The sequence below is a fragment of the Leptospiraceae bacterium genome, from assembly GCA_015075105.1.
In the GTDB taxonomy this organism is placed as follows: Bacteria; Spirochaetota; Leptospiria; order Leptospirales; family Leptospiraceae; genus JABWCC01.
Genome location: JABTUZ010000001.1, coordinates 1 through 440000, shown reverse-complemented (window position 1 = coordinate 440000; position 440000 = coordinate 1). Strand labels below are relative to the sequence as shown.

General features: G+C 34.3%; 426 protein-coding genes, 5 tRNA genes, 12 pseudogenes and 2 riboswitches (1 of these 445 running past the window's edge). Of the genes and pseudogenes, 211 read left to right on the top strand and 232 right to left on the bottom strand.

Going from position 1 to position 440000, the window contains the following annotated elements:
- Together HS129_02215 and HS129_02210 are read left to right on the top strand one after the other, a co-directional pair.
- Window positions 1-36, top strand: the 3' portion of a protein-coding gene (locus HS129_02215; GenBank protein ID MBE7410869.1) for a hypothetical protein. Its footprint begins 126 nt before the window's first position; only the last 36 of its 162 coding nucleotides appear in the window; the start codon falls outside the window, past its left edge; the stop codon is at window positions 34-36.
- A 140-nt stretch (window positions 37-176) separates the two neighbouring features.
- Entirely contained in the window at window positions 177-875 is a 699-nt protein-coding gene (locus tag HS129_02210) for a histidine kinase (protein MBE7410868.1), read from the top strand.
- A gap of 14 nt (window positions 876-889) precedes the next feature.
- Here HS129_02210 and HS129_02205 read toward each other — a convergent pair whose 3' ends face one another.
- Entirely contained in the window at window positions 890-1864 is a 975-nt protein-coding gene (locus HS129_02205; protein ID MBE7410867.1) for a M23 family metallopeptidase, read from the bottom strand.
- A gap of 223 nt (window positions 1865-2087) precedes the next feature.
- Here HS129_02205 and HS129_02200 point away from each other — a divergent pair, with 223 nt between their 5' ends.
- Entirely contained in the window at window positions 2088-2573 is a 486-nt protein-coding gene (locus tag HS129_02200; protein MBE7410866.1) for a hypothetical protein, read from the top strand.
- A gap of 39 nt (window positions 2574-2612) precedes the next feature.
- Here HS129_02200 and queC read toward each other — a convergent pair whose 3' ends face one another.
- The 7 genes from queC to HS129_02165 all read right to left on the bottom strand — a co-directional run bounded on the left by queC (window position 2613) and on the right by HS129_02165 (window position 10336).
- Window positions 2613-3284, bottom strand: coding sequence for a 7-cyano-7-deazaguanine synthase QueC (gene queC / locus HS129_02195; protein ID MBE7410865.1), 672 nt, complete (start codon window positions 3282-3284; stop codon window positions 2613-2615).
- Entirely contained in the window at window positions 3271-3639 is a 369-nt protein-coding gene (queD, locus tag HS129_02190; GenBank protein MBE7410864.1) for a 6-carboxytetrahydropterin synthase QueD, read from the bottom strand. Before queD ends, queC begins: the two co-directional genes overlap by 14 nt.
- A 5-nt stretch (window positions 3640-3644) precedes the next feature.
- Complete coding sequence (locus tag HS129_02185) at window positions 3645-5270, bottom strand: alpha-glucosidase (protein MBE7410863.1); 1626 nt, start codon at window positions 5268-5270, stop codon at window positions 3645-3647.
- 231 nt (window positions 5271-5501) lie between these two features.
- The gene (locus HS129_02180) at window positions 5502-6707 is read right to left on the bottom strand and encodes an MFS transporter (protein ID MBE7410862.1); all 1206 of its coding nucleotides are present in this window, start codon (window positions 6705-6707) and stop codon (window positions 5502-5504) included.
- Window positions 6704-8491 (bottom strand): lyase, encoded by a 1788-nt coding sequence (locus HS129_02175; protein ID MBE7410861.1) that lies wholly within the window; start codon window positions 8489-8491, stop codon window positions 6704-6706. Before HS129_02175 ends, HS129_02180 begins: the two co-directional genes overlap by 4 nt.
- The gene (locus tag HS129_02170; protein ID MBE7410860.1) at window positions 8481-9446 is read right to left on the bottom strand and encodes an NAD-dependent epimerase/dehydratase family protein; all 966 of its coding nucleotides are present in this window, start codon (window positions 9444-9446) and stop codon (window positions 8481-8483) included. The genes HS129_02175 and HS129_02170 overlap by 11 nt, the downstream gene beginning before the upstream one ends.
- Window positions 9443-10336 (bottom strand): bile acid:sodium symporter family protein, encoded by an 894-nt coding sequence (locus HS129_02165; protein ID MBE7410859.1) that lies wholly within the window; start codon window positions 10334-10336, stop codon window positions 9443-9445. Before HS129_02165 ends, HS129_02170 begins: the two co-directional genes overlap by 4 nt.
- Before the next feature lie 108 nt (window positions 10337-10444).
- On the opposite strand from HS129_02165, the gene HS129_02160 reads away from it, so the two are divergent.
- Entirely contained in the window at window positions 10445-12553 is a 2109-nt protein-coding gene (locus tag HS129_02160) for an adenylate/guanylate cyclase (protein ID MBE7410858.1), read from the top strand.
- A 181-nt stretch (window positions 12554-12734) separates the two neighbouring features.
- Here the strand turns inward: HS129_02160 and HS129_02155 are convergent, their stop codons facing one another.
- Together HS129_02155 and HS129_02150 are read right to left on the bottom strand one after the other, a co-directional pair.
- The gene (locus tag HS129_02155) at window positions 12735-14600 is read right to left on the bottom strand and encodes a hypothetical protein (GenBank protein ID MBE7410857.1); all 1866 of its coding nucleotides are present in this window, start codon (window positions 14598-14600) and stop codon (window positions 12735-12737) included.
- A 147-nt stretch (window positions 14601-14747) separates the two neighbouring features.
- A complete protein-coding gene (locus HS129_02150) occupies window positions 14748-15377 on the bottom strand; it encodes a response regulator transcription factor (GenBank protein ID MBE7410856.1) in 630 nt (209 codons plus the stop codon).
- A gap of 171 nt (window positions 15378-15548) precedes the next feature.
- Here HS129_02150 and HS129_02145 point away from each other — a divergent pair, with 171 nt between their 5' ends.
- Complete coding sequence (locus HS129_02145) at window positions 15549-15899, top strand: DUF488 family protein (GenBank protein MBE7410855.1); 351 nt, start codon at window positions 15549-15551, stop codon at window positions 15897-15899.
- Window positions 15900-16075: 176 nt separating this feature from the next.
- Here HS129_02145 and HS129_02140 read toward each other — a convergent pair whose 3' ends face one another.
- From HS129_02140 to HS129_02130, 3 genes and pseudogenes are all read right to left on the bottom strand, one after another.
- Window positions 16076-16285, bottom strand: a complete 210-nt coding sequence (locus HS129_02140) for a hypothetical protein (protein ID MBE7410854.1) — start codon at window positions 16283-16285, stop codon at window positions 16076-16078.
- 238 nt (window positions 16286-16523) lie between these two features.
- A pseudogene (locus tag HS129_02135) lies at window positions 16524-17041 on the bottom strand (DUF1566 domain-containing protein).
- Window positions 17018-17413: pseudogene (locus HS129_02130) on the bottom strand (chitobiase/beta-hexosaminidase C-terminal domain-containing protein). Before HS129_02130 ends, HS129_02135 begins: the two co-directional pseudogenes overlap by 24 nt.
- A 174-nt stretch (window positions 17414-17587) precedes the next feature.
- Between HS129_02130 and HS129_02125 the strand changes: the two are divergent.
- Together HS129_02125 and HS129_02120 are read left to right on the top strand one after the other, a co-directional pair.
- Window positions 17588-20275 (top strand): SpoIIE family protein phosphatase, encoded by a 2688-nt coding sequence (locus HS129_02125; protein ID MBE7410853.1) that lies wholly within the window; start codon window positions 17588-17590, stop codon window positions 20273-20275.
- 82 nt (window positions 20276-20357) lie between these two features.
- Window positions 20358-20675 (top strand): PilZ domain-containing protein, encoded by a 318-nt coding sequence (locus HS129_02120; protein MBE7410852.1) that lies wholly within the window; start codon window positions 20358-20360, stop codon window positions 20673-20675.
- A 132-nt stretch (window positions 20676-20807) separates the two neighbouring features.
- On the opposite strand, the gene HS129_02115 is transcribed toward HS129_02120, so the two are convergent.
- The 5 genes from HS129_02115 to hisD are packed head-to-tail and all read right to left on the bottom strand — an operon-like array spanning window position 20808 to window position 28062.
- Complete coding sequence (locus HS129_02115; GenBank protein ID MBE7410851.1) at window positions 20808-21659, bottom strand: undecaprenyl-diphosphate phosphatase; 852 nt, start codon at window positions 21657-21659, stop codon at window positions 20808-20810.
- 7 nt (window positions 21660-21666) lie between these two features.
- On the bottom strand, window positions 21667-22419 hold the full coding sequence (locus HS129_02110) for a lipoprotein LipL31 (protein MBE7410850.1): 753 nt from the start codon (window positions 22417-22419) through the stop codon (window positions 21667-21669).
- Window positions 22420-22469: 50 nt separating this feature from the next.
- Window positions 22470-25919: a transcription-repair coupling factor gene (gene mfd, locus HS129_02105; protein MBE7410849.1), complete on the bottom strand. Its 3450-nt coding sequence runs from the start codon at window positions 25917-25919 to the stop codon at window positions 22470-22472.
- Between the two features lie 3 nt (window positions 25920-25922).
- On the bottom strand, window positions 25923-26771 hold the full coding sequence (locus HS129_02100; protein MBE7410848.1) for a pantoate--beta-alanine ligase: 849 nt from the start codon (window positions 26769-26771) through the stop codon (window positions 25923-25925).
- Between the two features lie 4 nt (window positions 26772-26775).
- On the bottom strand, window positions 26776-28062 hold the full coding sequence (gene hisD, locus HS129_02095) for a histidinol dehydrogenase (protein MBE7410847.1): 1287 nt from the start codon (window positions 28060-28062) through the stop codon (window positions 26776-26778).
- A 254-nt stretch (window positions 28063-28316) separates the two neighbouring features.
- On the opposite strand from hisD, the gene HS129_02090 reads away from it, so the two are divergent.
- A complete protein-coding gene (locus HS129_02090) occupies window positions 28317-30305 on the top strand; it encodes a hypothetical protein (GenBank protein MBE7410846.1) in 1989 nt (662 codons plus the stop codon).
- Between the two features lie 88 nt (window positions 30306-30393).
- Here the strand turns inward: HS129_02090 and ric are convergent, their stop codons facing one another.
- The 4 genes from ric to HS129_02070 are packed head-to-tail and all read right to left on the bottom strand — an operon-like array spanning window position 30394 to window position 34219.
- Window positions 30394-31119, bottom strand: coding sequence for an iron-sulfur cluster repair di-iron protein (gene ric / locus HS129_02085; GenBank protein MBE7410845.1), 726 nt, complete (start codon window positions 31117-31119; stop codon window positions 30394-30396).
- Window positions 31120-31148: 29 nt separating this feature from the next.
- Window positions 31149-32081, bottom strand: a complete 933-nt coding sequence (locus HS129_02080; protein MBE7410844.1) for a TonB-dependent receptor — start codon at window positions 32079-32081, stop codon at window positions 31149-31151.
- The gene (gene ruvB / locus HS129_02075) at window positions 32056-33066 is read right to left on the bottom strand and encodes a Holliday junction branch migration DNA helicase RuvB (protein MBE7410843.1); all 1011 of its coding nucleotides are present in this window, start codon (window positions 33064-33066) and stop codon (window positions 32056-32058) included. The genes HS129_02080 and ruvB overlap by 26 nt, the downstream gene beginning before the upstream one ends.
- A 4-nt stretch (window positions 33067-33070) precedes the next feature.
- Entirely contained in the window at window positions 33071-34219 is a 1149-nt protein-coding gene (locus HS129_02070) for a trypsin-like peptidase domain-containing protein (protein MBE7410842.1), read from the bottom strand.
- Between the two features lie 103 nt (window positions 34220-34322).
- On the opposite strand from HS129_02070, the gene tmk reads away from it, so the two are divergent.
- Window positions 34323-34940: a dTMP kinase gene (tmk, locus tag HS129_02065; GenBank protein ID MBE7410841.1), complete on the top strand. Its 618-nt coding sequence runs from the start codon at window positions 34323-34325 to the stop codon at window positions 34938-34940.
- Here the strand turns inward: tmk and HS129_02060 are convergent.
- Complete coding sequence (locus tag HS129_02060) at window positions 34923-36557, bottom strand: glycosyltransferase family 39 protein (protein MBE7410840.1); 1635 nt, start codon at window positions 36555-36557, stop codon at window positions 34923-34925. The genes tmk and HS129_02060 overlap by 18 nt on opposite strands.
- Window positions 36558-36645: 88 nt before the next feature.
- Between HS129_02060 and HS129_02055 the strand changes: the two genes are divergently transcribed.
- Genes HS129_02055 through HS129_02045 form a run of 3 tightly spaced genes read left to right on the top strand, consistent with a single transcriptional unit; the run spans window position 36646 to window position 39561 of the window.
- Window positions 36646-37497, top strand: coding sequence for a M50 family metallopeptidase (locus HS129_02055; protein ID MBE7410839.1), 852 nt, complete (start codon window positions 36646-36648; stop codon window positions 37495-37497).
- 6 nt (window positions 37498-37503) lie between these two features.
- Window positions 37504-38439 (top strand): SDR family oxidoreductase, encoded by a 936-nt coding sequence (locus HS129_02050; protein ID MBE7410838.1) that lies wholly within the window; start codon window positions 37504-37506, stop codon window positions 38437-38439.
- Between the two features lie 3 nt (window positions 38440-38442).
- The gene (locus tag HS129_02045) at window positions 38443-39561 is read left to right on the top strand and encodes a DUF5009 domain-containing protein (protein MBE7410837.1); all 1119 of its coding nucleotides are present in this window, start codon (window positions 38443-38445) and stop codon (window positions 39559-39561) included.
- A gap of 13 nt (window positions 39562-39574) precedes the next feature.
- Here HS129_02045 and HS129_02040 read toward each other — a convergent pair whose 3' ends face one another.
- Entirely contained in the window at window positions 39575-42031 is a 2457-nt protein-coding gene (locus tag HS129_02040; protein MBE7410836.1) for a hypothetical protein, read from the bottom strand.
- A complete protein-coding gene (locus HS129_02035; protein ID MBE7410835.1) occupies window positions 42024-43433 on the bottom strand; it encodes an alcohol dehydrogenase catalytic domain-containing protein in 1410 nt (469 codons plus the stop codon). Before HS129_02035 ends, HS129_02040 begins: the two co-directional genes overlap by 8 nt.
- Window positions 43434-43631: 198 nt before the next feature.
- On the opposite strand from HS129_02035, the gene HS129_02030 reads away from it, so the two are divergent.
- Together HS129_02030 and HS129_02025 are read left to right on the top strand one after the other, a co-directional pair.
- Window positions 43632-44126, top strand: a complete 495-nt coding sequence (locus tag HS129_02030) for a DinB family protein (protein ID MBE7410834.1) — start codon at window positions 43632-43634, stop codon at window positions 44124-44126.
- Window positions 44123-44794 carry a hypothetical protein gene (locus HS129_02025; GenBank protein ID MBE7410833.1) on the top strand — a complete coding sequence of 224 codons (672 nt, stop codon included), beginning with the start codon at window positions 44123-44125 and terminating at the stop codon, window positions 44792-44794. Before HS129_02030 ends, HS129_02025 begins: the two co-directional genes overlap by 4 nt.
- 23 nt (window positions 44795-44817) lie before the next feature.
- Here HS129_02025 and HS129_02020 read toward each other — a convergent pair whose 3' ends face one another.
- Window positions 44818-45381: a hypothetical protein gene (locus HS129_02020; protein MBE7410832.1), complete on the bottom strand. Its 564-nt coding sequence runs from the start codon at window positions 45379-45381 to the stop codon at window positions 44818-44820.
- A complete protein-coding gene (locus HS129_02015; GenBank protein MBE7410831.1) occupies window positions 45362-46915 on the bottom strand; it encodes a restriction endonuclease in 1554 nt (517 codons plus the stop codon). Before HS129_02015 ends, HS129_02020 begins: the two co-directional genes overlap by 20 nt.
- A gap of 189 nt (window positions 46916-47104) precedes the next feature.
- Here HS129_02015 and HS129_02010 point away from each other — a divergent pair, with 189 nt between their 5' ends.
- From HS129_02010 to HS129_01995, 4 genes are read left to right on the top strand one after another with little or no spacing between them, the layout of a single operon-like run.
- Complete coding sequence (locus HS129_02010; GenBank protein ID MBE7410830.1) at window positions 47105-47629, top strand: hypothetical protein; 525 nt, start codon at window positions 47105-47107, stop codon at window positions 47627-47629.
- Window positions 47626-48291, top strand: a complete 666-nt coding sequence (locus HS129_02005; GenBank protein MBE7410829.1) for an ABC transporter ATP-binding protein — start codon at window positions 47626-47628, stop codon at window positions 48289-48291. Before HS129_02010 ends, HS129_02005 begins: the two co-directional genes overlap by 4 nt.
- Window positions 48288-49190, top strand: coding sequence for an ROK family protein (locus HS129_02000; GenBank protein MBE7410828.1), 903 nt, complete (start codon window positions 48288-48290; stop codon window positions 49188-49190). Before HS129_02005 ends, HS129_02000 begins: the two co-directional genes overlap by 4 nt.
- The gene (locus HS129_01995) at window positions 49187-49531 is read left to right on the top strand and encodes a histidine triad nucleotide-binding protein (GenBank protein ID MBE7410827.1); all 345 of its coding nucleotides are present in this window, start codon (window positions 49187-49189) and stop codon (window positions 49529-49531) included. The genes HS129_02000 and HS129_01995 overlap by 4 nt, the downstream gene beginning before the upstream one ends.
- A 42-nt stretch (window positions 49532-49573) precedes the next feature.
- On the opposite strand, the gene HS129_01990 is transcribed toward HS129_01995, so the two are convergent.
- Together HS129_01990 and HS129_01985 are read right to left on the bottom strand one after the other, a co-directional pair.
- Window positions 49574-51010 carry a DUF2779 domain-containing protein gene (locus HS129_01990; GenBank protein ID MBE7410826.1) on the bottom strand — a complete coding sequence of 479 codons (1437 nt, stop codon included), beginning with the start codon at window positions 51008-51010 and terminating at the stop codon, window positions 49574-49576.
- A gap of 238 nt (window positions 51011-51248) precedes the next feature.
- Entirely contained in the window at window positions 51249-51719 is a 471-nt protein-coding gene (locus HS129_01985; protein MBE7410825.1) for a hypothetical protein, read from the bottom strand.
- 147 nt (window positions 51720-51866) lie between these two features.
- Here HS129_01985 and mazG point away from each other — a divergent pair.
- From mazG to HS129_01970, 3 genes and pseudogenes are all read left to right on the top strand, one after another.
- Window positions 51867-52656, top strand: a pseudogene (gene mazG / locus HS129_01980) (nucleoside triphosphate pyrophosphohydrolase).
- Between the two features lie 81 nt (window positions 52657-52737).
- Window positions 52738-53079, top strand: coding sequence for a hypothetical protein (locus HS129_01975; protein MBE7410824.1), 342 nt, complete (start codon window positions 52738-52740; stop codon window positions 53077-53079).
- A gap of 274 nt (window positions 53080-53353) precedes the next feature.
- Complete coding sequence (locus HS129_01970) at window positions 53354-54454, top strand: serine/threonine-protein phosphatase (GenBank protein ID MBE7410823.1); 1101 nt, start codon at window positions 53354-53356, stop codon at window positions 54452-54454.
- 4 nt (window positions 54455-54458) lie between these two features.
- Here the strand turns inward: HS129_01970 and HS129_01965 are convergent, their stop codons facing one another.
- The gene (locus HS129_01965; protein MBE7410822.1) at window positions 54459-55640 is read right to left on the bottom strand and encodes a MaoC family dehydratase N-terminal domain-containing protein; all 1182 of its coding nucleotides are present in this window, start codon (window positions 55638-55640) and stop codon (window positions 54459-54461) included.
- Between the two features lie 109 nt (window positions 55641-55749).
- Window positions 55750-56211: a DUF1564 family protein gene (locus tag HS129_01960; protein MBE7410821.1), complete on the bottom strand. Its 462-nt coding sequence runs from the start codon at window positions 56209-56211 to the stop codon at window positions 55750-55752.
- A 366-nt stretch (window positions 56212-56577) separates the two neighbouring features.
- On the opposite strand from HS129_01960, the gene HS129_01955 reads away from it, so the two are divergent.
- The 3 genes from HS129_01955 to HS129_01945 all read left to right on the top strand — a co-directional run bounded on the left by HS129_01955 (window position 56578) and on the right by HS129_01945 (window position 57824).
- Window positions 56578-56883 carry a hypothetical protein gene (locus HS129_01955; protein ID MBE7410820.1) on the top strand — a complete coding sequence of 102 codons (306 nt, stop codon included), beginning with the start codon at window positions 56578-56580 and terminating at the stop codon, window positions 56881-56883.
- Window positions 56884-57318: 435 nt separating this feature from the next.
- Complete coding sequence (locus HS129_01950) at window positions 57319-57486, top strand: hypothetical protein (protein MBE7410819.1); 168 nt, start codon at window positions 57319-57321, stop codon at window positions 57484-57486.
- Window positions 57459-57824, top strand: a complete 366-nt coding sequence (locus tag HS129_01945) for a transposase (GenBank protein MBE7410818.1) — start codon at window positions 57459-57461, stop codon at window positions 57822-57824. Before HS129_01950 ends, HS129_01945 begins: the two co-directional genes overlap by 28 nt.
- A 533-nt stretch (window positions 57825-58357) precedes the next feature.
- Here the strand turns inward: HS129_01945 and HS129_01940 are convergent.
- The 8 genes from HS129_01940 to HS129_01905 all read right to left on the bottom strand — a co-directional run bounded on the left by HS129_01940 (window position 58358) and on the right by HS129_01905 (window position 66097).
- Window positions 58358-59626 carry a diaminopimelate decarboxylase gene (locus HS129_01940; GenBank protein ID MBE7410817.1) on the bottom strand — a complete coding sequence of 423 codons (1269 nt, stop codon included), beginning with the start codon at window positions 59624-59626 and terminating at the stop codon, window positions 58358-58360.
- Window positions 59623-60762 (bottom strand): N-acetylneuraminate synthase family protein, encoded by a 1140-nt coding sequence (locus HS129_01935; GenBank protein ID MBE7410816.1) that lies wholly within the window; start codon window positions 60760-60762, stop codon window positions 59623-59625. The genes HS129_01940 and HS129_01935 overlap by 4 nt, the downstream gene beginning before the upstream one ends.
- A 123-nt stretch (window positions 60763-60885) precedes the next feature.
- Window positions 60886-61461 carry a hypothetical protein gene (locus tag HS129_01930; protein MBE7410815.1) on the bottom strand — a complete coding sequence of 192 codons (576 nt, stop codon included), beginning with the start codon at window positions 61459-61461 and terminating at the stop codon, window positions 60886-60888.
- A gap of 127 nt (window positions 61462-61588) precedes the next feature.
- Window positions 61589-62599, bottom strand: coding sequence for a hypothetical protein (locus HS129_01925; GenBank protein ID MBE7410814.1), 1011 nt, complete (start codon window positions 62597-62599; stop codon window positions 61589-61591).
- A 75-nt stretch (window positions 62600-62674) separates the two neighbouring features.
- Window positions 62675-64165, bottom strand: coding sequence for a hypothetical protein (locus HS129_01920; protein MBE7410813.1), 1491 nt, complete (start codon window positions 64163-64165; stop codon window positions 62675-62677).
- A 37-nt stretch (window positions 64166-64202) separates the two neighbouring features.
- Window positions 64203-64538 (bottom strand): (2Fe-2S) ferredoxin domain-containing protein, encoded by a 336-nt coding sequence (locus HS129_01915; GenBank protein MBE7410812.1) that lies wholly within the window; start codon window positions 64536-64538, stop codon window positions 64203-64205.
- The gene (locus tag HS129_01910) at window positions 64539-64766 is read right to left on the bottom strand and encodes a DUF2905 domain-containing protein (protein ID MBE7410811.1); all 228 of its coding nucleotides are present in this window, start codon (window positions 64764-64766) and stop codon (window positions 64539-64541) included.
- A 5-nt stretch (window positions 64767-64771) separates the two neighbouring features.
- Window positions 64772-66097, bottom strand: a complete 1326-nt coding sequence (locus HS129_01905) for an O-antigen ligase family protein (protein MBE7410810.1) — start codon at window positions 66095-66097, stop codon at window positions 64772-64774.
- A 143-nt stretch (window positions 66098-66240) separates the two neighbouring features.
- Between HS129_01905 and HS129_01900 the strand changes: the two genes are divergently transcribed.
- Both HS129_01900 and HS129_01895 read left to right on the top strand, forming a co-directional pair.
- On the top strand, window positions 66241-67509 hold the full coding sequence (locus HS129_01900) for a glycosyltransferase (GenBank protein MBE7410809.1): 1269 nt from the start codon (window positions 66241-66243) through the stop codon (window positions 67507-67509).
- Between the two features lie 23 nt (window positions 67510-67532).
- Window positions 67533-68087, top strand: coding sequence for an isochorismatase family protein (locus HS129_01895; protein MBE7410808.1), 555 nt, complete (start codon window positions 67533-67535; stop codon window positions 68085-68087).
- A 114-nt stretch (window positions 68088-68201) separates the two neighbouring features.
- On the opposite strand, the gene HS129_01890 is transcribed toward HS129_01895, so the two are convergent.
- Window positions 68202-69389, bottom strand: a complete 1188-nt coding sequence (locus HS129_01890; protein ID MBE7410807.1) for a hypothetical protein — start codon at window positions 69387-69389, stop codon at window positions 68202-68204.
- A gap of 148 nt (window positions 69390-69537) precedes the next feature.
- On the opposite strand from HS129_01890, the gene gatB reads away from it, so the two are divergent.
- Together gatB and HS129_01880 are read left to right on the top strand one after the other, a co-directional pair.
- Window positions 69538-71007 carry an Asp-tRNA(Asn)/Glu-tRNA(Gln) amidotransferase subunit GatB gene (gatB, locus tag HS129_01885; protein ID MBE7410806.1) on the top strand — a complete coding sequence of 490 codons (1470 nt, stop codon included), beginning with the start codon at window positions 69538-69540 and terminating at the stop codon, window positions 71005-71007.
- Between the two features lie 55 nt (window positions 71008-71062).
- A complete protein-coding gene (locus HS129_01880) occupies window positions 71063-71599 on the top strand; it encodes a hypothetical protein (protein ID MBE7410805.1) in 537 nt (178 codons plus the stop codon).
- Here the strand turns inward: HS129_01880 and HS129_01875 are convergent, their stop codons facing one another.
- The 8 genes from HS129_01875 to HS129_01840 form a co-directional block, all read right to left on the bottom strand.
- Window positions 71600-73447 (bottom strand): hypothetical protein, encoded by a 1848-nt coding sequence (locus HS129_01875; protein MBE7410804.1) that lies wholly within the window; start codon window positions 73445-73447, stop codon window positions 71600-71602. It abuts the gene before it with no gap.
- On the bottom strand, window positions 73444-73932 hold the full coding sequence (locus HS129_01870; GenBank protein MBE7410803.1) for a purine-binding chemotaxis protein CheW: 489 nt from the start codon (window positions 73930-73932) through the stop codon (window positions 73444-73446). Before HS129_01870 ends, HS129_01875 begins: the two co-directional genes overlap by 4 nt.
- Window positions 73933-73941: 9 nt before the next feature.
- Window positions 73942-74673, bottom strand: a complete 732-nt coding sequence (locus HS129_01865; GenBank protein MBE7410802.1) for a hypothetical protein — start codon at window positions 74671-74673, stop codon at window positions 73942-73944.
- 193 nt (window positions 74674-74866) lie between these two features.
- A complete protein-coding gene (locus tag HS129_01860; protein MBE7410801.1) occupies window positions 74867-75898 on the bottom strand; it encodes a mannose-1-phosphate guanylyltransferase in 1032 nt (343 codons plus the stop codon).
- A 32-nt stretch (window positions 75899-75930) separates the two neighbouring features.
- The gene (locus tag HS129_01855; GenBank protein MBE7410800.1) at window positions 75931-76824 is read right to left on the bottom strand and encodes a hypothetical protein; all 894 of its coding nucleotides are present in this window, start codon (window positions 76822-76824) and stop codon (window positions 75931-75933) included.
- Window positions 76825-76834: 10 nt separating this feature from the next.
- Entirely contained in the window at window positions 76835-77080 is a 246-nt protein-coding gene (gene hfq, locus HS129_01850; protein MBE7410799.1) for an RNA chaperone Hfq, read from the bottom strand.
- Window positions 77044-77982 carry a tRNA (adenosine(37)-N6)-dimethylallyltransferase MiaA gene (gene miaA, locus HS129_01845; GenBank protein ID MBE7410798.1) on the bottom strand — a complete coding sequence of 313 codons (939 nt, stop codon included), beginning with the start codon at window positions 77980-77982 and terminating at the stop codon, window positions 77044-77046. The genes hfq and miaA overlap by 37 nt, the downstream gene beginning before the upstream one ends.
- Window positions 77979-78365, bottom strand: coding sequence for a TIGR02300 family protein (locus HS129_01840; GenBank protein ID MBE7410797.1), 387 nt, complete (start codon window positions 78363-78365; stop codon window positions 77979-77981). Before HS129_01840 ends, miaA begins: the two co-directional genes overlap by 4 nt.
- 222 nt (window positions 78366-78587) lie before the next feature.
- Between HS129_01840 and HS129_01835 the strand changes: the two genes are divergently transcribed.
- On the top strand, window positions 78588-79343 hold the full coding sequence (locus HS129_01835) for a pyridoxine 5'-phosphate synthase (GenBank protein MBE7410796.1): 756 nt from the start codon (window positions 78588-78590) through the stop codon (window positions 79341-79343).
- On the opposite strand, the gene HS129_01830 is transcribed toward HS129_01835, so the two are convergent.
- Window positions 79318-80235 carry a hypothetical protein gene (locus HS129_01830; protein ID MBE7410795.1) on the bottom strand — a complete coding sequence of 306 codons (918 nt, stop codon included), beginning with the start codon at window positions 80233-80235 and terminating at the stop codon, window positions 79318-79320. The genes HS129_01835 and HS129_01830 overlap by 26 nt on opposite strands.
- A 134-nt stretch (window positions 80236-80369) precedes the next feature.
- On the opposite strand from HS129_01830, the gene HS129_01825 reads away from it, so the two are divergent.
- Window positions 80370-82184, top strand: coding sequence for a S41 family peptidase (locus tag HS129_01825; GenBank protein ID MBE7410794.1), 1815 nt, complete (start codon window positions 80370-80372; stop codon window positions 82182-82184).
- Window positions 82185-82197: 13 nt separating this feature from the next.
- Window positions 82198-83793: an L-aspartate oxidase gene (nadB, locus tag HS129_01820; GenBank protein ID MBE7410793.1), complete on the top strand. Its 1596-nt coding sequence runs from the start codon at window positions 82198-82200 to the stop codon at window positions 83791-83793.
- A gap of 6 nt (window positions 83794-83799) precedes the next feature.
- Here the strand turns inward: nadB and HS129_01815 are convergent, their stop codons facing one another.
- The 6 genes from HS129_01815 to HS129_01790 form a co-directional block, all read right to left on the bottom strand.
- The gene (locus HS129_01815; GenBank protein MBE7410792.1) at window positions 83800-84114 is read right to left on the bottom strand and encodes a hypothetical protein; all 315 of its coding nucleotides are present in this window, start codon (window positions 84112-84114) and stop codon (window positions 83800-83802) included.
- 348 nt (window positions 84115-84462) lie between these two features.
- On the bottom strand, window positions 84463-84693 hold the full coding sequence (locus HS129_01810) for a DUF1564 family protein (GenBank protein MBE7410791.1): 231 nt from the start codon (window positions 84691-84693) through the stop codon (window positions 84463-84465).
- 435 nt (window positions 84694-85128) lie between these two features.
- Window positions 85129-85677 (bottom strand): hypothetical protein, encoded by a 549-nt coding sequence (locus HS129_01805; protein ID MBE7410790.1) that lies wholly within the window; start codon window positions 85675-85677, stop codon window positions 85129-85131.
- 22 nt (window positions 85678-85699) lie between these two features.
- Window positions 85700-87403: a hypothetical protein gene (locus tag HS129_01800; GenBank protein MBE7410789.1), complete on the bottom strand. Its 1704-nt coding sequence runs from the start codon at window positions 87401-87403 to the stop codon at window positions 85700-85702.
- A gap of 172 nt (window positions 87404-87575) precedes the next feature.
- Entirely contained in the window at window positions 87576-88310 is a 735-nt protein-coding gene (locus tag HS129_01795; GenBank protein ID MBE7410788.1) for a thioredoxin fold domain-containing protein, read from the bottom strand.
- A 36-nt stretch (window positions 88311-88346) separates the two neighbouring features.
- Window positions 88347-88715, bottom strand: a complete 369-nt coding sequence (locus tag HS129_01790; protein ID MBE7410787.1) for a sulfite exporter TauE/SafE family protein — start codon at window positions 88713-88715, stop codon at window positions 88347-88349.
- Between the two features lie 222 nt (window positions 88716-88937).
- Here HS129_01790 and HS129_01785 point away from each other — a divergent pair, with 222 nt between their 5' ends.
- Window positions 88938-89294 carry a DMT family protein gene (locus HS129_01785; GenBank protein MBE7410786.1) on the top strand — a complete coding sequence of 119 codons (357 nt, stop codon included), beginning with the start codon at window positions 88938-88940 and terminating at the stop codon, window positions 89292-89294.
- Window positions 89295-89365: 71 nt separating this feature from the next.
- Here the strand turns inward: HS129_01785 and HS129_01780 are convergent, their stop codons facing one another.
- On the bottom strand, window positions 89366-90316 hold the full coding sequence (locus tag HS129_01780) for a septal ring lytic transglycosylase RlpA family protein (protein MBE7410785.1): 951 nt from the start codon (window positions 90314-90316) through the stop codon (window positions 89366-89368).
- A gap of 133 nt (window positions 90317-90449) precedes the next feature.
- Here HS129_01780 and HS129_01775 point away from each other — a divergent pair, with 133 nt between their 5' ends.
- Entirely contained in the window at window positions 90450-90962 is a 513-nt protein-coding gene (locus HS129_01775; protein MBE7410784.1) for an acyl-CoA thioesterase, read from the top strand.
- Between the two features lie 399 nt (window positions 90963-91361).
- On the opposite strand, the gene HS129_01770 is transcribed toward HS129_01775, so the two are convergent.
- Together HS129_01770 and HS129_01765 are read right to left on the bottom strand one after the other, a co-directional pair.
- Window positions 91362-92285, bottom strand: a complete 924-nt coding sequence (locus HS129_01770) for a prolipoprotein diacylglyceryl transferase (protein ID MBE7410783.1) — start codon at window positions 92283-92285, stop codon at window positions 91362-91364.
- A 56-nt stretch (window positions 92286-92341) separates the two neighbouring features.
- On the bottom strand, window positions 92342-93328 hold the full coding sequence (locus HS129_01765) for a M23 family metallopeptidase (protein MBE7410782.1): 987 nt from the start codon (window positions 93326-93328) through the stop codon (window positions 92342-92344).
- A gap of 114 nt (window positions 93329-93442) precedes the next feature.
- Between HS129_01765 and pcnB the strand changes: the two genes are divergently transcribed.
- Window positions 93443-95050, top strand: coding sequence for a polynucleotide adenylyltransferase PcnB (gene pcnB, locus HS129_01760; GenBank protein ID MBE7410781.1), 1608 nt, complete (start codon window positions 93443-93445; stop codon window positions 95048-95050).
- 7 nt (window positions 95051-95057) lie between these two features.
- Here pcnB and recJ read toward each other — a convergent pair whose 3' ends face one another.
- The 6 genes from recJ to HS129_01730 form a co-directional block, all read right to left on the bottom strand.
- Window positions 95058-96881 (bottom strand): single-stranded-DNA-specific exonuclease RecJ, encoded by a 1824-nt coding sequence (gene recJ, locus HS129_01755; protein ID MBE7410780.1) that lies wholly within the window; start codon window positions 96879-96881, stop codon window positions 95058-95060.
- 1 nt (window position 96882) lies between these two features.
- Complete coding sequence (locus HS129_01750) at window positions 96883-97203, bottom strand: polymer-forming cytoskeletal protein (GenBank protein MBE7410779.1); 321 nt, start codon at window positions 97201-97203, stop codon at window positions 96883-96885.
- A gap of 93 nt (window positions 97204-97296) precedes the next feature.
- On the bottom strand, window positions 97297-98463 hold the full coding sequence (locus tag HS129_01745) for an iron-containing alcohol dehydrogenase (GenBank protein ID MBE7410778.1): 1167 nt from the start codon (window positions 98461-98463) through the stop codon (window positions 97297-97299).
- A 72-nt stretch (window positions 98464-98535) separates the two neighbouring features.
- Entirely contained in the window at window positions 98536-98853 is a 318-nt protein-coding gene (locus HS129_01740) for a flagellar biosynthesis anti-sigma factor FlgM (protein ID MBE7410777.1), read from the bottom strand.
- 11 nt (window positions 98854-98864) lie between these two features.
- Window positions 98865-99599 (bottom strand): 16S rRNA (cytidine(1402)-2'-O)-methyltransferase, encoded by a 735-nt coding sequence (rsmI, locus tag HS129_01735; protein ID MBE7410776.1) that lies wholly within the window; start codon window positions 99597-99599, stop codon window positions 98865-98867.
- Window positions 99587-100294 (bottom strand): hypothetical protein, encoded by a 708-nt coding sequence (locus HS129_01730; GenBank protein ID MBE7410775.1) that lies wholly within the window; start codon window positions 100292-100294, stop codon window positions 99587-99589. The genes rsmI and HS129_01730 overlap by 13 nt, the downstream gene beginning before the upstream one ends.
- Window positions 100295-100379: 85 nt before the next feature.
- Between HS129_01730 and HS129_01725 the strand changes: the two genes are divergently transcribed.
- Window positions 100380-101072, top strand: a complete 693-nt coding sequence (locus tag HS129_01725; GenBank protein MBE7410774.1) for a hypothetical protein — start codon at window positions 100380-100382, stop codon at window positions 101070-101072.
- On the opposite strand, the gene HS129_01720 is transcribed toward HS129_01725, so the two are convergent.
- Both HS129_01720 and HS129_01715 read right to left on the bottom strand, forming a co-directional pair.
- A complete protein-coding gene (locus HS129_01720) occupies window positions 101069-102349 on the bottom strand; it encodes a 3-deoxy-D-manno-octulosonic acid transferase (protein MBE7410773.1) in 1281 nt (426 codons plus the stop codon). The two genes, HS129_01725 and HS129_01720, sit on opposite strands and share 4 nt — an antisense overlap.
- Window positions 102350-102358: 9 nt before the next feature.
- Window positions 102359-103117: a flagellar assembly protein FlaA gene (locus HS129_01715; GenBank protein ID MBE7410772.1), complete on the bottom strand. Its 759-nt coding sequence runs from the start codon at window positions 103115-103117 to the stop codon at window positions 102359-102361.
- A gap of 51 nt (window positions 103118-103168) precedes the next feature.
- Here HS129_01715 and HS129_01710 point away from each other — a divergent pair, with 51 nt between their 5' ends.
- Genes HS129_01710 through proC form a run of 3 tightly spaced genes read left to right on the top strand, consistent with a single transcriptional unit; the run spans window position 103169 to window position 105247 of the window.
- Window positions 103169-103792 (top strand): hypothetical protein, encoded by a 624-nt coding sequence (locus HS129_01710; GenBank protein MBE7410771.1) that lies wholly within the window; start codon window positions 103169-103171, stop codon window positions 103790-103792.
- A gap of 19 nt (window positions 103793-103811) precedes the next feature.
- Window positions 103812-104483 (top strand): YggS family pyridoxal phosphate-dependent enzyme, encoded by a 672-nt coding sequence (locus tag HS129_01705; GenBank protein MBE7410770.1) that lies wholly within the window; start codon window positions 103812-103814, stop codon window positions 104481-104483.
- Window positions 104483-105247 (top strand): pyrroline-5-carboxylate reductase, encoded by a 765-nt coding sequence (proC, locus tag HS129_01700; GenBank protein ID MBE7410769.1) that lies wholly within the window; start codon window positions 104483-104485, stop codon window positions 105245-105247. The genes HS129_01705 and proC overlap by 1 nt, the downstream gene beginning before the upstream one ends.
- A 3-nt stretch (window positions 105248-105250) precedes the next feature.
- Here proC and HS129_01695 read toward each other — a convergent pair whose 3' ends face one another.
- From HS129_01695 to HS129_01685, 3 genes and pseudogenes are all read right to left on the bottom strand, one after another.
- Window positions 105251-105961, bottom strand: coding sequence for a hypothetical protein (locus HS129_01695; protein MBE7410768.1), 711 nt, complete (start codon window positions 105959-105961; stop codon window positions 105251-105253).
- 49 nt (window positions 105962-106010) lie between these two features.
- A pseudogene (locus HS129_01690) lies at window positions 106011-106253 on the bottom strand (hypothetical protein).
- A gap of 309 nt (window positions 106254-106562) precedes the next feature.
- Window positions 106563-106748: a hypothetical protein gene (locus HS129_01685; GenBank protein ID MBE7410767.1), complete on the bottom strand. Its 186-nt coding sequence runs from the start codon at window positions 106746-106748 to the stop codon at window positions 106563-106565.
- Between the two features lie 820 nt (window positions 106749-107568).
- Between HS129_01685 and HS129_01680 the strand changes: the two genes are divergently transcribed.
- Together HS129_01680 and HS129_01675 are read left to right on the top strand one after the other, a co-directional pair.
- The gene (locus HS129_01680; protein ID MBE7410766.1) at window positions 107569-107907 is read left to right on the top strand and encodes a hypothetical protein; all 339 of its coding nucleotides are present in this window, start codon (window positions 107569-107571) and stop codon (window positions 107905-107907) included.
- 95 nt (window positions 107908-108002) lie between these two features.
- A complete protein-coding gene (locus HS129_01675) occupies window positions 108003-110126 on the top strand; it encodes a hypothetical protein (GenBank protein MBE7410765.1) in 2124 nt (707 codons plus the stop codon).
- Here the strand turns inward: HS129_01675 and mnmH are convergent.
- A complete protein-coding gene (mnmH, locus tag HS129_01670) occupies window positions 110111-111208 on the bottom strand; it encodes a tRNA 2-selenouridine(34) synthase MnmH (GenBank protein MBE7410764.1) in 1098 nt (365 codons plus the stop codon). The genes HS129_01675 and mnmH overlap by 16 nt on opposite strands.
- A 68-nt stretch (window positions 111209-111276) precedes the next feature.
- On the opposite strand from mnmH, the gene HS129_01665 reads away from it, so the two are divergent.
- From HS129_01665 to HS129_01645, 5 genes are read left to right on the top strand one after another with little or no spacing between them, the layout of a single operon-like run.
- Window positions 111277-112263 carry an ATP-binding cassette domain-containing protein gene (locus tag HS129_01665; protein ID MBE7410763.1) on the top strand — a complete coding sequence of 329 codons (987 nt, stop codon included), beginning with the start codon at window positions 111277-111279 and terminating at the stop codon, window positions 112261-112263.
- Window positions 112260-113048 carry an ABC-2 family transporter protein gene (locus HS129_01660; protein ID MBE7410762.1) on the top strand — a complete coding sequence of 263 codons (789 nt, stop codon included), beginning with the start codon at window positions 112260-112262 and terminating at the stop codon, window positions 113046-113048. The genes HS129_01665 and HS129_01660 overlap by 4 nt, the downstream gene beginning before the upstream one ends.
- Window positions 113049-113051: 3 nt before the next feature.
- Window positions 113052-113987, top strand: coding sequence for an alpha/beta fold hydrolase (locus tag HS129_01655; GenBank protein ID MBE7410761.1), 936 nt, complete (start codon window positions 113052-113054; stop codon window positions 113985-113987).
- Between the two features lie 57 nt (window positions 113988-114044).
- Window positions 114045-114644, top strand: a complete 600-nt coding sequence (locus HS129_01650; GenBank protein ID MBE7410760.1) for a DUF4254 domain-containing protein — start codon at window positions 114045-114047, stop codon at window positions 114642-114644.
- Between the two features lies 1 nt (window position 114645).
- A complete protein-coding gene (locus HS129_01645) occupies window positions 114646-115701 on the top strand; it encodes a glycosyltransferase family 9 protein (protein ID MBE7410759.1) in 1056 nt (351 codons plus the stop codon).
- A gap of 1 nt (window position 115702) precedes the next feature.
- Here HS129_01645 and HS129_01640 read toward each other — a convergent pair whose 3' ends face one another.
- The 3 genes from HS129_01640 to HS129_01630 form a co-directional block, all read right to left on the bottom strand.
- Window positions 115703-116746 (bottom strand): Mrp/NBP35 family ATP-binding protein, encoded by a 1044-nt coding sequence (locus HS129_01640; protein MBE7410758.1) that lies wholly within the window; start codon window positions 116744-116746, stop codon window positions 115703-115705.
- 123 nt (window positions 116747-116869) lie between these two features.
- On the bottom strand, window positions 116870-117745 hold the full coding sequence (locus HS129_01635) for a metallophosphoesterase (protein ID MBE7410757.1): 876 nt from the start codon (window positions 117743-117745) through the stop codon (window positions 116870-116872).
- Entirely contained in the window at window positions 117742-118002 is a 261-nt protein-coding gene (locus HS129_01630) for a hypothetical protein (GenBank protein ID MBE7410756.1), read from the bottom strand. The genes HS129_01635 and HS129_01630 overlap by 4 nt, the downstream gene beginning before the upstream one ends.
- A 79-nt stretch (window positions 118003-118081) precedes the next feature.
- Between HS129_01630 and HS129_01625 the strand changes: the two genes are divergently transcribed.
- On the top strand, window positions 118082-118918 hold the full coding sequence (locus HS129_01625; protein ID MBE7410755.1) for a hypothetical protein: 837 nt from the start codon (window positions 118082-118084) through the stop codon (window positions 118916-118918).
- Window positions 118919-119034: 116 nt separating this feature from the next.
- Here HS129_01625 and hslU read toward each other — a convergent pair whose 3' ends face one another.
- From hslU to HS129_01600, 5 genes are all read right to left on the bottom strand, one after another.
- The gene (gene hslU, locus HS129_01620; protein ID MBE7410754.1) at window positions 119035-120444 is read right to left on the bottom strand and encodes an ATP-dependent protease ATPase subunit HslU; all 1410 of its coding nucleotides are present in this window, start codon (window positions 120442-120444) and stop codon (window positions 119035-119037) included.
- A 147-nt stretch (window positions 120445-120591) separates the two neighbouring features.
- The gene (hslV, locus tag HS129_01615; GenBank protein ID MBE7410753.1) at window positions 120592-121125 is read right to left on the bottom strand and encodes an ATP-dependent protease subunit HslV; all 534 of its coding nucleotides are present in this window, start codon (window positions 121123-121125) and stop codon (window positions 120592-120594) included.
- 12 nt (window positions 121126-121137) lie between these two features.
- A complete protein-coding gene (locus tag HS129_01610; protein MBE7410752.1) occupies window positions 121138-122016 on the bottom strand; it encodes a tyrosine-type recombinase/integrase in 879 nt (292 codons plus the stop codon).
- A 378-nt stretch (window positions 122017-122394) separates the two neighbouring features.
- Window positions 122395-122805, bottom strand: coding sequence for a transposase (locus HS129_01605; protein MBE7410751.1), 411 nt, complete (start codon window positions 122803-122805; stop codon window positions 122395-122397).
- Between the two features lie 298 nt (window positions 122806-123103).
- On the bottom strand, window positions 123104-123361 hold the full coding sequence (locus HS129_01600; protein ID MBE7410750.1) for a transposase: 258 nt from the start codon (window positions 123359-123361) through the stop codon (window positions 123104-123106).
- A gap of 453 nt (window positions 123362-123814) precedes the next feature.
- Here HS129_01600 and HS129_01595 point away from each other — a divergent pair, with 453 nt between their 5' ends.
- The 5 genes from HS129_01595 to HS129_01575 all read left to right on the top strand — a co-directional run bounded on the left by HS129_01595 (window position 123815) and on the right by HS129_01575 (window position 126497).
- Window positions 123815-124261 carry a hypothetical protein gene (locus HS129_01595; GenBank protein ID MBE7410749.1) on the top strand — a complete coding sequence of 149 codons (447 nt, stop codon included), beginning with the start codon at window positions 123815-123817 and terminating at the stop codon, window positions 124259-124261.
- Window positions 124262-124409: 148 nt separating this feature from the next.
- Window positions 124410-125207 carry a hypothetical protein gene (locus tag HS129_01590; protein ID MBE7410748.1) on the top strand — a complete coding sequence of 266 codons (798 nt, stop codon included), beginning with the start codon at window positions 124410-124412 and terminating at the stop codon, window positions 125205-125207.
- Between the two features lie 70 nt (window positions 125208-125277).
- Entirely contained in the window at window positions 125278-125676 is a 399-nt protein-coding gene (locus HS129_01585; protein ID MBE7410747.1) for a hypothetical protein, read from the top strand.
- Between the two features lie 88 nt (window positions 125677-125764).
- A complete protein-coding gene (locus HS129_01580; protein ID MBE7410746.1) occupies window positions 125765-126088 on the top strand; it encodes a hypothetical protein in 324 nt (107 codons plus the stop codon).
- Between the two features lie 55 nt (window positions 126089-126143).
- On the top strand, window positions 126144-126497 hold the full coding sequence (locus tag HS129_01575) for an iron-sulfur cluster assembly scaffold protein (protein MBE7410745.1): 354 nt from the start codon (window positions 126144-126146) through the stop codon (window positions 126495-126497).
- Here HS129_01575 and HS129_01570 read toward each other — a convergent pair.
- The 3 genes from HS129_01570 to raiA all read right to left on the bottom strand — a co-directional run bounded on the left by HS129_01570 (window position 126494) and on the right by raiA (window position 128462).
- Window positions 126494-127042 carry a hypothetical protein gene (locus HS129_01570; GenBank protein ID MBE7410744.1) on the bottom strand — a complete coding sequence of 183 codons (549 nt, stop codon included), beginning with the start codon at window positions 127040-127042 and terminating at the stop codon, window positions 126494-126496. The two genes, HS129_01575 and HS129_01570, sit on opposite strands and share 4 nt — an antisense overlap.
- Before the next feature lie 166 nt (window positions 127043-127208).
- Entirely contained in the window at window positions 127209-128162 is a 954-nt protein-coding gene (locus HS129_01565) for a hypothetical protein (GenBank protein ID MBE7410743.1), read from the bottom strand.
- Between the two features lie 12 nt (window positions 128163-128174).
- Complete coding sequence (raiA, locus tag HS129_01560; protein MBE7410742.1) at window positions 128175-128462, bottom strand: ribosome-associated translation inhibitor RaiA; 288 nt, start codon at window positions 128460-128462, stop codon at window positions 128175-128177.
- Window positions 128463-128650: 188 nt separating this feature from the next.
- Here raiA and HS129_01555 point away from each other — a divergent pair, with 188 nt between their 5' ends.
- The 7 genes from HS129_01555 (at window position 128651) to HS129_01525 (ending at window position 138665) form a co-directional block, all read left to right on the top strand.
- On the top strand, window positions 128651-129331 hold the full coding sequence (locus HS129_01555; GenBank protein MBE7410741.1) for a DUF4912 domain-containing protein: 681 nt from the start codon (window positions 128651-128653) through the stop codon (window positions 129329-129331).
- Complete coding sequence (locus HS129_01550; GenBank protein MBE7410740.1) at window positions 129321-130913, top strand: DUF1957 domain-containing protein; 1593 nt, start codon at window positions 129321-129323, stop codon at window positions 130911-130913. The genes HS129_01555 and HS129_01550 overlap by 11 nt, the downstream gene beginning before the upstream one ends.
- Window positions 130914-130987: 74 nt before the next feature.
- On the top strand, window positions 130988-131617 hold the full coding sequence (locus tag HS129_01545) for a methyltransferase domain-containing protein (protein ID MBE7410739.1): 630 nt from the start codon (window positions 130988-130990) through the stop codon (window positions 131615-131617).
- Window positions 131618-131620: 3 nt separating this feature from the next.
- Complete coding sequence (locus HS129_01540; protein ID MBE7410738.1) at window positions 131621-132010, top strand: CoA-binding protein; 390 nt, start codon at window positions 131621-131623, stop codon at window positions 132008-132010.
- Window positions 132011-132098: 88 nt separating this feature from the next.
- Window positions 132099-134603 (top strand): hypothetical protein, encoded by a 2505-nt coding sequence (locus tag HS129_01535; GenBank protein MBE7410737.1) that lies wholly within the window; start codon window positions 132099-132101, stop codon window positions 134601-134603.
- A gap of 69 nt (window positions 134604-134672) precedes the next feature.
- Entirely contained in the window at window positions 134673-137690 is a 3018-nt protein-coding gene (locus tag HS129_01530; GenBank protein ID MBE7410736.1) for a hypothetical protein, read from the top strand.
- 156 nt (window positions 137691-137846) lie between these two features.
- The gene (locus HS129_01525; GenBank protein ID MBE7410735.1) at window positions 137847-138665 is read left to right on the top strand and encodes a hypothetical protein; all 819 of its coding nucleotides are present in this window, start codon (window positions 137847-137849) and stop codon (window positions 138663-138665) included.
- Here HS129_01525 and HS129_01520 read toward each other — a convergent pair.
- Entirely contained in the window at window positions 138662-140704 is a 2043-nt protein-coding gene (locus tag HS129_01520; GenBank protein ID MBE7410734.1) for a sigma 54-interacting transcriptional regulator, read from the bottom strand. The genes HS129_01525 and HS129_01520 overlap by 4 nt on opposite strands.
- Window positions 140705-140985: 281 nt before the next feature.
- On the opposite strand from HS129_01520, the gene HS129_01515 reads away from it, so the two are divergent.
- Genes HS129_01515 through HS129_01500 form a run of 4 tightly spaced genes read left to right on the top strand, consistent with a single transcriptional unit; the run spans window position 140986 to window position 143973 of the window.
- Window positions 140986-141267 carry a hypothetical protein gene (locus HS129_01515; protein ID MBE7410733.1) on the top strand — a complete coding sequence of 94 codons (282 nt, stop codon included), beginning with the start codon at window positions 140986-140988 and terminating at the stop codon, window positions 141265-141267.
- The gene (locus tag HS129_01510; protein ID MBE7410732.1) at window positions 141264-141980 is read left to right on the top strand and encodes a 1-acyl-sn-glycerol-3-phosphate acyltransferase; all 717 of its coding nucleotides are present in this window, start codon (window positions 141264-141266) and stop codon (window positions 141978-141980) included. The genes HS129_01515 and HS129_01510 overlap by 4 nt, the downstream gene beginning before the upstream one ends.
- A gap of 1 nt (window position 141981) precedes the next feature.
- Entirely contained in the window at window positions 141982-143382 is a 1401-nt protein-coding gene (locus HS129_01505) for a hypothetical protein (protein ID MBE7410731.1), read from the top strand.
- A 21-nt stretch (window positions 143383-143403) separates the two neighbouring features.
- Complete coding sequence (locus HS129_01500) at window positions 143404-143973, top strand: DUF3365 domain-containing protein (protein MBE7410730.1); 570 nt, start codon at window positions 143404-143406, stop codon at window positions 143971-143973.
- A 63-nt stretch (window positions 143974-144036) separates the two neighbouring features.
- On the opposite strand, the gene HS129_01495 is transcribed toward HS129_01500, so the two are convergent.
- From HS129_01495 to HS129_01485, 3 genes are all read right to left on the bottom strand, one after another.
- Window positions 144037-144669 (bottom strand): hypothetical protein, encoded by a 633-nt coding sequence (locus HS129_01495; GenBank protein MBE7410729.1) that lies wholly within the window; start codon window positions 144667-144669, stop codon window positions 144037-144039.
- A 124-nt stretch (window positions 144670-144793) separates the two neighbouring features.
- Entirely contained in the window at window positions 144794-145816 is a 1023-nt protein-coding gene (locus HS129_01490; protein ID MBE7410728.1) for an MBL fold metallo-hydrolase, read from the bottom strand.
- Between the two features lie 92 nt (window positions 145817-145908).
- Window positions 145909-146130, bottom strand: coding sequence for a DUF1858 domain-containing protein (locus tag HS129_01485; protein MBE7410727.1), 222 nt, complete (start codon window positions 146128-146130; stop codon window positions 145909-145911).
- A 91-nt stretch (window positions 146131-146221) separates the two neighbouring features.
- On the opposite strand from HS129_01485, the gene HS129_01480 reads away from it, so the two are divergent.
- Window positions 146222-146632 (top strand): 6-carboxytetrahydropterin synthase, encoded by a 411-nt coding sequence (locus tag HS129_01480; protein MBE7410726.1) that lies wholly within the window; start codon window positions 146222-146224, stop codon window positions 146630-146632.
- Here HS129_01480 and HS129_01475 read toward each other — a convergent pair.
- Both HS129_01475 and HS129_01470 read right to left on the bottom strand, forming a co-directional pair.
- Window positions 146600-147004, bottom strand: coding sequence for a hypothetical protein (locus HS129_01475; GenBank protein MBE7410725.1), 405 nt, complete (start codon window positions 147002-147004; stop codon window positions 146600-146602). The genes HS129_01480 and HS129_01475 overlap by 33 nt on opposite strands.
- Before the next feature lie 95 nt (window positions 147005-147099).
- Window positions 147100-147171 (bottom strand) — tRNA-Arg (locus HS129_01470).
- 102 nt (window positions 147172-147273) lie between these two features.
- Between HS129_01470 and HS129_01465 the strand changes: the two genes are divergently transcribed.
- The 3 genes from HS129_01465 (at window position 147274) to HS129_01455 (ending at window position 150321) form a co-directional block, all read left to right on the top strand.
- Window positions 147274-149229 (top strand): acetoacetate--CoA ligase, encoded by a 1956-nt coding sequence (locus tag HS129_01465; GenBank protein MBE7410724.1) that lies wholly within the window; start codon window positions 147274-147276, stop codon window positions 149227-149229.
- 84 nt (window positions 149230-149313) lie between these two features.
- Window positions 149314-149556, top strand: a complete 243-nt coding sequence (locus tag HS129_01460) for a hypothetical protein (protein MBE7410723.1) — start codon at window positions 149314-149316, stop codon at window positions 149554-149556.
- 504 nt (window positions 149557-150060) lie between these two features.
- Entirely contained in the window at window positions 150061-150321 is a 261-nt protein-coding gene (locus HS129_01455; GenBank protein MBE7410722.1) for a hypothetical protein, read from the top strand.
- Between the two features lie 41 nt (window positions 150322-150362).
- Here the strand turns inward: HS129_01455 and HS129_01450 are convergent, their stop codons facing one another.
- On the bottom strand, window positions 150363-152726 hold the full coding sequence (locus HS129_01450) for an isochorismatase family protein (GenBank protein MBE7410721.1): 2364 nt from the start codon (window positions 152724-152726) through the stop codon (window positions 150363-150365).
- Between the two features lie 13 nt (window positions 152727-152739).
- The gene (locus tag HS129_01445) at window positions 152740-153615 is read right to left on the bottom strand and encodes an alpha/beta hydrolase (GenBank protein ID MBE7410720.1); all 876 of its coding nucleotides are present in this window, start codon (window positions 153613-153615) and stop codon (window positions 152740-152742) included.
- A gap of 148 nt (window positions 153616-153763) precedes the next feature.
- Here HS129_01445 and HS129_01440 point away from each other — a divergent pair, with 148 nt between their 5' ends.
- Both HS129_01440 and HS129_01435 read left to right on the top strand, forming a co-directional pair.
- The gene (locus HS129_01440; protein ID MBE7410719.1) at window positions 153764-155137 is read left to right on the top strand and encodes an MFS transporter; all 1374 of its coding nucleotides are present in this window, start codon (window positions 153764-153766) and stop codon (window positions 155135-155137) included.
- Window positions 155138-155668: 531 nt separating this feature from the next.
- A complete protein-coding gene (locus HS129_01435; protein MBE7410718.1) occupies window positions 155669-156040 on the top strand; it encodes a hypothetical protein in 372 nt (123 codons plus the stop codon).
- Window positions 156041-156145: 105 nt separating this feature from the next.
- Here the strand turns inward: HS129_01435 and HS129_01430 are convergent, their stop codons facing one another.
- A complete protein-coding gene (locus HS129_01430) occupies window positions 156146-157111 on the bottom strand; it encodes a DUF2804 family protein (GenBank protein ID MBE7410717.1) in 966 nt (321 codons plus the stop codon).
- Window positions 157112-157267: 156 nt separating this feature from the next.
- Here HS129_01430 and HS129_01425 point away from each other — a divergent pair, with 156 nt between their 5' ends.
- From HS129_01425 to HS129_01395, 7 genes are all read left to right on the top strand, one after another.
- A complete protein-coding gene (locus HS129_01425) occupies window positions 157268-158506 on the top strand; it encodes an EAL domain-containing protein (GenBank protein ID MBE7410716.1) in 1239 nt (412 codons plus the stop codon).
- A 202-nt stretch (window positions 158507-158708) separates the two neighbouring features.
- A complete protein-coding gene (sufC, locus tag HS129_01420; GenBank protein MBE7410715.1) occupies window positions 158709-159476 on the top strand; it encodes a Fe-S cluster assembly ATPase SufC in 768 nt (255 codons plus the stop codon).
- Entirely contained in the window at window positions 159473-160690 is a 1218-nt protein-coding gene (gene sufD, locus HS129_01415) for a Fe-S cluster assembly protein SufD (GenBank protein ID MBE7410714.1), read from the top strand. Before sufC ends, sufD begins: the two co-directional genes overlap by 4 nt.
- A 31-nt stretch (window positions 160691-160721) precedes the next feature.
- Window positions 160722-161960 (top strand): cysteine desulfurase, encoded by a 1239-nt coding sequence (locus HS129_01410; GenBank protein ID MBE7410713.1) that lies wholly within the window; start codon window positions 160722-160724, stop codon window positions 161958-161960.
- Entirely contained in the window at window positions 161947-162372 is a 426-nt protein-coding gene (locus HS129_01405; GenBank protein MBE7410712.1) for an SUF system NifU family Fe-S cluster assembly protein, read from the top strand. The genes HS129_01410 and HS129_01405 overlap by 14 nt, the downstream gene beginning before the upstream one ends.
- A complete protein-coding gene (locus HS129_01400) occupies window positions 162372-162692 on the top strand; it encodes a DUF59 domain-containing protein (GenBank protein MBE7410711.1) in 321 nt (106 codons plus the stop codon). Before HS129_01405 ends, HS129_01400 begins: the two co-directional genes overlap by 1 nt.
- On the top strand, window positions 162661-163209 hold the full coding sequence (locus HS129_01395) for a DUF4269 domain-containing protein (GenBank protein ID MBE7410710.1): 549 nt from the start codon (window positions 162661-162663) through the stop codon (window positions 163207-163209). Before HS129_01400 ends, HS129_01395 begins: the two co-directional genes overlap by 32 nt.
- Window positions 163210-163414: 205 nt before the next feature.
- Here HS129_01395 and HS129_01390 read toward each other — a convergent pair whose 3' ends face one another.
- The 11 genes from HS129_01390 to guaB all read right to left on the bottom strand — a co-directional run bounded on the left by HS129_01390 (window position 163415) and on the right by guaB (window position 177237).
- Window positions 163415-164029 (bottom strand): hypothetical protein, encoded by a 615-nt coding sequence (locus HS129_01390; protein ID MBE7410709.1) that lies wholly within the window; start codon window positions 164027-164029, stop codon window positions 163415-163417.
- Complete coding sequence (locus HS129_01385; GenBank protein ID MBE7410708.1) at window positions 164022-165962, bottom strand: AMP-binding protein; 1941 nt, start codon at window positions 165960-165962, stop codon at window positions 164022-164024. The genes HS129_01390 and HS129_01385 overlap by 8 nt, the downstream gene beginning before the upstream one ends.
- Window positions 165963-166010: 48 nt before the next feature.
- On the bottom strand, window positions 166011-167027 hold the full coding sequence (locus HS129_01380) for an N-acetyl-gamma-glutamyl-phosphate reductase (GenBank protein MBE7410707.1): 1017 nt from the start codon (window positions 167025-167027) through the stop codon (window positions 166011-166013).
- 94 nt (window positions 167028-167121) lie between these two features.
- Window positions 167122-168291, bottom strand: coding sequence for a recombinase RecA (gene recA / locus HS129_01375; protein ID MBE7410706.1), 1170 nt, complete (start codon window positions 168289-168291; stop codon window positions 167122-167124).
- 308 nt (window positions 168292-168599) lie between these two features.
- Complete coding sequence (locus HS129_01370) at window positions 168600-169823, bottom strand: hypothetical protein (protein MBE7410705.1); 1224 nt, start codon at window positions 169821-169823, stop codon at window positions 168600-168602.
- Between the two features lie 82 nt (window positions 169824-169905).
- Complete coding sequence (locus HS129_01365) at window positions 169906-170532, bottom strand: START domain-containing protein (protein MBE7410704.1); 627 nt, start codon at window positions 170530-170532, stop codon at window positions 169906-169908.
- A complete protein-coding gene (locus HS129_01360) occupies window positions 170525-173716 on the bottom strand; it encodes a SpoIIE family protein phosphatase (GenBank protein MBE7410703.1) in 3192 nt (1063 codons plus the stop codon). The genes HS129_01365 and HS129_01360 overlap by 8 nt, the downstream gene beginning before the upstream one ends.
- Window positions 173713-174399: a 16S rRNA (uracil(1498)-N(3))-methyltransferase gene (locus HS129_01355; protein MBE7410702.1), complete on the bottom strand. Its 687-nt coding sequence runs from the start codon at window positions 174397-174399 to the stop codon at window positions 173713-173715. The genes HS129_01360 and HS129_01355 overlap by 4 nt, the downstream gene beginning before the upstream one ends.
- A gap of 4 nt (window positions 174400-174403) precedes the next feature.
- Window positions 174404-174715 (bottom strand): hypothetical protein, encoded by a 312-nt coding sequence (locus HS129_01350; protein MBE7410701.1) that lies wholly within the window; start codon window positions 174713-174715, stop codon window positions 174404-174406.
- A gap of 51 nt (window positions 174716-174766) precedes the next feature.
- Window positions 174767-175549: an outer membrane lipoprotein-sorting protein gene (locus tag HS129_01345; GenBank protein MBE7410700.1), complete on the bottom strand. Its 783-nt coding sequence runs from the start codon at window positions 175547-175549 to the stop codon at window positions 174767-174769.
- A 161-nt stretch (window positions 175550-175710) separates the two neighbouring features.
- Window positions 175711-177237 carry an IMP dehydrogenase gene (guaB, locus tag HS129_01340; protein MBE7410699.1) on the bottom strand — a complete coding sequence of 509 codons (1527 nt, stop codon included), beginning with the start codon at window positions 177235-177237 and terminating at the stop codon, window positions 175711-175713.
- 86 nt (window positions 177238-177323) lie between these two features.
- Between guaB and HS129_01335 the strand changes: the two genes are divergently transcribed.
- The gene (locus tag HS129_01335) at window positions 177324-178475 is read left to right on the top strand and encodes a DUF1577 domain-containing protein (protein ID MBE7410698.1); all 1152 of its coding nucleotides are present in this window, start codon (window positions 177324-177326) and stop codon (window positions 178473-178475) included.
- A 26-nt stretch (window positions 178476-178501) separates the two neighbouring features.
- Here the strand turns inward: HS129_01335 and HS129_01330 are convergent, their stop codons facing one another.
- The 5 genes from HS129_01330 to HS129_01310 form a co-directional block, all read right to left on the bottom strand.
- On the bottom strand, window positions 178502-178966 hold the full coding sequence (locus HS129_01330; protein MBE7410697.1) for a DUF1564 family protein: 465 nt from the start codon (window positions 178964-178966) through the stop codon (window positions 178502-178504).
- A 632-nt stretch (window positions 178967-179598) separates the two neighbouring features.
- Window positions 179599-180270: a hypothetical protein gene (locus HS129_01325; protein ID MBE7410696.1), complete on the bottom strand. Its 672-nt coding sequence runs from the start codon at window positions 180268-180270 to the stop codon at window positions 179599-179601.
- Between the two features lie 20 nt (window positions 180271-180290).
- Window positions 180291-180797, bottom strand: coding sequence for a TlpA family protein disulfide reductase (locus HS129_01320; protein MBE7410695.1), 507 nt, complete (start codon window positions 180795-180797; stop codon window positions 180291-180293).
- Window positions 180794-181693 carry a decaprenyl-phosphate phosphoribosyltransferase gene (locus HS129_01315; protein MBE7410694.1) on the bottom strand — a complete coding sequence of 300 codons (900 nt, stop codon included), beginning with the start codon at window positions 181691-181693 and terminating at the stop codon, window positions 180794-180796. Before HS129_01315 ends, HS129_01320 begins: the two co-directional genes overlap by 4 nt.
- A gap of 141 nt (window positions 181694-181834) precedes the next feature.
- Window positions 181835-181907 (bottom strand) — tRNA-Asn (locus HS129_01310).
- A gap of 527 nt (window positions 181908-182434) precedes the next feature.
- Between HS129_01310 and HS129_01305 the strand changes: the two genes are divergently transcribed.
- The 8 genes from HS129_01305 (at window position 182435) to HS129_01270 (ending at window position 194618) form a co-directional block, all read left to right on the top strand.
- The gene (locus HS129_01305; GenBank protein MBE7410693.1) at window positions 182435-186064 is read left to right on the top strand and encodes a vitamin B12-dependent ribonucleotide reductase; all 3630 of its coding nucleotides are present in this window, start codon (window positions 182435-182437) and stop codon (window positions 186062-186064) included.
- Between the two features lie 5 nt (window positions 186065-186069).
- Window positions 186070-186483, top strand: coding sequence for an AAA family ATPase (locus HS129_01300; protein MBE7410692.1), 414 nt, complete (start codon window positions 186070-186072; stop codon window positions 186481-186483).
- A 203-nt stretch (window positions 186484-186686) separates the two neighbouring features.
- Complete coding sequence (locus HS129_01295) at window positions 186687-187811, top strand: Re/Si-specific NAD(P)(+) transhydrogenase subunit alpha (protein ID MBE7410691.1); 1125 nt, start codon at window positions 186687-186689, stop codon at window positions 187809-187811.
- A gap of 9 nt (window positions 187812-187820) precedes the next feature.
- Complete coding sequence (locus HS129_01290; protein ID MBE7410690.1) at window positions 187821-188141, top strand: NAD(P) transhydrogenase subunit alpha; 321 nt, start codon at window positions 187821-187823, stop codon at window positions 188139-188141.
- A 2-nt stretch (window positions 188142-188143) separates the two neighbouring features.
- The gene (locus HS129_01285; GenBank protein MBE7410689.1) at window positions 188144-189550 is read left to right on the top strand and encodes an NAD(P)(+) transhydrogenase (Re/Si-specific) subunit beta; all 1407 of its coding nucleotides are present in this window, start codon (window positions 188144-188146) and stop codon (window positions 189548-189550) included.
- Between the two features lie 87 nt (window positions 189551-189637).
- Window positions 189638-191890: a cation:proton antiporter gene (locus HS129_01280; GenBank protein MBE7410688.1), complete on the top strand. Its 2253-nt coding sequence runs from the start codon at window positions 189638-189640 to the stop codon at window positions 191888-191890.
- A gap of 56 nt (window positions 191891-191946) precedes the next feature.
- Entirely contained in the window at window positions 191947-192441 is a 495-nt protein-coding gene (locus HS129_01275) for a DUF4395 domain-containing protein (GenBank protein ID MBE7410687.1), read from the top strand.
- A 473-nt stretch (window positions 192442-192914) separates the two neighbouring features.
- On the top strand, window positions 192915-194618 hold the full coding sequence (locus tag HS129_01270; protein MBE7410686.1) for a hypothetical protein: 1704 nt from the start codon (window positions 192915-192917) through the stop codon (window positions 194616-194618).
- Window positions 194619-194642: 24 nt separating this feature from the next.
- Here HS129_01270 and HS129_01265 read toward each other — a convergent pair whose 3' ends face one another.
- The gene (locus tag HS129_01265; protein MBE7410685.1) at window positions 194643-195404 is read right to left on the bottom strand and encodes a GerMN domain-containing protein; all 762 of its coding nucleotides are present in this window, start codon (window positions 195402-195404) and stop codon (window positions 194643-194645) included.
- Between the two features lie 180 nt (window positions 195405-195584).
- Window positions 195585-196043 (bottom strand): DUF1564 family protein, encoded by a 459-nt coding sequence (locus HS129_01260; GenBank protein ID MBE7410684.1) that lies wholly within the window; start codon window positions 196041-196043, stop codon window positions 195585-195587.
- A 546-nt stretch (window positions 196044-196589) separates the two neighbouring features.
- Between HS129_01260 and HS129_01255 the strand changes: the two genes are divergently transcribed.
- Window positions 196590-197870 carry a malate dehydrogenase gene (locus tag HS129_01255; protein ID MBE7410683.1) on the top strand — a complete coding sequence of 427 codons (1281 nt, stop codon included), beginning with the start codon at window positions 196590-196592 and terminating at the stop codon, window positions 197868-197870.
- 4 nt (window positions 197871-197874) lie between these two features.
- A complete protein-coding gene (locus HS129_01250) occupies window positions 197875-199056 on the top strand; it encodes a hypothetical protein (protein MBE7410682.1) in 1182 nt (393 codons plus the stop codon).
- Here HS129_01250 and HS129_01245 read toward each other — a convergent pair.
- The gene (locus tag HS129_01245; GenBank protein ID MBE7410681.1) at window positions 199053-200108 is read right to left on the bottom strand and encodes a glycosyltransferase family 4 protein; all 1056 of its coding nucleotides are present in this window, start codon (window positions 200106-200108) and stop codon (window positions 199053-199055) included. The two genes, HS129_01250 and HS129_01245, sit on opposite strands and share 4 nt — an antisense overlap.
- Before the next feature lie 111 nt (window positions 200109-200219).
- Here HS129_01245 and HS129_01240 point away from each other — a divergent pair, with 111 nt between their 5' ends.
- A complete protein-coding gene (locus HS129_01240; protein MBE7410680.1) occupies window positions 200220-200462 on the top strand; it encodes a hypothetical protein in 243 nt (80 codons plus the stop codon).
- A gap of 21 nt (window positions 200463-200483) precedes the next feature.
- Window positions 200484-200951 carry a hypothetical protein gene (locus HS129_01235; protein ID MBE7410679.1) on the top strand — a complete coding sequence of 156 codons (468 nt, stop codon included), beginning with the start codon at window positions 200484-200486 and terminating at the stop codon, window positions 200949-200951.
- On the opposite strand, the gene HS129_01230 is transcribed toward HS129_01235, so the two are convergent.
- Both HS129_01230 and HS129_01225 read right to left on the bottom strand, forming a co-directional pair.
- Window positions 200952-202187, bottom strand: a complete 1236-nt coding sequence (locus HS129_01230; protein MBE7410678.1) for an NnrS family protein — start codon at window positions 202185-202187, stop codon at window positions 200952-200954.
- Between the two features lie 63 nt (window positions 202188-202250).
- Entirely contained in the window at window positions 202251-202898 is a 648-nt protein-coding gene (locus tag HS129_01225) for a Crp/Fnr family transcriptional regulator (GenBank protein MBE7410677.1), read from the bottom strand.
- A gap of 329 nt (window positions 202899-203227) precedes the next feature.
- Between HS129_01225 and HS129_01220 the strand changes: the two genes are divergently transcribed.
- Both HS129_01220 and HS129_01215 read left to right on the top strand, forming a co-directional pair.
- Window positions 203228-204016 carry a FecR domain-containing protein gene (locus tag HS129_01220; GenBank protein ID MBE7410676.1) on the top strand — a complete coding sequence of 263 codons (789 nt, stop codon included), beginning with the start codon at window positions 203228-203230 and terminating at the stop codon, window positions 204014-204016.
- Complete coding sequence (locus HS129_01215; GenBank protein MBE7410675.1) at window positions 204013-205194, top strand: hypothetical protein; 1182 nt, start codon at window positions 204013-204015, stop codon at window positions 205192-205194. Before HS129_01220 ends, HS129_01215 begins: the two co-directional genes overlap by 4 nt.
- 6 nt (window positions 205195-205200) lie before the next feature.
- On the opposite strand, the gene HS129_01210 is transcribed toward HS129_01215, so the two are convergent.
- The 10 genes and pseudogenes from HS129_01210 to HS129_01165 all read right to left on the bottom strand — a co-directional run bounded on the left by HS129_01210 (window position 205201) and on the right by HS129_01165 (window position 213668).
- The gene (locus HS129_01210; GenBank protein MBE7410674.1) at window positions 205201-206280 is read right to left on the bottom strand and encodes an A/G-specific adenine glycosylase; all 1080 of its coding nucleotides are present in this window, start codon (window positions 206278-206280) and stop codon (window positions 205201-205203) included.
- Between the two features lie 6 nt (window positions 206281-206286).
- Entirely contained in the window at window positions 206287-206988 is a 702-nt protein-coding gene (locus tag HS129_01205) for a TrkA family potassium uptake protein (GenBank protein ID MBE7410673.1), read from the bottom strand.
- A 63-nt stretch (window positions 206989-207051) separates the two neighbouring features.
- Entirely contained in the window at window positions 207052-207882 is an 831-nt protein-coding gene (locus tag HS129_01200; protein ID MBE7410672.1) for an amidohydrolase family protein, read from the bottom strand.
- 21 nt (window positions 207883-207903) lie between these two features.
- Window positions 207904-208383: a GDYXXLXY domain-containing protein gene (locus HS129_01195; GenBank protein MBE7410671.1), complete on the bottom strand. Its 480-nt coding sequence runs from the start codon at window positions 208381-208383 to the stop codon at window positions 207904-207906.
- Window positions 208380-209462 carry a DUF4401 domain-containing protein gene (locus tag HS129_01190; protein MBE7410670.1) on the bottom strand — a complete coding sequence of 361 codons (1083 nt, stop codon included), beginning with the start codon at window positions 209460-209462 and terminating at the stop codon, window positions 208380-208382. The genes HS129_01195 and HS129_01190 overlap by 4 nt, the downstream gene beginning before the upstream one ends.
- Window positions 209459-210472 carry a DUF2157 domain-containing protein gene (locus HS129_01185; protein MBE7410669.1) on the bottom strand — a complete coding sequence of 338 codons (1014 nt, stop codon included), beginning with the start codon at window positions 210470-210472 and terminating at the stop codon, window positions 209459-209461. Before HS129_01185 ends, HS129_01190 begins: the two co-directional genes overlap by 4 nt.
- Window positions 210473-212029 (bottom strand): hypothetical protein, encoded by a 1557-nt coding sequence (locus HS129_01180; protein ID MBE7410668.1) that lies wholly within the window; start codon window positions 212027-212029, stop codon window positions 210473-210475.
- 348 nt (window positions 212030-212377) lie between these two features.
- Window positions 212378-212644 (bottom strand): annotated as a pseudogene (locus tag HS129_01175) (DEAD/DEAH box helicase family protein).
- A gap of 139 nt (window positions 212645-212783) precedes the next feature.
- On the bottom strand, window positions 212784-212939 hold the full coding sequence (locus tag HS129_01170) for a GIY-YIG nuclease family protein (GenBank protein MBE7410667.1): 156 nt from the start codon (window positions 212937-212939) through the stop codon (window positions 212784-212786).
- Window positions 212940-212965: 26 nt separating this feature from the next.
- Window positions 212966-213668, bottom strand: a pseudogene (locus HS129_01165) (N-6 DNA methylase).
- 286 nt (window positions 213669-213954) lie between these two features.
- Between HS129_01165 and HS129_01160 the strand changes: the two are divergent.
- Window positions 213955-214620 (top strand): lytic transglycosylase domain-containing protein, encoded by a 666-nt coding sequence (locus tag HS129_01160; GenBank protein MBE7410666.1) that lies wholly within the window; start codon window positions 213955-213957, stop codon window positions 214618-214620.
- On the opposite strand, the gene HS129_01155 is transcribed toward HS129_01160, so the two are convergent.
- Window positions 214621-215532: an LIC_13355 family lipoprotein gene (locus HS129_01155; GenBank protein MBE7410665.1), complete on the bottom strand. Its 912-nt coding sequence runs from the start codon at window positions 215530-215532 to the stop codon at window positions 214621-214623.
- Window positions 215483-216088, bottom strand: a complete 606-nt coding sequence (locus tag HS129_01150) for a hypothetical protein (protein MBE7410664.1) — start codon at window positions 216086-216088, stop codon at window positions 215483-215485. Before HS129_01150 ends, HS129_01155 begins: the two co-directional genes overlap by 50 nt.
- Window positions 216089-216228: 140 nt before the next feature.
- A riboswitch (cobalamin riboswitch) is annotated at window positions 216229-216401 on the bottom strand.
- Between the two features lie 143 nt (window positions 216402-216544).
- Between HS129_01150 and HS129_01145 the strand changes: the two genes are divergently transcribed.
- The gene (locus HS129_01145) at window positions 216545-217552 is read left to right on the top strand and encodes a hypothetical protein (protein MBE7410663.1); all 1008 of its coding nucleotides are present in this window, start codon (window positions 216545-216547) and stop codon (window positions 217550-217552) included.
- Between the two features lie 230 nt (window positions 217553-217782).
- Here HS129_01145 and HS129_01140 read toward each other — a convergent pair whose 3' ends face one another.
- The 8 genes from HS129_01140 to HS129_01105 all read right to left on the bottom strand — a co-directional run bounded on the left by HS129_01140 (window position 217783) and on the right by HS129_01105 (window position 224457).
- Window positions 217783-217935, bottom strand: coding sequence for a hypothetical protein (locus HS129_01140; protein MBE7410662.1), 153 nt, complete (start codon window positions 217933-217935; stop codon window positions 217783-217785).
- Window positions 217936-218580: 645 nt separating this feature from the next.
- Window positions 218581-218844 (bottom strand): hypothetical protein, encoded by a 264-nt coding sequence (locus tag HS129_01135; GenBank protein ID MBE7410661.1) that lies wholly within the window; start codon window positions 218842-218844, stop codon window positions 218581-218583.
- A gap of 74 nt (window positions 218845-218918) precedes the next feature.
- Window positions 218919-219305 carry a ribonuclease HI family protein gene (locus HS129_01130; protein MBE7410660.1) on the bottom strand — a complete coding sequence of 129 codons (387 nt, stop codon included), beginning with the start codon at window positions 219303-219305 and terminating at the stop codon, window positions 218919-218921.
- Between the two features lie 23 nt (window positions 219306-219328).
- Window positions 219329-220216 carry a response regulator gene (locus HS129_01125; GenBank protein ID MBE7410659.1) on the bottom strand — a complete coding sequence of 296 codons (888 nt, stop codon included), beginning with the start codon at window positions 220214-220216 and terminating at the stop codon, window positions 219329-219331.
- A 10-nt stretch (window positions 220217-220226) separates the two neighbouring features.
- Window positions 220227-221588 carry a hypothetical protein gene (locus HS129_01120; GenBank protein ID MBE7410658.1) on the bottom strand — a complete coding sequence of 454 codons (1362 nt, stop codon included), beginning with the start codon at window positions 221586-221588 and terminating at the stop codon, window positions 220227-220229.
- A complete protein-coding gene (locus tag HS129_01115; protein ID MBE7410657.1) occupies window positions 221585-222946 on the bottom strand; it encodes a serine protease in 1362 nt (453 codons plus the stop codon). The genes HS129_01120 and HS129_01115 overlap by 4 nt, the downstream gene beginning before the upstream one ends.
- Window positions 222930-223661, bottom strand: coding sequence for a hypothetical protein (locus tag HS129_01110; protein ID MBE7410656.1), 732 nt, complete (start codon window positions 223659-223661; stop codon window positions 222930-222932). Before HS129_01110 ends, HS129_01115 begins: the two co-directional genes overlap by 17 nt.
- Before the next feature lie 22 nt (window positions 223662-223683).
- Window positions 223684-224457 carry a hypothetical protein gene (locus HS129_01105; GenBank protein ID MBE7410655.1) on the bottom strand — a complete coding sequence of 258 codons (774 nt, stop codon included), beginning with the start codon at window positions 224455-224457 and terminating at the stop codon, window positions 223684-223686.
- A gap of 99 nt (window positions 224458-224556) precedes the next feature.
- On the opposite strand from HS129_01105, the gene HS129_01100 reads away from it, so the two are divergent.
- The 6 genes from HS129_01100 (at window position 224557) to HS129_01075 (ending at window position 230718) form a co-directional block, all read left to right on the top strand.
- Window positions 224557-225405 (top strand): thiosulfate sulfurtransferase, encoded by an 849-nt coding sequence (locus HS129_01100; GenBank protein MBE7410654.1) that lies wholly within the window; start codon window positions 224557-224559, stop codon window positions 225403-225405.
- Window positions 225405-226274 (top strand): glucose-1-phosphate thymidylyltransferase RfbA, encoded by an 870-nt coding sequence (rfbA, locus tag HS129_01095; protein MBE7410653.1) that lies wholly within the window; start codon window positions 225405-225407, stop codon window positions 226272-226274. The genes HS129_01100 and rfbA overlap by 1 nt, the downstream gene beginning before the upstream one ends.
- On the top strand, window positions 226264-226809 hold the full coding sequence (gene rfbC, locus HS129_01090) for a dTDP-4-dehydrorhamnose 3,5-epimerase (protein ID MBE7410652.1): 546 nt from the start codon (window positions 226264-226266) through the stop codon (window positions 226807-226809). Before rfbA ends, rfbC begins: the two co-directional genes overlap by 11 nt.
- A 239-nt stretch (window positions 226810-227048) precedes the next feature.
- Entirely contained in the window at window positions 227049-228401 is a 1353-nt protein-coding gene (locus HS129_01085) for a DUF1566 domain-containing protein (GenBank protein MBE7410651.1), read from the top strand.
- A 127-nt stretch (window positions 228402-228528) separates the two neighbouring features.
- Complete coding sequence (locus HS129_01080) at window positions 228529-229011, top strand: DUF456 domain-containing protein (protein MBE7410650.1); 483 nt, start codon at window positions 228529-228531, stop codon at window positions 229009-229011.
- Window positions 229012-229125: 114 nt separating this feature from the next.
- Window positions 229126-230718 carry a DUF2339 domain-containing protein gene (locus tag HS129_01075; protein ID MBE7410649.1) on the top strand — a complete coding sequence of 531 codons (1593 nt, stop codon included), beginning with the start codon at window positions 229126-229128 and terminating at the stop codon, window positions 230716-230718.
- Between the two features lie 10 nt (window positions 230719-230728).
- Here HS129_01075 and HS129_01070 read toward each other — a convergent pair whose 3' ends face one another.
- The 4 genes from HS129_01070 to HS129_01055 form a co-directional block, all read right to left on the bottom strand.
- Window positions 230729-232135, bottom strand: a complete 1407-nt coding sequence (locus HS129_01070) for a GAF domain-containing protein (protein ID MBE7410648.1) — start codon at window positions 232133-232135, stop codon at window positions 230729-230731.
- Window positions 232136-232233: 98 nt separating this feature from the next.
- Complete coding sequence (locus HS129_01065) at window positions 232234-233040, bottom strand: hypothetical protein (protein MBE7410647.1); 807 nt, start codon at window positions 233038-233040, stop codon at window positions 232234-232236.
- Complete coding sequence (locus tag HS129_01060; protein MBE7410646.1) at window positions 233033-233239, bottom strand: hypothetical protein; 207 nt, start codon at window positions 233237-233239, stop codon at window positions 233033-233035. Before HS129_01060 ends, HS129_01065 begins: the two co-directional genes overlap by 8 nt.
- A gap of 88 nt (window positions 233240-233327) precedes the next feature.
- Window positions 233328-234431, bottom strand: a complete 1104-nt coding sequence (locus tag HS129_01055; protein MBE7410645.1) for a KamA family radical SAM protein — start codon at window positions 234429-234431, stop codon at window positions 233328-233330.
- A gap of 70 nt (window positions 234432-234501) precedes the next feature.
- On the opposite strand from HS129_01055, the gene efp reads away from it, so the two are divergent.
- Complete coding sequence (efp, locus tag HS129_01050; protein MBE7410644.1) at window positions 234502-235068, top strand: elongation factor P; 567 nt, start codon at window positions 234502-234504, stop codon at window positions 235066-235068.
- A 66-nt stretch (window positions 235069-235134) separates the two neighbouring features.
- Here the strand turns inward: efp and folE are convergent, their stop codons facing one another.
- Window positions 235135-235683 (bottom strand): GTP cyclohydrolase I FolE, encoded by a 549-nt coding sequence (gene folE, locus HS129_01045; GenBank protein MBE7410643.1) that lies wholly within the window; start codon window positions 235681-235683, stop codon window positions 235135-235137.
- Between the two features lie 222 nt (window positions 235684-235905).
- On the opposite strand from folE, the gene bamE reads away from it, so the two are divergent.
- Entirely contained in the window at window positions 235906-236274 is a 369-nt protein-coding gene (gene bamE / locus HS129_01040; GenBank protein ID MBE7410642.1) for an outer membrane protein assembly factor BamE, read from the top strand.
- 97 nt (window positions 236275-236371) lie between these two features.
- On the opposite strand, the gene HS129_01035 is transcribed toward bamE, so the two are convergent.
- Window positions 236372-237025, bottom strand: coding sequence for a leucyl/phenylalanyl-tRNA--protein transferase (locus HS129_01035; GenBank protein ID MBE7410641.1), 654 nt, complete (start codon window positions 237023-237025; stop codon window positions 236372-236374).
- A gap of 120 nt (window positions 237026-237145) precedes the next feature.
- Here HS129_01035 and HS129_01030 point away from each other — a divergent pair, with 120 nt between their 5' ends.
- Window positions 237146-238435 carry a C40 family peptidase gene (locus tag HS129_01030; GenBank protein ID MBE7410640.1) on the top strand — a complete coding sequence of 430 codons (1290 nt, stop codon included), beginning with the start codon at window positions 237146-237148 and terminating at the stop codon, window positions 238433-238435.
- A gap of 147 nt (window positions 238436-238582) precedes the next feature.
- Window positions 238583-239464, top strand: a complete 882-nt coding sequence (locus HS129_01025; protein ID MBE7410639.1) for a glycerophosphodiester phosphodiesterase — start codon at window positions 238583-238585, stop codon at window positions 239462-239464.
- Here HS129_01025 and hpt read toward each other — a convergent pair whose 3' ends face one another.
- The 6 genes from hpt to HS129_00995 all read right to left on the bottom strand — a co-directional run bounded on the left by hpt (window position 239465) and on the right by HS129_00995 (window position 244406).
- On the bottom strand, window positions 239465-239995 hold the full coding sequence (hpt, locus tag HS129_01020; protein ID MBE7410638.1) for a hypoxanthine phosphoribosyltransferase: 531 nt from the start codon (window positions 239993-239995) through the stop codon (window positions 239465-239467). It lies immediately after the preceding gene.
- Window positions 239988-240713: an NTP transferase domain-containing protein gene (locus HS129_01015; GenBank protein ID MBE7410637.1), complete on the bottom strand. Its 726-nt coding sequence runs from the start codon at window positions 240711-240713 to the stop codon at window positions 239988-239990. Before HS129_01015 ends, hpt begins: the two co-directional genes overlap by 8 nt.
- Entirely contained in the window at window positions 240710-241714 is a 1005-nt protein-coding gene (locus tag HS129_01010) for a phosphotransferase (GenBank protein ID MBE7410636.1), read from the bottom strand. The genes HS129_01015 and HS129_01010 overlap by 4 nt, the downstream gene beginning before the upstream one ends.
- Before the next feature lie 147 nt (window positions 241715-241861).
- Window positions 241862-242503: a hypothetical protein gene (locus HS129_01005; protein ID MBE7410635.1), complete on the bottom strand. Its 642-nt coding sequence runs from the start codon at window positions 242501-242503 to the stop codon at window positions 241862-241864.
- A complete protein-coding gene (locus tag HS129_01000) occupies window positions 242496-243290 on the bottom strand; it encodes a 1-acyl-sn-glycerol-3-phosphate acyltransferase (protein MBE7410634.1) in 795 nt (264 codons plus the stop codon). The genes HS129_01005 and HS129_01000 overlap by 8 nt, the downstream gene beginning before the upstream one ends.
- 51 nt (window positions 243291-243341) lie before the next feature.
- Window positions 243342-244406: a hypothetical protein gene (locus tag HS129_00995; protein ID MBE7410633.1), complete on the bottom strand. Its 1065-nt coding sequence runs from the start codon at window positions 244404-244406 to the stop codon at window positions 243342-243344.
- Window positions 244407-244565: 159 nt separating this feature from the next.
- Between HS129_00995 and HS129_00990 the strand changes: the two genes are divergently transcribed.
- From HS129_00990 to HS129_00965, 6 genes are all read left to right on the top strand, one after another.
- Window positions 244566-245447, top strand: a complete 882-nt coding sequence (locus HS129_00990) for a DUF2225 domain-containing protein (GenBank protein MBE7410632.1) — start codon at window positions 244566-244568, stop codon at window positions 245445-245447.
- Between the two features lie 4 nt (window positions 245448-245451).
- Window positions 245452-246258: a tRNA pseudouridine(38-40) synthase TruA gene (gene truA, locus HS129_00985; protein ID MBE7410631.1), complete on the top strand. Its 807-nt coding sequence runs from the start codon at window positions 245452-245454 to the stop codon at window positions 246256-246258.
- Window positions 246248-246922 (top strand): hypothetical protein, encoded by a 675-nt coding sequence (locus HS129_00980; GenBank protein MBE7410630.1) that lies wholly within the window; start codon window positions 246248-246250, stop codon window positions 246920-246922. Before truA ends, HS129_00980 begins: the two co-directional genes overlap by 11 nt.
- A gap of 62 nt (window positions 246923-246984) precedes the next feature.
- Entirely contained in the window at window positions 246985-248223 is a 1239-nt protein-coding gene (locus HS129_00975) for a hypothetical protein (protein ID MBE7410629.1), read from the top strand.
- A gap of 110 nt (window positions 248224-248333) precedes the next feature.
- On the top strand, window positions 248334-249128 hold the full coding sequence (locus HS129_00970; GenBank protein MBE7410628.1) for a hypothetical protein: 795 nt from the start codon (window positions 248334-248336) through the stop codon (window positions 249126-249128).
- A 110-nt stretch (window positions 249129-249238) separates the two neighbouring features.
- A complete protein-coding gene (locus tag HS129_00965; GenBank protein ID MBE7410627.1) occupies window positions 249239-249883 on the top strand; it encodes a class I SAM-dependent methyltransferase in 645 nt (214 codons plus the stop codon).
- 2 nt (window positions 249884-249885) lie between these two features.
- Here the strand turns inward: HS129_00965 and HS129_00960 are convergent, their stop codons facing one another.
- The 19 genes from HS129_00960 to HS129_00870 all read right to left on the bottom strand — a co-directional run bounded on the left by HS129_00960 (window position 249886) and on the right by HS129_00870 (window position 266731).
- Window positions 249886-250767, bottom strand: a complete 882-nt coding sequence (locus HS129_00960; protein MBE7410626.1) for a prephenate dehydrogenase — start codon at window positions 250765-250767, stop codon at window positions 249886-249888.
- A complete protein-coding gene (gene pheA / locus HS129_00955; protein MBE7410625.1) occupies window positions 250764-251852 on the bottom strand; it encodes a prephenate dehydratase in 1089 nt (362 codons plus the stop codon). The genes HS129_00960 and pheA overlap by 4 nt, the downstream gene beginning before the upstream one ends.
- A gap of 5 nt (window positions 251853-251857) precedes the next feature.
- The gene (gene scpB, locus HS129_00950; protein MBE7410624.1) at window positions 251858-252454 is read right to left on the bottom strand and encodes an SMC-Scp complex subunit ScpB; all 597 of its coding nucleotides are present in this window, start codon (window positions 252452-252454) and stop codon (window positions 251858-251860) included.
- Entirely contained in the window at window positions 252451-253236 is a 786-nt protein-coding gene (locus HS129_00945) for a segregation/condensation protein A (GenBank protein ID MBE7410623.1), read from the bottom strand. Before HS129_00945 ends, scpB begins: the two co-directional genes overlap by 4 nt.
- 12 nt (window positions 253237-253248) lie before the next feature.
- Entirely contained in the window at window positions 253249-253611 is a 363-nt protein-coding gene (locus HS129_00940) for a response regulator (GenBank protein ID MBE7410622.1), read from the bottom strand.
- Window positions 253612-253613: 2 nt separating this feature from the next.
- Window positions 253614-254675, bottom strand: coding sequence for a chemotaxis response regulator protein-glutamate methylesterase (locus HS129_00935; protein ID MBE7410621.1), 1062 nt, complete (start codon window positions 254673-254675; stop codon window positions 253614-253616).
- A complete protein-coding gene (locus HS129_00930) occupies window positions 254675-257776 on the bottom strand; it encodes a chemotaxis protein CheW (GenBank protein MBE7410620.1) in 3102 nt (1033 codons plus the stop codon). Before HS129_00930 ends, HS129_00935 begins: the two co-directional genes overlap by 1 nt.
- 12 nt (window positions 257777-257788) lie before the next feature.
- Window positions 257789-258259: a purine-binding chemotaxis protein CheW gene (locus HS129_00925; GenBank protein MBE7410619.1), complete on the bottom strand. Its 471-nt coding sequence runs from the start codon at window positions 258257-258259 to the stop codon at window positions 257789-257791.
- 46 nt (window positions 258260-258305) lie between these two features.
- Window positions 258306-258851, bottom strand: coding sequence for a 5-formyltetrahydrofolate cyclo-ligase (locus HS129_00920; protein ID MBE7410618.1), 546 nt, complete (start codon window positions 258849-258851; stop codon window positions 258306-258308).
- 12 nt (window positions 258852-258863) lie between these two features.
- The gene (locus tag HS129_00915; protein ID MBE7410617.1) at window positions 258864-259154 is read right to left on the bottom strand and encodes a cell division protein ZapA; all 291 of its coding nucleotides are present in this window, start codon (window positions 259152-259154) and stop codon (window positions 258864-258866) included.
- A 22-nt stretch (window positions 259155-259176) separates the two neighbouring features.
- The gene (locus tag HS129_00910; GenBank protein ID MBE7410616.1) at window positions 259177-259794 is read right to left on the bottom strand and encodes a hypothetical protein; all 618 of its coding nucleotides are present in this window, start codon (window positions 259792-259794) and stop codon (window positions 259177-259179) included.
- A 60-nt stretch (window positions 259795-259854) separates the two neighbouring features.
- Window positions 259855-260208 carry a 50S ribosomal protein L20 gene (gene rplT, locus HS129_00905; protein ID MBE7410615.1) on the bottom strand — a complete coding sequence of 118 codons (354 nt, stop codon included), beginning with the start codon at window positions 260206-260208 and terminating at the stop codon, window positions 259855-259857.
- A complete protein-coding gene (rpmI, locus tag HS129_00900; GenBank protein ID MBE7410614.1) occupies window positions 260208-260411 on the bottom strand; it encodes a 50S ribosomal protein L35 in 204 nt (67 codons plus the stop codon). The genes rplT and rpmI overlap by 1 nt, the downstream gene beginning before the upstream one ends.
- 18 nt (window positions 260412-260429) lie before the next feature.
- A complete protein-coding gene (locus tag HS129_00895; protein MBE7410613.1) occupies window positions 260430-260966 on the bottom strand; it encodes a translation initiation factor IF-3 in 537 nt (178 codons plus the stop codon).
- Between the two features lie 61 nt (window positions 260967-261027).
- Window positions 261028-262947 (bottom strand): threonine--tRNA ligase, encoded by a 1920-nt coding sequence (gene thrS, locus HS129_00890; GenBank protein ID MBE7410612.1) that lies wholly within the window; start codon window positions 262945-262947, stop codon window positions 261028-261030.
- Window positions 262948-262978: 31 nt separating this feature from the next.
- A tRNA-Ile gene (locus HS129_00885) sits at window positions 262979-263052 on the bottom strand.
- A gap of 53 nt (window positions 263053-263105) precedes the next feature.
- Window positions 263106-264680 (bottom strand): HEAT repeat domain-containing protein, encoded by a 1575-nt coding sequence (locus HS129_00880; protein ID MBE7410611.1) that lies wholly within the window; start codon window positions 264678-264680, stop codon window positions 263106-263108.
- Window positions 264677-265363: a hypothetical protein gene (locus HS129_00875; protein ID MBE7410610.1), complete on the bottom strand. Its 687-nt coding sequence runs from the start codon at window positions 265361-265363 to the stop codon at window positions 264677-264679. Before HS129_00875 ends, HS129_00880 begins: the two co-directional genes overlap by 4 nt.
- Window positions 265364-265462: 99 nt before the next feature.
- Window positions 265463-266731 (bottom strand): hypothetical protein, encoded by a 1269-nt coding sequence (locus HS129_00870; protein ID MBE7410609.1) that lies wholly within the window; start codon window positions 266729-266731, stop codon window positions 265463-265465.
- A gap of 397 nt (window positions 266732-267128) precedes the next feature.
- On the opposite strand from HS129_00870, the gene HS129_00865 reads away from it, so the two are divergent.
- The 15 genes from HS129_00865 (at window position 267129) to HS129_00795 (ending at window position 283103) form a co-directional block, all read left to right on the top strand.
- Entirely contained in the window at window positions 267129-268031 is a 903-nt protein-coding gene (locus tag HS129_00865) for an alpha/beta hydrolase (protein ID MBE7410608.1), read from the top strand.
- A 57-nt stretch (window positions 268032-268088) separates the two neighbouring features.
- Complete coding sequence (locus tag HS129_00860) at window positions 268089-269639, top strand: glycosyltransferase (protein MBE7410607.1); 1551 nt, start codon at window positions 268089-268091, stop codon at window positions 269637-269639.
- Window positions 269640-269702: 63 nt separating this feature from the next.
- Window positions 269703-269984: a hypothetical protein gene (locus HS129_00855; GenBank protein ID MBE7410606.1), complete on the top strand. Its 282-nt coding sequence runs from the start codon at window positions 269703-269705 to the stop codon at window positions 269982-269984.
- 17 nt (window positions 269985-270001) lie between these two features.
- Window positions 270002-271168, top strand: a complete 1167-nt coding sequence (locus HS129_00850) for a hypothetical protein (GenBank protein MBE7410605.1) — start codon at window positions 270002-270004, stop codon at window positions 271166-271168.
- Window positions 271155-272090 carry a hypothetical protein gene (locus HS129_00845; GenBank protein ID MBE7410604.1) on the top strand — a complete coding sequence of 312 codons (936 nt, stop codon included), beginning with the start codon at window positions 271155-271157 and terminating at the stop codon, window positions 272088-272090. Before HS129_00850 ends, HS129_00845 begins: the two co-directional genes overlap by 14 nt.
- Window positions 272091-272092: 2 nt before the next feature.
- Entirely contained in the window at window positions 272093-272548 is a 456-nt protein-coding gene (locus HS129_00840; protein MBE7410603.1) for a PTS sugar transporter subunit IIA, read from the top strand.
- A 42-nt stretch (window positions 272549-272590) separates the two neighbouring features.
- Window positions 272591-273478 carry an ABC transporter permease gene (locus HS129_00835; protein ID MBE7410602.1) on the top strand — a complete coding sequence of 296 codons (888 nt, stop codon included), beginning with the start codon at window positions 272591-272593 and terminating at the stop codon, window positions 273476-273478.
- On the top strand, window positions 273475-274239 hold the full coding sequence (locus HS129_00830) for an ABC transporter permease (GenBank protein ID MBE7410601.1): 765 nt from the start codon (window positions 273475-273477) through the stop codon (window positions 274237-274239). The genes HS129_00835 and HS129_00830 overlap by 4 nt, the downstream gene beginning before the upstream one ends.
- Window positions 274236-275822, top strand: a complete 1587-nt coding sequence (locus HS129_00825) for a PEGA domain-containing protein (protein MBE7410600.1) — start codon at window positions 274236-274238, stop codon at window positions 275820-275822. The genes HS129_00830 and HS129_00825 overlap by 4 nt, the downstream gene beginning before the upstream one ends.
- 402 nt (window positions 275823-276224) lie before the next feature.
- Window positions 276225-277061: a hypothetical protein gene (locus tag HS129_00820; protein MBE7410599.1), complete on the top strand. Its 837-nt coding sequence runs from the start codon at window positions 276225-276227 to the stop codon at window positions 277059-277061.
- A gap of 77 nt (window positions 277062-277138) precedes the next feature.
- Window positions 277139-277771, top strand: coding sequence for an SPOR domain-containing protein (locus tag HS129_00815; protein ID MBE7410598.1), 633 nt, complete (start codon window positions 277139-277141; stop codon window positions 277769-277771).
- A 143-nt stretch (window positions 277772-277914) separates the two neighbouring features.
- On the top strand, window positions 277915-278385 hold the full coding sequence (locus tag HS129_00810) for a transcriptional regulator (GenBank protein ID MBE7410597.1): 471 nt from the start codon (window positions 277915-277917) through the stop codon (window positions 278383-278385).
- A gap of 41 nt (window positions 278386-278426) precedes the next feature.
- A complete protein-coding gene (locus HS129_00805; GenBank protein MBE7410596.1) occupies window positions 278427-279428 on the top strand; it encodes a TRAM domain-containing protein in 1002 nt (333 codons plus the stop codon).
- A gap of 6 nt (window positions 279429-279434) precedes the next feature.
- Complete coding sequence (gene ileS / locus HS129_00800; protein MBE7410595.1) at window positions 279435-282185, top strand: isoleucine--tRNA ligase; 2751 nt, start codon at window positions 279435-279437, stop codon at window positions 282183-282185.
- Window positions 282186-282614: 429 nt separating this feature from the next.
- Entirely contained in the window at window positions 282615-283103 is a 489-nt protein-coding gene (locus tag HS129_00795) for a DUF1564 family protein (GenBank protein ID MBE7410594.1), read from the top strand.
- Window positions 283104-283110: 7 nt separating this feature from the next.
- Here HS129_00795 and HS129_00790 read toward each other — a convergent pair whose 3' ends face one another.
- The 8 genes from HS129_00790 to HS129_00755 form a co-directional block, all read right to left on the bottom strand.
- A complete protein-coding gene (locus tag HS129_00790) occupies window positions 283111-283710 on the bottom strand; it encodes a hypothetical protein (protein MBE7410593.1) in 600 nt (199 codons plus the stop codon).
- Window positions 283700-284182, bottom strand: a complete 483-nt coding sequence (locus tag HS129_00785) for a transposase (GenBank protein MBE7410592.1) — start codon at window positions 284180-284182, stop codon at window positions 283700-283702. Before HS129_00785 ends, HS129_00790 begins: the two co-directional genes overlap by 11 nt.
- 106 nt (window positions 284183-284288) lie before the next feature.
- A complete protein-coding gene (locus HS129_00780) occupies window positions 284289-284549 on the bottom strand; it encodes a transposase (GenBank protein ID MBE7410591.1) in 261 nt (86 codons plus the stop codon).
- A gap of 15 nt (window positions 284550-284564) precedes the next feature.
- Entirely contained in the window at window positions 284565-284741 is a 177-nt protein-coding gene (locus tag HS129_00775) for a hypothetical protein (protein ID MBE7410590.1), read from the bottom strand.
- A 191-nt stretch (window positions 284742-284932) separates the two neighbouring features.
- The gene (locus HS129_00770; GenBank protein MBE7410589.1) at window positions 284933-285253 is read right to left on the bottom strand and encodes a hypothetical protein; all 321 of its coding nucleotides are present in this window, start codon (window positions 285251-285253) and stop codon (window positions 284933-284935) included.
- A gap of 121 nt (window positions 285254-285374) precedes the next feature.
- Entirely contained in the window at window positions 285375-285710 is a 336-nt protein-coding gene (locus HS129_00765; protein MBE7410588.1) for a hypothetical protein, read from the bottom strand.
- On the bottom strand, window positions 285707-286141 hold the full coding sequence (locus HS129_00760) for a hypothetical protein (protein ID MBE7410587.1): 435 nt from the start codon (window positions 286139-286141) through the stop codon (window positions 285707-285709). Before HS129_00760 ends, HS129_00765 begins: the two co-directional genes overlap by 4 nt.
- A gap of 3 nt (window positions 286142-286144) precedes the next feature.
- Window positions 286145-286396, bottom strand: coding sequence for a hypothetical protein (locus HS129_00755; protein MBE7410586.1), 252 nt, complete (start codon window positions 286394-286396; stop codon window positions 286145-286147).
- 313 nt (window positions 286397-286709) lie between these two features.
- Here HS129_00755 and HS129_00750 point away from each other — a divergent pair.
- Window positions 286710-287973, top strand: a pseudogene (locus tag HS129_00750) (IS5 family transposase).
- A gap of 238 nt (window positions 287974-288211) precedes the next feature.
- Here the strand turns inward: HS129_00750 and HS129_00745 are convergent.
- Window positions 288212-289603: a glycine--tRNA ligase gene (locus HS129_00745; protein MBE7410585.1), complete on the bottom strand. Its 1392-nt coding sequence runs from the start codon at window positions 289601-289603 to the stop codon at window positions 288212-288214.
- Window positions 289604-289694: 91 nt separating this feature from the next.
- Here HS129_00745 and HS129_00740 point away from each other — a divergent pair, with 91 nt between their 5' ends.
- Window positions 289695-291401: an energy transducer TonB gene (locus HS129_00740; GenBank protein MBE7410584.1), complete on the top strand. Its 1707-nt coding sequence runs from the start codon at window positions 289695-289697 to the stop codon at window positions 291399-291401.
- A gap of 1 nt (window position 291402) precedes the next feature.
- Window positions 291403-292125, top strand: a complete 723-nt coding sequence (locus tag HS129_00735; GenBank protein MBE7410583.1) for a PrsW family intramembrane metalloprotease — start codon at window positions 291403-291405, stop codon at window positions 292123-292125.
- On the opposite strand, the gene HS129_00730 is transcribed toward HS129_00735, so the two are convergent.
- A complete protein-coding gene (locus tag HS129_00730; protein ID MBE7410582.1) occupies window positions 292106-292387 on the bottom strand; it encodes an ATP-dependent Clp protease adaptor ClpS in 282 nt (93 codons plus the stop codon). The two genes, HS129_00735 and HS129_00730, sit on opposite strands and share 20 nt — an antisense overlap.
- Window positions 292388-292550: 163 nt before the next feature.
- Here HS129_00730 and HS129_00725 point away from each other — a divergent pair, with 163 nt between their 5' ends.
- Window positions 292551-294161, top strand: coding sequence for an FAD-binding dehydrogenase (locus tag HS129_00725; protein MBE7410581.1), 1611 nt, complete (start codon window positions 292551-292553; stop codon window positions 294159-294161).
- A 17-nt stretch (window positions 294162-294178) separates the two neighbouring features.
- Window positions 294179-295912, top strand: a complete 1734-nt coding sequence (locus tag HS129_00720; GenBank protein ID MBE7410580.1) for a thiamine pyrophosphate-binding protein — start codon at window positions 294179-294181, stop codon at window positions 295910-295912.
- Here HS129_00720 and HS129_00715 read toward each other — a convergent pair whose 3' ends face one another.
- Window positions 295913-297529 carry an NADP-dependent glyceraldehyde-3-phosphate dehydrogenase gene (locus tag HS129_00715; protein ID MBE7410579.1) on the bottom strand — a complete coding sequence of 539 codons (1617 nt, stop codon included), beginning with the start codon at window positions 297527-297529 and terminating at the stop codon, window positions 295913-295915. It abuts the gene before it with no gap.
- A 140-nt stretch (window positions 297530-297669) separates the two neighbouring features.
- On the opposite strand from HS129_00715, the gene HS129_00710 reads away from it, so the two are divergent.
- The 3 genes from HS129_00710 (at window position 297670) to HS129_00700 (ending at window position 299725) form a co-directional block, all read left to right on the top strand.
- Window positions 297670-298278: a dephospho-CoA kinase gene (locus tag HS129_00710; protein MBE7410578.1), complete on the top strand. Its 609-nt coding sequence runs from the start codon at window positions 297670-297672 to the stop codon at window positions 298276-298278.
- Between the two features lie 11 nt (window positions 298279-298289).
- Entirely contained in the window at window positions 298290-298979 is a 690-nt protein-coding gene (locus tag HS129_00705) for an SPOR domain-containing protein (protein ID MBE7410577.1), read from the top strand.
- Window positions 298980-299095: 116 nt separating this feature from the next.
- Window positions 299096-299725 carry a hypothetical protein gene (locus tag HS129_00700; protein ID MBE7410576.1) on the top strand — a complete coding sequence of 210 codons (630 nt, stop codon included), beginning with the start codon at window positions 299096-299098 and terminating at the stop codon, window positions 299723-299725.
- Between the two features lie 3 nt (window positions 299726-299728).
- Here HS129_00700 and ychF read toward each other — a convergent pair whose 3' ends face one another.
- Complete coding sequence (gene ychF, locus HS129_00695; protein ID MBE7410575.1) at window positions 299729-300823, bottom strand: redox-regulated ATPase YchF; 1095 nt, start codon at window positions 300821-300823, stop codon at window positions 299729-299731.
- Entirely contained in the window at window positions 300823-301890 is a 1068-nt protein-coding gene (locus HS129_00690; GenBank protein ID MBE7410574.1) for a band 7 protein, read from the bottom strand. The genes ychF and HS129_00690 overlap by 1 nt, the downstream gene beginning before the upstream one ends.
- A 145-nt stretch (window positions 301891-302035) precedes the next feature.
- Between HS129_00690 and HS129_00685 the strand changes: the two genes are divergently transcribed.
- The 5 genes and pseudogenes from HS129_00685 (at window position 302036) to HS129_00665 (ending at window position 307723) form a co-directional block, all read left to right on the top strand.
- Window positions 302036-302108, top strand: a tRNA-Ala gene (locus tag HS129_00685).
- 755 nt (window positions 302109-302863) lie between these two features.
- A pseudogene (locus HS129_00680) lies at window positions 302864-303157 on the top strand (type II toxin-antitoxin system VapC family toxin).
- 419 nt (window positions 303158-303576) lie between these two features.
- Window positions 303577-303719: riboswitch (cobalamin riboswitch) on the top strand.
- Window positions 303720-303737: 18 nt separating this feature from the next.
- Window positions 303738-305804, top strand: coding sequence for a TonB-dependent receptor plug domain-containing protein (locus HS129_00675; GenBank protein ID MBE7410573.1), 2067 nt, complete (start codon window positions 303738-303740; stop codon window positions 305802-305804).
- Between the two features lie 60 nt (window positions 305805-305864).
- Window positions 305865-306578, top strand: coding sequence for a hypothetical protein (locus HS129_00670; GenBank protein MBE7410572.1), 714 nt, complete (start codon window positions 305865-305867; stop codon window positions 306576-306578).
- Window positions 306575-307723 carry a glycosyltransferase family 2 protein gene (locus tag HS129_00665; GenBank protein ID MBE7410571.1) on the top strand — a complete coding sequence of 383 codons (1149 nt, stop codon included), beginning with the start codon at window positions 306575-306577 and terminating at the stop codon, window positions 307721-307723. Before HS129_00670 ends, HS129_00665 begins: the two co-directional genes overlap by 4 nt.
- Before the next feature lie 18 nt (window positions 307724-307741).
- Here the strand turns inward: HS129_00665 and HS129_00660 are convergent, their stop codons facing one another.
- The 7 genes from HS129_00660 to HS129_00630 form a co-directional block, all read right to left on the bottom strand.
- Window positions 307742-308233, bottom strand: a complete 492-nt coding sequence (locus tag HS129_00660; protein MBE7410570.1) for a PaaI family thioesterase — start codon at window positions 308231-308233, stop codon at window positions 307742-307744.
- 22 nt (window positions 308234-308255) lie between these two features.
- Window positions 308256-308549 (bottom strand): hypothetical protein, encoded by a 294-nt coding sequence (locus HS129_00655; GenBank protein MBE7410569.1) that lies wholly within the window; start codon window positions 308547-308549, stop codon window positions 308256-308258.
- Entirely contained in the window at window positions 308542-309684 is a 1143-nt protein-coding gene (locus tag HS129_00650; GenBank protein MBE7410568.1) for a hypothetical protein, read from the bottom strand. The genes HS129_00655 and HS129_00650 overlap by 8 nt, the downstream gene beginning before the upstream one ends.
- Window positions 309685-309705: 21 nt before the next feature.
- A complete protein-coding gene (locus HS129_00645; GenBank protein MBE7410567.1) occupies window positions 309706-310503 on the bottom strand; it encodes a tetratricopeptide repeat protein in 798 nt (265 codons plus the stop codon).
- Between the two features lie 188 nt (window positions 310504-310691).
- The gene (gene asnS, locus HS129_00640; GenBank protein ID MBE7410566.1) at window positions 310692-311996 is read right to left on the bottom strand and encodes an asparagine--tRNA ligase; all 1305 of its coding nucleotides are present in this window, start codon (window positions 311994-311996) and stop codon (window positions 310692-310694) included.
- An 8-nt stretch (window positions 311997-312004) separates the two neighbouring features.
- Window positions 312005-313684 carry a PD40 domain-containing protein gene (locus HS129_00635; protein ID MBE7410565.1) on the bottom strand — a complete coding sequence of 560 codons (1680 nt, stop codon included), beginning with the start codon at window positions 313682-313684 and terminating at the stop codon, window positions 312005-312007.
- Window positions 313685-314039: 355 nt separating this feature from the next.
- Window positions 314040-314297 carry a DUF1564 family protein gene (locus HS129_00630; protein ID MBE7410564.1) on the bottom strand — a complete coding sequence of 86 codons (258 nt, stop codon included), beginning with the start codon at window positions 314295-314297 and terminating at the stop codon, window positions 314040-314042.
- A gap of 709 nt (window positions 314298-315006) precedes the next feature.
- On the opposite strand from HS129_00630, the gene HS129_00625 reads away from it, so the two are divergent.
- The 4 genes from HS129_00625 (at window position 315007) to HS129_00610 (ending at window position 321641) form a co-directional block, all read left to right on the top strand.
- A complete protein-coding gene (locus HS129_00625) occupies window positions 315007-316632 on the top strand; it encodes a caspase family protein (protein MBE7410563.1) in 1626 nt (541 codons plus the stop codon).
- 171 nt (window positions 316633-316803) lie between these two features.
- Entirely contained in the window at window positions 316804-320475 is a 3672-nt protein-coding gene (locus HS129_00620) for a hypothetical protein (GenBank protein MBE7410562.1), read from the top strand.
- Between the two features lie 6 nt (window positions 320476-320481).
- Complete coding sequence (locus HS129_00615) at window positions 320482-320946, top strand: thioredoxin family protein (protein MBE7410561.1); 465 nt, start codon at window positions 320482-320484, stop codon at window positions 320944-320946.
- Window positions 320934-321641, top strand: coding sequence for an HAD-IA family hydrolase (locus HS129_00610; GenBank protein MBE7410560.1), 708 nt, complete (start codon window positions 320934-320936; stop codon window positions 321639-321641). Before HS129_00615 ends, HS129_00610 begins: the two co-directional genes overlap by 13 nt.
- Before the next feature lie 105 nt (window positions 321642-321746).
- Here HS129_00610 and HS129_00605 read toward each other — a convergent pair whose 3' ends face one another.
- The 4 genes from HS129_00605 to HS129_00590 all read right to left on the bottom strand — a co-directional run bounded on the left by HS129_00605 (window position 321747) and on the right by HS129_00590 (window position 323387).
- Complete coding sequence (locus tag HS129_00605; protein MBE7410559.1) at window positions 321747-321905, bottom strand: hypothetical protein; 159 nt, start codon at window positions 321903-321905, stop codon at window positions 321747-321749.
- Between the two features lie 251 nt (window positions 321906-322156).
- Complete coding sequence (locus tag HS129_00600; GenBank protein ID MBE7410558.1) at window positions 322157-322558, bottom strand: transposase; 402 nt, start codon at window positions 322556-322558, stop codon at window positions 322157-322159.
- Window positions 322559-323001: 443 nt separating this feature from the next.
- Window positions 323002-323178: a hypothetical protein gene (locus HS129_00595; protein MBE7410557.1), complete on the bottom strand. Its 177-nt coding sequence runs from the start codon at window positions 323176-323178 to the stop codon at window positions 323002-323004.
- Window positions 323179-323237: 59 nt separating this feature from the next.
- Window positions 323238-323387, bottom strand: a complete 150-nt coding sequence (locus HS129_00590) for a hypothetical protein (protein MBE7410556.1) — start codon at window positions 323385-323387, stop codon at window positions 323238-323240.
- A gap of 375 nt (window positions 323388-323762) precedes the next feature.
- Between HS129_00590 and HS129_00585 the strand changes: the two genes are divergently transcribed.
- The 12 genes from HS129_00585 (at window position 323763) to HS129_00530 (ending at window position 332391) form a co-directional block, all read left to right on the top strand.
- Complete coding sequence (locus HS129_00585) at window positions 323763-324044, top strand: hypothetical protein (protein MBE7410555.1); 282 nt, start codon at window positions 323763-323765, stop codon at window positions 324042-324044.
- Window positions 324045-325012: 968 nt separating this feature from the next.
- Complete coding sequence (locus tag HS129_00580; GenBank protein MBE7410554.1) at window positions 325013-325348, top strand: hypothetical protein; 336 nt, start codon at window positions 325013-325015, stop codon at window positions 325346-325348.
- A gap of 632 nt (window positions 325349-325980) precedes the next feature.
- Window positions 325981-326316: a hypothetical protein gene (locus HS129_00575; protein MBE7410553.1), complete on the top strand. Its 336-nt coding sequence runs from the start codon at window positions 325981-325983 to the stop codon at window positions 326314-326316.
- Window positions 326300-326692: a PIN domain-containing protein gene (locus HS129_00570; protein MBE7410552.1), complete on the top strand. Its 393-nt coding sequence runs from the start codon at window positions 326300-326302 to the stop codon at window positions 326690-326692. Before HS129_00575 ends, HS129_00570 begins: the two co-directional genes overlap by 17 nt.
- Window positions 326689-327129: a hypothetical protein gene (locus tag HS129_00565; GenBank protein MBE7410551.1), complete on the top strand. Its 441-nt coding sequence runs from the start codon at window positions 326689-326691 to the stop codon at window positions 327127-327129. The genes HS129_00570 and HS129_00565 overlap by 4 nt, the downstream gene beginning before the upstream one ends.
- A 132-nt stretch (window positions 327130-327261) precedes the next feature.
- Window positions 327262-327516, top strand: a complete 255-nt coding sequence (locus HS129_00560; protein ID MBE7410550.1) for a hypothetical protein — start codon at window positions 327262-327264, stop codon at window positions 327514-327516.
- Window positions 327517-328686: 1170 nt separating this feature from the next.
- Window positions 328687-329178, top strand: coding sequence for a hypothetical protein (locus HS129_00555; GenBank protein MBE7410549.1), 492 nt, complete (start codon window positions 328687-328689; stop codon window positions 329176-329178).
- A 3-nt stretch (window positions 329179-329181) separates the two neighbouring features.
- The gene (locus HS129_00550) at window positions 329182-329568 is read left to right on the top strand and encodes a hypothetical protein (GenBank protein ID MBE7410548.1); all 387 of its coding nucleotides are present in this window, start codon (window positions 329182-329184) and stop codon (window positions 329566-329568) included.
- Window positions 329565-330053, top strand: a complete 489-nt coding sequence (locus HS129_00545) for a D-alanyl-D-alanine carboxypeptidase family protein (protein MBE7410547.1) — start codon at window positions 329565-329567, stop codon at window positions 330051-330053. Before HS129_00550 ends, HS129_00545 begins: the two co-directional genes overlap by 4 nt.
- An 11-nt stretch (window positions 330054-330064) precedes the next feature.
- On the top strand, window positions 330065-330313 hold the full coding sequence (locus HS129_00540; protein MBE7410546.1) for a hypothetical protein: 249 nt from the start codon (window positions 330065-330067) through the stop codon (window positions 330311-330313).
- Window positions 330314-331229: 916 nt separating this feature from the next.
- Window positions 331230-331406 (top strand): hypothetical protein, encoded by a 177-nt coding sequence (locus HS129_00535; GenBank protein MBE7410545.1) that lies wholly within the window; start codon window positions 331230-331232, stop codon window positions 331404-331406.
- 790 nt (window positions 331407-332196) lie between these two features.
- On the top strand, window positions 332197-332391 hold the full coding sequence (locus tag HS129_00530) for a hypothetical protein (GenBank protein ID MBE7410544.1): 195 nt from the start codon (window positions 332197-332199) through the stop codon (window positions 332389-332391).
- A gap of 154 nt (window positions 332392-332545) precedes the next feature.
- Here HS129_00530 and HS129_00525 read toward each other — a convergent pair whose 3' ends face one another.
- From HS129_00525 to guaA, 4 genes are all read right to left on the bottom strand, one after another.
- On the bottom strand, window positions 332546-332917 hold the full coding sequence (locus tag HS129_00525; protein MBE7410543.1) for a hypothetical protein: 372 nt from the start codon (window positions 332915-332917) through the stop codon (window positions 332546-332548).
- A 262-nt stretch (window positions 332918-333179) separates the two neighbouring features.
- Window positions 333180-333587, bottom strand: a complete 408-nt coding sequence (locus HS129_00520; protein ID MBE7410542.1) for a DUF1564 family protein — start codon at window positions 333585-333587, stop codon at window positions 333180-333182.
- Window positions 333588-334002: 415 nt separating this feature from the next.
- Entirely contained in the window at window positions 334003-334863 is an 861-nt protein-coding gene (locus HS129_00515) for an alpha/beta hydrolase (protein ID MBE7410541.1), read from the bottom strand.
- Window positions 334854-336665, bottom strand: coding sequence for a glutamine-hydrolyzing GMP synthase (gene guaA, locus HS129_00510; GenBank protein ID MBE7410540.1), 1812 nt, complete (start codon window positions 336663-336665; stop codon window positions 334854-334856). The genes HS129_00515 and guaA overlap by 10 nt, the downstream gene beginning before the upstream one ends.
- Before the next feature lie 29 nt (window positions 336666-336694).
- Here guaA and queF point away from each other — a divergent pair, with 29 nt between their 5' ends.
- Genes queF through HS129_00485 form a run of 5 tightly spaced genes read left to right on the top strand, consistent with a single transcriptional unit; the run spans window position 336695 to window position 341149 of the window.
- Window positions 336695-337099, top strand: a complete 405-nt coding sequence (queF, locus tag HS129_00505) for an NADPH-dependent 7-cyano-7-deazaguanine reductase QueF (GenBank protein ID MBE7410539.1) — start codon at window positions 336695-336697, stop codon at window positions 337097-337099.
- The gene (locus HS129_00500) at window positions 337096-337350 is read left to right on the top strand and encodes a SemiSWEET transporter (GenBank protein MBE7410538.1); all 255 of its coding nucleotides are present in this window, start codon (window positions 337096-337098) and stop codon (window positions 337348-337350) included. The genes queF and HS129_00500 overlap by 4 nt, the downstream gene beginning before the upstream one ends.
- A 7-nt stretch (window positions 337351-337357) precedes the next feature.
- The gene (locus HS129_00495; GenBank protein MBE7410537.1) at window positions 337358-338764 is read left to right on the top strand and encodes an MBOAT family protein; all 1407 of its coding nucleotides are present in this window, start codon (window positions 337358-337360) and stop codon (window positions 338762-338764) included.
- A 5-nt stretch (window positions 338765-338769) separates the two neighbouring features.
- The gene (locus HS129_00490; protein ID MBE7410536.1) at window positions 338770-339957 is read left to right on the top strand and encodes a hypothetical protein; all 1188 of its coding nucleotides are present in this window, start codon (window positions 338770-338772) and stop codon (window positions 339955-339957) included.
- Complete coding sequence (locus tag HS129_00485; GenBank protein ID MBE7410535.1) at window positions 339935-341149, top strand: tyrosine--tRNA ligase; 1215 nt, start codon at window positions 339935-339937, stop codon at window positions 341147-341149. The genes HS129_00490 and HS129_00485 overlap by 23 nt, the downstream gene beginning before the upstream one ends.
- Window positions 341150-341171: 22 nt before the next feature.
- Here HS129_00485 and lepB read toward each other — a convergent pair whose 3' ends face one another.
- Complete coding sequence (gene lepB / locus HS129_00480; GenBank protein MBE7410534.1) at window positions 341172-342191, bottom strand: signal peptidase I; 1020 nt, start codon at window positions 342189-342191, stop codon at window positions 341172-341174.
- Window positions 342192-342624: 433 nt separating this feature from the next.
- Here lepB and HS129_00475 point away from each other — a divergent pair, with 433 nt between their 5' ends.
- Together HS129_00475 and HS129_00470 are read left to right on the top strand one after the other, a co-directional pair.
- On the top strand, window positions 342625-342951 hold the full coding sequence (locus HS129_00475; protein MBE7410533.1) for a phosphoribosyl-AMP cyclohydrolase: 327 nt from the start codon (window positions 342625-342627) through the stop codon (window positions 342949-342951).
- A complete protein-coding gene (locus HS129_00470) occupies window positions 342914-344515 on the top strand; it encodes an NAD(P)/FAD-dependent oxidoreductase (protein ID MBE7410532.1) in 1602 nt (533 codons plus the stop codon). Before HS129_00475 ends, HS129_00470 begins: the two co-directional genes overlap by 38 nt.
- A 2-nt stretch (window positions 344516-344517) precedes the next feature.
- Here the strand turns inward: HS129_00470 and HS129_00465 are convergent, their stop codons facing one another.
- Window positions 344518-345282, bottom strand: a complete 765-nt coding sequence (locus HS129_00465; GenBank protein ID MBE7410531.1) for a M23 family metallopeptidase — start codon at window positions 345280-345282, stop codon at window positions 344518-344520.
- Between the two features lie 229 nt (window positions 345283-345511).
- Here HS129_00465 and HS129_00460 point away from each other — a divergent pair, with 229 nt between their 5' ends.
- The 8 genes and pseudogenes from HS129_00460 (at window position 345512) to HS129_00425 (ending at window position 354026) form a co-directional block, all read left to right on the top strand.
- Window positions 345512-346399, top strand: a complete 888-nt coding sequence (locus HS129_00460; GenBank protein ID MBE7410530.1) for a sigma-70 family RNA polymerase sigma factor — start codon at window positions 345512-345514, stop codon at window positions 346397-346399.
- A gap of 49 nt (window positions 346400-346448) precedes the next feature.
- Window positions 346449-347171, top strand: a complete 723-nt coding sequence (locus HS129_00455; GenBank protein ID MBE7410529.1) for a hypothetical protein — start codon at window positions 346449-346451, stop codon at window positions 347169-347171.
- Window positions 347172-347180: 9 nt separating this feature from the next.
- Window positions 347181-349004, top strand: coding sequence for a CHAT domain-containing protein (locus HS129_00450; protein MBE7410528.1), 1824 nt, complete (start codon window positions 347181-347183; stop codon window positions 349002-349004).
- Window positions 349001-349729, top strand: coding sequence for a hypothetical protein (locus HS129_00445; protein ID MBE7410527.1), 729 nt, complete (start codon window positions 349001-349003; stop codon window positions 349727-349729). The genes HS129_00450 and HS129_00445 overlap by 4 nt, the downstream gene beginning before the upstream one ends.
- A pseudogene (locus HS129_00440) lies at window positions 349730-350883 on the top strand (PQQ-dependent sugar dehydrogenase).
- Between the two features lie 73 nt (window positions 350884-350956).
- Window positions 350957-352303, top strand: coding sequence for a glucose-6-phosphate isomerase (locus tag HS129_00435; GenBank protein ID MBE7410526.1), 1347 nt, complete (start codon window positions 350957-350959; stop codon window positions 352301-352303).
- A 5-nt stretch (window positions 352304-352308) separates the two neighbouring features.
- Window positions 352309-352599, top strand: a complete 291-nt coding sequence (locus HS129_00430; GenBank protein MBE7410525.1) for a pathogenicity locus — start codon at window positions 352309-352311, stop codon at window positions 352597-352599.
- A gap of 71 nt (window positions 352600-352670) precedes the next feature.
- The gene (locus HS129_00425) at window positions 352671-354026 is read left to right on the top strand and encodes an MATE family efflux transporter (GenBank protein ID MBE7410524.1); all 1356 of its coding nucleotides are present in this window, start codon (window positions 352671-352673) and stop codon (window positions 354024-354026) included.
- Between the two features lie 15 nt (window positions 354027-354041).
- Here HS129_00425 and HS129_00420 read toward each other — a convergent pair whose 3' ends face one another.
- Window positions 354042-356573, bottom strand: coding sequence for a methyl-accepting chemotaxis protein (locus HS129_00420; protein ID MBE7410523.1), 2532 nt, complete (start codon window positions 356571-356573; stop codon window positions 354042-354044).
- Window positions 356574-356996: 423 nt separating this feature from the next.
- Here HS129_00420 and HS129_00415 point away from each other — a divergent pair, with 423 nt between their 5' ends.
- The 3 genes from HS129_00415 (at window position 356997) to HS129_00405 (ending at window position 359983) form a co-directional block, all read left to right on the top strand.
- Window positions 356997-357203 carry a cold-shock protein gene (locus HS129_00415; GenBank protein ID MBE7410522.1) on the top strand — a complete coding sequence of 69 codons (207 nt, stop codon included), beginning with the start codon at window positions 356997-356999 and terminating at the stop codon, window positions 357201-357203.
- 425 nt (window positions 357204-357628) lie between these two features.
- On the top strand, window positions 357629-358984 hold the full coding sequence (locus HS129_00410; GenBank protein MBE7410521.1) for a M61 family metallopeptidase: 1356 nt from the start codon (window positions 357629-357631) through the stop codon (window positions 358982-358984).
- Between the two features lie 108 nt (window positions 358985-359092).
- The gene (locus tag HS129_00405; GenBank protein MBE7410520.1) at window positions 359093-359983 is read left to right on the top strand and encodes a magnesium transporter CorA family protein; all 891 of its coding nucleotides are present in this window, start codon (window positions 359093-359095) and stop codon (window positions 359981-359983) included.
- A 67-nt stretch (window positions 359984-360050) separates the two neighbouring features.
- On the opposite strand, the gene HS129_00400 is transcribed toward HS129_00405, so the two are convergent.
- The 3 genes from HS129_00400 to rmuC form a co-directional block, all read right to left on the bottom strand.
- Window positions 360051-361934 (bottom strand): hypothetical protein, encoded by a 1884-nt coding sequence (locus HS129_00400; protein MBE7410519.1) that lies wholly within the window; start codon window positions 361932-361934, stop codon window positions 360051-360053.
- Window positions 361935-362231: 297 nt separating this feature from the next.
- The gene (locus tag HS129_00395) at window positions 362232-362768 is read right to left on the bottom strand and encodes a YceI family protein (protein MBE7410518.1); all 537 of its coding nucleotides are present in this window, start codon (window positions 362766-362768) and stop codon (window positions 362232-362234) included.
- Between the two features lie 159 nt (window positions 362769-362927).
- Entirely contained in the window at window positions 362928-364268 is a 1341-nt protein-coding gene (gene rmuC / locus HS129_00390) for a DNA recombination protein RmuC (GenBank protein MBE7410517.1), read from the bottom strand.
- A gap of 220 nt (window positions 364269-364488) precedes the next feature.
- On the opposite strand from rmuC, the gene HS129_00385 reads away from it, so the two are divergent.
- Both HS129_00385 and HS129_00380 read left to right on the top strand, forming a co-directional pair.
- A complete protein-coding gene (locus HS129_00385; GenBank protein MBE7410516.1) occupies window positions 364489-365625 on the top strand; it encodes a hypothetical protein in 1137 nt (378 codons plus the stop codon).
- A 180-nt stretch (window positions 365626-365805) separates the two neighbouring features.
- Complete coding sequence (locus tag HS129_00380; protein MBE7410515.1) at window positions 365806-366156, top strand: hypothetical protein; 351 nt, start codon at window positions 365806-365808, stop codon at window positions 366154-366156.
- 15 nt (window positions 366157-366171) lie between these two features.
- Here the strand turns inward: HS129_00380 and HS129_00375 are convergent, their stop codons facing one another.
- From HS129_00375 to HS129_00365, 3 genes are read right to left on the bottom strand one after another with little or no spacing between them, the layout of a single operon-like run.
- On the bottom strand, window positions 366172-366441 hold the full coding sequence (locus HS129_00375; GenBank protein ID MBE7410514.1) for an HNH endonuclease: 270 nt from the start codon (window positions 366439-366441) through the stop codon (window positions 366172-366174).
- A 5-nt stretch (window positions 366442-366446) separates the two neighbouring features.
- Window positions 366447-366896 carry a CBS domain-containing protein gene (locus HS129_00370; protein ID MBE7410513.1) on the bottom strand — a complete coding sequence of 150 codons (450 nt, stop codon included), beginning with the start codon at window positions 366894-366896 and terminating at the stop codon, window positions 366447-366449.
- Between the two features lie 20 nt (window positions 366897-366916).
- Window positions 366917-367570: a 1-acyl-sn-glycerol-3-phosphate acyltransferase gene (locus HS129_00365; protein ID MBE7410512.1), complete on the bottom strand. Its 654-nt coding sequence runs from the start codon at window positions 367568-367570 to the stop codon at window positions 366917-366919.
- Between the two features lie 221 nt (window positions 367571-367791).
- On the opposite strand from HS129_00365, the gene HS129_00360 reads away from it, so the two are divergent.
- The 7 genes from HS129_00360 (at window position 367792) to HS129_00330 (ending at window position 375148) form a co-directional block, all read left to right on the top strand.
- Window positions 367792-368976, top strand: a complete 1185-nt coding sequence (locus HS129_00360) for an acyltransferase family protein (protein MBE7410511.1) — start codon at window positions 367792-367794, stop codon at window positions 368974-368976.
- Between the two features lie 153 nt (window positions 368977-369129).
- Window positions 369130-370083 carry a hypothetical protein gene (locus tag HS129_00355; GenBank protein MBE7410510.1) on the top strand — a complete coding sequence of 318 codons (954 nt, stop codon included), beginning with the start codon at window positions 369130-369132 and terminating at the stop codon, window positions 370081-370083.
- Window positions 370084-370312: 229 nt separating this feature from the next.
- Complete coding sequence (locus HS129_00350; protein MBE7410509.1) at window positions 370313-370864, top strand: hypothetical protein; 552 nt, start codon at window positions 370313-370315, stop codon at window positions 370862-370864.
- Between the two features lie 19 nt (window positions 370865-370883).
- Window positions 370884-371888, top strand: a complete 1005-nt coding sequence (locus tag HS129_00345) for an SPFH domain-containing protein (GenBank protein ID MBE7410508.1) — start codon at window positions 370884-370886, stop codon at window positions 371886-371888.
- A 5-nt stretch (window positions 371889-371893) separates the two neighbouring features.
- Window positions 371894-373237, top strand: a complete 1344-nt coding sequence (gene thrC, locus HS129_00340) for a threonine synthase (protein MBE7410507.1) — start codon at window positions 371894-371896, stop codon at window positions 373235-373237.
- A 54-nt stretch (window positions 373238-373291) separates the two neighbouring features.
- The gene (locus HS129_00335) at window positions 373292-374056 is read left to right on the top strand and encodes a hypothetical protein (GenBank protein ID MBE7410506.1); all 765 of its coding nucleotides are present in this window, start codon (window positions 373292-373294) and stop codon (window positions 374054-374056) included.
- Complete coding sequence (locus tag HS129_00330; protein ID MBE7410505.1) at window positions 374057-375148, top strand: hypothetical protein; 1092 nt, start codon at window positions 374057-374059, stop codon at window positions 375146-375148. It abuts the gene before it with no gap.
- Between the two features lie 10 nt (window positions 375149-375158).
- Here the strand turns inward: HS129_00330 and HS129_00325 are convergent, their stop codons facing one another.
- The 12 genes from HS129_00325 to HS129_00270 all read right to left on the bottom strand — a co-directional run bounded on the left by HS129_00325 (window position 375159) and on the right by HS129_00270 (window position 388017).
- Complete coding sequence (locus HS129_00325; protein MBE7410504.1) at window positions 375159-377744, bottom strand: leucine--tRNA ligase; 2586 nt, start codon at window positions 377742-377744, stop codon at window positions 375159-375161.
- Window positions 377745-377750: 6 nt separating this feature from the next.
- Window positions 377751-377930 carry a hypothetical protein gene (locus HS129_00320; GenBank protein ID MBE7410503.1) on the bottom strand — a complete coding sequence of 60 codons (180 nt, stop codon included), beginning with the start codon at window positions 377928-377930 and terminating at the stop codon, window positions 377751-377753.
- Window positions 377931-378165: 235 nt separating this feature from the next.
- Window positions 378166-379032, bottom strand: a complete 867-nt coding sequence (locus tag HS129_00315; GenBank protein MBE7410502.1) for an SDR family oxidoreductase — start codon at window positions 379030-379032, stop codon at window positions 378166-378168.
- A complete protein-coding gene (locus tag HS129_00310; protein ID MBE7410501.1) occupies window positions 379033-380232 on the bottom strand; it encodes an acyl-CoA/acyl-ACP dehydrogenase in 1200 nt (399 codons plus the stop codon). It lies immediately after the preceding gene.
- A complete protein-coding gene (locus HS129_00305; protein ID MBE7410500.1) occupies window positions 380229-381389 on the bottom strand; it encodes an acyl-CoA dehydrogenase family protein in 1161 nt (386 codons plus the stop codon). Before HS129_00305 ends, HS129_00310 begins: the two co-directional genes overlap by 4 nt.
- Before the next feature lie 42 nt (window positions 381390-381431).
- Complete coding sequence (locus HS129_00300; protein ID MBE7410499.1) at window positions 381432-381863, bottom strand: MaoC family dehydratase; 432 nt, start codon at window positions 381861-381863, stop codon at window positions 381432-381434.
- Complete coding sequence (locus HS129_00295; GenBank protein ID MBE7410498.1) at window positions 381864-383873, bottom strand: long-chain-fatty-acid--CoA ligase; 2010 nt, start codon at window positions 383871-383873, stop codon at window positions 381864-381866.
- The gene (locus tag HS129_00290) at window positions 383870-384340 is read right to left on the bottom strand and encodes a hypothetical protein (protein ID MBE7410497.1); all 471 of its coding nucleotides are present in this window, start codon (window positions 384338-384340) and stop codon (window positions 383870-383872) included. Before HS129_00290 ends, HS129_00295 begins: the two co-directional genes overlap by 4 nt.
- Window positions 384337-385554 carry a thiolase domain-containing protein gene (locus HS129_00285; GenBank protein MBE7410496.1) on the bottom strand — a complete coding sequence of 406 codons (1218 nt, stop codon included), beginning with the start codon at window positions 385552-385554 and terminating at the stop codon, window positions 384337-384339. The genes HS129_00290 and HS129_00285 overlap by 4 nt, the downstream gene beginning before the upstream one ends.
- Window positions 385555-386715, bottom strand: a complete 1161-nt coding sequence (locus tag HS129_00280; GenBank protein MBE7410495.1) for a thiolase family protein — start codon at window positions 386713-386715, stop codon at window positions 385555-385557. It abuts the gene before it with no gap.
- Between the two features lie 175 nt (window positions 386716-386890).
- Window positions 386891-387754, bottom strand: coding sequence for an IS3 family transposase (locus tag HS129_00275; protein MBE7410494.1), 864 nt, complete (start codon window positions 387752-387754; stop codon window positions 386891-386893).
- Window positions 387685-388017, bottom strand: a complete 333-nt coding sequence (locus HS129_00270; protein MBE7410493.1) for a transposase — start codon at window positions 388015-388017, stop codon at window positions 387685-387687. Before HS129_00270 ends, HS129_00275 begins: the two co-directional genes overlap by 70 nt.
- Window positions 388018-388389: 372 nt before the next feature.
- Between HS129_00270 and msrB the strand changes: the two genes are divergently transcribed.
- The 10 genes from msrB to HS129_00220 all read left to right on the top strand — a co-directional run bounded on the left by msrB (window position 388390) and on the right by HS129_00220 (window position 400993).
- Window positions 388390-389400, top strand: coding sequence for a peptide-methionine (R)-S-oxide reductase MsrB (gene msrB, locus HS129_00265; GenBank protein ID MBE7410492.1), 1011 nt, complete (start codon window positions 388390-388392; stop codon window positions 389398-389400).
- A gap of 79 nt (window positions 389401-389479) precedes the next feature.
- A complete protein-coding gene (locus tag HS129_00260; protein ID MBE7410491.1) occupies window positions 389480-389893 on the top strand; it encodes a cytochrome c maturation protein CcmE in 414 nt (137 codons plus the stop codon).
- Window positions 389890-392088 (top strand): heme lyase CcmF/NrfE family subunit, encoded by a 2199-nt coding sequence (locus HS129_00255; protein ID MBE7410490.1) that lies wholly within the window; start codon window positions 389890-389892, stop codon window positions 392086-392088. The genes HS129_00260 and HS129_00255 overlap by 4 nt, the downstream gene beginning before the upstream one ends.
- Window positions 392075-392638 (top strand): cytochrome C biogenesis protein, encoded by a 564-nt coding sequence (locus tag HS129_00250; protein MBE7410489.1) that lies wholly within the window; start codon window positions 392075-392077, stop codon window positions 392636-392638. Before HS129_00255 ends, HS129_00250 begins: the two co-directional genes overlap by 14 nt.
- Before the next feature lie 4 nt (window positions 392639-392642).
- Window positions 392643-393062, top strand: coding sequence for a hypothetical protein (locus HS129_00245; protein ID MBE7410488.1), 420 nt, complete (start codon window positions 392643-392645; stop codon window positions 393060-393062).
- Between the two features lie 223 nt (window positions 393063-393285).
- A complete protein-coding gene (locus HS129_00240; protein ID MBE7410487.1) occupies window positions 393286-393801 on the top strand; it encodes a hypothetical protein in 516 nt (171 codons plus the stop codon).
- A 12-nt stretch (window positions 393802-393813) separates the two neighbouring features.
- Window positions 393814-394194 (top strand): hypothetical protein, encoded by a 381-nt coding sequence (locus HS129_00235; GenBank protein ID MBE7410486.1) that lies wholly within the window; start codon window positions 393814-393816, stop codon window positions 394192-394194.
- 533 nt (window positions 394195-394727) lie between these two features.
- The gene (locus HS129_00230; protein ID MBE7410485.1) at window positions 394728-398075 is read left to right on the top strand and encodes a methylmalonyl-CoA mutase family protein; all 3348 of its coding nucleotides are present in this window, start codon (window positions 394728-394730) and stop codon (window positions 398073-398075) included.
- A gap of 3 nt (window positions 398076-398078) precedes the next feature.
- Window positions 398079-398831 carry a 3-deoxy-manno-octulosonate cytidylyltransferase gene (gene kdsB, locus HS129_00225; protein MBE7410484.1) on the top strand — a complete coding sequence of 251 codons (753 nt, stop codon included), beginning with the start codon at window positions 398079-398081 and terminating at the stop codon, window positions 398829-398831.
- Window positions 398832-399070: 239 nt separating this feature from the next.
- A complete protein-coding gene (locus HS129_00220) occupies window positions 399071-400993 on the top strand; it encodes a SpoIIE family protein phosphatase (protein ID MBE7410483.1) in 1923 nt (640 codons plus the stop codon).
- Window positions 400994-401003: 10 nt separating this feature from the next.
- Here the strand turns inward: HS129_00220 and HS129_00215 are convergent, their stop codons facing one another.
- Window positions 401004-401939, bottom strand: coding sequence for an RluA family pseudouridine synthase (locus HS129_00215; protein MBE7410482.1), 936 nt, complete (start codon window positions 401937-401939; stop codon window positions 401004-401006).
- Window positions 401940-402228: 289 nt separating this feature from the next.
- On the opposite strand from HS129_00215, the gene HS129_00210 reads away from it, so the two are divergent.
- The 8 genes from HS129_00210 (at window position 402229) to HS129_00175 (ending at window position 409390) form a co-directional block, all read left to right on the top strand.
- The gene (locus HS129_00210; GenBank protein MBE7410481.1) at window positions 402229-402924 is read left to right on the top strand and encodes an OmpA family protein; all 696 of its coding nucleotides are present in this window, start codon (window positions 402229-402231) and stop codon (window positions 402922-402924) included.
- A gap of 110 nt (window positions 402925-403034) precedes the next feature.
- Window positions 403035-403820 carry an FprA family A-type flavoprotein gene (locus HS129_00205; protein ID MBE7410480.1) on the top strand — a complete coding sequence of 262 codons (786 nt, stop codon included), beginning with the start codon at window positions 403035-403037 and terminating at the stop codon, window positions 403818-403820.
- Entirely contained in the window at window positions 403817-404734 is a 918-nt protein-coding gene (locus tag HS129_00200; protein ID MBE7410479.1) for a hypothetical protein, read from the top strand. Before HS129_00205 ends, HS129_00200 begins: the two co-directional genes overlap by 4 nt.
- 200 nt (window positions 404735-404934) lie before the next feature.
- Window positions 404935-405906 carry a hypothetical protein gene (locus HS129_00195; protein MBE7410478.1) on the top strand — a complete coding sequence of 324 codons (972 nt, stop codon included), beginning with the start codon at window positions 404935-404937 and terminating at the stop codon, window positions 405904-405906.
- Window positions 405906-406658 carry an STAS domain-containing protein gene (locus tag HS129_00190; protein ID MBE7410477.1) on the top strand — a complete coding sequence of 251 codons (753 nt, stop codon included), beginning with the start codon at window positions 405906-405908 and terminating at the stop codon, window positions 406656-406658. Before HS129_00195 ends, HS129_00190 begins: the two co-directional genes overlap by 1 nt.
- A 1-nt stretch (window position 406659) precedes the next feature.
- A complete protein-coding gene (gene murJ / locus HS129_00185) occupies window positions 406660-408273 on the top strand; it encodes a murein biosynthesis integral membrane protein MurJ (protein ID MBE7410476.1) in 1614 nt (537 codons plus the stop codon).
- Complete coding sequence (locus HS129_00180; GenBank protein MBE7410475.1) at window positions 408270-408500, top strand: DUF167 domain-containing protein; 231 nt, start codon at window positions 408270-408272, stop codon at window positions 408498-408500. The genes murJ and HS129_00180 overlap by 4 nt, the downstream gene beginning before the upstream one ends.
- Window positions 408497-409390: a DMT family transporter gene (locus tag HS129_00175; protein ID MBE7410474.1), complete on the top strand. Its 894-nt coding sequence runs from the start codon at window positions 408497-408499 to the stop codon at window positions 409388-409390. Before HS129_00180 ends, HS129_00175 begins: the two co-directional genes overlap by 4 nt.
- Before the next feature lie 118 nt (window positions 409391-409508).
- On the opposite strand, the gene HS129_00170 is transcribed toward HS129_00175, so the two are convergent.
- Complete coding sequence (locus HS129_00170; protein MBE7410473.1) at window positions 409509-409904, bottom strand: hemerythrin domain-containing protein; 396 nt, start codon at window positions 409902-409904, stop codon at window positions 409509-409511.
- Window positions 409905-410014: 110 nt separating this feature from the next.
- A complete protein-coding gene (gene add / locus HS129_00165; GenBank protein MBE7410472.1) occupies window positions 410015-411352 on the bottom strand; it encodes an adenosine deaminase in 1338 nt (445 codons plus the stop codon).
- Window positions 411353-411503: 151 nt separating this feature from the next.
- On the opposite strand from add, the gene HS129_00160 reads away from it, so the two are divergent.
- The gene (locus HS129_00160) at window positions 411504-412694 is read left to right on the top strand and encodes a DegT/DnrJ/EryC1/StrS aminotransferase family protein (protein MBE7410471.1); all 1191 of its coding nucleotides are present in this window, start codon (window positions 411504-411506) and stop codon (window positions 412692-412694) included.
- Between the two features lie 2 nt (window positions 412695-412696).
- Here HS129_00160 and HS129_00155 read toward each other — a convergent pair whose 3' ends face one another.
- The 3 genes from HS129_00155 to HS129_00145 form a co-directional block, all read right to left on the bottom strand.
- Window positions 412697-413752, bottom strand: coding sequence for a hypothetical protein (locus tag HS129_00155; GenBank protein MBE7410470.1), 1056 nt, complete (start codon window positions 413750-413752; stop codon window positions 412697-412699).
- A 373-nt stretch (window positions 413753-414125) separates the two neighbouring features.
- A complete protein-coding gene (locus HS129_00150; protein MBE7410469.1) occupies window positions 414126-414809 on the bottom strand; it encodes an RNA methyltransferase in 684 nt (227 codons plus the stop codon).
- A gap of 247 nt (window positions 414810-415056) precedes the next feature.
- Window positions 415057-418140 carry a hypothetical protein gene (locus HS129_00145; GenBank protein ID MBE7410468.1) on the bottom strand — a complete coding sequence of 1028 codons (3084 nt, stop codon included), beginning with the start codon at window positions 418138-418140 and terminating at the stop codon, window positions 415057-415059.
- A gap of 245 nt (window positions 418141-418385) precedes the next feature.
- Between HS129_00145 and HS129_00140 the strand changes: the two genes are divergently transcribed.
- The 3 genes from HS129_00140 to selD are packed head-to-tail and all read left to right on the top strand — an operon-like array spanning window position 418386 to window position 422523.
- On the top strand, window positions 418386-419393 hold the full coding sequence (locus tag HS129_00140) for a M23 family metallopeptidase (GenBank protein MBE7410467.1): 1008 nt from the start codon (window positions 418386-418388) through the stop codon (window positions 419391-419393).
- A gap of 5 nt (window positions 419394-419398) precedes the next feature.
- A complete protein-coding gene (ligA, locus tag HS129_00135) occupies window positions 419399-421402 on the top strand; it encodes an NAD-dependent DNA ligase LigA (protein ID MBE7410466.1) in 2004 nt (667 codons plus the stop codon).
- A gap of 53 nt (window positions 421403-421455) precedes the next feature.
- Window positions 421456-422523, top strand: a complete 1068-nt coding sequence (gene selD, locus HS129_00130) for a selenide, water dikinase SelD (GenBank protein MBE7410465.1) — start codon at window positions 421456-421458, stop codon at window positions 422521-422523.
- Between the two features lie 2 nt (window positions 422524-422525).
- On the opposite strand, the gene HS129_00125 is transcribed toward selD, so the two are convergent.
- Window positions 422526-422801, bottom strand: coding sequence for a hypothetical protein (locus HS129_00125; GenBank protein ID MBE7410464.1), 276 nt, complete (start codon window positions 422799-422801; stop codon window positions 422526-422528).
- Window positions 422802-422899: 98 nt separating this feature from the next.
- Here HS129_00125 and HS129_00120 point away from each other — a divergent pair, with 98 nt between their 5' ends.
- On the top strand, window positions 422900-423643 hold the full coding sequence (locus tag HS129_00120; protein MBE7410463.1) for a glycosyltransferase family 2 protein: 744 nt from the start codon (window positions 422900-422902) through the stop codon (window positions 423641-423643).
- Window positions 423640-424113: a hypothetical protein gene (locus tag HS129_00115; GenBank protein MBE7410462.1), complete on the top strand. Its 474-nt coding sequence runs from the start codon at window positions 423640-423642 to the stop codon at window positions 424111-424113. Before HS129_00120 ends, HS129_00115 begins: the two co-directional genes overlap by 4 nt.
- 11 nt (window positions 424114-424124) lie before the next feature.
- Here HS129_00115 and HS129_00110 read toward each other — a convergent pair whose 3' ends face one another.
- The 3 genes from HS129_00110 to carA all read right to left on the bottom strand — a co-directional run bounded on the left by HS129_00110 (window position 424125) and on the right by carA (window position 425887).
- Complete coding sequence (locus HS129_00110; GenBank protein MBE7410461.1) at window positions 424125-424457, bottom strand: hypothetical protein; 333 nt, start codon at window positions 424455-424457, stop codon at window positions 424125-424127.
- A gap of 149 nt (window positions 424458-424606) precedes the next feature.
- The gene (locus HS129_00105; protein ID MBE7410460.1) at window positions 424607-424786 is read right to left on the bottom strand and encodes a hypothetical protein; all 180 of its coding nucleotides are present in this window, start codon (window positions 424784-424786) and stop codon (window positions 424607-424609) included.
- A 12-nt stretch (window positions 424787-424798) separates the two neighbouring features.
- On the bottom strand, window positions 424799-425887 hold the full coding sequence (gene carA / locus HS129_00100; protein ID MBE7410459.1) for a glutamine-hydrolyzing carbamoyl-phosphate synthase small subunit: 1089 nt from the start codon (window positions 425885-425887) through the stop codon (window positions 424799-424801).
- A gap of 41 nt (window positions 425888-425928) precedes the next feature.
- Here carA and HS129_00095 point away from each other — a divergent pair, with 41 nt between their 5' ends.
- From HS129_00095 to HS129_00085, 3 genes are all read left to right on the top strand, one after another.
- Complete coding sequence (locus HS129_00095; GenBank protein MBE7410458.1) at window positions 425929-426255, top strand: 2Fe-2S iron-sulfur cluster binding domain-containing protein; 327 nt, start codon at window positions 425929-425931, stop codon at window positions 426253-426255.
- The gene (locus tag HS129_00090; protein ID MBE7410457.1) at window positions 426252-426491 is read left to right on the top strand and encodes a hypothetical protein; all 240 of its coding nucleotides are present in this window, start codon (window positions 426252-426254) and stop codon (window positions 426489-426491) included. Before HS129_00095 ends, HS129_00090 begins: the two co-directional genes overlap by 4 nt.
- A gap of 164 nt (window positions 426492-426655) precedes the next feature.
- Entirely contained in the window at window positions 426656-427417 is a 762-nt protein-coding gene (locus HS129_00085) for a hypothetical protein (GenBank protein ID MBE7410456.1), read from the top strand.
- Window positions 427418-427482: 65 nt separating this feature from the next.
- Here the strand turns inward: HS129_00085 and HS129_00080 are convergent.
- The 6 genes and pseudogenes from HS129_00080 to HS129_00055 form a co-directional block, all read right to left on the bottom strand.
- Window positions 427483-427783, bottom strand: a pseudogene (locus HS129_00080) (hypothetical protein).
- A gap of 10 nt (window positions 427784-427793) precedes the next feature.
- The gene (locus HS129_00075) at window positions 427794-428186 is read right to left on the bottom strand and encodes a hypothetical protein (GenBank protein ID MBE7410455.1); all 393 of its coding nucleotides are present in this window, start codon (window positions 428184-428186) and stop codon (window positions 427794-427796) included.
- A gap of 14 nt (window positions 428187-428200) precedes the next feature.
- Window positions 428201-428947 (bottom strand): hypothetical protein, encoded by a 747-nt coding sequence (locus HS129_00070; GenBank protein MBE7410454.1) that lies wholly within the window; start codon window positions 428945-428947, stop codon window positions 428201-428203.
- Window positions 428948-429765: pseudogene (locus HS129_00065) on the bottom strand (DNA adenine methylase).
- Window positions 429766-429951: 186 nt separating this feature from the next.
- Window positions 429952-430401 carry a hypothetical protein gene (locus tag HS129_00060; GenBank protein MBE7410453.1) on the bottom strand — a complete coding sequence of 150 codons (450 nt, stop codon included), beginning with the start codon at window positions 430399-430401 and terminating at the stop codon, window positions 429952-429954.
- Window positions 430402-430545: 144 nt separating this feature from the next.
- Window positions 430546-431400, bottom strand: a complete 855-nt coding sequence (locus tag HS129_00055; GenBank protein MBE7410452.1) for a 1-acyl-sn-glycerol-3-phosphate acyltransferase — start codon at window positions 431398-431400, stop codon at window positions 430546-430548.
- A 140-nt stretch (window positions 431401-431540) separates the two neighbouring features.
- Between HS129_00055 and HS129_00050 the strand changes: the two genes are divergently transcribed.
- The gene (locus HS129_00050; GenBank protein ID MBE7410451.1) at window positions 431541-432542 is read left to right on the top strand and encodes a phosphatase PAP2 family protein; all 1002 of its coding nucleotides are present in this window, start codon (window positions 431541-431543) and stop codon (window positions 432540-432542) included.
- A gap of 4 nt (window positions 432543-432546) precedes the next feature.
- Complete coding sequence (locus tag HS129_00045) at window positions 432547-433821, top strand: oligosaccharide flippase family protein (GenBank protein ID MBE7410450.1); 1275 nt, start codon at window positions 432547-432549, stop codon at window positions 433819-433821.
- Window positions 433822-433864: 43 nt separating this feature from the next.
- Here HS129_00045 and HS129_00040 read toward each other — a convergent pair whose 3' ends face one another.
- Window positions 433865-435007 (bottom strand): PLP-dependent transferase, encoded by a 1143-nt coding sequence (locus HS129_00040; protein MBE7410449.1) that lies wholly within the window; start codon window positions 435005-435007, stop codon window positions 433865-433867.
- A 48-nt stretch (window positions 435008-435055) separates the two neighbouring features.
- Window positions 435056-435126: transfer RNA gene (locus tag HS129_00035), tRNA-Gly, on the bottom strand.
- An 89-nt stretch (window positions 435127-435215) separates the two neighbouring features.
- On the opposite strand from HS129_00035, the gene HS129_00030 reads away from it, so the two are divergent.
- A complete protein-coding gene (locus HS129_00030; GenBank protein MBE7410448.1) occupies window positions 435216-436706 on the top strand; it encodes a carboxypeptidase M32 in 1491 nt (496 codons plus the stop codon).
- 1 nt (window position 436707) lies between these two features.
- Here HS129_00030 and HS129_00025 read toward each other — a convergent pair whose 3' ends face one another.
- The 3 genes from HS129_00025 to HS129_00015 form a co-directional block, all read right to left on the bottom strand.
- Window positions 436708-437496, bottom strand: coding sequence for an enoyl-CoA hydratase/isomerase family protein (locus HS129_00025; protein MBE7410447.1), 789 nt, complete (start codon window positions 437494-437496; stop codon window positions 436708-436710).
- Window positions 437496-438026, bottom strand: coding sequence for a hypothetical protein (locus HS129_00020; protein MBE7410446.1), 531 nt, complete (start codon window positions 438024-438026; stop codon window positions 437496-437498). Before HS129_00020 ends, HS129_00025 begins: the two co-directional genes overlap by 1 nt.
- A gap of 147 nt (window positions 438027-438173) precedes the next feature.
- Entirely contained in the window at window positions 438174-438638 is a 465-nt protein-coding gene (locus tag HS129_00015; GenBank protein ID MBE7410445.1) for a DUF1564 family protein, read from the bottom strand.
- A 431-nt stretch (window positions 438639-439069) separates the two neighbouring features.
- Between HS129_00015 and HS129_00010 the strand changes: the two are divergent.
- Together HS129_00010 and HS129_00005 are read left to right on the top strand one after the other, a co-directional pair.
- A pseudogene (locus HS129_00010) lies at window positions 439070-439513 on the top strand (transposase).
- Complete coding sequence (locus HS129_00005) at window positions 439476-439859, top strand: DDE-type integrase/transposase/recombinase (GenBank protein MBE7410444.1); 384 nt, start codon at window positions 439476-439478, stop codon at window positions 439857-439859. The pseudogene HS129_00010 and the gene HS129_00005 overlap by 38 nt, the downstream one beginning before the upstream one ends.
- The last annotated feature ends 141 nt before the right edge of the window (window positions 439860-440000 follow it).

The window sequence follows — 440000 nt, the reverse complement described above, 5'->3', positions numbered from 1 at the left end:
TACAACAGACTGATACGACATAAACAGAGAAAGTAAATAAAAAAAGACAAAAAAACCAAGGAAAAAGAAAAGTAAAAAAATACCATCTGCCCAAGATATACCATCAGATATAAAAAATATATGAGTATAAAAAGAAACTCATTTCAAAGATTGATTTTTCCGAAAATAAAAGCACAATGGAAACAAGTGAAGAGATAACAAAACAAGTAAACTCAACCGACAATCTTTCAATCTTATTGTATTACCTAACACCAAAAATCGAAAATCACATAGAAAATATTATTTTTGCAATTACCATAAAGCACCAAAGATCAAACCTTCAAAATACAATTTATACAGCAGTAAAGGAAATGATTATCAATGGCATAAAAGCCAATATCAAAAAGATTTTTTTTGAAGAGAACTTTCTCGACATTACAGATGCCGGGGATTATAAATTCGGTATGGGTGTAATCAAGAAAAGAACTTCAGACGATTGGATAAAAGAATACGGACAAAAAGCCAAAGAACAGAATATCAAAGTACAAGCAAATTTTCACTATAATGAAAACGGGCTTAGAGTTGATGTGGTAAATGACGTTCCGTTACTCAGTTTCGAAGAAAAAAGAATTCGCAAGAAATTATTGGAAGGAGATAAATACAACGATATTGTGGATTACTATAAAAAACATTCTGACCAGACCGAAGGAGAAGGTTTAGGGCTTGTCCTGAATCTTTTGCTATTAAAATCAGAAAATATGGATCCAAATTTATTTCGTATCGGAGTAATAAACGGTAAAACTATCAGTAGAATTGAATTTCCTTTTTCAAATGAATTCATTAGTTTTCGAGGAGAAAGTCCGGATATCAATGGAGAATTAGAAATATTGCTCTAATTTTCAAGCAAGCTTTATATCGTAAGAGCTTTTAATTTTAAAGCAATCGCAGATAAAGGGTCTATCAGTGTTCCTCTTACTTTCATACCGAGATGAAGATGAGGTCCGGTTGACATACCTGTAGAGCCTACTCTTCCTATAAGAGATCCTTTTTTAACAAAATCTCCCTCTTTTACAAGTGTTTCAGATTGATGCATATAGAATGAAAAAATCTTTGCTCCATGATCAATCACAGTAAAGACTCCCTCAAAGTACATTGGACGAGAGAGCACGACCTTACCACTTTGAATAGCAAAAATTGGATTTCCAGTCTTTCCTCTAAAGTCCACTCCTCCATGAGGACGACCTTTCTTTTTATTATAATTTCTTTGAATATAGAAAGGACTGGAAATTTTTTTCTCTCTCAAAGGAAATACAAAATCATCTTCCAGCATAATTTTTGAATCAGATTGAAAGGCAATTAACTTTTTCTTTTCGCATTCTTTAATGAATTCTAAAATATCTTTTGGTAAAGTTTTTGACACGTATTTTTGAGGAAGAGTGATGCTTTGCCTTTCTTGCACAATGAATTGAGACTTGTGAATTTCAACCTCGTATTTCTTTTTTATTTTGCCCGTATACCAAGTGCCATGCTTAACTTCCAGCAAGATATACCCCGGTTTTTCTTCAGGAGAGATAGGGAGAAAAGACAACCACTTCCCTTGTAGATTGTAAAGCGGATATTCTTCACCTTTCCAAAAAATCTGAAAATCTTTCTCTTTCATTTTTTTTGATTTTGAAGAAATTGTAAGGCAGACCAATTCTCCCGGGAAAAATTTCCTAGATGTCAATACAAATTCAAAATCTTTTTCTACTCGATGAATTTCTTCTAACTTAATAGAATGATTAGTTTTGTAGTTTTTCTTTTTTTCAGAGAAAATAGGAGAAAAAATAAATCCAAAAGCAATGAAAAAAATAAAAAATATTGTTTGATACTTTGATTTTATCATTTTTTTATTTACTATATATTATCGTTTTTTACATATTTAATTTTTAGTAAATCAAAAAATTTTTAATTTTATATTTATTTTTATCAACTTTAAAATTGTTTGTTTTTTTTTAGCTGATTTTCTTATGTAATTTAAGATAGAAAAATAGTTTTTTCAAGGGCTTGGCTTAAATGCATTCTTTTCTATCTATTAGGCAGCCTATGACAAAATTTTTGGAGTGATTATGTCCGTAAATATTGAATTTTCAAATGAACAGTATCTGAATCTTTTAGCAATTTTTTATCTCGGTATTTTTGTATGCGACACTGTCGAATTTGATGAAGAAATAGACGATGATAGTTTCATTGAAGCAAACGAATTTTTAGATTACGAAGAATTGGAGCAGTATTTGCTATCCTTTTCAAAAGACGCTCAATTAGGAGATGAATACGTTCAATACGATGAGGTTTTAGGCAAATACTTCCAAACAAATCTATTTGAAGAAGAAACCGGAGTGCTTCAGGCGATTGAAGACTACGACGATGCAATTTTTTGGGAAGAGTTAGTTTTTAAATTATCAAGGAGAGACTTCATTCTTCAATATGGCGAGAAAAATGTACAGGCCATGAGTTTAGAAGAAAAAATTGAAAAAGAGCAACCTTTCTACGAAAGATATTCTGAAGAATTCTTCAAACACGGAATCCGTAATCTTCAAATATTAAAAGGATAATATAATTTTTTTAGGTTTAGGGTATAAATAAAAAATATATTATTTATCAACTATCCCAGCTTCTTCAAATCCTTTCTTTCTAAGAAGGCAGGATTCACAATGACCACAAGGTTTGTCTAACTTTGGATCATAACAAGAATGAGTCCAAGAAAAAGGAACTTGCAGTTTCTTTGCGAGTAAAACGATTTCTTTCTTTTTCATCTTCAGTAAAGGGGTTATTATTTTTATAGACTTTCCTTGGACTCCGGCCTTAGTCCCCAATTGAACTGTTTTTTGAAAAGACTTGATAAATTCAGGTCTGCAATCCGGATATCCAGAGTAGTCCAGAGCGTTCACGCCTATATAGATTCGATTTAGACCATTACTTTCTGCTACAGAGGAGGCAAAGGATAAAAATAGTAAGTTTCTTCCGGGCACATAAGTATTGGGAATAGATTTTTTTGAAATGCTATCTTTTGAAATTAGTATTTTTTTTTCGACTAAAGACGAGCCTTTAAAAATATTTCTGTCTATTTTTGTTATTATATGAGGAGTATTTAAAGATTTTACAATTTTTTTGGCGCATTTTAGCTCTACGTTATGCCTTTGAGAATAATCAAAAGATAAGGCATACACTTTTTTATTTTCTTGTAAAGCAAGATAAAGACAGGTGGTAGAGTCTAACCCACCAGAAAACAAAACCAGTGCACCATCTTTTTTATTTTCCTTCATACACACAAGCACTGGTACAAGTTTCTTTCAAGGTGATTTTACTCAAATTTGGCAAAGAAGGCTTTAACTTATTCCATATCCAGATAGCAATATTTTCACTTGTAGGGTTTTTTAAATTCTCTATGTCGTTTAAAACATAGTGGTCTAAATAATTCTCTATAATAGGTTTCACAACTTTTTTTATTTCACCAAAATCCATGAGCCAACCTTGAACTGGATCTACTTCACCTTTCAAGTGGAGCTTAAAATAAAAACTATGCCCGTGCATTCTTTTGCATTTGTGCCCATCGGGAACTTCGGGTAAAAAGTGCGCAGCTTCAAACGAAAATTCTTTTACTAACTCTATTTCAGACATGGCAATTATTCTAACCTGATTATACTCGCCTCATAAGGAAAAATATCCAAAAAGGCAGGATTCACATAAGTACCTTCTTTTCTATGGGTTGAAATTAGAATCTCGCAATTGTCCACTGAAATCGGTTTGTTTTCTAATAAAAATCTTACTGTAGTATTTTTAAAATTCAGAACAACAAGAATTTTCTCTTTCCCGAATGTACGAATATAACTAAGAAGGTTATCTGCTTTTTTATCTAAAGGCTCAAAGCTTCCCTTTGTTAAAGCCTTAGATTTTTTTCTTACTCGAATTAATTTTTTATAAAAAGAAAATAAGCTATCCGTGTCGTTTATCTGATTTTCCAAGTTGACTTCTTTGTGATTCCAAACTAAGGGTAGCCAAGGCTCTCCTGATGTAAACCCTGCCTTGTCTGAAGAATCCCAACACATTGGAAGTCTTGTACCGTCTCTACCCGGATGAAATGGCCAGTATTTTTTCCCGATAGGGTCTTGGATTTTTTTTCTTGGGACTCTTTCACAGGTCATTCCGATTTCTTCACCATAATAAAGAAAGGGAGTCCCTCTAAGAGTCAAGAGCATTGCAGCAATGATTTTAGCTCTCTGGGTAGATTCTCCTTTCTTGAAGTATCTGTAAAAATGCCTCGGCTGATCGTGGTTACTTAAAGTGTAATTCGGCCAAATAGTATTTTTAAGAGCTTTCTCCCATTCGAGAATCGCCTGAAGAAAATCGTTTGGATTCCACTTGCAGTACATAAATGCAAAATTAAACGCTAAGTGTAATCCATCATTATTTTCCCCACAGTATGAGGCAGATAATTCAGGATTACCCGGAGGCTCATAAAAAACCTCACCCACGCTCATTTTATCTTTGTAAGAATCGAGTAGCGTCCTAAATTCTTGGACGATTTTAAAATTTTCGGGTCTATTTCTATCGTAAATATGGTACTGCCAATCGTAGGGTCTTGGTCCTTTGAAAATATTTACCGGATTGTTTCTTAGTTCAGAATCCTTAATATAATAATTCACCACATCTAAACGAAACCCGTCCACTCCCATATCGAGCCAATATCTAATCATTTTAAAAATGGCTTTTTTTACCTCTGGATTTCTCCAATTTAGATCGGGCTGCTCTTTCAAAAAATGGTGGTAGTAGTACTGTCCTGTTTTCTCGTCAAACTCCCAAGCCTTTCCACCAAAGGAAGCCAACCATTTGTTAGGCTCTTTTCCCTTGACAGGATCTTTCCAGATATACCAATCTCTTTTTTTATTATTTCTCGATGACCTTGATTCTATAAACCAAGGATGAAGATGAGAAGTATGGTTTATCACTAAATCCATAATGATTTTTATTTTTCTTTTGTGGGCTTCTTTTAGCAAAAGTTTAAAAGTTTTTAAATCTCCAAAAACTGGGTCTATATTTTCGTAATCGGATATATCATAACCAAAGTCAAACATTGGAGAAGGATAAATAGGCGAAAACCAAATTGCATCAATTCCAAGAGAGTCTTCTTTCCCGTTCAAATAGTCTAATTTTTGGATTACACCCTGTAAATCCCCTACCCCATCTCCATTAGAATCATAAAAACTCCTTGGATAAATTTGATAAATTACTGCTTCTTTCCACCACGACATAGACAGACCTTGTATATTTTATTTTATTATAATAAAACTATCGAATTTTATTTTCACTGTCATTATTTTAGAAATAAGCCAATCTTCAATTGTATTTCTTGTATTTTAAACAGAGAAAATTGCTTATTTTACGAAAAATGAATAAAACACAAAAAAAGAAAAATATTTTTATATGAGATAAATTTATTTTCAACTCTCTCTTTTTAATTTTTGTAAATACAAAATTACAGTCTAAGCTGCGGGCTTGTAAGTCCTCAAGGTCTTCAAACGAAGAATCCCTACAAAAAGAAAAAATGCAAGAAATGCACCGACTCCAATCACTGCCTTGTCAACAGTAAACACTGTTAAAATAAATCCAGACATTAATCCGGAGAATGCAGGGACGACTTGGCTCGTGATAGTGTATAAACTCAAAAGCCTTCCTCTAAACTCCGGCTTACTTTCTGTTTGCAGTAATGCAACTATTAAACTAATTGAAATCCCGGCTCCCATCCCGCTAAAAAGTAAAAGTACAAGAGAAACTTCAATACTTGTACTAACCCCGAGTAAACAAATCGAAACCCCACTTGTCAACCCCGAAAGCGCAATCATTTTTCCGAATCCAAATTTCTTGGCAAGACCAAGTGAAACACCTCCTCCTAAAAGTAGAGCCAATGCTATTGCTCCTAAAAAAAGACCTCTGGAAATTTCAGAAAGAGAAAGTATATTTGTTGCAAACCTTGGAAGCATAACTTGCACTGGGCCCATAGACAAGTACACTATAATTGCAAATAGAATAGCTTCTTTTAAAATTGGGCTAGCTTTTACATACCCTATTCCTTTTTGGATCCTATCTATTGCTGAAGACTCACGCCCAAAGCCCGGGGTCTTCAATCCAATTAGAGAGAGTATAGATAAAACAAAAAGTCCTGCACCAAAATAGTGCACAGTATTCCACCCATCAATTTTTTTACACAAAGATAAAAGTGGAGGGGCAAGACCAAACCCTAGCATTACTAAAATATTAAATATTACGGCAAATTTTGCCTGTTTGTTTCCTGCAAGACGACCGAGTAAAGCCATTCTTGCAGGTGCTAAGATAGACCAACCGATCCCGGCAAATAATGCGCCCGTCAAGAAAATAATTTTATTCCAATCTTCGGGCATAATAATAGTTAGATTTAAAAACAGAATAGAAATTAAAAAAAAACTATGAGCGATCTGCGCGATTTTTTGAGGGCTGTGAGAGTCACACCAAGCCCCACCAAACCAACCCAAAATTAATGGAGTTCCAAAGCAAAGCCCAAAGCCAATTCCTGCAAAAGCGTCTGAATTCCAAACATCTTGACTAAACAAAATTACGCTGTAATTTGTGAGATGTCCTCCTAAAAATCCCGTAAACGACGCAAATAAAAACCTAGATAAATCAAATCTATTCTCAGATTCAGGCTTTGTCATTTCTTTGTATTCACTTCAATCAGAGTGGGTCTTGTGTCTTCTATATGCCAACTCGGAAAAGCTCCATTGCATGTATATGCTATTCCTTGTGGAGAAAATTCAACGTCTCTTGTAAACGAAACTCTTCTTGGAAGAGGGTACACCTTCCATTTTTCAGTTTTGATATCCAGAGTAAGCAAATTATCAGAGGAGGTTCCAGTAACCCAAACTAAATTTCTAGGCCTATCTACGTTTAAAGAATAAGGAGTTTCAATCCCATCTACTGCAGTCGGCATCGGAAAATCTCTAAACTTTTTATCACTCGGTGTGTATTTCACTACTTTTGCTTCAGAAAAAGCCGCTATCCATAAATTATTTTCAGAGTCTGCCCTAAGTCTTCTTGGACTCTGAAATGGTGTGTCAATAATTTCCACCTTATTTGTTTTAGGGTCTATCATACCAATAGAATCTGCGTGGAGTCTTGCAAACCAAATCATGCCGTTAGGCGAAACATCTATCCCATAAGGTAGAGGCATCCCAGACACCCTATCGTCCACAGGAAGATAGTGCATTGGAAATCCCCAGTTCATTAGGCGAAGTATAACCCCGCTTACAAAAAGGCTAAAAGATTCTTTGGCGCTTCTGGAAGGCAAATCATACATTCTATACGTTTTGGTCTTTCTATCGAACATGCCGATTTGATTTGATAGAGCAAGAGTAAACCAAACCCTGTCTTCTTTATCAATTCGAATCGTGTGGGGGTATAAACCATTTTCAAAATTGTGGTCTGTAAATTTTCTTGTAACAGGATCAAATTCGATCAATCTTTTTTGAAGAGAGGGGGTGAGAAAAATATGACCGTCCTTAGAAGATTCTGCAAGTGAATGAATCCCTACAAAAGTTTCGTATTTCGGAAAAGTTTTTAACCTTCCAGAAAGTAACCCTCCAAGTCCATCGTCATCAATATGGGGAACTTTAAACACCATAGTCTTACCTGTGCGAGGGTCTATTTCCCATATCCTGTCTTGCAAATTGTCCCCTACATATACCTTCCCGTTAGAATGGTATAAAAGATCGTGCATCTGCGAAAAACTATCTCCAATCGGCCACTCTCTAATTGAAGTGGTATACAACTCACTTCCCCACTTCCTTGGCTCGGTAACTCTTTCTGGGTGATCCAATAAATCCTTATAGGCTTTAGAAAGAATCTTAGGTAGTCTTTTTTGCACTTTACTGGAAGGTCTAGAACCATAACCAATCATCCTGTGCATTATAGTTTCCCAATCTTTTTCTGTATAAGGACGACGCATAAAATAACTTCCCTGTTGGTGACAAAAACCGCACTGTTCCATATACACTTTTCTGTATTCTTTTTCTTCTCCCCAGTCAAGGGCTGCCACCCAATTGTTGGAAGGAAACTGTGCGACTAAATCGTTTGGTTTAGTGATTTTCTCCATTTTCGTCTGGATAGATACGTTAGACGACATTCCTTGAAAATTTTCGTCGTAGTACCCGATTTTTCTCACTCGAATCAAAATCTTGTCCGGATAGGGATAGGAAATATTTAAGTTTCCATTTTTATCCGTAAAAGAAGTTACCTCTGGTGAAATCAATTCTTCCTTTTCAGGGTAAGGGTAACCTTTGTCGTCTCTCGAAGCAAGGTGGGGTCTATCCAATTTTACCGTGACCATAGCAAGCTCTAAAGGTCTTCCAGACCGATCTGTCACATTTATACTGAATGCACTTAATTCTAATAACGAAAAACAAATTATAAAAAGGACTGCCATGCTATTTCTATATTTCATTGTAATCGACTCCTTTTGATTTTAAAAATTCATAAAAAGCTTGCTTAGACGTATATTTTGGTTTGTAGCCAAAATCTTTTTTTAGGGAGGTGTTGTCCAAAACCGGCCTGTATCTCAAAAAATCCAATTGCTCTGGCCCATATTGGGATAACTTCAAAGGTTTTAGTATTCCAAGAACTAATTTTAACAACCACGCAGGTTTTGGTTTATACGGCTTACCCAAAATCTTTGCAATTTCAGGCATCGACAAAGCCCCGTCTCCCGCAAGGTTAAATACCCCAGTTTTCTTTTTCTCTATCCCCAATAAAATTATATTTACTAAATCCTTATCCCATATAAATACAAAAGGGCTCTTACTCCCACTGATTCCAAGAATACTTTTCTTATTAAATAAATCTGTAATCAAATTATTTACAGTAGGCCCAAGAACTGTACCAGGCCTCAAAACCAATTGGGTTAGTTTTGGGTGCAATTTTCTATAGAGGCTGAGCATTTCCTCTACCTCTTTTTTGTGCTTTGAATATGCAAAATGGTCGTGCCCTCGAATCAAATCGGTCTCTTTAATCCATTCAGGGTTGTCTTTATAATACCCGTAGGCCGCACCAGAACTCGTAATAATAATTTGACGAGTCTTTGCAAGTAAGGCACCATCTAATACATTTCTTGTACCTTCTACATCAATTTTTCTTTGAGTTTCTTCACTCATACCCGGGGGAGGATTGATAATGGATGCGAGATGAACTATCGAATCCGGTTTCATTTTTTTGATTTCGTTAATTGTTTCGATTCTATTGCTAATATCGAGTATTCTTAGTTTTACTTTTTTTAAATTTTTAAACTCATCCGTAGGTTTTATATCTGAAGAAAGTATATCCCAATTAGGATACTTTTTTGCTAAAGAGCGAACTAAATTACTCCCAATATATCCGGATCCTCCTGTGATAAAAACTTTCAAGTAAGACTCTCCTCGTTCGACGGTAGATTTCTCCAGTAGGCAACAAGTATAAGCCCAGACACAATATGCCAAATCCCCCAAAACGCAGCTACTAAAGCCATATTCGGCTCTGCCTTGAATTGGGTAAGTATAAGTCCAAGAGCTAAACCAGAATTTTGCATACCTACCTCAATTGTAATCGCACGCCTATTGCTTTCGTTTTGCCTGAATACCCTTGCAATTACATTTCCTATTGCAAGTGCTATAAAATTATGAAATATAACTACAATTAGAATAAATCCAAGATTGTCTGAAAACATTTTCCAATTGCTCCAAACCGCAACAATAAGAAATCCAAGAAACGCTAAGGATGAAAATTTTTTAAATAGAGGCGTTATCTTATGAGAAAATCCCACTGCAAGATTACCAATGAGCATTCCGAGTGTCAATGGCACAACGAGTAAAACAATAAGACTTTTTATAATATCCAACCCATTTACTTGAAGCTCCGTGGATATAAGCGCCTTCGTAACCGGATTCAAATTTGCAGTCAAGGCAAAATTTAATGGAAGAGTAAACACGCTCATCACGCTCGACACTGCAGTCATACTGACTGAAAGCGCAGTATTTCCCTTTGCCAAGTGAGTGACGATATTCGATAAATTTCCCCCGGGACTTGCGGCCACAAGTAGCATCCCAAGCTCTACGCCGGCAGGAAGATCCAAAACTAAAGTAGCGGCTAAAGTAATCCAAGGAAGTAATAGAACTTGACCAACCATACCCGAAAGTACAGAAATCGGTCTTTGCAAAACCGATTTGAATGCAATCACCCTAAGCTCCAAAGCTACTCCAAAAATCATGCACGCAAGAACAAGCCCTAGCACCATTTGATAGTCTGTATTATAATTCATAGAACCTCTATTTAACTCACAGATTCCCAAAATACAACACTGACAATTTTTTAGCAATGAAATATTAAACTTTTGACATAGGTTACCTAAATTTTAAGGTGCATTTAAATGGATTTCCCTCAAAATTATCTGAAATTAGTGGGTATTTTCCTAATATTTTTCATTCCTAATTTTCTTTTTTCGGTAGAAATCAAAAATACGATTTCAACAAACACTGAAAATAAATCCTTTTTAGAATTAGATCTAAGATATTTTGAAGATAAAACCGAGTCGATGCAAATCGATCGAATTTTGGCATTACCAAGCGAGAAATGGATACAGAGCAAAAGTAAGTCACCCAATTTCGGATATACTAAATCGATTTATTGGGTTCGAATTCAACTCCCGGAAAATATAAGTAAGGACAAAAGATTTTTAGAGATAGAATATCCATTAATCGATAAAATAGATTTATTTACTTTGAATGGCAAAAGCCCCTCTCTATACGAAAGTACCGGAGATTTAAGAAGCTTTAAAGATAGAAAACTCAAATATAGAACATTTATTTTTGATACAAGTAAATTTTCATCCAATGATGTTCTAATACGGTTTCAAAATGATGGTCCCATGAAGTTTCCGATTTCCATTTTGTCTGAAACTGTCTTTTTTAACAATTCGATTAATGAAATGCTTACTTGGGGGTTTTATTTTGGCCTTCTTGTAATTATGGTATTGTACAACCTTTTCGTATATATTTCGGTTCGAGATAAAAATTATTTATTCTATGTACTCTATATCATTTCAGCAATTTCAGCTCAACTAACCTTGCACGGTTTTTTATCTTTTTTTATCCAAGACTCTCCATCGCTTGTCAACATTAGTTTGCCAATTTTATTAAATATCGACTTTTTTTTCGGTGTCATGTTTTGTGCAAATTTTTTAGAAACAAAAACTTATACTCCTTATACTCATAAAATAGTTTTACTTACGATTAGTACAATCATCTTGAGTTTGGGCACAGCAATTTTTTCAGGGTATGCAGTATCTATCAGGCTATCCATGCTTCTATTAATTAGTATCCCAATTTTATTTTTTATCGCAGGAATCAATTCCTATCGCAAAGGACTCAAACAAGCAAGATTTTTTCTATTAGCTTGGATTCCACTACTGATTAGCCTGATATTAATTTCTTTAGATTCCATGAATTTAATTTCTTCGTCTTTTTTTACCTACCATTCCGTTGAAATCGGAACTGTCTTGGAAGTTGTTTTACTTTCTTTGGCACTTGCAGACCGCATCAATATAATGAAAAAAGAAAAAGAAAATGCCCTGCAAGAAAAACTAATTGAATCAGAAAAAGTAGCCAACCTCAGCCATGTTTTCAAAAAATTCGTACCCTTTAAATTCTTAGAATATTTAGGATTGGACGATATTACAAAAGTAAAACTCGGTGACAGTATTGAAATAGAGATGACAATACTTTTTGCAGATATAAGATCTTTCACTTCTATATCAGAAAAGATGACTCCCTATGAAAATTTTCATTTCTTAAACGATTTTTTAAAAAATATTGAACCTATTTTTTCTGAACACCACGGCTATGTTGATAAGTACTTGGGAGATGGAGTCATGGCTTTGTTCCATAGACATCCTGGGGATGCAATTAATGCAGCAATAGAATCTATAAAAAAACTTTCTTTATACAACCAGAATAGAATCGATCAAGGCTTGGATCCAATAAAAATTGGGATTGGTATCAATACCGGGAAATTAATGCTGGGGACAATCGGCACTGAGAACAGGATGGAGAATACAGTAATATCGGATGCAGTGAATTTGGCTTCAAGAATAGAAGGATTGACCAAACTGTATGACTGCCCGATTTTAATTTCTGAGCAAACTCTTTTTAAATTGGATGATCCTTCTTTATACAATTATAGAATCATCGACCGAGTAAAAGTAAAAGGGAAAAGCGATGACGTGTCTATTATAGAAATCATCGACGGAAACCAAGAAAGTATAGCACTTAAAAAAGTAAATACAAAGGCTCAATTTGAAAAAGGAATTCATTTTTATATTTCTAAAGAACTTGACCAGTCTGAAGAAAAATTCAAAGAAGTACTAAAAGAAAATCCTGACGATTACACAGCAAAAATATATTTGAATAGAATTGCTTATTTTCAAGAGCATGGTGTCCCTATGGATTGGAGTGGAATAGAAGCATTAACAAATAAATGATCCTTGTTTCGTCCAGACAATTATAAGACGTTAGACTCACTCCTTAAACAAAAAAACTTATCTTTATATATGATACACCTGCAAAAAGTCTTTCTTGGAAATATATACTTTCAGATACCCAAGGAAACTGCCATTGACTATCGATGTCCACCTCTTGCAACGCAAGGACTGAACAGTTTTGTCATATATACATCGGGAGTCTGATTTCTAAAAAGAAATGGTGGTTTTCAGTTTTAGTTTTTATGGTGCCATTCAATTCTAAAACTCGGTTTTGTATGGTTTTCTCACCCATTCCGGTTAAATGTATTTCTGTGTCGTGGTTTGTTTCAGAAAAAAAGTAGATTTCAATATTTTTTTTATTTTTTAGAAAACGTATCTCAGAATTATTTTTTCCGTATTTTAAATCGTTGGTGCATATTTCAGACACAATTGCCAAAAGAGCTTCTTTTTGGCTTGGGGAAGAATGTTTTATAAAGAATTCTACAGTGCTTGCATCGGAAAAAAAATGAAATTTTCGTTTTGAAAACTCATAACGTCGCAGTACTATTAACCTGAGTCCATTAATAAAGTCAGACTCCAAAACTTTCATATCCTCTATAGCATGAAGATGACTTCGGAACTTTTGAACAACTTTTTCCAAAGCAGACTGAAGATTCTCGTTTTGGACATGATCCAACTTAGAAGATTCTTTTACATTGCGAATTTGAAATGTAAGATCGGAAAGAGCGGCTCCAATATGATCGTGCATATCTGTAAAAATTTTTTCTCTCTCCTGAATAATTGCATTTTCTTTTTCTAATTTCGCTATTTTCATCGTACTTTCTAAAGCGATTTTATTTCCTTCCTCTATTTGCAAGGCTCGCTCTTGTATCTTTTTTTCAAGGTTTGTAGAATAGTCTTGCAATTCATCGTAAACTTTTGAATATTTATTGCCTGCAATCCAACCTAAGCCAAGAGTAAAAACAAAAAAGCCACCCGAAAAATAAAACTTTTGATATTTCATAATTCCGATTTCATATAAAACCTGAGGCACTAAAGATAAAAGCAAAGCTATAAAGCCACCGACTAAAACATACATATCTTTATTTCCTTTTCTAATTTCGATGCCACAATTCAGAAGAACAACAAACAAGTTCAATAATTGAAAAACAAAAAAAGCAAATGCGAATTGAGGCTGGTACTTAAAATCAAACCTAAGAAGAGTAAGAGGAGCTGCAATTATAAAAAATAACAATATCGCATAACGCATGAATTGTAGAGATTTCATCCAACCATAACCAATCAAATTTTCAATAAATAAAATCATGATAAAAGGGAAAATCAGTGCAGTCAGTATAAAAAATTCAGTCCAAAACAGCCTATTGTTTACGATTTCTAAACGAAAACTTGTATGGTAGATAGACAAAATACATAACGCAAGACATATAAAAGAAAAATAGAGAAGTAATTTTTGTGATACCCTCCGAGTAAAAAAATAGAAAGAGATAAGTGAGCAGGTAATAAAAAAAACTGAAACAAGAAGTAGAGGAATTTCAGAAACGATATGGTTGTAATATAAATCCTCATACTTTCCAATCTTCGGAATATGCACAAGCCCGATGCTTGGATACGGGCTACAAACTTTCAGATATAGATATTCTCCTTCTAAATTTTTTGGAATAGAAAGTATTTGGTGTTGAATCCATGTATCTACACTGCAAGTATCGTCTGTATGAATATCGCCGAATTGAGCTACGAGGCGTTCCTGAATAAACGCCTGATAGGTAAATTCGATAAAAGGAAAGTAGATCGCCGATTTTTCCCAATCTGTTTTCGGAATGTAATGCCTTAACCACAAAATATTGCGATTTTGTCTTTCAGGAGTTTGGTCTTTTAGTGAATAGGGCTTCCATTCATCATCCTGTAATTTACCGGATGTTTTTCTGGAAGTCATAGCAATGGATCGTTTCCAGTTGTATTCCCAGCCCTCATCAAAATTTCTGACTTCATCTGCATCCAAGGGCAAGAAAGTGAAAAATGCAATTATGACCGGTATAGCCTTTCGCAAAATTCCACTCCTTTTAAATTACAGGTTAAACTTTTCTATACCTTAATTGTTCTTCAAGAAATATTTTTTTTTGCTCGTCTTCTTTTAGTAGTTTGGCTTTGGTAGCAATCAAAATTTTAACACAAATTTTGAACCGAGTTTTTTTGACTAAATCCCCAACTCAGACGCTTTTCTCATCAACTCGACCCTGTTTTTAACCTGTAGCTTGCTGTATATATTTCGAATATGGGTTCTGAGAGTAAATTCTGAAAGACTCATTAACTCAGCACATTCTTTCGTGGACAGTCCACTTAAAATTTGGTCTAAGACCTGTTTCTCTCTCACGGTTAGGTTCTCGATTTCGACTGTCTCTTTGTCTTTTCTAAAGCTATGCAAAACCCGAACTGCAATCGAAGGAGAGATAATCGCTCCACCTTTTAGAATTTGCTCGGTGATTTCGTTTATGTCTTTTAAGTCCGATTTATGAATAAACCCAAGGGAGCCAAATCGAATGGATTTGAAAATCAATTCGTCTGAGTTCATCCCAGAAAGTATTACAATCTTCATTTTTGGAAACTTTGCGATAATAATTCCGGTCAACTCAATCCCGTTCATCCTAGGAAGTCCAATATCTGCATAAATCAAATCTAATTTTGAAATATGAGGATACTGCAAAAGCTCTTCGGCAGAATGAAATGAGAATACATTGTTCTTCTTTACAAGAATCGATTCTATTTCCTTTTTATAATTTTCGTCGTCTTCTACAATTCCAATGTTTGGCTTTCTTTTCTTTAACATTTCTTACTCAATTTAAGTCGTCAAATTTAGATTGTTTCATAAATCCCAAAATCTGTCTATACCACAAATTAGGTATTTTTGATAGATTTTCAAAAAAATTTCTTGAAAATCTATTTTTTTCTGTGTTTAATAACAAAAAAACAGTATAAAATACAAATATATATTCTTTCTATGAATATTCATATAAAAAGAGTCTACGCCCCCGCCGAAAAAAATGATGGTTTCAGGATACTGATTGACCGGCTTTGGCCGAGAGGGTTATCAAAAAACAACACAAAAATAGACGAATGGTTAAAGGAAATTGCTCCCTCTCCAAATTTAAGAAAATGGTTTAATCATAAGGACGAGTTGTTTAAAGAATTTTCTAAACTTTACACCAAAGAGCTGAAAAGTAAATCTAAAGAAATAGAGCATATTCGAAATCTTGCAAAGTCTCAAACTGTCACCTTGCTCTATAGTGCAAAAAATAAAACTTCCAACCATGCAATTGTTCTAAAAAAATTCTTAGAACAAATGATATAATTTTAAAAAGTCCCATAGAAGCCCTAATTATCTTTGACTTGTAAATTCTTAAGGACATATTCCTGTCTTATTTCACAATACCTTCTCTACGCAAGTCTTCAAGGGTGAGTCCAGTAATCTCAAACACAAATCCAAGATCAGAATCTTTCGCAATCATCTTCTATCTTTTCGTCCGACTATTCGGTTTGGAATTCTACGAGATAAATTTCTTCTTTGCCTTTGATGTCTTTGACAAGCACTGGATAATCTGTTCGCTTCACAGAGACTGTCTCCTGCGGAAGCTCTTCCAAAATTTCAGCATCGGTAATCGTTACTCCAAGAATTTCTTTAAAAAAACATTCGGGTATATGGAAACCATAGCTACGCTCCAGACATACAACGAACATAGTTGTTATTGGTCTTGTTGTTGTTCACGTTGCCATTATTGAACAACCCAATCCTGCACATCCTATAAATCATATAAATCAAGTCCAAGGTCGATTGGGTTATCTACCGTATTTATCCATTGTACAATAGACCAATCGTTCTACTTATCGTAGGGGTTAAAAATCTTCAACCCCTACGGACGGCCACACCCCTATCTCGATAAACACCCTAATCATAGTAATCATATAAATCACCAAGTCAGGGTCCAGAAACACAACGGACAGAATAGCTATTAGTCTTAACGTTGGAGCCCGCAGCGCCAGCACTGTAGTAGACGTACCACGCATTGCTTGTATCAAGCGCAAACGTAGTAGAACTCCAATACCCGTTTTAGCAGCTGTATTTGGAAAATATGCTGTATCTATAACAGGGCTAGATGATTTACCATAATCAGGCAGTGTTTCTAACTCTTGCATTGATGGTAATCTCCAGGTCTTACCTGCAAAACTTAGCCCGCTACAAGTACTTATTGCAGTATCCCAGTTCATTGTGCTTGCACTACCACCACTACAGTCTGATCCAGTTTTACCGACACTACACTTCTGCCAGATTAGTCCGGTTGCGTTATCCGTAACGGTTCCATCTCCATTGTCTGTATAACTTCTAGAAATTCCGGTCTGATTTGTACCGTTATCGCCTACTGAATAAACTACAGTCTGACCTGTTTTTAAAGGTGGGTAGCTAAATATTCCAGATAAGACACCACTACCAGTCATCCCTGTTTTAGTTGCAATTGCCTTGATAGTCTTGCCTGCAAGACTCCAGGTATTTACAAGAGCGCCTGTGTATTGGCTCGAACTTGCACTGGGATTACTTCCGTCTGTGGTATAATAAATTGTTGCCTCTGAGGTTGTCGTAGAAAGGCTTATATTAGAAAGGCTTGTTTGATTCCCGGCAGATGGGCTAAATGTAGGAGTAGCTACAGTTCCCGGATTTGTCCCTCCAGCCTCCCCGGCTCCGGTAGGTGAATTAGTGTTTACCTGACTTCCCCCACCCAATAAAGCCAAAAAACTAGAGTTATTTTTCTTTTTTGGTGAGCAATGGATAAAAACTAGAAAAGTTAAAAATACTAAAAATAAAAAGTGGATTCTACTGACTGACTGACTTTTTCATTAAATTTTCTCCCTATTTAAGAAAAATAAAACCTATTTTTCAATAGTTTAAAATACTTGTCAATTATCTTATAAAAAAATTTATCTAAATTTTTCATTTCAATAAAATGAATACTTTTCAAAAAATTACAGAAAAATTAAGTTTGAAAAATGGGTAAACTACTTAGAAACTTCATTTCACTTTTTTTTAAAAAATTTGAGCTCAAGCATCATTTTTTATTTCAAAAAAATAGAGACTACAAAATTGCAAGGGTATTATATTTTATATTCTTTCTAATTTTTATTCCACATGGAATCACCCATTCAGAAGAAAACAATCATGAAAAACCAATCGAAACTCAAGAATTGGAATCTGTCAATTCGATCCAATTTTTAAACTCTTCCAAAAACTCTTTTTGGTTTGCCTCAACGAAAGAAATTGACCCTAAAAAGTATTCCGGTTTAATTGATGAAAGCTGGGAAGTCTATACTGTTCCAAGTGTTTATAAATCTAAAAAAGAGCCTGACAAAAACGTTCCAATTTTGTGGGTTGTAAAAAAATTTAAAATTCAAAAAGCATGGACAGAACAAATTGCAATTCGTGCAGGAATTATTTCCGATAGAGACGAGACCTACTTGAATGGAGTCCTTATAGGAAAAAACGGAGATTTCCAATCGGACAAACCTCAAGCCTACGATAAAATCCGAATTTATAAAATCCCGGAAGGATTATTAAAAAAAGACAAAGAAAATATTTTGCTAATTAAAGTAGGTTCGTATTTTCCGGGAGAGGTCGGGATTACTCAAGATTTTACCTCGATTGGTCCTTCCTTTCTTATAGAAAAAGATTTCTACCATACCGAATATTTTAAATTGATTCTTTTGATGATCTATCTGACTGCCGGTGGATATTTTCTTTTTCTATTTATGAGAAGAAGAAAGGAATACGAAAATTTATTTTTTGGTTTGTTTACACTTCTTTTAGTGATCTATCAATTTTTAAGAAATCAAATCAAATACGATCTTGGATTTGAATTTTTCCACCTAAAAAAAATTGAATATTTGATTCTCCCCTTACTCGTTCCGATTTTTTACCATTTCATAAGAACTCTTTTTAAATATCCATACAATATAGTTGTAAAGCTAACCGATACAGTTCAAGTTAGTATTTTTCTGTTTTTTCTTTTCATTTCAAATACAAATACTTACAATACGGTGAACTCCAATTTAGTTCAGCCACTTTGGCTAATCAGTTTATCTTTTGCGATAGCCCATCTAATTAAGAAAATTATAAAAAAAGACATAGATGCAATTTATATTTTTTTCGGTATGCTTATCATGCTCGCATCTATTATTTTAGACGTGCTGAGTACTAGGCAAATTATAGTATTGCCCAGAGTTACAGGGTATGCTTTTATTTTATTTATTTTGAGTCTTGCTACGATTCTTGCAAATAAATTTGTACGATTAAACGAGGAAGTAGAAGAGCTAAACACTTCTCTTGAAAAAAAAGTTGAAGAAAGAACAAGAGAGCTGAATCAGACTCTAGGTGAGGTTCAAGCCTTAAAAGTTCAGCAAGACGGGGATTATTTTCTTACATCTCTTTTACTAAATCCTCTCACTACAAATAAAAATACGAGTGAGTCTGTCGAAACCCAATTTTATGTGAAGCAAAAAAAATCTTTTGAATTCAAGAATAAGTCTCATGAAATCGGTGGGGATATTTGTATTACTTCCAATGTAGAACTACTCGGGAAAAATTACACTGTATTTGCTAACGGTGATGCAATGGGTAAATCTATACAAGGAGCTGGTGGTGCACTTGTAATGGGAGTGGTATTTAACGCAGTTTTAACTCGTTCTAAAATCAAAGCTCAAAAAAATAAATCTCCTGAGCTGTGGTTAAAAGAAGCATTTTTAGATTTGCAAAATGTTTTTGAGTCTTTCAACGGCTCAATGTATATATCCGTAGTCATGGGGCTTGTTGACAACGAAACAGGGTTCATGTATTTCATAAACGCTGAACACCCATGGACTGCACTCTATAGAGACGGGAAAGCAAGTTTTTTAGAAAATGAATTGGTTCTAAGAAAAATCGGAACTCCTGACAATACTGAATCACTCTACATTAAAACTTTTCAACTATTTCCGGGAGATGTAATATTTGTAGGCTCGGATGGGCGAGACGATATACAACTTGGCACAGACAACGAAGGGCACAGGATTATAAATGAAGACGAAAGCCTATTTCTAAGGCGAGTAGAAGAAGGACAGGGCAAATTAAAAGAAACTGTAGAAAAAATATTTCATTCAGGAATATTAACAGACGACTTCACACTACTTCGACTTTCTTTTAAAGAAAATTTCACTGAACAAGAAACACATTTTTCTTCTGAATTTGTCAGTCTCATAGAAAATGGAAAAGAAAAAATCAAGTCAGGGGACATACAAACCGGTCTTTCCGAATTGGAAAAAGCCTACTCAATTCATTCCGACAATGAAGAAATCCTAAAACTGTTGAGCACAATGTACTATAAGTCAAAAAATTACGAAAAAGCTTCAAAATTCTTTGACGAATATCTCAAGATAAAACCTGAAAATGTGGACACATTTCTCTATGCCTCGTATTCTCACAAAATGAGCAGGAATTTTAATCGAGCTGCGGATTACGGGGAGCAATTGATGTTACGAAACCCAAACCTAGTTAAAAATCTAATCAATTTGGCTGATGTTTATAAAAATCTAAATGTTATTTCTCGTGCAAAAGAGCTGATTGAAAAAGCACTGGCCTTGGATCCCGAAAACACCAAAGGATTGCAAGTTCAAAGATCACTTTCTCAATTTTCACAAGAATTCTAAAAAAATTGATTTAAAAGACTTGCAAATAGAAATCAATATGGTATAATTGCAGTTCAGAAAATTGGAAGGAAAATGTGTAAATATGCAAGAAAGAAGAAAATACCCTCGAATCAGTTCGACTTTCTCTTTAGAAGTCAAACCATCTCCCGCAGGCGGCGGAACAAGTGAAAATGTGAGTAAAGAAGGAATATTATTCACCCACAATGGAGAAATCCCGAAAGGAGAGGTCTTAGATTTAACATTAAGAGTTCCCTGGTTCACAGGCTCTATCAATATTAAAGGGAAGGTAATTCGATGCGACCCGGCAGAGCCAAAAGGCACTTACAATGTAGCGATCAATTTTGTGGACGTTGACGACGATACTCAAAAAAGCATTACAGGGTTAATCAATTCATTCTAAATAGCAAAAAAGAATATACAAACAAAAAAATCACTACCGGTAGAGAATTCTATTAATCTACCTGTAGAGTTTTTCGTTAATCAAATTTTTTACAAAATAAAAGTATAAGTTTTCATACGAAGAGGGTTTTTACTAAGATTTAAAAAAATAGGCAGCCATAACAGTCATACCGAGTGCAATCCTATAATACCCGAAAACTTGAAAATTGTGTTTCTTGATATAAATTAAAAACCACCGAATCACAGCGAAACAAAACAGGAAAGATAATAAACTCCCAAAAATAAGTATTGGCAAAAACTCACCTTGAAGAAGTGATCTGTGTTTGTATAATTTGTAAAACCCTGCTGCAAGTAGGACCGGTATTGCGAGAAAAAATGAAAACTCTGCGGATAGCTTTTTAGAAAGACCCAAACTTCTACCTGCGATTATTGTAGCTGCGGATCTGGAGATTCCGGGTATGAGTGCTATACACTGAAATATTCCTATAAAAAAAGCCTGCTTTACTGATACGTTGTGATTTGAATGAACCTCTTCTTTTGCAGTCAGCTTTCTTTCGACTAGGAGAATCAATATTCCACCTACAATCCAAGAAAGGCTTAAGATAAGTAGTAGGTTAGAGTTGGACTTAATTGAATCCAGAATATCTTTAAATAGAAATCCTATGGCCATTATAGGAAGGCAACCAACCATTATAGAAACAACAAAAAGAATACCTTGCTTGTCCTCTGTTTTTCCGAGAATAAACATTCCTGCGGTTTTAGACTCTTGGAATAAATGGCGAAAGTATAGAACTAAAACTGAAAATATGGCTCCACTTTGAATATAAATATCGAATAGGTCTTCAAACGAGTTGGAGTATTCTCCAAGTCCTTGAAAAGGGAAGTAAGCAGAAAATAGAAATAGATGCCCGGTAGAAGAAACGGGCAAAAATTCTGTGATAGATTCTATTACACTGCGAATAAACGCATTCAGGTAGTTATTCAAAACTAAACTATGGTTTTGCGGGTGGAGTAACCGGCTCAGTAGGAGTAATTGCGGGAGTTTCTGCTTTCTTTTCGTTCACACCGGATTTATCTTCAATTTTTTTCCCATTCTCGTCAAACTTCATTTCGCTTTTCATATAAGCGTCCACATCAAACTTGTCATTGTGCTTAATTACTACGCCCTCTTTAATACGCTCAATCACTTTTGGTAGTACATTTTGAGATTCTCTTTGCTTTAGATTTCCCCTTCCCGCCATAACGCATCTATCAATCGGCATTGCAGCAAGCTCTTTATTTTTTGCTCTGAGTCTGTTGCACTCTTCCATTGCTTGCTCGTCTGTAATCTTAATCCTTTTCTCAACTTGTTCTTGAATATACAGAGTAGAAAGAGTCTGCATTTCCACTTGTTGTAAAATCTCTTTTATATCGGCTCTGGAAGAAAAACCCGTTTTTTCGGCTACAATTTTTACCATAAGCATCTGACGATAATTTTCAAAAAAGTTCTTTTTCTGAAATTGAAAATTTAGCGACTTAAACTGCTCCGGAACTTGGTCGATATTTTGAGCTATAAATTCAACAAGAGTTTTCTTCTCTACATTTTGCATACGACTCATGGCTTCAATTGCAGTGTCATAAGAATTCTCAAAGCCCTTTACAGTGATTTTTGCCCCGTCGATAGTTTCTATAACAGGTGACCCGTCTCCACAATTTGCAACAAATAAAGTAAAAGTTAATAAAGCTAAGTAAATAAATTGTTTCATAGAAATCCTTCCAATGATTGCAAGGTAAAGAAAATAGAAAAATTAGTCTATTACTTTTTGATAAATTCTTTTTCAGGATAGATTTTTTCTAATATTTGCAGAATTTCTCCAAGCCTGTCTTTTTCGCTTTTGTGTTTTGGTAAAAATTTTAATACTCCAGGCTCGCTTGGTTGAATAGAAAGCCCTGTATTTGCAGAAATTAGTTTTACTATTTTCTTTGGGTCTCCCTTAAAAAATTCTCCTGATTTGAAACGAATAAAGCCTTTGTCCTCGCTTACTGTTTCAAACCCAAGGTTGGATGCCAAAGTTCTGATTTTTTCTTGAAGTATAAAACTATTCACAATTTCGTCAGGACTGCCAAAACGATCTGTCATTTCTATCACGATTTCGCCAATTTCTTCAATTGACATCGCCCCTTCAAAACGTTTATAAAACTCTATTTTTTGCTTGGTATCAGAAATATAGTATTCTGGAATATAAAAATTTGTAGAAAGATTGATCGCAGTCCTCGTTTCAACAAAGACTTCTTCACCTTTGATTTTCGCTACTGCATCTTCCAGCATTTTTAAATAGAGGTCAAATCCGATTTCCATAATATCCCCGGATTGCTCCTTACCCAAAAGATTTCCGGCTCCTCGAATTTCCAAGTCCTTCATTGCAACTTTAAAGCCGGAACCTAAATCTTGATATTCATGGATTGTGTTTAGCCTTTTTTCTGCATTCTCTGTCATCGCCCTGTCTTTTCTGTAAAACAAATACGCATAAGCCTTTCTTCCACTTCTCCCCACCCTTCCCCGAATTTGATACAATTGGGACAGACCGAAAGTCTCAGCCCTATTGATAATCATTGTGTTTACATTCGGCAAATCTATTCCTGATTCAATAATAGTAGTAGTAACAAGTACGTCGTATTTCTTATTATAAAAATCCATTAGAGTTTCTTCTACTTCATCTTCAGAAAGTTGACCGTGGAGCACGCCAATAGAAATTTTTGGAAGTAGCTTAGAAAGTTTTACTGCTTCAAATTCTATTGTCTCTACTCGATTGTGAATATAATACACTTGTCCTTCTCTTTCTAATTCTTTTTCAATTGCAGATTTTATTATATCTTCATTTTCCTCCATTACATAAGTTTCAACACTCTGCCTGTCTCTTGGAGGAGTTTCAATTATGGAAAGATCTCGAATGCCGGTAAGAGATAAATGAAGAGTTCTTGGGATCGGGGTTGCGGTCAAGGTCAATACATCTACGAGATTTTTCATCTTCTTGATTTTTTCTTTATGAGTAACTCCAAACCTTTGCTCTTCGTCAATAATAAGAAGTCCTATATTTTTTGGTTTCACTGAAGGAGAAAGTAATGCGTGAGTACCAACAAGCATATCAATCTCTCCAAGTGAAAATTTTTTTAGAGTTTCCTTAATCTCTGTTTTAGAACGAAATCGAGAAACCATTTCTACTTTCAAAGGAAAATTCTTAAACCGATTTTCTAAAGTATTAAAATGTTGAAGGCAAAGAATTGTAGTAGGTGCAATCATCATAACCTGTCTTCCGGCAATCATCACCTTAAACGCTGCCCTTATAGCCACCTCTGTTTTTCCGTAACCTACGTCTCCACAAACCAATCGATCCATCGGCTTGGTTGACTCTAAATCCGATTTTACTGCTTCGATTGCAGAAATCTGATCTGGAGTTTCTTCAAATTCAAACTCGGCTTCAAATTCTTCCTGCCACACTGTATCTGGAGGATAAGCGAAACCCTTCAATTTCATTCGACTGGCATACAACTCAACTAATTCTTGTGCAAGTTGGTTTATAGACTCGGACACTCTTTCTCTTTTCTTTTTCCATGTCCCTTTGCCGAGAGAATCTAAGTGTGGTTTTTCCATTCCTCCGATATACCTCTGAACAAGAGAAATCTGATCTAAAGGAACAAATAAAGTATCTCCCCCTGCATAGCTTAACTTCAAAAAATCTCTTGTCTTATTGTCTGAGGTTACTTTTTCTATTTTTTGAAATTTTCCAACCCCATGATGAATATGAACTACATAGTCTCCCTCACGAAGATCTATAAAACTTTCAATTGCACGAGATGCATGTTTTTTAAATCGAGTTTTCCTCTTATAAGCTCTTCCAAAAATATCATTCTCAGACCAAATTGTAGTATTTTCTTCTGTAAGAATAAAACCGTTCCTAAGCTCACTAAGTACCAAAAATACATCTGAATTTTCTTTTTGAGTTTCAAACGAACGGGGAATCTCTGAATCTGAATTTAGAATCTTTACCCCAACATCCGAAAAAAGCGAATTCAGTCTTTCGGTTTGTGCCGGAAATGAAGAAGTCAAAATAAATTTAGGGTTGCCCTCTTTCCTAAGCTCTTCTATTTTAGAACGGACTTCTCGAATCTTCCCTTTGAATGAATTTACTTTAATAATTTTAAGAAAAGGTGCTCCATCTTCAGAATCTGGTTTTGGAAGAGAAGTAAAACAAATTCCCCTGCTTTCTGTCAGGACTTCTTTTTCTACCCCTGAACATAGCAATACGTTAGGCGGAACACATATATTTAATTCTTTATTTTTATTGTATATAGATTCAAATTCTCTAAAGGTATGTAAAGCCCTCTCTCTCACCTCATTTCTGTCTGGAATTACGATTAGAGGAGGCTTAGTAAAAAAATTCAAAAGTGAAGAAGGAGATTTTGTCAAAAATACCAATTCTTCCAATATCTCATAAGTCTTCTTCAAATTTCCCGAAAAACTTTCTATTTTTTTGTTATAAACTCCTTTTTCTTCTTCGTCTAAACTGATCTCATCACAAGGCAAAATAGTTACTTCTGTTTTTTCAGCGATAGACTTCTGAGTAGAAGGATCAAAAGTTTTGATTTCGTCTAACGTATCTCCGAAAAAATCCAATCTCAATGGCTCATCATACATAAAAGTAAATATATCTACGATGCTTCCCTTTACCGAAAATTCACCGAATTTCTCACACTTCTCTTCTCTTGTATAACCCAAGGAGTTTAGCTTGGATATTATTTCTTTTTGTGAGTATGTCTTTCCCATCTTCAAAGAAATAGATTTCTTTTTTAGTGACTCTATATCAGGAATAGATCGCAAAAAACCGGAAACAGATGTAAAAAGAAGGACTCTTTCCCCTTGGATGATTTTTGATAGAGATCGAATTCTGTCTTTTTTTAATTCTATAGGGTATTTAGAATACTCATAAGGTATAATTTCAGGGCCGGGAAAAAATGCTGTTTCTTTAAATTCTAAATAGCTCAAAGATTCTCTATATAAAAATTCAGCCTCCGAATTGAGTGGCGACACAACAACTACACTATGTATTTTTTTATCTGACTGAAACAAAGAAGACGCTACAAATGAGTGTGAAGACCTCGGCACTCCAAAGATTTGAGCCTTTCTTAAATCTTGTTGAAAGGTTTCTACTATTTTGGATTTCTTTAACTTATCACCGTAAACTTCTACTAAATCTCGCAAATAAATTCCTTACAATTGAATAAGCCAATTATCTATGAGTCTGACTTTTCCAAAAAATACAGCAATAGCAATTAGTGCACTCTTTTCGATTTTTTTTATTATGGAAAGATTTGTCGGATCTACAATTTCAATATAGTCTTCTTTCAATAGAGGAGAAGAGCTAATAACGTCCCGAATAATCTCCACCAATACGGAAGAATCTTTTTCACCCTTACCGATTTCGCTCTCTGCTATTTTTAACGCACGATAAATTACTGACGCTGCTTCTCTTTCGGTTGAGTTGAGTCTTGCATTTCTGGAACTCATAGCAAGCCCGTCACTTTCACGAAGGGTATCGACCCCGATTATATCAATAGGGAAATTCAACATTCTTACAAACTCTTTTACGAGGATGTACTGCTGGTAATCCTTCTTTCCAAAAAATGCAATATTCGGTTCGATAGAGTGAAACAGACGAGATAGTACAAGCATGACTCCTTCAAAATGCCCGGGTCTTGACTTTGCACACAAATTTTTCATCAAATTTGGAATTCTTATTTCTATCTCTGGAATTCCATCCGGATAAAGTTCTTCCGTAGAAGGAAGGTAAACTAAATCCACTTTTTCTATTTCACATTTCTTCAAATCTTCGATTTCATTTTTTGGATAATTTGTAAAATCATTCGGGTCGTTGAATTGTGCAGGGTTTACAAAGATACTCACTACAGTACAATCTGTTTTCTTTTTAGAATTTCTTACTATAGAAAGATGTCCTTCATGCAAAAACCCCATTGTAGGAACATAGCCTATCTTTTTTCCAAGAGACTTTTCCTTTAGAATAGATTGTTTTAATTCACGCTCAGTTCTTGCTATTTCCATAGATTTATAATGCTCTTAGTTGGACAGACGTACCGTGCTCTTCGTCAAGTCCTTCTATCTCGCTCAAAGTTTTTACAAAAGGGTACATATTTGCAAGAGAATCTTTTTGAATTTCCTGATACGTTATGCGCTTTAGAAAAGTATCCACTCCAAGAGAAGAGTAAATTCTAGAAAGCCCCGCAGTCGGTAGTATGTGATTTGTACCGCTTATATAATCCCCCATGGCAACTGGTGAATACTCTCCCAAAAAGACCGATCCCGCATGACGTATTGCTAAAAAATCTTCATTGTAATTTTTTGTCATGATTTCTAAATGCTCAGGTGCAAATAAATTAGAAAAATGGATACACTCTGCGATAGAAGAAAAAACCAAGATAGAACTATTGTTTTCGATAGAGGCTCTTTTCATTTCAACTCGCTTGGGCCTATCCAAGTAAGCCTTTTCTATTTCATCTTGGACTTTTTTTGCCAAATTCAAATCATCGGTTGCAAGAATTGCAATAGAGTCCTCTCCATGCTCTGCCTGAGACAAAAGATCAGCCGCAACCCACACAGGATTTGCAGTTTTGTCTGCGATAATCAATACTTCGCTTGGTCCGGCAGGACTGTCTATTCCGATTTTACCTATGCCCGAAAGATACGATTTAGCTGCGGCTACGAATCGATTCCCCGGCCCAACTACAAATTCACTTGGTGAGACTGTCTCTGTTCCATAAGCTGCACCTGCGATAGCCTGTGCTCCGCCTAACGTATAAATTTTATCAACTCCACAAATTTTTGCGGCGTATTTATAAACTAAAGGAATCGTTTCTTCTTTACCGGGAGGGGTGAACAAGTGTATATTTTTGACACCGGCTAACTTCGCGGGGATGACTCCCATCAGCACAGAAGAAGGGTAAAGTGCCTTACCGCCGGGCGCATAAACTGCCACACTGTCAACAGGCGAATATTTGACTCCGAGTCTATTTCCTTTGATTTGAACTTCCAAAGTATTTCTGAGTTGTGCTTCGTGAAACTTTGTGATATTTTCTTTTGCTTCATGAAATGCTTTTTCCCATTCAAGGGGAACACTCAGATTTTCCTCTTCAGGGAATACTACAAAATTTTTAATTCTAACCCCATCAAATTTTTTTGATAAACGAACTAAAGCCTCATCTCCATTTTTACGAACATCCTCTATGATAGGTATAACAGATTGAATCGCATTAGACAAATCATCCTTTGCCCTATGAATCAAATCAACACAAGATTTGTAATCTCCATTTTGTATTTCTCTAATTGGAATTGGCATCATTTTCCATGTGATTTTTTTTAAACCCTAATGCAAACGAATTTCTTGAATACACTTGCCTCTATTTCATAAAAATAGACAAGAATATTTTTAAACTCTATTAAAAGAACATACACAGGTTATAAAAGAATTTGACCTTGAACGCCTATATTCATTTCTAATATTATTAGTCTTTAATTTTTTTTTAATTCAAAATTTTGTGAGTAAGAAATATCGCCACACCAAATCAAACTCTTAAAAAGCTAAGAAGACCGATGAACATTAAACGAAAATCTGAATTTTTTATTATTTCATCAATATGCCTCCTTTCTTTTCTAACTTGTCATAAAATCCCAACTATCAAGTTAAGAGATTTTCCCTTTCAAAAAAACATTGAGCCGAGCCATACTTTAGAATTCCCGGTGGATTCAGATTGGTTCAATACAAAAGAGCCTTTGACTAAAGACAAGCTACTCGGCAAGGTTGTTTTTCTGAATTTTCTATCCTACACTTGCATAAACTGTGAGCATATTTTACAAGACTTGAAGTCAATAGAAAGAAAATGGTCGAATGAATTAGCCGTAATCACAATCTACTCCGATAGAAATTATTCAAAAGAGAAAAATGAAATAGTACGTCAGGCGATACTCTTAAACGATATTGATCATCCGGTAGTGATAGATAAAGACTTTTCGCTTTGGCAAACTTACAATTTGAATTCATGGCCAACACTCATCATCATCCACCCAAATGGAGAAATTCTCGGACAATTTTCAGGTGAAGATATTTTTCAGAGTTTAGATTCGATTGTTTCAGAGGTCGTAAAAGATTCTGAAAGTTCAGATACACTAAACAGAAATAAAACTCTACCGTTAAAAAAAACAATAGAGCCGGAGAGGCTACTGTATTTCCCAGAAAAGTTAGCCATTGATGCAAAAGAAAAATTGCTTTATGTGTCTGATTCAAAAAACAACAGAATTCTTAAAATACATATCGAATCGGGTGAAATTTTAGAATCCATAGGAAGTGGCTATTCTGGAAATAAAGACGGAGACTATGATAGCTCAGAATTTAACCACCCTCAGGGGATTTTTTTAAAAGACAAGTCTCTATTTGTAGCTGATACAAAAAACCATTCAATAAGAAAAATTCATTTAGAAAAAAAGGTTGTAGAAACTATTGCAGGTAATTTTTCTCGAGCCAGAACGATTCATCTTCCGGGTTTCGGAAAGAACGTAAATTTAAGCTCTCCAAAAGATATTTTAGAATTACAAGGCACTCTCTATATCGCTATGTCCGGACACCACCAGATTTGGAAGATGGATTTAAAAACTTCTGAAATCGATCTTTTTATAGGGTCGGGCAACAACAACCTACTCGACGGAAATTTCAAAGATGCCTCTTTATCTCATCCTTACAGAATGACCTACCACGACAATACTTTGTATTTTACAGATAGAGAAACAAATGCTATTCGCTCGGCAAAGCTAATTCAAGAAAAAGTAGATACACTCGCAGGAAAGGGAATTTTTGAGTCAGGAGATGTTGACGGAATTTTTCCAAAAACAAGACTGCAAAATCCATCGGATCTATTTTATCACGATGGGCTTATCTATTTTTCAGACAGCCAAAACCATAAGATTAAAACTCTAAATCCGATTACAAAAGAAATAAAAACCCTCATTCATTCAAAAAATTTTGACGAAACAGTTCACGCCAATAAAGATAATTCTTTTGAACCTTCAGGAATTTCTCTGTTTCAAAACAAAATATATTTTGCAGACATAAAAAATCACTCAATTAGAATATTGGATCTAAAAACAAAAGAATTGTCTGAACTCAAAATCAAAACCCATTTAAATATTTTCAAAAATAAAAATTCTTTCTACGATAAGTTCCAAACTTATAAACTCAAAGAAATAAAAATTTCTCCAAAGTCCAATTTTCTAAACTTGAATATCCGTTTGTCAAAAGGATTTTCATGGAAATACAATTCACCATTTTATTTTAAAAAAACTTCTCTAAACGAAAATGCAGTAAAATTTTTATCTCCAAAAGAAGAATATTTGCAAAGACCTAAATTCCCTGTTTCATTTCCGATCCAAACTATTTCCGAAAATTCAGAAATACAAATTCATTCAGTTTTGTACTATAACAAACTCAACCAACCGCTTCAAGAGCTATTAAAAAAAGTTCAAATCCAAATTAAAGTTATAGTAGATAGATATGGGGTTGTCAATCCCACAGTTGATTTAGAAATTTAATATTCTGGGAAAAAATAAACTTGTTCTAATCATTTCTTGCAACGTGAAAAGAAATCAACTAAAACAAGTTTTATGAAGTAGGCAATATTTAAGCCAATTGACTTTCTAATATTGAGGCACGAGGAAATAGAATATCAGTTTCCAATCTCATGTGCTCTAATAAATCTGTTTCCATTTCTTCCAATTTTTGGTACAACAATCTGTATGAATTGCAAGCATCCTCTGGTGGGTAGTACCCATTAGTTAATTTTCTAATCCCGGAAAGTAATTCTTTTGTAGACTCGTGCTCAGAGTTCATTACTCGAATAGGGTTATTTACTGATCCGCAATGCGCTGCTTCCATTTTTTCTTGATTTTTTTTGCGACTGTCAACTTCTCCAATCAATGGAAATAAAATATTTTCTTCCTTTACTAAATGGTTGTCTAACTCATCTTTCAATGCAGTGTACAAACGATTGATTTCTATTAACTCTGGATGTCTTTCACCGTGTCTCATGGCTACTTTGTTACTGAAAAATTCAATTTCAGGAAGGGCATCTTTCAAATATTCGTGGTGGGTTTCCAAGATATGAGAAATAAGCTCGGAAGTCTCTAAGTTATCCGCTTCTTTTTTCACGCTTCTGGACTCTATCACACTTTGCATGTCTGAAATTACATCCGCAAGATTCACACCGTTATTTACACACACATCTTTTAGGACTTTATTTCCTCCACAGCAAAAATCAAATCCGTATTTATTCAACACCCCGGATAACGAAGGATAATCTTGAACAATATCCTTTACTTTTTTATTAGCAAGCTCTTCAGCTATCATTTACTTTCTCCTACTTTTCATTTTCTAAACTACCTATAATAAACTCTTCCCGGAAAAATAAAATTAATTCCGAAAATCATTCCATTTACCTTTACCTCTTCAGGGACTGGTCCAAAATTTTGCCCCCGTAGAGAATCGAGACAGGCCCTGTCAACAATTTCTTGTCCTTGACTCGAAACCCTCTTCAAATCTATAACCTGCCCGCTTTCATTCAGCATGAATAAAACTTTTGTCTCACCTGGAATAATTCCTTCTCGAACCACAGTGCCCGCCATATCCCTGTATGCAAAATTCCCTCCACCGGGTGGAGCGAAACTTCCTTCAATTTGCTTTAACATTTTTTTAAAGTATTGATACCCTGCTAATTTTTTTCTGGGCAAAGATAGTGCTCTGGCTCCATCCCATCTAAATAAAAAATCCTGCTCAAATCTATAATTAAACGGAATCTTAGTCGCTTGTGCCGGATTGTAATTGGAATTCGGCATATTCTCAGATTGATTTTTGGCACTTAGTGGATCATTTTTATAAATCCCTACTTCAAACAATTCTTCTTCTTTTTTATTATCCGATTTTTCTTTTTGGTTTTCTTTCAAAGCAATAGAAGGATTAGAACCAAATATAAATTCTCTAAAAGGGCTATTCGTGTGGAATCCCTCTTTTTCAGTAAGCCCTCCTGTCCCTGCCGCATCCTTATCGGATAAGGCTTTTATTTCCTCTTTTTTAGTCTGGTCTGCAAATTCTTGCTCTAATAAAACTTCATAAACTTTTTCTTGTTCTATTTCTTCTTTTGATTTAATTTCTACCACAGAGTCAGAACCGAGTAACTTCCAAAGCATATTTTTTGTAAATAGATGAGCAAAAAAAAAGGACATAAATACAAACACAACACCCGCTGAAAGTGTAAGTCTTTTTTCGTCTTCTGAAAATGTATCTAAATTAAAATAGATATTCGTTTTTCTCATCCATATTCTTCTTTAAGTGAATATACGCTTTTCTGGTAGCGACCCTCCCCGAAGGAGTTCTATTTATTAGACCCTCCCGAACAAGATATGGCTCGTAAGAATCCTCTACTGTCCTCTCTTCCTCTCCAATAATCACCGCAATCGGCTTCACCCCTACAGGCCCGCCATTGTACCTGTCGATCATGGTGTTTAAAATCAGCCGATCTACAGCATCCAACCCAAGCTCGTCTATCCCTAACCTACCCAAAGAATCTCTGCATACGTCTAAACTTATTCTTTTTTCTCCGGCCACTTCGCTAAAATCACGAATTCTTTTTAATAAATGGTTGGCAATTCTTGGAGTTTTTCGGCTTCTTTTTCCAATTTCAAATGACGCACTATCCTCTATCTGAATATTCAGTATATTTGCAGAGCGATTTACGATTTGTTTCATTTCTTCATCTGAATAATAATCTAATCTAAGCTGGATTCCAAACCTATTCTTTAAAGGATCGCTGATCATACCGCTCCTCGTAGTAGCACCTACCAGTGTAAATGGCTTTAGAGGTATTTCTACAGATTGAGCCGATATACCTTCACCGACTACAAGATCTATTTTATAGTCTTCCATTGCCGGGTATAGAATTTCCTCCAATCCCCTATTTAAGCTATGGATCTCGTCTATAAATAAAATATCTTTCTCATTCAAAAGAGTTAGAAATTTTGCAAGGTCTCCTCCTTTTGTGACTACTTGAGCCGAGGTTACCTGTATCGCCGAGTTTAGCTCATTGGAAATAATTCTGGCTAATGTAGTTTTTCCGAGACCCGGTGGTCCTGAAATCAATACGTGGTCTAAGGCTGACTTTCTTTTTTTGGCAGCTTCGATAAAAATCTTTAAATTCGTTAGAGTTTCTCTCTGTCCAATAAATTCAAACAATGACTCCGGGCGCAGACTATTTTCGTCTGCGCTATCGTCTTGTGGATTTACGATTCTATTTTCTTTCAAGAATTCAATTGGGCTTTTCCCCGGGAGTAATTGTGGTTGTAATCACACTTTTTTGTCTAACTACCTTCAACTCAAGCCTTTTTCCGATGGTTGCCGATCGGATAAATTCAATAACATCTTCAGGAGAGCTAACTTCCTTGTCTCCGATTTTTGTAATCACATCCAATATTTGAATTCCTGCTTTATCTGCAGGGGAACCCTGTATGATTTGCTTCACAAGTGCGCCTTTGGTATCCGATAGACCTAATTCTGATTTTTCTTCTTCGTGGATCAAGTCCAATCCTACACCAATCCAAGAACGTTTCACCTTCCCTTTAGTTTTCAAATCGTCTATAATCCTTTTTGCTTCGTTGATTGGTATAGTTAAACCGATCCCTATATTTCCACCACTTTGAGAAAATATCATTCTATTGATTCCTATCACTTCTCCACGAATGTCAAGTAAAGGCCCCCCGCTATTTCCTTGATTGATCGCAGCGTCTGTTTGAATATAATTCATACCACTCGAATCAAGTCCAGATCTCGCAATTGCACTGACTACACCTACTGTAAAGGATTGCTCCAAACCGAGAGGTGCACCGATTGCAATCGCCCAATTCCCTACTCGAACTTTAGAAGAGTCTCCCAAAACTACAGGCTTCAAATCAGAGCTTGGTTTGATCTTCAATAAAGCCAAATCCAACGTCTTATCAGAACCTACAACTTTGGCTTCAAATACTTTTTTATTTTTTAATTTTACATTCAACTTTTCCATTTCTCTGACCACGTGCTCGTTTGTAAGGATATAGCCTTCGTCATTTAAAATAATCCCTGAGCCAAGTCCTGTTTGTTTTTGCTTAAAACTTCTGTCGTTTTGTTGCCTTCCAAAGAAATGTTCAAAAAACGGGTCATTCATAAACGGGTTAGACTTTACGTTTACCGTTCTTTCAGTCGTGATAGTAACCACACTCGGTGAGACCTTATCAAACACTTCTTGAAAAGCATTTTCTAAAGTAATTGCCTGCGCCACTGCGGGTGAAACATCTGAGCTCTTGGCACTCAAAAATAGTGAAGCTGTAGAGCTGGAATGAAAAATTATAGGAGACAAAAATGTCCCAACCAGAATAGATATAGCTACAATCATTAAAATGCGAATTTTTTTTATTTTATTCATATATTTTCCTTATTAATTTCTAATTGACCGAATATTTCATTCGATTTTATTCTTTTTGACAGAATAACCTTACGTCAAGTTCGTTTTAAAGTGGATATAAAAAGTGGAAAGCACTGGTAAATTTATAGTTTTTGAAGGTTTGGACGGTTGCGGAAAAACTACTGTATCTAAAAAAATCTGTGAATACCTTCAGAATAAAAATATTCCTTCTATTTGGTCAAAAGAGCCTACAGATTTTCCTACAGGGAAGAAAATTAGAAACTTTCTAAAAGGTGAGATTGATCTAAGTCCAGAACAAGAAATTCAATCTTTTTTAGACGATAGAGAAGTTTCTGTATCCAAAATTATTTCTCCCAATTTAGAAAAAAATATAAACGTAATCCTTGATAGATACTATTACTCTACCGCAGCCTATCAAAGCTCAAAAGACTATCCTGCAAAGAAAGTCTTAGAGCGTAACCTTGAAAAAAAATTCCCTATTCCGGATCTCGTACTTTTTTTAGATATTTCTCCTGAAGAGTCCCTTAAAAGAATTGAAAAAAGATTGAATCTGGGTGAGAAGAAAGAAAGGTTTGAGACGATACAACAGTTAACAATAATAAGACAATCTTATAAAGAAGTGCTTCCTCCAAGTGTAGTAATTATTGATGCAACAAAATCTTTGGAAGAGGTAGAAAATCTGTGTTTAGAAAAAATTCTATCCTTACTCCAAAGTGCATAGGTAATACCCTCCAAAAAACCTAAGCCTAATCATTGGGCTTTTTGAAATCAATTGAATGTTTTTGTAGTTTTTTAGAATTATAGTATTGATTTCCAAAATAGATCGAAAAGACAAAAGGTCTTGTTTTTGTTTTTCGGTTTTTGCATTTTGCAACTGCATGTCTATTAGCTTCAACCCTTCTTCTGTTTTTTCCATAGGAACGCTGGAAGTGTGAATTATTGTTTTATAGTAACCGCTTTCTAAAGCTGCCTTATAGCGAGAAATAAACTGGTTGTATTCTTTTTTATTTCTAATGATTTCGAGAACTGATTGCTGCTGAAATGCAATGCTTTCATTTCTGCACAACATTTCTGGTAAATATCCGGCAAAAGGAAAAAGCAGAGGTGTCTTATATCCACATAGAGTTTGGATGGTTTCGTTTTCATTTTCTTTTAAGTTTGCAATAAATTTCTTTTGAGAAAAATAGTTATATGAAAAAACAGTAAACTGTAAAAATAAAAATAGAAACAATACGGCTGAATACACAAAATATCGTACATTCTTTTTTCTTCTAAAATACGCCTTAGAAAACCTGTGAATAAAAATCGAAAAAAATACGGATAGAGAAAATACAAAGTAAATCCAAGAATTCCCGACCGCTCCTACTTTCATCCTGCCTAAAAAGGAAATTGAAAATAAAGAAACTAAAAAAAGAATCGGATAAGCATTCTTTTTCTGTTTACAGAACTTCCAAAATAGAGTGTTTCCGAAATTTTGAATTTTTTCCTTTTTGAAACTATTTCCGATAATTGCGACTAAAAATACTAAGATTGCTCCAAGGAATGGAGTAAAAAATTGAAACAATTCGGGTGAATATTTTTTCCAAAGTAAAGGGTGGGAGCTTGGAATAGACAGAAAAAATGTAATAAATTTTTCTCCAGAATGTAGATAGAAAAATAAAAATAAAATTACAGAAATTAGAGAAAACATGGAACCAAATAGAATAAATCTTTTTTTTTCTTTTAGTAAAGCTAAATACAATAAAATAAAAAATGGCAAAAGTATCCCGTTTTGTTTTGTAAAAAATAAAAAGGAAGAAAAAACCGAAGAAACATATAAATACTTTTCATTTTTTTCGGAATATAGAAAAAATAAATACGCCAAAACTAAAAAAAGTAAAAAGAGTGCGTCCACTTTTGCAGTGTAGAGCCAAAAATCAAAAATTTCATTGGCAGACACAAACAGACCGATGGAAATAATTGTGAAAAGTATGGTTTGCCCTGTTTTTATTCGAGCCATTTTTCTTATTAAAAAATACGTTAATAGAAAAATTACAAGTGTAGATAGGATAGAAATCGCCCTGCCCGCAAGAAAACTTTTCCCGAATAGAATGGCAAATGGAATGGATAAATAAAAATACACCGGCCCATAAAGAAGCGGGATATATTCGATAGAGGGAGTAGAATATAGCTGTCCGCCTTCTAAAATTCTAAAGATTTCGTGAATCGAAGTATCTTCAAAATGACCAAAATTCACTTTTAGCCTAAGAATATCATACCCCAAATCAACAAAGGCAAAAATGGAAACGAAAGAAATTAGTATAGAAATAATTAAAGCAAAAGTGTAAAAAAACTTCATATTTCCAAACTAAATTTTTGATATTTACAAACAATAAATTTCCGAATACAGAATATCGTAAAATTCCATTTTTTCCGATAATAAGCGCATGAGCCATAAAACTTTAAAGACTATGTTTTTTATTTCATTTTTACTTTTTTTTGTTACTCTGTGGGAGCATAGTTTTATGGGATACTTAAAAGATTTAGTAGTTTTATTTCACGAAATCTGTCATGCAATTGCCACAGTTTTAACAGGTGGAGTTGTTGAGAGAGTGTCTATTCACAATAACGAGTCTGGAGAAACCATCGCAAATCCGGGGAAACTAAAAGCTGCATTTGTATTTGTAGTTTCTGCCGGTTATATTGGCTCATCTGTCTTGGGAGGATTGATACTCTACAGGGGGTTTTCCGGAAAATACGAAAAACAAACTCTAAGCATTCTCGGAATATTACTTCTATTTGCAACATTTCAATTTTCTAAGTCAGGGAATCTCGCCTATAGCACTGGGATTGTATGGGGAGCAATATTTTTAGTAATCGGTGTAATCAATAGGTCTGCATCTGCGATGATACTTGTTTCTCTCGGTACGCTAATTTCCATGTACAGCGTTTATGATTTATTAGACTTTACCGGAAACATCCATTCTACAGATGCAGGGATTTTTGCTTATTGGCTACTAAAAATCCCAACGTCAAAAGGAAAACCGCCAAGCTCTGTAATTTTACTCAGTTATTTTATTGCAACTATTTGGTCAGTGATTAGTATTTGCATATTGTATCTGACTTTAAAAAAGACTTTCCGAGAAGACACAAGCGAGATTTTACCGGAGCTACCTGTAGATAGGTTTCCGGGAGAGGTCACTCCAGAAATTGCTGAATGGTTTATTTCCAGAGGATTAGACTTGAACGGGAAACCTCTACCCCAAGAATTGATTTCAGAATTTAAAAACGAAGGATAATTATTCATGGGTAAGAGAATTTTAGTAACAGGTGGAGCCGGGTTTTTAGGCTCTCATCTTTGTGAAAAACTTTTAAAAGAAAATAACGAAATATTGTGCTTGGATAACTTGCACACAGGTAGAAAAAAAAATATCTATCATCTAAACGATTATAAAAATTTTGAATTCATACGACACGATATTACTGAAGAAATTCGCCTCGAAATAGACGAGATTTATAATTTAGCTTGCCCTGCATCTCCTATCCACTACCAATCCAACCCAATTAAAACCATAAAAACAAATGTACTCGGCTCACTAAACATGCTCGGTCTTGCAAAAAGAGTCGGAGCAAGAATTTTACAAGCATCCACAAGCGAAATTTACGGAGATCCGAAAGAGCACCCTCAAAAAGAATCCTATTGGGGAAATGTAAATACTATTGGAATTAGAAGTTGCTACGACGAAGGGAAAAGAGTATCCGAAACACTTTTCTTTGATTACCATAGATCCCATAAAGTTGACATACGAGTCATCCGAATCTTCAATACTTACGGCCCAAGGATGCACCCGAACGATGGCAGAGTAGTGAGTAATTTTATAGTTCAAGCTTTAAAAGGGAGTGACATTACAATCTATGGAGACGGCTCTCAGACAAGGTCATTTTGCTATGTAGATGATTTAATCAATGGAATGGTAACCATGATGAACACGGAAAATTTTACGGGTCCTGTCAACCTTGGCAATAATGGCGAGTTTACTGTAAAAGAATTAGCAGAAATTGTATTAAAAGAAACAGGCTCTAAATCAAAAATTATTTCTCAACCACTCCCAAAGGACGACCCAATTAGAAGAAAGCCCGATTTGAGCCTAGCGAAAGAAAAACTAAATTACAAAACTACAGTTTCTTTAATCGAAGGTGTTCGTAAAACTATTGAGTATTTTTCTAAAAATTTAGACTAATCCATGAATAACAGACTAGAGTCTTTGGATATTTTTCGGGGAATGACTGTCGCCGGAATGATTATCGTAAATAACCCGGGCTCTTGGAGTATAATGTATCCAATAGTACGTCATGCGAAATGGGACGGTTGCACTTTTGCAGATTTGATTTTTCCTTTTTTTTTATATATAGTTGGAGTTTCCATTTATCTTGCAATTACTAAATACCAGCTTTCACTTACAACCATACAAATCTACAAAAAAATTCTATTTAGAACTATTATACTATTTTTATTAGGTATAATTCTAAACGGATTTCCAGATTACAATTTTTCTGAAATCAGAATCCCAGGCGTTTTACAAAGGATTGCTGTAGTTTATTTTTTTTCTTCTATATTATTTTTAAATTTTTCCAAAAACTGGTTAGGCATTTTATTTTTTGGGATACTCGTATTTTATACATTTCTATTTTTATGCATCCCTCCGCCGGGGGAAAGTCTTCCGACTATGGACACAGAAAAAAATATTGCTGCCTATATAGACAGACTTTTCTTAAAAGGACACGTCTGGAAATACACAAAGACTTGGGATCCGGAAGGAATACTCAGCACTCTTCCCTCTATTGCCACTTCTATTTCAGGGATTTTGACTGGATATATACTATTTGAAAATAATAGAAGTGAAAAATCTCTAAAAAAAATTTATACACTCTTTGCAATAGGAATTGTATGTATCATACTAGGATTACTTTTAAATTTCATTTTTCCTATAAATAAAAACCTTTGGACAAGCTCATACACTCTTTTCACTTCAGGGATAGCCTGTATATACTTGATGACGTTTATATATTTTTTTGATATTAAAAAAATTCAAAGTATAAGTTTTATTAAATCCTTTTTTTCAATTTTTAGTTTGAATGCACTTTTTTTGTATTTTATTTCAGGGATTTTTGCAAGGATACTCAACCTCATTTCAATTCAGTTGGATAAAAAGGAAATTTCTCTAAAACTATTTCTATACAAAAAAATTTTTGGAGAAATTCCAACCCCTCTCAATTCACTTTTATATTCTGTGTTATTTTTGATTGTTGTTTTCATAGTGGGGTTAATCCTTAAAAAAAGAAATATTAGGATTAGCCCATGATTTGTGATTATATTTAACCCTCTATCAAATTCCCCCAGCGATCAATTTCAAAATCAACCGCATATAGTTTTGGATGTGGTCGCTTCCCATTTCTATATTGGTCGCTTAAACCTAAAGAAATAGTTAGTAATTCTGAAATTATTGAATCCATTGTTTCAGTCGGAACTCCGTAAAATATAAAATTCACCGGACTCAAATCACCCAGTAGATAGAAAACCTTTTCTATCTTTTCTCCATTTTTCTCAAAAGAAATCTGCACCTTCCCACCATGGTCTATTCCTGACTGTGGCTCTATGATTCTATCAAAGTCAATCTCTATCGGAGTCTCTCGAATAGAAGGATTTTTCATAGAAGAAAGTTTGTTTAAAAAATCAGAAAGCTCAGAAAATTCTACTGTCTTAGTCGAGCCGGATGCAAATACAATCCTTGATTTGGTGCCATGCAATATTAAGTCAGAAATAAGCTCTTCTTTTAAAACTGACTTCCCTATTACACCTATAAATAAATCTCGAGATAAAAATATTTCTCTTGGTATTTCGTCTAACGTATTATAAAAAAATTCTCCACTTTCTTTTTTAATATCCACCTCAGCCAAATCTTGATTGGACTCGTGCATCCTTCCACCCTTTAAATACTTGCATAAAAAACGGCCAATGTTTCCCCTTGAGCCAAGTACAATCATCTTCCTTTGAGACAATACCATTCCCTGCCCGTGTAATATTGCTTCAATTGCACTCAACACAGAGTGCGCTACTTCTTTGGATTCTTCCTTGACCTTTTTATCTGAGATAGCGATTGAGTAAGTGGGAAAATTCAAACTTGAGTGTTTTGTTTCGACTTCTTTTAGCCGGTCGTATCCGTTTCGAGTGTGCTCTACACTACCTATTAAGATTTCTTTTATCCAAATGGAAAATTTTTCTTGAGTGTTACTATGTGTTACTTTATAAATTTCAAATACTTCTTTTGTGAATAAGTCCCTACTGATATAGTCATTAAAAAATGGAGCGAGGTAGCCTCCGTCTTCTATGAGCATTACCTTTTTTTCTTCCTTTTCGGACTCTATACAAAACTTCAATAGCAAATGCCCAGAAAGAAGTTTCATCGCATCGAAAAAATTCAACTCCTCTTGTTCCAAGTATTCTTTTAACTCTTTCATCTCACTTGTATCGCTATAGTCTTTAGATAAAACATAATAGTCTTTATTTTTTTCTGAGGTGCGACGACTTAGCCCTGCCATAAAAAAATTCTCTGTAGGAATATCCAATAACACGTCTAAATACGCCGAAGGCACAATCCCTCCATATTTTACAAAGGCAACGTGTATTTTACCAGAATTGAGTCTATGAAATGCTTCAAGTAGTGCCAAAATTTCTGATGTAATATGATGAACTAAAAAAATATTGATTCCGCCAAAATCAAGGTTATGGCCTTTTTTATCTGCTAAAGAGTGCAGCTCAGGCATTCTTTTCAGATAGTTCAGCATACTTTTGGTTTTTTTTGAAAGATTAAAATTGCAATTCAATACCCTGCCGAGTCTCGAAAGATACATTGTTACAAAAATCTTTCCTATATTTACTTTTAGAGTATGTCCTTTTTTAAGAGTTTCGCCTAACGCATTATCCTCAAGCATTAAAAATATTTTCTTTAATATAGGGAGTCCGGTCTCCGGGCTTGACTTTTGAAAAAAATCGGAAAAAGTTTTGTCCCAAGAAAAATCAATTCTTTCTATATCCCCAAGTTGCGTTCTGGAAATTTGCTCAAATAAGTGGCTATAGTCCCTTCTCTCTTCTGAAAAATTTTTCTGACCCTTAGAAGAAGCGACTTGAATACCGTTATTAATCGTCTCTGCAATTCTAGTGCTCCCTGCAAGAAACACCCTTTTCCCTATATCGTTTACAATGATATGAGGAATAGTTTGAATGTCTAAATTTGCCTTGGCGTAATTTTCTACGGTCAGTCGAAAAAAGAAGTCACCTATCACTTGAGGGTTCTCTACTCTTTCTAAGATAAATCTATAGTCTATGCTTTCATTTTCGCTTACATGATGAAATGGAAAAATAAGAGACAAAGATTTAGATACCTTAGGGTCTTCACCAAAAAATTCAGGGTGAATTCTTTTCCCCCAAGACGGTCTTTGAAAAGTACCAAACACAGTTCTAAGGTGGTCTTGAAATTCTTCCTTAAAGGACAAAATATCTTTTAACACACCCGATCTGGCATAAATTGAAATAAAAGAAAAATTCATCTCTACAAGTTCAGGATTTATATTTGGATTGATTTTATAAATTATAGAAACATCTCCCGGAGTATTTTCTACTTGGTTCAAAACCTCATCACCCAAAATCTTAGATAGAACCGATAGCCCTGTAAAAACTCTTAAGTTAGAAAGGTTCAACTCAAAAACTTCCCCGTTTCTAATTAAACTCGGACCAAGAGAAGTTTCGATTTCTTCGTTTTCTTTATTAATCATGTCGAATTACAACTTTTACGGAGGAAGGGTCTCTTGCCACAAGAAAAGCCTTTTTTAATTCACGTGGAGAAAATTTATGGGTGATCATGGTTTTTGAAAGTTTTTTTGCTATATCCGGGTTTTCTTCCAATAGTTTCACGGAAAGGTGAAAGTCACCGCATCTGGAAGATCGTAAACTTTTTCCATAAGAGAGAAATTTTAGCAATGAATTGTCTTTTGGCTCTCCTTGAAAAAGAATCGCTCCCCTCGGTCTTAAAATAGAATTTTCGTCTTCTTTACTCGGTCTTAAAATTTTATCAATTTCATCGGTATTCGATGCAATCGCCAAGTCAAATCTGGGAAGCCTTCCAGAAAATTCGGGAGAATGCAAAACTTTAACCGCCTCTTCAAAAGAAAGTCTATATTCTGTATAGCCTTGAGGTAACGAGTCTATTTTTACGTTTGGAGAAATATAGATTTTAGAGTTTTCCTTTTTCTCATTCTCCCACTTGAACTTTAAATTTTCTATTGAGTATGGCAATATAGATATTTCATCTACCACCATCTCTGTTAGTTTTTTTAAGCCCAGAACTTCCTGACCGTTTGTTGATTTCAGATGGACTTCTCTTTTTGCTAATTGAATTGCAAACTCAAAGCCGGAAGGAGTGCTTGTAGTGTCATAGACTATATCAAATTTTTCTCTAATAACTTCCGGATGAATTTTTCTTAAATCTACAATTTCGTCTGCACCAAGATTTTTGGCTAAGTCAACTAAGTGATCGTGCCTGACTATTGCAGAAATAGAAAAATCAATTTTAGAGCTTTTTCTATAAGCCTGTAGTGCTAATAGCAAAAGCCCACCAAGCCTTCTTGGACCAAGCACAGCTACACTATCCCCACTCCTTGGAGGAGAAGAAGTAACTGCTTGAAGAGCCGCTGCAAACGGCTCGATTAAAACTGCCTCTTCAGAAGAAATTTTAGAAAAGGGGACGATCGCATTTTTTGGAGCGAGTATATATTTTCCAAACCCACCGGGGAGTCTGTCTATTCCTAAAACCATTCTTGTAGGACTATGAGTCGGAATTCCTGCAATACAAAAACTATCTAAGTCTAAGTCTCCTCTTGCTATACCTGTATCGTTTATCTCTACTACAAATTTTTCTTTACCGTCTAAACTTTCAGTTACTACCTCGTGTCCCGTTACTTGAGGAAGCGGGAAAGGTAAAAATCTTCTATCTAAATCTGTAGAGCATACACCACAATATTTTGTTTTTAAAACTTCATAGCCTTTGCCGAGTTGCAAATAGAGTTTACCATTTCTTTTAATTTCCCAACCGGTATCTTTGTCGCCATGAAACTCATACTCGGCTTCTTCAAAGTCATCATCTTTAGTATAATCGAGTGCTTTAAATTGAACGTTCATATCTTTCAATAAGTTAAATCTTACTCAATTTGGAAATTCAATTTTTCAATTTTTTCTTTATTTTTTCTTATTTTCTATTAGTCTAACTATGGTAAATAAAATTATAAAAAAGTGATTGTAAAAAGAAAAAAGAATTTTCTACTTGCTATTACTTCAATCGACTGTTTACGAATTCTATTTATTTTAAGGAAATACAAAATGAAAGAACTTATAGAAAATTATAGAAAAGGAATTGGGCTTCTTAGTTATTCCATATCGGGACTATCGAGCGAAGATTTTTTAAAAACACCGGGGCCGGGTGACTGGAATACGAATCAAGTAGTCATTCATATTACAGATACAGATTTACTATTTTCCGAAAGAATAAAAAGAATCATAACAGAAAAAGAGCCTGCGCTAATCAAAGCAGACGAATCTGAGTGGGCAAAAAAATTATACTACAGCGAGCAGTCTGCAGGAGAATCTGCTATTTTATTTGACCTAAACAGAAAATCTACAGTTTATATACTAGATAGACTAAGCGAATCTGATTTTGAGAAGACAGGAATCCATTCTGTAAAAGGGCCCCAACCTCTAAAAAAAATTGTTGATTTTTGCTCTTCCCACTTAGATGATCATTTAAAATTTATCTACGGTAAAAGAGAAAGAATGGGAAAGCCAATCAAAGAAATTTACAGCAGGACAAATAGATGAAGAAAGTTTTCTCCTCCTACTCTTTTTTAGCAATACCCATCCTCCTTCTTAGTTTGACAATCTTGAATTGTAATAAGAAAGAAAAAGACCCAAAAATTTTAGAGATGGAGGAAAAAATTCAAAAAATCAGCACCGAGTTTAAACTATCAATCAGCTCTTTGGAAAAAATTGGAATAGACTTGGACGAACTCCAAAGAAACTGTTCTCTAAAATTTTCCGAATCTTCCGAAAAAAAAGAAATCCGAGATAAAAAAATCATAGATTGCAGGGTTAAAGAAAGAGAAGAATTATTCAAAAAAAATAATCTGTCGGTAAAGTACTTAGATGATATAATCCAAGCCCATATCTTTCTTCAATGGGAGTGGAAATATTTTCAAAAAAATCAAAATTCAAACTTAAGTGAAGTTAAAAAAATTTATAGTGAAGGAATGTCAGAAATGTTTCAATGCATGAAACTCCTTCAATCTGGAAAAGAATCTAAAGATGCTTACGATAGAAGAGTAGAAAAATGCTCAGAAGAGAAATTCTATTCTATTTGCAAAAAAAATAAATTCGATGAGTATAATTGCGGAAAAATAATTTCTATGGGTACAGACTACGGCTGGGAAATAGAGTCCGAAAAGAAAACTCAGATGCTAAACCCGGTTGCTCCAGAAAATAAAAATTGAAAATAGGATTACAACTTTTTATATCAAAACAATCGAAATACATACCACTTTCCATTTTCAAAAATAAAATAAGGATTATTTAGTTCTCTTTCTAATTTGTTCGGAGAAGAAAATCGAACTTTTACTTCACAAGAGTTTGAAGATTCAAAAAATAGATCCAATTCTAATCCTTTGGAAATAAGAAGTAAGTCTCTTACGGTTTGCACCTCATCTGACTTTTTGTGCTTTTTTAATTTTTCAGTATCAAAAAAAAATATCGAAAAATAAGAATCCTCTCTTTCTACTTCTTTTACCAATTCATCGTAAGTCCACAAACCTTTTAAATCCAAGTAAATCCCTTTCTCTTTATAAACAAAGCTCGGCAATATCGATATGTCTTTCTTGATTGTTGAATTCACTAATTCATCTATTATCCTCCGGATTTCTTCACTAGAATTTTTTGGTGGATTTTTTTCAATGATATACACTCTGGAAACTTTCACCGGGATTTTAAAAAAATTTTTATCGGTTTGAGTTACACGAATATTTTTTATCGAAGAACAAAAAAGAATTGTTACAGAAAAAATACTAACGTAGAGCTTTTTCAAGAATATCGTCCAATTCCTTCCCATTCACGATGACTATTTGATCGGGGTTTGAAGAAAATACTTTTTTTGCACCCGGAGTTAATTCTGCAGAACCAATGATAAATCCTTTCTCGACGCTTAGATCATTTACTGCACTTAAAAGGTCTCTTAAAAAAACGTCTGATATTTTTACATTTCTCCATTTTCTGATTCTAAATAGAGCCTTCAAATCTCGATCAGAAATATTTGACCCAATATAGTTTGCACCATCATTTTCTAAATACGGAATCTCTCGGCTCACCCTATAATTTAAAGCCATAATAATTCTTACGCAAGTATTTTTAAACGCAGTACCTTTTAACGAATTGAATCTGGTTAGTTTATCTACACCGATTAAACCTATCTGATTTGTGATTTTTTTTCCTTCTTCGTTTACGATACCTCGAATATTAAAAGTATCTTGTGACCTCAAGCCGGAAAGTTCGTAGTATCTTTCGTTTGAAAAATTTTTATCGAAAGCTCCTTGAATTTCCTTTTTTAAATCGTAACCGTCTGTCCCAAATTCCCAAAGATTAATATCTCCATTTTCTACTTTGTATTTATAATTTGCAAGCTCTATAATTTCCGTATCGTCCATTCTATCAGACTCTGCATCTATTAAAGGATCGGAAGCCTCATCCATTTTATTTTGTGCAATTAAAGACATAGCTAAATAAAAGTTAGAATCAGTAGTCTCGTGTTTCCAACCATTGAGCTTTGCTATTTCTACACAAAGTCTTGCATGTTTTGCTGCCGAAGAATAATCTTCTTTCAGAAAAAATTGAGTCATAATAAATTGAAACAAGGTATAGCGAATAAACTCATCTTCAATATTTTCTACAACCTTGTTTGCGACCTCGATTGCTGTGTCATTTTTTCCTTCCTTTGCAGCACTCACTGCAAACAAAAAACCTGATACAGTAGAAGTCCGATCCAACTGGTATGCTCTTTCAAAATCCTGAAAAACTCCCTCCCTACCTTGATTGGCTTTGATTATTCCTTTGGCAATAAAGTAAGAAGGAATTTGAGTTGAAGAAGAATTTAATTTTTTTAAAAATACATCCGCTATCTGAAAATCTTTTTGACCTAATGCCATAAATCCCAATCGAATCAACGCTTCTGGATCTGTCGGATCTGCTTGCAGGCTATCCAAATAATAAAAAAAAGCCTCTTCGAACATATCGAGATTATAATAAATATCCGCAATTCTATTGCATATCGTGATCTCAGGAAATTCTTTTTCGTATCGTCCGATTTTCTTAATTTTTTCTAAATAACTTGCCTCACTCAAATAATCCCCTTCCATAGAATAAATCTTCGCCATTACATACAAAGATTTTACGCTTCCGGGTGAACTTTCTAAATGATCTCTTACCATTGCTCTCGCATCAAGAAAATTCCCGATGGCAGCAAGAGCCAATGCCTTTTCTGTAATATCTTTTTTAGACTCAAAAAATAAAAAAAATGCAGCAAAAAGTAAAATAACAGCAACCGCAATAATTACAAAAAAAATCATAACACCTTTTAAATATTATCGGCTATTTTTAAATTTTTTTTTCTAATATGCAATAAAACCCCCCATTAAAAAGCAATTCTTATAATTTTCTTTGGGGTTTATAGGGATTATTCAGAGAAAAAAAAGGGTTTTCAGTTTTTATTAAGCACGCTAACTCTTAACTTTCCATAAACCGATAATGAAAATAGAATGGGTAAATTTAATGTACTATACTTCTCAATCGCTCTAATTATCCGAGAAAAATTCTTTTTTGTATTCAATATATTATTGAATACGGCTCTATTTTTTTATATTACCATAAATTTTGAAACTTTGCATTTCGTCGGCAATATAAATTCGAGTTTGCACATAAGTAAAACTTTGTACTATTCAAACATACTCTTTGCAATAGGAATTTCCGGGCTTCTATCCGGATCAAGAATCATCCACTCTATATCAGATACCGGTATCATGCTCGCTATCGGTACAAATCGGCTTGGAATTATTTTATTGACACTCTGCAAAGAATTACTCTATTTTATTCTTTCCTATTTTTTCAGTTTCTTTCTTCTTGTAATATTTTTTCTGAATACAGATTTTAACTTTTTCAGCTTAGGGGTCGCATTTTTACGCACTATGATTTTTTCAATTCTGGGAAGTGTTTCTGTTTCACTGCCGTTGTCTTTCTATTTTACATCAATCGACCCTTATGAATCTATCAGGAAACAAAAATGATTTTCAGAGTAAGTAATCTTTCAAAAAGCTATGATAAAAATACAGTTGTAAATTCTATTTCTTTTGACGTAAATGAATCGGACTATGTGGCGATTGTAGGTCCCTCCGGCTCAGGAAAAACTACACTTCTTTCTCTATTGACCGGAATGCTAAAACCAAGCTCTGGAGAAGTAATTTTTAATAATGAAAAATTATCCACATTCTCAAATTCAAAACTCCTGAAATTCCGATCCAATGAGATTGGACTAATCTTTCAATTTAGCGAGCTTATCCCAAACCTGACTATTCGAGAAAATATACTTTTACCCACGCTTTTTTCTAAAAAATACGATTCAACCGAATATGAAAAAAAATGTGACTATCTCCTGTATATGCTTGAGCTGACAAAATTTGCAGATAAACTTCCAAGAAAACTTTCAGGAGGGCAAATACAAAAAGCAGCCATAGCAAGGTCTCTCATTAATAATCCGGAAATTCTTTTTGCCGATGAGCCGTCGGGAGACTTGGATCCGGAAAATAGCGGTCTTGTCAGAAACTTGTTTCGAGATTATAACCAGAAAGGCTTGACGATACTACTTGTTACGCACGATATGAAATTAGCATTTGACGCAAAAACAATTTATGAGATGAGAGATGGTCAGTTTACAAAAGTAATTAAATGAAAAAAGTTTTAGGTATTGATATAGGTGGTGGAAGTATCCGAGGAAGTATCATCGACTCATCAGGAAAAATTTACGCGGAAGAAAAAATTGACACGAATAGAAATTGGTCTAACTCAGAATTTTTAGAATCTTTATTGCAATTGATCACTTCCATTCAAAAAAAAGAATCCTTTGAAAAAATCGGAATTGGGACTCCGGGCCCAATTGACATGGACAAGGGAATCATTCTAAGATCTGCAAATCTTATCAACTTGGAAAATGTAATGTTGTCTTTTACAATCCAAAACAAATTCAATCTGCCTGTATTCATGAATAACGATGCGAATTGTTTTTCCTTGGGAGAATACTATTTTGGAAAAGGACAAAATTGCGACAATCTGGTAATCTTTACACTGGGGACAGGAATCGGGTGTGGATGGGTTTACAAAGGTGAAATTTTTAATGGATACAAAGGGAATGGTATGGAGTCCGGTCATTGCACAATAGTTATCAATGGTGCGTTATGCGGATGCGGTCAAAGAGGATGCGCAGAAAGCTATTTTAGTGCAAGGGGATTTCTAAGTAGATACAAGGAAAAAACTGGAAGTGAAATAGAATCTGCTAGAGCTTTTTTTGAATTAGTGAGAAAAAAAGATCCGGTTGCTGTAGAAATTCTAAGCTTTGGGACAATGGTACTTGCAGAGCTTTTGCGAAATACAATCCATTCAGTGAATCCAAAAAAAATTATCTTAGTCGGTGGGCTTACCAAATCTTGGGATTTGTTTGGAGAAAATTTAATCGAAAGAGTGAAAGAAATTGTTTTTCCGGTATTTTTGGACTACACTACTATAGAAACAGGATCCGGACTATCCAGTACCTATGGCGCTGCATCACTTTGCTTTAAAGGAGAACAAATATGAGTGAATGTATATTTTGTAAAATCGTAGAAAAAAAAATTACGGCTACTATTTTGTACGAAGACGAGCTTATGATCGCCTTCCGAGATATAAACCCGGTTGCACCCGATCACATCTTGTTCATTCCCAAAAAGCACATTGAGTCTTTCGGGCATTTTACAGAAAAAGAAGAAACACTCATAGGAAAGTTTTCTGTAAGAATTGCAAAATTTGCAAAAGAGAAAGGTTTCGACAAAAAAGGATATAGAATAGTAACCAATATCGGTGCAGAAGCAGGGCAAACAGTATTTCATCTGCACTACCACCTTCTTGCCGGAAGAAATTTTGAATGGCCGCCGGGGTAGAATCTATTCAACGATACTCTTTTTAAAACCTAAAGAAAGATATCAAATCAAAAGTTTCTCCAAAGAGTTTAGTATTTCAACTAACGCATAGGTATCCATTTTACAATACTCTTCCATATTTTGTCGAAGTTTCTTTTTTTCTAACCAACTCATCTTAGTCGTAAGGTATTTATAAAATTCCTGATTTGCCTCTCCACCATTGTGGATAACTAAACTATTGTAATCTAAACCGGTGAGAGCCGGCAGGACTGCCTTCAAAGAAGCATGACCTTTTTGAATCGGATTATAATAATGAAATGACTTAAATGGAAGCGAAATATCTATTATATTTTTTGAAACTTTCTCCCACCAATCTTTAAACTCAGGGTACAATTCCACACTTTCATTCAGGCATCTTCTCTCAAACACTGCATCGTACACAATAATTTTCCCTGTAGAAGAAATTAATTTTTCTAAATGTTTTAAAATTTTCTTTCTCGGATCTTTTTTATTTCTCAAGAGAAAAGAATGGTGTAAAAGTGGAGATTCTTTTGAAAGTTTAACGTGCAAAGAAAACTGGGTGGGGATGTGTTGAAAAGGTTTGCTTTTTTTAAACAATGGAATTGCAGGATTTATTGTTTCAAAATCTAAAAAATACAAAGGATAAGTTATATCTCTACAAAAACGCTCAATATTTTCTATTTTAATATGCTCTTTCCCTGTTCTCTCACATTGAACTTGAACCAATTGCTTGTGCGTCAGCTCTGTCTCCGAAGGTATATCTTTTAAGTATATGATCCCAGATTTATAAAGCTCTTTGGAGAGAGATTTTCCTTCTCTAAGATCAAATACATTTCCATCTTTCAAATCAGGAAAGCAAATATCTTTATTCGAGCAACCTATCGGGGTCTTGCATGTCTCTAAATTTTGTGGTAAAGTTTTTGAATGAATTGTTTGAAAATACTTATTGCATATTTCAATCGCATTTTGAAATTCTCCGTCTATTTTTTTTATAAGAGAATTTTTTATAAAAATCTTATGGACTTCAATTTTTTTTCTGTAGAAATAATCTGAGTTTATAGTGTATAGAAGAACATCTTCTATATTGAGTCCAAACTTTTCTGCTACGAGTTTTTGGTATGCAAGCTCTGTTAAGTTCTCTTTTTTAAACGAAACCTGAGATTTTACCGATACAATACTCCAAGAGTCGGAATTTTTTGAAGGAATAAGCAAATCAAAGTTAGAAAAAAGTTCATCCTTCCCTAAACTGGCAGAATAAACAGGGATTCTTTTCTTGAGATATTTTGACGTAACAAAAATGGACTCCTCAATAGATTTCGCATAACGCACTTCTTTACCGCCTGGATAAAGCTGTTGCAAGACTCTACGAATTTGGCGGTATTCAGAAGAACTTGTATGGAATTTTCTATTATTGTACGTCTTAAAGTTATTGTTCTGAACTCCGATCCAAGCCGATACCTCACACCTGTAAAAAGACAAAAATTTTTGCTTCGTAAGATAACTGTGAGATAAAAACCGAGGATTGTGCTTTTTATAATATCTATAAAAGTTATTTTGAAAAAAATTTAAAAGAAAACGAAAAGGCATATAGAATAAGATTATTCCATAAAATGAAAGTTCAAGCGCATATTTAAAATAAATAGAATTTTCACTATCACCAAATTTATAATCTACACCAAAACTGCAAGCACCCTTTATAGTCCATCGCTGTCAAATCTTATATTCCCCCAAACCTCATGGCAACCATTGTGAAAAGTAATAAAATATAAAAAAATAAAATAAACACACCGGCAAGATAAATTTTTTTCAAACTTTTATTTTTTGTTTTTTCGTCCTTCCAAGGAAGTGCAACCAAGTTGTGCCCATAAACTCTTCCAACAATAAGAAGTACAAGCGTGATAAGATTCGCTGCCAAAAAAGTTCTACCGTAAGGAGTAAACAGTGACTCCCAACTGTTGATCCCACTATAATACACCCCTCTAAATATCCCAAGCGCTATAGATAAAGTTCCGGCTAAACCAACAATATTTCTAAGTGAGACTCTTAGGCTATTTTTAATATTCAGAGCCTCCTCTGAATTATTTTTTACAAAAGAAGGCCAAAGAAAAAAATAGATAAATATAAAACTACAAATCCAAATAGTTCCACTTAATATATGCAGAACTTGTACAATCAAAAGCAGTGTCATAAATTACTTCCAAAATTATTCAATACAAGAATTTTTTCATTCAATAGGTATTCAAGCATTAACTTATTATAACTCTTAGACAATTAGAAGCCATAAAAATCAAAAATAATTCACTTGGCAATAGACTGTTTTTTTCTATTATGAATTATGGAATCCGCAGAAATAAAAAATCTATTACAAATAGTTGCCCTTCTTCGTAGCGACAAGGGTTGCGAATGGGATAAAAAACAAAACTTTCAGTCGATGACTCCCCATTTATTAGAAGAAGCCTATGAAGTCGTGAACGCAATTGAAGAAAATGATTATGAAAACTTAAAAGAAGAATTGGGAGACTTACTCTTTCATATTGTTTTTCAAGCAAAGCTCGCAGAAGAAAAAAATTTTTTTAGCTTTCAAGATATAATAAAAAATATCTCAAATAAACTTATACGAAGGCATCCTCATATTTTTCAGTCGAAGCAAGAACTCTCCTCTGATGAGGTGATTCAAAATTGGGAGAAAATCAAGAAAACAGAAAAGCCCGCTGTAAAATCTATCTTAGATGGAATTCCGAATTCTTTTGGGTCTCTCCTTAGAGCAGAAAAAATCCAAGAGCGTGCAGCTGGTTCAGGGTTTGATTGGGATCAGATTTCCGACGTAGAAAAAAAAAATCACAGAAGAACTAAATGAATTTTTAATGGAAGTTCACCACTTAGACAAGAATAAAAATAGTGAAAAGTTAGAAGAAGAATTTGGAGACATACTTTTTAGCTTAGTAAACCTATCCCGACATCTAAGTGTTTCAATAGAAAAAGCCCTGAATAAGTCTAACCTGAAATTTATAAAAAGATTTCAAGAAATGGAAAAAATATCTCAAGAAAATAGTAAAAATTTTTCTGAACTTTCAATAGAAGAAATGAACTCGCTTTGGGAAAAGGCAAAAACTACCTTATCATAGAAGGATATTTTTATTTCTTTGATTGAATATTCTTAAAGCCTTATTCAGTCAGAACTCCAAAAATCCGATAATCAAAATAAGATGCTTCGATTTTTTCTAATATCTTCGTTCTTTAGTTTTGCACTATTTTCTCACAATCCTTGGGACTTGAAAATTACTGAAAGAATTGTAAACAGAAAACATATCTCTCATATTATTTTAGAAACGAGACCTGACCATTACAGAATCACACTTCTTGTAAGCGATAGATTTCCATATAATTATAAATCCAAATCCTACCCACTGTATTTAAAAATCGAAAATGAGAAAATTGCAATCACAACCGCTAAGGAATTAGATCAGTACTTAGATAGAGGATTTGAATTGAGCTTACACTTAAAAGGATCTGAGATTATATCTTTTACGTACCATGACCCGAATTAAACGTTTCTTTAAATTTCTTCCGGATTTTTTTTCCGCTGAAGAAGAAAGCTTCAATTTCTTTCCACCGAATTATTCAAAAAGTTATCTACAAAAAGAAACCGAATCGTGGGAATATCTCTATATCAACATAAGTTTTTTTACTCACTTCTTAATCTACGCATGGTTCTTTTTAGAATCTTTCAGAAACATTCCTTATTTTCCTTTGTATATATTTAGCGTTACTGCTTTAAGTTTTTCGACCTACTTTCTTTATCTAAAAAAACTCGCTAAACATTTGAATACAATAATCTATTTATTTAACTTTTTTATACTTGTTATTTTTTATAGAGTAATTTACCTATCGTATTTCCAAGGATCGAGTAATATTGATTTAGTTGTAGTCAGCTTTTCTACAGGGTCTATACTTATTATGTTGCAGTCTTTTCGCCTGAGAAAATTTTCTGCAATTTTTGTAGGTGCTGTATCTTTAATTTTTTATCTTACTACAATTACCGTATTTTCCAAAATTGATAACTTGAGTATCAACACTGAGGCTCTACTAATTCCGATATTTTTTTTCGTACCATCCACTTTGATTGCTAGCTTCATTATACTCTCTTCCATAAAAGTTGTACAGAAGTCAAACCTACTTAGCTTCCACAAAGATACTATCGACCACGATCTAAGCCTTGCAAAAAAAGTACAAGATTCTCTATTCCCTGAAACAAATAAAATTAATGGAATTGAGTTTAGAGTATTCAGAGAAAATCAACAAGCTATCGGAGGAGATTTTTTTGACTTTGTACAATTACGTGAAGGAAATCTGGGGGTCTTTTTGACAGACGTGGCAGGGCACGGTGTATCTTCTGCAATGATCGCAGCTATATTAAAAGTACTCGTTTCCAATATGCCGTATAGACTAAAACTCAATCCGAGCGGTTTTTTAGATTATTTAGATGCGAAACTCTATAGTGACTTTGGAACTCACCACGCCTCTGCAATCTATATATTTTTTGATTTTATAAGAAAACAAATACACTATGGAAATGCAGGTCACCCTCATCCTTTCTATTCAGAAAATGGTGAAGAATTTAAAGAGATTAAAACAGAAGGAGCAATCCTTGGCTATAAAATTAAATCACCAATCGCAGTTTCAATTAGTTTTCCCTTGATACAGGGAAGTAGGTTTTTCCTTTTTACAGACGGTCTTTTAGAAACGGCAAATACAGAAGGAGAAACCCTTGAAATAAATACACTGATCCAGTTTTTAAATGAATACAGGGAAGTTAAAGAAATTTCAAAATTCAAAGATTTGGTTACAAAAAAAATTGACTCCTTTTTTCAAGGAGCCAGCTTTTCAGACGACACTATGTATTTAATCTTAGAATTGACCTAAAATATCAGATAGGTTTTTTCTTGATAAGAAGTCTTCTCTCAATTTCAAAAATTTTTTCAGAAATTTTTTCCTTCCCTAATTTTTTCTTGTCGTTTTCTTTTAAAAATAAATCCGCACCAAATTTCTCAAAAGCATCTTTAGCTCGAATATTTTTTAATCCAATAAACTGAAACTGAACTTCCCCAGCACCGATCCCAAATTTATTACCTGTGTCTTCAACATGCAAAACTCTGGAAATTGCAGTTACAGTATCTCCAGAAATTGCAGGCTGAGTATGATACCCTTCTGTATAACCTAAGTCCCAGATAGCATTTTCAGAAACATCTCTAGAAGCAAGCCCACCAAGCCATGCAAAAACAAGTCCTCCATAAACAATAGGCTCTCCACTCATCGCACCGGATAAAGATTTTGAATACAATCTGTCGTAGTGTAACGGGTGAGTGTTCCCAACTCTGTAAGTCCAAGGAACATGCTCGTCTGTAATCGTTCTACCGTTTGAATGAATAAAAATCTGACCAATTTGAAAAGATTCAAAATAGGTTCCTTCACCGGTAGAGTCTTTATAATCTTTCGGATATTGTAAAAGCGGAAGTTCGATAACAGATTTTTCTTCTTTCGGAAAATATGAATTTGGATTACCCGGTGTAGAATTTCCTTTTGGCTTACCCTTAGAATGATTAATCATAATCTTACGCTCATAATTTAAAACAAGTTGATTGTTCTGGTTCAAGCAAACTGTACGAACATGAATAATACCCGGCTTATCTTCTCCTTTATCTTCAACTTTCAAAATTTTAGTTTTAGAAAAAAGTGTATCTCCCGGGTATACCGGAAGTAAAAATTGAACATCGTAATAACCAAGGTTGGCAACTGCTTTTTCAGAGTCGTTTTGAACTCCAAGAGAAAGAGCAATATTAAAAATCAGTAAAGGAGAAACGAGTATATCTTTAAAACCATGAGCTATTGCATAAGGAGCTGAAAGATAAAGTGGATTTGCCTCCATGAACACAGTTGCGAATTCCTGCGCAAAAGAACGATCGATAGTCAAAGACCGAGGATGGGAAAATATATCCCCTTCTTTAAACTCATCCAAAAATCTACCGTAGGTTTTTTGAATTACATCTCCTCGTTCAAATTTTGTTTTTGATGCAATTTCTGCAAATGGTGGATATTCAATCTTAGCCATGATTTGTCCTTTTAAAAGAAATAGTATAATTTCTTTGTTTTTACCACTACCCTTTTCTTCAACGGAAATTTTGATTTAGTTTCGCTATTGTAGTTTTGTGTTCTTCTTTTTAGTCGGGCTTTTTCCTTATCAGCCTATTGTAGCGGGTCGTTTTTCTCTTGGAAAGGTAAGCTCCCCCCGCAATCGTGGTTACCGGGGTGGGAACTCCATTCTCGAAGAATCTGCTGGGGAGAATTATGTCCCATTCGGCAAGGTCAAGCACCAACAAAAGAGTAAAAAGAGCGGTCTTCGTGGTACCAAGCCAATCCGCAAGAATCCCAAGCTCAATCCAATCCTCGTTATTTGGGGTAAAATTCTTCTTCTGCAAATTTTGTCCGACTTCTTGGTAAGCCTTTTTCACCCTCTCCATCTTCTCAAAAGTCCCCCAAAGAATCACGTTTCTGTATCTGTTCAGCAATGCGTGCAAATATTTTCGTCTCGAAAAACCCGTTGTTCTTCTATTGAACTCGTCCATATATTTTGCTGGAACAAGCAAGCTCGATTGGGTTTCTGCATATTTTTGTGGGTTCATAAATTTCTCCTTAAAGTAAGTTTTTCTGCTCTTTGATATAAGGTAAAAAAAGTTTGCTTTAGAAAAAAAATTTATCGTTTTTTAGAGTTTTTTCTTAAGTTTTACGGAAAAAGTCCTAAATCTGCACAAAATAAGAAATCTCTTGAAATCCCCCAAAAAAGTGGAGATCCCACATTTTTGCGTGAAAGGTGAACAATTGATATAAAGCATGCATTTTACTGAAAAGAGTGGAGATCCCACATTTTCACACGAAAAGTATAAAAACTGCACTAAATGCGAAATACTATAAACTATACTAAAAATGACCTGCCTGCAAAAATTCAATAAATAGTTGAATGAAAAACTTGTTTTTCATTCATATACTCTATGTTTCTGCAAAATACCCATCACCTTCAAGGCAGTCTATTGGATCCTGAACAAAATTTGAACAATATGTTACGAGGCGTATTAAAAAACAATTGGTCCCAAACTTTTTACGAGAAGATATTTAAGAATATCAACGAGAAGGATTTTAGATGCTTGTATCATCCTGTTTTTGGTCGAAGTAATTTTCCTGTAAATATTTTGGTAGCCATTGAGATCATAAAAGAGATGTATTCTCTGACAGATGAGCAGTTGTATGAAAATTATCAATTCAATTATTTGTATCAAGAAGGTGTTAGGAGTCGATGATATTAATCGATATAGTTTTGCGATTCGAACAATGTATCATTTCAGGAAAATTATTGCGAATATGAAGAACGAACGGGTATAAATCTTTTCGATCGAGTTTTTCAAGATAGCCGTGATGCAATTATTGAGGAACTTGGCTTGAAGAATTCAACGCAGAGAATTGATTCTGTGATGTGGTGCGAATATCAAGCGGATGAATCGCCTAACGTTATTCTATAAAGTTCTGAGTAATCTGATGAAAGTTTTGCAAGAATTAGAAATTAAGCCTTCAGGTGAATTGATTCAATTTTGTCTCAGGAAGAGGACGGTTTCTACTATCGTTTGCCCAAGTCTCAAAGTGTAAGATCGGACAGAACAACTTGAAATTTTCAGTTTATCTATGTGAAACGTTTCGAGAATGACGAAAAGAAGACGTAAATTTTGTAGCGACTGCAATTGCGGGAAGGAAATGAGAAAGAACTCGACTCTCTTTTCTTTACGTTATGCGACAATGGATTGATTGAACAATGTCCAAATGATGAAATCCCTAAATCCCAAAAATTAAAAGCTGATGGAACTTTAATTGCAAACTTTGAATCAAAAAATGTGCGTCATGTCCGTTAAAAGAAAAGTGCGTTGCATACAAAAAGAAAAGCAATCCGAATAAAATTGATACGAAGCGGAGATGGTTGGATGAAAGAAATGCAAAGTTCAAATCCGGAGAATATCAGACTTTATGTAAATTGCGTCCACCGGTTGAAGGTTTGATGGAAACTAAAACCAAAATATCTGAAGGGGCGAATACAAGGCTCCGTAAAGTTGGACATCGCATGATTTTGAGGGCAATCGGAATCAATTTTAGACGATATGCGACACACATCGCTTATTTTTTCAAAAATTTGTTATTCCCATGTGAGAATGAGTTTCAATTGTGCGATTTTGAGACTCTGCCCGCCTTATGAGAAATCTTTTTAAGGCGGGTCAACTATTTCCAAGAAAGACTTTTTGCAGGTGTATCAAAAATCAAAACCTCTATCTACAAGATAAACCTAATTAAAAAAAATCCTAGCTCCTCTATTTCAGTCCTCGGGTTTTTCGTCTTCTGTCCTCCGAATTGGAGTTCCCACATTTGTACATGAAAGGTTCACAATTGGTATAAAGCATGCACTTTGCTAAAAAGAGTGGAGTTCCCACATTTTCTCACGAAAAGTGCAAAAACTGCACTAAACGCGAAATTTCAAAAACTCTACTAAAGCTCAAAACCTCATCCTAAAAGATAAACCTATTTGCAAAGATTCTACCTCCACTATTTCCGACCTCAGACTTCAAGCATCAGTCCTCCGAATTGGAGTTCCCACATTTGTGCATGAAAGGTTCACAATTGGTATAAAGCATGCACTTTGCTGAAAAGAGTGGAGATCCCACATTTTCGCACAAAAAGTGTAAAATCTGCACTAAATGTGAAACCTATTAACTATACTAAAAATAAAATCTATTAGAAAAAGATATCTAATTCATTTTGGATCATCTGCTCTAATGTTTGTTTTTTTCTGATTCGAATGATTTTACCAGACATGCTCACAAGTAATTCTTCAGCTTCTGGATAAGAATTATAATTTTTTGTGCTCATTGAAGAGCAGTAAGCTCCACAGCCTTCCATGACCATATAGTCTCCGATTTCTGCCTCTTCTATTTTTCTGGAAACCGGATCTCCTCCATTTTCTTGAGTAAATAAATCCCCACTTTCGCAGCAATGACCTACCACAACATAATTTTTAATTTCTCGTTTACCGATCTCTGACTTAGATATAGAAATTAATGGGTGTCTCGCAGAATACAAAGAAGGTCTTGTATTTGTGTCCATGCCTGTGTTTAATTTAATAAATTGGAATCCATCTTTACCTGTATTGACAATATCGTCAATTATTGTAATGATACATCCTGAGTTTGCGATTAGATGAGTTCCAGGCTCGATTTCTAATTTTAATTTTCTGCCAGTCTTTTTATAAAAATCTATGAATAATTCTTTTACCGGATGACCAATTTTTTGAAAATCTGTTGTGATCTCATCAGACATTCTTGCAACTTTAAATCCACCGCCCAGATTTACAATACTACACTTTTCAAAAACTTCTGCAAATTTCAGTGTGTGACTTGCAACCGATTTCCAAACTTCAGGATCGCTGCCTGAGCCTATGTGAGAATGAATTTTAGAAATATTTAGATTGTATTTTTTTTGAATTGCTTTCACTTCATCTATATATTCAAACCAAATCCCAAAAGAAGAAGTATGCCCTCCTACATTGGTTTTTTTTGTTCCTCCTGATCCCATTCCGGGATTAATCCGAATAGATAATTCTTTGTTTGGAAAAATTTTTCCGAATTCTTCTAATTGTCTTAGAGAGCACGCATTGTAAAAACTTCCTCTTTCTACAATTTTTTTTAGATTGATTGGGAATTGTTGAGAAGTCAGCATAATTTCTTCTGGTTTATAACCTGCAAGAATTGCTCTTTCAACTTCGTATTCGGAGCTTGCGTCAATATGAATTCCTTTATTACGAAGGATTTGTAATATTGTAGAATTTGAGTTTGCCTTCATCGCATAACGCACCAAAAGTCCAAACTCATTCGGAAATCTAAGTGCTTCGTCTGCATTTTTTTCGATCTCTATTTGAGAGTAAACAAAGACAGGAGTCCCATACTCTTCTGCAATTTCTCTAACTTGCTTTGGAGTCAGAAATTTAAGGCTTTCAATTTCATTCATGCTTTTGAGCGATTAAGAAAAAAACTTTCTACATCTTTTGTAATCGGTTGAACTTTTTCTTCGTAGGTTAAGATTGCTTCTATTGCTTTTTCATAAACACTCATCAGAAGAGCTTGGGCAGCGTCGCACATTTGCTCTTTTCTAAAACTCTCATCGTGTAGTGTCTCTGTGATAGAGCCATCTGGGTTAAACGCAAGACATCCCATTAAATTTTGTACTACAATTTTGTCATCACCTGCAACGTGTGAAGGGTCAAAGATCACAGGTAGAATCGTTTTTCTTTTTGCGTGGCTAAGCACATTAAAATCAGGAGTATTTCTGCAATACCCTTCTTTTATAAAAAGAGTTTTTACTCCACGCTCACAAAGTATAATATCCAAGTTGCCTTGGTTTGCGATATATTCTGCTGCTGAAAACCATTCTTCTGCCTCGTTACCAAATCCTCTTTTTAGAATTACCGGTTTCATGGTTTGACCCACAGATTCCAATAATTCAAAATCTTGAGCGTTTCGAGTTCCAATCTGAATCATGTCTGCGTGCTTTGCCACTTCGGCTGCCATTGTGTGATCCATTACTTCTGTAACATAAGGAATTCCTGTTTCTTCTCTAACTTGATCGAGCATTTTAATTCCTTCCCAACCAAGTCCTCTCCAATCGGTTGGTCTCGTCCTCGGTTTAAATGCACCACCTCGAAAAATAATTCTGTCTAGGATTCCGAATTTCTCACCGATTACTTTTGCTTGTTTACCAATAGTTATGGTTTGTTCAAAGGTTTGTGGAGAGTCTGGTCCCATAATGAAAATATGTTTTCCTGCACCAAACCTTCTGGTCAACCCATCTAAGCCTTTTACCTCAACAATCCTGTCTTTTCTGTGTACGACTTCTCCGGCTTTTCCTGCAGCAACTCTTGCAATATTTTTATATGGGGCAGACACATTCCAAATCCTGCTAACACCGGGAAGTTCTTTAACATACCCGGACTTAGTGGAAATTTTACGAGTATCACCAATAAAATGGAGTGTGTCACAAACTCCACCACCGCGAATAATTTCAATTGCGTTCCCGCATTCTTCTGCTAATTTTTTAATTGCTTTTTCTGTTTCGGCAAAACCTTTTTCTAATTCTACAATATCCACAATCTTGTCCTTTTAGGACTAAAAAACTGATGAAATAAGTTTGGTCAAATATTTTAGTGCTATAAGTTTAGTTTAATCAAAAAAATTCAATATATAGTTGCAACTTTTGAATAATTTTCGTACCTAAAAGGTTTTACCACACAAGACTCCTGAAAGCCTGATACCAGAGTGATTACTTTGAAAATCACAAGCTCCTTTATAATAATACGGATTATTAAAAATATAATATGAACTATGAGTACTTCCTTCTAATTGCAGTCCTGTCCCAATATAGTTTAAAATAGTAGTAGAGCTTGACGAGGTAATTTTACCTTTTTTTGATATTGTTCCTGTAATTGTCAATTTGACCGTAACTGTAGAGAAACTCCCAAAATAGGTATTTTCAAAATTACATTGATTCATGCTATACAATAAATCAACTTCAGTGCCTCCCGATGCGTTAGTCGCGGTTCCTGTAAGCATAAGCGTTCCTCCCCCGGTACAATTTATTGATACATTTACATTTTGACCTATCGTTCCAGCAACTTTATCATTATATGTTAGGCGAAGTAGTTCTACTATTCCATAGGATGTATCCCACTCTATATATGGACTTTTATAACTTAAAACATGGGTCAATAAAAATATCCCAATAGGCTGTCCCTTTTTTCTATCTTCTTTTTCTTGTTCTTCTTTAGAATTCGTACAATCTATTAGCATTGACACTAGACTAAGTAATAGTATTTTTTTTAGTATAGTTTTCCAGTTTTTCATAATAGTATCATCAGGTTCTGTTAAAAATTTATGTCAAGAAAAAAAATGGGGCTATACTATTCTACATCTCTTTCTAATCAGTAAACTTAAAATTCCCTTTGGCAACACGATACGTTATTTGAACTTCTCCAACTGAGTGTAAAACTCCAAAGTTAAAAGAGATGTGTGGGTCATTCCCATCAGAGATTACTTCTACATATTTACCGGGAATCATTTTTCCAGTTTTGAATTGATGAATGCTTTCTATTTCCTGATAATTTTTTATCCTAAGATCATTTCCGATTAGTAAATCTCTTTCTTTGAGAATTTTTCCTTTGTTGTCTAAAATACGAATTTCTTTAATTTGTATTTTTATTTTACTTTGTGTCAGAGGGTCGATTCTTAGTTTGTATAAATTTTTTGAAGGAGTAAATTTAAAGCTATATGTATGCCACCCTTGAGGAACTAAATCCAGGGTGAGTAAATTCCCTGTATGAAAATTTTCATCAGGTTGTGTTGTGTAAAAAAACTCTACTTTACCGTTTTGAACATTTGGGTATTTGATTTTATTTTTGATTGGAGTAATACCAAAAAGTAATAAAAGAAAAATCAATACGGAAGACTGCACGAATATTCTTTTTTTGTAATCGTCAAGCGAAGTGTGTAAGCTGCCTATTTTTTCTTTTTTGAAATACTTCTGCATAGAGTCAAAAATTTTTTGAAAAGAAGAAATGGAATCTTCTACTTCTTTAGAATCAAATTTTACTATTTTCAAGATTTCTTGGATAGTGCTATACTCTTTGATGCAGATTTCTGATATCGACTTATCTTGAATCAACTGAAATGCTTCGTTTGGTTTTATTTGTGATTTCTCTTTTTCATGGAGTTGAAGAATCGGATTTTTTATATCTTCGTTTAAGACTTGAATTAATATTTTTGAATCCTGAAACTTAGAATTATTGTATAACATTTCTATAGACTCTAACTTAGAATTATTCTCTTCAAAGGATTCATTAAATTTAATTTTTCGAAATTCTTTTTCATTTTCAGATTCATCTAAGGTCGGCTTTAGAATTTGAATCTTTAAATAATCTTTCCACTGCATATACATTAATCCTCAGTTTTAGCTTCTATATTATAATCGAGATACATTTCTTTTTTATGTCAATTTTATTTTTTTTTATGGATGGAAGTTTAACTCTTGTAGCAAGTTTTCTCTATTGGGTTCAAGAAAATCGAGTGTAGGAGTATGGGAAATATAGAGCACTTGATTTTCAAACTCTTTTATTTCAAAGGCTTTAATTCTAAAAATATTCTTAATGAAGTGTTTTTCAAAATTAGAGCCTTTTTTGAATAAGAAAAAACTGGCTCGATTTTCGATTACTTTGTATGCAGAGGTAAAATCGCTTTGCTTATCTAAATAAATCAAACAATGAATTTGGTCTTTTGAGAAATAAGACACGACATACCCCGCCCAGTATTCACAAAATCCATATTGCAATTTGTGTTTCAAGAGGTAGTCTGAAACCAATTTTGCCTCAGGATCTTTTCTAAATAAATTAAGATTTTTTTTCCAATCTTGAAACGACTGAATAAAGAAAATTACGAATACGATAGTTGCGATAAACAATGCTGAACTTTTTTTCTTTTTAAAAATAATAGACAGAGCATACCCTGAAAATATAAGTACACCGATTTGTAAATAAAAATAGTACCTGACAAGCATATAGGATTCAGATAAGCCAAATAGCAACAGAACAGACAATGCTCCAAGAGAATAATACAAAAGGCATTTTTTTAATACTATATTTTTCTCTGAAAATAAAAATACTATTCCTGATATACAGAGTGCGAGTAGTAAGATTATGAAATAGATATTTCCTGAAATTACTATAGATTGAAAAATTTCTTCTTTTAAAAATTCAATTCCAGAGTTCAAATTACTCGCAAACTTCAGGGAAGGCTTTATGAGTTTTTTATAGTGTGGGTTTGTCAGGTAGTGTAAGATTGCAGGAGTGTAGCCGAGTAGAAATCCAGGAAAAAAATATACAATTTTTTTATAATTGGCAATATGAGAAAAAAAAGTCAGAACAAAAACCCAAGGCAAGATTAGGATAAGAATTTCTCTATTGTAGAACCCAAGCCCAAAAATAATTCCCGAAAGAAAATATATTTTTTTAGAAATGAACTTTTCCGAAAAGAATTTGATTAAATAGAATCCCGATAAGCTCAAAAATATACTGGATGAGTAATTCTCGCTGGAATTTGTAAAATGGAAATTGAAGATAGGGTGTCCCATTGCAAAAAACATTGAAAGAGTAAAACCCAATTCTTTTTCTTTTATGCTTGAGAAAAAAATATACAAAAATATAGAAATCATAACAGAAAATAGAATTTCTACAACTACAAAGGTTTGAATCGTTGCACCAAAAAAAAATAGAAAAGGCAAGGATGCCCAGACCTCCAATAACCCCATGTAGTTTTGTCCCCAATAAAAAAACGGAAACTCTCGAAATTCTAAAATTCGAGTAGCCATTAGTAGGGGAATAGCTCCATCCGAATCCAAATTTTCTTCTGAAGAGATTATATAATTTCCCTTAGAAACAAATGAAACAATTACTAAAACAAAAAAGAAAGGTATATGATGAGACAATTTGCGATATTGTAGCATTGAGTATGAATACTTTCTCTATACCGCCTAACGTATTTTAATCTAAATGAATTATTTTTACAATTCTAAGATGGTCAACTTTCGAAATATCGTTGTTTAGTACATATTCTTGAACAAACAGTTTCGCGTCTTCTTCAGTTTTGATAGAAAACCAATCACCCGCAGGATAGCAAACTTGTACCGGACCTTGCTCACACAAATCGAGACAGCCAGCTCTTTGAATTCTAACTTTGTTGTCTGTATTTGATTTTTCTAAATTTTCTTTTAAGTATTTTAAAACTTCTTGTCCGCCTTGTTTACCGCAGGAGGGTCTGGAATTATCTTCTCTAACATTATCACAAACAAAAACATGCTTACTGTAAATTATATTCATCTATGGGCTCCGTTTTGAAAATAACCAGAGTATGACCGATATTGCAATTGATAAAACAATTGAGGTAGTGAGAGGGAAATAAAAACTAAAGCCTTCTTTTTTGATATTTATATCTCCAGGTAATTTTCCAAGGTAGGGAATTTTATTCCCATAACTGAAGAATACCCCGATTAAAAAAATCAGTACTCCGAGAACAATCAAGTTTTTTCCTAATCCATCCACTGGCATTTTTTTCAAATTACAGGAAGTGTTTTTTTAGGTAAAGTGATTTTATGAAAAAATCGGTTTAAGAATCCGACTAAAAACCAAAATACGATGACTACCTCGTCGTCTTGAAAATAGCATTGGAATATTCCTGCAAAGAAAAACCCCAATAATCCATAAAAAAATATTCTACTCCTAGTGTCCAACTCGGATTTACTGATTTGTAAAAATATTGTAGAAGACAAGGTAAGAAATGCGATCAAGGCAAACACCCCAAAAACGGCTGTGATGTGTAAAAAGTCGTTGTGCGCATGTCCTCTTTGGGTAACTTCAAAGAAAAATAAAAGCTCTTTGAACTTGGAAGACAATTCCTTTCTTGAAATTTCAATTTCTTCGTTGTATCTGCCCGGGCCTACACCCAGTAGAAAGTTTTTCTTTATTAAGGGGAGTGTAGAATACCATATAAAAGTTCTGCCTGAGTCTGTGTGCTTTTCTTCACCGAGAATCGGAAGAAGAGTTTTTTGAATCGGCTCACTAAAAGCAAATGCACTAATAAAGGCTGCTGCGATAAAAAGAGGAATGAGGAAAATCTTTAGAAAAAACTTCACAGGAAAATCTTTTTTAATAAAAGTCAAATCAATAAATCCAAAGACAATGGAAACAATTGCACCAATCATAGCCGATCTTGCATTATTTAATAAAAAAATAAAACCAAAAATACAAAGAATGATTAAATAAAGAAAAGTTTTTTTAGAGAAGAGTTTTTCTTTTGCAGCTAAAAAAAAGGAAAATACAGACAAAGGAGTAAAAAGTAAAAGTAACCCTCCAAAGGTTAAGTGTGTATTCATAAGTCCTATAGGCAGGTAAATTCCAATTCCAAAAATATTTCCATAGTGATGAGTGAATTTCCAAGTAGTGGAAGGTTTAATCAGGTCGTTGATAAGCCTTGAAAATCGAACAGGAGTGAATACGGAAAAAAATCCTGTTACTACGAGTATGCCAAAAAGAATCCAAAACGCCCTTTTGATTTTTGGGATTTCTTCTTCTTTGATATTTTGAATTACCAAAAAACCAAGAAACAGAAAAATATCTTTTAGTTCCGATGAAGATACTTTTTTTAGATAGGAATATTCAAAATTCAATTGGTAGTATCTGTACATAAATGAAAGAATATAGAATCCGAAAAGTGCAAGGCTCGAAATATAAATCGGCGTAATAATCGAATTTTCTTTTTCTTTATCAAACAGATAAAAAATGAACGATAAAGCCAAAAAAAACTGGCTAAAAGAAACAGAAAGTCCACAGGAAATGATAGACAACTGGAGTAGGATTAAGAATACTTTGTGTAGGGTCATGGTTTTATCATTTTATATGTCATTTAAGTCGGGCTTGTGGTCAAACAAATATATATAAAAAATAGAGGAATTTTCTATTTCTAATGAAGAAAAAACTTATGCAAGGTTAAGGGAGCGACAAAAATGCAGGGGAAAAAATAATTTTGAAAATACTTTACTTCACAGATACATTTCTTCCTAAGATTGATGGAATATCTATTTCGATTAAAAATTTTTCAGAGATACTTTCTCAAAGAGGGTACGAGTTCAAAATTTTTTGCCCAAGGTATGGAGAAGGCGATTTTTCCAGAATCAATGATAATATACATATAGAAAGATTTCGATGCGGATATTTACCGAGCTACCCTGATATAAAAGTAGTCCTTCCCTCTCCGAACAAAATCAGAAAAGTGTTTAAAGAATTTCAACCGGACTTAGTGCACATTCATACCCCAGGACTTATGGGGTTATACGCCGTAAACGCTGCCGAAAAATATGGAGTTCCCTCAATTGGCACATACCATACTTTAATGGCAGAGCAAGATATGTATGTTTCTTTTTATAGACTATTGAAAATAGACAAACTCTTTATGAAGATCAGTCGATTTAAGAAAAGGTTAAAAATAAAAGATTTAATTAAAGTAGAAAGATTTAATAAACTAAACATTCGTAAAAAAGTAATATTAAAACTATGCAACGATCTATACAATAGGTGCGATCAAGTTATTTCTCCTTCTCATTTATTAAAAGACCAACTTCTTGAGTACGGAATAAAAAGACCGATTACAGTTATTTCTAATGGGATGGATTTGTCTAAGTTCAAGGGTAGTATTCGTGAGCTCCCTCAAAATCCAAAACTACTTCATGTAGGCAGAATTTCTTATGAAAAAAATTGTGATGTAATTATAAATGCCTTTCACTTGATTCAAAACCAAATTCCAAACTCTACGCTTACTATTATAGGAGATGGACCTGCTCTAAATTCTTTAAAAATTCAAGCCGAGAAATTAGGTTTAAAAGATAAAATTTCTTTTCTTGGGTTTATCGACCACAATATACTGCACGAATACTATCCGAAATACGACGTATTTTTAACTGCTTCAACTATGGAGACTCAAGGATTAGTTATTCTTGAGGCAATAGCTTGCGGACTTCCTGCGATTGGGGTGAAATCGTTTGCAATACCTGAGCTAATTATAGACAATCAAAATGGTTATATTGCAGAGCCATTCAATGTAAAAGAAATTGCAGAGAAAACTATTTTTTTATTAAGCGACAAAGAAAAGTTTAGAGACTTCTCTAAGGCATCTATAGAGGTTGCCTCCGATCACGAATTGGGAAAATCTGTTGTTAAATTGGAAGAGATTTATAAAAGTGTTGCGTCCATACAAGACAAGAAAAAAAGAAAAACTATTATGGGGTTATTTACTTAATAGTTGTATTTAAGTAGGTGAATATGAGAATTTTAAAAGAGGAATCTATCCTTATAGTAGTAGATATTCAGGAAAAATTAGAGCCTGTGATTTTCGATTTTGAGCGTATAGTTTACAATTCCAGAATAGTGATTGAAGGGATCAAGGCTTTAGAGATTCCGATACTTGTAACTGAGCAGTATCCAAAGGGGCTTGGACCGACTGTAGCCCCAATAGTTGAAAATTTGGGGGAGTTTTATAAACCTATTGAAAAAAAAGTATTTAGCGTAATGGACTCTAAAGTTTTTAAAGAAAGGCTAAATGATAGTAAAGCAAAAAACGTTATTTTGATTGGTATTCAATCCGATGTTTGCGTTCTTCAGTCCTCGATAGATTTATTAGAAAATGGTTTTATACCAGTCGTAGTAGAAGACTGTGTGTCTGCAAAAACTTTAGAAGAAAAAAGAATTTCGCTGGAAAGGATTCGTACCTCCGGTGGGGTTACAACTACCTCTTTGTCTATTTTATTTGAATTGTGCAGGAGCTCCGAGTCTTCAGGATTTAAGAAAATTTCAAAACTTGTAACAGACGGTTTATAAATATCGCATCTTCAAAAAGTCTTTCTTGGAAATACAGCGATCAAACACTTTGGGGAATCGCCTACTAACGACCCCAGACCTTGCAACGCATGGACAGAGCAAAAGTGTCATAAATTAGAGTGCAAATTTTACACCGATACTGCCTTGCTTATTGTTTCCTTTTAAAATCATAGCCTCGGCTACTACTTTAAATGTCAGTAGATTAATTTCCATTCCAACAATTCCATAGTCGATTCTTGCCTTTGATTTTCCAAACCCTCTGAATTCTAAACCAAGGTTAGCTGCGGCAGAATCGGTAGAAGGAATCGCCGGTCTTCCCGAATTTCTAAGAAGCTCGCTTGCGCTTGCAGGGTTTATGGTATTTAGAATAGAGCTACTGGAAGGATCCATAGGATTTACAATAGTGAAGGGCCCTGTTCTGGAAAGGTGAAGTTGTGCGTCTGCATTGTTAAAACTAGTTCCTGCTCCAGCAAAAATTGTAAAAATATAAAAAAATCTAAAACCGGTTCTAATGTCAATAGGAACAGAAGAAGCCTTAGAATTGAATTCGAGTAGATTGTTCCCTGCCCATTTTCCGCTCACAAGACCAAACTTAACTGTAGGAGATTTTACTTCTTGGTAAGTCAAGCTCATTTGAAAGTTTTGCTCGTTATAGCCAATTCCAATATTCAATCCGGTAAACCCGAACATATTCATTCTAGAGTATTTTTCTTTTAGGAGCTGAAAGCGAAGCATTAGCCCTCTGCTATTTACCGCAAGTTTTCCGTGTGTTTGGAATTTACCGGGCTTTGACTTCACGTAGTCTTCTAAATCTTCTGTTCGATTGATTCCGTGTCCATAGAGGCTGATTCTGTGTAAAAAAGTGCTGTCGTCACCGGATTGGTCAGATTGCCCTTGACCAAATAAAAATCCGAGATTGACCCCACCCATTACAAATGGAGAAACCCCAATCCCTGCATTTGGCATGGGAGGCAATTCTATGTCGTTGTATCTTACGGTTATGTCTCCACCCTTGACTAAGGCACCCGAAATACCCGCACCAATTTCAAATCTATTTACGTGACCCCTGCCAATTAGCCCTGTGTTTGAGTTGGAAAGAAGAGCAGCTTTAGTCATGGAGTCTGAAAGAGCGCCTATGTATTGGTTTTGAAAAGTCCCACCAAGTCCATTAAGCTGGTTTAAGTAAGTACTCGGAATAATATTGCAGGAGGCACCATTGCAATAGACTTGCGCTTCTAATTTGCTGAAATTTATAGAAATAACGGTAAAAACTATTATAAAATAGAGTTTTGATTTCTTCATTGGGTTCACACTTTTTTTATTTGAAATTCTTCTATTTTCAACTATTTTATTTTAGTAAATTTTTTATTAAATATGGACAAAAAAATCAAAAATTTTTTAGTTTTTCCTAAAATTTATACAGAAAAAATTGGCAAGAAAGAGGGAAATAATGACTGAATTTGAACCTGTTATAGGTCTTGAAGTCCACGCACAACTAAATACCCAATCCAAGGTTTTTTCTACCAGTTCGTGTGCTTACGGAGGATCACCAAATACTCAAGTTTCACCGGTTTGTTTTGGTTTGCCGGGAGCTTTACCGGTTTTGAATGAATCTGCGCTTAACAAGGCAATTGTAGCAGGGCTTGCCTTTGGGTGTAAGATTTCTCTTTTTACAAAATTTGATCGAAAAAATTATTTTTACCCGGATTTACCGAAAGGCTACCAAATTTCTCAATTCGATAAACCAATTGCGCTTGGAGGAGAAGTTCATTTTCAGATCAAAGGAGAAAATGAATCTAAAAAAATAAACCTTACGAGGATACATATCGAGGAGGATGCGGGAAAACTTATACACTCTGCCGATCCAAACACAAATGTTTCCTATGTAGATTTAAACCGTGCAGGAACTCCACTGATTGAAATTGTTTCGGAGCCTGAAATTCGATCTTCTGATGAAGCTTATTATTATCTTTTAGCACTGAAGAATATTTTGAGGTATATTCGGGTGTCGGATTGCAATATGGAAGAAGGCTCTCTTCGTTGTGATGCAAACGTTTCTATTCGTCCGGTTGGTTCAAGCGAGTTTCGCACAAGAGTAGAAATCAAAAACCTAAATTCTTTTAAAGCAGTCAAATCTGCAATCGACTACGAAATAGAATGGCAAAAAGAAGAGTATCTGAAAGGTAATACTTTTTCTCAACAGACTAAGCTATGGGATTCTACACTATTAAAAACAGTTCCCATGCGATCTAAAGAAATGGCACACGATTATAGATATTTTCCTGATCCTGATCTACCGGTAATTATTTTACAAGAAAAATATGTAGAGGATTTAAGAAACACTCTTCCCGAACTGCCTTCCGAAAAAAGAAACCGATTTGAAAAAGAGCTTGGACTTCCTTTTTATGATTCGGAGGTGCTTACATCTGAAAGAGAGATTGCAGAATTTTTTGAAGAAGTTGTAAAAATCTCAAACGATCCGAAAAAATCTTCCAACTGGGTAAAGGATGAAGTTCTTGGGATACTAAACAAAGAAAACGAAGATATCCAAAATTTTCCTATCGAGCCAAAAAGATTAGGGGAAATGATTCTACTTATCAATGAAGGTAAAATTTCAGGAAAAATAGCAAAGATTATTTTTGAAGAAATGCTTGTTTCAAAAGATTCGCCTACTGAAATAATGACCAAGAAAAATCTTGGAGTAGTTCGAGATGACAAAGCAATCGAGTTGATTGTGGACAAAGTGATTTCTGAAAACTCTGAAGCTATCGATTCTTATAGAAAAGGGAAGGAAAGAGCACTTGCTGCACTTGTAGGTGCAGTAATGAAAGAGAGTAAAGGCAAAGCAGACCCGGGTATTGTGAATAAGATGATTCTCGAAAAAGCAAAAAAGATAATCGAAGCAGGAGAATTACCGTAATTTTACAAGAAAATTCTATTTTTTGTCGATTTAGTAAGTATCAAGGTATGAAAAGTTGATAAAAAAAATTCATTGTAAAAAATGCGTATTGTGTATTTTTCTATTAGTTGCGTTCACTGTAAATTGTGGTCATTCGGTAGGCGAGTTTGGGTGGGCTGTAACCAAATCTGAAATAGACGACCCTATGTTTCATTTCACAAATGTTCATACAGATTTTATCATGGCCCGAGAAAATCTGACTTTTGAGATAGACGACACTATCCATTATATTTACACCCTACCGCCTGGGAACTTATTTAGTTTTTTGGATTTTTCGGGATCAGGAGAATACAAAGTTGCCCTTGACAAAGAATCTCTCGGTTTTGTAGAAATTGATTTAAAAAGAAAAAAAATTGAGCAAGGAAACAATTTGCTTCGTGGGAGTTTTTCTGATCTTGAGCCAGGAAATTATAGAATAAAAATTGTACTCGAAGAAGAAGTTATAGACAGTCTTGATTTTAAGGTTTTGCCAAAAGATAGTTACTATTCTGGATTGGACGAATCAGATTCCGGTGGAAATGAAACGGATGAAATCATAAAGTATTCTAAGTAGCTAAAATTCCGGTTCTCTGTAGATTCCGTCTCTCTGAATAGAGTCTAATCTAGTAATATTTTTTATGGAATGGGCAATGTCTTCTTCTGTTCCAATTTGCAATATTTCTTCATATATGGATCTTACCTGATTCAAATTTCTTTCTGATTCTTCTAAGGCACATAGCCTCGACAAGACTTCGATCAGTTTGATTTTTTTGTATTTAGTTTTTATTATGTTTATTTTATCTATGGCTTCATTCTGACGAATTTCAAGGAGACGATATTTTGCGAGAACTTCATCGTTTGTCGAAGCAAGTAAATCTTTCTTGGTTTCGAGCAATTCTTTTCTGATTGTAACGTGATTTTTTGTCTCGTTATCTAAATTTTTTTGTAAATCAATAGACAACTCACGGGCTTTGTATAGATTTTCTTTTTCTTGGTCGCTGTATTTTTGTAGGTGCAGAAATTTTGAAATTCCGTGGTAAGCGTTAAATTTTCCTGTTTTCAATTCTAAAGAATCTGAAAAGGATAGTGTGGATTCATCTATAGTTGCAACATAGTTAAGCCAATTTTGATAATGCAATGCACTCTTTTCAAAATTTCCGAGTTGCTTTTCATAGAACCCGGCAATTTCAAATTCTATGGAAGATTTTTTTTTAGGGTCAGTTTCTTTTTGCAAATACCTTTCGTAAAAATTTCCTGCTAGTACATATCTTTTTAAATCAGAATACAAGATTGCAATTTTTAAATCTGTTTCTTTGCCGTTACTTGAATTCGATGAATTTGTATTTATTAAATTTTCATGTTTTAAATAAAAGTCGAGGGCAGTTTGTTTTTGTCCTGCCATTAGAGATTCATCTGCTATTGATTTTATCACTTCTTCATTTTCAGGATCTATTCTATAGGCAAGTTCTAAAATTTGTTTGTATGCATGAAAATCTGTATTTCTTTTGTAGTCAAATAAAACAAAAATTCCTTTTCCAACAGTGGATGTTTTATTTATAATTTTTTGCCTTTCTTTGTTTTCGTTTTCTATAATTTTAACAATTTTAGCAAATCTTAACAGAACGGCAGAATTTTCTTTGATTTGCTTTTTATAAAATGGATCGTAATTGCTTTTTTTTGAGTTAGAGTAAGTGTCTTCTTTTTCTTTGAGGAGGTTTGTTTGGGACTTGATTTTATTTTGAAGCTCGAATTTTTTTAGTGAGAAATCATCTCGATTGATTTTATTTTTTGCATAATTGGATTCCATTTCATGGAAATCGTCTTGTAGCTTTTTTAAATCAAATTCAGATTTTTTCAATTCTGTAAAATTTATTTTATGAGTATCTTTCTTTAGAATTTCTTCTTTATCGGAAATTTCGCTCCATCTTTTATCGGAGATATAGTATTCTTCTGTGGGTTTAAAATTTTTATAACGAAAACCTTGCAAATACGATTCGATCGCCTTGTGGTAGATTTGTTTTTTTTCATACTGAGATGCCAATTCAATATGAAGGTTGTAGAGAATTTCGGAATCACGAGTTCTTCCTGAATTGGTTTGTCCTGTAAGCAGCTCGTGGATAAAAGCCTGAATGGATGCAGGATCGGATTTGATATTGTATTTTCCACCTCTTAGTTTATCTTCCCAAATTCTTTTTTCTCCAATAAACTGAGAATAGTATTTATTTAGTATATTTGTAACTTCTTCTATCAGTTTATCCGGAGAAGTAGCCGGGTCGTTCTTTAGAGTAGAAAGTTTGGATAACTCTTCAGAATTAATAACTTCGTGCGGGAGTTTGTATAGTCGTTTGAAATCGTTTCGTTCATCTTGCTCCCCGGCAAAAATAGAAATTGCGAGAATACAGAATGAAAAAAAGACTTTCACTTAGATCGTGCTAAATTGGCAGGAGTCAACTCGTGCAGCTCTGAAAGTTCATCTGTGGTGAGTATTTTTTCAATATCCATGATGATGATAAATTTATTGTCTTTCTTTGCTACGCCAACAATGTAACGAGAAGAGATTCCTCGGACAGAAGGAGGGGGAGGATCGATCTGAGTGCTTTGAAATCGCACTACATGGGATACCTTATCAACAATGATTCCAAGAGATTTCTCTCCAATTTTTACAATAATCGCTCTATCCAAAACACTCTCTTCTGTTCTTTTGTTCATGAGTTTTTTACTGAGGTCTATCATGCTCACTACTTTTCCGCGAATATCCATAAGACCCACGAAATAGTCTTTGGCTCTCGGGACTTTGATTAAATCGGAAATTTTTACAATCTCTTCTACATTCAAAATAGAAATTGCATACTCTTCCTCACCTATGCTAAATGTAATGTATTGTTCATTGAGTGTGTCTTTTGCCATTGTAAACCTTTAATATTGTGTATATCCTGTATAGAAAAAATAAGAGCCGATTCCCATAAATAAAAATACTTTTATCATTAGTGGACTTCTATCTCTAATAACCCAGTCTAAACCCCCGAAAAAAAAACCAAAACCGGCCAAGGTAGCTCCAAGTATAAAAAAATCGAAAAAGTGGTAGTAAATTGCAACACCAAGCGAAGAGCCTAATACAAAATCGTGCAAATCACCCCAAAATCTTTTTTTAAATCTTTGACGAAGTGTACCATACTTTTCAATTCTTTCAAGTCTTTGTCGTTTTAATCGCTCAAAAAAATTCTCTTTTTTTACAAGTTCAAAATTTTCAGAATGCTGGGAAGAATCGGGGATATAAGAAGGCTTCCCAAGTGAAGTTCGGGAGATATCATAAGCACCACCAAGGGATTCTAATAAATCGTTGTCCGGGATGCAAGAAAAGATATGCCTAAACGGGTGGATCCGGTTTTTTATTGAACCAGATCTGCCAGTTGTTATATCTTTTTCGCGGATAATAGAGCCTTGCTTAATATTTGCAGAAAAAGCTCTACCTCTCTCCCCGGAAACTTCTACATATAAGTGCACAAGTCTTTCGTGATAATTAAAGTCCGCTTGAAGTACATCTCCATCCGGGGTTATCGCTTTATAAGACTTGTGAAACCCTCTTAGGGAGGATTTCCCTTTTTTCCACCATTTTCTATAGGCTTGAAAATCACCTTCACTTAACATATAGTAAAACTATCGGTGATTTCAAAAACCTACTTAAGAATATTGAAAGTTTAAAAAGGGTTATTTCCCTTTCTTTTTGTGTCTGTTTGCCCTGCGTTTTTTCTTACGCTTGTGAGTTGCAATTTTTTTTCGTTTTCTTTTCTTACCGGAAGGCATTCACCTCTCCTAATTCTTTACTTTCAAGTTCAGGAAATTATTCCAAATACTTTTGTAAACTTCTATTTTTTCCAAGTTCACTAATCATCTTTTTTATTTCACTAATTCCTGTTTTTGAGCTAACCAATATTACGTCTTCTTCTTCGACTAAAATTAGATCATTTACCCCCAAAAATGCGATAAAATCCTTCTTTGTTGAAGAAATATTGCCTTTTGAGTGAAAATAGTGCACAGACTTGCCTTTATGGTGGTTGTTGTTTTTATCTCCGGGAAGGACTCTTTCCAAGGAAATCCATGAACCCACATCGTCCCAAGAAAATAGAGCTTTCACCATACGAATTTTGTTACTTTTTTCCATGATGGCAGTATCAATGGCTTCTGAAGGAAGAATTTTAAATACAGTCGTCAGATCTCCAAAATTTTTAAAAGGAAAAGCAGACTTTAAAGGATTATAAATATAAGGCGCGTGCTTTTCAAATTCAGAAAGAATTGTTTCCGTTTTCCAAATAAATATACCCGGATTCCAATAAAAGTTTGGTTTTTTAATATATTTTACGGCTAATTTGTGTTCGGGTTTTTCAAAAAATGCTTTCACTTGAAATCCGTTGCTGGAGGCCTTTCCGACGGAAAGATAACCATAGCCTGTCTCCGGTCTGTTTGGTTTTACTCCGAGAAGTACTAAGTTGTCCTCTGCTTCAAGGATTGCATTTTGAATTGTTTTGGTAAATTCTTTCACAGGATCTATAAATGCATCCGCAGACAAAACAATTTGTACAGGGTTTTTGTACTTGGCTTGAAAATACAAAGAAGCAAGGGCTACAATTGGTGCTGTATTTTTCCCTTCAGGCTCTATAATAAAATTCTTTTCAGGAAAACTTTTTTCCTGTTTTAGGATTTCTTTTTTGAGGGTAGCATTTGTTCCAATATATATTCGATCGCGGGAAGTTAGTGTTGCTGCTCGATCCAGAGTTTCTTTTAACAGGGTTTTAGAAGAGTAAACTTTTTGCAGTTGTTTTGGAGAAGAAATTCTGGAGGTCGGCCAAAATCTTTCTCCCTTCCCTCCTGCCATAATCAATACAACCGGTTTTTCGTTTGGTGGGATCATTCTATTTCCTTTGGAATTCGTTTTGGTTTGATTTTGTCTTTTAGAGCTTCTCCGATATATTTTTCATTTGGAAGAGCAATTACTTGAACTTTTTCCGAAAGTCTGTCTGTGAGTGCAAATTCTTTCAAGTCAGGATATTTTTTTAAAAACCCTGCTGTTTTTTCTAATCTCTTGAAATAGGCTTCGTCTTTTTTGGTTTGTTCAATCGCAATCCCCTCGCCTCGAATACTCGCATTGGCTCTTTCGATTCTTGCTCTAATTACTAAGTCGGTACCTGCAAAAAGTCTCAAGTACACCTTTGGGTCAGGTAAGTCTAATTTTGAGATTCTTACATTTTCAAAAGTAAATCCTTTAAATTTGGATTTCGGGTCATTAAGATCGGTAAGTATATTTTTTTCTGTATAGTCAATAATTCTATTTTTTAATAAGGGCAATTCTGTAGGGTCTTTGTATAAAGCGCTGAAAGAAATTGAGAATTTTTGTTGTACAAATTCTGAAGCAATCTTTGAGATACTCTCTTCTTTTCCGTTTGCTTCAGAAAAAATTTCATCCAGACTTTCCGGTGAAATAGAATAGGAAGCCGTGTAATTTAAAATCAAATACCCTTCGTCTCCCATTTCAGGAAAAAGCCCGCCACTCAATTCTTTTCGGATTGGAACTGTTACGCTACGATTTTTTATTCTTAAAGTACTGGTTGTAACGAGTCCCGGAACCAATTTTTCAGGAATAAAGTGAAACCCTTCTTTTGTAATTGTTTCTTTGACTACACCGGAGGAAGTACGAACTATCAATGTTTCACCGGATGCCAATCTATACACTGATTTGTGTAGTACAAAAACTGCAATAGTTACAAAAAATATTCGGAAAAATGAATTAAAATAATATCGCATGAACCAAAATCTAACCGATTGTTTCTTTATTTTCTTCCGGTTGTAATTTAATTGGTTTTGCTGGAATAATAGTAGATATACCGTGCTTGTAAACTAAATTTTGTTTGCCGTCATTTTCTAAAACTAAAGTAAAATTGTCAAAACTGACTACTCTGCCTTTTAATGGGACTCCGTTTAGAAGATAAATTGTGAGTTCAATTTTTTCTTTTCTTGCAGTATTTAGTAGATGGTCTTGAATATTGTTTCTGGTTGACATATTTTACCTGTTTTATATTTTTTTAGATAATCTAATACGCTCTCTTTAGAAACCGGTTTTAAAATTTTTTCTTTTCTAAACCAAGTAATCTGTTTTTTCGCATAATTTCTGTGAGATTTTTTTAGATTCTCCCGTAAACTATCTATATCTAACTTTCCTCTGATAAATTCAAGTGTAAAATTATATCCAAGAGTATTAAAAGCCGGACAATTTTCTCCATATTTTTTTAGAACCTTTCTTGTTTCATCTAAAATTCCATTTTGAATCATTTCTTCTGCTCGTTTATTAATTCTATTGTAAAGGGTTTGTCTATCTTCGTCTAAAAAAAAACCTGTTATTTGAAGATCGTCTCTATTTAGAACGCCTTCTTCTCTTGTGTTTTTTAATTCAGACCATCTCACCCCTGAAAGATTCACTTCTAATGCTCGAATAATTCTATATTCATCGTTTTGTGAAAGATTTTTTGAAGCCTCAAAATCCAATTCTTTGAGTAAATCCCATTTTTCGCTCTTTGCCATACTTTCTATTTGATTTTTTATTTTTTCAGAGATTGATGGAACAGGATACATGCCATACAAAAATGCTTTTAAATAAAACCCTGTTCCACATACAATTACAGGGATTTTATTTTTTAGCAAAATCTTGTTTAAGGAGTCATTAGCAAGTTCTACAAAAATATTTGCGTTTATTTTTTCTGATGGAGAAAGAAAATCTACTAAATGATGCTCGATACACTCTCTTTCTTTCAGGGTTGGTTTTGCAGTTCCAATATCCAACTCTTGATAAATTTGTCTTGAATCAAAAGAAATTACTTCAAAGATTTCTGGGTTTAATTCTGATACAATTCCTGTCTTTCCTGAACCAGTAGGTCCTGAAATAACAAAGAGATTGGATTTTTTCAGTGCCCTTCATCCTCTTCGATTAATTCAGTCTCACCCTCTTCCATTTCAAGGTCTGCGTCTTCGACGATTTCTTCGCTTTGTTCGTTTATACCTAAATCTTCATCGACTACGTCAAACTCTGTAACCTTAGGAGTTACTTTTCTGGTTTTTACAACCGGTTTTTGAGTTTGATCTACACCACATTTTGGACAAGTTGGAGGTAAATGACCTAAATCGTAAAATTTTGTATCACAATTGTAGCAGGTATGCTTTTTCCCAAGTCCTGAGCCTTTTGAAGTAGTCTTCCCGCTTGATTTGGATTTCTTTTTAGAAGAAGGAGAAGCTGTCGGCTTTTTTTTGACAATGGGTGTTTTGGTTTTGGGTTTGGGTTTCTTTTTTACCATAAAAAAGAGACTAAAAACATTTTATCCGTTTTTATGCAACTATTTCATTGCTTTTATTTATATTTTTTGAAAATTCTTGAATTTATACGGGAAATTTGTACTTTTTAGTTTTTATGCTATCATAAAAACACAATCGAAAATTAAGGATATATTATTGAAATCAGCAATTAATCTTAAACAAAAGTGGCACAAAATAAAATAGTTAATAATTTTGGATTGTAAATGATCAAATTAAGTGTAAACGTAAACAAAATAGCAACTCTCAGAAATTCTCGTGGAGGAAATATTCCAGATATTTTAGAATTCTCTGAGATTATTTTGAATTCGGGAGCCTATGGGATCACTGTCCACCCGCGAGAAGATGAAAGGCATATTAAAAAAACAGATGTATCCGAATTAAAAAATTTTCTAAACACTTACAATCAAAAAATATCTCAAAAAAAAGAATTTAATATTGAAGGTGAGCCGAGTAAAAGGTTTTTAGATATAATTTTTGAAAATCTTCCCGATCAAGCGACCTTAGTTCCTGTTCATCCGGGAGAAATCACCTCTGATCATGGCTTTGATTTACAAAAAGACTCTAAATTTCTATCTCCTATCATTCAAAAAATCAAAGAGAAAAATATTAGAGTATCTTTATTTGTAGAAGCAGGAGCAGAAAATCTAAACATTGCAAAAGATATTGGAGCAGATAGAATTGAATTGTACACGGGGCCTTTTGCTTTTCAGTTTGAAAAAAGTGTGGAAAAAGGAAAAGAAGCATTCATTCTTTTTGAAAAAACAGCTATGGAAGCAATGAAACTTGGGCTTGGAATTAATGCAGGGCATGACTTGGATCATAAAAATTTAATGGTGTTTAGGAATCTTTCCGGTCTTGAGGAAGTGTCTATCGGTCACAGACTGATTTCTTACGCCTTGCACGTTGGAATTGAGAATTCTGTGAAAGCCTATCTTAAAGCTCTTTCGTTAAGTTCTTAAATTTCTCAAAAAATTTATCCTGCTCAATCAAAAGCCTTGCTGCCTTGTTTATGGAATGATAAAGGTGTTTATGTTTTTTGTCTTTCACTAATCCGTTTTGAATTTCTTCAAAAAATAATTTTAATGTTTCTTTTGCGGTAGTGTAGTCTTCCGAAGAAATACTTTTTCTAAAATTCAACCAGTGCTTTGTAAGATTTTTTTTGGGAGGCTCTCGTAAATTGGGTTGTGTTGTATCCAGATAGCTAACCGTATCCCAAACAGGACTAAACTCATGAGAATCTTTCTTTTCTTTTAAGAAAAAATTTTTGTAGTTGATTTTTGCATTTTTTACGTTATGCGAAATCATTTTTAAAGAATCTTTAGAAAGACAGTTTTCGTATTGAGGGGAATGCAGAATTTCTTTTGTAATATATCCTCTGGAAATTAAAAACTCAAATTCCAATAGAGCAGACTTTTCGTTATTGTTCTTGCAATAGATCGATAGTTTTGTAAAGGAAGAGGCAATTTCGTTTTCTTCTCCGGGGTAATCGTTCTGAAGTGCCTCTGTGTCCTGTAATTCTATGGCAGCTTGCCTTAGCATGTCAAGATATAGCTCATCCTTGGGATTTTTCAGGACAGCCTTTTTTGCAAATTTATACGATTCATTAATTTTTTTTGAATAAAAATACAAAACAGATAAATTGTAGCAGGATAGGGCCTCCAACTTACTTGTAGAATTGCACTTTTTTTCAAGTGCAGAAAACGCATCTTCTCTTTTTGATTCAGAGCCGTAAAAATCTATAAATACTCTTTCTGAAAATTTCCAATATTCAGGAGTTCCGGGTTTTTCTCTAAATAGAGCAGTAGAACAATTGGCAAGGAAAACAATAAAGCAGATACAAAGGTATTTCATTTCTTATGTAATTCTATTGTACTTTAAAATTCTTCGTGTCAAGATAAAAATTGCAGAAAAATGACTATTGACATAACTATGGGAAGGAAATATATTTGTTTTCAAAAGATTTGAATTATTAAAGAGGCATTTTTGTGAAATTTCTAAAACTGTTTTCCGTATCTATTTTTTTGATTTTATCGCTTACGATTAATTGTGAGTCAAAAGCAAAGAAATCTCCACGCTCCTACGATTTTACTTCCCGCGATTTTGAGACAGTAGTCAGCACAGTTGAAAAACAATATATCGAGAAAAATATCCATGTAGATCGTGCCTATACCGATGCTGCAATATTTGCGTTAATGTCTCTTCCTCACGCTTTATTTTTATACCCTGAAAGTTATTTTAAAGATAGAGCGAAATACGAAGAAGTAGAAGAGATTTTTCCGGGAGAAACTTTTAAAATATCTCCATCCGACAGATTTGTGATATTTAATCCTGATTATACAAAAGTAGAAGAGCTTCGTAAAAAAAAGTATCAGGCCGAAAGCTCAAAACCTAAAATTCAAAATGATGAATTGAAGAAAATGATGGAAAGAGAGCAGATTAAAAAATCAATTCTCGCATCTCGTTGGGAGCAAATTCATTTTTCCAAAAAAGATTTTGATCGTGTAATCGCTTTTGTTCAAGACAATATATCAAAATATAGAGAGTCCCCATTTAAAGATCCGATGTTTGAAGTGGATGAAGAAGCCGATAAAAAAAGTGAATTTGGAATGAAGGATGTTTATCTTGCTGCCGCCAATGGATATTTGAATTCTTTGGATCCTCACTCAAGTGTATTTTTAAAAGAAATGTGGGAAGAGTCAATGGCTAAAATTCAAGACTCTACCTTTGAAGGTATAGGGGCAATCCTCAGTGGAGGAGGACCTCGCGAGGTAATCATAGAAAATCCTTTGGAGGGAAGACCCGCAGTGAAAGCCGGCATTCGATCTGGGGATGTTATCCTTGCAGTTGACGGCAAAGCCGTGAAAGGATTGTCTTTAGATAAAGTAGTAAAGAGAATCAAAGGGAAAAAAGGTACTAAAGTAGTGCTTACTCTGAAAAGAAAAGGCTCGACTCAGCTGTTTAATATAGAAGTAGAAAGAGCAACCATCGAGATGAAAAATGTAACCAAAAATTTAATAAAAGACCACGAGCATATTGGCTATATTAAATTAACCGGTTTTGTAAAATCAAATACTGAATCATCCGATAGAGATATAAAAAATGCGTATAATGAATTGGAAAAAGAAGCTGCAAAGAAGAATATCAAACTAAAAGCGTTGGTTTTAGATTTGAGGAATAACGCAGGTGGCTATCTCGATCTCGCAATTGATATAAGCGATATGTTTTTATCTAAGGGAGTCATTGTAAGTACCGGTCGGGATCAAGGCACTGAAGAGGCAAGAGCAGAACCGAATAATGAAATCACAAATCTACCAATGGTAGTATTGATTAATGCCAAGTCAGCTTCAGCAAGTGAAATTGTGGCAAGCGCATTGCAACACCACGGAAGGGCATTGCTGCTTGGTGAAAGAACTTTTGGAAAAGCCACTGTGCAAAAGTTAATTGATCCTCTTCCGGGTAATAGAGATTTTGTTTTAAAGCTCACCCAATCCAGATACTACGATCCTTCCGGGATGACTATTCAAGTAGTAGGGGTAAATCCTGATATTGAAGTGTCCGCAGAAGAAGATGGGAGTTTCCCTTTTCAGTATAGAGAAGAGAATATGTGGGCTCACCTTCCAAAAATTGAATCTGACAAAAAACATAAAACATATTTTAATTTAGAGAAACTGAAAGACTGGGTAAAGAAAAAAGGTATGTCTGAGAGTTTTTTACAAAAGCATAAAAACGATCCTATAAAGCCGGACTATCAATTGATTCGTTCCTTGGATTACATTGAGGCACTTATTGCTGTGAAATAATCGGTGCTTTGAATTGCATAAAAAGAAAACAGATTTTTTAATAATCGGTAGTGGTCTTGCCGGATTATTTTGTGCGTTAAAGCTCGCAAAATTCGGTGAGGTCACTATTGTCACTAAAAAATCTGATTTTGAATCAAACACAAATTATGCACAAGGTGGGATCGCATCTGTATTCGCCAAGACTGATAATAAAGAAAGTCATCTGAAAGATACCTTAGAGGCAGGTGCTGGGCTTTGTGATTTGGAAGCCACTCGTATATTAGTTGAAGAAGGACCAAAATCAGTAGAAGAATTAATCACTCTTGGAGTGCCGTTTAATAGGGACATTGATGGGAATTTAGATCTAGGACTGGAAGGTGGACACAGACACAAAAGAATTGTTCACGCATACGATAGAACAGGAAGAGAAGTAGAAAATAGCTTGCTATCGGCAGTGAAAGCAAATGGAAATATTAAAATCTTAGAATACCATACCTGTGTTGACTTAATCACCCCACATCATATAAAGAAAAATAAAAATAAAACTAATATATGCTATGGAGCTTATATTTTACAAATCAGGAAAGGTGAAATATTTCCCCTTCTTGCAAAAAAAACAATTATCTGCACGGGAGGTGCCGGACAAGTGTATCTTCATACAACCAATCCGGAGATTGCGACAGGTGATGGAGTTGCCTGTGCGTTTAGAGCAGGTGCAATTATAAAAAATATGGAATTCTATCAGTTCCACCCGACTTCACTCTACCACGAAAACGGAAACTCATTTTTAATTTCTGAGGCGGTCAGAGGGAAAGGGGGAATCCTTCGACGTTTGAATGGTGAAGCGTTTATGAAAGAATACCACGAGATGGGAGATTTAGCACCACGAGATATTGTTGCTAGAGCAATTGATAACGAGTTGAAAAAAAGAGGAGAGACTCATGTTCTCTTAGATGTAACTCATTTGATTAAACCAGAAATTATAAAATACTTTCCTTCGATTTATGAAAAATGTAAGTCGCTTGGGATTGATATTACCGAAACTCCGATACCGGTAGTACCCGCAGCTCATTATATGTGTGGAGGGATTGAAACCGATGTATGGGGCAAGACAAATATTCTAAATTTATACTCTTCCGGTGAGGCAGCGTGCACAGGCGTGCATGGCGGAAATCGTTTGGCATCTAATAGTTTATTGGAAGGACTCGTTTTTTCTAATCGGATTGCAATGGATATAGAAAAAGAAAAAACTGTATTTTTACAAGAAGCTAATGAAGTGCCTGAATGGAATAAAGAAGGTATGATTAATACAGAAGAATGGGTTCTTATTTCGCATAACCTTCACGAAGTAAAAACTATTATGAGTAATTATGTTGGGATAGTTAGAAGTAATCTTCGTTTAGAAAGAGCAAAAAGAAGAATAGAGTTGATTTTTGAAGAAGTAAGAGATTATTACAATAGGACAATTATTACAAATTCCTTGTTGGAACTCCGAAATATTTTGCAAATAGCCGATCTCACTATTCGATCTGCAATCCTCAGAAAAGAAAGTAGAGGACTTCATTTTACAACAGACTATCCTGAAACCAGAGAGCCTTCCAGAAATGATACAATCCTTCGATCAAGTTAAAAAATTTTATACTTTAGGAATTTCTTCTAACTTAATATTTTTTAGAAAATCTTCTTTAAGCAATTTTGTAGATTTTTTTCTATCACAGATTTCTTGATTCACACCAGATTGATTTTTGTTTTTTTGTACATAGACTGCATTTTTTAACTCTAATGTATTTTTCAAATTTTGTATATTGGTTTTCTTGTGATCTCTTCTTTTAACTAAATATTTTTGACTATTTTCAACAGGCAAGCAAACTTTTGATGTTTCTTCTGAAGAAAGCGATACGGTTAGAGAAATAAAAGTAAAAATTAACAAATATTTACAAAATAATTTCATCTTATACCTCTATAATGAATTGATAATTCCAGTTTTATAGAAATCATTTTCTTGTCTATAAAATTAGAATCATTCTAATATGAAATTAAAATTTTATCTTTTTGAGTTAAGTCGGGTTTTTTCTTTCTTTTTCGTCGGGTTTTTGTCGTTTTAGTCTGTTGTAGCGGGTTGTTTTCTCTTTGAGAGGTAAGCTCCCCGCAATCGTGGTTACCGGGTGGAACTCCATTCTCGAAGAATCTGGTGGGGAGAATTATGTCCCATTCGGCAAGGTCAAGCACTAACAAAAGAGTAAAAAGAGCTGTCTTTGTGGTGCCAAGCCAGTCTGCAAGAATGCCAAGCTCAATCCAGTTATTTATTCAAATTCTTCTTTTGCAAATTTTGTCCGACTTCTTGATACGCTTTCTTTACTCTATCCATTTTCTCAAAAGTACCCCAAAGAATCACATTTCTGTATCTGTTCAGCAATGCGTGTAAATATTTTCGTCTCGAAAAACCCGTTGTTCTTCTATTGAACTCGTCCATATATTTTGCTGGAACAAGCAAGCTCGATTGGGTTTCTGCATATTTTTGTGGGTTCATAAATTTCTCCTTAAAGTAAATTTTTCTGCTCTCATTTATAAGGTAAAAAAAGTTTGCTTTAAAAAAAAAAATTTTATCGTTTTTTAGAATTTTTTCTTCAGTTTTACATAAAAAGTCCTAAATTTGCACTAAAGGTGTAATTTTTTTTAATCCCCCAAAAAAGTGGAGTTCCCATATTTTTGCATAAAAGGTTCACAATTGGTATAAAACATGCACTTTACTGAAAAGAGTGGAGATCCCACATTTTTACACGAAAAGTATAAAATCTGCACTAAACGCGAAATTTCAAAAACTCTACTAAAGCTCAAAATTTCATCCTAAAAGATAAACCTATTAGACAAAGATTTCCAACTCCACAATTCCAGCCTTCAGACCTCAGTCTTTCAGTCCTCTGAATTGGATCTCCACATTATTCAACTACACTAACCCACCAATTTATAAGCAAAATCCGTTTGGTCTAGAAGAGCAGTCAAAAGCAAGGCCTCTTGTCACACCATCAGAGCCTTTACCGATAATAGATGACCCGTTTATTTTTCCTGCAATCGCATTGTCAGAACAAGCAGAATATGAAGCATCGCAAAAATATGCTTTAAATTTTACACTATTGTCTGTTGCTTGTTCTGCCCCAAGTCCAGAAAATCCAAGATGGTTACAACTACTTGATGTCGCATAAGCCTTAGCCACTGCGGAAGCTCGATTTGTAGAAACAGAATCCATGAGAGCTTTATAATTTAAGTCGTAGTAATTGGTAGCCGTCATGGCTCCATAAAATGAATCAACACATTTCCCTTGAAATGTTGCAGGATCTACTTTAGCAATATACACCACCGATCTTAAAGTCTCTGTTAAATTAGTTTGAGAGTTCTGCAAAATAGAAAAAATCAATGCTCCTCTCGAATCTTCTTTGTTCGATTGAATGTACGCACAATTGGTAACCAAAGCAAGGATTGTGCAAATAAAAATATTTTGAATATAGTTTTTCATATTAGGTTTCCTTGAAATTTTTTCATCTTTCTACTCTCGTTTCTAATTTATCCGGTGGAGTAACTCCTGTCCAAAAAGTTCCCTGCAATTGGAAAAAAATTTGGTTGTTATTCAAATCATAACTTTGTCTATATGCGTTTGTGCCCAATTCGTCCTTGATTACATTAAAAAATAATTGTGCTTTAAATAAATGTCTATCTCCAAAAAAATTTAAACCAACCCAATACAGTTTGAATATTTCATTTTGAGAATAATTTCCATCTCTATTAAAATCTGCTTTTAAAAAATCGTATCTCGCTACAGGCATAATCCATTTCCCAAGCACAGGAATATTGTAACCAACTGTTATATGATGACTTCTAATATTATTGGAAGCTGCACCTGAGAAATAGGATATAGCACCGTTTAGATAGAAGTGTTTATAAGTAAAAGTAGTGTCATAATTATGTGCAACAAGACCCATATTGGCTCTCGCTAAGTTTGCACCGGATTTTGTATTCTGAGATGTGAAGTCAACAGATGTGTTTAGAAGAGCACTGTTAGCTGATGAAGTTGGCGTAGTCCCGCCCACCGGGCTTGCCTGATAGGACGTTAGTTGCAATGTCTCCATATTTCTTGGCTGAGCTTCTATTGGGAAATTTGAACCTATCACCTTGTAGTTTTTTGTTTCTGTAATAGCAGCACCTATAGACCATTTCATCTCACTTTGAAAAATCTCTTCTCCTTCCTGCCAGCCAAGGTCTTTTCCATTTTCATTAATCAGTCCACCAAATACATTGTATTGAATTCTACCTGTATATAATGGAGAAATAATTACCGGAACGGTTCCACTTCTGGAATACGTTGTGTCAATTCTTCTACCAAATCCATTATTTCCTCCTCCTCCATGCCCATCAGAAATCATTCCCGACAAGGTCAAATATCTTTCATATTTTTTGCCAAGAATATCTGCAAGAGGCATCCACTGAAACGAAATCCCATTATCAAAAAGAGGCAAAGCATTTGCGATCAAGGTTCTTTCTAATGCAATAAAATTAGAAGACGACATGAGCATCTCTCGATTGAATTGTAGATTAATCATACCAACACTTACCCTGATATGAAAAGGAAGGTTTACATAAATAAAAGCATTTTGTATAAGCCCTCTCGCATCTTTTAAACTTGGCTGACTTGTGAGTGCGTTTGCTTTTGTAGAGCATGTAGAGTCGGCACAGACAGAGGTTGTGCTGCCCGGGGTCAAATAAGGCGATGCGAAAGCATTTTCTAACCTGAGGTTTATAGTAGTTCCCCACCACTTATCACCCGCATACATAAAGCCCAACCTTGCTCTTCTAATCGACCAATCCACTGAATTAAAATCCCTGTGACCATTGTTGTAAGCAGATTGAATTTGCCCTGAGACTCCGTGTACTTGAAGTCTTCCCACAATTGTCAGTTTTTCATTTTTTAAATTGGACGGGCGATTGACTAAAGTATTCGGGAATGGCTCTATCTTTTCAATTTCTGAATCAGAGATAATGCGTATTTTTTTCCGATTTGTGCCCGGCTTTGTAAATACTTGACCGGTTTCTGTGTCTTCATAAATCTCTAAACTATTTTTTGGAAGATTTCCTTTTTTCTCTTCTTTCGTATCTATCAGCTTTGTTTGTCCTAAAATTTTAATTACCGGAAAAATAAAAAGTATTAGAATTACAAAAAAATTCCTTGAATTCCTGTTTAATATCATATTCGTAATCCCTTATTTATGATTTTTATATTCCTACGATGACTTAATTAGAATACAATCAGATTACAAGTAAATTACAGTAGTGTAAAAAATAGAAAGCCCCGACAAATATATTTACCGTTAAATATTTTTTCTAAGTGAATATTCTCTTTCTTTGAGATTTAAAAAATAATTATTTAGTGACTCGTTCAATTGCTGCGATTAAATTCTTTTTAGAGATAAGTCCGCTATGATCCCATTCTTTTTTTCTATTCCGAAAAATATAAAATACAGGAACTCCTTGAATATTGTATGCCTCTTCAAGTTCTTTGCTCTTATCAATGTCGATTCTAATTACAGTCAAATTCTTTTGGTATTCTTTTGAAACTTCATCTACGATAGGTGCCATTTGAATGCAGGGAGAACACCATTTAGTATGAAAGTCAACGAGTACAGATTTTTTTGTTTCGATAATTTTATTAAATTCGGCAAGTGACATCTCTTGTATTTTGTCGTCTTGGATTTGTGTCGGTTTCTCCACTGAAAAACCATTACCCACCCAGCTTGAAATCCCACCGCTTAGGTTGTAAATTTTAGTAAACCCATTCTTCTCCAAAATCTTTGACGCATTCAAACTTCTACTTCCCGATCTGCAATAGATATAAATCGGTTTGTCTTTTTGAATTAAATTAATTTTTTTCTCGAAGTCCTTATCATAAAAGTTCACGACACTTGCATTTCTGATTTTTCCTTGAGCAACTTCTTCCGGAGTTCTGACATCCAAAACAATCCCATTGTCCAACTGAATAAGATTATTAAACTCTATTGCATTCACGTTGTGTATCAAATTCATTGCATTTTGATTTTTAGCTTCACTGCAATTATTCAAAAAAAATAATACAGCTATAGAGAATGTTGTTATTTTCATAATTGTCACCCTTATTTGCAATATTTTCCCTACAGTCTATTTCGAGAAGAAGATTTTTAGAGAAATAACAATCAATAAGACACTAAAAATTTTTCTAATTATACTCTCCGGTATTCCAATTGCAAACTTAGAAGAGAGATAACTTCCAATCATAAAGGTAACTGCAAGTACCATCGCATAATTTATTTTTACGTACCCTGCTTTATAATAATTGTATGCTGCAAATATTCCGATGGGTGGCAATAATACTGCAAGACTTGTCCCTATCGCTTCTTGTTGGTTCAAACCTAAAAAAAATACTAATGAGGGAATTAAGATCAAAGCTCCACCAATTCCGAGTAATCCTCCCATGACACCTGTAATCATTCCGATAACAACTAATACAACAAAAATTTGAACATTCATATTCACTTTCTTTTCCTGTTTCTAAAATTTTTAAACAAAACGATTCTTTCCCAAAAAATCATCAGTTCGCTAAAATCCATTTTCATGGTTACTGACTTCCACTTTCAAGGTTTTTTTATTTGCAGTTCGATTCGTCTATCGTTCCCCTTGTGAAAATTACGGTAATTCTAATTTGATTTTAAAATACCGATAAAATTATTGGAACAAAAGAGTAAACAATATATGAATCCATCTCTATCTACAATTTTACTATTGTGCTGTAGTAATATTTTTATGACTTTTGCTTGGTACGGCCATTTGAAAGGCCTTTCCGATAAACACTGGCTCATTGCTGTGTTTGCAAGTTGGGGAATCGCATTTTTTGAATACCTCTTGCAAGTCCCTGCAAACAGAATCGGACACAGTGTTATGAATCTTGCACAACTAAAGATCATTCAAGAAGTGATTACGCTAACTATTTTTTTTCCGTTTGCAATATTTTACATGAAGGAAAAACTTTCTTTGGATTATCTATGGGCAGCGCTTTGCATGGTAGGAGCTGTATTTTTTATTTTCAAAGACAAGGGAATTTCAGGTTAAATTTTTCACCTTGAAAAATTCATCGGCAGAATTTCTGCCAATGAATTTTTTAGCATCAGGTTTTCAGAAAATTATTTTTTTGGAATAAAAGCCGGTATCCCATTTTCTTTTAACTGATTTCTTAGGCTTTCAGCTTTTTCTCTGTTTGGGAAATCTCCGATTTGTACAATGAAACTTCCTTGTCTTGGATACATGTACACTTTTTGTTTGTAGTCTCCTTTTAAAGATTCCTGAAATTTCATCGCCCGATTTTTTTCTTTAAACACACCAACTTGTACAGTGTAACCTCTTGGGCTTTGTTTTGTTGCAACTTTTCTCTTAGGTGATTTATCGGTTTTTAATTTATAAGGCCTCTCATTGGAATCCTCGACAACCTCTTCTTCTTCGTCGTCCAAAGAGCCTGAAGACGAGTCATCTATATCTTCCGAATCTTCATCTTTTTGCAGAGAGTCTTCACTTTTCTCTTCACCTTTTTTTACAAGTGTGATTCCTACTTTGGCAACTCCTGAATCTTTCATATTCAATATTTCAGCTGCTTTTTCAGACACATCTATAATCCTTCCTTCTACAAACGGTCCTCTATCATTAATAGTGACTACTGCTTCTTTATCGTTTTCTAAATTCCTCACTCTTACAACAGAGCCTAAAGGGAGAGTTTTGTGTGCAGCGGTCAACTTAAACCTATCGTAGCTTTCTCCGGATGCAGTCTTTTTCCCATGAAATTGTTTTCCATACCACGAAGACATCCCAATCTCGTCAAATTTCCCGGTATCTTTCTTTTGCGGAATTTCTTTTGAATCATTATTCGCCATCAAGTTTGGCTCATCCAATTCATTTTGAATAGATCGAGTAGAAGATTCGTCTCCGTCCCGAAAAGACCTTTCCTTCTTTTGAGGCTTGGAAGAATCTTTCTCAAAGAAAATATCATCCGGATCTCCGGATGCACTGATTTTGCGACTAGATTCTGTAGTACTGCAAAAAGTTTCCAAAAGTAAAACTAAGAATATAATATATTTTGCCATTTTTTTCCCCTGACACAGTTTATCTTGTTTCTAATTTCGGCAGATTTTAAAATATTGATTTGGATTTTTTTATAGAGAAAATGAAGATAATCATAAAAAAAGTTGTCAAAAAAACTAAAAAGGATTTAGAAAAATGAAATTTGATAGAGTTTACATCTACCCTTTGGTAGTTGCGTTTGAAGATATTGATGCGGGTGGAGGTGTTCATCACCCGAATTATTTAAAATATTTAGAAAGAGGTCGTTCTCAAGGGTTAATAGACTCAGATTATAGTTTCGGAAAATTTATGAGTGAAGGCTTCGTATTTGTAGTTGCTGAAATAATTTCTAAATATTTAAAACCCGCATTTTTAGAAGAAAAATTGTACGTAGTCACCCATTTTACAGCCTGCAAGAAAAGCAGTATAAAAATTTATCAATCCATAACCAAGTCCTATCCAAAAATAAATTTATCGGATAAGGAAATAAATATTTTTCAAATTCCAGACACAATATTTCAGGCTCAGATGAGACTTGTTTGTGTGCACCTTGCAGAAAAAAAAGTTATAGAAGTTCCATCTACGCTCAAAGAAGCACTCCTTATTCCAGAACCAGATTTTTTTGAAAAAAACCCGGATAAAAAAGATGTAAGGCTAAGCTGGAGATAAAGGATTGTTTATTTCGGTTTGGATACAAAGTCCTTGCTTTCTATGGCCGGGGGGACAATCCCTGTTTCTTCCCCTGTGACAAGTCGCGTTTACGAAAAGAATAAATAGAAAACAAATAAAAATATATCGTAAAATTTTTAGCATCATAACCCTATATGCAAGTGTCCCGTAAAAAGTCAATCTTCAAATAAATTTATGACGCTACTACAAAAACCCCTTTCAGGGCTTTTTACAACGCTAGAAAATGGCACTTTTATTGGCTTTTTGAACAATTGCTTTTTCAAAAAACGACTTTTTGCAGGTACGCCATTTATAGTAATCTTTCAAAAAATCGATCCAGTCGGGAAAAAGCAAGTTACACAAAAACTTTTTTTTGATGTGTAATAATTTTAAAATATCTCAAGCCGATTTTTCTTTTTCATATAATTTAAATTTTATGATTGCAAAAGCTCCCACCAAAATCAGTGCAATAGAAATATATTGACTTTGAGAAAATCCATGCCAGTAGTATCCTTTTAAAAATGCCGGGTTTCCTGAAGCATCAGGAATATTGACTAACTCGGGTGGTTTTATAAAAGGAATGACTGCCTTATTCACACGCATGAATTCTATTAAAAGTCTTGCAATTCCATGGAAAATCAAGTATTGAGAAAACAACCCCCATTTTTTGAAATTCTGAAATTTTGCGTAATACTGAAAATACACAAAATACAGAAAAGAAACAAAGGCTTCGATGATTGGAGTATTCCAAACAGGAACTCCGGATGGATGAGCGCCGTGGAATTCAAAAACAAGTAATGGAATCCGAGAGTCTGTTTGAAAACCATAACAACCATCACCAGAAACAAAACAACCCAATCTCCCTATCGCATACCCAATCGCCATAGATGGAATCATTGCATCAAAATAATTCCCATAGTCCATATTATTTTTTCGAAAGTACAATAGAATGAACAGGATTGCGGTTAAAAATCCACCGTAGAATACAAGTCCTCCTCCGGAAAAAAGAGAATTCCAAAGTCCCGGTTGTCCTGGAAAACCATTCCAATGAGTAAGAGGATATAGATACTTACCGTCAAATCCGGGTAGCTCTACAAATATTTGATCCCAGATTTCAAAAATAAAAAATACTTTTGTACCTATAAGAGTTCCAAAAATAGCAAGGAAAATAATCCAGTCGGATGCTTCAGGAACAAGCCCCCTTCTTTTTAGCTCCCTCGGAAGTAAATAGGAAGCTGCTAAAAAAGCGAGCATCATTAAAATACTAAAAGAGGATGGACCCTCCCAGCCGAAAGGGTTTGGAATTGGAATTCTATCTATCATAATTACTAGTGCCTCAATTTATCTTTTGCAATCAAGGGATTTTTTCTTAAAGAATCTTAATCCATATTAATAAATTCTACAGGATCCAAAGGTGGATCCATACCGATATGAACTTCATAGTGTAAGTGATTTCCGGTAGCCTTCCCTGTTGCACCCACGAGAGCTATTTTATCTCCCCTCTGCACCTGCATTCCTTTAGTAACAAGAATAGCCGAGCAATGCCCGTATAGAGTGTAAAACCCGTTTTCGTGATTAATCCTAACACTCTTACCGAGTCCTCCCTCTGATTCTTCAGACTCTACGATTCCGGGGGCTGTTGCGTAAATCGGAGTTTTTTCTCCGGACGCTAGGTCGATTCCATTGTGGTATTCCCCCTCACCAAAACCAAATGGATCAAATCTGTCTCCAAAAGAAGAAGTAACTCTACCTACTCCCGGTTGAAGAGGTCTTCCTCTCGGCATGGACTGAAAAATACTTTCTCTTGTATCCAAATACTCCATAGCGTTCTGGAATACGGGAACTAATTTTCTCAACTTATTCTCTATTATGGAAATTTTTTTTACAGATTCTCTGTAAAGATTCATATTGGAATCAGACTCTTCTATTTCGGATGAAATCTTCCTTTCAGCTTCGATCCAGTCATTTTCTAACACAGAATCTTTTTGGTATTGCTCCCAAGCCAACTGATTTAGGTCGTGAGAATTTGTGGACAGCTTACTCAAAGTAGATTCTAACTCTTCTGCCATCATGTAATAAAGCAAGAACTGGTTTTTATTCTGATTGACTTCCTCTTGGTGCAACTCTGCCTTATCCAAAAAGTTAAACTTAATGGTTAAAAATATGCTTACAACAGATAATGCTATAGCCAAAAAGAATATGAAAAATACCGTAAAATAAGAAATTTCGATTTTGATGATGTTCTTTTCGCTATGAGGGACGAACAATAAAGATATTTTAATATGACCTTTTTGTATAAATTTGATGAAATTTTTACGAAATTGCCTCTGAAAAAGCAAAAAACGCTCAGAATAACTCAAGTGTATTTGAAATTCCTTTTCGGACAATACAGTGTATAGAAAAATCGAATCTTTTGTTTAAAAGATTAAATTTTGCTTGCCTCCAACGCTTAATTTACTATATTTGCGATATACTATAGCATGATTGATTTTTTTAATAATCTTTTCAACAGAAAAAATATAACAGTTGAAAATATTCTCAGATACCCGGAAGGAAAGAGATATTACAGGGAATCCCATACGATTCGCAAAAATTCTATAGACGAAGACGCTCTAAAGATCGTCCACAGGCTCAATAAATTCGGCTATAAATCCTATCTTGTAGGTGGTTGTGTCAGAGATTTGCTTCTTGGTCGCAAACCTAAAGATTTTGATGTAGTTACAAGTGCTACTCCCAATCAAATCAGAGGGGTTTTCAATAACTGTAGAATCATTGGAAAACGATTCAAAATTGTACATATACTGTTTAAAGGAAAAATCATAGAAGTTTCTACATTTCGCTCTCTTCCAGAACACAGATTAAAAAAAGCGAGTAGCGACAAAGATTATCTTTTAAAAAGAGATAATAGCTACGGAACCGCAAAAGAAGACGCAGCAAGAAGAGATTTTACAATCAACGCACTCTACTTTGACCCAAGAAACGAATCTATCATCGACTATGTAGGTGGTGTAGAAGACATTCAGAATAAAATTCTAAGACCTATCGGAGACCCTGAAATATCTTTTAAGGAAGACCCGGTTAGAATGTTACGAGCAATTAAGTTTAGCATTCTGCACGGATTAGAAATGGACAAAAAGATAAAAACTTCTATAAAGAAAAATCGCTTTGAAATAGAAAAAGCCTCTCAGTCCAGAATGTTAGAAGAGTACAATAAAATTTTTAGAACTTGGAAGACTTCACTTATTTTTCAGGGGTTTGCAGAAAATCATTTATTAGACGTAATTTTTAGTGAAGCGCTAGATTCAATTAAAAAGGATTCTAATTGGTCGGAAAATTTCCTCTCTACTTCCATAGGGAAGAGATTGGTTATTGCAGATAGGATGTTGAGTGAAAGAGAAGAACTAACGCCCGTAATTTTCTTTGCCCTAATCTTCACAGATATAGTTTCAAATTCTATAAAGAAAGATTCTAAAAATATAGTTCAGTCTATAAAGACCGGCCTTGAACCTATTTGCTCTCGTCTCGGAATTGCAAAAAGAGACAAAGACAGGTTGCTAAAAATTTTTGCAAGTCAGAATAGATTTTTAAAAACAGACGACAAAATGGCAGCACAAAATGAATTCTTCAGGAAAAAAGATTTTTTCTATGAAGCATTTATGATTTTTAAAATCAATGCCATAACCGAGAATGATGAGACCTCTATTCAAGCTGCTTTCTTCTGGGAAATTTCTACAAGAACTAGACCCCCTCGCTCTGCAATCCATCAACCCAAGACACACCACAGTGGAGGACAAAAGTCCGGAAAGGGAAACAGATTTCACAAAGGAAATCCTAACTCAAACAAAAGAAAATTTGAACACGAAAAGCACAATACCCCTGCACCACCATCCGAACAAGATGAAAATTCTACAATTCATGAATCAATTGAAGTTGAAGCAGGGGCAGAAGTTGAGTCTTCTAAACAAGGTAAAATTTCTCCCCACCCAAAAAGACACAGACATTTTAGAAGAAACTCAAAATTTCACAAAGAAAAAAGAAACCAAGACACTCAAAGTCGAAACGAAGAAAATACAGGCGAGGCAAGTTAGGTCTTTCTTATCTGTAGTGCCTTACAATAAATTGAATAAAACTTCTTTTGTTAAAATAATTTTCCTCTAACACTCCCCATAAATCTATTGAGTCTTTTTTGGATATCAGAGATTCCAATTCTTTAGCCTTTCTCCAAATAACAAATTTGATCTTTGGATCACACCCCAATAATTGAAATCTTGCATGTGTCCCGTCTCCTATAGGAGTAAAATTAATAATCTTTCCGCTTATAATAGAAAGAACAGGAGATTCATTTCCTTGTCCAAAAGGTTCAAATATTTCAATATCCTTATATAGAGATTCTTTTAATTCATTGGATCGAAAAGAGACTGCACTTTCTAAAATTTTGCCGGTTGATAAGTCCATTTTATTCAACCAAATTTCAGAATTTTCTACAATTTTTTCCTCTAACTTTTGAACCAACTCATTTTTTATAGAAAACCCTCCTGCCTCTTGGTGCCCTCCAAAGTGCAAAAGCAACTCACTTACCATTTCGAGTAATTCTAAAACATTCTCGTCTTTGTAAGATCGAATGCTCCCTCTTGCATTATCTGTTTCAGGAGTAATAAATATAGCAGGCCTTTTAAATTCTTCTGTGAGTTTCGTAGCCACAATCCCGGAAACTCCGGGCTCTAACTCAGGGTCATAACAAAATATTACTTTTCTGGTTATTTTTTCCGGGTTTTTCAAAAATAGATTTTTTACTTTTTCAATATTTCGATTGGTTCTTTCTTTTCTTTCTGTGTTGATTTTGATTAACTCTTGGGTTAAGTTTTGAATTGTATATTCATCATCACTCAATAAAAGTCCAGTAGCAACTTCTGTTTTTCCCATCCTACCCGCAGCATTGAGTACAGGACCAATCACCCAACCGATTTCTTTAGAAGTGATCTTTTCCGAATTGATCGATAGGTTTTGTATGAGGCTATACAAGCCGGGGTTTTTCTTAACCTCAGGGCGACTATTTTTAGAAAGAGATGTACAACCCTCTTTTACAATAATTCTATTTTCACCGGTAAGAGGCATCATGTCAGTGATCGTCCCAATCGCAGACAAACTCACATAGTGGTGAAACGCATTTCTGATTTTTTTATCGCCTTGGAGATATAGAAAAAATTCATCGCTCAATCGAGAGATTTTATCTTTCCTGCTCAAGTTAGAGTTTACAATTTTTTGATATATTTCTGAATCCGAAAAAATCAACGATAGTATAACTTTTAAAGATAGAACAGACGTACAAATTTTCTTCTCAGGATACTCTGAATCGAGCCTTTTTGGATTGATGAGGAAACAATTTGGGATAGATTTTGGAATTTCATGGTGATCGATAACTACTATTTGAATCCCAGCCTCTGCTAAAATATTAATTTCTGAATAGTTAGATGAGCCAAGGTCTAACGTAATTAGTAAGTCTGGCTTTAATTCTAAAATAAAGTCCATTACCGATTTGCAAAGACCATACTCATCGTTTAAAGAAGAAGTTTTTACGGTTAGTCGCCCACCTTTCTTTTCGTGTGTTTTTGAAAAATATCTACCCAAGATACTCGCTGAAGACACTCCATCCGTATCCCTGTCTCCAAACAACAATATGTGCCACTTCTCAGAAGTAGCTTTTTTTAAAAGAGGAATAGATTCTAATAGATCGGGCAATAAAAAAGGAGAGACAAAATCAGATTCTTTTGGTTGCAAAAAAAAATCCCAGCTCTCTTTGTCCGGTTGTAATTTTTGTAGCAAGTTATACTGAAATGAATTTAATTCAGGAATACTCGAATCGGGTAATTCATGAAACCTTACTCCGTGTGTATAATTATCATGAACTTCCAAAGTCATTTTACATAGAACAATTTCCGGAGAATTTTGCACCGGTTTCAATTTCTAAAACTGGAGTCCTTATATCCCCTGAAACTTTTCCTGTTTTTCCGATTGAGATTTTATTTTTTGAGTCAATATTTCCACGAAAAATTCCGTTTACGGTCAAAGAGCCCACTTGGATATCTGCATTCACATCACCTGTATCGCTAATAATCAAATTCCCGTTTGTTTCAATCGTACCTTTGATTTGACCGCTAATCATTAAATTATTGTGAAATTTCAGACTACCCTTAAATACTATATCTTCGCCTATAATTGTGTCTATTGTTTCATTCGCCATAAAATTTTCCTATGTTTATGTTAAACAAGCTACTAAAAATAAGATAAAAAATCTACTCTTTTACGTATTTGTTGTTTTAAAAAAACTATAAAATCAAAACGCTGCCACTAAAATTGTTTCTATCTCGTTTTTAGGAAGTTCTCTTGGTAAACAATCCAAAAATGGAAAGCTCGATGCAAGAGACGCTATTCCGGGTAGGTCAATTTTTTTTACTTCGTATTCTGAAAGTCTTTGAGGCATTTTTAGTTCTATATAAATTTTCCTGACTCCTTCCACAGCTTTGATGGCTGCCTCGATTATAGAAATATCAGAAATATCTTCATCCAGTGCTTTTGCGATCATCACATATTTTCCCGCAGAAGAAGTTAGGTTGTATTCCATAATATGTGGAAGTAAAATCGACATAGCCTGAAATATATCCATCTTAGTCAGGTTGGATGTAGCAAGAGACAATGCAAAGCAAAGCCCAAGAGAGCTGGAAGACTGTGCAATCCCTGTAAGTAAACTTGCAGAATAAATCGAATTTTTTGCAGTCAAATTTTTTGGATCACGAATGGAAGGGATAATGTTTTTTGCCACAAGCTCCATTGCCCGTAAAGTAGAGGAACTCGTTATTTCATTTGCATACTTAGATAATAGAGTGTCAACTGCGGCAGAAAGAATTGCAGTTGCAGTCCTCGCAATATCATTGGAAGTGAGATGAAGACCTACCTTGGGGTCTGCAATGATTAACTCTGGAAATACATACTGGTGAGAATAATATTTTCTAAACATATCCTTATCACTGATGATGGTAAAAAAAGGAGAACACTCAGTTCCCATGACAGGCATGGTAGGAATCGTGACCAAAGGAATTGGCTTTTTTAAAACTAAATTTTTATCGGCTACAAGTTCTTCTGCAAAAAAATCATTTGTAGCAAGAATAGAAACTGCTTTAGCTGCATTAATAGAATCAAATGATCCATAAGCTACAATGCAATTGGCTTTGGAGTGTCTTACAAAATGAGCCGCAGTGTCTAACTCTTTGAATGTTGGTTTATCTTCAATGTTGTCGTATAGAATTACACCATCTGTATGCTTTTCAATACTTGTCTTGATAATGGAAAGCTCGTCAGTATTTTGGATTTCTTTTTGAGTGGAGAGCATTAAAACCCGACTCCCTATATTTTTCACAAAGGAGCCCATTTTAAAGCCACAGTCTATTTCGATATGTATTCTTGGGGTAAACTGGAAGTTTACCCAGTCAGGCAAAACTGGCATAGTTAAACTTCCATCTTAGTTTAATTTCTTTTAAGGGAATATTACAATAACTTAGTTAAACAAATACCGGTACTATCCTAAGAGGGATTCCGCAATATTTCCGGCAACTTTATTTAACACTTCTGGAGTTAGATTGTCATATTCTCCATTCTTTAAACGAGTTTTAATCTCTTTGAGTTTTTCGAGTCTTTCTGTATCTTCTTCTTTAGAGCCAATTTGGCGACTGATATTTTTAATTTCAGTTTGAAGTTTGGCTTCCATTACTCTTTGTCTGGCAGTATCCGAAATAGAAACATTGTCTTTCAACTCGACAGTTTCATTTTTTTTCAAAGGAGTAGTTCGTTTAGGTTCGTAGCTTGGTCTGGATGCACCTATTCTTTCAATTGTCATACCTTTTTCTCCTATTCTATTATAGTTTCGGTAAAACGAGAATTCTCTTTAGCTATTTTTTTTAATCTATTATTAATTAAAATAACAAATTCGCCTTTTTCTGTAATATTAGAAAAATTTGCATCTTTTGCTATAGGAAAATATAAAAACTCTTCGTAATATTTAGTAATTTCTCGTCCAATGAGCAAATTGGACTTTGGAAATATGTCTCTTATGATTTCCAATAGAGAGATAATTCTGTGAACAGATTCAAAGATTACAATTAACCCCTCAAAATCTGAATATTTCTCAAGCTCTTTGATTTTACTGACTTTCTTATCTGACAAAAACCCTAAATAAATACAAGGATTTGTCTGAAAACCGGATACTGAAAGGATAGACGTTAGTGCAGATGCTCCCGGTATAGGTATTATTTTCCAGTTTTCCTTGCGAGCAAATCTTATAAAACCGGACCCCGGATCGGAAATTCCAGGAGTTCCAGCATCGCTTATTAATGAAATTTTTTCGATTCCCTGAAACATTTCTAAAATTCTATTTTCTTCGCCTGTAGGTATTTTAGGAAGACCTCTAATCTCTGAGTGTATTCCATGGGTTTTTAGAAAAGCCCTCGAATGATTGGGGTTTTCTGCCAAGATTAGATCTGACTCTTTTAGAGTATTTAAAGCACGAATTGTGATATCATCCATATTCCCGAGTGGAGTTGCAACTACATAAAGAATCGGTTTTTCCAAACTCAAGGATTGCATCCCGGAGGAGAAACTCCCGGAGGGCATTCACAACCCAGTGATTCCTTTCCAGCAATTTTACAGGGATTGCATAGAGTTCCAACCATACAGGTATTTTTATCTACTGTACAAGCAGAAATATTGCATACAGAAGGATTGCAACTGGAGCCTTCTTCGCATAAAGAAGGGGTCAAAGAAGCACATCTATACACCGGGCTGGATGGATTTGAAACTGCACCATTATTAAAAACTGCCCGAATCGAAAAAGTATATACTTCGCATTTTTGAAATGGAAACACACCCGGTGGAGGTTTTCTGTTTAAGATTCTCTTTTTTTGAATTCTGGAGCTGTCTGTAGAGTTTTCAGTCGCTAAATGAGGAAAAGAAGGTTGGATTCCATTTTCTAAATAAGCATTGGCTCCAAGCTGAGTTTCTGCTAAGGACGGGGTGGATGAAGTAATATACAGGTTATAACCTACAAATTGTTGTTCCGTATTCGTTACATAGTATTTTAATATAAATTGAGGCTTTGCTCCGTTGAATACAGGTTCAACCAGACTAAAATCAGTCGAAGTAGAACTGTCAATCGGATACATTCCTGCGATTTGAGGAATATTTATAGGGATTAGGAAGATATACGGAGTTGTAGGAGTATCCGTATTGATTCCACACCCGTAAAAAAACATCAGAATCACGAATTTCAGGATGTTTTTCATAATTCAATTTCTAATAAATTCTATCTCTATTTTTAACCAAGCATTTTTTGGTTATTTTACGTCGAATTTAAGAGAATATAAATCTATGATTAATAAAATATATATAAGAACTTTGATTATCATTGTGTCCGTTGTTGGAATTTTTTATTTATTATTTTTTTATGAAGGAGAGCCAAAAAAAAAGGCAAACCTAAAATCCAATGAGTTGGGCTTTTTATTCACCGGAAACACAAATCAGTCCAATTCTACCGGAAACGATCGAATTGGGGTAGATCGCTCCAAATCCATTTTTGACTCGGACTTTTACAAATCCGGAAAACTATCTTATGAAGAGATAGAAAACAATGAAGCCCACCCAACCCCACAAGGTGATATCCCTATCAACCCTCAGACTGGTAAACCCTATTCGGAAGAGGCAATGGAGCAATTTGACAGCCTTCGCGAAAAATTTCCCGGGAATGACCTAATTCCTCAAAGACTTACCCCTGAAATGAGGGCAAACAAAAATAAAGACAGCGAAAGAATTGCGAAAATCACAAATAACGTGACAAACAAAACTGCAAACAATTCAGAAATTCGTGAATACTATAAATTTCAAGAAAAGAGCGTTAAGGATAGGTTAGAAATTATAGAATATCTTGTTCAGAGTCAGAAAGAATCCGGGGAAGAAGATGAAGGAGGACAATACCAAAAAATTATGGATACAATCAAAGAACAAGCCAATCAAGTCGCTCGTGAAAAAGAGTCTGCTTTCAGGTCTGCCGGAATCTCTGACTAAATTTTACATATCTTATTTTCAGGGATATCCCTTATAAACTGTCCATACAGTCGCTTTGATGCACCCTCTCCAGACAGAACAAATTTTTTATTCATAGACTTTATTCTACTCCTGATCTTTGGATCTTTTAAGAGTTTTAAAATTATTTCAGGGATATCTTCTTTTTTTTCTAAACTGAAAAGCCCTCCCAAATTTTTTAAAGAAACTGCCTCAGGAGAATGAAAAATCCTACTTCCAGTAACTATAGGAAGTCCGAAATAGGCTGGCTCTAATACGTTATGCACCCTATTGTGAATCGCACCTCCGACATAACTAAGCTCGGCGTATTGATACGCATAAGCAAGAATTCCTAACTTATCGAATAGGATTACTTTTTTGTATTTGTTTGTAATCTCTGAAAACAAGGAGTAAGGAATAGAATTTATATCAAGAAGGCGTACAATCTCTTGAATTCTTTTTTTTTCTATGTGGTGGGGGAAAATCCAAACATTCTTGCCGCTTTTCAATAGATCTGAAATCATAGGGACTAAAATTTCTTCACATACAGGATAGGTAGATGCAAAAATGATAGTTTGATTTTTTATTGGAAGTAATTTTTTCAGAGGGTCTATTTTCTTTTTTGTTCTAATTTTTCCTACCACAGAATCGACTCTAGTGTCGCCAAGTGCAAATACTCTTTCTTTATCTTTCACTAATCGAAAAATTTCCGGTAAGAAAAATTCGCTCGATGCAGAGATGATGTCAATTTTTTGAAAGATACTTTGAGTAAGTTTCTCCAAGAAAAATGAATTTCTTCCTGAAGTTTTATTTATGCTTGCACAAAAAAGAAATACTTTCGAGTGGTACTTTTTTGCAGCATATATCAAATTGGGCCAGGTATCCCAAGCCATTAAAATTAGAATTTCCGGTTTGAATTTTTCAAAAATAAAATTATACGAAAAATAAAAATCTAAAGGTAATCTAAAATAGAAATACACGTCTAAGTTGCGCAAGTTTTCCTCTTTTATACTTTCAGAAAAAACAGATTGGATCACAACTGTATTCGGCTCATTTTTTCTAATCACGGAAATCAAGGCTTTGCACTGATCTAATTCTCCTACCGACGACGCATGAAGCCAAATCACTCTCTTGCTTGTAAAGTCTTCACAAATTTGTAAAATTCGATCTTTATCTATTTTTCGTTTTTTTAAAAATTCTCTTGCCTTTCTTGAAAAAGGAAAAATCAAAAATTGAAACGGATAAATTACAAAAGTAAAAACTCTATATAGATAAATCAAAGAAAACTCCTAATATTCAAAGCTCCAATTGTCCTTCACTTCTGATCCCGGATAGATTGTTTTTTGTTTCTCAAGTAAGAAACCCATCTGATCCACGTATATATAAAAAACTCCTCTTTTCTGAAACGGACTTGGCTCAATTCTGAGACCTTTTATTTCCAACGGAACTTGCAAAGATAAATGCAGCTTTATATTCTTTGGTGGAATATCAATCGCAGTCTCCAACCTTCTCCAACCCTCATACTTTAGGCTGCCTATATCGTAGTATAAGTCTTTGGATTTCTTCTGAGAAATAATAAGTTTCAAACTCATATTATAATCGTTTGAAAACACCCAGAGAAAAAAACGAATAGGAACGCCCGGTGGAAGACGAATTGTTTCCTGAGGACGTATATCAAGATTTTGTTTGCCGGGATTTTCAAGAAAAGAATGAATCATTAATGAATTTCTTACATTGTTTTTGTATATCTTTGAATAAATTTTTTGCTCTAATAAAAATGCTTCTAAATCCGGTACCTTTGAAATAAATTCGGTCTTGTTTAAAAAAGAGATCCCACGATATATCTGCCAAGGGCGAGAGCCTTCAAAATCATCAGCCAGAAAAATCTCATAGGTTTCCTTATTTTTAATAGTTTCTTCTAAAATTTTTATATTCCCGTTCAAGTCCTTCTCTTTCTGTCTTGCAGGTGCCGGAAGGCTAAAGGTATTTAAAAGTAAATTCAGAAAAAATACGCACAATAGAATATTTTTAAAAGCCTTAGAAAACAAGGAAATCTTCCGATAATAAAAAAAGAAAAGAATTGGTTTAAAGGATTTTATATGGCAACTAAAGAGCATATCAAAATTATCGTTTCAGCTATTATAGTAATCGTCCTAGTTTCCATGGGAATATACGCTTTTATTTTCCGAAACGAACTTTCACAGAAAATTCAAGATGTAGGTAAAAAAAATGATGAGCCTCCTGCAAAAATTGATCGAATTATTCTCCCCCCTAATCCAATCAAAGAGTCTATCGAATCAAAAAAAGACGAGCACCTAAAAAAAGAATCAGTTCCAGACGTTATGGAACCTGTCAAACCTAAAACAACGGATGATTCAGTTTCTAAAAGTCCAACAGAAAATATTCATCAAAAAATCAATATCACTGAAGATGAAAATTTAATTCCGAACAGAGAAAAAGAATTGGATACTAAAAAACATAGCTCAAAAAAAGAATCTATAATCTCTCATAAAAAAAAGAAATTCCCCGGACAAACCAAGAAAGTACGAAGTAAAAAACATTCAACAAGCCTTGAAAAAAGAGTGTCGAGATTAGAAAGACAGTTTGGTTTTACAAACAACAAAAAAATACCCAGTATAGAAAAAAGAATCAAGCGATTAGAAAAAGCATCTTGGAAAAAGCAGAAATATCGAAAAATTAAAAATACAAAAAGAGTCAGGTAAACTTCATAGACCTATTTTTATGAGCTATATAGTAGAAAATTATAAGAAAGTATTAGAAGAAATCCATTCTTCAAAGTCTACACCTTCTCCGATTTTGATTGCAGTATCAAAAAAACAAACCTTAGAGTCGATACGCGAAGCGATTCAAGGCGGAATAACAATTTTTGGTGAAAATAAAATTCAAGAAGGAATTGAGAAATTTTCTAAGCTAAAAGACGAAGGCTTTGATTTCGAACTTCATCATATAGGGCCCTTGCAAACCGGTAACTTGCGTAAACTATTTGGTTTGTTTTCTTATACTCACGGAGTCACGAGTGAATCATCATTAAAAGAATTACTAAAAGAAGCACTAAAAAGAAAACAGCCAATCCGATATTTTCTGGAAGCCAATCTTACTGATGAATCTTCAAAATCAGGATTCAACAGAAATGCGTTAGTCGAAACTCTAAAAAAAATCTCTACTTTCCAAAATGAGTATTGTATTTTTGAAGGTCTAATGACTATGGGACCTACCAATGAAGACCCAACAATTACACGAAATGTATTCAAGGACTTGAATTCTATAAGAAAAGATTTTTGCCCTGATTCAAAATGCTCGATGGGAATGAGTGGAGATTATAAGATTGCTATAGAAGAAGGTAGTAATTTTGTAAGAATTGGAACTCTTATATTCGGGAAAAGGAGTTACTAATGGAAAAAGTTGGAGTTATAGGGCTCGGAAATATGGGATCTGCAATTTTTCATTCGATAAAGAATGATTTTAAAACATCAGTGTACGATCCATTTCAAAATATCCAAGGAGTTTCACAAGAGGAAAACATCTCCACTCTCTCAAACAAATCGGATATAATTATAGTTTCCGTAAAACCGGATAAGGTATTTGAAGTTTTAAAAGAAATCCAATCTCCAAAAATTTTAATTTCAATTGCGGCAGGAGTTACAATTTCTGACTTACAAAAAAATTCATACCCAGAATCTCAAATTGTAAGAGCAATGCCCAATCTTCCATTGACCGTAAAAGAAGGCTGTATTGCCTATTTTGGAAACAAAGAGGCTTATCCTATTGTACAAAAAATTTTCCAGAACTCAGGAATTGTAATGGAACTTGGAAGCGAAAAAAATTTAGACGCATTCACAGGGCTTGCCGGATCCGGTCCTGCTTTTGTTTTTACGTTTATACAATCTCTCGCTGAAGGTGGAGTAAAATCAGGCCTCACTTATTCGGATTCATTAAAAGCAGCGATCCAAACTGTAAAAGGTAGCGTGAAATTATTGGAAAATGAAATTGATAAATTTCCACAAACCCACCCTTACACTTTGAGAAATAAAGTGACCTCTCCGGGTGGAACTACAATTTATGGTTTAGACTCTTTAGAGAAAGGGAACTTCTCCCATAGCATAATATCGGCAGTGTATAAGGCTTATAAAAGAGCTGTAGAGATCGGCAAAAAATAGATACTAATTTTTTTCAATTACCTCTGCAAGGGAAGTTACGATCCTAAGAAAATTTTCTATTTCAGTAAAACTGATTTTTTTTAACCATGTTGAGTCTATTTCAAATCCTATCTTTTCATTTTCACAATATATTTTCCAAGAAGAATTATTTGCATTGAAACCAAGAATTTTTAAGCTTACGGGAATTTTTTCAAATTTTTCTTGAAGGTTACCATTCTCTATTAAAGAAAATATCCTATCTTTATTATTTTGCCTAAGCGATTCACTTGCAATTTGTATTTTATTTTTTAGTTGATAAAATTCAGAAAAGGGAATTCCAAAAACAAAGAGGTTTTTCTTCCAAGCCTCTGTCTCTTTTTTTGCATCTGCTTTTGAAGAAAAATTTATAGAATTCGGATACCTGACTAATACAAACGGTATAGAGTTTTTCTTAGACATTTCAAACTCAAAAATCACCTGCCTATTTAAATGTGCCTCCTTGTTATTCGTATATAGAAAGAATTTTCTGGATAGAAAAATTCCACTTCCAATTTTTTTTAGATACACAGTAGATTTTTCTATATTAGAAAATTGTATTATCTCTGTATTGGAAAAAACATTTCGTAGTCGATTTTGTATTTTTCTATCTATTGTTCTTCCAAGATAGAAGACCCAAAACAAGAATGAGAAGATTATTAGAAAAAAAATAATCGTAGGAAGAAATTCATTTATCATAAAAAATCAAAACTACCCAATCGAAATTGAGTAGTTTTTCGAATAGGCTTTACTTTCCGGGAAATGAATTTACATATTGAATCTTTATATCTGGAAAAGACTCAACTATCTGTACTTTCAAATCGGGAAATGATGAAGTTTCTTGCCATTTTCCACAACTATCTGGAAAAGAATTCACCATCTGAACTTTTAAATCAGGAAATGAATTGACTACTTGAACTTTTATATCTGGAAAAGAAGTTACAAACTGCACCTTCCCCCACAACTGCTTTCCGTTGAAGTGGCAATTCCCGCTTGAATTGCTACTTGAACCGCTATCTCCCTTTTTGCACATATTCAATGTAGTGTCTTCTTGGTCACCATCGTCATAAGATATATGAGCTTTGTTCCCTTTCAAAGAAGTAATTTTCCCATTGTAAAATGTGCCTCCCCCTTTCCAATTGCACTGGACTCGGTCCCCAATCTTAAAATCAGCTGCCGAAATCTGAAAAGTAAATACGAAACAAACCAATACCCCTAAAAGATTTTTCATTTTTTTCTCCATGTAAAATACCAGATAGAATGCGGCACATTGATTGGTTTTGTCAAGATTTTTTTTGTTTTACTTTGGCTTTTGTCGTTTTAGTCTGTTGTAGCGGGTTGTTTTTCTCTTGGAGAGGTAGGCTCCTCCCGCAATCGTGGTTACCGGGGTGGGAACTCCATTCTCGAAGAATCTGCCGGGGAGAATTATCTTGATCGGCAAGGTCAGCACTAAAAGTAAAAAGAGCAGTACCTGGCAGATTGCCAAGCCAGTCTGCAAGAATGCAAGCTCAATCAGTCCTCGTTATTCAGTGGAATTCTATGCAAATTTATGACTTTACTTGATACCTTTCTTTACTCTCCATTTTTCTCAAAAATGCCCCAAAGTCTTGTTTCTATCTGTTCAACAATGCGTGTAAATATTTTCGTCTCAAAAAACCGTTGTTCTTCTAATGAACTCAATATATTTTACTGGAACAAACCATCGATTGGGTTTCTACATATTTTGTGGTTCATAAATTTCTCATAAAGTAGAATTTGTTCTGCTCTCATTTTATAAGGTAAAAGTTTATTAAAAAAAAAAAAATTTTATCATTTTTAATTTTTCTTCAGTTTACATAAAAGTCTAAATTTACTAAAGGTTTTCATTTTTAATCCCAAAAGTGGAGTTCCATGTTTTTTATAAAGGTTCTGGTGGTATAAAACATGCACTTTACTGAAAAGGTGGAATCCCATTTTACAGTATAATCTGCATAATAGCATAAGCTCAAAACCTCATCCTAAGATATTCTACTTTTTGAGGTTACCTTCACTTTTTAGGCCTCAGACTTCAAGTATCAGTCCTCTGAAATGGAGATCCCATATTTTTGCATAAAAGGTGAACAATTGGTATAAAGCATGCACTTTACTGAAAAAGTGGAGATCCCACATTTTTGCACGAAAAGTGTAAAATCAGTACGAAAAACGTAACTTTGCTAGATGAAACGACAATGAAAAAAAATAGAATTGACTAAAAGTGATTTTTAAAAGAAATATAACAGGAAAATAGAAAAAATTTCATCTCTTTTCAAGGGTTAAATTTGTTACGAATCCATCATATAGCAATTACATCGCCCAACCCGAAAAAATTATCTGAATTCTATTCTAGCCTGCCGGGAATTTCCAAGCCAAAATTTAACTTCAATGAAAAAGGAAAGATTCGCTCTGTTTGGTTTGAATTTGGAAAAATTATTTTAATGATTGAAAAAGGAAAAAAAAATCAATCTCCACACGCACTCATTTTTACAATTTCAAAAAAACACAGAAAGGAGTTAAAGAAAATTCAACCTTTGGTTTTTAAAAAGACTCTCCACACATTGTATTTATCCGACCCGGAAGGAAATATTTTTGGATTTAGCAGTTACCCGAATATATTAAAATTAGATTAAATATTGACTATAAAGGAAAACCCCCTAAAATTGTAACAACTCGTCATTGCTTTTATTTTTTGGTGAAGAGAAAACTAATCTAAGGAATATCTTATATGAGGTTATTTACTTTTCCTCTTGCTCAGGATGTCCAAATCAAAGAATGGAAAGAAGTTACATGGAAATTCCCGGAAATAGATATTTATACTTTTTTATGGATAGCTCTATTTTTTATTCTTGCCGGTTTGTCTTTTTACATTGCTAATTTAATAAAAAATTCTCAGGCAAAAACTTATGAAAGATGGAAGGTGTTAAAAGCTGGGTTGAGAAAATTTCATTTTACGACTCACGAATATGAAATATTAAGACACTTTTTTTTAAGGCTCCCATTTAAAGACAAAATGAGTAGTTTAATTTTTTCTGATCCAGAGTTTACAAAAGTTAGGCTATTAGATTTTTTAGAAAAATTTCCTGAAGAAGACTATGTTAATAAAATTGAGCTTCTTACTAAATTATATTCAGAGGAATACCAAAAAGAGGAGATCAAAAATCTTTCTGATATTCATTTGGGTGAATTTTGCTATTTAGTTTTTTCAAATCAAAGAGTTTTATCTTATATAAAAAAAGTTGAAGGTGATCAAGTTAGTTTAAAAATTTTTCCTCTATACTATCTTTATGACTTGAGATACCCAAATATATTCTTAGAATTTTTTCGTAAAAAAAGGGGAAAGTATTCGATCAAAGGAGTATTCCACAATTCAAGAAAAGGGGATACCTTTTTTAAACCAACAGGGGAATTTGAGTTTTTAGAAATTTCGTATGGCCACGAGTCAGATGAAGCATCTCAGGAAGAGGAGAACTATGAAATTATTCAACCTGAGTTAAGAAATTGTTTAAATCGTATTTTAGATTATTCTGAAATAGAAGTTTCAAAAAGAAATATATTTTTAGAAAACTTAGATATTTTCAGAAATTTAAAAGATAAATTTTCAAATATTGAAGCTGCGAGAGTAGTCAGGTCAAACATCTCTCTTCTTTTTTTTCCAATCTACGAGCAGATTTTTAAAAAATTTTTGAAAGATAAAAATGCACCTGAATGTATTGATAATTTTTTGGAATACTGTTTCATGGATGAAAAACTTCTTTATCCATCTCAAATACAAGATTTAGTATCTATTCCTAAAAAATTCAATCCTCAGGAAATTACAATTTATACTTTGCGAGAATGGCTTCTTAGGATTTATAATTTAATTGATGAGCCTTCAGTTAATGAATTGGGTCAAAGTTTTCAAGATGTAAATAAATTAAAACGCATCAAAGGTTTTATTTCCGAGGAGGAAGAGAAAAATTTCCTAAATAGTACAGACAGGAGATTGAATTTTGAAATCGAAAATGTTTTTAAATCCGTGCACAAACTTTGTTATGGAACTCCATCAGTATATTTTCCTGTACTTCACAAAGACATGGTTACAAAACTATTCAGCAAATCAAAAATTTCTACTGAACAGATACAAAAAGGATTAGACGACGCATTAAAAATTGATTTCTCACTCTTCCACAGAGAAACAAATTATTCGAATGAAGCAAAAAATATTTCAAAAGAAATTGTTATGACACGTGTACTTCCCGAGTTTGTAATCGTGCCGACTTATGGGTCGAGGTGTATTATGTGGCAAGAAGTTACAATGCGTAAAAGAAATTCTTCGGGTAGATTTTTTATCCCACAGTTCACAGCAGACAATCTGTATTTGATGTTACTTCGTTCTTTCGGAATATTCAGGTGGGAATTGAATAAAACTTTACAAGGCAGATTTTGGAATGATATTACTTCGCCTTCGTTGACATCTGAATATTATGATTATCTTTCTTATTACAGAAAAAATAAAAATTTAAGTTTGGAAGCACGAGAAAAAATTCGACAACAAATTATTAAATACAGAAAAAACATAAGGGATATTTTTGCATCAGACTATTTGAATTGGATGCTATTTGAATCGAAAGGAGTTCCCAGATTGAATAAGGTCTCAAGAAGTATTTTTTACAGATATTGTCCTTTCCCAAAAGAGATAAGAAATACTCTTTTGAAGCAACCAATCTATTCAGATATCGCAGAAAAATTCAATAATCTAAGATTGAAGAAAATTGAAAGTTTAGAAAACCACTATTTTAATATCAAAAAAAATATAGGCACTCTACCCCAAGAGCTACAAAAAAATTTAGAGTTTTATAAAGATCTTTGAATTGTATTTTCAAAATAGGAAACAACACATTTTTTAAGTTCACCAAAAGTTTTCTCTTGAAAGACCGCTTTGTATTTTCTTTTACTCGATCTTTCTGGTGAATTTTTTTTATAAAACACATCGTAGTGATGCTCAAGAAGTAAGTAGGCCGCGTGAAATCGGTCTTCTTTTTTTAAACATTCGATTATTTTTACTGTGATGTCACTACTGATATATTTTTTCAGCAGTTCAACCTTTTTAATTAAAATTTCTATATTCTCAACGTATTCTTCTGACAGTCTTTTGGCTCTTTCTTCAATCGGTAGCTCTATCCAAATATTTTCCCCGATTAGAACTTTTTGAAAAAGTTTTTCCGGTATAGTCAGTTTGCCGATATTTCTGCTCTCTCCTTCAACAATTATTTTGGAACCATAAGTGTTGCAAGAATAATGGTTTAAGAAAAAATATATTTTTGATTCAAATTTTTTTTGTGAAGGTTGCATTAAAAAATCTCCACCCAGAATTGAGCCTTTATGATTTGCAAATGTTTCTAAGGGAAGAACTTTAAATTTCTTTTCGTTCAAAATCTTTAATATCTCTGATTTTCCAGAACCACTTGGTCCATAGATAGTTACGCATTCTGGAATTTTTTCGCTTAGGAAATATTCGTTTATTTTTTTTCTATAGGTTTTGTATCCACCGTCAATTAATTTAGCCTTGTAACCAATCAGATCCATAACAGTAAAAAGCGACCTTGACCTCATACCACCTCTCCAACAATAGATTACAAACTCTATATTCGGTTTGCCGGAATGGCCGGCCTTTCTATTAGTCTTTTCTGAAATCTCTTCGATTTGAGCTAAAATTTTCGGCAGATTTTTTGAAATTATTCTTGCGCCGAGTTGTCTTGCTTCAAACGAATTGGATTTGTAGAGAGTGCCGACTTCGGCTCTCTCTAAATTCGTAAGCACAGGCATATTGATTGCAAGTGGGATATGGTCTTCTAAAAATTCATTTTCGCTACGAACATCAATGATTACTATTTCTGTTTTGTTGTTGTTAAAAATTTCTTCTATTTGTTTAAATTTAGAATTGTAAATCAAGATAGTTTCTTTGTGGATTTGATTGGCAAAAAAACCAAGAAAAAAATATTGTAGAATTATAAAGAAATATGATTCAGGTAAAAAATTTAACCAAGCACTTTATCCTAAAAAAAAGAAAATCCGGATTCTTTGGCTCAGTTAAGGCTCTTTTTTCAGCCGAAAGAGAAGTTATCCGAGCAGTTGACGATGTTTCCTTCCGGATAAAAAAAGGTGAGCTTGTAGGTTACATCGGACCCAATGGTGCCGGTAAATCTACTACAATAAAAATGCTCACAGGGATACTCACTCCCTCTCATGGTGAAATTCTAATAGACGGGCTCAACCCATCTAAAAATAGAAAAGAAAATGCTTTTCAAATAGGCGTGGTCTTTGGTCAAAGAACACAGTTGTGGTGGGATCTTCCAGTGGAGGAGTCATTTGATTTGTTAAAGTCTATTTACAAAATAGATGAAAAACTTTTTAAAAAGAGGTTGGAATTCTTTTTTGATCTACTTGGCTTGGAGGAGTTTTACAAGCAGCAAGCAAGAAAACTTTCTTTAGGACAGAGAATGAAAGCAGATATAGCAGCGAGCTTGATCCATTCTCCAAAGGTTTTGTTTTTAGACGAGCCGACTATCGGGTTGGATTTAATAGTAAAAGAAAAAGTTCGGAACTTCATTCAAAAGATTAATTTTGAAGACAAGGTAACTATCATTCTTACTACCCACGATGTAGGGGATATTGAATATCTTGCAAATAGGATCATCGTACTCGATAAAGGTAAAATAGGTTACGACGGAAATATTTCTAACTTCAATAAGCTACTCGGAAATGAGTCTGTGGTAAATCTTCATTTTCAAACTCCCGTAAAAAATATAAATTTCCCGAAACCTTTTAGGGTAAAAGAAAAAATTTCTGACACTCAATATAAAATAATCATCCCGGAAAAAGAGCCTCTATCTTCACTTTTAAGTTTTTTACAAAAGAAAAGAATCAAAATTCAAGAAATCCAAAAACAAAATCCTGACTTGGGACTTGCAATTAAGAAAATGTATTCTGGGAAAGAAGAACTTTGACGTATTTAAAATTTATATCAAATGCTTTCCAGCGATCTTTGGCTTATAAGTTAGAATACTACACCGGACTATTTAACGCATTTTTGTATATTTTTATATTCACTTCAGTATGGAAAACAGTTGCTAAGGAAAGTCCTAATTTTCTGGGCGGTTGGAAAGGAGAAAAATTAGTAGAGTACGCAATTCTTTCTACACTTATCAAGGTTTCTTTTGGAAGAAACGATAGTCTCGTCTCCAATAAGATAAAAACAGGCGATATAGTGTATGATTTTTTGAAACCATATAACTTTGTATTGATGTATTTTTCTGATAGCGTTGGGGTGAGCCTTTTTCAATTTTTTGCAAGAGCGATTCCTCTACTTATATTTTCGATATTCTTTTTTGGGATAGTGCCTGATTTAAACTGGATAAGTATCTGCAAATTTATACCGATATATATTTTTTCTTTTATTTTGTTTACTTTGTTTGGTTTTTTCATTTCTATTCTTAGTTTTTTCTTTACTGAAACCTTTAGTTTTTGGATTCTATATAGTGCACTTGTTACACTCCTTTCGGGTAGTGTGATCCCCGTAAACCTATTCCCTGAAGGCTGGTTGAAGTTTGTATCGCTAACTCCTTTCCCTTATCTATACTATTTTCCTACAGCAATTTTGATTCAGTCTCCAATTCAATTTACCTATCAAGAATTATTTCTCAATTATATAATTCAAATTTCTGTACTATTTGTTATTATTTTAGTCATTTATTCATTTGGAAAAAAGAAAGTTGAATTTGCAGGAGGATAGACCATGAAAAATAAAAAAATTTTTATTATAGGGATCTTAGTTGCCGTATTGATAGCTCTTCCATTTCTTATGGATCGAGAAGTTATGGAATTAAATGATGAGATTCGTAAAAACAAGTCGGGCAACTTTATTTCTCTTAGCGATGGGGTAGTTCATTATGAGCTTGGCGGCTCTCAAAAAGGGGAACTCGTAGTGCTGGTGCATGGATTTACTATGCCTTCGTTTGTGTATGATAATATATTTCGTGCGTTAGTTGATTCTGGTTTTCAAGTTTTGCGTTACGATCTTTACGGTAGAGGTTTATCCGACAGACCAAAAATTCCAAACAATACCGATTTGTTTGACAGACAGTTAGTAGAGCTTTTAGAAAAATTGAAAATCCAAAAACAATTTAAACTAATAGGCTCGTCTATGGGAGGGATAGTTGTGTGCGAGTTTGCAGTGAGGCACCCCGAAAAAGTAAAAAGCGTTGTATTTATTTCTCCTGCCGGTTTTCCTCTTAAAATTCCTTTTGCAGGGAAGCTGGTCAAACTTCCTTACGTGGGTGAGTATGTAATGAAAACATTTGGAGATATTTCTCTAATGAAAGGAACTTCTACCAGTTTTGAAAAACCTGACGCTTGGAAGAAATTTCAAGTTCAATTTGAAGAGCAATTTCTCTACAAGGGATTTAAGTATTCGATTCTTTCTTCACTCCGAAACATGCCTTTTGGTACGCATAAAGAAACTTTTCGCAGGCTGGGGAAACTGAAAATTCCCACTTTACTTGTGTGGGGAAAAAATGATAAAGTGGTTCCGTATTCGAGTAGTGAGGTTGCAATGGAAGTTATGCCAAAGGCTGATTTTTTTTCAATTGCCGATGCGGGACATACTCCTCACTACGATACTCCTGAAAAAGTAATTCCAAGGATTATAGAATTTCTAAAAAATAGAAAATGATTTTACTAAAGAAGATAATTGATTTTTTATCCTTCTTTTAAATCCTACAATATAGTCATGGAATTAAACGCAAATAATATAATAAAAATATTTCAAGAATCAATCTTGGCTTGGCATAAGAATGAAGAAGAGGCAAAAAATCCGTTTCAAGAGGAGAGCCTTGAGTTTAAGCTTTTTAAGAAAAATCAAATAGACACTATTCAATGGCATGTTGAAGATGAGATTCGTCGCCCTGATATCGAAGACAAGGAAATCGTACGATTCAAAAGAAAAATTGATGCATTAAATCAGGAAAGAACAGACACAGTAGAATGGTTGGATGACTATCTTGTAAAAAAATTTGAATCTGTTTCTAAAAATCCAAATGCAAAAATGAATTCCGAGACTCCTGCTTGGTTAATTGACAGAATGAGTATTCTTGAGTTGAAAATTTATCACATGACGGAAGAAACTAAAAGAAAAGATGTCTCTCCTTCTCATATTGAAACTTGCCAGAAGAAATTAGAAATTCTATTGGATCAAAGAAAAGATATGACAGGGTGCCTTGACGATTTGTTTATTGACCTGAAAAATGGAGTCAAATATATAAAGGTGTATAGACAAATGAAAATGTACAACGACAAGAATTTAAACCCGGCTCTGTACAAAAAGAAATAAAATGAATGTGCTGGTAGCCAGATTTTCAGCAATGGGGGATGTTGCCCTTCTAACTCCTGCACTTATTGCAGTGGCAGCAAAATATCCGACCTTGCAAATTACTTTAGTTACCAGAGGGAACTACACTCCTTTTTTTTACAATATACCAAATGTACATGTACTTGGAATAAACTTAAAAAAATATAGAGGGTTTTTGGGTCTTTGGCGACTTTTTAAAGATTTAAAAAAACTAGGGCCTTACACCAAATTTATTGATTTGCATTCATCTCTACGAACAAAAATTTTTAAATTCTTTTTCAAACTTCACGGGGTTTCGACTTATACAATTGTAAAAGGCAGGCGCGAAAAGCATCTACAAACTCGTAGGAAAAATAAACTAATGACTCGTTTGCCGCATACGGTTGACAGATACTTGAATGTATTTGCAAAAGCAGGATTTCCCGCTACTCCAAGAAAGGGACCTTGGATCAACGTGGATTCTGAGTCTAAATTATTTGCAAGCGATTATTTCAAAAGTATTGGAATCGGAAAAAAAGATACGATGTGGATTGGTTTTGCACCTTTTGCGGGGCATAAGTTAAAAGAATGGCCCCACTACAAATCCAAGAATTTAATTCAATTGATCAAGTCTGAATTCAACGCTAAAATATTTCTATTTGGCTCCAAGGAAGAAAAATCTATCTTACTTGAATTGATAGGAGATACTCCTGATTGTTATATAGTATCAGGAGGGAAACTTGGTATCAAAGGCGAAATAGGAATCATGGAGAAGTTAGACGTTATGGTAGGAATGGATTCGTCTAACGTCCATATCATGGCTTTACTAAAAAAACCTGTGATCGGTTTATACGGAACTACTCACCCTATGTCGGGGTTTGGTCCTTATGCCCAAGAAGATGTAGGTGTCTTACAAATTGAAAACCTTCCTTGCAGACCTTGTAGTATTTTCGGTGATACAGAATGCTACAGGAAAGATTTTGCCTGCATGGAGTTAATTGATCCAATGGATGTGATTCGTAGAATTAAACTAATCTTAAATATCAATACCCTTTGGTAAATTATTCTAACTTTTTTAATTCAGCTAAAAGATTTTTCACAATATCGGAATACGCATTTTTTATTAACTCTGATTTTTCTGTGCTCGATACGGGGTCGCCTGATTCTCCCGATTCCATGATTTCCAAGAGAAGAGGTATTTTTCCGAGTAGTGGCGAATGAAAAGAGTTTGATAATTTTTCTCCTCCACCCGATGAAAAGATTTTAGAAGGCTTGTTGCAATGAGGACAAATAAATTCACTCATATTTTCAACCACACCGAGGATTGGAATTTTCACTTGAGAGAACATAGTCCCTGCTTTGGAAGCGTCGAGTAGTGCTAAATTTTGTGGAGTGGTAACTATCACTGCTCCATCTATGTCGATTAATTGTGCAAGGGAAAGTTGAACATCTCCTGTACCGGGAGGCAAGTCAATTAGAAGATAATCCAACTCTCCCCACACTACATCGTACAAGAATTGCTCTACTGCCTTTCCGAGCATTGGACCCCTCCAAACTACAGGCTGGTCTTCGTTTACAAGAAACGCAAAAGAAATTATTTTAAGACCAAACTTTTCTAATGGATAAATTCTGTCTTCTTCGGCTTTTAACGCAACCTTGCCTTGAACTCCAAAAAGTTTTCCTATGGACGGGCCGTAAATATCAGAGTCCAAGATTCCTACTTTCAGTCCTTGTTTCATCAAAGTTACTGCAATGTTTGTTGTGACCGTAGATTTTCCGACACCACCTTTTCCTGATCCGATAGCAATTACTTTTTTCACCCCGGGAATGCTATTGCCTTCTTCGAATTGTAAATTTGGATCTTTGACAAATTTTATTTTATATTTTTTTGAATTGTCGATTCTGGTTAAGGTTTGTCGAATGTTTGCTTCGAGATTGAATTGAAGTTTTCTGTCGTCATCGGGAGTTTTCAACTGAATATGAAAAATCTCTTCTATTTCTTCTATGGTGTCAACCATACCAAGAGAAACTAAATCTCTTTTCACAACAGGGTGACGAATTTTTGCAAGCTCTGCTTGGATTTTTTCTTTTGTAATTGAACTCATTTACATTCCTTAAATTTAATATTTTATGATTTTAGAAAAATTATTTTTTAAAAAAATAGTTTTAAACAATACATTAGACTTAAATTATCTCATAATTTTCAAAAATTTATCCCAATCCTCTTATTATTTTGAATACTGAATCAATTCATCTTGGATCATTTGATTTTCTTGTTTAGAATAATGAAATCTTGTAAATTGAATTTTCTTATCATGAATATCCAAGATATGAAAACCACTATTATGACACTCATCAGATATTCTTGGACTAGAAGCCGAGTTTACTATCGGGAATGGAATTTGTTCATCTGAATGCTTTACCCAATTAGAATGAACATGACCGTGAAGATAGACGATAGGCGACATATCTTTTAAGTGGGTGATTACCTCTTCTCTATTGGAAAGTCGGTGAAAAGAAGATTCATTTTTATCTTCAGGATTCCACAGAGGATGGTGGCAAACAATTATCGGATTTTTTAGGTTTAGTGTGTGTAGCAGATTTTTAGAATTGATGAGAACTTTCTTATTTACATATCCCGTCGCTTTTATCATTGAGTTAGGAAAATTGGAATCCCAACCTATGATACAATGACTCTTTATTTTTTTAAACCTAAGATAAAAGTTTTCTTCTTCAAAAGTTTTTTCTCCAGTGAATTGTCCAAAGTATTTTTCGAATAGATCAACGGGACGTAGAGCTTTTTTTACATACCTGTCGTGGTTTCCGGGAATTATAAAAACTCTTTCGTCCAGAATCGGGCTTAGCTTTTTAGATACATTTTGAAATTCAAGATCAGAAGACACATTGGTTATATCTCCGGAAATAATTAGACAATCGTAGTCTGTAGTTTTGATTTTATTTAGAATTGCAGAAAAAATTTTTTCGGGATATTTTTTTTTTCTTCGCAAAGTGTAGCTTATGTAGCCAAGAATCATTTTCCCTGAAAGAGAAAAAATTGGAATAGAGATAGGCAAGTGTAAATCTGAAATATGTATGATTTTCATAAGTCCTGCAAAATTTCCATAACCCCCAGCACCTGCCCTCTCTGAACATTAGAGCCTTTTGGGATACAAATTTCTATAAGTCTTCCAGAATAGGGAGATTCGACTGGAAAAGCTGCCTTATCCGTTACAAGCTCTAGGATCTCTTGCCCTTTTTCTATGTTTTCTTCCGGTTTTACGTACCAAATCGCTAACTCTATCTTCTCTGCGTCTCCCAGATCAGGGGTAGTAAGCTCGAATAAATTTTCTTTTTTTATCATGATTCTTTGTTTCTTGAAAAAATTCCTACTTGCATTCCTTATGGCATTTTAGATAAATACATTAAAAAGAAAACAAAAAATGAGAAATGGTAGAAAATATCTGACAAGAGAAGAAATCTTAGATCAAATTGACAATTTAGTCCAAAGAAAGACTTTTTCTTTGGAAATCAAAGGATTAACCAGAGAAACGAGAGATTGCTTGTCACAACTCTTAAATGGAGTTCTTGAAAAAATTGGCGCAAATCCTTTGGCATCCTTTCATATATTCAGTGGGCTTATGGAAGCCTTATTGAATGCTTTGAAAGGAAATATTCGTTTTGTAATATTCAAAGACGAGCTTTATAAAAAGTTAATTCAGAAAGAAAAAGATGAAAAAGAAACAGAGCATCTGCTTCAGGTGATATTGGACACAAGCCCGCTTAGAGATGCAATGCAGAGATATATTGTCCCTGAAAAAGTGAAAAAAACAATCCAAAATATTTTAACCTTAGAGGAAAAAATTAGAGTTAAAAAAACTGAACTCACAGACGATGAAAAAGAATTACTTAGTTTTATTAGAGAGAAAACACAAAAAGATAATCTAAAAATTTCATTAAAAATTGAGGTTACAGATGATCTACTTTTTATTCGAATTCGTAACGATGCGCCAATCATGTCTTTGGATTTAAAAAGAATTGGAGAGTCCAGACAAAAACACAACGAATTGTACAAAGAAGGTAAATCTGCAGATTTCTTCAGACCAGAGTTTTTGGATGAGAAGGAGAGTGCAGGATTTGGGATAGCGATGATAGACGAGGGTTATTATAATATTGGGGTTGATCCTTTGGATCATTTTACAATAACCACAAGTTCAAAGGCTACAACTGTATATCTTAGATACCCTATTGCTGCTTTAAAGGCTGATATTAGTTTTTAGTTTTCTTAAATTAGTCTATTTAAAGTTTCTACATAATGGTATTTCTTCGGAAAGTTTACAAAATGGACATTGAATTTTTCTATAAAGGATGAACTCAGTGATTTTTTAAATAGGTATCAAAGTATGTATTTACTTAAATCCCTATCTTCGACTATTTCTTTTAGTATTTTAGAAACGTATTCTTTGGTGATTTTGATTTTCTTTTCTGATGCTTTTAAATCAGGCCCTTGAAAACTAACTTCCTCTAAAAGTTTTTCCATGATTGTGTTTAGTCTTCTTGCACCAATATTTTCATTTTTCTCGTTTACTTCGTAAGCAATATTTGCAATTTCTTCTATTCCATCGATAGAGAATTCCAACTCAATTCCGTCCGTACCGAGAAGAGCTTGGTATTGTTTTGTCAGAGAAGATTTTGGAGCAGTTAGAATTTTAATAAAATCATTTCTGACAAGTTTTTCTAACTCGACTCGAATCGGAAACCTGCCTTGCAATTCAGGGATAAGATCACTTGGTTTTGACATGTGAAATGCTCCGGCTGCAATAAAAAGAATATGATCCGTTTTGATGGGTCCAATTTTAGTGTTTACAGTCGCACCTTCTACAATCGGTAAGAGATCCCTCTGTACACCTTCTCTTGATACATCTACTCCACTTCGAGACTCTTTTCCGGCTACTTTATCAATCTCATCAATAAAAATAATTCCCATTTCTTCTGATCTTTTTAAAGCCTCTCTGTGTAGTTTTTCTTGATCTAATAATTTCTCAGCTTCCTGATCAGCTATTACGCCTAACGCTTCACTAATAGGCAGTTTACGCTTTCTGTTTTTTTTGTGAACGAGGTCTCCAAGAATGTTTTGAATTTGTGCGTCCATTTCTTCAATATTCACAGCACCAAACACCTGCATAGAAGGAAGTTGAGATTGGGGTGGAGTTAGGTCTATTTCAATTTCGTGATTGTCTAACTTCCCGCTTTTTAATTTTTTTTTCATAAGCTCGCGGCTTTCTAAAAATTTCTTTCGTCTTTCTTCTTCTTCCTGACTAAAATCCTCAGTTAAAGAAATTGGCTTATTGAATGGATCAGGAAGTAGAATATCTAAAATAACATCTTCTGCTCTGGATTTTGCTTCTTCAACAACATGCAAGCGAAACTCTGCCTTTACCATGTTTAAAGCTACAATAGCGAGGTCACGAATCATGGACTCTACATCTCTTCCCACATAACCTATCTCTGTATATTTAGTAGCCTCTACTTTTAAAAAAGGAGCACCACATAATTTTGAAAGCCTTCTTGCAATCTCGGTTTTTCCGACTCCGGTCGGACCAATCATTATAATATTTTTAGGGTAGATTTCCTCACGAATGCTTTCGTCTAACTTCCTTCTTCTATATCTATTTCTAAGAGCAATAGCTACTGCTTTTTTTGCATTCTTTTGTCCGACGATATGCTCGTCAAGCATGGAGACGATTTGCTTCGGAGTCAGATCAATTTCTTTCGCAATTTCAGAAGATTTTTTTAGTTCATTCATTTAAATATTACCTATAAAAAAATTTAATTTTAAACTATATTTAGAAGACATTCCCTATTCTTTATTTTTAAAGATACAACAATGTATAATTAATACAATGATTTTACAAGAGTTTATTTGAACACAATTTAACTGTAGGGAACTTTCTTAAATTTCTTCAATTGTGATATTGTCATTGGTATAAATACATATATCCGCAGTAATTCTCATAGCTTCTTTGACAATTTCAAAAGGCTCCATGCTTGTATTTGCATACAAGGCTCTTGCTGCCGACAAAGCATAGTTGCCGCCAGAACCAATGGCTAATATTCCATCGTCTGGTGAAATAACATCTCCTGTTCCTGAAATTAGGAAAGAGTCGTTTTTGTCTGCTACAATCAATAAAGCCTCTAATCGACGAAGCATTCGATCTGTTCTCCATTCCCTTGCAAGCTCAACAGCACTTCTTGAAAGACTCCCACCGAATTCGATTGCTTTTTTTTCAAAAAGCTCAAACAGGGTGAATGCATCGGCAGCCGATCCTGCAAACCCGGATACAATTTGATTGTTGAAAAGCCGTCTTACTTTTTTGGCAGAATGTTTCATAATAGTCTGACCCATAGAAACTTGCCCATCTCCCGCAAGTGCAACTTTTCCATTTTTACGAACACATAAGATTGTAGTTGAGTGAAATTGTTCCAATTTGTATTTCCTTTATTTTGCGTGAGGATGGGATTTGCGATAGACTTCTCTGAGTTTATCTTTAGAAACATTTAGATAAATTTGAGTACTAGAAAGAGAGGCATGCCCCAGCAATTCTTGAACGGCACGTATATCAGCTCCTGCGTCTAATAGATCAGTTGCAAATGTATGTCGAAATTTGTGAGGGGTTACTGTCTTATCAAATCCCATTAATTTCCTTCTTGTACTCAAAATATAACGAATCCCTCTGGTGGTAAGCTTTTTTCCTTTTTGGTTTAAAAAAATATATTCAGAATTGTTGGACACTTCTCTCTCTTTTAAATAATTTTGTAGAGCTTCTTTTGCATGCTCGCCTATAAATACATATCTTTCTTTTTGCCTTTTTCCTAATACTTTGAGTGTAGTTATATCTGAAGATAAATCTGTTAGCTTGGCTCCTACAAGTTCAAATACACGTATCCCTGTCGAATATAAAATTTCTAAAATAGCTTTGTCTCTTTTTTCAAGATTAGGTGTTAAATTGTTGTGCTCCAATAAATCTTCCGTCTCACAAGGGCTAAAATTTTTTGGAAGATTTTTTTTTGTTCTTGGAAATCGAACACTTAAAACAGGATTTTCTTTTATGAGGTCATTTCTATGTAAAAGTTTGTAAAAAGTCCGCAAAGAGGAAAGTCTTCTGGATTGAGTTTTTTTATCCATCGCTTGCTTTTTTAAAGTATGGGCAAAAAAAGAACGAAAATCTATAGGTTCAATTTCCAAAAAATCAACTCCTTCCTGAATGCAAAACTCATAAAAAAGACTCAAATCTTTTAGGTAGGCGGCCTTCGTATGAATAGAATAATTTTTTTCGATTTCGATATATATAGAAAACTGTTTCCAGCATTCAAGCATTTTTTCTGTACATTCTTGTGGGGGTTTTATGTTAAATTCTTTCAATTTTTTTTATTCTCCCATTTCTCTTTATCGGAGTAATTCATCTGTTCAAAGAGCATTTTTATACTTAACGTGAGTTCGAGTTAAGAGACATATAAAGCCTGTAAATTTGATTGAAGATTAAGGATACACCTGCAAAAAGTCTTTCTTGGAAATAGTTGACCCGCCTTAAAAAGATTTCTCATAAGGCGGGCAGAGTCTCAAAATCGCACAATTGAAACTCATTCTCACATGGGAATAACAAATTTTTGAAAAAATAAGCGATGTGTGTCGCATATCGTCTAAAATTGATTCCGATTGCCCTCAAAATCATGCGATGTCCAACTTTACGGAGCCCTAGTTCGCCCCTTCAGATATTTTGGTTTTAGTTTCCATCAAACCTTCAACCGGTGGACGCAATTTACATAAAGTCTGATATTCTCCGGATTTGAACTTTGCATTTCTTTCATCCAACCATCTCCGCTTCGTATCAATTTTTATTCGGGATTGCTTTTCACTTTTGTATGCAACGCACTTTTCTTTTAACGGACATGACGCACATTTTTTTGATTCAAAGTTTGCAATTAAAGTTCCATCAGCTTTTAATTTTTGGGATTTAGGGATTTCATCATTTGGACATTGTTCAATCAATCCATTGTCGCATAACGTAAAGAAAAGAGAGTCGAGTTCTTTCTCATTTTCCTTCCCGCGAATTGCAGTCGCTACAAAATTTACGTCTTCTTTTTCGTCATTCTCGAAACGTTTCACATAGATAAACAGAAAATTTCCAAGTTGTTCTGTCCGATCTTACACTTGAGACTTGGGCAAACGATAGCAGAAACCGTCCTCTTCCTGAGACAAAATTGAATCCAATTCACCTGAAGGCTTAATTTCTAATTCTTGCAAAACTTTCATCAGATTACTCAGAACTTTATAGAATAACGTTAGGCGATTCATCCGCTCGATATTCGCCGCATCACAGAATCAATTCTCTGCGTTGAATTCTTCAAGCCAAGTTCCTCAATAATTGCATCACGGCCATCTTGAAAAACTCGATCGAAAAGATTTATACCCGTTCGCTCTTCATATTCGCAAAACTATATCGATTAATATCATCGACTCCTAACACCTTCTGATACAAATAATTGAAGTGATAATTTTCATACAACTGCTCATCTGTCAGAGAATACATCTCTTTTATGATATCAATGGCTACCGAAATATTTACAGGAAAATTACTTCGACCAAAAACAGGATGATACAAGCATCTAAAATCCTTCTCGTTGATATTCTTAAATATCTTCTCGTAAAAGTTTAGGACCAATTGTTTTTAATACGCCTCGTAACGTACTGTTCAAATTTTGTTCAGGATCCAATAGACTGCCTTGAAGGTGATGGGTATTTTGCAGAAACATAGAGTATATGAATGAAAAACAAGTTTTTCATTCAACTATTTATTGAATTTTTGCAGGCAGGTCATTTTTAGTATAGTTTATAGTATTTCGCATTTAGTGCAGTTTTTATACTTTTCGTGTGAAAATGTGGGATCTCCACTCTTTTCAGTAAAATGCATGCTTTATACCAATTGTTCACCTTTCACGCAAAAATGTGGGAACTCCACTTTTTTAGGGGATTTCAAGAGATTACACATTTAATACAGATTTAGGACTTTTTACGTAAAACTGAAGAAAAAATTCTAAAAAACGATAAAATTTTTTTCTAAAGCAAACTTTTTTTACCTTATAAAGAAGAGCAGAAAAATATTCGATTTAATATTTTGGAATCGTACTTTAATAAACCCAATCAAGTTGATGATACCTGTAATTTTATTTCTTGTAAGAGTTTAGAAGAAGCAAAATTTATTTACGAACTTTTGAATTCTTCTCTAGTAAAAGAATTACTAGAATCTCTCATTTTTTGGGATTCTAAAAGACCTATCACTACAGAGATTTTAAATAAACTGGATTTACGAAAAATTGCAGAGGAATTAAACTATTCGATAGAATACAACTCCTTTATTTTTAACAATACGTATTGCATAAAATTAGAAAATAACCTATCTCTATTCATTTTAGAACCACAAGGTAGTAAAGAGAACGAGACAAAAATATTTGGAAGTGAAAAATATTCGTTTTTTAAAGTAAAATTTATTCGTTTATTTGGAAAGCTAACGCACTTTCGAATTCTAAAGTCACATAGCCCACTCTTAACGTCAGAGGGCTAAAAAAAAATACTCCTAGAAAAATAGTTAAACATAGATTCAGGATAGTAATCATAGTCATAAAAAAAATTTCATTCAATCTCTGAATTTTTAAAAAAGCTCATATTTTATAATTGCCTAATTAATAGGTATTTTCTAATAAGAAACTGAAATGAGTTTTATACTACATATAGATGCTTGGAAATTAGGTGTTTACTTTTTTATTCTGCTTTTATTAACCGGCTGGCTTGGTATTGTCTTTCAAAAAAAGGATGATTCGGATTCATCGTCTCGTGTAGAAGATGCGACTATGGCGCTTTTTGCATTACTGTTAGCTTTTTCTTTTTCCGGAGCCGCAGACCGCTATGAGCATCGCAAAGAATTCCTATTAAACGAAGCTATTTCAATCGGTGACTTTGCGGCTACCTCTTCTATGTTGGAGCACCAAGAATATCAAAAGATAAAATCACTTTTAATTGAATATACTAAAAATCGAATTCTGTTTGGCAAAATAAAAATTGACGATGAGAAAATGAAGGAAATCACGAGTGACGCTCGCAAAATTCAAAATAAGATTGCAGATGTTTTGAAATATATTATTTCCGAAAAAAAAAGCAATACAATCCACACTCCTCTTATAAATGGATTCAACGGTATAGTAATGACACACGATCGAGCCTATTACGGCAGTATGAATCAAATTGCAGATACGATTATAATTATGTTGATTATTTTTGGAATGGTAAGTAGCTTTCTTATTGGTCGTTTAACTGGTGGACATGAGCGTCTAATACACAAGTTACGGAAAATTTTAATTTATGTTTTACTCGTTACTGCTGTCTTTACTGTCACAATGGACTTAGAGCAGCCCCACCGGGGAATAATGAGAAACCCAAAAATATCTCTGATTGACTTACTTACATCTCTTGAAAGTTCCCCAAAAGAACAAGATTCGTCAAAGAGAAAATAAATACTGTCTTATAGAAAAGGCTTTTTTATCTACTTGTATATTTTTAAACTACTAAAAAACTTGTCCTTCTATGATACAAAAGATTCCATTTCGTTTAGCAGTGAATACGTCACTATGTATTTTTATATCTGCAATTTTTTATCATTTATTGGTAATTGCAGGTGTCATACCTCATTCCATTGTTTGGGGAGGCCGAATCGAAAACAACTCGCAGATGGTTATTTTTGAAATAGTCTCAATTTCTATCCTACTGATAATTATGTTTTTTATAGGAATGAAAGCCAATCTGATTAAAAAATTTATATCGGAAAAAATTATCACAATCATGATTTACGGGCTATCATTATTGTTCGCTTTAAATACCATTGGAAATATTTTTTCGCTTAGTAAACTAGAATCTCTGCTATTCACTCCCATAACCCTACTCTTGAGTGTTTTGTGTTTTAGAATTGCTTCTGAAAAAAAATAATATAGCCTACTAATTTTTACAATACACTCGTTAAATTTGTCCAGAGATTCAGTCTTGACAAATAAAATCCATTCTCTATTATTTCCTTATGGAACAGTTTTGGAATTTTTTAAATCCTGCCGGGTTTCTCATAACAGCAATAGGACTTTTTTATGGATATCTTTCTTTCAAATCCAGCAAAGAAACAAACCAGATGATAGAAGAATCCAGAAATCAGCTGAATAGGTCAATTGAAGAATCCAGAAATCAACTGAATAGGTCAATTGAAGAATCCAGAAACCAACTGAATCGGTCAATCGAAGAATCTCGCAGGTCAACTCAAGATATACTTACGGCATGGCATTCACGTTGGGAACAGTCAGACGAGTTCAACAAAAGGCTATTGGAAAGAATTTTAGATAAAGTACACTAATACGACTTAAATTGATGAAGATCAATCTCTCGATTGAAGGCTTATATTAAAAAATATGGATTATGTTCGGTTTAAAGAAATCAATGACAATAGACAGAATTTTGGAGAGCTAACCAACCCTACAATTCATTCAGTTTATAAAAATTCTGTATGCGGAGACAATTACAAATTGTATCTAAATTTAGAAAACGGAAAAATTGTAGATGCTTCTTATATATCTACCGGTTGCGGCTTTAGTATCGTTGCTCTGGAAACCTTGGTTAGTTTAATCAAAAATAAAACTATTGAAGAAGCAAGAAGTCTAAAGCCGGAGAATATTGAATCTGTGTTTGAATTTCCACCCAGAAAAAAATACTATCCGGAATTTGTGATCTCTGCCTTGAACAATGCGTTAGACGAAATAGTTTAATAGGCAGTAGTAATAGAATAATTCCAAAGATTATTTCCAATTTTTTCGACTGTATCTGTAAGGGGAAATTTATAAGATAAAAGTCCGAGACTTATTTCTCCTTTATTGGATCTACACTCAGCCGCAATAGGGAAAATTACACGAAAATGGACATACCCGTCTTTTAACAATCTCATAGATTCAGTAAAGATTTTTTTCTCGCCCGGTGTCGGGTTCGGAGGAGACATACTGACAGACTTGAATTCTCTTTTGATACTTATGGAATTCCCTTTTTTCTGTACAAAAAGTGATCCGAGTAAGATTCCGTCTAACTGACTCAATTCATTAAAATCTAACCGATAAAACACTCTTGCTTTTTCTCTATAGACTACATCTTCTCTCTCGTCTTTTTCCAAAAATTTTACGGAAAAGTCTCTAACCTTTATATTTTTAGCAAACAAACCTTTGTTGATCCTACTGTTTACATCTTCTTCCGTTACCGGTAAAAATTTTATTAAGGATGTTTTGGACCTTTCTTTGATAGGAACTGTATAGGCAATTTCCACAAAACCAGAAAATCCCTTTTTAAAATAAATCGTCTCTTCGTATTCGAAGCAATTCCAGAAGACGAATAAAAGTAAGATAGAAAATTTTTTGTATTTATCCATAGTTTAAACAAAACTTTGACGACTTACAGCTATGTAAACAGAATTCTTTACTTTTTTGATAATTTTACGAATTTGCATTATTTCTTCTCTCTAAAAAACCCGGCTCTATGCACTCCAACCTGTGCTTTGCCTCTTCATATACTCCTAAGTTTTTCTTGAAGGAAGAGTCCAAGATCGTGACCAATAGCTGAATCATTCTACACCTAATTTTAAAGGAATATTTTTCAATCTTAGAATTAAAACTTTCCTCAAGACGAGAAATTTCTTTTATAAAATTTTGTATTTCTACATCCGAATAGTTTTTTACTTCTGTAAATATATTTTTTTCGAGACAATACACAGGAAGATATTCCTTAAAATCTATTTCAGAATATTCTTTGGAAATCGATAAAATCGCAGAGTGCAAAGGCTCTGAATTTACCATCTCAGGGCGAATGGCAAGTGGATCAAGAAGCATCGCATCTCGGTACAATACCCTGCTTTGCCTGTGATCTCCAAGATGATAGATACATTCTGCCTCAAAAAAACGAATCTCTCCAGATGATTTGTGAAAATTTTTTGAATACTCTAAAATTTCTTTTGCATTGGTATAGTCTCCAATTTTCATCAGGCAACGAACTAATTGAATAAGGTGATTCGGCTCCAGTCCGATCATCCCTTCTCTTTGGTATGCTTTCCTAAATTGCGAAGAGGCTTCGCCAAGAACGCATTCAGTTACAAAAGAAAGAAATGTTTTGTTTGAAAAATTTCTCTGGCTTACTTCTTTTTCAAATTCATCAAATAATTGAACAAGCCTTGAGGCTCTATCCTTCCCTTCTTTTGAATTGAAAATTAATTCAATCCGATTGTCCCAGTACCCAGAAATAAAAAATCCTGAAATAAAATCAGGATTTTCAGGTTCTTTATCAAGAAGATTAGAAAAAATAGTTTTTGCTTTTTCGAATTCCCCTTCTTTTAGATACTCGCTTGCCTCTTCAATTTCCCTTGCATTGTGAAAACTGAGATCGGGAGGATTCATTTACTTTAAAATTTAATGACTTGATTTCTTATCATGAAATTTTTCTAACTGCCTGTGGATTTTGGACTCTAAACCATCAATACATGCGTAGATATCCTTTTCAGAATTCTGGGCGTTGAATACCGTTCCATCGGAATGTAGTTTTAAATTGGCATGAATAGTTCCATGGCTCAATTCAAACGAAACATCGCATGAAATGATTTTATGAGTAAACTTAGTAATTACTTGAAATTTTTTATCTGCGTATTCTTCTGCTGATTCTGAACGATCTACATGCTTCCATGTATAATTTATTTTCATAAACACTGCCTTATTGTTTTCTTTTATCCTGATAGAATACTAAAATCTTAGTCAAATAAAAAATCATAATTCTAAAAAATAAAGTATTAGAAAATTGTAGAATATCATAAAATTTCTAAGAATAAAACTCTTGACTCTCTATTAGTGATTCCTAAATTGAAATTACTAATCGGCTCGAGGAGTCAAAAATGGTTACTCCCAAAAAGAAACAAACAGCAACAAAGAAAAAAAGCCCTACTCCGAAGATTCCAAAAGCGAAAAAAGCTCCGGTAGAAAAAAAGCCACGAAAAAAAAGAGTTCCATCCGAGAAATCTACCATAAAGCTCCAACCGACACGTCTTAGAATTTATGAAGACCCTGCAATGAATGATTTGCCAAAAATTATAGACAGGGACATTGTTAAAATTCTTCAAAAGAATCCAAAAGAAGTTTTTATATTCTGGGAAATTTCCAACTCTACCTTAGAAAAAGCTCTATTTTCTTTAAATACAATTTCGGATAATTCCTATATTAAATTGTGCGTAGGATTTAAAAATGCAAAAACTCACAATTATCAGATTTCCCTTCCACCATTTACAAACAACTGGTATATGAAATTTGATTTTCCTGTGAAAAATTTAGTAGTGGAAGTGTGCGTAGTAGGTCCGGATGGAAGGTATATTTCGATACTCAAATCGGCGATTCTCAACCTTCCTGCAAATTCTCCTTCCACTGAAATTGACTTGGACTGGGTTCATCAGAAGTGGATCAGTGAGGGCTGGATCAAAAATATAGAAGGACTGTGGAAGTTTAGTGAAAATTTTAAAGAAGAAAAAGAAAATCGAGCCTTTTTAGGCTCATCCTTTGGGTCGTCTAAACATGGGCAATGAAAAGTTAGGGTATTTAATTCCAGTCTTACACTCTCACCTTCCTTATGTGAGGCACCCTGGTTATTCCACGCCTTTTTTAGAAGAAAACTGGCTGAATGAAGCAATCCTTGAAACCTACATTCCCCTCATCAATACATTCAGAAACTTGAAGAGAGAAGGTGTTCGATTTAAGATTACAATGTCTTTTACTCCACCACTGATTTCTATGTTAGAGGACGAATACCTGCAAGAAAATTTTATCAAAAAAATTGACATGCTCATTTTACTTGCGAACAAAGAAGTGAAAAGAACTGTCTATGATCCTCATCTAAACTATCTTTCTCAAGTTTACTTAGCCAATTTTGAAGAAGTAAAAAAAGTTTTTTTGGAATTAGATAAAAATATTATCAATGGTTTTAGAGAATTTCATCAAGAAGGGTATTTGGAGACGATAACAAGCCCGGCAACACACGGTTTTTTACCTCTAATGGAAAGTGAGCCTTCCAGTGTACTTGCTCAAATCAGAATCGGTCGGAAAGTTTATAAAAGAACTTGGGGGCACGATCCAAGAGGGATTTGGCTATCTGAATGCGGTTATTACCCGGGACTCGAAAAAATCTTATCCGGTGAAGGATTCAGGTATTTTTTTTCTGACAGCCACGCTATCGATCACTCTGTACCTCGTCCTAAATTTGGAGTGTATGCGCCCGTAGAAATCGGAAACGGTGTATTTAGTTTTGGACGAGACGAAGAAAGCTCTTCTCAGGTTTGGAGTGCAAAAGAAGGTTACCCGGGGGATTTTCGATACAGGGAATACTACAGAGATATTGGGTTTGACTTGGACTATGAATACATCAAGCCCCATCTTCATGTCGAGACGATTCGATCCAATACCGGAATCAAATACCATAGGATTACAGGCAAAACAGATTATAAGGATTACTACCACCCAGATTGGGCAACAGAGGCTTGTGGTAGCCATGCAGAAGATTTTCTTAAAAGAAGAATAGAGCAATGCAGAAATCTAAAAAATAAAAATGGTCAACCTGCAATCATTGTATCCCCTTACGATGCAGAGCTTTACGGGCATTGGTGGTATGAGGGACCAAAATTTTTAGAATTTTTATTTAAGAAAATCCACTTCGATCAAAATGAAATTGATACAATCCATCCGATGAATGTGATCGCACTTCTTCCAAGAGTCCAGAGTGTAAAAATGGACTATTCCAGTTGGGGAGAAGACGGATATTCTGACGTATGGTTAAACTCAACCAATGACTGGATCTACAGGTATCTGCTAACCTCTTCGGTTCTAATGAATGAATATTCTCATAAATACAAAGGCACTGCGAATGAAATATTCAGAAGAGTGTTAAACCAGATGGCAAGAGAGCTTTTGCTTGGGCAAAGTTCAGACTGGGCTTTTATTATGAAAACAAAAACCATGGTTGACTATGCAGTAAAAAGAACTAAGGTTCATATCAATCTATTCAACGAGCTTGCCAATATGATAAAAGAAGAAAAAATTGATGAAGAAAGACTTTCTGAGATTGAAAAAGAGCACCCTATATTTCCTGATATAAAGTTTGAAGACTACACTTAATATATATATTTGAATCAAATTTTGAAAAATAAGATTTTTGATTTTGTGAAACTTAATTCAATCCAAGGATCAAAATGAGCGATCTTGAATACTATGAAAGTATGAAGTACCAAGAGTTTCTAGTATCGAGTAAGAGAAAAGAAATTTGTGAGCCGTCTGTAATATTTGAAAATTTTAAAATTGACAAGGTTAGAAATTTAGTTGACTTCGGAATTGGTCTTGGTTTTTTTATTCCTTACTATTTCAAGTACCTTCCTAAAGACGCTTGGGTTTGGGGAATCGACTACCAGCAAGACTTATTGGATATGCTCCTTCAAAAAAAAATTAATGATGAAATAGAAAGATTCACTCCATTCTACTTAGACAAATCCGACCACCCTATTCTACCGGAATGGACACCTACACCGGACTGTATTTTTTCATCTATGTGTCTTTCTACATTTGCAGACCCCGGGCTTGCTATGGATGGACTCATTCGCTCCATGAAACAGGGAGGAAGACTTATAGTCGTTGACTGGATAAAAACAGAATTTGCGCATGGCCCTCCTATGAAAGATAAAATTTCTTTTGATAAAATGAAATTTTTAGCAGAAGATTACAAATTGGATATAGTCAAAGCATTAAGAGTGAGTGAATTTGTTTATGCACTCGAAGTAGTTGCCAACAAAGAATTTATTTACGGAATCTATGAAATGAGGGATTGAAAAATGGAAAATGTTGTTTTAGAAAAACTAAAAAAGAAAGACTTAAAAATTTTTTTAATCGGTGCCACAAACGATAAAACTAAGTATGGCAATACAATTTACCGGGATCTGAAATCAAAAAATATAGAAGTCTATGGAATCAACCCAAAAGCCACTACTATAGAAAATGACAAAGCCTACCATACGATCCATGAACCTAATGTAAAACCGGATATATTAAACTTTGTAGTTCCTCCAAAAATCGGAATAGAAATTATCCGAGACGCAATCAATTCTGGATTTGATAACTTTTGGATCCAACCCGGAGCAGAAAGTGAAGAAATTATTTCACTATTAGAAGCTAATAAAAAAAATTACCTCGCTCATAGCTGTGTAATGGTTCAAACTCGTTAAAAAACAGAGTTTACATAAAAACAATAAATATTTATATTTCTAAAAATTACCGGAAATAAAAATTTCCTGTTTTGCAAGGAATCTATCTATGAAAAGTTTGCTTTTTATTTTCTTCTTATTTCTTTTTTTTGTGAATCCTATTTTTGCAGAAAAAGAAGCTAAAATTATTTCATTTTCTCCAACAGGAATAGTGAAGGGAATTAAGCAAGTAAAGGTTCGTTTTAGTGAAGAGATGGTTCCCTTTGGCGATCCTCGATCACTGAACGAGCCTTTTCAGATCAATTGCCCCGTGAAGGGAATTTCCAGATGGATAGACACATTGAACTTTGTTTATGAATTCAATACAAATCTACCTGCAGGAATCAATTGCAATTTTACCCTAAAGCCAGAAATAAAAACGCTTTCCGGAAAAGAAATCACTGGTGAAAAGAAATTCTTTTTTTCTACAGGAGGACCTTCTGTTGGATATTCTACTCCTTATGAAGGATCAGAAGTTCATGAAGACCAGATTTTTATTTTAAATATAGATGCAGAAACTAAGGAAGAATCCATTGAAAAGAATCTTTTTTTCTCGGTGCAAGGATTAAAACAAAAAGTAAAAGCAAAAATCGTTACTGGAAGTTTAAGAGAAAAAATACTACAAAGCCAATACCTATCGAATCACTCTAAATTAATTCTTGTTCAACCCAGAACCAATTTTCCGAACAGCTCAAATGTCAGCTTAGTCTGGGGAAAAGGGATCACATCAAAAACAGGAGTACAGACTACAGAAAATCAGATTTTAAATTTTTCGGTTAGAAGCCCTTTTTTTATTCAGTTTTCCTGTGAAAGAGAAAATCCTAAGTCAGGTTGCATTCCTATTTCATCGATGTATTTACGTTTTACTTCTCCTATATCTTGGAAAACCGCAAGGCAAATACTTTTAAGGTCGGGTGACAATGTTTGGCTCGCAAAGAAAAGTTATGAAGACAATGAAAATTCTGAATTTGTGAATAGCATCAAATTTACACCACCCTTTCCTCCAAATTCAAAAATAAAAATTGAGTTGCCGGCAGAAATCAAAGACGATTCCGGTAGGCATTTAGAAAATAGAACTTCCTTTTCTTATGAAATCAAAATAGACCAAAGTCCACCTCTTGCAAAATTTTCCGGGAAATTCGGAATCATAGAAAAAAATGCAGACCCCGTACTGCCTGTTACAGTCAGAAATATAGAAAAAGAAATCCAAGCAAAAATACTACAAACAGAAACTAAGAATTCCAATACAGCTAAAGATATTACAGGTAAAAAATTTAGAATTTCAAACAATGAAATATTACACTGGCTAAAAAGAATTTCACAGTCCAATCGGGATAGGTCAATTTTTGCTGAGGGAAGCAACCCGGAATATTTTCAATTTCCTAAACCAAACGGTAAGGAAGCATTTGAAGTAATCGGTATTCCTCTAAAAGAAAGCGGGTTCTATGTAGTAGAAATAGAAAGTGCAATTCTTGGAGCTTCTCTAATTCCCGAAAAAACTCCAATGTATGTTCCCACATCAGCTCTTGTTACAAATATGGCAGTACATTTAAAATGGGGCAAAGAAGGCTCTATAGTTTGGGTAACTTCTTTGGACAAGGGACTTCCGGTTCCTGATGCTACAATTACAATACGCGATTGCAAGAACAATATCCTCTCCGAATCAAAAACAGACTTAAACGGAATTTCCAGACTTCCTCAAAGTGTGTGGAAAGACAAGGTTTCTCGGTGCTCATACAATAGTTACGATAGCGGGGTATTGGTAACAGCCGAAACTTCTGATGACCTTTCTTTTGTTCACTCTTCTTGGGACAAAGGAATCGAAAACTGGAGATTCAATGTTTATTCCTACCCAAGTATCACGAACTCAACCACTTCACATACAATTTTAGACAGAACTCTTTTTCGTGCCGGCGAAACTGTCTACATGAAAAATATAATTCGTAAAACAAGTATGCAGGGAATTTCTCACTTGTCTGATACTCTTCGTCCGAAATTTCTAAGAATCAAGCACGAAGGCAGTAACGAAAAATTTTTCTTCGATTTGAATTGGACTAATTTTGGAGATTCTGAAACAAAATGGAATATTCCAAAAGAAGCCAAACTCGGGACTTATACAATCTCTTTATTAAAAAATAAAACTGATTACAGTGGTTGGGAAACAGCAGAGTTTAGAGTTGAAGAATTTAAAGTACCTTTAATGAAAGGGTCTATTCAACCTCCTAAAGAAATTCTTGTCAATCCAAAAGAATTCAACATAGATGTATTTGTACAATACTTGTCTGGTGGGGGATCTGGGAATCTTCCTATAAAAATCAGGCACTACGTCTCTAGCCTCTACTTTGGAGAAATCAAGGGTTTTGAAGAATTCCATTTTGGAAAAAGACCTGTCAAAGAAAAGAAAACTCGAAATTCACAATACTCGAATTCGGAAGAAGATTCAGAAATTCCTAGAAATGGTATATCCAACCTGAGAACGAAAGAATTGGTTCTCGACAATTCAGGTAGTGCAAGAATAAAGATTGATAGCCTTCCGAAATTTACTGTTCCGGCTAACGTATATTTAGAGATGTAATACAGAGACCCAAATGGAGAAGTACAAACTACTTTCTCTCAAGCATCTGTTTACCCATCTAAGAGAGTTGTGGGAATTAAACCAAATTCATGGACTCTGTCAAAAGAATCTACCAAAATATCGGCTGCAGTTATTGATCTAAAAAATAAACCTGTAAAAAATGCCGAAGTTCAGATAGAAATTTTTGAGCGAAAGATCTACTCTCATAGAAAAAAATTAGTGGGCGGCTTTTATGCTTATGAGCATTTTGATGAAATAAAAAAAGTTGGAGAATTCTGCAAAGGGAATACTAATTCAAGCGGAATTCTGACATGCTCAGGAAAATTGTCCGTAAGCGGGAGTATTATTTTTCAAGCGAGTACTACCGATAGCGAAGGAAAGATTAGCTTTAGCAATCAAGAGGTGTGGATAGAGTCTGAAAAAGACCTCTGGTTCCACGCAGAAGACAACGATAGAATGGATGTATTGCCCGAAAAAAATTTTTATGAGATAGGAGAAACTGCTAAATTCCAGATTAGAACTCCTTTTAAAAATGCAACCGCTTTAGTTACTATCGAAAGAGAAGGAGTTATGGAAAGTTATGTTAGAAACCTTAGCTCAAAATCTCCAATTATAGAAATCCCAATCAAGAAAATCCATGCGCCTAACGTATATGTTTCTGTATTTGCTATTCGAGGAAGGATAGGAGAGATCAAACCTACGGCAATGGTCGATCTTGGAAAACCTTCGTACCGCTTGGGAATATCCAAAATTAAAGTAGGCTGGAAACCTTTTGAATTAAAAGTCAATGTAACAACCCCACAAAAAGTTTACGGAGTTAGAGAAAAAGTTAAAACAAAAATTCAAGTCACAATGCCCAATGGAAACCCGGTTTCAGAAGGTGAAGTAGTAGTCGCCGCTGTGGATGAAGGACTTTTAGAATTATCTCCAAACCAAACATGGGATATTCTTCCGGCGATAATGAAAGAAAGAGGGTACGATGTAAGCACAGCGACCGCTCAAATGCAAATCGTAGGAAGAAGGCACTTCGGACTCAAAGCAGCCCCACCCGGTGGTGGAGGTGGAGAAAACACTACAAGAGAATTATTTGATACTCTTTTATTTTGGAAAACTAAAGTTCTGCTCAATTCCAAAGGTGAGGCAGAGGTAGAAATTCCTCTCAACGATTCTCTAACCAAATTCAGAATTGTTGCTATAGCAACTTCTAAAGCCGATTTGTTTGGAAATGGAAATACCACAATTCAAACTTCTCAAGACTTGATGGTATTGTCAGGGATTTCGCCTGTCGCACGAGAGGACGATAACTATACCTCAGAATTTACTGTCCGAAACGCAACCGATAGAAATATGAATGTAACGGTTCACGCTTCTATCCAAGAAATTCCAAACCTACAATTAACTGAAAATCATGCACTCCAATCCGGTGAGGCAAAAATTATTCGTTGGAAGCTCAAAGCCCCCACAGGACTTCAATTTCTCACTTACAAAATAGAAGCCAAGGAAGATTCAGGGAAATCCGATCTATTGCAAGTCAAACAAAAAATTACAGAATCAATTCCTGTAAGAGCCTACCAAGCTACAATTACCAAGTTGGATAAAGAATTTTCCAAGAAAATAGAAATGCCGAAAGATTCTATTTCGAATAGAGGTGGTATAGACATTACACTGAAAAAAAATCTTTCCGAAGGACTTCAAAGTGTAAGAGACTATATGCAAAAGTACCCCTATACGTGCTTAGAGCAGACTATTTCTAAATCTATTGCACTAAGAGACCATGGTAGTTGGACAAGAATTATAGGAAGCCTTTCAACCTATTTAGATTCTGATGGTCTTGCAAAATATTTTCCTTCCAGTACTATGGGGAGTGAAGTTTTAACAGCTTATATACTCACAATTTCTCATGACGCAGGTTGGGAGATTCCCGAAATAAATAAACTAAGGATGCTCTCAGCCCTTGAAAGATTTGTAGATGGCTCTCTTTACAGAAGAAACGAACTTCAAACAGCAGATTTGAATATCAGAAAATTGATCGCAATCGAAGCACTAACCAAATACGGAAAAGCAAACCCAAGCCAACTTTCTACAATTTCAATGGATCCCAATCTATTGCCTGGCTCTGCCCTACTCGATTTATGGAATATTCATTATAGAATAAAAGATATTCCGCAAAGAGAAATAAAATTAAAACAAGTCGAAGATATTTTACGAACAAGAATGAATCTACAAGGGACAGTGATGAGCTTTTCTTCCGATAGACAAGACTATCTCTGGTGGCTTATGGTTAGCCCTGATGGCAATACGCTAAGACTACTTTCCACTCTCATAGAACAAAAAAAATGGAAAGAAGATATTCCAAGAATTGTGCAGGGGGTTTTGTCTCGCCAACAGAGTGGAATCTGGGACACCACAACAGCTAACGCACTTGGAATTCTTGCAATGGAAAAATTTTCCAAAGAATTTGAAAGTGTTGAAATTCAAGGAACAACTGATTTGATTCTATCCGACAAAAAAGAAAGTGTTGAATGGAATTCTAATAAAAATACGAATCAAGTTTTTTTCCCACACTCTACAGGACAAAAGGAATTATCTATAAAACACAAAGGTCAAGGAAGTCCATGGGTTACGATTCAGTCAAAAGCCGCGATTCCCTTAAAGTCTCCACTGTTTGCAGGGTATAGACTTGAAAAAACTATCGTTGCTATCGAAAGAAAAAAACCAGATGTTTGGTCCAAGGGAGATATTATCAGAATCAAATTAAAGATTCAGGCAGACTCTCCAAAAACTTGGGTCGTGATTTCGGATCCGATTCCTTCCGGCTCTTCTATTTTAGGCTCTATTCCCGGAAAAGACTCCGTACTTTTTTCGGAAGAAAATAGAAAAGGGGGATGGCTCGCTTACGAGGAAAAAAGTTTTGAAACCTATCGAGCTTATTATCAATATCTTTCAGAAGGAGAGTCAACGATAGAATACACTCTTAGACTCAATCAGGAAGGTTTGTTTATTTTACCTTCTACAAGAATTGAAGCTCTATATTTTCCTGAAATGTTTGGAGAACTTCCTAACCAAAAATTTATAGTAGGTGAATAAATAAAAAGTGAAAATACATATAGGCAACTAAAAAAAATAAGACATATTTACAAAAAAGAAAACCATTTAGAATTTATTGACCTATTTTAATAAATATATTTTTTTAAAAATGGAAATTTATAGAGAAATAGCACTATTGTCTCCGAAAATAAAATTGTGCAGAAGACAATTATTGTATTACTACTTTGTATTATCCATATAAATATTTTTGCAAATCAGGATAGCACGAAAGCCACTCAATTAGTAAAATCTGCAAATGGGATCAAGGAAAATGAATATTTTCTGACAGCGATCAATTCTTCTGTTTCTAATCTTGGAGATGAAAACGATAAAAAATTATTTAAAAGGTGTATCCAACATCATATAGAATCGAGTATCCTCTATCTGCAATTTGAAGTGGGCAAATCATACACTGAAGTGCGTCATACGCAAGAGTTGATCATTGTGCTTTATCAATCTTTATTGAATAAAAATATTGAATTTCTAAAAGAAGAATTTTCCAGACTTGGAAAATACGCAGTTCAAACCGGAAACAAAAAAGCTCTTTTTTATATGCGTCTCGGGATGAGAGACCTTGCAGTAGGAGAACAAAAAATTCTTTCTGCTAAAAATACAAGACCCTATTTATACTTATTGAAGATCAAAGACATGGTAGAGGCGCTGAAGTCTCTAAAGCAATCCGGAAAATATATTGTGCTCTTGGCTCTGATGTATGAGTCTGATTATCCTGTTGATGCAGAATTAACTAAATTTGAAGAAATAAAACACGAAATCAATCGAGCTATGTTTTCTAAAAAAGAAAAATTCAACAAAATCCACCACGATAACAATTTCTTAACTCTTAGTGGAGAAAATATGTTAAGAGATATTTGGGACAAACCGGAAATCCATGAACTTGCAACTCCACTTGAAAATATTGATCGTGCCTACCAGAGAAGAGATCCACCCATACCCAGCCCAGAAAAAAAACCTTAGTATTCTATCTTTAACTCTTTAATTCTTTTGTCTAAGGTATTTCTGTTTATTCCTAAATATTTTGCTACACGAGTTTTTGTGTATTTGAATTTTTTTAATGCAAATTGAATTAGCCTAGACTCAACCTCTCCCACCACAACCTCCATAGCTCTTCCGTCTATCGCATCTAAATTTACAGGTGAGTATAAAGAAATAGATTCATCTGTTTCACTTAACTTCCCTTGACTTATTTCTTTTTTAAAATCTGGCGGCTTTATCAACTTTTCACTTACTTCATAAAAATCAGTCTCATCTAAAATTTCATTTTGAGTAAGAACGATTGCTCGCTCTATAATATTTTCCAGCTCCCTGACATTTCCCGGCCAAGAATACTCCCTTAAGATTTTATTGGCTTCTCTTGATATCCCTTTTACACCCTTACTATTCTCTTTAGAATATTTCTCTATAAAATGAGAAATGAGAAGTGGTATATCCTCTGTCCTTTCTCTCAAAGGTGGAGGCTGAAAATTGATTACGTTCAATCTATAAAACAAGTCTGACCTAAATTTTTTTTCTGCGACTTGTCTTTCTAAATCATTATTTGTAGCAGCAAGAATTCGAATATCGATTTGTTTCGGCTTTATAGATCCAATTGCTTCGATCTCTCTTTCTTGTAAAACTCTTAACAGCTTGGACTGAAGATTCAAATCCAACTCTCCAATCTCGTCCAAAAAAATCGTCCCCCCGTCTGCCATTTCAAACTTTCCTTTTTTGTCTGCAACCGCTCCGGTAAACGAACCTTTTTTGTGACCGAATAGCTCGCTTTCCAAAAGATTTTCAGGAATCGCTGCGCAATTAATTTTTACAAAAGGTTTGTCTGCACGATTGCTGTTGTAATGAATCGCAGACGCAAGCATTTCCTTCCCAGTTCCAGACTCTCCAGTAATCAAAACAGAAGCCCTTGAATCTGCAACAATCTGAACTTTTTCAAATAATTTTTCCATAGACTTTGATTTTCCGATTAAAGAACCAAATTTATATTTTTTCTTTAGCTCTCTTTTTAAAAGAATATTTTCTCTGGAGATTTCTTTTTTTGCTTCTTCGACCAAATGCTGAATTTTAATTACTTGAAAAATAATTGATGCAACCACCTGCAAAAAATCCAAGAGCGTAGGGAAATCTGTATTTTTCGATTGAGCAAAAAAAACACTCAACACTCCGATAATGGCGTGATCGCTTTTTACAGGAACAGCGAGAAAGCTAATATTTTCAGGATTCAAATCAAAATGAGAAAGATAACCTACTCTATTCAAAAACAACGACTCTCTTGCTACCGATTGGATAATTATCGGCTCACCGGATTCAAAAACTTTTCCGGTAACTCCTTCTCCCGTGTGGTAAATTCCTCTTTCCATTTCGTCAGAGCTTAATCCAACGGCTGCAACTATTTTTAAATTTTCTTCAGTCGGATTGTATAATACAAGACTTCCCTTTTCAAGTTTCAAAGATTTTTCCATGACCATCAAAATAGAATGAAAGATTTCTTCCATGTCGAGTGAAGATGTAACTACTTTTGATATTTCGATTAACACTTGCTGGATTTTATTTTTTTGCTCCAAACTACGAAAGGTCTGAAGATTTTTAAAAATCTGTGCAGCTTGATTGGCAAGGATAGAAAGTATTGTCAGATGCTCTTGAGTAAATGCCCCAACCCTATTCGAATCCAGTGAGATCACCCCAATCACAACATCTTCTACAATCATAGGGACTGCTAACTCGGATTGAATTTCCTTCTTAATGGAAATATAACACGGATCCTTGGTTACGTCGTTTACCAATTTTCCTTTTCCTGTTGAGGCAACTATTCCCGTAACACCTTGACCGATTTTCAGTCTTACTTCTTTTTTTACCTCAGGGTTTAACCCTCTGGAAGTTACTATGTCTAAAATACCTTCTTTTTGGTTGACAAGCATTAAAGAACCGGATTCTACTCTACAAAATTGAATACACCTGTCTAAAATCAGTTCAAGAAGTCCGTCCGGATCCAAAGTGGAATTCATTGCAATAGATACTTCGTGTATGGATAAAAGGGGGTTTAAATTTTCATGGGAATCCATTTGCTTAAAAAAAACAAATTGTAAAACACAGGTCAAGAAAAATTTATCTTCGGCGAGTCTGCAAAAAGCCATTTACGGAAATAAATAAACTTAAAATTTCAGAGAAAATGCCATTCCCAGCGTTGAAAAACCCTCCTTAGAATTTTTGCAGAAGAGTCATAAATTCTAAAGAATGTGAAACTATTCAACTTGACATTCCTATATTATAGAAAACATTTACCTTTATGACCGAGTTCGATAGCATTGATCTCTTAAATTATGCCACCTATGGAAATGATTACGATGAAGAGTGGGAAGATATTCGCGTCTACATCAAGTCGAATATTTCTGCTCAAAAAGAATTAGAAGAGTTGAGGAAAAATCTTCCTGCCGCCACCAAAAGAAAAAGAGATTTTATTCCTGAAAGACGGCCGAGCCTGTCCACTGAAGATTCTACCGATTCTAAGGCAAATTTACCAGAAGAACAAAAAAAAGGCTGGTGGTCTTCCCTTCTTGGGGGCGAATGAACGATCCGGTCAAGACCTTCAATCAACTAAAAAGTATTGTAACCCCTTTTTTTAATATGGCTGTGAATACTGTGGTACACGGGATTCACAATGTCCCACCATCAGGAAAACTCATCATAGTAGGAAATCATAGAAGCGACATGGATCCTTTTGTAGTATCTGCAACTTTTCCTAGATTTATCTCTTGGGTAGCGGCAGATTATACTTTTAGAATTCCTCTTTTTAAGGATTTAATTTCTAAAGCAGGATGTATTCCAATGGCAATAGACAGTAAAGTTTCCATGTCGAGTATTAAAATGATCCAGCAAGTATTCAAAAGAGGAGAAGTACTTGGTATTTTTCCAGAGGGTCACGACTATATGGTTAGAAATGATTTTACTAAAGGAATGGTTGACTTCCACGAAGGATTCTCTGCGTTTTCTATCCGAAACAAGGTTGATATTACCCCATTTATCATCACCCCGATTGAAGAAACAATTTCAGATATTCCAATCGCGCCAATTCTAAGAGCATTCATGGGACTACCCGAAGAAGTTTGCTCTATTAAAAAAAGAGTGACCTATAAAAAAGTTTTAGTCTCTTACGGTAAAAAAATTGATCACAGAGATTATCTGAATTATTCTCTGGAAGAAGGAATGAAGAAAATTTCTAATGATACAAAAGAGCAGATGTTGGAACTTCAAGCACAAGCAAAACTTTTAGCCGGAGCATAAAATGAATAAAGAAGAGTTATTTGGACTGCCCTCAAATTTACTGATCAACTCATCTCTACTTCTCTTGAAACAAGGTCTATTGGTAAAACACAGACCGGACTTATCCGCAACAATTCCCCTAACTTCCACTTCCACAAAATATTCAAAATATCTAAAGCTAATAAAAAATGGAGAAGGACCAAAAATTAATTCCGGTATCGTTGTAGGTACTGTTAGAATGGGTTATGGTCATCATAGAATGGCGTATTCTGTTTATTCCCATGCTATAGATAAAAAAAAGGAAGTCCACCTTCACGACTTAGTAGAAATTGAATCTAAAGAAGCAAACATAGTAAAAGAGGTCGATGGGGTTTACAGCTCTCTTAGCAGATACGCATCTGAGCTTGGAGGGGGCTTAGAATGGGCGCTTGGACTTGTCACTTCTCAAGGCAATGTATATTCGCTGCAATTTTCTACCATGCTTGCAAACGATCTAAAAAATCTACTAAAAGACGTATCCTTTCACCTTCCCTATATATCTACCTACCCGATAAACGGGCAAATAGCAGCTTCATGTGGATTTGAAAAAATAGTCCATCTTGTACCGGACAATCTTCCCCAATACTTTTTACTTGTACCCAAGGCAATGAATTTAGTGCAAAGCCCATCTTCCTATATGAAATTTATTGATATGGGAATCCCAAAAGAAAATTTGGCTGTGGCAGGTCACTGGGTATCTTTTGATGTCGCTACAAATTCTATAAAAGATTCAGAAAAAAGAATAAAAAGAATCCAAAAGAGATGCCCAAAAAGACTCTTACTCCCAATCGGAGGGGCAGGGGCACAAAAGAAATATATCTTAGAGCTTTTAAAAAATCTGGGAAATAAACTACGAGATAAAGAATTGTATTTATTTCTAAATGCAGGAAATCATAAAGGCTTCTTCGATACACTAAAAGATTTTTTTGAAAAATCAAATATTGAAACAGAAATAATTTCTGACACAGATTCGCTTTTTCAATTTTGCAAAAAAAATGACCTAAGCGAAAATGAAAAAAATCTAAAGCCGGTAACCTTATTCTACTTTGAAAACTATTTTGAAGCATTTAGTACTACAGACAAACTCATCCGTATTTCAGATATACTTATTACAAAACCATCGGAGCTTGCCTTCTACCCTATTCCTAAAATATTTATTCGAAGAGTTGGGGAGCACGAAGCTCAATCTGTTTTTCGCTCCATAGAATTAGGAGAAGGGACTACTGAGTGCAGGGAAGTATCTCACTCAATGGATATGATCAATCTACTTTGCGAAGAAAAAAATTTGAGCCTAAGAATGAACGAGTGTATTATTCGAAATAGTCAAAATCAGATTTACAATGGAGCTAAATTTGCTCTTGACATGGCACTCTCCATGAAGTAAATTTCTATAAAAGGAAATATAATGAAAAAGAAAATACTTCAAACAACCATCGGTATTCTGATTTTGCTTTTTGGTTTATGTAGTTGTAACCAAAAAAAAGCAAGACTTGAAATGATTCAGGAGAAAACCAACCGGTATCTCGCTGAATTTCAAAAAGAATTGTTGGGCACACTACAGACTTCCATTCAAAAAAGTGGGACATCAGGTGCAATAGAAGTCTGTAAAGACGCATCACCTAAAATGGAAGAAAACTTTTCAAAACTCGATAAAGCTAAGTTCAGAAGAGTGTCCCTAAAAAATCGAAACCCAGATCACTTTCCAAATGATTGGGAAAAAAAGGCAATAGAAAACTGGGAAAAACAAATCTCTGAAAAACAAACAGTCAATATTTTCTTAGAAGAAACAGATACAGAAGTTCGATTTCTAAAACCGATTTTTATAATAAACGAAACTTGCTTGAAATGCCACGGTGACAAAGAAATTGATTCACAAACTAAGGAAAAAATTGCAAAGCTATATCCTTTGGACAAAGCGACAGGTTACAAGATGGGAGACTTGAGAGGTGCATTTTCAGTAATTTGGAAAAAATAATCAAATTGAATTATTTTTTCCTAAATCACAAATCTATATCTCTACCAAAATTATATTTGTAAATCAAATACTGATTTGGTAGAGATTTCTTCTGTCTTTTGTTTCTTTGTAGAGAACCATCATCACATCCATACGATAAATAGAAGAGCGAAGGCTTGCCTCAATATATCTAAGCGCACGAATCTGATTATCATAAGATATGTGGTTTAATACTGTTGTTTCAATTCTATCTGCTCTCTCTAGCACAATTTTTGTATCTATAACCCTTGGAGGAACAAAAATCATAGTTTTATTTTCATAAGCATACTCGTAGTGGATTCTCTTCTTTTTTGAGCCAAGTCGAATCTCTTTAACTTTTCCGCCTTCTTCAAAAACAAAAGAAATATATTTGTAAAGATTACTCTCATAACCTTCGTCGATTACATAAGGAATATCCTCAGTTACAATGGTTTGCTTGTTTTTTAATTCGGGTCTAAGCACAACTAATTGATCGTGTTTGGCTTCTAAATCTTTTAAACGAATTTCTATGGATTTCTCTAATTCAGCAATAATCCGAGTAAGAGACCGGGTATAAGCGCTCTGCTTGTCTTGAAAAATATCATTCTCTTTAGACGCTGCATCATCACTTTTCTGTTGAGACATAATAGGGTAAAAAGCGCTAACAAATAAAACACATAAGATAATTTTCTTTGCCATATTCAAAAACCTTCCGATAATCAATGCTACTATTTTTATTATCGACTTTTCAAGCAGGAAATATAACTTTTATAAAAAAATTGCAAAAATCTTATGCCTTTTCATAAAAGAAAAAGAATTTTTTCTAATTTACTATGTAAAATTTTTCGTATCCGTCTTCACGCTTCTCAATTGTAAGTTTTTTTTTCCTTTCCAAACTTTTTACAAGAGAATACACCAACGCAAGCGCAGTTGGAAGATGTCCGCCTGAATACACTTTTTTCCCGATTGCAGCTTCCATTAAATTTAATAAATCGGAAGGAGAGGATTCGGTAAGCCTTCTCAAAATTCCTCTTTCTAAAATATCGAGGGTTTTTTTTACAAGGTGAATAGAGCGTTTCGGGTCAGCGATTTCATCTCCATGTGCCGGCAACATTCTAACAATAGGCTCTTCTAATAATTTATCCAATGTGATTCTATAATCTCTTAAATCTCCATCAAACTCAGAATAGATCGCAGTTAGATTGGAAATAATAAGATCCCCCGAAAAATAAATACCCTCTTTTCTTAAATAGGGAGTTATATGGTAGATATTGTGCCCCGGAGTATATAAAATTTTTATTTCCCTTTCTTCTACAAATACTGAATCTCCTTGTTCCAATCCGACATCAATTTTTAAAATCGGATTTCCTTTTTTAGTCTCTTTGAATCTGGAAAAAAATTCATTCCAATATTTTTCAGTGGACTCAATTATAGAATTTCTTTCTTCTATTTTTTCAAAAGCTCTGACAAATAAATCGTTGGATGCAATTCTAAACAAATCTACACTTTCTATATAATTTCCTATTCCTTCCTGCATCCCTTTCAATCCATAAAAAATAGCTTTAGGAGAATACGATTTTAAGACAAGAGAGGCAGAGATATGGTCAATATGGTTGTGAGTGTAAATTACTTTTCTTATATCCTTTAAGGAATAGCCAATTTTTTTTAAAGAGGCTTGAAGTATTGGTAAAGATTCTATGTAGCCGGAATCAATTATCGTAAGCTCTTTTCCCGGAAGAATATAAATATTATTAGGTGCATAAAAAGGTTGAGGAAGTACAACCTTAAAGATGTGATTGCCTATGTCGGCAATTTCTGGAACGATGTTTCTTTGTGTAACTTTCAAAATCAGAGATACTAAAAAACTACAATGGATTGATTGTCATTTTACTCAATCGAAAAATAGAATAGAGACTCGCTTAGACCAAAGAAAAAAAATTATTCGGCATCCAGTAGATTGTTCAAGCTATCAATTAAATTGTTGATTTCAACTCCATACCCTATACAGGCCTGTTCAATAGTTTCAAATTCACTGATTGAACAACTGGAACAACCCCCAAGATGATAACTGGAGAGAACCAAGGCAGTATCGGGGTGAAGTGCAATAGCTTCTCCAATGGTCATATTTTTATGAAATTTTGGTGCAGTGGCACTAGTCATTGATTTCTCCAAAAAATTATTGCTATACTTTATTTAGACAGTATCAATACCATCCATGCAAGAAGAATAAAAAAAAGGAAAGTATTTTTTCATGTTTTTAGAAGAAAAAGGAAATTTTTATATTCGAATCGAATCTTTTTTTGAATCGTCCCATTACTTATACAATTATTTTCCAGAGGGGAAAGATGAAGCCTGCCATGGGCATTCTTGGAAAGTAGAAATTTATCTAAAAAGTAACGATAATATTTCGTCCGATGGAATCAGCTTTGACTTTTTAAAAATTAGAAAAATGCTAAATAAGCTTATAGACTCGATTGACCATATAACCATCAACGACCACCCTGACTTTTCGAAAATAAACCCAACCTCTGAAAATATAGCAAGATGGTTTTACTATCACTTAAAAAAAGAAGTGCATGACTCAAACGGAAAAATTATGAGAATTGTCATACACGAAGGTCAAAGCAATTTAGCCTATTTTGAGCCAATAGATAGCAAATGAAATACCACAAACTAAAATATACAAAGACTCGATTGCAAAACTAATCCGAATCGGTTTAGGAAAAATTTTTAATCCACTAATTAGAGTATGTCCCGTGAATAAAGTCATCGCACCAACTGTAATAAATAAAACTGTTCTTGTTGCCGGAGAATTTAATCCATACATTCCTACCATGACTGCGGTTAAAATTCCCACAAAAGATATAAACGCACCGTACCCCACCCATCCCAATACAACGAGCCTCAATTGCAATTTTGTACCTTGTAAAAATAAACTGACTATTCCACCTACTATTAGCTGGTGGATGATTCCCCATAAACCAAGTACCACTCCTACTGAAATCATTAGAATTTCTAAAACCGAAACACTCAAATTATACCTCTCTTAATTACAAAATTTTTCTATTCTTTTAATAAGATAGTATTTTAAAAAAATAAAAATCAATACTTCCTTTCTAAAATGGAAATTGTGCCTGCCGGGAATCGAACCCGGACATCAGGTTCCGGAGACCTGCGATCTATCCATTGAGCTACAGGCACGAATCTTAAAAGCATTCTTAAAAAAACTAAATTTTTTAGAAAGTACTTTTAGTTGAAATTTTTTATTGGAATTCTATAAAGGTAGAGTAAAAGGAAAAAAAATTGGAAGATAAGAAAAAACCTCTTTGGGTACCAGGACACAAAGAATTAGAAGAATCGAATATGGCTATGTTTACCCAATTTGTAAACTCAAATACAAATAACCAATTTCAAAGCTATAAAGATCTCTATAACTTTTCTATTAACGAAATGGAAACTTTTTGGGATTTAGTTTGTAAATTCACAGATGTAAAATTCACCAAAAACTACACGAAAGTTATCGACGATAGAAAAAAAATGCCTAATTCAAATTGGTTTTTAGACGGAAGACTCAATTTTGCAGAAAACTTATTAAAATTTAATGATGAGAAAATCGCAATTCTATCTAAATCAGAAGATAAAGAAATTCGTAGAATCAGCTTCAAAGAATTAAACGAGTCTGTAGGAAAACTATCTTTTTCTTTAAGAGAAATAGGAGTAAAATCTGGAGACAGGGTTGCTGCATTTTTACCAAATATACCGGAAACCGTAATTGCCATGCTATCTACTACAAGTATTGGGGCGCTATGGTCAAGCTCTTCTCCTGACTTTGGAACAAGTGGAGTAGTCGATAGGTTTGGGCAAATTTCTCCTAAGGTTTTATTTGCCGCAAACGGATATTATTTCAAAGGAAAAAAAATCAGCTGCATTGAGAAGATTTCTGAAATCAATAAACAAATTCCTTCTATCGAAAAGGTAGTCATTATTCCTTTTGTAGAAGGGCTAGATGATTTTTCACAAATTCCAAACTCTGTTTCTTACGATGATTTTCTAAGTAAGAAAAATAAAGAAATTCAATTTGAAGAGCTCACCGTAAACCATCCAGTTTATATCATGTATTCTTCCGGGACTACAGGTCTTCCTAAGTGCATGGTTCAAGGTGCTGGAGTTTTAATCAACCATTTGAAAGAATTGGTACTTCACACAAATTTAAAAAGAGGGGATAGAATTTTTTACTTTACTACTTGTGGCTGGATGATGTGGAATTGGCTTGTTTCTTCTCTTGCAGTAGGTGCAACTATCGTACTTTTTGATGGAAACCCATTTTACCCGGGGCCGGAAGTGCTCTGGGAATACGCTGACAAAGAAAATTTTCAAATATTCGGAACAAGTGCAAGGTACCTAACTTCCCTCGAATCAGAAAAATTTCACCCTAAAGAAAAATTTTCATTGCATAACCTTAAATCCATTCTTTCCACAGGCTCGGTTCTATCAAAAGAAAATTTTGAATTTGTTTATAAAGAAATCAAACAAGACCTTAGGCTATCTTCAATTTCAGGTGGGACTGATCTTAACGGATGCTTTGCACTTGGCTCCCCTACTCTTCCGGTTTACAAAGGTGAATTGCAGTGTAGAGGGCTTGGAATGGACGTAGATATTTTTAACTTGGAAGGAAAGAGTGTAAGAAATGAAAAAGGCGAGTTAGTCTGCAAGTCTCCATTCCCTTCTATGCCTATTTTCTTTTGGAATGATCCAGATGGCTCTAAGTACCATAAGGCTTACTTTGACGTTTACCCTAATATTTGGAGACACGGCGATTTTGCAGAAATTACGGATACTGAGGGAGTCATTATTTATGGTAGGTCTGATGCGACCTTAAATCCCGGTGGAGTAAGAATCGGTACCTCAGATATTTACAGACAACTAGAAGAATTTTCTGAAATTGACGATAGTGTAGTGATTGGACAAAATTTTCAAAACGATGAAAGAATTTTACTTTTTGTAAAAATGAAAAAAGATTTTTATTTGGACAGAGAACTCATGAAAAAAATCGAAAACAAAATTAAAAAAGAAATTTCTCCAAGGCACGTCCCTGCAAAAATCATCGAAGTCCCGGACATACCTTATACTCTAAATATGAAAAAAGTTGAGATTAGCGTAAAAAGAGCTGTTGCAGGTGAGCCTATTACAAATTTAGATGCACTCCTTAATCCCGAGTGCTTAGAGTTTTACAAAAATATTCCCGAGTTACAAACCTGAAAAACTCTAAATATTGAATTTTAGAAAAACTTAAATTGACAAATCTATTTGAAATTCAAAAAATAAGTTTTAGGAGACTAATCCATGAAAACTATATTTAAATTCGTTGTAGTATTTTTTGTAATTGCTTCGATTTCTATTTGGGCAAGACCCCCAAGAGGAAAAAGACACCACCAGAACGATCGGAATGAACGCCACAAAGCCTGCAAAGACAATATTTCTAAATTCTGCTCAAGCACTAAACCGGGAGAAGGTAGAATGAGAGATTGTCTAGAAAAAAATAAAGACAAATTGAGTGAAGGGTGTAGAAAAGCTCACAACTTCTGATGAAAAGCAAATAAGGAGGGTGTGCATACTCCCTCCTTTTTATCCGTGTAAAAATGTGGGAACTCCACCTATTTCAGCGAATTACGCGTTTAATATAAGTTTTGCACTTTTTATGTAAAAATGTGGGAACTCCACCTATTTCGGAGGATTACGCATTTAATACAAGTCTTGCACTTTTTGTGCAAAAATGTGGGAACTCCACTTATTTCGGAGGATTACGCGTTTAATACAAGTTTTGCACTTTTTGTGTAAAAATGTGGGAACTCCACCTATTTCGGCGAATTACGCGTTTAATATAAGTTTTGCACTTTTTGTGCAAAAATGTGGGAACTCCACTTATTTCGGAGGATTACGCATTTAATACAAGGCTTGTATAAATTATTGCAAAAAGTAAAAAAATAAATGACATAATAATATTATTAAGTAAAATCTTCTTGACTTTATAGTGCAGTGCAAAATAATGGAGATTGAATGATTATAGTTAGTTATTCAAAGGACTGTACAATGGAAACGAAATTACAGGATATAGTAAATGTTGGAATTGGGGCACTTCAGACTTCTAAAGAGGTTTGGGAAAAAATGGTAAACAATCTCTCAAAGAAAAAAGATTCAATGCAAGGAGCTTTTGAAGGTTTTAGAAAAAGTGGAGAGACAAACTTTAGCGATAATGCGGTAAAACTGAAAGTCAATTTAGCTTGGAGTCTGGTAAGATTTGATGAGCTAAAAGAAAATATTGAAAAATATTTTAATAAAAAAGAGAAGTAAGTGAGATCTCAAGTAAGCCACAAATTCTAAAAACTCTATTCTTACAGAAATGTGGCTATTTGATTTAGACCCCGCACTGTTTTTTCCGGGGTGTGGTAATTTTGAATAAATTCTTCTTGTTCCTTAGTTTCAATTGCCCTCTCACTTCTCGATTCTCTCACGATTGCAATTGCATCATCTCCCGATAGATTAAATTTACCTTTTATAAAAGTCGCAGCGATCGTACCTGATCTGCCAAGCCCACCTACACAATGGATTAATACATTACGACGATTTTCTAACTCTTGATTGACCCAAATTATGATTTGATCCATTACTTCTTTTGAAGGAATTCCTTGATCTTTTATGGGAATATGCATCGAGATGAGTCCAGAATCTTTATAAGACGATAGCAGATTTTCTACGCCATATTCAGTGAACTCATTCATCGTCATCAAACAGAGAACACTTTGAATATTATTCTCGCGTATTGTTTGAATATCATCTTTTAAATTTCTATTGCGATCTTTTCTTCCGGGAAGAATTGTAATCCCTATTTTGTTCGGCTCTAATTTAGACAAATTTAAAAAATCCACTCTTAACTCTTTAGATTTTTTTAAATATTCTTGAATTTTTTTAGAGCACAAAGAGCCGGTGTACAATGCCCACTGCTTTTGCAAGTCACTCGACTCATCAAATGAAAGGGTGTGCATCGCATAACGCACTATAGGAACATATAGCTGATAAGGGTCTCTATCGGATTGAATGAGCGAAGGATAGAACTGCCTTAGCTTTACGATAGTGTTTAGCGCTTTGATAATGAAAGGATTTTTAAATTCAGACACTCTTTCATTTGTAACAGGAATCCCTAAGTCAGGACAATTAATCAATATATCCGTTAAGCGAAACCCTTCTTTTAAATCTTCTTCATTTTCAATTTTAGTAAATATATATAAAATATCATTTTCTAACTTCACTAAATCTTTTAAAATATGACCTCTATGAGTATGAAAATAATCAATGATCCACACATTCTCTTGTGAATCAATTATAATGTTCGCTCCATTTAAATCTCCGTGTACGTAGGACATGTAATGAGATACAGAGTTATACTCCCTTAGAGAATCCAAATCTCTTTCATAAAAATTGCATATATTGGGAATAAACTCTCCTTTTAATATTTCTATTTTTTCTCCATTAGCTTTTTTTCCTATCAAAGATTCGATATTTTTACGGATAGAAGATGCATATTTATTTTGAAAATCATAGTAATGCAGAAGATTTAATTTTTCTGATCTTGCAGCTTCATAAAGCCTTCCGAGTTGATTTAAAAATACTATTTCTAAAATTTTATGAATTTTCTCGATATCTTCAGATTTTGCGTATAATTTTTGAAAAGTTTTTACATCTCCGTCGAGCATAGCTGCGTATCGATATTTAATCCCACCCCTGTCTTCAAGCTCAGCAAAATCTACAATATTGGGGGCGTTATTCCCCAGCACTTCTTGGATTCTCTCAAATGAATTTCTTTCTCTTGCGATTGAATTTCTCTCCCCAACTTTCACTACTGTGGGAACTTGAATATGTCCAAGTACATCATGTCCCTTCGCTTTCAAAACAAGATTTCCGGAAAACCCACCATCTAAACATTCTAACTCTACTGTCTTGCAATCTCGAAACAAATAGGATAGTATTTTCTTATCAGTGTCTTTTATTTCATACCCGGGCTCAAACAATAGTTTTTCTAAACTTTTATCACCATGAATATTCCCAGTAAGTTTTGGCATTGAATTTGTCAGGTGGTGAGTAAAAGCACCAATAGATGAAAATATTTTTACACCGAGTATATCATGAAGTTGATCCAAAGCTATAAAGTGCATTGCCCTTGAAGAACTTGCTGTCAGTGCACTACAAGTAACAACCTCAAAATTCGGATAGCGTGTAATTAAATCATATGCCAAGAAAAATATTTTTGCTTCAGTCCATACTCCGATGATTCCTACTTTTATTTTTTCATTTTTGAATGGAGTTAAAATTCTTTCAAGATTCGTATTTAAAAAATCGTTTAACCCGCTTGCGTTTACAATGCTATGCTTTCTACTTGGAAGAATTTTTTTTTCAAATACAAATTCTGCACCTTTTGTGTTTTTCAAACAATGATCACCAAAATACTTCAAGTGTTGTTTCTGATCTTGATCTTTAGGATCGTGCCAATCTCGAATATGAATGATTTCTAAATCTTCTTCCGAACAAAGGTAGGCCCACTCCATAACAGAATCTATCGGGCCTTCCTCTGCTTTTTCACTTAACAGTCTTTTTGCTTCTTCAAATCCGACATGAAGAAGGTTGGGGATTGGATCATATTTTTGTAATAATTCTACAAAATCATTTTGTAAGCATTGCGTGATAAGGATAGACTTAGGCATTACTGATTTTAGATTATTTCAACTTTTCAGGCATGATAGAATCAACATAGTTTTTTAAATCACTTAAAACCTTCTCTCTTTCTTCAGGTGTTTCATTCATAAGTTCATGGTATAGCCCTTGATAAATCTTAAATTGTTTATTTTTATAGATCAAGTGTTGGTACAATTCTTTTGAGCCTTCTATATCAACGATACCGTCTTCACTTCCATGAATTAAATAGACCGGAACCTTGATAATTCCCGCTTTTTCTCGAATGGATCTGGAGAGATTGAAAAGATTCGTAGCCATCTGAAAAGATACCTTACCGTGAACTAAAGGGTCTGCTTTGTATGCATCAATAGTAGATGGGTCGTTGCTAAGATATTTTAAATCCAATCCTGCATCCAATGTAACAGCAGGAAAAAAGTTTGCTAAAAACCCGGCTATTTTTTTCTTAATCTGCTTGTCTAAATTCATTTTTACTTTGATTGCGGGAGAACAAACTAACAGGGCAATTAAACTTTCCTGATTGATCCCCTGAATCGCATATTGTAAAACAATCACTCCACCAAGAGAATGACCAAGTAAGAAAACTTTCTGCACTTTTTCTTTTTCTTTTACAATCTTGATAAGATCGCTTAAATCATCTATGTATAGTTGAAATTGATCGACGTGTCCCCTTTTTCCTTCAGAGCGACCATGACCTCTTGAATCTAAGGCATAAAAATTCATATCGCTATTTTGGAATTTGTCTAATAAGTTACCGTACCTGTCGCTATGCTCCCCAAAACCATGCTGAAATACCATGACCCTGCCAGTGCCCGGTTTTACTTTCTGCCAAGATTGGTAGAATAATTTAGTTCCATCAATAGATGAATGAAAAAAGTCTTGAGTGTTATTGTATGCCATAGTATTTTCCAAATCTAAACATAAAAAATGAGAAATTAGAAAACAGGTCAAGTGATTTCTAAAAATTGTGATTTTTAATTTTCACTTGAGTAATTTATGATAAGAATCATTTTAGCGAAACTGAGGGAAAAATATGACAGCAACCGCAATGGATAAATCCAATACTTCTTTACTTCGTTTTCTCGGATTGGGTGAACTTGCCAACCACGGGTGGAGGGCAATTCTTGCCTTTTGGATGATTATCGGAATGGCCTTTTTTCTATTTGGAGACCAAAACTTAATCGCACCTAATTTAAAAAATATCGCTCACTCTTTTATGATTACCGAGCAAAAAGATATTGATTGGTATATGGGGGGGCTAATCCCAATCTTATTTTTCATCCTTGGGGGGGCAGTTTCTTTAAGCATGGGCTATTTAGCTCAAAAATTCAGTAGAAAAAATCTACTCTTAACTTCAGTTTTAATGGGAGAAATTCCTTGCCTATTGACAGCTTATTCAAGTTCCTATACAGAATTTGTAGTCTATCGTACATTGTGCGGCTTTGGTCTTGGAGGAATGTTCCCATTATTATTTTCTGTCATAGGAGACTATTTTTCACCAAAATCGAGGGCTACCGCATCCGCTTGGATTTCTCTTGCGATGGGCCTTGGAATAGGGGTTGGTCAATTAGCCGGAGGAATTCTGGGGGAAAGAGACCCAATCGATGGTTGGAGAACAAGCTTTGTAGTGATGGCGCTTCCTTCATTTCTATTTGCAGCAGTCTATGCTATTTTTTGCAAAGAGCCAACTAGAGGTGGTGCAGAAAAAGAGCTTCAAGGTGTAGAACAAGATGAACTTAGCCACAAACTTAGCTGGCAAGACGTGAAATTATTATTTTCCAATAAAACAAATATTGGAATTTTTTTGCAAGGTATTCCAGGATGTATTCCTTGGGGAGTGTTTTTTGTATTTTTAGTAGATTATTATGAATCTGTATATAGGATGGGAAAGACGGAAGCAACAGGTCTTTTGACATTTGCTGCAATAGGAGTATTTCTTGGAACTTTTTCAGGAGGTCTTATCGGGCAGTGGTTATACAATAAGAAGAAAATTCTACAATCTATTTTTTCTATGGCAATGGTTTTTGTGGGAATTATCCCCTGTTTGTATTTACTCCACGCAGGTGAATTAGTCAAATCTCCATCATTTATCTTTATGAATATCGTTGCAGGTTTTTTCATCTCTCTCACAGGTGCCAATGTACGTGCAATCCTTATAAGCACCAATACTGCAAAAACACGCAGTGCGATCTTTTCATTATACAACCTGACTGATGACCTGGGGAAAGGACTTGGTCCGGCCATTAGCGCAATTATTCTTGGGTTGATTCCAGACAGGGGAAATGCTCTAAGTATTTCTATCTTATTCTGGATACCTTGTGGTCTCGCATGGTTTCTTGTAATAAATAATGTAGAAAAAGACGAAGAGGCTGTGCACGAATACAATAAAATTGAAGCCGAGCGATTGAGAAAAGCAACTTAATTTTTTTCCAACAAATTCCATTTTAGGGAAGTTTTTTATTTTAGCCCAGCCCTTGCGTTGCAAGAGGCGGGCTATCTAGTAAATAATGATTTATCTTAAATATTTGAGGGTGTTTTTTTTCAAGAATGACTTTTTGCAGGTGATCCATTTATTGAGTTCGTGTTTTATACTAATAGTAGAGATTTTCTGCAAAAATGTGGGATCTCCACTCTTTTCTGTTAAGTGCATGCTTTATACCAATTGTTCACCTTTCACGCAAAAATGTGGGAACTCCATCGTTTTAGGTGGATTACGCCTTTAGTGCAGATTTGGGACTTTTTCTGTAAAAGCTAAAAAAATTTTCAAAAATTGCAAAATTTTTTTTTCTAAAGCAAACTTTTTTTACCTTATAAAGGAGAGCAGAAAATTTGCTTTTTAAGGAGAAATTTATGAACCCACAAAATTTACATAAACACAATCGAGCTTGTTTGTTCAAGCAAAATATATGGACAGTTTAATAGGAGAACAACGGGTTTTCAGAGACGAAAATATTTGCACGCACTGTTGAATAGATACAGAAATGTGATTCTTTGGGGACTTTTGAGAAGATGGAGAAGTGTCAAAAGCTTAGGTTTGAAGTCGGACAGAATTTGCAGAAAATTTTTATTCCCGAATAACGAAGACTGGATTGAGCTTGGGTTCTTGCAGACTGGCTTGGCATACAAAGACCGCTCTTTTACTCTTTTGTTGGTTGACCTTGCCGAATGGGACATAATTCTCCCCAGCAGATTCTTCGAGAATGGAGTTCCCACCCCGGTGACCACGATTGCGGGGGGAGCTTACCTTTCCAAGAGAAAAGCAACTCGCTACAACAGACTAAAACGACACAAACCTGACGAAAAGAAAAGAAGAAAAACGAAATAAAAACAGAGCAAACCTTAAAAAGCAAAAAACAATAGGGCATAGTCATAAATTTACAAATCTTGCAAAAACTTTCTTTTAGAATAAAAATAAAAATTTTAGAATACTCTAAAACTCAAAAAAAGCATCTACTTCTTTTATAGATTCTGAAATATTTCCAAGACGAATTTTTCCAGATACCTTTCCAAAGATTTTAAATTTTTCAATTGGAAAAAATTTTCCAGGTATTTTTTGAACGATATAATTCTCAGGAATAAATCGCAATTCACAATTTGAATTTTTCATAGTACAAGTTTTCTGCGACTTATTCAAATTAAAATCAAGTGACTGAAACCGTATAGGTTTTCCATTCTTCCAAACAATATTTTCTGAATGATTTTTCTCATCCAATCTATTAGAAAAAAAGCCTGCTATAGTTTGAGATTTTTTTTGAGAACCAAGAAAATATAGGCTGATGTATTGTAGATCTGGACAATTCCCTGCGGAGAAAAAACTAATCAGTTTGTCTGTCTTGGGTGAAAAATCATAAACCTTGTCGTTCCAGCTTACAACCCCTTGGCAAGGATAACCTATTGCCCTTTCAGAAAAAATTTTTCCTGAAGGAAATTCTAAGATTGAGCTAACCTTATTTACATTTTTTTCTGAAAGATTGACCAGTGTGTCTAACTGTAGGTTAATAGATGGGTCGATGATCGAAGAATGTAAGTATCCATGCTCTAACGTTAAATCGGATCGATAACTAAATCGAATTGGATTTTTATCGAAAGTCCAAAATCCATTTTCTGGATATCCTTGGAATGAAAAACCTCTCTGCAAAAAACTTTGATAATTTCTGTGTAAAAATTGCTTTTTTCTTCTATCGTATAAAAACACATTACCCAGAAAATAGAAACCGCAAGCCACTAATGACATTCCGATCAGCACTTCTTCTGCAATAATGATATTTTCAGACAGGTTTAATTTTTGATACAACCCGGGATTTTCTAAAAAATTTTTTGTTTTTAATTTTAATTCGTTTTCAAATAATTTAAAGTTTAAGCGAAAATTTTCATTTTTTTTTAGTCTAATAGCCATAAGCAATAAATTATAGAATGCTTAATATAATTCAATCAAAAAAGTTAGAATAAATAAAGTCAAAAATGTGTAATTTTGTGTATTTTTCTGGTAAAATTCGAGTTAAAAGATAGACATTCTAATAATTAAATAAAATATGAAATGATAAGATCAAAAATGCTAAAAATGAATAAAAATGAACAAATTCCAGAATTTATAGGAGAGGACAGTATCGTTCCTCACTTTCAACCTATTATTCAAACATCTACAAGAAATATTATAGGCTATGAGGTGTTGGGCAGACAATTCGTACCGCCAAACGAGTATAAATCTTTAGGCCCGAAGTTCCACAACCCCAAAGAAAATATTGTCGAAAACATCAATATTGACAGAATCATAAGAGAAAAAGCGGTCAAGCAGCTAAAAGAATCCGGGTCAAACACCCAGCTTTTTTTTAATATGATGCCAAACCAACTCTCAGTCATTCACACAGAAGATTTTATGAATCCTGAAAGATTCCATATCATTCAATTGGCTGAAAAATATGGTATAAATAAAAAAAATATTGTAATCGAGATTACAGAAGAAGAGTTTCAAGGGGAAATAGAAAAGCTAATTCGCTTAGTCAATGTGTTTAGAAATTATGGGTTTAAAATAGCCATAGATGACATGGGAGTGGGTTCATCCAGTTTGGAAAGAATCGGCTATATCCACCCAGATATAATAAAAGTTGATATAAAGATTATGAGAGAGAGTTTAAACAAAGCCTCTTTTCGACAAGTCTTGAATGCGATTTCTAAGATGTCTATAAAATTAGGATCTGACCTGTTGTTTGAAGGAGTTGAAACCGAAGAAGAGTTAATTTTGGCTCTTTCGATGGGAGCAAACTTACTTCAGGGATTTTATTTTTCTAAAGCCACAAAGGAATTTCAAGTCACCTCCCATTTCTCGAAAAATTTAAAAACTATCTTAGAAAAATTTAGTGGTCTTCGGTTTCTTGAAATTGCACAGGATTTCCAAAGACAACAAGAAATTGTAGATAAACTTTCCAATATACTCAAAGATATCGAAAAAAAGGAAGGAGACGAACTTTTCCGTTATGTCTCGGAGGTTTTGAGAACATTTCCAACAGATATTAGCCACATATTTTTTTGTGATCTACACGGGTATCAAATCACCCCGACTTATGAAAGAAAAGAGAACTCTGAATGGAAAGAAATTATAAGTGACATAGGGAATAATTTTGCTTGGAAGCCGTATTTTGCCCAACACAAAGCAGAGGTTTACCACTTCAATAAAAAATGGGGAGTCACCGAGCCTTTATACGATCTACAGACCAGAAAGCAATATGTCATATTTACATTTTCCATTACTGAATCAGTTATCCTAATTGCTAAGGTAATTTTAGACACATAATGTATCGTATTTAGTGAAAATGTATTCAAACTTTGCTTCTATGTTTTTTTTCTATGTCTCACACATAAAAACTATATCAGAATAATTCTAAAATAGTCTAACAAATAGCATCAAAAGTTTTTTCTGCTCTTCAAAGCCCTGATTTTCTGAAAGGTGTTTTCACGGTAGTGTAATCGAAAAAACTGGTAATGGAGACTTTTATTTGGCAGAACTACTCAATATTTCTAATCTTAGTGCATCTATAAACGGAAAAGAAATTCTAAAAGGCGTAAACCTGAAAATACAAAAAGGTGAAGTACACGCGATCATGGGAAAAAATGGTTCAGGAAAAAGTACCCTATCTAATGTCTTAATGGGTCATCCCTCGTATAAGGTTACATCCGGTGACATTTTTCTAAATGGAGAGTCGATACTTTCACTTTCAGTTGATGAGCGTGCAAGAAAAGGAATTTTTCTTTCGTTTCAATACCCAACTTCCATCTCAGGTGTAACGGTAGTCAATTTTTTGCGGACTATTTTAAAATCTATCCGTGGAAAAGATATCCCGGTTAAAGAATTTCGCAAAGAGCTGAAAGAGAAAATGGGACTCTTGCAAATAGATGAGGCTTTTATTACAAGATATGTGAATGAAGGTTTTTCAGGTGGAGAAAAAAAACGCCATGAAATCTTGCAGATGAATTTAATGAATCCTATATTTGCGATACTGGATGAAACCGATTCTGGTTTAGATATAGACGCGCTAAAAATTGTTTGTGAAGGAATCAACAAATTTCATACAAAGGAAAATGCAATTCTTTTGATAACCCACTACCAGAGAATGCTTTCTTATGTTGTGCCTGATTATATTCATATATTTATTGATGGGAAGATTGTCAGAACAGGTGGAAAAGAGCTGGCAATGGAATTGGAAGAAAAAGGGTATGAGCACGTTTTGGGAGATTTCGTGAATACGAAGGAATCACAGAATTGAGTTTTCAAATCTCTAATTCCCAAGACACCCACTCCAAAATCTTTATACTTTCCGAGAAAACGGAATGGTTAAGAGATTTTAGAAAAAGAGCTTACGAAAAATTACTAAATTCAGAATTTCCAAATTCAAAAATGGAAGTTTGGAGAAAGTTTCCCTTTGAAAATTTTCATCCTTCTGATTTTGCGTTTTTCCACGATCTCGTAAATATTGAATCAAAAGAAGAAGGCGTTATACTAAATACCTTCTCGAACACAACGGGTGAGAAAAGTAACACATTAAAAAAAATATTAGAAGAGATTCTTCTCCAGTCTTCTGGAGATTTTTTTAAGATGTTCAACTTGGCTTTTTTTTCATCTGCTTATTATCTGGAAATTGAAGGCAAAGAAATTTCACAACCAATTATGTTAAGATACAGTCTATCAAAAGATAGCAATTCTATTTTCCCTCTTACAGTTGTAAATGCAAATACTTATTCTAATACCAAAATTGTTGAAGATATATCCACAAAACATGAAAAATCTCAAATTTTTATAAATTCTTTTACTTATATTCTTCAGAAAGATTCTTCTAATGTAACTTATATAGCTACAGAAAATTTTCACTCTACTGCTATTCATTTCCGAAACATCTACGCGAAAATAGGGAAAGATTCAAATTTTACAAATTTTTATTTTAACAAAGGAGGCTTTAAAGGCAAAACAGTAATTGAATCCGATATAAATGGAAGTGGAAGTTTTGTAGAGACGTTAGGCGCAAACGCACTCACAGGAAATGAATTTTTAGATACTGACATACGAATCAACCATAATGCAAACAATACCAGCAGCAATTTACTTGTTAAAATAGTAACAAAAGATAAATCTCACCATGTATTTACTGGAAACTTAAATATTCCAAAATCTTCCGCAAAAGCTATTGCCACCCAGATGAATAAAAATCTTATTTTACATAGAACCTCCCGTGCAGAGTCTATACCTAAACTCGAGGTTTTTGCGCACGATGTAAAATGCTCTCATGGAGCAACTGTGGGAGAGATTCAAGAAGAAGAATTGTTTTATCTATTGTCGAGAGGATTGAAAGAAGACGAGGCGAGGTCTTTAATTGTTGAAGGATTTTTATCAGAGGTCTTGGATAGGCTTCCAATCGAATCAGAAAAAGAGAGCATGAAAAATTATATTCACGAAAAGTTGTTTGGAAATGATAAAGAAAAATAAAGAATCTCTCCAAAGATTCGAAGGATGAAGAATGCAGTTTGACCCGCACAGAATCAGAACAGACTTTCCGATTCTTTCGACTACTATGAATGGAAAGCCTCTCGTATTTTTGGATAGTGCTGCCAGTTCTCAAAAGCCATTTCAAGTTATTGACGCAATTGATAAATACTACAAAGAAGAAAATGCAAATATCCACAGAGGAGTCTATCAACTTTCACAGAAGGCTACAGAGCTATTTGAAAAAACCAGAATGAAAGTTGCAAGGTTTATTGGAGCAAAATGCGCAAAAGTTATTATATTTACAAGAAACGCTACTGAAAGTATTAATTTAGTGAGCCAAAGCTGGGGCAGAGCGAATATTCAAAAAGGAGATGAAATAGTCTTAACTGAGTTAGACCACCATTCCAATCTAGTTCCTTGGCATCTGCTCGCAAAAGAAAAACAAGCTACTCTGAAATTTATTCCTTTAAACGAGGACTCCACTCTGAATTTAGACTGCTTAGATAAAATAATTACAATGAAAACAAAACTCATTGCAATCTCACAGATGTCTAATGTAACAGGGACTATTCATGATATTCAGCCCATTGTAAAAAGAGCAAGGCAAGTGGGTGCGTTAGTTCTATTGGATGGGGCACAAGGTGCAAGCCATCTCCCTACAAATGTTGAAGAGTTAGATGTTGACTTCTATGCTTTCTCTGCCCATAAAATGCTTGGGCCTACAGGTGTGGGAGTTCTTTACGGAAAAGAAGAAATTTTGGAACAAATGCCGGTTTGGTTAGGTGGTGGAGATATGATTGCCGAAGTTCAAAAAGACTTTTCCACTTATGCAGACCTTCCTGCTAAATTTGAAGCTGGTACCCCAAATATTTCAGGCGTGATTGGATTCTTTCATGCTCTTGAATATTTAGAAAATATCGGTATGAATGAGATAAGACTACACGAAAAAGAAATTACTTCTTATGCCTTAGAGAGGCTTAAAACTTTTGGAGGACTTACAATTTACGGGACGAGCGACCCTGAAAATTGTGGTGGGGTTGTATCGTTTAATTTTCCAGGAGTTCATCCTCATGATGTAGGAAGTATTTTGGATGAAGAAGGAGTCGCAATTAGAGTTGGCCACCATTGTTGCCAACCTTATATGAAACTACTTTCTATTCCAGGAACTTGCAGAGCAAGTTTTTATCTTTACAATACAAAAGAGGATATAGACAATTTCATCAAGTCACTGTATAAGGTAAAGGAGATTTTTGGACGTGTCCTTAAGTAACGATTTATATAAAGAAGTGATCATGGATCATTTTGAACACCCAAGGAATTACGGCTCCATTGCAAATGCCCATATTCATGAAAAAGGAGTGAACCCACTTTGCGGGGATGAATTAGAAATTTTTATGAATATCGAAAATGGAATTGTAAAAGAGGTAAAATTTCAAGGCAAAGGATGCTCGATTTCTCAATCTTCTGCATCAATGATGGTAGATGCAATTGAAGGTAAAACAAAAGAAGAAGCTATGAATCTGATTAAAAAATTTAAGGGAATGATTCTTGAAGATCAAGAACCTGACTTTAATGAAGAGTTGGAAGACCTTAGCTCACTAAAAGGAGTAAAGAAATATCCTGTTAGAGTAAAGTGTGCTGTACTTCCGTGGAATACTTTAGAAAAGGCGTTTCAATCATGATATTAAAAGAACCGATAACCGATTTAGAAAAAACTTTATATGAATCTATTCGATTAGTTGACGACCCAGAAATTGGGATTTCTCTTATGGAGCTTGGTCTAATCTATGATATTAGAATAGAAGGCAATAAGGTTTTTGTAGAGATGACTCTTACCAGTTTGGCCTGCCCCCTAGGTCCTCAGCTTCAATCCGAGGTGTATAACGCATGTCTCCGGGTCGATGGGATCGAGGATGCAGAAGTGAACATTGTTTGGAGTCCTAGATGGGATCCAAGAGAAATGGCTTCCGATGAAGCAAAAATGGAACTTGGATTTTACTAATATAGAATATTTGCTAAGCGGTAGGAGCCAACAACAGAAAGCTTATTCTATTTTAACAAATCATCAAGTACTAATAAAACTCAAACTATTTGATCCCATGCTGGTTGGAACAATTCCAATAGGTATTGATGTCGAAAATAGCGACCTTGATATTATTTGTTGTTTTACCAACAAGGATGAATTTAAAAAGTTGATCACAGAAAATTTCAAAGATAAAAAAGATTTTACAATCAGGGAGAAGCAGGATTTAAACGTATCGACAGTTGTAGTCAACTTTGTATTAGAAGATTTTCCAATTGAGATTTTTGGGCAGAATATCCCTACGAAAGACCAGCTCGCTTACAGACATCTCTTGGTCGAATACAAATTACTGAAAGAAAACGGAGAAAAATTCAGACAAGAAATTATTGATTTAAAAAATCAAGGATGTAAGACAGAGCCTGCTTTCACTAAAGCACTTGGTTTGATAGGCGATCCTTATATTGAGCTCTTGAAATGTGGGGATCCAGAAGATTGATGATGGAGGCCTGAGGATGGAAGTAGAGAAATTAAATATCTTGTTCAGATAGATTTCCTTCCCTATGGAATTTTTTATTTTGAGCATAATTTATGGTATTACACACTTTATATTAATTCGAAACTTTTTATGCAAAAATGTGGGAACTCCAACCTAAAAAGCCGAATTCGGGAATTATGTCGCATTTAAAAAATCCTAACTAAAATCAGTAAAAATTTTCCAGAATCAGAGATTGGAGAGTATTTGAGGATACTCTCCAATTTTTATGCCACTCAAAGCTGCCATTCTCACCTACAAAATTTGTAACTGAAAAAAAAGCGGTAAACTTCAAGTCCAGTTTTTTGGCAACAAATGCGAGTCCAAATGATTCCATGTTTTCAAAATTCAAATTCTCTAAATTAGAAATATATTTTTTTTCAATGGTTTGAATGGTTATAGAATTCGTAGAATTTGTAATACCTGCTTTTAGGTTTTGTGATTTTATAAAATTTTTGATTTTAATAGAAGAATCTGTTTGAATATTTTTTTGAATTAGATCAGGTACTTTTACAATCCCATAGCTCTCAGCAATTTCTTGATAGATAAAAGTATTTGAATAAACGATTTCCCCGATCGTATGCTTTTCTATATCATAACTACCACAAGAACCACAAAAAATTATTTCCGGAGTACTCTTTTTGTCGTAGATATATTTTTGCAGTTGAAAAATAGATTCCGATATTCCAACCCCACTCACTAATACCGGAAAATTATTTCTTATAAGTAAGTCAACTTCTCCTTCAAATGCACCACAAAAAAGTAAATTCTTTGTATCAGTCATCCTTAGAAGATCTGTACATGTCGTCTATTTCTTTCGCATACATATCAAAGATAACGTTTCTCTTTAATTTCATCGTTTCAGTCATTTCTATACCTTTTTCAAATTCTTTGTGAAGAATATGTAAATTAGAAACTTTTTCAAATACTTTAAATCCGGGGTCATTGTTAACTTTTTCTTTTATGATGTCCTTATAAAATTTTACAATTGCAGGATCTTTATTCCAATCTTTTGGATCTGTTTTTATATCCTTGCCCATTGTTTTAAAATGCTCTTTGACTGCATCCCATGCTGGAACAATAATTGCTCCAAGGTTTTTCCTGTCTTGACCTACTACGATTACTTGATTGACAAAATTCGACTCAGCCAATTTCCCTTCGATAGGTCCCGGCTCTAAGTTTTCTCCACCCGATAAAACTATTGTATCTTTTGCTCTACCTGCAAATTTTAACTCTCCTGTAGTAGTCCAAGTCAATATATCTCCTGAATCGAGCCAACCGTCTATTAGTGTAGCCTTAGTCTTTTCTTCATTTTTATAATACCCGATTGTTATATGAGGACCTTTGTGCCAAGCGACTCCTTTATCTCCAGGCTTAGTCACCACTCGATTTTTTTCGTCTAATAATTTCACTTGAACTCCAGGCATAACCTTCCCTATGGCTCCAATCTTAGGCCATATCGCAGCACCTAAACACGAAACACCCGTGGTCTCAGTCATTCCATACGTTTCAATAATTGGAATTCCAATCGATCGAAAAAATACAGATACATTTTCAGGCATGGCCCCTGCACCGCATAACGCAAATCTCATCTGTCCGCCCAATACATTTCTAACTTTTTTCATAATTATCTGTGCAATTTTATTCAAAGGAAAAAATGGTATCAAAAGAATTGCGGCAACTATTCTATTAATCATTTTTTCAGATTCATTTTCAGGGATTGTGCTTACATAATTGTCCAGAGCTGTGTCTAAAAGATTTCTGTATTTCATTACTACAAAATGAGCAAAGTTGAATAATTTTTGATTTATAGGTGGAGCTTTTTTCACGTTGTCGAAAATTTTCTTGTACATACCTTCCCAAAGTCTTGGAACAGATACAAGAACAGTAGGTTTCACTTTTTGAATATCTTGCGGTATAGTCGGAATCGAGCTTGTAGCCATAGAAGCACCCCAAGAAATTAGAGCGGTCTCGAGTAATCTTTCTGCGATATGCCAAGGAGGCAAAAAAATCAAGGTTCTATCTAAATAGGAAATCGGTAAATAATTCTGCAATTGATGAATTTCCCAAGTAAAAGCTCTGTGAGTAAGCATTACACCTTTAGGTGCACCTGTCGTTCCTGAAGTATAAATTATAGTAGCCAGATCCATTAACTCACAGGCTTCCCCTCTTTTTTCGTATTCTTTTGCACCCTTCTTTTTAATAAAACTTTCTCCGAGTGCGATTGCTTCTCTTAAAAAAATAAATTTTGCTTTGGAGAGTTTCTTTTTGTGCTCATCTAAATTTTTAAACTTATCTTCGTTCTCGATTAAAATTACTGTTTTGATATGTGGGTATTCGTCTCCGAAGTTTGTAATTTTTTTTAGTACTTTTTCATTTTCTAAAATTACAACTCCTGCCTCAGTGTGATTTAAGATATATTTTATATCTTCTGGAGTAGCATCACACCCTCTTGGAACATCTACTGCTCCAATAGTTACAACTCCTAAGCTGCAAAGCAACCATTCATATCTGTTATCACAGAGGTAGCCGACCTTATCTCCTTTTTTAACACCTTCAGAAATTAAATAGCAAGAGAGTTTTTTTAAATCCTCATACCATTCTGCATAGCGAATTCCGTTATACTCCCCGGATTCATCCTTCACCCAATACATGGGCCTTTCTGCGTAAGTAGTTGCAACGTCTCGAATCAGGTGATAAACACTTTCTTTTTCCATTTTCTTTTTCCGTTAAGTTTAGGGTGGTCTAAAAAGAAAAATACGAAACTACTGAAAATCTATCAATCCTTTTCTTTCGTCAAAACCAAACATTAGATTAATATTTTGCAAAGCCTGACCTGCCGCACCTTTTACTAAATTGTCTAACGCAGAAACTAGAATTAGGATATTTTCCTCTACTTTAAAACCAATATCTAAAAAATTCGTATTTTGCACATTTTTCAACTCAATTTCTTCGGGAGAATTATAAAATCTGACAAAAGGCTCGTTTCTATACTGATTCAGTTCTTTCTCAATCTCTTCTTTTGAGACACTTTCTTCAAATTGAATTACAATTGTAGTCAAGATTCCTCTATAAATTGGCAACAAATGAGGAGTAAAAATTATCTTAATCTGTTTATCGCTTCCAGCTCTTGAGTATTCTTCCATCTCTGGAAAATGTTGGTGATGGAAAATCTTGTAGGCTCGAAAATTTTCATAGGTATTGGTAAAAGTGAATCCTATATCTTCAGTCCTACCCCCTGCACCGCTTACCCCCGACTTAGAGTCAACCACTACAGGGCAGTGAATTTTTTTTCGTAACTCCCCTAAAAAAAACAAGGGTAGGATCACAGAAGTGGAATAACAACCCGGGTTAGATACAAATCTGGAGTTTTGAATTTGTTTTCTAAAAATTTCAGGTAGCCCGAACACTACATCTTTCATTAATGAAAAAGAATCGTGCTGCAACTTGTAGTATTTTTCAAAGATTTCCCGATTGTGTAGCCTGTATGCTCCTGATAAATCAATCAGTTTGTAACCCTTATCCAATAATTTAGGGGTAATCTGCAAGGAGACATCGTTTGGGACTGCAAGCACAACCAAAGAATCTTTTGGGATTTCGTCTTCGTGCTTCTTAAACACAAGATCTTTCTTATATCGAGTAGCAGGAAATACCTCCGAGAGTTTTAATCCCGGAGTTTTATTGCTTGTGATATGGGAAATTTCAATATTTGGGTGGTGAGTTAATAGAGAAATCAGTTCTTTACCGGTAAGCCCTCCGGCACCGATGATAGATACGTTCATTTTTTAAGAGTCCTACTGCAAACTGTTTAAAAAAAAGCCGAGCTTTTTAAGGCTCGGCGTTCATAGTTTCTAAAAAGAAAGCCTTTTGTCTATTCTATCCGGTGGCTTCAATTGCTTCAAGCTCTTCTTCTAGTCCGGAGTTCTTTTTTTGCGAATTTTTTTCACTTTTGTCAGATTTTTCCGAATTTATGGTCTTGACAGAATTTGCAGGCGTTTTAGGTGCCGATTTAGGAAGATCGTTTAAATCTCTTATCTGATCCTCTATTTTCGCAGCAATTTCTGGGTTTTCTAATAGGAAAGTCTTTGCAGCTTCCTTTCCTTGCCCGATTTTCTCGGAATTGTAAGAATACCAAGAGCCACCCTTCACAATCAAGTCGTGCTTTACTGCTAAATCTATTAATGACCCCTCTCTCGATATGCCGGAATTGAATAAAATGTCAAACTCAGCCTGCCTAAACGGAGGAGCGCACTTATTTTTTACTACTTTGACTCTTACCCTGTTACCGTAGGGGTCTTCCTTATCTTTCAAAGTCTCTATCTTACGAATATCCATCCTTACGCTTGCATAGAATTTTAGCGCATTTCCACCAGTTGTAGTCTCGGGAGAACCAAACATTACCCCTATCTTCATCCGAATTTGGTTAATAAAAACCACAGTAGTATTGGACTTTGATATAGTACCAGTCAATTTCCTGAGAGCTTGCGACATTAGTCTGGCTTGCAAGCCCATGTGGGAATCCCCCATATCCCCTTCTATTTCTGCCTTAGGTACAAGAGCCGCAACCGAATCTATCACGATTATATCGATTGCATTACTCCTAACCAAAGATTCACAGATTTCTAAGGCTTCTTCACCTGTATCCGGTTGAGCTATGAGCAAATCTTCAACGCTTACGCCAAGTTTCTTAGCGTAAGAAGGATCCAAGGCATGCTCTGCGTCTATAAAAGCAGCGATCCCCCCTTTTTTCTGTGCTTCGGCAATAGCCGAAAGCATCAGTGTGGTCTTTCCAGAAGATTCAGGTCCGTATATTTCAACTATCCTGCCTATAGGAAGCCCACCGATCCCAAGAGCTATGTCTAAATCCAAAGAGCCTGTAGAAATCACAGGAATCACAGTAGATTCTGTATTTCCTCCAAGCCTCATTATCGAGCCTTTCCCGAATTGTTTCTCTATCTGACTTACCGCTGCGTCGATAGCTTGTTTTTTTTCGTCATTCTTTGCGTTTTGAAATTCTTCAGTTTTTTCTTCTTTTGCTTTCTTCATTTTTCCTGTTCCTTACTCGTTTCTATATATAGGTAAATTTTTTAAAGTTTGGTAAAAAAAATTTTCTACTATTTTCGTCTTTTCCTCAAATTTTTCACTTTTGGAATAATTTCATTCTATAATACCACACAGACAAATTTTGCTAAAAAACTACAAAATTTTTAAAATCTATGCAATTTTTCCAAAAAAAATCTACTAAAATCAAATTCTCTGCACCAAGCTCGTCCTTAAGTAGAATATATATAAACATAGTAAATTTTTAGTAGAATTTTGTATAGTGTTTTTTTAAAAAATTTTACCTTTTTTTGTTATTTTGATTTTACTTGCTTTTCTAAAAATTGAAGCCTTTCTTCTTTTTCTTTAGAATTCCATTCTTCCCCTGAAAATTCTTTGTATTGGTATGCAGAGGTAGTGTAGTTAGGAGGAGGCTCTAAATATTCCCAAAGAGGCTCTTTGTGAGTTCCGGAAATTTCCTTTCCCTCAGTCATCGCCTTATTCACCATAGAAGGGGTTACGGGAGAATTGTTTCGCTTTCCTCTTATTTCTCTTACAAGATAGGGACCATCAATTCTTGAATCTTTGATAATTTTCCCGAAAAACTGAAAGTCAATTTTTTGTGCTCCTGAGTCAATATCTCCTTCCCAAGAACTTGTAGCTACAAAATCCTTATCCTCACCGGATCCTTGGATATTTGCGTCAAAATGGTAGTACCCTTTTTTTAAGATATTCACTGGAACTGTCACTACAAGGCTACCGTCTTTTATGCTATCTCGAATACCTGATTTGAATTCAGCAACAGGGATTGGTGTGCTATACCAAGTTGCCCTCTGATTGTGGGGTTTCCCTCCAATTTCCATATCAACTTCAAGAAACATATCTCCCCAATCGTTGGATGTAGGTCGAAGAAGAAAAGTATATTGGTTGTCTCCCTTAGCTATGTCTCCATTTGTTCCATCGTCCCCAAAATGAATTACCGGAAGAGAAGGGATAGATTCTCTAAAAGGAATAGTATAAACTTTTGGTACAATTTTAGTGATCGGAAGCAGTTGTCCTTTTTGATCGTTACAACTCAAGAATACGTGAAAATCTTTCTTCCCGACTGAAATAGATTTTTCTGGAGTGAGTTTGCACTGGTGATCTGTAAACACAGCTGGTTTTTCGCATCGAATTCCACCTTCTTTAGTTGGAGAACATTGAGACGCAGGAACAGAAATAATTCCGATAGCCGGACGCTCAGGGTTATAAGGGTCAGTGAGGTCAACTTGTCCTTTGTGAAGTGGGCGAGAAAAGGGTGGGTATTGAGACCATTTTTTATAAAATTCCAGCATCTGCTCTGCATCATCTGTAATAGTTTCAAATCCCGTATCCCCCAATTGCTCCAAAGTCGGGTCTTTCTTAAAGCTCATATATTCGGACTCGGAGGTTTTTGATTTTTTTTCGGAGGGTTTATCGGGTGAAAATATCGCATACATAGCAAGTAGTACAATAAAAACGACTGAGGCTGCGATTAGATATTTATAGGCTTGTTTCATTTTACTTCCTTTCTTCATGGGTATCAATTAATTTTTCTATAAATGGAAACTTTTTTGCAAGTATAAATTTAAGACGATTATTTTATTTTTCTTCGGCGAGTTTTTTTAGATTCGTCATAGTACTAAAAGGTGTGTCCACTACAGTGGTATTTGCAAGCCAATTCGGAATACTTCCTCCCGGCTCCAATATCAATTGATAAATAGCACGAGTCTTATTGGAATTTATGGAAATAAATCTCCAATACCCCTTTACCCTTGGAACTCGAATAAAATCCTCCTGAGGAGGGATAAAGTCCGGCTTCCCATCCAATTGGATTAATATTTCTTTTGTGGCAGGTTGCCTGATGATTTTAGAATGAATGACCATATCTCTTTGTTGAGTTATCCAAGACGCACCATTCACGAGATAAGTAATCCTTTCGTTTTTATTAATTGTTTTTAAAATTTTTGCTTCTTGGCAATTGTGCATCCATGTAGGGTAAGTTGATACATCTTCCATTATAATAATAAATTTATTGAGTGGTGCATTGACTTCCATCTCGGCTTTGAATTCTTTTAAATTGGACTCTTTTGTGTATCTTGTAGAAACTTTGATTCCGTCTTTATTTTTGGAAATATCCCAGGCGTATAATTCGATTTGAAAAAAAGTAAAACACAGTACTAAAATAATAAATTCCAAAGAAATGATACTTTCAATTTTTCTAAGCAAAATCCAACACCAAAATCGTAACATCGTCATTGAAGACTTCACGTCCGGACCACTTAGACAACTCTTTTTCAAAAAGCAGAGTAATTTCATTTGCGTCTAAATTTAAGCTTGATTGTAAAATTTCTTCAACTCTTTTTTCACCAAAAATATCATTTTGCCGATTTAAAATTTCGATTACCCCGTCTGTATATAAAAACACTCTGGTATTTTTCTCAAGAGTATATTCCACTTGTTTATATTCACTGTCTGGAAAAACTCCTACAACCCTCCCTTTTATTTCTGGTATAAACTTTTCCCCCGTATTTCGATTCAGTACAATCGGTGCAGGATGACCCGCAACTGACAACTTCATAATTCGAGTTTGTGTATCATAATACATGTAAGCCGCCGTTAGAAATTGTCTTGCAGTTTTTCCTACCAATATTTCATTAATCCCTTTCAATAATAGAGTAGGGTCTTTTGCGTTATGCTTTTGCATGGAGAATGCAATCTTCGTCATAGCAGAAATCATAGCTGCAGGTATCCCGTGCCCGGAAACATCTCCTATAAAAACTCCTAACCCTTCATCTCCCATCCAATGGAAATCATAATAGTCTCCACCAATCTCTGTCATAGGGAGATATAATGACGCATAACGTATATTAGGAATCTCAGGAAAACTATCCGGCAAAATCCACTTCTGGATTTTCGTAGCTATTTCCAACTCCTTTCTATAAGAAATAAATTTTTCATTATTGCTCACTGCACGCTTCAACTCTATCAAGGTTTCTATTCTTTTTAAAAGCTCTTCTCTTTCAAACGGCTTACTCAAGAAATCGTTTGCTCCTGCATCAAATCCTGCCACTATATCTCGTATCTGCTTTCTGGCTGTTAGCAGTAGAATCGGCATTTCAGTCATTGAATATTTTTTCCGAATATGCCTACACAATTCATAACCATTCATTCGCGGCATCATCACATCAAGAATCGCCAATTCTGGGCATAGACCGTCTTCGATTAATTTCAAGGCTTCTAACCCACTGCTTGCAGAATGAATATCGTACCCTTCGAGATTCAACTGATTAACTAAAACGCGTATATTTATCGATTCATCGTCAACGACCAAGATTTTTTTAGAATTCAGATCTTTTTGTATTTCAAAGTTAGTTTTTTTATTTGAAGGATTAACTTCTCCCTCTGAAAAATCACTTCTTCCGTATAGAGTTTCACTTTTTGATATTTGCGTATCTCGTGAAATAGGTATTGTAAACGTAAACGTAGATCCCTTACTTTCTTCTGATTGAACTCGAATATTCCCACCTTGCAATTCTATAAGTTTTTTTGAAATAGAAAGTCCAAGACCTGTGCCCCCGTAAATTCTGGAAATAGAAGAATCTACTTGTTCAAAAGCGTTAAAAATCTCTTTTTGTTTTTCTTTAGAAATCCCAATTCCTGTATCTATAATTGATACCTCTGCATGATCTCCGTTTGTACCGACAATTACTTTCACGCTACCCGCATCTGTAAATTTAATTGCATTGCCAATTAGATTAAATAAAATTTGTTGAAGTCGATTCTCATCTGCTATAACCGAAGGAAATTTTTCAGGAATTTTATTTTCTAAAATAATATTTTTTCCCTTCAATAAACTTTTGCAAATAGTCAGAGTTACATCTACAATTTGATTCAGGTTTAGCGGGTGAAGGTTCAACTCTAAATCATGATTTTTTAGTTTAGAGAAATCCATAATGTCATTAACTAAATTTGAAAGTTTCTTTCCACTGTCTTTGATGAGAGAAAGATTTTCCTTTTGAATATCGCTAATTTCTCCTGTAGCTCCATGAATCATAGAATCTGCAATTCCTATTATTCCATTTAGAGGTGTTCTCAATTCATGGGAAGTGTTTGCAAGAAACTCATCTTTTAATTGATCCAAGTTTACCAACTTTTCATTTTGCTTCTCTAAGTCATAAGACAACTCTTCAATTTTTTTAAATGCTTTGGAAAACCGAACAGATAAAAGAAAAGACTGTGAAAATACGAAAAAGAAAAATCCGTAAGTACCCAAGTAGGAAGAATAAATTATTTGACTTGTGTATAATATATCGTTTACGACGCATCCTATAAAAACTAGTAATCCGGTAAAAAAAGATTTTGCTCCTTCTCTTTTTCTTTTCACGGCATGAACCATTACCCAAGTTATATAAAGTATGGCAATAAGAGTCACGACCATCATTGCATTTAAAGTTTTTGTATAAATTATAGCTGGTGCTAATATAACAATTAAGGTAAAAAGCACACTAACAGTTAATAAAATTCGATATAGTATTTTTTTTGATTCTCTTGGGAAGATGGAGTTTAAGAAGAAAAGAAAAAAAGGCGTTCCAAGATAAAAAGTCAAATACTCAATTTTTAAACCCACAGGCCAAGTTAAAAAATGAAATAAACGAGAAGACAAAACCTCTCCGGTCAACAAAGTTCGTATCCCCATCAATAGACAGAAAAATCCAAAGTACAAAGTTGATCTATCGTTTCTTCTTAAAGAATACAAGCCGAAATGGTACAACCCGATAATTAAAAGACTACCAAACAAAAATGAATCAAGAAAAATATTCTTCTCTCTTAAATTGGCGATTTCATCCTCATCACCAATAAGAATCGCTTCGCGTATCCCTCCCTTCGCATGATGAAAATTAGAAACGTGTACAATAATTTCATAGGCCCCGTCCTCGCGAAACGGAAGGTGAACAATCTGTGGATAGTAGCTGGGGTGAGAGGAGTCTTCATTCACTCCAAAATCATTTCGTTGAATGATTTTTTTTCCATTCACAAAAAAATCAAAAGCACTATCACTGTGTATTCTTTTTAGGGAGAGAGGAGTTTTAGAATTTGTCTTCACTATCAGGCGATAACTAGCGTAGCCTTCTCCACCAAGTTTCATTCCTGCAATCTCGGTATTGTTCCAAATTCCTGGAACTTGTATGAACATTTTTTTCTCTTTGGTAAATTCATCTCCACTATAAACAATTTCATTCCAATAAAATTCCCATTCTCCTGAAAGAGAAATAGGATTTTTATTTTCAAAAGCCCATTCTCTTGCATCGAAAACGCCTTGAATAGCTTTAGGTGGAGTTATATTCTTGTCGTATTTTGAACAAGAAAAAATACCTACTGTTAAAATAACCCAACTCAACAAGGTTTTCATGTATCCTTCTCCGAAAAAAAAGAAATATACTGAATAACAGACGCAATATACAAAAAAGCAGTTTCAATTTTTAATATATTTTTACCAATACAATACCCACTGACTCCTCTCTTGCTCAATAACTCGATCTCTTCTTTTCTGAACCCGCCTTCCGGTCCAATAATCGGAACACGATTTTTTATTTTTTCTTCGGATATATTTTCTTCTGACAAAGGGTCCAAATAAAAAAACTTTTTTCCGGAATCCAATAACTTTTCTAATTTTTCATATTTTTGGATTTTAGGCAGGAAATGCCTTTTTGATTGAGAGGCAGCTTCTTTAATAATTTTTTGTGACCTATCTAAATTAAAATCTTTTCTTTCTGATTGCATGAAATTCACAAATAGAAATCGGCTCACTCCGATTTCTGTGCCTTTCTGAATCAAAAAATCCAACCTTTCTGATTTTGGAATTGCAGTTGCGATTTCAATAGCATACTCTTTCTCTTGAAAGATTTTTTTATTTCGTAAAATTCCTTTTTCTGAAGACTCTTGAACATAATAAAAAAAAGAATTCCCACTTCCGTCTCTAAATTCTACTTCTTTATCTTTGTGAAAAATTCTAAAACTTTTTAGATGTTCTATTTCTGGCTGCAATAAAGTAATCTCATTTAACAAATCTGAATTCTCTCTAAAAAAAATCATCTTCCTATTTATTGATATTGGCTACATCGAATAAAGACTTATTCGATATAGCATCCCTAAGAACCTTATAGAAATCAATTATAGAAATAGTTTCCGTAGAAACATCGAACATTTTTAAACTCGTAAAAAAAGGCATTTCCAGAATTTGACGATTTTTTCCAATCCGAATCATTCTTTTTATAGAGTAAAAAATCCTAAACAAGAGATTTTCTATATTATAAAAATCCAATATCTTGATTTTTTTTCCATCGCTTCTGAAATATACAATCGGCTTTTTAAAATTATAAGAAATCATTAGATTCAAAATTAATTTCATATATTTCTTCCAATGATTTCTATATATCGTTTTGAACGATTGAGCATACTTCTATTTATTGAGATTGGCTGATTCAAAAAGTGACTTGTCCGGGATTACATCCCTGTCTATATCCAAATACTCCAAAACAGAAATACCTCCCGTATTCAAATCAAGCATTTCCAACCTCGAAGGGAACTCTACCTCTGAAGTAATGTTTTTACTTTTTATGCGTAACTTAGAATACTTAAAATTTAATGTTTTAAAAAGGACACCATCTTTATCATGGAAATCAATTCTTGTAGGTCGTAAAATCGGATTCTCAAACAGTAACACTAATTTTTTATAACTATAGCCAAGGATAGGCTTTAGTGACACCCTCAAATAACTTTTACCACTTATATCTTGATTCCCCAATATGATTGGGTTGTAATTCACCTGATAAGAATAACCAGACAAATCAATAAAACTAAACCCAGTCGTAAAATGGGGCTCAAATTTTTCTTCTTCATTCTTTTGAAAAATTTTAGCAGAATTCGCATTGTATAAAAATACCCGATCGCCTTCATCTTTAAATAAAATTTTTGCTTCAAGCCCTCGCCCACCCCTCTCAAACAAATACAATGAGTCGTCCTTATTTCTGAATATATTGACTTTCCAAGTAGTGCTGTCTCCAGAGCGTTTAATAAGAGTCAAATTGGCTCGAACCAAACCTTGACCCAGATTGATAGTTTGGTCCAACCTTGCGATCATTTCTTGTGCGGTTTTTCCGGTAATCGGATCAGAAAAAAGTGAATCAGAAAAAGCTGATAATACAATCATACTCGCTATAAATAATATTTTTATAAATGGCATACCTGCAAAAAGTCTTTTTTTGAAAAAGCAATTGTTCAAAAAGCCAATAAAAGTGCCATTTTCTAGCGTTGTAAAAAGCCCTGAAAGGGGTTTTTGCAGTAGCGTCATAAATTTCGCCGAATACAATCTATTTTCTTTCATTGTCTATTCAAAATACCTTTTTACTCAACACGCATGACAGGGTTTACATAGGAATAAAGCCCATGAACAGATCCTTGCATTTGAGCAGACTCTGATCTTCTTTCAAATCTAAGACTCCCATCTTTTAACGCATTGTGAAGATCTGAAATATTTCTATACCCCATATCTTGAAGTGAAAGTTTTAAACCTTGAACTAAATACGGAACAAAATTAATCACTGAGCCTTTATCTGCAACTGCACCACTAACGCCTTGTGCTACTTTTATCTTAGGGCTTTCGCTATAATATCTTTTCTCTCCACCTGCCTGCATTGCTTCAAGACTTGCCATACCTCTATATTTTTTTAGACGAACCCCATTTTCATAAAAGTATTCACCCGGCGCTTCGTTTGTTCCTGCAAACATAGACCCCATCATACAAGTCGAAGCACCTATTGCTAAAGCATTTGCAATGTCTCCAATATTAGAAATTCCTCCATCTGCAATTACAGGCACTCCAAAACGAGACGCATAGCTTGCAGTCATATACACTGCTGTAGCTTGCGCTCTTCCCACTGCCATAGTATCTTGTGTAATACATATCGAGCCTGGTCCCATTCCTACTCGAAGTCCGTCAGCACCTGCATCTATAAGGCTTTTGCATTGACTCTTGGTTACAACATTCCCACCAATGATCTCTAACTCTTTAAAACTATTTTTCAAAAATCGAATCATCTCAATCTGATACTCTGAATTACCTTGAGCAGAATCTATTACTATCACATCTACTCCAGCCTCAGCAAGTGCAGCAGCTCTTTCTCTAGATTCCGGTAATGTAGAAATTGCAGCTCCAACTCGTAATCGTTTATTTTGATCCTTTGATGAATCTGGAAATTCTTTATTCTTCTTTAAATCACTTCGAGTTACAAGAGATACAATCCTGCCTTGTTTGTCTGTCAAAGGTAACTTTCCGATTTTTGTGATCTTTAATTTTTCATTTGCTTCTCTCAAAGACAACCCAACAGGGCCCGTAATCAGATTCGTAGTCATCACTTTGCCTAACATGATTGTACGATCATTCTCAAAATCTACGTCCCTGTTTGTAACAATTCCAATTAGTTTAGAATTTGATGTCCCATCCTCTGTAATAGGAATACTGGAAAACCCATACTTTTCCTTGATCTCATCTAAGTCCTGAATCGTATTATTAGGGCCAAGCACCTGAGGGTCAGTGATAAACCCATTTTCATATCTCTTCACCTTCTGGACATGCCCAACTTGGGATTCAACCGTATTGTTGTAGTGAACAATTCCAATTCCCCCTTGTAAGGCTAAAGCAATCGCCATCGAAGATTCTGTTACTGTGTCCATAGGAGAGCTGATCAAAGGTCTCTTAATCGTAATATTTTTGGTTAATTTTGTTTCTAAATCTACATCCGACGGGTTAAAATCAATAAACCCCGGAAGAACCAAAAAATCCCTATAAGTCAGCCCAATCTGATGATTAAAAAGCTGCTCGCCTGAAAGTCCGTCTAAAATAGACTTGTCATATATTTCTTTTTTTGACATTATTCTACCAAATATTTGAATATGAGTAAATAGTTTAAAATTACAGTAATTAAAGCTATAATTTTTTAAAAAAAGAGGGAATTTCTTTGGATATATCTGAAAGGAAAAAAAGAGAATCTGAGTTAGTTTCAGAAACTGCCAAAAAAAAGCATATCATTTCCAAATTTTTAATAAAGGCAGAAATGAATATAAAAGGCGCAAATAGCAACTCTACAGCTATTATAAAAGAGCTTTCGGCTGACTCATCAAAAATCCATGTTTGGATAAGCGAAAATCGCGACCTAAAAGAAGGTGAAAAAATCATTCTTTTCAAAGTTCTAGCAAGGTACATTAGCCTTCAATGCACTGTTTTAGCTCAAAAGCCCCAAAGCCACTATATTATGCAGATAGACTCAATTACTATTGCAAAAAAAGATAGAGAAGATAAAAGAATACAACCTCCAGCAAATACAGTCTGGGTGACTAATATTCGTACAAGTAAAACAAATATCGATGCAAGCCTTTACAATATCCCAACATTCGTAAAAGTTAATTTTGCAGATTATGAAACAAAATTGAAAGCGAGTTGCGATATCGTAAAAGTAGATGTATTTTCGGGGGTGGACGAAAAGCTAAACTTAGTCCGAAGATCAGGCAAAACTATCTTTATCGAAAATACATCAGATAAGGATTCTTATAAAGCTCTGAATGATGATTTTATAGATTACGCTGAAGAGCTGGACGATGAAATTTCACAAGTTATCAATGACTACAAAGCTAAGAAAATCGTATCTGAAATGATCGTTCCTGTCATTTATGTAAACCATGACCAAGTTGCAATTCCAATTGGATACATTCAGATGCAAAGTAAAAGTACTCCATTTGATTTGGGGAAGGTTATGGAAATCAAAACTCTCACTTTTGAGATGGTTGATAGAATTAGAGAATCAAACACCTCTATCAATACAGAAAAATTCCCGGTCACAGACCTATCTTCCGGTGGACTTAAAGTAAAAATTGACAACAAAGAATTAATAAACGAGTTACCTAAACACGCCGGGTTCACATTTGATATATTTTTTAAAATGCAGTCTCCTTTGACTACATTCGGTCTAATCCGGTCTGTTTCAAAAGATATAGACGGGAATATATACCTTGGGATAGCCCTCATGGGAAACTCAGCAAGACAGGGAGAGAAAAAAAGATTCTTGGATAACCTGAATGCCCTAAAAAATACGATTAGAAAGCCCGGCTCTTGAATTGCCTGTTTTAGCAGGGTTCTTTTCTATTCGTCGGGTTTGTGTCGTTTTAGTCTATTGTAGCGAGTTGTTTTTCTCTTGGAGAGGTAAGAACCCCCCGCAATCATGGTTACCGGGGTGGGAACTCCATTCTCGAAGAACCTGCTGGGGAGAATTATGTCCCATTCAGCAAGGTCAAGCACTAACAGAAGAGTAAAAAGAGCGGTCTTAGTGGTGCCAAGCCAGTCTGCAAGAATCCCCAATTCAATCCAGTCATCGTTATTCGGGGTAAAATTCTTCTTCTGCAAATTTTGCCCGACTTCTTGATACGCTTTCTTTACTCTATCCATTTTCTCAAAAGTACCCCAAAGAATCACATTTCTGTATCTGTTCAGCAATGCGTGCAAATATTTTCGTCTCGAAAAACCCGTTGTTCTTCTATTGAACTCGTCCATGTATTTTGCCGGAACAAGCAAGCTCGATTGTGTTTCTACATATTTTTCTGGGTTCATAAATTTCTCCTTAAAGTAAATTTTTCTGCTCTCCTTTATAAGGTAAAAAAAGTTTGCTTTAGAAAAAAAATTTTTGCATTTTTAGAAAATTTTTAGCTTTTACAGAAAAAGTCCCAAATCTGCACTAAAGGCGTAATTTCTTGAAATCCCCTAAAAAAGTGGAGTTCCCACATTTTTGCGTGAAAGGTGAACAATTGGTATAAAGCATGCACTTTACTGAAAAGAGTGGAGATCCCACATTTTTGCACGAAAAGTGCAAAATCTGCACTAAACGCGAAATTTCAAAAACTCTACTAAAGATCAAAACCTCATCCTAAAAAATAAAACCTATTTAGAAAAGATTCTACCTCCACTATTTCCGACCTCAGACTTCAAGCATCAGTCCTCCGAATTGGAGTTCCCACATTTTTGCATAAAAGGTTCACAATTGGTATTAAGCACACACTTTACTGAAAAGAGTGGAGATCCCACATTTTTGCACGAAAAGTGCAAAATCTGCACCAAAAGCGAAAGCTCAAAAACTCTATCTACAAGATAAAACTAATTTAAAAAAAATAACCAACTTCACTATTTCAGTCCTCATCAGCCAAAGAATAGTCCCATATAAATGCAACGCCCGACCAATTTGAAAATTAATGATCTACAAATTGATTTTTAGGAGATAGGATAATTAAATCTTCTGGAGAAGAAAATTTAACAGGTTTAGACAAATACAAATAAAAATGCTTCCTATTTGAATTAAAAACATTTTTAATCCCACTTTCTTTGGGGAAAACTGCCCTTACCTGCCACGTAAATTTTCCTTCCGACAAAGAATCAAATTGTTCAAGAGTTATAAAATTTTTAGAAATTTCTGTCTGAAAAACTAAGGTTTCTCCAAATGTTCTATTTTGATAAATTTCAAAAATATAAAAAATCGCCTTATCAATTTTAGTCCATTTAAACTGGATAGAATCTGTATATGAAATATCCAATGAGTGATTGTTTGTAGGCTCTAAAAGATTTGGTACGAGAAACAATCCGGTAAACTGATTGTCAGCCAAAGAACTCCAGCTCGACCAGAGGTACACTTCTCCATTTTTACCGATTATTCCAAATCGATATTTATGCTCTCCTGTAGGAATTTCTAAATCAAATTGATTCGTAAAAAATTTCTTTCTGACTACAGTGTGTTGCAAATCATTTCTGACTTCAATTTGAAAACCAAACTCAGTTTCAATATCTTTCAAAGATACTGTATATTTTTTTACATTTTGTGCAAAAATGTTGAACGAAATCAAGATAGAAAAAAATAAGAATCTCATACACCCTTAGGCTAATTCAATTATCGGAAAAATGAAGATAATTGTATCCAAATAATTCTCAAATAAAAACTCACCGGATTTAAAATTCCAGAATCAGAAAACACAATCTGGTTATTTTTGTCTAAAAACAGAGTGGTCGGAAAACCTTTTATTTCAAAACTTTTCAGTATTTCGGGGGAACCTTGAAACACGGGAAAATCAATATTATTCTTTTGAATGTAGGCTTCTAAATTTTCTTTAGACTCACCTTCTTCTATAGATAAAAAATAAATCTTATCTTTAAAAAAAGAATAATTTGATTTTATAAAAGGCTGGTTTAGCTTGCACACCCCACACCATGTAGCCCAAAAATACCAAACCTTCACTTGTTTTAGAGAATTGTCATTTTGTAAAATAGAATTTTCGCTTAGCTTACCCAAGATTTCTAGATTCGGTTTTCCTCCTCCCCGAAAAAAAGAAATTACAATAGAAATAGTTAAAAATACAATTAGATAGCCAAAAATTTTAAAGATTTTTTCTTTTTTCATTGGTGCAAGTGAAAGTTAAAATCTATATTTGAATACATAAATACAGTAACCATAATAAACCAGACAAGCCCGGAAACGAGTACACTTGCATCAGTTAATATAGCCTTACTCGGATTGTGTCCCATATTTTTTATGTATATTATATACAAACTTCTAAATATTGCATACACTACTACAGGGATTGTATAGACTAACTTATCTGTTCCGAGATTTGCGACAGTAGATGGACTCAAGGTGTACATTACATAGCTCATTAAAGTAAGTGATGCGACAATTCCCATCATAAGATCCAAAAAATTCGTAGAATATTCTTCTAAAATTTTTCTGTGAGATTTAGCGTTATCTTCAAGAAAAGTCAATTCCCCTCTTCTTTTGCTAAAACCCCAAAATAGGGAGAGCATAAAAGTACAAAGTATGAGCCAAGAAGAAAAGCTTACCTTGACTACAATTGCACCGGCTATCGCTCTAAGCACAAATCCTATGCTAATACTCATTACGTCCAATATAACTATATGCTTCAAATATTTACTGTAGGCTAAATTAAATACAAAATAGAATAAAAGTATGAAAAAGAAAATCGGGTCTAATTTGTAAGCAAACACCAAACATAAGGGTAAAATAATCCAAGTAATGATTAGTGCAAAGCCCGGATCCAATTTCCCCGAAGCGAGCGGTCTGTGCTTTTTTTCGGGGTGAAGAGAGTCTTCATGTCTGTCAATATAGTCGTTTATCACATATTGACAGCTTGCAACAAGTGAAAAAATTAAAAAAGCCAATACACTACTCAGTATAGCAGATGAATCAGATAGTTTTTTTCCAAAAATCAAACCTGCAAAAAGAATCGAATTCTTTATCCACTGGTGGATCCTCATTAATTTTAAATATTGAAATACCATTTATTTAATAAATTTCCCTTTAGCTGTTGCCTTGAATATACATAAAATACGCTGAATTTCTGTCACTTGTATTTCGTATTTGTTAAGAATTGTGTTTTAAGCACAGAATTGAATCTAATTTTGAGGGCGTATAAAAATACGCTCCCCCTGCTGGGCTCGAACCAGCGACCCAATGATTAACAGTCATTTGCTCTACCGACTGAGCTAAAGGGGAGTATCAATTTCAAGGATTTTTTTAAATAGATTACTGTCAATTCTTTTTACTGTAGGTGAAATGGATCGTTTATTCAACAATCCAAAGAAGATTTGTTTTAAATCAATTGTTTAGGTAGCTGAATCTTTTTTTTGTAATTTTAAGATAGAAAGTATTTTACAAAATTTCATTAGTCAAATACTATAACAAGCTTGAGTTAGGACAGTTCGGGAATTTTGTACTTCTATAGATTAAATAATTTTGGTTTCTAAAGCAAAAGGTTAGTTGAAAAAATTTCTGTTTTAGTTGGAATTTTCATGATTTTTCCGATTGAAAATAGTTTCACAAATTGTTTATTTTTTACTATTTGTTTTTATGCAAAAAATTGAGAAAAATGCATTGATTGAAAAATAGGCTTTTTTTGCGAGGATTTGACTAAAAAAAATTTAAAAAAAAATAAAAATTTATAAAATTTTTTAAAACTTTTCTCTTGCAAAGACTGAGAGACATAATTCTTATGTTTTCTTACGCAGGTGGTGTGATTTATAATGAAATTTAACAAACATTTTACTAAAAACTCTAATTCTTTATATCCGGGGATAGAATGGACTACTAAAAATTCAAAAATAGGAAATGCAGACGGATCTACAGTGTTTGAAGCCAAAGACATTGTAGTTCCATCCTTTTGGTCGCAGGTGGCTACCGATATTTTAGCCCAAAAATATTTTCGCAGGCGAGGAATTCCCAAGTATTTAAAGCGTATAGAGGAGAAAGGAATCCCTGAATGGCTGCAAAGGTCTGTCCCTGATGAAGAAAAGTTGGCTAACCTAAACCCGGAAGACAGGACTATTGGTGAAAATGACTCAAGACAGGTGTTTCACAGGCTTGCCGGTTGTTGGACCTATTGGGGGTATAAGTACGGGTATTTTTCCAATGAAGAGAGTGCACGTATTTTTTACGAAGAAACTATTTATACTCTTGCAAGCCAGATGGCCGCTCCAAATTCTCCACAGTGGTTCAACACTGGTCTTCACTGGGCTTATGGAATCGACGGCAAATCTCAAGGGCACTACTACGTAGATCCTAAATCAGGTAAACTAACCAAGTCTAACTCTTCTTATGAGCACCCTCAACCACACGCTTGTTTTATTCAAAGCGTTGACGACGACCTCGTAAACGAGGGTGGGATAATGGACTTATGGGTGAGAGAAGCAAGACTCTTCAAATATGGCTCCGGGACAGGAACTAATTTTTCCAATTTAAGGGGAGAAAATGAGCCTCTATCCGGTGGGGGAAAAAGCTCTGGTCTTATGAGTTTTTTAAAAATTGGGGACAGAGCGGCAGGTGCAATTAAATCCGGTGGAACTACAAGAAGGGCAGCCAAAATGGTTTGTTTAGATTTGGACCACCCGGACATCGAAGAATTTATAGAATGGAAAGTAAAAGAAGAAAAAAAAGTAGCATCACTCGTAACAGGCTCTATCCACAACAATCGAGCCTTAAACAAGGTGATGAAATCTTGCTTTGATTTTACTCCAAAAGAAAACGAAAAAGAAAGATTTCTACCAAATAAAAACCCGATTTTACGAGAAGCGATTCGAGAAGCAAGGTCTGTATTTGTACCAGATAACTACATTAAAAGGGTGATTGATCTTGCAGAGCAAGGTTTTACAGAAATACTTTTTGAAGAATTGACGACCGACTGGCAGTCAGATGCTTACAACACTGTATCCGGTCAGAATAGCAACAATTCTATTCGAGTTACAAATGAATTTATGGATGCAGTAGAAAAAGACACTTCTTGGAATTTATACAATAGAACTGAATTAGAAAAATCTAAAAAAGAGAAAAGAGAGCCTAAGCCTATTAAAGTGCTTAGGGCAAGAGAGCTTTGGGATAGAATTTCTTATGCAGCTTGGTCGAGTGCAGACCCCGGCACACAATACCACACAACAATTAACGAATGGCACACTTGCCCGGAAGATGGGGAAATAAAAGCCTCTAATCCTTGCTCGGAATATATGTTCTTGGACAATACTGCATGCAACTTAGCTTCTGCCAACCTACAGAAATTTATCAATTTTGAAAGCTACCAATTCGATGTAGAGTCATTTAGATACTTGTGCAGAATCTGGACTTTGATTTTAGAAATATCTGTCACTATGGCTCAGTTTCCATCCAAAGAAATTGCAGAGCTTTCCTATAAATTTAGAACACTAGGACTTGGTTACGCAAACCTCGGATCAGTCCTAATGGTTCTTGGAGTACCTTACGACTCTAAAGAGGCTATGGGAATTACAGGTGCGATCACGAGTATAATGCACATGACTGCCTACTCCACCTCTGCCGAAATAGCATCCAAGCTCGGGACTTTTAGCGGATACGAAAAAAATAAATCTCAGATGTTAAAAGTAATCCGAAACCACAGAAGAGCAGCGTATAACGCATCCGCAGAAGAATACGAAGGATTGACTATTGTTCCTGTTGGAATTGATTCGTCTAATTGCCCCGGTTACTTGCTACAGGCAGCAAAAGAAGATTCTGACAAGGCACTCGAACTCGGTGAAAAATACGGATTTAGAAATGCCCAAGTCACAGTAATTGCACCCACAGGCACAATCGGTCTTGTAATGGACTGCGATACTACCGGGATTGAGCCTGATTACGCATTAGTGAAGTACAAAAAATTGGCTGGAGGAGGATATTTTAAAATTATCAATCAATCCGTCCCACCCGCTTTAAAAAAATTGGGTTATTCTCAATCAGAAATAGAAGCGATTGTAAACTACTGCAAGGGCTACGCTACTCTAAACGGAGCACCTTTCATAAATACTCAGAGCTTAAAAGAAAAAGGTTTCACAAACGAGGTATTAGGAAAAATAGAAAAAGAATTGCCTCTTGTGTTTGATCTGAATTTTGCATTCAATAAATTTTTACTTGGTGAAGAATTTTTAACAAAAACTCTGAAAGTTCCTTTAGAAGAAATGAATTCTTTAAGTTTCAACTTATTGGAATTTATAGGATTTACCAAAGAAGAAATACGTCAGGCGAATGACTATGTTTGCGGCACTATGACTGTAGAGAATGCACCTTTCTTAAAAGAAAAAGATTACCCTGTTTTTGATTGTGCAAACAAATGCGGAAGATATGGAAAAAGATACCTCTCTTATGAATCCCATATAAAAATTATGGCAGCAGCCCAACCATTCATCAGTGGAGCGATTTCTAAAACGATCAATCTTCCAGAAAACGCCACCATAGACCACGTAAAAGATGCGTATAATTTAAGCTGGAAATTGATGATCAAAGCAAATGCACTCTATAGAGACGGATCCAAACTTTCTCAACCTTTAAATTCTGTATTGGAAATTTTAAACTTTGAAGATTCTGAAATTCCAAAGTCGGAAGAGAAAAAAGAAGAAGCTGTAAAAGTAACCGAAAAAATTATTTATCGGTACTTATCTCAAAGAAGAAAACTTCCTACAAGAAGGGCAGGCTACACACAAAAAGCAATGGTCGGAGGACACAAGGTTTACCTAAGAACAGGTGAATACGAAGACGGCCAGCTCGGAGAAATTTTTATAGACATGCACAAAGAAGGTGCAGCGTTTAGAAGCCTAATGAACGCATTTGCAATTTCCATTTCGCTTGGACTGCAACACGGGGTTCCTTTAGAAGAATTTGTAGAAGCATTCACTTTCTTTAAATTTGAGCCTAATGGGATTGTTTCTGGAAATCAACATATAAAGATGGGCACATCTGTGATAGATTATATTTTCAGAGAGCTTGCAATTACCTATCTCGGAAGATACGACCTTGCACAAGTCTCTCCAGAAGATCTGCGAGGAGATGAAATAGGAAGAAGTAAGCCCCAAACAGTGGGCACAGACTCTTCTCTGCAATCTACCGTAATCACAAAAGAAATTAATGAAAGTACGGTCACGCCGACTTCCGTGAAAACATTTACTCCAACTCCACTTTCTGTAACTGAGGTAATCGCAAGAGCAGAGGTTCTTACTGCAAAAGTTGCGGTATCTTCAGAATCATCTTCAAAAGAAGAGGCAAGAATCAAGGGCTACACCGGAGACTCTTGCTTGGAGTGCGGATCTTTTCAAATGGTTAGAAATGGCTCTTGTTTGAAATGTATTTCTTGCGGATCTACAACCGGCTGTAGTTAAAATTTTTGGAGAAAAACTCCTTGATTCTACTTCGTGGACTTCCTGGCTGCGGTAAGTCCACGCTTTCAAGAATATTGAGCGAAAACGGGAAATACCCCGTATTTTCTATTGATGACTATTTTACAAACCCTGTTACAAAAGAGTATTCTTTCGATTATTTGAAAAATCATTTAGCTTATTCAGATTGCGAAAATAAAACTGAATCAGCCCTGCAATCCAAAATGAAAAAAATTTTTGTTGATAACACATTTATAACCGAACGGGAGATGGTGGCTTACTTCCATTTGGCTTCCAAATACGATTACAATATTTTTGTAGTTACGGTAGAAAATAGACACAATGGAAAAAATATTCACGACATACCTGATGAGCAATTAAAGAAGATGGCTGAAAAATATAAAGTCAACTTGATTCCTTAAACTCGAAGACTCATGTGCTTTAGTTTTTTTATAAAAGCAAAATATCAAAATAGAGAAAATTCTTTCCAAGAAAAAAGATATAAATAGGTGCATCAAAGATTTAAAAAATATAGAACATCCAAGTTTTTTTGTAAGTACACAATAGAATTCTTATTGATTAGAATTCTTATTTTAAAAAGGTTACAGAAGGGAGAATAACAGAAATGATTTTTGGAATATTAAAAGAATCTGAAGACGAAAGAAGAGTCGTCATGCTCCCCGAAGAAGTTGAGACTCTTATTAAATCTGGTCATTCAGTTCTTGTAGAAAATAAGGCTTCAGAAGGGTGCAATTACCCTGATAAAAAATACTCGGATGTGGGTGCAAAACTTGTCGGGAAAAAAGAAATTTTCGACAGTGCTGAATTTGTATTAAAAATAAATCTGCCGACAAAAGAAGAAACTTCTCTTTTAAAAAATGGGCAGTTTTTTATGTCGATCCTTCAACCAGTAATCAATTCAACACTGATTCAAGAGCTTTCAGAAAAAAAAGTCACTGTATTTAGTTTGGATGCAATTCCTAGAATCACTCGTGGTCAGAGTATGGATGTACTATCTTCTCAAAGTACAATTGCAGGATACAAAGCAGTGCTTTTGGCAGCCGGTCTTTATCCTAGATTTTTTCCGATGCTCACCACAGCTGCCGGAACAATAGCGCCTGCGAAAATGTTGATTATAGGAGCAGGTGTTGCAGGCTTACAAGCAATCGCTACTGCAAGAAGGCTTGGGGCAGTTGTAGAGGTATTTGACACAAGACCTGAAGTGAAAGAGCAAGTTCAAAGTCTTGGAGGAAGATTTGTAGAAGTAGAGGGCGCAGCAGACGCTACTAAAGCCGGTGGTTATGCAGTTGAGCAAAGCGAAGATTATAAAAAACGCCAGAAAGAAGCAATCCACAAATCTGCAATAAAGTCAGATATTATTATTACCACTGCTCTGATACCTGGGAAAAAAGCTCCGGTGCTCATTACAAAAGAAATGATAAAAGAAATGAGACCCGGATCAGTCATAATTGATTTGGCATCTGTGATGGGTGGGAACTGTGAACTCACCCAAGATAAAAAAACAATTCTTGAAAATGGTGTAACCATTGTAGGGGATTCCAATTTGCAAGGTACAGTGCCAATTGATGCAAGTAAAATGTTCGGAAAAAATATTTTGAATTTTTTGAAAAATATGACTAAAGACGGAAAGATTCAATTGAATTTAGAAGATGAAATTGTTTCGGGAACATGTATTTCGCATAACGGTCAAATACGTCATGCGCCAACTCTCGAAGCACTCAAAAAATAAGGAGAAGACATGGAAGAACTATCAAAATTTTTTTTAGACAATTTGAACATGATTTATTTTGTAATACTGTCTATTTTTGTTGGAGTAGAAGTAATTTCAAAAGTACCCGCAGTACTTCACACTCCTTTAATGAGTGGAGCCAATGCGATTCACGGGGTAGTAATAGTTGGTGCCATTTTAGTCATGGGAAGTGCTGAGAGCGACAATACTTTTGCCATAGTACTCGGTTTTTTAGCAGTGATACTCGGCACTCTAAACGTTGTTGGAGGTTTTGTAGTTACTGATAGAATGCTCGAAATGTTTAAGAAAAAATCCAAGGTAAAGAAATGAATATGAACACACCTTTAATTGAATTAGCCTATCTTTTTGCTTCTGTATCTTTTGTAATTGGTTTAAAAATGCTTTCACACCCGGATTCTGCAAGAAAAGGGAACTGGCTGGCTGCACTCGGTATGGGGCTTGCAATAATACTTACCATGTTCGTAAGCACCGTAAAATCAGAAAACTATATCTATATTATTTCTGCACTTGCAATCGGTACAATCCTAGGCACTGTTTCTGCAAAAAAAGTAAACATGAAAGCTATGCCTCAGATGGTTAGCTTGTTTAACGGTATGGGGGGAGCCTGTGCTGCTGTAATTTCTTTAGTGGAATTCAACCACCACCCCGATATCCAATCCGGTTTAATGAATACCACAGGAATCGTAATTCTACTCGGAATGTTAATCGGCTCTGTGTCATTTTCAGGAAGTATGATTGCTTTTGGAAAACTACAAGGGTATAAGGCAATAGAAAAACCGGTTGGTTTCCCTTTACAAAAATATGTGAACTTTCTCGTTTTAGTATCTACCTTTGTATTGGGGTATTTTATTTTAGCTAAAAATAGCCCCCAAGAAGCCATGAATTTATTCTACTATATGTTTGGAGCATCTATTCTTTATGGAATCTTATTCGTGCTCCCTATCGGTGGAGCGGACATGCCGGTAGTGATTTCACTATTGAATTCATTTACAGGAATGGCTGCTGCATTTGCTGGGTTTTTATACAACAGCAAGGTAATGCTCACAGGTGGAATCCTTGTCGGATCTGCCGGAACAATCCTTACAGTTGTGATGTGCACTGCGATGAATAGGTCTCTATTCAATGTGATTTTTGGCAGTTTTGGTGCAAGCTCTTCTGGTGGAGGCTCTGGCTCGGCTACAGACACTACTGTAAGAGAAGTATCTATTACGGATGCTGCAATTTTAATGAGTAACGCAAGAAAAGTAGTGATTGTGCCGGGTTATGGACTTGCAGTTGCACAAGCACAACACACCTGTCATCAATTGGATAAGTTACTCGAAGAAAAAGGAGTAGAGGTAAGTTATGCGATTCATCCTGTAGCTGGAAGGATGCCCGGTCACATGAATGTTTTACTTGCAGAGGCAGATGTGCCTTATCCTAAACTATTAGAGATGGACGAAATCAATCCACAGTTTTCTCAAACTGATGTAGTTCTCGTAATCGGAGCCAACGACGTAGTAAACCCTGCTGCAAGAAACAACCCGCAAAGCCCAATTTATGGAATGCCTATTCTGGATGTTGACAATGCAAAAAATATCATAGTTATGAAAAGAAGTATGAACGCAGGGTATGCAGGAATTGATAATGAATTGTTTTATGACGCAAAAACTAAAATGCTTTTTGGGGATGCAAAAGGAACTTTAGCAAAATTAGTATCTGAAGTAGAAGCCTATTGAATATAGAAAGACAGCTTTATTGAAAAATACTTTCTAAGACAATAGAAATTTATTACTTCTCTATAAAAATAGAGATAGAAAATATATATGAGAATTCTAAATCTAAAAACTAACTATTTTGCGTATATTACCATGCTTGTAGTTTTTGGATTTGGAATATTTTTTATATTAAAATATGGAAAAAATTTAGAGTCACAAAACACTCAAAATTTCAACACTAAAACAAACAACCAAGACTCAAATTCCATCAATGAAGTTCAATCCGAGAAAAGTAAGAGCTTTTCATTTAAAGAAATAAAAAATTTAGTCAACCTCCCTCTTCCGCTTTTACTTGTTCAAGTAATCTTGATCATTCTATTTTCAAGACTTTGCGGAATGTTTTTCAGAAAAATCGGACAACCAATGGTGATTGGTGAAATTCTTGCCGGAATTTTATTAGGTCCTTCTTTTTTCGGTTTAGTTTTTCCAGAATTGAGTGCAATTGTATTTTCTACAGAATCATTAAAGCAACTCCAAATTTTAAGTCAAATAGGTCTTATTTTTTTCATGTTCATCATCGGAATGGAGCTCGACCTGCATCAAATCAAAGCAAAAACAGAGGCTGCCATATTTACAAGTCATGCAAGTGTAGTAATTCCATTTCTTTTAGGCTCATTCACTTCAATCTTCTTGTTTGAAAAGTATGCACCAAGAAATATTTATTTTTCGTCTTTCTCTTTATTTATGGGAATTGCCATGAGTATCACTGCTTTCCCGGTATTGGCAAGAATCATTCAAGAAAGAGGGCTTATTAAGTCAAAGCTCGGTACGATGGCATTGACTTGCGCTGCAGTTGATGACATCACCGCTTGGTGCGCACTTGCTGTTGTTGTAACTGTAGTACAGACAGGAACAATTCTTACTGCGATGACAACTATCGTCCTTTCCATGATCTATATCGGTATAATGATTTATTTTATTCAACCACTTTTGAGTAGAATGGGGTCTATTTATGCTTCCAGAGAAATTTTAGGAAAAGGAGTCATGTCGGCAGTTCTGGTCCTACTTTTTTCCTCTGCTTTGTTTACAGAAATGATTGGAATCCACGCTCTATTCGGTGCATTTCTTGCGGGAGTCGTGATGCCTGCATCGACAAAATTCCGAAAAATACTGTCGGATCGCTTAGAAGACATTAGCATGACTTTTCTTTTACCTCTATTTTTTGTTTTCACAGGACTAAGAACACAAATCAATTTATTGAATGAAAGCGATCACTGGATTACACTTTTACTGATAATTTCAGTTGCTGTTCTTGGAAAATTCGGAGGGAGTTCTATCGCTGCAAAATATTCTGGAATGAATTGGAAAGATTCACTTTCACTTGGTGCTTTAATGAATACCAGAGGACTCATGGAGCTTATAATTTTGAATATTGGTTACGACCTCGGAGTTCTAAGCCCTTCTATATTCACAATGATGGTGATTATGGCAATTGTTACAACTTTTATGACAGGACCTCTACTTACATGGATTCAAAAAAGAAATTTATTCCCTGAAAGAAAAAAAGACAAACTCAAAACTATCAAGAAAAAATTCAAAATTACCTTTACTTTTGGTCCATCCGAATCAGGAATTTCTTTTATAAAACTTATAAGCGGACTCATCAACCGAAAAAAGAAAGAATGGGCTTTTGCACTTCATTTTTCTCCACCTTCCGATTCTGCAATTCCCACGGAGAATATAAACGAAAGAGAAGAAAAATTTTTCTCGCCTATTCTTTCTCTTGCAAATGAACTCGACCTGAAAGTTCGACCTGTTTTTTCAATTTCTATCGACGTACAAAAAGATATTACAAAATACGTAAATCAGATTTCGCCTAACTTCCTTTTTCTGGGTGCAGCAAGAACAATTTTTGGTGATAGTGTTACAGGTGGAAAGGTAGGAGAAATCATACGTGAGCTAAACTGTGGAGTGGGAGTTTTTATAGATCAAGGATTTATATCAACCAAAAAAATACTTCTCCATTACTATAACCCGAAAAATGACGCACTTCTTGAAATTGCCGGAAGGTATTACATTAATTGTGAAAGCGAAATCTCTATATTGGTTGAAAATCCCGATGAAGATTTTTCTAAAGAAAAATTAAAAAAGTTTTTTCATTACAACTCTAAAAGAAAAAAAATAAATCCTATACGAATTATTCACAATAATATACTTAGCTCTTCCTATATTCAATATTATGACCTTACCCTTGTCGATATGGAATACTGGAGGGTGATGAAAAATCTGAACAATGAATGGATGAAAGAGTTAAATTCTTCGATACTACTTCTAAAACCACCTAAAAAATTTTATAGATAATCAAAGAAGTTCAATTCTATATCATCCAAAAAGATAAATATTGACTTTATTTAGAAATGCAAGATCATGGCTATATGAAAATAGGAAATTTTCCAGAACTGATTAATGAGTCTGCAGCAAAAATTATCGCACTTTCTGTAGTTATTTTTTCTGTTCTATCTATATTAACACAATCATCAATACCCGCCTTCTTTCTTTTGTACGGATTTTTTGCAAGAGTATTGTATGGACCAAAATTTGATTTAATGTCAATACTTGCATTAAAATTTATCATACCCACCCTAAACCTTCCGTCTAAAATGGCTTTCGGTCCGCCAAAAAGATTCGCTCAACTTATAGGGTTAATTTTTACAATAGTCGGAATTCTATTTTTTTACATTGGAGAAGAGTTTCTATTTATTTTAACTTTTGGCATTCTTTCTATTTTTGCGTTTTTAGAATTAGCTCTTGGCTTTTGTGCCGGTTGTTTTATGTTTTCCTATCTTGTAAAATGGAAGCTATTACCAGAATCGGTTTGCGAGAAATGCAGTAATATTAATTTTGATATATAACGCTTACTACCCAACTTGCAAACAAATTAAGCAAGAACTGGGTATCACTAATAAATGGCGTACCTGCAAAAAGTCGTTTTTTGAAAAGGCAATTGTTCAAAAAGCCAATAAAAGTGCCATTTTCTAGCGTTGTAAAAAGCCCTGAAAGGGGTTTTTGCAGTTGCGTCATAAATTGCATTTTTGCTTTAAGTATTTGAGCGTATTTATTCCCAAGAAAGATTTTTTTGCAGATGTGCGATGGTAATTTTCTTATACGCAAATGAATTATATTTCAAATCAACAATTTTTCAAAAAAATATTATTCTGAGTACTCACTTCAACTATAATCAAAAACAAACAATGCCATTTTTTTCTAATGACTTGAATTTTACTTTTTAATTTTTGTAAGTAAGATGAATTTTTATAAATTTTTACTTCTAATATCTTGCGTATATTTTTTTTCAATTAGTTATCTATATGCAGATGATATAATTTTGAAAACAGATACTGATTTTATTTCTCCTAATTACGATGGATACAACGATTTTCTAAAATTTAGTATAGAATGGAAAAACCCACTGCGTTTAAAAAACTGGGTTCTGTCTATAACAGATGAATCCGGGAAAATAGTGAAAACTTTTCAAGCAGATACAAGACATAAAAGGAGAAAAAATTTTCTTCTATATTTGTTTTCTGATAATAATCAATTAGAACCACTCGATATTCCATTACCAAACTCAATTCTTTGGCTTGGAACTGATTTTCTTGGAAAAGTTTTGCCAGATGGTAAATACACCTGTAACCTTTCACTGACTACGGATAGCGATAGAGAGCTTACATCCACAGAAAGAGTTGTTTTTTTAGATTCAGTTTATCCGAAAGCCGAAGTAAAAATCGATCAAAAATATTTTTCACCAAATAAAGACAAAATCCAAGACACACTGAATATCAAGCATACTATCAAGGGTAGCTACGAGGATAAGTGGCAAGGAATATTTTTAAACGATAAAAATGAAGTTGTGAAAACCTATCAATGGGATACCAAAAATGTACCTTTTAGTTTGAACTGGGATGGAAGAAATGATAGAGGAATTCTATTGGACAATGGCACTTATACTTACCAATTCACAGGTGAAGACAAAGCTCAAAATAAAATTCATATCCAAATCAATGGGATAGTTTTAAACCAAGAAATGAAAAGTATTGATATCCAATCGAATTTGCCGATCTTTTCGCCTAACGCACAAAACAAGGAAAATCTTCCGGTATTTACTCCAATCGTTCCACCACGCTTAAAATTAGACCACTACAAATTTTTGATATTTAAAAAGAAATCAAAAGAAGAAGAAATTATTTATGAGTCCAATGGCGAACGAATTCCTGATGAATTTACATGGAATTTAAAAAATCAAGCAGACGAGATTCTTCAAGATGGAGTATATTTTTATAAATTAGAAATTCAATCCGATGGGTTTCTTGTAAGCTCTTACGAAAAAACCTTTTCTATCGACTCTAAAAGAATCAAAACTGACTTTTCTTTCAGTTCAAAAAACTTCACTCCGGATGGAGATGGCGAGGATGATTTTTTAGAAATTCGACTAAAAATTTATAATCGAAAAATTCATTCATGGAATTTATATCTAATAGAAAAATATATAGAAAACGGAAAAATGCATAGAACTAAATTAAAATCTTGGACAGGACTAAACAATCCATCCGATACAATTGTATGGGATGGATTGAGTGATGAGGGAATTTTGGTTGGCTCTCTATCTCAATTGGAATTAGAATTTACCGGAATAGACGATCTAAATGAAGAGTTTTTTCTAAGAAGTGAGAATTTTGCTACCGGAATTTTAGCAGTAATGAATAATTCATCGATTCGAATCTCTGTTCCTGAAGGAAAAATCTTAGAATCAGAATCAAGGTATTTAAAACAAATCAAATCTATTTTAAGTTATTACCCCGGGTATAAAGTTGAAATTCAATCTCATGCTTCTCAACCTGGAGACAATCATGAAAATTTACTGAAAACAGAAAATCGTGCGAGAAATATTTTTGAGAAGCTATATGAAAAAAAATTCTTTTTTAACAGGTTTTCATTTAGAGGGATTGGTGAAGTCGAGCCTTTACTTTTACAAATCAATGACTACGCTTTTTTTAAAAATAATAGGATTGATATACTTCTTTTCAAATAATTTTTTTTATTACAGTCCATAAATTTAAAAATACATAACCTTCCTTTGATTTCTCACAAGAACAGGTGGAATCGGAACTCCATCCCCACCTAAAGAATGAATTTTTTTATTTCCTATTGATATAGAGATTCCTCTTATTTCAGGGATTTGCAGCAAACTATACGTTAGTTGGTCTATCCTGTCTTTTAAGATTTCAGGTCCAGCTCCATACCCAAACTCATCATTCAAATTAATGCGCAAGATTCCATCTTGAATTACAAAATCTTTTGAATAGAGTAATTTTGATGGAATTGCATTTAGGATTCCTTTTTCTTTTTCTTCTGCATTCGGACCCTTAATTAATTCATTTAGTATAATCTCAATATTTTTCTGTGTTGATTCACCAGATTCTCTGGCAACACGAGCAAGCCTTGAATGACTTTTATTTCCTTTCCCGTAAAACTTTAAAAAATACACATACAAAGATTCTATATTTTTACTTGCAGGCTCATCCGGTTCTTCAAAAAGAGGGATAGAAGAATCTTCCGAGATCTCTGTTTCATCGTTTACAGAAAGTTTCTCTGAACTTGGATTTTCTACTTTTTCATTTTTATCTTGCCGGACTGTCTCAATTTTATCTACAAAATTTTTACCGATATTTTTAAAACCTTTAGGTTGAGCCATTTCTGCTTCAGATATATTTTTCTTGTTTATCCCCTTATCTAAAAGAACCAATACAAACAGAATTCCTGATAAAAGATATAAAAATGATTTAAATTGTTCAGAGGTATTTCCGGGAACTGCCACACTATATTTTCGGTTAATTTAGTTTACCCATGTAGAAGATATTTTAAAGCATCTGAACTGTTAAAATCCCTAATCGCTTATAATTAATTATTTTTATTTTACCTTTTTACACAGTTTCTCTATAGATTTTTTTTATTACAAGGCTCTCTTTTCTTTGTTTCTTCTTTTTTTGTTTTTTTGCTACATCTTATGTCGTATCAGCCTATTGTATCGTATAGTTTTTCTCTTGGAGAGGTAAACTCCTACCGCAATAGAACTGACCTTGGGTGGAACTCCAAAGTCATAGAACTTGGCAGGGATGATTATGTCCCATCCGGCAATGTCAAGTAACAAAAGAAGAGTAAAAAGAGCCGTTCGGGAAATACCAAGCCATTGAGCAAACTCACCTAGCTCAATCCAATCTGCATTCTCTGGACGAAAATTCTTCTTTTGCAAATTTTGCCCTTCTTCCTGATACACCGTCTTCACACAATCCAACTTTTCAAAAGTCCGCCAAAGTAACACATTCCTATATCTCTCCAGCAATTCGTGCAAGTAATCTTCTCTCGAAATAGTTTCAGTCCTCGAATTAAACTCATCCATAAATTTTTCTGGAATAAGCAGACTCGATTGAGTTCGCTCAAATTTTTCCGGGTTCATAAATTTCTCCTTAAAATAAAATTCTCTGTCCTCTATGATAAGGTAAAAAAACATACTAATAGAAATAAAATTTTACTGATTTTAAGAAATTTTATTTAGCTTTTAAAATGTCCCCAATCTGCATTAAATGTGTAATCTCTCAAAATCCCAAAAAAGTAGAGTTCCACATTTTTGCATAAAAGGTGAACAATTGGTGTAAAACATGCACTTTACTGAAAAGAGTGGAGATCCCACATTTTCACACGAAAAGTGAAAAATCTGCACTAAAAGCGTAAACTCAAAACATTTATATAAAAAGAAAATCTAATTGAAAAAAATTTCCACCTCCACTATTTCTGACCTCAGACATCAGGCATCAGTCCTCTGAATTGGAGTTCCCACATTTTTGCACGAAAAGTACTGAATCAGCACTAAATACGTAACTTCTAAAAAAGTTGGGTTAGTGGAAAAAAAACACAATTAGAGAATCCTCAAAGAAATCCATACACATAAAAGCCTTTATTTTAAAGGGTTTTTTAGAATTATGGACATATTGTAATAAAATCTATGGCATCTCAAAGCACAGAAAAAGAAGAAGCACTAAAATACCATTCTGACTACCCCAAGGGAAAGACTTCAGTGGTATCAACAAAGGCAACTTCCAATTCTCACGACCTATCTTTAGCCTACACACCTGGAGTCGCCTACCCTTGTTTAGAAATTCAAAAAGATAAGGATCTATCTTATCAATATACAAATAGGGGGAATTTGGTCGGAATCATTACAAATGGTACCGCAGTCTTGGGGCTTGGAGATATTGGAGCAGCATCGGGAAAACCGGTAATGGAAGGAAAGGCAGTACTGTTTAAAAAATTTGCCGGAATAGATGTGTTTGATATAGAGTTGGACACAAAAAACCCCGAAGAGTTCATTCGTGCCGTAAAATTAATGGAGCCTACCTTTGGTGGAATCAATTTAGAAGATATTAAAGCCCCTGAGTGTTTTCATATAGAACAAACTCTAATTGATACAATGGATATCCCTGTATTCCACGACGACCAACACGGAACATCTATAATAGTAACTGCGGCGCTCATAAATGCACTCTATCTCAATGGAAAAAACCCATCAAAAATAAAAGTAGTCATCAGTGGTGCGGGGGCTGCGGCTGTTGCAATTGCTTATATGATTTGTAACATCGGTATTCAAATGAATAATATATTTTTAGTTGACTCGAAGGGTGTTATCAACCACAAAAGAACTGACTTAAACGAAATAAAAAAGCAATTTATACGAAACACAGACAAGTCAACTCTGGATGAAATCATGGAGGAGGCTGACCTTCTGATTGGAGTGTCTAATAAAGATATAGTTTCAAAATCAATGGTAAAAAAAATGTCTAAGGATCCTATTATTTTCGCGTTATCCAATCCTGACCCAGAGATCAGCTATGATGATGCAATCTCTGTACGAAATGATTTGATTATGGGAACAGGAAGAAGTGATTTCCCTAACCAAGTAAACAATCTCCTCGGATTTCCTTATATATTCCGAGGTGCACTTGATGTCAGATCAAGACAAATCACTCTTGAGATGAGGCTTGCAGCAGCGTATGCTTTAGCAGAGCTTGCACGTGAGCCTGTCCCGGATGAAGTTGCAAAAGCATATTTCGGAGAGAAGTTCCATTTTGGAAAAGATTATATAATCCCGAAGCCATTCGATAAAAGAGCTTTATTCAAAGTAGCTCCAGCAGTGGCTGAGGCTGCGGTAAATTCAAAAGTCGCAAGAATTCCTTACATAGGAAGAGAAAAGTACATACAAGAATTGAAAAAAATCCAACGAGAATAAAAACATGGAACACGACGGAAAATACTTCTTCACAAATCGAGTTGGACAAATTTATAAGTTTGGAGAATTCCTTGGGAACTTAGACTATCTTAGATTAGAAGATGAGATCAAAGATGAAGAAGGTAGAGTTTTAGTTCAAGCAAAAAGACCGTTAAAAGACACTATCCTTCAATCCCTCATCAACCGAGGGTTAGATGAAAAATTAACTCTTCGTTTTGAAAATACAGAATATTTCGAATCCCACCTAATTTCTATGGTTATCAGCAAATCAGACAAACTACTTGGACTGAATTCTTATTCCTTTCCTGCCCATCTACTCAAATCCACAGAGGTAGATATGGATAGGGTAATCCGAAGTGCTTTAAAAAATAAATTTTTCCTGGGATTTATGATTCTTACTATGTTTAATGAATCGGCAGTTTTGGACCATTTATTTGAAGTGACACTGACAAGCATTGGATTATATGCAACCCAAAAAAAAGACAATTTAACCTATTCAGAACTAATTCATTTATTTCAAGCAGGAATGCTCCACGATTATACAACCATGAATTCGGTTAAATGGGAAGAAGAAGAAATATTTGGAGGAGAATCCAACCATGATGCACTTTCTGCAAGTGAAATCGACAGAAAAGAAATTGCCAAAGAAGTATCCAAAATCATCGACGGACACAACAGAATTGAGTTACGATATCTGAATGCAGACAAAAGAGATAATTGGTATTCTGATCCAGTAGAATTATCAAGAATAATTTTGAAATTAGTAGAATATTTTAATTTTCAAAAAAGACTATTGGCAAATGAAGAATCTTCAACCGAAAAAGTAATGTATGACATTTCCCTTCAAGCACAAAAAGGATATTTTCCAAACCCTGTTATCAAAGGGTTTGTGGGATTTTTTAATAAATATACTGAATTTTTTACCTATGGCTCAGATATAGGAAAGGTAGAAAATAAGTGCCCTCACGGAAAATTTGCACTTGCCTACCCAAAACCTAAGTCAACCCAAGTAGTTTGTAAAAACCCTGAAATTCCGTGCAAACACAGACTCGCATCTCAACCAATCAAAGTAGTGGCTATTGAAAACGAAAAACATAAGTCCAGACTTGGGGATCATTTAGAACCCGGATGGTATGAAAAATGTGCTTTTTCAAACGATTTACCTATTCCTCCAAACGATATTTAGAGTAAAGAGTATTCCTCAAGAACTTCTAAGGCTGATTTTTCCCAGAAGAATCTTTTTGCATTCCAGAATCCCTTTTGAATAAATTTCATTCGAGAGGAATCTGTTTTAGTTGCTTGCAAATATACTTTCAAAAAATCTTCCTCACTTTTCGGATCAAAAAAATATGCGCTATTTTGCAGTACCTCAGGTAAAACAGATGCGTTAGACGAAATCACAGGACAACAACAACTTTGTGCCTCTAAAACAGGAAATCCAAAACCTTCGTACAATGAAGGATAGATAAAGAAATAAGCCCCGCAATACAAAAGGGCAAGCTCCTCTATTTCAACTCTCGGAAAAATTATTACTCTTGGGTTTGGGTTACTTGCTTCGATTTTTAAATACTCTGGAATTTCTTTTCCTATACCTGCGACTACAAGAGGTATATTTCTCTTCTTTTTTTCCCAAACAAAATTCAAAGATCGAATCAAAAACTCTACATTTTTGTGTTTTTTCCCGATCCCTATGGTTAAAAAGTATTTTGTAGGAAGAGAATATTTTTTCTTAAAGTTTTGAATATCCCTTATTTTTCTTGGATAGAAAATTTTCTTATCTATCCCATTGTAAATAACTCGAATTTTTTCCGGTGAAAAGTGAAATTCATCTATTAAGTCTTTTTTTGTAAATTCAGAAACAGAAACTACTTTTTTTGAGAATTTTAAAATTATCCAAAATACAATTTTTATATAAACCTGTTTTAACAAACTACCGTGAAATTCTTTCATCTTAAAAGGAATTATATCGTGAATAGTTACGATACATTTTCTTACGAAAAATATCGGAATGTTAAAATGCGGAATGTCTAATATATCCATATCCAACATTTTTACATGACCGAAAAACTCACGAATCCCATAAATCTTGGCTTGATAGTCTATAATTTCAGCTTGATAGGAAAATTTTATCAGTTTTTTCGGATCACCAAATAAATAGATTTTAAACATTTTATTGTTTTCAAGCAAAGCATTTACCAAAGAATCGATTCGTATGCCGATTCCTGAATGCTCTATCATCCTGCAATCTATCCCTATTTTTTTCTGCATACTTTCTTTATTTTCAATAGGATAAAACAAGTGAAGAAGATTTTTTTATTTTTAATACTTTCCTCTCAATTTTTTTACTGCATGAACGACAAACCTCTTTACTATAGTTTTGAAGAATCCAATTCAAAAATTATAAAAGCGTTTGCAGCAAAAGATTCTGCCTGCGGAACCCATCACAATATTACCAGCTTCATGCCCGGAAAAAGCAGAAAAGTGGATATCGATACTTGTGTAAAAGTCATATCTGCCATAGACTGCAATAGCTGGAATTCTACAGACCCGACTCCAATTCAATGTAAAAATATGGAGTACCGAATAAAATAATTTTAAGATGAGTGACTTGAATTGAATTTTCCTCTTCAGTTTTCAGAAATGGCTCTTTTTATTTCTCTCGTCATTGCACTCTTTTCGTTTTTACTTCTTTTATTCAATATTTCTTTTAGACAAAATTTTCTAAAATCAATTAAGATAAAAACAGAACCACCCCAAAATAAAAAAAAGGAAAAACTTTCTATTGTAGAAATGTTTGACTATCTCGGAACAAAAATCTTACAAGAGGATGGGAAATATACAGTAAATGAAAATGGAATTGTGAAGTCTTTTCCGTCGTGGGAAAAGCTACCGCAGAAATACCAAAAAATGGTACACGAATTGGATAAAAGATCTAATCCTACTCAAAATAAAAATCCCGATGATTTTTTTATGGAAGTAATCAATGGAGTCTATTACGTTACCATGCCAAACGGTAAAAAGAAAAAATACAATAGTTTAAAAGAAATTCCGATTAGATTAAGAAAATTAATCGGAAAATAATTAATCTTTTGGTACCTCAAAAATATTTTTTCCTATTTTAAAAGCCCAAATTAAAAGCGCAACGATAAAAATAATCGAGGCGTAAGCTAAATGAGAAAAAGTTCTTTCCGGCAAGAAAAATGCAGTAGCTCTGTTAAATGCTGCAATAATCAACAAGCTCGCAAAAATTAGAAAAATATTGGATGATTTTTCGTAGGCGAGATCTTTACCGGCATGAGACATCACTACTCTGGACATAATAGACATGATGAATAGACTGACTCCACTAATAAAGTATATATGAGCATAGTGCGCAGAATACCTTCCTCCAAACGAATGACCTAATAGTCCGAGTAAAAACATCCAAATAGATATATAAATTGTTACGGACAGTCTTCCCGAAAAACTTTTAAATTCCAAGATATGGAAATATCGAATAAACCAAAATACCAAAGCACCAAGTCTGGATGCTCTGCAAACGATTGAAACCCACTCAAGATCTGTATGGAATAAAGCTACAATTTCAAATACAAAAGAAAGTCCAAATACAACAATCATCATTAAAGTGTGAGTAGGAGGAATGGACTCTGCTCTTTGCATCCAAGCCATTCTTACTTGCGGATTTTGCCCTTGAGTTACAGGAATAATCAATTTTGTACCTATTCCTATAATTATTAGAGGAAGCATCCCATAAAATATTAAAATTTTTCCTGCAAAAAAAGTTTCATTTTTTAAAAATAAGCTAAGCAAAATAAACAATGCGCCTAACGCACCTAAAAAGAGTCCTGCCAAAAATACTTGAAGGTACCCAGGAAATTTAAAACCCGATGCTTTGTATCTTTTTGCAGTAAAGTAAAATAAAGAAAAGAAAAACAAAAAACTAAAAGAATAAAAAAAGATCGGGTATGAATACAGAAAAAAGAACACAAATAGAGACAAATACAAAGAAAACAAAACTCCCACAAATGCAGGCTTCATAGGACTTGTAGCAGTAAACCTTGGTATGGCAGTAAGTGCAAACCCCGCAACAATTGGAGACAAAAATAAATTGAATAAAATCAAAATATGCTCTTGGATCGGATAATTATTTCTAGGAAGAAAAAAAAGTATTTCAGGACTCAAAAAAGAAAATTGCTTTTGTAACAACCACGCAGGAATCCATATACCCGCACCAATCAAAGCCCCTAAAATTCCAAGTGGGAAAAATATTCTATACGGCTCGTCTGTTTTATTTATTATTTGCTTTAATTTATTCATGTTTTATAATCCTATTTTATTTATCTTAAAAGGTAATTGATATAGATCAAATAACTTTCTAAATTACTGATTGAGGCTTCCTCTCTCTGAGAGAATTTTATATTTTCCGTCTTTGTGAGAAATAATGCCATCGTCTTCTAATATCTTTAGACTCCTACTCAAGGTCTCCGGGGTAGTTCCAAGAATCAGGGCAAGGTGTTTTTTTTGAATAGGGATTCCCACATATTCATCCTTTCCACCCGTTTCTTCAAAAAACAACAGCAATCTATGCTTTACATCGTTCAACATGATAGATGTAAGCCTTTGCTTTAAAGTAAAAATCATGTCCACAATCAAAGCAGAAAATTCAAATAGAAATTCTGGATCTTTCAATAAAAGTTTTTTAAAAATATTTCTGTCAAAAAAACTCAAAGCACCCTCTTCGATTGCCTCACATGAGGCAGGATAATAGGAAATTTCCTGAAATAAATGAGGGGCAGCAATCAGTCTCCCTTTTGATGATATATGCAAAATTGCTTCTTTTCCTTCGTAATTAATGTTGTACAATTTAAACTTCCCGGATTCTACGACAAAAAATCCCTTAAAAGTATCTCCTTCATTGAACACAATTTGTTCAGGAAAAAATTTTTTATGGACTAAGATACTTTTTACTTCATCTCTAATATTTCCCGGAACTATATCCCAAAATTGTTTTGATTTTACGTTTGTCATACGAACCTCAAGGTTTATTTGCGATTTTTACGATACAATAAACAATGATAACCAAATACGCTAATCTGTAAACCCTACCGCGGTTTCATGCTGAAAAAATAAAAATACAGCAATATTTTCACCTATTTTCTGAAAAAATACAATTTATGACGCTACTGCAAAAACCAGGGCTTTTTACAACGCTAGAAAATGGCACTTTTATTGGCTTTTTGAACAATTGCTTTTTCAAAAAACGACTTTTTGCAGGTACGCCATTTATAGGAAAAATATTTCTACTTTAATTGTTTACATAATAAAAAGAGAAAAAAATATAAAATTAAGTGGATTTCATGGTCGATTTAAAGAAAATTTATTCAGTTTACTTCTTAGTCCTTTCTATTTCAATATACCCATCCTCAACTAACGCCGAAAATTTTAAAATTTATAAAGTCAAAGAAAAGGATACCCTTACTAAAATCTCCAAAGAGCAGTTAAATGACCCAAGAAAATGGAGAGAGTTCCTTAAATTCAATAAAATTGATAACCCAAATCTGATTAAGCCCGGGTTAGAATTAAAAATTCCCGATAGCCTCGCAAAAAAACCAAGCCAAGAAAATACACCGGTAGCGAAGATTGATAAATTAAAGGGAGAGGTAAGCTTAAAAACTGGTAACGAAAATGTACAAGCAAAAATCGGAGCTTTACTTCATCAAGGCGAAATAATTACTACAAGTGAAAATTCGGCAGTTGAGATTAATTATTTCGACGACCCCGAAGTGATTATAAGTCTAAAACAAAACTCTACTCTAACAATCAAAAAAGACAAAGTCAAGACTTCTGAGCTTAACTTTGGGGAAGCTGTATTTTTTGTTTTCAGGAAAATTCCTGGCGAAGACACTGTTTTTAAATTGGTTACGCCAAGCGCTCACGCTGGTGTAAGAGGAACTGTGTTTGGTGTTTCAACAGACAAAGAAGAAACTTCTAAATATTCTTGCTTCACCGGAGTGGTAGATGTCAAGGCACAGGGCAAAACTGTAGTTTTACAAAAAGGGTATGGGACTATCGTGAAAAAAGGTGAGCCTCCCATGGAACCATTTTTATTACCGGGTGAAATCAAAGTTAAAACTCCACCAAAATGAAAAATTTTTACCTTCATCTCTATGTTTTATTCAGTGTTACTCTCAATCAAACAATTTACGCTCAAGGGAAATTTGCACAAATTGAATGGGAAAAAGACGAAAGATCAGAAAAATATCTATTGCAAATTTCCAAAGACAAAAGTTTTTTTAATCTAATACACGAAGAAACCACAAACAAAAATTCTATCCTACTTCCATTAAGTGAAAAAATAAATGAGAATCTATTCGGAAGGGTAGCAGGGATCGGAAAGCACGATATACACGGTTTTTTTTCTAAACCATTCCTAATAAAAATTATGATGGTTGAAAAACCTGTAACTCCCTTAGTTCAAAAAATTGAAGAGAAAGAGAAGTTAGACGTTTACATTCATGAGAATAAGCCGTATGTGTCCAATCGTATCAACTTTTCGTTTCACACTGAAAATACAGGCGCTACATCCGGAACTACATTCTATAAACTAAATAGTGGAGAATGGCTGAAATACACAGACACATTCCATTTTCTAAAAGAAGGCAGAAACATAATCTCATACTACACGATTGATCAATTAGGGAACAGAGAAAGAATTCAAGAAACTGAATTCTACTTAGATAGCACACCTCCTGAAATTTCGATTTCACCAAAAAATATTTCCAACCAGGGAAGATTTTACTATACAGGAAAGAATTCCTATTTTCAAATTACAGCGTTCGATGTAGGAGTTGGTTTAAAATCAATCGAATATTCTTTTAACTCGAATGGAGAAAGCACAAATTCTTTTCAACAATTGCAAGGCGAGAAATCAATTTCTATTCCTGAATACTGCTCCAATAAAAATTCGGTATTAACAGTTCGCGCAACCGATAACCTTGAAAATAAATCGGAAAAGCAATTTCTATTCTACCACGACACAACACCACCGGAAATTTTCACAGATATTCCTTCTGGGAAAGAATTCTTTAAACTGAATTCTAAAATTAAAATAACTGCAAACGATTTTCGTTCAGGTGTAAAATGGATACAGTTTTCTTTAAACAATAAGCCAATGGAATTTTATGCTGACTCGATAGAGCTTATTGATTCAGGAAAACAAACAATAAAAATTATTGCAGAAGATTTTTCGGGGAATATTGCAGTAAAAGATATTTCCGGGATCGAAGTCCTAAATCCGAAAAATTTGAACACAAAAATAAAGTAAGCCCCTTTAGTCTGAAATTATTTTCATTAGCTTACTTGCGATAGATGAATGAAAGTTTTGTTCCAATTGATTTAGCTTGCACCACTTTACTTCACAATCATTATCATAGCCCATGTCGTATTCTATTTTAGAAACCTTTAGTTTAATATTGTGGTGAGTGATAGAGTGACTTCTAAAAGAAGGGTATTCTATTCTTTTTTTAGAAAGGAAAATTTCTTCTATCCATTTTTCATTTCTGTATTCAGCTGGGAGTTTCTCACCTATGATCACAAAAGGTGGAGTAAATATGGTTTTAAAGAAACGTCTATTTCTATACTTTACCATTAGAGCTTTCTCATTTTTTTTCAATAATAAAAAATGCAATTCTATCGGAATTTTTTTTCTTTTATTTTGAAAGATAGGAATTTTTTTTTCTTTGAAATATTTTCTGGCTATACAAACTGAAGATAGTGGGCAGATTTCACAATTTGGAACTTTATTACAAATAGACGAACCCAGCTCCATCATTGCTTCGTTGTGGTCTCCCGGAAATTTTGTATTTAAAAATTCATCTGCAAATCCCTGAAGTTTTTTTTCTGATTTAGCAGTACCGACAATTTCTTCAAATAAAAACAATCTGGAAATTACTCTTTTCACATTTCCGTCAAGAACTGCATAAGGCTTATGAAAAGCGATAGATGATATAGCTCTTGCAGTATAAGCTCCGATGCCGGGTATTTGGATCAATTTTTCTAATTCTGATGGAATCTCTCCACTGAAGTGATCTATCACATACTTTGCCCCTTTCTTTAAATTTAGCGCTCTGGAGTAATATCCAAGTCCTTTCCAAAACGAAAGGACTTCTTCTTCGGTCGTCTCCGATAAAATTTTAATATTTGGAAATCGATTTATAAAATTCTGATAGAGGGGAAAAATAGTATTCATTCTCGTTTGTTGAAGCATGACCTCACTCACCCAAACAGTGTAAGGATTTCTATTTTTTCTAAATGGTAGATTTCTTTTATTTTTCAAAAACCATAGCAGAAGTTTTTTTTTTGAATCTTCCAATAATGATTTTTTTTTATCTGTGAATTCGAGTTTTGACAAATAAATTTATCGAATATTTTCCAAGAAATATTCTACATCCTCATGTTTTCCAAACACAGAAATAATATCTTTGGAACGAAATGGGGTAGTAGCCAAAGGAATTCCAAGAACTTCCAGAATCATATCGTCACTTTTTCTTTTTGCCTGAGAATTGACCCTGTATCTTTTTATTGTAACCAAAAGTAGTCCATAGTTTTCCTTTAATCCGACTTCCTCAACCGTCTTTCCTACAAAAAAGTCTGGCACAATAATATCTGAAATTCGATACTCATCTGAAATAATAGTATTCCCTTTTATATTGGAATAGCCAAACTGTTCTCCCATATTTTTTGCAGCATTTTCTTCCGGATTAAAAATATTTGTAATTCCAAGCATTTTCAGAATTCTTATATGCAAATCAGTCTGATACCTTGCATGGATTTCTCTGACTCCAATTCTTTTCAAAATATCTGCGGTGATTATCAGTGTTTCAAAATCGTCAGCAACAGCCAACACAACAAAATCCATCTCATCGAGTCCTTGAGATTTAAGAGCATCTTCTTCTGTAGAGTCAAGACAAATTGCGTTGGTGCTATCGTTGCGAATCTCGTGGATGACCTCTTCATTTTTATCTATAGCGACTACTTCATGACCTTCTAAAAATAAATATTGAACTAAGTGTTTTCCAAAATCTCCAAGACCGATTACAGCAATTCTCTTTTTTTTCATAAACCCTAATTTTTTATAATAAATGGAGTACCAGAAAAAAGTCAATCTTCATAAAAATTAATCTTATGAAAGAAAATCCTTTTCTATTCCCAATAGTTTTGCCGCATTCAAAAATTTTATTTTATTTTCTATCTCGCTTCCTAACTGAAATTTATTAATTCCTTTGGATTGCTCAACGTAATCATAAGGAATATTTGGAAAATCCGATCCAAATAAAATTCGATCTTGGTACTTTATGAAAAATTCTTTTCCTGGACAATTGTGTTCAAAAACAATAGTATGCACACAATTCATCGCTGTATCAAAATATACATTTTCAAAATCATCACAAATCTTGTTGTAGTCTCCGTATTCAAAAGCACCACAATGGGCAATTACTGTTTTTAGTCTTGGGAATCTCTCCAAGACTGTTCTAAGTCTATTTGCACCATCAAACTGGGTGTAAACCGGACCAGATCCCGGATGACATACTAATACCTTACCCTTGTCCTCCATCATCTCATATACAGGAAAAAATCTTTCATCGTCCAAGTTTTCTTTGGACACAAACGGGTGTAGCTTTATACCAGAAAATTTCCAGTCTTCAAAAATCTTTTTTGCAGTTTCTTCTACATTTCCGTCACCAGCGTATATTGTTCCGAATGGAATCATAGATGAATTCTTACCGGACTCTTCGCAAATGTATCGATTCAAATCCATTGCAATTCCTGCTTTATGAGCATAAACTAAAGTAGTGAATCTTTTTACTCCATTCTCATTCAAAGCGTTAGAAATTTCTTGCCGCGAAAATTTGTAATTAATTTTCCAAAGCCCGTTAGTGTGAGTTTCAAAATACTTCCAAATCGCCTTAAATATTGGTTTTGGAAAATAATGAACATGAAAGTCTATTAGCATTTTTCCCCTACTCTAAATATTTTACTGAATCAGTTTTAATTTTTCATCCAAGAGAGCGATTAGCATAGCCTCCCCTTCTCCAGAAATTTTTAGCATTCCATATTTTGCTTTTTCGTATTTTTGAGCTTCACCTTCTTGAAACAAGTATGATTCGGCTCCAATCCTCACAGAATAGCTTCTTTCTCTGAAACGAATTTTTATTTCTGCTGCTTCAGCTCTTCCGTTTAAGTCAGTTATTTTTGAAAATTGAAAAATACCCCTATCGTCTTTTTTTACAAAAATATAACCATCTGAAAATCCATTTTTACTTTTGAACTGAGAGAAAATCGCATAACGTATTTCCAAATAATCTCCTTGTATTAAAGACCGAGGATCAAGAGGTGCAAGTGCGAGTATTACAGTATCTCCTTCTTTTAGAATTTTCTCTTTTTGAAAAATAAAAAAATTTGCTATGGCAAAAAAAATTACTGCGTTCAATACAATAAAAATACGAGTTTTCATAAAATCATTTCTTCCGAATAAATTTTTAAAAATAGAAATCGAAATAACAATAGAAAAATTCCCGAAATCATTAGAGCTACAGACTTCATCAATAAAGTAAGATTCAAATTATAGTAATATCCGAATAAGAACGCAACTAAAAATAATACTCCAACTCCAAAAAGAGATAAATTCTTTTTTGAAAGTGCGATTATTAAAATTAAAATTGAAGCTGGTATTCCGGGTGCAAATGCTGAAACAAATCCTAATACAATTACAAAAAATATTCCTATTGATGATTTTGTATTAATAGGAAATATTTTCTTATCAGGGTGAATCAAACTCCAACCCAAATAAAGGACACAGATAGTAATGCCTACCCCAGAAATATACCAATGTGAAATAGAAAGCCCGCGATCACGAATTATAAAAATCAAACCCATTAGACTTAAAAAAGATAGAATCATTGAATATCGCAAAGACTTCTCAAATAAAAGCCAATATTTCTTCGATAAAATATATTCTTCTTTTTCAAAGAGAAACACGATACAACTCGCTTGAAATAAAATCAATACATGAACCAAAATTTCTAAATGTAATTCTATGAATATAATCGCAAGCAGAATGGGAACAGAACTCGCAGAAAGAATCTTCTGAAATTCATCTTGCAGAAGAATAAAAAGTACGATCTCTAAAAATACAAAAGTAGAAAGAGTATCTAAATATTTAAAGTGAAACGAGTGTAACCCAATAGCTATAAATATCTGTCCGCAAAAATTGAAGACTAAAGAAAGTTGTTCTAAAAAATCATTTTTTTTATTATACACAGTCAATAGAATAGAAAAAACAAGAAAAAGAATTCCTAAAAGTAAAGAGCCGTTCCCTGAGATTGCCTTAACTGAAAATAAAAAAATCAAAGATAAACCAGTACTTAGCCAAGCACTGATTCCAATAAATACTCGAATAAACCAAGGTGATTCATTTTTTTGATTTTGTTTTATCAAAATATTATCTGCACTTTCTTGTGAATTGAGTAAACCAATTTCCTGAATCTTGAGTAAGGTCTCTTTTCTGGAAAGAATATTTCCACCAAAAATCATGATGATCTTCTCGATTTTGGAATGAGTGAGATTTTTTTTAACAACATTACAAAGACAGTTCCCTCAACTATAACAAGTAAACTCAACACTAAAAAATCTTTTGAGTCAAGTTTAAAGAATCTTATAATAACAGAGATAGTAATTATTATCAAACTTAAGAAACTTGCAGCAGTAAGAAACAAATCATAAACAATAAAAATCACATAATACAAGAATATGAGTAAAAATAAGATGTAAGACCAAGGAACTACTTTGTAATAAAAATATAGCGATTTTCCTAGGATGTCATGTTCCCCCATTAGATAAATCAAAACTGCAATAGAAATACAAGCAACCGATACAAGTGCAAATACAATCGACTGCCATCTTTTCCTAATCAAAAATTTATGATTAAAAAAAGTATATTCCCAAAAACAAAAAGAAATAACATTTAGAATGAACAACAATTCGACTAATTGAATAGTAGATTTACCGCCTAAAGATAAAGCTCTTTCATTCCAAAATAATACCATGGTTATATTGATAAGTAGTACCCAAAAAAAAAGTAAGTTCTCGTCCTTTCCTAAAAATGCAAATACAGTAACCAAACAAGTCCATAGTAAAAATAGTTCATAGGAATCTGCCCCGGTTTGATAGACCTGACCCAATACAGCAAAATATATACCGATACAAACCGATGCCAAAAAAAGAAAAACTTTTCCAATGGTATTTTCTAAACCTTTCCAAACACTAAATGAAACAAATATAAGAAAAAGAAATTGAATAATTCCAAGTTTCAAGAATTTGTGTAAGTCTTTCCAATTGTATGCAAAAAAGAAAACTACGCCTACTATAAATAGAGAAGACCCTAGGGATAATAAATAGTAGTTTATCGCTAACGCCCACTCCTTTGAAGAAGGATGTAACCCTACTAATTTTTCTGATTTATTAAAATTGCTCGAATCTAAAAATCTGTCTCGAACTAAGCCTTTCAACCAATCAGAGTCAGATTTTTTATTTTCAAAATTCATTCAATATCGAAGAGCTTTTTCTATGACTTCGTGCAATACTGCCTTTTCATTTTCGGCGTATTCAGGAACACTCAAAATCCTTGTTAGAGATAGTAAATAATTTTCGTCAACCACTCTTTTCCCGTTCCATCCACCTACCATACTTGTAGCAATATCTATTACATCATTGAACTCGAATAATCCGAGAGATTGCAGGATGACCGCAAAACCGACAGCGCCCTCAGTAGAAATGTAGTTTTTAAAATCTGGAATGCTATTCAGATTAATACTCTCCGGTAACGCATCCTTTACATTTTTCCACATTTCATCTATCATAGGCCCCATATTTGTCATATTGATTAAAACTAAATGCACAGAATTTTTCTTTCCATGAGTTGCAATACACTCGTCTGCAAGCTGCCGAATTTTTTTAGCATTGTCGCGAGTCACTGCATCCCTTCCAAGAAAATTCAAATTGTAGAGAAAATCTTCCAAGCTCTCTTTTTCAATCATTCCTGTTAGAATAAGTTGATATAGGGAAAATATAAAATAATCGCTTTCTGTATTGTCTCCGAGTAAAATTTCTTTTGCATTCTTTGGTTGGTATATTCTGTCTTGAAGAAGTATAGAAAGTTTGTAAGTCAATTGATCAAATAGGCTTTGATAAGAGGAACCAAGAAATTTCTTAATTCTTTCCATAGCAGGAGTAACCCCTTCCTGCAAAAAGTCATCAACATTCAACAATGTATGAAATACTTTATCTATTACGCCTTTAATTGTGCCTTCTAAATATTTTAAATGCAAAGATTCAATTTCGATGCGATCTCTACGAATCGTAGAAAATAAAGTGCGACGAAAAAAGTGAGGGCTTGCAGAAATAAAACACAATGGCGTGTCTTTCGTTGCACCTCTTAACTTCCTGTAAAATTCTGGCATTCCAGGCAGAGCCAATTTTTGATCTGGGGTTTCAAATAACGCACTCAATTTTCCTTTAGCTGTTTCAATATCGGTCGCTAAATAAGTTTGATCTATATCCGATGTGGTAAGATAATCCTGAAAATCTTCAGGCAGAATTCTAAGCTTCCCCTTTCCAACAATAGACTTTGTGATTTCACTGTTTTCATGGGAATTCAGATGAGCAATGTCCTTAGTGTATTGTCTGTAAGAATCTATACCTTTAAACATTACGTGAAAAATATACTTTCCGGGTTTCATCTTCTTTTGAATATTGTATGTAAAAAATCCATCTTCATCACCGCGAAACTCTTCGGTTTCTAAAATTTTCTTATCTTCCTTCTCGTTCCAGATTTCAATTGTAAGTATTGGTTTACGAACCGGTGCAAGACTAAAATCTAAAAAAGGAGTGATCACTTTTTCCTGACCTGCAAAAAGTCCGGTCACTAAGTCCCAAAGCCCGTCAGCTTTCATCAGATCAGTGATGCCAACATCCACCACTTGCCCTCTTACCATAGATTTTTCTTCTCTGCCTAAGGAGCCCCCGCAGATAGCCAATCTCTTTTTATCGGTGATTTTAGGTAGCTCTGTCTCTACTGATTCGGTTTTTATTGTTTCTTCCAAACTCACTCTCCAATATATTCAAACCTTTTTTCTATATTTTTTGATTCTATTTTTTATTCACAAAAATACAATCTAAATATAATGCCACCTGAATTTTAAGTGGAGTTCCAACAGTTTTAGGTGGAGTTCCAACAGTTTTAGGGGGAGTTCCAACAGTTTTAGGGGGAGTTCCAACAGATTTAGGGGAGGGCTAGCCCAAACTAACGACACGCTGATAGACTATGAACTGTGCCATTTTTACAATAAGCCATATCTTAACCCGCTCACTCTTCCGCCGAAGTACAGGACGTAAGGCGGCCTTTATTATTAAACAACTTTTTAGCATACAGAAATCTTTGGAAAGCAATAAATGATGGTATCATCAGAAACATAGATATATTTGTCCAATGTTGTTTGAACCCTTTTTACTTTGTAAGGCGTTAGAAACCCGTCAGTGATGCCTTAGGAATACACATAGACCGGCTCTCCGAAGTAACGGTAGGTAGCAACATTGTCTTTTCGGTTTGGTGCAGCGGTTAAACCTAATTGAACGGCAGGAGAAAAGTATTCAAGAATTCCACGCCAGTTGCCTTCGTCGTTGGCACCACCCCTGTAGCACTCGTCAATAATTAGAAAAGGCGTACCCGCAAAAAGTCGTATTTTGAAAAAGCAATTGTTCAAAAAGCCAATAAAATCACCATTTTATAGCGTTGTAAAAAGCCCTGAAAGTGGTTTTTGCAATAGCGTCATAAAATCAAAATAGTCGGCTGGATATTCACCAAAGTAATATTTCATAGTAAACTAACTTGACTGGTGAATTCTCTGCTGTAAAATTTGCACCTTCTCCGTTCTTATGTCGTTCAATTCTTAAATTTAATTCCTTCGTGCTTCCAGTATAAAAACTTCCATCTGCACATTGAAGAATATACATATATCCGTATGCTTCGACAAGCTCAGGGGACTGTTTTTTAAGTAATTAAATGCTTCGCATAAGAAACCTGCACTGCCACAAGCACCATCATAGATTTTTAGCCCTATTCTCGGTACCACAACTTTTACGATAGTCTTGATAAGAGACCTTGACGTGCAGTATTCGCCTCCATTACGACCAGCATTTCTCATGTTCGGAATTTTGGCTTCATATAAGTGGCTCATTTCATGTTAGTCTGTCTTTGATTGAAAACGAAGTTCATCCACAAGGTTTAATACTTCCCGCAGGTTGTAACCGCTTAGAATCTTGTTTTTCAGTTCGTTAAATATTTCATCTATTTTGTATTCTATTGTTTCTGGGCTTTCTGCACTTTGTTTAAACTTTTTAAAATATGGAAAGAGCTTGTTGTTAACAAAGTCGGTGAGGTCCGTCGCCTGTCAGGGCGTTGTGATGGTCTGGTTCGACAAGCTCACTATTCACCATTTTCGATTTGGCACTCAGCTCCTGAGCCTGTCGAAGGGGCGTTGCCTAAACTGTCGGTAATCTTTGTCAATAATGGGCGTGTCCCTTTGGCACCGCTCAGGGCAAGACTCTTGCCTGTTTGTTCGGTGCTGTTGTTCGGTCTTTCTCCAAGTCGTCCAAATATTTCAAAAACAATATCCATGAAGTTTGTTCTACATAATCTAGTTCACTGGAGTAGTCTGCGTCTTTGTACAAAATTTCGTCTATATTCTTAAAGTCTGTTCAAACATTTATTTCCTCTTTCATTTTTTCTTTCCTTCTCTTTGTCTGGCATGGATGTCGGGTGTCTTGGGGGCGGGATTAAGAAATTGTTTTATCTACCATATCATTTTTTTCAACCAAAAAGTCTAGTGTGATGCTTCAATTAACGTTAAATTTAGCGAATATTTTTCGCAAACAAAGAAAAAAAGAAAATTTTTAGTTTACATTAGTGCAATGCACAAAAAAATGGTATTGAATTTATAGTGCAACGCACAATAAAGAGGAGAATGAATTGAAGAAAAGACTAAAATTTTCTGGAAGCATCCTGATTTTATTCGCTGGAGCCTTTCAATTACATCCAATTTTAACAACTACTTCATCCTTGAAGGAAAATGAGCTAAAAGGGTATATAGCCTCTAAAAATACCAGAATAATCAAAGAAGAGGAATCAGAGCTTGCAAAAACTATTTTACAAGAATCTAAAAAATTAGAAATTCCGGCTCACCTCAAAATTGACGGCAAACCAATCAATAAAGCTGCATTTTTGACTGCGCTAATTCAAACCGAATCTGTTTTTAAAAGAAAGGCAGTTTCATACAAAAATGCAAAAGGTTATATGCAGCTAATGCCTACCACCTACAAATGGATCAAAAATAAATCTGGAAAAAAGCACGATGAAAATGCAATTTTTCTGGCAAAAGAAAATATTCCTTCTGGAGTAGAATATTTGAACCTACTAATGAATGAGTTTCAAGATTTAAGATTGGTTTGTCTTGCATACAACGCCGGGCCAGGAGCTGTAAAGAGAGGAATTCTTATCGAATCCTATTACAGAAAAATTGTCACTATTTACCGTGAGATACAAAATCAAGAAAACGGTAAAATGGAAGAAAAAAGTTTAGCATTGAACACTGAGGGAAATGCCTATCAAGCTACATTGTTTAGGCTTTCAAGATAATTATCTCAAAGACCTATATCTCGCAAAAACTCCGTCGATATCCGATCCATCGAATGCGCCGGAGTCTTTTGGAAATTTTACACCAGAATCAGGGTTGACTCTGTCTGTAGCACTTGTAAGCCTAATATAGTAAAATCCATTTTGTAAAATATCATTTACAACAGTTGTGCTGCATCCTATTGAAAAAGAATTATCGGAGCTTAAATTATCTAAATCAAATCCGTCTCCACCTGATTTTGAGAGATCGTAAATATCATTTCCAGCAATTTTATTTGTATCCTCGTTGTACAACACTGGAGTTTTTCCTGCAAAGTTTAACCATTTAGACGGATCATTGGAATATACTGTTTCATTGGTATGAGTGTAGTTTGGAAAAAAACCGCAATACTTTATATTATCCCTTGAAACTTCTACAATCAGAGGCTCCATAAACCTTGCACTGGAGTTTCCATTGATATTAAAAGGATTTTCAAATACAATTAAATCAATTCCAGCACCATTCACTATTTTTTTGTTTTTCCATTCTAAAACAATACTTGCTCCAATTCCGGTTGCACTTAAAGAATATACATCTGTAGAGCCAGAACAACACCCACTGCCGCGTACACCATTTATTGCTTTATTTTTATCGTAAAATCCGTCACCTGTGTGGTTGGGTGCAGATACTACGTTGTCTGCGGCATCCTCCGGTGGAAGTGCAACCGAATTCATCGACCCACCAAGTATTGCCAACAACAAAATAGCCGAGTTAGTTTTTGCAGAAGATTTTTCTGGAGTGCAATTGAATAATAGAAATATAGCTAAAATAATTACTCTCTTAAATAATTGCAATACTCTAAAATTCAATTGCATGGTTTGCATTTTACGGAGCCACTCTGTCCAGTTTAGACCAAGAGTTGGTTGCAGTTGCACAAGTTTGTCCTGAACAACAACCGGTTACAGAAGGATTTGTTTTCACAGAATTGTCTGTGACAGCCTCTGCCAATGCTCTGGTAGCCTGCCCGTAAGTAACCGAACAAAAATAAAATTGATTCGGATTTGAACCTGTTGTCCAAACAATTTTATTGAATTTCCCTTTATTGGAATCTGAAAATCCATTCGGACAATTTCCCTGCTTTTCAGGGTTTTGGGTAATCATAGTTTTTGTAGTGTTATCAAAATCTACAATAATCACACACATGTTATATCCACCGAAAGAAGATGAATCATCAATCCAAGCACCTGTGCTTCCTTTCACAGCAGAAATGGTTGTAAGACTTGCAGTCGATGTTCCACTACCAGTATTTGCTTGCCATTTTCCGTTCAATTCTAATAGCTTAGATTTCTCGGCAATAACTCCAAGGATTCCGGCTAACGCATTTGTATCAGCTTGATTTTTATAATTTTCATTACTGTTTTGGCATCCTGAAAAAATCAGTGAAATCAAAATAAACAGTAAGAGTGTGAAGCTCTTAAAAAGGTTTTTCATTTTTTTCTCCAAATAATTTGTATCCGAGGAGAAAGGATCAACTTTACAAAAATTTCTTTTTACATTTATAATCTGATATTAATAATTCACAGACCTAAATATCTTAAAAAGAAATCAATACTGAAATATCCCCATTCCACGAGAAATATTCCTGTAAAGAGGAGTATCTGGCTTACTATGCATAAAATTTTCAATAAAGGAAAATTATTGCATAGATTACAGTTGCGGGACAGCGAGGGAGTTGCCTAACGGCTCACCCAACTTCCTCCATTCGGACAATTCCAAACTTTTCCTCATCAAAAAATTGTCAAATCTATTTGTATAATTCTATTTGACTTATTTGAAAAATAATATAAATTGAATAGTAATTTGATTTATTCATTTATAAAACGAAAAGGTATCGTATTCCTTTTTTTTATTTTTTCTTATTATGCTATTTCATTATTTTTAGAAAATTTGCTTACTGTTTATGTCGAAAGAACTTCTTTTATTTGGAGTGAAATTTCTAAAAGAAAAATTCCTAAAAAAAATATTGACTTACTTATTCTGGGCGATAGTCAAATTACGAGTGGAATAAGCCCGACTCATCTTAAAAAAGAATTACAAAAATTAAAAAAGGATTTTCATTTTTTCTATTATCCGAGACCATCTGAACAACCTGAAGGAATGCTTATTCTTACAAGAGAGTTTCGTAAAACGTTTGATTTTAAGTATTTAGTTTTAAATATTTCTCCCGTAACTACATCAAAAAATTTAATTTCAGAGTCTCATAAATCTCTTTTTCAAAATTTCAGTCCATTTTCAACTGAGCCTTTAAAAGATTTTGATATGGGTAAGTTTTATTTCAAAAATATTTCTGGTTATTGTTATTATTTTTTCTTACAAGGATTTCCACTCCTAAAATTAAATTCAAATTTATCCAAAGAAATGGAAATTGTAAAAAGCAGAACTCTCGATAAAAAATTAAAAGATACTGTTGAGGCTCCAATTTTTTCCGAATGGGAGAATAATTTTCAAAAAAATATTTTTTTAAAGAATTTATTTATTCAGTCTGAATTTTATTGGGAATGGGGAAATTTTTCAAAGTCTCAAAATATTTGTATCCCTAAAAAATCTCCACCCGGTCTTCCAGCAGGAGTCGAATCTGCATTTCTAAATTTAAGAAAAGAGGCTTTAATATCCTGGGAAAAGATCGCTGTCGAAAATAGAGATAAAAAAATCTTTTTAATCTATTTACAATTTTCACCTTTTGCAGAAGAAAAGATTGGATCAAAATTAAAAAATTCTCCTATACAGGTATCGCTTAACGCATTAAAAAGATTCTCTAATATAGAATTATTAACTGTCCCAAAAAATTTCTTTAGTTCAGAAGATTTTGCAGACTTCACCCACTTAAACTTCTGTGGAATGGAAAAATTTACCAAATTTCTTTCAGAAAGACTTCAAAGGGAAAGATCGCTTTAATCAACTCCCCTACTAATAGTTTTTCATTTGTTTCTTTAAGGCATAGCTCCACTATAGTAATTTTCTGCCTTCTTTTGTTTTTTAGTTTTTTAGTTTTGCTTTTTTTTTATTTCCGCATCTTATGTCAAATCAGCCTATTGTTCTCATGTATAACTTTTGCTTATAAAGGTAAACGACCTATTTACAAAAAATAGAAAAAACGATGGGTGGAACTCAAAAAGTCATAGAACTTAAAGCAAATCATGATTATGTTCCCATCTCAAGTCAAGCAACAAAAGAAGAATCATCTGAGCTGTTCTTGAAATGCCAAGCCATTGAGCAATGATTCTCATCGCTAATTCAATCCAATCTGCATTCTCAGGACGAAAGTTTTTCTTTAGCAAATTTTGCTCCTTCTTCCTGATACACCGTCTTAACACAATCCAACTTCTCAAAGTCTTCCACAGCAAAACATTCTTTATTTCTCACAACAATTCATTTAAGTAATCCTCTGACGAAATAGTTTCAGTCCTCAGGTAAAATGATATACTATCTGGGAATAAGACTCGATTGGGTTCGCTAAATTTTTCTGGATTCATAGTTATTCTCCTAATATAAAATTAGGAATAACAACTCTGAAACAGTTTTTCCCATACTATTTCTTATTAATCTTGATTTACATTAAAATAATATCACGATAAAATAAAATTTTTGCGATTTTCTGAAGAAATTTTTCAACTTTTACAGAAAAAGTCCCAAATCTGTATTAAAAGTTCGTAATCTCTTGAAATTCCCTAAATAAGCGTAATAAGTTCCACATTCATAAAAGGTGAACAATTGGCATAAAACATGCCCTTTACTGGAAAAAGTGGAGTTCCCACATTTTTACACGAAAAGTACAAATTTACATTAAACGTGCAAAATTAAAAACTCACCTAAAAATAAAACCTATTTAAAAAAGATTTTTACCTCCACTATTTCGGCCATCAGACCTCAGACATCAGGCCTCTGAATTGGAGTTCCCACATTTTTGCATAAAAAATCCTTAGTCAATTTTCATAGACTGACTCTTTCCAAATCTGTGAATATTTAATTTGAAGATGAGTATTTTTTTTGAACAACACTTCGATTAATTTTCTTTTATTTTGCTCTACATGAACTTTGGAAAATGGCAAATCCTTTAGTCCATTTACGATATCCGATATTTCCTCTTCAGATTTTTTCATTCCGAGGCTACACTCTTTTTCAAAAACATTTTCCTGAATTTCTGAGCACAGTATAGCAAGGGCAATATAATTTTTATCTTCAATCAATTTCTGGATATCGGATTGTAATTTATCTGAGCAAAAAAAATTGAATAGTATAAAACACAGAACAACAAGACTTTTCATTTTAATGCAAGGTTTGCGAGTTCATCGGCTCTGAAATTTTTTTCTCTAAGAATATGTTGAATTTGAAACGAATCGAATTTTATGATCAAGTTATCTACGATATCTTTCATCTTTTTCAAGTGAGGTTTTTTAGTTTTATAGATTCCACTCACCTGACGCACAACAAGCTCTGAGTCCATAAAGACGCTGATTTTTTTTTCGCCTAATTCTATAACCTTTTCTAATCCGGCTATTAAAGACTTCCACTCTGCTTCATTATTGGTTTTTATTCCAATCGATTTAGAAATAGAGAAAATTTCTGTATCTCCTGATTTTATACTAACTCCAATGGATGCCGGTCCCGGGTTTCCTTTTGAAGCTCCATCACAGTATATGGTTATCAATTCATTAGCCTTCTAAAATATTTTTACTTTAATTTTCTAATTGCCTTAACTTTATTTCCTTTGGAATTATAGGTAAGGCTATCAATATTTAGTCTTGTAATAAAAATTCCTCTTCCGGAAAGAAGATTTTTCATCGGGTCTAATCTAGGATCAGGGACAGATTCTACATCGAATCCATCTCCTTCATCTTCTATGCTTACTTCAACTTCAGCCGAAGAGTAACAAATTTCTACTTTTACTTTTTTATTACTTTTAGCACAGATAGAGTCAATATAATTCATATACTCTATTTCTTCTTTTTTCATAAGCTCATGCTTTTCATCATACCCGATCCCTGCATTTCCATGCTCTATTGCATTAGCAAGAAGTTCAAATAGAATAACCTTCAAAACTAAAATATCATTTTTAGACACGCTCGGCAAGTTCTCTACTTCATTAAGTATAATTTTTACATAGTTTTGGATTTCGCTCATAACTGAATTCAAAATAAACGAGCTTTTTCTTGATTGTAAATAATGGTACCCCATTAATTTTTTTTTCTCAGTTATAAAAAAATTCTTCTGAAATTTTTCTAAGATTGCTGATATTGCATCAAAACCAAAAGGTTTTACTAAGAAATCCAATGCACCAAGCCGAAATGATTCTAACTCATTTTTCATTGTATTGTGTCCGGTTATAACTACAAATGGAGTATTTATATCCTTTTCTCGAAGTTTTTGCATCATTTCCAACCCTTCTAACTCAGGTAAATTCAAATCAGAAATGATAAGATCATAATTTTTTTCAGAAGCCAATTGAAGTCCCTCCGTACCGGTGGAAGCAAATTCTAAATTGTGCTTTTCTCCAAGAAAGGCTTGAAACAATTCTCTAATAGGTTCATGGTCTTCAACAATTAACAAATTCAATTTCATAACTTTTATCTCATTCTACAATATTACTCAAGTGATTCAAAGAGTAAAGTTTTTTGATGTTTTCATTCACTAAAAAAATCTCTTCTTTGTTAAAAACAAAAAATTCACCATTTGAAAATTCTAATAAAATTTCACTTTTCGCCCTTTGAAAAATGGCAAAAAGGTGAGTTAGAGAAATAACATTTTCTCCGTTTGCCTTTTGAACCATTTCGTCTTCTAAGTTTCTCATATTTATATTAAAATCATCCGGTAAAATACGATTGACAATTACGATTCTTTTTCTAAACGGGTGAGATTTGTATTTATAGAATTCGTAAATATACAATAATTTTTTGTGAGATTTTCTTCGATAGTCCTTTCCTGATTCTTTCAAGTAAGCACCGCTAAGTTCTGAAAAAACCAAACCCCCTTCTATAAAAAATAGTCTTTTCTCATTTTCAAATTTTTCAGGAATTAAAAAGTTTTCATCCGAATAATGTTTTAAGAAATACTTTTGTGTAATTGTTTTTTTATTTCTGCGAATAGTTAAATTCACAGGCTCGTCTTTTTTTCTGAATTTTTTATTTGAATACAATATTGACTGAAAAAATTTTCTTTTCTTTTCTATTGGATTGCCTTGCAGAGTGACCCCATTGACTTCTATAACTGCATCTTGCGGCTGCAATAATCCAATAGGACCAAAACCAGGGTATATTTTCTCGACTACAACCCCGTCTAATTTTTTTCCAAAGTAAAATTCTTTTTCATCTTCTGACAAATTAAACTTTACCAAAAAACCCGGATGAAAAAAAATTCTTCCTTTTTTTTTCTTTTTGTAAAATTCTCGCAAATACTCCAAATCGAAAAGTTTAGAGCCAAATTGTATTCCACAATTGTAGTTTTTATATTTATACAAAATTGTATTTTCTTTGTCTCTTACAAAGCCTTTAGATGAATACCCTTTAAAAAAAAATTCAGATTCACCATAGCTCGTAAAATCTTCTTTCATTTTTTTTTTGCATATATCAAAATCAAATTGATCTAATTGAAATATTTTTGAAGAAACGACAAATGGACTTGAATCAAAAAGAGAAAGCCCTGTATCTGGGTCAAAGGCAATTAATTGCAGCTTAGTATTGGATTTTCCTGAATCGGACAGAATTTCAGCATATTCAACGTGGCTGTTTTGCGATGCAATTACCAAAAACTGGTTGCGATTTATTTGAATTGCATGAGCCTTCTCTTGTTTTAAAAAAGATTTTTCCCATGAGTTTTGGTGAGAAAAATTTCTGTAATATACAGAAACTTCCAATTCTTCCGGTAATTCTTTTGCATATACGTTAGGCGATATTTCAATTAAAATACAGATTACAATTTGAAATAGAAGTTTCATGGGTTAGCAAAATTAGGATTTTTTAACACCATCGGAAGGTTTATTCCTATGAACTTTATCTGAATAAATTGATTTTTTTTGTCCTTGCAAATTTTTTCGATATTGTGATAATTTTCAGGAACAACAGAATTTATAGACTCTATAATTCCATTCTCGTATTCATCTCTTTCTTTCCTTTTAAAACCAGTCGAAATATTCGTGAAAACAAAATCCTTTGTATCGGAAAAGTTTTCCAAACTGTCTTGAATTCGGTACAGATAGTAATACGCCAAAGAACTTGCGAAATCTTCTCTGTATAAATCAATTGTGTCCCTGCCCATTTCTCTTAACTCTATTCCATTGCAATGGATCTGAACTTTTTCTCTATCTCTATAAAAATCAAAAATATATGGCTTTTGCAATTTATGAATTTTTTGTATTGATTTTCCGTTTCTGAAATAACGAAGTTTGATTAAGTCTCCCACATACTTCTTTTCAAAAATTTCCAAGATAGCTCTTGAATTCAACAAACCCTCATCGCTAACTGGAACTCCATCTATTTCTGAAAGAAAATCTTTTGGTTGAAGAAATTTTTCAAAACCCGAAGTTTTCACTGTAGAAGTAATAAATACACCTGTCTGGTTTTTTGGTATACGAAAATAATTTTTCGTATTTTGAGAAGCCCTTATTTGAAAGCGAAAACCTAACTCAACAAACCCGTCGTACACTCCGTCTTCAATATCTTTTAGAAAATGGGCGACTACGTCTCTATGGATAATTCTGGACTTCATTTTTGAAGTCTGAAATGCAACTCCTACAAATTGATTTTCTATAAATGCGGGAGAACCGGAAAAACCTTCTTTTATTTCAAATCCTGTCTCAATAATTTTATGAAAATCAATACCAAAGTAACCATAACTTTCAAATCGAACTCCTTGTACTTGACCAGAATATTTTTTTAAAAGGTTTTCTTCAATACCGATGATCTCCACTAAGCCTGTAGAAATTTCAGAGTTAAAGTTGGTTTCTATTTTTTTCTTTCCATAAAAGAATTTCTCATCAGAAGTTTTTAAAATTGCGAGATCACAATCATACCCTGAAAATTCAATTCTTGCAGAAAGATATTTTTTTTCACCTAAACCTTTGATAGAAATTTTGTCTGAGTCTTTCACTGTATGCAGATTGGTCAATATCCGATTTTTATCGATAACAAAACCAACACCTTTCTTTAAGTGTATATTATTATTCATTTTTTGTAATGACTCAATTTGAACAAGTGAACTTGAAATTTCTATTGCCCACGCTTCGCCTAAAAAAATTCCAAACACAACAAAATAGAAAAAAAATTGCGATACAATATTTTTAAGGAATGGTTTCAAAGTTTTTCCAATGTATTCCCAAATCGGAGATACTATCAAATTTTAACCTCACATGAATCAGCTTACCTTGTTTCAATAATTGTTTTCCAATAAACTCACCTCTATCTTTCATCATTTTTAATGAGACCACAAAACTATTTTCCGGCTCCAAACAAGATATTCTAAAATTGTACATATCTATTTTTTCCCAGTGAAAGTCAGAATCTTTGTACGCAAATTCCAAAGGGCAATCTTTATCAAAATAGATATATTGATTTTTTAGGTTTTCCAATAACAATGAATCTTTTTTTATTACACCTTGAATAAAAGAATATAAGTTCGAGTTTTTTGAAATTTGCTTTTCGGGATTTTTTTGAATTTGCAATTTTGTTACAATTGAATATTCTCTTGTTCCAATTTTTTCATTTTTTGTAAATTGGAACGAAATAATCTCCCCTTGATTTTCGTATTGTCCAAAATATAAAAAATTCCTATACTGTCTATCTCCACAATCTAAATAAAAATAATTTGCGGTTTCGATCTTCTTTTGTAAACGAAATTGACAATTCTTTGGAACTTGGATTTGTTTATTCTGAAATAAATTTTCATTATTTCCTAAGAAAGAATTTTTAGATTGAATCAATTCGATAAATTTCTTAAAATTAGAATCTATGGAAATAATTTCTTGAATAAAAAAAAAGAAAATCCCACAAAAAAATAACAATCTTTTTTGCATACATTTCTATTATCGGATTTTGCTATGGCCAAAGTAACGGGCTATTTTTAGAAATTTCAAATTTGTAAATTTTTGCAGTCTGAAAAAAAGAGTCCATATAGTATTCGCTCCAAACATCCTTTGTAAAATACCCCAAAGGGAGAGAGCTGTTTGGCTCATCGACCGCCAACTCTCTAAGTCCAACTACAATTTTTCCTTCACTTACAGTGCGTGTTTGAATTTTCAAAGGTAGATTGGAATATCTTTCTTGTCGAAATCCCGGGTATTGAAATCCTTTTTCTGAATCAAGGGTTATATGAATTGTCAAAGGAATCGATTCACCCAAAAATTTATCGAGTGAAAAAAGCGGGTATTTATTTTTGTCGTATTGAACTATCTTTTTTTCAGTTTCTAGATAGACAGAATAAAAACTTGGCTCATTTTTTTCGTTCAGGGAAACAGATACCAAAAACGTATCTATTCGATCCAGAATCCTTGCTGTATGAGGTAAATCCTTCCCGCCGACGCGAAAGACTTTTTTCCAAATCGGGTGAAATGAAACTCTAAGTATATTTGATTTTTTTGAATATGACGCTCTGTACAAAATGGCAATAAGACGAAATTGAATAGGATTTTGAATTTTTTGATATAAGACTAAATTCAAATTTTTCAAAATCCACTCTGGTTGAATCTGAACTTCAACTGAATCTTCTTCAAACAATTTCTCGCTTTCTATATGAGTTTTACAAGAATCTATAAAAATAAATATCCATATAAGAAAAAAAATATAACTGTAGTAAAATTTCTTATGTCTCATAGTAAATTTTTTCAAAAAAAAATAACATAAAAATACGGGTAATAAATACCTGACACTAGCATTAGAAATTTGCGAGTAATTTAAAGAAAGGAAAAAGTTTTGTCCGATTGGAATTTTTTAAAACCCGAAATAGAGTCATCTGATTTTATAATAGATTGCAGAAGCCTACAGGCTTATGAAGAAGAAACAATTAAGGGAGCTTACCATTTTCCCTTTATAAAAAAAGCGTTTGGATCCGATCCGGAGTCTCAAAAAAAGATATTTTGCCCTCTAAAATATATTTTAAATTTAGTGAGTGAAGAGAAAAAGACACGAATCATTGTTTTTGATGAAGGGATGGGGATGCACGCAGCAAGAATGGTTCTTTTTTTAAGGGGAGTAGGATTTAAAGAGACCTACATCTTAGCCAAAAAATGGCCCGTCGCCGGAGTCAAAGAAAAAGGAACAAAAATCATCGACCCTGAAGTAAACGAAAAGGCAAAAACAATCCAAGGAGTTGTAGATAAGAGTTTCATGGAAAAAAATCTTACTAAGCTGCAAATCTTTGATACCAGAACACAAGCAGAATACGAAGGTCAGATTCCACGACTTGTCAGCCCCGAACAAGGGACGTTATGCGGAAGGCTACCCGGATCTTTTCTGTGGGATTGGACGAGCCTTTATGATTCAGAGGGAATGGTAATCGATAAGTTTACATTCAATAAAAGACTTTTAGGATTTCCATTCATGCCGGAAAGAACGACTGTAATCTATGACTATAATGGTGCCAGGTCTTGCCTAATTGCGCTCATGCTCAAAGAATGCGGCTACCAAGATGTTCATACCTACCAAGGCTCTTGGTTTGAATGGAGAAAATCTTCTCTACCAAAACAAGCTGTATCTATCTATAAAACTGAAAACAAAGAAGTCACTCTCCCTCGCGTAGGTGGGATTGCCAGAGGGAAATAGTGAAAGGGATTATACTTGCAGGTGGTTCAGGTACACGACTTTACCCATCTACAAAAGTCGTGAGTAAGCAGCTAATGCCTGTTTACGATAAGCCGATGATCTACTATCCTCTATCAACACTCTTACTCGCAGGGATAAGAGAAATTCTAATCATCTCTACCCCACAAGACCGCCCTCTGTTTCAGTCTTTACTCGGAGATGGAAAAGAACTTGGAATAGAAATCTCCTACACAATCCAACCTTCGCCTAATGGTCTTGCAGAAGCCTTCATCATAGGAGAAGATTTTTTGGGCGATGATACTTCTTGTTTGATTCTTGGAGACAATATTTTTTTTGGGCACGGTTTGCAGGAGATGTTGACACATTCCTCTAAACTTCAAGATGGAGGTTTGGTTTTTGGATACTACGTAAACGACCCGGAAAGATACGGTGTAGTGGAGTTTGATAAAAATAAAAAAGTAATTGGAATAGAAGAAAAACCTAAAACTCCAAAGTCAAACTATGCAGTGCCCGGATTGTATTTTTATGATAAAAATGTCTGCAAAATCGCAAAATCACTAAAACCATCCGATAGGGGAGAATTGGAAATTACAGATTTGAACAAAGTGTATTTAAGTAAAAATGAACTAAAAGTCCAGCTACTTGGAAGAGGAACTGCTTGGCTTGACACCGGAACCCATGACTCACTTTTGCAAGCATCCAATTTTATAGAAGTAATCGAAAAAAGACAAGGGTTAAAAATTGGCTGTATAGAAGAGATAGCATTCAAGAAAAATTATATCTCCAAAGAAAAACTTTTACAAATTGCAGAGCCTCTAAAAACAAGCGGTTACGGGCAATATCTGATGAGAATAGCCAATGAAAATTAATCCTACCGAATTCCAAGACCTGTATATCATAGAGCCGAGAGTATTTAAAGACGATAGAGGCTTTTTTTATGAAAGCTACAGTACTGTAAAATTCCAAGACAAAGGAATAAACTATTCTTTCGTTCAAGACAACCACGCGAAATCCAATGAAGCTGGAGTACTTCGAGGTCTTCACTATCAAAAGCCACCTTACGCCCAAACAAAATTAGTAAGAGTAATAAAAGGCTCTGTATTGGATGTAGTAGTTGACCTTCGTCAAAAATCTCCAACTTTTAAAAAATGGTTTGGAATAGAGTTGTCAGAAGAAAATTTTTTAACCCTGTTGGTACCCCCCGGATTTGCTCACGGATATCTAGTTTTAGAGCCAAATACAGAATTTTTATATAAGGTGGATAATTTCTACAACGTAGAAAGCGAGGGAGGAATTATCTGGAATGATCCGGAGCTTTCTATCGACTGGAAAATCGAAAAACCAATTCTTTCCGAAAAAGACAATAAGCTACCGAGATTGAAAGAATCGTTAAATATTTTTTAGCTTTTGCGGATAATAATAAATCCATAGGGCCAATTATTTTACCTTGCATTTCTAATTCTTTTTTTATTTTTCCAAAATTAGAGGCATTGTTATCATCAAAAGATAAAATGTTAAATATAGATAAAAAATATGATTTTTTTTCTTTCTATTTTTAAGAGGAATTTCAGCATACTAAAATATTTAGTTGATAACTAATGCTAATGTAGTATAATATGGTAAAATTGCATTGGAGTATCGCATTGAAACTTGAACAAATGAAATTTTTAAGAGAATACCTCAAAAAAGCCTCGAATCTCTTTTTATTTTTTGGAATATTTTTTTACCTGTTTAATTGTCAGGATCAAAAATTAAATAGCCCGTGTGACCCTGAGTCAGAGGCTTATAGAAATACAAATATCATAAAGCATATTCTTATGGATGATTCTCCGTTTTGCGGACTCATACCTTATTTAGGAATTGTAGCCACTCCTAGATTTAATCCTTCTAGCGGGAATAAAACTACTTTGTCCAATATAGAAATTTCTACTACCACGCCCGGAGCTACAATCCACTTTAGCACAGATGGAACAAATCCAACATCGAACTCTACTATATATTCAAGCGCACTAGAAAATATCTGGTCACTAGCAGGCAAGACTATCAAGGCAATTGCGGTGAGATCAGGGATGACAAGTAGTGAAGTCTTGACTGGAATATTTAGCTACCTGCCTTTAAAAACAGGGCAACAGATTTCATACGCAGTTGGCGATGATGGAGAAAGTCAAACTGGTGTAAGTCGGAGTTACACTGACAATGGAGATGGGACGGTTAAAGATAACGCAACAGGACTAATCTGGCAGAAGTGTAGCGTCGGTCAAACCGGATCAGACTGTAGCGGTGGTACTATAAATTCAAATGACTGGGACACGGCAATCAGCACTTGTAGCGGTCTAAGTCTTGCAGGTAAGACTTGGAGACTGCCGACTAGACAAGAGTTAGAAACACTACCTGATTATAGTAAAGATAACCCTTCTATAGAGGTAAGTTATTTTCCAAATACAGCTGCTGGCTATTATTGGAGTTCTAGTGTGCACGCGGTTAATACAAGTCAAGCATGGAACATCCAATTTACTGGTGGTGCTGTGAGTGGAACCGCTAAGACTACTACCTATTCGGTCCGTTGTGTTTCTGGACCAACTAAAAATTATACGAGTAACTTTACAGATAATGGAGATGGTACGATCAAAGATAATGCAACAGGACTTGTCTGGCAGAAGTGTAGTATCGGACAGAGTGGCTTAGATTGTAGTGGTGTTGGAATTAAAAAGACCTGGACTGATGCAATTAGCACTTGCACCGGACTAAGTTTAGCTGGTAAATTCTGGAGGTTACCGAATGTAAATGAATTTAAAACCATAGTGGATACAAATAAATCAACTAGTCCTGTTATAGACGTAAGTTATTTCCCAAATACAGCTTCCAGTGACGATTATTGGAGTTCTACTACGTCGACTGTTACTGCCAATGCTTGGCTCGTCAACTTCGATGATGGCAGCTCGATCCCCTTCAGTAAAAGTTCTAACCTCTATGTTCGTTGTGTTTCTGGACCCTAACAGTTTGTGTTTAAGTGCTGGACTTTTCTTAAGTCACTGGTTTATGTCGTATTGGTCTATTATAGTGGACAGTTTTTCTCTTTGACACAAACAACTAAAAAAATAAAAGTTCTAATTATTAACCTCAATGGATATATTCCTTATTATTGTATCAGGACTACTAATATTCGTTGGAATTTTTGGTAGTTTTTTACCTGTATTGCCCGGCCCATCTATCGCATGGGCTGGATTATTTATAGCAACATTTACAAACTATATCCAATTTAGTAACAACTTTTTAATCATAACTGCTATCGTAACTCTATTACTTTCTATTTTTGACTATATCTTACCAAGCCTAGCAGTAAAAAATAAAGGTGGAACAAAATTTGGAGAAAGAGGAGCACTAATTGGCGCGATTGTAGGTATTTTTTTTGGTCAATGGGGAATAATCCTTGGTCCATTTTTAGGTGCATTAATGGGTGAATTAATTGCAAATAAAGAAGATTTTCAAAATGCCTTTAAAATTGCATTTTACTCATTTATTGGGTTTTTGTTGTCTACCGGGTTAAAACTAATTTGGTGTTTGATTATAGCTTTTTGGTTTATAAATAATCTTCAATTCAGTTAAGCTCAGTTAGTAAATAATTTTTTCATAAATTCTAAAAATTACTTTCACTTATAGAAATCCTTTATCTTATGTATTATAAAAATTATAAATCAAATCTTGCAACAGGGAACTTTTATGCTTAAAAAAAACTGGATAGGGCTAATCGGAGTACTTTTCATATTCTTGGCATTCTTAACAATTTTAAAAATCGGATTTGAAGAAGGATGGATTCCTGAAGAAGCAAAAATTGCACTTGGGTTTGTACTTGGGGTCTCCGGATTATTTTTTGGCTTTACGCTTTATCAAAAAAAAAAGGAAACGATTGGGGAAATTATTGCCGGACTTGGAGCCGGATTTTTATACGCTACATTTGCATATTCCAGCTTTTCTTCTAAAATTCAATGGTCGGTCAACACTCTATTGATCTCAATGATTACTCTATCTTCAATCATCCTATTCACTGGATTCAAATTCGATTTGAGAGTGTTGTCCAATATAAGTTTGATCGGAGGTTTACTGACACCAATTATCATTCACGCAGAGCCAAGCCAAATTTTTCTATTATTTTGTTTTGTTTTAATTTTAAACATTGTAGCCATGTATTTAAGCTCTACTAAGATTTGGTTAGAAATGAAATTCATTTCTTTCTTTGCAACCTTAGTAGTATATACAACGTATTATAAATTCTTTAAACCGGAAAGCTGGGGAGAGCCTTTTTTCTACCTGTCTTCTTTCTTTTTTGTTTATATGGCAGGGGTGATTTTTACAACTTTTAAAAAAGAAAGATTAGATATTGCTAATTTGTATTTGGGTATTTTAAACGGTTTGAGTTTTACTTTTTGGTCAATTTTTATTTTTAAGTCTATTCATGTTTCATACTCTATTCCTCTTATTACGACAGGTTTTGTATTTTTGGGTACCTCTGTTTTTTTCTATTTTAAAAATACGAGTTCAAAACTTCCTGCTTTGCTCTACTTTATCATCGGGCTTGCACTTATCGCTATTTCCGGAAATGACCTTGGGAAACTTTTCACAACAAAAGGAATGAATTTTGTAATCAATGCTTTTATTTGGACTTTTATAGTTTCCGTTTTTTATCTTGTCAGTTATTACCTCAAAGAAGAATTAGGGATAATTTTAAGTATGGCAGTGTATGCTATCATTTCTATATACTGGTATTTGAATGCTTGGAACGTAGAATGGGTGGAATGGTTTGGATTAAGATATATTCCTTTTTTGAACCTGGGAGGATTGGTATGGATAGCTATTGCAACTTTGGGTTTTTCTATCTCCCTGTCTCTTGACAGATTAAATCGAAATACCCAATCTCAAAAAATTAGAATTGCAAAAATGCCACCAAACGACTTTTCCTTAATTTTTGCAATTGTTTCACATATTATTGTTGGAGGGTTGTTGACAATCCAAATCGAAAACACTTGGTTTGCCTACGAATTAAAATTCTTGGAAAAGGGATCGGCAATTTCATTTTCTTGGATATTGTATTCTTTAGTCATATTTTTATGGGGGTCATACACAAAAAATACCGTATTTCGAATATTTGGCTCTATTGTTTTAGTCGGGACTTCTTTGAAAGTTATTTTTTCTGATCTATCGGGTGAGTCAACTCTATATAAAGCGATCTTTTTACTATCTCTCGGTTTTATAATTCTACTAATTGCTTTTGTAAACCAAAAATGGTCAGAAACAGAAGAAGATAAGAAAAGTTAATAATATATATTTATTTCAACCCAAGTAGTTTGTGTTTCTCTTTAAATAGTGAATTTGGAATTTCTCCTTTTCCGTCAACAGACAATTCTTTTTGGATTCCATCTACAAAATACATGTTGATTTCACCCTTGTTCTTTGCGGAAACCTTCCCTCGATAAGAGCATACAAAGAAATCTTTTACGTGATTGTAGGTTGATTCAGATATATTGATTTTTCCAGTCTCTCCACTCGACTCCATTCTACTCGCAGTGTTTACAGTATCTCCCCAAATATCATAAGCAAATTTTACCTTTCCTACCACACCTGAAACTACAGGTCCCGTATGCACGCCAATCCTCAACTCCCAAAAAGGCTCACCTATTGCCTCTTTGATTTCTTTCATCTGATTCATAAAATTTCTGATTTCTAAGGCAGCAAGAATCGCATCTACCGGATTTGTTCTATTCTTTTTTGGAATCCCACCGGCACACATATAACTGTCTCCAATAGTTTTGATTTTCTCAAGGTGAAATCTTTCCATAACTTCGTCGAAATAGAAAAAACATTTATCCAATTCAGATACTAAAGACTCAGGGTCTAACTTTTCTGCAACTTTTGTAAATCCCTTGAAATCAGTAAAGAGTACAGTAACAAACTCAAACCTTTTCGGATTTGCTTTTCCGTTTTGCTTCAGCTCTTCTGCAACCTGCAAAGGTAAAATATTCAAAAGTAATTCTTCCGATTTTTTCTTTGCGAGGTCTAAATCTTTTGTTCTTTCTTGGACTTTGATTTCAAGAGAATTTTTTTCTTGCTCCAGTTCCTCATACGCCCTTGCGTTCTCCAAAGAAATCCCAGCAAGAGAGCTAAACGCACCGAGAAGGTCTTCGTCTTCATGTGAGAATAGGGTTTCGTCTAACTTATTTAATACCTGTATGGCTCCGATAATTTCTCCTTTCGGATTTTTTATAGCCATACACAAAATAGTCTTTGTTCTATACCCCGATCTCTTGTCAAAGTCTTGGTTGAATCTATTATCCAGGTACGCATCTGAAATATTTGCGGTCTCTCCGGTTTTCGCTACATGTCCAACGATTCCCTCACCAGTTTGGAGACGAATGACTGATGCACCTTGGGCAACTTTTGACCAAAGCTCTCCTGTTTTTTTATCTACCAAAAACAAAGTGGACCTGTCTGCACTCATCACTTTAGTTACATTTTGAATAATTAATTTCAAAAGCGAATCCAAATCTATTTCGGCCATTATGGATCTGGATACATCCATGAGCATGGACAGCTTTTTTAGCTGGTTGTTTAAATCGACTAAATGTCCGGCTTTGACATAATATTTCCCGCCCTCCTTTACCAAAAATCCCGGGGCGAGGTCAGTTTTTCTGCGTCCGTAATGGAAAACTACCTGTTCTTTTTTATCTTCAGACATTATCTGATTTTTTATTTCCTTATTTCAAGTATCGGCAAAATATTTATGATGAATAAAATCCAAAAAAAAAAATTTCCTACCTGAACTATTCGTAAAGTTCAATTCTGTCGGTGGATTTTATCCTGAAACCTTGGAACTGCTTTAAGCTCTTTTAATGCGATAGATAGTTTATTCAATCCCTTAATATTCATACCTGAGTCTTGCATGGAAAATCTTACTATTCTTTTTAACCCATAGATTTGAGTATAAAGTGCCAATAGATTTTCTATATCTTCGTCCATTTCTTTTGCATACAAATTCTCAATCAGAGGTTTTATTCTGGATGGAATATCTAAGGTGATTAACTCTTCTACAGAAATATCCGGAATTTTTTCCATGCACCAAATCTGAATATGGTAGGCAATGACTCTCTCCAACCGGGTGATCTCTTCTTTTGGATTTTTAGAGGTTAGCCTCAAAAAGAAAGCTAATCTATTTTTCATAAAACTCAATAATTTTCCGAAATCAATAGAACAATTAGCCTTCTGAAAAATCCAATCTTTGTGTATGGCTCCAAACTCTCCCGATCCAAAAAAAACTCTTCCGGTTTCTGCAATGTGAATCGCACACGGTTCAAATAATTTTATACGAGTTCTAAATGATTCAGGGTCGGTAGAAATTAAACTCACAGTAGAAATAGATTCAAGCAAATTCAAAGATTTATTAATTGATTGGATAAATTCGCTTCTCAACTGGTCAACAGATGAGGCAATCAAATAAAAATTATAGTCTGAAATTTCTGAATAGTCTCCTCTTTCTCTAGATCCATAAAAAATAATTTGAAACGGTTTAGAGGATTGAATATTCTCAAGCTCTTCTGCAATACCGTAGATTGGAAGTATTGTTTGATTTTCCATCTCATTCAAAAAAAAGCCGCATCCGAGAAAGATTTTCCATAATAGCTTGGAAGGCTTTGTCCCTGTCTTCAGTATTTGAAAATGGAAGAGATTTTATATTGTTCAGATCGTGGTAGATGATTTCTATAGAAGGAGTTTTTTGATTTTTCTTTATAGTTGAGACATAGTCTAAATTGATAATTTCGGTGTCCCCCAATTTTAACCACATACAAAATCTCCCAAAAAAATTTACTCTTTCTCCTCTACAATACGAGGTCGAATTCTTTAGTCAATTCATTAATATATTTTAAAAAATATTATTTTTTTATCTTATATTTCTTACCCCTATAATTCGAGAAAATATAGAATTCTTTATCCTCGTTTACTAAATAATTTGTAGGAATTGGAATCTTCCCTCCCCCTCCTGTCAAGTCGGCAGTATAAACAGGAACAGATATTCCGCTCACATACCCTCTGATCTTTTTCATAAGTTTTTGCCCCTTGGAAATAGGAACTTTAAAATGAGAAGAACCAAATACCTCGTCGCATTGATGAAGGTAGTATGGCTTTATCCCCATACCCGTCAAAGTATACAATAATTCAACTAAAGATTTTTCTGAATCGTTGACTCCCTTTAATAGTACGCTTTGATTTAAAACCGTAGCGTGTCCCTTTGTTATTAGATTTTTAACAGCGAGGCGAGAGCTTTCAGTGCATTCATTTTTATGATTGAAATGAGTCACGATAAATAAAGGGAAATATTTTGATAGAATGTCGCATAACGCATCGTTGATTCTCATGGGAAGAGTCACCGGGTATCTGGTATGTATTCGAACTTGGTTGATATGGGAAATAGATTTTAACTTTTCTAAAATATAGTTTAGCTGGTTATCCGAAAGCGATAACGGATCTCCACCTGAAAGAATCACTTCTCTGATTTTTTTTTCTTTTCTGAAATACTGTAGTGCACAATCCCAATCGGAAAAGCCCGGAGTTTGAGTAGATTTGGAGACCTTTCTTTTTCTTGTGCAAAATCTGCAATATACAGGGCAGTTGTGAGAAAGATACCATAAAGCTCTATCTGGATACCTGTGGGTCACTCCTTTCACGGGTGAATGAGCCTCTTCACCTAAGGGGTCTTCTGTTTCAAATTTTTCTCGGAGCAATTCTCCCTTATTTGGAATAATTTGTTTTCGTATTGGACAATTTTTATTTTTAGGCTGAACCAAAGACAGATAGTACGGGCTTACCGCAAAATCAAAGTTCTCTTTGGCTTTGGAAAAGATTTTTTTTTCTTCATTGGAAAGGCTAACCCATTTTTCCAAATCATCCAAGGTTCGAATCCTGTTCTGTAACTGCCACTTCCAGTCAGACCAATTTTCTAAAGACTCTTCTTTCCTATGCTTAGGGAGATTTCCCATAATTCTCTTGACAATGACTTTAACTAAAAAAGTCCTATTCTAAACAACAAATAATTAACGGAAAAATTTAATGACACTCGGAATTACAGAAGTTCGCAAAGGGATGGTTTTAAAAGTAGAAAATGATTTGTACTCGGTTATCAAAAGTGAATTCGTAAACCCCGGAAAGGGAAGCGCATTTATCAGGACAAAACTAAAAAGTATAATCAAAGGCTCTTCGATTGAAAGAACATTCAAAGCTGCTGAAAAACTCGAAAGCGTAGAACTAGAAAAAAGAAATATGACCTATTGTTACAAAGAAGGCGACAGCATTGTATTTATGGATGTAAACGATTACGAGCAAATCCACATCCCCATAGAATACGTTGAAGACATTCTCCCATTCATGAAAGAAGAAACTCAAGTAGAAGTTTCTTTTTATGAAGGAAAGCCAATCGGAGTAACTCCACCTAACTTTGCAGTCTTAGAAATCACTTATGCAGAAGAAGGACTAAAAGGAGACACTTCAGGTACAGCGCTGAAAAGAGTCACACTTGAAACAGGTGGCGAGATTTTAGTACCGATTTTTGTGAAGCAAGGGGATGTAATTAAAGTCGATCTTAGAGACTTGAGCTACGTCGAACGAGTAAATAAATAAATTTTTTGCGGGTACAAAAAACCCGCAAACTCAAAAATACCCTCTTCCTATTTCAGAAACTTTTTTTTAAGAACTTGTTCTTATAAGATCTAAAAACTCTGCTCTTGTATCAGGGTTATTTCTAAATGCACCAAGTAAACTCGAAGTGAATAGCTCTGAATTTTGCTTTTGAACTCCTCTCATCATCATACACAGATGCTTTGCGTTGATAACTACCCCTACTCCGAGTGGGTGCAAAATTTCTTGAAGAGCATTTGCAATCTGATCGGTGAGTCTTTCTTGAACTTGCAGCCTTCTCGAAAATATATCTACAATTCTCGGAATCTTACTAATCCCAATGATCTTTTTGTTTGGTATATAGGCTACGTGGGCTTTCCCAAAAAAAGGCAAGAGATGGTGCTCGCAAAGCGAGTAGATTTCGATATCCCTTACAAGAACCATGCCTTCTGCTTTTTCATGAAAGATCGCATCGTTTACCACCTCTTGAATATTTGCGTTATAACCACTCGTAAGAAATTTATAAGACTCCTCTACTCTCTTAGGAGTTTTTTGCAATCCTTCCCTGTTTGGGTCTTCGCCTATCTCTTCTAAAATTTTAAATATTTCTTTTTCCAATTTCTCTCTCTTTTATAATTTGAATATCATACTTACTAATAAGGTTTTGTTTTGTTTTATTTTATTTTATTTTATTTTATTTTATTTTATTTTATTTTATTTTTTAATTAAAGAACTGTATTTTACAATCAAGCAATAAATTTTTTATTGTTCCTTTTTCTGTTTACAGTCTGAATATTCGATAAACTTATGTCAATATTACTGCGCAAGAGGAAAATTTTTATGAAAAAACTAATCTTACCTATTTGTCTTTTCACTGTTTTAGGCTTTGTTTTAACTCAGTGTTCTTCAGATAAAAAAGACACTCCGAGACCTGCTGTTCACGATAACACAGATCTTAGAAATATAGAAGTAGATATGATAAAAGTAGGAGATTCCAAAGTAAAAATCCAAGCCCTACTCGGAACTCCAACAGAAGAAAGCAACACTCAAAACGGATCAGTTTGGACATGGTGGTTCATCTCTACTACCTATCAAAAAAATTCTTACCAAACTCTAAAAGAAAAACCTGCAACCACTGAAGGTGCAAAATTTATTAAACTTACATTTGATCCAAAAGGGAAGGTTACTCAAAAAGAATTTGACATGTGATTTGTATTCATTAAAAATATGTCCTAAATAGAATTGTAAAAACTTTTAGGACATATTTTACAGTTTCGCTCAACAACAAAAATTCAGGCACACGATTTTATTTGAGTTCCCATTTGTATGGAATTTTCACGGCTTCTTTCAAAGCATTCAAATACTCATTCTTAGTTATTTCAAAAGCTCCAAGATTCCAAGTAACCTCGTTCAATTGTTGCGTATCGAATAGACAAAATTGATCTTTTTTTAGTGCTTCAAATAAATAATAGAGCGCTACCTTTCCTGCATCCGGCTGAAAAGAAAACATGCTTTCTCCTGCGAATAATTTTCCGATTGCAATTCCATATACCCCACCTACTAGATTTTCTTCTTCGTCCCATGCCTCAACGCTATGTGCGTATCCTTTTAAGTGAAGTTCACTGTACCCTTTTACAAAACCGGATGTAATCCACGTAGGCTCATTTTTTCTAATAGCGCAGTTTTCCATTACTCTCGTAAAAGCAAGATTGTAAGTAATGCAATATTTATTTTGTCGGATTTTTCTTAACACTGTTTTTGAAAAATGTACATTTTGAATATCGAATACTGCCCTCGGATCCAAACAAAACCACTGAATCGGATTTTCTGACCAAGGAAAAATCCCATGTGTATAAGCATACAAAAGTCTATCGACACTAAAATCTCCACCTATAGCGATCAAATCCTCATCACAATTAAGAGGGTCTCCAAAAAACTCCTTAAAATCTCTACTCGACATAAACGTATTTTTCTAAAATAACTAAATTTTTTTCTTTACGTAAAAAGAATTTCAAACCAATATAATAAGTGCAATCATTTTGTAAAATAGCCAAAATTATTTTATTTTCAGGAGATTCCCATGAAATTTTTATCTATTCTATTTTTATTTATTTCACTGTCTATCCACGCAAAAACTATGGAAGAGCTTCTAAAAGAAGACTGGACGGGTCAGGAGACTCTCCTAATTAAAAACGAAGTAAAAAAAAGACTCGCACTTTCTTTTGAACCGGGAAGTGAGCACTTGGCAAACATCACCAAGAAAATTATTCCTTGGGCGATGATGGAAGGACTGCAACCAATCGAAGTTGCAAGAATCATTGTATATATGGACAGGGCTGTTAAAGCAGGAGCCGATTTTGAGGTTGCGGAAGACTTGATTCCACTAGTTGCTACAAAAGATATTTCGATTAAAGATTTTATAATGATGGTGGAATACTACAAAGAAACAAGTAAAGCAAAAATCCCAGAGCAAATCCGTCAGCTATTTTTGACAACTGCACTGCAAAAGAAATGGGACGGATTTTCTATTTTAAGCGCCGGCAGAGGACTCATCCTCGCTAAAAGCTCTGGTATGGATCTAAATACAGTAGCTCCTAAATTGCTAAAAGCAATTCCGCCTAACGGATTCAAAAAAAATCCAAAGGCAATAGAAGCAGAAATCAAAAAAGCTATCCAATTCAATCCAAACACCCAAAGGGTTTCCAATTCTAACAAAATTTTTACCAATCTCAGAGTTATTCACGAAAAATCAGATTTCAACGAAAATAATATCGAAGAAATGAAAACCACGATTAAAGAAATTGAAAAAACGAATACAGTTATTGAAGAAATCAGTGAATTAGAAATTATTCCGAGAAAAACCGTAGAGAAAAAGTTTCCTGAACCAGAATTCATTCCAAATTTTATAGATGAAGAAGAAGCTCCTAAAATCCTCGAAGAAGACAAATCCCCGAAGGAATCATGGGAAACTCTTAAAGAATCAAATTTAAAAGCAACGATCAAGCCATGGGTAGGAACTCCCTATCTTTGGGGAGGAAGTAGTAAACGTGGAATAGATTGCTCTGGATTTACAGGTGCGATTCTTACTGATAAAAATATTGGAGCACCGAAAGCACTTCTTCCTCATTCAAGCGGTAGTCAGGCAAAATCAGGAAGCCCTGTAGAGAAATCAATGCTACGTGCAGGCGATTTAATTTTTTTCTCAGCGTCGCCTAACGGCTCAAAAATTACACACGTAGGGGTGGTTATATCAAACAAAGAATTTGCGCATTCTTCCAATAAAGGTGTGGGGTATGACCCGATTGATTCCAAGCACTGGTCCAAACGTTTTGTAAAAGCGAGGAGAATATTCAAGAAAGTAATTAATTGATTGATTCATCTAAAAAAAGAAAAAAGATGACAAAATTTTCAGATACTTTTTTTGTAGAATACAGACTGAGATTTAAAAAATTTTTGAATCTACAGAAAACGTAATGAACTTATCATTCAATTGAAATTTTCTTTTTAGTAGGTATGTATGAAAACAAAAAATAAAATTATATTTAGCTTAGTAGCACTGCTTATTGTCTATTTGTCTTTAGCGATGATCGCCCCGGAAAAACTCGAAAATAAAAAAGTTTTTGAAGGTGACACATTTAGAATTGCTCATAGATGTGGAGCAAAGAATTTTCCTGAAAATACTCTTTTTGCCTGCAAGAAAATCGTAGAAAACAATCTTGCCGATTTCTTGGAAATGGATGTCCACCTAACCAAGGACAATGTACTAGTAGTGATCCACGATGATGATGTTGAAAATACTACAAATTCAAAAGGATTAGTAAAAGATTTTACTTATTCTGAAATTCAAAAATTAGACGCAGGGTATAAATTTTCAACCGATGGACAAAAAACTTTTCCGTTCAGGGATCAAGGGATTAAAATAGAAAGGTTGGATAATTTTTTTGAGGCTCTTCCCAATTCAAAATACTACATAGAAGTGAAGGTCAATTCTACAGTTGCCGCACAAATACTTACCGACATTATTAAAAAATACAAAATGGAAGATAAGGTAGTTGTCGGCTCGTTTGAGCAAACCATCAACAATGAACTACGAAAACTTTTACCGAATTCTGCTCTGTTTGGTTCTAAAGACGAGATCATGAAATGGGTGATTCTGCAAAAATTGAATCTTACAGGTCTTTCCTCTTTTCATTCCCACACTCTAGCCATACCACCCAAGAAGAGTATTCTTTCAATCGGAAAATCTTTAATGAAGTCTGCAAGAAATCAGAATATTAAAATCCACGTGTGGACAATTAATGAAGAACCAGAAATGAAAAGACTCATTAACATGGGCGTGGATGGAATTATGACAGACGATCCAATTCTATTAAACAAAGTTCGTAATCGAAAAAAATAATTACTTAGAATTGTAAATTTGGATAGACGACAAATTTCTATATTTGTCGTCTAAATCCATCCCGTATCCGATTACAAAATCATCCTCTATTTCAAAACCAAAATAATCAACCGGGTATTTCATCTTGTGTTTACTTTTCTTTACTAGCATCGTTGCTACTTTTATGGATTTTGGATCTTTTTGTTGTATATGGTCAATCAACACATTCATCGTCTCACCGGTATCAATAATATCATCGACTAAGATCACATGTTTGTTTTTCACTGAGCCTTTCAATTCCTTTGTGATTTTTACAACTCCTGTAGATTTTGTTCCTGTATAAGAATATGTTTCTACAAAATCGACTTCAGCCAAAAAACTCAGCCCCTTCACCAAATCAGAAAGAAACATAAACCCTCCTTTCAGAACTCCAATCAGCACCAATTCTTTGTCTTGATAATCTATAGAAATTTTCCTACTCATGTCTTGAATTTTTTCTTGAATTTCCGCTTCAGAAAAAAGCACTAAAAAGCCTAAATCTTCTTTATTCATATCTTTTATTTTCCTTATAAAATTTTTCAAAATGGATGAGTTCGTCACCTGTAAAAATCTCTACATTTTGGTTTTTTCTATATTTCTCACTATCACCAAAATCTATTGCTTGTCCGGGGAAAACTATGCCGTCTAACTTCCCTATTGCACTTAAATTTCTAAATATTGTAGATAGATCGTAATAAGTATTTAGTTTCACATCATTTAGGATTTTTTTTTGCAAAACAGAAATTCCAGGGTAATAATATTCACCTCCCCCAAAAAAAATTTTCCCGTTTACTAAATTCAATTCGGTATATTCTTCCCCTTTTGGATTAGGAAGTAAAAACAAAAGCGCTTCTTCAAAATCGCTCTTCATAATAGACTCCAAATCTTTACTCCAAGAAAAAATAGAATCCGGGTTGATTACTAAAAATTTTTCATCCTCTCTCCACACTCCTTCAATGGCGGTTTTGATTCCACCGGCAGTGCCTAAAATATCAGATTGTTCTATTGAAAATCGAAGAGTCATCCAGTGAAAATTTTTCAACTCTTCTAAGATCATTTCACTTTTATAGTGAAGATTAATTGCAACTTCTTGAATCCCAAGTCTATATGCATAGTACAAGGCGTAGTATATTAACGGAATCCCTGCTACAGGCAAGAGTGGCTTAGGAAGGTTTTGCGTAAACTCTTCCATTCTTTTTCCAAACCCTGCTGCAGGAATAAAGCATTTCATATTTGCTGGTTTCCAAACAAGTCAGGATTTTGTAGTTCTGTTTTTAAATCGGTTACAAACAAATACAAAGTATCAGGAAAAAATCCTTCTTGAATGATCTCTTCTAAATTTATCAAACACTGAATTATGCTCTCTTTGTATTTGCTTTTACCAAGCTCAGAAAACTGAACTATATAAGTTCCAAGTGCTTTAAATAACCTCTGTAATGCTTGTGTAAAATATACTTCTCTAAATTTATAATTTTTGTATTCTGATTTTTCTTTAAAATATTCATATAGACCATTCCTCGCTTCCTTGGAAATCGGTCTATAGGAATCGTGCAATATACTAACCAAATCATAGTGTGGAGTTCCCATCATCATATCTTGAAAATCTATCATAGAAACAGAGCCAACTGAATTCAACAAAAGATTTCTGGAATGAAAATCTCTGTGGCATATAACTTTTTTCTCAAACTTGGCTAAGTAGGAATTCACAGTATATAGAAATTCTATAAGCTCAAACTCTATAGATGTGTTGAAGCCCAGTTTATCACGAAACTTTTTAAAACCGATAAGAAAATAATTCAACTCAAACTCTAATTTTTTATAATCGAAGGATTTATTCCGAATTAAAGAAATAGGAATCGCCCTCTGTAATTTTAATACAATGTCCAACGCCTCTCGTACTCTATCCAAAAACTTTTTCTCTTCAGATATAGACGTTAGATCTTCTCCTTCATCACTCATCAATATCCATTTATTTTCTACATTGACTTTGATAATCTTTGGAACGGAAAAATTATTCTCAAAAAGAAATTTTTGTACTTGAAGAAAATTCTTTCCACTACTTTGAAAATTACTATCTTCACAAAGGATCAGATTATTCTCTCTATAAGAGACCCTGTAGTATTTTCTGGAAGAGGCTTCTTCAAGAATAGATTTCACTTCGATAGGTGTATTCCCTTTCAGCTTTAAAAATTCTATCATTCCATCAGAAATTTTTTCTACCATAATCGCCATACCTGTAAAAAATCTTACTGTAAAAATTCAAGTCCTATTCCCACAAGTCCATCATTGCAGCCCACGAAAATCTGTTTTCTAATCGCAATAGCTTCATACATAAATCGTAATATTAATCTTAACAAACTAACTGAAATAAGAGACGCATTACTTCGTATTTGCTTGACGCAACATCAATAGAAACCCAAAGGTCGTAATCAGAGGAATAAAAAAAACAGAGATAAAATAAACTCTATTAAATATATTTATATCAAAAAATCGCAAACTGGATTCTGAGTGAAAAAGAAATAAAGCACGAAAAAAAATAATTACTATAGAAAACAAATACAAGAATATTAGAAATCTTTTTGAAGAAGTAAAGCGAGTGTCCGAAAATCGAAATAAAAAGTAAACTGCAAACAGAGTCAAAAGTATTCCTACAAAAGAGTGCATAATGTTTCGCATGGCAAAATACTTAGGCTCAGGAAAAAAGTGAAAGAATAGAACATAGTTTACGATAATGATTATAATAGTTTTGATAGGAGTTTCTCTATCCGTAAAATCACAAATTGCAAATACAAATAGACTAGACCCTATGACCACAGCTAAGTTCCCAAGGACTACAGATATATAGTCAGGGATCATATTTCGTAAACCGATGAGTAACACTCCAAGGGCTAAGGTGAGCATTGCAGATCCCCAATACACAGCAGAAGATCTTTTTTTGTCAAAATCTATAATAAAAAAAATAGCACCTGTAAAAACATAGAATAAAAAAGCCATAAAGATAATTGTCCTTACCTCAGGCATTCTTTTTTCCTTCTTCTTTTCTTACCTCTTCATCCAGTATATTTTTTTCTTGTACCATTATTTCATGCAGTTCATCTCTTAAATTTTCCCACTTGGAAAACTTAGATGGTTGAATTGTTCCATAGTATTTATACCCGATTGCATTCCCTTTGACTTTCTCTTGAAATTTTGCAATCCCACTTTTAATAACGAGTGCAATCGGTATATTTTTCTCGTGAGCTATTTTTATCATTCCCTTCTTTAAAGGTTTGATCTCTTCAGAGTATGTATTTTGTCCTTCAGGATAGACTATGTAGCTATTATTTTTCAAACCCTCGATCAAATTTTTTACGGATTCGGGGATTGTTCTTGATTGAGAATAATCAAATACCTGAGAGCCCATTGCCTTCATCCACCAGTAAGCAAATAGAGTATTTTTAATTACCTGATTGGCGAGGTAAGGTTTATTCACAATCATACAATCAAAAGGAAAGTCTAATTCATTCACATGATTGATACACACTATATGCCCTGACTCTGGCACCTCAGAAAAATTTCCGATTTTTACTATCTTAGTGGCGGTCATCTCCTGAACAAAGTCTCCCCAGGTTGCAGATCCTTCTAAGAAAATTCTAATACTTTCTTGTTGTTTTCCCCTGGCCTTATAATAAATCCCTTTTATGAGATTTGACTTTAGTCGCCGCAGAATAATTTCAGGAGCACGAAGATAGGTCATTAATACAAGCTTTTGATAATCCTTGGAATACATTCCCAAACGACTTTTAAAAGCTTTTATCGGATTGTTCATACTTTATCCAATAATTTGACCAAGCAAAAAATCAAGCTACAATTTTATTGTTTAATTTGTTTTTTTCTCTTCTTGTTTTTTCTGAGTCGGTGAATCCCCGATTAATTCTTTTTTTAATTTTGCATCCCACTTTAGATTAATTCTCGCATCCACTTCTTCGTCATAAACTCTGGCATTAATATCTGTTGCGTCTCTTCTATATTTTTCAGGAATTCGCAAATCATAAACAGGGCTGAGATTTTTTGGATTCACGTAAGGGTTGTCTCTGAATTTCATGGTTACCCCTTCCAATACAACTTCCTTCCCTTCTTTGTCTTTACCGTCTGCAGTTAATAAATAGTAGTTATCGTAAGGATATTTTAGTTTAAAAATATTTATAGCGTTAGCTCTGGAATCCCTACATCTCACAATGGATGCTAAATATTTTTCAATTCTGTATTTTCTGTGAGAAGGCTCTAACTTTTGGTGCTTCTCTAAATTTTTCTCAACTTTCAAAGCATCAATTCTTGCTTCCTTAGCCTGCCCCAAAAATCTATAACCGAGTGCCATGTTTGTCTCAATCGCATACTTATTTACCACATAGTGAAATTCTTTTGGATTGTACATTCTAGCTGTGAGTGGCGCTTCTCTATTGGCCTTTTGATCTTCACGAATTTTTGAAGTATTGCTATACTCAACGCTAATATCTACCAAGTTTTTATCTTCCGGGTTATTTTCATTTTTTCTGTCAATAGAGGCTTTTAGTATTTCCTCAGTTTTCTCAATGTAGAATTGGGTGACTTCTTCTAAGATTTGCTCCATCCCAAGCTGGGCTTCTAAAAATCTTCTATAGGCATTTACATAATTTTCTTCAAAATAATAAATCATACCTTCTTGGTATAATTTTTTTACCTCGTTGTATCTTTTTACCCTTTCCCCTTCCATTTCCGGCTTTGCGTGCAGCTCGGCAGGTTTACCGTCTTTGTCATTGCCTCTGTAATTTTTCACAATAGGCTCGATAAACCGAAGGTAGGTCAATAGTTCTATTCTTTTCACATAAGCCTTGTTTGCTACGGCTTCAGCAAACATCCCCTCCATTCCGATTAGAATAGAAATCAACAATACTAGTTTTTTCATGGCACCATTTCCTAATGTATAAAATAAATATTTGTAATGCAAAAAATACTACAACCAATTTACAAAGTTCCTGTTAAGAATATCGGAAAGAAAATAGAATAGATTGACACGAATTGACCAGAAATCTTACGCTATTTTCAAAGAATCAGGACATTTTTTATGGTGCAACCAGCAACTCAACAATCAAAAAAAGCCTCTTTTCGAGCAAAAGAAAACACTTCCTGTCCGGTTTGTGAAGAAATTCACCAAAAAGAAAATATGTTTCAGGGTGGTGGAAGACTGATTGCGGGAAAATTAACCCAAGATTTAAGAAGACTTTACGAAAAAAATAAAAAATTTGGTAGAATACACCCAAATGATTATACACTTGTAGTATGCCCGCGTTGCTTATATTCTTCCTTCCCAAAAGACTGGAATACAATTCCTGCGGGAGATATAGAAAAAATCAAAAATTCTGCTGTAGATAGAAAAGCCTATTTAGAGAAGATTTTAGGACCTGTAAATTTTAAAGAAGATCGAAATATAGTTCTTGGTGCTGCGTCCTATCTATTAGCAGTGGATTGCTACCAACTCAGGTCTTCTCAAGTTGCACCTACTCCCAAAAAGGCAGTTTCTGCAATTCGGGCAGCTTGGTATTTTGATGATTTAAACACAGATTTCCCTAATATGAGTTTTGACAAAATCAGAGATATATTGTACCAAAGGGCAGCTACATGGTATGGATTGACTTTAGAGATCATGCAATCCGGAACTGAGCCAATCGATTCTGCAGCAGGAATGCTTGGACCCGATTCAGACAATAACTGGGGCTTTGATGGAGTAGTTTTTTTAAACGCATTTCTCACGATGAAATTCAAAGACCAGATGGGAGATACCCCTGAAAAGCAACTCAATCTTTTAGTTCGAGCCAAACGAATGCTTGCAAGACTCTACGGATCCGGAAAATCCTCCAAGTCCAAACCTTCTGTAATTATAGATATGGCAAGGGAGTTATACGACGAGTACGGAAAGGTTATAGAAGAAATGGGAGGAGAAAAATAGGGTTTTGCCTGTTTATTCCCTTCTATTAGAATACGAAGGCTCAAGGTTCCACGGCTTCCAAAAGCAAACTGAAATAATTTCCGTACAATCTGTATTGGAAAATTCTATTTTGATAGTTCTAAAAGAAGAAGTAAAAATTTTTTCATCCGGAAGAACTGATACGGGTGTACACTCTAAGGGAATAATCGCAAGTTTTCATTCCAAAAATAGGATCGACAACTTTTATAAATTTATTAAAGCTATAAACCACCTATCTGGAGGAAGCCTTTCCATTCACGGAATGAAAGAAGTCCCAGAAAAATTCAACGCACAGTATTCTTGCACCGAAAGAGAATACGAATACTGGGTCTTTTTGTCCAAGTATCCAAGCCCATTATTAAAAGGACGTGCTTACCACTATAAGCATAAATTGGATATAAAAAAAATACAAGACGAGTGCTCGCACCTACTCGGATCCCATGATTTTACAAGTTTTGCAAAGCCTTCTTCTCTCCTAAAAAAATCACCGATTAGGAATATCTCAAAAATAGAATTTCGAGAATCTAAGGAAATTCACGGCTTATACAGATTAACCATCCGAAGTACGGGTTTTTTGCACAATATGGTCAGAATTATAACAGGAACTTTACTCGACATAGGAAATGGGAAAATCAAAGATAGAAATATAAGGGAAATTTTGCAGAAAAAAAATAGAATCTATGCCGGAGCTACAATTCCACCAGATGGTTTGTATTTCGTAAAAGCATTCTATGAGAAATTTCCGGAAATTGAAGAGCTTTACAAAGAATTTTACAAAATAAATGAAATATAAACCTAAATTTTTAAAAAGGAATTTTTTAATAAAAAAATTCTACATAATACTTTTATTGTTCTTTGTCAATATTTCAAAAATCTATGCAGATGGAGAACCAAGCAAATCAGAAGTCGGTTTTTGGATGGGTGCATCCAGCCCATTTCCTGGAACAAAGACTGCAAGTCTCTTAGATACAACTATGGGTTTTGGATTTTTTACAAGATTTCAATGGCCGTATATTTTTTATACAGAAATGGGAGTTAGCTACTCCAACTACCTTTCACACTCAGAAAGAGGACTAACTACGATTCCGGTCTATGCGGCCCTTGCTTATAAACTACCCTTAGAATTACCAATATCATTTTTCTTAAAAGCGGGTGGAGGAGCATCCTATTTAATTGTAAGACCATCCAATAATGAAGGTTGGGACCCTATGGGGTATCTCGGATTTGAGGTGAGTTTTGTTGCAGGTCGAAAAGTGAGAATCGGTTTAAGATACGACTACAATCAAATCATGGAAAGAAGACAAAAAGGGTTTTACGGTGGCACAAACATTCCGGAGGTTTACAAATATCTATACTACTCCCAAAATTTAGACGAAAGATTGTACAACCCGAACTATTACAATATTATTGACGGACATTTTTTACACTTTGGCTTAATGGTGAGTATTCTACTATGAAAATTTTTTTTACATTTCTATGTTTTTTATTCCTACTTCAATGCAATACGAAGAGTGGGAAAATCGGAAACCAGCCACTTATATCTACCTTATTCAATAACAGAATGTTGCTTCTACTCAAAGGAACTTATGCCACAGACGATCCTTTGAGTTTTGAAGAATATTCAAACGGTACGGGAAAACTATATATGGACGATCAAATAGATTCCGGAAATGGAACCGACCCGCCTTATGACCTTGCAGACTTACCACAAGCCAAAGACTTAGCTATTTTTTTAGACATTGGAGAAATCAGGATTTCCTCCAAGTACCAAAAAGGAATAGGAAATCTCGCAGCCATCAAAGACGCAAGGGATTCAAAAAAATTCTGGGATTTTATAGCTCCCGAAAGGCAAGTGTATTGCACGATATTTTACTCGGCAACAGAATCTACCTGCCATAAGACCGGTCTCTCTAAAATCAATGATTTCTTTAGTGGAAGAGGAGCACAATTTCCGTCCAATGATCCTACTGCAGAAACCAATTATGGAAGTTACGACCAGCAAGTTTTATCCTCTCAAAGCGGGATCATGGATGCAACACAGTACTACTACACCGGAGTTTATTTTCGATCTCTTGTTACAGGTTGGGCAAGAGAAGCCGGTGGTCTTGTTATAGACACAGTGTTCGATAACCATACAATACTTACGGGAGGTGCCAATATAGTCCCTAGAAATAATTACAAACCCGGGACTGAAGCTGCAATCAAGGATGCTACTATCCCTGCAATGTTTCCCTTGCTATACTCTGTTCAACCGGGACAAAACGATATGTCTATAAGACCCGGGGCGGATCCTTACATACTTGAGATCCGAGCCAATATTAAGGAAAACTTAATGGTTCACTCTTACGTTAATACTACAGGGAATGTACGAACACTAATCTCTTTTAGCGATTGGAATAATAATCACGCAAGTGAAGCAGATATGGGCGGGAATTTACTTTCCAGAGCGAGAGTGATCTATCCTGAAAAAGCATCAAGCTTAGAAATTTCAGGTGGGACAAAATCTCTAAATCACTATTATGCAGTTTTTAGAAGCGACGAAATCGATTTTCGCACACAATTGCCTTTGGCAGCCTCTCCCGTCAAACAAGGAACTACTAAGATAAAATACATCCACGAGGGAAATTATAAACTGCAATGTGTCGGAGATATTTCAAGAATCGATGGCTACCCGGATACCATTGTTCGAGAGACAAATTTTTCTGTAAGCCCGAATTCTTTTAGAGATACTATTCGAGTCAATTTAACCTGCCCTTAAAAAAATTTCTATTTTTACATAAAATATACGTTATGCGATTTTGCATGCACTCGATTTAAAAAAATTTTATAGACCTATTTGTATTTTCAAAAATTTTCTGAATTATGGAAATGAAAAAACCGAGTAATATTGAGCTAATTCAATCTGTGCAGTATTTTAAAGCCACCGGAAAATTGGAACCATTTTTGAAAATTGCTGGGATATGGATAGTAACTTACGCAAGAGATATATTCCATATCAGAGATGGGTTAGAGTCAGAAATGTATTTTTTAATTCAAAAGAAAAAAGACGAGTGTATTCGATTATTCAGGGACAATCCACTCACACAATTTCCGAGCTTTTTTAATATATACTGCAAGCACCTGACACTAAACATGCTTCGGATTCACAGAAAACAAAAAAACCAAGATTATTTAGCACTATGGAACGAAACAATTTACATGAATTCTAAAACTAAAAAATATAAATCTAAGTTTAAAGTGCATAGTACTTTAGAAAATTGCTCTCAATTTTCTAAAGTTGTAATTTGTTTAAGATTCAATATAGAGTTAGACTTAGAAAGTAAAATTTTTTTAGAAAACACTCTAAGAAAAAATGGAATCAAAATAAATTCTTTCTATAACGATTATTTTCAAAGTATTCAAAAATACAATCACCAAGTAGATACAATGTTAAGAAAATTGAATTCTATCAACCGAAGAATATTTGATAAAAGTTATACCGATATAGAAGAATTAAAACTCAGAAAAAAACAGATCATTAATTTTTTAGAAAAGCCTGCCTGCTATATCACATTTAAAGAATTAGGTGAATTATTTAAAATACCAACCCACAGAGTAGTGATGATCTACAATGAAACTATAAAAAGAATTCAAAGAAAGTTCTGTGAAAGAAAAGTAGCATGAATTCATTTTTTAAAAAATTCATCTCCGGAACTCTGAAATTTTTTTCTATTTTACAAAGATTGATTTGACACAATTTCTAAAATAGAATCTTTCTTATTAAGAGGGATTCTATGCGTTATTTGCAGACACATTCTATTTTTTATGTTTTAGTTCTAATTTCTTTCTCTTTTAATTGCAAAGGCAAGTATAAGGCAGATTTTTTTAATAGGCACGCAAGCGACAAAGAAAGTATGCCGAATGAGGTAATCCAAAACCTAAAAATCCTGCAAGGAGAATCAATTGCCGATATTGGATCGGGAGGCGGGTATTTTGCTTTTCGCTTTTCTAAGGAAGTTGGTGCAAATGGAAAAGTTTATGCAGTGGATACAGACGAAAAACTACTGAGCTATATAAAAAATGAAGCCGAAAAAGAAAAACTTTCCAATATTGAATTTGTTTTAGCAAAAGAAAATGATCCAAACTTAAAAGAAAAATCTATAAATCTGATCTTTATTAGAAATGTTTACCACCATTTACCTTCACCGGAAAAATATTTCTGTAATTTAAAAAAAGCTCTAATGAAAAATGGGAGAATCGCAGTTATTGATTATCGAAAAACAAACTTCTATAGTTTTACTACTCTATTCAATCATTACACCGACCCAGACAAAATCAAAGACAATTTAGTCAAGTGCGGGTTGAAGAGAGTTGAGTTTTTTGAATTTTTGCCAAAACAATCCTTTCAGATATTCAAAGCCACTGAAGAAAAAGAATAAATTTAGATTTTATAAATTTCTGATTTCGAATTTTTTGCTTTTTTAAAATACTCTATCCAGAAATTTTTTGAATCTTTATCTAATTCAGAAATTAGATCATTCAGCCCATTCTGAAAATTTATCAAAGCCTTCTTTAGATTTTCCTTATTGGTAGAGAAAATAGCTTGCCACATCTCAGGGTTCGAGCCTGCTATTCTTGTCATATCTCTAAACCCGCCACCAATAATAGGTAATGGAGAAATCTCTGTAAATTTTTGAACCTTTTTATTCTCGAACGCCCATATTGCAAGTAGAGAAGAAATTATATGAGGTGAATGAGATAAATAGGATAAAATTTCATCGTGATCCACTGCCCCGATCTCAACCGTTTTCATCCCAAGTATTTCCCAAAAATTTTTTATAAATTCTACTGATTCAAGACTTACTTTTTGGGGAGAGGTCAAAATACAGAGTCTATTCTCATACAAATCATCTGAAGCGTAGGATAAACCCGCCTGCTCGGATCCGGTCATAGGGTGAGAGGAATAATAATTGTGTTTCGTTTGAAATTTTTTTTCTACCGCAGAAATAATTTCTAATTTTGTAGATCCGAGATCTGTGATAAAGCCATTGTAGTCATCTGGAATGCGCTGGATTTTTTCAACTGTGCTATCCACAGGAAGCGAAAAAATAATAAGGTTAAATGTATTCCATGAATTAGAGTTTAAAAATTCTTCTTCGAGGTACACTTCATCTGCAATTTTTTTTTCGATTCCTTCTTTTTTGCTACTAAAACTTCTAACTACTCCCGTAACTTTAGAGTCTTGAAATTTTTTTTTGATTGCGAGTGACAGAGAAGCTCCCATCAACCCCATTCCGTAAATTAAAATATTTCCTATTTTCAAAATATTTGCTCGGATGCAGGATAAGACCCAAGGATTCGTAGAAATGTACTTTGAGATTTTAGCTCACTTAAAACTTTTTGGATTTTTTTTTCTTTTTCGTGACCATTAAAATCTATAAAGAAATTGTATTCCCATGAATTTCTTCTTGTCGGTCTAGATTCTATCTTAGAAAGATTGATCTTATTTTCAAAAAAAGGTTTTAGAGCAAGATAGAGTCCACCGGGTTTGTCCGGAATCGAAAATACAATTGAAGTTTTGTCGTTACCTGTCGGGTTACACTGAGTTTTCCCTATGATTAAGAATCTTGTAGAATTATTCGTCAAGTCCTCGATAGACTCTTTAAGAATATCCAGCCCATAAATCTCGGCAGCGATACTCGAAGCAATAGCTGCACCTTCTTTTTTTTCTGAAACTATCATTGCCGCCTTAGCCGTTGATGATGTTTCTACAATTTCACAATTTGGAAGATTATTCAAAATCCAATTTTTACACTGCTCATTTGCAATTTTTATTCCGTAAATTGTTTTTATCTTAGATATATCTGTTTCAAACCCAAGTAAAGCGATTGAGATTTTCATATAAATTTCTGAATAGATCAATAAATCTGAAATCAAAAACTGATCGAGTGTAGAATTCACAAGACCTTCACTTGAATTTTCAACCGGCACAACTCCATAATCTATTTTCCCTGACTCCGCAGCCCGAAAAACTTCTGGAATGGATGGAAATTGTACGGATTGAATTGAAGCCCCAAAACGCATTCTGGTTGCTTGATTAGAAAAAGAACCTTCAGGACCTAAATAACCAATCACTAAACCTTTTTCAAGAGAAATAGAAGCTGACATGATTTCTCTGTATATCGAAACCATAGACGAATGAGGAAGGGGCCCCTTGTTCAGTTTTTTTATTTTTTCGTAAACTTCTCTTTCTCGATCCGGTCTATAAACCGGAACATTAGACTCTTTTTTAAGCTCTCCTATTTTAGAAGCAATCTTTGCCCTCTCTTCAATGGACTTTACGATCTGTTCATCTAAAACATCAATTTCCTTTCTAAATTCAGAAAGCTTAGATTCATTTTCCATAATCTTTTTTAGCCCTCCTCTATTGTATTTTCTTCAGAAATAAAATCTTCTTCTGGAAAATCTTCCAATTCATCAAATTTTAATTCTTTTACTTCTACAGGACTCGGCAGATCAGATAACTTACTCAATCCAAAATGGATTAAAAACTCAGGAGTAGTTCCATACAATGTAGGTCTTCCAGGAACTTCTTTTTGCCCTATGGGCTTAATCAATTTTTTTGAAAGTAGAGTAGTAACCATCGCGCGAGATGAAACTCCTCTAGTCTCTTCGATCTCCGGCAATGTTATCGGTTGCTTATAAGCAATTATAGAAAGAGTCTCTAAAGTCCCGCGTGACAGAGTTTCTCTTCTTCTTTCTTTAAATATATTTCCTAATTTTTCGTGGTAGATTTCATTGGTGAGAAATTGGTAGCCACCTGCAATTTCTTTCAACAAGAACCCTCCAGATTTTTCTGAATAATCTAAAATCAATTCTTCTACGATATTTCTGACTTCGCTTTTCTCTAGACCGGACGAGTCCGATAAAGAAGTTAACTTCACAGGCTCGGAAGACAAAAATATGAGCGATTCTACAAGTCCCTTATTGTATATTTTTTTCGTATTCATTGTATTTCAGTTGTAAGATTTCTAATAATTTTTATATCACCAAACATTTTGTGCTGTGTTACTTTCACTGTTTTTAATTTCACTAATTCCAATAGTGCAAGAAAGGAAACAACAATTTCGTTGAGATTAGGCTCGTCACTTTCAAACATTTCAAAAAACAGAAATTCTCCCTTTATCTTTAAAAGACCTTGAAGATAGTCAATTTTTTCGTCAACTGAGTATTCTTGAGAAGCTATCAAAAAATCAGGTGTTTCGTTATTTACGGAGTTTTTTTCTAAAATTTTATTAAACGAAGATATTAAATCCAAAAGACTCACATCCAACCAATTCTCGTCATCACCAAAATTCATAAGAATCTGATTCGTTTCTCGCTTAAAAACTCCAGAATTGATTTTTTCTAATTCAGAAAGATTTCCTGCTGCCATTTGATACTTCTTGTGCTCCAATAGTTTTGCAACCAATTCCTTGGGTAAAGGAGGCTCATAGTTCTCCTCCTCAAATCCGGGATTAGGAAGTAGAGCTTTTGATTTTAAGTAAATCAGATTGGCTGCGGTTAGAGAAAATTCTGCTCCTAATTCTATAGAAAGGCTCTCTGAAAATTTTACAAAATTAATAAAGTCTTCCGTAATCTTAGAAAGTGAAACGTCGAAAATATCAATCTTATAGCTTTCGATTAAATTCCACAATAAAGAAAGAGGCCCTTCAGAAAGTCCGCCTTCTGAATTATTCCACCTGACAAGAAACAAAGATTCATCGTCCTTCCCTGAAAGAGTAAAATCCATTTAAGGATATAATCAGATACCGAGAGCCTTCGCAGCGGCCTGTTGCAATCTTTCAGGAGGAAAAGGTTTCACAACAAAATCCTTTACTCCCATTTTAATAGCTTTTGCAAGAAGATCTTCTTGTCCGAGTGCAGTGACCATGATTACTTTTGCTTTTGGGTCCATTTTTAATATTTCTCTTGCTGCCTCGATCCCATCTTTTTCTCGCATGGTAATATCCATAGTAACCAGATCTGGTTTTAAAGTTTTGTACTGATCAATTGCAATATTTCCATATTCAGCTTCACCGGCTATTTCATGGCCTGCTGCGGTAAGAGCGTCTTTAACTAAAGTCCGCATGAATTTTGCATCATCCACTACAAGTATTCTGGCCATTTTTATATTCCTCTTTCTTCTATAAATCTAATCATATTCTGAACTATTGCTTCAACGGGCACAACACAATCAATTGCCCCAATATCTATTGCCTGCTTATTCATTCCAAACACTACCGATGTACTTTCATCTTGCGCAATTGTCGCCCCACCAATATCATGGATCGATTTAATCGACTCAGCTCCATCTCTACCCATACCCGTCATAATTATACCGACTAAAGAAGCTCCATAAAAGGACTTTAAGCTGTCAAAAGTAACATCTATCGACGGTCTATGTCCATTGACAGGCTCTCCCCTATCTAATTCAATTGAAATATTTGTTTCAGTCTTTTCTAGTTTCATGTGGTGATCCCCGGCAGCTATATACGCACAACCCGGTTGAACTATGTCCCCTTGGGCAGCTTCCTTTACTTGTATTTCCGATATGGAATTTAGCCTCGAAGCAAAAGCCTTAGTAAATCCGGGGGGCATGTGTTGAACTATAAAAATTGGTAAATGAAAATTTTTAGGGATACTTTTAAATAAAATCTGGAGTGCGTTCGGGCCTCCTGTTGAAGTTCCAATCCCTATTGCTCTAATTTTTTCTTTTTTCCTTGGGGTAGAAAAACCCGAAATTTTCTTTTCTACGGTTATTTCCTGTTTTTTGTCTCGAAAGAAATATCCGCGAATTTTACTTTTCAACAAATCCCCCATTTCTCCAAGCTCCAACCTCATCCCGGAAGATGGTTTTGGTACAAAGTCAATTGCACCAAGCTCTAAGGCTTTGAATGTAGCCTCTGCCCCGTGCTGGGTTAAAACAGACATCATAATGACTGGGATTTTTATATTTCTTTTTTTCATTTCTTCGAGAGCTGTCAACCCATCCATGACAGGCATCTCAATATCCAAGGTGATCACATCGGGTTGAAGTTTCATAGCAAGCTCAACACATTCTGTACCGGTTTTCCCCGTTGCTACAATTTCCATGTCCAGTTCATTTTTGATCAGATCGGAAATAATCGTTCTAACCAAAGCAGAATCATCGACGATTAGAATTTTAATTTTTGAATTTGAAGAAAGCATTACATTTTAGAAATAAGTTTTACTAATTCGTCAAAATCTGGAAGGAAGAGTAAATCGCCAAGCAAATTCCCGCCTTCGTGAATAAATTCTGTATGCATCATTAAAAATCTTGTCTTTTCAGGCTTCACTATATCCAGCACTTCCCTAAATGAGCCTGAAATAAATTCAGGGACTGAAGGCATGATCTGAGACTTTGATTTGTTGGAAAGTGAATTAATAATACTCGAACAAACAATATTAGAAATCTCGGAAAGCACCGACTTTGAGTCATCGGATATTTTTTTTGTTAGAGTGTTTTCTTTTGACTTCAATAGATCATCCGATAATTTTTTTCCGACTTCCTCAGAAAACATCATAAGTAAATTACCGTTAAGGTCTCCATTCATACGAACTTTTAAACCAAAGTAGTGATCCGCAAGATTTGGAATTTTTTGAATTAGCTCTTCTTTATCAGTCAATGAAATTTCAGGAATATACAATTCTACATTGGATCCCACTAATTGAGAAAGAACAAGTCCTGCATTCATCATACCGGTATTGACTATAGTCTCTAATTTTTTAGTTTCTTCTTTTGTAAGAAGCTCATTGATATGTCTTTCTGGTAGAATTGTAGAAAACCTTTCTTGAGTTTGTGCTCTAAAGTTTTGAATGATTTCTTTTTCTTTCTCTTTTTCCACATCTTCAACTTTAGGCTCAACTTTTTCTGGCTCTACCGCTACAATTTCTAATACAGGTTTTTCATTTTCTGTAGATTCGATCTTTAGAACCGGTGACTGAATTGAGTCCTCTACCACAAAATCAGGTTTTGAGATTGTAACACTTTCTTCTATTGAGATAAGTTTTCTTGACTGCTCTGCCTTCTTTCTTTTTTGACGAGATTTGTCCTTTAAAAGAATTTCTAATAACTTATCATTGAATACATTTGTAGGGTTTAGCGTTTTTAGAATAGAATCAGAATCATCCATATCGAGAGATTTTGACGCACCCAGTCTTTTCATAAGTTTAGCACCAAACTCTGTATCTATTTGAGAATCTCTAATTGACGACATCTCCACGAGACCCGGCACATCCAAGACCAAGATGATCGTACCATCCCCCATAATAGAAGCTCCTGTCAGACCTTGGATATTCTTGTAATTCTTATCTAAAGATTTTATAACTGTTTCATGTTTGCCAATTAAATCATCTACAATAAACCCAAGTTTTCTGGAATTATAATTTACAATAACGATTGGCACCTCTGTGACACTTCGATTTGGATTCAATCCAATCATTGCACTTAACGTATAAATAGGAAGAACTTCACCTCTTAAATTAATAATATCATGACCTTCTAAAGTAGTAATTTGGTCTTTATTCACCCGAATAGTTTCTACAACTTCCGATAAAGGAAAGGCATACATTTCTTCTTCCACAGTTACGAGAATGGAAGAGATGATTGCAAGTGCTTGAGGGAAACAAAGAGTAAAAGATGTTCCCTGACCGGATATAGAATTGATGATAATTTTCCCTTTGAACTCTTGAATTAGCTTATTCACTACATTCATCCCGACCCCGCGACCGGAAATATCTGTAATTTTTTCTGCAGTCGAAAACCCTGCAGCAAAAATAAATTGATAGACCTCACTATCCGGCAAACCTGCTCCATCCTCTGAAGTTATTAGTCCATTTTTAACAGCTTTATTTAATATTTTTTCTCGATCCAATCCTTTGCCATCATCGGAAATCTCTACCATGATGTTGTTTCCTCCCTGAAAAGCATTCAAGCGAATCGTGCCTGTTTCCGGTTTTCCTTTTTTTATCCTTTCTTCAGGAGACTCAATTCCATGATCTATAGAATTTCGAATCAGATGCATCAAAGGCTCTCCAATTACATCTACAACCTTTTTATCTAATTCCGTATTCTCTCCTTGCAAAACCAATTCAATTTTTTTCCCTGTCTCAATGCAAAGGTCTCTAACCAAACGAGTGAATCTATTAAACACTGATCCAATCGGAACCATCCGAGTATTCATGATTCCGGTTTGTAAATCTTTTGAAATCCTATTGATTTGGTCGATTTTACTTTTCAACTCTGCGAACAGAGAATCTTCACCAAAATTTTTTATCAAGTCATCATAAATTTTCTGAAAACCGGAATTTGTTATTACCAATTCTCCGACATTGTTCATCAAGTGGTCCAATTTTTCTGATGCTACTTTGATACTTTTTACAACCGACTTCCCTTCTACATCCTTATCTGGAATCGCAAATTCTTTTCGATGCTCTACGTGTTCAACCTGCTTTTCAAGATGTGGTAATTGAACCACTCTTAGTTGAATTTGTATAGACTCCACCATGTCAACGATGAGTAACTCTTGAATTTCTTTTTCGCTTTTTCCTGAAATAAATATAAATTCGATGGAATCTCTATCAGTTCCTTTTTCAAGCTCTTCGTCATCAGGGCTGGATTTGAATATTATACCGGAGTCTTTGCAATTCTGCAAGATCAGTGCAAACCTAAGACCTTTCATCGGAGTGTCGGATTTTAACTTTACGCTTATATCAAAAACTTTGACTTTCTTTTCCTTGATTTCTTCTTCGAGGTCTCTCTCCTCTTCCGGCTCAAGTTCGATTACAGAAATTTGATGAGCTTCCTTTGAAATCCTTTCGGTTTCAGTTGGCTTCCCTGTTCCATTTGTTGTTGGAGTAGATTTTTTCTCCACAGTAGGTGATGAACCGGATTCATAATCTTCTAACTTTTTTATCATCTCTGAAAAGTCAGTATCCACTTTTATGCCATTTCCGACTGAATCAATTACCTCTTTAATTAAATCAAAACACTCAAACAAAAGATTTACCAACTGAAGATTTACTTCTAACTTATCTTCCCTGATTTTCTGAAGTAAGTTCTCCATCTTATGAGCAAGATCAGAGAGATTGTACAACCCGACAAAAGCAGCGGAACTTTTTAAGGAGTGCGCAGCTCTAAAAATATCGTTAATGATTTCCCGGTCATTATGATCTTTTTCTAAAATCAATAAATTAGAATTCAATTCTTCTATTTGATCTTCTGACTCTTCTAAAAAGACCTCTGTATATTCGCCTAAAATTCCTGACAATGTAAATTCCTTCTATTCTTCCAGTTGAATAATTTTACTTAATTCTATTAATAAAACAAGTCGCCCTTCATTTCTACCGACATGACCCACTAAATTGTTAAAATTTGAGGACAGACTGTCTGTAATTTCAGAAATTGAATCTTTCCGAATTTTAATAACTTGTCTAACTTCCTCTACTAAAATTCCAACTCTTTTAGTTCCTATTTCTGTTACAATAAATCGAGCTGTAGGAGTGATCGATGTAAACCCTTGTTCAAATTTTTTCTTCAAATCCACTACAGGGATAATTTCTCCCCTAAGATTTACTACTCCAATGATAGATTCATCTACATTTGGAATCCTAGTAACATAGACAAGGCGTAAAATCTCATGCACTCGAAGCAGATCCACTCCGAAAACTTCGTTAGAGATTAGAAAAGATAAAAACTGGGTCTCTTCCGCAATAGACTCACTTGGGGTTGTTTCTTCTGCAATTTCTCTCAATTTGTCTCACCTTGTATATGCTTTCATTATCGGCTTTTTTATTTTTCTAATTTTTAAAAAAAATTACTTCTTTATCTGTAATTAGCTTGCTAACTCGAATATCATGGCTCTCTTCCTGAAATTCAACCGGAAAATTCTCCCAAAAGCTAAGACCGATAATCTTTTCTACAGAGAATCCCTCCAAAGTTCTATCGTAATACCCCCCTCCCCTCCCAAGTCTATACCCATTTCTATTAAAGCCTAAACTTGGAACAATACAAAAATCTGCCTTGTCTAAAGAAATTACTCTCTCACCTACCGGCTCTTGAATAGAAAACTTGCCACTTCGCCAAGAATCTGGACACACAAACTCTAACTTGGAACCGGCTACCCTCGGATAATATATTTTTATATCTTGGTTAAGGCTGTCTAAGACTGAATCCAAATTTACCTCAAACTGAATCGCTCTGTAAGCCAATACCACTTTTTTGTTTTGGATTATCTGAGTAAGAGAACGAAAAATCTCGGCTTGTTTGGATTCTTTATCTTTCACAAGCACAATATTTTGTTTTTGAATTTCTCTTTGTCTTATTTTTTCAGGATTTTGAATCACTTACTACAAACTTTAGAAGCTATCACCGACTATTCCTTCTTCAAGAAGGGAAATCAGTTTCTTAGTTTTTTCTTCCACTTTTCTATCAATAGAGTGTGTTTTGTTATTTTTCTCTTGAAACAACTCGTCAGCAATATTTACGGCAGACAAAACAGCCAATTTCTGAACTGAAATACCCGGCGACATCGCAGCCAGTTCTCTCATTTTTTGATCTACATAGTCTGTTAGCTCAAGTATATATTCTTTAGAATCTGAACCAGAAATTAAATATTCAGATCCATAAATTTTAGCCTCTACTTTCACAGACTAAAAACCATGAAAAAGATTATTTTGTTTCTTCCTCAATTATCAAGAAATCATCGTCGTCGTCCGCATCAAACACATCAATCGTGTCCGTATCATCCTCATCAATTATAATGTCTGTATCATCTTCCGATTCTTTTTCAGCTGCCTTCGAGCTTGAATCCTGTACAGGCACAGACTCTTCTTCTGTATCGAGTGCTGACTCTTCATCGTCTAATAAAATAATCTCATCGTCTTCGTCTAATTCAGAGGGGGGAGGAGAAGTTTTTACTGCCGCCGGTGAAGGTTGCGAACTAAATGAATTAGAAGCCGGAGTAGAATTAGAATCTGTATTTGACTTTACCGGGCTGCCACCTGATAAACCATCTAATCTGGAGAGCAGAGAATTGATCTTGCCCTCTAACTTGGATTCTCTATCTTTCAAATCATTTAATTCGGTAGTAGTTTCTTGAAGCTGATTTTTTAGCTTAGATAGCTCCCTTTCCTTCTCTTCCATGGCAAGCTTCATCTGATCATTTTCAGCACGAAGCGTTTCATTTTCGGACTCTAAACGACCGTTTTCAGTCCGTAAATCTCCAATGAGTTCAATAGCTTTTACAATTCGAGACTCTAATTCTTCGATCGTTTCCAATGTTATCATCCTAACCTCTCCTACCAAATTTACGATAGTGTAAGTTTTTAATAATTAATACAAGCAAATTTATACAGCTAATTTAGTTTTCTCAACAATTGCAGAAAAAACTTCCTTATTATTGTATGCTAAATTAGCCAAAGCCTTTCTGTCTAATTCAATTCCTAGTTTTTTCAAAGAGTGCATAAATTTAGAATAGGTTTGCCCATTTTCTCTAACAGCAGCATTAATTCTGATAATCCAAAGAGATCGAAAATCCCTCTTTTTAGCCCTTCTATCGCGATAAGCCCACTGACCGGCTTTCATTACTGCGCTTTTTGCAGTTCTGAGTAGCTTGGATCTCCCGCCTCTAAAACCTTTTGCAGATTTTAGAATTTTCTTTCTGCGATTTTTATGAATTGTTCCGTTGTACGCTCTTGCCATTATCTATCTCCATAAGGCATTAATTTTTTTACTGAATTTACATCTCTTTCATCCAAAAGACTAGTTCTTCTTAGGTTTCTTCTTCTTTTTGGAGATTTTTTAGAAAGATTATGATTTGCAAATCCACTAGCACGTTTTACTTTTCCGTCTTTTGTAAACCTAAAACGCTTTGCTGCGGCTCTGTTAGTTTTCATTTTTGGCATTTCTATTTTCCTCTTTTTTTATTTCGGACTCATCATCACTACAATCTGTTTACCGTCATGCACAGGTGCTTTTTCTGGAATCCCAGAATCTTTTAAGTCTTCAATCATTCGATTCACTACATTCATTCCAAGCTCTGTATGCGCCATTTCTCGACCTTTAAATCTAAGAGTGACTTTTACTTTGTCTCCCTTAGCTAAAAATTCAATCGCTTGCCTTTTTTTAATCTCATAATCATGAATATCAATTCTGGGGCGAATTTTTATCTCTTTGATCGTTACGACATGCTGCTTTTTTTTAGCTTCTTTCGATTTCTTTAATAATTCAAACTTAAATTTTCCATAATCAAAAATTTTTAGAACAGGAACTTCCTGATCCCCTGAAATTTCTATTAAATCTAAACCTACTTCTCTTGATCGCCTCAAAGCCTCGTTAAAATCTACAATTTCTGATCCTTCGTCAGAAACCAATCGTACTTTTGAAACCCCTGTAATCTGCTCATTGATCCTTGGACCAGAAAATTTTTCGTTTACTTTAATTGGCGGCTTTTTAAGCATTCATTCTCCACGGTAATATCCCATATTTTCAAAACTATTTAACTTTTCAAGCATTTTCTATTTAGTTATTCGACAACTCTGTTTTTAAATGCTCTAAAAATTCATAACTTGAATAAGAAATTGTTTCCTCCTCTCCTCTTTTCCTTACTGATACTAACCCACCCTCCACTTCTTTGTCCCCTATGATTAAGACATAATTGGCTTTTTTTAAGATAGATTCACGAATCTTCAGTCCAATTTTTTCATTTCGGAGGTCAGTTTCAGAGCGAAAACCAATCTCGATTAGTTTATCATTTAACTCTCTCGCATACTCTTTTTGCTTATCCGAAACGGTAAGTATTCTGATTTGAGTTGGAGAAAGCCAAAGTGGAAACTTACCTTCGTAGTGCTCGATCAAAATACCTACAAACCTCTCTAAAGAGCCGTAGATCGCCCTATGGAGCATAACCGGAACATGTTTCTTTCCGTCGCTTGCAGTATAGTCTAAACCCAATCTCTCAGGCATAGAAAAATCGACTTGAATCGTGCCGCACTGCCAATATCTGCCTATACTGTCTTTGATATTGAATTCAATTTTAGGTCCATAAAAGGCACCCTCTCCCTCTTTAATCGCATATTCAATATTTTTCTTTTTTAAAGATGAAATTAAAGTATTTGTGGCTGTCTCCCAATCACTGTCGTTACCTACTGATTTTTCTGGACGGGTGGCTATAAAAGTTTTAATCTCGTGAAATCCGAATTTTCTGTACACTTCGAGTGTGAAATCAATAATGGAAATAACTTCTGATTCTACAAATTCTATTGGAGTATAAATATGAGCATCGTCTTGCGTGAAAGCACGAACTCGAAACAGCCCGTGTAAAACCCCATGAAGTTCGTGTCTGTGTACCATCCCCAATTCAGAATACCTAAGCGGAAGTTCTCTATAAGAATGCAAGTGGTGTTTGTAAATTAAACAACAACCGGGACAGTTCATCGGCTTAATCGCATAGTCCTCTTCATCTATCTCGGTATAATACATATTCTCTCTATAATTTTCAGAGTGACCGCTTAGTGTCCAAAGATTTGCGTTCAATATTGCGGGAGTTCGAATCTCCTGATAACCTCTTTCTGCACACTCTACTCTTAAATAGTCTGCCAATGTATTCCATAGCACAGTCCCTTTCGGATGCCAGAATGGAAAACCCGGTGCCTCTTCCTGAAAAGAAAAAAGATCCATTTCTTTTCCGATCTTCCTATGATCCCTTTTCTTTGCTTCTTCAATTCTAAAAAAATACTCTTCCAATTCTTTCTTATTAGAAAACGAAACCCCATAAATTCTTTGAAGCATCCTGTTATTTTTATCAGCCTTCCAGTAGGCTCCTGAAATTGCAGTCAGCTTAAACGCCTTGATAAGCCCGGTATTCGGAATATGGGGGCCTCTACAAAGGTCAGTCCACTCTCCTTGCCCATAGAGAGTAACTTTTTCGGAAGGAATCCCTGAAATTATTTCTACTTTATAGTTTTCACCAAGTTCGCTAAATTTTTCTATAGCTTCTTTTTTTGTTAGTTCTGTTTTTTTTACTTGTAGGTTTTCTTTTACGATAGATTCCATTTCTTTTTCAATCTTCGGAAGGTCATCCGGCGTAATCGTAGTAGAAGGAAAATCTATATCATAATAAAAAAATCCAGGCCCAGTTTCAATGACCGGACCCACAGTGAGCTTTGCATCCTTCCACAATCTTTGCACTGCTTGACCCAATAGGTGCGCGCTAGAGTGATGAAATACTTCTTTGCCTTCTTTAGAATCGTAAGTGATAATTTCTAATTTGCAATTGGATTCTATAGATTCGCTTAAATCAACACTACGTCCGTCTATTTTTGCAGCCAAAGCCGATTTAAAAAGAGATACACTGAAAGACTTTACGAATTCGGAGATTTTTGTTCCTTTTTCAAGAGACTTAGTTGAGCCATCAGGAAGTGTAATTGTAAGTTGAGACATAGTTTTTCAATCGTGAAATAAATAAAAGGAATGGGCCTGATGTGATTTGAACACATGACCCCACGCTTATCAAGCGTGTGCTCTAACCAGCTGAGCTACAGGCCCCTTTTTAAACCATGATTTTTCGAGATAGTCAAAACGTAAACTTTTTTTGAGTACTACTCCGGCTGTTTTCCAAACTTTTTCACATACCAGTTTATCCATTCATTTCTGGATCGGTACTTCTCCCCTGTGATAGATGTTAGAGCCAAATAAGAAATTTTTACTACCTCAGGGTTGTCCCCTGTTATTAATTTCAATAACACGTGAGCCGATTCAATCTCTTTTCTCTGACCCAACCCTTGAATCGCTGGTTGATGAATGATCGGATCTTTGTGAAGAGCGTATTCTTCCAAAAGCAATCTTGATTCTTCTCCCGGAATTGAAACCAATGCACTCACTACAAAAGTGGCTAAATTTGGATCAGCTTTCATTTTACTTCGTAAAATTGGCAAAGATTTTTCTGACTTTAATAGACCTAAGCTTTCTATGGATATTGCAGAAAGTTTTCGATCAGGACTTCCTGCTGCTTGAATCAATGGCTCTAACGCATCTTCAGAACCCAAAACCCCTAAAGACCAAGCTGCACCGTACCTGCCTTCCCCATTTTTTTCTTCTAACACTTTTATTAAAACCGCCACACTTTCTTTGTTTCCAATCCAACCAAGAGACTTAGCGATTTCTTCTCTATCAGGATAAGAGGTATCGAGTAAAATATTCTCTAATTTTTTTCTGGCTGGCTCGTATTTTAATCTTCCGATTGCAAAAGATACTGGGCCTGCGACTTCTTTTCCTTTTTCATCTAATACTTTTAAAAGTTTTGGACCGGATTCCTTGGAAGGAATTCCTGCAATTACATTTGCAGAATAGTATTGTACTTCTTTTTCCTTGTCGGATAAATATGGGAACATATAGCTCAAACAAGATGGATCATTTATGGCAAGAAGGGCTTCTACAGAATTTTCACGCCCTTTAGGAAAATCCTTACCGACTGCTTTACTCAATACAGGGATAGCTTTTTTGCTTTGAATTCTTCCGAGAGCCAAATACGTTGCTGCAAGAGTGGGAGAGCTTTCTGTTTTTTCTGCTAAGGCGATTAAATAATTCTCGGAAGATCGAACCTTTAATTGACCAAGCGCCATCGAGTATGTTTTTGCTTTCTCTATGTCTTTGTTTTTCACAGCCATACTAAGAATTTTTTCACCCAAAAAACCAGCTTTCATCTGAACAAGAGAGTCAACAACCTGCAATCGAAAAATATTATTTTCTGATTCAAGCAATGGCAGTACAAATTCTCCACCTCTTGGGTCTTTCATTCTCGCAAGGGCATCTATCAAAATATCAGAGGTCACTTCTTTGTCATTTTGGATCATTTTACCGATAGCAATGGTGGACTCTTTGTCTTGGTATGTACCAAGCGCAATTGCAGACGTTCCCCTAACCGCAGGATTTTTGTCTTTTAAAAATACTCGAATCTTTGGAATTACTTTTCGGTAGTTTCTTTGAGACAACTCTACAATTGCTTGGGTTTTTTCAGACCATTCCTCAGACCAGAGTGATTTTTCAATTTCTTCATTGGAGCGAACTTCTTCGACTGGAACGGGTAAATAATCTGGTTTCGGAGGCCCACTGCAAAAAAATAAAGTCATCACAAATCCGAAAATTATCCATTTTGGAACAATTTGATTTTTCATGAAGCCGGAACTTGTTTCGCTATTTTCCTTAGAGTTTCTAACTCCTTTCTCCATACAGCCAAATCATTTTTAGCTATATTGGACTGTGCTTGATCAATTTCTCCTGACTCCATCATAAATTCTACGAGCTGGATTCTTGACTCAAGCTCTCGAATTTTATAAGAAAAATAAGTCGCTTGTTGCTCAGGAGTTACTTTAGGCTCATTCGGGGTTTTCATTTCAGAGCCGGGCTCTGCATATTTATTTGCAGCAATTTGTGAAGCAAAACTCGCATCAACCTCTGTAAAGACATCCAACTCTTTACGAATTTGTTCTGCTTCTTTTTCAGTTTGAGGTGGCTTGTATTCATTTGGTATATATAAATTTTTAGGGTACTTTGCCGAAAAACGATTCCATTCTTCTCTGATTTTTTCTCTGTCTTTGTCAGTCGGACCCGGTTTCAACGCATGCGGCCAAAGTCTTTCTGCCTCTGCTTCTAATTTTGGGTCTTCGGATGAAGGATGAGGTGCATCAGGAAAATATGGATCGTCGATCACTACACCCTTTGTAGAAATCTTAATCTTATCCCTTACTGAAACGTCTGTCTTCTTTTTTTCTTTCTCACCAGGAACAAAGAATAAAATGGCAACCAAAAGAACTGCAACTCCAATCACTATATAGATTAATAGATTCTTATTTTTCATGTTGTTATTCTCTTTTTATTATGTAATGATGTAAACAAAAAAAATACGGCTTTGCGAAGTTTCTCACAAAGCCGTAAATTTCCTAAGTTTTCAGAAATCTTAGGTGAATACGCCTATGATCCAAGAAATAAACTGTCCAAAAAGTGTGTGTGTTAAGAAGTTTTTCAAATCAACAGGGTTTCTGTTTAGTGAATCGTAATACCATGCAGTGTATTCACTTACCTGAGGAATGTTCACACCGTATTTAGAATTGATTGACTTTATCAACTCATTTGCCATAACTGCGTGACCATACTGGTTCGGATGCACACCATCCAACCCGAATACCCCGGGTTTATTAGGAAGAGGCCATCCTGCTTGTCCGTTTCCAGGACTCCAGCCGGTAGGGCTTGCAATTCTTCTTCCGTTTTGCTTAATATCATCAAATACTACTTTTAAATCGGCAAAAGCTAAATTATTTGCTGCAGCTTGTGCTCTTAATTCATTGTTGATAATGTTAAGTGACTGAACGATTCTTGCAACTTCGTTTGCATCTAATACATGGTCAGGGCTTGTAACAGAATTTCTGAAAAATGCTTTCAATCCGGTGTAATTTGCTCTTCCAGATGGGTCTTTGTATTGCTCTAGAAATCCTATCGTAGTAACGTTTGGAACTGAGAACACAACTCCACCTTTCAAGCTCTTCATAGCCGCCATTCTTCTAAAAAACTCTCTTACGTCTCTATAGAATCTTGCGTCGTCAAGACAAGCCGTGCTTGTGCCGAGTGCAGTACATAAAACGTGGTTTGCACCGATCGAACCAAATAGAAAAGTCGGCTTTACTTTTTCCATGATCTGTGTTTGAGTTCCCGCATCTCTTAAGCCAAACTGGTGAAATTTATCAGGGTCTTTGCAATCAGCAACAGTTACCCAACGATAGGTAAAAGTGTACCAATTTTTCCAATACCAATCTTTTTCTTGTTTGGTTGCAGTAATGTCTTCGCATTTACCGCTTGTTCTAAGAGCCGATGTGTATTCTCCACCGGTGATACCCGCATGAGTAGGTAAAGAAACAGTGCTTTTGTTTCCCCCGATAATCGCACTCGCAATACAAATAGGTCCACAGTTTCCTTTTAAAACATCTTCTAAGTTGATAAACGGTCCCTTTAATACGTTATACGAAACCCCGTTCCCTGCTTGTTTTGCAACAAGTACCGGATATGCCCAGTTTTGGGTTTTCTCCTCTACTGTTGCCCCGTAAAACCCTTGGCTTAATGAATCCCCTACTACGCCAGGCTTTGCAAATAATTGCTGAATAGTTTGGGCACTTACCGAGCTTGCTGCAACAGCCAAAACCAAACCGAACACCAAATATGTTCTATTCTTCATTCCTTAATTTCTCCTTTAGCATTGTTTTTATCTTTTTTTCAAGCCACATCAACCTTGAAAAAAAAGTAAACTTTGTTTATTATAACAGCTATCCTTAATTCTTGCAATATTTTTTTGATTTTTTTACAAAAAAAATCTATTTTTGTGTCAGAATTGCCCTTGCGACCTATTTTTGTCGATTTTTCATAATTTTTGACACGATTTATAGGGTCTGATTTTTTAAAAAAACACCGTTAAGCTCATAAATAAAATCTATTTTTAAAAATACCTTGAATTTTTAAAATTTTTCCCTTGATTTTCAAACGAATTTTATACAAACTGGGTTAATCATTTTCGAGTTCGATTCAAAAATGATAGACTACACTTATTTTGGAGAATAATAACCCACACCTGTCTTATGAAAATTATAAAACGAACACTGATTGCAGCTTTAATTCTTTTTTCATTCGCACTATTTGGAGGAGCTTGGTATTTCTCCTCTGTACTCATGTACACAAAAGTTTCTTCTTGCAAACCAGAACACTACGTATTTTGCAACGATCCGAAAATTGATCTAGGGCTGGATTTTGAAAATATCGAGCTACACACAAAAGATGGTTTTACTTTAAGTGCTTGGTACATTCCTTCCAAACAAAAAAGCTCAAAAGCAGTAATTTCAATCCACGGAAGAGGAGCTACAAGAAGAGAGGGTTTGCGATTTGTAAAAGCGATCCACGAGCTTGGAATAAACGTAATCATGCCGGATTTAAGAAACTGTGGTGAAAGCCAAAAAAGTTTCAGTTCTATGAGCTACCACGAAAGAAAAGATGTAGAGTCTGCGTACAACTATTTGAAAGAAGTAAAAAAAATGAACTCTATTGGAATACTCGGATTCTCTATGGGTGCTGCAACTTCTATTATTTTTATGGCAGAGCATCCGGATATCAAAGTAGGAATTTTCGATTCCGGGTTTTCTGACTTTTATGACGTAATTACAATCAACGCAAAAAATGACTACGGTCTTCCAAAATACCCTCTACTCCCGATCGTGTCTTTACTCTATGAGCTTAGAGGGAATTTGAATTTAAACGAAATGAGCCCAAAAGCCTATATCGGTAAAATCAGTCCGAGACCGGTTTTGATATTACACGGGACTGCAGACGTTACAGTTCCCTATTCTATGGGTCAGGAGCTGTATGAAAATGCAAAAAATCCTAAAGAGCTTATCACAATCAAAGACGGAAGACACACAAGACTTTGGCAAAAAGATCCTGACCTTATAAAAAAGAAAGTTCAAGAATACTACGGTAAATATCTATAATAATGCACCGCACTATAAAACTCTTGACCGGTTTTTGACACAGAAAATTATGGGTTTATGTTACAAATAATTTCAGTTTTATTTATGTCGATTTATTCAGTCGATATACTTCTTCTATTTCTTTTTGGATTGCATTCTTTACTAATGGTGTATTTATACCGAAAAAACCACAAGTACTGCAATTCAGACGATTCTCGTAATTTTAAGAAAACAGACAAAAACCTACCCAAAGTGACTGTTCAACTCCCGGTGTATAACGAATACTATGTTGTAGAAAGACTGATAGATTCAGCAGTGAAATTAGAATACCCTAAGAATAAATTAGAGATTCAATTATTGGATGATTCTACTGATGATTCTGTTGAAAAGGCAAACAAGATTGTAAAGCACTATAAAAAGCAAGGTTTCAATATTATTCACCTTCACAGAACGAAAAGAGAAGGACACAAGGCAGGTGCATTGGAAGCAGGGATGAAAGTTTCTAAGGGAGAATTTATTGCTATTTTTGATGCAGACTTTATTCCTGAGCCTTCTTTTCTTTTAAAAACTTTACCGTATTTTTCGGATAAAGAAATCGGCATGGTTCAAGTAAGATGGGGTCACATAAACCCTGATTACAATGTTTTAACAAAAGCCCAAAGCTATGGAATAGACGGTCATTTTATGATCGAGCAAGTCGCAAGAAATGCAAACAATCTCTGGATGAATTTTAACGGCACAGCTGGAATATGGAGAAGAGAATGTATAGAAGATGCAGGTGGATGGGAGCACGATACTCTAACAGAAGACTTTGATCTTTCTTACAGAGCAGAGTTAAAAAACTGGAAATTCAGATACTTCAAAGATATAGTTTGTAAAGCAGAGATACCTGCCTTAATCAGTGCCTACAAGTCTCAACAATTCAGATGGTGCAAGGGAAGTATCCAAACTGCGGTAAAACTTCTACCTACTATTTTGAAATCTAAGTTCAACTGGAAAATCAAAGGAGAGGCGATTATTCATCTGATTAATTACTCTGTTCACCCTCTAATGATGGTAAACATACTTTTTACTGCCCCACTTCTTTTAATGGAGTATTGGTCTGGATACACATTCAAAGACATTCCGATAGCGGTAATGTTTGCAACCGCAGCACTTCTTTCTATAGGCTCAATCGGACCCTTGGTGTTTTATGCTTACTCCCAAAGAGAGCTTAGAAAAGATTGGAAGAAAAGACTCATGTTCTTGCCTATTATGATCATGATCGGCACAGGAATTGCTATCGTAAATACAAGAGCTTGGCTCGAAGCAATTCTTGGAATCAAATCTTCATTCAAGCGTACTCCAAAGCTAAATATTGAAACCTCTAAGGACAACCTAAAAGAAAAAAATAAGTATTCGATTCCATTGGACTTTCACGTAGTCTTAGAATTTTTTATGGGATTGTATTGCACACTTTGTGTTTATCTATCTTTTAAAGTTGGAAAGCCCTATATTGTAGGATTTCTGATTATGTATGCTTTTGGGTTTTTCTTTGTAGCGATCAATTCTTTAAAAGAAGCTCTTTGGAGCATGAAAACTTCTACCGAAAAAGATACAGAAATAGACCCGGTTACGGCAAAAATATGAATTCACTTGACTTATAGTCAAGTTTTCATGTACTGACAATATTTATCTTTTGGAGAATGAAAAATGAGTGAAAAAGTCTATTGTGCCAATTGTTTGCATTGTGTCGTTGTTAGACATGTAGAGCCTGAACAGGATAAGTACATTCTTAGAGTAAAATGCACAAAGAAAAAGTGGTCCAAAAGATCCGGTGAAGAAAAACTCTATAAATATTTTACTGTAGCAAGAAGAATGCAAGCCGATTGTGAGTTTTATGAGGAAATGGGAGAAATTCTTCCATTTATTAAAAATCTAAAAAAAGAACTACCGATAAAAGATGAAATCTATATGATGAAATCTATTTCATAATTCTTTTGGGATAGGTATTGATCGCCCTTCAAACTTTTTTTATAAAAAAAAGCTCCGACTTTATCGGTGAAAATATAATATCCGGTGAATTTCAAATACAGAAACCTCCGGATTTTTCTTTTCTACAAACTTACGGAAATTTTCCTCGCTCTGTCCAAATCGGAGAAACGCTTTTTTTTTCTGACTATCTAAATATTTTATCCCCCATATCCGGGTATGCACACTTTTCGGAAAACAAAAAAGACACTCTTGTATTGACCTTGAATGGAACCTTTGAGCCAAAAGAAAAATATTCAAAAGATGCCTTTCAACTAAAAACACTAAAAGAAAAAATTCTGAAATATGGAAATACAAGTTTCGACTTTACCGATGAAACTTTAATTACCTGCTTAAATAAATTCTCCGACAAAGAAAATTCCAAGATTATTTTTTCTCCATTTTCAAAAAATGAATTTATAGATTTCCAAGAAAAAATCCATTCTGAGTTTTCTGTTGAGTTGGAGTTGTTTAAAAAAAATATAAAAGAAGTCTTTCCGAAATCCAAAGTGCTCGATTTTCTATCAAGGAAACAAAAGAAATCTCACTACCCTTCTGGAGACCCGATGTATTTCTTATGCAAATATATCGGCTTGCCAAATTCTGAAAAATTCCCATTGCACGATGTACTTTTTTTGGGCGCAGAAACTCTATACTATCTATTCCGAAGTTTGTATCGAGAAATTCCTTTTATTGAGAGAATGTTTTCTGTAAATTTTTTACATAAAAACGGTAAATTTAAAACTCAAAAAAAACCGATCTTCTTAAAGAACGGACAAAATATCAACTTTATTACAAAAAATTTTCAGAATCGTTTTCGATACTTTTCTACAAATTCAATTTACACTCTACCTGTTTTTTTTCCGAGCACCGACAATTTTTTTCTTGATATATATTCTGATACACACTTAAATCTTGTCGCAAAAAATCCTGTTCAAAAAAAAGAACTTCCCTGCATCGACTGCAAAGACTGCTCTCTATTTTGTCCGGTCAATCTAAAGCCCAGAAATATCTTAGACGAGAACGACAAAAGTTTTCAAAGTGAACTTTGTATTGAATGTGGACTATGTACGGTATATTGTCCAAGCGGAATCAATTTTAGAAAAAGAATATCCGATAAAAAAAGGTTAAGACATGTCGGCTCATAAAATTCGCCCTACCTATACGGGATATTTCACTAAGTCGATTGAATTTTTCACAGACCTCTTTCTTTTCATTCTAATATCTGCCTTCACAGTCTTTTCTATTTTTTCTAATCTCAATCTATTCTTATCCTTTTTGGGAATTCTTTTTACGTTTGTAGTTGTGTATTTCTTGAAAATTCGCAAAAAAGAGTACGTTTATATCACACAATTTTTTTATCAAGTGATTCTATTTTTTTTCATTACCCCTATAGTATTTCTTCAACCTACAGTAGTTTACTTTATTTCGATTCCAATTGGAGTTTTACTTTTATTCCCCAAAAAATCTTTTCGTTATCTCGATTTTCCCTTTGGGTTGTTTTTATCCGTGCTCCATGTATCTATTTTTTTTATTATGATACAAGTAGATATTTTAAATATACCTTTCACCCAAATAGAGTTTCCGATAACTCCTCAATTAGAAAACGAAAATACACTTGGGATGTTTTTTCTTCCAAAATACTTTTTAGCAAATTCAATCTTCAATCTTTTTTCAATTGTAGAGAACTATGGGTACATTCTATTTACTCTCTTAGGAATTTTTGCCATACTAAGAAAAAATTTTTTCAACGATCTGATTGTTTTTATTCTAATCTTCTTTTCTTTTTTATTGTATTATTTTGAAGATATTTTTATTTTTAGAAATCAAATTTTTCTATATACTGCAATCTGGTATTTTTTATACATTTCTATAGGCAGAAACTTCAGAGCCTTGCAAGTAGAATCTGTCGTTTCTGCCGCAATAACTCTCATTTTTGCCACAGCAATAAACCCCAATAATTATCCTCCGATTCTTTTAATGATTGTATTTTTTAGTGTTCGTTCCATTCTTTGTTTTTACCATGAGAAAAGAAATTCTCAAACTATAAAATTAAGAAAAACTGAATAGAAATGAATTATCTTTTAGAATTATTAGGACCTAAAAATATAATCTATGATTTGAAAAGCTCTTCTAAAGAAGAAATCCTGAAAATCCTAGTAACCCACGCAGTAAAAAATCATATACTCTCAGAATCCTCAAGCGAAGAAATTCTAAACGCTCTCCTAAATAGAGAAAAATCAATGTCAACTGGAATCGGAAGCGGGGTTGCAATTCCCCACTGCTCGGTTAGCTCTGTAGATTCCTTAAAATGTGTAATAGGTATTTCAAAATCTGGTTTAGATTTTGAAGCCATAGACAATTTACCAGTTCATATATTTGTAATGCTTATAGTGCCGAGAGAACAATTTCAAGAGCATATCAAAACCCTTGCGTTAATCGCAAAAACATTAAACTCCGAAGAAAAAAGAAAGCAAATAATTGATGCGCATTCTTTTGAAGAAATTTACTCTGCTCTAAAAATTTAAACAAAGGAATACAATTTGAAAATTAAAATCTTGAGTAAATTAATTTTCAGTGAGTTTTACAAATTTATTTTTTTTTTATTACTACTTTCAAGTATTTCAGTTATACTAAGCAAATCTAGAATGGAATCCAAGGAATTTCTTTTCGCAGACTCAGGACTTCAAGAAACAAAACTCACTCCTTCAGAAAATCTTATCACAAAAATTTTTCAATTTCAAAAATCTATCTTCCTTTTAGATTTTGGTAAAACAGATACAGGCGAAAAGGTAATAGACCATATCTCCAATAGACTAATCCCTACCATCCACTTATCTATATTTTCGATTCTACTCGGAAGTCTATCAGGAATCGGACTCTCTCTATTTTTAATTATCCGAGATAACAAACTCTTATTTGAAATTTTTACTCAAACAGCAAAAATTATTTTATCTACTCCGATTTTTGTGGTTAGCGTTCTTCTTCTATTGATATTTTTTTATTATTTAGAAATTTTGCCTCCAGGAGGATATGAGAAGGGAAATATTCTATATTTAGTCATGCCGGGAATCGCTTTAGGATCTCGCGTATTTGCAAGGCAATTGCTACTCACCTACGATGAGGCAAAAACAGAAATGAATTCCTATTACATAATTTTTTTAAAAGCAAGAGGATTTACAATAAATCGAATAGTTTTTAAACACGTACTTATTAAAATATTTCCGGTCATACTTATATTTATTCTAATGGATTTTGGCTCTATCCTATCGGGTGCAATAATCGTAGAAGAAATATTTTTTTTCCCGGGAATCGGAAAATCAATGTATATCGCGATCAAATCTCTTGATGAAAATTTGCTACAGGCACTTTTTGTTTATACCGGAATTGTATTTTATCTATTCGGTAGAATTGCTCGCAACCTTCAGTCCATCCTCTCAGGGAAGGGTTTGGAATGAATCCTAAAGATAATTTTTTTCGCATTGCTTTTTTCGGAATTGTTCTTTTTTGTATTGTATTTTTTAAAAGACCGACACAGGTCAATTTAGAAAGTTCCTTTATCCCTCCTTTTCAAACGATTTCTCATCCATTGGGAACAGACAGACTCGGCAGAGACTTGTGTGCACTTTTTGGTTTTGGGGCAGTTGGCACAATACTATTTTCTATTCCTTTGAGGTTATCTACTATTTTGGTTGCTTCAATTTTTGTATTTTTAGAATATTCATTTGGGAAAATTTTTTCTTTTTGGTTTGAGCCTTTGGTGTCTATTTTTTTATCAATTCCATCTCTTTTTACAGCCCTCATGTTTGCGTATTTCTTTGGAGGAGGAATTCTTGTAGTGCTATTATCCATCGTAGTTTCTGATTGGGCAGTGGTCTATGAATCTCTCCAAGCAAAAGTGAGAGAAGTAAAAGATTCGGGTTTTTGTATCGCATCCGTGTTGTTTGGAAACAGCCCATTCTATATTTTCAAAAATCATATCTTCCCTGAAATTTATTCAATACAAAAAAATCTTTTTCTTACAGGGATCCCTTCGGTGATCATGACCTTGTCCCTATTCAGTTATTTGGGAATCGACACTGCATCCGAGATTTTTGGACCTGGTTTTGGAGAGCAAATTTCTTTTTCAAAAGATTTTTTTTCTAAGTCTCCTCTCTCTCTAATCATTCCAATCATCGGAATATCTTCTCTCATCTTTTTCCTCAGTCCAAAAAAATGAAAACTATTACTGCAAGTATATTACTTTTTTGTTTTATAACCAACGCGACTTCTCTATTTTCTATTGATGAGTACTTTGATTTCAAAAATCAGTATTTACCCGAAAAAATAGAATTTGAGAAAAAAAGAAAACTCTGTCTATTCCCATTCCGAAAACCGGAAAACCAAAAAAAGTTAGACTATCTTTCTAAGGGAATTCCATCCATTTTATTCACGGGCTTAAACTCTATGAAGTTTATTTACGACGAAGATGTTTTACCGATAGTAATCAACCACCCTTACGGAAAGAAAAAAGAAACTGAAAACGAAAAACTCTTAATAAATAAATTTACTCCGGATAGCATAAATCTGAAAATGTTAAACGAAGGGAAGCTAAAACTTTTACCTTCTAAAGATCCAAGGTACATTGATTTTTCTCCAGAAATTATCGCAGAGAAAGAAACTGCTTTTTTAGAAAATGCAATTTACTTAGGAAGAAAAAATCAATGCTATTATGTTATTACAGGTGAATACAATGTGAAAAGTGAAGATTCCCTTTTTGTAAAAATCGAATTAACAAACCTTAGAGACGGAAAAGTAAATTCTTTTAGCGAATCTACAAGTATAAAAAGAGCTTTTCAGGAATTGGAAAAAACAATAATTGTATTAAAACGAAGCCTCAATAAAAAAGAAATGGCTTCAATAGAAGTCTCGACAGGAGATGAAAAAAATACGCTTATCTTTTTAGATGGTGCCTACCTCGGAAAAACTCCAATTGATAAAAAAGAAGTTGTTTCAGGAAAACACGAGCTGTTTCTATTTAAGGATGGGTTTTTGCCACAAACCAAAGAAATTCAAATTTCCACAAATTCTCAAAATACATTCCGATTTGAGTTAAAAAAAATTGAAGCCAAAGGAAAAATCTCGGTCGTAAGCGATCCACCTGGAGCAGACGTTTATTTAGGGATGACTCTTCTCGGACAAACTCCTTTAAAAAATATTTCTGTTCCAGTTGGCTCAAATCAAGTAAGAGTTTCCAAAGAAACCTATATTGATTTTTTTAAAGGAGTGGACATAGTAGATTCAAAGGAATTCAAATTAGACGTAAAACTAAAAACAGGTGACTCTGAAATCTATTACAAAAACAGAGCCAACGTTTTTTTGGATTACACCTATTATGACTTTTCTATTTTTTCTCTATTCTCTACACTATTTTTTTATGCAGGTTTTATCTATGCAGATTTAAGATCTTCTCAACTTACGGACGAGCTTCGCAGTCAATACGCATTCGCTAATATAACTTCGATTCTAAGACTACAAGGCACACTTACCCAAAACGAATTTTTAGCTACATATACCTACCAAGAAATTCAAATACAAAAGATTCGATCAGAAATAAAAAATTGGGATCAAATCGGCTCCAACAGAAAAGGGCACAGGCTAAAAGGAATAGCACCCGCAGGCGTGGGGATTATGCTCGTACTAAGCGTTGTTTTTTATGCGCTCGGCATAGACGAAGAAACAATCGAATTTGGAATGAAACCCATATTTATGCAAAACCAGGAAAGTACAGAAAGTTACATCCGCATAAAAAAGAGTTTCTAATTTTTAAGCCAAAGTTTTGTACCAATTCTATAAAAATCTCTCACTTGCTTTTTCTGTCGGAATGCAGTAATTTCCCTGAATTTTTAGGAGTGTTTCTGAAAAAAAGATTTTTTTTGGAAAATTCATTTAGAATGCGTCTTAAAACAGATTTTGAAAATTTTTTGCCACTCCTCATTATTTTATACTCTAACAGGCTCTCTAAATGGTGAGGTCTAAATACTAAGTTGGGGGACACTTTAGTATTTTATTTAAAAATAGTGCTGGACAAAGTTCAGAATTGAAAAAAAAATCAAAAAAAACGAACTTTGACAAACTTATTAAAATATTCGAAAATGTTAAGCAATTGTGCTATACAATCTAAATCGGTATTTAGTTTTTTTATTTCACAAATGAGGTGACAAATTGAAAACTTCAATTATATGGTATATCTCCACCAGAACTAATTTTCCACTTGAGCTTTGGAAGCATCCAAAAATAGCAATTGAAATAAACACTATTCCTCTTACCAATATCCAGACTATTCAGACATCTCCTAAAGATATTAATATTTTATTTTTAGAATTGAGTAAGCCCGAATGGGACAAAATCAAAAATGATTTTTTATCCAAGTTTGAACTTCATCCAGATATTTCTCTTACACTAATCTCCTCTCCGGACTTTGAAAAAATATCAGACGAGTTAGAAAAAAAAGGGAAAATAGAAGTCATAGAAAATCCGGTACAAAAAAACTCGCTTAGGCTACTTTTAGATCGGACAATTCAGACAGAGTTTTACAAAAACGCTGCAATGGAAATCGGAAGCAGCTGCCTTAGCAATGTTGGCTTTTTTGAAGGGGTTTTTGAATTGGCTCGCGAAGAAATGAAAGTTGCAGACGACACAAACAAGGCGCTTCAATCAATACTCGATTACGAATCTAAGGTCAAAAAATCTCAAGATCTTTTACAAGATGCGATAGAAAAAGTAAACGATATGAAAAATGCCGAACTATTAGAATTGCACGATAGAATTAAGGCAACTGAAAAGTTAGACGAACTGAGAGAACTGGAGCTAAGAAATGCAATCCAAGGGAAGGAAGCAGCCGAGAATATTCTTTCCTACTCCAGAATAGAAGAAATGAACATGGAAAAAATTATCAAGGCTCAAGATAAAATTTTTGCTTATACAGATCAGGAAATCAGAGATTTAGTAAAAGAAAATCGAGAACTAAAGATAAAACTCGGAATCCCCATCACAGAGTAATTGTTTTTATCTCTAATAAAAGAAAATTCTTTTGAAATTTTAAGAATTTTCCGATAGTAGTAGAAACGGTTACACAAGTGCAAAATATAGATTATTCCAGAAGGCTAAAAACCAGGGATATCCCTAGTCCAAAACAGGTCAATCCTCAACACCTTGCCCTATTTTCAGGACAACATATAACAAGACCCGCAAAAAATTCTTCCTTTTTGTTTATTATGGTAGGTGCCATTCTTATATTTACCTCAGGGCTTGTGATCGGATTGAAGATTGACCAAAAAGAATCCAACTTTGCTTATAACGAAACAAAAGAAACCCACTCTTTTAAAAATATATCATCCAAAGAGCCGGACAATAATAGCATTCAAGAAGAAAAAATAAATAAAAAGCCTGAACCTATAGTAAAAACTACGAAAACTGAAAATCATAAAGAGATTTCTCAATTTAGAAACTTAAAACACCCACCTAAAATAGGTCAGACTAATTTTATGATCCAATTGGGGAATTTCTCTCCCGAAAAATCTATTTCAATAGGGAAAAGACTAATCAAAGAACTGCCTGAATTTCAGGGAAGGTTGTTTAGAACTACCTCAGGGAGACTGTATTTAGGGTATTTCTACTCAGAAAATGAGGCAAAAGAGATTCAGATTCGATTAAAAACCTATTCTAATGGAATTTTTCAGCGTTCTACCATAAAAACTTTAGAATATTGATAAAATATGCTTGACTTGTTCAATTCCCCACTATCATAGTAAATTAGAGTTTAACGGAAGATATTATACGTAAATTGGCAAACAAAAGCGTAAAGGTTTCTGCAAAGAAAGAATTTAAGGTCGGGGATTATGTCGTATATCCCATGCACGGCGTGGGAGCAATCACCGAGGTAAGTAAACAAACCATTCTCGGTAAAAAAAGAGATTGCTATTGCCTCGAAATTCAAAATACAAAAATGAAGGTTATGATACCTGTAGAAAGTGCGAAACAGGTAGGAATTCGAGGAATCATCAATAAAAAGGATATTAAAAAAGTTTTGAACTTATTGATGAATGATGAAATTGACACCGAAGAAGACTGGAAAATTCGTTACCAGAACAATATGAATAAAATAAAGTCTGGATCAATTTATGAAGTAGCAGATGTTTGCAGAAATCTGTTTAAAAGAGCAAACGGGAAAGAGCTTTCCATAATGGAAAGAAAATTGTACGAAAACGCCTATACACTCGTAAAAACAGAAATTGCCTTAAGCAAGGGAGTGCCGCAAGAAGAAGCAGGAAATATTGTATCAGATATTTTAGCTTCCACTGTAGCAACAAATCCTACGGAATAGAAATCTTCCCGCAAACTCAAATTTATTTATAGGATTTGGGTATGATTCATTTATACAGAATATTACTATCATTATTTTTAACAGGTGTTTCTTTACTAGTACTCTATTTTGGGTACATTAGAGATTTATCTATTTATATTTATCCTGCTTTGACTTTTATAACATCTCTAATTATTTTTTATGGAGAAGGAAAGTTGTTCCCTAAGTTGAAGGGAGATTTCCTTTTTTGTTCAGGAATCGGGGCAGTGATCGGTTTGTCTTTAGCGTATTTTTTAAGCGCAATTTTTAAGGATTTGCATTTCAACGGAATTCATATATTTCTCAGCTTTCTTTTTGGCTTAATCGGAATCCGTGCAGGGGTAGAGTTTGCCAAAGACCCAGGCTTGTCTGTTTTTGGAGGTGGAGGAATAGGAGCTTTTTCCCTCGGCTCAAGAGAAAAAGGTGCTGAAATTCGAGATAAGATTTTAGATACCTCTGTTGTAATCGACGGAAGGATTTTAGATATTGCAGACACCCACTTCATTGACGGGCCACTTATTCTTCCCAACTTTGTTTTAAGAGAGATTCAACTAATCAGTGATTCTTCAGACCCGATCAAACGCGCTCGGGGTAGAAGAGGACTCGACATGTTAAATAAACTACAAAGAAAAGGCTCTATTGAAGTTAAGATCACCTATACTGACTATACAGACACAAGAGAAGTGGATGCTAAGTTAATTAAACTCGCAAGAGATACAGGTGCAAAATTGGTTACAAACGATTTTAATCTAAATAAAGTCGCAGAACTTCAAGGGGTAAAAGTACTTAACTTAAACAATTTGGCAAATGCTTTGAAACCTGTAGTTTTACCGGGTGAAGAAATTCAGATCCAAGTAATCAAAGAAGGCAAAGACGAAAACCAAGGAATCGGTTATTTAGAAGACGGCACAATGGTAGTGATCGAAAATGGGGGACACCTTGTAGGCAAAGACGTAAAAGTAAACGTCACCTCAATAATTCAAACTGCTGCCGGAAAAATGATTTTCACAAAAGCGATTAAATAATAAAGCATGAGTAAAGAAAAAGAGAAAAAAGAAAATCCTTATTCATCTACCGTAATTCTACCGAATACAGATTTTCTTATGAAGGCAGACCTCGCAAAGAGGGAGCCACTTCTAATTGAAAAATGGGTCAAGGAAAACACTTTTGGTAAAATGAAAGAATCCAGAGTGGGGGCAAAAAAATTTGTACTCCACGATGGTCCCCCTTATGCAAATGGAAATTTTCACGTTGGCCACGCACTGAATAAAATCCTGAAAGACATAATCATAAAATCAAAACACTTATCTGGATTTTATACTGATATGATTCCTGGGTGGGATTGTCACGGACTTCCTATAGAAGTGCAGGTATTGAAAAACTTAGGAAAAAATGCATCTTCCACCTCCCCCTCTGAGCTTAGAAAAAAATGCAGGGAATACGCAACCGAATTTGTTCAAAAACAAGGAGACGACCTAAGTCGATTTCTTTGTGTCTGGGATAAAGAAAGAAAATATCTCACAATGAGTAGAGACTACGAATCAAAAATCGTAGATACTTTTGGGAAGCTATTTAAAGAAGGATATATTTTCAAAGGGAAAAAGCCTGTGTACTGGTCTGTTGATCTAGCAACTGCACACGCAGAGGCTGAAATTGAGTACTACAACGTAACCTCTCCATCTATCTATGTAAAATTTCAAGCAGAAGGGAAGCCCGATCTTTTTTGCTTAATATGGACTACTACTCCATGGACTCTACCCGCAAACCTAGCAATTTCTTTTAATAAAGAAATCGAGTATTCTATTTATCAATCCGATAGTCATGGAAAACTTATACTTGCAGACGGTTTAAAAGAATCTGTAGAAAGTAAGACAGGGGTAGTTCTAAAAAAAATACAGCCTATTACCTCAGAAGAAATTTCAAAATTAAAATTTATTCATCCGTTTATAGATAGAATCTCTATTCCTCTTTTTGGTCGTCATGTTACTTTGGATGCAGGTACAGGTTGTGTTCACACTGCCCCGGGTCATGGAGTCGATGACTATAAAGTAGGACTCGAAGCCGGTCTTGAGCCGTTTAGCCCTGTTGATGACAGAGGAAGATACACTGATGAATTTTTACCCATGAAGGGAATAAATATTTTTGAGGCAAACCCTAAAATTATTGAACTATTAAAAGAAAAAAATTCTCTACTTTTTGAAACAAAATTAGAGCACTCCTACCCTCATAGTTGGAGAAGTAAAAAGCCTCTTATCTTTAGAGCTACCCCTCAGTGGTTTTTTTCCATAGATAAAAATGACCTTAGGAAAAATTCACTTTCAGCCATTGATAAGGTAAACTGGATCCCTAATTGGGGAATTACAAGAATTCGATCTATGGTAGAAAATAGACCCGATTGGTGTTTGTCAAGGCAAAGAAATTGGGGAGTGCCGATTCCCGCATTTAAGTGTGAAGATTGTGAAGAAACGTATATCACAAACGAATCTATTTCTTTTTTTACCGAGTTAGTCCAAAAAGATGGAATAGAAATTTGGTATGAAAAAGTGGCTAAAGACCTTCTACCTCCAAATACTGTATGCCAAAAATGCAAAGGGAGAAATTTCACTAAAGAAAATGATATTTTAGATGTTTGGTTTGACTCTGGTGTGTCTAATTTTGCAGTATTAGAGGATAACCCGAAAGAGCCTCCGGCTGACCTATACCTCGAAGGGACTGACCAGCACAGGGGATGGTTTCAATCGAGCCTTTGGCCTTCTATGGCTCTTAGAAAATTTCCTCCCTATAAAAGTGTTTTAACGCATGGCTATGTTTTAGATGAAAAGGGACACGCAATGTCAAAATCACTCGGAAATGTGATGAACCCTACTACGGACATTATCAATGTGTATGGTGCGGATATTTTAAGGCTTTGGGTTTCTTCCCAAGACTTCAGAGACGACGTAAAAATCGGTAAAGACGCAGTAAAAATAATCGGAGAGCAATACAGAAAAATTCGTAATACGTTTCGCTACCTCTTAGGAAATTTGAATAAATATACGTTAGACGGTATTCCTAAAAAAGAAAATCTATCCGAATTAGACAGGTATTTTCTTTCTCTTTTAAGTAATCTTTCCACTGAAATTTTACAATCCTATTCTAACTACCAATTTCATTCGGTCTATCATAAGCTATTAAATTTTTGCAGTGTTGACCTTTCGGGAGAATACTTTGAAATAATTCGAGATAGTTTGTATTGCGATAAAATTGACTCTGGTGTCAGAATTTCTCATATTCAATCCTTGGCTGTTATTTTAGAAACTCTAACTATTCTCATTGCACCAATTTTAAGTTTTACTGCAGAAGAAGTGTGGGAATCTTACGGAAAGAAAAATTCTGTATTCTTAAATGAATTTAAAAATATTTCTGAATTTAAAGATGAAAACTTAGAAAAAAAATATTCTGAGATATTTCACCTAAAAACGCAAGTCCAAAAAGCTTTAGAGGTCGCAAGGCAGTCAGGAAAAATTGGGAAGTCCCTCGAAGGAAAAGTTTTTATTGATTTACTGAAAAATGAAAATTTACTAAAATCTTTTAGTTTAGAAGAATTAGAAAAGCTATTTGTGGTTTCTCAAGTAGAGTTTGGAAAGTCTACTGTAGAGGTGATTTCATTAGTCCAGTCAGAGACTGCAAATATTTCGGTTGTGCTTCCAAAAGAACCAGAATGCCCAAGGTGTTGGAGGAGAACAAGAGAAATCTCAAAAGAAGGGCAACTTTGTAAGAGGTGTAATAGCTTAGAGATATAGTGTAGTTTTTCTCTTGGAGAGGCAAGAGCCTTTCGCAATCGTGATCAACGGAATTATTCTGAGGTCGGAATTAGTGGAGGTAGAATCTTTTGTAAATAGGTTTATCTTTTAGATAGAGGTTTTGAGCGTTAGTAGAGTTTTTGAAATTTCGCGTTTAGAGCAGATTTTACACTTTTTGTGCTAAAATGTGGGATTTCCACTCTTTTCAGTAAAGTGCATGTTTTATACCAATTGTTCACCTTTCACGCAAAAATGTGGGAACTCCATCGTTTTCGGGGATTAAAAAAAATTACGCATTTAATACAGATTTAGGACTTTTTATGTAAAACTGAAGAAAAATTTCTAAAAAAACGATAAAATTTTTTTTCTAAAGCAAACTTTTTTTACCTTATAAAGAAGAGCAGAGAATTTTACTTTAAGGAGAAATTTATGAACCCACAAAAATTTACAGAAACACAATCGAGTTTGCTTGTTCCAGCAAAATATATGGACGAGTTCAATAGAAGAACGACAGGTTTATCAAGGAGGAAATATTTGCACGCATTGTTGAACAGATACAGAAATGTGATTCTTTGGGGAACTTTTGAGAAGATGGAGAGGGTAAAAAAGGCCTATCAAGAAGTCGGGCAAAATTTGCAGAAGAAGAATTTTACCCCAAATAACGAAGACTGGATTGAGCTTGGCATTCTTGCAGATTGGCTTGGTACCACAAAGACCGCTCTTTTTACTCTTCTGTTAGTGCTTGACCTTGCCGAATGGGACATAATTCTCCCCAGCAGATTCTTCGAGAATGGAGTTCCCACCCCGGTAACCACGATTGCGGGGGGAGCTTACCTCTCCAAGAGAAAAACGACCCGCTACAATAGACTAAAACGACACAAACCTGACGAAAAGAGCAAAACAAACACTATAAACTGAAAAAAACTCAAAACCTAAAAAATTCCACAGATTGTTTCATTTTAAGGGAGAGTGAAGATATGTTTTGAGTAGTGGCTGCGACTTCTTCTGCACTTGCAGCGTTTGCTTGAGTTTTTTCATTAATATTAAAAATTGAATTAGCGATTTCTGAAATTGCAATTCTTTGCTCTTCGGTTGAAACTTTCATGCTTTTTGATTGAGATTGCATATTGTGAATATTTGTATTTACACCATAATTCATTTCCATCTGCATTTGTATAAAGCCTGAAAGAGTGACCATGGCACTACTAACTTCACTTACTCCATGAATGATTCTATCAATAATTCGGATTGTATCTTGTATTTTTTCTTGCCCACCATGAATTTCTGAATTGTTTGCTTTGATAAATTTGTCGATTTCCTTGATTCTGGAGGCTGTTTGTTCTGCTAATTTAGAGACCTCATTTGCGACTACTGCAAACCCTTTGCCGGCTTCTCCTGCTCTGGCAGCCTCGATCGATGCGTTCAATGAAAGTAGGTTAGTTTGATTGGAAATTTCATTTATCAGATCAACAATTTTTGTCATCTCATCGGAGCTTTTTGTAATTTGTTGCATGCTATTTGTCATTTGAGTAAGCGAGTTTGCTCCAGTGGATGCAATTGAAGTGCCCCCCTAAAACTGTAAAGAAAAAAATATATTTTTGTTTATTTTTAAATTGCAGAGGAGATAGTCCTCCTAAAGCTGAATGAGGTCTGATTGAATTGTACCGATCAATAAATTGAAAAATACTTTTGGCTGCTTCAATTTTATCAGCATAACAGGAGATATTTATCTCTTGATACTTGATAGTTTTATTAAAAGATTCTGCGTGTGCATTTTCATATGCATTACCAAGACACATTGAAATTTGTATTTTGGAATTGTTCAGAAGTTCTATATATTCATGCGAACAATATCTTCTATCAGAATCAGTATGATGAATGTAACCTTCGAGACTTCCTCTGTTCATGAGAGCCGACTCAAATGCAGACCTGACAAGTTCACTATTAAGTTTATCAGAAACAGCTCGTCCGATGACCTCTCTGTTTTCCATATCCATTAGTGATGCCAGATAATGATTTTTCCTGAACATCAAAAAGTAACATCACCAACTATTACTCGTGCATGATTAATTGACTTGTCCTTAAGAAGATTTGGATATTTTTTCAGGTTATGTTTTGAATCCGTGGTCGCATGATGATAAGCCTCTTCGGACTGCATTTTAAAAGGTTTTCATGCATGATCCTGTAAACTCGCTTATGATTGATTTTCATATCATTTCTCAGAAAATAAGTGACAGACCTGTAACCTGATTGAGGCATTAAATCCAGATATGCTTCAATCTTTTCTATTAGTTGCTTATCCTCCTGTTTTCTTTTAATCTTTGCATCCGATTGGTAATAAAAGGAAGAGATACTGATCTCCAAAGTTTTTAGCTTTTTTTACAATTCCAAATTCTGGTGCGAGATACTTCCTGATAATTTCTCTTTTGCTTCCAGTCTTGCAGATATTTTTGGGCTTTTTAAAATGTGATTATCTAACGCAAGGTTGGCAAGTGCACCTTCCAAATCTGCGACTCGTTTCCTTAAAAGCAAATTCGGTTTGATTATTTTGTTCAAACTTTCCTGTATCTATCTCATTTCTCAATTTCGGATTGTTTGAGGATTTACCTTTTCCTTTGAGCTATTTGCGAAACGGAACTCTGCCCGGACAAAATTTCCATTACTATTTTTCCTTAAATTCTTTGCCATAGTTATTTCTTCTTATCATATTATCAAGTCTCCTTATCCCCTTTTTTTGTATTCCAGTTTTAGGGGGCAAGACCAGTCATAATTCTATCCAACTGATTGGCAACATGGTTATGACGAAAAGGAACTAAGACAGGAAATGTTTCAAGTAGAGTTTTATATAAACCAACATTAAAATCATTCCCACCTATCATCACAAAAACATTTCTATTTTGGAATTGGACATAGCCTGAATATTTATCTGCGTTTGGAGGAGGATTGCAAGAAAACCGACCAAGAGGGTTATTTTCACACGGGAGCTGTTCAGGTGCAGGTGTCCATAATTGGGTATTTTGTGAAGCACAGGTGTCCAACCATTCCGAAAGGTCTTGTGATGTTGCCATTCCAACTCCGCCACTGACGATTCCCCACCCAGGTGCGTAATCCTTATTCCAAGTATATTTTTGGTCTGGTGTCGTGCCCAGCTTGTGTTATTGAATCTCCTAATAATATATTGTTGTAAAATTAGGGGATTTTTAATAAACTGGAATCTCCTGTAAGAGGAATGTTTGTTCCGTTATCTGAAAAACTGTCATATTCTGGAATTTGAATATTGTTTGGTTCATTGGGGTTTGATCCTTTTAGAGAACAGCCACATCTCTTGGAAAATCTGTCTTTTACAACTTCTTTTGAGTATAATACTGAAAGAATACCTCTTCCAAGTTCGTTCTTAAAATCCTTTTCCTTCTTATTATATAAAACATTATTTATCTCATCAAGTACGGATAATGGAGAAAGTGGATCAGAATGTAAGTGACTGTTTGACAACAAAATTATTAATAGAATTTTTAAATATTTCATAGACCTCTCCTTTTTATTTCATCAATAATATTTTTCCGTAATTCCCAAAGTTCTACAATACAGTTTCCAAGAAACGCTTCATCAATTGTCTTACTATCAAATTCCACTTTATAGTACATATCAAGCATATTAAATAGCTGAAAGTTAAGCATTCTTCGATAGATTATCAATAACTCATCATTTGCTTTTGGAACATCAGCCTTTATCTCATCTATATAGGAGGATTGTATTTGGTTTAACGTCCAGCCTTCTTGGTAGTTTGGAGGCTTTCCAATAATTTTAACTGTTTCAGAAAATTCCTTTGAATGGATATACTCTTGCATATTTTTTAGATTTACAGTTTGCACTTTTCTCATTTCTGGCTCAAAATCCCCAAATGCAACAGATGTCAAAGTATCAAGTGTCACTTCTTTATCTTCGACTTCAGACAAAACTTATGGACTACTGACAGCTTTATCTTCATCAAAATATAGATCAGAGTTTACAAGCTGACTCTGACTTCCAATATAAAATAAAAATAAATGAAGGGGTTTTAAAGACTGACTTTCATTAAGACCTAATATCTTATGAATATCAATTTTAAATTTGTTTATCTTGAATGATTCTGGCTCTAAGACTATCGGTTTATCTATACCGATACAGTTTAAGAAAACCAAGAATATTAGTTTTGTAAAATGTTTTTTCATATTTTTCCTCCTGAGAATTAAATCTTAAAAAAATGCCCGCTAACACCCCATATCCGATTCCTTCTGTAAAAAGAAAAATTTTTTTAAAGTTAGTTTTAAATTCTTTTAAGTCATTCTCTTTTATCGTATCCATGACTCCAAATCGGAGGACTGAAGACTGAAATCCGAGGACTGAAATAGAGGAGCTAGGATTTTTTTTTAAATAGTCTTCCCTGAAAAAAGCGAAAGAGCTTGAAATAAAAGGCTTTTCATGAAAATTGAGCGTACTAAAATTGCCATGTTTTTAGAAATTACTTTAAAAAGCTGGCAAATAATGAAATCACAAAAATCCTCACAAAATACCGGCGAGATCCAATTATTTCAATCTCGACTGGATCAAATTCTCGATCCCCGACATCCATTATTCAAGCTTTCATTGTCTATCGATTGGAAATCTTTTGAAATAGAATTTGGAAAATATTTTGTAGAAAATAAAGGAAGACCCGGACTACCAATTCGGCTTGTGGTCGGCCTTCATTATCTGAAATTTACATACAATGTTTCGGATGAAAGGGTCGTAGAACAGTTTATTGAAAATCCTTACTGGCAATTTTTTTGTGGTTATGAATTTTTTCAGCATAGATTACCCTGTGAACCGACATCTCTAACCAAATGGAGAAATAGGGTCGGAGCAGATGGAGTCGAAAAACTTTTAAAAGAAACAATTTCTTTGGCAAAAAGGGCAGACATCATAACCGAGAATGAATTTACAAGAATTAATGTTGATACGACAGTTCAAGAAAAAGCAATAGCGTTTCCGACTGACGCACGGTTGTATCATAAAGCAAGAGTTACTCTGGTAAGAGAAGCAAAAAAGAGAGGTATTAAATTGTGGCAGTCCTATGAGCGGGTAGGCAAGCTTTCCTTAATCAAACAAGGACGTTATTCACATGCGAGTCAACCTAAACGATCTCGAAAAGAAACGAAAAAACTATTGATTTTACTGGGTAGAGTGACACGTGATATTCGTCGTAAAGCAGGCAATCCGGATTTAGGATTTGAAGCTTTATTACAAAGAGCAGAAAAATTAATCCAACAAAAACGAAACAACAAGAACAAAATCTATAGTTTTCATGCACCGGAAGTTGAATGTATCGTAAAGGGGAAGGCACATAAAAAATATGAATTCGGCTGTAAAGTGAGCATAGTTTCAACAAGTAAAAATAACTGGATTGTTGGAGCTGAAGCGTTACACGACAACCCGTATGACGCACATACATTAAAAGGAGCAATTGATCAGGCAGAAAAGTTATCCGGAAAAAGAGCGATTGAAGCTTTCGTCGATCAGGGATACAAAGGAATCAAGAATCATCCAGAGGATATAATTGTAAATCTTTCAAACAAAAGTAGAAAAAAAAATGACCATCACACAGAAAAAAAGAATGAATCGTAGAAATGCAATTGAACCGATTATTTCACATATAAAGTTTGATCATAGGATGGACAGAAATTTTCTGAAAGGTGTGAAGGGAGATAAAATCAATGCGTTACTTGCTGGTGCAGGCTTCAATTTAAGAAAGATCCTTCGGGCTTTCTTTTTGTTTCCAAATTTTGTATTTGAAAAATTGAAATTCTTGGCAATAATTCTACCCAAAATGCTATATTTTCAATATGAAAAGCGCCACATTTGACTTTTTCAGGGAGGACTATTTATTCCAAAAAACGACTTTTTGCAGGTACGCCATTTATAGAAAGACATTTTTATAGACTCATCATCTATAAATGTATATACAGAAAATTGCCTATAAAAATAAATCAATAAATTTTATACAAATTTTATAATTTTTCTAGAAAGTAGGTTTTTAATTTTGAGATGGATAGCCTATTTTGACTCATAGAGTCTCTTTCTCGTATTGTAACAGTCTCGTCTTTTAGTGTGTCGTAGTCTATTGTTACACAATAAGGAGTCCCTATCTCGTCTTGTCTTCTGTATCTTTTACCTATTGCAGCGCTATCGTCGTACTCGGTGTACCAGTGGGTCTTTAAGTCTTCAAAGATTTCTTTTGCTTTAGAGTCTAAGCCATCTTTTTTCATAAGTGGAAATACTGCGATTTTAATAGGGGCAGTTTTTGGGGATAGTTTTAGTACAGTTCTTGTTTCTCCATCTTCTAATTTTTCTTCTTCGTAAGAGTCAGATAAAACTGCAAGTAAGAGTCTGTTTAGTCCGAGCGCAGGCTCTACTACATAAGGAATGTATTTTTTATTATTTTGTTGATCGTGGTATTTTAAATCTTCACCAGAAAATTTTTCGTGTTGTTTTAGATCGTAATCGGTTCGAGATGCGACTCCCCATAACTCTCCCCAACCAAAAGGAAATTTGTATTCTATGTCTGTGGTAGAATCGCTATAAAAAGAAAGCTCTTCTTTTTCGTGCTCTCTTAGTCTTAAATTTTCTTTTTTTAGTCCGACTATATTCGTAAGCCAATTCATACAATATTTTATCCAAAAATCGAACCATTCTTTTTGAGTTCCCGGCTCACAGAAGTATTCCATTTCCATCTGTTCGAATTCTCTAGTTCTAAAAATAAACTGTCGTGCCATGATTTCATTTCTAAAAGATTTACCGATTTGTGCTATACCGAACGGAATTTTTTTTCTGCAAGTAGTGTATATATTTTTAAAATTTAGAAATATTCCTTGAGCAGTCTCCGGTCTAAGATAAATATCTTGTGACTCTCCCTCGGATGCACCGTGTGAAGTTTTAAACATCAAGTTAAAATTTCTGGCTTCTGTAAAACTTCCCTTTGATCCACAAGTCGGGCAGGTATAGCCCTCTTCAGAAATAATTTTTGTAAGATCGTCTAAACTTTTCCCGGATGCAAATCCTTCGCCTTTTTTTTCTTCTATGAAGTGGTCCACTCGAATTCTAGATTTACAGGACTTGCAGTCCATAAGAGGGTCACTAAAATTACTCAAGTGCCCGGAGGCTTCCCACACTGTAGGGTTTAGCAAAATGGAAGAATCTAACCCGACTATATCCTCTCTTCTATGAACAAAATACTCCCACCAGAGCTTTTTTAAATTGGATAAAATCTCGATTCCATAAGGGCCATAATCAAAAGTATTGGAAAGCCCGCCGTAGATCTCGGATCCCGGGAAAATGAGTCCTCTTCTTTTAGAAAGAGCAACAATTTGCTTTAAACCTGATTCTTCTTTTTCTTTTGCCATTAATCCAAATTTTTAAACATAGTAAAACAATAAAGTTTTTTCTTTTGTGAAAGAATACGGGGGATAAAAAATAGTCAAATTGAGTAGTTGTATGGAAGAAAAAAGTTCATTTATTGCAAGATCGACAAATAGAGGTATAGAGCTTGGAGCGAGCCTATTGTGTTGGGTTAGTCCTTTTGTGGGTCTTGGAGTTTTTTTCCCGATGGGTGCTTTGATATTGTACCCGAAAAATAGAAAAATCAAAATATCTGCATTTCAGGCTTTGGCTCTTCAAGTTTTAGTGTATGGGGTTACTTATCCGTTAGAAATTTTATTTTACTACAGCGAAGGTATTGAAATTTTTTTAACCAAACTCGTAACAGGAAATAGTTTTCACTATTTTAAGTTTTTATATTCTTCGATAGGATTTCTGGTTCTTATATTACAAAAAAATCACAGCTCTAAAAGAATGAGAAAAATGAACTTACAGGGGCGATTTTTATATAAAAGATCTCATAGATTGACGAATTGGTTTTATATTTTATTGATTTTCGTAGCTTCTGTATCACTTACAGAAATTTTAATCAGTAAGTTGGACCCCTACCAAATTTCCAGAAACCCTGTAGGAGTAATTCGAGATAGTTTACTGTATTTCTTTACACTGGTATTTGCAATTTCTGGATTTCTTGGGGAAAAGAATATCTTTTTAGTATTTAGAAAAATCTTTTGTTCCTACACAGTTCAGCAAAGATACAACCTTCCTTCAAAAGAAATCAGTGGAGAATATTTTTTTAAAAAAGCAAGGTTTGCCAAATTTAGAGAATACGTTTTACCCGGTTGGGGGCAAATTTTTTTACAGCGATATTGGAAAGGTTTTCCACTTATGTTTGTATTTTTACTTGCATTATTATTTTTTACTGTAAGTTTTTTCTTTTTTCTCGACCCGATTTTTTCTTTAAGGTATATGACTTCTCTCGGACTAAAACCCGGTATCCCTGACAAAGAAATTTTTCAATACGTTGGCAATTTTTACATCCCACTTTTTTTAGGAGGTTTTTTGGTTGCAGTGTACGCCTTTAGTCGCTATCTTTTAAAGAATTCTTTAAAACAAGATATAGAAGTTTTAAATGAGAGGGGTTTAGAGAGCGGGTTTTCCAATAATCTTCACTTGAGTATTTTACTCCATTTGATTTTAGTTTCACTAGTTTTTTTAATTCCGGTAACCTTACAAAGAAGTAGCGGTAAAAAGCAGGGCGACAATTCAAAAACGCATTACCAACCGGAAAAATTGGAATTTTATTTTATAGATCCGAATATACCCGATGAAGTAAAAGATTTGAATGGTGGGGTAGTGTCCGGCACAGACACTGCAAACAAAAAAGAAGGAGAAAAAATATCAGACGAGAAACCTGCCGACTACGGCAAGATCAAAGGTTATGTAAAACGAATCAAAGGAAAAAAACTTCCAAAGACTTACTCGAATTATATTTCTGCAAAAATGAGAGGGCCTGAAAATTTTATGGACTATTGGAGAAGAGCACCAAAACCGTACTCCTCTGTAGTAGCCTATACAATTACTCAAGATGGAGATATTACAGATATAGAGCTCGTCGAATCTTCCGACTACCCTGAGCAAGATCGAATGACCTTGGAACTAATAGAAAGTATGGCTCCTGTTATGCCCCCTCCAGGCGTAAAGGGAGATATTCGGGTTACAGAATTATTTTGGAATGGAGCTATTGATCCTGAAGCAATGCCTACACAATTGCAAAAAGAAATGGTCTTGATGTTCGACGGACGTTATATGGAAGAGCTTTAGTATGTGGGAAAAAATAAATCCTTTTGTCTATTCGGTTATTTCTATACTTCCTTGGGGTTTGGCTTTATTTATGCTGCACCCTGAAAAATGGTTACGAAAATTTTTTTTAGCCACAGTATCAATTGTATTCGGATTTTTATCCACACAGGTAGTTTTATTTTTGCATCCTATTCTCTGGCCCGAAGTAGAAAAGAAAGTAAAAAAAGTGAGCCTATTGTCTCAGACTGCGCATATCGCATTTATCCAAGCCGGGATGATGGAAGAGACTTTTAAAATTCTATTTATTCTATTAATCATTTTAGTATTTGGGTATAATTTTAAAAAAAGAGAGTTTCATAAAAATTCGGTACTGATTTCAGGGTTTGTTGCACTCGGGTTTTCTCTAATCGAAAATTATACTTATATCAGTAAACAAACCGTAAATTTTAGATTTGAAATTTTTATCGGTAGAACAATCCACTCGTCGAATATTCATCTACTAATCAATCTTTGTTTTTCTCTATTTTTGTTAAAGAGCAACAACAAATCGTGGAAAGAAAAAATTTTAACCATAGCTTACGGTTTTTTTCTGGCAGTATTTCAACACGGAGTTGTTGACTTTTTTCTTTTACCTTCTTCTAAGTTTGGGAGTTGGCTTGCAACCGCTCTATTTGTAGGGATTTGGGTTTGGGTAGTGAAGGATATGAGGAAGTTCGTATATGAAACTACTCCAGTGACACAGTGAGTTTTTCTTTTCCCATTTTTTCTGCAACAGTTTCGCACTCTTCGAGACTTCCCTTATAACAAATAGCTTTTCCTTTTGTGTGGGCTTCCATGGCAATTTTTTTTGCTTCTCTTTTATTTTTAAAACAGATTTTTATAAGGCAATCTTCCACGTGATCGAAGCTGTTGAATTCATCGTTATAAAGGATTACTTTATTTCCGTAAATATCGTCTGTACTGTATTTGATTTGAGATTCTGTAATTTCTTCTGTAATCGGAGCCATGTTTTCCCTGATCTTTTTGGTAAACTATATACAATGTCAATGAAAATTCTATACCATTAAAAATTTTCAGGGCATATTGAATAAAATCTAATTGACATAGAAGTTATTAAAATAGAATTTTTTTATATTTTGCAAAACGGAGATTATAGTGGCTCAAGAAAAAATGCAAGCAGACGTAGTGATTGTAGGTGGTGGGTTAGCCGGAATAGTTGCAGCCTTAGATTTGTTAGACAACGAAAAAAAAGTAATCTTAATAGACAGGGATAAAAAAGAAAACTTTGGAGGGCTTGCAAAACTTTCCTTTGGAGGGGTGTTCATGGTGAATACTCCGAATCAAAGAAGACTCGGAATTAAAGACAGTATTGAACTCGCTTTATCGGATTGGAATTCTTGTGCAAACTTTGGAAATACCAAAGATTATGACCTCCCGAAAAAATGGGCAGAGTTGTATGTAAATCAATCTCAAGAAGATATTTATAAATTCTTCACTAAAAGAAAAGTCGGATTTTTTCCAGTAGTCCACTGGGTTGAGAGAGGAATGTTTAAGCCTGGAAATAGTGTACCGAGGTTTCACATGGTGTGGGGGACAGGGAAAGGACTAATTGACTCTTTAGTGACTCACCTTTACAACCATAAAAATGTTTCAAATCTGAATTGCATTTTTGAACATAGAGTAACTCAAATTTTAACCGAAAAGAAAATAGTTGCAGGCTGCATTGCAAGAGAAGAAGGCAGTGGAAGAACAATTGAAGTTCGTGCAGAAAAAACTATGCTCGCATCAGGTGGGATAGCGGGGGATTTAATAAGAGTAAGAAAGAATTGGGATAAGTCACTTGGTACTCCACCGGAAGTTCTTTTAAACGGCTCTCACAAATATGCGTTAGGCGACATGCACGATATGTCAGGAAAACTTGGAGCAAGACTTACTCATTTGGAGAAGATGTGGAATTACGCTGCGGGTGTTCATCACCCTATTGGGGATAAAGAGCTTCACGGTCTAAGCCTTGTTCCCCCTAAGTCAGCTCTTTGGCTAAACTTTGAAGGGAAAAGAATTGGTCCCATACCTTTGGTTACAGGGTTCGATACTAAGTTTTTAGTAGAAGAAATTTGCAAACAAAAGAAAAAGTATTCATGGCAGATTCTAAATTGGAAAATTGCAGTCAAAGAGCTTGCTGTTTCAGGATCTGAATACAACGAAGCTATTCGAGATAAAAAGATTTTCGCATTTTTAAAACAAGTGAAGTTTGGGAATAAAAAATTGGTAGAGGATTTAACCAATGCTTGTGAAGATTTTGTAGTAGCCGGTACAGTTTCGGAATTGGTCGAAAAAATGAATAAGCTAAACGGTGATAGTTTAGTAAAATTGAACTTAGTAGAAAAAGAAATTCAAGATTGGGATTCAATGATCGAGAGAGGAGAAAAATTTCACAACGACGACCAGCTAAGAAGACTATCTCAACTTAGAAATTATGGTGGAGACAAGGCTAGGACTTGCAGCCCTCAAAAAATTTTGGATAAAGATGCGATGCCTCTTATTGCAATTAGAGAATTTATTCTAACCAGAAAAAGTCTAGGTGGAATTCAAACAGATTTAGAGAGCAGGGTTTTGAATAATAGTGGAAAACCAATCGAAGGACTTTATGCGATAGGCGAAACTGCCGGATTCGGTGGTGGAGGACTTCACGGTGAGGGTGCCTTGGAAGGCACATTCTTGGGTGGGTGTGCAGTGAGCGCAAGAGCCGCAGTTCGTTCCATATTAGGGAAAAAGATATAATAAAACAGGAGATGGCTATGAAAAAAACAGGTGCAGAGCTTTTAGTCCACGCTTTAGAAGAAATAGGAGTCAAATTTACTTTTGGGATTCCGGGAGTGCATAACACGGAAATTTATGACGAATTGAATAAGTCTAAAAAAATTACACCTATACTTGTAACCCATGAATGTGGTGGAGCTTTTATGGCTGATGCGATCAGTAGAACCACCGATTCTATTGGAACTTTGGTCATTGTACCTGCAGCCGGAATGACACATGCGTTAAGCGGAATAGGTGAGGCATATTTAGACGGGATTCCCATGCTCATTATTTCAGGAGGAATTCGCAGAGACTCAGGAAAATTTTTTCAACTCCATCAAATAGACCAACACAAAATACTTTCCGGAATTACAAAAAAATCATTTCTTGTAGAAAAGCACTCAGACGTTATTCCTACAATTTATGAAGCGTTTAAAATTGCAAACGATGGATTTCCTGGCCCGGTGTTTGTGGAAATTCCCGTAAACTTGCAATTATTTGGTGGAACTGTAAAGAGCTTACCTAAATTTCAACCTATAGTAAAGAAAAAAGAATTAAGCGAAAAGAAAATTTTGAAAGCAGTTGAAATCCTTCGTAAATCCAAAAGCCCTGGGATTTTTGTAGGTTGGGGTGCGAGAAATGCGAAAAATACCCTCATCGAGATTGCTGAATTTTTAAACGCCCCTGTGGCAACGACCTTACAAGGATTAAGTGTATTTCCGGCAAATCACCCTCTCCACACAGGTATGGGCTTTGGAGTCTATTCTGTACCTGCCGGTGAAAAAGCTTTTCAGAATTGTGATGCGTTATTTGCTATAGGTGCAAGATTTTCCGAGATCCCCACAGGTAGCTTTGGAATGAAAGTTCCAAAAAATTTAATCCACGTAGATATCGATCCAGATATATTTGATAAAAATTATAAGACTGTAGTTTCTATCGAGGGAGACTCACTTGAAGTTTTACAAAAAGTTTTAATTGAATTAAAAAAAGGAGAAAGACCTACACATAAAAAAATTGATATAAAGGAAATTATTAGAAAAGAAAAAGAATCTTACAGAAAAGAATGGGAAAAACACTCTAAGAAAAATACAGTGAATCCATACCTATTTTTTAAAGAGCTAAGAAAAAATATTTCTGATGATGATATTGTTGTTGTAGATGACGGCAACCATACTTTTCTAACCGCAGAGCTTTTGCCTATCCATGAAACAAAAACTTTTTTAACTCCTTCAGACTTCAACTCTATGGGGTATTGTGTACCTGCAAGTATTGGAGCAAAATTAGCCCACCCCAAAAAGAATGTCGTGGGTATAGTCGGAGACGGGGCTTTTCTGATGACAGGTGCAGAGTTACTCACTGCCACAACCCTAAATCTTGGTGTAGTTATATTCGTATTTTATGACGGAGAGCTTTCTCAAATTTCTCAAGGACAGGAAATTCCCTACAATAGAAAAACTTGCAGCGTTCTCGGAAAACTGAATTTAGAAGGCTTTGCAATCGGTACAGGAGCCAGCTACTTAGAAATGAAAAACAACGAAGAAATTTCTGAAATACTTCAAAAGGCTTTTGAGATTTCTAAAAAAGGCCAACCTGTAATTGTGGACGTAAAAATTGACTACTCCAAAAGAACAAGATTTACGAAAGGAGTAGTCAAAGCCAATTTAAGCAGATTTCCACTTGGAGAAAAGTTCCGATTCATAGGAAGGGCACTTTCCAGAAAAATTACAGGTTAATTAAAAAATAAAGTCGGTAGAGAGAAATTTTGATTTTCTACTCTTTATAATCTTACTGAAAATTTCTTTATTCAAGTCGCTGTCTTTTGCAGCAACGAGGGTACGAATGGAAAACACTCTTAAAGCATCGCTTACGGAAAGTGTTCCATCTGCCGAGTCTTTTCTGCCTGTGAAAGGAAAACTATCCGGTCCTCTTTGGCATTGACTGTTTATATTTACTCTACTGACTTGGTTCACAAGCGGGTCGATTAGCTTTGAAATAACTTCGTAGTCTTTTCCAAATACGCTCGCTTGTTGACCAACATTAGACTCTTCTATATAACGAATAGGAATAGATATATCGTCAAAAGGTACTATTGGCACAACAGGACCGAATTGTTCTTTGTGGTAGATTGTCATATCTTCAGTCACGGGAAAAAGCACTGCCGGACGAAAAATTGTTTTTAGAAAATCTCCACCATTTTTGTTTAAAATTTTTGCACCTTTTTCCGTTGCGTCTTTAACGTAGCCATCCATAGATTCGCACTTGTTTATTTCGGGTAACGGAGTGATCATCGCACCTTCATCCCAAGGGAGTCCTAATTTTAAAGAATTCACGGCATCTACAAATTTTTTTAAAAATTCATCTGCAATCTTTTTATGAACAAATAAAATTTTTAGTGCAGTACATCTTTGACCATTGAAAGCAAGCGTTCCACTAACGCACTCTTTTACAGTAAGATCGATATCCGCATCTTCTAAAATAATGGCGGGGTTTTTTGCACCTAAACCAAAAACTGTTTTCAAACGATTTGGCTTTGGGTGCAGTTTTTCAATAGAGTTAGCCACGGTTGCAGATCCAATAAATGCGAGTACGTCAATTTTGCCTGATAACATGAGTGGCGGAACAATTAGTTTTCCGTCTCCATAAATAGTATTGATCACTCCTTTGGGGAAGGAATCTCTAAACGCCTCCAAAAGAGGACGAAGAAGTAAGATTCCGTATTTTGCAGGTTTTAGTATCACAGTGTTTCCCATGATCAAGGCAGGGATGAGGGTTGCAAAGGTTTCGTTTAAAGGATAATTGTAGGGTCCCATGCAAAGCACTACACCAAAGGGAGAGCGTCGGATTTGTGCAAATATTCCTTGTTCGTGCACAAATTTAGAAGAAGCCCTGTCCAACTCTTTCAAAGATTCTATTGTGTCGTTTATATATTCTACAGTTCGATCAAATTCTTTTTCGGAGTCGGATAAATTTTTCCCTATTTCCCACATTAGCAGGTTTACTACTTCTTTTTTTTGTAGTTTCATTTTTTCAGAAAAATTCTTTGTGCATCGGATTCTTTCTTCCACAGACATTGTAGGCCAAATTCCATTTCCGTTAGAGTAGGCATTCACTGAGCTGTTTAGGATTTCTAGAATTTCTTTTTCTCTTAATAAAGGATAGTAGCCGATAGGCTCTTCTTTAAAATTGTCTTTATCAGGGAAGCAGATAGGAGAGTACACCTTGGATACTTCCCCGTTCCAAGTTTTTAATTCCCCATCGCAAAGGTATTCATTTTGTTTGATTGCAGGAATTGAAAACTTTTCCTGAATTTCCTGTCTTGGCTTGAATATATGGATTGAATTTTCGCTCATCTTTTTCCCCTACTTTAAGAAATTTTTTTTCAATTGTGAAATAGGTCAAGTAGTATGCGAAAAGGGAAAATAGCAACCAATCAAAAAAATAAATTAAAAATACTTGTACTTTTTTGTACATAAAAAAATATCTAATTTCGGTGAAGTCTAATCAAAAAAAAATCATACTCGGAATTACCGGAAATATCGGTGGTGGCAAGTCAACAGTATCTAAGATATTTGAAGAATTGGGAGCGTTTAGAATCAACTCGGACGAGCTTGCAAGGGTATATACCGGTCTAAATACCCCAATCCGAAAAGAGCTTATAGAAATACTTGGAGAAGAAGTTCTCGACTTAGAGGGAAATTTTGATCGTAAAAAAATAGCAGAGAAGGTTTTCCAAGATAAGCCTATTTTAGAAAAGCTAAATGGGTTAATTCACCCACTTGTTCGCCGAGATTTTCATAAAAAAGCAGATTCAATAGAAAAAGGCCTAATTGTGTGGGAGGTCCCACTTTTGTTTGAAACAGACGCATACAAATCCTGTGATTTTACTCTTACGGTATTTTCAGACGATGAGATTGCACTAAAAAGGGTGCAAAACAGAGAAGAAAAACTCACAGAAAGAGACTACAGAAGGCGATCCGAATCTCAGTTATCCATTAAAGAGAAATTGAAAAAGTCCGATTTTATAATAGAGAACAACGGGAATATGGAAGAGCTGACCAAAAAAATACACGAAATCTATACAACAATTTGTGAAAGTTAGGGGTGATAACTATGAAAGAAAGAACTTTTTATGTAATTAATTTAGATAATAAAAGAATTGGGATTATTTTAGTCCTACTCGCTGTGATGCTTTCTTCATTTTTCTTGCTTGGGATGAGTATAGGGAAAAAAAAGGCAATTGCCGAAAACCCTGAAAAACCGGAGTCAATGGAGGTAGTTTCAGAAAAATATGAGCTTCCAGGAATGGAAAAAAAGTCAGATTTCAGTCCAAATCCTGAAAACTCTGGTCTTAAACACAGTGATTCACTTGCTGCAAAAAAAACAGAAGTGATAGAATTGAACCACTCTTTCAAGGAAGAGCCACTCTCTGGAAAAAATAAGCTTTCTGCTTCATTTCCTGATTCAGATTTTTCAAAAAAGCCAAAAATTTCTAAAAAACAATCTATTAAGGGAACGAAAGAAAAAATCATAAAATTAGCTCCAAGACCCGCTAAAGTTGTTAGAAATGAGACATATACTGTGCAATTAGGTGCGTTTCGCAATAAAAAAGAGGCGTATTCTCTGAAAAATAGCTTAGTTCAGTCTAAAAAAGGGTTAAAACCCTATATACAAAAAGAAGGGGAAATGTATTTTGTGAGGATTGGCAATTCAAAAGATAAAAAAGAGCTAAAAAAAATTATAGATCGTTTAGGTCAATCCCTTCAGGCTTCGGCAATGATAATTCGGTCAAAAAAGGCATAAAAAAGGCACAGAAAGCAAGTTTTGAAATACTTTTACAGATTTCTTCTTTTTATTGTCTTTTTTTGCCATTTTAAAAATGTATTCAAAGTAAGTGCTTATTAAAACAGAATTTTGAAATGGCAGATGATTTAGAAACCATTCGCACTCAGGTGGTCCTTGCGACAATAGATAGGCTGAAAATTACCTACGCTGACCAGCTTGCAATTAAAGGTTATGATGCAATTCCTGATTTTTTTCGGAATCACCTTTATTGTCCGCCCAACAAGGCGGAAAGAGACTCGGCGTTAGAAAAGTTATACGAAAAATTAAAAACAATTGCCGGTAAAGCGATGACTGACAATATCCATAAACTCATCCTTTTAAACCAACTTACAGACTCTTTGGATACAGATGCAGCTGAAGTGATAATGAGAAATAATCAAACTAATGAAGACGGGACAATTTCTGTTGAAACGTTGAATCAGGCAATTATAGAAGCCGGTAGGATGGAAGATCGAAAAAAGCAAATTCTAATGGTAGCCGATGCACTCACCTTTTTCTATTCTTTGTCGAAACTCCCATTGATAAAGTTGGTCATGGCTCCAATCAAAGTAGCGGCTTCTATGGTTGGGGCTACTTCTCTTACGGATACAATGGAGGCAGGGTACAATCTGACTATAAATATCAAAGACCTTACCCCGTTTATTAAGATTTTTTCTGAAAGAGAAATCGTTCAGATTGACGATCTGTTCAAAGTAAAGGCTTGATTTTTACGCATTTACCCTAAAGTAAACTACATCTCCGTCTTGTACTATATATTCCTTTCCTTCTAATCTCAGTTTTCCCTCTTCTTTGACCTTTACAGGAGAGCCAAGTCTGTCTATATCCTCAAACTTCATCACTTCGGCACGAATGAATGCCTTTTCAAAATCGGAATGGATTACACCTGCTGCCTCGGGTGCGGTACTTCCTTTTAAGGTAGTCCATGCTCGAACTTCAACTTCTCCGGCAGTGAGAAATGTGATCAAATTCATCATCTTGTATGCCGACTTAATCATCCTGTCAAGACCGCTTTCTGTTTCCCCCAACTCTTTTAAAAATTCGATTTGCTCTTCTCTGTCAAGATTCGAAATTTCTTCTTCTATTTTCCCTGACAAGATTACAAATCCGGCACCCTCTAATTCTGCTAATTTTTTCACCTTGTCTATTGGCTCGGAACTTTTAGAGATTAGATCTTTTTCAGATACATTCGCACAGTACAGAACAGGTTTTGAAGTGATTAGGTTCATTTTTTTTAGAATCTTATTCTCTTCAGGTTTTAAGTTTAGTATCCTTGCCGGTTTGCCTTGTTTTAAAATATCTATTACCTTTTCGGCAACTAAAACTGCTTCAGCCGCTTCCTTTTGAGATTTTGCATTCTTTTGAAGTTTTTGGTATTGTTTTTCAATACTCTCCAAATCAGAAAGAATCAATTCGTAATTTACTACAGTGACATCTTCAGTGGGATCAATTTTCCCATGGACGTGTGTAATATCGTCGTCTTCAAAGGCTCTGACTACATGGCAAATTGCATCTACTTCTCTGATGTGAGACAGAAATTGATTTCCTAAACCTTCTCCCTGACTTGCACCTTTTACAAGCCCTGCAATATCTACAAATTCCATAATTGTAGGGATGATTTTTTGAGGTTTATAAATTTCTGCAAGCCTCGCAAGTCTGGAATCCGGAACTTCTACTATTCCCTTGTTTGGCTCAATCGTACAAAAAGGGTAGTTTGCCATCTGTGCTCCGGCTTTTGTAAGTGCATTAAAAATAGTTGACTTGCCTACGTTTGGAAGTCCTACAATACCACAATTTAGACCCATTATTCTTTTTCTCCGATTAGTGAAGTGAGTAGCTCAGGGCTAATGTTCAGGTTTCCGATCTTTTCTGCATTTTTAGCAATGTCGCGTAACGCCCTACTTAAAATTTGAGAAGAGTCCATCTGGTTCGCAGCAAGGATTTCTAAAAGTTCGGGCTTTAAAGAATTAAGAGAGTTCAGCTCCAACCTCATAGACTCTGCTCTTGCTTTTGCATAATCAATCGTATTTTCTGATTGTAGCTTTACTAAACCTTTTTTCTTTTCTTCCAATCGTACTTTTGCGACAAGTTTTTCTTCTTCGATCTCGTGTTTTTTTTGCTCTACAGATTTTTGAGTGAGCATCTTCGCTTCTTCTACAACTTTTTGCTTTTCCTGTACTGCAATTTCTGCATTCCATTTTTCTTCCAAAATTTTTCTATTTTTTTCTTCTATGGAGATTTGTGTTTGAAGCTCATTCTCTTTAATCTTTCTTTCTTGCTCTACAGCAAAATTTCTTCTTTGATAAATTGCATCATCCGCTTCTTTCAGTAAATTTTCTCTTGCAGAGGCTTCGAGTGCTCTGGACATATCCGGGGTAGGTGAAATTTTTAATATAGAAAAATCGGCAATACTCAATCCCAACGAAGATAAGGATTCGGAAACTTTGAGCTTGTCTTTTACGTGCTTTACGAGGTCAGTTGAAGAAGTTAGGGTATTTCTTAAATTCATGGACTGGATTTTTTCTCGGATTGCAACTTGTACAATATTTGTGAGGCGAGTCGGGAGTTTTTCTAACCCGTCCCCTAAGTAACGTCCGAAAGAGTCCACCGTGAAATCCATAACGGCTGCAAGCCTGAGAGGATCTGTGACATTATAAGAAATCTGCCCCTGGATATTGATTTCTTGAAAGTCAACAGTAGTTTCTTTGAAAATAAAAGGTGCATCCCTTGTGTCTGCCGGTACAATTACTACAATAGACGTAGGAGAGTAGTAAAAAAAACTTAAACCTGCACCTTGTTTTTTTATTTTTCCTTTTTTGTAAAGTAAAACAAAATCAGTGGGTCTGTTTTTCATGAATTTGATTCCAAACATAAAGCCTCCAATAGTACAAACACTATGGATTTTATGAATTCTTATTTGTGTTATAAGTCAAGTGATTCCAAGTTGAAATAGAAATTTTTAAATAATTTACTTTTCAAAATAATTAACTTTGAAAATATGGATTTACATTCAAAATGGGGCTTTAGCTCAGCTGGGAGAGCATCTGCTTTGCAAGCAGAGGGTCATCGGTTCGATCCCGATAAGCTCCATTGGATGATTTTCTTCATAAATACTTTGTATATTGATAAGAGAATTAAAAAAATCTGTTATCAAAAATTTGATCAAATCATCTGAAATAATTCTATCCAAATCAAGAATCGCTCACGAAACGAATATTGTAAGCTGAAACTTTATTAATGGGGCTTATTACACCATTTGAAAAGTTACCGTACCAAGCATTTGTTGTCACTGATAAATGGCGTACATGCAAAAAGTCGTTTTTTGAAAAAGCAATTGTTCAAAAGGCCAATAAAAGTACCATTTTCTAGCGTTGCAAAAAGCCCTGAAAGGGGTTTTTGCAGTAGCGTCATAAATTAGTAGTAGAACTCCAATATTGTCCGGTTTGAGTAGAAGGAAAATTGAAGTAGAGATAGTAGCGATGGATGATACAGTATCATTCACCGGGATTTTCTAATTTAGGATTTTTGTAACAAAAAAAAAGAATACCGAAAAATAGAAAATATACGAAAAAGATCAATTTTTGTTGATACTTCTTTTAGATTAGGAAAATTCTTTGGGAATTCGGCTGAATCTTGGATGAATTTACAAAATCATTATGAACTTTATGAAAAGAAAAAAATGCTACAAAAAGAATTGCAATCAAGTAAAACCTATGCTTTTAGAGAGGATGAAAACCTGAAACAGTGATTTAGATTAGTAGGGACTTCCGATAACATAACAGTAACTTGGGTTACTACGGGTCAACTTTGTCTCTCAGATTAAAAAGATGAATGTTAGAAGGCCGAAATTAATAGTCCCGACGATTAGTCTCGCCGAGGTTTTTAAAAAAATATTGAACGAACGTAACGAAGACAGTGCTCTAAAGGCAATTGCCCACATGCAACAGGGAGCCGTTATCGATTTAGATTCGAGTCTTTCAATTTTTGCAGCACAGTGAGGAATCAAATTCAAGCTACCATTAGCTGATAGTATTATGCTAGCCACAGCATATAAGTACAAAGCGACATTGTGGACTCAGGATAGCGATTTTCAAAAAATTGATGGAGTAAAATATTTTCCTAAAAGAATTAAAAGGTAAAAGATTTTCGTTATCGTACCAAAACTTCACTTAACATGGCTATCAAAAAACAGAAAACTTCTATAACAATATCCATCCTAACTAATTTTTGCAAATTATCATAAGTCGATTTCGCCTAACGTAATTATTTTAAACTTGATGATTACTCTTTTTCCTATCATTATCAAAGTCTCAAAGAAGGATAGATCTCCTTTAGTCCTATATTAACAATGTAGTGAACGATGCGCCACAAAAGCTACTGGATATTGTGTCCCTGTGAAGACTCTGTATTTTTACCAGAGATGTCAAATCGAATGTTGAATACAATCTTTTCTGATTGTAAAATGAAGATACAATGGCTTGTCATTAGTTTTCTCTTTTTCAAAATAATAAAATTCCGAAATCAGTAAAAACTATTTTTAAGTCGCAAGGAATATACTTGAAGAATTTAATCTAAAAATTAATATAGAAGAATTGTATCGAGGAAGAGGGTGGAGTACCTTAAAATACCATTCCCTCACTGTCCCGCAACTGTGAACTCTACAGAGTAAGTCAGACACTCGTTTACGAATAAATCTCTCGCGGACTGGAGATGTTATTTTTGATATATATATTTTTTGCCATATTTTGTATTTCAGGCTCTGTATTTTCTCAATCTGATTTTTCTAAACCAATTCGAGTGAAAGAAATTGAAGTAATTGCGACTAACAATAATAACACTTCTAAAACGAATTCAATAAAGGAAGATCCATCTGCATTTGTGAATGTAATTTCTGCTGAGTCTTTCAGAGGAAAATATTTGTCGCTTGCAGATGTATTAGAAAAAGAAGCCGGTATTCGTGTAAAGAAATTTGGTGGGCTTGGCTCTTACTCCACTCTTTCCATACGTGGGTCAAATTCCAATCAGGTGATGTTTTATATTAACGGAGTTCCAATCAATAATTCTCAAGGAGGAGAAATCAATTTATCGGATTTGCCTTTTGACAGTATAGAAAGAATTGAAATATATAAGAGTGGCTCCACCTTGGGGCTTTCTTCCTCTGCAATCGGTGGGAGTGTAAACCTAATCGTAGGGAAGGATGTAAAAATAAAAATTTCAAGAGCAACAATTTCTGTAGGAAGTTTGAATACCGGGAAAATTTCCGCATCTCACTCTGATTTTACAGAGAAAGTTCAATATTCCATATTAGTCCAAAACGAAAAAAGCGATCAGGATTTTTTATTTAGAAATAACAATGGCACTCCTGTTTTGAATAAGACCGATGATTTTGATGATCGCAGAAGAAACGCTCAATTCAATCGGTATAATTTTAGCGGAAATCTTGCCGGTGAATTAGGAAAAACGAAACTTACTTTATTAAACGATTTCGCCTATCGTACAAATGGGATTCCCGGCCCTGGAAACAGGCAAACAAAAAAAGTTGAGAGAGAATACGTTAGAAATACAAGTGCAATCGGAACAGAAACACCGGAGTTTCTTTCGGAAAACATTAAATTGGAAACAAGAACTTTTTATACGGGAACTAGAGACCATGTCTTTGATCCGAATTCAGAATTTTCAAGTGGCACTCCAAATTCCAAAGCAGATATTCAGCAGTATGGGCTGCATATAATTCCGACATACTATCTTTTAAATTACAACCAGATCATTCGATTCTTCGTTTCTTTAGAAAGGGAAACTTTTCAAAGAGACAGAAGAAATACTTTTGATGAGATTGTTGATAAATCTACAAGAAAGTTTAGAAATCATTCTACGTTTCAACTTCAAGATGAAATTCGATTTTTTTCAAAAAAGTTAAATTTTATTCCATCTGCAATATCTGAAAATTATACGGACAGATACAATAATCCAGAAACCAAAGAATTCAATTTGCTTAACCCAGACGATGGAAAATCAGTTATGCGATACACTAACTATAAACTTGGACTTCTTGCGGTTTTGCTTCAAGATTTGAATAAAACAATTTCTATAAAAGGCAATATCTCTTCTGAAAAAAGGGCTCCGAATTTTTTAGAGCTGTTTGGAGAAAGAGGTTCTATTCTCGGAAATACTTCTTTAAGTCCCGAAAAAAGTAAGAACTCTGATATAGGGCCTGTGGTAAATTATTCTACTAAAAAAATTGAACTAAAAACTTCTCTGTCGCTTTTCTCCAAGAACATAAAAGATATGATTTTATTTGTTCCGAATTCTCAATTTTCTCTTAGACCTGAAAATATTGATTCTGCGTCTATTCAAGGATTTGAATTTTCTGTAAAAGCAGATATTTATCAAAAAATAAAATTTGAGTCTAACTATACTTATCAAAAAGCAATCAATACATCGGATGTCAGTTATTTGAAAGGAAAATATCTTCCATTGAGACCAATGCACGATTGGTTTGGACAGGTTTCATTTTATAATCGTTACTTGGAAATAGGAATAGAATCACATTTTATAGGCGCTGTTTTCAAGGACAGGACAAATGAGTATGTCAATTATCAGCCTTCGAGGTGGATTTATAACGTATTTTTTTCTTATTATTTTGGAGGAAGAAAAAAAAAGCACTCCGAAAAAGAAATAATGTTGAGTATAGAAATCAAGAATATATCCGATACGAGAGCCGAAGATTTTGTGGGTTATCCTCTTCCGGGTAGATTGTATTATGCTACTTTAAGCGGTAAATTTTAGGTTGACTAATTTTCTGAAAAAAGGAATATTTCATTTATGAGTAAAAATGCTATCTTTTATATAAATAAATTTATCCTTATTGGAGTGATTTTCTTTTTACAATTTTGTCATACTAAGAACGAGAATGAAGTTCATGTCGATTTACTTCCTTTGATTGACAACGGAAAAACATACTTACTTAGTAATGGAATGATTGACATGGATCTAACGCCCAACTGTGGAACTGCAACTCCTGCAACCACCGCAACCGGAACTACAGGTACCACTACAACCACAACAACTTCTACGAAGACTACTAATACTCGATTTACTGTTCTTAGTCAGTTTGTGATGAAAACTACAAAGGAAATCCTTACAATTAAATTCATATACGACACTACTCAAACTCAAGGTCCGATTGACCAACAGCAAGGCTTTACTTTTACAGGTGGTGTGTTTAATGATACAGTCACAGGGAAGCAGGGTCTTGTAAAATGGTTGAACCAAGGAGTGAATGTGGACGACTCCAATCAAGGAACTCAAGTAGTTCAGTTTCTAAATATCAATGTGAATTTGCAAGGGACTTATACTCCAGGTGTAGGAACGACTACTACACCGATAGAATGCTACACATCGGATAGTATCAATTGCACAAGCACTGTAACTTCTACAAAATGTTTCACTACAGACAATAGAACCTGTTTGAGTTCTGCGTCCACTGCGTCAGGCGGAACTCCTATTGTAATCAAGGGAACACTCAACTGCAACGCTAAAAATATTCCAGTATCCGGATGACAGACTTTAGTCTAATCATCCCGACTTTCAATGAGTCAAAAAATATTTCTATTCTTATACCAAAACTTATATCTCTATTTGAAAAAAATAATATCAAGTTTGAAATCATAGTAGTGGATGATGACTCTCCCGATGGTACATGGAGAGTTGCAAAAGAGTTGTCTATTCGTGATGAAAGAATTCACGTAATCAGAAGGGCGAATAAAAAAGGACTTAGCTCTGCGGTTATTGATGGGATGGAGTTGGCGAAAGGAAATGCACTTGGAGTTATAGATGCAGATATGCAGCACGACGAAAGTATCCTGCCAAAGATGCTTATCGCTTTAAAAGAAAATGACTTAGTTGTGGGAAGTAGAGTGGTAGAAGAAGGAGGGTACGGAGAGTGGGGCTTTGTCAGAAGGATGATGAGTAAAGCCGCAACCTTACTTGCAAGAATTTTACTCCCTATCCCAATCGGTGATCCGATGTCAGGATTTTTTATTTTAAAAAGAGAATTGTTTGAGGAAATTGCTCCTCTTATCAACCCAAGAGGGTTTAAAATTCTATTAGAATTTTTGGGTAGAAAAAAAGGAATTAGAGCAAAAGAAATCGGCTATGTTTTTAGAACCAGAATTCACGGGGAAACAAAAATGTCTTCCTCGATTATCCAAAACTATATTGTAGCGTTATACGATATACGTTTCGGGAAATATATTTCTTTGACATTTGTAAAATACTCGATCACAGGAGTTATTGGGATTTTTGTAAATCTATTTGGACAATTTTTCGCTACTGAAGTTTTGAATTTAAAAGAGACAGGAATTATTTATCAAAGTTATTTTAAGCCTTCCATTGCTGTAGTTTTTGGTTTTGAGCTTAGTGTGTTAAGCAATTATATTTTAAACAATATCTGGACATTCAATGAATTTAAAAAAACTGGAGCATTGGATAATATTTTTGGTTTTATAAAATTTAATCTGATCTCCGTAATAGGATTGATCATACAGCTATCCGTTTGGAGATTATCTTTGGAAATTATTCAAATGTATTTCCCTAACATGTTTGGGAGTTTTTCGACTTATATCAGTAACTTACTCGGGATATTTTTAGCTACATTTGGAAATTATTTTTTAAATAAAAATTTTACGTGGAGATACTCAGAGTAGATTTTTACAGATTACTTTTTATCGTTTTTTTTCGTTGATTTGAGCATACACCATGTCCAATTCGCAAACTTTTTTCTTTCTTTCATCGAGATACACTGCTCTAAGTAAAATTTCATTTCCTGTTTTAGAAATTTCTTTCACTGTGCATTCCAAGACTCCAGACTGGAACGGTCGAATAAATCGAATTGTAGAGCTTTTTGTGACAGTGATGTAGGAGCCGTCGCTTTTTGTCCAAAGAAATGCTCCAGCTAAAGTATCCCCTAAAGAGTATATTGATCCACCATGCATATATCCGACTACATTTGCGGAAGAAATATGAAATGGAATTGTTCCTACAATTTTTTCCTCATCTAAGGATTCAATTTGTATTTTTAAAATACCCGGAAGTACTTGATCAATGATGCTTTGAAGTATTTTAATAACATCCCAATCAGGATTTGGTCTTTCGATCCAGCCCGGGCAATTTTTATCTATTAAGCTGATTAAATCGGAAGTAGGCTTGTTTTGCATTTGTTAAATTTCTTTATTACTGCTATTTTTTTTGTGGCAGATGGATAGGGTTTAAAGATATTCTATGCATTGCAGCTTGAACTACTTTTTCAACTTCTTCGATATTAAGTTTAGATTGAACACTTTGGTCTTTTTTTTGGTAATTTACGGGGAGAGAATTGATAGCACAAGCGTAAACATCCTGAAAAGAAATCTGCTCCCACCCCCAATTTGGATTTTTTTTAATAATACTTTTCAAGACTTTTTTTAGCTCGATCTCTGTGCTATTAGATGCGTTATGCACAATGTCATAAATTTTTAAAACTTTCTTATTCAAGTGGGCGCTCCTTTTCGATACTCAAATTTTCATAAGAAAATGCTCCGAAAACATCAATAAATTCTTTGTCTTGCATTCTTTTGTCTCTTAGCAATAACAGCTCGCTCGTTTTCTCGTATTCTTTTTTAAAACCTTTTTCTGACAAATAAAAAAGAGCAAAAATCAAAATTTCTCGATTGTTATTGTGAAGTCGAATCAACGAGTTTAACTTTTCCACAGATTGATTTTCTTGTACTTTTACAATTTCCACTAAGTCTTGTATTGCAGAAACGTCTTGCAGTCTGTCCATTTCAAAGTACACTTGCCTGATAAAAAACAGTATCTCTTCATCTGCTTTGAACCCAGAGGTAAGTATGCTCACAAGAAATGCTCTTCTAAATGTAGTAAGAGCTTCAAAGAGCTTTTTCTTTTCAAATAAAAACAAGCCATACTCTACGGTATATTTTGGATCAAATTTGAAGATTGCGGCAGAGTCGATAAGAATTTTTTCAATATTTTGCGGGTGGGTCGCTTTTGTAGCTATCAATAGAAGTTTGTGTAATGATTCGTTGTCTGGAAAGTTTGGAAGATATTTATCTAATTCGATTAGAGCCTCTTTGAATTTTTTCTCTAAGATTAATTTATGGATTAGCGAAAGTATCGCTTCTAATTCATATTTGAATGGATTTTCACTTTTTAATTTTAGTAAAATAGATTTTCTTGTTTTGTCAATTCCAAGTCTGGAAGCTAAGACAAGCACTCTATAAAGCTCTTTCTTGTGATTTGGAAAAAATTTCAAATACCCTTGCAGAAAATTGTATTCTTCTCTTGGCTTTTTTAAAGCAGAAGAAAGATTTGAACATTTTAATAAAATCTCCGGTTGACGCGGATTGAGTTTAAGACTTTTTTCAAAATTAAAAAGAGCCTCTTCAGGGTAGTTTAAACCAAGATACACTTCTCCGTGCAATAAAAAAAATCTTGAATCAGGTGTTTGAGTTTTTCCGGCTATGGATAATTTTTCGTGTGCCTTTTCAAACCTCAATTCAGAGATATTTCTTTCTGCTTGGTCTAATAAATTTTTGTATGTGAATGCAGTTTCGTTAGAATAAATCGGATAGATAGAAAAAAAAATCAATATCCAATAATTCTTATTCAATTCAGTATATTTGGAAGGAATTTATGAAACACTCATTTGAGCCAATAATTTCATAAAAATAGATTCTGCCTTTTGATAATTTTCACTAAAAAGATAGGCAAAACCTAAATCAGAAATCTCTCTCTTGTTCAAATCTTTTTTCTTTTCCAATAAAGGAATTTGATTTATGAGTTCATTGTATTCATTCCTTTTATCCTCAAAAGTAGGCAAGCTTGTATAACCCGGTATATTTTTGAGTATAGTTTCAGCTTCTTTAAATTTATTCAAAGAATACAAAGATAGGCCAACTCTCATCTGAACATCTCTGTTGTCCTTTAGCTTGGGAATATTTTCTTTAAAGACCTCTATAACTTCTTGAAAACTATTTAAATAATACAAGGATTCAATTTCAAATTCTAAAAATGGATTTTCTTTTTTTCTTTTTTTGTAGAGGGAGATTATAAATAAAACATTGTGAAAGTCTTTTTCTTTCATGGCAAGTTTCACACCAAAATTTACAATGCTAAAGCACAATGGAGGGTTTGAAGATTTAAAATATTCGGATAGTTTTTCATTAGCCAATTTTGAATTTTTAAAATTGGAAGCAATGTATGCGTTGACTAATGGTAAAAAAACGGATGTTCCCTTTGCAACGCCACTTAGATTTTTAGCATCTACAGAGCCTGATTCAAATAGAGCAATAACTCCAAGGTGCACTAGTAGTGAATTGGATGGATTTTGTTTTGCAAGAGAGATTACCTCATCATAAGAACCAACTTCAAACAGTTCCCAGCTTTCTCTCTCAAGATTTGCTCCAGATTGGAGTGTGTTTGGGGTCATAGAAATTCTCCTATTCCTTCTATCGGAGAATTTATTTATTTTTAGAGTGTTTTTTGAGAAGAAAATCTTTAATTTTGAATAACTCCACTGTAAAAAAGTATTATAGCAAACAGGAATATAAAAAAAAAACAAGAATAATTTTAGTTTACTGACCTTGAAACAATTTGTCTTGAGGTTTTGCAGATGTGTTACGGGTCTAACCTTCCCATAAGCCTCGGATAAGGAATGCACTCCCGGACATGGGGCAACCCACAAATCCAAGCCACTAACCTTTCTAACCCGAGTCCAAAACCAGAATGAGGAACAGAGCCATATTTTCTTAAATCTAAGTACCAGTTGTATGTGTCTATTTGTAGTCCTTCCGATTTTAGCCTTTCTACAATTTTATTATAGTCCTCTTCTCTTTCTGAACCACCAATTATTTCTCCCACTCCTTCAGGGGCAATCAAATCTGCACATAAAACAGTTTTTGGATTTGCAGGATTTTCTTTCATGTAGAATGCTTTGATCGATTTAGGATAGTTCTTTATAAATATTGCAGAAGAATAGTGGCTAGTTAAAATATTTTCTCTTTCTGCATTTATATCTTCTCCCCATTCTATAGATTCATTTTTACTTTTTAGAATTTCTATCGCTTCGGTATATTCAACTTTTGGAAAATCCTTGTATATGAAATTCGATAATGCATCTAGGTCTCTTTCTAAAATTTCTAAATCCATTATAGAATTTTGAATTATTTCTTTTATAATTGCTTTTATAAAATTTTCTTGAAATTGAATATTTTTTTCATTATCAAGAAATGCAGTTTCAGCTTCTAACATCCAAAACTCGGTTAGATGTCTTCTGGTTTTACTTTTTTCTGCACGGAATGTTGGTCCGAAACAATAAACCCGGTTGTGAGCAAAAATAGAGGTTTCTAAATACAGTTGACCTGTTTGTGCAAGATAAGCACTTCCAAGATCAAAGTAGTCTGTAGAGAAAAGTGTTCCTGCACTTTCTCCAACCGACCCGGTCAGAATTGGTGTGTCAATCAGAGTGTAGTGATTTTCATGAAAAAATTTTCTTATAGAGAAGGATAATTCATCTCTGATTTTCAAAATGGAAAGTTGTCTTTTTGAGCGAAGCCAGAGATGTCTATGGTTGTGTAAAAAATCAGGACCGTGGTCTTTGGGTGTAATAGGGTAGTCTTTTGATTGTCCGAAAATTTCAAAATCGTCTAATTGAATTTCAAAACCAAGTTCAGATTTTTCGCTACGGATGAGTTTGCCAAAAATAGAAAGAGAAGTTTCTTGACCAAGATTTTTTAAGAGTGTAAATTTTTCCTCGCCAAGGTGGGTTTTTTCTGCAACAACTTGGATGATTCTTCCGGAATTTCTTAACATAAGAAATTGAACCTTCCCACTACCTCTTTTGCCGTGTAGCCATCCATTAATTTTTATGACTTTATTTTCAAATTTTGCAATATCTAATAATTCAACATTTTGAATTTCCATTGGAAGCCTTATTTCTTTAAAATTTTTCCATCTTCTGAAACGATTACTTTAACTGGTTCGCTTAAGTGCATTCTAAATATATCGTAATTATTTATAGGGAAGGAGCTCATAATTCTATGTCCTCTTTTTTCGTTGTAGAAGACTACCATATATTTAAAAGGGATGTCACTGTTGGGTAAAAATGGAACAATAGGTAATAATTTTTTATTTTGAAGTTGAATACTGTATAGCCAGCCAGTTTTGCTTTCCCCTTTTACCCCGTCCACTTTTTTAAAGAATATAAAATCACCTTGCTTGTTAGAATAATAGCAGGGGAAAATTTCACCTGTAGAGTCAGCAGTACCGGGAATTTCTATAGGTTCAGAAAATGGATCTGATACATTATTTCTGAACGCTATTAAAATAGAACCACCTGCAAGGCTTGATTTAAACAATCGACTGGACACAAATACAATTGTCTTGCCGTCTGAGCTAACCGAGGGGTCTCTTTCAATAAATTGTGTATTTAGAGTGCTTAATGCTTCTTTATATTCAAAAGTTTCTCCATCTTTTGAAATAGCACGGTGAAGGTCTCCTTCGGCTGAAAAAATCATTTCTACTTGATTGTCTTTGGAATTATAAAATATGGAAAAACCCAACTTGTCACCGATAATTTGATCTTTTAGATTTAAAAATCTGGGATTAATAAAAATTTCTTTGGTCTTATCCTTATTCCAGATAGAATTGCATATCAAAATTTCTAGATATCCTTTTCCTTTTGTGTTGTTTGAAATATTAGAAGAAGATTTTATCAATTCTTTCATTTTTAGGTAGTCTTCTTTTCCAAATTCATTTTCTAAAATTTCTTCAGACAATTCCTTTTCATTAAATTTTTTTTCTATGGTCGGATTTAATCTGTCGGATATAAAATAATAGATGCTGGAGTTTGGTGCCGGGTTTTGAACTAAATGGTAATCTTTTTCAGGACCATTAATTGTATGAAAACTTGCAATTCTACCTCCCTTCTTAATCTCAAATTGAAAAGTTTCTGCCGGAGGATTTTGTATGATGATGTCTTTCCCTGAAGTATTTTCGAGAATGATAGCGTCTTGTTTATCATATACTTTATTTTTTTGTACGGGTGCAGTTGATAACTTAGAATCATCTTTTATTACAGAATTTTGTTTCTCGTCACTCTTAGTTAAATTGTCCGATTTATGTTTTGATTCTTTTGGTATAGCAGAACTTTGGTTATTCAATAGGGTTTCTTTTTTAGATACAGAATTTTCTTTTGATGCAAAAATATCTTTTTCTTTGTATAGAGGATTAGTAGATGATTCGGTATTCGGATTTTTTTTGGTTATAGACTTCGAACTTTCAGATTTTCTTTTTAAATCTTTTGTACTTTTGATACTTCTTGAAAAATAAATTTTTTGAATGACTTTCTCAATTTCTGAATCGGACACACCTTTTGTTCGTAGTACTTCGATAAGTTTTTGAAAGTCTTCATAAAAATAATCTCCATTTTCATTCTGGTAGATTATAGATTTTTCCAATTCTTCAATTTCAAAATCAGAAAGTGAAAATTTATTTCTATCGTCAGTTGATTTACAGGTATTTATATGAAATATAATAATAAAAATTATCAAATACATGAAGATAATTGTTTTATTAGATATTTTTTTTGAAACTAATGTTGTTTTATTCATGAGTAATTTTCTTTTTTGATCCATTTTTTTTAAAATTCGTTTAAACAGAATGATATTGTTTTCATTATTTTTGTCGAGGACATTATACTGAATGTACGCAATTTATTTAAAATGTAAAATTCTCTTAGCCTAGAATTATTTTACTTTATTTTTAAAAAAGGCTTTGATTTTTTCGATGTCTATTGAATTAGTGATTTTTCCTTCTATGTCACCGGCTTTTGCCTTATCAGCCTATTGTAAACCGGGTCGTTTCTCTCTTGAGAGGTAATATATCCCCCGCAATCGTGGGTTACCGGGTGGAACTTTACATTCTCGAAGAATCTGCTGGGGAGAAAATGTCCCATTCCTTTCAAGGTCAAGCATCAACAGAAGAGTAAAAAGAGGTCTTTGTGGTGCCAAGCCAGTCTGCAAGAATGCCAAGCTCAATCCAGTCATCGTTATTTGGGGTAAAATTCTTCTTCTGCAAATTTTGTCCGACTTCTTGGTAAGCCTTTTTCACCCTCTCCATCTTCTCAAAAGTTTGCCAAAGAATCACGTTTCTGTATCTATTCAACAGTGCGTGCAAATATTTTCGTCTCGAAAAATCCTGTTTTCTTCTATTAAACTCGTCCATGTATTTTGCCGAACCAGTGCAAGCTCGATTGTGTTTTACATATTTTGTGGATTCATAAATTTCTCTTAAAGTAAATTTTTCTTACTCTCCTTGCATAAGGTAAAAAATATCACGATAGAAAATAAAATTTTGCAATTTTAAAAATTTTTTAGTTTTTACAGAAAAAGTCCCAAATCTGCACTAAATGTGTAATCTTTTTAATTTGCAGAGTTCTTTCCACATTTTCGCACGAAACAGAAAAGGTAGATCTGCACCAAACGCGAAATTTCAAAAACTCTACTAAAGCTCAAAACCTCATCCTTTAAAAACGTATTTGCAAAGATTCTACCTCCACTATTTCCAACCTCAGACCTCCGTCATCAGTCCTCTGAATTGGAGTTCCCACATTTTTGCATAAAAGGTGAACAATTGGTATAAAACATGCACTTTACTAAAAAGAGTGGAGATCCCACATTTTCACACGAAAAGTGCAAAATCTGCACTAAATGCGTAATTTCAAAACCTCATCCTACAAGATAAACCTATATGCAAAGATTCAACCTCCCACTATTTCAGTCCTCGGGTGTTTCGTCTTCTGTTCTCCGAATTGGAGATCCCACATTTTTGCACGAAAACTCTAAATTTTTTTTACTAAAATGTCTAAATAATTTCGTGACAATTCTGAGATAATTTTATAAACTATCAAAAAGACAGCGAATAGGAGTCTTATATGCAGAAAAAACTTGGGTTTATAACGATAACTTTGACTTTTCTACTTTTTTCTTCAGAAATTTTCAGCCAGAAAAGGTATGGATTGATTTTTGGCACAAATTACACAAAGAACAAAGCCAATATTCCTGAGCTTTTGATGTGCGAGTCCGACGCGAATTATCTAACCAATCAAATTAAAAAAGTTGGGAATTTTGACGAAGTAAAAGTACTTCTGGGCTCTCAAATTACTAAAAAAAATATCGAAAAAGAAATTAAAAGCCTTGGAAATAAAGCCGGAAAAGATGACACTGTATTCTTGTTTTTTGCAGGGCACGGAACTTTCCAAAGAGATCCAAACGCCAAAAACGGGATGAGAAATGTATTAGTCTGCTTTGAAAGACCTCATCTATCCGATGAAGAATTAAATGAATACTTAAAATCCATAACATCTCCAAAAACTCTTTTTGTTTTTGACTGTTGCTTCTCGGGTGGAATTGCAAAAAAGGGCAAGAAGACCAGAGGTGCAGGAGAAGTCCCGATCCCCGCAGGAAATGATGGAGTAGTGAAACAAAATTCAGAAGACTTCTTTTTTCAAAATAAGGGAATCATAGCATCTTCAGACGATAATCAAACTTCTATGGAATTGGGTGGAGATATCAATCACGGAATATTTACTTATCATTTTGGAAAGGCGTTAGAGACTGCCGACTTGAATGGAGACAAGGTAGTTACAGCCTTAGAAGCCTTTTTTCAAACTCGAGACAATGTAGTAAAAATGGCTAAAGAAAATGATCATGAACAAACTCCACAGGTGTCGGGTGACGCATCAGGAATTTTATTAGCAGGGAAGAAAACACCCGAGCCGCCTCCGACACCTCCAATTCCTGAAGTTATCCCTACTCCAAAACCAGAACCGGTGAGCGATCCTCCAAAACCGGATCCCATTCGTCCACCTGTTACGAATGTAGAGCCTGTCTCTCCACCTGCAAAATTTGCAGACCTATTAATAAAAACTACCATTATCAAAGATAGAACTTACGGTCTGTCTGATCTACCTCCTGCTGAGCTGATTCAAGCAAAAAGAACAAGAAAAGGCGACAGAAGGATAAAAGTATATCTAAACGATAAGGAATACGACTACAAATTAAGTACGGTTAAGTCTGAATTTTTTGGATCCATGAGAAGAGTTGGAATAACTACTCCAGGAGAAATTTACAACATCCACCTAAAAAAAATTCCTGCAGGAGTTCAAAAGATTGTAATCAAAGCCGACGAATACCCGGAGATCCAGTCCACTGTAGGGATCCAACCAAACAAACAAAATGAGATAGAAGTAATTGCTTCTATGTCTGGGTACGGTGCAATTCAAGGAAATGTATTTTACAAAACTTTGGATAATCCTGTGATCAAGCAACCGATTTATATGCCTACAATTAAAAGTGTAAACGGGATTCAAAAAACATTCACTGATAAAGATGGGAATTTCTGGTTTACCAATTTAAAACCCGGTGACTATGAAATCCGTGCTTCCTTTGCAGAAGAAATGAAATTAGAAAATTCCATGCTAAATGTAAACGAGGGAGAAGTAACAAGAGTTCAAATTATTTTAAATCAGAGAATGCCCAGTACAAAAACAAAATACTGATGTAAATAAAGTATCAGCAAGACCCTGAATATTTCAGGGTTTCTTTTTTTAAATATACACTAATTACAAAATGAAATGATTATATTCCAAAATATTGTTACGATAAAGCCTCACTTCAATTCGAAAATTCTAACACAATTAGCATTCTTGCAATTTTCGTAAATGAGTTTTTTGAAAGCACCTGCTTTTTTCGTCTTTGCAATTCTTCTATCTACTTCAATTTTTTCCAATGATAATTGGGATGATTTAAACGAAGGAACAAAAAAGATCTACGGTAGTGAGAAGGAGGCAAAGTACGACATCAATGCACATTTTTGGGAAAGAGAAAACTGGGAAAATCACTATTCCAACCAAGTACTTTGGCTTTACAAACATACAAATTATCCAAAATATCGTTCAACATATTTTTTCCCATTTTATAATTTTTTAGAAAGCAAGATAGACAATCGAAAGAAATTTAGAATTTTCAATTTCTTTTATAAACAAAAAAATTCCGAAATAGAAAGATTTTTTTTCCCCTTTGTCTATTATTACTATGATAAACAAAATACATCTGAATCAATCGGAATATTTCCTTTTTTTTACAATAGTAGTGACGACAGTAAGCCAGATCGCAAAAGCACAATATTTTTATCTCCAATTTATTTCTCAAAAAAAATTCGGTATGAACTGAATTCAAATACCGTGGCTTATACTAAATTGAATTTCTCTCCATTTCATTTTTTTTTAGAAAATAGTAAAAATGATTTTGTGTCTTCAACAAGATTTTTTCCAATCATTCCGATTTTTTACCACCATTCAGAACCAGACTATACCCATACAAATATCTTGTGGCTGTTTGGTAAAACGACAAGAGCGGGGACATTAAGAAGCTTATACGCTCTACCATTTTTCTTCTGGGACAAATCCGAAAATGGTTTTTTGCACATTCCTCCTCTATTTATTTTTAACACTTGGAATACAAACGATGAAAGCTATTACCATAGTGTTCTGTTTTTTTATTTTTCTTATGGAAATAAATTTGAAAAAACTTTTTTTGGTCCAATATTTTACCATCATGAATTTGGAACAAAATCATCAAATCTGATCGCAAATTTCTATTGGTCTAAAGACTCAAAGACAGACGAATTCACTTTAAATATTTTTCCTTTTATCTATTACAAAAGAAACTCTCATTTTGCATTTCTACCATTTTATTATTCATCTTGGGGTAATCCCGAAGACACAGAAGAAAAAACATATTTTGGCCCTTTTTATTATCTAAAATCTTCCAGAGATTTGCAAATTCAGTGGGTTCTCTTTTATCATAATTATTCAAATTCAAAAACTGGTAATTCTTCTTTTACGGTTTTTCCATTTTTTCATAAGCATGAAAATAAAGAAGACAAGGTTCAAGTTTCAGTTAGCCCATTTCATTATTTTAAAAAATCGGAACAAATCGAAAAAATATGGATGTTATTGTATTATTCGCATGAAAATTTTCGGAATAAGACAAGCTTTTATACAATCTTTCCATTATTGTATGTATGGAAAAATTCTAAAACTGAAGGAAATATTTTCTTACCCTTTTATCTAAATTACAAAGAAGATAACAACAGCCTTCACCTAAATATTGCCGGTTTTTCAATAGCAAGACAATTTGGGACGTTATACGCAAATGCTTCAGTAGGTCGAAACTTCGATAAGACATATTTTGATTTTGAAATAATTGCATTTTACAACTTGTTTAGTTTTTCTACAAGAAAATCATTCAAATCTGAATATTTTCCAAAACAAAAAAAAGGAAATAGCTCACTTCCATATTTACCAGTTAGCCTAATAGCGAACTCTCCAAAAGATAATGAAAATCAACCAAAAATAGAGAAAGAAAAATCTATTTCTAAAGAAAAGTCGGAAAACTTTTGGGGATGGAGTGCCTTGTTTGGGATTGCAGCTTATGAAAAAGCAGATACAAAAAGACATATTCGTGTTTTACCCTTAGGATGGTTCTCGTGGGACAAAGAATCTGACAATAAAGTTTTTTTTCTTCCTTTATTCAACCTATGGTATGTTTCTGATGAAGTGGAATATAAAGTCATTGCTCCATTGATAATTCCATTATACGCAAAGCAAAGAAATGGAAACTCGTTTACGGAATCTTTTTTGGCAATAGGTTATATACGCGAGTTCAATGAAAAAACAAAAATCACTGAACATTCTTTTCTTTGGCCCATATCGAATTTTTATACGTCAGACGATACAGGTGGCTCAAGAATCTTGCCTTTTTATTGGTATAAAAGAATTTCTACCAATAATTCAACGCAAAAATTATCTCTTAGCCTTCTACATTATTACAATTCAGTAGAAGACAAGGATTCTAAAAAATGGAGTATCCACTTCCCAAGTTTTCTCCCTCTAATTTCAATCCTTCAACATACAGAAATAAATTTTCATGAAAATAGATGGTGGCTTTTTCCAATTTTTTACACCAAAAAGACGGAAGACACCAATGTATCAAAAACAGTTTCTCTTTCTCCGATATTTTATTATGAAATGTATCAAATTCACTCTAAAGACGAAAATAGCAAATACAATGCTCTTTGGATATTATTGTATTACCACAGCAAAGTTGATACAATGTTTCCAATGAAACAAAAAATCACAACTACCCTAACCCCTTTATACTATTTAAAATCTATTCAAAGCGATTCAAAAGAAGACACCTCTTTATGGATATTTCCTTTTTTCTTTCATGACTATTCAAGTAGCTCAATTAGTGAAAGAGAAGAGCATTATTCTTTTTTCTACTATAAGGAAAAAAGCTATGGAAATTTTGAAAAAGAAAAATGGCAAAAAAATCTACTATGGATTTTACCCTACTACCATAGCTATAACTCAAGCTCCGATTTCGCATCTGACACAACTCAATGTGTAGTCTCAATTTTTCCTATTAACTACTACTTCTACGAAAAAGTAGAAGAGAAAGAATTGATTAAACCAATTAAGCATCATTATTACAAGGAAACTTTTCAAATTACAAATCTATTGTTTCACTATTCAGAAAAGTATTTCAATAAAGATAAATCGAATTATTCTAATATATTTTTCTTTCCGATTGTTCCATTATTTTTTAGAAGTATATCCAATACAGATTTGCACTACAATATATTCTGGTTAATGGACTGGAAAAAAGACTACGAAAAAAATGATTTAAGACTATTTTTTTTTGGATTCTATATTTACTCTTCAGAAGAATATTCAAGACAGAATTTTTTATATTTAATAGACCATCAGTCTTGGAGAAATACAAATACTCAGAAATTAAAATTCTTTCTTGGCACAATTCACTTTGAATCAGCTCCTAATTATAGAAAATTCAAAGTGTTGTTTGGACTACTCGCAGGATACGAGTCAAGAGACACAGATGGATACTATGATATTAATTTTTTATGGCTAAGATATTTAAACGAGAGAGAAGAGCATATTAAATTAAATCTCATTCCATTTCTTTATTACGATAGAACATCTACAGAAAATTTAATAGTTGTTCCTCCATTGTTATATTATTCATTTGAAAATAATGACAGGCTTTTACAATTAGGGGGACTCGGTGTTTTTTGGTATAGAAATTACAATAAGCGAAAAGAAGAAGAAACTAAAGCGATTCTTCTTGGTTCGATTTATTATGAAACGCGACTCAAAGAGCGCGGCTATAAATCCAAAGGAAGTCTATGGGGAATTCTTTGGGAGTACCAGACTGAAACAGAGACAGACTATTCTAAATTTTCAATTTTTAAATTTTTGTATTCTAATACTACAACCAATGGGAAAAATTATAATCGAATTTTTGGAGTCAAATTATAGTGTATCATGATAAAAAAACATATCCCTCTTATTGCAGCATTGTTGATAATCTCAACCCTAATCATATTATATGAAAAAAAAGAATTGCCGTTTAACGAAAATCTTAACATAGAAAAGGAATATAAAATTTTATTGAATCGAAGCAAATCAGAAAATAAAAATATTCTGATCGAATTTGGTGCTAATTGGTGTATGGATTGTTCTGTTTTCAATGATATACTAACTCGTGAACCAAATCTTTCCTATTTAAACGCAAATTACCTTATTCTCAAAGTTGATGTAGGAAAGTTTGATCGGAATTTAGAATTTTCAAAAAAATTTGAAGATCCGATTCAATCCGGTATCCCTGCAATTGTAATTTTATCATCTGAAGAAAAAATTCTTGTATCAACAAATAATGGTGAGTTTTCAAATTCAAGAGGTCTAAAAGATATAACGGTATTAGATTTTTTTAAAAAATGGAAAAAGTAAAGTTTATCTATTTAGACGTGGGAGACACTCTAATCCATATCAAAACAAACCCTGGAAAAATTTATTACGATATTCTAAAATCTCACAACATAATCCAAGCCTCTTACGACAAAGAATTGCTAAAAAAATATTTTTTTGATAGCTGGAAATTCATGAATTCAAAAGCTCCTCTAAATTTTCAATGTAGATACACAAATCATAAATATGGTAATGATGGTTTTTGGAAAGAACTCATTGGTTATTTTTTATCGTTTTTTGAAAAAACAGAACTGACTGAAAAGGTATATTTAGATATAGTAAATACCTTCAACGATCCAAACTCGTGGGCAATTGACGAAACTTTTTTTAATCTCAAGGAATTTAGCGATAAAAAAAATATTCAACTCGGAATTATTTCTAATTGGGACATTCGTCTGAGAAGCCTATTAAAAAATATGAACCTCTTAAAATATTTTACTCATATTGTAATATCTTCTGAATTCGGTTACGAAAAGCCCTCTGAAAAAATTTTTATAGAGGGGGAGAAATTAGCACAAGTAAGTCCGAAAAATTTAATCTACGTGGGGGATAAGCCTGAACTCGATTATTTTCCGCCAAGAAAATTAGGTTGGAATACTTTTTTAATTTCCTCAAATAACGATCCAGATTTAGAAACCTTGAGGCAACTTGGAGATCTAATGGAAAAAATTTACTGATTTCAGTGAATTTTTATTTTTATTGATTGTGCATAGCTCTGCTATTCTATTTTTTTCTTCTTCTATTTTTTCTTTCATTCGCCTTATTTTGATTCTTTTTGTCTTTTATTTTCTCATCTTATGTCGTATCAGCCTATTGTATCGTATAGTTTTTCTCTTTGAGAGATAGACTCCTACCGCAATCGAACTGACCTTGGGTGGAACTCCAAAGTCATAGAACTTGGCAGTGATGATTATGTCCCATCCGGCAATGTCAAGCAACAAAAGAAGAGTAAAAAGAGCCGTTCGAGAAATACCAAGCCATTGAGCAAACTCGCCTAGCTCAATCCAATCTGCATTAGTTGACGGATATATGTCTCTTTAACAACGTTTTGTCGTTAGACATAATGAGTCATAAATTTTGATGTTTTAAAGACCGAAAATTGAGTATGAAAAATCAATTAGAATATACTGGAAAAAAACGATACGACGAAATTATTAAAAAATACAATTTCGAAGTAAATGCTGAAATAAACTTAACGCCACAAGAACCCCTTGAGGTGTACCCGTTTTAGTGGAGAGATTTTGCCACAAATTTTCTTCAAACTTTGAAGGAGGCTTTGATAGCCAATGAAAGAATGAAGTCTTTTCCTATTGTAAATAATATAATTTGAAAACATCTTTCTCAATTCTTCATAATTTTCAAATTTATTTCTATAAATCAATTCTGTTTTGATTGTCTTGAAAAAGATTCTAACAACTGTATTATCCCAACAATCTCCTTTGCGGCTCATTGGACTGGATTCAAACCACCATTCCAGAATAAAATTTTCAGGAACAATTGCTTTGATATTGAGAACCTGTGTCTGTCTAAATAAACAAATTAATCCCGAAGCAGGCTTCCTTTTTCTGATGGCACTTCTAGGTATATCAATCACAAGTTCTTTTTCATATGGTTTTCAACGACCAGCCAACTACTTTTCTGGAATATAAATCGACGATTACACACAAATAATAAAATCCATTTTTTATTTTGATATATGTAATATCAAAACCAAACTTTATTTGGTGCATATGCAAAAAATTTCGATCCCAGAGATTTGAGAGACTGGGAGATTTTGATTCGTTACAGTTGTTGTGACTTGAAATCTTGCAGGTTGAATACCCTGTATTTAATGCATCCTTAAATGAGTCTTTTTACTTCCTTTTCCCTATAAAATTTTCCTGTTGATGTAGCTCTTTTACAATTCTCCTCGCTCCATAAACTTTTTCATTCTCTTCAAAATATTCAATATCTTTCGTTGCTTTTATCTTGAAATTTTCTTTTGAAAGAATTAATTTCGCTTCTTGTAATATTACTGCATGAAGTATTCCTAAATCCTTACATTCTCTCTACCGTATATTCCTTACGGTTTTCATTTATCACCAATACTATTATTTCTGTAGTTTGAGAGAACGGCCATAGCCTTTTTTTAGATATCACATTCCATCTTTTTGCTTCGGACAATTCATACTGAAGCTGTTGGATTTCAATATCTTTGGATCGATTTTCTTTCATTATATCACCTTTCTTGAATTGTCAATTCTTTCTCCAATGAAAAGATCTTTTCATTATTCCTAAATTGAAGCAATTTCTTTTGCTGATTTGCCGGATGAAATCAAATGATTTACTGCATCCTTTTGAATTCCTCTGTATATGTTTCCTTTTTTTGTCCCTTTGTCATTTTCCTCTTTTAAGGCTAAAATTTCTACACTTTTTTGGTTCATTTTCAGATTTCTTCCTTCAATTCGGATTCAACGTCCCTACTACTCAAATTAAGTAGTCAGGACCTGTCATAAGCTTTGAGCGTGAAAGAGAGTCCTATCGTGAACAATTAAAATTGAAGACGAAAACCATCGAATTGAAATTGAATCCATCCGGAGAGAACACAAGGCAGAGCTTGAACGTGAAAAGCAGAAATATGAATTTTTAGTTAGATTTATTGAAATCGAATCAATTATCTTTAGAAGAAGACAGAAAAGAGTCACCGAAGGATAGAAAAAGAATTCTGAGCAGAAGGCAATGAAAGCCGGTGGATAATAATTTTGATTTATCGACTCTTTTAAATCATCCGATAGCCGTTCCTCTTCTTGGGAAACTATTTGGAGTTAGATCAATCAGTTTTATCTGGAATGAATTCAAATGAGCTAATGAATAAACTGAAAGATTTTGCTTCGAACAGAGCTACAACGTATGACAGAGCAAGATTTGAAAGATCAAGAAACCAGATCATTGTTTTACAAAAAAAAATGAATATTCTGGTTTCTATTTTGAAAATTTTATTTCCGATGTTGAAAAAAATTTTATCGAATGGTAAATCTCAAATGATTGAAATAAAAGGAGAAATCGGAAATGATTTTAGAACATTTTTTCGATGGAGTTAAAAAGAGTTTTTGATGGACAGAGGTTATAACGCATACACTTGGAACGATTTGAGAAAGGTATTTTTACAAGAATTTAACAGAAAATATCTTTCCGGCAGTTCGTCGTCTCAGAGATCATTCTCTGGGATCGCATATTGTAAATCCTCGACGGTAGTCGAGGAAAAATTTACATTAAAGGAGATGAGCCGATGAATGGCAAACTTTAGAGTCACGAATACAAAAAAATTAGGTAAGGGCGAAAAAAAGGTTTTTTGAATCTTGTTATCAATCTTCCTTTCTATGCAAGATCAGAATTTTTCTGTGTCGAAAACAGAGAAAGAAGACTGATAGATCATCAGACTATTTAGTTTTTCAGAAAAATCTTGTAGGGTCAATCTGGAATAAACCTATACCGACAAAAAAATTGAATACGGAAAAATGTTTGTTCTAGGACAATTTTCTTTTTTCATCTTGGCCATGATGGAACAAGCTAAATTTTGCGGTTTTCCAGAACGAAAAGATTGGTGACGAGGTTGTCACGGTTCAGGATCGAGGAACGTGACGAGGAGGATTCAGAATTTGGTAGAGGAAAATTTGCCGGATGAAGTATATTGAGCATTTATTTTAAAGCAGGGGGCGCGAAGAATAAGTGGCGATGAACAGAATTAAATGTCAAGTTAGTTCTGGAAAACCGGATAGCCTGACATTTTTTAATTTAAAAACTTTCAGGGGGTAGTAACAACCCCTTGCAATGACAAAACTTTATGGATAAAAGGAAAAATACCGAAAATGAGGCTTCCATACCAGGATTTACGTATTCCGTTTGTAGATTGGCTAAGTTTTTCGGTGAAATATGAGGCAAAAACCTTTGAATGGGTTGAAAAAACTTTTGGTTCAAAATTGACCTAAAAAAAGGCTTTAACGGTTATTCTCATTCATTTTTGACTGATTTAGGGGCAATTTGTGGGTTTTCCCCCGAAAGGCCGGCCATGAAGATTCATGTTTGTTTGTCTTCCAAAGCTTTATTCAATTTAAACGGAAAAATTGAAATCCATGATTTAATTCGACAGATTATTCAAAGAGGCGGGACTTTTTCCCGAATTGACCTTTCACAAGACGACTATGACGGTTATTTGAATTTACCGGAAATTTTAGAAAAATTAAAAAATCAAGAAGTATCTACGAGGTTTAGGGGATTTTTGAAAGTAGAACTTTTTAATCCGTTCAGTTTATGGAGTTTGAGCTGGCTCTCTTTTCGGGATCCAAAAAGCAGAAAAACGGTCAGACCTTATATATTGGTGATTGGCATTCAGATATTTTTGTAGAATTTGACAACAAAAAACAAACAAAGTCAGAGCCTTCCTTATTTGGAATCAGTAGAATTTCAGTTACGGCATAAATGATTATGAATGAGTTTTGTAATCCCACGATGAAGGTTGATTTTAAAACCGGAGAAATTAAATCATTTGACCAGGTCTTTTTTGGGATCAGGAGTTTTCCAAAACAGTATATTACTATTTAAAATTTTTAAATCCTTCGTTTAAAATGCAAACGATAGATGACTATGGAATATATTATTTACAGGAAAAACACAAAAAGACATTGGGACGTTTGCAATTGGTGGGTGAATTTTTAAGAGTTGAAGAAGGTGAGAAAATAGGACTTCCGAAAAATGAAACAGGACTCAAAAGAAGAAATTAAAGCATGTAGATAAATCAAAAGTGTTCCTGGTGCGGATTATTTGCTTTATTCGGCAACCTATGGAAAAATATTCTCACGAAAACTTTTTGAAAGGTTGCCGTGAGAAGTTCGAGAAAAATTAAAATATCAAATTCTTTTTGAAAAGAATTTCAAGAAAAACTCAATTTATTCACGAAGAAAATATTTGCTGATGTGGCGTAATTTTTCAAAAAGTGTTACTTATGTGGGTAAAAAGCAGGAAAAAACCGTCTAAAAAGTGGGTAAAAAGATTTTTTTAAGCATTGTAAAAATAAGTTTTGCAATATTTTCGAGTATGTTTTATAATAATTTAATCATGGAGTCAAACAAAATGGATGAAGAAGAAATAAAAAGTCTTATTGAAAACTTAAGTGAAGAAGATAAGGAGAAGGTTTTTTCTTTCGTGAAAAAACTTTCTCCAGAAAAAAAGAAGAAAGACATTTCTAAATCTGTTCATAGGTGGGGAGATTTACGGAAAGAATTTGCCGGAACAGTAAGCGACAGTACTTTAAATGGAATCATGAGGGAAATTTATAAAGCGAAAGGAAAGAAATGGAATGGATTTGATACTTGATACAACGATTTGCATAGAAGCTTTTCGGGGAAATGAAACCGACATTGATGAAAATAAAAAAGTTTACATACCGATAATTGCAATAGGTGAATTATATTTTGGAATATATAATTTCTTTAGAAAACATGGGAATAAAAAGAAGTATGAATCTGAATTGAAAAAGATGGAAATCTTTCTTAGAAAAGATTTTTTAACATTCGACCAAGAAACAGCGAATGAATATGGAATTATAAAAGATCAATTAAGAAGTAAAGGGCTAAAAGTACAAGAAAATGATGTTTGGATTTCGGCACTTGCTAAATCAAATAATTTAAAACTTTTGACAAAAGATAAAAGTTTTGAAGATGTTGAAGGATTAGAAGTAGGTTTTGCATGAAAATTTCCTCTGTTCCTTTAAAAGACTATATTCAGACGGTGGAAACTGTCTTGAGATTGGCAAAAGATTACACAATAGATTTGATTCCGTTTTACGGGATGACAATTTTTGCTTTTTACAATTATGTTCGTCGCCTCCCGTATATTTCTGATCCTGTTGGAAAGGAAACGGTAAGTCGTCCTAAATATACATTGGATATAAACTGGACAGGTGCTAGAGATTGTGACGATAAGACTGTTCCAATTTTAGCGAAAGCGATTATTTTAAATATTCCGTCACGGGCGGTAGTTTGTGGAGAAATGGAAAGGCCTCATCATATTTATCCAGAAATAAAAATAAACGGAAACTGGATGGTTGCAGATGCAACGTATCCAGAAAGATGTTTGTTTGATAAAAAGCTATACAACGAAAAATTTAGAAAAGAATTTTACGTTTAACTGATTTCAAAAATCAAATTTTAAAAAAAATTAAAAAAATGGGTAAATAGTGTCCGTTTAGTGTCCGTTATGCGGTAGCGATCAGATTTTTTTGCTTGTACTTTTTCTTTTCGTCTGTCATATCTTGTATATATGGCAGAACTTATTACATTAGAAGGCGATAGAGAATTTCCTCTTGATACAGATATAATTTCTGTCAGGGGGAAATTTTATCCAAAGGAATCAATTGACGGTCAGCTTTTCGGGACGTTAGTTGTAGATTCTTCTATTGTAAAATATCCATACACAAATCAATTGAATGGCCTCAGACATGGAAGACATATATCGCTTAACGGCGATTTGGTTATTGATGGTTTTCGCCTGATTGAAAAAAGCTTTCCATTGTAACGCTGCTCCGGTCAAGATTTTTGTGAACAGTATTCATTTAGGTCGCGGTCTTTATCGTTCATTTATCGGATTATCTTTGGCTTCGCTATGGAAGCATGGGGCAATTTGGTTATCTCAGAAGTTTGTAAAGAGGTTTGAAAATTAAGCACTCAGTCAATGTTTCTCAAAGGATGTCTCGAACAGGAAAGAGTTTTCACGTGAGTTAGTGCTTACGGTAAAAAATTTGAAAAAATTTATTCTAAGAATTCCATCCTTGGTCTAATGCAGGGAACATAGCTTGCAAAAATTTGGTCATTGAATCAAGTAACTCAAGTATTGGTTCTATTGTTACTTCTGAAAACAGCCTCAAGAAGAATGGAACAACCAGAAGAGCAATTAATGCCTAAATACAAAGGCGAAAAAAGAATCAGATGAGCAACATCTGAAAGTGAGGCCATGAACGATAATTTCAAAATGAAGAAATTCCGAGAATCAACTCCTGAATTAATGGTTTGCAGTGAATAGCACAGGGACTTTCTAATGTTGCTGGAAAATGAAAATCTGGATTATGGACGGGTTGCGAATCTCTTGGTTTGAATATTTGCAGCAATTCGATAATAATAAAAAACTCAAAACTTCCATTTGATATTTTACGAAATTGAGAACTGTTCCATCAAAACCGCTGGCAAACAGCAAACCGAACGGACAAAAGAAATAAAATGAAAACTGGAACAACTGAATGATCTATATTTCTACATGCTTGCTGGAAAATTTTACCTCCGAAGAATTTTTGAAGTTTTACGATTTCACTTCGTCTGTTCTTGCAAGGCCGTATAAGTATTTTTTTCCACCGTCAAAAGAAACAATAAAAAACTTAGTTTAGTAAGTAATTGAAAAAAAGAAATTTTTTCGAAGTTTGATTTTAGCAACATCTTTGTTCTCAAAAAAATTGAAGAAATGAAAAACGATTTTATTTTGTTTTTCTTTTTCCTGTTCATCAACAAAACAAAACGCAGAAATTTATATTGATTCAGCCGAAAAGTTAAAAAATGCATTAACTTGATAAAGAGCTTTGAAAATTGGAAATGCATTAGCCAAATCGAAAAGTGAATTAAAAAGATTACCTATTACAGAAGACCTTACACTTAAAAAAGAAAAAGCAGTCGAATTGCACAATTCAAATCTGAAACTTTGTTTGCGGTTTTTTTTGTCGCATTGTTTGCGGTTTTATTTAGGCATATTGTAGTTTACATAGCATTAAATAAATTCAAAGGGTTTTATGAAAAAGACAGATTTTTTATTTACTATTCAGGTTTAGGAAAAGTTACCAGTCCGAAAGTAAGTGGCATTAACTATGACGGATATTTGCACAACAGCACACACCAAAGAATGTCATTTCTTTTTTCTAATGAAGACGAAAAGGAAACTTTAAGAGATTTTCAGAAAGCAAATCCAAATCTGAAAATTGCAAGAACTCACGTGCAGAAAATGTCTTCGTCAAGCCAACCAAGTCAGCCTTCAAGAACTTCGTCTGAAACTTCCAAAAAATCGGAGGTAAAACGAGAAGAAAGTTCTGAGGTAAGAAAAGAAGAATCGGGCGGAAACGAAAATATTCTTTTGATTCTTGCGGTAGGCGCGGGAGCTTTCTTGTTTTTAGGTAAAGGGAAGAAAAAGAGAAAGTAAAAAATGACCAGAGATTTATTTTTTATTTACTACACAATCGGAGAAGGTGAGCGCTTAGGCGTTCCCAATTTCGAAGGTTTAAAAGTAGATACAAAATCGAGGGTGATTTCTTTTCCAGTCAAAGCGCATACGACTTGGGAGAGTTTTAAAGACAATTCATTTAAGACAGATGATCCACAAGTAGGTTTTATTTTTAAAGAAATTCAGATGATGAACGGCCACAAAAAAGATTTTAAAATCTGGAAAACTGAAATAAAAACAAATATTCCTTTTGATGAAGCCACTGAATACATCACAGAAAAAGCAAAGTCGATAGTTGATTATGCGGCCATCGGAATTGTCTTACTTATTGCAGTAAAAATCTTTTCAGCGAGCGGAAAAAAGAAATGATCTCAGGCGTTGACAAAAGACTGCAAAACTTTTTCGAAGACCTGAAAAAAGAAATTCCACAGATTCAATTTGCGGAAGGATACAGGACAAACAAAAAACAGGAAGAAATTTATTGGTCACAACGGGATAGAAAAACAGGCGAACTACTACCCGGAATTAAACCGGAAGACGTAGCGACATGGGCGAGAGGCGGACAGTCGGCACACAACCATAGAAAAGCCTTTGATGTGGACGGAATAAATTTACGAACTGATAAAGAAAAAATCGACTCCATTCTAAAAAGACACCCAGAGATTCAATGGGAATTTTATTTCTTTCGTAAAGGCGGATGGAATGATCCCCGACATTTTCAGATCAAAGATTGGCGAAACAATAAACTTATTTATTCAGGAATTTCTTTGGTTGGAATTATTATTTTGTTACTATTTGCGTATTTTCTATATACTCAGTTTTTTTCAAAGACTCAAAAGACCGTTTCAAATTGAGAGGAAAGAAAATGAATCTTATCGTTGACCATATAGAAAAAAATCCTTTTTCTCGTTCAGGGGAAAAACTCGTAAAAGTAAAAGCTATTATTTGGCATTATACAGCTTTTCCGAAAGCTACAGCAAAAATATTCGTAGACTATTTCAATAATTTGAAAACAAACAACCATATAAATCAAGATATGCTTCTGCACACTATGCGATTGACGAAAAGAAATTATCGAGATCATACCAACGGACGAGGTCGCTTTACCATGTAGGAGCTCTGAAAAATAAATATACTGAAATTGCAAAATCATTCCACATTAGCAGTGAATTATTACAAATCGAATTGAGCTTTGTCACGATAGAGATGACGGATATATTAACAACGCAACACTTGTAAATGCTGTTTTTTGACTCAAGAACTTTTAAGCAAATTCAATTTAACGACTGAAAATCTTTTTCGACATTATGATATTACAGGTAAAATTGCCCTAAATATTTTGTAGAGAATATTATTGAGTGGAAGAACATTAAAGAGGTTATCAGTGGAAATAGGTAGTTTAATATCAATAATCTCTATTATTACCGGAGCGGTAACTATTTTTGCGCGCCAAAAGCACAAATTAGATAAATTATCTATTCTTGTAGAAAATAAACAGAAGAATTAAGAAATTTCAAAAAAAACAATCGAATCAGTATCAAAGAATTTAGACTCTGAAATCATAATAATTAAAATTTAGATTTGAAGATTTTTCCAGAAAAATAAAATCCTTAAATGATAGAATTACGAAATAGAAGAAAAAGGATAAAGATAAAAAATGCGACACAGAAAGCTAAATGATTTTATTCGTGAAAGTCCTTTTCTAAGTTTTTACTGGAAGAGTAAAACGAAAAGATGGAAAACGTAGCGGTAAATTCTTATATTATAAAGACACAGTGAAAATAATGTAATACAGTGTAAAGACTGAATGCAAAAAGAACTTGACGAAGAAAAATGTAAACGTGATTTACTTATAGAAGATTTGCCGAATATTGTATATTCGGAAAACATGCATTAGACGTGGAACAAAAAGAAGTTGAGTCAAGAAAAAAGAAATCATTGTGGATGAAATTCCAGATGATTCTTATTATATAACTACATTACAAGAAATTACAGAAGAAGAGCTTGAATATATTTTTTAGGAGAAACCAATGACTGAAACACAAATTAAATCTTTAAAGAAAAAATTTCCAGAACTATGTGAAAAATGCAAAGTCATTTCTGAAAACGGAAAAAAATTTTACGTTCTTGCCAAAACCGAAAACATGATCCACAAATTCGACAAGGCTTCCAGTTTCGTCAAGTTTGCGAAGGGGCTGAAAGTATGAAAAAAGAAGCTTCACTAGTAGAATCTGCTTTAGGGTTGAATTATTCAATAGAATATCTGAATCACTTTTCTGGTAATAATTGACTACCCGCTTGTATTTATGGCGAAATTTGCAGACAAGGTATGTCAGTCAAAGGTAGAAAAAATTACCCTTTCCGAAATTACTTCATTTGATTTCAATTTTGGAAATTTCAATACAACATCTATTGGAAATTTGGCTTTTGTTGCAATCAATACAAAAGACAGAAATATTAGGGAAGGTTGCTTTCTGATTTTAGATAGATTTAGAGACCATTTAAAACCCTTGACAAAAAAAAATATAAAGATAATATGGCTATGACGACAGTCTATCTTGAAACTTCATTCATAAAGTAAAATGTTGACACAAGCAAAATGAAATTTCAAAGAGTTTTTCAAAAAATAGCAAATTTATGGTGGGAAGAAAATCAAAAGAGCTATGATTTTTTATATTTCTCAATATGTAATTGATGAACTTTCAGCAGGAATATATGGTCATAAAATTAAATCTTTGAAATTTACTAAAAGAATAAAAAATGATTTAATGATGAAATATTTTACCTTGCGGAAAACTTATTGAATTAAAGGCAATGCCAAGGAAGGACTGGATTCACTACATTTGGCTTGTGCATCATATTATGAAATAGATTATCTTCTTAGCTTTAATTACAAGCATATCGTGAATGACAATAAAATGGATTTTTTAAGGAAAACAGTAAAAGGCTTGAAATACGAACTTCCTAAAATTGTTTCACCAGAGAGGTTATTGAAAAATGAAAAAGACACTTAGCGATTGCTTAGATCAAATAGTTTGGGAAAAAAGAAAATCTCAAGAAGTTATTGAAAAAAAAACAGGGAATGACCTAAAGAAATATATTGAATGGAGTAAGAAGAACGCCAAAAAACTTGAGAGAGATTATGGCATAAAATTAAAATTTGTTGATCCCAGAAAAAATAAAACCCACTAAACACCCATTCCCCTAAAATTTTTTTCTGAAATCTATAAAAAAGATTTGTGCTGTTTAAATTATCTGTATATATCAGAAAGCATGGAACAATTTTTTGATAGTGTCAATTTTGGGGCTTTGATGATTTTTCTTTTTGCGTTTGCAAATTTTTATTTTATAGGTTCTCTTTGGGATTAGCTTTTTTCCCACTGTAAACGCCAATTCCAAAACCAGCGAGACCGCCAGCGAAAAGAGAACCAATCAATTTAACAATTTCCATACTTTCAGGAATTTGGCTCTTGAAAACGAGAATAATTGCAAAGCTAAATAGTACTGTAAAAATAAAACTTGTGAGAATCAGAATACTTTTATTGAATTTTCCAGTTGATTCAATTCTCATTTTTTCCATTTCTTTTTCATGTTTGTATCGTAATTTTTCGGATTCAAAGTTTTCATGTCCAAAAGTTTTAAACAATTCGGAAGCGGCTTGAATTAGTGAAAATAGTTGCTGATCTTGGTCTTTTTTAGGCGTTAGTTGATTTTCCATATTTCAAAATATTGTAAAAAATTTAAGATTGTCAATAGAATTTTTTTGCCAGTTTTTATAAAAAAAGTGAAAAGTCAGACTTTTCCGCTTGACAGAATTTTCTGTATGGTCATAATGTGGGTATGTCTCGGATTGGAACGCTAAGCGCGGTTGACGATAGAACTACCCGAAATCTCTCTCAAGGAGGTTTCGGAAATATGGCGACAATCGTAAATAAGATTTCCATGAAAATTGATGATGATTTGCAAAGACAATTTGCAACTTATTTGCAGATGTATGATTCTGATAAGTCAAAAGTGCTTAGAACTGCACTTAAGGAATATCTGGATAAAAGAATGTCGCCGATGAATGTCAAAAAAGGCATAGTTAAAACGACATAATCGGCGGGTTTTATTGCCGAATAACGTGGGATATTTGTATAGTCTATCCAGTCCGCGTTATTCGGGGTAAAATTCTTCTTCTGCAAATTCTGTCCGACTTCTTGATACGCTTTCTTTACTCTATCCATTTTCTCAAAAGTTCCCCAAAGAATCACATTTCTGTATCTGTTCAACAATGCGTGTAAATATTTCCTCCTTGAAAAACCTGTCGTTCTTCTATTGAACTCGTCCATATATTTTGCTGGAACAAGCAAGCTCGATTGTGTTTCTACATATTTTTCTGGGTTCATAAATTTCTCCTTAAAGTAAAATTCCCTGTCCTCTATGATAAGGTAAAAAAACATACTAATAGAAATAAAATTTTACTGATTTTAAGAAATTTTATTTAGCTTTTACAGAAAATGTCCCCAATCTGCATTAAATGTGTAATCTCTCAAAATCCCCCAAAAAAGTGGAGTTCCCACATTTTTGCATAAAAGGTGAACAATTGGTATAAAACATGCACTTTACTGAAAAGAGTGGAGATCCCACATTTTCACACGAAAAGTGAAAAATCTGCACTAAAAGCGTAAACTCAAAACATTTATCTAAAAAGAAAATCTAATTGAAAAAAATTTCCACCTCCACTATTTCTGACCTCAGACATCAGGCATCAGTCCTCTGAATTGGAGTTCCCACATTTTTATGCTACTAAAACAAAACTACCTACCCTAAAAATTCCTTTAGCACCCGTATCAACTCTTCGGGCTTATCGTGATGAACATTGTGTCCGGCACCTTCAATTTCAACATAGAAAGGATTTTTAAAATTCTGAATCACTTCATCTATGTTTGAAGACTTCAAATGAGTTTCTTTTCCAAACACAATAAGACTAGGGTTAGAGAAATTTGACCACAAAGCTCTGGACAATTCGGGAGGAAACGGAATGGGTGAGCTTAGTTTTAAATTAGGGTCATTTTTCCAGACAAATTTTCCGTTTTCTAATTTTTTTATTAAACTCAAAACTAACTTTTCTACTTTGGATTTTTCTAATTTAGAATATATCAAGGAAAGTCTTTCGACTGCTTCCTTGATAGAGTCCATTTCCTTTAAGCGTGCGTTAGGCGACATCCTTTGCTTTTGTCCATTTTTCTTATTCATCCAGGTTTGAATCTTTTCTCTTTCTTTGTGCATAGATTGAATTCCACTAAAACCTTCTATACAGACTAATTTTTTTACTTTTTCAGGAAATAAGCCAGAATACCTTGCAGCAAGACTCGATCCCATAGAATGACCAAGAACAGTAAAAGGCTCAAGAAAATAATTTTCGATTATGAGATGCAAATCAAGCAGAGTGTCCGAATAATTATAAACTCCCATTTTCCAATCAGAGTCCCCATGCCCTCTAAAATCAAACGATACTATATCAAACTTTTCGGATAGAAATTTTTCTATAAACTGAAAAGTCTCTTTTGAATCGTTAAACCCGTGAAGAAGTAAAATTTTTTCACTCTTACCGTTATTTTGAATTTTTACAGATAGGTTTATATTATCAAATGTTGTAAATTTTTCGTACTCTATTCCCATTCTATGGTCCCGGGAGGCTTGTTGGTTATATCGTAAAGTAATATTGATAATCTTTCAATCTTTAAAACCTCTCTATGAATTTCTTCTAAAACTTTTCTATCCATACAATAAAAATTAGCAGTCATTGCTTCAGTTGATTCCACAGGTCGAAGGACTATACTTAAGCAATCCTCTGAATTTCCAACCGGCAAAAGTACAACCGGCATTTGCCAAATTTTCTCGATAAGATGATGTTTTTCAATAATCCGAAATACTGCATCATCAGCTTCTCTTAAAAGGTCAGAATACATTCTATTTAACTCTAAATTTGATTTTTGAAATTTGTTGAAAGAAAGACTTTTTATGTAAGGACAAAACACTACTCTATTGATTCCTTTGACTGTGTTCGTAATTTTTGTAGAAATTTCTTCATACGCATTCCAGTCGTTCGTAAAATCATTTAACGCTATGCAGTGTCCATAAGTCCTGTTGTCTCCCTGAACTCCCACAGAACGTACGGGAAGAATCTGGAATTCAACTCCTTTATAATATTTTAAGATTTCGTCTAACGCTTCCTCTTCATGAGGTGTTTTAGTAAAATGATTATGTGCTATCATCCTCACTGCAAGACCCGGACCCGGAAAAGGATGCCTATCGGTAAATTCTTTTTCCAAACCGAGTAGTTTTCCAAGCTCACGAACTTCATCTTTGTACAAATCTGAAATCGGCTCAATAACAAGACCCTTCTCTATTAAATCTGTTATTCCCTGAACTCTATTGTGGTGTGTCTTAATTTTTTTAGACAGCTTCGTTCCACCACTTTCGATAGTATCCGGGTAAATTGTACCTTGTCCTAAAATCCAATGATCCGGGTTTAAATTAAGTGAAATAGAACTTTCTTTTTGGCATTTTAAAAAAAGCTCTCCAATAATATTTCTTTTCAATTCAGGATCCTTTATATCTTGCAAAGAAGAATAAAACATTTCCGAGTAATCTCTGACATTTAGATCAATTCCCAAAGACCCAAGTTTTCCTTTCAAAGAAGACACTTCTTCTTTTCTCATAAAACCTGTATCAATTAAAAGGCCTGTGACCCTATCCTTTCCCAGAGCTTTTGCTAGTAAAAGATAAGAAACAGTTGAGTCCACCCCACCGGAAATTAGCATAAATACTTTTCTTTCCATTGGAACTTTTTTCTTGATTTCGTCTAACTTCCTTTCCAAGAAAATCTCCATATTCCAAGTACTTTTAGTCCCGCAAAGTTTAATAAAGTTAGAAAGCAGTACATTTCCATTTAAGGTATGCGTAACCTCAGGGTGGAATTGAATCCCATAGATATTTTTTTTGAGGTTATAAACTGCCGCATTTTCGCAATTACTACTTTTCCCTATTGAAATAAAATCTTTTGGAATTTTCACTACCTCGTCACCGTGACTCATCCATACTTTTTCGCTATTTGAAAGGCCTTCCAAAATTGGTACATCTTTACCTGAAAAATACATTATGGCAGAACCATACTCTCTTAAATTAGAAGGCTCTACCACACCACCGAGTAGCTTCATAATTAATTGATGACCATAACAAATCCCAAGGATTGGTATATTCAATTCAAAAATTTCTTTCGGTATAGACGGAGATTTTTCTTCGTACACACTGTTTGGTCCACCGGAAAATACCAGTCCCGAAAATTCTTTGTATCTGTCTAAACTTTCCGAATTAGATAAAATCTCAGTGTATGAACCCAGTCTTCGGATTCTGGAAGAGATCAAATGCGCATACTGTCCTCCAAAATCTATAATTCCTATTTTTTTATCACTTTTCATCTTTGAAGCCTTGTAAAAATTTGGATTTGATGGAAAATAAAAACAATACAGTTTCTTCTTACGAAGGAAAACAAGATCACATTCAGGGAATGGAAACTCCCGTAATTGAAACTTTTACAAATATCTATGAACTCAAAGACTATCTCATAGAATTTACGATTCCCGAATTCACCGCAATCTGCCCAAAGACCGGACTCCCAGACTTTGGAACCATTGAAATTTCTTACAAACCCCATAAGAAATGTATAGAGTTGAAATCGCTTAAAGAGTATATACTTTTTTTTAGAAATATTGGAATTTTCCACGAAAATGTAGTGAATAAAATTTTAGAAGATATTGTAAAACATTCAGAGCCTTTGTATCTAAAAGTGCGAGGGGATTTTCATATTCGCGGTGGAATAAAAACTATAGTCACTAGAGAGTATTCAAAATGAGCTTGGAAACTCTCATTGGCTATATTGCAGGACTTTTGACGACTATTGCATTCGTTCCACAAATGCTAAAAGTGATTCTAACAAGAAAAACAACGGATGTATCCAGAAATATGTACATTGTACTCATACTCGGTATATCGTGTTGGATCTATTATGGTGTATTACACAAAGAATTACCGATTATAATTTCCAATGTATTTGTTCTAATTTTTTCTCTGATTATACTCATATACAAGCTAAAAGAAAAGTAACACTGCTTTGGTATTTTCCAGTGTTTTATTTTTAGTATTTTTCTTTCCGGTTTTTTTTACTGTTTATTTTCTTTTTCCAAACTATCTAAAAAATTTATGGGCACTTTTTGCAAGCATCGTATTTTATATTTGGGGAGGCTCTGATTTTTTTCTAATACTTTGTGCATCTATATGTGTAGATTTTATTCTCATGCACATCATGGATTCTAAAGAAGGGAATTTTCGACTTATTCTCGCTCTCTTTTCTGTAATTTTTAATTTTTGTATTTTAGGGTATTTTAAATACGCCGACTTTTTTGTTGAAAATTGGAATTTCCTATTGCAAAAAAATTTCCCTCTTCCAAAAATAATTTTACCAATAGGGATTTCTTTTTTTACTTTTCATAAAGTAAGCTATACAATCGACATCTATTATAAAAAATCCAAACCTCTAAAAAAAATTTCAGACTATCTTTTATATATTCTACTTTTTCCTCAATTAATTGCAGGACCGATTATTCGGTTTAATGAAATAAGAGACCAAATCTTAGACAGAAAAAATTTAGAAAACTGGGACAACAGACTAAAGGGGCTTATTCGATTCTGCATCGGGCTTGCAAGAAAAGTCTTAATAGCCAATGTACTTGGAAAAGAAGCCGACAAAATATTTTCACTTAACGAACCAGAGCTTAGTTTTTTTCTCGCTTGGATGGGAATTTTAGCCTACACTTTCCAGATTTATTTTGACTTTGCAGGGTATTCGGACATGGCGTTAGGACTCGGAAAAATGATGGGTTTTCAATTTCCTGAAAATTTTCAATTTCCATATACGTCCGGATCTATTACTGAATTTTGGAGACGGTGGCACATAACGCTCGGAAACTGGATGAGAGACTATATTTATATTCCTTTGGGTGGAAATCTCGTTTCTAAATTCCAAACCTATTTGAATCTATGGGCTGTGTTCTTGTTTTCTGGGCTTTGGCATGGAGCTTCTTGGAATTTTGTATTTTGGGGAGCTTACCACGGTCTATTTATTTCACTAGAGAAATTTTTTAAATCTCCCAAAGAAAAAGAAAAAAAGAATTTTACAAAAGTATTAAAAATGATATTCACATTTTTTCTGATTTTGAATGGCTGGGTTTTATTTCGCTCTGATTCTTTAAGCATAGCACTTGGAATGTGGAAGGCAATGTATTTTCCAAAAACTTTTGGGAACTTTACAGTTGATGCGTATTTTTTGTTTTTCTTTTTCCTATCTTGTATTTTTAGTTTTTATCCAATTTTTAAACCATTGAAAAAATATATGGATTTAGAGTCTTATATCACAAAATATCCAAAACTATTTGTATTCATTTCCATTATATTGTATTCTCTCTCGCTTGGAGAATTGCTATCTACTAATTTCAACCCGTTTATCTATTTTAGGTTTTAACTTTTATGAATCCCAAAAAAAAATTCCTATTTATATTTATTGTTTTCTGCCTACCTTTTCTATTTACTTTTATAGAAATATTTTTTCATCCGGAGTGTTTAAAACTTTCCGGATCCGTTCCCACTCAAGAAGAACCTAAATTCTATTTTTTAGATTTTTTTTCGGGAAAGTTTCAAAAATCCACAGAAAACTACCTTGCTTCAAAATCAGGGTCAAGATGGGTATTCATTCGGTTTAGAAATCAAATCCACTACAGTCTATTCCATAAAATCTACGGACAAAAAACAGTATTCGGGAAAAAAGACTATCTATTTGAAAAAGACCATATTGAAGCCCACCTCGGAATAGACTACCTTGGAGATAAAAAAATCGAAGAGATTGGACTAAATATAAAAAAGCTAAAAAATATTTTACAAAAAAGAAACATCCCTCTTTTCATTCTTTTGGCTCCGGGAAAAGCGTCCTTCTACCCTGAATATATTTCTGAAGAAATGCTCTCTCAAAAAAAAGAAAACTCCAACTACAAAAAATTCAAAAAAGTTTTAGAAGAAAACTATATTCACTGTATAGATTTTATATCATGGATGAAAGGCTTACAAGGAGAAAAAATGCCATTCTATCCAAAAGGTGGAACTCACTGGAGTTATTACACTGCCTCTATTGCGATGCCGGTTATCATTCAAAAAATTTCAGAGGTTACAAATAAAAATTTCCCTAAAATTTCTGTCCAAATGAAAAGTACAACGACCCTCCCCTATTATAATTTAGACAGCGATATTTTTAACTCTCTAAACCTACTTTGGAGTTTACCTTTTGGTAAATATATTGAGCCTGAAATTTTAATAGAAAATACGAACTTTTATAAGCCGAACGTACTGATTGTGGGAGATAGTTTTTATTTTACTCTATCAGCGACTAAGCTCCCAGAAAAATTATTTTCGATTGAGTCTAATTTTTATTACTACGATAAAATCAATTATTCCATAAACGGCAAAACAAACACTCAAATAGAAAAATTCGATCTAAATAAAGATATTTTCTCTAAAGATATAATTATTCTACTTGTATCCGAAGTCAATCTAAAGTATTTCGGATATGGGTTTATAGAAAAAGTAATCACAGAAGAAAAAAAATCTAATACTATAAAAAAATATAAAATGAGTAAATACAATGACAGACCAAAGTATTATTGATAAAATAAAACGGGGAACAGTAGAAATTATCCCTGAGGAAGAATTAAAAACAAAACTCGACAGTGGTAAAATATTAAAAATCAAAGCCGGATTTGATCCGACTGCACCTGACTTGCACCTCGGACATTCTGTACTGATAAGGAAAATGAGGCTATTTCAAGATTTGGGGCATGAGGTAAATTTTCTACTCGGAGATTTTACTGCAATGATTGGCGACCCAACTGGAAAATCAGAAACAAGAAAAAGGCTAACAAAAGAAGAAGTATTACAAAACTCAAAAACCTACGAATCCCAAGTATTTAAAATTTTAGACCCCAAAAAAACAAAAATTGTATTTAACTCAAAATGGGTTTCACCTATGAATTTTGAAGAAGTATTAATCTTAGCTTCAAAATACAATGTAGCAAGACTTTTGGAAAGAGACGACTTCAGTAAAAGATACAAATCCGGTTCACCCATTTCTGTACTAGAGTTTTTATACCCTCTAATCCAAGGTTACGATTCTGTTGTAATGGAAAGTGATATTGAAATCGGTGGCACTGACCAAAAGTTCAACCTGCTTGTAGGAAGAGAATTGCAAAAAGACTACGGAAAACCACAACAAGTAGTAATCACTCTTCCACTACTTGTAGGCCTCGACGGTACAAAAAAAATGTCCAAGTCACTTGGAAACTATATAGGCTTCAACGACAAACCGATTGATATGTATGGGAAAATCATGTCTATTAGCGATGAATTGATGTGGAATTATTTTGAGTTATTGACCGACACTCCAATAAGAGAAATAAATTCTAAAAAAGAATCCATTCAAAAAAAAGAAACTCACCCGAAAGAAGTAAAGACTGAACTTGCAACTATGATAATGGACTTATTTCACGAAAAAGAAGAAAATAGAGAAGCCATTTCTCAATGGCAAAAAATTCATGACCCAAAAAACAGAGTAACCCCGGAAAATATAGAAACTACAAAATTGGGAGATTCTGACTTTCAAGATGGGAAAGTTTTACTCACTGCAATTCTTGCAAAATTAGGTTTTATAAAATCTTCCTCCGAAGGAAGAAGACTCATCTCAAACGGCGGACTTTACTTGGGTGAAGAAAGACTCACCGATGAAAAATTTACCTTAGAAAAAAATAGAGAGTATATCATACGCCAAGGTAAGAAAGGAAAGTTTCTAAAAATACTAACTTAAATGATATTTTTTAAATTTTAACTTATTGTAAAATTCTTCCAATTCTTTTCCATCGAATACTCATTCTCCAAATCCTATATTGGAGGGTGCGTAAAACCCAATCACTTTTAGATTCTTCTCTATTCCTAAAACCGTAAGGTGAAATCTCATAAGGGTGGCATTTTTTTAACAAATCGGCTCCCTCGTATTTTTCTGTAAGTTCTGTACCTTTCTCTGCGATCTCAGATTCATTTTTGTACATACACACATTGTCTTTCCAGTCAATTGAAAAATAAATGATTAGAGCCTTGCCTAAAATATCTTCCCTCGAAACAAAACCCCAAGCTCTGGAATCGTGAGAATCGTCTCTGTTGTCACCAACTACCATATAGCGATCGGGAGGGATCGTGCAACCATTTCTAAAATCACAATATTCCATGACATGAAATTTTCTATCATCGTCATACCCTTCTAAGGTAAAATGTTTGAACCCATTCTTTTCTTCTAAAAAAAGTGCACGCTTGGACGCTTCCGGGTTATCTAAGTCATTCAACTCGTTTTCTCTGGATATTTCAGTCGGTTTGTAATTCTGAAATTCTGTAGCTCCACTCTCTTTGTATTCTATAAAGGAAAGGTCTACTTTTCCTTTCGTCGTATCTAAAGTTTTTTTTGTAATCCGAATCGTATCTCCGGGCATCCCTACAACTCTTTTTACAAAACGCTTAGAAAACATTCCGAGCTTGGCTTCATCTTCAGAGAGTGCTGTAGCGGGTGGGATAAAGGTTATAATATCTCCTCTTTTAGGGTTGTCTATTCTGAAAATTTCTTTTTCGGTAAATGGCATACGAATAGAATAACGCATTTTATTCACAAAAAGAAAATCACCAATTTTTAAAGTAGGGATCATAGAACCGGAAGGAATATTATTTGCATCCAGAATAGAAGATTTGAATGCAAAAACCAATACTACAATAAAGACAAGTGAGCCGATAGATGAAAAGGCAGAAGGCTGTTTTGATTTCGCTTTGGTATTTTCAGATTTTTTTTCTTTTCTTGAACTCATTAAACCATTTTGTTTTTTAGAGGGGGCTTTGTCAAATTGTTAAAAAGAGAATTTTGGGACAATGTTTTCATGGTTCAATTTTTTCTATTTTTCAAATGAAAATACTATTTTGCAATCTCTGTTACTTTTATATTATGGTTAGAATAAAATGCCAGAACAGAAAAATTGTATCTTAATTTATCAAGACACCACTTCTAAAAAAATTGCAAGAATAGAACTGTCAAAATGTGCGGACTCGCTATATTTCGCAAAAGAGCTACAAAAAAAATATCCAGACTCTGAGATTTTTATAGACTGCGACGAAGATTCATTTTTAATCTTGGGTGAATTTCCTAAAAGCCCCGTAAAACTTTTAGAAATCTCAAAAGAAACTGACCTTCATTTTCCGTCCCTAGTCCCTTTTATTGCGATAGATCCATTCCTGACTATTCTAATGCAAGCCTTTGGAAATGAAGAAGCTCTTTCACTTAGTATAGAAAGCGGCTACGCCCATTATTTCAGCCGAAAAAGAAATTCGATCTGGAAAAAAGGGGAAGAAAGCGGTATGATCCAAAGTATTTCACAAATCTACTATCTTTCCGAAACGCCTTCGATCATTTTTCAAACTAAAGAAAAAATTCCTTCTTGCCATACAGGATTCTATTCCTGTTTCTATAGAAAATTAGAAAAAGATTCTTTTGTGACTAATTATTCTAAAAAAGAATTTGACCCTAACCAAATATATGGGAGTAAAAATAGTGGAAACCTCAAATCGTTATGATTGCATATTTATAGGCTCTGGTATCGGCAGCCTTACCGCAGCGAGTTTACTCGCACAATACAAAAATAAAAAAATTCTGATTATAGAAAAACATTTCAAAGCAGGTGGATTTACCCACAGCTTCAGAAGGTTACAAAAATTTTTCTGGGATGTAGGAATCCATTATATAGGAAATTTAGAAGAAGAAAGTTTTACGAGAAAAATTTTTGATACAATCACTGGAGGAAAAGTCCATTGGCAAAAAATGGAAGAGCCTTTTGAAAAATTCGTATATCCCGATTTTACTTTTAGCGTTTATGGAAATAGAGAAAAATATATTTCCGACTTAGTGAATCTATTTCCAGAAGAAAAGTCCTCAATCGAAAAATATTTCCTCGATGTAAAAAAAGTCGCAGGTCACTTCGGAAAAAATATGATGCTAAAATTAGCACCACCATTTTTAGATAGTTTTTTCAATTTATTTGAATCTAAGGATTCGATTCAAACCACAAAAGACTATATGGATTCTCACTTCAAGGATCCGAAACTAAAAAGTTTACTTGTTTCTCAATGGGGGGATTACGGTCTCCCACCTTCTCTCAGTAGCTTTGCAATCCATTCTTTAATTGTAGAGCATTATATAAATGGTGGGTACTACCCTGTAGGAGGTGCAGGTAAAATAGTCGAGTCCATAGAGCCTATCATTTTAGAAAAAGGTGGAGAAATTTTACTTTCTCACGAGGTCACAGAAATTTTATGCAAAGACGGAAAAGTAACAGGAGTTAGGGTAAAAAACTTACACACAAGAGAAGAAGACAATACAAAAGAATTTTATTCTGATATAGTAATGTCAAATGCAGGCGCGTACAATACTTATATAAAGCTAATTCCGGACTCTGTAGAAATCACCTTTAGAGAAGATTTAATAAAATTTATGAAAGATAGCCCAAATCTTGCTTGTGTAACTTTGTATCTTGGATTTTCGGAAGACCCAAGAAAGCTCGGATTCAAAGGAGAGAACTACTGGATTTTTTCCAACTACGACCACGACAAAAACTTCTCCAATAGAAAGTCTTGGGTAGAATCAAAAGATGTTACAGGACTATACCTCTCTTTTCCTTCTTTAAAAGACCCGGAATCAAAAACCCACACAGCAGAAATCATCGCATTTTGTGATTATGAGTCCTTTGAAAAATGGAAGGACCAACCTTGGAAAAAAAGAGACGAAGACTACCAAAAACTAAAAAAAGAAATCTCTGAAAGTTTATTGAACTATGTAGAGAAAATTTTTCCGGGCTTTAATGACCTAATCGAATTTTCAGAACTATCCACTCCAATCACAAACGAGCATTTCACCGGACACTTCCAGGGTAATATTTACGGAATCCCTTGCGTTCCCGAAAGATTCCATAAGGGGAAATCTCCTTGGTGCAATATTAAAACTCCGATCGAAGGTTTGTATCTAGTTGGAGCAGATGCTTCTTCTCCGGGGGTCACGGGTGCAATGATGGGAGGAATGGCTGCAGCACTAACCCAAATGGATGGGTTGAATATTTTCAGGATCCTAGCCGGAAAGAAAAAATAAATCTATTTACCGCTAATTCTATTTACGTAAAAACTAAAAGTTTTAGAGTTTGTGTTTCCGTGAAAGTCGGCGACATTGACTTGGATTGTATTCTCTCCGGATTTTAAAGACAGGTCTCCAATGTAGTAGTTCCCATTATAGTACAGCTCATCATATTCTAAGGAATCTTCGTTTATCCATTTTCCTTTTTTTATAGAAATTTCGTTGAATCTGCTTTCTTTGATTTTTATGCCATTAAAAATAAACCCTATATACTGAACTCCTCTTCTTTGACCACTATTCTCTCCTTTATCGAAAGCGGTTACGGTGAGAGGAAAATTTTTAGAAACATTGATGCTGTCTCCGTCGTTGATATTTGTATAATTTTCGCCTACGCTTAAAGTAAGCCCTCCGATTTCGGGAGAAATACTATCTTCTATTTTAGGTAAAATCATAAGAGGGTTAATCAATTTTGCTCCATTTTCAGATGCAACTACAAAGTGCAAGTGCGAGCCACTGGAGTGACCTGTATTTCCGGTATAGCCTAACTTTTCACCCTCTTTTACAAAATTATCTGACTTAGAAAAATCTATCCTTGTATTTTTTAAATGATAGTAAGCAGACAATATTCCCTTGGAGTGGGATACCCAAACGCAGTTTCCAGTACCGTAATCGCTGTCAAAAGGCTGGTCTTCCGAATACCGGGTATAGACAATTTTTCCATCTGCTATGGACTTCACTTCTTCATTTATAGAAACAATATCCAAGCCATTATGAAAATGATCCATTCTGGACTCTCCGAATGTAGATGATAACTTACTTTTTTTCTGATCTTATACATAAAAAAATTTCAGCTCTGACTCCGAGCTTATCCAACGAAGAGGGAAAGGCAAGTAACAGAATAATAGAAATAATAAATATATTTTTTTTGCCATTGTAGTATCAATAAAAAATGAATATACAATATCCAATAGATAAAATTTTCTATAAACGTAAAGATATTTTTTCAATAGAAAAATGGATGTAACATTAAAACTCATTCAATCCTGTGCAGAAGGAAATTCAGAAAGTCTAAAATTTTTTTTTGAAGAATATTCTGAAGATATTTACAATTTTCCTATAAAAGTTTTTCGCCTCAGTGAAGACGAAGCCGGTGATTTTTTTTTATATGCGTATGAAAGACTAAAAGAAGGCAAAAAATTCCAATCGTTTAAAGGGAAGTCCAGCTTCAAAACATGGTTTTATTCCGTACTTAGAAATATGCTAATCGACTGGAAGAGATCTAAGAGAGAATTAAAAGTCCACTCTATAAATAGAATAAATTCAGAGGGTGAAGAATACAGTTTAATAGAAAACGAGCCGGACAATAAATTTTTAGAAAAAGAAAATGCGTATTTTGTAACAGATGAATTTTACAAAGCCCTCTCTCAAATCAAAATAGAGAACAGAGTAATTTTCAAATTATCCTTTATCTACTATTTATACTTGGAAGACGACGAAATTGATTATATCCTAAATAAAACGAGAAAAACAAAAGAAAGCCTCTCCCAAGAAATTCTGAAAATTCGGGAGATTCTTTCGGACAAAGAAAAGGAAAACATACTTTCCGAAGAAAAAATCACATCGCTTTACACATCAATTCAAAGATTGAAAGAAATTCAAAACAAGGAAGGAAAAATCAATTTTCAAGATAACCTCGAATATAAAGATAAAATTGAATCTGCAATTTCCAAAAAATACGAACAAATCCAAAAATTATTGACTAAAAAGCAAAAAGGCAACCTAATTGCCAGAACCCCACACAAGTTAGTATCCGAAATCTTGGAAATATCAGAGGGAAACGTAAGCGTAGCTTTGATCCGAGTTATAGAAATACTTCAAAAAAATTTGTTGGCCTATGTGTAAAAAATCTTTTTTTTTCGTCTCAAATACAGTAACCGAGTGAACTTAAACTATGAATGATAATAAATTTTGTAAAAACCCAACCTGCTATGGAAGTAGGATTGAGAATTTTCTATTCAATAATGATATTCAATTTGCAAAAGTATTTGAATGCGAAAATTGCACATCAGCCCTCCACCAAAGTATTGAAACGATTCATTTCACCATTGACACTCTGAAAGAAAAATATCTTGCAGGGACAAACTCAAAGGTGTATTCGGATTTTAACGAAAATATTGATCTCGCAAAAATGGAAGATAAAAATATCCCGAATAAGCCCCTTCCTGTCTATTTACAAAAATTTATCCAAGACAACACCACTGCCAAATCTCAAAACCTATCCTTACTTTGTGTAATTTCAGATACGATTAAAGTGTTTGACGTGTTTGGAAAAGGTATCATAGAAAGTCTCTACCCGTTGTCCCCGTCCTTTCGCAGTAAAAATACTTCTCTGAAATATAAAATCTTGGAAGAATCAGATAAAGACATTCATTTTTCTTATCAATTCATCAAAGAGTCTGAAAATTTAATTTACCTTACGATTCAACTGCATCCAAAAAATGAAAACACTTTTCACGAAGTCGAATTAAACTTAAACCAAAGACTGCTTATGTCTTCTAAAATAGACGAAGAAGGAATTGTGAGTTTTCCAAATTTACAGGAAGGAATCTATAGACTGAATTTCAACGGAAAAAATAGATTGAAATCAGTTGACCTTACAATCTATACAGAATAATATTTCCTTATGATCGAGTTATTAATTGACCGTGTAGGAAACGTCAATGTATTTAATGTATTAGAAAATGACAGTCCTACCAAAGAATCCCATTTGCAATCCATTGTAGATGAAGATTTGATTTTTGAATTTATGAAAGAGGTTGACCACCTTACCAAGGTCTCCAGAAATCTGTATTTTGATCAAGATGGCAATTCACAAATTTCCATCGACATACTTAGTGACCTAAAAAAAATCGGAGAGGCTTTTTTTGACCAATTTTTTCCAACCCCGATCGCCGACAAATTAAGAACTACATCAGAGAAATATCTTCACTTTCACATTGCACCCCCTTTAAGCGTAATTCCTTGGTCTGTGCTACACAACGGAAATTGTTTTTTATCAGATAAATTTTGTATAGGAAAAACCATTCAAGGGTACTCTCACAGTAAATTGAAAAAATCCAGAGAAAGCCTGAAAATGCTAATCATCGCAGACCCAACTGAGGATTTAGATTGGGCAAGATTAGAAGGAGAAAAACTATATAAAACCCTAAAGCAAAAAGTCCCGTCGTCTGTTTTAGATATAGAATTTATCGGAGGAAGGCAAGTCACAAAACTAAAGTTACTGTCTCTCATCAAAGGAAAAAATATCATACACTATTCCGGACATTTATACTTTTCTGACGATCCTTTGGAAAACGGTTGGCTACTGTCCAACGATAAAGTAATAAAGGCAAGAGAAATCAAGAGTAGCGGCTTTGACACAGATTTAGTTTTTAGCAATTCCTGTCAGTCATCCGAAAACGCTAAAAAGAAATCCAATCCAAGTATTTTAAATTTCTTCGCAGGCTCATTTCTAATGTCGGGGATTCGTACATTTATTGGAACAAATTGGGAAATTGCAGACAACGAAAATACCTTAGATTTTACTATACGATTTTATACTTCTCTATTCAACGACAAAACAATAGGCGAGTCTCTTTTTCTTGCAGGAGAATATGCAAGAAGAAACTACAACATAAACGATCTAACTTGGGCAAATTATTCTCTCCATGGGGATCCTACTTTTAAAATTCTAGAAGAAAAAGCAAAGCTGAAAAAAGACATCATCAACCCTTCTAATGTTTATAATTTCTATCCGACCCCGATTGCAAAATCCTATATGGACTTCATGAAAGATGTTTCTACAAGTACTGCAATTGAAAACTTCGATCAATTAAAAAATACCTTTGAAGAATTTTCTAAAGTGATTGGGTGCTTTGTTTTCAGTGATCACAAATTTCATTCACTGGGAAGGTATATTCCAGAGCATCCGGACGATGCACTCACTTTAAAAAATTGGTGGGATTTAATTTTTCAGTGTTTGAGTGACTTTAAGAAACTGAGAATGAATCCACTTTTGGACAACTCGGTATCCATCCTTTACACACTGAAAGACACAATTTATAAAATGATCCAATGGGTTGAGTTATATACCCAAGAAAAAATTGACGAAAAATTGGTAGAGATCTATCTCATCTCATTTCAATACTATTACGAAAATTTATTACTTGAATTAGAAGAATTTGAAAACTTGGCCATAGTTTTAGTTCACCCGGATTCAGACACAAAGACCAATTACTACTTCAGAGGGACAAAGCCTTCCTCCTTTCTGGCACAAGCTCCCTTTGCAAGTGAAGAGTATGTGCAATCTATAATAGATGAAATTGACGGAAAACTTTTACTATTGAATTTAAAAAATAAAAGAAGTTTCCCTCTGACAGGAGTACTCATCGACAGAGATTCTGAAAACAATACAAGCCTGTCTTTTCCCGGTTTTCGCAAAAGCATTTTTTTAAACCAAAAATCATGAGTGTTTGCCAACCAAAAAATTCCTGCTTTTCTTGCGGAGCGTGTTGTGGGTTTCTAAATTTAAAAATTTCAAAAACAGAATTAAGAAACTTATTTAAAAAACGTACGCAAAACTTTCGTTCTCTAATAGACTTTAAAAAAGCCCATACAATTGCAGCCTATCGCCAGACTATGGAAGAAAAAGAAAACAAAATAGAAAAGTTTGACAATACCACATACAACTGTCCCTTTCTGGGTTATATAGACCAAGAAGAGAAAAAGATCGGTTGCATGATCCACCCTGTATTTACAAAGGATCCGAAAAGTCAAAATTTTTCTTTTTACGGTGCGTCTATCTGCCAGGGTTATAATTGCAAAAATAAAGAAAGAAAAACAGTCGATTACTGGGAAGATTTTTTATCCAATGAAAATCTAAACTCCATAGACTACTCTCTTATTATTTCAGACCATATAACCATAGAGTTATTAGAAAATTTTTTCAAAACCCTTCAAATCCCTATTTTGGTAGTTTTTCAAAACTACACCGACTTACTAAAAAAAATATTCTCACACAGACTCAACCTTAGTCAAAAACCCGAACTACTATACACGACTTCTTTTGAAATAAACTATATAGAATCGTCTTATAGCCCATTTTATGCGTTATGCGAAAGACTAAGTATCTGTAAGAATTCAGAACTATATTTTGAATTGGAAACTATATTTACAAAAGCACCTGTCTTATGAATAGAAATCTTACTCTTTCGAATTGTATTCTTTTTTTTCTGTTCTTCACTCTCTTCTCTCCGATCCAAGGAGAAAGCCCAAACTTCACGACAAAAATACATTTCAAAAAAATCCTAACCGGCTTTCAAGAAATCACAGACATACAATTTTTTCCTTTAAACGACAACAAAATGATCGTATTGGAAAAAAATGGAACCGGAGTATTGATTGAAATTTCAAGCGGTAAAAAAAATATTTTCCTAAATTTGAAAGAAGTTGTTACTACAAGAAGCGAAGCCGGGCTACTCGGTTTTGCATTTCACCCTAAGTTTTTACAAAATGGCTTATTCTATGCAAACTATGTAGTTAGAGAAAACGGAAAAGACTACACTTTTATCACAGAATTTTTATCCAAGTCCAAAAATTTTTCAGAAAACTTAAAATCCCCTTTAAAAGTTTTACTCAAAATCGAACAGCCCTACCCTAACCACAATGCAGGTCAACTGGCTTTTGGAAATGACGGGCTGTTGTATATTGGGTTTGGGGACGGAGGCTCGGGTGGAGATCCTCACGGTCATGGCCAAAATACAAAAACCATGCTTGGCTCTATGATTAGAATTGATGTTGACAAAAATGAAAAACACAAACTCTACAAAATCCCAAAAGACAATCCTTTTGCAAACGATAAAGAGTTCTTGCCCGAAATATTTGCCTACGGTCTTAGAAACCCATGGAGGTATTCTTTCGACAAATCTACAGGAAGACTTTTTCTCGCCGATGTCGGTCAAAACGAGTACGAAGAAATCAACATTATAGAAAAAGGGAAAAACTACGGCTGGAATATTCGAGAAGGTTTTCACTGTTACAAAAAAAATCCAAAATGTAACGAAAAATTTGCAGAGCCAATACACGAATATTCCCATTCGGAAGGTCAGTCGATTACGGGCGGTTATGTTTACAGAGGAAAAGAAATTCCTGAATTGTATGGAGGGTATGTTTACGGAGACTTTGTAAGCGGAAAAGTTTGGGTTCTTTTTACTGAAAAATCAAGGAAAATAAATAATTTCAAATTGTTCAAGGCAAATTTTCCAATCAGTACTTTTGGCCAAAATTCAAAAGGAGAAATCTATTTTTCTGACTTCGCAAAGGGAGAAATCTATTATTTAATAAAATAAAATGCTGACAAAGAAATTCTAATTTTCTTACAATGTAAATTGAAATTGATTCTTTCAATTCAAAGGAGTGATTATGTCCGATATAAAAATCCAATCTAGATTTACGGAAAATTTTTTTTCCAAAGAAGCCTTAGAAAAAAATCTAAAAGAATCCGAAGAGTCCAGAAAGCTACTCCATAACAAAACAGGCAAAGGCTCTGAATTTCTTGGATGGGTGGATTTACCTTTAAAGATAAAAAACTCTGAATTAGAAAAAATCCAAGACGTTGCAGAACAAATTCAAGAAAGCTCAGACTATTTAGTAGTTGTAGGGATCGGCGGCTCCTACCTTGGCGCAAGGGCAGTCATAGAATCTCTTCAATCTCCTTTTGATTTTTTCAAAAAAAAGAAAACCAAAATACTCTATGCAGGACACCACACAGACTCAACCTACCATAGCGAGCTTTTGGATTTTTTAGAAGACAAAGATTTTTCCATAAATGTAATTTCCAAGTCGGGAACAACTACAGAGCCTGCATTGGCTTTTAGGTTACTACTTGAACTCGCCAAAAAAAAATACGGAAACAAAAAATTAAAAAAACGCGTAATATCCACTACAGACAAATCCAAGGGAGCTTTAAAAAAACTCTCAGATGAATACGGATTTCAAACTTTTGTAATCCCAGATGATGTCGGTGGACGTTATTCGGTATTGACCCCAGTTGGACTTTTGCCGATTGCAGTAGCCGGAAATAAAATTAAGTCTTTTGTCAAAGGTGCATCGAAAATGGCTGACTCTCTATCGAAAGAGAACAACCCAGAAAAAAATATAGCCTGCCTTTATGCTTCTCTGCGAAATACGTTATACGACACAGGTCGAAAAATTGAAATACTCGTAAACTACAATCCTGCACTTCAATATTTTACGGAATGGTGGAAGCAACTCTACGGAGAAAGTGAAGGAAAAGAAAAAAAAGGAATCTTTCCCGCAGGAGTGAATTTTACCTCAGACCTTCATTCAATGGGACAATACATTCAAGACGGGGAGAGAATGCTGTTTGAGACAGTTTTAAAAATTTCTTCTCCCAAGAAAAATCTCAAAATCCCTACCGTAAAAGACGACCCCGATGGATTAAATTTTATAGCTGGTAAAACTTTTTCCTATCTTACCGAAAAGGCATTACTCGGAACCATACTTGCCCACCACGATGGCGAAGTTCCCAGTATAGAAGTTGATATTCCTGAAATAAAAGAAGAAACAATAGGGGAGTTAATTTATTTCTTTGAGTATGCCTGCGGCGTATCCGGTTACATGCTGGGGGTAAACCCGTTTGATCAGCCGGGAGTAGAAAGTTACAAAAACAATATGTTTGCTCTACTTGGAAAAAAAGGGTACGAAAAAATAAAAGCCGATATAGAATCAAAACTTCAGAAGCCCTAAATTAGATGAATGCAAAATATGAGTCCTTAAAAGATTTGATGCAAATTCCGGGTGTAGGTAAATCTATTGCACAAGATTTGTATGATATAGGGATACGAAAAATAGAAGATTTGAAAAATAAAGAGCCGGAAGTTCTTTATAAAGACTCAAATGATTTTTCTGGAATGACCCAAGACAGGTGCTTACTCTATGTATTTAGGTGTGCTTGCTATTTTGCTAAAACCCCGGAAAAAAAACGTGTTAGCGAAAAATTGCAATGGTGGTATTGGAAAGACAAAAAGCAAAGCTCCAAATAAGCAAGCAAACTCCCCTTTAGTGAAAAACCATTGCTTTCTTAGTCAAAGAAAAAACATTGTTTGTAACTATAATGTTTCACAAAATTAAAAGAATTTTCCAAAACACAAAACTAAATTTTCTAATCCTAAGCCTTTCTCTTCCCGTATTTTTAGAAATGATAAGCCATACTATGATCCAAGTTGCCGATACGATGATGGTAGGAAAACTCGGTGAAATTGCTCTTGGCGCAACAGGTCTCGGTGGAATTGCCTATTTCACAATTCTATCTTTTATATTAAACGCATCATCCAGTGTGCAAATCTTAACCGCTAGAAGAGTAGGAGAAAAAAATTTCTCCGGTGTCGGGAAAGTTGCCTTATCCGCAATCGGTTTTGCAATCTATGGAGGGATTCTTTTTTCACTCATAGGATATTTTTTGACTGACTCATTTGTACAGCTTTTGAGTGATGACCAAGCCATTATTCAAACCGCAGGCTCTTACATTAAGATCCGTTTTCTCGGGTCAGGTTTCTTCTTTGTACTTTTTGTGATACGAGCATTTCTAAATGGGCTTGGGCTAACCTATATAGGGATGATCGCAGCCTTCGTTGTGACTTTCAGTAATATTTTTTTGAACTGGGTTTTGATTTATGGAAATCTAGGTTTTCAGGCTTACGGTGTTGATGGAGCTGCAATGGCTTCATCTCTCGCCGGATTTATTGGGATGGTTGTAATCTCTTTATTTTTACTAAAAAGAGAAGTTCTAAATTACCTGAAATCTTCAGGAAAATTCTTTGACTGGGAAGTACTCAAAGAAATTTTCTATCTCGGTTTTCCACCCGGAGTAGATGGTGTCTTAACCAATCTCGCATTTCTAATATTCACAAAATTTGCAGGGATGATAAGCACTACAGCACTTGCAGCGTCTTCTATAGTTTTTTCTATAATGACAATTTCCTTTATGCCCGGGTTTGCTTTTGGAATCGCAGCGACTACTCTTGTAGGTCAAGCACTTGGTGCCGGGAAAATTCGACTCGCCTATCAAGGAACCTTTCGAGCGGCCTCCTATTCGGCTTTTTTAATGGGTTTTGTAGGACTTGTATTTATAATATTCGGAAAAGAAATCATTTCCCTATTTTCTACCGACCCAATCATCATTTGCGAAACCTACCCTGCTTTATTTGTAGTCTCTCTCATTCAAGTAGGAGACGCTTACCACATGGTAGTAGGGTCTGCTCTTAGAAGTACAGGATTAGTTTACTGGGTCATGGTAGTTTATATATTTGTGTCATTTTTTGTCATGCTTCCATTGGGTTATTATCTTGGAGTACATTTAAAATACGGTACTGTAGGTTTGTGGTCTTCGGTATTTGTATGGATACTATCCATGAGCGTAGCCTTTGTTTGGAAATTCAGAAAAAAAGAATGGGTAAGTATTCGTATTTAAGTCTATCTTGTTTACTTACAAATTGTATTCTTTAATGATTCCTAGAAGAGTCTTTCCTGTTGACTCCAATTGTTTGGCTGTATCCATAAGTAGATGAGAGCCTGCGGCTAAATTTTGAGTTTCGATTGTAATGGATTGAATTGCTTTAATAATTTCTGTGGACGCAATTTTTTGTTGATTGGCAGCCTCTGTAATTGATTCGGAGTAATCTGAAACTTCTTGTACATTGTTCACAATCTTTTCTGCACCTAAAATCTGCTCTTCCTGTGCCCCGGATACAATATTGGTCGAATCTTTAATTGACTCAATATTTTTTATAAAATCCAATAATGTAGAAGAAGTGGTATTCACTTTAGACACAGAGTCGGAAACAGATTTTTTCGTATCGCTCACTAATTTCTGGATATTCTTTGTATTTTGGGCGGTTTGATCTGCAAGTTTAGAAATCTCTTGGGCAACTACAGCAAATCCTTTTCCATATTCACCAGCTCTTGCTGCTTCAATTGCTGCATTTAACGCTAACAAATTTGTCCTGTCCGAGATCTCATTAATTACAGTAACTACATTATCAATTTTTTTAGCATTTTCATCTACGTTTTTAATCGCTTCAATCGTACTATTTGTGGACTCGTTTGCCTTTCTAGCTTCTTCTGAGAAAAAGTCAGTTTTTACTCTTAGAGATTTCACAATCTCACTCATCTGTGCTTGAGAATTCTTAAATTTTTGACTGATAGAATTCATTTCTTTCAAGTTTTTTGAAACTTGGAGAATACTACTCACTACATTTTCAATAGAGGCATGAAGTTCTTCGGATGCGGCAGAAGTTTCCTCTGTAGATGCAGCTTGGCTTTGAGTGGATTCATTACTTGCAGTCACAAGCTCTACAGTTTTTTCAGACTGGGCGATCAAATACTGGGACTCTCTTTTCAAATAGTAGATAATTTCTACAAAGTTTAAAATAAGTACGTTGATCCATTTTCCTAAAAGACTAATCTCATCGTTCGATTCTATTGAGATAGTCCGGCTGACATTTCCCTTTTTTCTGGTTAGATGAATGAGAGTTTGAATAGAGTTGTTGATCGAATTTGTAATAGATCTATGTGTAAGAATTGTTATATAAAAAAGCGATAAGACTAAAATTGCAGTACCGGGTAACAGAAAAGCCAACTTCTTTTTCAGATTGGAAATTCTATTTTGAAGTAGGTTTTCTAAATGAAAAGTAGTTGTGTTGTAAGCCTCTAAATTTTCGTGAATGTAACCTGAAATTTCATCAAAATATTTCTTAGGCTCCATATCCGGTTTTGCTTTATCTAAAATTTCGGTATTTACCAAATAAAGTAATTTTTCATTTGCTTCCAGAGTTCGATCCAAAGTCAACCTGACCTCTGGAGATAAGTTTGGGTTATTGAGCTTAATGTAATTATAAGTATCTTTGAATTCGTTTTTGAGATATTCTGCTTCGCTAATCTTTTTTCTGATTCTTTTTTCTTCTTCTTGCAAATTAATTTTCTTATTCAGTATAATCGCCCCTAAAGCCCGCATCTGCCCTTCACTTTCAGAAAGATAAGGAAAAATATTTGTGATTAGCACCGTATAATAATATAAATTTGGATCAGGCTCTAAGATTAGCTCACTGGAATTTCCGAGGTATTTTGCAAATAGGAGAATTTTTGAAATGACTTCTGCATGCCTTTTAAAATTTTCTAAAGAATTTGATTTGGAATAATGAGTTTTTAATTCATTCCAGTCACTCACAATTTCTCCCCAATATTCTTTCGTATTCAATATCTCCTTAAATTCCAAGTCCATTCTAGTAATCTCTTCTGAAATTCTATCTATATCTTTGGACTTTTCCAAGATTCGCTCTTCAAAAGATTTATCACCAGCAAGGTATGCACAAGTCATTCCTCTGTGAACTGCAATTCCTTGGGTGAATTTAGAAATCTGTCCCAAAAAAACTGCACCATCATTTTCTTTTTTGAAAACATCGTAGCTCTTTTTAGTTTCATACACTCCAAGGCTTGTAAATAAAATAATAAATATAAAAAAAGATACAGACAATAAACTAAGCCTACTGGAGATTTTCATATTCAAAATCCATTTTTTGGGAGAAAGACTGAAACTTTTTGAAACTTCTCCTCTATTGATTTTGTCGTAGATCGCCTGATACTTAGAAATATTTTCGGAACTCATTTTTTTCCGAACAGATACATAGCCATCCATCTCACCTGCATCGTTGTAGCTCGCAGTAACTGTAGCATCCACCCAATAGTAATCGCCATTTTTTGTTCTGTTTTTAACAAACCCAAACCAAGGCTCCCCTCTTTTTATAGTGTCCCAAAGATCCTTAAATGCAGATGGTGGCATGTCCGGGTGCCTTAGAATATTATGAGGTTGACCTTCCAATTCTTCCTTAGTGTAACCGGAAATTTTTACAAAGTCTTCATTTGCATAAGTGATAACACCCTTCAAATTAGTTTTAGAGATCAATATACTATGATCGGATAGAGGAATTTCTGATTTTGTTACCGGTAGGTTTTTTCTCATTTGTTAGCTACTTTTTATATTCTTACAACAATTAACGGTAATCGTACTTGTATTATAAAACGGAAAAACTAAGCCAAATTTCCGTATAATGCTTTTTTTACTCTATTGAACGGTGATTTACTCGTTTCCCTGCTTTTATAGATTTTGAGGCAGAATTTTCCCTGTTGCCATACTATTAATCTTAGTAATTTTTTCTATTTTTTTATCAAAAATTTTTAAAAAATGCTTTACAAAATTATTTATTGCCTTAGAATTTGTCGGAATGGCTGGTTGAAGTTTTAAATCGGCAGGTAGTATTAAGTTGAATCAAAGCACTCTAACAGTTTTTACCTTACCAAAAAATTACTGCTCTGTAGTTGTTATTTCATCCAATTCTCTCGCTGAACCAGAAACCCAAACACTCATCAATCAAGGAGATTTACATTGGCACAAGGTACAGTAAAGTGGTTTAACAAAGAGAAAGGTTATGGTTTTATTTCAATGGATGGCGGTGATGACGTTTTTGTTCACTATTCAGAAATTGAAACCGACGGATTTAAACAATTGAAAGACGGAGAGAGAGTTCAGTTTGATATTGTTAGCGGTAAAAAAGGTCCAGCGGCTGCAAAAGTAAAACCTCTCGCAAATTAATCACATTCATTCTTTAACGGATATGGGCTTTTTGCATCCAAGCCCTACTTTTTTCTATCATCAAAAAATCAAGATTACAATTTCAAGTAAATATTGTAGAGCCTGAAAAACACTATTTTGATGTTATCCTATCCGTATTCTTCCAATCAACTGAGTTAGAATTTTATTTACCATCTTGGACTTATGGGTCTTACTTAATCAGAGATTATTCTACCCACCTCCATCTGTTTAATGCAGCCGGTACAAATAAAAAAAAATTAGAATGGACACAGACTACAAAAGATTCCTGGAAAGTTTTCGGAAATAATAAATTTTTTCAGATTCACTATAAAATCTTTGCCTTCGATTATTCAGTAAGAACCAATTTTTTAGATTCAGAGTTTGGTTTTATCAACCCCTCAGGATTTTTTCTCTACCCAAGTGGAATGTTAAACGAAAGCGCTGAAATTGTTTTCAAAACAAATTCCTATTTCGATAATATCTATTCACCTCTACCACAAAAAAATAAGAATAAGTTTTTTGCAGAAAATTTTTCTGTATTGTATGATTCTCCTTTTCAAATCTCAAATTCCAAATCGTATTTTTTTTCAAGTATGGGTTGCAGGCACGAGGTAGTATTTGAAGGAGAAGTAAAAAAATATACCAAAAAAATCCTAAGCGATTTAAAAAAAATTACTACGACTGAAATCAAGATGATGGGAAAGTCTCCAAACAAAAAATATTTATTTATTATAAATATGACCGACTCTGCCTACGGTGGGCTTGAACACTCTTCATCCAGTGTGAATATTTTTGATCCATGCAATCTATTTCAAAAGAAAGATTATCAAAAACTATTAGGTTTACTAGCACACGAATATTTTCATCTTTGGAACGTTAAGCGACTTCGCCCTTTGGATTTAGATACACTCGACTTTCAAAGTCCAATTCTCACCAAAGAGTTATGGTTTGCAGAAGGCGTAACCAGTTTCTATGATAATTATATTCTTTTGCAGTGTGGATTATTAAATAAAGAAGATTATCTTGCAGAAGTTTTTCAAGATATTCAGGCTTTAGAAAACTCTGACGGTGAAAATTGGATGAGCTTAGAAGAATCTTCTCTTACTGCATGGACAAAATACTATAAACCTCAAAGCAATTCTCACAACACCGGAATTTCTTACTATATGAAAGGAGCAATTTTTGTTTTGTGCATGGATTTATACATCAGGGATAAAACAAAATCTAAAAAATGCTTTTTAGATATATTCAAATCTATGTATATAGAATACTACCAAAATAAAAACACAGGATTTACCAAAGAAGATTTTTTTTATTCTGCAAAAATCGCAACCGGAGTAGATGTAAAAAAAGAATTTGGAAAGTTCTTATCTTCCAGAAACAGACTACCCGTGTACAAATATCTCTCGCTCGCCGGAATTCAAAAAGAAGAAAAGCAAAAGAAATTGGATCTGCCATTTTCTATCAGAGAAGACGAAAACAAAAAGCAAATCATCTCTAAAATTTATCAACAAAGAATCGGATCGAACACAAATCTATCTATTGGAGATGAACTAATTTCTATCAATGAAAGGCAAGTTAATAATAAAAATTTTGCAAAATTAAAAGATTCTTTACACCCAAAAAAAGAAGCCGAATTATTAATCGCCAGACGGGGGAAAATTTTAAAAAGTTTGTGCAAGCCCTACTTTGTGTATTTGGATTCAAAATTAATCTTTCAACAATCCCCTACAAAAAGACAAATGGCAGTTCGGGAGACTTTTTTTCAAATCCATGAGTGAGAACCTTGCTAAAAATCTTTTACTGAAACAAACAAATTTAAAAAATAAAGTAAAATCTCCATTTACGCATGACAAAAAAATTTTATTCTGTATTTTTGCAGGAGAGTTATGAATCTATTTTACTTGAACAACTGGGAACTAAACTCAAAAACAAAACTTGAAATCAAAGAAATCGCCCCGATTCCGATTCCCAAAGGAAGAACTTGGATTCATCTCACCCCCAAAAGCGACATAGAATTAAATAAACTGCTTTTGCATTTTGATATTCACCCCCTCACCATCGAAGATTGTATGAATCCGATGAGTAGGATTAAATTTGAAAGATTTCCGAATTATTTGTTTTTTGTTTTTCGAGGTCTCCACTTTGAAAACAATTCAATCCACTCTAGAAATTTTAACTTTATCCTAACTCAAAATACTTTGATAACAGTTGTTTTAGATCACAGGAATACGATTGAAGATTTGATTGCAGATTGGGACTCAGGAAAAAAACTTTTAGAAAAAGGTGCAGAATTCATAATACATAGAATCATTGACATTGAAACCGATCACATACTGCCAATCATTTATAGAATAGAAGACCAAGCCGAAGAAATTGAATCCCAAGTATTTAAAGAAGATGTGGACTTGGACATAAATTCTATATTTGTAATGCGAAGAACTCTGCAACATATTAAAAAAGTAATCCACCAACACAAAGAAATTTTAGACGACTTGGAAGACATCAAAAATCCATTTTTTTCCCACGAGTCCGAAGCATTCTTTAGAGACGTGAAAGACCATTCTATTAGAATTCTTGAATCAGCCGAAACTATACGAGAGCTAATTTCCTCTGCGTTGGAAGTTCATCTCACAATTTCTTCTAGAAGATCAAGCGAGATCGTAAAAATTTTAACGATAATGACTGCAATCATGTTGCCAATGACTTTGATCACCGGAATTTATGGAATGAACTTTACCAAAATACCTCTTCTGAATTGGGAGTTGGGTTTCACCTGACTTCGGTGCGATGGCATCCTGTAGGATTGCAATGGTTATTTTTTTCGTATAAAAATGGTTCTAAAAATCAAGAAATATGCAATGATGGAATTTTCAGTAAAATCAATTTAGCTCTTTGGGTTTGTTTCTCATTCAAATCAAAATCGGAATCATTATCGCCCTTCTTTTGAATTTTTTCTGCAAGAGAAATTATCTTTCGATTTTTTTCAGAATACTCAACTATATTCGGATACAAAATAACAGAATTCAGAACTTGATTTTTCTCATTGTCCTTTGAGCTCTCCGAATGAATTACAACCATCTGTTTTTGTCTTATCAAGTTTAGAACCATATCAATATCCAAGCTCAAACTTGATTCCATAATTTCCGAAAGAATAGGGATCCGATTCAATGTAAAATAATTTTCATCCATAGCTGCGACTAAAAAATCAAAATTTTTATTCATTCGATCTAATTCGATTTGCTTTTTGTGTTTTTCTTTTCTCTCTCTATTTCTTTCTTTGGCTCTTTTTTCATACTTGAACTCTCTGTCCATCTGCTCGTATTTGATTTTTGATTTTGCAATAGCATAACCGGAATCAATTACAGGCTTAACATTCAGCATAAAAAATATCCAATAGTACCATGGAATATAACTTAAATATACTTTTTGTAAATTCTTCCCGTAAATAGAAACAAACTCATAATCAGAAAAAATTTTCTTTATTCTTTTTTCATTCGATTCTATAATTTGTTTGAAATGCAAAATTGTACTATCTTTTTTGGTGTAAGGTCTTTGATAAATCAATCTATTCAAACTTTTCAAATTCTCAATATTATCCCAAACAAAAACCGAAACCTTTCCTTCTACGTCATTCCACTCTGCACAAAGCACCTCGAGATTTTTTCTAAGAGCCGTAAGAACCGAGTAATCAAAATTATCATCTCTTTCTAAGTTGATTTTCAAAAATCTAGTTTCCAAGTCTGATCTCATGTCTAAAAGTCTATTAAAGTATGTATTTGCAGAAGCATCCACCTGCAATTTTTTTTTGTGATCAATTCCAGATTGAACTATCTCTGAAAAATAGATTACCAACTCAACGACAAGATACCCGTAATATTTTTTTGAACCTTTGTGAAAATCTCGAATTTTTTCTGCTATTTTCTTTTTGAAAGTATAAGTCAGGGAGTTGATTGGGTCTTCTTCATAAGCAGATTCTTCTTTTTCAATATTTTCGATAAGCCCGCTTAAATCTAAATTATTCTTCTTTGCCAATGGAATAACATTCGATTCAAATTTGATCAAACAAAACTGGAAATATTCAGAAATTTTTTCTTTTGGAATATAATAAAAACCTAAATTTGGGAAATAGAGTATTTTTTGATTTGCATGGATTACCGTCTGAATGCCTTCTTTCATCTCATCTAAAATTTCTGATTTCGGTGGAACTTCAAAGTTGTAATTTTGTAAAAGAATGTCTAATTCATTTACTTTTCCCTTCTCTTCATTTTCATGATTCAGAGATGAAGTAATTTCCTTACGAATATCTTTCTCAGAAATAAGAGGTGAAGCTAAATAATTCTCAAATGCCTTCGCAGATTTTTCTATTAAAATTTGAAATATTTCATCAGAGGAAGAACTGCTTTCTGTTCGAGCAATAAAATAGGACTGTATGCTTACCACAGAATCTATTTGCTCAAACTTGATTTCAAAAACAGATAAAACCAATCTCAACTTGGCAAGTTTTGTAATAGCTGTAATTAAATTCTCAACAGAGTTTCTAGTACCCTCTGTAGAAATCGTATTAATCCGGTACAGAGTGCCGTTCTGCGCATTTTTCGGATTTGACTTGGACTGAATTTCTTTCAATAACCCTTGAGAAAAATTATCTAAAACAAACCCATAAACTGACTGAAATTCCTCTGCGGCAAGAAGGGGAGGTAAATTCGGATTAACTTCAACTTTCTGCATAATCTGTTCCGACTAACTTCCTTCAAATAGATTAAAATCAGTAATCTCAAACTTACTGAAATTTTTTAAAAAAGTCAAAAAATTTAGGCGAAAGAAAGCAAAATAAATTCTTTACGAAATAATTTTTTTTGTAAATTTCTTAACTTTTTCTTTTTTCAAATTAATTCAATTATCCATTTCGGTTGAATTTTGTCGGTACTTTTTTAAAAGAACTAATTTTGAAAAATTTCAATTATTTACATAGACATTCTACAAAATTTAAAAAGAAAATTCGAAGCTATAAAAAAAACAGAGAAATCACTTCGCAGGGATTGTAATAATAAATTCTACATCTGCAATATCTTGAATTGGGTTAATAGAAGAAGAATAATCAATTCCGAAATCTTTTCTATTGATTTTTATTTTTCCTGTAAATTTTTCTGATTTGTTTTCTCTCTCTAATTTTATAGGAAAACTATAAGTTTTCTTAATATTTTTAATTGTTAGATTCCCCTTCCCTAAAAAGCTATCTTTCCCTGAAGGTTGAACCTCGATGATTTCAAACACAGCTTTTGAGTATTTAGTTACATCAAAAAAGTCTTCGTTACGAAGGTGGTTGTCGCGCTTTACACTGTCAGTGTCTATCGACGACACATCGATTTCCACTAAGCCCAGCATTTTTTTTCTGTCTTTAATTTTTAATTCTGATTTACGAAACTGCCCCTTTGTCAAACCCATCCGAGTATCAATGGAAAATTTAATATCCACTAAAGCTTTTTCAGTTTCATGAGAAAATACAGTCCCATTATACACCATGAAAATAATAAATGCCAAACTAATTTTTATGAATTTCATTTCTACCACCTGTTTTCCAAAATTTTAAACTTTATTTTTTTTTCAAATAGAAATATGTCGAACTTTTTCAATCAGATTTTCAAAAATTTGATTCTTAAAAAAAATGACACAAAAATTTTTTCTCCTGACACACTGTTACGCATGTCAGGCGAAAAACTTCTAGTCCTCGTCAAGTAAATTTACATCCTCTGTGCCCAGAATCTTTTCTGCTTGGGAAGATTCAATTTCACTAACTTCTTTTAGCTTTTTGGAAATTACCCTAGATCTTTTCCCCGCATTATCCAATTCGTTTCCGGCTTGCTTGATCTTATCACTGATCTTTTCTAATACTTGTCCAAATTTTCCAAATTCAGTTTTTACAGCACTGAGTAGTTCCCATACCTCACTCGAACGTTTTTCTATAGTCAAGGTACGAAACCCCATCTGCAAACTATTTAAAATCGCAGAAATTGTAGTAGGTCCTGCAATCACCACTCTAAATTCTCTCTGAAGAGTCTCTGCCAAGCCTACTCTTCGTAGAGCCTCTGCATATAGACCTTCAATAGGCAAGTACATAAACGCATAGTCTGTGGTATTTGGAGGGTCAATATATTTATCTTTAATCTTTTTAGCTTCCTCTTTTAAAGTTTTCTCAAGATTTTTTGCATACTCTTCTACTTGATCTTTATCAGACCTCTCAGAGGCTTCCACAAGCTTTAAATAATTCTCTATTGGAAACTTCGCATCTATTGGAATATATGTAGTTTTTTCTTTTCCTGGAAGTTTAATCGCAAACTCAACTCTATCGTTACTATCTTTTTTCGTAATCACGTTTTTCTCAAATTGGTCTTTGGTGAGTAGCTCCTCCAATAAATTTCCGAGCTGAACCTCTCCCCATGTACCTCTACTTTTTACATTAGTGAGAACTTTTTTTAAGTCTCCTACCCCGACCGCAAGACTCTGCATTTCTCCAAGTCCCTTGTGAACCATCTCTAACCTTTCGCTTACAAGAGTAAAAGATTCGCTTAATCTTTTTTCGAGAGTGGATTGTAATTTTTCATCTACAGTTTCTCTCATTTTTTCGAGCCTTGCAGAATTTTCTTCTTGCAGTAGTTTTAATCTATTGTCAACGGTCTCTCGAATAGACTGCATCTTAGAGTCATTTAGCTTTGTCATTTCAATTAGTTGCTGGTTGAAAGTGTCAAGCTGACCTTTTTGAGAAACTCCAAGATCACCCATAGACTTCATTACATAGTCTCTAAAAGTAATAAAGCTCTTGCCGGTTTCTTCTCTACCGTCTTTTGCGTATTTAGAAAACTCTTCTCTTGTAGCCCGAGTCTCTTCTCTGAAAACCTTGTCTATTCTTTCTAATAAAGTACCAATCACCTTTAAGCCGGATTCGATATTTTGAAAATCTCCTACTTGAGAAGAGACCGCACCCTTTTTTAATAAAACTACAAGTAGAGTCAGTACGTTTAAAACTAACGCACCTATCGCTATATACATTATACTATCACCCATTTTATTTTCTCCAAATTTATTCTATATTAATATAATAAAGTAAGACTAAGACAAAAAATTAGGTTTTAGATAAAAAAACCATAATTTCTAAAAAATTTTTTCATTTTTTTTTTAATATCTTAAAAGTTTTTGATGTTCAGAAATTTAAAATCTATTTTTCTGTTCAATTGTGAAGATCTTCAAAGAATCCAATATATTCTGGATAATATTAGTATTTTTATTGATTCCTACATACTGGCTACTTTCTCCACTGATAAATTCTGATACAATTACAGGTTGGGGAGTTGACCCATACTTTTGTACATTTGTTATGGATAAGGTAAGTGGGCAATTTGCCCTTGGACTAAGCCCATTTCAATCTAAATTCTGGGATATAGGTCTATTCTACCCTGCGATTAGAACCTTAGCCTATTCTGATCCGTTTATACTTCAGGGGTTTTTAGTATTTTTACTGAAAACTATTTTTTCAGTAAATTTATTTACCTCTGCAAATATTGTATTTGCCCTGTTTTTTCTACTCAATTTTTTTTGTGCATTTCTATTATTTTATGAAATCTCTAAAAATAAAAATGCATCCATAATTTCTAGCTGGCTTTGGGCATTTTCACTTCATCATCTATCTCAATCTTCCCATTTTCAAAATACCTCAAGCTTCACAATTCCATTAGCTCTGTATTTTACATTTAAAATATTTTCTAATTCTAAGTTTATTTATAAATTGGGACTTGCGCTTTCTTTTTTTCTGCTAGCTTGCAGCAATTTATACTATTTTGTTTTTACAGAAATTGCTGTAGGTTTTACAATTCTATTTCAATTGATCTTTACAAAAACTTTTCAGATGAGGAAAACTATTTTACTTCGCTCTACTTTTTCTATCATGCTTGCTGTATTGTTTAGTTTGCCTATTCTCTATAGATATTTTGAGTCAGCAAAAATTTATCCAGAAATCGAGAACTCTAGAGGGAGTATTGCAGATCAGATGGATTTCTCTGCAAGGGCAAGCGATTATTTTTCCAGCTTGCACGATCCTATTGAATACAAAAAAATCCTGCCTACCGTAACCAATATAGAAAGAATTGTTTCTCCCGGCCTATACACTTTTGGTATTTCAATAATTTTTATCCTGTTTCAAATTTTTAATAGAATTTTTATAAAAAAATATCCAAGTCAAATATTCTACTACGGAGTTGGGCTACTTATATTTTCTTCGACTATTGCAAGCGGGTTATTGATTGACGAAGAAAACACGACTCTCCTGTTTCAGTTTATTCCTGGTATTTTAAATCTTAGAGCCATAGGCAGAGTCGGAATACTCATAGTCCTGGCTGAATGTATATTAATTGCAATTTTACTATAATGGATTTTATACAAAATCAAATTAGCTCAAAATAAAAAACAACTCATTCTACTTACTCTTACTTTTATAATTATCGTAAGTTTACAAATTAGGGAAAGGCTTAGCCTTAAATTCAGAAATGACACGATTCCGATTAATATAAATAAACTAAATGATTCTCCAATCAATCAATTTATCAAATTGCAAAAATCGAACTCTGGTACTTTTCCGATTTTAGAAATAGATACAAGAAATAATCTTGATGAATTTGTAAAGAATTATTTTATTCGGGCAATGTTTCACAAAGAACCGATAGTAAACGGGTATTCAAGGTATCTTCCTGAAACCCACTACCACTTAAATCATCGCTCTATTCAATTCTTATTAAACTGTGCAATTCAGTTAAACTCTAACTCACCTATTCTACTCGCAAAAGGAGTAATCGTAAATAAAGAATTTAAAGAGTTTCGTAAAGAAGAGATAGATTGTTTAAAGCAAAATCATTTTACAAATTATATTATAGATGAAGGGACAGTACTATTTTATAAATAAAATTTTTTCTATTTTCTAAATTTCAGTAGGGAGGCTGTGTCTTTTTTCAAAATTGCATTTCTTGCAAGAAGGAACTAAATTAGACTTAATTGACTTTCCTCCTCGGACAAGAGGAATCAAATGATCCATAGTGATTTCACTCATAGGAAATTTATTTTTACAGTAATAGCAAACTCCATCGGAGCGTTTTTTTTTCCACCATGCTGTAGTCTTTAACTCTTTTGCAATTTTTCTTTCTCTTGAAATTTCTTCATCACTCACATCCGACCAAAAAACTTCAGCCATAGTGTTTAGCGTTGCAATTCCTCGTGGGTTTTCATATACCACTTAGCGAGATCCATTAATGTCACTACACCTTTCACAATACCTTCATCAATTACAGGTAAAGAGTGAAAATTATAGTCTACAATAATTTTAAGCACATCTATAATAAAGTCCTCAGAGTTTACACTTGCCATCTTCTGCCCTTTTACAAGCTCCTCCACTTGAGTCCTAAGCATGTCTGCGCTATCTTCGCTAAATGTATCTTCGTAGGAAACTTTTATCAAATCATAAGTAGAAATCATGTATGTTGGCTTTGCATTTTTCATCACGAGTAGGCTGTGCATTCTATTTTCTATCATAAGCCTCGAAGCCTTTCCGATTAAATCGTCTGCATCAACCGTGACAAGATTCGTACTCATTATATCTTTTACTTTTACTCTTAGTAACTTTTCTGTTCTTGAAAGTATATTTTCCATAGCTTTTAGTTTTCCTTTAATTAAAATTTGAATATTCCTTTTTTTACAAGCTCCTTGTGGATAGTAGCTTGAATTCTAAATCGAATATTCTGGGTGACTTCCAGCAAAAACTTTTCATTTTTCACATCTGTTCTGTTGTATTTGGAAAAAGAAATCGGTTTTAAAAATTTGATCTTCCACTTGGAAGGTAGAGGGAGTAAATTCAAAGGAATCGGAACTTTTGCACCAATCCATTTTTCAAACCAATCCACTGTTCCCAGATTTATATAATTTTCTTCTGCTCCGAGTATTACCACAGGCACAACTGGTGTGTGGGTCATAATCGCAAGTGCAACAAACCCGGGATTAAAGTCTGCCAATTGGTACATTTTGTAAGAAGGTTTGAAATTACCGTGCTCTGCTTCTGGAAAAATTATCATCAACTTGTTTCTTTTTAGAATTTTTACGGCTCTTTTAAAATCAGTCGCAAAAAACCCAAACTTACCACTCATCTCTTTTAAAAATGGGGTTGATTCCCAAAATGCATGTGCCATAGTTCTCGGGATTCTCAATTTTTGTCGAAATATTTCATTTTGAAGCACAAGTGCGTCCCAGCCAAGTAACCCGCTATGGTTTGGGACAAGCATGACCCTACCCGCCCTCGGTACATTTTCTAAGCCCTCTACTTCGAGCATAGTGAAATCTCTGAGATAATCACCTACAAATCTCGGAAATGCGTTTAGAATCCAATAATCGGGAGGCTTCAGTAATAGATCTTTAAATGAAGGTGTTTCAAAAAACTTTTTGATAATTGTACTCCAAATTCAGGATTATCTAATCTTTAAGGATTTTTTTTTTTCGTCAATGAAATTTTTAAGATAGTTTTCAGATATTCTATGAAAAATCTCGTTTTTACATGAAGGGAAGACTTTTCTATACAGACAATCTAAGGTCATTTTTACTGCTTCTTGGAATATTTTTCCATAGTACTATTATTTTCTCTGAAACAGATGGGTACGTATTAAAAGATTTAGAGAGAGCTTACTGGTACGATATACCTACAAAATTTATTCATATTTTCAGAATGCCCCTTTTTTTTTATTTAGCCGGATATTTTTCGGAATTGGTACTAGTGCAAAAAGGAATACCCACTTTTATAAAACACAGATTTTGGAGGATTTTTATCCCTACAATTTTTGGAGTTTTAGCTTTTAGTCCTGTAGAATATTTTTTCCAAAATAAATTACAAAACCCTGATTTATCTTTCTTAGAATTCTACATTCATTTTTTTCATATAGAAAAATTTCAATTTTCCTATATTTGGTTTTTAATCTATCTCTTGATATATACATTTCTATTTATTTTATTTAAAGTGTTTTTACAATACATCCCAAAACTATATTTTTTGAATAAATCAAACAAAAAAGATTGGAAAGAAAAAAAGAATTTACAAAACAAAACTAACCAATTGTACTTTTTAAAAATTCTACATTTTATTTTCTTCGGAATTTTATTCAGCTTTTCTGTTTCTCTAATCAGCCATACTTTTTTTTTAATAGGGTTTAGTATTTTTAAAATTGATATTTTCAGCTTTATAGGCTATTTTTCTTATTTTTTATGCGGGGTCTTTTCTTTTCGATATTCTATTTTGCAAATATTCCAATTGGAAAAAAATAGCTATCTATTCGCCTGTGTTTTGGGAGTCATTGCATTTATTTTATATTTGAAGATAGATTTTTTAGATCCGTACTGGATTCCTTATTTTGATGCTTACAGAAAATGGATTCGGTTTTTTCATTTATTTTTAGAATCTGTCTTGGCTTGGCTCCTTTCCTATCTACTCTTAAGCTCTTTTCAAAAGTGGGTGAACTTTGAAAATTCATTTTCTAAATATTTACTAAAGTCCAGCCTCCCGGTATTTCTAATCCATTTTCCGGTATCTTTAGTATTGGGGTACTATCTCGTTGAAATAAAGCTTGAGCAAACTGTGAAATTTTTAGTTCATTTTGCAGGTGTAACCTTTTTTAGTTTTCTAATCTACGATGTATTTATAAAAAACTCTTATTTTCTAAATATCCTATTAGGGAATAAAGGGAAATAATAAAAAATTCGCCAAGCTTTAGGGGGTCACTTCAACTGTATTTCTATTGATTGTTTTTTAAACAAAATAGATTAGTTTCCAATTTTATAATATAAAAAAAGAATTGTAAAAGAATACATTCAATCCGATTTTTGAAAAAATAAAGGAGAAAATATGAAAAGTAAAATTCTATTCGCAATTTTTTTAAGCGGGATATTCTTATTCAATTGCGGAAACAGTAAACTGAGAACTATTTTAACAGACACTACACTGGTAGAAAATCCAGGCGAAAAAAAACCCGTTTTTGTTCAAAACGGAAAAGTAAAAAGAGGAGAATACGTTAAATTTTTAGAAGAAAAAACTTTGGACGGAAAAAAGTATTTTTTAGTGCAAGTTGAAGGAACAAGCACCAAAGGATGGATCGAAGACAAAGCAGTCCGAGAAGGAAAGTTAGAATCGGCTACAGTAATTTTAGACTCTGACCTGTTTATCCGACCCAATGAAAAAAGCGAAAAAGCCGGAACAGCAAAATCCGGACAAAATGTATTCAAATTAGAAACGAGTGGAAATTTTGTATTAATCCAATTTCCCGGAAAAGAGGCTTATATTGAACTAAAAAATTTAGGCCCTGCGAATATGGTAATGCGATCTGTAAATTTTCCCGGACTTGGTAAGGCAGTCATTACTTCTTCCTCTCAATACATTGCATCTGAAGGAAAAGAAAATGAATTCGACCCAAGAAACCTATTTGATGGAAGTTTACAAACCGCTTGGTGCGAAGGAAAAAATAACGACGATGGAGTAGGTGAATGGGTAAATGTTCAGTTTGATGAATATGTTTCAATTTACGGGATCGGTGTAGTTAACGGATACGCAAAAAGCGAAGCTAACTACAAAAATAATAACCGGGTTTCTTCACTCCGAGTTACCTCAGATAGTGCAGATCTTACTGTAGATCTAAAAGATGACGTATATGACTACCAAGACAATGGCTCAGGGGAAATGACAATCACCGGAAAAAATATTAAGTTCATCATTAACGGTGCGTTTAAGGGAAAAGCCTCTGATACTTGCATGAGCGAAATCAAAATATCAGGAACTAAAGGAAGCCCATACCACGGATATTGATCTTTTCCTGATTTTTTTTCTCAACTATCCCAATTTGGCTCTGAACTATGCTCGGAGCCAGATTGAGAAATGTATTTCCAATCTCCAAAATACTTAGCACTATTCTAAAAAAATCTAAAAAAATCTTTCCAGAAATAGGTTATTTTCTAATATAACGGATATGAAAGTAAATAAATTTCATTGATTCTTTTTACTACTCAAAAATATTACAATTCAAGGAGTGTTTCAAATGGATTTAAACGAAAGCGATCCGGTTAATTCTCTAATTGGAAGATATAAAGCCGAAAGAGGTGTAATCAAATCCTTCTTTGCAAAAATTCCTCTATACTCACAAGCTTTAGAAAATTTTCAATACGATAACGCCGACTTAACAATCCGAAAAGAAATCTCAACCAAGCTCCAATCCTATAAAAATCCGATCCGAGATATTGAAGCTCAATTTGTAAGAAAGAATCTATTGAATCTAATCGGGAAAACAGACTCTCTATCAAGCCTACTGGACAGAGTTGCTATTTCAGTAAACTCAGCCTCTTACGGACTTAGTGGTGCCGGCACCGGATTGAAACCAACACAAGAAGAGTTAGAAAAATTAGCACAGTTTGACTACACTGTTTTAAAATCAGTGAATGACTTAGAAGATAAAATTAATGAATACTCATCCAATGTTAGTCAGATGACAAATGAAACAGACATAACCTACCAGACAAGCCTTATAATCAAAGAAATCGAAGCGATAGATAAACTATTCAAAGAAAGAAAAAATATTTTTATAAAATTGTAATACTTGAGGAGATTCACAAATGGCACTAATAGACGTAATCAAATTTGAAGGCGATCGAGACCTTATTGTATGGAAATACCCAGCAATTGATCTAAGCTACGCTACACAATTAATTGTAAATGAAAGCCAAGAGGCAGTATTTTTTAAAGAAGGAAAAGCTCTCGACGTATTCGGTCCGGGTACCCACACTCTAAAAACAGGAAATGTACCAATTTTAGAAAAATTAGTAAACCTTCCTTTTGGTGGAAAAACTCCTTTTACTGCTGAGGTGTACTATGTGAATAAAGCAGTGATTCCTATGAAGTGGGGAACAATCTCACCCATCCCATTAGAAGACCCAAAGTACAAGATTATGATTGAGCTACGTGCATTTGGTTCATACAATATGAAAATTGCAGACTCCAAAAACTTTGTGACTACGGTAGTCGGAGCCTCCCACAAATACAGCAATGGCGAAATTGACAGTTTCTTAAAACCATTTATAGATCAAAGACTCGGAGATTTTCTATCTGAAGTAGTTTTAAGTAATAATACTTCCATAGTCGAGATCAATAAATACAGAAACGAAGCAGGCTCTGCTGGTAAGACTACAATTCAGGCAGACTTCCAAAAATATGGAATTGAAGTGATTGATTTTCTGATTCAATCTATCAACTTCGACAAAGGCGATCCTAACTTCCAGAAAATACAAAAAATTCTATCAGAGAAATTTGAGATAGATACGTTAGGCGCAGCTTACCAACAAAAACGAATGCTGGATATCGGAGAAGCAGCTGCAAAAAATGAAAGTGGAGGAGCCGGAAATACTATGGGAGCTGGACTCGGACTTGGAGTCGGCATGAACATGGGTAATATGATGGCTGGAATGATGGGCCAGAATATGCAGGCAGGCACACAACCACAAAACACTCAAGCCAATGACCCAATGGCGAGGATCGCAAAGCTAAAGCAGCTTCTCGACGGTGGGATGATTTCTGCCGATGAATTTGAAACAAAGAAAAAGGAAATCCTATCCTCAATTTAATTTCTATGAACAATTCGATTTCACAGTTTACCGCAAAATTTTCCTGTATCAATGAAAATTGCAACGAAACCTACCCATTAAACGAGATAGTTTACAATTGCAAAAAATGCGGGGATCTCTTAGAGGTTACCCATGATCTAAATTCGTTAAAAAAAATATCTTCCGAAAACTGGAAATCTATTTTTAATGAGAGGTACAGGTCAACAAAAGAGCCTTTTACATCAGGTGTCTGGGGTAAAAAAGAATGGGTGTTGCCTGAAATTCCAAACGAACATATCATTACATCCGGTGAGGGAAACTCGCATCTTTTTCATTCAGAACGATTTGCTAATGACTTGGGGCTTGAAGGTCTTTATATAAAACAATGCGGTGTATCTCACACAGGCTCTTTCAAAGACCTTGGAATGACTGTGCTTGTAAGCCAAGTAAACTCCATGAAAAAATCAGGCAGCCAAGTTCGCGCAGTGGCTTGTGCAAGTACCGGAGACACATCGGCTGCATTGGCTTCTTATGCAGCAAAAGCAGGAATTCCTGCAATCGTATTTTTACCTTCCAATAAAGTTTCTCCTGCCCAACTGATCCAGCCTGTGTCCAATGGTGCCAAAGTCATCTCCCTTGAAACTGATTTTGACGGTTGCATGGAAATCGTAAAACAAGTTTCAGAAGAAAGCGGTATTTATCTTGCGAATTCCATGAATTCACTTAGGGTAGAAGGACAAAAGTCAATATCCCCGGAAATTGTACAACAATTGGATTGGAATGTGCCGGACTGGGTGATTATACCCGGTGGAAATCTTGGGAATGTATCTGCCCTCGGTAAAGGTTTTGAAATGTTGAGCAATCTTGGAATTATAAAAAAACTACCTCGAATCGCAGTGGCTCAATCTCAAAATGCAAATCCATTGTATAAGTCTTACTTGAATCATTTTCAGGAGTTTCAACCTGTTATTGCAAAAAAAACATTAGCTTCGGCAATCCAAATCGGAAATCCCGTGTCTGTTAAAAAAGCAATCCGAATACTACAAAAATTTGATGGAGTTGTAGAGGAAGCATCTGAATCGGAGCTTTCGGATGCAGCAGCAAAAGGAGATTTGTATGGATTGTACAATGACCCGCATACAGGTGTAGCCTTAGCCGCTCTATTTAAACTACTAAATAAGAAGGTTATACAAAAAGGGCAAAGGGTTGTGGTAATTTCTACTGCAAATGGGCTTAAATTTACTGAATTTAAAGTAAATTTTCACGAAGGAAAAATTGAGAATATAAATAAAAAACTTATGAATTCGATCATTCCTTGCAAGGCAAATATTCAAGAAGTAAAAGAAAGGTTGAAACAAATTTTACAATAACTTGTGAGAGCATACTTAGAAATAGATATATGAAAAATTTCTTGAAAAATAACAATGAAAGAAGAATCTAAATTTATAACAGAAACTTTTCGAGAAGTTGTGGGCAATTCTGTGTTGAGCGGAAAACCAATCTCATTTTCTACCTGTGTACTAGGAGACTCAGGAGAAGCAAAAATCAAATACATCATCCAATCTATTCTAAACAGCTATGAACGAAGCGACTTAATGGAATTGATTTACACTGCTTGCAAGGAATTAGTAGTGAATTCCACAAAAGCTGCGATAAAGAGAATTTTATTTAACGAAATGAATGTAAACTCTGATAATCCTGAAGAGTACGATAAGGGGATGCAAAGTTTCAAAGTAAACTTGAGTGATAAAAAATTTCCATATTACAAAGAAAAAATGAAAACAAATGACATCAACGTCAAAATCAAATTTTTCCACAATAAAGATAGGTTGATATTAAACGTAATCAATAATTTTCCACTGTTAAAAAAAGAAGAAGATAGAATTCGAGAAAAATTTGTCACTGCAAAATCTTACGACAACTTATTTGAATTTTTTACAGAGCACGGAGATAATACAGAAGGAGCCGGGATGGGAATTACCTTAGTAGAAATTCTCATGGCTCAGTGTGGATTAGACAGACACCTATTCACGATCTTTACCTCTGAAAAAGAAAATAAAACTATTGCAAGAATTGAAATCCCATTGAATCAGGATTATAAGCCCAGAAGAATGATTTTTGACGAGATTCTTTCAAACGGACAAACACCAAGAGAAGATTTAAGAAAAGAATGGAGTTATTTTAAATAAATGGCAGAAGAAGAAAAAGATAAACTTAAAGAACACACAGAGTTAATGTCTATTGCATTAGAGTCCGTAAAGACCGAAGACAAGGCAAGGGAGCTAATTCAAGGCAAATTTCAGGATGCCTATATATTAAAACTTAGAGTAGATATTGAAAACCGTTCTGGGGCAATGGTTGCTATAATTTCTAAGTTCACTTCCGATATATTGGTCATGTATTCTATTTTCGGGAATTCTCCTAATTTAAGAAAAATTCGTACCTTTGAAGACTATAGCCAATTTTCTCACGATTTGGTTTCTGTGATGAAGTCTGGAGGAGTGGATCAGGGATTGTCTGAAAATGTAGGTAGAGCAGTGTACCAGAAATTGACCAAAGCTACTATCGCCGGACTTTTTTCTATTTGGGAAAAAAAAGATGTAGCGAGTACAGTTGCAATGCTTGAGCCTGCAATCACTTCTTATATCCGTGCCAAAAGAACTAAAGTTCAAGCAGATGTAGAGCCTATATCAAGTGTAAAATTTAGGTACAAAAATGTGATGAACGGTATAGTAAATCCGATTGCAAGACCGATCTATGATGACCCTGCTGAAAAAGAATCGGAAACAGAATCTCAATCTGTGAAATTAGAAAGCTCTCCCGTAGAAAAAGAAATTGAAGAATTGGAAAAAGGATTTGGCAGAGTAGTGATTTGCAAAACTGTATTGTCCCCTGTTGCTGGAATCGACTTTGATGCACTACAAAACGGACAAAAACTTTTGTTTATCTTGCCTTTTCAAACTGAAGAAGAAAAAGCATTGGCAGCGAGTATGGGTGCTGTAGGGAAAGATGGGATCAACAGACCTATTACCGGGACTTTTGTGAAAATCTTAGGTGGGGCAAAAAATGAATACCATATTTTTGCAAAAGGGCCAAACGAAGTACTACTTAGAGCATTTGAAGAAAGGCCGGTTCGACTTGCAGTTCCAAAAGAAAAAGGTGCAACCTCTCAAAAAGAAAACCAGAATAGCTCAACAAAAAGTCAAGGCAGCAACTTTCCCTTAATAGTTGTAGCCGGAGTTGTTGTTGCTATCGCTATCATTATCGCTTTAGTAATTTAAAAAGATTTCTTTAAACTACTATGTTGACTAATTTTTCTTTTATATAAATGGATTTCTTAATTTGCTTGTCTTGCAAAAACTGGGTTACTTTATCTAAGTTTTTTGCTTTTTCGATGGCATCAATTTCGGTGATATTTTTATCTGCAAAAAACTCGCCTCTTAATTTTCCGTTTACCTGAACTACTATTTTCACAGAATCCTCTGTTAAAAATTTTCTATTTAGCTTTGGAAATTTTTCATACGACAAACTTTTCTTATTTCCTAACTTCTCCCAGAGCTCTTCTGCAAGGTGAGGAGCGAATGGCGCTAAAATCAATACAAATTTTTCTAAGATTTCTCTTGGTCTTCTATTTTCCGGAGTCAACTCATTTACAAAAATCATCATCTGAGAAATTGCAGTATTGAAAGAAAGATTCTCAATGTCTGAAGAAACTTTTTCTATTGTCCGGTGTAAAATTTTTAACTCTTTTTCATTTGGCTCTATATCTTCTACAAAAAAGTTTTCTCCATCTTTGCCGTGGAACAACCTCCAAATTCTATTTAAAAATCTAAAAATTCCCTCTACCCCTTTCGTACTCCAAGGTTTTGCGATTTCGAGAGGACCCATAAACATTTCAAAAAGTCGTAAACTGTCCGCACCGTATTCTTTTACTACCTCGTCAGGATTGACTACGTTACCAAGCGACTTGGACATTTTCTTTTTGTCTTCACCTAATATAAGTCCTTGGTGAACCAATTTCTTAAAAGGCTCTGGTGTAGAAACATAGCCCAGATCAAATAAAACCTTATGCCAAAACCTAGAATACAATAAATGCAAAACTGCATGCTCAGCACCACCGACGTATAGGTCAACAGGCATCCATTTCTTTTCTTTTACTGGATCACAAAATAGTTCATCATTTATAGGATCAATAAACCTTAAATAGTACCAGCAAGATCCCGCCCATTGAGGCATGGTATTTGTTTCTCTCCTACCTCTCTTACCTGTTTTTGGGTCGTAATAACTTAACCAATTCTTTGCAAGCGCCAAAGGAGACTCTTCTGTTCCAGAAGGCTTGAATTCTTTTAGGTCAGGCAACTCCAAAGGCAATGAGTCTTCGCTAAGAGAAAAAGTCTCCCCATTTTCTAAATGCACAAGCGGAATAGGTTCTCCCCAATACCTCTGCCTTGCAAATAACCAGTCTCTTAACTTATACTGATTTTTCACCTTCCCGATTTTTTTGGACTCTGCCCATTTAGAAATCTTTTCAAACGACTCTTCAAATCCAAGACCGTTCAATTGGACTTCACTTGAGTTAGAATTTATGCAATACGAGTTTTTTGAATCAAAAGGCAGGTTTTCCTCTGAGTGAATTACTTGTAGAATGGGTAAGAAAAATTTTTCTGCAAACTCAAAATCCCTAGTATCGTGAGCAGGTACAGCCATAATCGCACCTGTTCCGTATCCATAGAGAACATAATCACCAATCCAGACCGGAATTTTCTCATTATTTGCAGGATTTATGGCAAAACTACCCGTTTTTACCCCTGTTTTGTCCTTATTCAAGTCAGTCCGGTCTAAATCGCTTTTTATAGAAGTGGCTTTTTTGTATTCTTCCACAGAGTTTTTATTCTCTTGAGTAGTAATTTCATCTACCAAGGGGTGTTCAGGAGATAAAACTAAATACGTTACTCCAAAAATTGTATCCGGTCTGGTCGTAAATACCCTGATTGGTTTACCTGATTCTGTATAAAAATTTATCTCAATTCCCCTACTTTTACCGATCCAGTTTTTTTGCATTTCTAAAGTGGACTGGGGCCAAGACACTAAATCCAAGTCTTGCAATAGCCTGTCGGAATAGGCTGTAATTCTCATCATGTACTGACGCATGGGTTTACGAACTACTGTATAGCCCTTCCCTACCCATTCTTCTACTTCTTCGTTGGCAAGTACGGTGCCAAGACCCTCACACCAATTTACAGGAATATTAGCAATATAAACCAATCTAAAATCAGACAAAATGGTTTCTTTTTCAACCGAGGAAAAATTTTTCCAATCTTTTTCGCTAAAGACTCTACTATAATCCCAAGACGCTGAGTTTACTTTTTTAGAGCCGTTTTTTTCAAATTCAGAAATTAACTCTCTAATCGGGACTCCTTTGTCTAAGTCTATATCGTAATAGCTGTTGTAAATCTTTAAGAAGATCACTTGAGTGAATTTGTAGTACTTAGAATCAGACGTTGCAATTTCTTTTTCCCAATCATAAGAAAGACCCAGCATCTTAATTTGTTTTTTGAAATTGTCTATATTCGATTTTGTTGTTACGCTCGGGTGAATCCCTGTGGTCATGGCGTATCTCTCTGCCGGAAGACCAAAAGAATCCCAGCCCATAGGATGAAGAACTCTAAACCCTTGCATCCTTTTGTATCTGGAAATTATATCTGTTGCTGTATAACCTTCTGGATGTCCTACATGAAGACCCGCACCGCTTGGATAAGGGAACATATCGAGGCAATAAAACTTTTCCTTAGACTCATCCTCGTCCGTTAAAAAAGTTTTGTTATCTTCCCAATATCTCTGCCACTTCTCTTCAATCTGCTTGAAAGGGTAATCCATCGATCTTCAAATAGAATTTGTGTGCCTGACAGAATCAATCACTGTTACCAATCGTTTGAATATGCCGGTCAAACAAGTCTTACATAAATTATTTTGATAAACTTTCTCAACATTTTTACCGCATCCTGCACACATACAAAGTACAGTAGAGTCTTTATTTATATTTTTTTCTTTTAAAATTTGCATCCAATCTAAACCACTATAATAGTTTTTTACATCTGTAAATAAGTTCGTATATATATTTTTTAAAAAAATATACTATAAGGCTTACGTTTTAATTTTTTCCCCTTTATGAGTCAAAGAAATTATACAAAAAGAATAAAAATTTATCTGTTTAAAAAAAAATATTTTTTTACAATTTCCATAAAAATTGGAACAAAAACGAATAATCTTTTTTTTCTGTATTATTACAAAAATTTATTTAGAGCAAATTTTCGTCGCTTTCAATTTTTTTTCTTGGACGAAACTCGGTTATTAAATCTGCAAAGCTCGGCTTCAAAGATTCTCCTCCGTCCACTGCAATAGATGCACCTGTCAAAAATTCGGCAGCAGGACTGGCTAAAAAAATTACACTTCCTACAACATCTTCCGGTCTTGGAAATTTTCCAAGTGGAACTTTTTTATGAATCATCTCAATTACTTCTTCATTCAACCAAAGTCTATCAAAACTTCCCTTTGTAAAAACTGGCCCCGGACTCACATCGTTTATTCTAATACCATACTTCCCCCATTCGCTTCCGAGAGTTTTTCCTAAATTGATTATCCCTGCTTTTGCTGCGCCAGATGGAGCCATAAGTGGAGATCCTGTCCAACCTGTAGTAGATGCAATGTTTATGATGTTTCCTTTGGATTTTTTCTTTATCCACTTGGCGGCCACTTCTCTTGTAACATAGAATGTACCGGACAAGACTGTATCAAGAATCGCTTTCCATCTTACAAAAGAAAGATTCTCTGTGGGGCGTAACGTATTTGCACCTGCGTTATTGATTAGAATATCTACTGTCTTCCAGGAGAATGCGTTATTCACCATCGCCTTGACTGAATCCGGGTTAGAAATATCGCAAGAAATTGGCTTTACTTCTACCCCCCAATCGTTTTGGATTTCGTCTGACGCACGTTGAATTTTTTCAGAGTCTCGAGATGAAATTACTAAGTTTGCTCCAAGCTCGGCAAAACTATCTGCAATTAGTCTCCCTATCCCGGATCCACCTCCTGTAATCAAAATAGTTTTTTCTTTAAATAAATTCTCTTGGAATACTTCTTTTGCAATAAATCGGTTCGCGAGCATTTATTTTACCCTCTTTTTTTCAGATCGAGCAATGATTTGCTTTTGAATTTCAGAAGTTCCCCCACCGATTTCTGCGAGCTTTACATCCCTATAAATTCTGGAGACTCTGTATTCATCCATGAAGCCTGCCCCACCATGAATTTGTACTGCAAGGTTTGCGACCTCTCTTGCGTGGGTAGATGCGAGTAATTTTGCAGTTGCCATTTTTGCGGTCAAATCAACCGGGGAACCGTTATGCATCATTCTTGAATCAGATTTTTTACTATTAGAAAATTTGTCCATCATCCAAGAGGCCTCATGTAAAACCACCCTTGCAGATTCATACTTCACTAATATATCCGATAACATAAAGCCAACGCTCTGGTGCTTGGAAATTGGTCTTCCAAAAGATTTTCTCTTCTTGGAGAATTCTATACAATCATTAAGACAAGCCGCCATAGTGCCTACACAGTATGCCGCAAGAGAAAGCCTTTCTCTGTTAAAGGCTTCCATAATCATTTGAAACCCTTTTCCCGGTCTTCCAAGTATATTTTCTTGGTTTAAGCGAACTTCTTCAAAAAATAATTCACCTGTAGGAGAGCCTTTTAAACCCATTTTAGAAAGTTTTTTTCCTCTAACTACTCCTTTTTTGTTTGACTCGAATACAAAACAAGTAAGCCCGCTCTCTTTTTTTTCTGAGTCAAAAATCCTTGCAAGTGCTAGGATATAGTCACAAATTGGTGCGTTGGTTATATAAGTTTTTTGACCGTTTAGTATATATTCGCTTCCGATTTTTTTTGCAGTTGATGTTATACTGGATACATCCGAACCCGCGTCAGGCTCGGTCACTGCAAGACAACCAATTTTTTTCCCGGATATTACTTCTCTTAAATAGATTTTTTTTTGTTCTTCTGTTCCATACTCGCTTAGTGGAATTCCAAATAAACCTACAGACGCACCAACTGAAAAAAAAGTAGAGCCACAGTATTCTGAAAGAATTTCTTGAGTAAGGATTGCTTGTAAATACCCCGAATCAGACCCTCCGTATTCTTCTTTATGCAGTAAACCATTATAGCCTATATCGTATAATTTCGTAAAATGGCTTTTGGGAATTTCGCCATTTTTCTCTGAATCCTCTACTGAATCAGAAATTTCCTTTTTACAAAATTCTCTAAATACTTCTAAAAATTTTTTACTTTCCTCTCCTATTTCAAAATTCATTTTATCCCTCCCTGTAAATTTGCAGAGATAATGGATCTCATCACCTCAGATGTACCTGCCCCCAAAGTTCCAAGTCTTGCATCCCTGTAGGCTCTTTCAATAGGGTATTCGTGAATAAAACCATACCCACCAAAAATCTGTCCCATATCATAAGCTACCTCTATCGTTGACTCTGTAGAATAAAGTTTTGCAATTGAAGACTCAATCGGTGCAGACTCGCCTCTATCTTTTTTGATTGCACTTTTGTAAATTAAAAGTCTAGACGCGTCTAACTTCATTCTGGCAATTGCAATTTTATTCTGGATTGCTTGAAAATTTATGATTGGCTCACCAAACTGCTCCCTCTCTTTCGCATAACGCACTGCCGAATCGAGCATTGACTGCATAGAGCCAATAGAGCTTGCTACAAGCACTGTCCTTTCCCATTCAAGCGTGGCCTTCCCCACTCTTATAAATCCAGAGTTTTCTTTAGAAATCATATTTTCCAAGGGAACTTCCATATCTTGGAAAATCAGCTCGCTTGTAGTGCTTGTTCTCATACCAAGTTTTTCTAATTTTTTACCAACGCTAAATCCTTTAAAATTTTTCTCTATGATGAATACAGAAACTCCAAAAGCTCCTTTATACTTATCCGTGACCGCCATAACTGTAAATACATCACCAATAGGTCCGTTTGTAATAAACATTTTGGATCCATTGAGTATATATTTATCTCCTTTTTTAACCGCACGAGTTTGCATACTTCCCGCAGCGTCACTACCAGAATAAGGCTCTGTAAGCCCAAGCCCCGCAGTCCACTCGCCTGAAGCCATTTTTGGTAAATATTTTTTTTTCTGCTCTTCTGTACCGCATAAAACTATAGGCATTGCACCTATGATACTATGCGCCCCCCAAGCAAGTGTAAGCCCTCCATCGAGTGATCCCTCTGCAAAGGCTTCGGTAGCAACAGTTGTAGTGAGGCAATTCGCCCCCTGCCCTCCATACTCTATTGGAATTGGAAGCCCAAGTAGTCCAATTTCTCCCATTTTTTTCCAAAGCTTTGGGTCCCATGTCCTGTTCAAATCCCTCTCTTCTGCACTCGGTAGGATTTCTTTTCTGGCAAATTCTTTTACAGACTCTTTAAACTCAAGTACATCTTCAGGAAGAGAAAAATCCATAAAAAGCCTCTCTATATAAAATTTATACGTTATGCGACACTGCTAAGACTGTTTTTCGGGAGGTAAAACTTTACAACTTCCCTTACTAACTACTTCTTTTCTTTGGTTAGTCCAAAGAATACTCATCTCTACTGTTTTTATTCTTTCTATTTTTTTAGTTACTTCTACCTCTACAGTAATTGTATCACCAAAGTAGGTAGGGTTTCTAAATTTTTGAGTTACCTCCAATGCCACAGTTCCAAGCCCGGGTAGCTTCATCCCAAGTATATTCGCAAGTAGTGAGGCCGCAAGCCCACCGTGTGCAATCCTTGTTTTGAATTGAGTTGATTTTGCATATTCTTCGTCAACATGAAGAGGGTTAAAATCTCCACTAATTCCTGCAAATAAATATACGTCTGTTTCAGTGATAGTTTTTGTAAAGCTCGCTTTTTCACCTATTTGGATTTCTTCAAAGGTTTTTCCTAATTTATACATTTATTTCTCCACAGGGTGAAAATATTTTATATCGTGTAGATTTCCCTTTCTTTTACCCGGGTCTTCCCATACTGCCTCTACCCTTAATCCTATTTTAATTTCTACCTCAGGAATACCTTCGATCAAATGGTACACGTGGGTATGTGTTCCGTCTAACTTTATAAATCCATAAGTATAGGGTGGTTTCATAGGTTGACCTGGGAATTCCATATACACTGTAGTGAAACTCTCTAAAGTGCCAATATTGGGAAGCTCTACCCATTCTGTGCATTCTTCAAAACATACACCACAATAAGATTTAGGAGGACACTGGATTTTTTTACACTTCGGGCATTTGGAACCGTAAAATTTTCCCTCATTTTTTAAGCCTGTATAAAACTTTGCAAGCGCTTCACCGTAAACCCATTTATAGTGTATATTCAAATGGCCATCTACTCTGTTTACGAGTTGTAGGTTTCCCACAAAGTCTTCTATGATCTTATTTTTTTGGATTTTTCCAGTAGCGGTTTTTGGAAGATCTGTGACTATTTCGATAATCTTTGGAAATTTATACCCTGCAATTTTGGGACGAAGGTAGGTCTTTATTTCTTTTTCGGAAACACTCGATCCATTCTTAGGAACAATAAACGCCCCTACTACCTCTCCATAAGTTTTGTCCGGGATTCCGACTACCGCACAATCTAAAACTCCTTCGTGCTCGTAAAGAATTTCTTCTATTTCTTTAGGGTAGATATTTTCCCCACCAGAAATGATCATTTCTTTTTTTCTACCAACTATGAAATAATACCCGTCCTTATCCCTATACCCTAAGTCTCCTGTACGAAGCCAACCGTTTTGGACTATTCTTTTTGTTTCCTCATTTTTTTTATAATAGCCCTTCATCGTATTGGGTCCTTTGATAACTATTTCGCCCACCTCACCATCAGGCAAAGAACTTCCATCGTTATCCCAAATAGACATTTCTTGACCTGGGATGGGTATTCCGATAGATCCGATTTTTCTTTCACCGAGCAAAGGGTTTAGTGAAGAAACACAAGTACCTTCAGAAAGACCATAACCCTCTATAATTTTCCCCTTAAACTTCTCTTCAAATTTTTGAAAAACTTCCACAGGCATTGGAGCAGCCCCACAAACACATGCTTTCAAAAAACTCAAATCTTCTCCTTCTGCATCCGGCATCTCGTTTAGGTAATTATATATAGTGGGAACTCCACTAAATGTAGTGCACTTATATTTTTTTAAAGTCTCTATAAAATTTCTAGGCTTGAACATTTCTTCCAGTACCACAGTTGCCTTTGCCTGAATAGTGCTCATCATAGAAGCAATTTGTGCGTTTACGTGAAATAAGGGCATGATGCAAAGCGCTGTATCTTCCGGTTGCAAGTCCACCATCTGAAAAGCCACAAAGCTATTGTATAAAATATTGGAATGGGTAAGTATAACCCCCTTTGGATGGCCTGTAGTACCTGAAGTATAAATTATAGATGCAGAGTCATCACCATTTAATTGAACAAAAAAATTTTTATCTCCCTCATTTATTAGTGTATTTAATAGAATCGTATTTTTCTCATCGTCTAAAATTAAATCCCCTGTTAGAATAGTTTTATTTAGAGAAGTTAAATTCTTCCAAATTGGCTCGAGCATTTTTCTATATTGGGGAGTAGTACAAATAATTTTTGAATCAGAATCGTTTATGATATATTCTAATTCGTCTGCTTTTAATAAAGTGTTTAGAGTGACCGCAACAAATCCACCTTTCATTGCACCAAAATAGCAAAACAAAAACTCAGGAGAGTTTGGGATGAGTATGGATATATGATCTCCTTTTTTTAATCCGAGTTTGTAAAAGTAGGAAGATACAGAATTTGTAATCTCGTGAAACTCTCTATAAGAATATTTTTTATCTTGGAAAATTAAATAGTCTTTACTACCAAGCTCTAATACTCTTGACTCTAATAATTCAGGAATTGTAGAGTATGGACACTCTGTTTTATATTGGATAGTATTCATAACTTCTCCTTTGAAACTGGAGTAAAATATTCAATGTCTCGAATTGTACCAGTCTTTTCCTTTTTCCAAACTATTTCTAATTCGTCTCCAGGCTTTAGATTTTTCAAAATCTCTTCTTTCTCACAAACTATATGTAGCAACTCTGTGTCTGCTCCTGAAAATTGGATTGCTGCATACATATAAGGAACATTCACCCCCTCCGGAATATTCCAAGGAGCCTTGTAAACAATGGAGCCTGCTTTTAATCTAATCTTTCCGTTTAATACTTGGAAGCGATCCATCTTTATTTGGCCGTAAGGAGACCAACTTTGAGGAGGTAGATAGACTCTTGAAGTTTTTGGACAACGAACTGCAATCACCTCGTTTAAGTCTCTCAAATGAGTAAGAAATCTCCCCACAGTACTCCCAGGAGCCCACTTGTAATCCATTTCAATTGTGCCTTCTAAAGTTTTTACTGTTTCTTTCATTTTTGGCCTACTTTTATAGATTTTCTTTTTTGAAATGAGTCCTCTATATTTTTTTCACCAGAAAGAATCATCACTGTATGAAATTGTATAGCTCCCCCCCAGCCGTGTGCAAGACCGATTTCTGCTCCATTGACTTGTCTTTCTCCTGCTTTATTCATAATTTGCAGAGCCACTTCCGCCTGACGTATCATTGCAGAGCCACCGATTGAGTTATTGGACAAAACTCCACCGGATGGGTTTATGGGAATTTTACCGTCCATTTTTGTAGCACCAGAATCGATCAAATCAATTGCAGACCTCCCATCCTCGCAAAGACCAAGCCCTTCGGTCCAAATCAAATGTTGGCTTGTAAATGCGTCATAAATTTCCACTACATCTAAATCTTCTATTGGGTTTGTTATCCCGGTTTCTTTATAAACAGTGTTTGCCGCTTTTTTCAGAGCTATGGGAAAAGACCAATCTCTATCCGGATAATTCACACCATCAGACACAGCAGAAACAGACTGGATCCAAGCCTTTGGAATGTCCCTTTTATCTGCAATTTCTTCAGACTGTAAAACCATTGCGCAAGCTGCATCGCTTGTTGGGCAAGAATCGAGTAGCCTAAATGGAGTACTTAGCCACGCCATATTCAACATCATGTCTTCTGAAATCTGCGGTAGTTTTAAAGCAGAATTTGGATTGTTAAGCGCGTTCTTCCTCATCTGGGTACCGATCTTTGCAAGGTGTTCATCTTTTGCTACAGGGTATTTATTCATATAAATCCTTGCTTGGCAAGCAACTGCAGAAGGTGCACCTGCGGCAAAATCTCTTCCCATAGTAGGTGAATACACTAAACTTAGTCCCTTTTGTACAGAAGACTCGCTCAACTTATCACCTGAAACTACTAATACATTTTTAAATAAGCCAGAGGTAACTAAATACCAACCGGCTATAGTAGTAGAAGCGCCAACAGTTCCACCGGTGTGGATTCTGTAATGGGGCTTCATTACACCAAAGGTAAAATCAGTCGCCCACATTTCCGGCTCGCTCAACCCTTCAAAAAATTCAGGGCTGCTACTGCATACAACGCAATCAATATCATCTATGTTAATTTGAGCATCGTGAATTGCAAGTCTGCAAGCCTCTCCCATCAATTCCGGAAAATTTACGTCTTTACGTTTAAATTTTGTTCTAGTCTGTCCTATTCCTGTTATGGCAACTTTTTTTCCCATTTAAGCCTCGATTACATAAACTATATTTGCCTGCATGGCAAGACCTGCTTGTGCGTGTGCAATCGCAGACTTTGCATTTTTTACCTGTACGCTACCCGCTTCACCAATTACTTGTAAGTGAGATTCCAATAACCTCGTAAGACCGGACGCATAAATTACATTCCCACAAAGTACACCACCCGAAGGGTTCACGGGAATTTTACCGTTTGGCTTAGTGTTTCCATCTCGTAAAAAAGAAATAGACTCACCCTCGCTACAAAGCCCAAGAGACTCATAGAGCATAACTTCCTGATGAGCATAGCATTCGTGCACTTCTGCAAGGTCAATTTTTTTAGGATCGACTCCGGCCATTTTATAAGCAAGCCCTGCGGCTACACTTGCACTTTTCACTTTAGACAAATCCCTATAAGTCGGGTAGTACGCATCCGAAATAAAACTTACCCCGGTTATAAAACTCGCCTTTCTCTTATTTTTTTTCACGTATTCTTCAGTAGCTAAAATCAAAACAGTGCAACCGTCACCGACTCTCCCCGTAGTCAATTCTCGAATAGGCGTGGCAATCTGGGGTGAGTCTAAAATTTCTTCAATAGAGTAGTCCTTTCCTTCGCCTTTCATCACCCTTTCATTTCTACTTCCGGAACTTCTGTTTTTTTGGGCGACGAGTGCAAAATCTTTTTCGCTTGCCCCAAGTCTTTGAGAAAAGTATTCAGCTTGGATAGCGCATATCGTATCAGAATCTGTCCCCACAGGACGAAGATAAAAAGGGTCAGAAACCATGCCGCTAAATGGAGACAATCCACATTGAGTCCCTTTGGAAAATGCAACAACCATCGCCGTTTGAAACTTCCCAGAAAGCAACCTTGCCATAGCGTAATGAACTGCCCAAGCACCGTCTCTTTCCACCTTGGACTCTTCTTTTAAAAATGCACCCGCAGCCTCTACAGTCTGGCAGTGGTTTATAGCAAGTCCATCCAATACATCGTCACCGGCAGAGATTACAGTCTCTATCTCCCCTATTTCTAAACTACTCGACTTTAAAGCCTTCTTTACGGTGAAAAATACCGTATCCTCAACTGACCAATCGTAGTTTTCTTTCTCAATGGTCAAAGCCTGCCCAATTATTCCTACTCTCATAAGACCATAATTTATTTTAATTGACACAAGTGTCAATTAAAATTTGACGCTTGTGTCAAATTTTTTGGAGAAGAATTTATTTCCCTATCTCCACCACCATTTAAAGATAGTGGGAATGTAAGCCTCTTCCCGTCTAAAAAAAGTTCTCCTAAAATTAGTCTGACATATTTGAAGTGCCCCCCTAAAACTGTAAAGAAAAAAATCATATTTTTTGTTTATTTTTAAATTGCAGAGGAGATAGTCCTCCTAAAGCTGAATGAGGTCTGATTGAATTGTACCGATCAATAAATTGAAAAATACTTTTGGCTGCTTCAATTTTATCAGCATAACAGGAGATATTTATCTCTTGATACTTGATAGTTTTATTAAAAGATTCTGCGTGTGCATTTTCATATGCATTACCAAGACACATTGAAATTTGTATTTTGGAATTGTTCAGAAGTTCTATATATTCATGCGAACAATATCTTCTATCAGAATCAGTATGATGAATGTAACCTTCGAGACTTCCTCTGTTCATGAGAGCCGACTCAAATGCAGACCTGACAAGTTCACTATTAAGTTTATCAGAAACAGCTCGTCCGATGACCTCTCTGTTTTCCATATCCATTAGTGATGCCAGATAATGATTTTTCCCCTGAACATCAAAAAAAGTAACATCACCAACTATTACTCGTGCATGATTAATTGACTTGTCCTTAAGAAGATTTGGATATTTTTTCAGGTTATGTTTTGAATCCGTGGTCGCATGATGATAAGCCCTCTTCGGACTGCATTTTAAAAGGTTTTCATGCATGATCCTGTAAACTCGCTTATGATTGATTTTCATATCATTTCTCAGAAAATAAGTGACAGACCTGTAACCTGATTGAGGCATTAAATCCAGATATGCTTCAATCTTTTCTATTAGTTGCTTATCCTCCTGTTTTCTTTTAATCTTTGCATCCGATTGGTAATAAAAGGAAGAGATACTGATCTCCAAAGCTTTACAGCTTTTTACAATTCCAAATTCTGGTGCGAGATACTTCCTGATAATTTCTCTTTTTGCTTCCAGTCTTGCAGATATTTTTGGGCTTTTTTTAAAATGTGATTATCTAACGCAAGGTTGGCAAGTGCACCTTCCAATTCTGCGACTCGTTTCCTTAAAGCAAATTCGGTTTGATTATTTTGTTCAAACTTTCCTGTATCTATCTCATTTCTCCAATTTCGGATTGTTTGAGGATTTACCTTTTCCCTTTGAGCTATTTGCGAAACGGAACTCTGCCCGGACAAAATTTCCATTACTATTTTTTCCTTAAATTCTTTGCCATAGTTATTTCTTCTTATCATATTATCAAGTCTCCTTTATCCCCTTTTTTTGTATTCCAGTTTTAGGGGGCAAGACCATAGATAGAGAAGATGCTGATTTTAGAAAATTTTTCTCTGATTTTGCACACAGTATGCAAAATATATAAATCTGGACGTTAGACGGAATAGATAAAGAAGAGTCGGGATGGTTTTAAGTTTTTTAGGTAGATTATTGGGGGTTAAACCATGTGGACACTCATTACTTTAGGTGTGTTTTTAGGCATTAATTTAGTTAATTTAAAATTTTGAAGTAAAAGATTAAGCTTAGTATAGTCTGGAAGTAGAGTTTTTTTAAATCTTATTTTGTTAAACTTTAATTTTTTTTGTCAAATGTAATATAAGGATGAATAGATTATGAAAAATCCAAGATTCCCTGAAAATCCAAACCTTAATATAGACTATAGTAAATCAGAGCTTAAAAAAATTTGGCTTGCGGGAGGTTGTTTTTGGGGAGTTGAAGCCTATATTGAAAGAATTTTCGGTGTTGCAAAAGTTACAGTAGGTTATGCAAACGGTACCACTAAAAATCCAAGCTATGAAGATGTGTGTTATGGGAATACTGGGCATTCAGAAACTGTAGAAGTCCATTACTCTCCGAAAAAAATTTCTCTTAGTTTACTTCTAGAAAAATTTTTCAAAATTATTGATCCGACTTCAATCAATAAACAAGGAAACGATTATGGGGTTCAGTATAGAACAGGAATTTACTATAAAGAAATTGAAGACCTTCTAATTATTAAAGAATCGATTGCAAAATTTCAAGAAAACTACCCAAAGCCCATAGTCACAGAAGTGTTGCCATTAGAGAATTATTCTTTAGCAGAGGACTACCACCAAAAATATTTAGAAAAAAATCCAAATGGATATTGCCATATTGACTTATCTTCATTAAATGAAAATCCACAAACAGAATCACCTCTGTATTACAAACCAGATGATAAAACACTGCAAAAAACTCTCACTCGAGATCAGTACCTTGTCACTCAAAATGATGCAACTGAGAAACCATTCTCGAATCAATTTTGGGATTCTCACGAAAAAGGTTTGTATGTGGACGTAGTAACTGGTGAGCCTTTGTTTAGTTCAAAAGATAAATTTGATTCCGGGTGTGGCTGGCCAAGTTACACAAAGCCAATTTTTTCAGAAGTCGTAAAATACAAACAAGACAAAAAGTACGGAATGGAAAGGATAGAGGTCAGAAGTAAAATTGGAAACTCCCACCTTGGGCATGTATTTGAAGACGGTCCCAAAGAAGCAGGAGGTCTTCGATATTGTATAAACAGTGCATCGCTTAAATTCATTCCTTTAGAAAAAATGAATGAATCAGGTTATGAAAAATTTATTTCTTTAGTAAGAGACTTTTAAATAAAATAATTCTCTTTTTTCCACTTTTCTTCAAACATTGATTTTATCTAATGGTCTAAAAGGTGTTCGAGTAATAAACATGAAAGCAAAGTTTGCAATACTAATCTCTGTTATTTCTATTTCATTGGGCTTAATTGCCTATTTTTCATCTAAAGAAACTTCTTTTATTCTCCTCGATGCAAATGAATTAGCGGCTGACCCAGCAAAATACTCCGGTGATTTTTTACGAGTAAGAGGTTTTGTAAAAGTAGGAACTTTGTCAAGAGAAGGCAAAGAAGCCAAGTTTATTTTAGAAATGGATAAAAAAGAAATTCCTATTCATTTTGACGGCAGCACAATTTTACCGGATACTTTTAAAGAAGGAGTCAGAGCAAGAGTGGATGGGAAGCTAAAAAATGGAGTTTTAGTTTCCAATCACATTGAAACTAAATGTGCCTCAAAGTATGAAGCCGACTACAAAGATGAAAAAGGGAAAAGTAAAACCCAACTATGAATGATCTGGGTGCTCTCTGTATTATTTCTTCTTTCGCATTTCTTTTATATTCTACAGGATGCACTTTATACGGAATTATCAAAAATGACGAAAAATACATCGAACGCGGCAGATTATTTTTAATCTCTAACTTTGGAATCATACTACTTGCCTTTATAATTCTAATCACTCAACTCAGTCGTATGGATTTAAGAAATTACTATGTAGTCATGCACTCAAGTAAGCACTTGTCTTTTTTTTATAGAGCGACTTCGATATGGGCAGGCTCATCCGGCTCCCTACTATTTTGGAATCTACTTTTAAACTTTTTTACTTTTGTATTACTGCATCAAACTAAAAATATGAGAAACAATCGCTTACCGGTAATGCAACTCGTCCTATCTACACTTTCACTATTTTTTGTATATCTTGCCGTATTTTACTCGGATGCTCAACCGTTTCGTGAATTTCAACCGGCAGCAGTAGTAGGTCGCGGTTTAAACCCACTTCTTCAACACTGGGCAATGATCTTACACCCACCTATTTTGTATGTCGGATACGTTAGTTTCTCCATTCCATTTGCAATAGGAATGAGTGCACTTATAACAGGGAACTTGTCTGAAGATTGGTTAAAGCTCATCCGAAAGTGGTCAATATTTTCTTGGTTTTTTTTGGGAGTGGGAATTTTACTTGGGTCGAAATGGGCTTACGAAGAGCTGGGATGGGGTGGATACTGGGCGTGGGATCCGGTTGAAAATGCATCTCTAATGCCTTGGCTATTATCCAGCGCGTTTATTCACTCCATTATTATCCAAGAAAAAAGAGGTATGCTGAAATTCTGGAACATGCTTCTTCTAATCCTCTCTTTTCATTTTACGCTTTTAGGAACATGGATTACAAGAAGTGGAGTTTTGGAAGGGCCTCACAGCTTTGCAAAATCTACAATAGGCACCCCATTTATAATTTTTATAATCGTAAGTCTTATCGCTTCAGTTACTTTTCTTCTGATGCGTTATGCGAAATTGAAATCAGATCGAGAGCTTGAAGCAATCACTTCCAAAGAAGGGAGTTTTCTTTTAAACAATTTTTTACTTGTTTTTGCAACTTTTGCGATTTTACTTGGGGTATTCTCTCCTCTACTGTATGGAAAAGAATTCAAATCTCCTTGGTACAATTCATGGGGAGTACCGGCAGGAATTTTACTTTTACTTTTAATGGGTGCATCTCCACTTCTTGCCTGGAGAAAAGGCGCAGATAAAATATTTTTTTCAACTCTTTTAAAACCTTTCATAGTTGGAATTTTTACTTCTATGATTTATGCTTTTACTATATCTTCACTATTTACAAAAACAGAATATTCTATTTCCGACACGCTTGGCGAATTGTATTCTACTTTAACAATCGGTCTTGGCTTTTTTACTCTCACCGGAATTTTTCAAGAATTCTACAGAGGAGTGATTGCACGAAAAGAAACCCATCAAGACAAAAATTATTTTCATTCGATAAAGAATCTTCTGTTTAGAAATAAGAGGAGGTACGGAGGCTATCTTGTGCATTTTTCCATTGTACTGATTTTTATCGGATATGCAGGCAACGCATTCAAGCAAAACACTTCCATTAGCTTTTTTTACGACTTATCTCCATTTTCAGGTAGAGACGAAATTGTTTACGCAAGCCAAGACAAAGGGGTTCTAGGAAATTATCAAATCGAGGCATCTCTACTAAAAATCAAACCAGTGATTAATGGAGAAGCGAATAGTCTCCCGAATATTTTTAATGTAATTGTATCCCAAGAAGGCACCTACAAGCTGTACAGACACCTGACAGATTCTGGATCCATGATAACAGAAAGGAGATTCTATCCCCAAATTTCACACTTAACAGGCAATCTTGAAACACAAATTCCAACAAGCGAGCCGGACATCAAGTCCTACCCTAAAGAAGATTTTTATATTCAGCTTGGTGCTGTAGAAGACGCTATTCAAAATACAGAAAACCCGGACTTGCCAATAATGTTCTTAGAATATTTTTTCCAAAGCTCATCCATAAAAGAAAGAGAGCTTGCCTATTCAAAATTTCCAAAAAAAATTATCGGGCATTTAGAAATATGGATCAACCCTTTAGTAAAATTTATCTGGATCGGCTCTCTTTTATATTTTTTATCAGGGTTATTCATCCTACTCCCGATTGGTGAAAAGAAAAATGTTTCAATTTAAAATTCATTATCTTTCTATTTTTGGTATTTTCCTATTTCTAATGACGCATAACGCACTATTTTCAGACTCTTCAACAACTACACTTACTAATCCTGAGCATATCAAAGTTTTTAATGAGGTTACAAGCCAAATTCGCTGCATCTGCCTTCCTTCCCTGCCTATTAAAAGTTGTTCTTTCAATAATTGCAGAGTGTCAGCCTATCTAAAAAACTTTTTTGAAAATAGAATCAAACAAAATGAAACCGCAGATACTATCGTACAAAAAACTGTCCACGGATTTGGAGAAGAAATTCTAAACGATCCTGTCGTAGTTATGTTTTTAAAAGAAGGAAACCAGGACATTGTAGAAGGACTTGTCAATGGGTTTGGAGAAAAAATTCTAGCTACACCAAATTCCTTAGTGATCAATTTGACTTTATTTTTCGTAGTAATTTTTGGAATTGTATTAATTGCAATCTATTCAAGAAAAAATAAGAATAGAAAGATCGCACAAGAATTCGCAATCACTGAATCAGATAAAAATAAATACTTAAAAGAAGCAGGAGAGTAAGGATATGGACTTTTTATTAATTTTTTATTCTCTTTTCTTGGCACTCTTTTTTTTATCTCCATTTCTCTATGCAAAAATAGTGAAAAAAAATTATATTCCTTCTGATGAAAACTTTCAAAATATAGACCCACTCTGGATAAAAAGAAATTTGCTTTTAGAAAATTTGAAAGATTTAAAATACGAGTATCAAACAGGAAAATCTACATCCTCTGAATTTGACGAAATTACTTCATCTATAATTTTAGAATTAAAACAATTAGACGAAAAATTAAAAAACAGAAATGTATCCAACCCAAAGCTGCTTATAGAGCAACTCCCAGATGCAAAACTTTTATGCAATGCCTGCACAGTAGAAATACCATTAAAGAATGCGAATTTTTGTCCTCATTGCGGCAAGCAATTATCAGAAACCAGAATTGCATAAGTTTTTCTTATTTAGTCTCACAGAATAAAGAATTAGAAGAAAATATTAAAATCTTGAAAATATACCTAATTTGAGGTATTGACAATATTTTCTCAAATTTTGATTTCTGGTCATAGTGTGTATAATTTTTTTCTGGGAAATTTTAAACCTATTTGACAGAGTTTTTTATGGTTATGCAAAATGACCATCACCATGCTTGCTATTTATCCTCCAAAACAAAATTATGCTATATAATATTGCAATAATTATTCTAATTATTTTATTTTTTAATGTAACGAATATTTCTGCAAGAGGAGAATGCAAGAATGATCGGCAAAAATTTTGTCATGGAATAAGAAGTAAAGACAAAGCTGAACTGCGAAAATGTATGGAATCTAATTATGCAAAATTTTCAAAAATCTGCAAAGACGCTATTAGAAAAAGGAAACAAATTTCCAATCCGGAAAAAATACCAGAATACAACAATCATAAAAAAAATAGTCTTCAACAGTCAAACGAGTCTTGTACTATTGAGGGAAATGGAAAAATTTCGGGAGGATTACTTCATTTAACCATGAGCAAGGGGCCTTTCGGTATGTCGGGATTTGAAGCGGCACATGAATATCGTTGGAATGCAGGAAAGCTTCTTATTAAAAATCAAGGAAGTTGGATAGTTTACACAAAAATAGGAAATGTATGGATATCATCCTCAACCGTCATGGGAGAAACAGTAGTATCTTGTATCACACTAAAACACTAACGAAGGGAAAATATGACAAAAAAAATAAAATCAAAATCTGCAAAACCTTCTAAAGGGAAGACAATCAAAAAATCAAACACCAATTCAATTCTAAAATCTACAATTAAATCTCCCATAAAACATGTGCGTTATGGATTTATTTGCCTTTTTATTGCTTGGCTTTTTGCTCTTTTGCCTGTGCCAATAGTTTCCTATATTGGGTTCTATATTTTTAATGTTACTGCACTAATCCTTGCAGTCGTGAGTTTTTTCAAAGATCAGGTGAAAAGTGGAATCATCCTTTTTATTAGCGCTACATTTGGCTCGTTAATAATGTATCTCCTGGGACTATTCATTATGGGAACGATTTCATTTGGCTCTTGGGCTTGGTTATTACGGTTATTTAAAAAATAAAGACATGAAATTTAATTGGAGATTAAAATTAAGCAAAAACTGCAGTAGGGACAAAAACTTTTTATGATAAAATAGGGAAATGTACAGTTTTTCAGGTGGAGGATGACTCTTCATGGTGCGAACTCGGAGGAGATAAAAACGACATTAAAATCGGAATGGAAGTCCATGCAAGACCGGAATATGTTTCTTTCTTCAGGAAATTTTTAAGATTTTTTAAGCAAAACTAAAATCACTTACTGCTTGGCATTAAAAAAATTATAATACACTACTCAGCCCTTGTGTTGCAAGATCAAAATAACGCTGTTAAATGGCGATTTTACTCAAGGTATTTTAGCATATCTATTTCCAAGAATGACTTTTTGCAGGCGTGACATTTATAAACTCATTCTATGAGAAAAATACTACTTTTAAATTTCTTCATTGAACAAATTCATGTCTTCAATATATAGTTGCAAGAATAATAAGACTATTACATTATACTTCTGGTGTTTAAAAAATACAACACAATATGTTAAATTGCAAATGATCGAACAATGACAAACTCAAACCCTTCCCCAAAAAATAAAATTCGTTTTGTAACTGCTGCATCTTTATACGATGGGCATGACGTATCTATAAATATTATAAGAAGAATGCTCCAACGAAGTGGAGCCGAAGTCATTCACTTGGGACACAACCGATCGGTTAAAGAAATTGTTCAATCCGCATTGCAGGAAGATGTTCAAGGAATTGCGGTAAGCTCCTATCAAGGGGGACACGTTGAGTATTTCAAATACCTAATAGACTTATTAAAAGAAAATGGACTTGAGCACGTAAAGGTTTTTGGAGGTGGCGGCGGAGTAATTATCCCTTCAGAAATTCAAGAATTAGAAAAATATGGTGTAACTAAAATTTACTCTCCCGAAGAAGGAATGAAAATCGGACTACAGGGAATGATCGACAAGATGATGGAGTTGTGTGATTTTTCTATATCCGAAGATATAATAAACACAAAGCTCAGTCCGAAAAATTTTAGAGAAATCAGCCAGACTATTTCCTACTACGAAAATCACAGAAGGAAAAATAAAAAAGAGAAGTTAGACGACACACAAAATAAAAAAAGTATAGTAATTGGAATTACAGGAACAGGTGGTGCTGGAAAAAGCTCTCTTACCGATGAGTTAGTAAGAAGATTGTCTTCTGCCAATCCGAATATTTGGATTGGAATATTGTGTATTGACCCTTCTAAGAAGAAAACAGGAGGAGCCCTGCTTGGAGACAGGATTAGAATGAATTCTGTCTATTCAGAAAAAATTTATCTGCACTCTCTTGCAACTCGCGGAGAAAAGGGAGGGCTGTCAGAATCTTTAGATGATACTCTTCATGTTTTGAAAAAAGCAGGATTCGATATAATCTTAGTCGAGACTTCAGGGATTGGTCAATCAGATGCAGAAATTTCCTCTCATTCAGATTTTTCCATATATGTTATGACATCTGATTTTGGAGCACCTAGTCAACTCGAAAAAATTGATATGCTCGAATACGCAAGTATTGTAGTAATTAATAAATTTGACAGAAAAGGATCAAAAGATGCCCTAAGAGAGGTAAGAAAACAATACCAGCGAAACCTAAACCTTTTTCATCTTCCACCTGAAGAAATGCCTGTTTTTGGAACTGTTGCAAGCAGATTCAATGATTTTGGAGTTAACCTTCTCTATGAAAATTTAGTATTAAAACTAAAAGAAAAATTCAATTTTAATTTGAATTTTTTGAATACTGAATTGCTTTCTGCAAAAGATTCTGATTCGTTTTCACTAATTCCTTCAAATAGAATAACTTACCTTTCAGATATTTCCACCACTATTAGAAAATATTATTCTGACTTAGAAAAATACAAAGACATTTCTCAAAAAATTCAATCCTATCGCCTAACGTCCCAATTTTTAAAAGATGAAATTATAAAAAAAGAATTAGAAAATGAAATCAATTCTTTAGAAAATCAAATTCCAGAAGAAGACAGAGAATGGTTGTATAATTGGATAGAAAAGAAGAAAAGCTACGAAGAAGAGTATTTAATCTTTAAAGTAAGAGATAAAGAAATCAAACAAAAACTACACTTTACTTCTCTTTCAGGTTTGTCTATTCCGCTTGTTTCTCTACCAAGCTACACTTCTTATCCTGAATTACTAAACTACAAATACAAAGAAAACCTACCCGGTAGCTTTCCGTTTACAGCAGGAGTATTTCCTTTTAGAAAATCTGACGAAGCACCTACAAGAATGTTTGCAGGAGAAGGAACTCCCGAAAGAACCAACCGAAGATTTCACATGCTTACCAAAGGACAAAACGCCTCCAGACTCTCAACCGCTTTTGATTCTGTGACACTTTATGGAGAAGATCCAAAGGTTGAAGCCGACAATTTCGGTAAAATCGGAAACTCAGGAGTTTCAGTTCCGACTATTGACGACGCGAAAAAATTGTATTCCGGGTTTGATCTTTGTAACCCATCTACGTCTGTTTCTATGACTATAAACGGGCCTGCGCCGATGATACTCGCCTTTTTCTTTAATGCTGCAATTGATTTGGAGGTAGAAAAATACATTCAAAAAACTGGTGCGTTAGACGAAATCCAAAATAAAATTCACAACTACTTTAAAATTAAAGGAGTCACTCGACCGAGCTATCAGGGCGACCTTCCAGACACACACGATGGTAGTGGGCTTTTATTTCTTGGAGTCTCTTCGTCTAAGATAATCGAGAAAGAACTCTACGAAAAAATAAAACAGAATACTCTTCAAAATATACGGGGAACTGTACAAGCAGATATATTAAAAGAAGACCAAGCTCAAAACACCTGTGTTTTCTCTACTGACTTTGCCCTAAAAATGATGGGAGATATCCAAGAATATTTTATTCAAGAAAAAATACGAAACTTCTATTCTGTTTCTATATCCGGTTACCATATCGCTGAGGCAGGAGCAAACCCTATTTCTCAACTTGCCTTCACTTTGTCTAACGCTTTTACTTATGTAGAGTACTACCTTAGCCGAGGGATGAAAATTGATGAGTTTGCTCAAAACCTATCTTTCTTTTTTTCTAATGGTTTAGACCCCGAATATTCTGTGATGGGTAGAGTGGCCAGAAGAATCTGGGCAATAACCATGAAGTATAGATACAACGCAAACGAAAGATCTCAAAAACTCAAATACCATATACAAACAAGCGGAAGATCTCTACACGCTCAAGAAATTGATTTTAATGATATTCGTACTACACTGCAAGCGTTATACGCCATCTATGACAACACGAATAGCCTTCACACCAATGCTTACGATGAGGCAATCACAACTCCGACAGAAGAATCTGTAAGAAGGGCAATGGCAATTCAGTTGATTATAAACGAAGAGCTTGGGTTGAATAAAAATCACAACCCTATCCAAGGCGCATTTATTATTGAAGAATTGACCGACTTAGTGGAAGAAGCAGTTTTAAACGAATTTGAGAAAATTTCAGAAAGAGGTGGGGTTCTTGGTGCAATGGAAACAATGTACCAAAGAGGAAAAATCCAAGATGAGTCCATATATTACGAAACTCTAAAACATTCCGGGGAATTAAAAATCATCGGAGTAAACTCTTTTCTTGGAAAAGAAAATACAAATGAAAAAACGATGGAGCTAATCCGATCTTCAGAAGAAGAAAAAAAACAACAGCTTCTCGAGCTAAATGAATTTCAAAATAGAAATAAAAATGAGTGCGAAAAAGCGATCCAATCTTTAGAAAAAACTGCACTAAAAGGAGGAAATATTTTTCAAGAACTAATGGAAACTGTAAAGTACGCAAGCCTTGGACAGATTACCTCTGCAATGTATAAATTTGGCGGAAAGTATAGAAGGAGTATGTAGATTTTGTCCTTACAAAGTAAAAAAAAAATTGTAGGAATAATTCCCGCCCGATACGCAAGCACAAGACTTCCCGGAAAGCCACTTGCAATAATCGAAAATAAAACAATGATAGAATGGACTTACTCGAATTCTAAAAAATCAAAATTTCTAAATGAAGTAATTGTTGCAACAGACGATGAAAGAATCGAGAAAGAAGTCTTGAAATTTGGAGGAAAGGTTTTGATGACAGATAAAAATCATGAATCTGGAACAGATAGAATTATAGAAGTAGCAGGAAAAATAGAAGCAGATATAATCGTAAATATCCAAGGTGACGAACCAGGGATCGAGCCAACACTAATAGACGGAGTGACTGAACTAAAAATTCAAAACCCACAATGGGAAATGACTAGTGCTGGAATCCAAATCAAAGACCCTTCTGAATACAATGATTCAAATAGAGTAAAAGTAGTTTTCGACCACAATAAAAGAGCACTGTATTTTTCTCGATCCCTCATCCCCTCTCAATTTAAAGAAGAAACAAAAGTTTACAGGCATTTAGGGATATATGCTTATGAAAAAAACTTTTTATTACAATACAATTCTCTACCAAAAAGCGACCTCGAAAAATCTGAATCTTTAGAGCAGCTTAGGGCAGTCCAGTCCGGATATAGCATTGGAATTTTTATTGCAGAAAATGCAGCACTTTCCATCGACAGTCCCGAGGATTTAGAAAAGGCAAGAGCCTATTTTCAAAAGTTTGTGATAGGTGCATAAAAAGTCCTCGTTTAGCCCTTTTGACTATGTGGGAACTCCACCTAAAAACTTCGAGCACTATAGATTATGTCTCATTAGGAAAGGTTTAGCCTCAAAAAAAAGAACACTACAAAAATCCTCTAAAAATTTTTGATTTACACGCTTGGGCATAAGGAGTAACATTTAGTGAATACTATGCAGTTAGAAAATACACTTGAAAAGATAGATGTACACCTTTCGTATTTTACAGAGAATCGCCGTTGAAGCTTTTATTTCTTTTACCTTTTCTTTTTTTCTGTGAAAATTTACTAAGCCAGAACACGAATAAGGAAATAGACCTTTCTAAAAATTGGGAATATAGATTTGAAAGTAGCACTCAAAGCATTGCAACTAACGTCTCTGATGTAGAGAGCCTAAAAGATTGGAAAACAATAGAGAACCCGAATAACCCAGAAGGCAAAAATAACTCTACTATAGTTTGGTTTAGAAAAGAAATACCCGATCTGAAAAATATTTCTAACCCTACTTTATTTTTCGATATAAGCAAGACTTGTGTTGTTTACTTAGACGATCTGAAATTGTATTCTTTTGGTGAGATAGGGAAGAATCGCTGGGATGGTTGGAAAACTGCAATGCTTCCGATTTCAAAAAATACTGCAAAGTTTTTGTATATTAAAATGTATTCGACCTCTCACAATATCGGATTCCACACAATAAAAATCGGCAATCATGCAGACTTGTATCAAACACTTTTCAAAAAAGAATTATCTTCTTTTATAATCGGTTGCTTTTATGCAATTATCGGAGTTTTAACTTTTGCGTTTTTCTTAACCCAGTCTCATCAAAAATTAGCTTTATCTTTTTCTTCTTTTTGTTTTTTCTCAGGAATATATTTGCTTTCTAATGTACATCCAATCTCTTCATTCTATGTCAAAAGTACAATTTTTTGGCCTTTTGCAATGTATTCTTCTTTATACCTACTGCCTGTATTCGGGATTTCTTTTGCTGAAGAAATGATCGGAAGAGGAAGATTCTCTATTTCGAGAGTGTTATTATTGTCACATCTCGTATTTGCAATAGTAAGTTTATTTATTTCATTTTTTGAGTTCGTCCACCTCGAATCCACTCTTCCCTATTATCAATTATTACTTTTAGCAACTGTCGTTGTTCACCTAAGTAGAATTTCCTATCATGTAAGAAAAGGAAACACCGAAGCAAAAATTTTCTCTATTGGTGTAGCGTGTTATGTTGTTGTTGCACTTTTTGATCTTGTAATGGCAGTTTATACAAATACCACGATCCAAGGAATACTTCAATGGGGGGTAGCCTTATTTCTATTCTCATTGGTTATCATTTTACATAAAAGATTTTCTGATATTTTAAGACAAATAAAAGCCCATACGGCTGAATTAGAAAATAAAGTTCAAGAAAGAACCAAGGAATTGAACGATTCTTTGTCCATCATCAAGAAAGATTTAATTTTGGCAAAAAAAATTCAAACCAATATTCTACCTGCCGACTTAGACAAGTTAAAAAATATTAAGATTCAATCTTTGTATTCTCCTATGTCTGAAGTTGGTGGAGATATATTTGACGTAAGCGAAGTCAAAAAAAATGTAATTAGAATTTTTGTGGCTGATGCAACCGGTCACGGAGTGCAAGGAGCTTTGATTACTATGGCGATTAAAGGAGAATACGAAAGTTTAAAGTGGGTAATTCAAAATCCAGAAGAGCTTTTAGAAATATTAAATCGAGAATTTTACATGAAATATCGGAGCTTAAACTCATTCTTTTCTTGTATATTGGTGGATATTGATTTGCAATTTCAAACTCTTAGTTATGTATCTGCCGGACACCCTGATCAAGTGTATCTTCAAAAAAATCAAAAAATTTTACTTTCTAAAACAGGGAAGTTAGTTGGAATGCTAAAAAATTCAGAATATTCTAAAAAAGATTATTCCTTTCAAAAAAATGACAGATTATTTCTTTTTTCAGACGGAATGTATGAAGAATTCAACTCGGAAGGTGTTGTATTTGGAGAAGAAAGGCTTCACGAGTTATTTCTAAAAAAAGAAAATTTAGAAAAAATGCCTAAAACGATTATCAACGCATTACATTCTTTTTTATGCAGTTCAAAATTTCAAGATGACTTAACCTTACTTTGCATTGAATTTCAAGACTAAAAAAAACTTTTTATTTTAATACTGCTTCTTTTTCAAAACGCATAAAGTTTTCCGGGAATTCTAATTCCAATTCAATAACCTCGTCAGAAAAAGGATTTTGAAATTTCAGTTTTTGAGAAAACAACAAAAGCCCATACTTGGAAAATTCATTCCCAGTTCTGGAGTAAAGCATATCTCCCACCACTGGACTGCCAAGACTCTGAAAGTGAACTCGAATCTGATGAGTTCTACCTGTTTCTAAGCGAATTTCTGCTAGTGAAAATAATCTGTGTTTACTGGAAGATATTGTTTTTATAATTTTATAATTTGTAATAGACTTACGACCATCTCGCCTAACGCACATTTTAATTCTCTCTGTCGGATGGCGACCGATTGGAGAGTCGATCCTGCCTTCTGGAAGTTTAGGAGATTGAATTAACCAAGCGAAATACGTTTTCTCGATTTTCCGAGTCTGAAACAACTTAGATAATGCGATATGCGCTTTGTCGTTTTTTGCGATAATCATAAGACCAGAAGTAGGCTTGTCCAATCTATGGACTATACCCGGTCGAATAATTCCCCCTTCTTTGGACAACTCTTTAAAGTAATACAATAACCCATTTACCAAACTCGGAGACGCATCCCCGGGCCCACCGTGAGAAGAAAGTCCTGCCGGTTTGTTTATGATTGCAAAATCTTCCCATTCTTTTACAATTTCAAAATCCATTTGTATCGGCTCTAATCGAAACTGTTTTTTAGGTGGGATGAAAATAGTAAAAATCTCACCAACACTAACCTTATAGTTTGGTTTGCTGATAGGGAACTCGGTCGAATTCAGACTCACTTGTCCGTCGCGAATCAACCTTTGGATTGAAGTTCTAGAAAGCTCGTCCCCTGTGGCTTTATTTAAAAATACATCTAAACGAAAATCTTGAAATTCTTCAGTTACTTCTAATACAATTTTCACAATAAAACTCTAATATTCAAAAATTGGAGCATGAGTCTATAAAGAAATACTGAAATTTTATTGAAAATATTTGCTCAAAATTTGTCGAATTCATGTCAATTTTAATATATTGAAAAATATTTTGCAGTTGCAATTCCACTGAGTATTTGAGCGTATTTATTTCCAAGAAAGACTTTTTACAGGTGACCCATATATAAAAAATTAATTTTGAAAAAGTGTTTTCTTATTTCGTTTTACTATAAAATAATGACATTATCAAGCCAAAAGAATAAATATAAAGGTGGTATCTATGACAATAAAACAAATCAGCTTGATTCTTGCATTTCTTTTTGCACTTTCTCTATCTTTCTGCTCTTCCGCGGACAAGAAAGAAGAGCCGACTACTCCTTCTCAACCTCCTCAGCAAAGCACTGATGCGGGAGATAAAGACTCTAAGGCAAAAGCAAATACCAGATCCATGGACTTGGATCCTTCTGAAGAATTTAATGAAAAGTTAAAAGACTTTCGTTATCCAGATGGTGTTAAGAATCCAGGCTTTGGATACAAACAAGCCAACATTGGAAAAAGTGATTTTAGCCAATGGGCAAAATCAAACGCAGGCGTAATCAAAGAGGCTTTGAGCAAACTTCCTCCCGAATACGCTTTGGAAATTACAGGACACTCTGATTCAGTAGGTCCTGAAAATCCTGAAGGAAAAAAGAAAGGAAATATTTTCTACTCCGAAGAAAGAGCAATTGCAGTAAAAAATGCACTAGTAAAAGAAGGAGTTCCTGCAAAGAAAATCAGAACAAAAGGTGCAGGCTCTTCAAATCCGGTTCCCGGAATTGATGGCGCTGACCCTAAAAACAGAAGAGTTACTTTTCAAATCGTAAAAATTGAAGAGGATGAGAAAGCAAAAGCTCCCGCTCCAAAAAAAGACGAAGAAAAAGAGAAAGCTCCATCTTCACAAAAAGATGAAAAGAAGGATGAGCCTTCTAATAAATAAAAGCAAAAAATTCCAACTCTGTAGTTTTACAGAGTTGGAAACTTTTTTCTACTTGGCTAGTTTTTCAAACCACACTCACTTTTCTAATATGAAAAATCGGAATAATCAATATGGAATTTTCTAAAATACAAGAGCTAAATCAAGACTCGGATAGATTTGCCGGATCAGTAATTTATTCAGACTCTGATCATAAATTTATTTGGCTCGGTATGGAGAAACATGAAACAGAAGGAATGGTTCATGTCAATCAGTATCTCATTGTTCACAAAGGCAAGGGTGTTCTAATTGATGCAGGAGGGATTACTGTATTTCCTCAAATAGTATCGAATCTATGCAAGCATATAAATATTAGCGACCTCGATATTCTTTTTTATAGCCATCAGGACCCTGATGTAAGCAGTGGAATCGCTCTTTGGGAGAACGTGTCACAGTCAAAGTTTTATATTGGGGCGTATTGGGCGCAGTTTCTGCCTCACTTTGGGTTAAAAGATACTTCTCGCATAGTTTCGATTCCTGACGAAGGCTCTAAGGTTTATTTAGACGACAAAGACTATATAGAATTTGTCCCGGCTCATTTTTTGCATTCAATTTCTAATTACACACTTTATGACTCCAGATCAAAAATTTTATTTTCAGGGGATATCGGTGCAGCTCTCTTTCCTCCTGGAGAACGTTATGTGGCAGTGGAAAACTTTCAAGAGCACGTAAAGTTAATGACCGTATTTCATCAAAGATTTATGGCCTCTAACAAAGCCTGCAAGAAATGGACAGACAGACTAAAAGGTATGGATATAGAAGCAATTGTCCCTCAACACGGAGCAATATTTTTCAGGCAAGATATTCCGGCATTTTTAGATTGGTTTTCAAAATTACAATGTGGAGTGGATTTATTTTGAATTTCTCTTGGCTGAAAAAAAATAATGGAAAGGGGATTGATAATAATTCCAATGTCCCAAAAATAACCCAATACCACAATCCGATATCTATTGAAAATAATTATCAATCTATTCTAAGTAATGTCAGAGATAGTTTACTTCGTCAAATTATAGTCTCTGGAATTGTAGAAAAAATTTCTGAAAAGACTCGCGATAATTTCAAAGAAATCAATATCTCAAATGACGAGCTTAACCTTGCAATGAGAGAGATGAAACTCGCAGGAGAGAATATTTCAGAATCAAGCATTCGAGTAAATTCTATTTTAGAAGATGCTATTGGTATATTCATTGATCTATACGAAGAACTGAACGAACAAAAAAAATCTATCACCACCAGCTTTCGAGAATTAGAAAATATCCGCAGCAGTTTTTCATTGTTAGAAAGTTCTGTTCAAAATATCACTAAAGTCACCACTTTAATTAAAGAGATCAATACAAGAACAAATCTATTATCATTGAATGCAAGTATAGAAGCTGCAAGAGCTGGAGAAGCCGGCAGAGGATTTTCTGTAGTTGCCGACGAGGTTGGGCAATTGTCTCAAAAAACCATGTCTGCTACAAAAGAAATCTCTATTTGGATTCAGAAACTACAAGAATCTTTAGGTGGATTAAAACAAAATAACTCCAACTTAGAAAAATCTTTTTCATCCGTTGTAAACAAAAACGAAGTTATTGGAGGTAAAGCCTCTCATTCCAAAGAGGAGCTGTCTAAGGCTCAAGAGTGCATGCAAGACATTGCTGCAGCTTTGGAAGAACAAAGTGCAACTGTTACAAATATTTCTCACGCATCGGATAATTTAAAACAGAGTGTACTATCTTCCTTTCATTCAATTGAAAACCTAAATTCCAATCTATTAAAATTATCTGAAACCTAGCGCTGCATACTTTAGATAAATTTCTCAAAATAGAGTCTGTTTTGGAATAAAACAAATATTAGACTAATATTTACTTTTTAGCCAAATCATTCTCTTAAAGATTATGTCACTATGATTAATCTTCATAGAAAAAGTTGGTTAATTGAATTTTATTTTTCAAAATTCCACCTTTTGTATCCGAAAATATAATGAAGGGAAAAATGATTTTTCGCTCGATTCTATATTTTCTATTACTTTTGGTATTGTGTGAGGGGGTTGCCATATCCGCAGTAGCATGGTCTTTCTATGAGTCCTCTAGATTGTCTCTAAACCTGCTAAAAATTACCTCAGACAACAAGGCACGGGATATTTTGTTTTCCTTGGCAAAAGCCGCAGAGGTAAGAATGACTCCTGAAGGACTACTTGAATTGTCCACTGATTTTGGTAGAATCAAAAAACAAGCCGAGAAAGATTTGGATAAATTTGGAGTCAAAGAAATTTTTATTCTATCAGACAGTGGTAAAGTAATCGCTCATTCAGATAAAGAAGAAATATCTATTCCTTTAAAATCAAGGCCCATTCTAGAAAAATACAATAAACCATTCTTCATGCGTGCTCTTAGAATGAGAAAGGGGCAGTTTCCGATTCCTCAAGACTATGGAGAGCAGTACAACGGAGACGGCACAAAATTTGGAGAGATTCTTCTAAAGCTATTTCCAGAAATTAAAATTCAAACTGTTACCGTTTCAAGTCCTGTATATCATTTAAAAAAATTAGAAACCGTAGCGAGTATCCATTTAATTTATGATAGAGGAAATTTTCATTTTTTTCTTGATAAACAAAGAGAACTATTCTATTGGATGTTAGTGAATTACTCTATTATTGCATTTGGAGCTTGTTTTTTCTTGAATTTAGTTTATATGATTTTTTCATTTTTCAATAAAAAACAAGGAATACTCGAAACAACTAAAAAAGTATATCCTATAAATTCCTCTCCACCAGTTTTAAAAAAAATACAAATCCCTATTCCAAAAGAACCCAAAATAGAAAATAAACCTGAAATAAAAAAAATGGAGTTGAAACCCTCCACCATAACACAACTAAATGAAAGTAAAATTGAAAAACTCCCAGAGCCGATTGTTCAACCCAAAGCATCTTCACCGGTAGTATTGGATGCAATTTACTTAGATTAATGCTAAATCTCAGAACCAAAGAAATTACAGGAAAAGAAAAAATCTTTCAAATTGAACTGAAAGGAGTATTGGATTCTACTACGTCCGACAGCTTTATTTCCTTTGTCCATGAGAAAATAAAAACCGGGATACACAGATTTATTATTGATTGCAAATCGTTATCGTATATCACTTCTTCAGGCATCTCTACAATTATTCGGTTGAATAAAGAGCTTACTGAAAAAAAATCTGCTTTAATCTACAGCCAACTCAACAGCGAAATGCGTTCTCTTTTTTCTTTATTCGGATTTGATAAAAAATTTCTCATAGCGGAAGATAATTTTATAGCTGAGAAGGTATTGCAAAATCTTTATCTCCCTGAATCAAAACCCAAAGACATGGAGCCGGAATTTGGAAAATACAAAAGTATTGAGTTTTCATTTCACAATTTTTCTGAAGAAAGTAAAGACCCGGAAAACTTTGCAGAGCCTATAGTTGAAAAAACTACCACATCGGATTCAATAAAATTAAATCCCACAGATTGGATAAAAACTTCAGACACAAGAGCAGAAATTCCGATCATTCCAAATGATCATAAAAAATCAGAACTTACTCGATTAGAACCAGAATTTAAAGAATTGATTTTTCACTGCGAGTCTTGTGGAAAAAATATTCGAGTCACAAAACAAGGGAAACACCAATGCCCATCTTGTGAGTCTATTTTTAATGTCAGGCAAACCGGTGCAATTAGTTATTTAGAAAAGATGATCTAATTTGAAAAAAGACAATGAAAACAGTGCTTCTAAAAGTATAGCGCTTTCCTTTTACACATTCCTATCCAGAGTTTTAGGTTTACTTAGAGATCACTATATGGCGGTTAGTTTTGGCACAGGATGGATCGCATCTGCCTTCAGTGTCGCCTATCGCTTTCCAAATATGTTTAGGAATCTTCTGGCAGAAGGAACTCTATCTCAATCTTTTATGCCACTATATTCTGATGCGAGTAAAGTTAGCGAAGAAGAAGAGAAGTTAATGTCCGGTGCAGTAATTTCTTTTCTATTTGTATTGCTTTGGGGATTTGTTGCAGTGTTTATTTTTCTTGCACCATTTTTTTTGCCTACTCTTGTAGGAGGGTCTGTAGAATATTCTGACCTTGTGATTACACTTTCAGTGATTTTATTTTTTTTAATTATGACGGCGAGTCTTTCTTCAATTTTTATGGCAATTTCAAACTCTAAGAATAAGTTTTTCATCCCATCTATGTCGCCTATCGTACTTAATCTCAGTTACTTGTTTGTATTCATCGCTATCTTTCCTTTTTGGGAAAGCATTTTGTCAAGAGTCAAAATTCTTTCTTACGGAATCGTATGTGGTGGGATTTTACAATTGCTCTTACAGATGTACTACGTAAAAAGATTAGGGTATTTTCCTAAATTTCACTGGAATATACGTCATCCGGCAATTGGTAAAATTTTTAAACTCATGCTTCCTGCGGTAATTGGTGGAGGATTTTATCAAATCAGTTTACTTGTTGATATATTTCTTGCTAATTATATTCAAAATCAAAACCCGGGACTAGGGGCTGTGGTGAGCTTAGATTATTCTCAAAGGCTAATCCAATTTCCGACTGGAATCGTAGGAGTTGCACTTGCGACTACTACCCTGCCTTCTCTTCTCTCTTCCTTAAAAAATAATCAATTAAAGGAAGTGCCTAAAGAAATTGAAAAATCTCTAAGTTTCTGCCTATTCTTGACTTTGCCGTCTTCGGTAGGCTTGGTTCTGCTTGGGAAGATAATTATTGATTCGATTTATTTTGGAGGAAAATGGAATCATATTTCTACAGAGACTACCCTTGCCCCATTGATTTTCTATTCTTTAGCAGTTCCATTTTTTAGCATGAATAAAATTCTCACTTCTTCCTATTACGCTTTTCAAGACACAAAAACACCTTTAAAAGTAAATTCGATCTCATTTACAATCAATATTATTTTAAATCTAATCCTAATGAACTATTTCAAACACGCGGGCCTTGCGCTTGCGTCGGCTTCTTCTTCTGCAATTACATTTATTTTACTTTTTCATAATTTAAAAAAACACAATATAATAATTTCAAGAAATACAATTATAAGAAACCTAGGTTTTCATATCATCCCGATTCTTCCGATGTCGATTTGGTTGTATTACGTTCAATCTATATCTTCAACTGAGCTTATTCATTTTTTTCAATTGAACGATTTTTCATATTCTAACTCTTCAAGGCTTGTTCTTGCAATAGGAATATTTCCTGCGATGATAATATATCTCTACTTTGCAAAAATATTCAATTCTTCTGAAGTAAAAATTTTAATCGAAAAATTTCAATTTCTGAATAAGTTCAAAAAAAAATGAATTTAGAAGTGATCGTAAAACCAAATTCTAAGTCTCCCGGAATTGTAGTGATAGAGAACTCTAAATGGACTGTCAAAGTTCGTGAAAGAGCAATCGAAGGCAAGGCAAATAAGGCAGTAATACAAGCTATCTCTGAAAAATTAAAAATCTCAAAATCAAAAATTCAATTGATTCGAGGAGAAAAATCTAAAGTAAAAATCTTTTCTATACAGGATGGAATCTTGTGAGTCATCAAAAGTCCATTTTCTTTAATCTATTGCTTGTATCTGCAATGGTAACGTGGGGAATAAGCTGGGCATCGGGGAAAGTGCTTTCCAATTATGCAGAGCCGGAGGTGATTATATTCTGGAGATTTCTTGCTACATTTCTTTCTCTATTCCCTATAGTCATATTATTTAAAGAGTCGTTTCGCCTAACGTTTCAATCTTTTCTCTATGTTTCTTTGGGAGCCATATTCTATCTCATCTATAATCAATTCTTTTTTGAAGGATTAAAATCCGGTCTTGCCGGAGCCGGTGGAGTACTTGTAACTACTTTAAATCCTATATTGACTTTTCTACTGATAACTATTGCAAAAAAAACTTGGCTCTCAGTCAAAGAAAGTATTGGACTTGGGATTGGGATATTTGGCGGAATTGTATTGCTTGAACTATACGATGGAAATTTTAGAAAAATCTTTATATCAGGAAATTTGTATTTTTTATTCGCTTCTTTAACTTGGGCATTTCTGACAATTACCGGACAAAAATCTAAGGAGAAAATTCATCCGATAGTGTTTAGCTTCTACGTTTATTTTTTTTCTACACTTATTGATTTTTTTCTGGCGATTCCATACAAAATAGAAAAAGTTTTTAGTTTTGATTCCATTTTCTGGTGGAATATATTTTACCTGTCAGTGATTTCCACAACTTTCGGGACTACAGTATATTTTTTTGCATCTGGAAAACTTGGTTCCAAGAGGGCCAGTACATTTATATTTATTGTTCCTTTTACTGCGCTTGTAAGTGCTAACATTTTCTTGGGAGAAGAGTTGAAAGTTTCTACAATCCTTGGGGGAAGTCTTGCTGTGTTAGCGGTATTCATCTTAAACAAAAAAAGTGTCTCTATAAGAAAATAGCTGCTAAAATAATTTTCACCAACACTATGAAAACCTCAGAAAATTTTGAAGCTTTTCAAGTGTAGGCTAATAAAAATTGTTTTGAAGCGATCTTTTACTGTTGCTTTTTTTAAAAAAATTACTTGTGTCTTTTAGTATATTCCGGATAAAGCAAGTTCTCTTCTTGGCGAATTCTTTTTGACAGAGATGCGGTTAGAGTTCCAAAATCCTTCGCAAATTCCACGGTTGAACCTCCATTTGCATACTTTGCAAAAAAGTCAAGAGCTGACTTAGAAATATTATCCATATCTTTTGCAAAGGTATCTAAAAGATTTTTTAGTCCGCTATCGCTCTCTGCTTCTTTTTTTAAGAATGGGTAAAGCTGTGCATCTTCTTTTTTCAGGTGAGCCAATAGTCCTTCTTTTGCTGCTAATAGCCTTGCCTGGCCTTCTTTTGTAGTGATCCCAAGCTCTTTTACCTTATTTAAAGTGCTTACGAGTTCAACATGATCTTTTTTAAATTCATCTATTAACACTGGTGTCTCCTTTCTAAAACATTTTTAGGTTAAAAAAAACAGTATTTTGAATAATTCGATAACTTGTCAATTTTTTTTTATTGTTAGACAAAAATATAGATTTCCATACGTCAACCCTTTCCATTTGTAGTCAGGTTGAATTGTCTTTTTATATTTTGTATTTTAGATTCCATTGAAGACCAGAGAGCATCTTTGTTTGGGTGAAAGGTTGCATTTACACCTTTTTTTAGAAGATCAATAATTTCTTCCAAAGAGAAATCTAAAAATCTGTACAACTTGAAATATTCATACGTTAGGTTCACTCCGAATATTTCCGGGTCATCGGTATTGATAGATGTAATCAATCCTTGGTCGTAATAGTACCTTACAGGGTGGTTTTGCTCTTTACGAACGTATTTTCCGGTAAACACATTACTCGTAAGACAAATCTCAACGGGAATTTTTTTCTCTTTTAAATATTTTACAAGCTCCGGGTCTTGAATAGCAGATGTACCGTGTCCGATTCTTTCTGCTTGCAGTAATTTGACCGTATCCCAAATAGACCAAGGCCCATCGTCTTCCCCTGCATGTGCTACAGTTCTGAGACCGGATTCTCTTGCGATCTTAAATACGCTCTCATAGTCCTTAGCCGGGCCAAGAAGCTCAGGTCCACCGAGACCAATTCCAATCACTTCTTCGTGTTTAATCTTTAGCACACGATTCAAATTACTCATTGCGTTTGCATTTCCGAAAGATCTTGAAACATCCACGAGTATCTTGATTTCTGTACCGTCTTCCATCTTGATTTGACGAACTTTTTTAACAAGAGATTCGATCATCTCATCAAAGTCTAAGCCATTTTGAATAAACTTAGAGGGAGCAAAAAATACTTCTGCATAAACAATATTGTTTGCTCTTAAATATTCTGCAAGACTCGATATCATATAAGAAAAATCTTCAGGGCTTTTGACTGCACTTTGAATAAAGAAAAATAATTGAATAAATCCGTTAAGATCATTGAACACAAATTTTTTATCAAACTCTTCCTCTGAAACAGAAATATTATTTTTCTTTAGCATTTCTTTTAGTGTGGATTTATTGACACAAGCCTCAAGATGAAGATGGATTTCTGTTTTAGGCAACGCCCTAAGAAAATTGATAACATCTTGCTCTGCGGGTTGACGGACAGATAAATCACCTACAAAAATTTTAGGACTTAGGTTTTGAGCAATCTTGTTTTCGTCTTCTTGTAATTCAGGAAATAGCCACTCAGGAGGGTTTGCAATCGCAAGCTCCATAAGAGAAATTCTTTCGGTCAAGAGTGCATTTATTTGCTTATCGAAAGAAATTTGCAGAGAAGGAGAATAAGGTCTATCTGCCGGAAGACGGCTTTTTAAACGGTTTAACTCACTGACATCTCTATCAATAATTCCGATTCGTTGTAGAATTTCTTCAAAAGTTGTATTCACAAGGGAAATCTTTTCAATTTTTTTAATCTCTTCTTAAATCTTTCGTACCTGAAATTTAAGCAATAAAATAATATTTCTTTTTAGTTGGAGATTTTAAAAAATCTACCGAAAATTAAAATAGAATTTGGACATAATTCGGGGAGATTTTTCCATGATAACAGTTAGAAAAACTTTTTTACCTTTTGCATTACCTTCTATTTCTGAAGATGCTATTGAAGAAGTAGCCAATGTACTTCGATCTGGCTGGGTTACATCAGGTCCAAAGGTAAAACAATTTGAAATGGAATTTTCTGACTTCGTAAGATCCAACCACTCTATTGCAGTCAATTCTGCCACGGCAGGACTTCATTTAGCGTTAGAAGCAATCGGTCTATCCGAAAAGGATGCAGTGATTACAAGCTCTGTTACTTTTACAGCCTCAGCAGAGGTAATTTGTTATTTTAATGCAGAGCCTCTACTAACCGATGTTGACCCGACAAATAACCTAATGACTGTAGAAACAATTCAGGAGTTCATAGACAGAGAATGTATCTTTGACGGAAAAGTACTGACCCACAAAAAGTCCGACAAGACTGTAAGAGCCGTCATTCCTGTTCACCTTGCAGGTCATGCTTGCAATATGGAAGCCATCCTAGAGCTTGCGAGAAAATATTCTCTGTACGTAATCGAAGACGCTGCGCACGCTTTTCCATGCGTTCATAAAAACAAACAAATCGGTTCTTGGGGAGATTTTACCGTATTTAGTTTTTATGCAACCAAAGGAATCACCACAGGTGAAGGTGGAATGGTGACTACAGATCATTCTAAGTTTGCAGACCGAATTCGAGTGATGAGACTACACGGAATCAATAGAGACGCATACAACAGACCCGGATGGTACTATGAAGTTATAGATGCCGGTTTTAAATACAATCTTACAGACATAGCAGCGGCACTCGGTATTGTACAACTTAGAGAAGCCCACGGGTTTTGGAGAAGAAGAACAGATATAGCAGAAACCTATATAAAAGAGTTTCAAAATTTAGAAGGAGTGAAACTTCCGCTCGATGATCCAAACGGAATTCACTCTTGGCATTTGTTCAGAATGGAGTTAGACCCTAGTAAAGCAAAAATAGGTAGAGATAGTTTTGTAGAAGAATTAAAAGAAAGAAATATCGGAACGAGTTTGCATTTCATTCCAATCTTTGAACACCCCTACTACAAGAAAAAATATTCTTTTGAAAAAAAACATTTCCCAAACGCATCTCTTATGTATGACAGAACTGTCTCTATACCTTTATTTGCAGGGATGAGCGAAGAAGATGTAAACGATGTAGTGAGAGCAGTAAAAGAATTACTCTAAGATTACCTCCAAGGAATCGGTTTGTACGTTGTGCGAAAAACTTCTCTTTCTATAAGAAAATTTTTTCTCAGCTCTAAAATCTTTTCTTTTTCAGATGGTGATTTTCTTATCCAAGCCAATATATAATTTTCAAACTCGTTATCTTTGTCTAAATACAAAAGAATCTGAAGATATACCTTATGATCGTTTTCTATTTCTAAACCGGTTTGAAAAATTTGTTTAAACACAGCCATAGATTCTAAGAAACGATTTTCCATAAACAAAGCATTCGCTAAACTTCTTTTTGAATCTAAATGTAAATTTTTTATTTCTGTAAGTATTGCGATAACTTTAGTAGAGTTTTTTCTAACTTCAAAAAGTAGATTTGCATAGATTTCTCTAAATCTTCCAACTTTTAAATTTTCAGACTCGTACCTTTCGCATAACGCAAGTGCTTCTTCTGTGTTGTTCAACTTAATCAAAGATTGAAGTAGGAGTAACTTTGCAAGATGGTAGTTGTCTTTTAATTCAAGAGTCTTTTCTAAGGTTATTTTTGCAGACGCATAATCCTTATTTAAAAAATAGGCAATAGATAAATTGTAGTGATAAAAAGGATTATACGATCCTTTCGATGCGGCAATTTCTAAATAATATATTGACTTAACCCAGTTGCGAAATTTTCCGTGAATCATACCGAGTAGATAGTACGACGGGTCATGGTTTGGATTCAATTCTATCGCACGATTTAAAAGCTCGATCGGTTTTTGAAAGTCCCCGGTCGAATAGAGTAACGCCGATTTAAAATAATTGTACTCTACCGAGTCGCCCGATATTTTTTGTATTTCAGAGACAATCTTTTCTGCTTCCTTCCATTTTCCTGAACTAATAAATGAAATAAAATCATTCCCGAGTTTTGCAAGCTCGATCCTGACCTCTCCTGATTTAGATTGGTTTTTTTCTTCCGGTTTGGATTCTTCTATCACTGAGTTTGAATCATCCATTTGAGGCTCTATTTCTTCTTCAGAAAATAATTCAAAAGAATAGACTACAAGAAAAATCAAAAAAACAAAATGACCCAACCATGAAAAATTCCTTAGTTCCATTTTTGATTTTGGAAAATATTTGAAAGCGAAGGATTTCAATTTTACTTTTTTGCTTCTAATAAATGGCGTACCTGCAAAAAGTCGTTTTTTGAAAAGGCAATTGTTCAAAAAGCCAATAAAAGTGCCATTTTCTAGCGTTGTAAAAAGTCCTGAAAGGGGTTTTTGCAGTAGCGTCATAAATTCTCATATTTCGATAGGCTGATTTCTGGAGTACATCCCATTGCAAAAATTAAAACCAATACACATTGATAAATTATAAATTTCATACAAAACCCACACTCGATGAAGATAATTCAATCAATCTTTTAAATAAAAATATTTGTAAACAAGAATATTTTTCTTCTTAGTTTTAAGAATTTTCTGTTATTCTTTTCTTTACCAAGTGAAATATTTTATACAAAAAATCCAAATCACCTTTTCTAAGTGGACGAGAATCCAAAATAGATTTGAATCTTTTCACTGCAAGATCCTCACTTCCGTGAAAATTGTTCATATCGAGTAACTCAAAAATTTCTTTTGAAAAAGAATAAAAATGATTTTTGTTTAGATTCGGTATATTTTTTCCTGCTAAAGAATTTTCAGAAGAGTTATAAATTGCTCCAAGTGTATAGGCAACCGAATGAGATAGATTCATAGAAGGCTGGTTACCCGGCAAATCAAAGTCCACCATAAAGTCGCAATTGTCTATGGATTTTCTGGATAACCCCTTATCTTCTCTTCCGAATAAAATCCCGACTTCTCCATATTTTTTTGTTAAGTTGGAAAGCTCTTTTAAATCTATAAACCTTCCTCGATCTTTACCGTGGATCATCCCGGTTCCGACTAAAATAGATAAATCTTTTTTTGCATCTTCGATTTTCTCAAAATACAAAATCTTATTTAACTCCTCTTCTGCCCGGTACGCCATCCACTCCATATCAGGCTCTAAGTTTCTCATACCACCGATGATTCGAATAGGGCTTAGTCCAAAGTTTGCAATAAGTCGAGCAATTGATCCGATATTCCCAGAATACTTAGGATTTTCTAAAATTATGACAGATTTCTATTTCTCCATTTTTTAAAACTACTTCAGAAAGATTCATAAAATTTGGAAATCGAAAAAAGATTCTTTCATTTTATTTTCGAGTTCTACTCTGGAATTTGATGGAGAAATAATTTTAATTATGAATTTTAGAATTGTTTTATACTGTGAAAGGGAACGTATTTGATTTTTCAGAAAATATACTGTAACTCTGAGTCTTTGATATTGATTCAATTTTGCGATCATATAGTGTTTGTCATTACTTACTCTCCACCATTCTCTCAAACGATCCTCCCCAGTTATTGTCGTACATCGAGGTGACCCGAGCCTGAAGTCCTGCATTTCCTGATAGATAGGGCACAAGGGTGATGCTTGCTTTCGTAAGACCTGCAAGTGGAATTTGCGCATAAGTTTTGTCTTTGGAAATAAATCCATTTTCAATACTTATGATCTTGGAATGGGAAGGGACAAAAACTTCTAAAACTGCGTTAGCCGCTCCTTGAACAGGAACGGTGACTGAAAGTTTTTGAGGTGCATTCTTTTGCCATGTCTCTTCCGGATAAGTCCACTTTATGTCCTTGTTTTCACCTAACCCGTTAGAAAAATTGTATTCGATTACTTTTTTTTCAAAACTCAAATCTTTAAACTTCAAAAGACTATGAAGTCCGAGCAGTCCCTGTAAAAAAGCGACTGAACCCGGAGTGTTTCCAAAAAGAGAAGTTCCTCCCTGATGGTAAAACATTCGGGATAGATTCTTTTGTAAATTCTCTATAGGATTGGATAGCATTTCCTGCACTATTTCTTCCTCAAATTCTTTGTAATCAGCGAGTTTGACAGTTTTCAAAAGTTTTTGAAAAAAAGATAACTCTACTTTTTTTCTTGAAATGCTCTTTAAAGTTATACTGTCTTTTCCGAGTATCATTGCACAATAGAAACGCATTCCATCTAACTCACTCTCAGACCAGTAATCGGGAACATAGACCGGAACTGCTTTTCTATTCTTTTTTAAGAATAGATAGTTTAGAAATCTTTTCCAGATAGCAGAATTTGTGTCTATTTTTTTTGATCTCCAAAGATTTTCCCACAAAGCAAAAAGACTAATATTTTCAAAATCCTGAAAATCTTTGTTAAAAAAGCCAAGTGAATTCAAGTAGATACTCTTTTCTTTTAGCCTTGCAAGCGATTGATTCAGGAGGTTACCTGCTGGATGGCCGGTATTCTGAAAAATCGAAAGATTTCGGATTACTTTAGAAGTAGTTTTGTTATTGGGAGGGCAATCTTTCCAAAGAGCAAAAAGACCCGAAGAGACCGAGTAATATTCATTCATTTTATTCAGTAGGAATAATTCTTTTTCAGAATCGATCTTTGAAAAATCAGGGTATTCCATGAAATTTAATACCCCTAAAGCAAACAATCTGGATGAACTCTGTTCTCCGCAATAATTTTCATAGTTCCAGAGGTTTAACGCCATTTTCAAGATAAAATCTTTGAGCAAAAGTATCTGTCCTTCTTTTATGTCATGCAGATCATCCGTTAGGCGATCTTCATAATCAGGAATAGAATTTACATCCAGTACGGGAGACCATGACTCAACTGTTACGACTCTGTGCGGATTCTCTAACGGAAGAATTTTGATCTCTTCTGTTTTTGTGCTTCCGTTATTACCGAGTTTTGCAAAAAAAATATTCTCTTTTGAACCCTCACATTCCATCTCATAAGAACGGATATTATTATGTAAAGTGCAGGGTAGTGGATTTTTTCCAGAATCCAGTATCTCTATTGGATTTTTTTCAGCGAGTAGGATGTTAGCGGTTACTTTATCATTTGGAAGTAAAGCTCCCGGAAATATTTTCTTTAGATTATTTGAGACTGCAAATTCAAAAGATTTGTATTCCGGTATTCCCGAATGAATTCCAATTACGTGAAGTTCATAATCTCCCGGTTCATAATTATTCAAAATTGTGATAGTTTTGATCTTTTCTGATGACTCCGGAATAAAATGAATTGTTGGATTTGAGGACAATCCAAATTCATTGTATAGTATAAATCTTCTGGCTCTGTTCATTGCCGGAACAAAATTTCCGGGGAAAACTCCCGCCCCCGAAATATTTTCAAGAATCGGATGGTATGAGCATCCTTTAGAAGTCACCCAGTAATAATAGACCGGATTTTCACTACTTATCAAATCAGATTGTATAAATTCAGAGTCTATAAAAATCTCATCCATTTCGATTTGAAATATGTCTGTATTTTTTTCTGTAATATCAAGCAATTTGAAATCAGAAGAAGGAACTATTGCGGAACATTTACGCCCGCTTTTTTCGGCAGTAAAACACAAAACGAAGGGTCCTTTATGACCCAGAACAGGATACGTTAATTGTACTCTACCATCTCTTAAATCCATCGTTCTTGTGCCGATTGTAGATGCACAGGATTGGCAACGAAGTGTAAATTCTCCCTTTCCGGAAAATTTTTTATGAATTTCTTTCAATTGGATTTCAAGTTCTAATTTTTCTGAAAAAAATTCCCATCTATTCAATACTATTTCCAAAGTTAAATCTCCCTTAGTCAAAGAAAAATTCGGATCATAGAGAAATGGCGATACACAATCGAATAGATTTTCTTTTTGAAGTAGATTTTTCACTGCACATAGCAGTATCATACTTCTGTTTCTTTCTTCAGCAGGAAGATGGTTTTTAAAATTTTGATATTGAAAATTAAACTTTTGATAACCTCTACTTCCGAGAGTAAAATTTTCCTGATAAATTGCAGTATTACCCAATTGAATCGAAAACTCTCCTTTATAATTCGGGGGACCGATTACGATAAATTCTGCCTCTCTGAAAAAATCAATCACCGGAGATAAAATGAGAACCTTGATTTTTGAAATTACTTTTTCTAGTTGGGAAGGACAAGTTACTTTCGTCTGAAACAACAGCCCTGTATCAAAGAAAATTTTTCCGTTTTCGATTTCCTGAGATAAAGTCTGATGAAAATCTTCTTTGGCAAATTCAGAATCTATTGCAAGCTCAAGATCTAATTTTTTAATTGCTGAAAGTTTTTCTGATAAAAAGTCCTTCAGTTTACTACTGTTCTTTTCATAATTCCAAAGCCATTTCAAAACAGATGGTTTTAACTTCGATAAGAATTGTTTTGCGTCCTTTTCCTGCATACTCTGCAATATAAACAATGGAGTATCGAGCTTGTCCGAGGCAATTTTTGCAAGAAATGGATTGTTCGGCAAACAGAATTTAACCAATTCCCTTGCTCGAATCGGTTCTTCACTTGCAAGTGCTATATCTGCCATTTGATGAGCATCGTTGATAAGTTGTTCGTTATTCATCCGGGATCCTTTTTTATTTTTTACTCTAAATGTTTTTTTATTAGAACCATTAAGAGTTCGAGGAAACTACTCAATTTTCTGATTCTGCAAATATAGCTATTGTGAAAAAATTTAAAACTCGAAAGAAAAGAATCTTTTCGTATAAAAGAATTATTCCAATTTTCTAAACTTAATTCAATACGGATTTCCTCTTGACCGATTATTATATTAGAAAAATCATATATTCTGACAGTCAAATAATTATTATGTTTAAAAAATTTAAAAAGAACCTAGGACAAACAAATCCTTATATAAAACAGAAAATTGACTCTGTTAAAGAAAAAGGGCACGAGAGGATGACTATTTTCATCATCCCCCACGGTTACGACAAATCTTTCAATTTCCAAATTTCTCTTTTTTCTATAGTTTTTATTTTCTTTTTAATAACCTCCCTTATAGGGATTTCTATTTACGGGATTTTTAAATCGAGTTATGTGAAAACCCAACTCAATTCCTTATCCAATGACTACGGGCAATTTTTTGATGAATACATTGTTCTAACAAGCGACATAGGAAAAATACAGAAGGATTATTCTAAGATCAACGATGATTTGCAAGATTTGTACAACCTAATAGACGGCAGCGAAGAAGAGTTGTTAAAGATTTTACCTGAATCTGAAATCCAAGACCATGTGTTTTCAGACTTAAAAAAAGAAGAGTTAGCTGATAAAGAGCTTGTGCCCGGGCGATCCTATCTTTCAGAAATTTACGATTTTAGAAAACTGAAAATGATAATGCTAAAGAACCAACCTCTCTTGGATGCCTCTAATGAGTTTTTAGAAACTAGAGCCAATATCCAACACAACATGCCTTTAGTAACCCCTCTTGCAAACTATACAATTACTTCAATTTTTGGTTTTAGACGCTCTCCGACTATGGGATATTTTGAAAATCATGACGGAATTGACATGGCGATTGCAACTGGAACTCCCATCTATGCAACCGCTCCCGGGAGAGTAGCCAGAGTATCGTATTCCGATACTGGTTACGGATACCATATTATTATATCCCATGAAAATGGATTTCAAACTCTGTATGCACATTGCTCCAGAATTTTTGTAAGCAATGGCCAATACGTGAATCGGGGAGCTACAATCGGACTTGTTGGTGCAACAGGAAATGTAACAGGACCTCATTTGCACTATGAAGTCTGGATTGGAGGCTCATCTGTGAAAACTAACCCTGATGAGTTTCTCAACGCAGGACTCTATTAAATTCATTGAATGCAACCGAGTCTAAGATTCGTACTCTCGAAGAAAGCGTTAGGCGACATCAATATCTCTACTACGTAAAAAATTCTCCTGAAATCTCCGACAAAGAATTTGATAAACTTTTTAAAGAACTTCAAGGATTAGAGGACAAATACCCCGACTTAGCTTCAAATAACAGCCCTACAAAAACTATTGGCTCTGACCTCGACAACCAATTCAAAAAGTACAAACACAAAATTCCAGTACTTTCTTTAGAAAATACCTACAATATAGAAGAATTAATCAGTTGGATACAAAAAACAGACCCAAACTCAGTGTATTCTGTAGAGTGGAAAATTGATGGTGCATCTATTGTGCTGTACTATGAAAATGGGGAATTAGTAAACGGTGTGTCGAGAGGAACAGGTGGTGTAGGAGACGATGTTACTGAAAATATTCGTACTATAAAAAATATTCCTTTAAAACTAAAAAAGCCTCTTTCGATTTTCGTGAGAGGAGAAGTCTATATGACATTCACGGACTTCATAAGTGTGAATGAAGAAAACGATGGAAGATTTGCAAATCCGAGAAACCTTGCAGCCGGTTCCATCAAATACAAAAATTCTTCTCAAACAGCAAAAAGACCTCTAAAAATTTTTGCGTACGATGCGTATTTTCCAGAAGGCTACGGGAAAATAAAAACTCATAGCGAATTATTAGAATTATTGTCTGAATTCAGTTTTCCAGTATCCTCAGATACAAAATTCACTACAGGCAAAAATATTCCAAAAATCATCGAAGATTTTAAAAAGAAAAAAGAAAAATTAGACTACCCTGTTGATGGGCTTGTAGTGAAATTAGATAATTTACAAGACAGAAATACGTTAGGCGAAACATCTCACTCTCCCAGATGGGCGAGGGCGTTCAAATTTGACGCTGAGTTAAAAGAAACGATTATAGAAGACATTGACTTTGCAATAGGCCGGACAGGGAAAATCACCCCGCGCGCAAAAGTAAATCCAGTTTCGCTTGCAGGAACAACAGTGACTTATGCAACACTCCATAATCAAGATTTTATAAACGAACTTGGAGTAGGAATCGGTGCAAAAGTTCTAATCGCCAAAAGAGGAGAAATTATTCCTGCTGTAGAAGAAGTTATCGAAATCGGGGAAAAAGGAATATTTCAACTTCCAAAAAACTGCCCTTCCTGTGGTACAAAACTAAAAAAAATTGATGAATCCGTAGATTTATTTTGCACGAATAAACATTGCCCTGAGAGAGAAATGAATTCACTGATTTTTTTCTGTCAAAAAAAGCAAATGGATATAGAAGGGCTTGGGGATAAGCAAATTGAAAACTTTTATCATCAAAAAATTATAAAAAATATTCCTGATTTATATGAGCTTCACAAAAAAAAATCAGACCTGATCCAAATGGAAGGCCTTGGTGAAAAAAGTGTAGAAATTATTTTAAGCGGGATTGAGAAGTCAAAAACTAAGGATTTTCAAATAGTCCTGCCTTCTTTAGGGCTTTCTGAAATAGGTCACAAGGTTACTGAAATTTTAATCGAAAACGGATTTGATTCTATCGAGAAAATTGAAAACGTAGTGAAAAATCCCGATGGAAAAGAAAGACTACTTAATATTCATGGTCTGGGTCCAAGGACTGTGGACTCAATCATAAACCATTTTCAAGATAAAGAAATTTTAGAACTGATTCAAAAGCTAAAAGACTTCGGACTCCAATTTGCATCTTCCGGATTAAAAAAATCCGATACATTAGTATTTGCGGGACAGTCTTGGTGCGTTACGGGAAGTTTTGAAAATTTTCATCCAAGAGAAAAAGCTCTCAATTTGATTGCATACTACGGTGGTAAAAAGGTTTCTTCAGTTTCCTCTAAGACCACTCATTTACTTGCAGGCGATGGAGCCGGATCCAAGTTAGACAAAGCAAAAGAGCTTGGAGTAAAAATTATAGATGAAAAAGAATTTCTCGGTATTTTAAAAGAGAACAACCTTTCTTTAAAAATTTGAGAATTCTCTAATAAAAAAATTTCAAAGATACAATTAACTTAAAATGAGGATGTATGAAAACGAAAGAAGAAGTTAGACTCATGGACTTATCCCATGGAGCAGGTTGCGGATGTAAAATGGGGCCAGGACAGTTGAATGATGTACTTCAAGAATTTCGCCTTAAATCCAATGACCCAAGAGTGTTAGTGGGGTTTGAAACTGGAGACGATGCAGCAGTAATCCAGCTAAATAGTGAGTTAGCCATTGTACAGACTACAGATTTTTTTACACCGATACTAAACGACCCTTACAAATTTGGTCAAGTTGCCGCTGCCAATGCGTTATCCGACATATATGCAATGGGTGGAACTCCACTTTCGGCACTTTCTTTAGTTGCATTCCCGATAGAAAAACTCGGTAAAGAAATTTTAGGTGATATACTTAGAGGGGGGTTTGACAAGGTTAAGGAAGCAGGGATTGAAATTGTAGGCGGACATTCCATAGATGACCCAGAGCCAAAATTTGGTTTAGCTGTAACAGGTCTTGTCCACCCGAAAAAAATCATCAAAAATAGAGGAGCCAAAAAAGGAGACCTTCTCTTATTGACAAAGCCAATCGGAACTGGAGTTTTAACTACTTCTATCAAGAAAAATATATCCAGTCCCGAAATCGAAAAAATTGTTTTTCAAAATATGGCGAGACTAAATTTATATGCAAGAAATTCAATGGTAGAAAATTTTGAGTTCGTACATTCTGCAACCGATGTGACCGGGTTTGGTTTAGCCGGTCACTTGTCAGGAATGCTTAGAGATTCAAACTTAAAGGCAGTGCTCCAGTTTCATAAAATTCCTATTTTACCTTATACTCTTGAGCTTTTAGCTGAAAACTGCTTTCCGGGAGGTACAAACCGAAACATGGCCTATCTGAAAAATAACATCGACTTAAAAATAAATCCAAGTGAGCACTCGACTGCACTAAAAATACTTTGCGACCCTCAGACTTCGGGAGGATTGTTGATTGCAGTAAACCCAATTGGGTTAAACCAAATACAAAAAAGCCTTGTAAAACACAACGATATGCAATCTGAGGTTATAGGAGAAATTCAAAACTCGGATAGCGAAATATTATGTGAAATAGTTTAGCCTTATTTCACTGAGTTAGAAACACAAAGTTTTGTATCTAAATTCTCACAACTTGTATTTTCAATACAAGAAATGATTTTATCCCTAAACCCTAATTCTTCTAAATCCTGAACACAACCTTTTTCGGTGATAGATTGCCATTTTTTATCGCATCGTAAAACTTTTTCACAAGCAGTCTTGTAACCTGTATCTACAGTAGTCCCTTTCACATCAGAATTTTTTGAAGCACAATTTGTAAAAACCCAACCGATAAAAAATAAAATCGTTAAATTATTCATTTTCTAATTTTTCCTCCTTACAAGGACATACATTATATTTTCTTTTCAAAATTTGTCGATTATAAATTTTTCCATTATAGTCTAAGAATTGTAAAAAAATGAAAGACACACTTATAGTTATCCCAGTTTATAATGAAGCACCTACCTTAGAAAATGTAGCACAAAGAACATATACAGAATGCAAAGAATACGCAGATATTCTTTTTGTGAACGACGGCTCTTCCGATTCATCTGGAAGTATCCTTGAGAATGAAAAAACAAAAAACCCTTCTATTCGGATTATCAATAAATCGAAAAATGAGGGCTATGGTGCAAGTCTTCTTTCAGGATTTGATTTTGCTATACGAAACAATTATCCTTTTATAATCACGATGGATTGCGATGACCAACACCAACCCAAAGACTTGATCCGATTTAGGCAAGAAGACCCGAATATAGACATAATTAGCGGCACAAGATATTCCAAAGACTCACTCTCTTCAGGGAATGCACCTATCGAAAGAGTTCAAATCAATAAAAAAATTACCGAAAAAATCAATAAAAAATATAACTGGAATCTTACAGATTCTTTTTGTGGATTCAAAAGATACACTACCCGCTCTTTGATCGGACATAAAATCTACGAAACAGGTTATGCCTTTCCGATGGATTTCTGGGCTTATGCAAAATATAAAAATTTACAAATTAGGGAGCTTGCAGTGGATAGAATCTATGTAACTGATGATAGAAGTTTTGGTGAAGACCTTGACAAAAAAAGGAAAAGATACCGTTATTATATACAATCATGGAAAAACTCCCATTTCAAATATTTTCAAGAAAAATTATCAACTGCCTGTTTTTGAATTTCTCCTTAACCGTATTTTTTATTTTTATAAATTACGGATGCAGTGTAAAAAATACCCCACAGGATGATAAACCCATCCTTAAAGTTCCAAGTCCTCCGGCAAAATTTCGAGGGATTCAAGTAGTCGAGAAATCAGATTTGATAACCTACTACGAATTGCCTGATACGTTAGACGACATTGATCCTGAAACGATTTCTACGTTTAAGATAAAAGTTAAGAATACTTTCCTATTGAATCAAATTCAGTCATTATTGAAAAATGGTAAATTTGCCTATACCCCTGAAAAGTCAAAAAGATGTCTTCCGGCATACAATTCTGCCATTGTATATAGAAAAGATGGAGTCAAGAGTACGATCCTCTTTAGTTTTTCTTGTGCAATTTTAAAAGTGGCAGAAGAAAATATATACCTCAACTTTGATAACGAAAAAGAAAGAATCGAAAAACTGTTTACGGAAATACGAAAATAAATCAAAAATGATTAAAATATTTTCTCGATGGAATTATTAATTTTTGGACCGATTCCTTTTACATCTACTTTATACATTTCAATACAAATCAAAGGGTATTGGTTAAAAGGACAGGGAGTTCGAATAATAGAAAAAACACAAGCATCCACCCCATACTTGTATGGCTCTTTGGGTGGCACCAAAAAATATCCTGGAAATTGTTTGCATTCTCCAATTTTATAAAGAGTTGCTACAATAATTTCATTGATAGTTTTTTCTCTGGATATCTTTTCAGTATCGTCAGAACAAAAACCAAAAAGTAAAAATATTAAAATTGCATACTTCATATTCAAAAGTAGCCTCATAAATAAAGTCCGCAATCTATCTCGCATAACGCATCTATAAAGAGAAAAGTTTTCTATATCGGATTGTTGTCATAAAAATTGATTTAATACAAATTTGCCAAACAACAGATAAACCCCGAAAAAAATCGGGGTTTGATTTTACTGAGCAATTACAGTAAGTTGAATTTTTTTGCTATTGCGTAAAAGTTAATTCCCCAGCCCAGACCAATAAAATGTTTAGGTGTAAAAACTTCATCGGTCATAGGATCCCAAAGGTCTCTAACCAATGCCTCTGCTGTAAATTCTTTTCCTATGGGAATTCCCCATAGATTGTCTTGTCCTTGATTCATAAATTCTCTCCTTTAATTTTTTTTATGAGACTTTGCCATCTCAAAAAAATCCTTGAATAGATACTCCGCATCATGCGGGCCCGGAGAGCTTTCCGGGTGGTATTGTACTGCCATGACCGGATTTTTATCCGGCTTAAATCCTTCCAAAGTTGAATCATTGAGATTGATGTGGCTTACACTTGTCCCAGAGCCAGAATTGTGAATAACCGCAAATCCATGATTTTGAGCGGTAATTTCTACTTTTTTCGTAATTGTATTCTGAACAGGTTGATTCCCGCCTCTATGCCCAAATCGCATCTTAGTAGTTTTCTCTCCCATCGCAAGACCTATAATCTGGTGTCCAAGACAAATTCCAAATAGAGGAAGTTTTTCTCCAATGATCGTTTTTGCTGTATCGATTGCATAGTTCAAAGGCTCTGGATCACCCGGCCCATTTGAGAGAAAGTAGGCATCAAAATTTTCATCCATTAAAGTTTTTATCGGATAGAGAGCAGGTACAACTGTAACCGCAAACCCGGATTCGTCTAATTTCCTGAGGATATTTAATTTAACACCATAATCATAGACTGCTACCTTCATAGATTTACCAGAATGGTCGCCAAAATCATAACGATCTTTTGTGGATACCACTTTTGCTAAATCCATTCCTTCTAATCCTGGAAACAGCTTAACTTTTTCTAAAAAAGAGTCCGAATAAGAGTCTGCAACAAAAATACCTCCATTGGGAGACCCGTTCTTACGAATAAAACGAGTCAATTTCCTTGTGTCTATTCCTTGGATTGCCGGAACTTTGTATCTTTTTAAAAAATCCGAGAGTGGCTCCTTAGCTTGAAAATTAGAAGGGATAGGAACGTATTCTTTTACGATTAGTCCGCTTGCAAAAATCTTATCTGATTCCATATCTATATCGGAAACACCGTAATTCCCAATCATCGGGTAGGTCATTGTAACGATTTGCTTGCAATAGGAAGGGTCAGTTAAAATTTCCTGATAACCAGAAAGAGAAGTATTAAATACGACTTCACCGACTTCTTCAGATTCGTACCCAAAAGATTCACCTTCGTACACTTCTCCGTTGTCTAAAACTAAAAAGGCTTTCATCGTTTATACATATTTTTCAAAGTGGAGTTAAGGTCAATAAAATGCTTACAGACAAAGAGAAATCTTACGCGCTGATTTTTGGTGAAAACTGGAAAGAAAATCTCGTTCCAATCAGAATAGCAGGAAAAGAATATTTTGTTCCTTCAAAAATTTCACTCCTTCGGGCATTTCATTTTATTTCGATGGAATACGATGGATTAGATCTAAGCCTACAAAAACACTGCTGGGCAGGCACTTGCGAAAACTGTATGATCCGTTTCAAAGATACACAAATGGGATTCACAAAAGCACTTGCCTGTCAGATGGAATGCGAAAAAGATTTGGAAATTAGTGAATTCCCGTTTACAATGAAAAAAAGGATCCAATGATGAGAAGAAAATCTATTCTATCGAAACTAGTATTTTTAGGTATTTTTATTTTATCCTATCTTATTTTTAATTATGTCGCATTTTCTACAAAAATTCAATTTCAGAAATTTTTATCGGATAGTTTTTTTTCAGAAGGCTTTTTTCAGTTTATTGAAGTGTTTCTACTCGTTATTTTCTCTTATTTTACTGCAAATATTGTGGTTTATGGGAGGTTTTTCACTAAAAATCTTCGTTGAAAATTTTCGGAAATTTTTGTTTGACTAATTTTTCACTAAGTCAATACGTTATTTTATTGGCTTACACGAGATTTTTCTCGTCTTTTTTCGCTTTACTAAAAGTCCATGCGAAGATTTTGCTATTATGGTAAGTCGTACAAAACATATTTTTAAGGAGATTAAAAATGACAAAAAGTTTCATTAGAAACGCTGCTGTACTTGCGATGGTTGCAGTTTTCGCTTTTTCTTGCGGCGGAACTATCAAACTCGCAAATCCTAACTTCAAAGAGAAAATTGACTGGAAAAAGCAACAAGGTATTGTTCTTCCAATCGACATTCATGGTTTCGGTGATGGAGCTCAAGCTGTTGCAAACTCAGGAGCTTTGATGCTTGCAATTCTCGGATCTACTCTTGATGAAAACAAAATTCCAAGATGGATTTCTCTTCAACCTGCAATCCTTCTACCACCTTTCAACGCTAACCTTAGCCACGAAATGTGCTGGAACGTTTACCACATGGCAGATTTTCATAAAGAATGGGATCCAACCAAAGATGTGCATGGCGGATCTGAGCAACCAGTTGTAAAACTTGTTCGCGCTCTTCCACCTGCTGTTTCTGCTGGTATCGCAGGAGCTGAAAAATTGATCGCAGAAAAATTCAACAAAAAAGGATTTAAAATTGCTTTCAAACCACGTTTCTTACTTGGTGCTCACATTGACAGTGATGGTGTAAAAACTATTGCTGGAAAAGGTATGAATACTGCAAGAGTGAGAGCATTCCTCTACGACTCTAACAGTGGACAATACTTAAGCTATGCTGAATGGACATCTGCAATCCCTTGGACAGGAACAGACGCTGATAAAGCTACTGTAGTTGCAAAAATGGCTACTCTTGGACCTGAAATCCTTGCAATGGCTATTGTTCCTTTAACCGAGCAAAATAAATAATCTTTAGTATCTACACTAAAGAAATTATTTTAGAAAATCCGCCAGCTGAAAAGTTGGCGGTTTTTTTATGCACACTCTTCTTTTGGTTCTTCTAATAAAAACAATTCAATTTCTTTTTTGTCGTTAAAACCACCAATTTTTTGTCTGTAAGTTGCAGCTGTTTTTGGGTTTTCAATTTCCAATTTTCGGTTTTTGCTGATTGTCAAAACTGAAAGTGGTTTTTGTGTCGGGTGTTTGCCACACGATTTTTCCCAAGGTGCAATCGCTGGAAGTTTCCAAACATCTTTCATTTGTTTGTTTGTCTCGAACTAATGGAAGCCATTTGCGATTGAACTCGTTTATGTATTCGAAGCCGTGAGACTTATCTTAACTCCAATTATTTCGAGTAATATAGTAGTGTAAATATTTTATAATCAATGTCTTCAATAAATTCACAAGGCTCATTCAGAGGAATATCATTAATTGTTATTAGGTCGAATACTTGAGGAGTGATTTGAACAACTTTTGATACAATATCATTTCCCCAAAATGTAATATTTTCTCCTTCAATCAGATAAAAATTTGCTCCGTTAGAGAGTGTATCAAAAGATATAATACTTTCCTTTGGAAAAGTTCCAATTTCTGTTGAAACATAATCATCACTGTCTAAAACAATTTCTTCATTCCTATACAATTGACGAACCTTTGTAATTGCTTCATCTTTTGTTTCAGCTTCCACTTCAATTATTCTTGATAAGAACTCTTGAATTTCAATTTTAAATGTTTCCATAGATAAAAAATCTATTATAAAAGTATTTCAAAAGCTTTCTGTTCAATAATATTTTCATATTGTTTAATTAGAGTATCATAATCTAAAAATGTAACACGATTATATTTCGATAAATCATTAAAAGAAGAATACTTTATTTTGCTTGTGTAATCAATTTTCCTCATACGGTCAGCTACAATTATCATCCGAGAGTTAAAATCTTGCAAATCGTTAAATTTTAACAATGAATTTTGTATATCAGAAGAGTGTTCAATTTCAAAAAATGAATGAGGTAAAGCTCGTTCATTAAACCAAATAACGTCAATAGTTGAACTTCTCTTAACAATACTATCATAAGAATACTTCGGTATCTCATTCATCGTACTGATTTCGCTTAGTTTTCTTTCATCATAAAATTTTCTATTTTTATCTTGATTTGGAACAAATGTAGAAAAGCCCTTCAAGTTTCCAATAATTAAAAGTAGTCCTTGATAATAAGAATGATTAAACTCCTGTAATTCTTTAGAGTCAATATTTTTACTAGTCTCGAGTATGATGCCTCTATTCTCAATACCAGCTTTCATTTTTTTTAATCCATACAAACCTGGCTTAATCTTATAAATATTTTTATCAAGTTGGACAATTCTTCTAATACTTGCAAAAGGAGTTTTAGTTTTCCATACGCAATCTTTTATCTTTAGAACATCTTGATTTAGTTGCCCTAATGTCGCAACACCTCCAAGTTTTTCTAGTGCCAATATTACTGCCTCGTTTTGTTTCATTTAAGTTGCATTGTTTACCATATAATATAAGTCGTCAAAAAAACTGTCGTTTTCATCCTTTCCCTTAACGTCTGAATTGCTCAAAATCCAAGTATGGTTTAGTGCATCAAGTTTGTGGCAAAAATCTCTTAATCTGACTTGCTCTTGATCGTTGAATTCGTCTTTTGCATACGAATTGAAATTAGAAGTTTCACTCAATGGCTTGTAAGGTGGATCGAAATAAAACAAAGTGTTGTTATCAGCGAAATTCAGAGTTTCTTCATAGTCGCCACAAAGAATTTCCACTTTTTGCAATGCTTGACTAACTGCCAAAATATTTTCTCTGTCGCAAATTGTCGGTCTCTTGTAGCTGCCCATTGGCACGTTGTATTCGTTTTTTCGATTCACTCTATAAAGTCCGTTGAAACAAGTCCGATTGAGAAAAATAAACAAAGCGGCTTGTCCGCTTTGTTCTTCTTTTCTTTTATTGTAAAGCTCTCTTTTTGAGTAGTAATATTCTTTTTTTTTGTTCGTCTTTGCCTTCAAGTCCGTGAAATTCATTTTGTAAGTTGAAGTATTGAAATCAGTTCTTTTGGTTTTGATGCAATTGTCTTGTATGTGTTAATAAGGTCTTCGTTAATGTCATTTGTTACGGCTTTTTGTAGGTTTGGAAAGTTGTTTAACATCCAAAACAAAACTGCACCTCTTCCAACAAAGGGTTCTATGTAGGTAAATTTGTCCTTTGTAATGTCATTGGGCAAAGCCTTTTCAATGTCGTTAATGAGCTGTGTTTTTCCACCTGCCCATTTTAAAAATGGTTTTGCAATTCTGTCTGTCATTGGTCTTTTTTTAAATCAAGGATATTTACAATTACTATTTTTCTTATTCCTCGTTTGGGTCAGTTAATTGTCAACCGATTTTGTCTGCACGGTCGCCTTTTAGGGTGTCGGCTAACTTGTCTTTTTGTATCTATCAGTTCGAAATTTTGTAATCTTTAGGAAGCAAGGTGTTACCATTGCTTCCGCTTAAAATAACAGAAATTTAATAACAAGACCTAATAAACAACCAAGCATCGTTATTTGAAGTTTTTCCATATACTGAAACCTTTTATTCATTTCTGAAATAACAAGATTGATTTTTTTGTCAGACTCGGCAAACCCAGTTTTCATCTGGTCTATAACAAGATTCATTTTTTTGTCAGACTCGACGAACCCGGTCTTCATCTGGTCTATAGCCATACCCATCCTCTTGTCTATTTCAGAAAACCTAAGATCAACTTTTTCTCCGACAAATTTAATCTCAGATCGGATTCCAATTTGCTCTTTTTCTATCGGAACGAACTCTTCCATTACTAAATTTTGACGAATTTGTTGAGTTCTGTCAACTATAAATTTTTCAATCGCCATAGTTGCTTTTTTGGCAGATACCTCTGAGGCGTGAATTTCCAGTAATACTTCATACAATTCTATAATCATTTTCTTCTCCATTACATACTAAGGTAGAAAAAAAGGGTCGAAAAAAAATAAATTTTAAAGAAATTAGGCGGATAGTGTATATTTTTTCCTAAACACGTAATTCCAATTATACTTATACGGATGTAGAAACATCAACTACGTATTTTATAACACTGTAGTAACCCTTCTGGGTTTTCCTCGTCTCTCTCTATTGTGAGCTAAAAAATACACTGCCTTTTCAAGCCTTTCAGTTAATTCTTTGGCACTCTTTTTTTCGTGTCCTTTTGGAAAATCATCAGGCAGAATAGGCATCCCGATATTATATGTAATTTTAGTTTTAAAAGCCTGCCCTGATAAAAATGCCTTTGGTTCAGACATTCTCCAAGCTCCATTTATACCTGACGGAATAATCGGCACTTGTGCTCGAATTGCAATTTTTGCTGCAAGTGCCTTAAAAGGTGCGATGATTCCCGTTTCAGACCTTGTTCCTTCAGGATAAATCGAAAGGATTTCTCCTGATTTCACCAAAGATACCATATAATTTTCGAGTTCTTCGTAATAGGCTACGGCTGCTTTAGCACCCGCTCCTTCTCCAATATGTCCACGAATAATCGGCATACTCCCCCATTTTTGCAATTGATTTGAATATACATTTCCAAACGCATTGAGTAGATTTTCAATTTGAGGTTTTAGAAGATTTAAAGGAAAAGATTGAAATGGCGAACTCGGAGAGCTTAAATACTCTATTATAGTATCTTGAGGTCGAAAGATTTCGTATTTTCCCAAAAAAACTATCTTTCTGGGAGAATACACACCCTGAACAGGTATATCTAAAATATCCGTATGATTGCACACGATCACAGCCCCACCGGCCTTGGGGATTAGCTCTGTCCCTGTCACAGATACATTGTACACAAGCTCCAACAAAGTCCTAAGTGCAAGCACAGGTGCTTCACGAGGAAGTGTAAATAATTTTAAAGTATTTTCAAATTCTTGCCAATTATCAATATTTTCAGTCATAAGATTTGCCTTTCTCGCTATACTTTCATAAAAACATTCAAAAATCAAGACGTTTTATAAATATATATATATTTTATACATTTAGATTTAACTCTAAAAAAGAATTTCTTTTTTAACGATAAAATAAAAAAGTTTTTAAAATGAGATATAAAACACTACTCGATAACAATATTTTATTCGGAAATGGTTTTTTAGAATCTATACCACACCCGGAAGGAATCTTGGGGGAGTTTTTTAAAGCAATTTCCGTATTTTGTCACTACTCCGGTGGGATAACCTTCTTTATTTTTCTACTGCCTTTTGTATATATTTGCTACTCAAGAAACTTGGGCATTAAATTAGGGGTGGCTATTTTAAGTACAGGCATTTTGAATGGACTTGCAAAATTTTACTTTGAAAGCCCGAGACCTTCCGGTCTATCCAATAGCTTTACACAATTATTGAAAAGTGCCGAAGAAAAATCTTTTGGATTCCCTTCAGGTCATTCTCATGTCGCTATTTTAATCTGGGGGATTTTTTTTCTTCATTTTAAAAATAAATTTTTGAAAGGCTTTTCTCTTTTTATGATTTTTTCAGTGCCTTTAAGCCGAATGTATGTGGGAGTTCACTACCCCGGAGATGTTATAGGCGGTTTATTGATGGGGTTTATTTCTCTTATTCTTATTGAATGGATTTTTAAACTATCTCCGGATTTTCCTTCCTTAAAAGAGATGGACAGCAAAAAACTAATTTCACTGATACGCTCGATCTCTCTTGCGCTGATTGCAATTACCCTGCCAGTAACTTTAGTGTCAAGCCATGCAAATAACGAAATTCACAGCCAGTCCTTAAATTCTGTAATCGCAGCCAGTGGTTCCCTTGCCGGATTTTTTTCCGGAATTTTATTCTTAAAGTACAAGTTTGGAGAAAATTATTTTGATTGGGATATGGTAACTACAATTTCTTCTTTTCTATTTAGAAGTATTTTTATTTTAATCGGAGTATTGCTTTTTTATTTTCTACTGGGGGGTATTTCAAAAAAATATTTTCATGATGAAGTTTTATTTAGATATATTCGGTACTTCCTTTTGAACTTTTTTCTGATTTGCATTACACCTTACTTACTGTATAAAGTAGCCAACGGGAAGTATATGAAAACCTAATTGTATGACGATAGCACAAATCAAATCAAATTTTCTTTCAATTACAAAATCTGGATTTTTTAAGTCCTCGATGTTCGTTGCTGTATCCAAAGTATTTTCATCTCTTTGCAATTTAGTTTTTATGATCTATGCGGTCAACCTGCTCACTAAATCTGAGAATGGCCATTTTCAGTACTACTTGGGCTTTGTTCCGGTTATACTTGCAATCACAGAATTTGGTCTACCTTCAGCTCTTGTAAAATTTTTAGCTCCAGCTACAGAAAATAAAAAAATAATCGGAATGATTCTTTCTTCTTCTCTTCTCATTAAAACAATTTCCTTTCTATTTTTATTATTTTTGGGTTTGGTATTTTTTCTAAGTTTTTCTGAAGACCCATTGATTATTTTTATTTTAGTAGTAGGAGGACTTGGTACTTCTTTTTTAAGCTACTTTGAAAGCGTATTTATTTCTTTTGGAGATTATACCTCACTCGCCTTGTGGAATCCCTTAGGCAATCTGATTCGACTTGTAGCCCTATATATCACAAATTATTTTACTGTAGGGATATTAGGGTATGTAGATATTTTGGCAATATTTTCTCTAAGTCCGATTTTTATTCTTGTGCTTTTCTTTTTTGTATTTGATCGAAAAAAACTAAACTGGGGAGCGTCAAAAGAAGACATACAAAAAGGTACTAAGGAGCTTGCTCTTTTTAATTCTTGGGCATTTCTTGCGTCTATTTTTGCAATTGTTTCAGACAGACTTGAAATATTTTTCATAAGCAAATACCACCCACCTGAGGCAATCGCTGTCTATGGAACCGCACTACAATTATTTAGTGGTTTTGGAATCATCCTTTCTACTCTAAATTCTGTTATCTATCCCGGGCTTGCCAAGCTCATTGATACAGAAGATTTTAAAAAGTATTTGTTAAAATCAGCAACAGTCGCATTTATTTTTGCAATATTTTTATCTCCCGGATTTTTTTTAGCAGAATGGATTTTAGACTTACTTTTTGCAGGAAAGTATTCAGACTCAATAGTTGTATTTAAAATTCTCTATCCAAATTATCTTTTACAATTGGTATTTGCACCATTTGGAATCGCACTTTTTGCAATGGGAAAACCAAAGATTCTAGCAATCCTAGCATTTATAAGATTATTCGCCGGGGTTATTTTAGACAATATACTCATTCCTGAATTTGGAGTCACAGGGGCCGGGCTTTCTTTTTTTCTAGGACAAATTATTTCTTGGCTTGTGCTTGCTGGATATTTCTGGGCAACATTCTGGAGAGAATAATTTGCTACATTCTATTTGAAATTATACAAGTATTACTATAAATTCAAATCTTTCCTAATGCCTCTTCTAAATCCTTTAACAAATCCGATACGTCTTCTATTCCGATGGATAGCCTTATGATTCTTTCAGTTATCCCTACTTTTTCTCTGTGAGCTGAATCCATTCCTGCGTGGGTCATAGTAGCCGGGTGGCAAATCAAAGATTCAATTCCACCAAGAGATTCAGCTACCGAAAAAATTTTCACTGATCGCAAAATTTTATTCACTTCTTCAACCGTACCTTTCACTTCAAAAGAAAGCATAGAGCCGAACCCTGTTTGTTGTTTCTTCGCAAGTGCATGTTGAGGGTGAGAGCTTAGACCCGGGTAATTTACTTTTTTTATTTTAGGATGAACCTCTAAAAATTTCGCTATATCCATTGCATTTTTTTCGTGTTGTTTCATTCTTAAAAACAGCGTTTTTATTCCTCGAAGAACAAGCCATGCATCAAAAGGAGCTTCACTCAAACCTAAGTTATTCACAATATTGTGAATTTTTTCTGCATAGTCTTCTGTTTTTGAAATTACAACTCCACCCACTACATCGCTATGTCCATTAAGATATTTTGTGGTAGAATGAATGATCAAATCTGCTCCAAGCTCAAACGGTTTTTGGAACACAGGAGAAAGAAAAGTATTGTCAACTACAGAAATAGCATTATTCGTATGTGCAATGTCGCTTAACGCTTGAATATCTACTATATTTAGAAGTGGGTTACTTGGAGTTTCAATCCAAACTACTTTGGTATTGGGTCGAATTTCTTTTTTGACTAAACCTAAATCTTGCATATTTACAAATGTCACCTGCAAGTTAAATGTGGAATGAAAATGACGAAATAGTCTTTCCGTTCCACCATAGCAATCATCTGTGCAAAGTATATGGTCTCCCGATTGAAATAAATTTAAAACCGCAGTGATTGCAGCCATTCCTGTAGTCACTGCTCGTGCAGAGACTCCCCCTTCCAAGGCTGAAAGATTTTCTTCCAAAGCACGTCTTGTCGGGTTTGCAGTCCTTGAATAATCATACCCTTTCGTTACCCCTACATCTTCAAATCGAAAAGTAGAAGTCTGATATATAGGTGTGATTACACTGTTGAATGTAGAATCTTTTGCAACTCCACAATGAATCGCAGATGTTTGAGGTTTCATAATCTTACCCTGTGTGTTTGAATTTTAAAAGCGACCGGAATGAATCATAGCGGGCGATGGGACTCGAACCCACTCTAGATGCTTGGAAGGCAGCTGTGCTACCGTTACACCACGCCCGCATTTGACTTTTTTCATTGTTTTTTTTTGTGAAATAGAGTCAACATTTTCTTATTGTACTTTTTATCAAAATTTATTCCTGTGTAAACTTATGACGAATAAACTCCAAAAATACAGAGATTACTACAAAAAAATTGTAAAATTTTCAGAAATACAAAGTGTTTTACACTGGGATTATGAAGTAATGATGCCAAAAGATGCGGCTGAAAATCGCTCCGAACAAATTTCATTACTCGCTAAGATGCACCACGATATGTTTGTTTCTGAAGAATTCACAAGGCTTATTGATGATGCAAAAAATGAAGTAATTCAAAAAAATCCTCCCGATAAGGAAATTTTACTAAGGGAGTTTCAAATATTAAAAAAAGATAGAGATCGTGCTTTAAAAATTCCTACTGATTTAGTGGAAAATTTTTCTAAACAAACCAGCATTTCACATCAAGTCTGGGCAAATGCCAGAAAAAATAACAACTTTAAAGAGTTTGAACCAAATCTTACACAAATCGTAGATCTTATAAAAGAAATGGGAGAATTGTACGGATACGAAGAAGAAAGATACGACTCTCTATTAGAAGAATATGAAACAAAGACTACTGCAAAAGATTTAGAACTACTATTTCATAGTTTGAAAAAATCTCTTGTTGTTTTGATCGAGAAATCAAAAACATACCCCAATCCTTTTAAAAAAACAGTCAGCGAAAGTTTACAAAAATCTTTTAATGAGATTTTACCCGAATATTTAGGGCTGCCCAATTCTAGATCCAGATTAGATATTAGCGAGCATCCATTCTCTACGAGCCTAGGAAAAATGGATAAACGAATTACAACCAGATACGACGAAGCGAATCCATTGTCTTCTATATTTGGAGTTTTACACGAAACAGGGCATTCACTCTATGAACTTGGTTTAGGTGAAATGAATGATTTTCCGACTCCTCTAACTTCTTCTGTTTCTTTGGGATTGCACGAATCTCAAAGTAGATTGTGGGAAAATCAAATTGGTAGATCAAGAGAATTTTGGGAATTCTTTTATCCGAAAATGCTTAGTAGATTCCAACTAACGTCCAAAGATATAGATTTGCAAGGTTTGATTGACTATCTACATTCAACAGAGAAGACTAAGATCAGAGTAGAGGCAGATGGACTAACGTACAATTTACATATTATACTTAGATTTGAAATAGAAAGAGAACTAATATCAAGAAATTTAAAAATAAAAGATATTCCTGAACTTTGGAACTCAAAAATGAAAGAATATTTTGGCTTAAGAATTGAAAATGACTCAGAAGGTGTGCTGCAAGATGTTCATTGGAGTGGAGGAGCCTTTGGTTATTTTCCTACATACACACTTGGAAATATTTATTCTGCACAATTGTTTTTCTTTTTTGCAAAAAATCATCCTAACTTCTTAGGAAGTGTAAGTAAGAGTGGAGATTTTTCCATACTCTTGAATTGGCTAAAAGAGAAAATCCATTTACAAGGCAGAATATTCGATCCAAAAGAATTAATTTTTCAAGCTACAGGAGAATTTCCCAACAGCAAGTATCTTTTAAACTATCTTGAATATGATTTCTTAAAATGATTTAAATTCCTTTAAACACAGGTTTTCTTTTTTCTTGAATTGAGCGAATTGTTTCCTGAAAATCTTCAGATATAAAATTTTTCGCTTGTGCGATAGCTTCTTTTTTTAATGCTTCTTGCAGTTTAGAATCATCGTATATATTGGATTTCAAAAATTTTAACGCCATGGAAGAGCTTTCAGTAAACGAAATTGCAATTTCTACCGATCTTTTCACCACTTCAGATTTAGGAACTGAATCTATACACAAGTCTCTCGAATGTGCCCATTCTCCAGAAAAAGCATCTCCTAAAAATAGCAGTTCGTTAGAAATACTTTTCCCGAAAAGCTCCTCGGTAATATAGGATGCCCCCATTCCAGGGTGAATTCCAAGTTTTACAAAGTTAAAAGAATATTTTCCTTCTCTTGCAAAAATTCGAATATCACAAGCAAATGCAAGAGATAGTGCAGCGCCTATCGCATGGCCATTAATTGCACCAATCACTGGGATTGAAAGCCTTCTTATTCCAAGAAAACTATTATAAAAATCATACATGAACTTTTTATTTTCTTCTTCTGATTTTTTAGCAAAAGATTTTAATAACTCAAGGTCTCCCCCTCCAGAAAATATTTCATTTCTTCCGGCAAGAATGAGGCAAGATACTGATGAAATTTCTTTGATAGAATTTAAACTCTTGGAGAACTCTTCAGCCATTTTCTCACTCATGGAATTTTTTGAAGAAGGATTGTTTAAATACAATACAATTATTTTTTTGTTATTTACATCAATTGTTTCTAATTCTACTAAACTCATTACACTGCTACCTTTTTAAATTCAAAGTTTTCATACCATGCACGATCCGAAATAGAAAGCGGTTTTTTCCCAAGCTCCATATTTTTAAAATACTCAAGTAAAATTTCAAGATGAATATTTTCTGCATCAGTCTCTGTCCTAAAACTTTCATCAAGACACTTAGAAATTAAAGCGTCCCCTTTTACTTTGTCATAAAAATAAGAAGGTTTCTCAGAAAAAATTAAATGAGCCGAAATTAAGTCAAACCTTATGGTATCCGCAATTTTATGAAATTCATCGTCGTTCATTGAAAAAAACTGAGATCCAATTTCTGTTTGAAAATAATCACCCCATGTAATAATATCCAGATAAACTCCAAACTTAGATTTTAACTCTTCCAAAGTTTTTTCATCAGTAAATTTTGTAAAAGAAAACCGATCTACTGTTCTTTTGATTTGAATTAGTGTGAGGATTTTTTCAGCAGAAAGCTGCCCCCGTTTCACCATATCGAATAATTCAGGATTTAATTCTGATTCAATTTCTCTTTCCATATTCTAAGTTTCGGCAGTTTTGAACTTTTTCAACGTGAAAAAAGATTCAGTAAAGCAAAGCCGGGTTGATCCATAATCCATTTTGTTTAAATATATGATAACCCAAAAGCCTTTATTCTTCCAGTTTTATTTTCGGGCTTTTTTTTCTTATTCGTCAGGTTTGTGTCGTTTTAGTCTGTTGTAGCGGGTCGTTTTTCTCTTGGAGAGGTAAGATCCCCCCGCAATCGTGGTTACCGGGGTGGGAACTCCATTCTCGAAGAATCGACTGGGGAGAATTATGTCCCATTCGGCAAGGTCAAGCACTAACAAAAGAGTAAAAAGAGCTGTCTTTGTGGTGCCAAGCCAGTCTGCAAGAATGCCAAGCTCAATCCAGTCCTCGTTATTCGGGGTAAAATTCTTCTTCTGCAAATTTTGTCCGACTTCTTGATACGCTTTCTTTACTCTATCCATTTTCTCAAAAGTACCCCAAAGAATCACATTTCTGTATCTGTTCAGCAATGCGTGTAAATATTTTCGTCTCGAAAAACCCGTTGTTCTTCTATTGAACTCGTCCATATATTTTGCTGGAACAAGCAAGCTCGATTGGGTTTCTGCATATTTTTGTGGGTTCATAAATTTCTCCTTAAAGTAAATTTTTCTGCTCTTCTTTATAAGGTAAAAAAAGTTTGCTTTAGAAAAAAAATTTTATCGTTTTTTAGAATTTTTTTTTAGCTTTTACATAAAAAGTCCAAAATCTGTATTAAATGCGTAATCTCTTGAAATTCCCTAAAACGATGGAGTTCCCACATTTTTGCGTGAAAGGTGAACAATTGGTATAAAGCATGCACTTTACAGAAAAGAGTGGAGATCCCACATTTTAGCACGAAAAGTGTAAAATCTGCACTAAACGCGAAATTTCAAAAACTCTACTAAAGCTCAAAACCACTATTTACAAGATAAACCTATTTGCAAAAAATTCCACCACCACTATTTCTGTCTTGTACTGAAATACGTTGACCGTTTTTTGAGGTTTAAAACGACAAACAAATGGGAAGTAAAATTGATTTAAAAAAAGACCAGAAGGAAATAACAGGCAGCTTAGATATTTCAGTAAGCCTCTGAAAATAAAAATAGTAAACGATATTGATAGAAATCTTTTGTCAGTGACAGAAGTTTCTAGAGAATATGAAGTGAGCAGAAGTTGTGTTTACAAATGGCTTTATGCTTTTTCTTCATATAGGAAGAAAGGAATCCGGCAGGTTTTAGAATTGAAGAATGAAACAAATAAATTAACTCAATACAAAGAAAAAATTCGAGAGTTGGAACAAGTCCTCGGTCAAAAACAATTGAAGATAGATTTTTTAGAAAAGATGGTCGATCTGGCTGAAGAAGAATATTCCGTAGATATTAAAAAAAAATTTTCTTTGAGACAATCATTTGGTATTGGGAAAATAAAACCAATTTTTCAGGATCGCAGAAATATTTTATTACCTGACATTTATTGTTGATCTTTTTAGTAGAAAAAAAATTGGTTATTCAGCGAGTTCCGATCTGTTCACTAAAAATACAAGTTATGCGGCATTGCTAATGGCGATTAAAGCAAGAAAAAAATCGAAGATGGAAGTGACAGGTTGCATTATTCATTCTGATGGTGGCGGTCAATATTACAGCAAATCTTTTCTTGAGTTGAAGCGTGTACACCAGATGAAAAATAGCATGGCGATAGATGTTTATGAAAATCCTTTTGCTGAAAGAGTGAATGGGAAAATCAAGAATGAGTATTTGATGCCGTATGCACCTAATAATATTTCAGAGTTAAAAACATTGCTTGCAAAGGCAGTGGCTCTACAATAATGAAAGACCTCATATGTCTTTAGGAATGCAAACACCTGAAAAATATGAGTTAGGGAATAAAAAAGGAGAATACAGATTCTCAAAAAACGGTCAACGCCAATTAGGCTTGGATATTCCGACCTCAGACATCAGGCCTCTGAA

Excerpts from the sequence above, each read along its gene's own strand:
- HS129_02210 (MBE7410868.1), top strand. The coding sequence starts at position 177 with ATGGAAACAAGTGAAGAGATAACAAAACAAGTAAACTCAACCGACAAT.
- HS129_02205 (MBE7410867.1), bottom strand. The coding sequence starts at position 1,864 with ATGATAAAATCAAAGTATCAAACAATATTTTTTATTTTTTTCATTGCT.
- HS129_02200 (MBE7410866.1), top strand. The coding sequence starts at position 2,088 with ATGTCCGTAAATATTGAATTTTCAAATGAACAGTATCTGAATCTTTTA.
- queC (MBE7410865.1), bottom strand. The coding sequence starts at position 3,284 with ATGAAGGAAAATAAAAAAGATGGTGCACTGGTTTTGTTTTCTGGTGGG.
- queD (MBE7410864.1), bottom strand. The coding sequence starts at position 3,639 with ATGTCTGAAATAGAGTTAGTAAAAGAATTTTCGTTTGAAGCTGCGCAC.
- HS129_02185 (MBE7410863.1), bottom strand. The coding sequence starts at position 5,270 with ATGTCGTGGTGGAAAGAAGCAGTAATTTATCAAATTTATCCAAGGAGT.
- HS129_02180 (MBE7410862.1), bottom strand. The coding sequence starts at position 6,707 with ATGACAAAGCCTGAATCTGAGAATAGATTTGATTTATCTAGGTTTTTA.
- HS129_02175 (MBE7410861.1), bottom strand. The coding sequence starts at position 8,491 with ATGAAATATAGAAATAGCATGGCAGTCCTTTTTATAATTTGTTTTTCG.
- HS129_02165 (MBE7410859.1), bottom strand. The coding sequence starts at position 10,336 with ATGAATTATAATACAGACTATCAAATGGTGCTAGGGCTTGTTCTTGCG.
- HS129_02160 (MBE7410858.1), top strand. The coding sequence starts at position 10,445 with ATGGATTTCCCTCAAAATTATCTGAAATTAGTGGGTATTTTCCTAATA.
- HS129_02150 (MBE7410856.1), bottom strand. The coding sequence starts at position 15,377 with ATGTTAAAGAAAAGAAAGCCAAACATTGGAATTGTAGAAGACGACGAA.
- HS129_02145 (MBE7410855.1), top strand. The coding sequence starts at position 15,549 with ATGAATATTCATATAAAAAGAGTCTACGCCCCCGCCGAAAAAAATGAT.
- HS129_02140 (MBE7410854.1), bottom strand. The coding sequence starts at position 16,285 with ATGTTCGTTGTATGTCTGGAGCGTAGCTATGGTTTCCATATACCCGAA.
- HS129_02125 (MBE7410853.1), top strand. The coding sequence starts at position 17,588 with ATGGGTAAACTACTTAGAAACTTCATTTCACTTTTTTTTAAAAAATTT.
- HS129_02120 (MBE7410852.1), top strand. The coding sequence starts at position 20,358 with ATGCAAGAAAGAAGAAAATACCCTCGAATCAGTTCGACTTTCTCTTTA.
- HS129_02110 (MBE7410850.1), bottom strand. The coding sequence starts at position 22,419 with ATGAAACAATTTATTTACTTAGCTTTATTAACTTTTACTTTATTTGTT.
- HS129_02100 (MBE7410848.1), bottom strand. The coding sequence starts at position 26,771 with ATGGAAATAGCAAGAACTGAGCGTGAATTAAAACAATCTATTCTAAAG.
- hisD (MBE7410847.1), bottom strand. The coding sequence starts at position 28,062 with ATGCCAATTCCAATTAGAGAAATACAAAATGGAGATTACAAATCTTGT.
- HS129_02090 (MBE7410846.1), top strand. The coding sequence starts at position 28,317 with ATGAACATTAAACGAAAATCTGAATTTTTTATTATTTCATCAATATGC.
- ric (MBE7410845.1), bottom strand. The coding sequence starts at position 31,119 with ATGATAGCTGAAGAGCTTGCTAATAAAAAAGTAAAGGATATTGTTCAA.
- HS129_02080 (MBE7410844.1), bottom strand. The coding sequence starts at position 32,081 with ATGAGAAAAACGAATATCTATTTTAATTTAGATACATTTTCAGAAGAC.
- HS129_02070 (MBE7410842.1), bottom strand. The coding sequence starts at position 34,219 with ATGAATAAAATAAAAAAAATTCGCATTTTAATGATTGTAGCTATATCT.
- HS129_02060 (MBE7410840.1), bottom strand. The coding sequence starts at position 36,557 with ATGAAGTTTTTTTACACTTTTGCTTTAATTATTTCTATACTAATTTCT.
- HS129_02055 (MBE7410839.1), top strand. The coding sequence starts at position 36,646 with ATGAGCCATAAAACTTTAAAGACTATGTTTTTTATTTCATTTTTACTT.
- HS129_02050 (MBE7410838.1), top strand. The coding sequence starts at position 37,504 with ATGGGTAAGAGAATTTTAGTAACAGGTGGAGCCGGGTTTTTAGGCTCT.
- HS129_02045 (MBE7410837.1), top strand. The coding sequence starts at position 38,443 with ATGAATAACAGACTAGAGTCTTTGGATATTTTTCGGGGAATGACTGTC.
- HS129_02040 (MBE7410836.1), bottom strand. The coding sequence starts at position 42,031 with ATGATTAATAAAGAAAACGAAGAAATCGAAACTTCTCTTGGTCCGAGT.
- HS129_02035 (MBE7410835.1), bottom strand. The coding sequence starts at position 43,433 with ATGAACGTTCAATTTAAAGCACTCGATTATACTAAAGATGATGACTTT.
- HS129_02030 (MBE7410834.1), top strand. The coding sequence starts at position 43,632 with ATGAAAGAACTTATAGAAAATTATAGAAAAGGAATTGGGCTTCTTAGT.
- HS129_02025 (MBE7410833.1), top strand. The coding sequence starts at position 44,123 with ATGAAGAAAGTTTTCTCCTCCTACTCTTTTTTAGCAATACCCATCCTC.
- HS129_02015 (MBE7410831.1), bottom strand. The coding sequence starts at position 46,915 with ATGATTTTTTTTGTAATTATTGCGGTTGCTGTTATTTTACTTTTTGCT.
- HS129_02010 (MBE7410830.1), top strand. The coding sequence starts at position 47,105 with ATGGGTAAATTTAATGTACTATACTTCTCAATCGCTCTAATTATCCGA.
- HS129_02005 (MBE7410829.1), top strand. The coding sequence starts at position 47,626 with ATGATTTTCAGAGTAAGTAATCTTTCAAAAAGCTATGATAAAAATACA.
- HS129_02000 (MBE7410828.1), top strand. The coding sequence starts at position 48,288 with ATGAAAAAAGTTTTAGGTATTGATATAGGTGGTGGAAGTATCCGAGGA.
- HS129_01995 (MBE7410827.1), top strand. The coding sequence starts at position 49,187 with ATGAGTGAATGTATATTTTGTAAAATCGTAGAAAAAAAAATTACGGCT.
- HS129_01985 (MBE7410825.1), bottom strand. The coding sequence starts at position 51,719 with ATGACACTGCTTTTGATTGTACAAGTTCTGCATATATTAAGTGGAACT.
- HS129_01975 (MBE7410824.1), top strand. The coding sequence starts at position 52,738 with ATGCTTCGATTTTTTCTAATATCTTCGTTCTTTAGTTTTGCACTATTT.
- HS129_01965 (MBE7410822.1), bottom strand. The coding sequence starts at position 55,640 with ATGGCTAAGATTGAATATCCACCATTTGCAGAAATTGCATCAAAAACA.
- HS129_01960 (MBE7410821.1), bottom strand. The coding sequence starts at position 56,211 with ATGAACCCACAAAAATATGCAGAAACCCAATCGAGCTTGCTTGTTCCA.
- HS129_01955 (MBE7410820.1), top strand. The coding sequence starts at position 56,578 with ATGTTTCTGCAAAATACCCATCACCTTCAAGGCAGTCTATTGGATCCT.
- HS129_01940 (MBE7410817.1), bottom strand. The coding sequence starts at position 59,626 with ATGAATGAAATTGAAAGCCTTAAATTTCTGACTCCAAAGCAAGTTAGA.
- HS129_01930 (MBE7410815.1), bottom strand. The coding sequence starts at position 61,461 with ATGCTAATAGATTGTACGAATTCTAAAGAAGAACAAGAAAAAGAAGAT.
- HS129_01925 (MBE7410814.1), bottom strand. The coding sequence starts at position 62,599 with ATGCAGTGGAAAGATTATTTAAAGATTCAAATTCTAAAGCCGACCTTA.
- HS129_01920 (MBE7410813.1), bottom strand. The coding sequence starts at position 64,165 with ATGCTACAATATCGCAAATTGTCTCATCATATACCTTTCTTTTTTGTT.
- HS129_01915 (MBE7410812.1), bottom strand. The coding sequence starts at position 64,538 with ATGAATATAATTTACAGTAAGCATGTTTTTGTTTGTGATAATGTTAGA.
- HS129_01910 (MBE7410811.1), bottom strand. The coding sequence starts at position 64,766 with ATGCCAGTGGATGGATTAGGAAAAAACTTGATTGTTCTCGGAGTACTG.
- HS129_01905 (MBE7410810.1), bottom strand. The coding sequence starts at position 66,097 with ATGACCCTACACAAAGTATTCTTAATCCTACTCCAGTTGTCTATCATT.
- HS129_01895 (MBE7410808.1), top strand. The coding sequence starts at position 67,533 with ATGAGAATTTTAAAAGAGGAATCTATCCTTATAGTAGTAGATATTCAG.
- HS129_01890 (MBE7410807.1), bottom strand. The coding sequence starts at position 69,389 with ATGAAGAAATCAAAACTCTATTTTATAATAGTTTTTACCGTTATTTCT.
- gatB (MBE7410806.1), top strand. The coding sequence starts at position 69,538 with ATGACTGAATTTGAACCTGTTATAGGTCTTGAAGTCCACGCACAACTA.
- HS129_01870 (MBE7410803.1), bottom strand. The coding sequence starts at position 73,932 with ATGGCAAAAGACACACTCAATGAACAATACATTACATTTAGCATAGGT.
- HS129_01865 (MBE7410802.1), bottom strand. The coding sequence starts at position 74,673 with ATGTTAAGTGAAGGTGATTTTCAAGCCTATAGAAAATGGTGGAAAAAA.
- HS129_01860 (MBE7410801.1), bottom strand. The coding sequence starts at position 75,898 with ATGGCAGGAGGGAAGGGAGAAAGATTTTGGCCGACCTCCAGAATTTCT.
- HS129_01855 (MBE7410800.1), bottom strand. The coding sequence starts at position 76,824 with ATGCGATATTATTTTAATTCATTTTTCCGAATATTTTTTGTAACTATT.
- hfq (MBE7410799.1), bottom strand. The coding sequence starts at position 77,080 with ATGTCAACCAGAAACAATATTCAAGACCATCTACTAAATACTGCAAGA.
- HS129_01840 (MBE7410797.1), bottom strand. The coding sequence starts at position 78,365 with ATGGTAAAAAAGAAACCCAAACCCAAAACCAAAACACCCATTGTCAAA.
- HS129_01835 (MBE7410796.1), top strand. The coding sequence starts at position 78,588 with ATGATCAAATTAAGTGTAAACGTAAACAAAATAGCAACTCTCAGAAAT.
- HS129_01830 (MBE7410795.1), bottom strand. The coding sequence starts at position 80,235 with ATGAAATACCTTTGTATCTGCTTTATTGTTTTCCTTGCCAATTGTTCT.
- HS129_01815 (MBE7410792.1), bottom strand. The coding sequence starts at position 84,114 with ATGAAATTATTTTGTAAATATTTGTTAATTTTTACTTTTATTTCTCTA.
- HS129_01810 (MBE7410791.1), bottom strand. The coding sequence starts at position 84,693 with ATGAACCCACAAAAATATGCAGAAACCCAATCGAGCTTGCTTGTTCCA.
- HS129_01805 (MBE7410790.1), bottom strand. The coding sequence starts at position 85,677 with ATGAAAAACTATATTCAAAATATTTTTATTTGCACAATCCTTGCTTTG.
- HS129_01800 (MBE7410789.1), bottom strand. The coding sequence starts at position 87,403 with ATGATATTAAACAGGAATTCAAGGAATTTTTTTGTAATTCTAATACTT.
- HS129_01795 (MBE7410788.1), bottom strand. The coding sequence starts at position 88,310 with ATGAAAATAACAACATTCTCTATAGCTGTATTATTTTTTTTGAATAAT.
- HS129_01790 (MBE7410787.1), bottom strand. The coding sequence starts at position 88,715 with ATGAATGTTCAAATTTTTGTTGTATTAGTTGTTATCGGAATGATTACA.
- HS129_01785 (MBE7410786.1), top strand. The coding sequence starts at position 88,938 with ATGAATCCATCTCTATCTACAATTTTACTATTGTGCTGTAGTAATATT.
- HS129_01780 (MBE7410785.1), bottom strand. The coding sequence starts at position 90,316 with ATGGCAAAATATATTATATTCTTAGTTTTACTTTTGGAAACTTTTTGC.
- HS129_01775 (MBE7410784.1), top strand. The coding sequence starts at position 90,450 with ATGAAATTTGATAGAGTTTACATCTACCCTTTGGTAGTTGCGTTTGAA.
- HS129_01770 (MBE7410783.1), bottom strand. The coding sequence starts at position 92,285 with ATGATAGATAGAATTCCAATTCCAAACCCTTTCGGCTGGGAGGGTCCA.
- pcnB (MBE7410781.1), top strand. The coding sequence starts at position 93,443 with ATGATTGATTTTTTTAATAATCTTTTCAACAGAAAAAATATAACAGTT.
- recJ (MBE7410780.1), bottom strand. The coding sequence starts at position 96,881 with ATGACTTTGGAAGTTCATGATAATTATACACACGGAGTAAGGTTTCAT.
- HS129_01750 (MBE7410779.1), bottom strand. The coding sequence starts at position 97,203 with ATGGCGAATGAAACAATAGACACAATTATAGGCGAAGATATAGTATTT.
- HS129_01745 (MBE7410778.1), bottom strand. The coding sequence starts at position 98,463 with ATGCCAGTTTTGCCTGACTGGGTAAACTTCCAGTTTACCCCAAGAATA.
- HS129_01740 (MBE7410777.1), bottom strand. The coding sequence starts at position 98,853 with ATGACAATTGAAAGAATAGGTGCATCCAGACCAAGCTACGAACCTAAA.
- rsmI (MBE7410776.1), bottom strand. The coding sequence starts at position 99,599 with ATGCAATCCTTGAGTTTGGAAAAACCGATTCTTTATGTAGTTGCAACT.
- HS129_01730 (MBE7410775.1), bottom strand. The coding sequence starts at position 100,294 with ATGAAAAACATCCTGAAATTCGTGATTCTGATGTTTTTTTACGGGTGT.
- HS129_01725 (MBE7410774.1), top strand. The coding sequence starts at position 100,380 with ATGATTAATAAAATATATATAAGAACTTTGATTATCATTGTGTCCGTT.
- HS129_01710 (MBE7410771.1), top strand. The coding sequence starts at position 103,169 with ATGGCAACTAAAGAGCATATCAAAATTATCGTTTCAGCTATTATAGTA.
- HS129_01705 (MBE7410770.1), top strand. The coding sequence starts at position 103,812 with ATGAGCTATATAGTAGAAAATTATAAGAAAGTATTAGAAGAAATCCAT.
- proC (MBE7410769.1), top strand. The coding sequence starts at position 104,483 with ATGGAAAAAGTTGGAGTTATAGGGCTCGGAAATATGGGATCTGCAATT.
- HS129_01695 (MBE7410768.1), bottom strand. The coding sequence starts at position 105,961 with ATGATAAATGAATTTCTTCCTACGATTATTTTTTTTCTAATAATCTTC.
- HS129_01675 (MBE7410765.1), top strand. The coding sequence starts at position 108,003 with ATGAGGTTATTTACTTTTCCTCTTGCTCAGGATGTCCAAATCAAAGAA.
- HS129_01665 (MBE7410763.1), top strand. The coding sequence starts at position 111,277 with ATGATTCAGGTAAAAAATTTAACCAAGCACTTTATCCTAAAAAAAAGA.
- HS129_01655 (MBE7410761.1), top strand. The coding sequence starts at position 113,052 with ATGAAAAATAAAAAAATTTTTATTATAGGGATCTTAGTTGCCGTATTG.
- HS129_01650 (MBE7410760.1), top strand. The coding sequence starts at position 114,045 with ATGGAATTAAACGCAAATAATATAATAAAAATATTTCAAGAATCAATC.
- HS129_01645 (MBE7410759.1), top strand. The coding sequence starts at position 114,646 with ATGAATGTGCTGGTAGCCAGATTTTCAGCAATGGGGGATGTTGCCCTT.
- HS129_01640 (MBE7410758.1), bottom strand. The coding sequence starts at position 116,746 with ATGAGTTCAATTACAAAAGAAAAAATCCAAGCAGAGCTTGCAAAAATT.
- HS129_01635 (MBE7410757.1), bottom strand. The coding sequence starts at position 117,745 with ATGAAAATCATACATATTTCAGATTTACACTTGCCTATCTCTATTCCA.
- HS129_01630 (MBE7410756.1), bottom strand. The coding sequence starts at position 118,002 with ATGATAAAAAAAGAAAATTTATTCGAGCTTACTACCCCTGATCTGGGA.
- HS129_01625 (MBE7410755.1), top strand. The coding sequence starts at position 118,082 with ATGAGAAATGGTAGAAAATATCTGACAAGAGAAGAAATCTTAGATCAA.
- hslU (MBE7410754.1), bottom strand. The coding sequence starts at position 120,444 with ATGAATGAACTAAAAAAATCTTCTGAAATTGCGAAAGAAATTGATCTG.
- HS129_01610 (MBE7410752.1), bottom strand. The coding sequence starts at position 122,016 with ATGCTTGAATGCTGGAAACAGTTTTCTATATATATCGAAATCGAAAAA.
- HS129_01590 (MBE7410748.1), top strand. The coding sequence starts at position 124,410 with ATGAGTTTTATACTACATATAGATGCTTGGAAATTAGGTGTTTACTTT.
- HS129_01585 (MBE7410747.1), top strand. The coding sequence starts at position 125,278 with ATGATACAAAAGATTCCATTTCGTTTAGCAGTGAATACGTCACTATGT.
- HS129_01580 (MBE7410746.1), top strand. The coding sequence starts at position 125,765 with ATGGAACAGTTTTGGAATTTTTTAAATCCTGCCGGGTTTCTCATAACA.
- HS129_01575 (MBE7410745.1), top strand. The coding sequence starts at position 126,144 with ATGGATTATGTTCGGTTTAAAGAAATCAATGACAATAGACAGAATTTT.
- HS129_01565 (MBE7410743.1), bottom strand. The coding sequence starts at position 128,162 with ATGAATCCTCCCGATCTCAGTTTTCACAATGCAAGGGAAATTGAAGAG.
- raiA (MBE7410742.1), bottom strand. The coding sequence starts at position 128,462 with ATGAAAATAAATTATACATGGAAGCATGTAGATCGTTCAGAATCAGCA.
- HS129_01555 (MBE7410741.1), top strand. The coding sequence starts at position 128,651 with ATGGTTACTCCCAAAAAGAAACAAACAGCAACAAAGAAAAAAAGCCCT.
- HS129_01550 (MBE7410740.1), top strand. The coding sequence starts at position 129,321 with ATGGGCAATGAAAAGTTAGGGTATTTAATTCCAGTCTTACACTCTCAC.
- HS129_01545 (MBE7410739.1), top strand. The coding sequence starts at position 130,988 with ATGAGCGATCTTGAATACTATGAAAGTATGAAGTACCAAGAGTTTCTA.
- HS129_01540 (MBE7410738.1), top strand. The coding sequence starts at position 131,621 with ATGGAAAATGTTGTTTTAGAAAAACTAAAAAAGAAAGACTTAAAAATT.
- HS129_01535 (MBE7410737.1), top strand. The coding sequence starts at position 132,099 with ATGAAAAGTTTGCTTTTTATTTTCTTCTTATTTCTTTTTTTTGTGAAT.
- HS129_01520 (MBE7410734.1), bottom strand. The coding sequence starts at position 140,704 with ATGAATTCCACTTTGGATCCGGACGGACTTCTTGAACTGATTTTAGAC.
- HS129_01515 (MBE7410733.1), top strand. The coding sequence starts at position 140,986 with ATGACCGAGTTCGATAGCATTGATCTCTTAAATTATGCCACCTATGGA.
- HS129_01510 (MBE7410732.1), top strand. The coding sequence starts at position 141,264 with ATGAACGATCCGGTCAAGACCTTCAATCAACTAAAAAGTATTGTAACC.
- HS129_01505 (MBE7410731.1), top strand. The coding sequence starts at position 141,982 with ATGAATAAAGAAGAGTTATTTGGACTGCCCTCAAATTTACTGATCAAC.
- HS129_01500 (MBE7410730.1), top strand. The coding sequence starts at position 143,404 with ATGAAAAAGAAAATACTTCAAACAACCATCGGTATTCTGATTTTGCTT.
- HS129_01495 (MBE7410729.1), bottom strand. The coding sequence starts at position 144,669 with ATGGCAAAGAAAATTATCTTATGTGTTTTATTTGTTAGCGCTTTTTAC.
- HS129_01485 (MBE7410727.1), bottom strand. The coding sequence starts at position 146,130 with ATGACTAGTGCCACTGCACCAAAATTTCATAAAAATATGACCATTGGA.
- HS129_01480 (MBE7410726.1), top strand. The coding sequence starts at position 146,222 with ATGTTTTTAGAAGAAAAAGGAAATTTTTATATTCGAATCGAATCTTTT.
- HS129_01460 (MBE7410723.1), top strand. The coding sequence starts at position 149,314 with ATGAAAACTATATTTAAATTCGTTGTAGTATTTTTTGTAATTGCTTCG.
- HS129_01455 (MBE7410722.1), top strand. The coding sequence starts at position 150,061 with ATGGAAACGAAATTACAGGATATAGTAAATGTTGGAATTGGGGCACTT.
- HS129_01450 (MBE7410721.1), bottom strand. The coding sequence starts at position 152,726 with ATGCCTAAGTCTATCCTTATCACGCAATGCTTACAAAATGATTTTGTA.
- HS129_01445 (MBE7410720.1), bottom strand. The coding sequence starts at position 153,615 with ATGGCATACAATAACACTCAAGACTTTTTTCATTCATCTATTGATGGA.
- HS129_01440 (MBE7410719.1), top strand. The coding sequence starts at position 153,764 with ATGGATAAATCCAATACTTCTTTACTTCGTTTTCTCGGATTGGGTGAA.
- HS129_01430 (MBE7410717.1), bottom strand. The coding sequence starts at position 157,111 with ATGGCTATTAGACTAAAAAAAAATGAAAATTTTCGCTTAAACTTTAAA.
- HS129_01425 (MBE7410716.1), top strand. The coding sequence starts at position 157,268 with ATGCTAAAAATGAATAAAAATGAACAAATTCCAGAATTTATAGGAGAG.
- HS129_01410 (MBE7410713.1), top strand. The coding sequence starts at position 160,722 with ATGCAGTTTGACCCGCACAGAATCAGAACAGACTTTCCGATTCTTTCG.
- HS129_01395 (MBE7410710.1), top strand. The coding sequence starts at position 162,661 with ATGAAGCAAAAATGGAACTTGGATTTTACTAATATAGAATATTTGCTA.
- HS129_01390 (MBE7410709.1), bottom strand. The coding sequence starts at position 164,029 with ATGACTGATACAAAGAATTTACTTTTTTGTGGTGCATTTGAAGGAGAA.
- HS129_01385 (MBE7410708.1), bottom strand. The coding sequence starts at position 165,962 with ATGGAAAAAGAAAGTGTTTATCACCTGATTCGAGACGTTGCAACTACT.
- HS129_01380 (MBE7410707.1), bottom strand. The coding sequence starts at position 167,027 with ATGAACGTATCTATCATCGGTGCCGGAGGGCTTACCGGTAAAGAACTG.
- recA (MBE7410706.1), bottom strand. The coding sequence starts at position 168,291 with ATGAAGAAAGCAAAAGAAGAAAAAACTGAAGAATTTCAAAACGCAAAG.
- HS129_01370 (MBE7410705.1), bottom strand. The coding sequence starts at position 169,823 with ATGAAACAAGCCTATAAATATCTAATCGCAGCCTCAGTCGTTTTTATT.
- HS129_01360 (MBE7410703.1), bottom strand. The coding sequence starts at position 173,716 with ATGAAAACCTTGTTGAGTTGGGTTATTTTAACAGTAGGTATTTTTTCT.
- HS129_01355 (MBE7410702.1), bottom strand. The coding sequence starts at position 174,399 with ATGATTTTTTTTAGAGAGAATTCAGATTTGTTAAATGAGATTACTTTA.
- HS129_01350 (MBE7410701.1), bottom strand. The coding sequence starts at position 174,715 with ATGAAATTAATTTTGAATCTAATGATTTCTTATAATTTTAAAAAGCCG.
- HS129_01345 (MBE7410700.1), bottom strand. The coding sequence starts at position 175,549 with ATGCCATTTATAAAAATATTATTTATAGCGAGTATGATTGTATTATCA.
- guaB (MBE7410699.1), bottom strand. The coding sequence starts at position 177,237 with ATGTCAAAAAAAGAAATATATGACAAGTCTATTTTAGACGGACTTTCA.
- HS129_01330 (MBE7410697.1), bottom strand. The coding sequence starts at position 178,966 with ATGAACCCAGAAAAATATGTAGAAACACAATCGAGCTTGCTTGTTCCG.
- HS129_01325 (MBE7410696.1), bottom strand. The coding sequence starts at position 180,270 with ATGAGATTCTTATTTTTTTCTATCTTGATTTCGTTCAACATTTTTGCA.
- HS129_01320 (MBE7410695.1), bottom strand. The coding sequence starts at position 180,797 with ATGAAAAAAGAAAAAATCTTTAAAATTTTTGGCTATCTAATTGTATTT.
- HS129_01315 (MBE7410694.1), bottom strand. The coding sequence starts at position 181,693 with ATGGTATTTCAATATTTAAAATTAATGAGGATCCACCAGTGGATAAAG.
- HS129_01305 (MBE7410693.1), top strand. The coding sequence starts at position 182,435 with ATGAAATTTAACAAACATTTTACTAAAAACTCTAATTCTTTATATCCG.
- HS129_01295 (MBE7410691.1), top strand. The coding sequence starts at position 186,687 with ATGATTTTTGGAATATTAAAAGAATCTGAAGACGAAAGAAGAGTCGTC.
- HS129_01290 (MBE7410690.1), top strand. The coding sequence starts at position 187,821 with ATGGAAGAACTATCAAAATTTTTTTTAGACAATTTGAACATGATTTAT.
- HS129_01285 (MBE7410689.1), top strand. The coding sequence starts at position 188,144 with ATGAACACACCTTTAATTGAATTAGCCTATCTTTTTGCTTCTGTATCT.
- HS129_01280 (MBE7410688.1), top strand. The coding sequence starts at position 189,638 with ATGAGAATTCTAAATCTAAAAACTAACTATTTTGCGTATATTACCATG.
- HS129_01275 (MBE7410687.1), top strand. The coding sequence starts at position 191,947 with ATGCAAGATCATGGCTATATGAAAATAGGAAATTTTCCAGAACTGATT.
- HS129_01260 (MBE7410684.1), bottom strand. The coding sequence starts at position 196,043 with ATGAACCCGGAAAAATTTGAGCGAACTCAATCGAGTCTGCTTATTCCA.
- HS129_01255 (MBE7410683.1), top strand. The coding sequence starts at position 196,590 with ATGGCATCTCAAAGCACAGAAAAAGAAGAAGCACTAAAATACCATTCT.
- HS129_01250 (MBE7410682.1), top strand. The coding sequence starts at position 197,875 with ATGGAACACGACGGAAAATACTTCTTCACAAATCGAGTTGGACAAATT.
- HS129_01245 (MBE7410681.1), bottom strand. The coding sequence starts at position 200,108 with ATGATAGAGCATTCAGGAATCGGCATACGAATCGATTCTTTGGTAAAT.
- HS129_01240 (MBE7410680.1), top strand. The coding sequence starts at position 200,220 with ATGAACGACAAACCTCTTTACTATAGTTTTGAAGAATCCAATTCAAAA.
- HS129_01230 (MBE7410678.1), bottom strand. The coding sequence starts at position 202,187 with ATGAATAAATTAAAGCAAATAATAAATAAAACAGACGAGCCGTATAGA.
- HS129_01225 (MBE7410677.1), bottom strand. The coding sequence starts at position 202,898 with ATGACAAACGTAAAATCAAAACAATTTTGGGATATAGTTCCGGGAAAT.
- HS129_01220 (MBE7410676.1), top strand. The coding sequence starts at position 203,228 with ATGGTCGATTTAAAGAAAATTTATTCAGTTTACTTCTTAGTCCTTTCT.
- HS129_01215 (MBE7410675.1), top strand. The coding sequence starts at position 204,013 with ATGAAAAATTTTTACCTTCATCTCTATGTTTTATTCAGTGTTACTCTC.
- HS129_01205 (MBE7410673.1), bottom strand. The coding sequence starts at position 206,988 with ATGAAAAAAAAGAGAATTGCTGTAATCGGTCTTGGAGATTTTGGAAAA.
- HS129_01200 (MBE7410672.1), bottom strand. The coding sequence starts at position 207,882 with ATGCTAATAGACTTTCATGTTCATTATTTTCCAAAACCAATATTTAAG.
- HS129_01195 (MBE7410671.1), bottom strand. The coding sequence starts at position 208,383 with ATGAAAACTCGTATTTTTATTGTATTGAACGCAGTAATTTTTTTTGCC.
- HS129_01190 (MBE7410670.1), bottom strand. The coding sequence starts at position 209,462 with ATGATTTTTGGTGGAAATATTCTTTCCAGAAAAGAGACCTTACTCAAG.
- HS129_01185 (MBE7410669.1), bottom strand. The coding sequence starts at position 210,472 with ATGAATTTTGAAAATAAAAAATCTGACTCTGATTGGTTGAAAGGCTTA.
- HS129_01170 (MBE7410667.1), bottom strand. The coding sequence starts at position 212,939 with ATGTATATTCTTCAATGTGCAGATGGAAGTTTTTATACTGGAAGCACG.
- HS129_01150 (MBE7410664.1), bottom strand. The coding sequence starts at position 216,088 with ATGAAAAACCTTTTTAAGAGCTTCACACTCTTACTGTTTATTTTGATT.
- HS129_01125 (MBE7410659.1), bottom strand. The coding sequence starts at position 220,216 with ATGAAATTGAATTTGTTAATTGTTGAAGACCATGAACCTATTAGAGAA.
- HS129_01120 (MBE7410658.1), bottom strand. The coding sequence starts at position 221,588 with ATGAAACTTCTATTTCAAATTGTAATCTGTATTTTAATTGAAATATCG.
- HS129_01110 (MBE7410656.1), bottom strand. The coding sequence starts at position 223,661 with ATGCAAAAAAGATTGTTATTTTTTTGTGGGATTTTCTTTTTTTTTATT.
- HS129_01105 (MBE7410655.1), bottom strand. The coding sequence starts at position 224,457 with ATGAGACATAAGAAATTTTACTACAGTTATATTTTTTTTCTTATATGG.
- rfbC (MBE7410652.1), top strand. The coding sequence starts at position 226,264 with ATGAAAATTAATCCTACCGAATTCCAAGACCTGTATATCATAGAGCCG.
- HS129_01080 (MBE7410650.1), top strand. The coding sequence starts at position 228,529 with ATGGATATATTCCTTATTATTGTATCAGGACTACTAATATTCGTTGGA.
- HS129_01075 (MBE7410649.1), top strand. The coding sequence starts at position 229,126 with ATGCTTAAAAAAAACTGGATAGGGCTAATCGGAGTACTTTTCATATTC.
- HS129_01070 (MBE7410648.1), bottom strand. The coding sequence starts at position 232,135 with ATGTCTGAAGATAAAAAAGAACAGGTAGTTTTCCATTACGGACGCAGA.
- HS129_01060 (MBE7410646.1), bottom strand. The coding sequence starts at position 233,239 with ATGTGGTTAAAATTGGGGGACACCGAAATTATCAATTTAGACTATGTC.
- HS129_01055 (MBE7410645.1), bottom strand. The coding sequence starts at position 234,431 with ATGGGAAATCTCCCTAAGCATAGGAAAGAAGAGTCTTTAGAAAATTGG.
- efp (MBE7410644.1), top strand. The coding sequence starts at position 234,502 with ATGACACTCGGAATTACAGAAGTTCGCAAAGGGATGGTTTTAAAAGTA.
- bamE (MBE7410642.1), top strand. The coding sequence starts at position 235,906 with ATGAAAAAACTAATCTTACCTATTTGTCTTTTCACTGTTTTAGGCTTT.
- HS129_01035 (MBE7410641.1), bottom strand. The coding sequence starts at position 237,025 with ATGTCGAGTAGAGATTTTAAGGAGTTTTTTGGAGACCCTCTTAATTGT.
- HS129_01030 (MBE7410640.1), top strand. The coding sequence starts at position 237,146 with ATGAAATTTTTATCTATTCTATTTTTATTTATTTCACTGTCTATCCAC.
- HS129_01025 (MBE7410639.1), top strand. The coding sequence starts at position 238,583 with ATGAAAACAAAAAATAAAATTATATTTAGCTTAGTAGCACTGCTTATT.
- hpt (MBE7410638.1), bottom strand. The coding sequence starts at position 239,995 with ATGAATAAAGAAGATTTAGGCTTTTTAGTGCTTTTTTCTGAAGCGGAA.
- HS129_01015 (MBE7410637.1), bottom strand. The coding sequence starts at position 240,713 with ATGAAATGCTTTATTCCTGCAGCAGGGTTTGGAAAAAGAATGGAAGAG.
- HS129_01010 (MBE7410636.1), bottom strand. The coding sequence starts at position 241,714 with ATGGCGATTATGGTAGAAAAAATTTCTGATGGAATGATAGAATTTTTA.
- HS129_01005 (MBE7410635.1), bottom strand. The coding sequence starts at position 242,503 with ATGCCTGAGGTAAGGACAATTATCTTTATGGCTTTTTTATTCTATGTT.
- HS129_01000 (MBE7410634.1), bottom strand. The coding sequence starts at position 243,290 with ATGAACAATCCGATAAAAGCTTTTAAAAGTCGTTTGGGAATGTATTCC.
- HS129_00995 (MBE7410633.1), bottom strand. The coding sequence starts at position 244,406 with ATGAAAAAACTAGTATTGTTGATTTCTATTCTAATCGGAATGGAGGGG.
- HS129_00990 (MBE7410632.1), top strand. The coding sequence starts at position 244,566 with ATGGTGCAACCAGCAACTCAACAATCAAAAAAAGCCTCTTTTCGAGCA.
- HS129_00980 (MBE7410630.1), top strand. The coding sequence starts at position 246,248 with ATGAAATATAAACCTAAATTTTTAAAAAGGAATTTTTTAATAAAAAAA.
- HS129_00970 (MBE7410628.1), top strand. The coding sequence starts at position 248,334 with ATGAAAAAACCGAGTAATATTGAGCTAATTCAATCTGTGCAGTATTTT.
- HS129_00965 (MBE7410627.1), top strand. The coding sequence starts at position 249,239 with ATGCGTTATTTGCAGACACATTCTATTTTTTATGTTTTAGTTCTAATT.
- scpB (MBE7410624.1), bottom strand. The coding sequence starts at position 252,454 with ATGAATACGAAAAAAATATACAATAAGGGACTTGTAGAATCGCTCATA.
- HS129_00945 (MBE7410623.1), bottom strand. The coding sequence starts at position 253,236 with ATGGATTTTACTCTTTCAGGGAAGGACGATGAATCTTTGTTTCTTGTC.
- HS129_00940 (MBE7410622.1), bottom strand. The coding sequence starts at position 253,611 with ATGGCCAGAATACTTGTAGTGGATGATGCAAAATTCATGCGGACTTTA.
- HS129_00935 (MBE7410621.1), bottom strand. The coding sequence starts at position 254,675 with ATGCTTTCTTCAAATTCAAAAATTAAAATTCTAATCGTCGATGATTCT.
- HS129_00910 (MBE7410616.1), bottom strand. The coding sequence starts at position 259,794 with ATGATAACATTGGAAACGATCGAAGAATTAGAGTCTCGAATTGTAAAA.
- rplT (MBE7410615.1), bottom strand. The coding sequence starts at position 260,208 with ATGGCAAGAGCGTACAACGGAACAATTCATAAAAATCGCAGAAAGAAA.
- rpmI (MBE7410614.1), bottom strand. The coding sequence starts at position 260,411 with ATGCCAAAAATGAAAACTAACAGAGCCGCAGCAAAGCGTTTTAGGTTT.
- HS129_00895 (MBE7410613.1), bottom strand. The coding sequence starts at position 260,966 with ATGCTTAAAAAGCCGCCAATTAAAGTAAACGAAAAATTTTCTGGTCCA.
- thrS (MBE7410612.1), bottom strand. The coding sequence starts at position 262,947 with ATGTCTCAACTTACAATTACACTTCCTGATGGCTCAACTAAGTCTCTT.
- HS129_00880 (MBE7410611.1), bottom strand. The coding sequence starts at position 264,680 with ATGAAAAATCAAATTGTTCCAAAATGGATAATTTTCGGATTTGTGATG.
- HS129_00875 (MBE7410610.1), bottom strand. The coding sequence starts at position 265,363 with ATGAAAAATAAGAATCTATTAATCTATATAGTGATTGGAGTTGCAGTT.
- HS129_00870 (MBE7410609.1), bottom strand. The coding sequence starts at position 266,731 with ATGAAGAATAGAACATATTTGGTGTTCGGTTTGGTTTTGGCTGTTGCA.
- HS129_00865 (MBE7410608.1), top strand. The coding sequence starts at position 267,129 with ATGAAAATTATAAAACGAACACTGATTGCAGCTTTAATTCTTTTTTCA.
- HS129_00860 (MBE7410607.1), top strand. The coding sequence starts at position 268,089 with ATGTTACAAATAATTTCAGTTTTATTTATGTCGATTTATTCAGTCGAT.
- HS129_00855 (MBE7410606.1), top strand. The coding sequence starts at position 269,703 with ATGAGTGAAAAAGTCTATTGTGCCAATTGTTTGCATTGTGTCGTTGTT.
- HS129_00845 (MBE7410604.1), top strand. The coding sequence starts at position 271,155 with ATGTCGGCTCATAAAATTCGCCCTACCTATACGGGATATTTCACTAAG.
- HS129_00840 (MBE7410603.1), top strand. The coding sequence starts at position 272,093 with ATGAATTATCTTTTAGAATTATTAGGACCTAAAAATATAATCTATGAT.
- HS129_00830 (MBE7410601.1), top strand. The coding sequence starts at position 273,475 with ATGAATCCTAAAGATAATTTTTTTCGCATTGCTTTTTTCGGAATTGTT.
- HS129_00825 (MBE7410600.1), top strand. The coding sequence starts at position 274,236 with ATGAAAACTATTACTGCAAGTATATTACTTTTTTGTTTTATAACCAAC.
- HS129_00810 (MBE7410597.1), top strand. The coding sequence starts at position 277,915 with ATGCACGGCGTGGGAGCAATCACCGAGGTAAGTAAACAAACCATTCTC.
- HS129_00805 (MBE7410596.1), top strand. The coding sequence starts at position 278,427 with ATGATTCATTTATACAGAATATTACTATCATTATTTTTAACAGGTGTT.
- ileS (MBE7410595.1), top strand. The coding sequence starts at position 279,435 with ATGAGTAAAGAAAAAGAGAAAAAAGAAAATCCTTATTCATCTACCGTA.
- HS129_00795 (MBE7410594.1), top strand. The coding sequence starts at position 282,615 with ATGAACCCACAAAAATTTACAGAAACACAATCGAGTTTGCTTGTTCCA.
- HS129_00790 (MBE7410593.1), bottom strand. The coding sequence starts at position 283,710 with ATGACAAATAGCATGCAACAAATTACAAAAAGCTCCGATGAGATGACA.
- HS129_00785 (MBE7410592.1), bottom strand. The coding sequence starts at position 284,182 with ATGGATATGGAAAACAGAGAGGTCATCGGACGAGCTGTTTCTGATAAA.
- HS129_00770 (MBE7410589.1), bottom strand. The coding sequence starts at position 285,253 with ATGGCAACATCACAAGACCTTTCGGAATGGTTGGACACCTGTGCTTCA.
- HS129_00765 (MBE7410588.1), bottom strand. The coding sequence starts at position 285,710 with ATGAAATATTTAAAAATTCTATTAATAATTTTGTTGTCAAACAGTCAC.
- HS129_00755 (MBE7410586.1), bottom strand. The coding sequence starts at position 286,396 with ATGAAAAAACATTTTACAAAACTAATATTCTTGGTTTTCTTAAACTGT.
- HS129_00745 (MBE7410585.1), bottom strand. The coding sequence starts at position 289,603 with ATGGCAAAAGAAAAAGAAGAATCAGGTTTAAAGCAAATTGTTGCTCTT.
- HS129_00740 (MBE7410584.1), top strand. The coding sequence starts at position 289,695 with ATGGAAGAAAAAAGTTCATTTATTGCAAGATCGACAAATAGAGGTATA.
- HS129_00735 (MBE7410583.1), top strand. The coding sequence starts at position 291,403 with ATGTGGGAAAAAATAAATCCTTTTGTCTATTCGGTTATTTCTATACTT.
- HS129_00730 (MBE7410582.1), bottom strand. The coding sequence starts at position 292,387 with ATGGCTCCGATTACAGAAGAAATTACAGAATCTCAAATCAAATACAGT.
- HS129_00725 (MBE7410581.1), top strand. The coding sequence starts at position 292,551 with ATGCAAGCAGACGTAGTGATTGTAGGTGGTGGGTTAGCCGGAATAGTT.
- HS129_00720 (MBE7410580.1), top strand. The coding sequence starts at position 294,179 with ATGAAAAAAACAGGTGCAGAGCTTTTAGTCCACGCTTTAGAAGAAATA.
- HS129_00715 (MBE7410579.1), bottom strand. The coding sequence starts at position 297,529 with ATGAGCGAAAATTCAATCCATATATTCAAGCCAAGACAGGAAATTCAG.
- HS129_00705 (MBE7410577.1), top strand. The coding sequence starts at position 298,290 with ATGAAAGAAAGAACTTTTTATGTAATTAATTTAGATAATAAAAGAATT.
- HS129_00700 (MBE7410576.1), top strand. The coding sequence starts at position 299,096 with ATGGCAGATGATTTAGAAACCATTCGCACTCAGGTGGTCCTTGCGACA.
- ychF (MBE7410575.1), bottom strand. The coding sequence starts at position 300,823 with ATGGGTCTAAATTGTGGTATTGTAGGACTTCCAAACGTAGGCAAGTCA.
- HS129_00690 (MBE7410574.1), bottom strand. The coding sequence starts at position 301,890 with ATGTTTGGAATCAAATTCATGAAAAACAGACCCACTGATTTTGTTTTA.
- HS129_00665 (MBE7410571.1), top strand. The coding sequence starts at position 306,575 with ATGACAGACTTTAGTCTAATCATCCCGACTTTCAATGAGTCAAAAAAT.
- HS129_00660 (MBE7410570.1), bottom strand. The coding sequence starts at position 308,233 with ATGCAAAACAAGCCTACTTCCGATTTAATCAGCTTAATAGATAAAAAT.
- HS129_00645 (MBE7410567.1), bottom strand. The coding sequence starts at position 310,503 with ATGACCCCAAACACACTCCAATCTGGAGCAAATCTTGAGAGAGAAAGC.
- asnS (MBE7410566.1), bottom strand. The coding sequence starts at position 311,996 with ATGGAAATTCAAAATGTTGAATTATTAGATATTGCAAAATTTGAAAAT.
- HS129_00635 (MBE7410565.1), bottom strand. The coding sequence starts at position 313,684 with ATGAATAAAACAACATTAGTTTCAAAAAAAATATCTAATAAAACAATT.
- HS129_00630 (MBE7410564.1), bottom strand. The coding sequence starts at position 314,297 with ATGGACGAGTTTAATAGAAGAAAACAGGATTTTTCGAGACGAAAATAT.
- HS129_00625 (MBE7410563.1), top strand. The coding sequence starts at position 315,007 with ATGCAGAAAAAACTTGGGTTTATAACGATAACTTTGACTTTTCTACTT.
- HS129_00615 (MBE7410561.1), top strand. The coding sequence starts at position 320,482 with ATGATAAAAAAACATATCCCTCTTATTGCAGCATTGTTGATAATCTCA.
- HS129_00610 (MBE7410560.1), top strand. The coding sequence starts at position 320,934 with ATGGAAAAAGTAAAGTTTATCTATTTAGACGTGGGAGACACTCTAATC.
- HS129_00595 (MBE7410557.1), bottom strand. The coding sequence starts at position 323,178 with ATGAAAGAAAATCGATCCAAAGATATTGAAATCCAACAGCTTCAGTAT.
- HS129_00590 (MBE7410556.1), bottom strand. The coding sequence starts at position 323,387 with ATGAACCAAAAAAGTGTAGAAATTTTAGCCTTAAAAGAGGAAAATGAC.
- HS129_00580 (MBE7410554.1), top strand. The coding sequence starts at position 325,013 with ATGAAGATTCATGTTTGTTTGTCTTCCAAAGCTTTATTCAATTTAAAC.
- HS129_00570 (MBE7410552.1), top strand. The coding sequence starts at position 326,300 with ATGGATTTGATACTTGATACAACGATTTGCATAGAAGCTTTTCGGGGA.
- HS129_00565 (MBE7410551.1), top strand. The coding sequence starts at position 326,689 with ATGAAAATTTCCTCTGTTCCTTTAAAAGACTATATTCAGACGGTGGAA.
- HS129_00560 (MBE7410550.1), top strand. The coding sequence starts at position 327,262 with ATGGCAGAACTTATTACATTAGAAGGCGATAGAGAATTTCCTCTTGAT.
- HS129_00550 (MBE7410548.1), top strand. The coding sequence starts at position 329,182 with ATGACCAGAGATTTATTTTTTATTTACTACACAATCGGAGAAGGTGAG.
- HS129_00545 (MBE7410547.1), top strand. The coding sequence starts at position 329,565 with ATGATCTCAGGCGTTGACAAAAGACTGCAAAACTTTTTCGAAGACCTG.
- HS129_00540 (MBE7410546.1), top strand. The coding sequence starts at position 330,065 with ATGAATCTTATCGTTGACCATATAGAAAAAAATCCTTTTTCTCGTTCA.
- HS129_00535 (MBE7410545.1), top strand. The coding sequence starts at position 331,230 with ATGACTGAAACACAAATTAAATCTTTAAAGAAAAAATTTCCAGAACTA.
- HS129_00530 (MBE7410544.1), top strand. The coding sequence starts at position 332,197 with ATGAAAAAGACACTTAGCGATTGCTTAGATCAAATAGTTTGGGAAAAA.
- HS129_00525 (MBE7410543.1), bottom strand. The coding sequence starts at position 332,917 with ATGGAAAATCAACTAACGCCTAAAAAAGACCAAGATCAGCAACTATTT.
- HS129_00520 (MBE7410542.1), bottom strand. The coding sequence starts at position 333,587 with ATGAACCCAGAAAAATATGTAGAAACACAATCGAGCTTGCTTGTTCCA.
- HS129_00515 (MBE7410541.1), bottom strand. The coding sequence starts at position 334,863 with ATGGGAATAGAGTACGAAAAATTTACAACATTTGATAATATAAACCTA.
- guaA (MBE7410540.1), bottom strand. The coding sequence starts at position 336,665 with ATGAAAAGTGATAAAAAAATAGGAATTATAGATTTTGGAGGACAGTAT.
- queF (MBE7410539.1), top strand. The coding sequence starts at position 336,695 with ATGGAAAATAAAAACAATACAGTTTCTTCTTACGAAGGAAAACAAGAT.
- HS129_00500 (MBE7410538.1), top strand. The coding sequence starts at position 337,096 with ATGAGCTTGGAAACTCTCATTGGCTATATTGCAGGACTTTTGACGACT.
- HS129_00490 (MBE7410536.1), top strand. The coding sequence starts at position 338,770 with ATGAATCCCAAAAAAAAATTCCTATTTATATTTATTGTTTTCTGCCTA.
- HS129_00485 (MBE7410535.1), top strand. The coding sequence starts at position 339,935 with ATGACAGACCAAAGTATTATTGATAAAATAAAACGGGGAACAGTAGAA.
- lepB (MBE7410534.1), bottom strand. The coding sequence starts at position 342,191 with ATGAGTTCAAGAAAAGAAAAAAAATCTGAAAATACCAAAGCGAAATCA.
- HS129_00475 (MBE7410533.1), top strand. The coding sequence starts at position 342,625 with ATGCAAGCCTTTGGAAATGAAGAAGCTCTTTCACTTAGTATAGAAAGC.
- HS129_00470 (MBE7410532.1), top strand. The coding sequence starts at position 342,914 with ATGGGAGTAAAAATAGTGGAAACCTCAAATCGTTATGATTGCATATTT.
- HS129_00465 (MBE7410531.1), bottom strand. The coding sequence starts at position 345,282 with ATGGATCATTTTCATAATGGCTTGGATATTGTTTCTATAAATGAAGAA.
- HS129_00460 (MBE7410530.1), top strand. The coding sequence starts at position 345,512 with ATGGATGTAACATTAAAACTCATTCAATCCTGTGCAGAAGGAAATTCA.
- HS129_00455 (MBE7410529.1), top strand. The coding sequence starts at position 346,449 with ATGAATGATAATAAATTTTGTAAAAACCCAACCTGCTATGGAAGTAGG.
- HS129_00450 (MBE7410528.1), top strand. The coding sequence starts at position 347,181 with ATGATCGAGTTATTAATTGACCGTGTAGGAAACGTCAATGTATTTAAT.
- HS129_00445 (MBE7410527.1), top strand. The coding sequence starts at position 349,001 with ATGAGTGTTTGCCAACCAAAAAATTCCTGCTTTTCTTGCGGAGCGTGT.
- HS129_00435 (MBE7410526.1), top strand. The coding sequence starts at position 350,957 with ATGTCCGATATAAAAATCCAATCTAGATTTACGGAAAATTTTTTTTCC.
- HS129_00430 (MBE7410525.1), top strand. The coding sequence starts at position 352,309 with ATGAATGCAAAATATGAGTCCTTAAAAGATTTGATGCAAATTCCGGGT.
- HS129_00425 (MBE7410524.1), top strand. The coding sequence starts at position 352,671 with ATGTTTCACAAAATTAAAAGAATTTTCCAAAACACAAAACTAAATTTT.
- HS129_00420 (MBE7410523.1), bottom strand. The coding sequence starts at position 356,573 with ATGAGAAAAAACCTACCGGTAACAAAATCAGAAATTCCTCTATCCGAT.
- HS129_00410 (MBE7410521.1), top strand. The coding sequence starts at position 357,629 with ATGTTAAACGAAAGCGCTGAAATTGTTTTCAAAACAAATTCCTATTTC.
- HS129_00405 (MBE7410520.1), top strand. The coding sequence starts at position 359,093 with ATGAATCTATTTTACTTGAACAACTGGGAACTAAACTCAAAAACAAAA.
- HS129_00400 (MBE7410519.1), bottom strand. The coding sequence starts at position 361,934 with ATGCAGAAAGTTGAAGTTAATCCGAATTTACCTCCCCTTCTTGCCGCA.
- HS129_00395 (MBE7410518.1), bottom strand. The coding sequence starts at position 362,768 with ATGAAATTCATAAAAATTAGTTTGGCATTTATTATTTTCATGGTGTAT.
- rmuC (MBE7410517.1), bottom strand. The coding sequence starts at position 364,268 with ATGGGTGATAGTATAATGTATATAGCGATAGGTGCGTTAGTTTTAAAC.
- HS129_00375 (MBE7410514.1), bottom strand. The coding sequence starts at position 366,441 with ATGGCTGAAGTTTTTTGGTCGGATGTGAGTGATGAAGAAATTTCAAGA.
- HS129_00370 (MBE7410513.1), bottom strand. The coding sequence starts at position 366,896 with ATGGAAAATATACTTTCAAGAACAGAAAAGTTACTAAGAGTAAAAGTA.
- HS129_00365 (MBE7410512.1), bottom strand. The coding sequence starts at position 367,570 with ATGCTCGAAGTAGAGGGCTTAGAAAATGTACCGAGGGCGGGTAGGGTC.
- HS129_00360 (MBE7410511.1), top strand. The coding sequence starts at position 367,792 with ATGAAGGGAAGACTTTTCTATACAGACAATCTAAGGTCATTTTTACTG.
- HS129_00355 (MBE7410510.1), top strand. The coding sequence starts at position 369,130 with ATGAAAAGTAAAATTCTATTCGCAATTTTTTTAAGCGGGATATTCTTA.
- HS129_00350 (MBE7410509.1), top strand. The coding sequence starts at position 370,313 with ATGGATTTAAACGAAAGCGATCCGGTTAATTCTCTAATTGGAAGATAT.
- HS129_00345 (MBE7410508.1), top strand. The coding sequence starts at position 370,884 with ATGGCACTAATAGACGTAATCAAATTTGAAGGCGATCGAGACCTTATT.
- thrC (MBE7410507.1), top strand. The coding sequence starts at position 371,894 with ATGAACAATTCGATTTCACAGTTTACCGCAAAATTTTCCTGTATCAAT.
- HS129_00335 (MBE7410506.1), top strand. The coding sequence starts at position 373,292 with ATGAAAGAAGAATCTAAATTTATAACAGAAACTTTTCGAGAAGTTGTG.
- HS129_00330 (MBE7410505.1), top strand. The coding sequence starts at position 374,057 with ATGGCAGAAGAAGAAAAAGATAAACTTAAAGAACACACAGAGTTAATG.
- HS129_00325 (MBE7410504.1), bottom strand. The coding sequence starts at position 377,744 with ATGGATTACCCTTTCAAGCAGATTGAAGAGAAGTGGCAGAGATATTGG.
- HS129_00320 (MBE7410503.1), bottom strand. The coding sequence starts at position 377,930 with ATGCAAATTTTAAAAGAAAAAAATATAAATAAAGACTCTACTGTACTT.
- HS129_00315 (MBE7410502.1), bottom strand. The coding sequence starts at position 379,032 with ATGCTCGCGAACCGATTTATTGCAAAAGAAGTATTCCAAGAGAATTTA.
- HS129_00310 (MBE7410501.1), bottom strand. The coding sequence starts at position 380,232 with ATGAATTTTGAAATAGGAGAGGAAAGTAAAAAATTTTTAGAAGTATTT.
- HS129_00305 (MBE7410500.1), bottom strand. The coding sequence starts at position 381,389 with ATGGATTTTTCTCTTCCTGAAGATGTACTTGAGTTTAAAGAGTCTGTA.
- HS129_00300 (MBE7410499.1), bottom strand. The coding sequence starts at position 381,863 with ATGTATAAATTAGGAAAAACCTTTGAAGAAATCCAAATAGGTGAAAAA.
- HS129_00295 (MBE7410498.1), bottom strand. The coding sequence starts at position 383,873 with ATGAATACTATCCAATATAAAACAGAGTGTCCATACTCTACAATTCCT.
- HS129_00290 (MBE7410497.1), bottom strand. The coding sequence starts at position 384,340 with ATGAAAGAAACAGTAAAAACTTTAGAAGGCACAATTGAAATGGATTAC.
- HS129_00285 (MBE7410496.1), bottom strand. The coding sequence starts at position 385,554 with ATGGGAAAAAAAGTTGCCATAACAGGAATAGGACAGACTAGAACAAAA.
- HS129_00270 (MBE7410493.1), bottom strand. The coding sequence starts at position 388,017 with ATGATAAGAAGAAATAACTATGGCAAAGAATTTAAGGAAAAAATAGTA.
- msrB (MBE7410492.1), top strand. The coding sequence starts at position 388,390 with ATGAAAAATCCAAGATTCCCTGAAAATCCAAACCTTAATATAGACTAT.
- HS129_00260 (MBE7410491.1), top strand. The coding sequence starts at position 389,480 with ATGAAAGCAAAGTTTGCAATACTAATCTCTGTTATTTCTATTTCATTG.
- HS129_00255 (MBE7410490.1), top strand. The coding sequence starts at position 389,890 with ATGAATGATCTGGGTGCTCTCTGTATTATTTCTTCTTTCGCATTTCTT.
- HS129_00250 (MBE7410489.1), top strand. The coding sequence starts at position 392,075 with ATGTTTCAATTTAAAATTCATTATCTTTCTATTTTTGGTATTTTCCTA.
- HS129_00245 (MBE7410488.1), top strand. The coding sequence starts at position 392,643 with ATGGACTTTTTATTAATTTTTTATTCTCTTTTCTTGGCACTCTTTTTT.
- HS129_00240 (MBE7410487.1), top strand. The coding sequence starts at position 393,286 with ATGCTATATAATATTGCAATAATTATTCTAATTATTTTATTTTTTAAT.
- HS129_00235 (MBE7410486.1), top strand. The coding sequence starts at position 393,814 with ATGACAAAAAAAATAAAATCAAAATCTGCAAAACCTTCTAAAGGGAAG.
- HS129_00230 (MBE7410485.1), top strand. The coding sequence starts at position 394,728 with ATGACAAACTCAAACCCTTCCCCAAAAAATAAAATTCGTTTTGTAACT.
- HS129_00210 (MBE7410481.1), top strand. The coding sequence starts at position 402,229 with ATGACAATAAAACAAATCAGCTTGATTCTTGCATTTCTTTTTGCACTT.
- HS129_00205 (MBE7410480.1), top strand. The coding sequence starts at position 403,035 with ATGGAATTTTCTAAAATACAAGAGCTAAATCAAGACTCGGATAGATTT.
- HS129_00195 (MBE7410478.1), top strand. The coding sequence starts at position 404,935 with ATGATTTTTCGCTCGATTCTATATTTTCTATTACTTTTGGTATTGTGT.
- HS129_00190 (MBE7410477.1), top strand. The coding sequence starts at position 405,906 with ATGCTAAATCTCAGAACCAAAGAAATTACAGGAAAAGAAAAAATCTTT.
- HS129_00180 (MBE7410475.1), top strand. The coding sequence starts at position 408,270 with ATGAATTTAGAAGTGATCGTAAAACCAAATTCTAAGTCTCCCGGAATT.
- HS129_00160 (MBE7410471.1), top strand. The coding sequence starts at position 411,504 with ATGATAACAGTTAGAAAAACTTTTTTACCTTTTGCATTACCTTCTATT.
- HS129_00145 (MBE7410468.1), bottom strand. The coding sequence starts at position 418,140 with ATGAATAACGAACAACTTATCAACGATGCTCATCAAATGGCAGATATA.
- HS129_00140 (MBE7410467.1), top strand. The coding sequence starts at position 418,386 with ATGTTTAAAAAATTTAAAAAGAACCTAGGACAAACAAATCCTTATATA.
- selD (MBE7410465.1), top strand. The coding sequence starts at position 421,456 with ATGAAAACGAAAGAAGAAGTTAGACTCATGGACTTATCCCATGGAGCA.
- HS129_00125 (MBE7410464.1), bottom strand. The coding sequence starts at position 422,801 with ATGAATAATTTAACGATTTTATTTTTTATCGGTTGGGTTTTTACAAAT.
- HS129_00120 (MBE7410463.1), top strand. The coding sequence starts at position 422,900 with ATGAAAGACACACTTATAGTTATCCCAGTTTATAATGAAGCACCTACC.
- HS129_00110 (MBE7410461.1), bottom strand. The coding sequence starts at position 424,457 with ATGAGGCTACTTTTGAATATGAAGTATGCAATTTTAATATTTTTACTT.
- HS129_00105 (MBE7410460.1), bottom strand. The coding sequence starts at position 424,786 with ATGAATCAAGGACAAGACAATCTATGGGGAATTCCCATAGGAAAAGAA.
- carA (MBE7410459.1), bottom strand. The coding sequence starts at position 425,887 with ATGAAAGCCTTTTTAGTTTTAGACAACGGAGAAGTGTACGAAGGTGAA.
- HS129_00095 (MBE7410458.1), top strand. The coding sequence starts at position 425,929 with ATGCTTACAGACAAAGAGAAATCTTACGCGCTGATTTTTGGTGAAAAC.
- HS129_00090 (MBE7410457.1), top strand. The coding sequence starts at position 426,252 with ATGATGAGAAGAAAATCTATTCTATCGAAACTAGTATTTTTAGGTATT.
- HS129_00085 (MBE7410456.1), top strand. The coding sequence starts at position 426,656 with ATGACAAAAAGTTTCATTAGAAACGCTGCTGTACTTGCGATGGTTGCA.
- HS129_00075 (MBE7410455.1), bottom strand. The coding sequence starts at position 428,186 with ATGGAAACATTTAAAATTGAAATTCAAGAGTTCTTATCAAGAATAATT.
- HS129_00070 (MBE7410454.1), bottom strand. The coding sequence starts at position 428,947 with ATGAAACAAAACGAGGCAGTAATATTGGCACTAGAAAAACTTGGAGGT.
- HS129_00060 (MBE7410453.1), bottom strand. The coding sequence starts at position 430,401 with ATGATTATAGAATTGTATGAAGTATTACTGGAAATTCACGCCTCAGAG.
- HS129_00055 (MBE7410452.1), bottom strand. The coding sequence starts at position 431,400 with ATGACTGAAAATATTGATAATTGGCAAGAATTTGAAAATACTTTAAAA.
- HS129_00050 (MBE7410451.1), top strand. The coding sequence starts at position 431,541 with ATGAGATATAAAACACTACTCGATAACAATATTTTATTCGGAAATGGT.
- HS129_00045 (MBE7410450.1), top strand. The coding sequence starts at position 432,547 with ATGACGATAGCACAAATCAAATCAAATTTTCTTTCAATTACAAAATCT.
- HS129_00040 (MBE7410449.1), bottom strand. The coding sequence starts at position 435,007 with ATGAAACCTCAAACATCTGCGATTCATTGTGGAGTTGCAAAAGATTCT.
- HS129_00030 (MBE7410448.1), top strand. The coding sequence starts at position 435,216 with ATGACGAATAAACTCCAAAAATACAGAGATTACTACAAAAAAATTGTA.
- HS129_00025 (MBE7410447.1), bottom strand. The coding sequence starts at position 437,496 with ATGAGTTTAGTAGAATTAGAAACAATTGATGTAAATAACAAAAAAATA.
- HS129_00020 (MBE7410446.1), bottom strand. The coding sequence starts at position 438,026 with ATGGAAAGAGAAATTGAATCAGAATTAAATCCTGAATTATTCGATATG.
- HS129_00015 (MBE7410445.1), bottom strand. The coding sequence starts at position 438,638 with ATGAACCCACAAAAATATGCAGAAACCCAATCGAGCTTGCTTGTTCCA.